This window comes from Nocardioides daphniae (genome assembly GCF_004777465.1).
GTDB classification, from domain to species: domain Bacteria; phylum Actinomycetota; class Actinomycetes; order Propionibacteriales; family Nocardioidaceae; genus Nocardioides; species Nocardioides daphniae.
On the sequence record NZ_CP038462.1, the window covers coordinates 943741 to 1395612 of the forward strand.

Genomic DNA, 451872 nt, shown 5'->3' on the forward strand with positions numbered 1-451872 from the left:
GCCAGGGCACCCTGCGGGCGGAGGTGCGTACGCGGGGCGAGCGCGCCCACTCGGCGCGCAGCTGGCGCGGCGTCAACGCGATCCACGGCGCCGGCGAGGTCCTCGACCGGCTCCGGGCGTACGAGGCCCGTCGTCCCGTGATCGACGGCCTCGAGTACCACGAGGGCCTCAACGCGGTCGCGATCAGTGGCGGCGTCGCCGGCAACGTCATCCCCGACGAGTGCGTGGTGACCGTCAACTTCCGTTTCGCCCCCGACCGCAGCGAGCAGGAGGCGGAGGCGTACGTCCGCGACTTCTTCTCCGGCTTCGAGGTCGAGGTGACCGACCTTGCGCCCGGCGCGCTGCCGGGCCTCGACCGTCCGGCCGCCCGGGCCTTCGTCGCCGCGGTCGGCGGCGAGGTGAACCCGAAGTTCGGATGGACCGACGTCGCGCGTTTCACCACGCTCGGGGTGCCCGCGGTGAACTACGGTCCGGGTGACCCCATGTACGCCCACAAGCAGGACGAGCACGTGCGGATCGAGGAGATCGTCTCGTGCGAGGCCACGCTGAGGGCCTGGCTGACGGATGCAGGAGAGGTGGCCCCCGCATGATGGACAAGTTCCGCGGCCCGATGCGGCTGCGTCGCAGCCAGGTCGACTACGTCACCCATGACCAGCGCCTGCTCGACTCGCGCGGACCGTCGGACTGGGTGCACACCGACCCTTGGCGTGTGATGCGCATCCAGGCTGAGTTCATCGAGGGCTTCGGCTCCCTGTCGGACCTCGGCCCCGCGATCTCGGTCTTCGGATCGGCCCGCACGCCCCAGGACCACGGCGACTTCGCCCGCGGCGAGGAGATCGGCCGCAAGCTCGTCGAGGCCGGCTTCGCGGTCATCACCGGCGGTGGTCCCGGCGCCATGGAGGCGGCCAACAAGGGAGCCAGTGAGGCGGGCGGTGTCTCCGTCGGCCTGGGCATCGAGCTGCCCTTCGAGGCAGGGCTCAACCCGTGGGTCGACAAGGGGATCAACTTCCGCTACTTCTTCGCCCGCAAGACGATGTTCATCAAGTACTCCCAGGGCTACGTCGTGCTGCCCGGGGGCGTCGGCACCCTCGACGAGCTCTTCGAGGCGATCACGCTGGTCCAGACCGGCAAGATCACCTCGTTCCCGATCGTGCTCTTCGGCAGCGAGTACTGGTCCGGGCTCGTGGACTGGATCCGTGACACGGTGCTGGCGCGCGGCATGATCAGCCCCAGCGACCTGGACCACTTCCGCGTCACCGACGACGTCGACGAGGCGGTCGAGATCATGAAGCAGGCCCGCGCCGAGCGGGCCGCCCGCCCGGTCGAGCGCCGCGGGCAGTGGGACTGAGCAGAACCGATGAGCAGGGGGAGCAGTCGATGATGTGGGTCTTCGCCATCCTGGTGGGGCTGGTGCTGGGGGTCGTCGCCACCGTCGCCGCCGGCCGGGTGGGCTTCCTCCCGCCCGTCGAGACGCGCCTGGGCGCCACGCCGCCCGACGCGCCGCTGGAGCCCCGCGACCTGCGCGACGTACGTTTCTCGCTCGCCGTCCGTGGCTACCGGATGGACGAGGTCGACGCCCTGCTCGACCGGCTCGCCGCCGAGTGGGAGCAGCGCGACGCGAGGCGCACCGAGGCACCCTGACGGTGGCCCGGGGCTGACGTGGGGGTGACCTGGGCGTGGCGCGTCCGGCGCTGCGTGGTGCATAGTGCGCCCTGTGTCACCTGAAATCATCGTCTGGGTCCTCAGCTTCCTCGGCGCCGTCGTCGTGGTGCTGACGCGCGTGCGCCTGGGCAAGGAGCTCGACGACGGCACCAAGCCGGTCAGCCGCACCATCCTGACCGTGCACACCAGCGTCGGCCTGGTGGCCGTGGTGGTCTGGACGCTCTTCCTCGTCTTCCCGCCGTCCAGCACGCTGGGCGGCGACCTGGTCGGGGTCGCGGGGCTGGGCCTGTGGTGGGTCACCGTCTTCGCCGGCCTGGGCCTCCTGCTGCGGTGGCTGCCCTCGCGCGGGCGGCACACCAGCTCGCTCTCCGAGGACGAGTGGGCCGAGGGGCCGGGCCTGTCGCTGCTGGCCCACGCCGGGCTGCTGCTCGGCGTGCTGGTCTTCACCTGGGCCTTCGCCACCGGCACGGTCTGAGCCCTCAGCCGGCTCGCCCGTCGGGCCCGTCAGCCGAGCGCGCGGGCCACGAACCTCGCCGCGCCCTCGCGCAGCCGGTCGGCCTCGGCGGTGAAGTAGGCCGCCGCCTCGTGCCCGGGCCAGTCCTCGGGCAGCAGCTCGGCCGGCAGCCCGGGGTCGGAGAAGAGGAACATCCGCCACTCGTGCACGAGGTGGAAGCGGGCGGCGAAGGCCGCCTCGTCCTCGTCGGCGTGCGTGGAGAGGTGGCTCTCGACCTTTGCCGCCACGTGCTCGAGCCAGTCGACGTAGGACTGGCGCAGCGTCTCGAGGTCCCAGGCCGCCAACGGCGCACTCGCCGGCCGGAAGCTGCTCACGGTCGCGACCACGGCGCTGGCGTCGCATCGCTGCAGCACGTCGTCGAGCTCCGCGCTGCTCCACGGGCTGACCCACACGTCGCTGCGCAGCTCGGCGTGGCCGAGCCAGCCGAGCTCGCGGGCGAGCCGTCCGCGGGCAGCGCGCCCGGGCGGGGGAGTGACGGCGATCAGCTGCCAGGTCCCGTCCCAGGCGCGCTCCTGGCTGGGGTAGATCCGGGCCGCCGCCTGCTCGTAACGGGTCTCGGCGCGTGCGGTGGCGGCGTACCCGCGCCCCTTCGGGAGGGTGACCGGTTCCAGCCATCCCTGGCTGACCATCCGGGAGACGGCGGTGCGCACCGCAGGGGCCGCGATCCCGACCGGGGCGAGCAGGCGCACGAGCGCCGCGACGGTCGTACGTCGTCCGTGCTCCGGCAGCAGGTCGCCGTACACGTCGAAGATCGCGGAGCGGGCGTGCATGGCCCGCAGTCTCGCAGCAAACGGGTCGTCGCGCTGGGGTCGGGGAGGGATCACGTGCCCTGTGGTGCGGGTCACTCGACTCATAGGGGATAATGGGCCCACGGCATTTCCCTGCGGCGACCCGGCCGCGCAACAACAGGAAGCAGAGGTGCGCTCATGGCGGCCATGAAGCCGAGGACTGGCGACGGACCGTTGGAGGTCACCAAGGAAGGACGCGGCATCGTGATGCGCGTCCCGCTCGAAGGTGGGGGACGTCTTGTCGTCGAGCTCAACGCCGAAGAGGCAGCAGCCCTCGGTGACGCCCTCAAGGACGTCGTCGGCTGATTGTGGTCACGCACCTGACCCCCGCGCTCCCGGCGCAGGTCTCGCCGCCCGAGTTCGCGCTGAGCGCGACCCGGCCGCACGAGATCAGCGGTGTCGAGGTCCTCGCCCTGCCGGTCCTGCCGGCGGACGGCGAGGACTCCTCGGTCACGCTCGGACCGGGCGCGGACGAGGCCGCCGAGGCGCTGGGGATCGACCTCCTCGGCGTCCTGGAGAGCCTGAAGGCGACCGGGCGCACCGGAGAGGTGACGCGCGTCCCCGTCCTGGACGGTGACCTGACGCTGGTCCTGCTCGTCGGCGTCGGTGGGCAGAGCGCCACCGACTTCCGGCGCGCCGGCGCCGCGTTGGCCCGTGCGGTCAAGGACCGCGCGAGCGTGGCCAGCAGCATCAGCGCCATCGCCGACGACCGTGGCTTCGAGGCCTTCGTGGTCGGCGTGATGCGGGCTCCTTCGGGTTCCACTGGCGCTCGGAGGGCCCCAAGGAGCGCCCCGTGCGCCAGGTGGTGCTGGCCGGTGTCGCCGAGGCCGAGCCCCTGCGGCCGGCACTGGCCGCCGCCCTCGCCATCGGTGGCGCCGGGTGGCGCTACGGATGCTCGCGACGGTCCCGTCCAGCGTGAAGAACCCCGCGTGGCTCGCCGACCAGGCCGTCGAGGTGGCCGGGGCGGCCGGCCTCGAGGTCAAGGTGTGGGACGAGGCCGACCTGGCCGAGGAGGGCTTCGGCGGCCTGCTGGCCGTCGGGCGCGCGAGCGCCACGCCCCCGCGGCTCGTGCAGCTGGAGTACTCGCCCGTCACCGACGCCCACGAGGAGCTCCCGCACCTCGTGTCTGGTCGGCAAGGGCATCACCTTCGACACCGGCGGCCTGAGCATCAAGCCGGCCGAGGGCATGGTCAACATGAAACGCGACATGACCGGTGCCGCCGTCGTGCTCGCCACGATGGCCGCCCTGGCCGACGTCGGCTGCCCGGTGCGCGTGACCGGCCTGCTGGCCGTCGCGGAGAACGCGGTCGGTGGTGACGCGATGCGTCCGGGCGACGTCATCCGGCACTACGGCGGGCGTACGTCCGAGGTCAACAACACCGACGCCGAGGGACGGCTCGTGCTCGCCGACGCCATGGCGTACGCCGTCGCGGAGCTCCACCCCGACGTGCTCGTCGACGTGGCCACGCTGACCGGTGCGATGAAGGTCGCGCTCGGCGTGCAGACCGGTGGCTTCTTCGCCAACGACGAGACCCTGGCCGAGCGGGTCCGCGCCGCCGGTGACGCGGCCGGCGAGCCGGTCTGGCGCATGCCCCTGGTCGCCGACTACGAGGAGAAGATCGCCTCCAAGGTCGCTGACGGCGACAACGCCGCCGGAGGGGCCGGGGCGATCACCGCGGCGCTCTTCCTGCAGCACTTCGCCGGGGACGTGCCGTGGGCCCACCTCGACATCGCGTCGGTGGGCGACTCGGGCTCCGAGCGCCACGAGTGGACCGCCGGACCGACCGGCTTCGGTCCGCGCCTGCTCCTGGAGTGGCTGCGCAGCGAGGCGCCCCTGGCGGGCGTCGGCACCGGTGCGGGAGCGAAGCGATGAAGGGCCTGTCCGTCCGCTGGCCGTTGGCCCAAGCGCCCTCCGGCGCCGAGCAGGAGCTGCGCGACTACGTCGCCGACTCCTCGCACGCCCGTTTCTCCGGCATGTCCGGGCTCCGCTTCAAGACCTGGCGCATGCGCGAGGGGGAGTGGTTCGAGGGGACCTACGTCTTCGTGAGCGACGAGGCACGCGCCGAGTTCGAGGCCGGGTTCCGTCCGGGCGCCGACGACTCGCCGGTGTCGAAGATCGTCGGGGCCGGCCCCGAGTCGATCGAGCCGTTCGAGGTCGTGGCGATCGCCGAGGGCTGGGACGGCTTCAGCTCGTCCGCCCGCGGCTGACCGCCACCGAGGGTGAGGGGGTCGGGGCGCCTCAGGCGTCGCCGGCCCACTCCTTCTTGGCCACCAGCAGGCCGTCGCCCACGGGCAGCAGCACCGGCACGAGGTTGTCGTTCTCGGCGACGAGGCGGCTGAGCTCGCGGATCGCGGAGGTCTCCGGGTCGCGCTGCGACGGGTCGGCCACCCGGTCGTGCCACAGGGCGTTGTCGAACGCCACCACGCCGCCGGGGCGCAGCAGGCGCAGGGCCTCGGCCAGGTAGGCGGAGTACTCACGCTTGTCTCCGTCGCAGAAGACCAGGTCGTAGTGGCCGTCGGTGAGGCGGGGGGGGAGCACGTCGAGGGCCGAGCCGCTGATCGTGCGGGCGCGCTGCGAGGGGATGCCGGCCTCGCTGAAGGTCTCCTTGGCGAGGCGCTGGTGCTCGGCCTCGATGTCGACCGTGGTGAGGACGCCGTCAGGGCGCATCCCGCGGAGCATCCACAGCCCCGAGACGCCGGTGCCCGTGCCGATCTCGACGACCGTGCGCGCCTCCAGGACGGCGGTGAGGAAGCGCAGCGCCGCACCCGTGCCCGAGCTGATCGGGACCACGCCCACCTCGTCCGCGCGGGCCCGGGCGGCGTGCAGGACCTCGTCCTCGGTGATGAACTGCTCGGAGTAGTTCCAGCTCGCGGGCTTCAGCGGAGCGGTGATGATGGCCTCCTCAGTGGGGGCCGCCTGGCGAGGCGGCTGGGCACGCTCGTCGCCGCGGTGGCGACATGCCTGTGGACTCTATCGCGAAAGGGTCCCGCCGGGCGGCAGCCGTGGGGCGTACGACGTGCGGATCCCGCGGGAACACCACGTGCAGGTCGTTCGTTGGGGCCGGTGAGGAGTTCTTCAACGCCTCACAGGTTCTTCTCAGTCCAGCGGCCTAGCCTCGAGTGGCACCACAGGAGATCGAAGTGTTCGGACTTCCGCAGCGACCGCACCGGTCGGGCCGACAGGAGGAGACCATGGAGCCAGGAGTGGCTGACGCCGTCCCCACGTGGGACGAGATCGTCACGCAGCACTCCGACCGGGTCTTCCGCCTCGCCTACCGGCTGACCGGCAACCGCTACGACGCCGAGGACCTCACCCAGGAGGTCTTCGTCCGGGTCTTCCGCAAGCTCGACACCTACACCCCCGGCACCTTCGAGGGGTGGCTGCACCGCGTCACCACCAACCTCTTCCTCGACCAGGCGCGCCGCAGGCAGCGCATCCGCTTCGACGCGCTCTCCGACGAGCGGGCCGGCCGCCTCGCCTCGGGCGAGCTCGACCCCGAGTCCGCGATGACGGCGCAGACCTTCGACGACGACGTCGAGCGGGCCCTGGCCACGCTGCCGCCCGACTTCCGTGCCGCCGTCGTCCTCTGCGACGTCGAGGGACTGACGTACGAGGAGATCGCGGAGATCATGGGCGCCAAGCTCGGCACCGTGCGCTCGCGCATCCACCGGGGCCGCGCCATGCTGCGTACGGCGCTGGCCCACCGCGCGCCCGCCCCCGGGCGGCAGCGCCACTCCGGCCCGGCGACCGGTCCCGTCCGCGTCCTGGGAGGGGCCCAGTGATCGGCGGCCACCTCGGCACCAAGGTCAGCGCCCTGCTCGACGGGTGCCTCTCCCCGGCGGAGGAGGAGCGGGCCTGGGAGCACGTGCACACCTGCCACCCGTGCCGTGACGCCGTCGAGCGTGAGGGCTGGGTCAAGACCCAGCTCTCCCAGATCGGCCCCTGCCCGAGCGCGTCGCGCGGCTTCTCCGTGGCGCTGCGCGAGAGCCTGCTGAGCCCCCACTTCGCGGCCGCCGGGGCGACCTACCCCGACGAGCTGCCCGAGGTGCCGGTCTCGCAGTCCGTGCGCCCCCGCCACCTGGTGGCGCTCGGCAGCAGCGCGATCGGCATGGCGGTGCTCGGTGTGGTGGCTCTCGGCGCGGCTCCGGCCAACGCCCCCTCGCTCGACCGCAGGGCGCCGACGACCAGCATCGTGCCGCCCACGACGACCTCGGTCGTACGCCCTGCGACCACGCCCGCTGCGACGGCCACCGTGCGCCCCTACGTGCTTCGCGACACAATGGCCCCGTGAGCCAGGACCCCACCGCCTCCCACGAGCCCTCCTCCCCGTCGTCGGACCAGCCTGCGGAACCCCCGCGGGCCGAGGAGCCCGTCTCCGAGCTGAGTGCCGAGCACGGCTCCGAGCTGGGTGCCGAGCCCGCCTCCGAGCGAGCCTCAGAGCCAAGTGTTGGGCCCGCCGCTGAGCCCGCCGCTGAGCCCGCCGCTGAGCCCGTCGAGGCGCAGGCGCCCGTCCGGGAGCAGCCGACCGAGGTGACGCGCCCGCTCCCGCCGGTCCCGGCCGGGCAGTACGCCGCGCACCAGGCTCCGCCGTTCTTCCCGCCCGCCACGCCGCCGGCCCCTGCCCCGCCCTCACCCGGGGCGCCGGTGGGCACCCACGCGAAGCGGCCCGCCGTCCCTGCCTGGACGTGGCCCGCCATCGCGGCGACCTCGCTGGTCCTGGGTCTGCTCGGTGGCGTGCTGGGCGCCGGCATCCAGGACCGCATCGACACCTCCAGCCTCGGCCTCGGGTCGTCGGGCACCCGCACCGCGCCGCCACTGGCGAAGGACAACCAGTCGATCGCCGCGGTCGCCGACGAGCTGCTCCCCAGCACCGTGCAGGTGCTCGCCTCCGGCAACGGCGCCGCGGGCACCGGCTCCGGCTTCGTGCTCGACCGGGCCGGCCACGTGGTCACCAACAACCACGTCGTGACCGGGGCCGCCGACGGCGGCACCGTCGAGGTGGTCGCCGCCAACGGCCGCGTCTACGACGCCGAGGTCATCGGGCGCAGCCGCGTCTACGACCTGGCCGTGCTCAAGGTGGCCGGCGCCAAGGAGCTGCGCCCCGCCAGCCTCGGTGCCTCCGACGACCTGCTGGTCGGCGACGGCGTCGTCGCCTTCGGCGCGCCGCTCGGCCTGAGCCAGACCGTCACGGCCGGCATCGTGAGCGCCAAGAACCGTCCGGTCACCACCGGCTCCTCGTCGGACGAGTCGTCCTTCATCAACGCCGTCCAGACCGATGCCGCCATCAACCCCGGCAACTCGGGTGGCCCGCTGGTCGACCTCCAGGGTCGGGTCGTCGGCGTCAACACCGCCATCGCCACCACCGGCGGCGTGCTCGCCGAGGCCGGCAACATCGGCGTCGGCTTCGCCATCCCGATCGAGCAGGTCAAGGTGACCGCCGACCAGATCCTGCGGACCGGCGAGGCGCGCTACCCGGTGATCGGGGCACGGGTCGACACCAGCGACGCGCAGAAGGGCAACGGCGCCGTCATCGACGAGGTGCTGGCCAACTCGCCCGCCCAGAGCGCGGGCCTCGAGGACGACGACCTCGTGCTCGCCGTCGACGGCGTACGCGTGACCGACGGCATCGCGCTGATCGTGCGGATCCGCACCTTCCAGCCCGGCGACGAGGTGGAGTTCACCGTGCGCCGCGACGGCAAGGAGCGCACCCTCCGGATCACCCTGGGCTCAGAGGTGGGCTGACGCCCCCTCGCCCGGAGCAGGGGCTCGGAGGGTCAGACCTCCTGGCCACGCCCGGCGTCGGCCTCCACGAAGGGATGGTCGTCGACGAAGGCCTTGGTCTCGGTGTACATCTTCTCGATGAACGACTCGAGCTGGCTGGCCTCGACGCGCCACTGGCCGCGCCCACCGATCTTGATCGCAGGCAGCTCACCGCGCCGGACGAGTGCGTACACCTGGGCGCTGGAGGTGTTGAGGACTTCCGCCACATCGGCCAACGTGAGGAATCGGGGTGTGCCGCTCATTACTCCATCGTGCCACTGAATCGCGCAACCACAAGGGCTGAATCCGTCCGCTGTGGACAACGCCTGTCGCAAACAGCGAGACCCGCCAAGATGTGGCTCGTGAACATGGGGCTCGGGAAGTCAGAGATCAAGCCAGCCGTGCGCGGCTCGTCGCCGGGATGGCGCGACCCGCGGCTGTGGACGGGCATCGCGCTGATGCTCTGCTCCGTCGTGGTCGGCGCCAAGGTCGTGGGGTCGGCCGACGACAGCGTCGCCATGTGGACGTTGCGTGCCGACATGGCACCCGGAGACGTGGTCACCCCGGCCGACCTGGTCACGACCCGCGTCCGCTTCGAGCAGGCCTCCGAGGCGCAGCGCTACTTCACCGTCGACGACACGCTGCCGGCGCAGCGCCACCTCGTACGCCCGGTCTCCGCCGGCGAGCTGCTCCCGCGTGCCGGCCTGGGGGAGGGCGACCCCGACACGTCCCGCGTCTCGGTGTCGGTGCCGGGCAGCCAGCTGCCGCCCGACGTCGAGGCCGGGAGCCGCGTCGACCTGTGGGTCGCGCCGCAGGGCTCCGGCGACCGCGGGCGGGCGAGCCTGGCCGTGCGAGACGTCGTGGTCCTGGCGGCACCGGAGGCCTCCGCCGAGCTCGTCGGCGCAGGAGGGGAGCGCCAGGTGGTGCTCGCGGTGCCGGACGACGGCACGGTCCTGGCCGAGGTGCTCACCGCCAGCGGGACCGGTCGCCTCATGATCGTCGGTCGGGGCTGACGTGCGCTGCGTGCTGGTCCTGGCCTCGGGAGCCGCGTGGGAGTCCGACGCGCTGGACCGGCTGCGGGAGGCCTCAGGCATCGTCGTGCTGAAGCGGTGCGTCGACGTCGACGACCTGCTCGCCAGCGCAGCCACCCAGCAGGCCGACGTCGCGGTGGTCTCCTCCGACGCCCCGGGCCTGGACGGCTCGACGGTGCAGGCGCTGCGTCGCCACGGTGTCGGCGTCGTCGCGGTCACCGGGACCCACCTGCGCGAGGACGCCGAGGCTCGCCTGGCCCGGGTGGGGGTCCTGGCCGCGGTGCCGGAGACCGACCTGACCTCGTTGCCGGGGGCGCTGCTCGCGCTGGCCGACCACGAGGCGGCCGTGCCGGCCCCGCGTACGCCGCTGGCCGACGCCCCTGGTGCGGGTGACGCCGGGGGCGCGCCGCGACCCGCCGAGCCCGGTCGGGTCACCGTCGTCTGGGGTCCGGTCGGGGCACCCGGGCGCACCACGGTGGCCACGGCGATCGCCAGCGAGCTCGCCCGCCGGTCGCGGGCCACCGTGCTGGTCGACGCCGACCCCCACGCGAGCGTCGCGCAGCACCTGGGCGTGCAGGACCAGGTCTCGGGGCTGCTCTCGGCCGCCCGCACCGCCTCGCCCGTGCAGGCCGAGCGGCTCGCCGCCGCAGCCCGCGGGGTCGACGACCACCTGGCCCTGCTCACCGGGCTCCCGCGGCCCGAGCGCCAGGTCGAGCTGCGCGACGGCGTCCTCGGCGAGATCCTCACCGAGCTGGCGCTCACGTGCGACGTGGTCGTCGACACCGGCGCCGACCTGCTGGCGCCCCACGGTCTGCGTGACGGGGTCGCCGGGCTCACCCTGGAGGCGCTCGAGTCGGCCGACGAGGTGGTCGTCGTGGGGGCGGCCGACCCGGTCGGCCTGGCCCGCCTCGCGCGTGGCCTGGTGCAGCTGCGGGAGGGCTGGAGCGACACCCCGGTCCGGGTCGTCGTCAACCGGATGCGCCCCTCGCTGGGCTGGTCGCGCGCCGACGTCGCCGCCATGGTCGAGGGCTTCGCCTCGGTCTCCTCGCTGCACTTCCTGCCCGACGACCGGCAGGCCGTCGACCGTGCGCTCGTCGCGGCCCGCAGCGTGGCGCACGAGGAGGGGAGTGCGTTGGCCGGCGGCGTACGCGAGCTCGTCGACGCCCTGCACCCCGACACCTACCGCGCGCAGCCGCGCGGGGCCGGGTGGCCGCGGCTCAGGAGGCGAACAGCAGGAACAGTCCGCCAGCGGTGAAGGCCACCATCGCGACGAGCAGCGAGAGCTGACCACGCACCTGGTGCTCCTTGGGCAGCAGCGTCATGGCCCGGTCGTGCGAGGCGACCGCACCCAGCACGTGGCCGGTGACCACCGCGACGACCTTCATCACCGCCAGCGCCGTGGCCTGGTAGGCGATGGAGTGGTTGACCGCCCACCCGCCGGTGCCGAACCAGTCGTCGCCGCGCGACAGTGGGTCGCTCATCTGGATGACCGTGGTCTGGCCGAGCACGACCAGGTAGGAGAAGTAGTGGGCGACCATGTAGCCCACCACGATCGGCGGCGTCATCGAGTGCGCGTAGCGACGCGGCAGGTCGAGGCGGCGCGCGCCCGGCGCCAGGCCGGTCGCCATCGTGCCGAGCGTGAGGATCGCCCCGGCGAGCAGGACGAAGCCGGCCAGCGCGAGGTTGTTGAGCAGCGTCTGGTCGATCTCGTTGGTCTGGAGGAACTTCACCCACGGCGGTGACTCCCGGAAGGAGTCGTAGGCGGTGCTGCCCAGCAGGACCGCCATCACCGCGGGCAGCCCCGGGCTGGGGGGCGTGGAGGCGAGGTTGCGCAGGGGGGAGACCAGCACCAGCCGGCCGTCGGCGCGACGTCCCCACACCGACAGCCTGGCCAGCAGCGAGGAGTAGACCTCGAAGGGGTCCGCGGCGGCCAGGAAGCGGTTGCCGAAGAGGAGCGCGCCGAGCACCATGGCGACGGCGTAGACGGTGATCCACAGCCGCAGCGTGCCGAGCGCGGTCTGGGAGGGGGAGACGAGCTCGAGCCAGACGAAGGCGTAGAGACCCGCGGCGGCGAGCCACAGGCCGAGCCGCTCGGGGAAGGCGTACAGGCCGGTCTCGGGGTCGACCCGCAGCAAGCGGGAGAGCACCGCGTTGACCGCGCGGAAGGGGCTGAACGCCTTCCACACCGGACCGAGGACGAGGCTGGCCGGGACGATTCCGACCCAGAGCAGCACGTAGACCATGCCGAAGGCCGGGTTGGTCTCCAGGTCCTGACCGGCGACCAGGGTCAGCCCGAGGTAGGCGGAGGCGAGGAGGCCGACGACGGCCATGGCCACCCGCGCGGCCGTGGACTCCACGACGGCCTGGAGCTGCGGCAGGGGCCGCGAGCGCTCCATCGACTCGAAGCGCGGGTTGCGCCAGGCGATGGCCAGGACGACGAAGGAGACGACCAGCGCGGCGACGGCGCCGACGACCGCGAACTCCGCCGGGATGGGCAGGTCCTTGGCGCCGCCCAGGCCGTGGGCGGAGTAGGTGCCGTCCACGTCAGCGGACTTCGAGCTGGAGCACGACCACGTCGGGGTCGTGCAGCTCGACCTCGGCGACCCGGGCTGGTCCAGCGTGGCCTCGATCGTGGTGGTGCCCTCCTCGAACGCCCACTCCTGCTCGGGGTTGGAGTGCACGTGCATCTCACCGGCACGGTCGGCGGTGATCTCGACGGTGAAGGGCTCACCGGCCGGGACCTCGACCCGCTCACCGAGCGGGGAGACCTCGTCGTCGGTGATCGTGATGGAGATCTTCTCCGGCGCCGGGGAGTCGGTCGGCTCGTCCTCGGAGCAGCCGGTCAGCGCCAGCGCCGCGGCCAGGGCCAGGGCAGCCACTCGGGGGGTCGATCGGGATCCAGCCACGCGGGCAGACATCTGGGTGTTTCTCCTCCGGTCGGGATCTTTCTGCCAGAATCCCATGTGCAGGCAAGCAGATGGACGGAAGGGCAGACATGACGGAGCGGCTCCGGCCGCGGGACCTGGCCTTCCTGGCCACGGATTCGCCCTCGACCCCCATGCACAACGCGACCCTCGAGGTCTTCGAGAGCGGCACCCTCGACCACGCCCGGGCCCTCGAGCTGGTCCAGGATCGGATCTCCTACGTGCCCCGCTACCGCCAGCGCCTGCAGTACGTGCCCGGGCAGCTCGCCAACCCGCTGTGGGTCGACGACACCGAGTTCGACCTGACCTACCACGTGCGTCGCTCCGCGCTGCCGCGTCCCGGCACCATGGACCAGCTGCGTGAGCTGACCGCCCGCATCGTCTCGCGTCCCCTCGACCGCAGCCGCCCGCTCTGGGAGGTCTACGTGATCGAGGGCCTCGAGGAGGGGCGCGTCGCGATGCTGTCGAAGTCGCACCAGATCCTCGTCGACGGCGTCGAGACCGTCGACCTCGGCCAGGTCGTCATGGACGTCGACCCCGACCAAGGGCCGCTCGGCCTTGACGAGGAGTGGCGCCCACGGCGTACGCCGACGCCTGCGGCCCTGGTGCTGGGTGCGGTCGCCGACAACCTCGAGTCACCCCGCACCCTCCTCCAGACCGTACGCAGCGGAGCCGGCGCCGTCGGTCGGCGCGCGGAGTCGGTGGCGACCCGGGTCGGCCAGGTGGCCGGAGTCTTCTCGTCGCGCCCTGCGGCGGTCTCGCCGGTCAACGGCGAGCTCTCCCAGCAGCGCCGCATCGTTACCGTGGCCACCGACCTGGCTGACTACCGCACGATCCGTCGGGTGCACCAGACGACCGTCAACGACGTCGTCCTGGCCACCGTCACCGGTGCCCTGCGCGGCTGGCTGATGACCCGCGACGAGGCGCTCTACGGGATCAAGAAGCTGAAGGCCGTCGTGCCGATGTCGGTCATCGACGACGAGCTCGAGGCCACCTCGCTCGGCACCCAGGTGATCGGCCACGAGGTCAACCTGCCGATCGGTGAGGTCAGCCCCGTGGTCCGCCTGCTCCAGGTGAGCTACAGCTTCAACGGCCACCGCGAGACCGGCCGTGCGGTCAGCGCCCAGCGGCTGACCGGCATCGCCGGCTTCGCCCCGACGACCTTCCACGCGCTCGGGTCGCGGGTCGCGGCCCGTGAGCTGCGTCGGGGCTTCCACGTCTCGGTGACCAACGTGCCGGGGCCGCAGTTCCCGCTCTACGCTGCGGGCGCGCAGATGCTGGAGACCTACCCGATCCACCCGCTGCTGCCGGGCCACGCCCTGGCGATCGGGGTGACGTCCTACGACGGCCAGGTCTTCTACGGCATCACCGCCGACCGTGACCTCGTGCCCGACGCCGACGTCCTGGGCCAGTGCCTGCTGGAGACGCTGGAGGAGCTCAAGGACACCGCCACGGACGTACGGCCCCGGGCGCCGCGCGGCCGCAAGAAGAAGGCGGTCAAGAAGTCCGAGCCGGCCGGCCGGAAGCCTGCCCAGAAGCCTGCCCAGAGCCGGGAGAAGAAGTGAGCGTCCGGGTCTACCTGCCCACCACCCGTGCCGGCCTGGCCGCCCTCGTCGGCGGCGACGATGACTGGCGCGCGGTCGCCGGCGCCGAGCCGGTGGTGGCCGAGGGTGACTCCGAGGACGAGGAGTACGCGGCGCTGATGACCGCCGCCGACGCCTCCACCGCCCTCTACGAGACCCTCGGGGAGGCGGGACGACGGCGCGTGGTCGTGGTCGCCGAGGTCGCCTCGCCCGACGCCCCGGTCGGGCTCGGCGACGTCGCGTCGGTGCACCTCGACACCGACGACCGCGCCGCGAACGCGGACCCCGACGACGACCTGGCGTGGTTCGTCCCGGAGGAGCTCCAGCACCTGCTCTGAGGTGCGGAGCCGGGCCCGGCCGTCGCTCAGGCCAGGTGCTTGACGCCGACCTCGTGCTCGGTGCGCAGCGCCGCCTTGAGCAGGTCGACGACGACGCCCTCGAGCTTGCCGCCGACCAGCGGGATCGAGACGGTGACCTCGAGGTCGACGGTCTCGACGGTCCGGCCACCGGCCTCGCGCAGCGAGACCGTGCCGCTGATCTGGCCGGGCTTGCCGGGGATGCCGACGGTGTAGTCGCCCGCGGTGAGGTCGCGCCATGCCTCGCGGTGGACGATCGTGATCTGGTCGCCGACGACCTTCGCGGCCACCGCGGGCACGCCGGTGACGGCCTGGACCCGCTCGACCGTGACGTCGGCGGCGTCGCCGTCGGCGGTCACGGTGACGTCGTGGCTGATGACGCGCTGGCGCTCGCAGACCTTCTCGCGGAAGGCGGGGTCGCGCAGCATGGCAGCCACCTCGGCCAGCGGCGCGTCGTAGGTCAGCTCGTGCTGGAGTCGCTTCGTCATGGGGCCATCATGACGCCTCGCCCGGGGCCGGGTGTTGCCGCGTCCAGAGGCGCCACCTAGGGTCGAGGGCGTGTCGATCAGCAGCACGGAGGCAGAGAAGACGACGGTGCTCTCGCACGCGGCCGACAGGGCGCGGCGAGGGCCGCTTCCTGACGGGGCGTTGGTGGAGGCCTACTTCCGCCACGTCGCCCCGGAGGACGTCGTGGCGCGCGAGGACGAGCTCGTCGACGTGGTGGTCAGCCACCACGACCTGGCGCGGGTGCGGCCGGAGGGCCGAGCCAACCTCAGGGTGAGCGAGGTCGGCGACCGCACGGTGGTCGAGGTGGTCACCGACGACATGCCCTTCCTGGTCGACTCGGTCACGATGGAGCTGGTGCGCCAGCACCGCCCGATCCACCTGGTCGTCCACCCGCGCTGGTCGGTGCGACGGGACGCCGTCGGCACGCTGCTGGACATCGCGCCGGTCGACGACGCCGTGCCTGACCGCGAGAAGGCCCGCAACGAGTCGTGGATCAGGGTCGAGGTCGACCGGGTCGCCGACGAGGACGACGCCGCCGTCCTGGCCGAGGGGCTCGACCGGGTGCTGCGCGACGTGCGTGAGGCCGTCGAGGACTGGCCGCGCATGCGGTCCCATGTCCGCTCCCTGGCCGAGGGGCTGGACGACGTCCCGGCCGACGTGCCCCGCGACGAGGTCGCCGCCGCCCGGGCCCTGCTGGAGTGGCTGGCCGACGACCACTTCACCTTCCTGGGCTGCCGCGAGTACCGCCTCGAGACCCGCGAGGGGGAGAAGGGCGAGGAGCTCTTCCTGCGTCCGGTGCCCGGCTCGGGCCTGGGCATCCTGCGCGACGACCCGGACCTCTCCGTCGAGCCGCCGGCGCTCAGCGAGGCCGGCGAGCGTGCCGCCCGCATGCGTACGCCGCTGGTGCTCACCAAGGCCAACTCGCGCGCCACCGTCCACCGCCGTGCCTACCTCGACTACGTCGGGGTGCGGCTCTTCGCCGAGGACGGCTCGGTCGCCGGCGAGCACCGCTTCCTCGGCCTGCTCTCCTCGGGCGCCTACACCGAGTCGATCCTGCGGATCCCGGTGGTGCGCGAGCGGGCCGCCGCCGTGCTCGCGCGGGTGGGCTTCGACGCCCACTCCCACGCGGGCAAGGAGGTCATCGACATCCTCGAGAACTACCCGCGCGACGAGCTCTTCCACACCAGCGTCGACGACCTCGTGCCGGTCGTGCGCAGCCTCCTGTACGCCGGTCAGCGGCGCCGGTTGGCGGCCTTCGGGCGCCGCGACCCCTTCGGTCGCTTCGTCTCGATCCTCGTGCACCTGCCGCGCGACCGCTACAGCACTGTCGTGCGGGAGCGATTCGCCGAGATCCTGCGCACCGAGCTGGGCGGCGAGGAGGTGGAGTTCTCCGCGCGCGTCGACGAGTCGCCGACGGCGCGGGTCCACTTCGTCCTGCACCCGCCCGCCGGGAAGCGGATCGGCCAGTTCGACGCCGCCGTCATCGAGGAGAAGCTCGCCCAGGCGTCGCGCTCGTGGCGCGACGACTTCGTGGTCGAGGCGACCGGGCCTGACGAGGACGCGCGAGAGCTGCGCACCTGGGCGGAGTCGTTCCCCGAGGGCTACAAGGAGCGTTTCAGCGCCACCGAGGCGGTGGCCGACATGGAGCGCCTCCGCGCGATCACGCCGCCCGCGGCGGAGCGGGGTGGGGAGGGTCACCCGGTCAACGGCTTCGACCTCTCCCTGGTCGAGGAGCCGGTCGACGAGAGCAGCCCGGAGCGTCGCGCGCAGCTCAAGGTCTACCGGGTCGGCGAGGCGATCTCGCTCTCCCACGTGCTGCCGCTGATCTCCTCGCTCGGCGTGGAGGTCGTCGACGAGCGACCGCACCGTCTCGAGGGGCTGGGCGCGACGACGTACGTCTACGAGTTCGGCCTGCGCCACCCCGGCCCGTTGCCCTACTCCGACCCCGACCTGGTGGTCGAGGCGCTGCTCGCGACGTGGCGCGGCCACAACGAGGTCGACGGCCTCAACGGCCTGGTGCTCGACGCCGGCCTGAGCTGGCGCCAGGTCGGGTGGCTGCGGGCGTACGCGAAGTACATGCGGCAGGGCAACAGCCCCTTCGGGCAGGCTTCGATCATCGACGCGCTGCGCGCCAACGTCGAGATCACCCGGATGCTGGTGGAGCTCTTCGAGGTCCGTTTCGACCCGGAGCACGACTGGACGGCCGAGGAGCGCGACACCCGGCAGGAGGAGGTCGAGCAGCGCCTCGCCGAGGCGCTCGACGCCGTCGTCAGCCTCGACCACGACCGCATCCTGCGCTCCTACCTGACCCACCTGCGGGCGACGCTGCGCACCAACGCGTTCCGGGTCGACGAGCACGGCGAGCCCCGGCCCCACCTGGCGCTCAAGCTCGACCCCGCGCGGATCCCCGGCCTGCCGGAGCCGCGCCCGGCGTACGAGATTTTCGTGCACTCGCCGCGCGTCGAGGGCGTCCACCTGCGCTTCGGCTCGGTGGCCCGCGGCGGCCTGCGCTGGTCGGACCGGCGCGACGACTTCCGCACCGAGGTCCTCGGCCTGGTCAAGGCACAGATGGTCAAGAACACCGTGATCGTGCCGGTCGGCGCGAAGGGCGGCTTCTACGCCAAGCAGCTGCCCGACATGTCCGACCGTGAGGCGTGGCTGGCGGAGGGCAAGGAGAGCTACCGCACCTTCATCCGGGGCCTGCTCGACGTCACCGACAACCTGGTCGAGGGCGAGGTCGTGCCGCCCGAGGGCGTGGTGCGCCACGACGGTGACGACTACTACCTGGTGGTGGCGGCCGACAAGGGCACCGCGACCTTCTCCGACATCGCCAACGAGCTCGCCGTCGAGCGCGGCTTCTGGCTCGGCGACGCCTTCGCCTCCGGCGGCTCGGTGGGCTACGACCACAAGGCGATGGGCATCACCGCCCGCGGCGCGTGGGTCTCGGTGCAGCGGCACTTCCGCGAGCGCGGCATCGACTGCCAGACCCAGGAGTTCACCTGCGTCGGCATCGGCGACATGTCCGGCGACGTCTTCGGCAACGGACTGCTCTGCTCCGAGACCACCCGGCTGGTGGCGGCCTTCGACCACCGCGACATCTTCGTCGACCCGCACCCCGACGCCGCGACCTCGTACGCCGAGCGTCGCCGCCTCTTCGAGCTCCCGCGCTCCAGCTGGCAGGACTACGACCGGTCGCTGATCTCCGAGGGTGGCGGGGTCTTCAGCCGCTCCGCGAAGTCGGTGCCGGTCACCCCCCAGATGCGCGAGGTGCTCGGCCTGGACGAGGGCGTCACCTCGCTCGCGCCGACCGACCTGATCCGGGCCGTGCTCACCGCTCCGGTCGACCTGCTGTGGAACGGCGGCGTCGGCACCTACGTGAAGGCGTCGACCGAGTCGCACGCCGACGTCGGTGACAAGAGCAACGACGCGTTGCGCGTCGACGGGCGCGACCTGCGCGCAGCCTGCGTGGGTGAGGGCGGCAACCTCGGCTTCACCCAGGCCGGGCGCATCGAGTACGCCCGGGAGACCGGTGGTGCGATCAACACCGACTTCATCGACAACTCGGCCGGCGTGGACACCTCCGACCACGAGGTCAACATCAAGATCCTGCTCGACCGCGTCGTCGCCACGGGCGCCCTGGACGCCGACCACCGCAACACCCTGCTCGCCTCGATGACCGACGAGGTCGGCGCGCTGGTGCTGCGCGACAACTACGAGCAGAACCTGGCGCTCTCCAACGCGGTCGCGACCGCCCCCGAGATGCTGCACGTGCACGAGGACTGGATGCGGGCGCTCACCTCCCAGGGCGTGCTCAACCGGGAGCTCGAGGGGCTGCCGTCGTCGAAGGAGGTGAAGCGGCGCCTGGAGGCCGGCGAGGGGTTGACCGGTCCGGAGCTCGCGGTGCTGCTGTCGTGGACCAAGATCGTCCTGGCCGACGAGCTGCTCGCCTCCGACATCCCCGACGACCCCTACCTGCGCGGCGACCTGATCGGCTACTTCCCCTCCGCGATGCGCCAGGACTACCGCGCCCAGATGATGGAGCACCCGCTGCGGCGCGAGATCGTCACGACCCAGGTGGTCAACGAGCTGGTCAACGGGGCGGGCCTGACCTACTGGATGCGGCTGGCATCGGAGACCGGGCAGTCGGCGGCCGAGCTGACCCGCGCCAACTTCGTCGCCCGCGAGATCTTCGGCTCCGCGGCGCTGCGGGCCGACGTCGACGCGCTCGACAACGTGCTGCCCGCGACGGTGCAGACCCGGATGCGGATCGAGATGCGCACGCTGGTCGAGCGCACCTCACGCTGGCTGGTCAACCACTACGACCCGCCGATCGACAGCGAGGAGGTCGTCGACGCCCTGAGCGTCCCGGTGCAGCGGCTGATGGCGGCGCTGCCGGAGATCCTCGAGGGCCACGAGCGGACCACGTTCGAGGAGCGGCGCGCGACGTTGACGTCGGCCGGCGTCGACCCTGAGCTGGCCACGCGCGTCGCGGTCCTGCCCGCGGCGTACGCGTTGCTCGGCGTCGTGGCCACCGCGCGCCGCGACGGCGTCGACCCCGAGACGGTCGCGCGCGCCCACTACGCGCTGGGGGAGCGGTTGGGGCTGCCGGTGCTGGTGCGGGCCGTCGTGGCGCTGCCGCGCGGCGACCGGTGGCAGGCGATGGCGCGTGCGGCGCTGCGCGACGACCTGTACGCCGTGCACGCGCGCCTGACCAGCGAGGTGCTGGCCGCGAGTGCCGAGGCGGGCGAGGCGTCCGCGGAGGCTCGCGTCGCGACCTGGGAGGAGCAGCGCGGGGAGCGGGTGGAGACGGCTGTCGCCACCCTGAAGGAGATCATCGGCGAGGAGGAGCCCGACCTGGCCCGGATGTCGGTGGGGCTGCGCGTGGTGCGCAGCCTCCTGGACAACGGCTGAGGGGAGGCGGGCTCAGCTCGCCTTCTTGACCTGCTTCTTCGCGGTGGCCTTGGACGCGGTCTTCTTGGCCGTGGACTTGGAGGCGGCCTTCTCGGCGGTCGTCTTCTTCGCCGCCGTCTTCTTGGTCGCGGTCTTGGCCGTCTTGGCCGTCGTCTTCCTGGCCGTCGACTTCTTCGCTGCCTTCTCGGGGGTGCTGGCCTCCTCCGGCACCTCCTCGCCGCGTGCCTGCTTGGCCGCGGCGACCGACTTCTGCAGGGCCGCCAGCAGGTCGACGACCTCGCCGGAGCTCTTCGTGCTGGTCTCGGTGCGCTTGACCTCGCCGCCCTCGATCTTGGCCTTGACCAGGGCCTCGACGGCGTCGGCGTAGTCGTCCTCGAACTCGGTGGCGTCGAAGTCGCCGGCCAGCGTCTCGACGAGCATCTGGGCCATCTTGACCTCGGAGTCCTTGACCTCGCCCAGCTCGACGGAGAAGTCCGGCACCCGGATCTCGTCGGGCCACATCATCGTCTGGAGCACGATCACGTCACCGTTGTCGGTGGGGCGCACCCGCAGCACGGCCACCGACGTGCGCTGGCGCAGCGCGACGGTGACCACGGCCATCCGGTCCGACTCGACCAGCGCCTCGCGGAGCAGGGCGTACGCCTTGGCGCCGCTGGCGTCGGGCTCGAGGTAGTAGGACTTCTCGAAGAGCATCGGGTCGATCTGGTCGCTCGGCACGAACTTCTCCACGGAGATCTCGCGCGAGGAGGTGAGCGGGAGGTCCTTGAAGTCGTCGTCGGTGAGGATGACCATCTCGCCGTCCTCGGTCTCGTAGCCCTTGGCGATCTGGGAGTAGGGGACCTCCTCGCCGTCGATCGAGCAGATCCGCTGGTACTTGATGCGTCCGCCGTCAGCCTCGTGCACCTGCCGGAAGGAGACGTCGTGCGACTCGGTCGCCGAGTAGAGCTTGACCGGCACGTTGACCAGGCCGAACGAGACCGAGCCCTTCCAGATGGCACGCATGACGATCCTCCGTGCACCCGGGTCGCCCGGGTGTTCCCTCGACAGTGACTCGACAGTGAGAAGGCCAGTATCACCCACTGGGCCCATCGGGGAGGATGGGCGACATGCGCCCGATGCTCGCCACCCGCGGAGACCACGTGCCCGTCGGCGACGACTGGATCCACGAGGTGAAGTGGGACGGGATGCGCGTGATCGTCGAGGTGGCCGCCGGCCGCACCCGTCTGACCAGCCGCAACGGCAACGACGTGACCGGCGCCTTCCCCGAGCTGGCCACGCTCGAGGTGCCTGACCTGGTGCTCGACGGCGAGGTGGTCGCCTTCACCGACGGACGCCCCGACTTCGGCGCCCTGGCCACCCGGTTCCAGCGCCGTGGGCGCGGGGCGCTGCGCGGCGCCGAGGCGGTGCCGGCGACCCTGCTCGCCTTCGACGTCCTGCGCCTGGGTGAGCGCGACCTGCGGCGTGAGCCGCTGTCGGTGCGTCGCGAGCTGCTCGAGTCGTTGCACCTGGGCGACGACCAGGTGCAGGTGCCACCGACGTACGACGACGGGCAGATGCTGCTGGAGGCCACCCGGGCGCAGTCGCTGGAGGGGATCGTCTCCAAGCGGCTCGCCTCGCGCTACGAGGAGGGGGTCCGCAGCCGCAGCTGGCTGAAGTTCGCCCACCGCGCGCGCACCTCGTGGGTGGTCGGTGGCTGGCGCTTCGAGACCGGGTCGACGTCGCGGATCGGGGCGGTGCTGGTGGGGGAGCCGACCGAGGCGGGGTTCCTCTACCGCGGGCGTGTGGGGTCGGGGATCACCGGTCGCGTCGGCGTCGCGCTCAAGGAGACGCTGGAGGCGTACGCCGTCGACGCCAACCCGTTCGACGACGAGGTGCCTCGCCCCGACCGGCTCGGCACGCAGTGGGTGCGGCCCGAGGTGGTGGTCGACGTCGAGTCGCTGGGCTTCTCCTCCGGCGGGCGGCTGCGGCAGCCCTCCTTCCGCGGGGTGCGCGTCGACCTGTCCCCGGACGACCTGCGGAGCCAGTCGCGGGAGGCCGACGATGCCTGAGAAGTACGACAAGGCCGAGGTGCAGGTCGAGGTCGACGGGCGCCGCCTCACGATCAGCAGCCTCGACAAGGTGCTCTACCCGCGCACCGGCACCACCAAGGGCGAGGTGCTCCACTACTACGCCGCCATCGCGCCGGTGCTGCTGCCGCACCTGGCCGGGCGCTGCGTCACCCGGATCCGGTGGCCGCACGGGGTCGCCGACGGCAGCTTCTTCGAGAAGAACGTGCCCGGCGGCACGCCGTCGTGGGTGCACACCGCCGAGGTGCCGACGACCGGCTCGCGCACCGGCGCCGGCAGCGGCACGTTGCGCTTCCCGATCGTCGACGACGTCGCGACCCTGACCTGGCTGGCCAACCTGGCCGCCCTCGAGCTGCACGTGCACCAGTGGCGCGTCGACGAGCACGACCAGCCGCTGCCGCCGGACCGGTTGGTCATCGACCTCGACCCGGGTGAGCCGGCCACGCTGCACGAGTGTGCCCAGGTCGCGCTGCTGGTGCGGGAGGCGTTGCGCGAGCGCGGGCTGGAGAGCTGCCCCGTGACGAGTGGCTCCAAGGGCTGCACCTGTACGCCGGCCTCGACGGCGTGACGATCGACGACGAGGTCCCCGACAGCGACGTGGTCACGGCCTTCGCCAAGGAGGTGGCCGAGGAGCTGCAGGCCTCCCACGGCCAGCTGGTCACGGCGACGATGACGAAGTCACGTCGCGGCGGCAAGGTCTTCCTCGACTGGTCGCAGAATGCCGGCTCCAAGACGACGGTGTCGCCCTACTCGCTGCGCGGGCGGGAGCGGCCGACGGTGGCGACCCCGTTGACCTGGGACGAGGTGGCCCAGGTCGCCGACGACCCGTTGGCCTTCGAGCAGTTCACCGCCGAGGAGGTGCTGGCCCGGGTGGCCGAGCACGGCGACCTGCTCCAGCTCGACTGACGCTGCCTGTCTCCGGCGCTCAGCGGCCGCGGAGGCGGCGTACGAGGCCCACGCGCGGCGCGGCGAGGGTGGCGTCGACCAGCGACGCGAAGCGGTCGACGGTCTCGCTGCGGGTGCCGGCGTGACCGCGCTCCGGGCGGCCCTGCTGCCGGGTCTCGGCGACGGCAGCGCGCAGCTCGTCGAGGGTGCGGACCAGGCGGATGGTGCCCTCCTCGGCGAGCCGGGCGGTGAAGTCGACCTGGTGGCCGTCGACGTGCTCACCGAGGGCGGGGTCGCGCGGGGAGACCAGCGGGAGGTGGCGGCGGCGCGCGGCCTCCATGATCAGCCCGGGGCCGCCGTGGGTGATGACCACGTCGGCGTGGGTCAGCAGGTCGCCGAGCTCGCGGATGCCGAGGATGCGGCTGCCGTCGAGGTTGGCGGGCCGGTCGTCGGGCCACGTGGTGAAGCCGTGCTGGACGAACCACCGCTGGCCGTCCTCGGCGGCGAGGGTGGCCGCCCACTCGACCAGGCGGTCGTAGGGGTGGTGGTCGGTGCCGAGCAGCACGGCGACCTGCGGGTGCGCGGCCACGGTCACCACACCTTCCCGACGAGCACCGAGCCCGGGTAGAAGCGCTGCTGCTCGGGCCACTGCACGCAGAAGAGGTCGGTGACCGGGCGGCAGAGCCGGCCGGTCAGGGTGGGGGAGTCCACCCGGTCGATCACCTCGAGGTAGACGGTACGCGCCTGCGGTCCGGCGAGCCGGCGCAGCCAGAAGAACGGGACCGCCGCTCCGGCGCCGCTGGAGACGATGACGTCGGGGCGCTCGCGCCGCAGCAGGCGCAGGGCGAGCAGGGCGTTGCGCACGAGGTTGACCACGTTGCGCGTGGTGGGGGAGTGGGCGTAGGTGACCCGCTCGCCCTCCAGCTTGCTGACCGCGTCCTCGGTGTCGAAGGTGACCCAGTGGCGGTCGTGCTCCGACCACCACTGCTCCAGGCAGGTGAGGTGGGTGAGGTGACCCCCGGACGAGCAGACCAGCAGGACCTTCACGTTTCCCCCGGACGGTGACGTGGGCGCGCGGCCCCTGCGGTCAGTTCTTGGCGACGGGCGGCATCCAGCCGGCGTTGTGGGCCAGGCCGACGGCGCCGATCTGCGAGCTGACCTCGAGCTTGGCCAGGATCGACTTCACCTGCGTACGCACGGTGGCCTCGGAGACGACGGAGGCCTCGGCGATCTGGCGCACCTGGCGGCCGTTCATCAGCTGGCCGAGCACCTCGGCCTCACGGGCGGTGAGGCGGTTGAGGCGGTCGAGCAGGTCGGCGACCTGGGCGCGCTCCTCCTGCCAGTGGCGTACGAGGTCCTCGCGCTCCTCGAGCGTCATGACCGGGCGACCCTCGCCGATGAGGCGGATGGTCGCCAGGATCTCGTTGAGCGGCGCGGTCTTCTCCATCACCTTGCGGGCGCCGAGGCGTACGCAGTGTCCCCACCGCGCGCGGTCGTTGGAGCCGGTCAGCACCACGACGGCGGTGCCGGCGCGGGTGACGGGCTCGATCAGGCGGCTGCCGTCGGCGTTGCCGAGGTCGAGGTCGAGGAGGAGGACGTGCGGCTGGTGCTTCATCACCGCCGGCAGCAGCGTGGTGGCGCTGTGGAGGTCGTCAGGAAGCGGGACCCGACGGACCTCGTGCCCCTTGAGCTCCAGAGCGATCTGAAGTGACTCCGCGAAGAGGGTGTGATCCTCGATCACACACACGCGTGATGCGCCCCTCATGCCCCATTCCTCCTGCATCCTGCTGTCGCCGGTCGGTGTCCGGTGCTCCAGAACCTGCCGTTCATTGGTCTGGAGCAGAGCGTCAGCGCCCTCATGCTAGTGCTGAAGCCCCCAATTGTGGGGGCGAACTTGTCCTCCGATACGCCGGGACGGCGCGTGCTCCTGTGCGAATTCTTTCGGTTGTGTGCTGGAGCGAGGGTCTCCTTCCGGGGAGGATATGACCGTCAGGCGCGACCGGGCCCACTGGTCTCATCGACAAAATGACCAATTCTGGGTAAATGCGTGAAGTGTTGGTAAGAGTTCGCCCGACACCAGCCCGTGCCCGGTTGCGGAGTGCCAATCTGTAGCGGTGGTGCCTCCGTGGCGGCGGTGCCCATGCACAGGACAAGGGGCGCGCAGGAATGGTGCATGACCGGTCTCCCGAGAAGGGGGAGCGACCGCGGGTCGCCGTGCTCGCCGAGGGGCACCTCGTCGGCGAGACGATCGTGCTGGCGCTGGTGGCGCAGGACCTCGAGGTCACTGACTTCCCCTACCCGCGCTCGCGGGTGGAGCTGCTCGAGACGCGACGTGAGGTCAGCGCTGCGGGCGCCCAGGTCGGCATCGTGGTGGCCGAGATCGACGACGTCGCGCAGTGGCGCGGCGTGATGGCCGTGGTCGAGACGATCCCGCTGCGCTGGATCCTCGTCACCGGCTCCTCCAACCCGCCTCGCTGGGGTGGCCTGATCGCGGCCGGCTGCCAGGGCATCGTGTCGATGACCGACGGCCTGGACACCCTCGCGGCGACGGTGCGCACGGTCGCGCGCGGTGGCCAGGGGTTGAGCCCGGAGGTGCGCGAGCGGGCCCTCGAGGCGTGGGAGCGCCTCGGCCCGGAGCGCCGCGACCTGATCAAGCGGATCGCCGCGCTGTCGCCGCGCGAGTGGCAGGTGCTCGGGATGCTCAACGAGGGCCAGTCGATCACCACCATCGCCGACTCCGGCGGGGTGAGTGAGGGCACCGTGCGCAGCCAGGTTCGCGCCATTCGGCAGAAGCTCAACGTGAAGTCGCAATTGGCGGCCGTCGCGGCCTACCAGGAGGCCGTGGAGTTCGACCGCGTCTGAGCACCTCCGGCGATCCGCGAGCGCCACGAAAAGCAAAAGTTCTTGCGGTCTAGACACGGGCTCGAATCGGGCAGAACGAGCGCTGTTGCGGCATCTTGATCCTCATTCGCCCAATTCTGGGTATTTCGTTCCGTCAAGGCCGAGTTGTCCACAGATACGCCGTCCAGCCGACGCGGGCCTCTTTTGATTTCGTTAGCGTCCCGAGGGCCATCAGGACCACTCGGGACAGGACCTCGCCATGTCGACTTCGGCCACCTCGCGCGGCGTCATCGGGGCCCTCGACGCCGCGTTGCGTGACGCCGTACGCCGTGAGGGCGTCGACCCGCAGCGGGAGTCCGACGTCGTACGTCGCCTCGCCCGCCAGGTCGTGCGCGACCACGACGACCGCTCGCTCAGCGGTGCCGGCGCCCCGGTCGAGGACCCGGTCGCGGTGGTCGACGAGCTGGTCGCCGGGGTCGCAGGCTTCGGCCCGCTGCAGGTGCTGCTCGACGACCCCGACGTCGAGGAGATCTGGATCAACGACCCGAGCCGGGTCTTCGTGGCCCGCCACGGACGTCATGAGCTGACCGACGTGCTGCTCGACAAGGGGCAGGTCAACGAGCTGGTCGAGCGGATGCTGAAGTCGAGCGGTCGGCGCCTCGACCTGAGCCGCCCCTTCGTCGACGCGATGCTGCCCGGGGGCCACCGGTTGCACGTCGTGCTGGAGGGGATCAGCCGTGGCTTCTCCGCGGTCAACATCCGCAAGTTCCGCCTCCAGGCCGCGCGGCTCACCGAGCTGGTCGAGCTCGGCAGCCTGACCCCGGAGGCGGCCGCCTTCCTCGGCGCGTCGGTGAGGGCCGGGCTCAACGTTCTGGTGGCTGGCGGGACGCAGGCCGGCAAGACGACCCTCCTGAACTGCCTCGCGGCGGCGATCCCGGGTGGGGAACGGGTGATCAGCGCCGAGGAGGTCTTCGAGCTCAAGTTCCCGCACCCCGACTGGGTGCCGATGCAGACCCGGCAGGCCGGCCTGGAGGGAACCGGCGAGATCAAGCTCCGCGAGCTGGTCAAGGAGGCGCTGCGCATGCGTCCCTCCCGGGTGCTGGTGGGTGAGGTGCGGGCCGAGGAGTGCCTCGACCTGCTCCTGGCGCTCAACTCGGGGCTCCCGGGGATGTGCACCCTGCACGCCAACAGCGCCCGCGAGGCGCTCACGAAGATGTGTACTCTGCCGCTCCTCGCCGGCGAGAACATCTCCGCCCGCTTCGTCGTGCCGACCGTGGCCAGCGCCGTCGACCTGGTGGTGCACCTGTCGCTGGACTCCCACGGGACGCGGCGGGTCTCCGAGATCGTCGCAGTGCCGGGCCGGGTCGAGGACGACATCATCGAGGTCGAGCCGATCTTCGAGCGGCGTGACGAGCAGCTGGTCTGGGTGGGTGGGATCCCGCCGCGGCCCGAGCGCTACCGCCGCATCGGCGTCGACGTGCACGCCCTGCTCAACGGGGCGCCCGACGTGGCGCGAGCCCCCGCCGGGGTCGGCTGATGGGCGCGGTGGTCGGGCTCGGGTTCGGGATGGGCGCCCTGCTGGTCTGGGCGTCTTTCGCGTTGCCGCGCCCTGAACGCACGGAGGGCGCGCCCAGTCGTACGGCAGCTCTCCTGGCCCGCGCGGGGATGGGCAACGTCTCGGTCAGCAGCGTCACCGGGCTCTCGATCGCCCTGGGCGCGGTCGCCTTCCTCGTCGTCCAGGTCGTCTCGGAGACGTTCCCCGTCGCCCTGGTCTTCGGACTCATCGCCTCGTCCGGCCCGATGGCGGCGGTGCAGCGACGGGCGCGCGTCCGGCAGCAGGAGTTCGCCCAGGTCTGGCCGGAGGCCGTCGACAACCTCGCCTCCGCCGTCCGCGCCGGCCTGTCACTGCCCGACGCCCTGATCAGCCTGTCGCGCAGCGGCCCGCCGCCCCTGCGCGACGCCTTCGCCCAGTTCGGGATCGACTACCACGTGAGCGGGCGCTTCGGGGAGTCGCTCGACCGGCTGAAGGAGCGCCTCGCCGACCCGGTCGGTGACCGCATGGTCGAGGGCCTGAGGGTGGCCCGTGAGGTCGGTGGCGGCGACCTCGGTCGACTCCTGCGCAACCTCTCGCACTACCTGCGCGAGGAGGCGCGGACCCGGTCCGAGCTCGAGGCGCGCCAGGCGTGGACCGTCAACGGTGCCCGGCTCGCAATCCGTGTCCAATAAGATTGGTCCTGCTCGGATACAATCGAGACCTATGACGGATCGACAGATGCGGGCGGTCCTCTACGCCCGAAAGTCCAACAAGCAGGACCGCACCGAAGAGCAGTCTGCCTCAGTCGGCGACCAGTTGACGCGCGGTCGCGCCTATGCGACCGAGCGCGGTTGGCAGGTGGTTGGCGAGTTCACCGACGACGGTAGGTCCGGCCTGCTCGATCGGACGAAGCGACCTGGCCTCGACTCGGCGCTCTCCCTCATCGAGGCAGGTGACGCCGACGTCATCGTCACGCTGTGGACCAGCCGCCTAAGTCGTGAGGAACGGCAGCGTGCCGAGATTCTCGACCTGCTCGATTTCCTCAAGGTCGAGTGGCACGCGGTTGCAGACGGTGGCCGGATTGACCGCAGCACGTACGCCGGATACGTCACGTACGGCATCCACACGCTGTTCGACGTTGCCTACTCGAAACGGGTCGGGGAGAACTGGCGGAACGCCCATCAGAAGCGGATCGACGCGGGCTTGCCCAAGTCCAGGTCACCGCGCTTCGGCTACCGCTGGGACGGCGACGAGCGGGCATTCGTGGTCCACGATGCCGAGGCCGACGCCGTGCGGGAGTTGTACCGGCGGTACACGCGAGGCGATGGCTTCACGCAGTTGGTGAAGTGGCTAAACGATGCAGGCTGGCGTGTTGCTGGCACCGAGAACCCGTGGAGCGTCCGGACCCTCAACCGCTTCATGGACAACGGCTTCGCAGCGGGGTTCATCAGTCGTGAGGACGACCTGCGCGATCTGCGCGGCGCACACGATCCGATCATCTCGGAGACGGCGTGGCTCGCCTATCGTGCCGAGCGGGAGCGGCGTGCCGAGTTCGGCAAGAAAGCGTCAGGTGCTGGCGAACGGTGGTGGCTGGCTGGGGTGGTGAAGTGCGGCCGTTGCGGCGGGCCAACCTACGTGGACTCCTTCAAGCGACCGGACGGCAAGTCCTCCGTCATGTGCAGCAACCGCCGCAGCAACCCGGACTCGTGCGCGGGGGTGACGATCCTCCGTGCGTACGTCGAGGACGCTGTAGGACTCTGGCTCGGTGGTCACCTTGACCAACTTGACGCGCTGTCCAAAGGCGAGCGACGGGCAACCGCCGATACCGCCGCAGACGTGTTCGGGGCGGCTGTCGCGGGTCGCGACAAGATCATCGACGGTCTGGCCGACCTCGAAGAGTCGAGGCTTCTACAGGACATTGAGCCCGCCGTGTATCGACGCACCAAGGACCGGCTGACCGCCCGCCTCCGCGACGCTGAGCGAGCGGTGAAGGAAGCAGCTGCATCGCTGGAAGCACCGGAGGCAGACACGACCCTGCTGCGCGGCTGCGCCACCGATGGGAAGTGGAACGCTGACGGACGAGCCGCCTTGCGCGGCGTGCTGGCTCGCGTCGAGGTCGGCAAGGACGCGTTGACGATCCTGCCCGTGATCGGGGAGCCGGTGACGTTGGCTCGGTCGGCGATGCACGGCCGCTGCAAGATCGACGGCTGCGGAAAGCGGGAGCGCACCAAGGGTCTGTGCACGTCCCACTCGATGCGCGCACGCAACCTCGGCATCCTCGATGAACTGGCGCGCCGAGTCGCTGAGTCCGTTGAGGCTCCCGGCCCCACGATCACCGTCGAGCAGGTTGACGCCCTCTTTGCTTCGGCGCACGAGGCTGCGTCTGCGTGACCAAGGTCAGTAGCTACCAAGTCGGTTATAGTTGACCTTGGCCCTAGCGGTACAGCCAGACGAGCCACCTGATCAGACCGGGTGAGTGACGAGGCCGACGTAACGACGTAAGACGTTGAAACTGTCGGCACGTGGTCTGGCTAGGAGGCACAAGGGTGCCTAACGCAAGAGGAGAGACCAAGTACGGTCCTCAGCCCATTCGAGTCGTGCTGTTCGAGCGCGGCGTCCCTGGTTCCGAGTTCGCTGACCAGATCGGGATCAACCGTCTGCACGTGAGCAAGGTTAACCGGGGTCACATCATCCCGTCACAGGCATACATCGACGCCGCGTGCGATGCGCTCGCACTGCCTGCTGATCGGTTGTTCAGCCAGGAAGCGCTCAATGCTTCCTACTACCGCGGGGTCAAGCGATGAGCCCCGCAAAGAAGACGGCGACCACGCTGTACGCGGTCGCCGTCCTGAACGGGTTCGCCGGCCCGTTCTTCGCTGTCCTGCTGATCGCCGCTCTAATGAAGGGCGGTGCTGCATGACCAACGGCAACGGTATCCCCCCGACCGCCAGCGGGGTCCCCGCTGATGTGTTGTGGGTCGTCCAGAAGATTGGGTGGCCGGTCTTCCCGGTGTACGAGATCGAGCGCGGTCGGTGCGCCTGCGGGAAGATCGACTGCAAGTCGCCGGGCAAGCATCCGCGCAGTCAGAACGGTGTGGGCGACGCGACCACGGACATGACCAAGATCGAGACCTGGGCGGCTCGCTTCCCACAGGCCAACTGGGCTGCATCGCCGGTCGGTGGCGTCGTAGTTGACATCGACCCGCGTAACGGCGGGTTCGACTCGATGGGCGAATGGGACGTGTCCCTTCCGCACACGACCACGGTCTTGACCGGCGGTGGCGGCAAGCACCTCTACTTCCTGCTCCCGGAAGGCGTCACCGTGGGCAACCGAAACAACTGGCTGCCGGGTGTGGATGCCAAGACGGTCGGTGGCTACGTGCTCTTGCCAGGCAGCAACCACACCAGCGGTGGCGTCTACCAGTGGCAGACCCAGTGTGAGCCGGTCCCCGCGCCGGACGGCCTGATCGCCGCACTCCGTGAACGCAAGGGGTTGGGCTTGCCCGGAACCGACGTCCTGCTGGACGGCGTGCCGGACGGTCAGCGCGACGACATGATCTTCCGTGCTTGCTGCCGATGGTGGCGGCAGTTCCGCCATCACGAGGACAACGGGCTCTCGGCAGTGACGGCGCGCGCGCTGGAGATGGGCCGTAGATGCGAGCCGCCGTTCAGCGACAAGGAGATCGCCACGAAGGTGAAGTCGGCTGCTCGTTACGCACTGGAAGAGCCACGGTTCCGCCACACCGACGACGGGAACGCACAGTTGTACGCGGAGCAGCACGCGGGGTCGTTGAAGTTCACCAACGACTCCAAGACGTGGTTCGCGTGGGACGGGCGGCGTTGGGTCCGCGACGCCGATTTGACCGCGCTGCATAGGGCCAGGCTGACGGCGAGGTCGCTCGTGGACTATGCGATGGACCTCAACAGCGAGGATGCGGGACGCGGAGCCGCGATCGGCTGGGCCAGGACCAGCCTCAACAGTGGCCGGATCAAGGCGATGCCGGAACTCGCGAAGTCGGATGAGCGAATCCACGCGAAGAACGCGGACTTCGACGCACGACCCGACCTCCTCAACACGCCCACCGGGGTCGTGGACCTGAGGACGGGCAAGTTGCTCCCGCACGACCGCGACCAGTTGCACTCCAAGATGACCACCGTCGGGTACGACCCTGATGCCTCGACGGAGTGGTGGGAGAGTTTCGTCCACTGGGCGATGGTCGGTCGCCCTGACCTGATCGAGTTCTTGCAGCGGTCTGTGGGCTACGCACTCACCGGCGAAACCTCAGAGCAGGCGATCTGGCTCCATCACGGTGGCGGAGCCAACGGCAAGTCCACCTTCGTGGAGGCGATCAGCGGCGTCATCGGTGACTATGCAGCTACCGCCGACCCGGAGTTGCTGACGGGCGGTCACACGACGGGCCTGGCCGACCTCCACGGCAAGCGCTTTGTCGCGCTGAGCGAGGTCAAGGAGGGGGCCAAGGTCGATGAGCAGCGCTTCAAGATGCTCTCCGGTGAGGACAAGATCAAGGCGCGGTTCCTCTACAAGGACTTCTTCGAGTTCAAGTCCACGGCGACGATCTTCTGGGCGATGAACCACCTGCCCAAGATCGGCGACGACACGTATGGCATGTGGCGGCGCATCTTCGCCATGCCGTGGGACGCGACCCTGCCACGCGAGCAGCAGAAGAAGGGCGTGGCGGACTGGGCGATCAAGACCCACGGCGCGGGCATCCTGAAGTGGGCGGTACAGGGTGCGGTGGAGTGGTACGCCAGCGGGTTGGTTGTTCCGGCTGACGTGCAGCGCAAGACAGAGGCGTACAAGAACCGTGAGGACACCATGTCGTCCTTCTACGCCGAGCACTTCGTCAAGGAGGTAGACGCGAAGATGCCCGCCACCGACGTGGTGGCGGCGTACAACTCATGGTGCAGGTCTGAGGGTGTCACGGACAAGGAAAGGCTCGGCTCGACGACCGTCAAGCGCAAGTTCGAGGAACGGCTCGGATTGGAGCGCAAGCGCATCATGATCGACGGCCAGAAGGTCGCAGGTTACGAGGGTTACCGAGCCGTCGGGCTTGACGCTGTGCGGTCGTGGTCGTGATTTCCTCGGTTCGGCCGGTCCAGTCCGAAAAAACTGGTCCGTCGATCAACTCTTCTAGAGTCACTCTTTCGAGAGGAGAGTTGGTCGAAGGACCGAAAAAATCGGACCGTGGTTTCGAAGCCAATACGCGGGCGCTCGCGCGCAAGACGGTTGCTGCCAGCCACATCCACGCCGGGGTCCCTGAAACTGCCGTGAGGCCCGATGACGGCCAGACGTCCCGTGCTGCAAACGAAGCCGAGGACTGGGCCATTTGCCTGGACGCGTGGCCCGAACTTCGCGTCCTTGCCGATGAGGTGAAGGACTCCACCGACTGGGAAGACGTCGTGACCCGGCTGTTGGACCTCGACCTTCCCGTAGAGGTCTACGACCTTGCGGTGGACGTGCTGCATGAACGGGTGGCGCTCCCGCCCGTTGCCGGAGTCGCGGTACCCGTGGCGCGAGGCAGGGCTGAGCAGGGCCACCCTGTTGGACGAGTTGCTAAGACTGGGCTACACCGGCTCCGTCAGCAAGACGGCCAGCGACCTCTGGCGACTGATCCTCGAACGTCGCTGAGACGGGCCAGAAGACGATCTGGCGGGCTCGGAGGATCACCACGGGTCAACTACCAGCCGGTGACTGTTGACCCGCCAGACGACCTCTCAGCACGTGACCCCGCTTTCTGGAGAAAGCGAGTTCGCGCTTACGGCTTGCGCACCCACTCGTCGATCATTTTCTTGGGCATCCCGAGGGACTCCATGGCCCTCACTTGAGCCTCATAGTTGCTGATCTCCTTCAACGTGGAGTCCCGCCTCGCTCGCGCGTCCCGCGCCTTCTTGATGCGATCCACCCGACCGCCGTAGACGATTGCGACGACTGCTGAGGCAACCGCGGGAAGAGACAGGAGGGCGCTAGTCGAGTAGTCGACCGACTCTGGGGTGATGCTGTCCAGAGCGAGCCAGGCGAAGTACACGAAGGCGACCAAACTCAGTACGACCATGGCCCAGGTCGCGAAGTACGTGCCCTTGTCTCGGCCGCTGTTCCTTGCCGCGTAGAACTCGACCTCGTAGAGCAACTGCGCCCGCAACGCCTTGCCCTCGGGCGACTCGGCTGCCGTCTCCTTGGTCGTCTCAATCAGCAACTTCAGTTGCTGCACCTCGCGCGTCTGGCGCGTAGCGGTCAGTCGCGCCGCAAGTGCGCTGATGACCGCGACTGCGACGGTGGCTAGAGGGGCTGCGTAGTCCGAGATGTTCACGGCGGAGGACTGTATCGGCGAGCGACGAGTGCGAGGGGCGGAATCGTGCAATGGACGCCCGAAGCCCGCTGGTGCGGGTCTGTGCATCCCGGTTTACATCGCCACATCGACCTGCCGTAATCGACTCGAACCGAACGCTTGTTCGGGCGACGGAACGATGGAAGGAACCGACATGGCTACCGCAACCGCACGTAAGACCGCCGCCAAGAAGGCAGCGACGAAGGCCCCCGCTACCCCTGCCAAGGAGGCGCCCGTCAAGGGCCAGCACCGCTCGGCGCTGCTGGACGAACTGAAGGCGGCGGGATGGACCGGCCCTACCTCCTACACCGCTACGGCTCTGCGGGAGACCCTCCTGCCGTGGGTGAAGGCAGGGTGCCCCGCTGGCAACGAAGGGATCCCAGCCGGTGCCATGAACCACGCGCACCCCAAGCCGAAGGTCGAGCGCAAGACGCGCGCCAGCAAGGCGCGCGTCGCAGCGTTGGGGGACGTCGCCACGCTCATCCAAGGTGGCGCATCGCTCGCTGACGTCAAGAAGTGGCTGGCTGAGCAGCTGCAGCACGCCTCATGACCGTCCGCGCCAACGCATCGCGGCCCGTGCCCTACCGAGGTGCGGGCCGCCGTGCCGTCATCTACCTCCGCACCTCTGGTCTTGGACAGGTGGACCGTGAAGGACCCCGCGTGCAGGAGGCTGACTGCCGCCGCTACGCCGCCGCCCTCGGCATGACTGTCGTTGCTGTGCTGCACGAGGCAGCCGTCACGGGTGACGCAGACGACCGCCCTGCCTTCGCTGACGCTCTTCTTGCCATCGAGGACGGCGAAGCGGACGCGGTGGTGGTCGCCACCCGCTCCCGACTGGCGCGCAATCTGATGGTGCAGGAGGCGCTACTGCGACGCGCCTGGGACCTTGGCGCGGAGGTGCATGAAGCCGACTACGGGTTGATCCCGGAGGACGACCCCGACGACCCCACCCGGACGTTCGTTCGCCAGATGCTCGGTGCCGTTGCCCAACTGGACAAGGCCATGACCGTGCAGAGGCTCCGCAAGGCCCGCCAGCAGAAGGCGGCGCGCGGCGAGAAGGCCGTAGGTCGCTACAAGTTCGGGCAAGGCGGCAAGGACCACGCAAGGGAGGCGGTTGTCCTCGCCGACCTCCGCGCCCGCCTCGACGCGGGCCAGACCCCCGAGCAGGTCGCGTTCGCACTCAACGCCCTGCCGTACGACCACTGGCGGACCCGCTCGGGCAAGCCCTGGACCCCGGCGAACGTGAAGCGGGTGGCCTCGTTGGCGTAGACGGCTTCTACGCGAGGTCGGGCCTCAGGGAGCGAGAACCTTCGGGCCGTTGCGAGGACCGTCGGCGTAGATCCCCAAAGATCGGCCAGCTAGCCGACTTCATCATCGAAGAACGCGCCATGCTTGACCTTGTGGAAGTTTTTTTGAGAGTTACGTACACCATTGCAGAGGCCATGCCCACAATTGGGTAAGAGGCTTCAAACTCCCAGGTCAAGTGGCATTTGTCAGCAACTACAAACGCGCAAACTGACGCGTACACACCACTGCTAACTTTGTAGACCCCTCCGAAGGGGGGTTACGAGTTGCGCGATCCGCTTGCGTTCGATTGGGAGTCCCCCTAGGGTTCTCGTCAGGTGGGAGCGGTCCCAAGAAGGAGGTGCACATCGTGAGCAGCGACAGCTTCGAGTTCGAGGAAGTCACGCTCCCCGTGGGGGATGACGTGAGGCAGGGGTCCGGTGCGCCCTACATGTCGTACAAGGGGTTTCTGAACCTGCTGACCCGGTTCTCCGAAGAGGGGTTGCCGGGGCGCTTCGATGGCAGCTACTTCGGGAACGCCAGCGGCAGCCTCGTCGCACAGGTGCGAGGCTCCATGCGCTTCCTGGACCTCATCGACGAGGAGAAGCACCCGACGGACCTGCTCAAGACCATCACCGAGGCGAGCGAGGACGAGCGCAAGCAGTACCTCAAGATGATCTTTGAGGAGAAGTACGCCGACGCCCTCGCCCTGAGCAAGAACGCCACTGCTGGTCAGTTGGCCGAAGTCTTCCGCGACCGAGGCCTCTCCGGTGCCACGGTGCAGAAGGCGATCACGTTCTTCCTTGGCATGGCCGATGACGTGGGCGTCGAGTTGAGCCCGCACTTCAAGAAGGGCCGCGTCGCCGCCAGCAACGGTGGGAGCCGAAAGCGACGTGCCGCGAAGACGGCTCCCGCTGCCCCGACTCCCGCCCCTACTCCCCACGTGGTCGAGCCGAAGGTGTCGTCCGTCGAGGCGCAGAAGGCCGCCTACGTGAACATGCTGATGGATCTCGCTACGAAGGACAACGCCGACGCGAACTCCCAGCAGACGTTGCTCGACCGAATTGAGAAGGCGCTGGGGATCGGTGCCCCTGGCGCAGGGGGAGGACCTACAGACTTGCCCTGACGGGAATGCGGGGGTCCACACCCTGCTCCAACCCAGATGGGAAGAAGGAGACGGCGAACGTACGCGCTGGCTCCAACGATCGGCCGGTGGCGTCAGTCTTGCGAGGGCGGGCGTCACCGGCCACCTTCTTCAGTGGCTTGCGCACATAGTAGCCACGTATCGCGTGTGCCGACTAGGTAACAGGTCACATCCGCCATGCTGCGGACCGTACTCGCGACCACCGACACTCTTGCGCCCTCGGCGCGACGGGCGCGAACCGGCCTCTCGCCATCGTTCGCGCCCGTCGCGGGTATCTGTCCCGACTACGAGCTACGACCCGTCAGAGGGCATCTCAGGACACCGAACCACGAAGGTGTGTCCGGCCCCCAGGGCCTCGCCGCACTGGACGCAGATGAGATCCTCGCCAGTGTCCTCCGGACAGTCCTCCGGACAGTCCGCCTTGTGCGGCTCCCGGCTGAGGTCAACCTCGCAGCAACAGCACGTGGTGAAGTCGACGCGGAACTGCGCGCCCTCAAGAGACTTGAGCGCCCCGCCCCTCCGGTGGGCGGTGAACTCAACGGCGCCGAGATGCGCAGGCGGCACGCCCAAGTAGTCGGCTACTGCCGCGCGAATCCTGTCAGTCATGTGAAGCCTCCTGTGCTTCGGAGTCGTTGGACGACTCAAACGAAGCAGCGGGGTCCCTCACGGCTGAATGGCCCGACACGCCATCGCTTACCGCGTGCTGGTCACTGCGTGAGCAAGCATGCAGGACGGAAACCTGTTGCGCAAGGCGAAGCGCTGGTTCCCCGCCCGACCGGCCCATGAGCGAAACCGGTCGGGCGGGGTGATCGTGTGCCGAGTGCGGGGCGGCGGCACTGGCAGCCCCGCACTCGGCGTACCCGGCACGGGCACGTCATCCGGCGTCGAGATCGTCCCGGATGTGCTTGGGGATGCGAGCAGCCTGCTTGGCTGCCGCGGCATCCGTAGGTGCGTCGAACATCGACGGCTGGCGGTGCGCGTAGGGACCCGGCTCACCGAAGGCTCTCATCGAGACGACCTCAGCGTCGGGGGTGTGACTCTCAGCGAAGGCGTCGTAGGCGTCCTGAACGGGGTCGAGAACCTCGCCCCGAACAACCTCCCCTGCCTCGATCGCGGGAGGCGCTGCAGGATGATCAACACGCCTGGGGGCAAGCCCCTCGGGGTCGCCCAGCAGGTTGCGGAACAACTTCTCGACCGGGTCGGTCTCGATGTCCACCACGACCTTCTTGGCGTCCTCCATCCCCGTTGCTTTCATGACCATCTCGGCAGCCTTCAACCTCGCCGCATCCGAGGACTTGGGGTTGTTGAGGATGCCCTCCACGACCTCACGCGCCTGGTCCGCAAGGTTGACGTACCGCTCTTTGGCGCGCTTCTGGACGTTGGGCAGGTGACCCCCGTGCTTGTCGCAGACGATGGACCCTGCGAGCGCCTCACGCTTGCAGCGAGTCCCAGCCTGCGTCGGTGCCGCGCAGCGGACGACGGGCGAACCGGCCCACTCCATCTGTTGCCACCGCTCTTCCGAGTGGCTGATCCGCCGTCCCATCGCTCACTCCTTCCACTGAACCGGACCGAAGTTGTCGTTCAGGTAGTCCACGCACATCAGGCAGACGTGGAACTCGATGGCGGCGGTACCAGCAGGGACCAGGACTGTGCGGCCGGTGGTGCTGACGTGGTGTCCGTCGCAGCGGTCGCAAATGGTCCACACGTCGGCGGTGGGACGGTCGGTGTCGATCCCGTGGACCTTGCGTGCCTCGAACGCTCGTTGAGCGGGAAGCACGCGGACGTGCTCGGCTTCCAGCGGTTCGTCGTGGCCGAACGTGTGACGACCGTTGGCGGCGAACTCGACAATGCGGCCAATCAGTTCGTCCTCGGTCAGGTGGGCGTTGCCGCCGCACAGGAGGTTGACCTCCTGCACGGCAGCAACGACGTTGTCCGCGTGGGTCTGAGTGCTCATGTCAGTACCTCTCTCAGAACGTCGGAGCGGTGTAGCTCGCGTTGGTGGTGACCTGCAGGACCGCAGCCGCGCCGCGGTGACGGACGCCGACGCCGAAGCCTCGGTTGTAGTACGAGTCGATCAGCGGGTAGTCGGGCGTCTTGCCCTTGACGATCCGCAGCCCCTGCAGGCTGGTCTGCACGTGCTCACGGAACGCAATCGGATTGCGTTCCGAGTTCGACCCGCCCGTCGCGAGGCAAGCCACGTAACCAGCAGGGATCAGCGGGTTGCTGACGATCAGGGCGTACCCGTACTGGCCGAGAACCTTGAGACCGTTGAACTGGCCGGAGGGGCGACTTCCCACCAGCGTCTCAGCGGTCAGGTACGGGGGCGCGTCGTCGGAGGCGATGAAGTCGAACTTGGCGCCGCTGCCCGAACGGAATCCAGCGATGACGTCGGCTTCCTCCGGGTTGGCGAGGACCACCAGCGTCTGGCCGTCCCCGTCGCCGTACCCGTGGTGCTTCACGGTGTCGACCAGGACCTCGACGTCCGCCGGGGCGAGGGCTGCCGTCCCGGTCGTGAGGTAGTGACTGTGGGTCGAGGGGAACGTGGACCCGTTGTGCTCGGGCGGCGCCTTGCCGTCCGTTCCGTTCCACAGCGAGTAGACGGTCGTACCGTCCTCGTTGACGCCGTTAACGTTGCTGAACAGCCGGTTCATGATCGCCTTGAACGTGAGCCGGTTGTCCGCCTCGAGCGCGCCGTTGTGAACCGCAGCAACCTGGTTTGCCGACGCGTCGGCGAGGTACTTCCACGTGAAGCGGGTCGCGAGGTCGTACCACTTGAAGGTGTAGCCCATCGGCAGCATTCCTGCCTCTAGACGGGCGCCCTTGGGGACGCCGTACTCGGACGCTTCCTCGAAGTCCGAGGTGCCGCCCGGCGTCTGCAGGACGGTCTCGCCCTTGGCCGTGGTCTGGAAGGTGAACAGGTCAACCAGCGCGCTGCGCTTCTGGTTGGCGAGGTCCAGGGTCGAGATGAACTCGTCCCAGATGCTGTTGATGTCGGTGCCGTCGGCGAGGACCTTCAAGACGTCGCCGGCAGCGTTGTATCCGCGTGCCATGGGGTCTCCTTGGAGATGAGAGTCGTGTCGGGGTCACGCCCTATCCCTCCGGGACACGGGTCGTGCGGTGAGTCTTTGGCGCTGCCTATGGACTCGGGGCGACGGCGGGACCTCTGGTCAACCTGCCGTCCGTCGAAGTCGATAGTAGCCGAGATGGAAAGACCTTCTTTTTAGACACGGTTGGCGGTCTCCGCCCCGTGGGTCGTGCTGCTGATCATGTCCTTCCAGTCCGACGTGATCACGCGCTACTCCTCGGCCACCGGTGTGCTGGTGCTCGCCGTGGGGGCGGCCGCCTGCACGGGGGCGTACGCACTGATGACGCGCATCGGTCGGCTGCCCGTCGAGCGAAGGATCCTGGCGTGACTCCGGCGGTGGCCGGCGCCTTCGTCGGCGCGCTCGGGGGAGTGGGCCTGCTCGTCGTCGCGGCTCGCATCGTCGCCATCCGGCGTACGTCGCTCGACCTCCGTGTGCTGCCGTGGGTGCAGGACCTGCCCCGCCTCGACACCGCCGTCGGTCCCGTACGCCGACTGGTCGCCCCCTCGCCCGACGAGCCCAGCGCCTCACCGCTCGCCGCGGCCTCGGGGTTGGTGGCGCCCGCGTTGCGACGGGCCGCCGACGCGGTCGACAGCGTGCTCGGCGGGAGTGCCTCCGTGCAGCGCCGCCTGCAACGCGCGGGGCTGGAGACCACCGTCCATGAGTTCCGGGTCGAGCAGGTCGTGTGGGGACTGGTCGGCTTCGCCGCCGTCGCAGCGTGGCGGGTCCTCGCGGCGTTGGGCGGCGACACCCGGGTGGTCCCGGCCCTGCTGCTCTGCGCGTGTGCCTTCGCCGGCGGGGTCATCGCCCGCGACCAGCGGCTCAGCAGCCAGGCGGTCGCCCGGGACCGCGCGATCCTGGCCGAGTTCCCGGTGCTGGCCGAGCTGCTGGCGCTGGCCGTCGCGTCGGGGGAGGGGCCCGTCGCGGCGCTCGACCGGGTGGTCGCGAGGAGCACCGGCGAGCTGTCGCAGGACCTCGGCCGGGTGCTGGCCGAGATCCGGACCGGCGAGCCCGTCATCGTCGCCTTCGACCGGCTCTCGCGCACGACAGGCGTCCCGATGGTCGCCCAGTTCTCCCAGGGCCTGGCGATCGCGCTCGAGCGGGGCACCCCGCTCGCCGACGTCCTGCACGCCCAGGCCGGCGACGTACGCGAGGCGGGACGTCGCGCCCTGATCGAGTCCGCCGCGCGGCGCGAGGTCTTCATGCTCGTGCCGGTCGTCTTCCTCGTGCTCCCGGTCGTCATCCTCTTCGCCCTCTACCCGGGCCTCGTCGGCCTGCGGATCACCACGCCCTGACCACCGCTCATCACCACCCACCACATCTCGGAGGAAAGCCATGCCCACCCCGCGTCTCGACCACCTCACCCGCGTCTCCCTCGCCGTGCGCGTGACCACCCACCTGCTCGGTCTGGGGGAGCGTCGCGACGAGCGTGGCGACGTCCCCGGCTGGGTGATGATCACGGTGATGACCGTCGGTCTGGTCGCCGGCCTCCAGCTCTTCATCGGTCCCGAGCTCGAGTCGATGCTGCGCTCGGCCCTCGGCAAGGTCACCAACTGACGTGTCGCGGCTCCGGGAGCATGACGAGCGCGGGTCGGCGGTCGTCGACTTCGTGCTCGTGATGGTGCTCCTGGTGCCGCTCGTGCTCGGCGTGATGCAGCTGGCGCTGGTGCTCCACGTGCGCAACACGGTCGCGCTCGCGGCCTCCGAGGGTGCGCGCCACGCGGCCGCGTGGGAGTCCACGCCCTCGGACGGCCTCGTGCGCACCCGCGACCAGTGGACGGGCGCGGTCGCCGAGCGTTTCGTGAAGGCGACCCGTATCGAGGTCACCGACTTCGCGGGGACGCCCGCCTACCGGGTCGAGGTCGACGTGGCCGTGCCTGCCCTGGGGCTCGGCGGCCCCGCGGTCGCCTTCACCGTCGCCGGCAACGCGGTGATCGAGCCCGACCCGAGCGGGGCCGTGCCGTGAGCCGCCGGGCGCTGGTCGGACGCCGCGACGAGCGGGGCAGCGGACTCATCGAGTTCATCTGGCTGGGGATCCTGCTGATCGTCCCGCTGGTCTGGATCGTGCTGTCGGTCTTCGAGGTGCAGCGCGGTGCGTTCGCGGTGAGTGCGGCTGCTCGGGCCGCGGGACGGGCGTACGTCCTCGCCCCCGACGAAGCCAGCGCGCGTGCGCGTGCCACCGAGGCCGCCCGGCAGACCCTCAAGGACCAGGGCGGTCCCGACATGCCGCTCGACGTGGAGGTCGACTGCAGCCTAGGCGCCGGTCGCTGCCTGGCGGGTACGTCCGTGGTCACCGTGACGATCAGCTCCGGTGTCACGCTGCCGATGGTGCCCGAGATCTTCCGGCGTGGGCAGACCGACTTCGACCTCGAGGCCAGGCACCGAGTCCCGATCGGCCAGTACGTCGAGGGTGCGCCGTGACCAGGCAGCCGGGGGAGTTCTGGCGGAGCGAGCGGGGGTCGGTGACGCCGATGATCATCGGTTTCGCCGCCTTCCTGCTCGTCCTGGTCGCGGTGGTGGTCGACGCCTCAGCCGCCTACCTGCAGCGCCAGGGTCTGACCACGTTGGCCGACGGAGCCGCGTTGCAGGGCGCCGACCTTGGGTCCGTGGGCGCCTACACCGACGGCATCCCCGAGGGGCGGCTGACGCAGAGCGCCGAGCAGGTCCACACCGCCGTCGGCCAGCACCTCGCCGCGGTGGGGGCGTACGACACGTACCCCGGCCTGGCCCACGACGTCGCCGTCGATCCCGGCGCGGGCGTCGTCACGGTGACCCTGCGCGCACCACTCGACCTGCCGCTCGCGGTGCCGGGCGTCGCAAGCGATCCTGTGATCGTCGCGACCGGGCGGGCCGCGGTCACGGTGCAGCGCTGAGCCCAGCCTCGGGCTCAACCCGGCCCCGGCCAGCGCTGTGCACGCCCCCGCGCAGCACAGCACCGGCCGGGCCGAGGCGGGTGCTGGCTACTCAGCCACCACCGCGTACTGCAGGCCAGCCACGGCGTCGGAGTCGTCACCTACGTTGACGACCAGTGCGACGCTCAGAGTGACGGCGCTGATCGCGACCACGCGCCGCACCTGCCTCTTCCCCCAGGTCGTGTCTGACTGCATGCGGAGATCCTGTCCGCCAGCCCCACCGGGTCGACAGAGTCGATGTACTCACTTCAGGGCCGATGGTCCCGAGCCACCGGGCTGGCTGCTGCATCACCGCACCCGTCGATGGGTACAGGGCTGTCCGACCACGCGCGGCCACCCGCCGCCCGATGCCGACGACACGGAGGAGAACCCGATGAGCCACACCCCTGACGAGCCCAACCTGGTCGACGACAGCCCCGCCGAGACCAGCGCCCAGATGGGCGACCAGTCCCACGACCAGGACAGCGAGCCCAGCTCCGCTCCCTCCGGCGCGGCGGCCGCCGAGACCGACGACGACGCCGACCCTGACGCCGGTCCTGCCTCCGCCCCGGCAGGCGCCGCAGACCCGGACGCAGACGAGGAGGTGTGAACGCCGCCGAGGTGGGGACGGAGTAGCCATGACGACGGCACTGCACGAAGAGACGGGTGACTCGACGGCGCGTGACGGCAGGAGGTGACCGCGGCCAGCGAGGTGGTCAACCTCGACGACGCACGCCGCAGGCGCAAGGCCCGCGTCCCCGGTGGACGCTTCGGCATCGTCGCCACGACAGAAGGCCGACCACGAGCGCCTCGACCAGCTCCTCGACGAGTCACCGCACCCCGCGGACGCGACGCCACCGACCGCGCTCGTACGCTCTCCGCCATCGCGCGCCTCGTCTTCCCGCACGCCTACGCCGAGGAGTCCTTGCTGTGGCCGGTGGTCCGCCGCGCGGTGCCCTTCGGTGAGGCCCTCACCGCCGGCGTCGAGGAGGAGCACCAGGAGGTCAACGCCCTGTGGCGCCGCCTCGAGGCCCTGCAGCACTCCGGCGACCTCGACGAGGACCACCAGGCCGTGGTCGCCCGGCTGGTCGAGCTGCTGCGCGCCGACGTGCGCGACGAGGAGGAGCGGATCCTCCCGCGCCTCGAGGAGACCCTCACCCCGACCCAGCTGCGGATGATCGGCCTGGGCTGGGAGCTGGTCCGCCGCACCGCCCCCAGCCGGCCGCACCCCGTCACCTCCCGCCTGGCGCCCGGCCACGTCATCACCGCCGTACCCCTCACCGTCCTCGACCGCAGCCGTGACCTGCTCGACGCCGTCAGCCTGCGCAGCCCCCGGATCGCCCGCCCCTGCCGGGGCGTCAGCGCCCGCCTGGGCGGCGCCGCAGCCCGCCTCGAGCGGATCGGCGCCCAGCCCGAGGATGAGCGCGCGCCACGTCGTACGCCCGGGGTCGCCCGCCTCCGCCTGGTCGGTGGCGCGGACACCGTGCCGGGACCGGTGTGAGCCCGAAGTGAGACCGACGTGAGCCAGACCGGGGACACCCTCACCTTCATCGGCACGGCCACCACGGTCCTGCGGATCGGCTCCTTCACGCTCCTCACCGACCCCAACTTCCTGCACCGCGGCCAGCGTGCCTACCTGGGCAAGGGGTTGTGGTCGCGGCGCGTGACCGAGCCCGCGCTCCAGCCCGCCGACCTGCCCCGGCTCGACGCGGTCGTGCTCTCGCACCTGCACGGGGACCACTTCGACCGGGTCGCCCGCCGCGACCTCGACCGCACCCCGCCGGTGCTCACCACCGGGCCCGCCGCCGACAAGCTGCGGAAGTGGGGCTTCGACGCCCGCGGCCTGCACACCTGGGAGCGCCACGTGCTGAGGGCCGGCGACGAGACCCTCGCCGTCGAGTCGCTGCCCGGCATCCACGCGCGCGGCGTGATGGGGGCGCTGCTGCCCCCGGTCATGGGGTCGCTGCTCGAGCACAGCGTCGGCGGGCGGGTGCGTCAGCGCGTCTACCTCAGCGGCGACACCCTCACCGGCGGCCACCTCAGCGAGATCGCCCGCCGGCACCCGCACATCGACACCGCGGTCGTCCACCTCGGCGGCACCCGGGTGCTGCTGCACACCGTCACCATGGACGCCGCCCAGGGCGTCGACTTCCTGCGCCGGGTGCACCCGGAGCGGACCGTGCCCGTGCACCACGACGACTACCCGGTCTTCCGCTCACCGCTCTCGCACTTCCTGCAGCTCGCCCGCCGCGAAGGCCTCGCCGACGGCATCCAGACCGTCGAGCGCGGGCAGACCGTCTCGATCGAGCCGGTGTGAGAGCAGCCCAGATGGGTACGGGTGCACCCACCAAGCTTCCCGACACGAGGAGATGCAGATGAGCGCCAGTGACGATGGAGTCGTGAAGGTCAGCCGCGACGTCGATGCCCCCGCCTCCGCGGTGTGGGACGTGCTCGCCGACGGCTGGTTCTACCCGATGTGGGTGGTGGGCGCCGCCCGGATGCGCGACGTCGACCCCGACTGGCCCGCCGTCGGGTCGCGGCTGCACCACTCGGTGGGCAACTGGCCGCTGCTGCTCGACGACAAGACCGAGGTGCTCGAGGTCGAGGAGCCCCGTCTGCTGCGGCTCAAGACGCACGGGTGGCCCGCGGGCGCCGCCGAGGTGATCCTCGAGGTCGAGGAGGTCGGGGCCGACCACTGCCGCATCCACATCCGTGAGGACGCGGTCGAGGGCCCGGGGTCCCTGGTGCCCCAGCCGGTGCGTCAGCTGATGATCGGCCCCCGCAACCGCGAGACGATGCGCCGCCTGGCGCTGCTGGTCGAGGGTCGCGCGAGGGGCCGAGGCACCAGCGACTGACGCTGGCTCAGGGCAGCAGCCGCGACCAGGCCGTGCGCAGCAGCTGACGGCGTACGGCCCCCTGGGCGCCCAGGGCGGAGCGCGCGGCGTTCCACCCGCAGGCACCGTGGACGCCGCCGCCGGGGTGCGCCGACGCGCCCGCCAGGTAGAGCCCCGGCACCGGCGTCTCCGGGCGCCCGGTGCCGTTGGCGGGCCGGAAGACCAGCTGCTGGTGCAGGTGGGCGGTGCCGCCGTTGATGGCGCCGTTGACCAAGTTGCTGTTGGCAGTCTGCAGGTCAGCCGGACGCTGCACGTGCTCGGCCAGCACCCGGTCGGAGAAGCCGGGAGCCGCCTCCTCGATCACGCGGCGCATCGCCTCCGCGCTCGCCTCGACCCCGGCCTCGTCCCGGGCCAGGTCGTGGGAGAGGTGGCTGTAGGCCCAGACGCTCTCGGTGCCGGCGGGGGAGCGAGTGGCGTCAGCCGTCGTCATCTGCCCGAGCAGCACGAACGGGTCGCGCGAGACCCGCCCGGTCGCCATCGAGGCGGCGTGGTCGACGAAGCCGTGGCGCCCCACGCCCAGGTGCACGGTGCCGGCGCCGACGGCCTCCGGCGAGCGCCACGGGACAGGCCCGTCGAGCGCCCAGTTGAGCTTGAGGGTGGGGTGGTCCCACTGGAAGCGCGACAGGGCCCGGACGTACGACTCGGGCAGGTGCTCGTGGCCCACCAGCCGGTGGAAGAGGGTCGGCGCGTCGACGTCGGCGAGCACGGCGCGGCGGGCGGCGATCCGCTCACCGTCAGCCAGGCGTACGCCGACCGCACGGCCGTGGCGCACCTCCACGGCCTCGACCCGGACGCCCGTACGCACGCTCCCACCCGCCGCGGTGAAGCGCGCGGCCATCGCGTCCGCCAGAGACTGCGCACCACCGCGCGGGGTGGGGAAGCCGACGTCCTGGGCGAGCATGCTCATCAGCCAGCCGAAGAGGCCGCTGCCGGCGGAGTCCGGGGGCAGGTCTGAGTGCATGGCGTTGCCGGTCAGCAGCGCCCGCGGGCCCTCGCCGGCGAACCGCTCGTCGCCGAGCCGGGTCACCGGCAGCAGGGCAAGGCGTACGAACTCGAGCATGCCCTCGGTGCCGAGCCGGCGCACCAGCCGCGCCCCGGCCTTCACCGGCGGGATCGGGGTGAAGAGCGCATCGAGCAGCGGCTCCTTCACCTGGTCCCACTGGGCGACCATCGTCAGCCAGGCGTCGCCGTCGCCGGCGGCCTGGTCGTCGAGGGCGGCAGCCGTCGCCTCCGCGTTCCGCTCGATCGCGGTGGCGCTGCCGTCGGGGAAGACGTGGGTGACCACGCGTGGTGCCTGCTCCCAGGCCAGCCCGTGGTGCTCCAGGTGGAGGTCACGGATCACCGGCGAGGCAGCGGCCAGCGGGTAGAACGCGCTGAAGAGGTCGTTGCGGAAGCCCGGCGCGGTGACCTCGGCGGTCCGCACCGCCCCGCCGACGGTCTCGTTGGCCTCGACCAGGACCACGCTCCACCCGGCGTCGGCCAGGGCGTTGGCGGCCACCAGGCCGTTGGGTCCGGCCCCGACGACGACCGCGTCGGCGCTGCTGGGCGTGGGGGTCATGGGCTCTCCGGAGGTCGGGGCGGGGACGGGCGGACCACGTCAATCTGCAGGTCAGTCTGGCTCAGTCTCCCGGCCACTCGCCGGTCCAGCGCTCGAAGGCGCGCGCACCACCGCGGTTGATCAGGGCGCGGACGACCGTGAAGATCGCGCCCTGCACGGCCGCGGCGGCGATGATCTTGGGCAGGTGGTGCTCCGACTGCAGCGGCGTCGGCGGGTCCTCGGAGACCGGGTCGACCGCGGCCCAGACGCGTTGGAAGATCTGGGCGGCCACGATGCCGCCGAGCATGGAGGCGACCAGCCCCCACGGTCGGTAGAGGATCTTGGCCGACTTGCTGGTCTGCTTCTCGGCGCGGGCGGTGCTCATGCGTGCCTCCGAAAGGTCGGGGAGTGGGCGGGTCGAGAGGGTGCGTCCGGCCGGTGGCCGGCTCCCTTGCCCGTTCCCCACTCGCCCCCAAGTCATGCCACCCTGCCGGATGAGCTGTCCCGAGATGCGCGACGGCCGGTGGCGTGCGGATGCACACCACCGGCCGTCGTGCCGGGCTCGGGGCCATGGGGGTTGCCCCGAGAGACCGAGCCTGGGTCAGCGCGCGGGCAGGATCCGCCCGGTGCACTCGCCGAAGCCGATCCGGTGGCCGTTGGCCCCCGGAGCGGTGGCGGTCAGGGTGATCTCGTCGCCGTCGAGCAGGAACGTGCGCTCCTCGCCGTTGACGGTGATGGGCTCCGCGCCGCCCCAGGTCAGCTCGATGAAGGCGCCGCGCTGGTCCTTCTCCGGGCCGGAGATGGTGCCCGACGCATAGACGTCACCGGTGCGGGTGGGGGCGCCGTTGACCGTGGTGTGGGCCAGCATCTGCGCGGGCGACCAGTACATCTCCGCGTACGGGGGACGGGTCACGGTCTGGCCGTTCCAGGCGACCTCGAGGTCGACGTCGAGGCCCCACGGCTGCTTCATCTGCAGGTAGGACAGGACCTGGGGGTCCTGGTCGGGGACGCTGACCTTGGCCTCCTGCAGCGCGAGCATCGGGATGACCCACGCCGAGATGGTCGAGGCGAACGACTTGCCGAGGTTGGGGCCGAGCGGGACGTACTCCCAGGCCTGGATGTCGCGGGCCGACCAGTCGTTGAAGAGCACCGCGCCGAAGATGTGCTGCTCTGCCTCGTCGGCGGCGATCTGGGTGCCCATCGCGTTGCCGGTGCCGACGATGAAGCCGAGCTCGGCCTCGATGTCGAGGCGCACCGACGGTCCGAAGACCGGCTCGGGGTCCTGCGGGCCCTTGCGTTGGCCCTGCGGGCGGACGATGTCGGTGCCCGAGACCACGATGGAGGCGGAGCGGCCGTGGTAGCCGACCGGCAGGTGCTTCCAGTTCGGCATCAACGGGTCCGGGTTGTCCGGGCGGAAGAGTCGACCGAGGTTGGAGGCGTGGTGCTCGGAGGCGTAGAAGTCGACGTAGTCGGCGACCTCGACCGGCAGGTGCATGGTCACGTCGGTCAGCGAGTGGATCGCCTCGTGCGGCACGTCGCCGCGCAGGGCCTCGCCGATCGCGGCCCGCACCTCGACCCAGCGGGCACGGCCCTGGGCCATGAACGGGTTGAGGGTGGAGGCCTCGAAGACCGCGTTGTCGCCGTCGGTGCCGAGCAGCAGCCCCAGGTCGATCGCGTGGTTGTCGAGGCGGGTGGCCACGCGCGGGGCGGAGCCGTCGACGCTGTAGACGCCGTAGGGGAGGTTGTCGAGCCCGAAGAGGGAGTCCTCGGGGACGCTGAGCGCGGTCATTCGTCGTTTCCTTCGAAAGGGTTGAGGTCGAGCGTGAGGAGGCCGAGGTCGGCCATCTCGTCGTGTGGCTCGACGATCGAGCAGGTGCCGAAGCTGCGGAAGGCTGCCCGGACCTCGCCGCCGCGGGCGGCAGCCGCACGTACGCGGGTGGTCACCGCCTCAGGGTCGCGCTCGGCGAGCGCCTGGACGACCTCGTCGGTGCCGGCGCCGCGCTGGGCGGCGTCGACGGCGGCGAGCAGGTTGAGGAAGCCGTGCTGCTCGAAGCCGGTGCTCGGGTCGGTGTTGCGCAGCGCGTGGTGCAGGCCGGCGGTGGCCTTGAACGGCACCCCCGCCTCCACCAGCGTCGACACAGCCTCGCCGAGCTCGCGCTCGTCGGGGTAGAGGTCGGCACGGATGCCGCCGGTGCGCAGCTTGGCCAGGTAGGGCGTGCCGGCCAGGGCCTTCACGATCGCCGGGCGACGGTCGTCGCGGGGGAGCTCGACGAAGACCTCGATGCCGTCGCGCCCAGCCAGGGCCTCGGCCAGGGCGGGGACCACCGCGTCGGGCTCGACGCCCTCGGGCACCACGACCTCCAGGGCCGCGACCACGACACCGCCGATCGCGTCGGCCGTGGCCAGCACGGAGCTGACCTCGCCCGGCGAGGGCACCGTCACCGCGACCTCGAAGCGCTCGTCGGCGTCCACCAGGTCGGCCAGCTGCGGCAGGGCCGCGGCCGACACGATGAACGGACCGACCAGGCCCGCGTGCCCGCTCGCCAGGTGCTCGCGGTGGGCCGGCACGGCCGACTCCAGCGCGAGGTTGCCGGGAGGGAAGATCGCCGCGTCGTCGCAGAAGCCGGTGAGCAGGCTGCGTACGTCAGGATCGGTGGACAGGGTCACTTGGTGCCGCCCGACTGGCCGCCGTTCCACGAGTACGTGTAGACGCCGTCGTCGGTCGCGCGACCGGCCTCACCGAGGTCGAGCGGACGGAACGTGTCGACCATGACGGCGAGCTCGTCGAAGAACTCGGCGCCGATCGAATGCTCGTACGCGCCCGGCTGCGGGCCGTGCGGGTGACCGCCCGGGTGCAGGCTGATCGAGCCCTGGCCGATGCCCGAGCCCTTGCGGGCCTCGTAGTCGCCACCCACGTAGAACATGACCTCGTCGGAGTCCACGTTGGAGTGGTAGTAGGGCACCGGGATCGCCAGCGGGTGGTAGTCGACCTTGCGTGGCACGAAGTTGCAGATCACGAAGTTGTGGCCCTCGAAGACCTGGTGCGCCGGCGGCGGCTGGTGGACCCGGCCGGTGATCGGCTCGTAGTCGGAGATGTTGAAGGCGTACGGGTAGAGGCAGCCGTCCCAGCCCACCACGTCGAAGGGGTGGTGCGGCAGCGTGTGCACCGACCCGGCGATGCCCGACGGGCCCGGGCCGCGATGCTTGATGAAGACGTCGACGTTTTCGCCCTTGACGACGCGCGGGGCCGACGGGCCGCGCAGGTCACGCTCGCAGTAGGGCGCGTGCTCGAGGAGCTGGCCGTACTTGGAGAGGAACCGCTTCGGCGGGCCGATGTGGCTGTTGGCCTCGATCACGTAGATCCGGGTCGGGCCCTTCGGGACGACCCGGAAGGTGGTCGCGCGGGGCACGATCACGTAGTCGCCCTGGCCCGCCTCGATGTCGCCGAAGACGGTCTCGACGACCGCCTCGCCGTCCTCGAGGTAGAGGCACTCGTCACCGATCGCGTTGCGGTAGTACGGGCTGGTCTCGGTGGCGAGCACGTAGGACAGGCGGACGTCGGCGTTGCCGAGCAGCAGCCGGCGACCGGTCACCGCGTCGACGCCCTCACCCGGCGCGGCGTCGGGGAAGAGCTGGTGGGTCGAGAGGTGGATCGGTCGCAGCGGGTGGTTCGGGACCAGCGACAGGTCGCCGATCTCCCACTCGCGCACCTCAGCCACGGCCGAGGGGATGTAGGTGTGGTACAGCAGCGAGGAGTCGGAGGAGAACCCCTCCTCACCCATCAGCTCCTCGAAGTAGAGGGTGCCCTCGGGGGAGCGGTGCTGGGTGTGACGCTTCGGCGGAATGGTGCCCGCGGAGCGGTAGAAAGCCATCGAACTCTTCTTTCGTCGATTCTCTGGTGAGGGTCAGCGGATCGACTGCGCCAGGGCCACGGCCTCGGCGAAGTCGGACTCTCCGGCGCTGTCGCCCAGCAGCAGCGCCAGTCGGGTCAGGAAGCCGTCGCGGTCGTCGGCGGCGACGGCGTCCAGACCTTCGGAGAGGGCCAGCCAGATCGCCTCGCGGGCGGCCTCGGCCGGGTCCTGCTCCGGAGCCTGCTCGAACGCTGCCTCCTCAACCACTGCACTCGACACCACTGCACTCGACACCACTGCACTCGACACCACTGCACTCGACACCACTGCACTCGACACCACTGCACTCGACACCACTGCACTCGACACCACTGTGGCATCCGACTGGTCGTCGGTCGAGGGGCGACGGCGCGGCCGGTGGCCAGCGCGTCGACGGTCGTACGCAGCCCTCCCGCAGCGCCGCGGGCGAGCAGCAGGCCGTCGGGACGCACCACGAAGAGCTCGCCGGGCTGGGCGCCCCAGGCGGTGGCGACCTCGGTGGCGGGGTCGTCGAGCACGGCGACCTCGGCCGGGGTCATGCCGACCACGCCGCCGGCGGGCGCCAGCACGCGGCTGACGAACGAGCGCGCAGTCTCGTACGTCCGTGTCCGGTAGGCGACCCTCGGCGTGAAGCCCGCTCGGGCGCAGCAGTCGTGCGCGTGGCTGCCGCTCGGCGGGGCGTCGAGCAGCACCATCGGGTCCTTGCGCAGGTGCGACAGGTCGACCGGGCCGGCGTCCTCGGCCAGCCGGTGGGTGGCCGGGAGAACCACCCGCGGCCGCAGGTGGGCCAGGGTGCCGTGCGCCCAGGTCGCGGCCAGGTCGAGGTCGTACATGATGGCGAGGTCGAGGTCGCCCGACTCCAGCCGCGAGGTCAGCTGGTCCTGGGTCAGCTCGTGCACCTCGAGGCGGGCCTCGGGGTGGCGCTGCGTGAAGGCGGAGACCAGCTGCGGCAGCACGGTCGGCGCCAGCGAGGGGTAGCAGCCCAGGCTGACCAGACCCGAGACGCCGCGCTCGTCACCGCGGGCGTCGGCCTCCAGCTCGGAGCCTGGTGCAGCAGGTAGCGGGCGCGCGGCAGCACCAGCTCGCCGCTGGCGGTGAGGCTGACGCCCTTGGCCTTGCGGCGGTGCAGCAGCTGCGTCTGCAGGTGGCGCTCCAGCTCCGTGACCGAGGCCGACAGTGCGGAGGGGGAGATGTGCAGGCGCTCGGCGGCGCCGCTGATGGTGCCGGCCTCGGCGACGGCGACGAAGGCCGCCAGCTGGTTCATCGTGAATGCCGGGACACCCTCTGCTCTGGCCACGACCTGACCGTAGTCGGGCGGCGCCGGAGCGGCCAAGGTGGGCCGTATGGCCTACCCAGAATCGGGATTGGGTGGTGGGTGTCCACGTTGTCTCGATTTGGGGGATGTGGGGCCGGAGGACTGCTGGCACGGTCCTCCTGCGGCATGTGGTCCTCGGGAGGGGGGCCACCCCGACGCGTCCGAGTGCGTGTGCCGCGGGAAGGGATCCATGTCCTTGACGAAGTTCGTCGCCGTCGCTGCGGCGTCGGTCGTGGTCACGCTGGGCGCTGGCCTCGGTTCCGCCGCCCAGGCCGACAGCAGCGGCTACCTCGCCCTCCAGAAGAGCGACGGCAGCTACTACCGCGCCGGCTCGGTCTCCTTCGACTCCGACTCGACCACGAGCCCGGAGCGCGAGGTCTTCTCCGTGACCGACAACGCGGCCGACGGCTACGGCATCCGGATGGAGTGGAAGACGGCAGCGAAGTCCAACTCCTGCACCAACAGCCACGGCTCGGGGCGCGCGATCCTCTGCTCCTACGACCTGCTGGAGAACCGCGACATCCAGTACCGGATCTGCGCCGTCGACTACGTGAACGGCGCCTACCGGACGATCAAGTGCGGCGGTTGGTGGTCCGACCGGACCTGATCAGGCCCGCTCGTGGCGACGCCCCTCCCCGAACCGGGGAGGGGCGTCGTGCGTCAGCGCCCGGTGGCCTCCGCGACCGCCTCGGGCGACCAGCCCAGCAGCTCGCCCAGGACGTACGCGTTGTGCTCGCCGAGGTCGGGCCCGACGTGGTGCACTGGCACCGAGCGCTCGCCGAGCACCGGCACGACGCCGGGGAAGGCGACCGGACGTACGTCGTCGGCTCCGTCGACCTGCACGGGCAACGTCTGCACCATGTCGCGGGCCAGGAACTGCTCGTCGACCATGATGTCGGCGGCCGTCATGATCGGGCCCGCCGGGACGCCGGCGGCGTCGAGCACGGCGAGCGCCTCGTCCCGCGTACGGGCCGAGGTCCAGGCGCCGATCGCGTCGTCCAGCTCGTCGCGGCGGTCCCAGCGACCCTTGTTGTTGACCAGGCCGGGGTCGTCGGCGAGGTCGTCGCGACCGATGGCGCGCATGAACCGCGGGAAGAGGTTGTCGGCGTTGCCCGAGATGACCACGTCGCCGTCGGCGCAGGGGTAGGCGTTGGACGGCGCGATGCCCTCCATCCGTCCGCCGGTGCGTACGCGGGTCACGCCGTAGGCGGAGACGTCGGGCACGAGCGACTCCATCATGGAGAAGATCGCCTCGTGCAGGGCGACGTCGACGTGCTGCTGGGTGGGGGAGGGGCCGGTGCTGCCGGCGCTGCGGGCCCGCTCGCGCTGGTGCAGCTGCATGACGATGCCGAACGCGGCGTAGAGCCCGGCGATCGAGTCGCCGATCGAGACCCCGACCCGCGACGGCGGGCGGTCGGCCTCGCCGACCAGCTCGCGCAGACCGCCGTACGCCTCCGCGACGGCCGCGAAGCCGGGCCGCTCCGACAGCGGTCCGGTCTGGCCGAAGGCGGAGATCCGGGCGACCACCAGCTCGGGGTTGAGCGCGGCCAGGGTGGCGGCGTCGAGGCCCCACCTGTCCAGGGTGCCGGGGCGGAAGTTCTCGACCAGCACGTCGCAGGTGGCGATCAGCTCCTTCGCCGCGCGCAGGCCGGCCTCCGAGCGCAGGTCCAGCTCGACGGAGAGCTTGTTGCGGTTGAGGGTGCGGTAGAGCATCGACGTCTCGCCGGCGAAGAGCCGCCAGTTGCGCAGCTCGTCACCGGTGCGCGGCCGCTCCACCTTGATCACCTCCGCCCCGAAGTCGGCGAGCATCCGCGTGGCGGTGGGGGCGGCGATGAAGTTGCCGAGCTCGAGCACCCGGATCCCGCTCAGCGGGAGGGCTGTGGGAGGCGGTCCGACGGGCTGGGGGGAGGCGTCGCTCATGGGGGCGGACTCTAGTTGCGCGGGTCGCGTTCGTGCAGGGGAGTGCGTAGGGTCGAGCACTTGTCGCACCCCCCAACGTCTCGGAGACCACTCGTGAACCGACTCGCTGCCCTGCTCGTCGCCCTCGCCACCACGCTGGCGCTGGTGCTCGTCGCGAACCCCGCCCCGGCCCAGGCGGCCACCGCGGCGCAGCGGTACGGCGCCGCGGCCGAGAAGGCCACCAACGTCGCGCGCGCCAAGCACGACCGGGTGAAGCTGAAGGGCAACCCGTGCCTGCGCAAGTACGCGCGCATCCAGGCCACGAAGATGGCTCGCAAGAAGGACATCTGGCACCAGGACCTCAACGTGGTGCTGAAGAAGTGCAACATGTCGTGGGTCGGCGAGAACGTCGCCGTGGGCTACCCGAGTGGCAAGGCCGTGGTCAACCAGGGCTGGATGAAGTCGAAGGGGCACCGTCAGAACATCCTGCGCAAGCAGTTCCGCCTCGGCGTCGTGGTGGCCCGCAAGGGTGACGACGGGCGCTGGTACGCAGCCCAGGTCTTCGGCCGCCGCTGACCGGCTCGGCGGCTGGTTCGACCAGCCGACCGTGCGGGCCGTAGGCTGGCCAGCGTGGCTGGCACCGACTTCGACGTAGAGATCAAGCAACTCCAGGCGACGATGAAGACCATCGGCCAGGTCCTCGACCTGGACGCGATGCGCATCGAGATCGCCGAGCTGGAGGACCAGGTCGGCTCGCCGGACCTCTGGGACAACCAGGAGAACGCGCAGCGCATCACCGGCCGCCTCTCCCAGCTGAACGGTGAGCTCGAGCGCTTCACCAGCCTCGACGACCGCATCGAGGACCTCGGCGTCCTCGTCGAGCTCGCGCAGGAGGAGGGCGACGCCGACTCGTTGGCCGACGCCCAGATCGAGCTCGACCGGATCAAGAAGTCGGTCGAGTCGCTCGAGATCCGCACCCTGCTCAACGGCGAGTACGACGCCCGCGAGGCCCTGGTCAGCATCCGCTCCGGCGCCGGTGGCGTCGACGCCGCCGACTTCGCCCAGACGCTGCAGCGCATGTACGTCCGTTGGGCCGAGCAGCACGGCTACCCGGTCGAGGTCTACGAGACCTCGTACGCGGAGGAGGCCGGCATCAAGTCGACGACCTTCGCGATCAAGGCGCCCTACGCCTACGGCACGCTCTCGGTCGAGGCCGGCACCCACCGCCTGGTGCGGATCAGCCCCTTCGACAACCAGGGGCGTCGCCAGACCTCCTTCGCGGCCGTCGAGGTCGTGCCGGTGCTGGAGCAGACCGACGACATCGACATCCCCGACGAGGAGATCCGCGTCGACGTCTACCGCTCGGGTGGTCCCGGTGGTCAGTCGGTCAACACCACCGACTCCGCGGTGCGCCTCACCCACATCCCGACCGGCACGGTCGTGAGCTGCCAGAACGAGAAGTCGCAGCTGCAGAACAAGGCCTCCGCCATGGTCGTCCTCAAGGCCAAGCTCCTGGCGCTGAAGAAGGCCGAGGAGAAGGCGCACCTCGACGAGATGCGCGGCGACGTGCAGGCGTCGTGGGGCGACCAGATGCGCAACTACGTGCTGAACCCCTACCAGATCGTCAAGGACCTGCGCACGGGCCACGAGGCGGGCAACCCGCAGGCCGTCTTCGACGGTGACCTCGACCCGTTCCTGGAGGCCGGCATCCGCTGGCGCCGCGGCGCCGAGAAGGCCGAGGCCAACTGATCCACCCCGGGCTCGCCGTCCCGGGCTCGCCGTCCCGGGCTCGCCACCCCCGGCGAGCGTCCCCGGGAGGCGCCCATGGCTCGGCTAGTGTCGATCCACGTGATTCGCTTCGAGAAGGTCACCAAGTCCTACCCCGGCCACCCCCAGCCCGCCCTCGACCAGGTCTCGGTCGAGATCGAGAAGGGTGAGTTCGTCTTCCTGGTCGGGTCGTCGGGCTCGGGCAAGTCGACGTTCCTGCGCCTGGTGCTGCGGGAGTACCGACCCACCTCCGGGCGCGTCTACGTCGCCGGCAAGGAGATCAACCGCCTGGCCAACTGGAAGGTCCCCAAGCTGCGCCGCGACATCGGCGCCGTCTTCCAGGACTTCCGCCTACTGCCCAACAAGACGGTCAGCGAGAACGTCGCCTTCGCGATGCAGGTGACCGGCCGCTCGCGCCAGGACATCAACAAGCTGGTCCCCGAGACCCTGGAGCTCGTGGGCCTGGAGGGCAAGGCCGACCGGATGCCTGACGAGCTCTCCGGCGGTGAGCAGCAGCGTGTCGCCGTGGCCCGGGCCTTCGTCAACCGGCCGATGATCCTGATCGCCGACGAGCCCACCGGCAACCTCGACCCGACCACCTCGGTCGGGATCATGAAGCTCCTCGACCGGATCAACCGCACCGGCACCACGGTGGTGATGGCCACCCACGACGCGGGCATCGTCGACCAGATGCGCAAGCGCGTCATCGAGCTGGAGCACGGACGTACGGTCCGCGACCAGGCCCAGGGCGTCTACGGCACCCAGGGCTGACCAGCCACACCACCCGACCGCCCCACCTGACTTGCTCGCCCACCCGTGTGGGCACACGAGAGGCCCCCATCCATGCAGCTGCGTTACGTCTTCTCCGAGCTCGGCCAAGGGCTGCGCCGCAACCTGTCCATGCACCTCGCGGTGGTGCTGACCCTCTTCGTCTCGCTCACCCTGGTGGGCATGGGCGTCCTGCTCAACCAGCAGGCCACCAAGGCGGCCGACCACTGGGGCTCGCAGCTCCAGATCACGGTCTGGCTCTGCAAGACCAACGACTCCAACGCCGCCTGCACCGGCGAGGTGACCGAGGCCCAGCGTGACGCCGTCGTCGAGGTGGTCGAGGACAACCCCGAGGTCGCCGACTACCACCTGGAGTCGAAGGAGGAGGCGTTCGACAAGGTCAAGGAGCTCGTCGGCGAGGACCGCTTCGAGGGTCCGAACCCGGCCGCCACCGCCGAGGACATGCCCGAGTCGGTGTGGATCGAGCTCAAGGACCCCGACGAGTTCGAGGGGATCACCTCCGCGGTCACCGGCCTCGACGGCGTCTCCGGCATCCGTGACATGCGCGAGACCCTGAAGCCGATCTACGGCTCGATCAACGCGCTGCAGTGGGGTGCGCTCGGCATCGCCGGCTTCCTGGTGGTCGCGGCCCTGCTGCTCGTGGGCAACACGATCCGCCTCGCCGCCTTCGCCCGGCGCAAGGAGATCGGCATCATGCGCCTGGTGGGTGCGTCCACGTCGTACATCGCCCTGCCCTTCCTCCTCGAGGCGTTGGTCACCGCCCTGGTCGGCGTCGGGCTCGCCGCCGGTGCCCTGGGCGCCTTCATGTGGTTCGGCATCCACGAGCGCGCCGGCGACACCCTGAAGTTCATGCCGTGGATCGGTGGCAGCGAGTACGGCGTGGCCGTCGCCGCGATCGCGGTGCTCGGCCCGGTGCTCACCGTGCTGCCGACACTCGTGCTCACGCGCAAATACCTGAAAGTCTGATCCCGCTCGGATACGGTCGATCCGTTCTCTTCCCCGAACAGTCGAAGGCCACCTTCGTGCGTCATTTCCAGCTCAGCTCCCGGCGGTCCGCCGTGCCCGCGCAGGCCCCGCACTCGCGGCGCCGTGCCCTGGCGGCCGTCCTCGTCGCCGCCCTCACCGCTGCTGCCCTCTCGGCGCCCGCCAGCGCGGACGACCTGAAGAACAAGCAGAAGAAGAACAAGCAGCAGATCGAGAGCGCGCAGTCCGACCTGCACTCCTCGAGTGCGGCGATGCAGAAGGCCACCGCCCGGCTCACCTCGGCCCGCAACCAGCTCTCCGGCGCACAGATGGCGCTGGCCGCCGCCGAGGCCAAGGTGACCGCGGCCGAGAAGCGCGACGCCGAGATGCAGCGCGAGCTGGAGGAGGCCGTCGCCGAGCTGGCACGGGCCCGCAAGGCGCTCGCCGAGGGTCAGCAGAAGATGACGGTCCAGCAGAAGAACGTGGCCGCCACGATCACCGACTTCTACCAGCAGGGTGACCCCTCGCTGATCGCCTTCGCGAAGCTGATGGGCGCCCAGACGCCCGCCGACCTGGCGCGGCAGACCGAGATGCGCGACGCCATCGTCGACCGTGAGGCGCACTCCTACCAGGAGCTGCTCGCCACCAAGGTCCTGCTCGACGTCAACGAGGCGCAGGTCGAGGAGGCCAAGGACGACGTCCAGGTCAAGCGCGAGGCCGCGGCCGACCACCTCGACGCGATGGAGGTCCTCGAGGACGAGGCGACCCGGGCCCGCAACGCGGTCGCCCGCCTAGTCGCCCAGCGTCGCTCGGCGCAGGCCTCCGCCGCCCGTGCCAAGGCCGCCGACCAGCGGGCCCTGGCCAAGCTGCGCCAGGAGGAGGAGCGGATCGCGCGCATGCTGCGCCGTCGTGCCGCCCGCCAGGGTGGTGCCTCCAAGCCCGGCCAGACCGGGGGAGTGCTGTCGTGGCCCGTCCGCGACGCGCGCCTGTCGTCGCCCTACGGCTACCGCAAGCACCCGATCTACGGCTACTGGGGCATGCACGACGGCCAGGACTGGGCCGCCGCCTGCGGTTCCCCGCTCTACGCGACCGCCAACGGCCGCATCGCCTCCTCCTACTACAGCGAGGTCTACGGCAACCAACCGGCTCGTGCTCGACCACGGCATCCTGTCCGGGGTCGGCGTCGCCAGCATCTACAACCACGCCACGAAGTACGTCGTGCGCACCGGTGAGCGGGTCAAGCGCGGCCAGGTCATCGGCTACGTCGGCTCGACCGGCTGGTCGACCGGCTGCCACCTGCACTTCACGGTGATGGTCAACGGACGCACGGTCGACCCGCGCAAGTGGCTCTGACCCACGCCTGACCACTCCTGACGCACGCCTTGACGCAGCCCCCGGGTAATTCTCTTGCCCCCGGTTGAGAGGATGGTCCAATGGCCAAGGAGCAGGGCACGAAGCTGATCGCGCAGAACCGCAAGGCGCGTCACGACTACCACATCGAGACGACGTGGGAGGCGGGCATCGTGCTGCAGGGGACCGAGGTCAAGTCGCTGCGCCAGGGCCGAGCGTCTCTGGTCGACGGCTTCGCCGAGATCGACAACGGCGAGGCCTGGCTGCACCAGGTGCACATCCCGGAGTACTCCCAGGGCACGTGGACCAACCACGCCGCCCGCCGCAAGCGCAAGCTGCTGCTCAACCGCCACGAGATCGACAAGATCGAGCGCAAGGTGGCCGACAAGGGCTACACGCTCGTCCCGCTCTCGCTCTACTTCAAGGACGGTCGCGCCAAGGTCGAGATCGCGCTGGCCAAGGGCAAGAAGTCCTTCGACAAGCGTCACTCGCTGGCCGAGCGGCAGGCCAACCGGGAGAAGGAGCAAGCGGTCCAGCGTCGCCTCAAGGGCTTCAAGGACTGAGTGGTGGCCGACCTCGAGACGCAGGCGGCTGCGCAGGCCGACGTGCACCCCGACGTGCACCCCGACGCCGCCGCGGTCCGGGCCTGGACCGAGCGACTGGCCCTGCCGGGGCTCTTCGACGTCCACACCCACTTCCTCCCGCCCCGGGTGATCGAGAAGGTCCGCGCCCAGTTCGACCAGGCCGGTCCGCTGATCGGCCGACCGTGGCCGCTGCGCTACCGCGACACCGACGCCGTGCTCGCGCAGGTGCTCCGTGACTTCGGGGTCCGCCGCTTCAGCGCCCTGCCCTACGCCCACAAGGCGGGAATGGCCGAGTTCCTCAACGACTGGGCCGCAGGCTTCGCCGCACGGGAGTCCGAGGCACTGCACTGCGGCACCTTCTTCCCCGAGCCGGGGGCGGCAGCGTACGTCTCGGAGCGGATCGCGAGCGGCCTCGAGCTCTTCAAGGTGCACGTCCAGGTCGGCGCCTTCCACGTCACCGACCCGCTGCTCGACGACGCGTGGGGCGTCGTCGCGGAGGCTGGTACGCCGGTGGTGCTGCACGCCGGCAGCGGTCCGGTGCCCAACGAGTTCACCGGACCCGGCCCGGTCGCCGAGCTGCTGCGCCGCCACCCGCGCCTGACGCTGGTCATCGCGCACATGGGGGCGCCGGAGTACCGCGAGTTCCTGGAGCTGGCCGAGGGCTACGAGCGGGTCCACCTCGACACCACGATGGCCTTCACCGACTTCTTCGACGAGATGGGCGGGGTCTACCCGCGTGACCTGCTGCCGCGCCTGGCCAACCTGCGCGACAAGGTGCTGCTGGGCTCGGACTTCCCCAACATCCCGTATCCCTACGTCCACCAGCTCGAGTCGCTGGAGGCGCTGGGGCTGGGGGAGGAGTGGCTGCGCGCGGTCTGCTGGGACAACGGCGTACGCCTCTTCGCTCGCTGACCTCGGCGCCCAAACGTGGTCTGCTGACAGGCGGCCCGTGGGCTCGTGTGAGAATGCGAGACGTGGTTGCACCGACTTATGACGAGCTCTCCGCGCTTCCTGCCTACTGCGAGCAGGTCGTGCCCCAGGGCTTCGAGGACATCAACGGACATCTGAACATCCGTCACTACGTGGGCATCGCCTCGAGGGTCTCGACGAGTCGCTCGTCGACCTCGGCATCCCCATGCAGTGGCCGAACATCGCTGGTCAGGCCGTCTTCACGGCCGAGCACCACATGACCTACGTGCACGAGCTGCGCACCGGCGACCGCCTCTCGGTGCGCGTGCGCCTGCTGGGTCGCTCCGACCGCGCCGTGCACGCCCTGGTCTACCTGCTCGACGAGACCCACCAGCGCGTCAGCTTCGTCATGGAGGAGATCTTCCTGCACGTCGACCTCGAGTCGCGCAAGACCTCCGACTGGCCGGCCGACGTGGCCGAGAAGATCGACGCGCAGATCAAGAAGGACGCCGACCTTCCGTTCGAGGCCGTGACCTCGGGCGCGATGGCGCTGCGCTGACCACTGCCGCACGCGCCGCGGCCGGGAATAACCGGTCGCGGCTCGTTGGTTGGAGTCAGTAGACTGCGCGAGCAGTGTGTTGAAAACTCAAGAGGGGCTGATCGGTTTCGACTTGGGACGTTAGTTCCAGGGGAAGCGGGTCGAGAAGCCAGCGTCATCTCGTAAACGACCGCTGGAAACCTATAGTTGCCAACGTTAAGCGCAACGACTTCGCTCTCGCTGCCTGAGCAGTGATCGAAGGGTCTGACCGGGCATCCGTCCTCGTCCCGGACCCAGGCCTCATCTAGAGGACTTGCTTGTCACTCTCTGTCAGGAGGGGTGGCAGGGACTTTTTCCTGGCTGAGCCCGTCGGTGATGTGTCTGTGCAAGCACCGGGGCCGAGAAAAGCGCCAGCACCGACTACACCCGTAGAAGACCTGGATCGGCGCTCGAGGACCGGGGTTCGATTCCCCGCAGCTCCACCAGCACCATTCACCACAGCCCTCTTGCTGAGCACGACGACGACCCCGCCCCGGCGGGGTCGTCGTCGTTCCGGGACCACGCCGGTCGCCCGGCGGCACCCGTGCGCCTTGGCAAGCCCCAGAGGAAAGATGGACAATTGGCTCGCCGTTCTAGGGTTCGTGCCGATAGGTACGACGTCCGGCACCGTTTTTCTCTCGGGAGTGACCTTGCTAGTAGCCGTTTCTGTCGTGCTCGCCGTTGCTGCGGCCGCCGGTGCGTTCTTCACCTTCGGGCCTGGTCTGCGTACGCGTGGACGCCGTGTCGACGCCGCCGAGGCGCAGGTGCCCGAGGTGGAGGCCTGGGCGCAGCCCGAGTACCCCGAGGTCCTCGTGGTCAACCGCTCGCCGGTGCCGGTGCACGACGTCCGGGCCTTCGTGGCGCTGGGTCGCCGTCGCGCCAAGTGCGTGGGGTGGATCCGCACCCTCCCGCCGACCGGCGACAAGCCCTCGCGGGTGGCCATCAACGCCGACAGCCGCGAGCGCTGGATCGAGTGGCAGGGCGCTGAGCGCCGCGGTGGCCGCGACGTGGTCGTCGAGGTCACGTTCCGCGACCACACCGGTCAGCACTGGCGCCGCGACCGCACCGGCGCCTTCGCCGCGATCGACGGCTGAGCCGGCGCAGGCCAGGCGCCTACTCGCGTGGGAGAGACTGGGTGAGGAGCCCCGCCTCCACGTGGTCGTGACCACGGTGGCGGGCTGCCTGCTCGGCACCCTCGGCGGGATGGTCACCGCCCGGCGGCAGCGGCGTCTCGCGCACGAGGCGGTCGTCGCCCCCTGACAGTCACCCTGACGGTCCACGGCCTACGGCTCCTGCTGGGGCACGCCGTCCGGTACGTCGGTGGTCGGGCTCGGCTCGTCGGGGCTGGGCGCCTCGGTCGGCGACCCCGACGGCGTCTGCGTGGGCGACGGCGACGGCGAGCTCGACCCGGTCCCACGACTCGGCGACGGCGACGGGCTCGTGCTGCTCGGCCGCGGCGTCGAGGGGGAGGGGCGTGGGGTCGGACGTACGGTCGGGGTGGGCTCCCGGGTCTCCTCCGGCTCGGCCGGAGCGCTCTCACGCGGGCGGTCCACCCCGGGCGTGACGGGGTCGGGTGCGGGCGGCCGCACCAGCAGGTAGGTGACCAGCGCCGCCACGAAGACCAGCCCCAGGACGACGGTGGAGGGGCGCGGGCGCGGGCGTCGGGCGGTCACTGTGTAGTCCCGGTGGGCTCGCCGGTGGCCAGCTGGGCAGAGGTGCGGATGTTCTCCCGCATCAGCGCCCGGGTGATCATCGCGCGCAGGGTCCGTCCGACGACGAACTGCTTGCCGGGCAGCGTACGCGCCACCACACGCACCTTGAACTGGTCGACCTCGATGGACTCCACGCCCATCACCGCCGGCACGTCGAGCAGCAGCGGCCGCAGGGTCTCGTCCTCGTACGCTGCCGCCCCGACGTCGCGCAGGATGTCGTTGACGTGGTTGACGTCGGCGGTGACCGGGACCGGGACGTCGATGACCGCGCGGGCCCAGCCGCGCGACAGGTTGGTGGTCTGGATGATCTGGCCGTTGGGCGTGATCACGACCTCGCCCGCGGGCGTACGCACGGTCGTGGTGCGCAGGCTGACCTCCTCGACGGTGCCGATCACCGGGTCGCCGACGCCAAGGGCCTGCAGCCGGATCAGGTCCCCGTAGCCGTACTGGCGCTCGGCGAAGAGGAAGAAGCCGGCGAGCAGGTCCTGCACGATCCGCTGGGCGCCGAAGCCCAGCGCGACGCCCGCCACGGTGGCCGCGGGCACGATGGCGCTCATCGAGAGACCGAAGCGCTGGGCGACCATCAGCGCGGCGACGACGTAGATCGTCACGACGGCCACCCAGGAGAGCAGCTGGATCAGGGCGTGGTTGCGCTTGGCGTCCTCGGAGCGGACCAGGTTGTCGGTGTCGGGCTCGCGGTGCTCGATCCGGGTGGTCCAGCGGGCGGCGGCCCAGGTGACCAGGCGGGCGACGAGCACGGAGCCGGTCGACCACAGCACGATCTCCAGCCCCTCGCGACGGAGCCAGAGCACGAGGTCGGCGAAGGCCGTGGCTTCCGGGGTCACGCGGCCACCGTACCCAGCGGACCTGACGCAGACACTCCGTCCGAGCCGGCGGCCGCCGGGCCGTGCCCGTCCACAGGACCGGAACTCCGGGCTTGCCCGGGGTCCTAGGGTCGAACCATGAAGCCTCTTTACACCGCCACTGCCGTGTCCACCGGAGAAGGCCGCAACGGCCACGTCGAGACCACCGACGGCCTGATCGTCACCGACGTACGCACGCCCAAGGAGATGGGCGGGGAGGGCGGGGCCACCAACCCCGAGCAGCTCTTCGCCGCCGGCTACGCCGCCTGCTTCCACTCCGCGCTGAAGTCGGTCTCCAAGAAGGAGGGGGCCGACGCGGGCGAGTCCGAGGTCGTAGCCGACGTCTCCATCGGCGACAACGGCCAGGGCGGGTTCATGCTCGCGGTCGGCCTCGAGGTCACCATGCCGAAGGTCGAGCGTGAGGTCGCCGAGAAGCTCGTGGAGAAGGCGCACCAGGTGTGCCCCTACTCCAACGCGACCCGCGGCAACATCGAGGTCACGCTGACGGTCGCCTGACCGGTTCACCGACCCCGGCCGGTTAGCCTCCAGACGTGGACGCAGTCGAGGCGGTGGACGACTTCCAGCGACGCCATGCCGTCGTGGGGTTCCCGCTCGCCGTCGTCTACAAGTACTTCGACGACCAAGGCCCCTACCTGGCCGCGGCGCTGACCTACTACGCCTTCATCGCGATCTTCCCGCTGATGCTGCTCGGCTCGTCGATCCTCGGCCTGGTGCTGCGCGGGGAGCCCGAGTGGCAGGAGGCGATCCTCGACTCGACGCTCGCGCAGTTCCCGATCATCGGCGACCAGATCGGTCGCCCCGAGGGCCTCCAGGGGTCCGTCTCCGGTGTCGCCATCGGCGCCGCCGTCGCCCTCTACGGCTGCCTCGGACTCGGGCAGGCCCTGCAGAACACCCAGCACGTGGCGTGGTCGGTGCCGCGCAACAGCCGCCCCAACCCCGTGTACGCCCGCCTCAAGACCTTGGTCCTGCTCGTCACGGCGGGGCTGTCGCTGCTCACCGTCTCGGTGCTGGCCACGCTGGTGAGCACCACCGACTTCGCCGGCGACGTCGTGCCCGGCGTCGTGCGTACGCTGCTCCCGTTCGTCACCGTCGTGGTGATCGGCGCCTTCCTCACCTTGCTCTTCCGTCTCTCCGCCACCGGGCAGCACTCGTTCGTGCGGGCCGCCCCCGGCGGGTTCGCCCTGGCCTTCATGTGGCAGGGCCTGCAGCTGCTCGGGGCCAGCTACGTCGCCCGCGTCCTGGTCGACACCAGCACGATGGCCCAGACCTTCGGCCTGGTCCTCGGTCTGATCGGGTTCCTGTGGCTGGGCGCGGTGATGGCCGTGCTCGCGATGGAGATCAACGTCGTCCTCTCGCGCCGGCTGTGGCCGCGTGCGCTGCTGACCCCCTTCACCGACAAGGTGCAGCTGACCGCGGCCGACCGGAGGGCCTACGCGTCGTACGCCCGGATGCAGCGTCACAAGGGGTTCGAGAAGGTCGCGGTCACCTGGGAGGAGGGCAGGGCGACCGACGAGGAGACGCCGCAGGAGCAGGCGGCAGACGGGCGGGGGAGCGGCACCTAAGAGGGTTTTCACGTTCGTCTCACGCACCCCTCATGGCGGCTGCCCATGCTCATGTCATCGCCCCGGACGACCAGGTCGCCTCGAGGCAGCACCACGACATGACACCCATCGACGAGAGGACCCCCATGTTCACGCTCCGCAAGACCACCGCCACCCTCGGTGCCACCGCCCTGCTCGCCACCGGCCTCGGCGCTGTCGCCACGGCCCCGGCCCAGGCCGCCGACCGCGAGTTCCGCTGCTCCGGCGCCGAGGTCGAGTTCGACGTCGAGAAGGAGGACGGCCGCTTCGAGGTCGAGGCCGACATCGACGACGCCAAGCCCGGCAGCAAGTGGCGCATCACCCTGCGCCACGACGGCAAGGTCTACTACAACAAGGTCCGCACGGCCGACAGCGACGGCGACGTCGAGGTCGACCGCAACCGCCGCAACACCGCCGGCAAGGACGTCTTCAAGATCACCGTGAAGAAGGTCGGCAGCAAGAAGTCCTGCAGCCGCACCATCACCCGCCGCTGACCCAGCGGACCCGCCCACGCGGGAACGACGACGGCGCCCGCCCCGCGAGGGGACGGGCGCCGTTCGTACGTCCGCAGCCGGTGCCAGCGGCTGGCGTCAGGCCGTGGCTGCCTCACTCGGCTTGGCCCTCTTCGCGGCCTGCTTCTCGTGACGACGCGCGATCCTGCGCTCCCGGCGACGCTCGACCAGCAGGTAGAGCACCGGCACGAGGACCAGCGTCAGCACGGTCGAGGAGATCAGGCCGCCGATCACCACGATGGCGAGCGGCTGCGAGATGAAGGCGCTGCCGCCAGTCAGCCCCAGACCCATCGGGGTGAGGGCCAGGATCGTGGCCAGCGCGGTCATGACGATCGGGCGCAGGCGCTTCCCGCCACCCTCGGTCAACGCCTCGACGATCCCGTCACCCGCGTTGCGCCGCTGTTGACGAGGTCGATCAGCACGATGGCGTTGGTGACCACCACACCGATCAGCATCAGGGCACCGATCAGCGAGGCCACGCCGAGCGGCACGCCGGTCAGCACCAGCAGGAGCAGGGCGCCGGTGGCCGCGAACGGCACCGAGACCAGCAGGATCAGCGGCTGCACGAGCGAGTTGAACGTGCCGACCATGACCATGTAGACGATCGCGATGGCCACGACGAGGGCCAGCCCGAGCTGCGCGAACGCCTCGGCCTGCTCCTCGGCCACGCCTCCCAGGGTCACGTCGGTGCCCTCGGGGAGGTCGAGGTCGTCGAGGACCTTGTTGATGTCGGCGGTGAGGGTGCGCAGGTTGTCCGACGCCGGGTCGGCGGAGATGGTGACCGTGCGGTCGCCGTCCTCGCGGGCGATGGAGGCCGCGACCTTCTCCTCCTTGACCTCGGCGACCTGGCCGAGCGTTCCGCCCGGGCCGACCGGCAGCTGCTCGAGCTGCTTGATCGAGGTGGGCTTCGGGCCGGCCACGAGGACGACGTCCATCTGCTCGCCGTCGATCGAGACCCGCGCCGCCGGGGGCTGGAACAGCGTCTGGGCGAGCAGCCCGCCGAGCATCGGCGAGGTGACGCCACCGGCCTGCGCCTGCTGGCGAGCGACCACGGAGAGGATCGGCTGGGCGGGGGCGGCGTCCGAGGAGAGCTCGCCGATGCCGTCGACCCCGGCCAGCGCCTCCTGCACCTGCTCGGCCGCCTCGAGCAGGTTCTGCTGCTCGGTGGCGGTGACCACGACGTCCAGCGCGGAGGAGAAGCCGCCGCCCTGGCCGGTGCTGACCTGGATCTCGCCGTCGGCGTCCTCGAGCGTCGTGCGCAGCTCGTCGGCGACCTCGGTCGGGTCGGCGTCGTCGGTGAGCGTCACCGAGTAGGAGGTGCCGCCACCGCCGGTGAACGCGGCCATCAGCGGGTCGCCGCCGACCGTGGTGAGAACGGTCTCGATGCCGTCGACCTGGTCGATGAGCTTCTCGACCTCGCGGGCTGCGGTGTCCTGGCGGGCCAGGCTGGCGCCGGCCTCCAGCTCCTGGTTGATCGAGAGCGTGTCCTGACCGGAGTCGCCCAGGAAGTTCGTCTTCAGGAAGGGCGACAGGCCCACGGTGCCGAGCAGCACCACGAAGGCCAGCACGACCACGAGCCACGGCTTGCGCAGCGACCAGCGCAGGACCGGGTCGTAGAGGCGGCGCAGCCAGGTGCGGTCGTCGCTCTCCTCGGCCTGGGCGCGCAGCGCTGCAGCCTCGGCCCCGTCGACCGGCTGCGGCTCCTTGAGGAACCAGTAGGCCAGCACCGGGATGATCGTCAGCGCCACCAGGAGGGAGGCGAGCAGCGCGAGCGAGACGGTGATGGCGAACGGGCGGAAGAGCTCGCCCACCTGGCCACCGACCACGCCGATCGGCAGGAAGACCGCAGCGGTGGCGATCGTGGAGGAGGTGATCGCGCCGGCGACCTCGCGGACCGCGGTCACGATCGCCTTGATCTTGCCCTCGCCGTAGGCGAGGTGCCGCTTGATGTTCTCGATGACGACGATGGAGTCGTCGACCACCCGACCGATCGCGACGGTGAGCGCGCCCAGGGTCAGGATGTTGAGGCTGTAGCCGCCGATCCACAGGCCGATCAGCGTGACCAACAGCGAGAGCGGGATCGAGATCGCGGTGACGATCGTCGAGCGCAGCGAGTGCAGGAAGACCAGGATCACGAAGATCGCGAAGACCAGCCCGAGGCCACCCTCGGTGGTGAGGTCCTCGACCGACTTCTCGATGAACGGGGCCTGGTCGAAGGCGACCGAGAACTCGGTGCCGTCGCCCATCTTCTCCTCGAGCTCGCCGACGAGGTCGGCGACGGCGTGGGAGATGTCGACGGTGTTGCCGTCGGGCGTCTTGGTGATCGCGACCGAGAGGCTGGGGTCGCCGTTGGTGCGGGCGTACGAGGTGGGGGCGGCCTGGCCGACCTCGACCTGCGCGAGCGTGCCGAGCGGGCGGGTGCCCTGGCCGACCTTGACCGGGACCTGCTTCAGCTCGGCGAGCGTGGTGGGCGTGGTGCCGACCTGGACCGAGAGGGCGCGGTCGCCGGCGTCGAGGCTGCCGGCCGGGACCATGCGGGCGGCGTCGAGCGCCTCGCCGACCTGCTGGCCGGTCACGCCCTGGGCGGCCGCCTGCGGCTTGAGGGTGATCTCGACCCGGTTGGTCGGGGCGCCGCTGAGCTGGACGTCGCGGACACCCTCGACGTCGCTGAGCTCGGGGACGGCGATCTGCTCGAGCTCGTCGGCGAGCTCGCCGGGGGCGAGGTCGGAGGTGACGGAGAGCTGCACGACCGGGAACTGCGAGATGTCGCCGGCGAAGACCGTGGGGTCCACCGACTCCGGCAGCGTCTGCAGCCCGACCATGGCGCTCTCGACCTGCTGCACGGCGCGGTCGAGGTCGGTGCCGTAGTCGAGGTTGAGCAGCACGGTGGAGGCGCCGGAGGAGGAGGTCGAGCTGACCGACTCCAACCCGTCGACGCCGGTGAGGGCGTCCTCGATGGGCACGGTGATCTCCTGCTCGACCGCCTCGGGGGAGGCGCCCGCGTAGGGGGCGACCACGCCGACCACCGGGAACTGCAGGTTGGGGATCAGCTCGAGCTTGAGGGAGCCGAGCGCGACGACGCCGAAGATGGCGACGATCACGGTGGAGAGTGCCACGAAGGCACGGTTGCGCAGGGAGAACGAGGCGAATGAGCCCACGGGGAGGTGCTCCTGAGTCGTGACGCGGCAGAAGGGCACGGGCGTCCGTGCTCGTTGAGGGTAGCCACTGGATCCCAAGCCTGCGCCCGAATATGGACGGTGTAGGGGTTACGTCCCGGCGAACCGGGAACAGGGGTGGCGTGCGTCACGTCCCGCTGATCGTCCTCGCCCTCGTCCTGACCCTCTTCCCGTCCGTCGCCGGGGCCGCCGAGAATGAACGCGAGCTGCGCATCAGCAGCACCGCGGCCCGGTCCGGGGAGGTCTCCACGGTGACCTTCCTGGTGACCGCGTCGGCCGCCGAGCCCGTCTCGACGATCGACCTCGACAGGTGGGACGGGACGACCTGGCGCGCGTCACCACCCTCACCACCGACCCGACGGGGCGGGCCACGGCCGAGGTCACCCTGGGGCGCGACCCCGAGCGCAACCGGCTGCGGGCCACCCTGACGGCCGATGGCACCCGCCCTGCCGTGGTGCACGAGCACCTGCCGGTGCTGCAGCGGTGGAAGAGCGTCCTGACGATGCGCGCCCCGAAGACGGTCGTGGACGGGCGTCGCGCCGCCCTCGCCCTGCGGTGGCGGGCCGCCAACGACGAACCGGTCTCCGGCTGGGTGAAGGTGCAGGCCAAGCAGAAGCGCGGCAAGACCTACGCCAAGAGGTGGACGACCGTGGCGCGCGTGCGCACCGACGCCAAGGGCGTCGCGACGGTACGACGGACGCCGCGCTGGGACACCCGCTGGCGCGCCGTCGGCGAGCGGCAGGCGTGGGTCGCGGGAGACACCTCGGGCGTCTCGCGCACCGACAACCGTCCGCCCGGCCAGCCGGTCGTCCTGCCGAAGGGGGCGCCGCGCCCCCGGGTCTCGCTGCCGCGGCCGCCCCGTGCGGTCGGCACGGGGGCCAACGTCGTGGTCCGCAAGATCCCGGACGGCGTGTGGAGGTCGATGGTCGGACGTTCGTGGCACAAGGGGTGCCCCGTCGGGCGTGCCGGGCTGCGTCTCGTCCAGACCAACTTCTGGGGCTTCGACGGCTACCGCTACCGCGGCGAGGTGGTCGTCGCGAAGTCGGTGACCTCCAACTTCTCCGGTGCCTTCAAGGAGATGCACGCCAAGAAGGTGCCGGTCCGCCAGATGCGCCGCGTCGACCGCTTCGGATGGTCGAAGAAGCTCGGCGGTGCCGACGACTACCGCTCGATGGCCGCCGACAACACCTCGGTCTTCAACTGCCGCGGCGTCGTGGGCAACCCGCGCGTGCGCTCGCCGCACTCCTTCGGCCGGTCGCTGGACCTCAACCCCTGGGAGAACCCCTACTACGCCCGCGACGGGATCCACCCCAACAAGTGGTGGGCCGGGCGTTCCCACGCCCGCGTCGCCTGGCGCAGCCGCAACCACAAGGTCGTGCAGCTGCTCGCCCGCCACGGCTTCCGGTGGACCTACGGCACCTCCGACGCGCACCACTTCGACGCCGTCGCCGGCGCGGGCGGCAAGGGCCTGCGTACGCTGCTCGACTCGCCTGTCTGCTCGACGGACGTCTGCCACTGATCCACCCCTAGAGTGACGACGGCACAGGTCCGCCCCACCACAGGAGGAAACCCCGATGGGTCGTTTCGACGGTCGAGTCGCAGTCATCACCGGAGCCGCACGCGGCATCGGGTTCGGCACCGCCCAGCGGTTCGCCGCGGAGGGAGCCAAGGTCGCGCTGATCGACCTGGACGAGTCCGCCGCCGCACAGGCAGCCGCCCGCATCGACGGGGAGGCGATCGGGATCGGGTGCGACGTCTCCGACGCCCCGGCCGTCGACGCCGCCTTCGAGCGGATTGTGGCCGAGCTCGGCGGGGTCCACATCCTCGTCAACAACGCCGGCATCACCCGCGACAACCTGCTCTTCAAGATGACCGAGGACGACTGGGACCTGGTGATGAACGTGCACCTCAAGGGCGCCTTCCTGATGACGAAGGCGGCCCAGAAGCACTTCGTCGAGCAGAAGTACGGCAAGGTCGTGAACCTCTCGTCTGTCTCCGCCTACGGCAACCGCGGCCAGGCCAACTACGCCGCCGCCAAGATGGGCGTCCAGGGCTTCACCCGCACGCTCGCGATCGAGCTCGGCCCCTTCGGCGTCAACGTCAACGCGGTCGCGCCCGGCTTCATCGCCACGGAGATGACCGACGCCACCGCCGCCCGCCTCGGCATGGGGGTGGAGGAGTTCCGCGAGCTCAACGCCCAGAACAACCCCGTACGCCGTGTCGGCGTCCCCGACGACATCGCTGCCGCGGTCGCGTTCCTCTGCAGTGACGAGGCGTCGTACGTCACCGGCCAGACGCTCCTGGTCGACGGCGGCGCCAAGCTGGTCAGCTGAGGCCCTGCCCACCGGGTGGGACGGCCGACGGGCGATAGTCGAGTCGTTCTGTCATATTTGACGGTGTCAGACTTGACGCCGCCCACGAGTGGGCGCGTTCTCCCGACGGGAGGGAGGACGGGGCAGCACACTGGTGCCCACCACGTTTCACGATCGGAGTCACGCACGTGCGTTCACGTTCCCTCGGCCTCACCGCCGCCCTGCTCTCTGCGGCCCTCCTGCTCACCGGGTGCGGCGGCGGAGACGAGAAGAAGGAGCCGAAGGCCGACCCCACCGTCGAGTCGGCCGTTCCCGACACCTGGCCGCTGACCGGCGAGGAGTTGCCGGAGGGCAAGAGCGCCGCGCGCAACCACCCGGTGCTCGTCGCCAAGATCGACAACACCTCCAGCGCCAGCCCCCAGGTGGGCCTGGGCAAGGCCGACCTGGTCTTTGAGGAGATGGTCGAGGGCCGGATGACCCGACTCGCCGCCTTCTTCTACAGCCAGCTCCCCAAGGAGGTCGGTCCGGTCCGTTCGATGCGCGGCACCGACATCGACATCGTCTCGCCGGTCGACGGCATCCTCGTCACCTCCGGCGCGGCCCCGATCACCAAGGACCGCCTGGCCCGTGCCGGTGTCACCTTCATCGAGGAGGGCGCCGAGGGCTTCCGTCGCGACCCCTCGCGCTCGCAGACCTACAGCGTGATGGCCGACCTCAAGGTGCTCGGCAAGAGCAAGAAGGTCGACGAGGTCCGGCCCGACGACTACTTCGTCTTCGGTGCGCCCGAGGACCTGCCCGCCGGCAAGCCCGCCAAGGCCTTCGACGTCGACTTCGGCAACCACACCACCTCGTGGAGCTTCGCCAACGGCAGCTACGTCAACGAGACCAGCCTGGCCGGCCAGGGCGACGAGTTCCCGGCGACCAACGTGCTGGTGATCCGCGTGAAGGCGTCCTACGCCGGCTACGAGGACCTGGCCAACAACCGGGTCTACGACAGCAAGTTCCACGGCAAGGGCAAGGCCCAGCTCTTCCACGGCGGCCAGGTCATCGACGCCACCTGGCGCAAGGACGGCCCCAACGGAGCCCTCACCCTGCAGGCGGGCGGCGCCGAGCTGAAGGTCCCCGTGGGACGCACCTGGGTGGAGCTGCTCCCCGAGGAGGGCAGCGTGGCGCTCAAGCGCTGACGCAGCACCGACGTCGTACGAGGCCCCCGGCACCTGATCGTGCCGGGGGCCTCGTCGCGTCGTGGGGCGGCGCGGTCAGGTGAGCGACGTGCCCAGCTCGCCGACGGCCGCCTCGAGCGAGCGGTGCTCCCGGCTGATCTGGCGCAGCGCGGCGATCATGAGCCCGAGGGAGGTCTCCACGCGGGTGGCCTCCTGCTCCGGGTCGGCGCTGGCGGCGACGGCGGCGCCGGCCGAGTTGATCGCGCCGAACATCACCCGGCTGAAGGTCCTGAGCAGCTCGTCGTCGAGCTGCCACTCGCCGGCGGTCAGCACCCCGTGGACCAGGCGTGACACGGTCGCGAAGGTGGAGCGGGCGTCGGGGCGGACCCCCGCCAGCCCGAGCATGACCGGGCCCTCCTGGATGACGATGCGCCGGTAGGCGCTCTCCCGGGCGATCTGCAGGTAGGCGTGCATGCCCAGCCGGGCCGCCGACCAGGGGTCGGGCTCGGCCTCGATCGCGGCGTCGATCCGACGTACGGCGTCGGCCTCCACCTCGCGGTGGACGGCCGCGAAGAGGTCGGCCTTGCCGTCGAAGTGGTGGTAGAGGGCCCCCTTCGTCACGTGCGCCGCAGCCACGATGCTGTCCAGCGACGTGGCGGCGTAGCCCTGGGTGGTGAAGAGGTCGCGAGCGATGCGGAGGAGGTCCTCCTTCGTCGCCGAGGAAGGAGCACGTCCCAGGTCCGAGGTCTGGCTGTCCATCCGTCGATCCTAGGGTCTGGCGGTCGAGCAGCCGCGGGTGTAACAGGCGTCACGGGCGATCCGTTGGAATCAGCGTGCGCGACTACGTACCCTCGGTATGTCACCGGTCCCGGCCGGTCGTCGCACCCGCGCCGCTCACGGAAGGAGCCGTCCATGCCCTGGACCTCGCCCCGCCGTGACCTCGTGCTCCAGGCCGTCCTGGAGGAGGTCGACCGTCGTCTCGACGGCCGGCTCCCGATGGACGTGAGCGGCGTCGACCAGACCTTCCGCGACGAGCACACGCTCGCTAACGTGCTCCAGGTGCGCTGGCAGGCGGCACTGGCCGCCCAGGTCGAGCACGCCCTCGCCGAGGACCCCGACGACCCGCAGGCTGCCGTCGTACGCGCGTGGCGCCGGACCGTGCGTGCCCTCCCCGGCGTGCGCATGGTCCTCGACGGTGACTGGGAGCGCGCCGACGAGCGCCGCCGGGCCACCCTGGAGCGTCGCCGCGCCCGCCAGCACCAGTGGCTGGCCCAGCAGGCCGGGCACGTCGTGCTCGACCACCCCCTCGACGAGGAGGCGGTGGCCCTCGGTGCCGCCCTCGAGGCCGAGGGGCGCCGCTACTACCGTCCCGGCCGCCGGCCGTCGCCCCCGCCGCTGCTCAAGCGGCTGAAGGCGGTGCTCGCCGCCTGACGGCCACGCCGTCCCCACGATCAGACAGCCCCGATCCGGTGCACCGCGGTCTCCCTGCCGCGTCTCCCTCCCTCCCTCCCGCACCGGAGCCGGGGCTGTCTCCTTGCCGGGCACCCGGGAAAAACGCGTCTGCGCCCTGACGGTCCGGGCGTCGGTCGGTCATGATGGAGCCATGGGCATTCGCACTCCCGGCGCTCGCGACGTCACTGCGGTGGCGCCCGGCATGCTGCTGGTGGCCCAACCGGCGATGGGCGACCCCAACTTCTCCGAGACCGTGGTGCTCATCCTCGACGTCGACGAGGACGGCGCCCTGGGCGTCGTGCTCAACCGGCCCTCGCCCCTCCTGGTCGCCGCCGTCTTCGAGGAGTGGCGCGACCTCGTGGGCGAGCCCGAGGTGCTCTTCCGCGGCGGCCCGGTCGGCACCGACGGGGCGCTGGCGCTCGCGCTGCTGCGTGACCCGGCCGAGGCTCCGGAGGGTTTCCGCACCGTCCTGGGGCGCCTGGGGGTGCTCGACCTGGAGACCCCGGTCGAGGTCGTCGAACCCGCCCTGGCGCGGGTGCGGATCTTCGCCGGCTACGCCGGCTGGGGGCCCGGGCAGCTCGCCGACGAGGTGGCCGAGGGGGCCTGGTACGTCGTCCCGGCTGAGCCCGGCGACGTCTTCGCCGAGGACTGCGACGACCTCGTGCGCGAGGTGCTGAGGCGCCAGCCCGGCGAGCTGGCGTGGCACTCCACACGTCCTGCCGACCCTGACCTGAACTGAGGTGCGCAGGGTGCGGGACAGGTGGGGGAACTGGCCTAGACTGGCCGGACCATGACCCAGTTCGGTTTCCAGCCCTCCGGTTCCACGCTCGAAGATCGCCGTACCGTCCCCGTCGAGGACGGCGACCACGAGCGGTTCTCGCACTACGTCCCGAAGGACAAGCTGACCGAGGCGATGGTCATGGGTACGCCCGTGATCGCGCTCTGCGGCAAGGTCTGGGTGCCCAGCCGGTCGCCGGAGAAGTATCCGGTCTGCCCGGAGTGCAAGGAGATCTGGGACAGCATCGGTCCCGGTGGTGGCTCTGGCGGACCCGGCGGCAACGGCGGGGGCTCCGACGCGTGACGGACCGGCCTGATGCCGCCTCCGTGACCCCTGCACTCTCCCCGGCATGGCCGGAGCGTGCGGCATGGGGCACGGCCACGTCGCTGCGCGCGTGGCAGTCGGAGGCGATGAACAAGTACTTCACCGAGCACCCCCGCGACTTCCTCGCGGTGGCGACGCCAGGTGCCGGCAAGACGACCTTCGCGCTCACCGTGGCGGCCGAGCTCCTCGCCCGCCGCGTCGTCGAGCGACTGGTGATCGTCGCGCCGACCGACCACCTCAAGACCCAGTGGGCCGAGGCCGCCGGTCGGGCCGGCATCCCGGTCGACCCGGCGTACTCCGCCGGGCAGGGCAAGACGTCGAAGGACTTCCTCGGCATCGTCGTCACCTACGCCGGCGTGGCGGTCAACCCGCTGGCCATGCGCATCCGCACGGAGCGCTTCAAGACGCTGGTGATCCTCGACGAGGTGCACCACGCGGGTGACGCCCTGTCGTGGGGTGACGGCATCCGGGAGGCGTTCGACCCGGCGACCCGTCGCCTGGCCCTGACCGGCACGCCCTTCCGCTCCGACATCAACCCGATCCCGTTCGTCAGCTACGAGACCGGCCCCGACGGGGTGCCCCGCTCGCGCGCCGACTACACCTACGGCTACGGCGAGGCGCTCGCCGACCACGTCGTGCGCCCCGTGCTCTTCATGGCCTACTCGGGCGAGATGACCTGGCGCACCAGCGCGGGCGACGAGGTCGCCGCCCGCCTCGGAGAGCCGCTGACCAAGGACATGACCCAGCAGGCGCTGCGCACGGCCCTGGACCCCAAGGGCTCCTGGATGCCGGCGGTGCTGCAGGCCGCCGACAAGCGCCTGAGCGAGGTCCGCCGCCACGTCCCCGACGCCGGTGGCCTCGTCATCGCCACCGACCAGGACAGCGCCCGGGCGTACGCGAAGCTGCTCCGCTCCATCACCGGCGAGTCGCCGGTGGTCGTGCTCTCGGACGAGAAGGCCGCGTCGAAGAAGATCGGCACCTTCTCGAAGTCCGACGACCGCTGGATGGTCGCGGTGCGCATGGTCTCCGAGGGCGTCGACGTGCCGCGCCTGGCCGTCGGCGTGTGGGCGACCACCACCTCGACGCCGCTCTTCTTCGCCCAGGCGGTGGGCCGCTTCGTCCGCGCCCGCAAGCGCGGCGAGACCGCCTCGGTCTTCCTGCCGTCGGTGCCGAACCTGCTCGGCTTCGCCTCCGAGATGGAGGTCCAGCGCGACCACGTCCTCAAGCGCAAGGTCTCCGACGACGGCGACATCTTCGCCGCCGAGAACGACCTCCTCGCCGCCGCCAACGCCAGCGAGTCGGCCTCCTCCGACCTCGACGGCTTCGCCTTCGAGGCGCTCGGCTCCAGCGCCACCTTCGACCGGGTGCTGTACGACGGTGGCGAGTTCGGCCACGCCGGTGAGGTGCACGTGGGCTCGGAGGAGGAGATGGACTTCCTCGGCATCCCCGGCCTGCTCGAGGCCGACCAGGTGCGCGACCTGCTGCACTCGCGCCAGAGCGAGCGTGCGCAGAAGCAGAAGAAGGACATGGCGGCCAAGGCCCGCGAGGCGATCCGGGCCACCCACGACGCCGAGAAGCTCACCCAGCACGAGCAGCTCTCGGTGCTGCGGCGTGAGCTCAACGGCCTCGTCGCCGCCTGGTACCACCGCACGGGGCAGGCCCACGGGATCACCCACTCGACGCTGCGCAAGCAGTGCGGTGGACCACCCGCGGCCGTCGCGACGGCCGAGCAGCTCACCGAGCGGATCGAGAAGATCCGCGAGTGGGCGATGAAGAAGAGCTCCTGACCCGGGCCTCCCCGGAAGTGGTCCCGCCCGGACGGAGCCGGGGGCGATGGTGCAGGCTGTGCCCATGACCTCGACCGACGACGCCGCCGCACCCGCCGAGCTGGACGGCTACGCCCAGCTCCAGTTCGTGGTGGACGGCATCATCGAGGTGCCGATCGGCACCACCCTCGGCATGGACGGCTTCGACCTGGAGCGCGGCTCCGTCACCGTGTGGCTCACCCCCGACAAGGCGCGGCACTGGAACCCGATCGGGGTGATGCACGGCGGAGTGATCTCCACCCTGCTCGACACGGCGGCAGCCTGCTCGGTGCACTCGACCCTGGCGGCGGGGGAGGGCTACACCTCGCTGGACCTCAACGTGAAGTTCCTGCGGGCCGTGACCGAGGAGTCGGGACGCCTCAAGTGCGTGGGCAGCGTGGTGCAGCGCGGGCGGCGTACGGCGTTGGCCCAGGCGCACCTGTACGACGCCTCCGACCGGCTGGTCGCGCACGCGACCTCCACCTGCATGATCTTCGCCTGATCGCGCACCTCCCCACGGGCGCCACCGCTCGCTAGATTGGCGGCCATGGCGGCGGAGACCTCGCAGACCCTGGATCGCGGCATCCGGGTGCTGAGGCTGCTCGCGGAGTCGCCCGAGGGCATCACCGTGACCGACCTGGCCGTCAGGCTCGACGTCAACCGCACGGTCGCCTACCGGTTGGTCGCCACGCTCGAGCAGCACGGGCTGGTCCGTCGCAACGACAACGGCCTGCTCCATCTCGGGATGGGGGTGCTGACCCTGGCCGGGGCCGTCCAGCCGCTGCTGCGCGACCGCGCGGTGCCGATCCTGCGCCAGCTCGCCGAGACGGTCGGCTGCACCGCCCACCTCACCATCGCCGACGGTGACGAGGCGGTCGCCCTGGTCGTCGTCGAACCCTCCTGGACCGAGTACCACGTCGCCTACCGGGTCGGCTCGCGCCACCCGGTGGCGCAGGGAGCCGCGGGCAAGGCGATCTGCATCCTGCGCGAGGGCGACCAGCACACGCCGTACGCCGTCACGACCGGCGAGCTGGCCTCCGGCGCGCACGGCCTCGCAGCCCCCGTACGCGGTGTTGCAGGCCTGGAGGCCTCGGTCGGGATCGTCACCCTGGGGGGCCCGCTGGACGAGTCGGTGGTTGCGCCCCGGGTGCTCCGGGCGGCCGACGAGGTGGCCCTGCGCCTGCGGTGACCTGCGCCTGCGGTGACCTGCGCCTGCGGTGAGTCGCGACGGGAGGTGACCCTCAGTCGCCGGCGGCCACGTGCAGCGCCAGCGGCAGCACCCGGTGCGGCACCTGCTCGGCCAGCGCGATCACGGTCGTCGAGCGGGCGATGCCGTCGTGCTCCAGCACCTGGTCGATGACCCGCTGCAGGTCGGCGTTGGAGCGGGCGACCACCCGGGTCCACATGTCTCCCTCGCCGGTGATGGTGTGCACCTCGATCACCTCGGGGATCGCCGCCAGGTGGGCGCTGACCCGGTCGTGGCCGATGCCCTGACGGATCTGCAGGGTCAGGAAGGCCGTCACCGGGTGCCCCAGTGCAGCCGGGGAGAGGTGCGGGTGCCAGCCGGTGATCACGCCGCGCTCGGCGAGCCGGTCGAGCCGCGCCTGCACGGTGCCGCGGCCACGCCCAGGCGCCGGGAGGCCGCCAGCACTCCGACGTGAGGCTCCTCGGTGAAGAGTCTGAGCAGTCTGCTGTCCAGTTCGTCCATGTCGCGCCTCCGTGGTGGGCAGGTTGTGCACTCGATCCGTGTGCTGTTGCGCACACTGCATCATGGCGCAGAAGGTGTGGCCATGACATCCCAGGCCACGCCCCAGCACCCGATGGAGACCCTGACTGCCGACGAGCTCCGTGCCGAGCTCACCGTCGAGCAGCTGCGCGAGCTCGTGGGCCTGGTGGAGTACGACCCCTCCAACGACCCGTTCCCAGTCCGCGCCCTCGACGCGGTCTGCTTCATCGTCGGCAACGCGACGCAGGCCGCTGCGTACTACCAGCTCGCCTTCGGCATGGAGCTCGAGGCCTACCGTGGCCCCGAGACCGGCTGGCGCGACTCGAAGTCGTACGTGCTGCGCTCGGGCTCGGCGCGCTTCGTGCTCTCCGGGGGAGTGGCACCCGACAGCCCGCTGCACGACCACCACCGCCAGCACGGTGACGGCGTCGTCGACCTGGCCATGGAGGTGCCGGACGTCGACGTCTGCATCAACCACGCCCGGGCGATGGGCGCCACCATCCTGGTCGAGCCGCACGATGAGACCGACGAGCACGGCACCGTGCGCACGGCGGCGATCGCGACGTACGGGGAGACCCGCCACACCCTCGTCGACCGTTCCCGCTACGACGGCCCCTACCTGCCGGGCTACGTCGCCCGCACCTCAACGGTGGTGCGCGGGGAGGGTCACCCGCGCCGGCTCTTCCAGGCCGTCGACCACTGCGTCGGCAACGTCGAGCTGGGCCGCATGGACGAGTGGGTCGACTTCTACAACCGGGTGCTGGGCTTCTCCAACATGGCCGAGTTCATCGGCGACGACATCGCCACCGACTACTCGGCGTTGATGAGCAAAGTGGTCGCCAGCGGCAACCACCGGGTGAAGTTCCCACTCAACGAGCCGGCCTTGGGCAAGAAGCGCTCGCAGATCGACGAGTACCTCGACTTCTACTCCGGTGCGGGCTGCCAGCACATCGCGCTGGCCACCAGCGACATCCTGCGCACCGTCGACGTGCTGCGCGACAACGGCGTGGAGTTCCTCGACACCCCCGACTCCTACTACGACGACCCCGAGCTGCGCGAGCGCATCGGACACGTGCGGGTGCCGGTGGAGGAGCTGAAGAAGCGCAAGATCCTGGTCGACCGCGACGAGGACGGCTCTACCTGCTGCAGATCTTCACCAAGCCGTTGGGTGACCGCCCGACGATCTTCTTCGAGTTCATCGAGCGCCACGGCTCGCTCGGTTTCGGCAAGGGCAACTTCAAGGCCCTCTTCGAGGCCATCGAGCGCGAGCAGGAGCTGCGCGGCAACCTCTGACCCGGGTCGGGGAGAGCGGGGCGGTGTGGGTCGGCGCGGGCTAGGTTGAGCCTGTGCCGACCTACATCGCCTTCCTGCGTGCCATCAACCTCGGGGCGAGGCGCAAGTTTCCCAAGGACGCGATCGCGGCGGCGACCGCGTCGATCGGGGCGTGCGACGTCGAGACGTACATCAACACGGGCAACGTACGCCTCACGTCGCTGATGCGCTCGACGGCCAAGGTCGAGGAGGCGCTCGAGGCCGCCTACCTGGCCGACCGGGGCTTCGAGGTCCCGACGATCGCCCTCACCCCGGACGAGCTGCGGCGAGTCGCCGAGGAGGCCGAGGCCGTGCGCGCCCAGCTGGGTGAGCCGAGGACCCACTACGTGACGTTGCTGAAGGCGGCGCCCTCGGAGGCCGCGCTCGCTGCGGTCCAGGCTCTCGAGGCCCCCGGTGAGCGACTCGTCGTGCGGGGGCGAGGCGCTCACCTGCTGCTCGACGAGGGCATGCAGGGCTCGCGCCTGAGCAACGCCAAGGAGCTCAAGGCCCTCGGTGTCGGCACGGCACGCAACGTCACCGTCGTGCGTACGCTCGCCGAGCGGTGGTGCTGAGCCGCCCGCCGCTGGGGCCGGCCGTGGTCAGTGCGCGAGCAGCGAGACGCCCAGGGCGCCCATGACCACGGCGATGCCGCCGTCGAGGATGCGCCACGAGCTGGGCTTGGCGAAGAGGCCGCGCAGCAGGCGCGAGCCGTAGCCGAGCGCGAAGAACCAGCAGGTGCTGGCGATCAGGGCGCCGGCGAGGAACCACCAGCGGTCCGCGCCGAAGGAGTTGGCCACCGTGCCGAGCAGGACGATCGCGTCCAGGTAGAAGTGCGGGTTGAGCCAGGTGAGGGCCAGTGCGGTGAGCACGGCGGTCTTCACGCTCATCTGGGTGCCGTCGCCGGCCTCGAGTCCTGTCGGGCGCCAGGCGCGCAGGGCGGCGTGGATGCCGAAGGCGATCAGGTAGAGGCCGCCGATGACCTGGGCGACGGGCAGGGCGGCCGGCCAGCGCTCGATCACGACGCCGAGGCCGGCGACGCCGGCGGTGATCGCGACCAGGTCGGAGAGCAGGCAGGTCAGCACGATCGGGAGCACCCGTTCGCCCCGGATCCCCTGACGGAGGACGAAGGCGTTCTGGGCGCCGATGGCGACGATCAGGGCAAGCCCGGTGAAGAGACCGGTGAAGAGCACGTTGAACACGCAAGCAACGCTATGTCGCCACGACTCATCAATCCAGCGAAGGATTGTGAGGAATCATTAGAATCTCTTGTTGTGAAAGACCTCACCCAGATCGACCCCGTCGCCCTGCGCACCCTGGCCACCGCGGTGCGCGTCGGCACCTTCGAGGCGGCTGCCCGCGAGCTCCACGTGACCCCCTCGGCGGTGAGCCAACGGATCAAGGCGTTGGAGACTCGGGTGGGCCGGGTACTGGTCCACCGGACCAAGCCGCTCGAGGCCACCGACGCCGGCCACGTGCTGGTCCGGCTGGCTGCCCAGACGGAGATGCTGGAGCGGGAGGCCTACGCCGAGCTGGTCGACGACCCCGACGACGAGACCGAGGCCGGAGCCCCATGGACCAGCGTCCCGCTGGCGGTGAACTCGGACGCGATGTTCGACTGGTTCGTCGAGGCGCTGGTGAGCGTGCGCGAGCGCCACAGGGTCACCTTCGACATCCTGCGCGAGGACCAGAGCCGCACCACCGAGCGGCTGCGTCGCGGCGAGGTGATGGCGGCGATCACCTCCGACCCGCGCCCGGTCCCGGGCTGCAAGGTCGAGCGGCTCGGGGTGATGCGCTACCTCGCGGTCGGCAACCCGGCGTACGTCGCCGAGCACCTCCCGGAGGGCCCGACGACCGCGGCGCTCGGACGGGCGCCGATGGTGGCCTTCGACCGCGACGACACGCTCCAGCACGACTTCCTGCGCAAGGTCACCCGGCGCCACCTGGCGCCGCCGACGACGCTGATCCCGTCGGTGCACCAGTTCGACCACGCCGTCCATCGTGGCCTGGGGTGGGGGATGCTGATGGACTCCGAGGTCCGCGACCACCTCGACTCCGGACGGCTCGTCGAGATCGTCCCGGGACGCCACGTCGACGTGCCGCTCTACTGGCAGCGCTGGCGCCTGGAGTCACCCGTGATGGTCGACCTCACCGCCGCCGTGACCGAGCAGGCCCGGGCGTGGCTGGGGCGGTGAGGCCGACGTACGGCACGGGTGCGAGCTAGAGCACCTTCGACAGGAAGGACTGCGTACGCTCGTTCCGAGGGTTCGCGAGCACGTCGGCCGGCAGGCCCTCCTCGACGATGACGCCGCCGTCCATGAAGACCAGCTTGTCGCCGACCTCGCGGGCGAAGCCCATCTCGTGGGTGACCACCATCATCGTCATGCCCTCGTTGGCGAGGTCGCGCATGACGGCCAGCACGTCCCCGACCAGCTCCGGGTCGAGCGCCGAGGTGGGCTCGTCGAAGAGCATCATGTCGGGGTCCATCGACAGCGCGCGGGCGATCGCCACGCGCTGCTGTTGACCACCCGACAGGTGCGTAGGGTAGGCGTCCTCGCGGTCGGCGAGCCCGACCTTGGCCAGGTTGGCGCGGGCCACCTCGACGGCCTCGGCTTTGCTGCGCTTCTTCACGCCGCGTTGGGCGATGGTGAGGTTCTTCAGCACCGTCATGTGCGGGAAGAGGTTGAACTGCTGGAAGACCATGCCGATGCGCGAGCGCACCGCGTCGAGGTCGGTCTCCGGGTCGGTGATGTCGATGCCCTCGACCAGGACCTGGCCCGCGTTGGGCTCCTCCAGCCGGTTGACGCACCGCAGCAGCGTTGACTTGCCCGACCCCGAGGGGCCGATGACGCAGACGACCTGGCCGGGGTCGACGTGGAAGTCGATGCCCTTGAGCACCTCGTTCTTGCCGAACGACTTGCGCAGCCCACGGACGTCGATCGCGGGGACGCGACCGGACGGGGCGGGGGTGGTGGGGGAGTCGGTCATCGGGTCACCGGCCTTCTGCTGTCGGCGTTCCATCCACGCCACCAACTGGGTCACCGGGACGGCGATGAGGAGGTAGACGATGGCGATGGCCATCAGGGGCGAGGAGTTCGCATACGTGGTGAGGCCGTTCTGGCCGAAGGCCGTGAGGTCGCGGTCCAGGGCCTGCATCCCGATCACGCTGAGCAGCGCGGTGTCCTTGAGGAGCAGCACGAACTCGTTGGTCATCGGGGGGATGACGACGCGGAACGCCTGCGGGAGAACGATCGTGACCATGGTGCGGGGAGCGCTCATCCCGAGCGAACGAGCGGCCTCGGCCTGCCCCTTGGGCACTGCTTGGATCCCGGCCCGCAACGTCTCGGCCATGTAGGCCGCGGCCACCAGGATGAGGGCCAGGACACCGGCGGTCGCCATGCCCCTGAGCCCGAGGAAGGGCACGTCCGGCCAGCGGAACTGGAAGGCGAGGGGCACGCCGAAGCCCATCAGCAGGATGACGACGAGGGCTGGCAGGCCACGGAAGAACTCGACGTACGCCGTTCCGATCCAGCGGTACGGGGCCACGGGTGACATGCGCATCAGGGCGAGCACCAGGGCAAGGACGAGGCCGCCGGCGAATGCGATGACCGTGTACTTGATGGTGTTCCACGCGCCGATGGTGATGATCTCGGGCCACAGCTTGGCCCAGACCTCTTCGCTGAAGAAGTTGCTCCTGATCGCCTCGACGTCAGCGATCGACGCCAGCCAGACGACGACGGCGACGAGGAGCGCGTACATGGCGCCCCTCGTCAACCGTTCCTTGTTCTTCTTGGTCACCCGTGGTCCCGTCATCGAGGAGAACTGTGGAGGTCAGTCTCTCCTGAGCCTCACTTGGCGGAGAAGTAGGTGTCGTAGATCTTCTGGTAGCGGCCGTCCTCGCGCATCGCCTCGAGGGCATCGTTGACGTCGTCCAGCAGACCGGAGTTCTTGGCCATGGCAAGGCCGTAGGCCTCCTCGGTCTCGTACTCCTCCACGATCGTGAAGCCGCCCTCCTTCTCGTGCTCCAGGTTGACCGGGAGGTCCTGGAGCAGGGCGTCGACCTGGTTCGACTTCAGGGCCGGCCACATCTCACCGTCGGACGGGAAGACGACGATCTCGGCGTCCTTGATCTCGCCGTTGGCGTAGGTCTCGCCCGTGGTGCCCTTCTGGACGCCGACCTTCTTGCCCTCGAGGTCGTCGATGCTCTTGATGTCCGAGCCCTGTGGGACCAGGAGCGACTGCATGGAGTCGTAGTAGGAGTCGGACATGTCCATGACTTCCTGCCGCTCGGGGAGGATGCTCATGGCCGACGCGATCAGGTCGCAGTTGCCGGCGTTGACCTCGAGCCCACTCTTGAGGGCGTCGAAGCTCGAGTCGCGGACGACGAGCTCGAGGTCGAGCTCCTTCGCGACCTCGGTGACGATGTCGATGTCGAAGCCCTTGAAACCGGTCGGGGAGGACTTGTCGAAGTCCTCGAATGGCGGGTAGGGCACGTCGGAGCAGACGGTGAGCTTGCCCGCGGCGATGGGGCGGAACTCGCCGGAGTCCGCTGCGTCGCCGTTGTCGTCGGAGCCGCAGCCAGCCAGCGAGAGTGCCAGCGCCGCGATGGCGAGGGAGGTGAGGGTGCGCTTCATGGCGGGATCCTATGTCGGGGGTCGTGCGCGTGGGGGGAGCCCGTCTCACGAGATCGGCACGTCATCTCACCGAAACACGACCGTCATTCGCCGCGGAAGACCGCGGAGCGTCGCTCGAGGAAGGCGGTCACGCCCTCGACGACGTCCTTGGTGCGGGCGAGCAGCGACTGGCCGCGGTGCTCCGCCTCCATGGCGGCCTCGAGGTGGGGGATCGTCGCGGCGTTGACGGCCTTCTTCGTGGCGGCCAGCGCCAGCGGAGCCCCCGCCTCGAGCTTGCCCAGCAGCGCCTCGACGACGTCGTCGTAGGTGTCCTCGGTGGTGACGTGGCTGACCAGGCCGGCGAGGTAGGCCTCGGCCGCCTCGAGCTTCTCGGCCAGCAGGGCCATCCTCATCGCGCGGGCCCGGCCGATGGAGGCGGCCACCGTGGCGGTCGTCGCGCCGTCGGGCATCAGGCCGAGCCGGGTGAAGGAGAGGCTGAACGAGGCGGACGGGTGGGCCACGACCAGGTCGCAGGCCAGCGCGATCGCGCAACCGAACCCGGCAGCCGGTCCGTTGACCGCGGCCAGCACCGGCTTGTCGAGGGTCGTGATCGCCCGGATCGCCCGGTTGGCCAGCGCCATGGCGGAGCCGTCGGCGACCCGGTCGGGGTCGAGGCCGGAGAGGTCGGCGCCCGAGCAGAAGGCGCGGCCCTCGCCGGTCAGGTGGACCACCCGGACGGTGTCGTCGGTGACCGCCTCCTCCAGGGTGACGGCCAGTCGCTCGACCATCTCCGGGGAGGCGGAGTTGAGGCTGTCGGGGCGGTCCAGGCGCAGGCGGAGGATCCCGCCCTCGCGGGTGACGGCGAGATCAGTCAACGCGTACTCCGGCCTCTTCCATCTCGGCCAGTGCGGCCTTGGTCGTCCCGGGCGCCACCCCGGCACACAGGCGGGTCAGGACCCTGGTCCGGAAGCCGAGCCTTGCCGCGTCCAGCGCGGTCGCACGGACGCAGTGGTCGGTCGCGATGCCGCACACGTCCACCTCGGCGACGTGGTGCGTACGCAGCCACTCGGCGAGCGGGATGCCGCCCTCGGTCTGCCCCTGGAAGCCGGAGTAGGCCGCCGAGTGGTGCCCCTTGAGGAAGATCGCGTCGAAGGTGCGCGGGGTGAGGTTCTCGTGGAACTCCTCGCCCGGCGTACCGACCTCGCAGTGCTTCGGCCAGCTCGTCGCGAAGTCGGGCTCGGCCGCCCAGTGCTCGCCCGGGTCGATGTGGTGGTCGCGCGTGGCGACGACGTACGTGTAGTCGGGTGACCCCGTCTCGTGGTCGCGCCGCGCCGCCAGCAGCGCCCCGATGTCGGCAGCGACCCGCGCGCCGCCGGTGACGGCCAGGGAGCCGCCCTCACAGAAGTCGTTCTGCACGTCCACGATGACCAGTGCCCGAGTCATGGGGTCAGCGTAGACCCGGATAGGTCGCTCGGACGTGCCCCCAGTGGTCACTTAGTGGGTGTTTTCGCGCTCTGGTGCCCACTAAGTGACCACTGGCAGCGGCGACAGGCGGCGCGCCAGCGTCACGCGGCCCGTCGAGGTCAAGCACGACCCCTGGAGCAGATCTCGCCACCGCCGAAGATGCAGGGGATTCCGCCTGCGGCCCAGGCTTGCGTCGATGTCACGAAGCAGGCCATCGGGATCCCGGGTGAGGTCGTACGACGTGTACCCGCGACGGATCCAGCCCGCTGCGTCGAGACGCCGAGCTCGGGCGAGGTCCCGTCGCTGCTGCTCCACCGTGAGGTGGATGTCTCCGTCGTACTCGTGGAGCACCCGGAGCCCCGCCAGTCTGAAATCCCCGCGTGCCACGAAGCGCCCCTCTTGGATGACCTCGTACTGCGACTCCACCGGGGCCTCGACCACGTCGTGGAACAGCCGAAGGATCGATTCCCATGGTGACTCGGACCGCGGGTCGGCATGACCGAGGAGGCGCCGCAAGCGGGTCAGACCACGCAGCCGGGTGGGTAGCTCGGTCAGTTCGCCCGGGTGAAAGTCGGGGTGTCGGACCAGCGAGTCGAGCATCAGGACGAGGTCAATCTCACCGAGGTCTCTGGCCAGTCCGAGAGCCACGCTGGACAGGGGTTCGACGCGAAGTCCGTCGACGTTGGTCGCGTCAGGAAAGAAGGTCGGCCGTATGACGCGCAGGCCAGGTCTGCGGGGACGAGGCAGGGAGGCCGGCAGTGAGACCTGAACGGGCAGGCGAGGCAGCTGGGGTAGCCACAGGCCATGGAGCTGCGCGGCAGTCAGATGGCTGAACCGCGCTTCTGGCGGTAGCACGGCCTGTCAGGCACGGAGGTCGGCCCGCCAGACGTCGTCCGCGTCTGATGGGCGGTGTGCCCCGCGGGTGACTCGAGTCCACGCGGCTCTGTCGCCCTGTCCAGCGTGAGTGATCAACACGTCCATGGGCCAACGCTGGCTTGGACACGATCTGGGTGAGTGGCTCCGAGGCGTTGCCTGTGGATCAGACTCCTGGCTGACGCCAGTGGTCAATTAGTGGCGGTCAGAGGGCCGGCGACGGCCATTAAGTGACCAGTGGCGAGTTCGAGAGCGCCGAAAAGCAGCACCCGGAGCGAGAAGGGACCGCTCAATCCAGGTGCACCGTCGGGATCACCGGCTCGCCACGGCTCAGCATCCGCGCCTGCACCGGCAGCTCGTCGCGGGCAGCCAGGTGGCGCTCCCGCGAGGCCGCCAACGGCTCGCGGCCGACCACGACGCCGTCGCGCACCAGGGGCACCAGCAGCTCGCGGTCGTCGCCGTCGTCGACCGGCGGCGTACCGATGCCGACCACCTCGGCCTCCGCGACGCCGGCAGCGTTGCGGCGACGCAGGGCGTACTTGCGCCCACCCACGGAGCCCTTGTCCTTGCTCTTCTTCGCCACCGGCACCAGCTCGCCGTCGTCGCCCTCGCGCGCGACCAGCTTGTAGACGAAGCCGGACGTGGGGTGGCCCGACCCGGTGACCAGCTGGGTGCCGACGCCGTAGCCGTCGACGGGGGCGGCGGCCAGGCTCGCGATCGCGTACTCGTCGAGGTCGCTGGTCACCACGATCTTCGTCTCGGTGGCGCCGAGGGAGTCGAGCTGCGCGCGCACCTGGTGGGCCAGCAGGCCGAGGTCGCCGGAGTCGATGCGCACCGCGCCGAGCTCGGGCCCCGCCACCTCGACCGCCGTACGCACGGCCTCACCGATGTCGTACGTGTCGACGAGCAGGGTGGTGCCGCGGCCCAGCGACGTGACCTGCGCGGTGAAGGCGTCGCGCTCGGTGTCGTGGAGCAGGGTGAAACTGTGCGCCGAGGTGCCGGCGGTGGGGATGCCGTGGCGGTGGCGCGCGGCCAGGTTGGAGGTCGTCTCGAACCCCGCCACGTACGCAGCCCGCGCCGCAGCAACCGCTGCCTCCTCGTGCGTCCGGCGCGACCCCATCTCGATGCAGGGGCGACCGTCGGCAGCCCACGTCATCCGCGAGGCGGCCGAGGCGATCGCCGAGTCGTGGTTGTAGATCGAGAGCAGCACCGTCTCCAGCAGCACCGCCTCGGCGAAGGTGCCCTCGACGACCACCAGCGGCGAGTAGGGCAGGTAGACCTCGCCCTCGGGGTAGCCCCAGACGTCACCGGTGAACTCGTGGTCGGCCAGCCAGGCCAAGGTCTGCTCGTCGACGACGCCGCCCTCGTCGAGCACCCCCAGCACCTCGTCGTCGAAGCGGAACCGCTCGATGGCGTCGAGCGCCCGTCCGACCCCACCGACGACGCCGTAGCGGCGGCCCTCGGGAAGGCGGCGCGGGAAGAGCTCGAAGACCGCTCGACGCTGTGCGGTCCCGGCCGCCAGCGCGGCCTGGAGCATGGTCAGCTCGTAGTGGTCGGTCAGCAGGGCGGTCGACGGCGCTCGTTCGCTCACGTGCCCCACTGTGCCACGATGAGGCCGTGTCATCTCCCAGCCCCGTCGAGGTCGAACCGGACCTGCACGTCGACGACATCCTCCGCCCTGACCGCGGGTGGGTGACCGTGGTGTGGAACGACCCGGTCAACCTGATGTCCTACGTGACCTACGTCTTCCGGACCCACTTCGGCTACTCCAAGGCCAAGGCGGAGAAGCTGATGATGGAGGTCCACGAGGAGGGCCGCTCGTCGGTCAGCACGGGCAGTCGCGAGGAGATGGAGCGCGACGTCCAGGCCATGCACGGCTACGGCCTGTGGGCCACGATGGAGCGGGCCTGATGGGTGCCTTCACCCGGCACCGGGGCAGCGGGCGGGTCATCGCCAACTTCTCCGGCTTCGAGGCCGACCTGCTGCGCAACCTCGCCGCCCAGCTCGTCGAGCTGCTGCGCGACGAGCAGCCGGCCACGGCCGACGACGTCGACCCGCTGGCGGCGATGTTCGACTTCACCGGACCGGTGGACGAGCCCGACGACCCGGTCCTGCTGCGGCTCTTCCCGACCGCGTACGCCGAGGACCCGGAGGCGGCCGGCGAGTTCCGCCGCTACACCGAGACGACGCTGCGTGAGGGCAAGGAGCGCACCGCCCTCACCATCATCTCCTCCCTCGAGGACGGCGGACTGCCGCCCGAGCTGGAGGACTTCGAGCTGGTCATCGACGTCGAGCTCGACCCGGCTGCCGCGATGGACTGGGCGGGGGCTGAACGACCTACGCCTCGCCTTGGCCTCCCGCCTCGGGGTGGAGGAGGGTGACGAGGAGTTCTGGGAGACCCTCGACGACGAGGACCCCCGCGCGGCTGCCCACGACATCTACGAGTGGCTGGGCTACCTGCAGGAGACCCTCGTCTCGGCCGTGGACGACTGAGCCGGCGACCACCGAGCCGGCCACGGCCCAGCCGTCAGCCCGAGTGGGTCGTCACGCCGTAGTGGGCGCGGCTGCCCAGGGCCCACCGCGACACCGGCACGATCGCCAGCGCGGTCGCGACCATGAGGGCTCCGAGCACCAGCCAGCCGAGCTGACCGACGCCGACGCAGAGCAGCACCACCACCGGCGGGCCGACCACCTCCATCAGGCTCCAGCCGAGGCCGCTGAACCCCTGGTACTGCCCCTGCCTCTCGTGCGGGGCGAGCCCCATCTGCAGCGCCCACTGGCCGCCCGAGCCGACCATCTCGCCGACCACGTGCACCAAGCTGCCGCCGATCAGCACGACGGAGGCGAGCACAGCGCCGAGCGAGCCGGCGACCGCCACCAGGGCGAAGCCTCCGGCCAGGAAGAGGGAGGCGACCAGCATCGACCGCGCACCCTCGCCGACGGTCCCGCTGCCGTGCGAGAGTCGCACCTGGAAGAGCGCGACCATCGCGGTGTTGAGCACCAGCAGCACCGAGATCATCACGTGCGGCGCGGCGGTGTGCTCGGCCAGGTAGAGCACCATGCCGATGTCCATCACCACGAAGTGCACGCAGAAGATGCCGATCAGCAGGGTGAGCACGACGTACGGCACGTCGCGCAGCACGGCCAGGCGCGGCTCGCCGGCGACGACCGGGTGGGGCGGCAGGTGCGGGAGCCGCAGGGTGACCAGGGCGGCGACGGCGCAGAGCAGGGCGTCGACGACGAAGACGCCGATGTAGGCCCACGGCCGGTCGACCAGCAGGGCGAGGCCGCCGACCAGGGAGCCCAGCCCCATCGAGACGTTGGTGACCGCGCGCAGGTACGCCTTGAACTGGACCCCGCGGCCACCGCGGGCGAGCTGGGCGATCACGCCGCCCCGCACGGCGTGCCCGGAGCTCTGGAAGAGGGCGAGCGCGCCCATCAGCAGCGCGAGCTCGAGCGGCGTACGCGCGAGCACCGGGGTGGCGGCGAGCAGCGCGGTGAAGGCGGCGGTCGCCACCATCACCTCGCGCGGTCCGCGGGTGTCGGCCAGGTGGCCGGCAGGCACCTGGACGAGCAGCCCGACCAGGCCGGCGACGGAGAGCGCGAGCGCCACCTCGCCCGGCGCGAACCCGGCGACCCGGGTGAAGTAGAGGGCGCTGGTCGTCATCAGCGCGCCGCTGCCGAAGCGGTGGGCGAAGGTGCTGGCCGCGAGGATCCGCAGGTCCGGGTCGAGCGGGATGCCCCGCCGCGTCATCGGAGGACGGGGCGCCGGCGCCGTGCCGGCACCGGGGGTGGTCGAGGTCATGTCCGCCTTTCGGGTCGTGTGTCCCGGGATCATGAGACTGCACCGCACGACGGCCGCGCAAATGGATTCCGGCCCGGGTGCTGCGCCCGTACGCTGCGCGGCCACGCGTCGAGCCGCAGCCCACGCTCGCCTAGGATTGGGGCCGTGCTGACCATCACCAAGGCCCTGCGTGACGCCGTCATCGCCCACGCCCGTCGGGACCACCCCGACGAGGCCTGCGGCATCATCGCCGGCCCGGAGGGCAGCGACACCCCCACGCGCCTGGTCGAGATGGTCAACGCCGCCAGCAGCCGACGTTCTACGAGTTCGACTCGACCGAGCTGCTCACCCTCTACAAGCAGATGTGGGCGGCCGACGAGGAGCCCGTCGTCATCTACCACTCGCACACCGCGACCGAGGCCTACCCCAGCCGCACCGACATCGGCCTGGCCAGCGAGCCGGGAGCCCACTACGTCCTGGTCAGCACGCGCGACCTGGATGACGGGGGAGAGGCGGAGTTCCGCTCCTTCCGGATCGTCGACGGCGTCGTCACCGAGGAAGAGATCACCTTCACCGACTGACCGGCGCCCTGCCGCCGGCCCCATCCACCGAGCTCACCCGAGTCCCTGAGGAGTCCCACCATGGCCATCGAGGTCAAGATCCCGACCATCATGCGCACCTACACCGACGGCGAGAAGGCCGTCACCGGTGAGGGCGCCACCCTCGCGGCCCTCATCGAGGACCTCGAGGCCAAGCACCCCGGCATCGCCGAGCGCCTGCTCGAGGACGGCAAGCTGCGCCGCTTCGTCAACGTCTACGTCAACGACGAGGACGTGCGCTTCCTCGGTGGCCTCGAGGCGAAGCTGAGCGACGGCGACGAGGTCGTCGTGCTCCCCGCCGTCGCGGGCGGCTGCTGACTCCGTGCGCTTCGACAACCTCCTCGCCTCGGGGGCGGGACCCCGCTGGTCGGGCTCCCGCGCCTCTCGCCGAGCCCCGACGTACGCATCTGGGGGAAGCTCGAGGACCGCAACCCGACCGGCTCCATCAAGGACCGTCCGGCGTTGAAGATGGTCGAGATGGCGGAGGCCGACGGGACGCTTCGTCCCGGCTGCACGATCCTCGAGCCGACCAGCGGCAACACCGGCATCTCGCTGGCGATGGCCGCCAAGCTCAAGGGCTACAAGATCGTCTGCGTGATGCCGGAGAACACCTCCGAGGAGCGGCGACAGCTGCTGCGGATGTGGGGCGCGGAGATCATCTCCTCGCCCGCCGCGGGCGGCTCCAACGAGGCCGTGCGGGTGGCCAAGGAGCTGGCCGCCCAGAACCCCGAGTGGGTCATGCTCTACCAGTACGGCAACCCCGCCAACGCGCTCGCGCACGAGCAGGGGACCGGCCCGGAGATCCTGGCCGACCTGCCCGAGGTCACCCACTTCGTCGCGGGCCTGGGCACCACCGGCACGCTGATGGGCGTCTCGCGCTTCTTCCGCTCCGCCAAGCCCGACGTCAAGATCGTCGCCGCGGAGCCGCGCTACGGCGAGCTGGTCTACGGCCTGCGCAACCTCGACGAGGGCTTCGTGCCCGAGCTGTACGACGCCGACCTCATCGACACGCGCTTCTCCGTCGGGCCGCGTGACGCGGTCAAGCGGGTGCGCGAGCTGCTCGAGCTGGAGGGCATCTTCGCCGGCATCTCGACCGGCGCGATCCTGCACGCGGCGCTGCGCCAGGCCCAGGCGGCCGTGAAGGCCGGCGAGAAGGCAGACATCGTCTTCGTGGTCTGTGACGGCGGGTGGAAGTACCTCTCGACGGGCGCCTACGAGGGCACGCTCGACGAGGCCGAGGACCGCCTCGACGGGCAGCTCTGGGCCTGAGCCCTCAGCTGGCCGGACGCACCCACTTCAGGTGCTGGTCGGCGTTGAGCTCGCTGCCCGGCACGGGCGCGAGCCCGAGCAGGTCGAGCACGAAGTTGGCGGCGTCGCCGTTGCGCACCGGCGGCAGGTCGGCGTCGTACGCCGGCTGCCGGCGCCCCGGGCCGGCGACCGTGCCGGGGTTGATCGCGTAGAGGTCGGCCCCCGTGGCGATCCCAGGACCCTGGGCGACGAAGAGGATCTGCTGGTTGCCCAGCTTCGTCTCGTCGCTGTGGCGTCGTCCGCCGTCGGCGCCGTGGTCGGAGGTGAGCACGACCGCCACCTTGCCGCGCAGCCGTGGGCTGGTGCGGATCGTCCTGAGCACCTCGCCGACCAGGGCGTCGGTGCTGCGGACCGCCCGGCGGTAGGCCCGCGACGAGAAGCCCTTGGCGTGGCCGGTCCGGTCGGGGGCGGCGATGTGCCAGAAGCGCAGCGTCCGGTTCTTCCGGCGCAGGTCGCGGCGTACGTCCCGGGCCAGGCGTGCGTCGTCGGCGCGCACCTGGAAGCGGTCGATCGACCTGCCCCAGGTGCGGTTCCAGAGCCGGAACTTCGTCTTGCCGGCGAAGACCGCCGAGCTGCCACCGGCGCCGTCGACGCGGGTGAAGACCGACGCGACCCGGTGGCCTGCAGCCTTGTGGACGGTGGCGGGTGAGCGGCGGTCGTCGTTCCACCAGACGCCGTGGCCGCCCTGCTCCGCCGTGATCCGCCGCCCCGTGACCATGCTGGTGTGGTTGGGCAGGGTCTTGGTCAGCTCGACCTCGGTGCGGGCGTTGCGGGTCGACGTGCCCTGGGCCATGAGCCGGTGCAGGGCCGGCGTGCGCTTGCGACCCAGCTGGGCGACGACCGCGGGGGAGAGGCCGTCGACCGAGATGAGCAGGACGCTCCTGGCCGTCGGTGCAGCGGCCGGTGCAGAGGCCGGTGCAGGGACCGACGTCGGGGTGGCGGCTCCGCCCGGCGCGACGTCGGTGCCCGCGTGGGCCGTCGTCGGTGCCAGGAGGCCGGCGACGAGGAGCGTCACCGCGACCAGCATCGCGGCGAGCTGGGTGGCGAGCTGGCCGGTCAGCGAGGAGTGGGGGACTGCGATCCGAGGGCGCACCTCTCCACGGTAGGTGGGTGGGTGTGACTTGTCACAGGCTCGTCGCGAGGGCCGCCCGCGACGACTGGGCAGGGCCGCCGGAGCCGCCCGGGGAGACGTGAGATGGATCGCCCCTGCCGCCCCCGGGGCACGGAAGCACATAACCTTGGGCCGGTACGCGCACCCCACGCGCGCACAGTCCGTGAAGGGAAAGCGCTTGAGGCTCACAGTCGTTGGCTGCTCAGGGTCCTACCCGGGCCCCGACTCCCCGGCGAGTTGCTACCTCCTGGAGGCGGAGCACGAGGGCCGCACCTGGCGCGTCCTGCTCGACCTCGGCAGCGGCGCCCTGGGCGCGCTGCACCGCTACGCGGACCCCCTCACCATCGACGCCGTCTTCCTCTCCCACCTCCACGCCGACCACTGCCTCGACCTCTGCGGCTACCACGTGATGCGGAAGTACCACCCGACCGGGCCGCAGCCGCGGATCCCGGTGTGGGGGCCGGGCGGCACCGACGTGCGGATGGCGAAGGCCTACGACCTTCCCCTCGACCCGGGCATGACCGAGGAGTTCGACTTCCGGGTCTGGGGCGAGCCGGTCCACCTCGGCCCGTTCACCGTCGAGGCGGTGCCGGTCGAGCACCCCGTCCCGGCCTTCTCGCTGCGGGTGACCTGCGCGGGCAAGGTGCTGGCCTACACCGGCGACTGCGGCCCGTGCGACGGCGTGCGTGAGGCCGCCCTCGGCGCCGACCTGCTCCTGGCCGAGGCGTCGTTCGAGGAGGGCGCCGACAACCCCGCCGCCCTGCACCTCACCGGCCGGGAGTGCGCCGACCTGGCGACCGTGGCCGGGGCGCCCCGACTGGTCCTCACGCACATCCCGCCGTGGCACGACCCGCAGGTCGTCCTGGAGGAGGCGCGGGCCGCGTACGACGGTGAGCTCGCCCTGGCGCGCAGCGGCGCGGTCTACGACTTCACCACCTTCTGAGCCGCCCAGCACATCGTTCCCGGCGCCCACGGAGCGGGGGACGCCCCGGCTCGCCGACTTGATGCGGCAGTCTGTACGTCATGATCTCAGTCCAAGGACTCAGCAAGAGCTATGGCGGCTTCCGCGCCGTGGACGACGTCTCCTTCGTCGCCCAGCCCGGTCGGGTGACCGGGTTCCTCGGCCCCAACGGCGCCGGCAAGACCACCACGATGCGGATGATGGTCGGGCTCACCACCATCACCAGCGGCACCGCCACCATCGGCGGGATGCGGTACTCCGACATCCCCAACCCCGGTCGCCACGTGGGCGTCCTCCTCGACGCCTCCGCGCAGCACGCCGGGCGTACGGGTCGTGAGGTCCTGACCCTGTCGGCCCGCACCATGGGGCTCCCGGCCACGCGGGTCGACGAGATGCTCGAGCTCGTCAGCCTCACCGGCGCCGAGTCGAAGCGTCGGGTGCGCAACTACTCCCTCGGCATGCGCCAGCGCCTCGGCATCGCCAACGCGCTGCTGGGTGACCCCTCGGTGCTGATTCTCGACGAGCCGGCCAACGGCCTCGACCCGGCCGGCATCCACTGGATGCGCGGACTGCTCAAGACCTTCGCCGACCAGGGCGGCACGGTGCTGCTGTCGTCGCACCTGCTCAACGAGGTCGAGGTCGTCGCCGACGAGATGGTGATGATCGGGCAGGGCCGGATCGTGGCGCAGGGCGACAAGGCGGCGCTGCTCGCCGAGCACGGCGACCAGGCCACCCTGGTGACCGCCGAGGACCGTGACGCACTCGCCGATGCCCTGACCGCGGCCGGGCTGCGCTTCGCCGTCGCCGGACCCGGCTTCCGGGTGGAGGCCCCGCCGCTCGCCGTCGGTCGCGCAGCCGCCGACGCCCGAGTGGTGCTCGTCGACCTGCGCCCCTCCGGCGGGGGCCTCGAGAACCTCTTCCTCACCCTCACCGCCTCCACCCAGCGTGAGAGCAAGCTCGAAGGAGCCACCGCATGAGCATCGCCGCCCCGACCCGTACGTTCGACGTCTCCGGCACCCGGCCGGTCCCGTTCGGCCGCCACGTCGGCGTCGAGCTGCGCAAGATGACCGACACCCGCGTCGGCCTGTGGACCCTCGTCGTCATCGGGATCGCCACCGCCGGCGTCATCCTGATCTCGTTCCTCTCCACGGGCGACGAGGTGGAGAGCCGGACGTTCCTCAACTTCTTCCAGAACACCAACACGCCGCAGATGCTGCTGCTCCCGGTGCTGGGCATCCTGCTGGTCACCCAGGAGTGGGGCCAGCGGACCACGCTCACGACCTTCGCCCTGGAGCCGTCGCGGATCAAGGTGGTCGCCGCCAAGACCGTGGCCGCCCTGCTCTTCGGTCTCGCGGCCGTCGTGCTGGCGGCCGTCATCGCGGCCCTGGCGGCTGCGGTGGGTGGCGCCAGCGACCCGTGGGCCGACACCGAGTGGCTGCGCCTGGCCAACCTCACGCTGCTGCAGGTCCTGGGCGTGCTGCAGGGGGTGGCCTTCGGGCTCCTGGTGCTGAACTCGGCCGGCGCCATCGTGCTCTTCTTCGCCCTGCCGGTCGTCTTCAACCTGGTCTCCACCTTCTGGGGATGGCTCAACGAGCGGGCCGGCTGGATCGACCTGTCCACCGCGCAGAGCCCGCTCTACGGCTTCGACTCGATGACGGGCGAGCGCGTCAGCGCCACCCTGACGGGGGAGCAGTGGGCCCAGCTGGCGGTCGTCTGCCTGATCTGGATCGTGCTGCCCTACGTGGTCGGCCTCGTCCGGGTGCTGCGCAGTGAGATGAAGTGAACGTCGCGCAGGGCCCCGGCGTCGGGGCTGTCAACGCTGTCGGAGCGACGCCCTAGGCTCGTCCCCATGACTGACTCCACCTCCACCACCCACCCCCCGCGCGTCGACGGTCGGGCCGACGACGAGCTGCGTGAGATCCGGTTCACCCGCAACTGGCAGGACCACCCGGCCGGGTCGGTGCTGGTGGAGTTCGGGCGTACGCGGGTGCTCTGCGCGGCGTCCGTCAGCGAGGGCGTGCCGAGGTGGCGCAAGGGGTCGGGCCTGGGCTGGGTCACCGCTGAGTACGCGATGCTCCCGTCGGCCACCAACACCCGCTCCGACCGCGAGTCGGTCAAGGGGCGCATCGGTGGGCGTACACACGAGATCTCGCGGCTGATCGGGCGGTCGCTACGCGCCGTCATCGACTACAAGGCGCTGGGGGAGAACACGATCCAGCTCGACTGCGACGTGCTCCAGGCCGACGGCGGCACGCGCACGGCGGCGATCACCGGGGCGTACGTCGCCCTCCACGACGCCGTCGAGTTCCTGCGCAGCCAGGGCTCGCTGGCCGGCGAGCCGCTGACCGGTTCGGTGGCTGCGGTCAGCGTCGGGATCATCGACGGCGCCCCGCGCCTCGACCTGCCCTACGTCGAGGACGTGCGCGCCGAGACCGACATGAACATCGTGATGACCGGCGACGGTCGCTTCGTCGAGGTGCAGGGCACCGCCGAGGGCGTGCCCTTCGACCGCGCCGAGCTCGACGGCCTCCTCGCCCTGGGTGAGAAGGGCTGCGCCGACCTGACCCGGATGCAGCGCCTGGCCCTGGGCCTGGAGGCCTGAGGTGTCGACCGAGGGGGCACGGATCTTCCTCGCGTCACGCAACGCGAAGAAGATCGCCGAGATGGAGCGGATCCTGGCCGAGCACGTCCCTGACGTGCAGGTGCTGGGCCTCGACGACGTCGACGACTACGACGAGCCCGCCGAGGACGAGGCGACCTTCGAGGGCAACGCCCTGCTGAAGGCGCGCGCCGGCGCCGCGGCGACCGGGCTGCCGTCGATCGCCGACGACTCCGGTCTCTGCGTCGACGCGCTCAACGGCATGCCCGGCGTGCTCTCGGCGCGCTGGGCCGGTCGGATGAAGAGCGACACCGCCAACAACGAGCTGCTGCTCGACCAGCTCCACGACGTGCCCGACGCCCGCCGGGGCGCGCACTTCCGCTGCGCCGTGGCCTGGGTGATGCCCGACGGCACCGAGCGCGTCGTCGAGGGTCGCATGCCGGGCCGGGTCATCCGCGAGATGCGCGGCTCGGGCGGCTTCGGCTACGACGTGCTCTTCGTGCCCGACGAGTACGCGACCTCGGGGCTGACCTCGGCCGAGATCCTGCCCCAGGAGAAGGACCGGATCTCGCACCGCGGCCGCGCCCTGCGCGAGATCGCGCCGCTCGTCGCCGCCGACCTGGCCCAGTAGGGAGCCTCCGGGCTTGACGGCCGGCTGCCGGGGTGCGACTCAGACCCCGGCAGTCGCCGTTGCCTGCGGCTGCGTCGACTCGCGACGCGAGACGAAGCGACCCCAGGCGGCGGCGAAGATGAACATGATGATCGAGTAGACGGCCGCCGGCACCGAGATCTCGGTGTTGTCGAGCACCTCGACGGCGACGAAGATCGCGAGCGTCGAGTTGTGCACGCCGATCTCCATCGACGACGAGATCGCCTGCGGCCCGGGCACCCCGAGCGACTTCGGGACGAAGTAGCCCACGGCCAGGCTGGCCGCGCAGAAGAGCGCGGCGGCGAGGCCGATCTGGGCCAGGTAGTCGCCGATGTTCGCGCGCTCGGCCAGGATCACGCCGAGGATCAGCACCACCAGGATGAGTGCCGAGGCGATGCGCACCGGCTTGTCCATCCGCTCGGCGAAGCCGGGCTTGCGCGCCTTGACCAGCATGCCGATGCCCACCGGGACGAGGATCAGGGCGAAGACGTTGAGGATCTCGCCCAGCGGCATGTGCACGTCGTCCTGGCGGCCGTACCAGCTGATGGCGAAGCCGGTGATCAGCGGCAGGGTCACGATCGCGATCAGGGAGTTGACCGCGGTCAGGGTGATGTTGAGGGCGACGTCGCCGCGGTAGAGGTGGCTGAAGAGCGCTGCGGTGGTGCCGCCGGGTGAGGCCGCCAGCAGCATCAGTCCGATGCCGAGCAGCGCGGGCAGGTCGAGCGCCACGACGAGCCCGAAGCAGAGGGCGGGGAGCAGCACCAGCTGGCAGGCCAGCGCGATCACGGCGGCCCGCGGCTGCTTGCCGACCCGCTTGAAGTCGTTCACGGTGAGGTCGAGCCCGAGCCCGAACATGATGATGCCGAGGGCGATGGGCAGACCGATGGTCGTGAGCGCTGAGTCCATGGCGACGCACCCTAGGGTGACGTGGGTCACTTCGGGAAGGGGCGGCCACCCCTCGGACATGCCGGACGGCGGCGTGTGCGACAGTGTCGGCCCGCGCGGGGACCGACGTCCCGGTGCCGAAGGGGGGACTCGAACCCCCACGCCCTGGAGCACAGGAACCTAAATCCTGCGTGTCTGCCAATTCCACCACTCCGGCCTGAGGAGAAAGTCTAGGTATGCCAGCCACTCAGTCCCGCACAGGGATGTCGATCGAGTTCCGTGGCCTCACCAAGTCGTTCGGGGGAGTGCAGGCTGTCCAGGACCTCAGCTTCGACGTGGCTCCTGGCCGCGTCACCGGCTTCCTCGGCCCCAATGGCTCGGGCAAGACCACGACACTGCGCATGCTGCTCGGCCTCGTCACGCCCGACGCCGGCACCGCGCTCGTCGGGGGACGTGCGTACGCCGACCACCCGCACCCGGGCCGCGTGGTCGGCGCCTCGCTCGAGGCGAGCTTCCACCCCGGCCGCACGGCGCGCGCCCACCTGCGTACGTTGTCGCCCCACGTCGGGGTCGGTGACGCCCGCGTCGACGAGGTGCTCGCCCAGGTCGGGCTGAGCGCCGCGGCCGAGCGCAAGGTCGGTGGCTTCAGCCTCGGCATGCGCCAGCGCCTGGCGCTGGCCACCACGCTGCTGGCCGACCCCGGCGTGCTGGTGCTCGACGAGCCGGCCAACGGCCTCGACCCCGCCGGCATCATCTGGCTGCGCGATCTGCTCCGCTTCCTGGCGAGCGAGGGACGCACCGTCCTGGTCTCCTCCCACGTGCTGGCCGAGGTGCAGGCCACCGTCGACGACGTCGTCGTCATCGCCGAGGGCCGGCTCGTCCACGCCTCCAGCCTGGCGGAGATGGTCCACCTGGCCGACTCGCACGTGCGCCTGGCCGGCCCCGACCTCGCCGCCCTGGCCAGTGCAGCCCAGCAGCACGGCTGGAGCGTCGACCGCCACGGCGACCACCTCCGCGTACGCGGTGCCCGCGCCGCCGAGGTCGGCTCCGCCGCGTTCGCCGCCGGTCAGGTCGTCCACGAGCTCACCGACGTGGGCGCGAACCTCGAGGAGACCTTCCTGGAGCTGGTCGCCCGCGGGGCAGCCGGCACGGCCGGTGCGGAGGTGGCGGCATGAGTGCCTGGAAGGCGTCGCTGACCTCGGAGCTGCGCAAGTCGACCTCGACCTCGCTGTGGTGGATCCTCGCCGGGGGTGCGTTCCTCTACCTCGGCTTCATGGGTGCGCTGATGGGCTTCGCCGCGTCGGTGCCCGTCGAGGAGGGCGGCCTTGGCGGCGACGCGATGGACCCGGTCGCGCTGGTGAAGTCCGTCTACTCGCTCCCGGCGGCCATGGGCTACGTCTTCCCGCTGGTCCTCGGGGCGCTGGCGATCACCGGCGAGATCCGCCACCGCACCCTGACCTCCAGCCTGGTGGCCGACCCCAGCCGCACGCGCCTGCTGGTCAGTAAGGTGGTCGTGCAGGGTGGCTTCGGCGCCCTGATCGGCGCCTGCAGCGTCGTCGGCGTCGCGCTGGGGGCCGTGCTTGCGTTCGCCGCCACCGGCACCGACCCGCTCCTCGGCTCCGCCGAGGTGTGGCAGACGTTCGGGCTGACCGTGCTGGCACTCTGGCTGTGGGGCATGGTCGGTGTCGGCTTCGGCGCGCTGGTCACCAACCAGGTCGCCTCGATCGTGATGATCCTGGCGTTCACCCAGCTCATCGAGCCGATCCTGCGACTCGCCCTGGCTGCGGGCGGTGACGTCACCTCGGCGATCTCGCTCTACCTCCCGGGCGCAGCCGCCGAGGCGCTGGTCGGTGCCAGCATCTACACCGCCATCGGCGCTGCCGACCTGCTGCCGCAGTGGGCCGGCGGACTGGTGCTGCTGGCCTACGCAGCGCTCTTCGCCCTGCTCGGGCGGGTCACGACGCTGCGCCGCGACCTGACCTGACCTGCGTACGCCCGGGGCACGGGCCGTCAGTCGAGCGCGAGGTCCCGACGCAGCTTGGCGACGTGGCCGGTGGCCTTGACGTTGTACTGCGCGACCTCGACCTTGCCCTCGGGGTCGACGACCACGGTCGAGCGGATCACGCCCTCGACGACCTTGCCGTAGCTTCTTCTCGCCGAAGGCGCCGTAGGCGGTCAGCGTCTCCTTCGTCGGGTCGGAGAGCAGGGTGATGGTGAGGCCGTCGCGCTCACGGAACTTGGCGAGCTTCTCGGGCTTGTCGGGGGAGATGCCGACGACCTCGTAGCCGGCGGCCTTGAGGGAGTCGAGCGAGTCGGTGAAGTCGCAGGCCTGCTTCGTGCAGCCCGGTGTCATGGCGGCCGGGTAGAAGTAGACGATGACGCGGCGGCCCGCGAAGTCGGACAGCGAGACCTGCTCGCCGGTGTCCGAGGTGAGGGTGAAGGCGGGGGCGGTGTCGCCGGCGGCGAGGCGGTTGCTCACGGAGGTCTCCTGGGGTCGCAGGGGCGGCGGCCGGTCCGGCCGGGCACGAGGGGAGGCTACCGCTCCGGTGGAGGGCGTGCTCGCCCCTGCTGCCTGCCCTGTCGCCGCCACCGACCGGTTGGTAACCTGCCGGGGTGACCAATGACGTTGCCGCCCTTGAGCGGGAGATCGAGCAGACTCGCGAGCGCCTGGCCGACACCTTGGACCAGCTTCTCTACCGGGCCCACCCGAAGACCATCGTCAGCCGAGAGGTCACCACGCTCAAGTCGCACTTCGTCGACCTGGACACCGGTGCCCCGCGCACCGACAACATCCTCAAGGCCGCCGCGGGCGTGGCGGGGTTCGTCGTGCTCTTCGCGGTGATCCGCAAGATCGCTCGTGACTGACCCTTCCCTCGCCTCCGGGGGCTTCAAGGCCCCGATCAAGATGTTGCACGACCGACTCCTCGTCCAGGCGGACGAGGAGGCAGGTGAGCGTCGTTCGTCCGGCGGGATCGTGATCCCGGCGACGGCTGCGCTCGGCGCCCGGCGCCTCAGCTGGTCGAAGGTCGTCGCCGTCGGCCCGCAGGCGCGCGCCGTCCAGGTGGGCGACCGCGTCCTCTTCGACGCCGAGGACAAGGCCGAGGTCGAGGTGCACGGCGAGGTGTACGTCGTCATGCGCGAGCGTGACGTGCACGCGGTGGCCTCCGAGCGCCTCGAGGGCGGCTCGACCGGCCTCTACCTCTGAGGCGCCCTGGCCGGTCCCTGCCGAGCCGATCCCTGCCGAGCCGGTTCAGGTGGGCAGGTAGACGCGGAACGTCGTCCCGACGTTGACCCGTGAGGCGACCTCGACCTGGCCGCCGTGGCTCTCCACGATGGAGCGCACGATCGACAGGCCCAGGCCGGTGCCCTGGATGTGCTTCTCCTGGGAGACGGAGGAGCGGAAGAACTGCGAGAAGAGCCGGTCCAGGTCTTCCTCGGGGATGCCGTAGCCGGTGTCGGAGACCTCGATGATCGCCCAGGTCCCCTCCTGAGTGAGGCGGACCGCGACCCGACCCAGCGGCGGCGTGAACTTCACGGCGTTGGACATCAGGTTGACCAGGACCCGTTCGAGCTTCTCCGCCTCGCCGGTCACCGTGACCGGGTAGGGCGGGAGGTCCATCTCCAGGCTGACCTCGGCCGAGCGCAGGCGCGGCAGGATGGCCTGCTCGCCGGCCCGCACCACCGCGACCAGGTCGACGGGGTTCTGGGCGATCTCCATCTTCTCGGCCCGGAGCCGGGAGAGGTCGAGGAGGTCGTCGATCAGGGAGAGGAGGCGTCGACCGTTGTCGCCGATGCGCACGGTGGCCTCGCTCTGGTCGGGGGAGAGGCGCCCGAAGTCACCGTCCTCGAGCATCTCGGTGTAGCCGATGATGTTGGTGATCGGCGTGCGCAGCTCGTGGCTGACCGTCGAGACGAAGGCGTCCTTGACCCGGTCGACCTCGCGCATCTCCTCCAGCGCGCTGCGCTCGGCCTCGAGCGCCTCGAAGACGGTGTTGAGCTTCCGCTCCGCGACCTGGTCGGCCTTGGCCAACGCCTCGCGACGGCTCTCGGCGCGGGCGCGGGCGCTGCTGATGTTGAGCGCGACGACCGCCACCGAGCAGGTGATCAGGAAGATCTGCACGTAGACCATCTGCAGGTCGTCCGGGAGGTTGCGGTCGTGCGTGGCGCCGACGTACGGGCCCTTGCCCATGGCGGTGAAGTGGGTGATGACCAGGCGCACCACGATGAGCTGGAGCAGCGTCTCCAGCAGCGACAGGCGCAGGCCGGCCCACATCAGCAGCACCAGGACGACGTACGGGAACTCGGTCGTGAACGAGGTCGCGAAGATCGTCAGCGTCGCGGTCACCAGCAGCGTCCACTGGGCCGCACGCTCCGGCCAGGTGGCCAACGAGGGGGCGTCGCGCCCGCGCATGGCCAGGGGCAGCCAGAGGATCAGGGAGGCCGTCATGTCGACGAAGGAGCCGGCGATGAGGGCGGCGACCTCGTCGACCCCGCTCAGGGCACCCACCAGTCCGATGGGCACCGCGACGATGAGGCCGCCGAGGTTGGCCGCGACGACGACGCGGAGCAGGTCGAACTCCGTCCGCATGCGCAGCTCGCCCTGCGACTCGCGCAGCACCCGCAGGGCGGCCAGCGCGGCAGCCACGCCGGAGAGGCCGAAGGTCAGCGCGAGGGGGAGGGACGCCGAACTGCCACAGGCTCACCGAGGTCGCCACGACGGCGACGGCGGCCAGGGCGAGGCGAGCCGTCCCCTGGACCATCAGCAGGGCCACGGCGACCAGTCCCAACGGGTACAGGCCCATGCCGGCACCCCCCGGGGCCGCGGAAGCGTCCGCGAACGCTCCCAGCAGGGTGCAGGCGAACAGCAGCAGCAGGCCCTTTCCTGCTCGGGACATCCAGGTCCTCCCCACGTGAGATGTCGCTGCGCCATTGTCACAGGGTTGACCTCGCCACGCCCGAGGAATGGACGAGTTGCTCGTCCGTGCCCGTGGGACAGGACGCGCGCGAGAACGTCTTGACCCTGTTACAAGCCGTTAACCGGCACCCGCGTCTAACAAGCAGTTGGTGAAACATCAATGAAACGGACGGTTCGTAGCGTCTGACCCCCACCTGCGGCTCCCCCCCCAGCCGTCCTTGACCGGCGGCACCGCAGGTGGAGAAGGAGGACCCCCGTGATCACCCGTGCCCGAGGCAGGCTCGCGTTCTCGCTGAGTACTGCCGCGCTCCTGGCCGTCCCCCTGTTGGCGGCCCTGCCCGCCGCCAACGCCGCCCCCAGCGGCGACGGCTGGTCCGTCACCGCCGCGCCCGGCGGCTACCAGGTCACCGTCGACCTGGACAAGCCCCTGCCGATGCGCTCCGACGCCCCCACACTGGTCGTGGACGGGACCACCCTCGGTCTCGCCACCGAGTCCGAGGACGGCTCCAGCCTGAGCGTCTTCACCACCGATCCCTCGGTGCTGGAGGCCGACGAGGTCGAGGCGGGCTGGGCCAGCCAGTCCTTCGACGCCACGTCCCCCGACAGCACCGTGGTCGAGGTGCCTGACGCCGCCAGCATCAAGGCGCTCGGCGTCGACCCCGACGAGCACGGTTCCTTCGCGTGGACCGAGTCGATCTACAAGTTCGGCGACGAGGCCATCGACCTGGCCAACATCGCGGCGTCCGCGGCGAGCTCGAGGGCAAGGTCTACCTGCCCAGGACCGGCGGCGCCCGCCCCGTGGTGATGCTGCTGCACGGGCGTCACACGTCCTGCTACGGCACGGGCCCGACGCACAACAACCGCTGGCCCTGCGCCACCGCGCCCGACAACGAGCTGCGGATGTCCATCCCCAGCTACGCGGGCTACGACAACCTGGCCCAAGCCCTGGCCAGCCACGGCTACGCCGTCGTCTCGGTCTCGGCCAACGCCATCAACTCCAACGACAACCAGCTCGCCGCCGACCGCGGTGCGGTCGCCCGCGGCCAGCTGATGCTCGACACCCTCGAGATGCTGCGCAAGGCCAACGCCGGCGAGGCCGTCTCCTTCACCGACACATGGACCGGTGACACGCTCGACCTCGACGCCGCGCTCACCGAGGGGGCACGGTCGTACGAGCTGCGCCGCGAGGGCTTCATCACCGGTGCGCCGGACCTCGACGCCGTGCGTGCCGCCGACTTCGAGGGCCGCTTCGACTTCTCCAACATCGGCATGATGGGCCACTCGCGTGGTGGTGAGGGCGTCACCGCCGCCGCCACCCTCAACCAGAGCCTCGACAAGCCGTGGGAGATCACCTCGATCCTGCCGCTCGCCCCGGTCGACTTCGGTCGCATGACCGTGCCGAACGTGCCGATGAACGTGGTGCTGCCCTACTGCGACGGCGACGTCTCCAACCAGCAGGGCCAGCACATGCTGGACGACTCCCGCTACGCGTTCGGTGACGACGTGCTCCGCTCCGCCACCTGGATGATGGGCACGAACCACAACTTCTACAACACCGCGTGGACGCCGGGCCTGTACCGCTACAGCGTCTCCGACGACTGGAGCAACTCCGCCGCGCGTCGTACCGACCCGACCTGTGGCACCGACCCATCGGTCGCCTCGACCTCGATCCGGATCAGCGCCGCCGACCAGTACGCCCTCGGCAGCGACTACATGACCGCGTGGTTCCGCCTCACCATGGGCGGCGAGAAGACCTTCCTCCCGATGTTCGACGGCACCGGCGTGCTCCCGCAGAGCGCGAAGGGCGCGGACGTCCGCACCGTCGCCACCGCTCCCTCGTCGGCGCGCAGCACGGTCGCCTCGTTCGAGAACGCCAGCACCCGGGTGACCCAGACCGCTCAGGCCAGCACCACCGTCTGCGCGAGCCTCGGCGGACGTACGGCCGGCACCGAGCTGCCCGCCTGCGCCACCACCCTGGCCAGCTCGCAGGTCCCGCACTGGACCCCCGCCACCAACGGCGGCAACGTCCCGGCCACCCCGGTGACCCGGATGACCTGGACCACCCAGGCCGGCGAGGTCCGGGTGGGCGTGGCCAAGGGCCAGCGTGACGCCTCGGCGTTCGACCGCCTCTCCGTCAAGATGGCCGCTGACGAGACCGTCGCCACCGCGACCGACCTGACGCTGAGCGTCATCGACGGCGAGGGGGAGCGGTACGACGCCCTCGTCAGCGAGCTCAACCCCTTCGCTCTGACCCGCCTGCCGGCCTCCTCGTCGTCGGCCGGGATCAACACCCTCAAGAAGGTCGTGCTCCAGCAGGTCAACGTGGAGGTCGCCGACCTGGCTGCCGCCGGTCTCGACGTCTCCGACCTGCGCGAGGTCCGCTTCAAGGCCGTGGACGCCGAGCCGGGCGCCGCCTACCTCTCCGACCTGGCCCTCGAGTCCTCGTCGGTCGGCACCGCCGACTCGAAGCCCATGCCGGTCATCGGCGTGTACGCCCCGAACGTCGAGGAGGGCAACGCTCCCGACTCCTACGAGCTCGCCGTCCACCTCGACGCCCCCGCGCCGAGCGCCGTCGTCGGCGACGTCTCGGTCCTGGGCTCCACGACCGGGCGGGCGGGCATCGCCACCCAGAAGGTCACCTTCGCCCCCGGCGAGACCTGCAAGGTCGTGAGCGTCGCCCTGCAGGGTGACCGTGCGGCCAGCGCCACCGCCACCACCCAGGTGACCTACAGCGTCATCAACACCCGCAACGCGGTGATGGGCGTCGAGGCCATCGGCTTCACCCAGGTCCGTGAGGACGACGGAGTCACCGGCTCCGCCGTCGAGGTCGCACCGTTCGGCAAGGCGGGCGACCCGTGCGCCGAGCTCGAGGCCGTCCGTGCCGGTGGCGTCCTCGACGTCGCCGACGAGGTCGCCCCGGGTGCCGACCTGACCGTGGGTCTGGCCGGCAACCGTGCCGGTGAGGCCGTCACCGTCACCGTCGACGGGTTCGAGCCCACCACCGTCGTCGCCGACGGCACGGGCGTGGCGAGCGCCACCGTCGCGGTCCCGGCCGACGCCGAGCGTGGCGAGGTCGCCGTGAGCGCCGTCGCTGCGGGCACCCGACGCACCGCCGAGGCGGTCGTCAACGTCCGTGACGCCAGCACCACCACGCTGGCGGTCAACCCCACGACCCCGAAGCTGGGGCAGAAGGTGACGCTCACCGCCACCGTCGCCGGTGGTGACACCGCCGGCACCGTCGAGTTCCTCGACGGCAAGAAGTCGCTCGGCACGGCTGCTGTGGCCTCCGGCCAGGCGACCCTGACGGTCAAGGGCTTCAAGGCCGGCGCCCACTCGCTGGTCGCGAAGTTCGGCGGCAGCGCGGTCACCTCGGCGTCGCAGTCCATCCCGGTCGAGTTCGTCCTGGGCAAGGGCGTCACCGCCACCAAGGTCGCCGGCCCGAAGAAGGTCGGCAAGGGCAAGAAGTACGTCATCCGCGTGGCCGTCACCGGCGCCGCAGGTGAGGAGAAGCTCACCGGCAAGGTCAAGGTCGTCGTGAAGGGCGCCAAGAAGGCGACCCGCACGGTCACCGTCAAGGCCAACGGCACCGCGACGCTCACCTTCGTGGCGCCGAACCGCAAGGGCAAGCTCCGCATCGTCGCCACCTACGTCGGTGCCGGCAGCTACAAGGCGAGCACCTCCACGGTGAAGGTGGTGAACGTCCGCTGACCGGGGCTGACACACTCCTGGGCTGACGCACACCAGGGCTGACACAGCAGAAGGGCGGGAGGTCGATGACCTCCCGCCCTTCTCGTCCGTACGCCATCAGGGACTCGAACCCCGAACCCGCTGATTAAGAGTCAGCTGCTCTGCCAATTGAGCTAATGGCGCCCGTGCCCCCGCGTGCGAGGGTGCGTCCAGCGTAGCCAGTGGGACCTCGCCAGCCAAGGGAGTTCGGGCCTGGGGGCAGGAGGCGGGCCGGCCGGGCAACGCAGAAGGCCCCGACCGGAACCGGTCGGGGCCTTCGTCTGTACGCCATCACGGACTCGAACCGCGAACCCGCTGATTAAGAGTCAGCTGCTCTGCCAATTGAGCTAATGGCGCCCGCTGCATCGGGTCTCCCCTCGCAACGAGAAGAACAGTAGCACCGGGGTCAGGGGCCGCCAAAATCGGGGGCCCGCGACTCGGGTGCGGTCCTCAGCGAGCCTCCAGGACCGCCTGCGCAGCGTTGTGCCCGCCCAGTCCGGAGACGGCTCCGCCGCGGCGCGCCCCCGAGCCGCACATCAGCACCGCGTCGTACGGCGTGGCCACGCCCCAGCGCTCCGCGGGCGTCTCGAGCTTGGCCCGGTTGGGCGCCCACGGCCAGTCCAGGTCGCCGTGGAAGATGTGCCCGCCCGGCATCGCGAGCTCGGCCTCCACGTCGTGCGGAAACTTCGCCTCCAGGCAGAGCTTGTCGTCGGCGTCGAGTGCCACGCAGTCGAGGATCGAGCCGGTCAGGTGCTCGTCGATGCTGGCGATCGCGCGCTGCACGGCGGTCACCCGGTTGGCCTCGCCGTCCGGGCCGGTGAAGAGTTCCTCGGGCATGTGCAGCCCGAAGTAGGTGAGCGTGTGCACGCCCATCGGCGCCAGGTCCTCGAGGATCGAGGGGTCGGTGAGGGAGTGGCAGTAGACCTCCCCGGGCGGACGCTGCGGGACCTCGCCGGCGAGCGCCTCCTCGTACGCGAGCTGCAGGTCGCACCAGCCCTCCGACAGGTGCATGGTGCCCGAGAAGGCGACCCTGGGGTCGACGCCCGAGCGCAGCATCGGCAGCCGCTCGAGCAGCAGGTTGAGCTTGAGCTGCGAGCCGGCCGGCTTCGCGGGACGGGTGGCCTCGTCGCCGAGCAGCCCCGCCATCGTCCACGGGGCGACGCCGGAGAGCACGTGGCGGGCGGTCGCGCCCTGCTCGCCCTCGGCGGTGCGCCACCGGACCTCGGCGCCGTGCGCGCCGGTGGAGACCGACGTGACCTCGGCTCCGGTGACCAGGGTCGCGCCGGCGAGGGCGGCGGCCTTCGCGAGTGCGTCGGTGACTGCACCCATGCCGCCGACCGGCACCCGCCACTCGCCGGTGCCGTTGCCCATCAGGTGGTAGAGGAAGCAGCGGTTCTGGGCCAGCGAGGCGTCGTCCATCGACACGAAGGTGCCGATCAGCCCGTCGGTGGCGACGATGCCGCGCACCGTGTCGTCGGCGAACCGTTCGGTGATGGTGCGGCCCAGTGGCTGGGCGACCAGGTCCTGCCAGATCGACGGGGCGACCGCCGCCGCCACGTCGCGCTCGCGGGGGAGGGGCTGGGTGAGGGTCGGAGCGACCACGGCGGTCAGCTCGGCGACGTCGGCGTAGAACTGCTGCCAGGCGGCGTACTCGTCGTCGCTGCCCGTCAGCGTGCGGAAGGACGCCTGGGTCGCGGCCCCCTCCGGGCGCTCGACGAGCAGCCCGCCCGGGGCCCGGTGTGCAGGTGCGGGGTGAAGGAGGACGTACGTCGTGACGAGAGGGTGACGTCCAGCGAGAGGTCGCGCATGATCTCGTCCGGGAGCAGGCTCACCAGGTAGGAGTAGCGCGACAGGCGGGCGGGGAGCCCGGCGAAGGGCCGCGTCGACACGGCGGCGCCACCGAGGCGGTCGAGCCGCTCGAGCACGAGCACGGTCAGCCCGGCGCGGGCCAAGTATGAGGCGCTGACCAGGGCGTTGTGTCCGCCCCCGACGACAATTGCGTCATAGTCATTTCGGGCCATGTGCTTCGTCACTCGGTCAAGGTAGAGCAACCGTGGCGAGTTGAGCGACGAAACGCTGACTTTAGGTGTGACACGCGTCTAGTGTCCGGGGGGTAATGGGAGTGGCACAGGCAGGAGGGGCCCGGATGACCACACACCCTCGCACCTCGTTTGCCCTGCTCGCGATCTTCACGGTCGTGGTCTCGTTCTACCTGGTCGGCGTCCAGCCGGAGCCGTTGGTCGTGACCGAGGCGTTCCCTGCCGGGTTGCTCGCCGGCGCCTGGCTCTTCGTGCCGCGGCGGCTGCACGCGCTCTTCTTCGTCTGCGCCTGGGCGGTCTCCGCAGGCATCTACCTCGTCCTCGACCGGGACCCGCTGGTCGCCCTCGGCTGGGCCGGCGCCGCCGTCGTGGGGTCGGCGATCGTGGCCCACGGGATCACCCGCGGCCCGGAGCGACGGGCCGCGCTGCTGACCGAGGACGACCTGCGTCGCTTCATCGGGCAGACCTTCCTGGGGTCGCTGGTGGCCGCCGGCATCACCGGCGCCCTGGCGAGCGTGCTCGGCAACACCCAGTGGTGGGTCGCCGCACTCGGCGTCGGTGTGGCCCACCTGGGCACCTACGTGGTGCTGCTCCCGCACTTCCTGGGCCGACCGCGCTACCCCGGGGTCGCGCCGCTCGCCGAGCGCGTCGTCCAGTGGATCTGCACGGTCTCCTTCACCGTCATCGCCTTCCTGCCGCTCGACCTGGGGCCGTCGCTGGCCTTCGGCGTGATCCCGTTCCTGGGGTGGGCGGCACTGCGGGCACCGATGCGCGAGACCCTCGTGCAGTTCCTGGTCGTCGCCACCACCAGCCACGCCATGACCATGCAGGGGCTCGGTCCGTTCGCCGTCGACCCTGACGGCACGGTGCTCGAGGCCGAGATGATCACGGTGATGTACGCGGTCTGGGTGCTGGCCTGTGGCCTCACCACCATCCCGTTCTCCCTGGCCGTCGGCGTCCAGCGGCGCGAGTCGTGGCAGTCGCGCCAGGAGCAGGCGCGGGTGCGCCAGCTGGTCCAGAGCGCGACCGGCGTGGCGATCATCGGCACCGACGCCCACGGGCACATCGACCTCTTCAACCCGGGCGCGGAGACGATCTTCGGCTACACCTCCGAGGAGGTCCTCGGTCTGATGCCGAGCGTCTTCCTCACCCACGAGGAGACCGAGCGCGTCGCGACCCTGCTCAGCACCCGGCCGACCTTCGTGGACGTGGCGTACGAGCTGGCGAGCGGTGCGGTCGAGAGCCTCGACGTCGACTTCCTCCGCAAGGACGGCTCGGTCGTCACGCTGCAGTTCTCGATGTCACGGATCTACAGCTCCGATGGCAAGGTGCTGGGCTACGTCAGCACCGGCGAGGACGTCACCAGCCGGGTCAAGCGCCAGCAGGCGCTGGAGGAGGCCCTGGCCCACGAGCGGCTGGCCGTGGAGAACCTCAAGGAGGTCGACCAGGTCAAGGACGCCCTCGTCTCAGGCGTCAGCCACGAGCTGCGCACCCCGATCACCTCGATCCTGGGCTACCTGGAGATGCTCGAGGACGGCGGCTTCGGCCCGCTCTCCGGGGCCCAGGTGCAGGCCCTCGGCCGGGTCAAGGGCAACAGCAACCGCCTGCTCTCGCTGATCGACGACCTGCTGACGCTCTCGCGCATCCAGGACGGCTACCTGGCCGTGGAGACCACCCGGCTCGACCTGCGCGACGTGGTCTCCACCGCCGGCCACGAGATGCTGCCCGCGCTGGAGGCTGCCGGGCTCGACTTCACCGTGGAGGTGCCCGAGGAGCCCGTCGCCGTGGTCGGCGACGCCGAGCGCCTCGGCCGTGTCGTGGTCAACCTGGTCGGCAACGCGGCGAAGTTCACCGACCGCTTCGGCTCGGTGACCGTGCGCCTGGAGGTCGACGGGGACGACGCGGTCGTCGCCGTCACCGACACCGGCATCGGCATCCCCGAGGAGGAGCAGGACCAGCTCTTCGACCGGTTCTTCCGAGCCACCTCCGCCCGCGAGCGCGCCATCCAGGGAAGCGGCCTCGGCCTGGCCATCGCCCGCGCCCTGGTGCAGTCGCACGGAGGTAGCATCGAGGTCGACTCCCAGGTCGACGTCGGGTCGACCTTCCGGATCCGGCTGCCGCTGGAGGGGACGTTGTCGGTCCTCGAGCAGGCAGGCGGGCCGCCGTTGGAGCAGGAGACCGCGGGCGCCGTACGCCGGCGCTGACGGCCGCACGCGAGGGCGTACGACGGGGGCACGCCGCCCGTGCCGGCCCCCGGACGCGAAGGAACCCCCGGTCTTCGACCGGGGGTTCCTTGCTGACTGGGGTGAGTGACGGGGCTCGAACCCGCGACAACCGCGACCACAACGCGGTGCTCTACCAGCTGAGCTACACCCACCATGGCGACTTGCTGGACAAGTCGTGAGGAAGCATAGAGGACTCAGGCGCCCGGTGTGGAATCGGGGGTGCTGGCACCGCCCTGCAGGCCGGTGACGGAGCCCGCGTGCCTGGCCGCGATCTCCTTGGCCGTGCTCGAGTCGGGGCCGGGCGGCGTCACGAAGACGGCCTCGCGGTAGTAGCGCAGCTCCTCGATGCTCTCCTGGATGTCGGCGAGAGCGCGGTGGTTGCCGCGCTTCTCCGGCGCCTGGAAGTAGGCGCGGGGGAACCAGCGCTTGGAGAGCTCCTTGATGGAGGAGACGTCGATGTTGCGGTAGTGCAGGAAGCCCTCGAGCCCGGCCATGTCGCGGGCCAGGAAGGCGCGGTCGGTGCCGATCGTGTTGCCGGCCAGCGGGGGACGGCTGCCCTCGGGGCAGTGCTCGCGGATGTAGGCGAGGACCTGGGCCTCGGCCTCCTCCATGGTGACGCCGCCGTCGAGCTCCTCGAGCAGGCCGGACTTCTGGTGCATGTCGCGGACGAAGTCGATCATCGTCTCGAGTGACTCCGCCGGGGGCTTGATGATGACGTCGACCCCCTCGCCGAGCACGTTGAGCTCGAAGTCGGTCACCAGGGCGGCCACCTCGATCAGGGCATCCTTCTCGAGGTCGAGGCCGGTCATCTCGCAGTCGATCCACACCAGTCGGTCATTCACGGGCCACGACCCTACTAGTGATCGCCGACATCCGAGGGGTCGTGGGCCTCGACCGTCGGCACGGGGCTGCCGCTCGCGCTGTGGGCGCTGACCTAGGGTGTGGACGTGCAGCCTCCACGCGTCTGGCAGGGAGCGTTTCCCTGGATCGGTCTCGTCGCCCGTCTGGCGACCGGCGGCGTGTGGCTCGTGGCCGGGGCGATCAAGCTGCCCGACCCCTACGAGAGCATCAGCGCCGTGCGGGCGTACGAGGTGCTCCCCGAGGCGCTCGTCCCCGCGGTCGGCTACCTGCTGCCGGTGGTGGAGGTCGCGATCGGTCTGCTGCTGATCCTGGGCCTGCTGACACGCACCAGCAGCGTGGCCTCGGCGATCCTCTTCGCCGTCTTCGTCGCCGGCATCGCGTCGGTCTGGGTCCGTGGGATCGAGATCGACTGCGGCTGCTTCGGCGGGGGAGGCGAGAAGGAGGGCGCCTCGGCGGAGTACCCGCTGGAGATCGCCCGCGACCTGGGGCTGATGCTGCTCTCGGTGTGGCTGGTGTGGCGTCCGCGTACGCGGTGGGCGCTGGACAACATGCTCTTCCGCTCGTCCGAGCGGGGACCTGAAAGGAACGACGATGGCGAAGAACCCGCCGAAGAAGAACGCGCCGGGCACCCGGTCCGATGAGCGGGCCGCGACCGCGGCCAAGCGGGAGGCGCGTCGCGAGAAGGCCGCGCGCCAGGCCGCTGCCGCACTGGCCGAGAAGAAGGCGCGCCAGCGCAAGGAGCGCCTGATGGTCGGCGGCATCGTCGCCGCCGTCGTGCTGCTCGTGGCCGGCGTCGTGACCTGGCAGGTCATGCGCAACTCCGGCCCCGTCGCCGTCCCGGACAACGCCACCGACAAGTACGGCGTCTCGATGGGTGAGGCCGACGCCGGCGCCCAGATCGAGATCTTCGCCGACTTCCTGTGCCCCGCCTGCAAGAGCTTCGAGGCCGCGGCGGAGGCGCCGCTGACGCAGCTGGCCGAGGCCGGCGCTGCCCACGTCACCTACAACCCTGTCGTCATCCTCGACCAGTTCGGCGACTACTCCGAGCGCGCCGCCAACGCCTTCGCCGTCGTGCTCGACACCGCCGGCGCCGAGGTGGCCCTGGAGTTCCAGGCCGCCCTCTTCGCCGAGCAGCCCTCGGAGTCGGGCTCCAAGCCCGACGACGACTGGCTCATCGACCTCGCCGTGGAGTCGGGCGCCAAGGAGTCCGAGATCCGCGACGACATCGAGGGCATGAAGTTCGAGCGCTGGGTCAAGGAGGCGACGCAGGAGTCGGAGCGCCGCGGCCTGCGTGGCACGCCGACCATCTTCATCAACGGCAACCAGGTGGAGCCCCAGGACGCTCTCAACCAGATCCAGCAGCTCGCCCAGGCGGCCGGACCGGCCCAGCCCGAGGGTGACGCCGGCGCGGGTGAGGGTGACGCAGGTGAGGGTGACGCGGAGAAGGACGCCAGCTGATGCACGTCGTCAAGGTGCAGCGGTGGGTCATCACCGCGCTGGTCCTCACCACCGCCCTCCACTTCGTCGCGGGCCTGCTGATCCTCGCCGTCACGCTCGACCGGGCCGACGCCTTCTGGGTGCTGACCGTCATCTCGATGATCGTCACCGCCCTGGCGATCGTCGGCGTACGCCTGCTCCACCAGGTCTCGCCGTTGACGGTGTGGCTGCTCGTGGCGGTCGTTCCACTGGCGGTCTCGCTCTACTTCCGCTGACAGACTTCCGCTGACCACGGAACCGGGTCTGGCCACCCGGTCGGCGCCTTTCGAGGGTCGCTGGCCGGGTGGCACACTCGGCGGATGAGCATCCCCGCCCGTACGCCCGGACGGCTCTCCGAGTTCGTCGCGGGCCTGCCCAAGGCCGAGCTGCACGTCCACCACGTCGGGTCTGCGTCGCAGCGGATCGTCCAGGAGTTGGCCGAGCGCCACCCCGGCACGGTGCCCAGCGACCCCGACGAGCTGCGCAAGTTCTACGAGTTCCGCGACTTCGCCCACTTCATCGAGGTCTACCTGGCCGTCGTCGACCTGCTGAAGGAGCCGGAGGACATCCGGTTGCTGACCTACGAGGTCGCACGTGACCTGGCGCGCCAGAAGGTGCGCTACGCCGAGCTGACCTGCACGCCCTACACGTCGGTGCTGCCGCACGAGGCGCGGCGAGGAATGCCGATCGAGGCCTACACCGACGCGATCGAGGAGGCTCGGGTCGCCGCCGAGCGCGACTTCGGCGTCGTCCTGCGGTGGATCTACGACATCCCGGGGGAGTCGGGCGTCCCAGCGGCCGACGAGACGCTCCTCTTCGCGCTCGAGTACCCGCCGTCGGCCCTGGTCGGCTTCGGCCTCGGCGGTCCGGAGATCGGCGTCCCGAGGCCGCAGTTCCAGCGTCACTTCGACGCCGCCCGGGCCGCCGGGCTCCGCTCCGTGCCGCACGCGGGGGAGACCACTGGCCCGGAGACGGTCTGGGACGCGATCCGGCTGCTGGGGGCGGAGCGGATTGGCCACGGCACCACGGCTGCCCAGGACCCGGTGCTGCTGGAGTACCTGGCTGAGCACCGGATCCCGCTCGAGGTCTGCCCGACCTCCAACGTGGCGACCCGAGCCGTCGACTCGCTGGACGCCCACCCGTTGCGCACCTTCCGCGACGCCGGCGTCGTGGTCTCCATCAACTCCGACGACCCGCCGATGTTCGACACCGACCTCAACACCGAGTACGAGGTGGCGGCCGACATGTTGGACCTCGACGAGCGGGGAGTCGCCGACCTCGCTGTCGCGGCGGTGGACGCGTCCTTCGCCACGGAGCACCTGAAGAGTGAGCTGCGTGCCGAGATCGACGCCTGGACCTCGGCCTTCCTCGCCGAGCGGGCAGACTGACGCCCATGGCTGGCTTCTTTGACTCGACCGATTCCGCTGCGCCCCTGATCCCGACGATGCGTGACCGCATGCTCGCCGGGCAGCCCTACGTCGCTGACAGCACGGTGCAGGAGCTGACCGACCGAGGCCAGCGGGCGGCCGTGGCGTACAACGCGGCGAGCCCGACGGACGCCGAGGCCAGGCGCGCCCTCCTGGAGGAGCTCTTCGGCCAGGTGGGGGAGGACGTCGAGGTGCGCAGCCCCGTGCACGTCGACCTCGGCACCCGCATCTCCCTCGGCGACCGCACCTTCGTGAACTTCGGGCTGGTCGCGCTTGACGTCGCCGAGATCCGGATCGGCGCCGACGTCCAGATCGGTCCGAACGTCCAGCTGCTCACCCCGCTGCACCCGCTCGACGCCGAGCAGCGCCGCCAGAAGTGGGAGGGCGGCGCGCCGATCACCATCGGCGACAACGTCTGGCTCGGTGGCGGCGTCATCGTCTGCCCGGGCGTCACGATCGGTGCGGACACCGTGGTCGGCGCGGGCTCGGTGGTCGCCAAGGACCTGCCTGCGGGCGTACTCGCCGTGGGCAACCCGGCGAAGGTGATCCGCCACCTCTGAGCCGACTCGTCTGCTGCGCCTCCGCGGCGCCCTGTTGAGCATCTCTCTACCTCCGCCGGTGGAATCTCAGGTCGCCGTTGGCGAGTGTGGCGAGGTCGTAGGCCGCGTCGTGGGCGCGGTGGTGATGCCGGCTGCACAGCAAGGCAGCGTTGTCGAGGTCGGTGGCGCCGCCGTGGGACCAGGGGACGAGGTGGTGGGCCTCGGACCAGGTGCCGGGGATCGTGCAGCCTTCGGCGCGGCAGGTGCCGTCGCGCAGGGCCAGGGCGCGGCGTTGGGCCTTGGTGAAGAGCCGGGCGGCGCGGCCGACGTCGAGGACTTCGCCGTCGGTGCCGAGGACGGCGGGGATGATCTGGGCGGTGCAGGCCAGGCGTCGGGCCTGGGCGGCGGTGATGGTGTCGAACCCGTCGCCGGGGGTGGTGTTGTCGATGGTGGCCACCCCGAGCTCCTGCTTCAACGTCTCGAAGGGGAGGGTGACCATGACGTGGGTGGCGTCGCCGCCGTGGATTGGGAGGCGCGTGGGGTCGAGGGTCTCGAGGAGCTGGGTGAACGCCTCGGCCATCTTGCGGGGCTGGGTGATCCGCTGACCGAATGCAGTTGGCTTGTCAGCGTCGGCGTCGTCGACGGTGCTGCGCACCGCGCCGTCGGCCAGTCGCGGGTTGCTGAACGCGTGAAGGTAGGTCCCGAGCCGGGCCGCGGTGGCGTCGGGCACGACTGCGGTGATCCGGGTGGTGCCGTCGCCCAGGGCGCGGATCCGTAGGCGCTGCCGCTCGCTGGCCCGTCTCTCGGCATCGGCCAGCCGGCGGGCTTCTTCCTCCTCGAACCGGTCGGGGTCGACGAGCTCGAGGATCCGGCGGCCGAGCTTGGCCAGGTCGCTGGGGTCGTGGTCGGCGGCGAGCTCGACGAGCTTGGTCTCGGCGGCCTCGATCACGTCCAACCCGACCCGGGCCGGGAGCTCCTCGACCGCGGCCGCGATCACCCGGGCCTGGGCGATGCTCACCCGTCCCTCGCGCACGCCCGCCGCCAACGTCGGCCGCTCCCGGTCCAACGCCTCGGCCAGCCGCAGGTCGGCGGCGGCGTCGCCGCGGCGTACGTGCCCGTGGTGGGCCAGCCAGGTCGCGATCGACCGGAATCCCTCACCTTCGGCGGCGTCGCCCGCGGCGGCCATCACCCGTAGCCGCAGCTCGGCAGTGCGCGACTCGACCTCCAGCAGCGACAGCAGCGCACCGGCCTTCTCATCGGCGCTCATGAACGTCGGGTTCACGTCGCACACCGACTTCAGCGACGCACTGATCGCCTCCGCGACCGCGTTCACCGGATGCACGGCACACCTCCTGGGACGACGACGCCATGCACGGCATGGCTCTGGACGGTCGTCGCTCCTGGAGGCCCGGAACCCGAGCTATCACGTCACCCTCGCAACTGGCCCCACCGTCTCCGCCGACTCGATGGCCGCGGTGTCATGAGTGAGAACCTACGGCGACTCTATCGAACACCAGTTCGAGTATGAAGTGCCAAAATGGGGGATTCGGGTCAGGCCGTGCGCGGGGCGTACATGATCACCGCGACGCCGACCAGGCAGATCAGCGCGCCCGTCACGTCGTACCGGTCGGGCTTGAAGCCGTCGACGGCCATGCCCCACAGCAGGGAGCCTGCGACGAAGACCCCGCCGTACGCCGCCAGGATGCGCCCGAAGTGGGCGTCGGGCTGGAGGGTCGCGACGAAGCCGTAGATGCCGAGCGCGATGACGCCGGCGCCGATCCACAGCCAGCCGCGGTGCTCGCGCACGCCCTGCCACACCAGCCAGGCACCGCCGATCTCGGCGAGGGCGGCCAGGGCGAAGAGGGTCATCGAGCGCACGGTGTCCACGCGGAGATTGTCGCTGACGACTGCTTCGGTGGAGGATTCCAGTCACCAGGTGACTGAAATCCTCCACTCAAGGGCGCCCCCGGCAGGATTCGAACCTGCGACCAGCGGATTAGAAGGCCGCTGCTCTATCCAGCTGAGCTACGGAGGCAACGGGACGCAGCCGGTGCGAACGTCGGGAGCTCCCGCGCGTGCGCGCTGACCCGGCCTGGTGACCCGGGGCGGAGTCTAGCGACCTCGCTGCCGCGGCTGGCCCGTCTGGTCGGGAGAGCCTCATCGATTGACGCTGTCACTGACCAAGTTTCGTGACCTCATCGGATCAAGTCGTACGTGGCGGACAAGGGTCGACACCGCTCGGCACGCGGGACAAGATGAGGAGATGCCACTCTCGGGCCGTCCAAGGACCAGGGCGGCGATCCTCGCGGTCGTCGTCGCCTCCACCCTCGCGGCCTGCGGGGTGACCCGCGGCGACGACAGCCGCGACCTGCTGATGATCATCCCCAACAGCCCGGGGGGCGGCTACGACCTCACCGGGCGCGCAGCCGTCGCGGTGATGGACGCCGAGGAGATCACCGGCGGCGACATCACGGTCGACAACGTGGTGGGCGCCGGGGGAGCGGTGGCGATGACCTCGCTCATCGGGCGGGCCGGCGACGAGCACACGCTGATGACCGTCGGCCTGGGCGTGGTGGGCTCGACCTACTCCTTCGGCAGCGAGTTCGGGGTCACCGACGCCACCCCGATCGCCCAGCTGATGAGCGAGCCGGAGGGCATCCTGGTGCCGGCCGACTCGCCCTTCGAGGACCTCGACGACCTGGTCAAGGCGTGGAAGACCGACCCGGGGGAGATCGCGATCGGTGGCGGTTCCTCGCCGGGCGGCCCGGACCACCTCTTCCCGATGCAGCTGGCCGCCACCGTGGGCATCGACGCCAACGACGTCAACTACGTGGTCTACGACGGCGGCGGTCCGCTCACCAGCGCGTTGCTCGGCAAGAAGATCGAGGTCGGCTTCTCCGGCCTGGCCGAGTTCGAGGGCTCGATCCGCAGCGGCGACCTGCGGGTGCTCGGCGTCTCGGGGGAGGAGCGCTACCCGTCGGGCCAGCTCGCCGAGGTCCCGACGCTGACCGAGCAGGGCGTCGACCTCGTCTTCCTCAACTGGCGCGGCGTCCTGGCGCCGCCGGACATCAGCGAGGCCCGCACCGAGGCTTTGATCGCCTACTTCGAGGAGATGCACGCCAGCCCCGGCTGGAAGGAGGAGGTCGAGAAGAACGGCTGGACCGACGACTTCCGCACCGGCGACGACTTCGGCACCTTCCTCACCGAGCAGGACACCCGGGTGGCTGACACCCTCGACGAGCTGGGGCTGCTGTGAGCGCGACCGACCTGCCGGGCCCCGTCCCCGGCCACACCCCCGACACCGGGCCCGTCCGGTCCCACGACAGGGCGCAGTACCTGCTGGCGCTCGTCCTCGCCGTGGTCGGCGTCTACACGGTCCTCGACGCGCGCGGCCTCAACGTCGGCTTCGGCGACCCGATCGGGCCACGGGTCTTCCCGTACGTCATCGGCACGGGCCTGGTGCTGCTCGCCGTGCTGCTCGCGATCGCGACCTCCCGCGGTGACGTGCCGCAGGCCGAGGAGGGGGAGGACGTCGACCTGACCACCCCGCCGGACTGGCTCACCGTCGCCAAGCTGGTCGCCATCTGCGTGCTCAACCTGGTGCTGGTCAACGTGCTGGGCTGGGCGATCACCGGTGCCTTCCTCTTCGCCGGCGCCGCCTGGGCCCTCGGCAGCCGCACCCTCGTACGTGACATCGCGGTCGGCGTCGTGCTCTCGGTGGGCAGCTGGTACTTCTTCTACTCCGGGCTCGGCGTGCAGCTCACGCCCGGCATCCTCGACGGGATCCTGTGATGGAGACCCTCGACCTCCTGCTCGGCGGCTTCGCCGACGCCTTCACCTGGCAGAACCTCGCCTTCGCCGCCATCGGCGTGCTGCTGGGCACCTTCGTCGGCGTCCTGCCCGGCATCGGCCCGGCGATGGCCTTGGCCCTGCTGCTCCCGGTGACCTACGGCCTCGACGTCACCCAGGCGCTGATCATGTTCGCTGGCATCTACTACGGCGGCATGTACGGCGGCTCGACCACCTCGATCCTGCTCAACACCCCCGGCGAGAGCGCCTCGGTGATGACGGCGATCGAGGGCAACAAGATGGCCAAGCGCGGCCGCGCGGCGCAGGCGCTGGCGACCGCCGCGGTGGGCTCCTTCATCGCCGGCACCATCGGCACCCTGCTGGTCGCCTTCTTCATGCCGACCCTGGCCGAGCAGGCCGTGAAGATCGGCGCACCCACCTACTTCGCGATCATGCTGCTGTCGATGGTGCTGGTCAGCAGCGTGCTGGGCGCCTCGAAGCTGCGCGGCTTCATCGGGCTCTTCATCGGCCTCACCATCGGCCTGGTGGGGCTCGACCAGTCGACCGGCCAGGCGCGGCTCACCGGCGGGTCGCTCGAGCTGGCCGACGGCATCGACATCGTCGTGGTCGCCGTGGGCGTCTTCGCCATCGGCGAGGCGCTGTGGACTGCCGCCCACCTGCGGCGGCGACCACTCGACGTACTGCCGGTGGGCCGTCCGTTCCTGGGGCGCGAGGACTGGCAGCGGTCGTGGGCCCCGTGGCTGCGTGGCACGGCGCTGGGCTTCCCGTTCGGCGCGCTGCCCGCGGGCGGCGCGGAGACGCCGACCTTCCTGTCGTACATCACTGAGCGCAAGCTCGCCGGCCGCAAGGGGCGTGGCAACGAGTTCGGCCACGGAGCCATCGAGGGCGTCGCGGGCCCGGAGGCCGCCAACAACGCGAGCGCCGCCGGGATGTTCGTGCCGCTGCTCGCCCTCGGCCTGCCGGTGACGGCCACCGCGTCGATCCTGCTCGCGGCGATGCAGAAGTACGGGATCGTGGCCGGGCCGACCCTGATGACCGACCAGTCCGACCTGATCTGGACACTGCTGGCGAGCCTGCTGATCGGCAACACCCTGCTGCTGGTGATCAACCTGCCGCTCGCCCCGGTCTGGGCCAAGCTGCTCCGGGTGCCGCGGCCGCAGCTGTACGCCGGCATCCTCTTCTTCGCCTCGCTCGGTGCCTACAGCGTCAACCGCGACCCGTTCGACCTGGCTCTGCTGCTGGTCTTCGGGGCGCTGGGATTCGCGATCCGCCGGTTCGGGATCCCCGTGCTGCCGTTGATCCTCGGCGTCATCCTCGGGCCGCTGATGGAGGTGAAGCTGCGCGAGGCGCTCGACGTCTCCGGGGTGACATCAGCGGCCTCTTCAACGAGGGGCTGGCGATCTTCGTGTACGTCCTCGTCGCCCTGGCCGTGGTGGTGCCGATCGCGCTGAGCAGGCTTCGGCCGGCGGGGCCCAGCCTCGTCGACGAGGTGTCCGACAAGCAGGAGGAGAGGCGATGACGGTCGTGGTGGGGTACATCCCCAACGAGTTCGGGGAGGTCGCGCTGGACGCCGGCGTGCAGGAAGCGTTGCGCCGGGGGTCGCGGGTGGTCGTCGTCAACGCGACGCGCGGCGACAGCTACATCGACGAGCGCTTTGTCGGCGAGTCCTCCCTGGGTGCCCTCGAGGAGCGGTTGGCGGGCCTCGGTGTCGAGTGCGAGCTCCGCCAGACCATGGGGCCGGACGTCGCCGACGAGCTGGTCGGGGTCGCTCGCGAGGTCGACGCCGACATGATCGTCCTTGGCCTGCGTCCGCGCTCGCCCGTGGGCAAGCTGCTGATGGGCAGCGTCGCGCAGCGCGTGCTGCTCGACGCGTCCTGCGCGGTGCTCACCGTGAAGCCCCCGCGCCCGACGGGGCACTGACCCTGCCGGCGACCCTGCCATCGACCCTGCCGGCGACCCTGCCATCGACCTTGCGTCCAGCGGGGAGGAACGACCCGGTGCCGAAGTCGGTCCCGAAGCCCGCCGCGAAGGCACCAGCCTCCCAGACGACCCGACCGGAGATGACGGTCGCGTGCACCGCGGCGTCGTTGCGGTTCACCATGCGGTGGATGCCGCCGAGCTCCTCCAGCGGCGCCTCGTGGTAGTCGTCGACCGATCCGTCGAGCCCGGCGGGGGCGATGACGACGACGTCGGCCCGGTCGCCGACGGCGATGCGGCCGGCTCGAGCCGGTAGAAGTCGGCCAGCTCGCCGGTGAGCTTGTGGACCGCCTTCTCCACCGACATGAAGGGGCGACCCGCAGCCTCGGCACGGTGCACCCGGTCGAGCAGGCAGACCGCGAAGTTGTAGAAGGCCATGTTGCGCAGGTGGGCCCCGGCGTCGGAGAAGCCGATCGTCACGCCGGGGGTGTTCGCCAGGCGGTTGGCGACCCCGGCCCGGGAGTTGGCGATGACCGTGGTCCACCGGAAGGCAGTGCCGTGCTCGACGACGAGGTCCAGGAAGCAGTCGACGGGGTGGACGTCCCGCTCGCGTGCCACGTCGCCGACCGTGCGCCCCACCAGTGCTTCCTCCGGGCACTCGGTGATCCGGGCGTCGTCGAAGTCGCGGTGCCACACGCGCGGGCTGAAGCGCTTTTCGAAGTCCGCGCGGAACCAGCGCCGGTAGGCCTCGTCGCGGAGCAGGTCGTTGCGGCCCATCTCCTCCTTGAGGTGCAGCGCCTCGCGCCCTGAGCCGAACTCCTCGAAGACGACCAGGTCGACCCCGTCGGCCCACACCTGGAAGGTGGTCGGCAGGTGCTGCCAGACGAACTTGCCCTTCCCGATCCGGTTCACCGCGTAGGCGATGGGGGCGAAGATCCGGTTGACCCACGGCTCGGCCACCGTGTCGGCTGCCGAGAGCAGGGAGACCGGCAGCGGCTTGCGCAAGATGCCCGTCGAGGTGGCGGCGTAGAAGGCCACGTCGACCTTGGTGTTGAGGTTCGGGACGCCCTGGAGCACCCCGTCGCGCCGCCGCAGGATCTTGCTGATCCGCCGGAACTCCTTCCAGCTGGCGTGGGTCGAGGGGAGGGTGCGGGAGCGGTAGCGGTCGCCGTCGAGCTTGTCCCACGGGTTCGTCATCGTGGAGACCCCGAGGAAGCGAGCGTCGAGCGCAGCCTCCACCCGGCGCTCGATCTCCTTGGCCTCCTGCCGGGTCGGCTTGTGCTGGTCGTCGGTGGAGCGGCCCAGCCCCATGACGGAGGCGCGTACGTCGGAGTGACCCAGGAAGGACGCGACGTGCGGACCCAACGACAGCTCGTCCAGGGCCCGGGCCCACTCGGCAGGCGTACGCCAGGTCTTGCGCTTTCGCATCGCCGCCAGCACCGCCTCGCGGGGGAGTGGCTCGACCCGGCTGAAGAGGTCGGCGACGTCCAAGGGGTCGCTGTAGACCGCGGAGATCGAGCAGTTGCCGACGAGCACGGTGGTCACGCCGTGGCGGACCGACTCCGTGAGGCCCGGGGCCACGACGAGCTCGGCGTCGTAGTGGGTGTGGGCGTCGACGAAGCCCGGCATCACCCAGCGCCCCTCGGCCTCGACCACCCGGGTGGACTCTCCGACCTCCAGGTCGGCTCCCACGGCGCTCACCTGGCCGTCGCGGATCCCGACGTCGGCGCGGCGGCCGGGTGCCCCGGTCCCGTCGAAGTAGGTGCCGCCGCGGATGACGACGTCGAACTGGTCCACGCGGTGCTCCTCGACTGACGGGTGTGAGTGGAATGTAATCCGGGTCACAGCGGCTTGCCGAGGTCTGCGTCTATTCGGTGAACCACCAGAAATGATCGAACGACCGTTCATCTCCGGATGCGCAAAGGCAGCACCGCCCCGGCCCGAGCGGGCCGAGGCGGTGCCGTGTCGTGCGGTGACGTGCGTGAGCCGCGAGGCGTCAGGCCTTCGCGGGCTCCCTGCGGAGCTTCTCGAGGCCCGCCATCAGGTGGTAGAGCACCAGCACGGCGGCAGTGCCGATCGCGATGCCACCCAGCTTGATGTCACCGAAGACCAGGACGTCGTTGCCCATGCCCATCGCCAGGATGAGGGCGACGGCGACCGGGAAGAGGTTGCGCTGCTCGCCGAAGTCGACGCGGGCGTCGATCCACATCCGCACGCCGATCAGGCCGATGATGCCGTAGAGGGCGAGGGTCACGCCGCCGATGACGCCGTTGGGGATCGTGAAGAGCAGCATGCCGAACTTCGGCGACATCGCGAGCAGGACGGCGATGATGCCGGCCACCCAGTAGGCCGCGGTGGAGAAGACGCGGGTGGCGCTCATGACGCCGATGTTCTCGCCGTAGGTCGTGGTGGCCGAGCCACCGCCGAGGCCGGCGACGACCGTCGCGGCGCCGTCGGCGAAGAGGGTCTTGCCGGTCATGTCGTTGATGGAGTCGTCCTTCACCAGGTGCGCGACCGAGCGGACGTGGCCGACGTTCTCGGCGATCAGCACGAAGACGACGGGCAGGAACATCGGCAGGATCGACCAGTCGACGCTGGGCGTTGTGAAGGTCGGCAGGCCCAGCCAGTCGGCCTGCTCGACGCCGCTGAAGTCCAGGACCCCCATCGGCCAGGCCGCGAGGTAGCCGACCACGAAGCCGAGGAGGACGGCGATGCGCCCGACCATGCCGCGGAAGAGGGCGGCGATGACGACGATGGCCAGCACGGTGATGGCGGCCAGCGCGACGTGGGTGTTGTCGGCCGGTTTGCCGCCGGGCATGAAGAGCCCGGCCGGGTCCAGGTGGATGACGTTGTTCCACGACGCGTGCGCCAGGTTGAAGCCGATCAGGGCGACGATCGCACCCCCATCACCACCGGCGGCATCAGCGAGTGGATCCAGCCGGTGCCGACCTGGTTGACCAGCAGGCCGACCAGGGCGAGCAGGGCGCCGGTGACCACGATGCCGAAGAGGGCGGCACTGAAGTCGTCACCGTTCTTCGAGGCCATCACCGGCGCGATGAAGGCGAAGGACGAGCCGAGGTAGCTGGGCACCCGGTTGCGGGTGATGAGCAGGAAGAGGATCGTGCCGATGCCCGAGAAGAGCAGGGTGGTGCTGGGCGGGAAGCCGGTGATCAGCGGCACGAGGAAGGTCGCACCGAACATCGCGATGACGTGCTGGGCGCCGAATCCGATGGTCTGCAGCCAGCCGAGGCGTTCGCCGGGCTTGACGATGGCGTCGGGGGCGACGGACTTGCCGTCACCGTGAAGGGTCCAGGACACCTGTGGTCCTCCTGTTGAGGGGTGAGGAACCCGTCGGGGGCGGGTTCGAGTGGCCTGAGCCTAGGGACGTCTCAGTCGCAGTTGTCGCACAGCCCGGTCGCGGGCAGCACCATGAAGCAGCTCGGGCAGAGCTTCTCGGCCGGGGGAGCGGGCTTCGCGGGGGGCTTCGCGGCCGCCGCCTTGCGCGGCGCGCGCGGGGTCGTCGTACGCGGCGTGCTCGCCCGCGGGGTGGACGTACGCGGTGCGCGTGGCGCCCGCTCGCCGGCCACGGGCGCCGGGGGAGGGCGGGCTCGCCGCCGTCGGCGGGCAGGTCGGCGCCGTGGCGCCGGTAGCACTCGAGGCGCTCGGTGGCCGCGTGCATCTCCGGGCTGGTGACGACATCACCGCGCACGGCGTTGACGGTGTCGGCGTACCACTCGGGCATCCGTCCGTCGGGGCCGATCACCAAGGAGCCGAGCAGCGGCTCGGCGCGGCGGTGGCAGTCCTTCGCGACGCGGAAGAGGATGTCGCCGATCCACAGGCCCGGCGCCTGCCGGTTGCGGATGCGCGTGCGCTCCTGCACCTGGCGCGCCAGCTCGGGCACCGTGATGACGGCGTGGTAGTCGCCGGCCACGTCGGCCAGGACGTGGCGGGCGGCGAGCGCGAAGGTCTCCCTGGCGTTCTCCAGGTCGATGGTGCGGGCCTCGATCCAGGGAGTGTCGTTCACGTCCCGGAATCCTACGCCTGCACGGACGAGGGCTCCCGGCCGTCCACGGCGGGGAGCCCTCGATGTGACCTGTCCGACCTCGCGCCGGACCTGGCACGGGCGGCGGGGGTGGGTCAGAAGGTGAGGTCGGCCGGCTGCGGCGTGAGCAGCGCGTCGACGGCACCGGCGTACAGCACCTGCTTGATGCGGCCCAGGGTGCGACGGTCCTTGCCGGCGAGGTGGACGACCTTCGCCTCGGCAGCGGCGCGCAGCTCGTCGAGCGAGGTGGCCTCGTCGACCAGGCCGGCCGCGGCTGCCTCGGCGCCCCCCCAGCGCCGGCCGGTCGTCATCGAGGCGACCTGGGTCTGCGGGGTGGTCTTGGCGACGATCAACGCGTTCATACCGGCGGTGAAGGGGATGAGGATGTCGACCTCGGGGAAGCAGAAGAAGCCGCGGTCGTCGCGCATCACCCGGTAGTCATGGGCGATCGCCAGCATGGCGCCACCCCGAAGGCGTGGCCGTTGATGGCGGCCACCGTCGGCACCGGAAGCGTGAGGACCTTGGCGAACATCGCGTGGATGCGGTCGACGTAGGTGGGCAGCTCGCCCGGGTGGGCCATGACCCACTCGAGGTCGAGGCCGTTGGAGAAGAACTTGTCGCTGCCGGTGGTCAGCAGGACGGCCGGCTCGGTGCTGCCCGCGATCTCGTCGAGGGCGGTGTCGACCTCGGTGAGGAAGTCGGGGAGAAGCGGTTCTCGTCGCCGCCGAGGTCGAGGGTCCAGACGGGCCCTTCCTTGATGAGTGCAGGCATGTTCTCTCTCCTGGATGCGTACGTCCGTCGCCGGGAGGCGACGGAACGAGGTTACCCGCGGGTAGCCATCTTGTCGCCCCCGCGTCGGCCGTGGTCGCGGCGAGCGCCGTGACCTTGACGACGGCCCCCGCGAACGCGGTCGCCGTCAACGGTGGTTGTGCGCAGCGGTTCGTGGACCCCGGGCACCCCGCTCGAGGACACGACCCCGGCGGCCAGCTACCTGGGCGACCCCCGGAGCGCGTGGTCGGACGAGGCCACCACCTTGGTCGTGCCGGACTACACCCTGACCAGGAACGGCGGCACCGTCGTCGGCGAGACGCGCAACTTCGCGCTCACCTACAGCAAGGGCATGAAGTCGTTCGCCCCTGCCTGGTCAAGCCGGCCGTGCTGAAGAACTCCCGCGTGATTAAGCGGCTCACCGGCCGCGTGAGCGTCTCCGACCTCGCCGCGCTGGTGAGGGCGGGGCAGAGGCGGTCGCCTCCTACCCGGACGGCACCCCCGTCGTCGAGGAGAGGTCCGGCGGCGGAGGACTGGCGTACTTCCTCTTCCGCGACCGTGACGCCTGGCGCAGCTGACGCCGCGCCCCCACCCGCCGCGCCCGTGCGCCGCCCATGAACGGCGATCCTCTTCCGCTACCTGTCAGCGGAAGGGGCTCGCCTCCGTCATCGTACGAGCAGGACCAGGGCCTCGTAGTGACCCGTCTGCGGGAACATGTCGAGCAGCTGGGCGCGCACCGGCCGCAACGACGGCATCGCCGCCAGGTCGCGCGCCAAGGTCTGCGCGTTGCAGCTCGAGTAGAGGACGTACGGCGTCCCCGAGCGCTCCAGCCACCCGGCCAGGTCGGCGCCGATGCCGCGCCTCGGCGGGTTGACCACGACCAGGTCCGGGGCGTCGTCCTGCGCCAGCGCCCACGTGGTCGCGTCGGCAGTCACGAACTCCAGGCCGGACAGGCCCAGCTCCGTGGCGGTGGTGCGGGCGCTCACGATCGCCTCGGCGCTCACCTCGACCCCGGTGGTCCGACGCCCGGGTGCGGCCAGGTGCAGCGCGAAGCCACCCACGCCGCAGTAGAGGTCCCACACCCTCCTCGCGTCACCGGCGTGCTCCGCGACCCAGTCGCGGGCGGCACGGTAGAGCCCGGCCGCCACCTCGGTGTTGGTCTGGAAGAAGCTCTGCGGGCGCAGGTGCAGCCCCACCTCGTTGACCTGCATCGTGAGGGTCTCGCCGTGGAGCACGACCTCGTCGGGCCCCTCGAGGACGGCCTTGTGCTCGGGCTGGAGGTTGACCGAGACCACCTCGGCGGTGCTGCCGGCCTCGTCGAGGCGCGCAGCAGGGTGGCCAGGTGCTTGCGGATCCGCAGCACCGGCTCGGTGGAGCGCAGCACGAAGCGCACCATCAGCCCGCCCGAGGGAGCCTCGGTGACCAGCACGTGCTGAGCTCGCCGCGGCGCGTCGCGAGGTCGTACGGCACCAGGCGCGCGAGCGTCACGAAGCCGGCGAGCACCTCGAGCGCGGCGTGCATCCGAGGCGTGTAGAGCGGGCAGTCGCGCAGGTCGACGCCGTCGCCGTCCGGCGTCAGGATGCCGAGCGTGGGGGAGTCGACGGTGCCGCCGGCCACCATCTTCGCCTTGTTGCGGAAGCCCGCCTCGGGGCCGACGAAGGGCTCCAGCCACTCCGGGCTCCCGAAGGGCTCGAGCAGCGTACGCACGTGCGCACCCTTGTCGGCGACCTGCTCGACGCGCGGCACGGGGATCAGGCTGCAGGAGCGGCAGCGGCCGGCCTCGAAGTGGGCACACTCGATCACGGGCGTGCCCCTGCGGGACGCGGGTCAGCCACGCAGCCGGCCCATCCACTCCTCGACGGCCTCGGGGGTGCGGGGCAGGGCCTCGGAGAGGTTCCGCGAGCCGTCGGCGGTGACGAGGATGTCGTCCTCGATCCGGATGCCGATGCCGCGCAGCTCCTCGGGCACGAGCAGGTCGTCGTGCTGGAAGTAGAGGCCGGGCTCGACGGTGAGGACCATGCCCTCGGCCAGGTCGCCCTTCGCGTACGCCTCGGGCGCGGCCTGCGCGCAGTCGTGGACGTCCATGCCGAGCATGTGGGAGGTGCCGTGCAGCGTCCAGCGGGCGTACACCTTGGAGGTGGGGTCGAGCGCCTCCTCTGCGCTGACCGGCAGCAGGCCCATGTCGGCCAGGCCGCGCGCGAGCACCCGCATCGCCGCGTCGTGCGGGGCGGAGAAGGGCGCGCCGGGGCGGACCGCGTCGATGCCGGCGACCTGTGCGTCCAGCACCAGCTGGTAGAGCTCGCGCTGGACGGGGGAGTACGTCCCGGTCACCGGGATCGTGCGGGTGACGTCGGCGGTGTAGAGGTTCGTGTTCTCCACGCCCATGTCGAGCAGGAGCAGGTCGCCGGGCGTGACCGGGCCGGTGTTCTCGATCCAGTGCAGCGTGGTCGCGTGCGAGCCGCCGCCGACGATCGAGTCGTAGCCGACGTCGTTGCCCATGGCGCGGGCGCGACGGAAGAAGGTGCCCTCGATCCACCGCTCGCCGAACTCCAGCACCCGGTCCCACTCGCGGACGGAGTCCTCGAAGCCGAGCGTGGTGATGTCGCAGGCCTCCTGCAGCTGCGCGACCTCCCAGTCGTCCTTGACCAGGCGCAGCTCCGACAGCACGCGGCTCAGCTCGGCGTCGGCGCCCTCGTCACCGCTGACCGCACGGTCCACCTCGGCCGAGACGCCACGGTGGACGCGGGTCTTGGTCTGGTCGGAGAGGCGCTGGGCCAGCTCGTCGACGTGGCGCACCTCGAGGTCGAGCGACGCCGCCATCTCCTCGAGCGAGGGACGCTTGCCGGCCCACAGTGCGCCGTACTGGCGGTCGCGGAAGAACTCGTCGGTCTCGCGCGACGAGCGGGGACGGGCGTACAGCACCTGGCTGCCGTCGGGCTCGACGACGAGCACGGCGTCGGTGGTCTGGTTGCCGGTCAGCCACGTGTGCGCGGTGTCCGGGCGGAAGCGGTAGTCGGTGTCGTTGGAGCGCACCTTGAAGGTGCCGGCCGGGACCACCAGCCGCTCACCCGGGAAGAGGCCCGCCAGGTGCTCGCGCCGGCGCGCGGCGTGCGGCGCGACGGGGTGCCTGGAGACGTCGGAGGCCAGGTCGGCCCACCCGGTGCGCATGAAGGCGGCGTACGCCTCGGGCACGGCGGGGTCGTGCGACTGGGTGCCGGGAGCCTGCGCGTCGGGCTGCTCGCTCAGCGGGGCCTGGGGTTCCGTCTGCTCGCTCACGCAGGTCACTCTACGCCCGCAGGCGCAGTCGCCGGTGTCCGCAGGAACGCGGCCCCGATAGGGTTCCCCCATGGTCCGACACCACCGCGAGAGCGTGGTCTTCACGCTCGTGGTCACCCTGCTGGCCTTCCTGGGCGCCGCGCTGATGCTCGTGATCATCGCGCTCTCGGGAGCCCCGGCCACGTTGGGCCTGGCTGCAGTGATGGCCTTCCTGCCGGTCGGGCCGCTGGTCGCCTGCTTCCTTTGGCTGGACCGCTACGAGCCTGAGCCGCGGGTCCTGCTCGGCTCCGGCCTGGCCTGGGGCGCCTTCGTCGCCACCGCTGCGGCCATCGTGCTGCAGGGCGTCGGCGGGATCTTCGCCGGCTTCGACGAGGTGCAGGCCATCGCGGTGGTCGCCCCGATCGTCGAGGAGGCGACCAAGGGCGCCTTCCTGGTGCTGCTGCTGTGGTGGCGCCGCGCCGAGCTCGACGGGATGCTCGACGGGATCGTCTACGCCGGCATGGTCGGCGTCGGCTTCGCGTTCGTCGAGAACATCCTCTACCTGGCCGCGGCCTACAACGGCACCGACGGCGTCGGCCCCGGCGGCACCGAGGCCCTGACGGCGACCTTCGTGGTCCGCTGCCTCGTCAGCCCGTTCGCCCACCCGCTCTTCACCGCCTTCACCGGCATCGGTGTCGGGCTGGCCGTCAACAGCCGCAGCAACGGCGGCCGATGGCTCGCGCTCTCCACCGGCTACGCGCTGGCCGTGCTGTCGCACATGCTCTGGAACAGCGCCGCCGTGGGCCTCACCGGCAACTTCATCCTCGTCTACGTGACCCTGATGGCCCCGCTCTTCCTGGGCCTCGTCGGCTTCGCCGTCTGGCTGCGCCGGGCCGAGCGACGGATGCTGCACGCGGCGCTCGACGACGCTGCCCGTCGCGGCCTGCTGCCCGCCACCGACGTCGCCTGGCTGGTCGACCTGTCGGCCCGCCGCGCCGCCCGCCGCTTCGCCCAGCAGCAGGGTGGTGACACGGAGGAGGAAGCGATGGAGGAGTACCAGCAGGCAGCCGTTGAGCTCGGCTTCCTCCACCACAGGTATCTTCGAGGCACACCGCCACCGGACTTCGCGACCCGTGGCCAGACCTTCGTGGCCCGGCTCAACGCCGTACGTCCCTACATCTCCTTCCCCGGACAGGTGGTCCCCACGCGATGACCGACGAGAAGCCCGTCGAGGACGCGACGACGCCCGGACCCACGGACGGGACCCCGGACGAGGGGACGCCCGCCCCGGTCCCCAGCGTCGAGAGCACCCAGATGCTGACCGCGCTCGTGCAGCTGCGCGGCGCCCTGCTGGCGGCCGACCTCCAGCTCGAGACGCCCGGCGTCACCGACCACCGCAAGGCCCGCAGCGAGATGGTCTCCCAGCTCGAGGACTACGTCATCCCGCGCCTGATGACGATCGAGGCTCCCATGCTGGCCGTGGTCGGCGGCTCGACCGGCGCCGGCAAGTCGACGCTGGTCAACTCCCTCGTGGGCCACGCCGTCACCACGCCCGGCGTGCTGCGCCCGACCACGCGCTCCCCAGTCCTGGTGCACCACCCCGACGACGGCCACTGGTTCGGCCAGGACCGCCTCCTGCCCGACCTCGAGCGCGTCTCGGTCTCCACCAACGACCCCGCCGCGCTGCAGCTGGTCGCCTCGGAGTCGATGCCGCAGGGCCTCGCGATCCTCGACGCCCCCGACATCGACTCGGTCGAGGAGCGCAACCGCACCCTGGCCGCGCAGCTGCTCGCCGCCGCCGACCTCTGGCTCTTCGTCACCTCGGCCGCGCGGTACGCCGACCAGGTGCCGTGGGACTTCCTGCGCGAGGCCGCCGAGCGCTCTGCCGCCGTGGGATCGTGCTCGACCGCACCCCCGACGACGCGCTGGAGACGGTGGCCACCCACCTGGCCCGGATGCTCGCGGCCCGCGGCCTCAAGGACTCGCCGCTCTTCACCGTGCCCGAGCGTCCGCTCCCGCCGTCGGGCTGCTGCCCGCCGACGCCGTCTCCGACATCCGCGAGTGGCTGGAGTCGTTGGCTGCCGACGCCGAGGCGCGCGCAGGCGTCGTACGCCAGACCCTCGACGGCGCGATCCGCACGGTCGCACGTCGTACGCACCAGATCGCCGACGCCGAGAGCGAGCAGGCCGACGCCCTCGAGCGGCTGCGGACCGGCGCCGACCGGGCCTACGACGCCTCGCTGGCCCAGGTGCTGGAGGCCACCGCCGACGGCACCCTCCTGCGGGGCGAGGTGCTCGTGCGCTGGCAGGAGTTCGTCGGCACCGGTGAGCTGCTCAAGTCGCTGGAGAACCGCGTCGGCTGGCTGCGTGACCGCGTCGTCAACGCCGTGAAGGGCAAGCCGCAGCAGGCCGAGCGCGTCACCGTCGCCGTCGAGTCGGGCCTGGAGACCCTGCTGCTGGAGCACGCCGAGGCCGCGGCCGAGGCAGCCCAGGCCTCCTGGAACTCACTCGCCTCGGGCCAGGGCCTGCTCGCGGACGCCGGGGAGGACCTCTCGCGGGCCTCGCGCGACTTCCGCCGCAAGGCCGAGCGCGCCGTGCGCGACTGGCAGTCCGGCGTGCTGGAGATGGTCCGCACCGAGGGCGCCGACAAGCGCACCACCGCGCGCTTCCTGGCGTACGGGGTGAACGGTCTCTCCGTGGCCCTCATGGTGGTCGTCTTCGCGCACACCGGCGGCATGCTTGTCGGTGCCGAGGTCGGCGTCGCAGGGGGAGGGGCGCTGCTGGGCCAGAAGCTCCTGGAGGCCGTCTCGGTGACCAGGCGGTGCGGACGCTGGCCGCCCGCGCCCGCCGTGACCTCGAGCGACGCGTCAACGAGCTCTTCGAGGCCGAACGTCGCCGCTACACCGACCTGCTGGACTCGCTGGGCGACGCCAAGGGTGCCTCGGAGAGCCTGCGTCAGGCCGCCCGCCGGATCGACGACCTGCGCTTCTCCCAGTCCTCGAAGTGAGCGCCGGGGCGTCGGCCCGGTCCACGTCCCGGACTGACGTCGGGCTGACGTGGGCGCGGGCCCGGATGCCGGACCCGCTGGCGCCCCCGTGCGTACGCCTGCACACCCGCGTGGTGGCAGTGGCCTGAGGGGAGTGTGGGACTGGAGCGTCCCGATGATGCTACGGGGCCTGTCGACCACTATTCTGGGTACTCGCAAGCCTTTCCCCCCGTTTGCAGAGGAAGCGATGACGTCTCTTCTCGAGGGTGCCAAGAAGTTGGTCACCCGTGGCTCGGACATCGGTGCCCGTCTCGACGGGCTCGAGAAGGCCGTCGACGCCGCACGCGGTCGCGTCGACGAATCGGTCCTGGCCGAGACGTCCGCACTCGTCGACCGGACGGCCGCCCGCCTGCGCATCTCCGCCGACCACACGGTCGTCGCCCTGGCCGGCGCGACCGGCTCCGGCAAGTCGACCACCTTCAACGCCCTCACCGGGCTCGAGCTGAGCGCCGTGGGCGTCCGCCGCCCCACCACTCGTGGGCCACCGCCTGCGTCTGGGGCTCCGACGGCGCCCCCGAGCTGCTCGACTGGCTGGGCATCCCGCCGCGTCACCAGGTCACCCGCGACTCCATGCTCAGCGTCGGCAACCACAAGGACGAGCTCGACGGCGTGATCCTGCTCGACCTGCCCGACCACGACTCCACCGAGGTCAGCCACCACCTCGAGGTCGACCGGCTCGTGCAGCTCGCCGACATGCTGATCTGGGTCCTCGACCCGCAGAAGTACGCCGACGCCGCGATCCACGACCGCTACCTCTCCCAGCTGACCGGTCACCAGGACGTGATGCTGGTCGTGCTCAACCAGATCGACCGGGTCCCGGCGGAGCGCCGCGACGCCATGGTCGAGGACGTACGCCGCCTCCTCGCCGCCGACGGCCTCACCGGCGTCCCGGTGGTCCCCGTCAGCTCGCGCGAGGGCTGGGGTGTGGCCGAGCTCCGCTCCGAGATCGCCAAGAAGGTCGCCAGCAAGAAGGTCGCGAAGGCCCGGCTCGAGGCCGACCTGCGCACCGCCGCGACCACCCTGCAGGGCTACACCGGCACCGCTGCCGTCCCCACCCTCTCCCCGGAGCGCGTGGAGGCCCTCGAGGACGCCTTCGCCGACGCCGCCGGGGTGCCGACCGTGGTCAAGGCGGTCGAGGACTCCACCCGCCTGCGCGCCAACCGCGCCACCGGTTGGCCGGTCACCTCGTGGCTCTCCCGCTTCAAGCCCGACCCGCTCAAGCGCCTCCACCTGGACCTCGGCGCGGAGGGCAAGATGCTCACCGGCGCCGCCCGCACCTCGGTGCCCGAGGCGACCCAGGTGCAGCGCGCCCGGGTCGACAGCGAGGTCCGTGCCCTCGTCGACGACGTGACCACCGGCTTCAAGCAGAACTGGGCCCACTCGGTCCGGGTCGCCTCGGTCTCGCGCCTCGGCGACGTCAACGACCGCCTCGACCGCGAGCTGGCCACCACCGACCTGGGCGTCGACCGGATCCCGATCTGGGCCAGCGCCGTGCGGGTCCTGCAGTGGATGCTGATCCTCTCGGCCGTCGCCGGGGCCGCCTGGATCGCCCTGCTCACCCTCGGCACCGCGGCCGGGCTGACCGAGACCGAGACCCCCGAGGTCGCCGGTTGGCCGATTCCGCTGCTCCTGCTCGGGGGCGGCATCGGGCTGGGCGTCGTGCTGGCGCTGGTCTGCCGCGTGCTGGTCCACTCCACGGCCAAGCGGCGCGCCCGCGTGGCCGAGCAGCGACTCCGCTCGGCGATCCACGAGGTTCCGAGGACCTGGTCGTCGGTCCCGTGCGGACCGAGCTCGAGGCCTACTCGGCCACCCGCGCCGGCATCGCCGCCGCGCTGGGCTGAGGCACCCCGCTCTACCTGTGGGCGCCCGACGGCTCGTCGTCGGGCGTCGACCCCCGTCGCACGCACCCAGGTGCGACCCCGGGGCCCCCTCCACAGGGCCACGGCTCCACGCAGCGTGCGCTGCGTGCTCCTCCTCCAGCATCGGAGGGACGACGCCACCGGGGCGTCGGGACGAGGAGCACGACATGAACGACGACCTGATCACCTTCAGCGGCTGGGTCGGCTCCCGGGTGGAGCTGACGCAGGTGCGCGGTGAGGTGCCCCTGGCCTCCTTCCGGGTGGGCAGCACGCCACGACGCCTGCGCGACGGGCGCTGGGAGAACGGCGAGACGATCTGGTACGCGGTCAAGGCCTGGCGCCACCTCGCGGCCAACGTCGCCGCCTCGGTCAGCAGCGGCGACCCGGTGCTGGTCACCGGCCGCTTCACCGCCGAGACCTGGCAGAAGGAGGACGGCACCACCGTCACCCGCCACGTCGTCGTCGCCCAGTCGGTCGGCCACGACCTGTCCAAGGGCACCAGCACCTTCGTGCGCCCCGCCACGGCCGCGGTCTCCTCGCGTGAGGCGGACGAGCAGGCGCCCGTCGACGAGCACGCCGACGCCGTGGGAGTGGCGGGGGAGCCGGAGCGTACGGCGGCTTGAGACCGGTCGACCCGCGCAGGGCCGGGCGGCCGTCGCCGATGGACGCCCGGCCCCTGCATCCCGGTAGGCTCTGGCCTCATGGCTGAGTACGTATTCACCTTGCGCAACGTGCGCAAGGCCCACGGCGACAAGGTCGTCCTCGACAACGTCACCCTCTCGTTCCTGCACGGCGCCAAGATCGGTGTCGTCGGGCCCAACGGCGCGGGCAAGTCCTCGCTGCTGAAGATCATGGCCGGCCTCGACCAGCCCAACAACGGCGACGCGATCAAGGACCCCGAGGCCACCGTCGGCATGCTCCAGCAGGAGCCGCCGCTGACCGAGGGCAAGACCGTCCTTGAGAACGTCGAGGAGGCGGTCGGCGAGATCAAGGCGAAGCTCGACCGCTACAACGCGATCTCCGAGCAGATGGCCGACCCCGACGCCGACTTCGACACCCTCCTCGCGGAGATGGGCGACCTGCAGACCGACCTCGACCACGCCAACGCGTGGGACCTGGACAGCCGCCTCGACCAGGCGATGGACGCCCTGCGCTGCCCGCCGCCGGACACCCTCGTCGACAACCTCTCCGGTGGTGAGCGCCGCCGCGTCGCGCTCTGCAAGCTGCTCCTCCAGCAGCCCGACCTGCTGCTCCTCGACGAGCCCACCAACCACCTCGACGCCGAGTCGGTCCAGTGGCTCGAGGGCCACCTCAAGACCTACCCGGGCGCCGTCCTGGCGATCACCCACGACCGCTACTTCCTCGACAACGTCGCCGAGTGGATCGCCGAGGTCGACCGCGGCTCCATCCACGGCTACGAGGGCAACTACTCCACCTACCTGGAGACCAAGAAGGACCGCCTCAAGATCGAGGGCCAGAAGGACGCCAAGCGCGCCAAGATGCTCGAGCGCGAGCTCGAGTGGGTGCGCTCCAACGCCAAGGCCCGCCAGACCAAGTCGAAGTCGCGTCTGGCCCGCTACGAGGAGCTCGCCGCCGAGGCCGACAAGGCCCGCAAGATCGACACCGCCGACATCAACATCCCGCCGGGCCCGCGCCTGGGCGACGTGGTGCTCGAGGCCGAGCACCTGACCAAGGGCTTCGAGGGTCGCGTCCTGTGGAACGACATCTCCTTCAGCCTGCCGCGTGCCGGCATCGTCGGCATCGTCGGCCCCAACGGCGTCGGCAAGACCACGCTCTTCCGGATGATCACCGGCAACGAGGAGCCCGACTCGGGCAAGCTCACCGTCGGCCAGACCGTGAAGATCTCCTACGCCGACCAGAGCCGCGGCGGCATCGACCCCAACAAGAACGTCTGGGAGGTTGTCTCCGACGGCTTGGACTTCATCAAGGTCGCCAACTTCGAGATGAACTCGCGCGCCTACGTCGCGTCGTTCGGCTTCAAGGGCCCCGACCAGCAGAAGAAGGCCGGCGTGCTTTCCGGCGGTGAGCGCAACCGCCTCAACCTGGCGCTGACCCTCAAGCAGGGCGGCAACATGCTGCTCCTCGACGAGCCGACCAACGACCTTGACGTCGAGACCCTCTCGTCGCTCGAGGACGCGCTGCTGGAGTTCCCCGGCTGTGCCGTGGTCACCTCCCACGACCGCTGGTTCCTCGATCGGGTCGCCACCCACATCCTCGCCTGGGAGGGCGACGAGGAGGACGGCGGCAAGTGGTTCTGGTTCGAGGGCAACTTCGCCTCGTACGAGGCCAACAAGATCGAGCGCCTCGGCGCCGAGGCCGCCCGGCCGCACCGCGTCACGCACCGTCGCCTCACCCGCGACTGAGACGTCACGACGAAGCCCCGACCACCGTGAGGCGGTCGGGGCTTCGTCCTACGCAGGTGCTGCTCGCCGCGCTCAGCGCTGGCGGCGGAACTCCATCGCCGGGTGCGACCCGACGAGGTGGTCGGAGACGGTGTTGAAGACGCGGCCGACGGCGGCGAAGTCCTCGTCGCTCACCAGGTCGACCAGGTTGTCGCGCACACCTCGTACGTGCACGTGCGCGGCCTGCTCGAGCAGCTCCATGCCCTGCGGGGTGAGCGCCGCCACGACGCCACGACCGTCGTCGGGGGAGGCGCGACGAGCGACGTAGCCGGCCTTCTCCATCCGGTCGATGGTGTGGGTGACGCGGGAGCGGCTGTGCGCCAGGGCGTCGGCCAAGTGGGCCATCCGCATCGCGTGGTCCTCACGCTCGGAGAGCCGGACGAGGATCTCGTACTCGGTGAGCGAGATGTCGTGGGCGCGACGCAGGTCGTCGTCCAGCCGGCCGAGCAGCAGTGCGTGGCCCAGCAGCAGGGCCCGCCACGAGCGCTGCTGCCCCTCGTCGAGCCACCGGGTCTCCCCCTGATCAGTCATGGGGGTGACCTTAGCGGTCCGCCCTGGCCTCATGGTGACAGCGGGGAGGATGAGACGATGACGGGCGTGCGCCACGTCTACGAGTGCCCGGTGCGCTGGGCCGATCTCGACATGCTCAACCACGTCAACAACGTGACCTACGTCGACTACCTCCAGGAGGCCAGGGTCGACATGCTGCGCACCCACGCCCCGGACGCCAGGGCCGACGACCTGGCCGGTGGGCCGACCGAGGGACTCGTCGTGGTCAGCCACGACATCACCTACCTGGCCCCGATCGCGCCGCGCAGCGTGCCGATCAAGATCGAGGTGTGGGTCACAGAGGTGCGTGCCGCGTCGGTGACGATGGCGTACGAGATCTTCGACGAGGTCGACGGGGGCGAGCGCGTCGTCTACGCGCGCGCCCACACCGTGCTCACGCCCTTCGTCTTCGCGGACGAGCGTCCGCGTCGGTTCACGCCAGCGGAGAAGGACGCCCTCAGGGTCTTCCTGGAGCCGCGCGAGGCCGAGCGTCCCGAGCGCACCGAGCCCCGCCACCTGGCCGACGGCCACTACCCGCTGCACGTGCGCTTCAGCGACGTGGACGTCTACGGGCACGTCAACAACGTCAAGTACTTCGAGTACTTCCAGGAGGCGCGCATCCCCGTCGTCGAGCGGATCACCGCGGGGCAGGACAACTCCGGCGTCGGCGTCGTGGTCGCCCGCAAGGAGGTCGACTACCTGAAGCCGATCCACTTCCGTGGCGAGCCCTACGACGTGTGGAGCTGGGTCTCCCGGGTCGGCAGCCGCTCGGTCACCGTGGAGTCGGAGATCTGCGACGGCGACACCGTGCTGAGCCGCGCCAAGGTGGTCATGGTCTTCTTCGACGCGAAGACCCAGCGCAGCGCGGCGCCGCCGGAGCCGTTGATGGCCCGGCTGCGGGAGTTCGCCGCCAGGACGGCCTGAGGCATCGACCCCGGGGGAGGGCCTCGGCCCTCACTCCGGGGTGTTGACCAGGAACTGCGCGGCGTGGGTGACGTACGCCCAGAACTGCTCGTCCTGCTCGGGCGTCAGGTCGGCGGCGTCCAGGCCGGCACGGAAGTGCTTCAGCCAGTGGGAGGCGGCGGCCGGGTTCACCCGGAAGGGCGCGTGGCGCATCCGCAGGCGCGGGTGGCCGCGCTGCTCGCCGTAAGTGCTGGGGCCGCCCCAGTACTGGGCGAGGAAGAGGGCGAAGCGGTCCGCGGCGGGGCCGAGGTCCTCCTCCTCGTACATCGGCCGGAGCACCTCGTCCTCGGCGACTCCCGCGTAGAACGTGTCGACGATCGTCCGGATGGTCTCCATGCCGCCGATCTCGTCGTAGAACGTGCTCATGGCCCCCATTGTGCCGGGTCGAGCCAGCCGGTGCCGCTTCGCCGGAGCTGCGTCGGGCGAGGGCCGCGGCTCACTCCGCCGGCACGGCCTCCGTGCCGACGGGATCGACCGGGTCGTCGACGTAGCGGGTGTGGGGCACGACGATGCCCTCGGCGTCGAAGCGGGACTTGATCCGCTCGCGCAGGGCACGGGCCACCGGCCACTGCTCCATCGGGGCGGTCTTGACCGAGACGCGCACGGTGACGCCGTCGACCGAGATCTGCTCGACGCCCGGGACCTCGGGCTCCTCGATGATCCGGCCGGTGAACTCGTCGTCGCGCCACATCTCGCGGGCCACGTCGAGCAGCACCTCCCGCGTACGCGTGAGGTCGGCCTCGTGGGAGACCTCGACGTCGAGCACGGCGCGCGCCCAGTTCTGGCTCATGTTGCCCACGCGCAGGATCTCGCCGTTGCGGACGTACCAGACCGTGCCGTTGCCGTCGCGCAGTCGCGTCACGCGCAGGGTGACCGCCTCGACGGTGCCCTGGACGTCGTTGATCCTGATCACGTCGCCGACGCCGTACTGGTCCTCGAAGATCATGAAGATGCCGGAGAGGAAGTCCTTCACCAGCGTCTGGGCGCCGAAGCCCAGCGCCAGGCCGAGGATTCCGGCGCTGGCCAGGACCGGCGCGATGTTGAGCCCCAGCTCGCTGAGCGCCATGGTGACGCCCACCGCCAGGAGTACGCCGGTGATCACCGACTTGAGCAGGCTCCCGATGGTCTTGGCCCGCTGGACCCTGCGGGTGGTCGCAGCGAGGTCGCTGGGCGACTGCTCGGCGCTGCGCCCCAGCACCCCGTTGCGGATCAGCCGGGTCGGGACCATCGGGGTCTCGGCCGAGCGCACGATGCGGTCGACCATGCGGTGCAGGAACCAGCGCGCCACCAGCGCCAGGAGGACCAGCAGGGTGATGGTGACCCCGACCTGGGTGGCGGCCGAGAGGCCTTCGTTGCCGGTGGCCTTCAGCATCACCTCGCACACGGCCTGCGCGTCCGTGCAGGGCGATTCGGCGACGCTGTCGGCGGGGCTCTTCGCGGTGCTCAGGACAGACATGGCGCCCAGTATTGCGAACGCTCGGTTGCCCCTCGGAGGCCGAGGGACGATCGGGATGAGGGCTCCGGAAGGGGAGACGATATCCTTGGGCGCGTGACCACCAAGAGCTCCTCCGTGACCACCAGCCCCGTCCGCGCCCTGCGCTCGTCGCTGCGCCTGTCCGTGCCGCTCACCGTCATCGGTTCCGCCCTGCTCGCCGCTCCGGCGATGGCGGACCTTCCCGAGGCGTGGGAGACCCCCGAGTCGGTCGGCTTCATGGACTTCTTCCTCATCGTCCTGGTCGTCCCGCTGGTCGTGGCGCTCGTGATCACGCTCCTCACCGTCCTGCCCGCGCTGGCACGTGGCGAGAAGCTGTCGGGTCACGTCTCCCCGGTCGCCGACGACTGGTTCGGCGGCCCCCGTGGCGGCAAGGCCGAGGTCGAGGCTTCCGGCGCCGCGAAGGACGCCGGTGGAGCCAGTGGCACGTGGTGATCTGACCGCCAGCGAGCGGGCCGAGCTCGACAAGGTCATCCGCGCCGCGGAGCAGGCCAGTCGCGTCGAGTTCTCGGTCTTCCGCGGCGTCAGCGACGGTGACCCGAAGGCGTTCGCCCGGTCGCTGCACGCCGCGCTGTCCGCACCGGACCGCAGCGTGCTGGTGATGGTCGACCCGCTCGCCCGCGTGGTCGAGGTCGTGACCGGCGCCGAGGTGCGCCGCACGCTCACCGACGCCGAGGCCCACCTGGCCGTGATGGCCATGCAGACCGCGTTCGCCGAGGGTGACGAGGTCGGTGGCCTCAAGCGCGGCATCAACCTGCTGGCCGAGCACGCCCGCGCCCCGCAGTCGAACCACACGAGCTAGGCGCCCCGGGAGTCACGGCGTCCCGGCCCACGCCCCGGCTCCACGACGTACGACGACGGCCCCGCCCCCTCCTGCGAGGGGACGGGGCCGTCGGCCGTTCTGGGGTCGTCAGGCCTGGGCGTCGCGGGCCTGCGCAGCGAGCGCGCGGGCGACGTCGGCGCGACCCTCCTGCACGTAGCGCAGGGCCTGCACGGGCGCCTTCGACCCGGCGAGCCAGGCGTCGACCCGGTCGACGGTCTCCTGCGAGGCGAGCGCCTTGGGGAAGCCGTACTCCAGCACGACCGAGGCCTTGTGGAAGCCCAGCACGTCGACGAGCGTCTCCGCCGCGTCGAGGTACTTCTCGAGGTAGGGCGCGACGACCTCGTCCTGACCGTGCCGGAAGATCGACAGGACCATCTCGCGCGACGTCTCGTTGGGCGTCTGCGGGTCGAGGATCGCGGCCCAGCCTGCGGCCTTGGCGTCCGCGGTGGGTTGGGCGACACGGGCGGCCGCGGCGGCCTCCTTGCCCGCGATCGTGCTGTCGCGCTCGAGCTCGGCGTCGATCTCGGCGTCGGTGAAGCGACCACCGGCGGCCAGTGCGCCGACGAGCAGCCAGCGCAGGTCCTGGTCGACCGCGAGCCCCTCGATGGTGACCGAGCCGTCGAGGAGGCCGACGAGCTGGTCGAGGCCCTCCTCGGAGCGCGCGGCGGCGGCGTACTGGCGGGCGAAGGTGAGCTGGTGGTCGCTGCCGGGCTCGGCGTCGAGCAGCAGCTGGTGCAGCCCCTCCTCCCACTCCTTCTTCAGCGCGGCACGGCCGGCCGGGTCGGAGTAGGAGGCCACGGCCAGCGCGGCCGACGCGGGGATGCGGGTGACGCCCCACGAGTCGGTCTCGGAGCCGATGTTGGCCAGCACCAGACGCACGAAGTCGGTGGCCGCCATCTCGGCGTCGCGGGTCATGTCCCAGGCCGCACCCCACACCAGGGCACGGGCCAGCGAGTCCTCGAGGTCCGAGAGGTGGGCGACGGCGGTGGCCTGCGAACGCTCGTCGAGGCGGATCTTCGCGTAGGCGTGGTCCTCGTCGTTGAGCAGCAGCAGGTCGGGCTGGGCCTTGCCGACCAGCTCCGCCAGGGCGGTCTCGGCCCCCTCGACGTCGACCTCGACGTACTCCCGGCGCACCAGCGCGCCGGCGTCGTTGAGGTCGTACAGGCCGATGCCGAGGCGGTGCCGGCGCAGCGTGGGCTGCTCGGGCGCCGCGCTCTGCAGCACGGAGAACGAGGCGTACGTCCCGTCGTCGGCGAGCGTGAACTCCGGACGCAGCGTGTTGACGCCGGCGGTCTGCAGCCACTCCTTCGCCCAGCCCTTGAGCTCACGGCCGGACGCGGTCTCCAGCGCGGCGAGCAGGTCGTCGAACGTGGCGTTGCCGAAGGCGTGGTCCTTGAAGTACTGGCGCAGGCCGGCCAGGAACGGGTCGAGGCCGACCCAGGCGACGAGCTGCTTCAGCACCGACGCGCCCTTGGCGTAGGTGATCATGTCGAAGTTCACCTCGACCGCGTGCAGGTCGACGTTGTCGGCCGCGACGGGGTGGGTCGAGGGCAGCTGGTCGGCGCGGTAGCCGGTCTGCTTGCGGGCGTTGGCGAAGCCGGTCCAGGCGTCGGTGAACTCGGTGGCCTCGGCCTCGCACCAGTAGCAGGCCCACTCGGCGAACGACTCGTTGAGCCAGAGGTCGTCCCACCACTGCATCGTCACGAGGTTGCCGAACCACATGTGGGCCATCTCGTGGGTGATGATCGAGGTGCGGAACTCGTAGAACGAGCGCGGCTGGCGCGAGCGGGGGAGGTACTCGTCGCGGATGGTGACGCAGCCCGCGTTCTCCATCGCGCCCATGTTGTACTCCGGCACGTAGAGCTGGTCGTACTTGCCGAAGGGGTAGGGGAAGTCGAACTTCTCCTCGAAGAACTCGAACGACTTCTTGGTCGTCTCGACCAGGTTGTCGCGGTCGAGGAACTCCACCAGCGACTGGCGGCAGTAGTGGCCCAGCGGGATCGTGCCGTGCTTGCCCTCGTAGGTGTCGAGCACCTCGTGGTACTCGCCGGCCACGACGGCGGTGATGTAGGTCGACATCCGCTCGGTCGGGGCGAAGCGCCACACGGCCTTCCCGCCGCCTGCCGCCTCCGGCACCGGCGTCGCCGAGTTGGAGATGACCTTCCAGTGGTCGGGGGCGGTGACCGTGAAGGTGAAGACGGACTTGAGGTCCGGCTGCTCGAAGGTGGTGAAGACGCGACGCGCGTCCGGCACCTCGAACTGGCTGTAGAGGTAGACGCGGTCGTCGACCGGGTCGACGAAGCGGTGCAGGCCCTCACCGGTGTGCGAGTAGGTGCAGTCGGCCTTCACGACGAGCGTGTTGGTCTCGGCGAGGTCGTCGAGCGTGATGCGGCTGTCGACGTAGACCTCTGCCGGGTCCAACGAGCGACCGTTGAGGGTGATCTCGTGGACGGTCGCGTCCACGAGGTCGGCGAAGGTGCTCGCGCCGGGGGTGGTGGCGGAGAACTCGAGGGTGGTCGTCGAGCCGAAGGTCTTCTCACCGGTGGTGAGGTCCAGCTCGACGGTGTACGACGTGACGTCCAGGAGGGCGGCGCGGGTGGCGGCCTCGTCCCTGGTCAGGTTGGTTCCAGGCATGGGCCCGATCATGTCACTTCGGCCGGTGGGCGCCCAGCACCGTCGTGGGGCCGTTCCCGGATCGTTGCCTCGACCGCGTCGGGCGGCGACGCGTCACCGGGGCTGCCTAGCATCGAGCCCGTGGAACGCACCCGACCCCGCGAGCTCGCACTCCTCTTCCTCCGCCTGGGTGTCGTCGCCTTCGGCGGGCCCGCGGTGCACATCGCGTTGATGCGCGACGAGCTGGTGCGTCGTCGGGGCTGGCTCGACGACCAGCGCTTCCTCGACCTGATGGCCGCCACCAACCTGGTGCCCGGCCCGAACTCCACCGAGCTGGCGATCCACCTGGGCCACGAGCGCGGGGGCTGGCGCGGGTTCTGGGCGGCCGGGCTCGCCTTCATCCTGCCCGCCGCGTTGCTCGTCACCGGCCTGGCCTGGGTCTACGTCGAGTGGGGGAGCACCCCCGTGCTCGACGGGGTGCTGGCGGGGGTCGTGCCGGTGGTGGTGGCGATCGTCGTCTGGTCGGCCGTCGGCCTGGGGCCGACCGCCCTGCACAGTCCGTGGCTGCGCGTGCTGGCCGCCGTGGCGCTGGTGACCTACCTGCTCGGTGCCCCGGAGCTCGCCGTGCTCCTCGCGGGGGGAGTGCTGGGCGTCCTGGTGGGCTGGGGGAGCCGCCGCCGTCGTACGCAGCGTGCCTCGGGCCCGCAGGCCGTCGTGGCCGCCGCCGTGCTCTGGGCCGCCGACCGCACCGGCGGCGCGGTCGACCTGGAACGCCTCGCCACGCTGGGCTGGACGATGCTGCGGATCGGGGCGGTGCTCTACGGCGGCGGCTACGTGCTGCTGGCCTTCCTCGACGGTGAGTACGTCGAGCGCCTCGGCTGGCTCACCCGGACCGAGCTGCTCGACGCGGTGGCGGTGGGTCAGATGACCCCGGTCCGCTCTTCACCTCGGCGACCTTCGTCGGCTTCCTGGTTGCCGGCCTGCCGGGCGCGCTGGTCGCGACCGTGGCGATCTTCGCGCCCTCCTTCCTCTTCGTCGCGCTGCTGACCCGGGTGACGAGCCGGTTGCGCGCCCGCTGGTGGACGGCCGCCTTCCTCGACGGGGTGAACGCCACGGGACTGGCGCTGATGGTCGGCGTGGCCTGGCTGCTGGGCCGCGAGGCGTTCACCGACGTGGTGGGCCTGGGGCTCGCGCTGGTGACGCTGCTGGCGCTGTGGCGCACCCGCCTCAACAGCGCCTGGCTCGTGCTGGGCGGGGCGGTCGTGGGCGGTCTGATTCACTGGGTGGCGTGACGACTGAGACTGACGCCCCGCGCAAGGACACCGCCGACTTCTGGTTCGACCCGCTCTGCCCCTTCGCGTGGATCACCTCGCGGTGGATCCTCGAGGTGGAGAAGGTGCGCGACATCGAGGTGGTGTGGCACGTGATGAGCCTCGCCTACCTCAACCAGGACAAGGACATCCCCGACGAGTACCGCGAGATGCTCGAGCCGGCCTGGGGCCCGGTGCGCGTCTGCATCGCCGCCGAGCAGCGCCACGGCAAGCAGGTGCTGGCCCGGCTCTACACGGCCTTCGGCAACCGGATCCACCTCGCCGAGGACGACAACGCGATCACTCGCGAGCTGATCGCGGCCGCGGTCGCCGAGGCCGGCCTCGAGCCCGACCTCGTCGACGCCATGGACGACGCGTCGCTCGACGAGGCCGTGGCCCGCTCGCACCACGAGGGGATGGACCAGGTCGGCGACGACGTCGGCACCCCCACCATCGCGATCAACGGCGCTGCCTTCTTCGGACCGGTGCTCTCGAAGACCCCGCGGGGCGAGGAGGCCGGCGAGCTCTGGGACGGCTGCGTCGCCGTCGCGAAGTTCCCCTACTTCTACGAGCTGAAGCGCTCGCGCACCGGCGAGCTCGACTTCAGCTGACGCTGCCGCAGAGGCCCTCGGAGGAGTCCCTTCCGGGGGCCTCGTGCCTGTCCAGGGGGTGTTTCGCGGTGGGGTGGTGAGTGCATGCTGAACGGCATGCTTCGACTTCCCCGTCCCTGCACCTTCCGACATCAGGGCGCGGTGGTCACCGCCCTGGTGGTGGCCGCCGCCGGGCTGGGCGCGCCCGCCGAGGCCGCCGCAGCCGGACCCGCCGCCCACCGCTCCGTGCCCGCCCCGCCGGTCTCCCTGCAGGGCGTGGGTGGCGGCGTACGGGAGGCTCGGCCCGCCGTCCCGGCCGGGGGCGCGACGCTGCGCACCGACCGCTTCTCGATGATCGGCGCGACCTGGACCGGGGGCGGCGACCCGCGGGTCCAGTTCAGCCTCCGCGGGGTTGACGGCTGGGGTCGCTGGCAGTCGCTCACCACGCTCGAGGACGGCCCCACGGCAGGTGCGGGGGAGGGCAACGGCGTACGCGGCACCGACCTGGTGTGGGTCGGCGCGGCGTCCCACGTGCGCGTACGCAGCCTCGGTCACCGACCACGTGACCTGCGGCTCGTCCTGCTCGACACCTCGGGACGGCCCGAGGTGGTCCGACCCGCGGCGGAGCCCACGACCGCACCGTCGGAGACGCCGACCGCGACCCCCACAGCGACCCCGACAGCGACCCCGACAGCGACCCCCACCTCCACCCCCACGGCACTGCCCACCGGGGAGGCCAAGCCGAGGCGGACGGCGCCGCCCCCGCGCATGCGTCCGCGCAAGAAGTGGGGTGCGAAGGAGAAGTGGCGCACCAGCCCGCCGGTGATGCGGCGGACGCTGAAGCAGGTCCACGTCCACCACACCGCTAGCAGCAACCGCTACTCGCGCGCCGACGTGCCGGGCATCCTGCGCGGCTTCTACCGCTACCACACCAAGTCGCTGGGCTGGTCCGACATCGGCTACAACGTGCTGGTCGACCGGTTCGGGCGCGCGTGGGTGGGGCGCCACGGCGGCGACATGGTGCGCGGCGCCCACACCCTCGGCTTCAACCACAACTCCATCGGGGTCGCCGTCATCGGTGACTACCGCCGCAAGAAGCCCACGAAGGCCGTGATCCGCACGGTTGCCCGCGTGGCCGCCTGGCAGCTCGACAAGAACGGTCGCCACGCCCTCGGCAAGGTCAAGGTCGTCTCCAAGGGCTCCGACCGCTTCCGCCGCGGCAAGGCAGTGACGTTGCCGGTGATCGACGGCCACCTGCACACCAACCAGACCGCGTGCCCCGGCGCCCAGCTGGTCAAGGTGCTGCCCGGGATCCGCAAGCGGGCGGAGTACCGGATCCGCAAGTACTGAGCAGGTCAAGTACTGGGTCAGGTGCTCGTGGCCGCCGTGGTGGTGGAGACCATCACGGCGGTGGAGATCGCTGCCTGCGAGGCAGCGACGGCGTCGCGCACCGCCTTCGCCGCCCAGTCGCCCTCGGTGATCGCCTTGGCCCGCCTCTTCACCTCGCGCGGGCTGAGCTCACCGCGCTGTGAGGTCAGGTCGCCCGGCGCGAGCACCTTGTAGGCCTGGTCGACGGCGGCGAGGAGGGCCACCAGGGCGGCGGTGCGGGGCGTCGGCATGAGGCCGATGACCAGGCAGTCGCGCAGGGACGCACGCACCTGCTGCTCGTGCTGGACGTCCACCGCCGGCCAGGTCGTGCTCGGGAAGAGCCCGAGGATCTTCGTCTCCCGCCGCTCGAGGATGCCCCGGGCGACGAGCCTGTCCTGCAGCTCCTTCCGCACGCCCCTGCCGAGCCGGTCCACGAGGCCCTGGGCCGTGCGCGGCTTCTCGGCGACGACCTCCCAGGCCCGGGCCAGCAGCGGGTCGGGTGCTGCGCCCCCGGCCGGCGGGTGGACGGCGTGGACCTTGGCCGTGTGCCACATCCCGCGCTTCTCCTCGACCTCGACCGCGCCGTCGAGGGCGAGCTCGGCCAGGAGCGCGCCGCCGAAGAGCGGTTGGGCGTAGGAGGCGGCGGCGAGGCGCCCCTTCTCGTCGTCCATCAGCAGGAGGAGCAGGTCCTCCGCGATCAGCGTCCTCGACTCGGCGTGCGGCTGGCTCATGCCGACGAACCTAGCCGGGAGGCACGGCCGCGCACGAGCGTCACTAGGATTCCCCCATGAGCAAAGTCCTCTCCGCTGTCGCCTGGCCGTACGCGAACGGCCCGCGCCACATCGGCCACGTGGCCGGTTTCGGTGTGCCCTCCGACGTCTTCAGTCGGTACATGCGCATGGGGGCGGGCCACGACGTGCTCATGGTCTCCGGCTCCGACGAGCACGGCACGCCGATCCTGATCGCGGCCGACGAGGCGGGGATGACCCCGCAGGAGCTGGCGGACAAGAACCACCGCCTCATCGTCGAGGACCTCGTCGGCCTGGGGCTCTCGTACGACCTCTACACGCGCACGACGACCGGCAACCACCACGCGGTGGTGCAGGAGATGTTCCGCGGGGTGCACGCCAACGGCTACTTCGTCGAGGAGACCACCTTCGGGGCGATCTCCCCGTCGACCGGTCGTACGCTGCCCGACCGCTACATCGAGGGCACCTGCCCGATCTGCAAGACCCCCGGTGCCCGTGGTGACCAGTGCGACGCCTGCGGCAACCAGCTCGACCCCCACGACCTGATCGACCCGGTCAGCCGCATCAACGGCGAGACCCCGCAGTTCATCGAGACCCAGCACTTCTTCCTCGACCTCCCGGCCCTGGCCGAGGCGCTGGGGGAGTGGCTCGACGAGCGCGACGCGTCGGGCACCTGGCGCCCCAACGTCATCAAGTTCTCGATGAACATCCTCAAGGAGATCCGTCCCCGGGCGATGACGCGCGACATCGACTGGGGCATCGCGGTGCCGCTCGACGGCTGGCGCGACAACCCGACCAAGAAGCTGTACGTCTGGTTCGATGCCGTGATCGGCTACCTGTCGGCCTCGATCGAGTGGGCGCGCCGCTCGGGCAACCCCGAGGCGTGGCGCGAGTGGTGGAACGACCCGCAGGCCCTGTCGTACTACTTCATGGGCAAGGACAACATCACCTTCCACAGCCAGATCTGGCCGGCCGAGATGCTCGCCTACAACGGCAAGGGTGCCAAGGGTGGCGAGGCCCACGAGCTCGGTGAGCTCAACCTGCCGACCGAGGTCGTCTCCTCGGAGTTCCTCACCATGGAGGGGCGCAAGTTCTCCTCCTCCAAGAAGGTCGTCATCTACGTCGCCGACCTGCTGAGCCGCTACCAGGCCGACGCCTTCCGCTACTTCGTCGCCGCCGCCGGCCCGGAGAACCAGGACTCCGACTTCTCGTGGGCGGAGTTCGTGCAGCGCACCAACTCCGAGCTGGTCGCCGGCTGGGGCAACCTGGTCAGCCGCACGGCGACGCTGATCGCCAAGAACTTCGGTCAGGTACCGGCGCCCGCCGGGCTGACCGCCGAGGACGAGGCCGTCCTGGCCACGACGCTGGCCGCCTTCGACACCGTGGGCGACCTGATCAGCCGCAACCGGATGCGCAACGCGATCAACGAGGCGATGCGCGCCGTGGCCGACGTCAACAAGTACGTCACCGACGCCGAGCCGTGGAAGATCAAGGAGGACCCCGAGCGCCTCGGGACCGTCCTGTGGGTGATGGCCCAGGCCGTCCAGGACCTCAACACCCTGCTCAGCCCCTTCCTGCCGTTCACGGCCAACCAGATCGACACGATCCTGGGAGGCGCCGGCGACCTGCAGCCGCTGCCGCGCATCGAGGAGGTCACCGACCTCGACCTCGAGGGCCGCGCCTACCCGGTGATCACCGGCGACTACGCGGGCGTGCGCGCCTGGGGCCGCCACGACGTCGTGGTCGGCACCCCGATCGAGAAGCCGACCCCGGTCTTCACCAAGCTCGACCCGACGCTGGTCGATGAGGAGCTCGCCCGACTGGGCATCTGAGCCGTCACGCTCCGACGAGCCTCCGGGCCCCGTCGCCCGGCCTGTGAATTCAGGCGGTGCGGCGGGGCCTGTTGCCGCTAATGTCTCGCCCATGACCGAGCCTGCGCACGACGAGACGTCCCGCACCATGTACCTGCCGCGCTTCTACGTGCGCCAGAAGATCACCCTCATGGTCAACCGCTTCGAGATCTACGCGGCCGACCCGGCCACGGGCGAGCAGGGCCAGCTGATGGCCTTCGCCGAGCAGAAGCGCTTCGCCTTCAAGGAGCAGGTCACCTTCTTCTCCGACGCCTCGAAGACCCGGGCGGTCTTCGGGTTCAGGGCGCGCCAGGTCATCGACCTCAACGCCGGCTACGACATCACCGACGAGGTCGGCGCACCGCTGGGCTACTTCAAGAAGGACTTCGCCCAGAGCCTGCTGCAGACCACGTTCCACGTGGAGGGCGCGGGCTTCGCGGGCAGCGGCAAGGAGCGCTCGCTGCTCTTCGCGCTGCTGCGCCGCTTCGCCGACCTGCCGGTGCCGATCCACTTCGACTACGTCGACTCGGCCGGCGCGCCCCTGCTCTCGATCACGCGCAAGTTCGCCGTGCGCGACCAGTACGACGTCCAGGTCGCCGACCCGCGGGTCGACTTCCGGGTGGCGGCAGCGATCGCTGTCGGCATGGACGTCCTGATGGACCGCTGAGCCACGCCGATGCTGCCTCCCGAGCCTGACGGCACACCTGTCTCCCAGGACGACCTCGACGTCACCGACCCGCGCTTCGACCTGGTCGCCGCGCGGGCCGAGGACCGGGAGGCGGCGCTGCTGGCGCCGCGGGAGGACGTACGGCACGTGGAGGACCTGGACGTCCGCGGCGTGCCCGTGCGCTGGTACCGGCCCGTCGAGGCCCCCGCCGGGCTGGTGGTCCACCTGCACGGTGGGGGATTCGTCTTCAACGACGTCGAGGTCCACGACCCGCACGTACGACGCCTCGCCAACCGCTCCGGCCTGGCGGTGCTCAGCGTGGAGTACCGACGTCCGCCCGAGGACCGCTTCCCTGCCGCCGTCGACGACGTCTCCACCGTCGTGGAGTGGCTCGACGACGGCGGGCTCGCCACCTTGAGGCTGCCCGCCGACGTGCCCGTCTTCGGCCACGGCGACAGTGCCGGCGCCAACCTGGCGCTGGTCGCCGCCCTGCGGCACCCGGGCCGCTTCGCCGGCCTGGTGCTGATCTATCCGTTCCTCGACCCGACGCTTGCCGGCGCGTCGTACGAAGAGGCGACGGAGGGCTTCGACGCGGCCGAGGCCCGGTGGTACTGGGAGCAGTACGCCGGCTCGCCCGACGACCTCACCCACCCCGACCTCGCCCCGCTGCTCAGCGACGGGCTCGCCGGGCTGCCTGCGACGCTGGTGGCCACCGCGGAGAACGACCCGTGCCGCGACGACGGCGAGACCTTGGTCACGCGCCTGGCCGACCTCGGCGTCGAGGTCGTCGGCACCCGCTACCTCGGCGTCGTGCACGGCTTCTGGCGCCGTCCTGAGGAGTACGACGCCGCCGAGTGCTGATGGGGCAGGTGGCCGGTTTTCTGACCCGGCGCACCTGAGGGAGAATGGCGCCCATGCGCGTTCACATCGGTTCCGACCACGCCGGCCTCGAACTCAAGGACCACCTGCTCAACTGGCTCGTCGACGAGGGCTACGAGGCCGTCGACCACGGCCCCTTCGTCTACGACGCGCTCGACGACTACCCCGTCTTCTGCCTGCGTGCCGCCGAGGGCGTCGCCGCCGATCGCGCCGAGGGCCTCGACAGCCTCGGCATCGTCATCGGTGGCTCCGGCAACGGTGAGCAGATGGCCGCCAACAAGGTCATCGGCATCCGCGCCGCCCTGGTCTGGAACGACGACACCGCCGCGCTGGCGCGCGACCACAACGACGCCAACGTCATCTCGGTCGGCGGTCGCCAGCACACGATCGAGGAGATGACCCGCTTCATCGGCATCTTCCTCGAGGCTCCGTTCTCCGGCGACGAGCGCCACGTGCGCCGCATCGGCCAGATGAGCGAGTACGAGCAGACCCGCGAGCTCCCGCCGCTGCCCGAGTCCGCCCTGCGCGGCCCGGAAGCCTGACCGGCAGGATCTGGGCGACGGATGCCTGAGGGGCACACCCTCCGCCGTCTCGCGGGCCACCTGGACGAGGCCTTCGCCGGACGCCCGGTGCGGGCCTCGAGCCCGCAGGGCCGCTTCGAGGTGGAGGCGCGGCAGATCGACGGCGCGGTGCTGGTCGGCGCCGACTCGATCGGCAAGCAGCTCTTCGTCGAGTTCAGCGGCGAGCGCTTCGTCCACGTCCACCTGGGCCTGATCGGGGGCTGGGAGGTCACCACGGGCGTCGAGGAGGTCCCGCCGCCGGTCGGTGCCGTACGCCTGCGCCTGGCGACGGCGACGGCGTACGCGGACCTGCGCGGTGCCACCCGGTGCGACCTGGTCGGACCGGAAACCGTGGAGCGGGTGCGGGCCCAGCTCGGGCCTGACCCGCTGCGCCCCGAGGACGACGTGGAGCGGGCCTGGGCGAAGGTGCGGGTCAGCAGCCGCACCATCGGCGACCTGCTGATGGACCAGACCGTGCTCGCCGGCGTCGGCAACGTCTACCGGGCGGAGGTGCTCTTCCGGCACCGCATCGACCCCCTGCGCCAGGGGCGACAGGTCACCCGGGCCCAGTTCGTCGCCCTGTGGGACGACCTCGTGGTCCTGATGAACGAGGGGGTGGCCACCGGTCGGATCGACACGGTGCGGCCCGAGCACACCCCCGAGGCGATGGGACGGCCGCCGCGCAAGGACGACCACGGGGGAGAGGTGTACGTCTACCGACGCACCGCGATGCCGTGCCTGGTGTGCGGCACGCCGGTGAGCAGCAGCACGCTGGGTGGTCGCAACCTCTTCTGGTGCAGCAAATGCCAACGCGCCCCGCGTCGGCGCGACTAGGGTTGGACCCCGGACGGGAATCGAGGGTGGTGCATGACTGAGCAGGCGTCGATGCTGTCTGCCCCTTTCCGCACGCTCCGCCGACGGGTTCAGCGCAGCATGCGCACCGGCTGGTCGATGGAGCTGCTGGCGCTGATCGTCACCGCGGTGGGGATGGCGGTCCTGATCGTCACGTTCCCGTCGTGGGCGCCGCTGATGATGCTGGTGCTTCCGCTGGCCGTGGGCAGCCTCGTCCTCGGACCCAAGGAGCTGCCCTGGTTCGTGGTCTTCGTGCTCCTGGTGCTGGCGCTGACCACCACGCAGCGGGCCGACATGAACGCCCGCTCGGCGGTCACCGTCGCGGTCGTCTTCGCGCTGGGCTTCATCATCCTGCTCGCGTCGTTCCGACGCTCACGCCTCGGCGTCGCCGGGGTCCGCGGCGAGTCGATGCTGGTCGACCTGCGCGACCGCATCCTCAAGCAGGGCACGATCCCCGACCTGCCCGACGACTGGCAGGTCGAGTGGGAGCTCCGCTCGGCCGGCGGCACCCTCTTCGCGGGTGACTTCGTGGTGGCCTCCCGGGCCTCCTGCGGCCGGCTCGACCTGGTCGTGGTCGACGTCTCCGGCAAGGGCGAGCAGGCCGGCACCCGGGCGCTCCTGCTCTCGGGCGCCTTCGGTGGCCTGATGGGGGCGCTCTCGCCGGAGGAGTTCCTGCCCGCCGCCAACGACTACCTGCTGCGCCAGGAGTGGGTGGAGGGGTTCGCCTCCGCGGTGCACCTCTCCCTCGACCTGACCACCGGCCGGTACGAGGTGCGCTCGGCCGGGCACCCGCCCGCCGCGCTGCACGACGCCGGCGCCGGTCGCTGGGCCGTCCTCGACACCGAGGGACCGTTGCTGGGCCTGATCCCCGGCGCGGAGTTCCCGGTGAGCACCGGCACGATGCGCCGCGGCGACGCGATGCTGCTCTACACCGACGGCCTGGTGGAGACGAAGGGCCGCGACATCTCGATGGGCATCGACCGCATGCTCGGCCAGGCCGAACGGGTCCTGCGTGGCGACTTCTCCAACGGCGCCGCACGCCTGGTCGACGCCGTCGGCGGCCCCGACGACGACCGCGGGTTGCTGCTGCTGCACCGCAAGCTCGCCTGACGACCCGACTTGCGCCATCGCCGCGCCGGTGTGGCACCATGTCTCCCGCGCGGCCTGCTCGACCGACGTACGTCGGGAGCGCGGCACACGTGCACGCGGATGTAGCTCAATGGTAGAGCCTCAGTCTTCCAAACTGATTACGCGGGTTCGATTCCCGTCATCCGCTCCAAGGAGCCTCGGGGGAGTCCTTCTCAGTCCGTCACGGGCTCTTTGACGGGGCGTAGCGTAGTGGCTAGCGCGCCTGCTTTGGGAGCAGGAGACCGCAGGTTCGAGTCCTGTCGCCCCGACCACCGTCCTCCACCACGCGGGTGCCCTCCCGGTGCGCAGACGGGGGATTTCGACCCCGGGGAGGGGTGCAAGTACGCTGGTCTGTGGACGAATCTGCCCGAGCCCCGCGCGACGTGGGTTGCTCGTTCGGAGCCCCTGCCCATCCCGGGCAGGCCAATGCCCAACGGGCACCCCAGACCTTGCACCACCATGGATAGGAGAACACCTGTGAAGAGCGCCGTCGAGAACTTGAACCCGACCCGGGTCAAGCTGACTGTCGAGGTGCCCTTCGAGGAGCTCAAGCCGAGCCTCGACGCGGCGTACAAGAAGATCGCCCAGCAGATCAACGTCCCCGGCTTCCGCCGTGGCAAGGTCCCGGCCGCGGTCATCGACCGCCAGGTCGGACGCGGTGCCGTGCTGAACGAGGCGATCAACGAGATCGTCCCCGCCAAGTACATGGAGGCCCTGACCGAGAACGACCTGGAGCCCCTGGCCCAGCCCGAGATCGAGGTCACCAAGCTGGAGGACAACGACGTCGTCGAGTTCACCGCCGAGGTCGACGTGAAGCCGCAGTTCGAGCTTCCGGCCTACGACGGCCTCGAGGCGCAGGTCGATGACATCACCGTCACCGACGCCGATGTCGAGGAGCAGGTCCAGGCGCTGCGTGAGCGCTTCGGCACCCTGGTCGACGTGGAGCGCGCGGCCGCCGACGGCGACTTCGTGACCATCGACCTGCGCGCCGACCAGGACGGCGAGACCGTCGAGGGTGGCGAGGTCTCCGGCATGTCCTACAAGGTCGGCCGTGGCGGCATGCTCGACGGCCTCGACGAGGCCCTCGTCGGCATGTCGGCCGGCGACGAGAAGACCTTCTCCTCCGAGCTGGTCGGTGGCGACCTGGTCGGCGAGGCCGTCGAGGTCACCGTCAAGGTCACCGGCGTGCAGGAGCAGCAGCTGCCCGAGTTCGACGACGAGTTCGCCCAGCTCGCCTCCGAGTTCGACACCGCCGAGGAGCTCAACGCCGACGTGCGCGAGCGCCTGGGTCGCGGCAAGCGCCTCGAGCAGGCCGCCGCCGCGCGCGACGCCGTCCTCGAGGTCCTCCTGGAGAAGGTCTCGATCCCGCTCCCCGAGACCGTGGTCACCGACGAGCTCAACTCCCGTCGCGCCAACATCGAGCAGCAGCTGATGTTCTCCGGCACCACGATGGAGAAGTACCTCGAGGACGAGAACCAGACCGTCGAGGAGTTCGAGGCCGACCTCGACCGCCGCGTGCGTGACGCGATCACCGCGCAGTTCATCCTCGACAAGGTCGCCAAGGCCGAGGAGCTCGGCGTCGACCAGAACGACCTCAGCCAGCACATGGTGATGCGCGCCCAGCAGTCCGGCCAGGACCCGCAGGAGTTCGCGAACCACATGTTCGAGCACAACCACATCCCCGAGCTCGTGCAGGAGATCCTGCGCGGCAAGGCCCTGGCGCAGATCGTCGAGTCGGCGACCGTCAAGGACGCCTCGGGCAACGTGGTGGACCTGAAGAACCTCCGCCCGGACGGCACCATCGGTGAGCCGGCCGCCGAGGAGGAGGCCGGCGAGGAGGCCTGAGCCTCCCGCTGACCCGCTGAGCTCCGGACCCCCGTCGCCCTTCCGGGCGGCGGGGGTCCTGCGCGTCGTGGCCCGTGTGCGCTGTGGGCGAACAGGGCGCCACAACGCGTGGATTGGTCGGTGCCACGGGCTAGTGTCATCGACGTGAACCTGAACTCCAGCGCTTCCCCGACGTCGCCCCAGATGAACGGCGGCGGCTCCTACGGGCTCGACGACCACATCTACCAGCGCCTGCTCAAGGAGCGGATCGTCTTCCTCGGCTCCGAGGTGCGAGACGCCAACGCGAACGCGATCTGCGCGGCGCTCCTCCTGCTCTCCGCGGAGGACCCCGAGGCGGACATCTTCCTCCACATCAACAGCCCGGGCGGCTCGGTGGACGCCGGCATGGCGATCTACGACACGATGAACTACATCCCCAACGACGTGGTCACCGTGGGCATGGGTCTGGCCGCGTCGATGGGCCAGTTCCTCCTCTGCGCCGGCACCAAGGGCAAGCGCTACGCCCTGCCGCACGCGCGGATCATGATGCACCAGCCCTCCTCGGGCATGGGCGGCTCCGCCTCCGACATCAAGATCCAGGCGCAGCAGTCCCTGCACATCAAGAAGGTGCTCCTCGACCTGATCGCCGAGCACACCGGCCAGTCGGTCGAGCAGGTCATCGCCGACGCCGACCGCGACCGTTGGTTCACCGCTGAGCAGGCCAAGGAGTACGGCCTGGTCGACAAGGTGATCGCCAGTGCCCGCGACGCCGCCGACGAGGGTCGCCCCGCCCACACGAAGAAGGACGACTGACCCATGAACTACTACATCCCGCAGTGGGAGGAGCGGACCTCCTACGGGTTCCGCCGCATCGACCCCTACGCGAAGCTCTTCGAGGAGCGCATCATCTTCCTCGGGTCGCCGATCTCCGACGACGTGGCCAACGCCGTCATGGCCCAGCTGCTCTGCCTGGAGACGATGAACCCCGACCAGGACATCTCGATCTACATCAACTCGCCCGGTGGCTCCTTCACGGCGCTCACCGCGATCTACGACACGATGCAGTTCATCAAGCCCGACGTGCAGACCGTCTGCCTGGGCCAGGCGGCCTCGGCGGCGGCGATCCTGCTCGGCGCCGGCACCCCCGGCAAGCGTCTCGCGCTGCCGAACAGCCGGATCCTGATCCACCAGCCCTACACCGAGGGCACCTTCGGCCAGACCTCGGACATCGAGATCCAGGCCAACGAGATCCTGCGCATGCGCGAGCTGCTGGAGAAGATGATCTCCGAGCACTCCGGCAAGGACATCGAGCAGGTGAGCCGCGACATCGAGCGCGACAAGATCCTCACCGCCGATCAGGCCCTCGAGTACGGCCTGATTGACTCGATCCTGCAGAACCGCAACTCGGCGCTCGCCCTCGGCTGAGCAGCCCCACCACGGGTCGGCACCCGCCGACTCCTCGAGGCACTCCGTGTCCCGCCCCCATCCGGGGCGGGGCCGGGGTACCGTCGACAACAGCTCCAAGCACGACCGCCGGGAGACCCTTCCCGGCCCAGACCAGAGGAATGATCGCTCGTGGCTCGAATCGGTGACGGCGGTGACCTGTTGAAGTGCAACTTCTGCGGGAAGAGCCAGAAGCAGGTCAAGAAGCTCATCGCCGGGCCCAACGTCTACATCTGCGACGAGTGCATCGAGCTCTGCAACGAGATCATCGAGGAGGAGCTCGCCGAGGGCAGCGAGGTCGGCATGGCCGATCTCCCCAAGCCCCGGGAGATCTTCGAGTTCCTCAACTCGTACGTGATCGGCCAGGAGCACGCCAAGAAGTCGCTCGCCGTCGCGGTCTACAACCACTACAAGCGGGTGCAGGCGCAGGCGGCGATCGCCACCACGAAGCAGAAGGACGAGGCCGTCGAGGTCGCCAAGTCCAACATCCTGGTGATCGGTCCGACCGGCTGCGGCAAGACCTACCTGGCCCAGACGCTGGCCCGCATGCTCAACGTGCCCTTCGCGATCGCCGACGCCACCGCGCTCACCGAGGCCGGCTACGTGGGCGAGGACGTCGAGAACATCCTGCTCAAGCTGATCCAGGCCGCTGACTACGACGTCAAGAAGGCCGAGACGGGCATCATCTACATCGACGAGATCGACAAGGTCGCCCGCAAGGCGGAGAACCCGTCGATCACCCGCGACGTCTCCGGTGAGGGTGTGCAGCAGGCGCTGCTCAAGATGCTGGAGGGCACGACCGCGTCGGTGCCCCCGCAGGGTGGTCGCAAGCACCCCCACCAGGAGTTCATCCAGATCGACACCACCAACATCCTCTTCATCGTGGGTGGCGCCTTCGCCGGGCTCGAGCACATCGTCGAGCAGCGCGTCGGCAAGAAGTCCCTCGGCTTCACGGCCGAGGTGCGTGGCGAGGCCGAGCGCGAGGCCGAGGACCTGATGGCGCAGGTGCGCCCCGAGGACCTCACCAAGTTCGGCCTGATCCCTGAGTTCATCGGCCGCCTGCCGCTGATCGCCAGCGTCAGCAAGCTCGACAACGACGCGCTGGTCCAGATCCTCACCGAGCCGCGCAACGCCCTCGTCAAGCAGTACCAGCGCCTCTTCGAGCTCGACGGCGTCGAGCTCGACTTCGACGACGAGGCCATCGCCTCCATCGCCGAGAAGGCGCTGGAGCGGGGGACCGGTGCCCGAGGCCTGCGCGCGATCATCGAGGAGGTGCTCCTCCACGTCATGTACGAGGTGCCCTCGCGCGGTGACATCGCCAAGGTCATCGTCACCCGCGCCGCCGTCATGGAGGGTGCCGCCCCCACCCTGGTCCCGCGGGAGCCGGAGAAGAAGAAGTCCGCCTGACGCGTTCGGCGACCTGTCGCCCCCACCCCTTGGCCGCACGCCAGGAGGTGGGGGCGAAGTCATGTGCAGGACTTTTGCCAATCCGGCCCTTTCCCAGCACAACCGGGAGAGAATGGTGTAGTCATCGCACATCTCGGGACCAGAAGGGCACCACCCCGCAATGAGCTCGGAGCACAAGCGTCCTCTGTACGCCTTCGCCGTCGTGGCGTTGCTGTGCGCCCTCTTCGTCGGAAACGGCCTGCGCAGCGACGCCTTCGTCGGCATGCTGCGCGCCATCGAGTCCCCGCGCATGGTCGTCCCGGACCGGACCGAGGTCGCCGAGCCGCCGGCACCGGTCGTCGCTCCCGACGAGGTCTCCGGCCTGAGCTCGGTGACCAGCGAGGCCGAGGCTGCTCCGTCCGCCAAGAAGACTGCGGGCGCGACCCCGCGTCGTACGGTGGCCAGCCCGGCCCAGCGCAAGGCGAAGCCGGCACCGAAGGCCGCCCCCGCTCCCGCGCCGTCGCCCGAGCAGGGCGACGACCACGGCCAGGGCCACGAGTACGGCAAGGGCCACGAGCACGGCAAGGGTCACGGGCACGGCAAGGGTCACGACGACGCCAGGGGCCACGGCCGCAGCGGTGGCCACGAGAAGGGTCGCGGCGAGGGCCGTGAGCACGACCGGAGCCACGGCAAGGGCCGCTCCCACGACCGTGGCGACGACCACGGGAAGAGCGAGCGCGGACACCGCGGCAAGTCCGACCACCGCAAGTCCGACCACCGCAAGTCCGACCACCGCAAGTCCGAGGGCCGCGACAAGGGTCGTTCGCACGACCGTCGCGACGACCGGGGCCACGGCAGGTCCGGCCACAGCAGGTCCCACAAGGGCGGTCACGGCAAGTCCCACGGAGGCGGTCACGGCAAGGGCGGCCGCGGCCACCGCTGACCCGCACCGCTGCCCCGGCTCCGCTGATTAAGCCCCGGCCACACGCACCTACGACGAAGGGCTCCTCACCGCCAGGTGAGGAGCCCTTCGTCGTGTCACGCGGCAGGGGAGGCGGTCACTCCGCGGCAGGAGCGACCTCGGCCTCGACGGTGAGCTCGGTGGCCTCCTCGTCGACGGTGAAGACCAGGTCGCCGGTGATCTTGCCGGCCTGGCGCAGGTCGGTCTCGGCGGCACGGGCCCCCTCGACCAGCTTCGCGGGACCGGAGACCTCCACCCGGGTCAGCTCGTGGCGCATCGAGACCTTCGCCTTCGACTTGGCGCCACGGATGCCACCCAGCGCCGCGGAGACACCGGCCAGGGCGCCCGGGTCGCTCGCCGCGGCGCTGCCCAGGTCGTTGGGCTCGGGCCAGGCGTGGGTGTGGATCGACCCCTCGCGCCACCACGACCAGACCTCTTCGGTCACGTAGGGCAGGAAGGGCGCGAGCAGGCGCAGCTGGACGTGCAGGGCGACCGCCAGGGCAGCGCGCGCCGACTCCGTGGCCAGGCCGCCGTCCTCGGCGTACGCGCGCTCCTTCACCAGCTCGACGTAGTCGTCGCAGAACTCCCAGAAGAAGCGCTCGGCGACCTCGAGGGCCGTGGTGTAGTCGTACGCCTCGAAGGCCTCGGTTGCGGTGCGGATCGTCTCGGCGAGGCGACCCATGAGGGCGGTGTCGACGGGCTCGTAGACGGCGACGGGGCTCGGGTTCGTGGCACCGACGTAGCTGAGCACGAACTTCGAGACGTTGAGGACCTTCATCGCCAGGCGACGGCCGACCTTCATCTGGCTCTCGTCGAAGGGCGAGTCCAGGCCGGGCGGGCCATCGCGGCGCGCCAGCGGACGGCGTCGGCACCGAACTTGTCGAGGATCTCGGTGGGGACGACGTTGCCCTTCGACTTCGACATCTTCTTGCGGTCGGGGTCGACCACGAAGCCCGACAGCATGGCGTGCGACCACGGCACGACACCGTTCTCGTGGTGGGCACGGACCACGCGGGAGAAGAGCCAGGTGCGGATGATGTCGTGGGCCTGCGTGCACAGGTCCATCGGGAAGACCCGCTCGAAGAGGTCCTGGTCGATCTCCCACTTGCCCGCGATGTGCGGGGTGAGCGACGAGGTCGCCCAGGTGTCCATCACGTCGGGGTCACCGATGAAGCCGCCGGCCTTGCCGCGCTGCTCCTCCGAGTAGCCCTCGGGGGCGTCGGTGGAGGGGTCGACGGGCAGCTGCGCCTCGGTGGGCAGCAGCGGGTGGTCGTAGTCGGGCTCACCCTCGGCGTCCAGTGCGTACCAGACCGGGAAGGGGATGCCGAAGAAGCGCTGACGGCTCACCAGCCAGTCGCCGTTGAGGCCACCGACCCAGTTGTCGTAGCGGTGCTTCATGTGCTCGGGCACCCAGGTGATCTTCTCGCCCTCGCCGACCAGCTCGTCGCGCAGGTCGGCGTCGCGGCCGCCGTTGCGGACGTACCACTGGCGCGTGGAGACGATCTCGAGCGGCTTGTCGCCCTTCTCGTAGAAGTTGGCCATGCGCTCGGTCGGCTTGGGCTCGCCGTCGAGGTCGCCGGTCTCGCGGAGCTTGGCGACCATCGCCTCGCGCGCGGAGAAGACGGTCTTGCCGGCCAGGTCCTCGTACGCGGCAGCAGCCTGCTCGCTGGAGAGCCACTCGGGCGTCTCGCGGGTGAGGCGGCCGTCGCGACCGACGACGGTGCGCACCGGCAGCTGCAGCTCTCGCCACCACTGGACGTCGGTGAGGTCACCGAAGGTGCAGCACATCGCGATGCCGGCGCCCTTGTCGGGCTCGGCGGCGGGGTGGGCCAGGACCGGGATCTCGACCCCGAAGACGGGCGAGGTGACGGTGGTGCCGAAGAGCGCCTGGTAGCGCTCGTCGTCAGGGTGGGCGATCAGGGCGACGACCGACGGGATCAGCTCGGGACGGGTGGTCTCGATGTGGATCGGGCCGGCGGCGCCGTGGAAGGCCACGCGGTGGTAGGCGCCGGGGTAGGGGCGGGCCTCCAGCTCGGCCTGGGCGACCGCGGTCTGGAAGGTGACGTCCCACAGGGTCGGGGCCTTCTGCAGGTATGCCTCGCCGCGGGCGAAGTTGCGCAGGAACGCGCGCTGGCTGACGGTCTGGGCGTCGTGACCGATCGTCGTGTATGGTGTTCCAGTCGACCGAGAGGCCGAGGCGGCGCCACAGCGACTCGAAGACCTGCTCGTCCTCCTCCACCAGCTGCTCGCAGAGCTCGATGAAGTTGGGGCGGCTGATCGCCACCTGCTTCTTCGGGTCGGGCTTCGCCGGCGGCGTGAAGTCGGCCGTACGGCAGGCTCGGGTCGCAGCGGACGCCGAAGTAGTTCTGCACCCGACGCTCGGTCGGCAGGCCGTTGTCGTCCCAGCCCATCGGGTAGAAGACCGACTTGCCGGTCATCCGCTGGTAGCGCGCAATGACGTCGGTGTGGGTGTAGGAGAAGACGTGGCCGACGTGCAGCGAGCCGGAGACGGTGGGCGGGGGAGTGTCGATCGAGTAGACGTTCTCCCGCGGCTGGGTGCGGTCGAAGGCGTAGGTGTCGTCAGCCTTCCACTGCGCGGCCCACTTCTCCTCAAGACCCTCCAGAGCCGGCTTGTCCGGTACGACGACGTCGCGCGGTGCGGGCGGCGTCGTGGACAGGTCGGGATGCTGGTTGTCAGTCATGGGGGAAGTCTAGGAGGCGCTGACCTCCTGCAGGAAACCAGTTCCGGGAGCCTTGCGCCGGCCCGTCGCGGTGAGGAACGACTGGTAGGCGCGGTCGTCCGCGGTCCCGACCTCGGAGGGCGACCAACCGGAGTTCACCTTGTAGTCCGCGAGGATGTCGCGGAGGAACGGCACGACGCTCGTGTCGTCGACCACCTGGCGGGCCACGCCGCACAGGTCGAGGTGGCCCTCGGAGGGGCTCACCAGGTCGATGACGCCACCCCACGAGCAGGTCAGGTCGCCGGCGCCGTGCTCGGCGAAGGCGTCGGCGAGCACGCCGGTCAGGAGGAAGACGCAGTCCTCGCGCACCGCCGCCTCCTTGGAGCGCAGGGCGTTGCCGACGCGCTTGCCGAGGTCGCCGCGCTCGATGACGTCGAGCAGGCCGGCGAGCGTACGCACCTCGGGCGTCGCGGCCTTGAAGAGGATGAGCGAGGAGGAGCGGGCACGGCGGTGCGCCCAGCGCGTCATCGCGTCCTCCCAGAAGAGCTCCTGCGTCCCCGGCGGGAGGCCGGCGTCGGCCACCGCCTCGAGCAGGGCGTCCTCGTTGGTGAGCAGGAACATCGCCGGCTCACCCGCCTGCGGGTGGGCCGGGTCATGCGGCCGCTCCTCGAGCTGGGCGTGGTCGGCGATCTCGCCGCCGCGCTCCATGAGCAGCTCGATCAGGCCCAGGTAGACGGGGCGCGGCACCAGGTTGTCGGTGAGGTCGGGCAGGACGAACTCGTCGATCCACCACTGGGTGGCGGTGGCGATGGCGTCCTCGAGGCGGCTCTGGCCCTTGCCGGAGGCGGAGGAGGAGCCGGACGAGGAGGACGAGCCGCCGCCGAGCAGGCGGCCGAGGCGGCCGAGGCGGGAGGGGCGCTGCTGGGCGGGGACCGCGACGGTCTCGCCGCGGTCGGCCATCCGGTCGGTCAGCGCGCGGGTGATGATCTCGGCCAGGTCGCCCTGGTCCAGGGCGAGCAGCAGCGGGACCCCGATGTCGAGGGAGAACGGGTCCTCGTGGGTGACGACGTGGGAGTTGCCGACGACGCGGATCTGCTCAGGTGGGGGCGAACCGGCCTCCATGGCGACGGTGCGCACGAAGTGCCACAGCCCGGGCTGCTCCAGCGGGCCCACGGTGGCGGCGCCCTGCAACATCGAGCTGGCGTCGATCGTGTAGACCTGCTGCCACAACGAGGTCAGCCACTCCTGGCCGGGGGCCGGGGTGTTCTGGGCAGGAACGGGTGCTCCTGTCGGCAGGCCGGGGCCTCCCACAGCGATGTCCGTCACGTGTCCTCCCTGGCGGCGGGGTCTCTCGGGGCCGTCCCGAGAAATCGATCGTAACGGCGGCCTCCGGCGAATGTGCCGGATCACGAGAACTCCCGCGGGAGTCCGGGGGCGGCGCTTCAGCCGCGTCCGCGACCACCTGTGAAGGGCTTCGCAGAGCCCTCCTCGATGCCGGCGCGGATCTTCTTCTCGACCATGGCGGCGATGCGGTTGGCGACCTTGGGGACGGGCCGGTCGCTGAACCAGTCGGCCTCGAACCAGCCTCGCTCGTCCCAGTAGGCCGCGTCGACCGGCTCCTCGTCGCGCCCGCCCTCGACCAGGAGCCGGGCCACCCGGAAGCCGATCAGGTCGGCCACCGTCTGCCTCGGCTCGACCGGGTCGAGCGCCTCGGCGTGCAGGGTCGCGGCGAGCTGGTCCAGCGCGGTGTCGACCTTGGCCCGGTAGGGCGCCTTCTTGAGGCCGGGGTCGTTGACGCCGAGTGCACCGGGGTGGCGAAGACGACGAGGTCGGCGGTGTCCATCAGGGTGCGTGCGGGGGAGGTGCGCTCGAAGGAGGGGCAGCTCTGCTCGCCGGCGGTCATGCAGGAGAGGCACGCGGGGCAGCTGGGGCCGACGTCCAAGTCGTCGGTGGTGACGACGTCGACGGCCACCTCGAGGGCCGGGTCGACGGCCCGTACGCGGTCGAGCAGCTGCTCGACGAGAGCGCCCGTCGTCCCGCTCGTGCCGTGGCCGGTCCCATGATCACGCCGATGCGCACGCCAGCGCCCCTTTCGTCGAAGGTTTATATCCTATCGACGCGGGCCGCTGGCGAGAGTGGAACGGGTCAGCGGCGTACGCGCAGGGTCACCGACGCGGTCGCCCTCAGGTGCTTGCTGCCCGCGGCGGGCGTGAAGGTCACGGTGACCTTGTGGCGACCTGGGCGCAGCGTGCGCGGCAGTGCCGCGCGGAACGAGAGACCCTTGGTGACCTTCCGGGTGGTGACCACGCGCTTCCCGACGGTGACCTTCACGGTGCCCCGCGGCTGGCTCGTCGAGGCGCCCTTCGCGAGCGTGACGACCACCTTGGCCGGGGTCTTGCCGACCAGCTGCACCTTCTTGGTCAGCCCGGCCTTCAACGCCGGCTTGACCGCGGGCGCCGGGGCGGGGTCGGACGGGGGAGCGTTCCGTCCCTCCACGGGCACCTGGACCACCGGCGTGCTCGTCGGCGTGCAGTTGATGACGACCGTGAAGACCAGGTAGGTGAACTCGACCCGGAGCGCGCCCGGGGTCAGGGCGACGGTCGAGGAGGGCGTCGTCACCCGGCCGGTCAACGCGGGGAGGTCGGTGGGCGTGCCGGGGTTGATCGTGACCTGGCGCTCGCCCGACAGGGTCGCGGCTGCGCCGTCGACGTCCGCGGCCATCGAGCTGCGCATCGTGACCGTGATTGGCGACGTGATGCCGGGGATCGCGGGGCGCCCGGTGGTCATCGCGAGGTTCACCGCCGCGCCGTCGGCCTGCGCGGTGACCTCGGCGCTGACCGGCATCTCGAAGGCCGTGGGCGCGGTGACCACGGCGCTCTTCTCGGGCAGGCACGTGTAGTCGAGCGCGGCGGTGGTCGCCGCGGTGGCGGCGGTCGGGCTGAGCAGGGCGCCCAGGAGGGCACCGGCGGCAAGGAGGCCAGCCGGGCGGAGGGTGCGACGGGGGTGCGGGGCAGGGCTCACGGTGCGGGCTCCTCTAGGGGCTCGGGCAGGGACGGGCGTACGCGCGCCGAGGCGCGGCTGCTGACCAGTGGAGTGTGGTGGATCACAGCGCTCCCGTCAGGCACTTCGCCTGCCCGTCCCACGGATTGGGTAGGCCGGGCGAGCTGAGGGGACCAGCTGTGCGGCACCCCTGCGCCGACGGTGAGGCTCTGCGAGGGGCGAGCGCCTAGAATCGGCGAGCGATGAGCCACACTCCTGACGCCCCTGAGGGCCCCCGTTTCGCGCAGACCTTCGACGAGGTCAGCGACGCGCTCCTGTCCCGATGGCCCGAGACCCGGCTCGAGCCCTCGCTCGACCGGATCCAGGCCTTCACCGAGCTGCTCGGGGACCCCCAGCGCGCCTACCAGGTGGTGCACCTCACCGGCACCAACGGCAAGACCTCCACCTCGCGGATGATCGACACGCTGCTGCGTGCCCTGGACCTGCGCACAGGACGGTTCACCTCCCCGCACGTCGAGAAGATGAGCGAGCGGATCTGCCTCGACGGTGAGCCGCTCAGCGACGAGGCCTTCGTCGACGCCTTCAACGACGTCGCGCCCTACACGCACCTGGTCGACTCCAGCCAGGAGCACCCGCTCTCCTTCTTCGAGACCGTCGTCGGCATGGCGTACGCAGCCTTCGCCGACGCCCCGGTCGACGTCGCGGTGGTCGAGGTCGGCATGGGCGGCTCGTGGGACGCCACCAACGTCGTCGACGCCCAGGTCGCCGTGGTCCTGCCGATCGCCCTCGACCACGCCCAGTACCTGGGGGAGTCGCCCGTCGACATCGCCCGGGAGAAGGCCGGCATCATCAAGGAGGGCAGCTACGCCGTGCTGGCGCAGCAGACCCCCGAGGTCGCCGCCGTCCTCCTCGAGCGCGCTGCCGCGGTCGGCGCCACCATCGTCCGCGAGGGCATGGAGTTTCGGCGTCATCTCCCGCGTCCCGGCCGTCGGTGGCCAGATGGTCTCGATCCAGGGTCTGCGCGCCCGCTTCGACGACCTCTTCCTCCCGCTGCACGGCGCCCACCAGGCGCAGAACGCCGCGGTCGCCCTCGCCTCGGTGGAGGCGCTGCTCGGCGAGGCCCCACTGGACGAGGAGCTGGTGCGGGCCGCCTTCGCCGAGTTCACCTCGCCCGGTCGCCTCGAGGTCGTGCGCCACTCGCCCACGATCGTGCTCGACGCCGCCCACAACCCGCACGGCGCGGAGGCCACGGCGGCCGCGCTGGAGGACTCCTTCGCCTTCGACCCGGTGGTCGGCGTCATCGGCGTGATGGGCGACAAGGACTACGAGGGCGTGCTCGCGGCCTTCGAGCCGCACATGGACCACCTCGTGGTGACCCAGAACTCGACCCCGCGTGCGATGAGCGCCGAGGCGCTGGGCCAGGTGGCGCGCGGCGTCTTCGGTGAGGACCGGGTCACCGTCGTGCCCGACCTGGCCGACGCCATCGACCGGGCCGCCGCGCTGGCCGAGGCCGGCCAGGCGTTCGGTGACGGCATCGGTGCCGGCGCCGTCCTGGTGACCGGCTCCGTGGTCACCGTGGGGGAGGCCCGCGCGATGATCCGCCCGGTGGGCCGCGACCGCAACGCTGGAGGCAGCTGATGAACGACCCCGTCCAGCCCGGGATCGACCCCGACGACACCCTCGCCGAGTCTCCCGAGGAGACCCCGGAGGAGATCGTCGCCCGCAACCTGGCGAAGTCGCCGACCCGCGGCATGTGCGCGGCGATCCTCGCGCTGCAGTCGATCGCCCTGGGGCTCACCACCCGGTGCTGATCATGGTGGCCGACGTCTCGCGCGGCGTCGCGCTGCTGATCGGTGTCGGTCTGGCGGTCCTCTGCCTGCTCACCGCCGGGATGCTGCGCCGTCCGTGGGCCTACCACGTCGGCACCGCCATCCAGGTCGCCTCGCTCGCGCTCGGCTTCGTGATCCCGCTGATGTTCGTGCTCGGGATCATCTTCGCCCTGCTGTGGGGCGGAGCGATCGCGCTGGGTCGCAAGATCGAGCGTGAGAAGGCCGCCGCCTGGAACGCCTGGCTCCTGGAGCAGCAGAGCGAGCAGCAGGGCGAGCAGCAGGGCGCCTGAGGCTTCCCGGCGCCTCGGTTCAGCCCAGCGCGGCGACCAGCACCTCCAGCGCTCGGTCGAGCTCGTCGTCGTCCGGGCCGCCGAAGCCGACCACCAGCCCGCTGAGCCCTGCGCTGCGGCAGTAGGTGGAGAGCAGGTTGACCCGGAAGCCCGCCTCCTCCGCCGCGCGCTGCGCCCGGGCCGCCCGCTCCTCCTCGAGCAACCACGTCGAGTACATGCCGGCGACCGGGCCGGCGAGCTCGGCGTAGGGCGAGAGGGCGGCGACGACCCGCGGTGCGCGCTCGGCGTACGCACGTCTCGCCGCGCGTACGACGGCGTCGACGTGGCCGTCGCGCAGCATCACCGCGAAGGCCGACTGCACCGCCCACGGCGGGGTGTCGTGGGTCAGCGCACGGAAGGCGTCGACGGTGGGGCGCAGGTGGTCGGGGAGGACCGCCCAGCCCAGCCGCAGCGACGGCATCACCGACTTCGAGGCGGTCCCGAGCAACGCCACCTGCCCACGCGCCATGGCCGCCAGCGCCGGCACGGGCGCCACGTCGTAACGGAACTCCGAGTCGTAGTCGTCCTCGATCACGAGGACCCCGGCGCGCTCGGCCTCGGCCAGCAGGCGGACCCGCTCGTCGGCGCCCATCACGTGGCCCAACGGGTGCTGGTGGGCCGGGGTCACGTAGGCCGCAGCGAGGCCGGCGAGGTCTCCCACCGGTCCGGAGGCCGGGAGGTCGACGACCTGCCGCCCGCTGGCCAGGACCACCGCGACCGCGGCCCGGTAGCCCGGGTCCTCGACGCCGACGGGCCGCTGGGGCAGTCCGGTCAGCGCGTGGCGCAGGCCCTGCGTGGTGCCGCTGGTGACCAGCACGTCGTCGGGGTCGACGTCGAGGCCACGGGTGCGGGCGATCCGCTCGGCCAGCGCCGTCCTCAGCTCCGGCAGGCCCCGCGGGTCGTCGTAGCCGCGCGGTGGGGTGGCGTCGGTGACGCTGCGCCAGGCCCGGCGCCAGGCGGCCGTCGTGGTGCGCGGCACGGGGCTGGGGCGCCACGGGGTGCCGGCGTCCATCGGCACCAGCGGGCGCGCCGGGGTCGCGCGGGGGCGTGGGGCGACCTGCCGCAGGGCGACCTCCGGCCCGGCGGCCACCCAGGTGCCCGAGCCGGTGCGGCCCTCCACCCAGCCCTCGGCGCGCAGCTGGTCCCATGCGGTGTCGACGGTGGCCCGGGAGACGCCCAGGTCGGTGGCCAGCGCGCGGGTGCTGGGCAGGCGGTCGCCCACCGTGAGCGTGCCGTCGAGGGCGAGACGTCGTACGCCGTCGGCGAGCTGCACGCTGAGCGGCGTACGGGAGTCGCGGTCGAGCCGCACCGGCAGGGGAGTGGTCATCGCGGGGCCTCACGCAGGTCAGACCGAAGTGGCCCGACGAGAAGTGTCTGGATTGGCCCGTTCTCTCGGGCCACTGAGCGTGGACGATGGTCTCATGAGCACGAGCGCCCCCGCCCCCCAGGCCGCGTCCCGACTGTCCGACCTCCCGCTGGAGCCCACGGACCGCACCACCGTTACCAGGGGCCGCAACCGGGTGGTCGCCGACCGCACGAAGCTGCTGGCGCTGCTGGCCGACGGGCTGGTGTGCCACGTCGGCGTCGACGTCGGCGACCACCCGGTCGTGCTGCCCTGCGCCTACGCGGTCGACGTCGACGGCCCCGACGCGGGCGGCACCCTCTACCTCCACGGCTCGGTGGCGGCGGGCTGGATCCGCCGCCTGCTGGCCGACCCTGCCCACGCGACCATCTGCGTCACCGTCACCGAGCTCGACGGGCTGGTCACCGCCCGCTCGCCCTTCCACCACTCGATGAACTACCGCTCGGCCGTGGTCGTGGGTCGCGCCCGGGAGGTGACCGACACCGAGGAGCGTCGCCACGCGCTCGACCTGGTCGTCGACCACATGGTCCCGGGCCGCTCGGCCACGCTGCGGCCCAGCACCCGCAAGGAACTGGCCGCGACCGCCGTCCTGGCGGTCCCGCTCGCCGAGGCGTCGATGAAGGAGCGCGCCGAGGGGCCGGTCGACGACGAGGCCGACGTGGCGTCCGGAGTGTGGGGCGGCCACATCCCGCTGCGCCGGGTCGCCGTCGACCCGGTGCCCGCGCCCGACGCGGTGGGGGAGGTGCCCGAGGACGTCCGCGCCCGGGCCGCGGAGTTGGCCGGTCGTGCCCTCCGGGCGGCGGCTCGTTAGGCTGCCCCCATGACCCAGCGCACCTTCGTCCTGCTCAAGCCCGACGCCGTCAAGCGCGGACTGGTCGGCCAGATCCTGGCCCGCTTCGAGTCGAAGGGTCTGCAGATCGTCGCGCTCGAGCAGCGCACCATCGACGCGGCGCAGGCCGACGCGCACTACGCCGAGCACGTCGAGCGCGACTTCTACCCGCCGCTGCGCGACTTCGTCACCTCCGGCCCGCTCGTCGCGGTGGTCCTCGAGGGCGACGAGGCGATCGAGGTCGTCCGTGCCCTCAACGGCGCCACCGACGGCCGCAAGGCTGCGCCCGGCACGATCCGCGGCGACTACTCGCTCTCCAACCGCGAGAACCTGGTGCACGGCTCGGACAGCCCCGAGTCGGCCGAGCGCGAGATCGCCCTCTGGTTCCCGGCTCTCTGAGCCAGCCCCACCTGTACGACCCACCTGTCAGACGGAGAGCCACCATGGGCACCGCACTCGCCGCCCACCTCGCCGACTGGATCGACGGGCTGGGCCTGACCGACCACCTGGCCGACGCCGGGCTGCCGAGCTTCACGCGCGACGAGGCCGGCACCCCGACGTGGACCGAGGCCGACGGCACAGCGCTCTCCGACGAGCGGCTGGTCCAGCTCGACGCCTCGCTGCGTGACCACGGCGACGACCCGGCCCACGGCGTCCCGGTGGCGCTGCTGCTGCTCGCCCGCAAGGCACGGCTGCGCGCCGAGCTGCTCACCACCCCCGCCTGGACCTACGAGCACCTCGCCCAGGTGCGTGACGCCTCCGTCAACGCCACCCGCTTCTGGGTGCACAAGCAGGCCCAGGCCCACCAGCTGTTCACCGTGACCCGGGGTGAGCACCTGCTCGTCCCGGCCTTCCAGCTGACGGCGAGCGGGGACGTACGCCCGGAGCTGCTGCCCGTGCTCGAGCCGCTGCTCTCCTCGGGCACCGACCCGTGGGACGCCTGGATCTGGTTGACCCACCCGGCCGGACTGCTCGGCGGCGGGGTGCCGGAGCAGCAGGCGGCCGACCCCGAGGAGGCGGCGCTGGTGGCCCATGCGGCCCGCAAGCTCGCCGAGCGTGCCGCGGCCTCCCCGAAGGCGGCCCGCCGAGCCGCTCCCGCGCCTGCCGTGACGCCCCCGGCCCCCGGTGGTGGGCTGCGGCTGCGGCGGCCACCACTGAGCCCGGCCGCGCACCGGTCGTGGGGCGCGCGTGTCCTGCCGGGATCGGCGCCCTCGTCTCCCTAGGCTGATCCGTGTCGCCTCGGGGTCGCCCGAGGGGACGCTTCTTCCCCCGGATCGACCAGCGAAGGCACGCACATGGCGAACAGTGTCATCGGCCGTGACATGGCCGTCGACCTCGGAACGGCCAACACGCTGGTCTACGTCCGCGGCAAGGGCGTCGTCCTCGACGAGCCCAGCGTCGTCGCGATGAACACCACCACCGGCGAGGTCCTGGCCGTGGGCCACGAGGCCAAGCGGATGATCGGCCGCACGCCCGAGTCGATCACCGCCATCCGCCCGCTCAAGGACGGCGTGATCGCCGACTTCGACGCGACCGAGCAGATGCTGCGCTACTTCATCCAGCAGGTGCACCGTCGCCGCTACTTCGCCAAGCCCCGCATGGTCATCTGCGTGCCCAGCGGCATCACCGCCGTCGAGCAGCGCGCGGTGAAGGAGGCGGCCTACTCCGCCGGTGCCCGTCGCGTCTACGTCGTCGAGGAGCCGATGGCTGCCGCGATCGGCGCGGGCCTGCCGGTGCACGAGGCGACCGGCAACATGGTCGTCGATGTCGGCGGCGGCACCACCGAGGTCGCCGTCATCTCGCTCGGCGGCATCGTCACCAGCCTCAGCGTCCGCACCGCCGGCGACGACCTCGACCAGGCGATCATGGCGTGGATGAAGAAGGAGTACTCCCTGATGCTGGGGGAGCGCACCGCCGAGGAGGTCAAGATGACCCTCGGCTCTGCCTTCCCGCTGCCGCAGGAGCCCGAGGCCGAGATCCGCGGCCGCGACATGGTCTCCGGCCTGCCGCGCACGGTCACCGTCTCCACCGTCGAGGTGCGCCACGCCCTCGAGGAGCAGATCCACGACATCGTCGACGCCGTCCGGATGACCCTCGACCAGACCCCGCCCGAACTGGCCGGCGACATCATGGACCGCGGCATCGTGCTCACCGGGGGCGGCGCCCTGCTCCGCGGCCTCGACGAGCGCCTGCGCCACGAGACCGGCATGCCCGTCCACCTCGCCGAGCACCCCTGGAGGCCGTCGTCTTCGGCGCCGGCCGCTGCGTCGAGGAGTTCGAGGCGCTCCAGCAGGTGCTCGTCTCCGACCCGCGACGGTTCTGAGGGAGCAGCGAATCTGATGGGACTGCGACTTCCGGAGAAGCGCTGGCGCGGGCTCGACGACCGCCAGCCGCCCCGCTCGACCCTGATCGCCCTGGTCCTGGCCTCGATCACCCTGATGGTGCTCGACCAGCAGACCGGCGACTCCTCGCCCGTGGAGCCGGTGCGGGCCGTGGTCAGCGAGGTCTTCGCGCCCGTCGAGGCCGTGACCTCGGTCGCCGTACGCCCGTTCACCACCGTGCCGACCTGGTTCCGGTCGAAGGACTCGCTGCGCAAGGAGGTCGAGCGTCTCGAGGCCGAGAACTCCGCCCTCCGTGAGGAGGTCGCCACCAGCGACCTCGACGTGCAGACCCTGGTCGAGTTCGAGGGGCTGACCGCAGCCGCTGCCGACCTCGGCCGTGCGCTCGTACCGGCCCGGGTCATCGGCTACGAGCCGGCGCAGTCGTTCAGCCGCACGGTGACGATCAACGCGGGCACCGCCGCCGGCGTACGCCCCGACATGACCGTCGTCAACGACGAGGGCCTGGTCGGCCGCGTGCTCCGCGCGACCCGGCGCACCGCCACCGTCCTGCTCATCCTCGACCCCGAGTCGGTGGTCGGTGGGCGCATCGGCCAGAGCAAGGAGATCGGCTTCCTCAAGGGCCGTGGCGTGCTCGGCCGTGAGGGCCGCCTCGACCTCGAGCTCCTCGACCAGAGCCTGGTGCCGGCGCAGGGCGACACCGTCCTGAGCTGGGGCAGCGACGGCGTCGGGCCCTACGTCCCCGGCGTCCCGGTCGGCACCGTCACCGACGTCTTCGAGAGCGTGCGCGAGCAGAGCCGCCGCGCCGTCATCGAGCCCTTCGTCGACTTCACCGCCCTCGACGTGGTCGGCGTGGTCGTGCCGCCCGACACCTCGAGCGACCGCGCGCTGGTCCGCGTCGACGGGAGCATCGGATGAGCCTCGTACGCGGCCTCGTCGGCCTGCTCCTCGTCGTGGTGGCCCTCGGGCTCCAGACCTCCCTCTTCCCGCACCTGGCATGGAACGGCGTCGTGCCCAACCTGGTGCTGCTCGTCGTGGTCGCCGCGGCCCTCTCCCGCAGCCCGCAGTTCGCGCTGGTGCTGGGCTTCACCGGCGGCGTGCTGATGGACCTGGTCGGCCCGGCCGACCACTTCGCCGGCCGGTGGGCGCTCGCCTTGGTCGTCGTGGCCTGGGTGGCGGCGCGCGTGCGCCAGGACACCCGCCCCGGCACGCTCGCCGTGCTGGGCACGGTCGCCGCCTCCTCCTTCATCGGCACCTCGGTCTTCGCGCTGACCGGCCTGGTCCTGCGTGACCCGGTGGTCGGCGTGGGCGAGATGCTCGGCGTGATCGGTCGCCGTCCTGTGGGACCTGCTGCTGACCCCGATCGTGCTGCCGCTGGCCATGAAGGTCCTGCGTCGTGGCGCGCCCGCCGGCGCGGAGCGGGTCGGGGTCTGATGGCGGTCACCGGGGCTGAGCGGAGCCGGCTGCGCCTGCTGGTGCTGCGCGCCCTCGTGCTCACGCTCTTCCTCACCCTCTTCGCCCGCCTCTACTACCTCCAGGTCGTCGGCGGCGACGACTACCGCGCCAAGGCGGCCGACCAGTCGGTGCGCGACATCGTCGTGCAGCCGCAACGCGGACTGGTCGTCGACGACATGGGCCGTCCCCTGGTCGCCAACCGGCTGAGCTGGGTCGTCTCGATCGACCGCTCCGTGCTGCGCAAGCTGGAGGAGGACGAGCGCGACAAGCTCGTGGCCCGGGTCGCCACTGCGGTCGACCAGCGACCGGCCAAGGTCGAGCGGCGACTCCTCGACTGCGGCTCGAGCGGCGCCGAGTCGGGTGTCTGCTGGAACGGCTCGCCCTTCCAGGCCGTCCCGGTGGCCACCGACGTCGACCAGGCGGTCGCGCTGCGCATCCTCGAGCAGCCCGAGGACTACCCGGGCGTCGTCGTCGAGCAGCAGAACGTGCGCTCCTACCCCTCGCCCTTCGGCGTCAACCTGGCCCACGTGCTCGGCTACCTCAGCCCGATCACCGAGGAGGAGTTCGACTCGGCCTCCGAGGCGGACGACCGCTCGCTCAACGGTGCCTCGGTCGTCGGCCGTGCCGGCGTGGAGCGGCAGTACGACGAGTGGTTGCGCGGCATGCCCGGCTACCGGCGCGTCTCGGTCGACTCGATGGGCCGCGTCCTGGGCGACGACAGCGAGATCGCCAGCACGCCGGGCGACACGCTGGTCACCTCCATCGACGCCAAGGTGCAGGCGACGGTCGAGAAGGAGCTGGCCCGCTCGATCGCCACCCAGCGCGCCACCGTCGACAAGGTCACGGGCCGCAAGTTCGCGGCCGACTCCGGCGCCGCGGTGGTGCTGGAGGCGAAGACCGGACGGGTGGTCGCGATGGCCAGCCAGCCGACGTACGACCCCGAGGTCTGGGTCGACGGCATCACCGACAAGGAGCTGGCGCGCCTCTACTCCGAGAAGGCCGGCACCCCGCTGCTCTCGCGGGTCACCCAGGGCCAGTTCGCGCCGGGCTCGACCTGGAAGCCCTTCATGACCGCGGCGGCGCTGCGCAACGGCTACAGCGCCGACACCCGCCTCCCGTGCGGGGCCAGCTACCAAGTGGGCAACCGCCCCTTCAAGAACTTCGAGTCGGGCACCTACGGCACCATCGGCTTCGCCAAGGCGCTCGAGGTCTCCTGCAACACCTTCTTCTACGCGATCGGGCACAACTACTGGAAGAAGTTCGGCTCCGACGTCGACGACGTAGACGCGCGTGACCCGCTGGTGGAGGGCGCCCAGGAGTGGGGCTTCGGCTCCGAGACGGGCATCGACCTGCCGGGCGAGGCGTCGGGCCGGATCGCCGACCGGGCGTGGAAGCGTGCCTACTACGACTCGCAGAAGAGCTACTACTGCGGCATCGCCAAAAAGCCGCAGACGGCCGACACCTCGGCGTTCCTGTACAAGTTCGCGCGTGAGTTCTGCGTCGAGGGCTACGCCTACCGCGCCGGCGACGCCGTCAACTTCTCCATCGGGCAGGGCGACACCATGGTGACGCCGCTCCAGCTCGCCGTCGGCTACGCCGCCCTCTCCAACGGCGGCACGCTGTGGCAGCCCCGGGTGGGCAAGGCGATCGTGACGCCCGAGGGCGAGGTCATCCAGCAGATCAAGCCGAAGAAGGCCGGCAAGGTGAAGTCGACCAAGGCCCAGCTCGCCTTCATCGACGACGCGCTCAAGGGCGTCGCCAGCGTCGGCACGATGAGCTGGAAGCTCGGCGGCTTCCCGCTCGACCAGGTCCCGATCCGCGCCAAGACCGGCTCCGCCGAGGTCTACGGCAAGCAGTCGACCGGGTGGGTGGCCAGCTACACCAAGGACTACGTCGTCATCATGATGATCAGCCAGGGCGGCACCGGCTCGGGCTCCACCGGTGACTCGGTGCGCAAGATCTGGGAGACCCTGTACGGCGTCGAGGGCGACCGCGTCGTCCCGCGCCGCGCCGCGATCCCCGGCACCACGGCCCCCACCGAGCTCCCGACCTTCGCGGAGGACGGCTCGATCCTGCCGCCCGTCGGCCCGATGACCGACAACCCCAAGAAGAAGGCGGGCAAGAAGGCCGGCGCGAAGGCCGGCCAGGGTGCCGGCACTGCGGGAGGGGCGCAGTGATGAACCAGGTCCCTCGCCGCACCGGCTTGCGTGGCCCCGGCTTCGACTGGCTGCTGATGGCCGCCGTGCTCGGTCTGCTGGTCATCGGCACCCTGGTGATCTGGTCGACCACCTCCTCGCGTGAGGCACTCACCGGCGGCGACTCCACGGCGTACCTGCGCAAGCAGCTGGTCAACCTCGCCATCGGCGGGGTGCTCATGGTGCTCGTCATGGCCACCGACCACCGGTGGGTCCGCATCCTCGCCCCGGTCGTCTACCTGGGCGCGATCGTCGGCCTCGTCCTGGTGCTCCTCATCGGCTCGGAGGCCAACGGCTCGCAGTCGTGGCTGCGGGTGGCCGGCATGTCGATCCAGCCGTCGGAGTTCGCCAAGCTGGCGGTCGTCATCGGGATGGCGCTGCTGGTCGCCGAGCGCACCGAGGGCAACTGGCGGCGTCAGGTCGGCACCCCCGAGGTGTTCGGCATGCTGCTCATCGCCGGCATCCCCGCGGCCCTGATCCTGCTGCAGCCCGACCTCGGCACGATGCTCGTGCTCAGCGCGACCGTCTTCGGCGTGCTGGCGGTCTCGGGCGCCCCGCGCCGGTGGCTCGGCGGGCTGGTCCTCGGCGGCGTCGCGGCGGCCACCGCCGCGGTGACTCTGGGGGTGCTGAAGCCCTACCAGGTCGACCGCTTCATGGCCTTCACCGATCCGGGCCTCGACCCGTTGGGTGCGGGCTACAACACCGAGCAGGCCCGCATCGCGGTCGGCAACGGTGGTCTGTGGGGCCAGGGCCTCTTCGAGGGCTCGCAGACCCAGGCCGGCTTCGTGCCGGAGCAGCACACCGACTTCATCTTCACCGCCGTCGGCGAGGAGCTGGGCCTGCTGGGTGCCGGGGCGGTCATCGCCCTGACCTGTCTGGTGATCTGGCGGGCGCTGTCGATCTCGTTCGCCACCGACGACATGTTCGGTCGGGTCGCGGCGGCGGGGATCGCCTGCTGGTTCGGCTTCCAGGCCTTCCAGAACATCGGCATGTGCCTGGGCATCATGCCCGTGACCGGCGTGCCGCTGCCGTTCGTCTCCTACGGCGGTTCGTCGATCTTCGCGGGCATGCTCGCGGTCGGCCTGCTGCAGAACATCCACCTGCGCTCCAGCGCCGGGATGCCGGGCGCGACGCTGTCGACCCGGTCGTACGCCCTGCGCTGAGCCCCGCGCCGAGCTCACTGCCGGGCCCGGGCGTCGGGGTCAGGGCACCATCGACACGAAGACGAAGGCAGCCAGCAGGGTCAGGTGCACGACGCCGTGCAGCGGCTTCGCCCGGCCCTGCCCCACGGTCAGCACCGAGACCATCATCGTGAGCGCCAGCAGCACCATCTGCATCGGCAGCAGCCCCAGTTCGAGGCCGCCGTCGAGCCAGACCATGGCCACGGCGATGGTCGGGATGGTGAGTCCGATGGAGGCCATCGCCGAGCCGTAGCCCAGGTTGAGGCTGTTCTGCACGCGGTCGCGTGACGCGTTGCGCACCGCGGAGATCGTCTCGGGGGCGAGGACCACCAGGGCGATCACGACACCGACCACCGTGTAGGGCAGCCCCAGCGAGGAGACGCCGCTCTCGATCGTGGGGGAGAGCAGCTTGGCCAGGCCGATCACGCTGACCAGGGCGACCAGCAGCAGGCCGACGCTGGTCCACGTCTCGGTGGAGGTGGGCGGGTCGGCGTGGTCGTCGCCGTCGAGGTCGAGCAGGCCGGTCACCCGGCCGAACTCGTCGCTGCTCACCGGCACGAAGAAGTCGCGGTGGCGCACCGTCTGGGTGAAGACGAAGACGACGTAGAGGACCAGCGAGACCACGGCGGCGAAGGCCAGCTGGGAGGTCGAGAACTCACGCACGTGGCCCGACTCGGTGAAGCTCGGCAGCACCAGCGTCATCCCGGCCAGGGTGATCACGGTGGCCAGGGCTGCCCCCGTGCCCGAGGCGTTGAAGCTGACCAGGTGGTGCTTGGTGGCCCCGACGAGCAGTGAGATGCCGACGATGCCGTTGAGGGTGATCATCAGGGCCGCGAAGACGGTGTCCCGGGCGTAGGTGCTCGCCCCGTCGCCGCCGGAGACCATGAGCATGACGATCAGCCCGACCTCGATCACCGTCACCGCGACGGCCAGGATCAGGGAGCCGAACGGCTCACCGACCTTGTGCGCGACGACCTCGGCGTGGTGCACCGAGGCCATCACCGCGCCGACGAGGGTGAGGGCGATGGCGACCAGGACGGCCCAGTGCTCGTGGTTGGCCCAGGTGGCCACCAGCAGGAGCAGAGCCAGTGGCGGGACCGCCACCGTCCAGCGGAACTTTCCGCGGACGGTGGAGGTTGTCATGGGGAGAAACTTACGGGGGGTCACTCGGGGGTCGAGGAGTCGGCTGGCCACTGGGCCGCCGGCAGGGTGAACGCGAAGGTCGCGCCTCCGCGCTCGTTGGTGCAGGCGGAGATCTGTCCGCCGTGCCGCTCGACGATCCGGCGGCAGGCCGCCAGCCCCATGCCGTAGCCCTCCTTGTCCTGGGCCGCCCCCGAGGCACGGTGGTAGTCGTCGAAGATGCGGTCCTCCTCGCCCACGGGCAGGCCGATGCCCTCGTCGCTGACCTCCACGCGGACCCAGCCCCGTTGGTCGGGCACCGACCGCACGGTGATCGTCGGCGTCGCGCCCGGGCGTACGAACTTGGAGGCGTTGCCGATCAGGTTGGCCAGGAGCTGTCGCACCAGTCCCAGGTCGGCGCGGACGTGGTGCGGGGTGTCGACGGTGAAGACGTGGGGGCCGGTCTCGCTCGCGTGCGCGACCACGGCGCGCACGGGCGTGGCCAGGGGGAAGGCCTCCAGGAAGAGGGCCCCCTCGCGGACGACCGTGTAGTCGAGCCAGTCCGAGATCACCTCACGCATCCGGCGGTTGCTCGCGCGGGCCCTGACCAGCAACGCGCCGGCCTCCTCGGGGTCACGGCTGCTGAGCGCCTCCTCGGCCATCTCGAGCCAGCCCTCCAGGCTGGTCAGCGGCGAGCGCAGGTCGTGCGCCACCAGGCCGGCGAAGCCGCTCAGCTCCTGCAGGCGGGCGTGGTGCTCGGTGATGTCGGTGAGGAAGAGCATCCAGCCGTCCTCGGGGTCGGCGCTGACCCGGGTGACGGTCTGGCGCAGGAGCCGTGACCCGTCGTCGACGCCGAGGTTGATGTAGGCGGCCTCGATCAGCTCCTGGTCGCTGAGGCTGGAGCCATCCAGCCGGGTGAGGCCGAACCACGACGTCCAGCTCTCCGGGGGGCTGGCCGGGAACGAGCGTCCCAGGAGGGTGACCGCGGCGCCGTTGTACATGCGTATGTCGAGGTGCCGGTCGACCAGGATGACGCCGTCGTGCATCGACTCGAAGACGTTCTGCAGGATCTCCAGCCGTCGTCTGGCTCGGCCGCGCTCGCGCTCGAGGTCCTCGACCAGCTGCTCGCGCCGCTGGCTGAGCTGGGCGACCAGGAGGGCGACCAGGATGAAGGTGGAGACCACCAGGTCCATCACGGTGCCCAGCGGCACCGGGCTGTCGGCGTTCTCGATCGTGTTCAGCGACGGTGAGAAGAGGATGCTCACCAGCCCGATCAGGAGTCCGAAGGTGTTCGTCACCCAGGGCCCGTGGGTGAGCGCCACGTAGACGACGGGGAGCACCGCCAGCCAGGCCATGTTGACGCGCCGGTGGAGTACACCCACCACAACAGCCCGACCGAGAGGAGCCAGACGGCCAGGATGCGCAGCCACGGCTCACGCAGGGTGGCCGGGGACCAGGTCCCGAACGTGATGAGCGTCGTGGCGCCGCCGACGCTGGTGACGACGAAGACGTGGGCCATCCACTGCAGCGCCACGCTGGTCGAGACGTGGCCCAGGTGGAGGCCCGGCGCGGCGCCGATCACCAGCCCGACCGCTCCGCTGACCAGGGCCCCGACGGCCAGCAGGCCCAGGTCGCGGGCCGAGGTGGGGGCCCAGTTGCGGACCCACGCGTTGCGCCAGGCCGTCACCCCCGTCAGGTGGGGGTGGGCGGGGGAGCGCAGGACGTGGCGGCCCCAGCGGTAGAGGAAGGCCATCAGGAAGGCCTGGAGCGGGACGGCCACGACGCTGCGGGCGGTGTCCGAGGCCGACGCGTCCATGGACAGTGCGGTCGCGGCGGCCATGACCGCGAGCGTTGCGACGGTCAGGGCGAAGCGTCGGGTGGGCCGTGGGAGCAGGCCGGGGGCGTTCCAGTCGAGGGTGATCCAGGTGAAGGCGACGGTCGAGAAGAGCCAGACGTGGGGCATCTGGCCGACCTCGCCGGTCGCCTCGGCGCCGTAGACGGACAGGCACAGCACAGCGGCAGCGATCCCCCACAGGACCCAGTACCACTTGTCCGGTCGCTCGACCGTCGTTGCCGCCGCCACGGTGTCCCTCTCCCCGGGCAGACGCCCGACCCCCCACGAAACTGCCCACACTCTAGGGGCATCGGCTCTCGGCTGCGGTCCAACTGGAGTTTCGGCGTACCCTTGTTGACCGTCCTGATCCCGACCGGTGAGGTCCCGCATGTCTCCCGCCTCCGACCCCGCTGCTGACGCAGTGTCGGTCTTCCACCTTCTCGAGCCGCGCCTGCCGTCGGTCTCGAAGCCGATCCAGTACGTGGGTGGCGAGCTCAACTCCGTCACCAAGGACTGGAGCTGCGGTGACGCCGGTGAGGCCGGCGCGACCGTGCGGTGGGCGCTCATGTACCCGGACGCGTACGAGGTGGGCCTGCCCAACCAGGGCGTGCAGATCCTGTACGAGGTGCTCAACGAGCGCGACTGGATCGTCGCCGAGCGCACCTACGCGGTGTGGCCCGACATGGAGGCCGTGATGCGCGAGGACGGCATCGGCCAGTTCACCGTCGACAGCCACCGCCTGGTGCGCGCCTTCGACCTCTTCGGCCTGAGCTTCTCCACCGAGCTCGGCTACACCAACATGCTCAACGCCCTCGACCTGGCGGGCATCGCCCTGCACGCCGTCGACCGTGGCGACGACGAGCCGATCGTGATCGCCGGTGGCCACGCGGCCTTCAACCCCGAGCCGATCGCCGACTTCATCGACGCGGCCGTCCTGGGTGACGGCGAGGAGGTCGTGCTCCAGATCTCCGAGGTCGTCCGCGAGTGGAAGGTCGAGGGTCGCCCCGGCGGCCGCGACGAGGTGCTGCGTCGCCTCGCCGTCAGCGGCGGCGTCTACGTGCCGAAGTTCTACGACGTCACCTACGCCGCCGACGGCTCCATCGAGGCGATCGTGCCGAACCGCCCCGGGATCCCCTTCCGGGTGAAGAAGCACACCCTGATGGACCTGGACGCCTGGCCCTACCCGGCCAACCCCCTGGTGCCGCTGGCCGAGACCGTCCACGAGCGCTTCAGCGTCGAGATCTTCCGTGGCTGCACCCGCGGCTGCCGCTTCTGCCAGGCCGGCATGATCACCCGTCCGGTGCGCGAGCGCTCGCTCACCACGATCGGCGCGATGGTCGAGAACGGCATCCGCAAGTCGGGCTTCGAGGAGGTCGGCCTGCTGTCGCTGTCGTCGGCCGACCACACCGAGATCGGTGACCTCGCCACCGACCTGGCCGACCGCTACGAGGGCAGCAACGTCTCGCTGTCGCTGCCCTCGACCCGCGTCGACGCCTTCAACATCACGCTGGCCAACGAGTTCTCCCGCAACGGTCGTCGCTCCGGCCTCACCTTCGCGCCCGAGGGCGGCAGCGACCGGATGCGCAAGGTCATCAACAAGATGGTCGACGAGGAGGACCTGATCCGCACGGTCGCCACGGCGTACAGCCACGGCTGGCGCCAGGTGAAGCTCTACTTCATGGTGGGCCTGCCCACCGAGACCGACGAGGACGTCCTCCAGGTCGCCGACCTCGCCAAGCGGGTCATCCAGAAGGGCCGCGAGGCGTCGGGCCGCAACGACGTGCGGTGCACCGTCTCCATCGGTGGCTTCGTGCCGAAGCCGCACACCCCCTTCCAGTGGGCGGCCCAGCTCGACCACGAGACCACCGACGAGCGCCTGCGCAAGCTGCGCGACGTCGTCCGCGAGGACAAGAAGTACGGTCGCGCGATCGGTTTCCGCTACCACGACGGCAAGCCCGGCATCGTCGAGGGACTGCTCTCCCGCGGTGACCGTCGCGTCGGTCGCGTGATCGAGGAGGTGTGGCGCGACGGTGGTCGGTTCGACGGCTGGAGCGAGCACTTCTCGTACGACCGTTGGATGACGTCCGCCGAGAAGGCCTTCGCCGGCACCGGCGTCGATGTCGACTGGTTCACCACCCGTGAGCGTTCCTACGACGAGGTCCTGCCTTGGGACCACCTCGACTCAGGTCTCGACAAGGACTGGCTGTGGGGTGACTGGGAGGACGCGCTCGCCGCGGCCGAGGGCCAGGACATCGAGGTCGAGGACTGCCGCTGGACCCCCTGCTACGACTGCGGCGTGTGCCCGGAGATGAACACCGAGATCCAGATCGGCCCGACCGGCCAGCGGCTCCTGCCGCTGAGCGTGGTCTGAGGGCGACGATGGCACGCAAGGACGAGGAGCCCAAGGGCCGCCCGACGCCTCCGCAGAAGGGGGAGCGTCCCGGCATCGAGGAGGCGTTCCGTTCCTCCGGCGAGGGGCCGAGCGCCGCCGCGGGCTTCGCCACCGCAGGCGTCTTCGTGCTGATCGCGCTGGCGATCGGGGGAGTGGTCTGGGGTGCGGCGCAGCTCGACATCCCGATGTTCCCGGTGGTGCTGGTCGTGATCGCCGCGCTCTTCGGCGCCTTCACTCTGCTGCAGCGCAGCGTCAAGGACTGACGTACGACCCGGGCTCAGGCCGCGCGGGCAGCCCTCGCGGCCCGAGCGGCGATCTGGTCCTCGAGGCGCATCGGGCGACCGACGTACATGCCCAGGGCCACGAGCGGCACCAGCAGGCCGAGCATCAGCACCAGCGGCCAGGTCCAGCCGTCGGTCGCGCCGTGCACCAGCCCGACCACGAACGGGCCGGGCGCCGCGATCAGGTAGCCGACCGACTGCGCGAAGCCTGACAGTGCAGCGGTGCCCTCGGGCGTCCGCGCGCGCAGGCTGATCAGCACCAGGATCAGCGGGAAGGTCATCGCTCCGACGCCGCTCAGGGCTGCCCACAGTGGCGCCACCCGCTCCGGGAGCACCAGCAGCCCGACGAAGGCGACCGGGTAGCAGGCCATCACCGCGAGCATCAGCGGGCGCTGGTCGTGGACCCGGCCGACCAGTGTCGGCAGCACCAGGCTGAGCGGGATGCCGACCGCGGCGATGACGCCGACGAAGAGGCCCGCCTCGGTCGCGGAGTAGCCGTTGTCGCGCCACAGCTGCGCGAACCAGCCGAACATCGTGTACGCGAGTGCGGACTGCACGCCGAAGAAGCCGGCGAGGGCCCAGCCCAGCGGCGTACGCGCGACCTGGCCGAACGTGATCGTGGCCGCGCGCTCCTCGGGTCGCCGGTCGTGAACCATCAGGCTGATCCACGGCAGGGCGGCGAGTGCAGCCAGCACGGCCCACAGCCCCAGCCCCCAGCGCCAGCTGCCGAGGGCGTCGGAGACCGGCACGGTGGCGGTGAAGGCGAGGGTGAGCCCGACCGCCATCGCGGTCGTGTAGAGCGCGGTCGCGGTGCCGATCCGCCGCGGGAAGTGCAGCTTGACCAGCGAGGGCGTCAGCACGTTGGCGCAGGCCATGCCCGAGACCGCGAGCAGGGTGAAGAGCAGGAAGAGCACCTGGTCACCGGTGAGTGCGCGCAGGGTGAGCCCGGCGACGACGGAGACCAGGGAGAGGAAGAGCACCCGGTGCAGTCCCACCGTGCGCGCCAGCCAGGGCGCCGCGGCGCCGACGAGCGCGAAGGCGAGCACCGGCAACGAGGTCAGCAGGCCGGCCGTGGGGGCGAGAGGTCGAGGCCCGCACGCACCTCCGCGAGGACCGGTCCGACGCTCACCGCCGCGGGTCTCAGGTTGAGGGCCAGGAGGACCAGACCGAGGAGGACGAGTGTGCGGTTGCGGGGGGACACCTGATTCATTCTCGTCCCGCCCACCCCCGCCCGACGAAATCGGAGATGGCGGCCCGGCCGGGCTACCGTGTGGCCGTGCCACGTACGCAGCCCGAGCAGCAGGCCCCGCCCGTCCAGCGACTTCGCGTCCGCTACGCCAAGCGGGGACGTCTGCGCTTCACCAGCCACCGCGACTTCTCGCGTGCCTTCGAGCGGGCGATCTTCCGCGCACGCCTGCCCATGGCGTACTCCTCGGGATTCAACCCGCACCCGCGCATCTCGTACGCCGGGGCCGCGCCGACCGGATCGGCGTCCGAGGCGGAGTACCTGGAGATCGGCCTGGCGCAGGTGCTCGACCCGGCCGAGGTGCACCGCATGCTCGACGAGTCGCTGCCCGACGGCCTCGACGTGCTCGAGGTCGTGGAGTCGCCCGGCGGCTCGCTGGCCGATCTCCTGCAGGCCAGCCGCTGGCGCATCACGCTGCCCGGCGCCGGTGACCTCAACGGTCTCGTGGAGGCCTTCCTGGCCGCGGAGACGGTGACCGTGGAGCGGATGACGAAGAAGGGCCTGCGCGAGTTCGACGCCCGCGCCGCCGTGCTCTCCCTCGAGGCGCAGACCTCGGGCGACGTCACGGTGCTCGACGTCGTCATCGAGCACGTGGTCCCGGCCGTGCGCCCCGACGACGTGCTGACCGCGCTGGCCTCGGTGGGGGAGTTCCCGACCGGGATCGTGCCGCTGCTGACCCGGGTCGCCCAGGGCCCCCTGGAGCGTGCGACCGGCACGGTGCGCGACCCGCTGACGCCTGCGTCATAGGGACGTTTGCGCGGCCGTGTGCGAGAATGACGGCGGTCGCACCGTGCGGCACCCGTCACAGGGTGTGACCCGACGACGTTCTCGCCGTGCTGGTCCGTCCAGCTCGGCACGTGGGATGAAGGTCGTCACCAGACCGCGACGCGGCCCGGGGAGTCGGTGACAGAGGCCCCCCGCGTACCTCCTGGGAGACCGGGTGGGCGAGGGCCCCGCGACCGCGGCAGGTGACCGACACGCTTCCCGCGACGCAGCAGCGGAGGGGTCGCCGCCACCTACAGGCTTTGCGTCAGGCTCCTGGACACTCGGGGCCCGGCGTCCTACACCCCGGTGCCAGGCACCGGTCGAGGAGCTCACGTGCTCGACGACACCACTCCCGCTGACGAGAACGTCACTACCCCCGCCTCGGCGGAGGAGCCGCAGGCCCCGGCGGCGAAGAAGGCCCCCGCGAAGCGGGCAGCCGCGAAGAAGGCTCCGGCCAAGAAGGCCGCCGCCAAGCGCACCACCAAGAAGGCGGCGGCTCCCGCCGCCGAGACGACCGAGGCGCCCGAGGCTGCCGCAGCCGAGCCCACTGCCGAGCCCGCTGCCGAGGCTCCTGCTGCCGGCGAGACCGCCGAGGCCGCGCCCGCCAAGAAGGCCGTCGCGAAGCGCACCCGCAAGGCCCCGGCCAAGAAGGTCGCCGCACCTGCCGAGGTCGCTGCCCCCGCCGAGAGCGCGCTCCCCGTCGACGACCAGCCCGCCGCCGCTGCGCCCGAGGCTGACGCGGCCGCCGAAGCGCCTGCCGAGAAGCCGGCCAAGAAGGCTGCCGCCAAGCGCACCGCCGCGAAGAAGACCGCCAAGAAGGCTCCGGCCAAGAAGGCCGCTGCTGCCCAGGTCGCCCCTGACGCTGCTGCGCCCGCTGCTGAGGCGGACGCCGCGCCCGCCGCCGACGCCGCCGAGGGGGCCAGCGACACCCTGCCCCTCTTCCAGGCTCCCGAGCCGGCGAAGAAGGCGGCCGCCAAGCGCACCCGCAAGCGCGCCGTCAAGGCCGTCGAGGTCGCGCCGGAGGTGACCGAGGAGGTCGCCGAGGAGGAGACCGACGAGGCTGCTGCCCGCGAGGTCGGCGCCGAGGCCGCTGGGGCCGAGACGGCCGAGGCGGCCGACGAGGCTGCCGAGGCTGCTGACTCCGCCGAGGCCGGTGACGAGTCCGACGACAACGGCGACGAGGACGGCGAGGGCACCCCGAGCCGCCGTCGCCGTCGCCGCGGTGGCCGTCGTCGCCGCAAGTCGGGCGACTCCTCCGCCGAGAACGGTGACGACAACGGCGACGAGTCCGACGCCGAGGGTGACAGCAGCTCCGACGAGAGCGGCGACAAGTCCGCCGACGACAAGTCCGACTCCGACGACTCCGATGACGAGGGCGGCTCCTCGAGCTCGCGCCGCCGTCGCCGTCGCCGCCGCTCGGGCGACTCCGACTCCGGCTCCAGCGACGACCCGGAGAACACCGTCACCCGGGTCCGTTCCTCGCGCACCGGCGAGGACCAGATCACCGCGCTGGCCGGCTCCACCCGCCTCGAGGCGAAGAAGCAGCGGCGCCGCGAGGGCCGCGAGGCCGGTCGCCGTCGCGCCCCGATCGTGAGCGAGGCCGAGTTCCTGGCCCGGCGCGAGGCCGTCGATCGCGTCATGGTGATCCGCCAGAAGAAGGACCTCACCCAGATCGCCGTCCTCGAGGACAAGGTCCTCGTCGAGCACTACGTCGCCCGCGAGGCGCAGACGTCGCTGATCGGCAACGTCTACCTGGGCCGCGTGCAGAACGTGCTTCCCTCGATGGAGGCCGCCTTCATCGACATCGGCAAGGGCCGCAACGCGGTGCTCTACGCCGGTGAGGTCAACTGGTCGGCCCTCGGCCACAAGGACGGCCAGGCGCGCAAGATCGAGTCCGTGCTCAGCCCGGGACAGCCCGTCCTGGTGCAGGTCACCAAGGACCCGATCGGCCACAAGGGCGCCCGCCTCACCAGCCAGGTCTCCCTGGCCGGTCGCTTCCTGGTCTACGTGCCGGACGGCACCACCTCGGGCATCTCCCGCAAGCTCCCCGACACCGAGCGCAACCGTCTCAAGACGCTGCTCAAGGAGATCGTCCCGGACAGCGCCGGCGTCATCGTGCGTACGGCTGCCGAGGGTGCCAGCGAGGAGGAGCTGACCCGCGACGTCGAGCGGCTCAAGGCCCGCTGGGAGGACATCGAGTCCAAGGCCCGCGGCAACGCGCCGCAGCTGCTCTACGGAGAGCCCGACCTGACGCTGAAGGTCGTCCGCGACCTCTTCACCGAGGACTTCTCCAAGCTCGTCATCGAGGGTGACGACGCCTGGGAGACCGTCTCCTCCTACGTCGAGCACGTCGCTCCCGACCTCGCCGACCGCGTCGAGAAGTACGCCCCGGCAGACGCCGCCTCGGCGATCCAGGGCGACGTCTTCGCGACGTACCGCATCGACGAGCAGATCGCGAAGGGCCTCGACCGCAAGGTCTGGCTCCCCTCGGGTGGCTCGCTGGTCATCGACCGCACCGAGGCGATGACCGTCGTCGACGTCAACACCGGCAAGTTCACCGGCTCCGGGGGCAACCTCGAGGAGACGGTGACCAAGAACAACCTCGAGGCCGCCGAGGAGATCGTCCGCCAGCTCCGGCTGCGCGACATCGGCGGCATCATCGTCGTCGACTTCATCGACATGGTCCTCGAGTCCAACCGTGACCTGGTGGTGCGCCGCCTCGTCGAGTGCCTGGGCCGTGACCGGACCCGGCACCAGGTCGCCGAGGTCACGTCGCTCGGCCTCGTCCAGATGACGCGCAAGCGCATCGGCACGGGCCTGCTGGAGTCGTTCTCGACCGACTGCGAGCACTGCAACGGCCGCGGCGTCGTGACGCACGCGCACCCGATCGAGTCGAAGTCCGGCGGCAGCTCCTCCGACGACGAGGGCCGCCGTGGCCGCGGTCGCCGGGGCCGGGGCCGCGACAACGACAAGCATTCCGAGAAGCAGGGCGACCAGTCCTCCGACAAGCAGCAGTCCGACAAGCAGCAGTCCGACAAGCAGTCGGAGAAGCAGTCCGACCAGCGTCCGGAGAAGCAGGACGGCCAGGAGAAGCAGTCCGGACGCAGCCGAGGCCGCGACCGTGACCGTGACCGCCAGCCGGCCGCGGCCGGGGCGCCCTCACCGAAGGACGTCGCCGCCATGGCGCGCCACGAGGAGGCCACTGCCGCCGACGAGGCTGCCCAGTCCACGGAACAGGCTCCTGCCGAGGTGAAGGCACCCGAGGTGGGGCTGTCCCAGAGCTCCGAGGCTCCCGAGAAGCCGGTCGAGCGTGCTCCTGAGAAGGTGGCCGAACCGGAGACGGTCGAGGCGGCCGATCCGACCGCCGACGCCGCCCCCAAGGTCGTCACGCGTACGCGGCGCGGTGCGTCGCGTCGTACGGCCATCACCACCGCGACCTCGACGGCGATCGTCGTCACCGCCGACCCCACTCCCGCCGCCGTCGAGACCGCCCCTGAGCCGGTCTCGGAGGAGGCACGGCCCAAGGTCGTCACCCGCACCCGTGGACGCGCTGCGGCGCGCCCTGCGGGCCCGCCCAGCGACGACGCCAGCACCGGCGCCGGCGCGGACGGAGCGGCGGAGGACGCCGGCGCGGAGTCGTCGGTGGAGCACGTCCCCGTGAAGAAGAAGGGGACGCGCAAGCGTTGACGGAGGCTGGGTGGGCCCTCCCGGGTCCGCGCGGCAGCGCTCGTTTTGCACTGCCGCACCAGCCCCCGTAGTATTGACCCTCGGTGTTCGAAGCACCTCCCTGCGTGTTGCGCAGGCTGTTGATCCAACGGCCGCGAGACGTGGGCGCCCTGAGTTTTGGAAGTTGTTGACGGGACCTTCTGGTCCGACGAGGAGAGTGAGTCGCGGTGTACGCGATCGTGCGCAGTGGCAGCAAGCAGCAGAAGGTTGTTGTTGGCGATGTCATCGAGATCGACAAGGTCGAGACCGCCGTCGGCGAGTCCGTCTCCCTTCCCGTCGTGATGGTGGTGGACGGCGAGTCCGTCACCGCCACCGGTCTGGACAAGGCCTCCGTGGCCGCTGAGGTCCTCGGCGGCACCAAGGGTCCGAAGATCGTGATCCAGAAGTACAAGAACAAGACCGGCTACAAGAAGCGCCAGGGTCACCGTCAGAAGTACACCCAGGTCAAGGTCACCGCAATCAACGTCTGACGCGTCTGCGCCAGTAACACCCCGAAGGACTGAGTAATGGCACACAAGAAGGGTGCGGCCTCCACCAAGAACGGTCGCGACTCCAACGCACAGCGCCTCGGCGTGAAGCGCTACGGCGGTCAGCTCGTCAACGCCGGCGAGATCATCGTCCGCCAGCGTGGCACCCACTTCCACCCGGGTGCCGGCGTCGGCCGCGGTGGCGACGACACGCTGTTCGCGCTGGTCGCGGGCGCCGTGGAGTTCGGCACCAAGCGTGGTCGCAAGGTCGTCAACATCGTCTCCGGCGAGTGATCTGACGCTTCACCACACCAAGACATCAGGCGAAGGGCGCTCCTAGAATCAGGGCGCCCTTCGGCGTTCGCACCACCCCTGCAGCACTTCGCAGCACCTTTCCCCAGGAGAACCCCATGGCCGTCCCCACTTTCGTCGATCGGGTGACGTTGCACGTCGCCGCTGGTCGCGGCGGCCACGGTGTCGCCTCCGTCCATCGGGAGAAGTTCAAGCCCCTCGGCGGCCCCGACGGCGGCAACGGAGGTCCGGGTGGATCGGTGATCCTCCGCGTCGACCCCGACGTCACCACGCTGATCGACTACCACCACAGCCCGAAGCGCAGCGCGCAGAACGGCGCCGGCGGTGCCGGTGCCCACCGCAACGGCGCGCACGGCGCCGACCTGGTGCTGCCGGTGCCCGACGGCACCGTCGTCACCGACATGCAGGGCAACGTGCTGGCCGACCTCGTGGGCCCCGGCACCGAGATGGTCGTGGCCCAGGGTGGCCGCGGTGGTCTCGGCAACGCTGCGCTGGCCTCGGCCAAGCGCAAGGCTCCCGGCTTCGCGCTGCTCGGTGAGCCGGGCGAGGAGCTGCAGATCGGCCTCGAGCTCAAGGTCGTCGCCGACATCGGCCTGGTGGGCTACCCCAGCGCCGGCAAGTCGTCGCTGATCGCCGCGATCTCGCGGGCCCGCCCCAAGATCGCCAACTACCCCTTCACCACCCTGGTGCCCAACCTCGGCGTGGTCCGCGCCGGCGACACCGTCTTCACGGTCGCCGACGTGCCCGGCCTGATCGAGGGCGCGGCCGACGGGCGCGGCCTGGGCCACGACTTCCTGCGCCACATCGAGCGCTGCGCGGCGATCGTGCACGTGGTCGACACCGCGTCGATCGAGCCGGGTCGCAACCCGGTCGACGACCTCGCCGCCATGGAGCACGAGTTGGCCCGTTACGGCGGCCTCGAGGACCGTCCGCGCCTGGTCGCCCTCAACAAGGTCGACGTGCCCGACGGTGCCGAGATCGCCGAGATGGTGATCGACGACCTGCGCAAGGAGGGCCACCTGGTCTTCCCGATCTCCGCGGCCAGCGGCCAGGGCACCAAGGAGCTCATCTTCGCGATGGCCGAGATCGTCCAGCGTTCGCGCGCGGAGAAGCCGGTCGTCGAGGCGCAGCGCATCGTGCTGCGGCCCCCGGCCATCGCCGGTGGCGGCGACTTCGAGGTCGTGCGCGAGGGCGACACGTGGCGCGTGCGCGGCGAGAAGCCCGAGCGCTGGGTCCGCCAGACCGACTTCTCCAACGAGGAGGCCGTGGGCTACCTGGCCGACCGCCTCAACCGTCTCGGCATCGAGGAGACGCTCGTCAAGAAAGGGGCCGAGGAGGGCGACGCCGTCGTCATCGGTCCCGTCGACAACTCCGTCGTCTTCGACTTCAAGCCGTCCATCGAGGCCGGGGCCGAGATGCTTGGCCGTCGCGGCGAGGACCAGCGCCTGCGCGAGGACCGTCCCGCGGCCCAGCGTCGTCGCGACATCCAGGAAGCCCTGCCCGACCGCGGAGAGAACGAGACGCGTGCCGACGTGGCGCGCCGTCTCGACCGCGAGATGCGCCCCGGTGTCGGCCCGATGTCCTACGAGATCGGCTCGAAGGACGACCCCGACTGGGCCGAGGACGACCCCGACGCATGAGTGGGGCGAGCAGCGCGCAGGCCGGCGGCCTGCGTGAGGACGTACGCAGCGCCAAGCGCGTCGTGGTCAAGATCGGTTCCTCGTCGCTGACCACCAACGGCGGAGGGCTCGAGCCCGACCGCATCGCCGAGCTGGTCGACGTGCTCGCAGCCGTCCGCGCCCGCGGCGCCGAGGTCGTGCTGGTCTCCTCCGGCGCCATCGCTGCCGGCCTGACCCCGCTGGGCCTGGCCACCCGCCCGAGCGCACTGGCGCTGCAGCAGGCGGCCGCCTCGGTCGGCCAGGGACTGCTGGTGCACCACTACCAGCAGCAGTTCGCGCGCCACTCGATCACCACCGGCCAGGTGCTGCTCACCGTCGACGACGTGATCCGCCGCGCCTCCTACCGCAACGCCCACCAGACCATCTCGGCGCTCCTCGACCTGGGTGTGGTGCCGGTTGTCAACGAGAACGACACCGTCGCCACCTCCGAGATCCGCTTCGGGGCGACAACGACCGGCTCGCCGCGCTGGTCGCGCACCTGGTGCACGCCGACCTGCTGGTGCTGCTCTCCGACGTCGACGCCCTCTACGACGGACCGCCCAGCCGCCCCGGCGTACGACGCCTGCGCGACGTCCGCTCCGACGCCGACCTCGACGGCGTCGAGATCGGCTCCGTCGGCTCCGCGGTGGGCACGGGCGGCATGGTCACCAAGGTCGAGGCCGCCCGGATCGCCACCGGCGCCGGGATCCCCGTCGTGCTGACCTCGGCCGCCAACGCGGGTGCCGCGCTGGCCGGCGAGGAGGTCGGCACGCTCTTCCACGCGACCGGTCGCCGCCGGCCGATCCGCCATCTCTGGCTGGCCCACGCCACCGAGGGCAAGGGCAGCCTGGTGCTGGACGCCGGAGCGGTGCGTGCCGTCGTCGAGCGCGGCGCCTCCCTGCTGGCCGCGGGCGTCACCCATGTCGAGGGCAGCTTCGTCGCCGGTGACCCGATCGACCTGGCCGGTCCTGACGGGGTCGTCGTGGCCCGTGGGCTGGTCAACTTCGACGCCGCGGAGATCCCGGGCCTGCTGGGGCGCTCGACGGGTGACCTCAAGGAGGAGTTCGGCGACGCCTACGACCGGGCGCTGGTGCACCGTGACGACCTCGTCCTGCTCTGAGGTGGCCCACCCCGCCTGCCGTAGGCTGGTCCGGTCATGACGAGCGCCGTGCCGAGCACCACCTACCTGGACCACGCCGCGACCACCCCCATGCTGCCGGTCGCCGTGGAGGCGATGACGCGCCACCTCACCGAGGTCGGCAACGCCAACTCGCTGCACGCCGCCGGGCGGCGCGCACGCCGGGTCGTGGAGGAGAGCCGTGAGGCGATCGCGGCCGCCATCGGCTGCCGCCCGGGCGAGGTCGTCTTCACCTCCGGCGGCACCGAGGCCGATAACATGGCGCTCAAGGGCGTCCTGTGGGCCCGCAAGGCGCAGGACCCGCGCCGCACCCGCATCCTGACCACCGCGGTCGAGCACCACGCCGTGCTCGACCCGCTGGAGTGGTTGGCCAAGCGTGGCGAGGCCGAGGTCGAACTGCTGCCCGTTGACCGGGCCGGGCGTCTCGACCTCGAGGCGCTGCGTACGTCGATCGAGCGCGACCCCACCTCGGTCGCCCTGATCTCGGTGATGTGGGCCAACAACGAGGTCGGCACGCTGCAGCCGATCGACGAGGTCGTGGCGATCGCCACCGAGCACCAGATCCCCGTGCACACCGACGCCGTCCAGGCCGTCGGCGCCGTGCCCGTCGACTTCGCCGCGAGCGGCGTCGACGCCCTGACCTTCACCGGCCACAAGCTGGGCGGACCCTACGGCATCGGGGCACTGGTCGTACGCCGCGAGCTGCGCGTCGACCCGCTGCTGCACGGTGGCGGTCAGGAGCGCGGCATCCGCTCCGGCACCCTCGACCCGCCGGCGGTCGCCGGGCTCGCCGCCGCGGTGACTGCTGCGGTGGCTGCCCGCGAGGCGCACGCCGCCAAGGTCTCCGCGCTACGCGACGACCTGGTGCGACGCGTGGTCGAGGTCGTCCCCGACGCCCACCTGCACGGTGACCCGGAGCTCCGGCTGCCCGGCAACGCGCACGTGGGCTTCCCCGACTGCGAGGGCGACTCGCTGCTGATGCTGCTCGACGCCCAGGGCATCGCCTGCTCGACGGGGTCGGCCTGCTCGGCCGGCGTGCCGCAGCCCTCCCACGTGCTGCTGGCGATGGGCTGCGACCCGGTGCAGGCGCGCCACTCGCTGCGCTTCTCCTTCGGCCACACCAGCACGGCTGCCGACGTCGACGCGGTCGTCGCGGCGATCGGTCCGGCCGTGGAGCGCGCCCGCCTGGCGATGCGCAGGCCGTCGTGAGAGTTCTCGCCGCGATGTCCGGGGGAGTGGACTCCGCCGTCGCTGCCGCGCGCGCCGTCGAGGCCGGCCACGACGTGACCGGCGTCCACCTGGCGCTGTCGCGCAACCCCGCGTCCTACCGCAGCGGCGCCCGCGGTTGCTGCACGATCGAGGACTCCAACGACGCGCGGCGGGCGGCCGATGTGATCGGCATCCCGTTCTACGTGTGGGACATGTCGGACGAGTTCCACGAGGGCGTCGTCGAGGACTTCATGGACGAGTACGCCGCCGGCCGCACCCCGAACCCGTGCCTGCGCTGCAACGAAAAGATCAAGTTCGCCGCGGTGCTCGACCGGGCGCTGGCGCTGGGCTTCGACGCCGTCGCGACCGGCCACTACGCGCAGCTGCGCACCGGGGCCGACGGCCTGATCGAGATGCACCGGGCGGTCGACCACGGCAAGGACCAGTCCTACGTGCTGGGTGTGCTCACCCAGGAGCAGCTGGCCCACTCGCTCTTCCCGCTGGGGACACCTCCAAGCCGGTGGTCCGCGAGGAGGCTGCGCGTCGGGGCCTGCTGGTCGCCGACAAGCCGGACTCCCACGACATCTGCTTCGTCGCCGACGGCGACACCGCCGGCTGGCTCAAGGAGAAGCTCGGCGACCGGGCCCCCAACGACGGTGGGGACATCGTCGACGACGCCACCGGCGAGGTGCTGGGGCAGCACGCGGGGACGTACGGCTTCACGATCGGTCAGCGCAAGGGACTGCGGATCGGTCGTCCGGCGCCCGACGGCAAGCCGCGCTTCGTGCTGGACATCGAGCCCGTGTCGGGGACCGTACGCGTGGGCTCGCGCGACCGGCTGGCGGTGGACGCGATCGACGCCGACCGCGCCCGCTGGTGCGGCACCGTGCCGGAGCGCGTCGCGGGGACCGTGCAGCTGCGCGCCCACGGCGACGAGCACCGTGCGGTGGTGACCACCGACGGCGAGAAGGTGCGCGTCGAGCTGCTCGACCACGCGACCGGCATTGCGCCCGGCCAGGCGGTCGTGATCTACGACGGCAGCCGCGTCGTCGGCTCGGCGACGATCACACAGGCGCACCGGGTGACGGTGTGAGTCTGCTGCTGCCGGGCGACGAGGGCTTCGGGGCTTCCGAGACGACGTCGACCGAGGTCGTACGCACGGGGCCGCTCGCGACGGGCATCGGCTCGATGCCCGGGGGAGAGGTGCTCCAGGAGGCCGACAACGCGCGTGCCTACACGGAGGCGGTGCGCGTCGTCCTGGGTGAGCTGGAGGACGGTGCCCACCTGCCCGAGCTGCCCGGACGCGGCGCGGTCGCCGACATGGTCGGGCGCGGCCTCGCGCTGGTCGCCGGCCTCGGTGCCGACCTGCAGCCTGCCGGGTGGCGCCTGACCGGTGGACCCGGCGGGCTCGACCAGCGGCGTGCGCGGTCGCTGCTCGCTCAGGACCTCGACACCGTCGAGGAGCTGACCCAGGGCTACGAGGGCACCTTCAAGGTGCAGGTCGCCGGCCCGTGGACGTTGGCCGCGACGGTCGAGAAGCCGCGCGGCGACAAGGTGCTCTCTGACTTCGGCGCCCGACGTGACCTGGCTCAGGGGCTGGCGGAGGGCCTGCGCGACCACGTCGCTGACGTACGCCGTCGCGTGCCGTCTGCGGCTCGCCTCGTCGTGCAGGTCGACGAGCCGGCGCTGTCGGCCGTCATGCAGGCCCACGTGCCGACCGCGAGCGGCTTCGGGCGGCACCGCCGCGTCGATCCGCCCGAGGCGTCGGCGTTGCTGGCCGAGGTGCTGGGGGCGGTGACGGACGCCGGCGCCGAGCCGTGGGTGCACTCGTGTGCCGCGGACGTCCCGTGGGACCTGGTCAGCGACGCCGGAGCCGTCGGCCTGCTGGTCGACCTGGACCGGGTCGACGCCGTCGCGATCGACCACCTCGCTGCTCACTTGGAGCGCGGGGGAGTGCTGGGCCTGGGCGTGCTCCCGAGCACGGACCCGACCGGCGCGATCGGCGACAAGGCCGTGACCGAGCGCGTGCTGCGCTGGCTCGACATGGTCGGCTTCGACCCCGAGGAGGTCGCGCCGCGGATCGTGGTCACGCCGAGCTGTGGGTTGGCTGGCGCGAGTACGACGTGGGCTCGCCGCGCGTTGTCGTTGGCGGCGGCGACGGCGCGGCACCTGTCCTGACGGAGACGCGTCGACGCGCTGCCGTGCGCCTGTATGGGCGTGCGACCCGCCAGTCAGGCGTACGTCGGGATGAGGCGGGAGTCTGCCAGTGCTGCCGTCCGGTGCGCGGCGGCCTCAAGATAGGCGGGGTTCTCGAGCATGGCCCGGAAGGCTGCCGGGCTGGGATACCGCACCGTCATCATCCCGTCCCACTGCTCGCCCGCGGGGCCGATGAACGTCGGTCCACAGGTGCTGAAGTGCTCCATCGACCCGCCGATCTCGGCGAGCGCGGCCTGCGCCGCCGCGCCGTACCTTTTGTAGGCCTCGGCGCCGGAGATCGGTGCGTCGGGGGCGAGGTCGGGGTGGTCCGAGTAGTCGGCGACGTCGCGGAACCGCACCAGGTTGAGCATGACCACCGGTCGATCGGCGTCCAGCTGCTCCAGCGCCGCGAACTGGGCGGCGGTGGGCTCGACACTGCGATGCGCCGTGGGAGGAAGTTCTGTCTCCATGCGCACACGCTAGTGCTGGGTCGTCCTTCCGATGGAGAAGCAGCAGGGGCAACGAACTATCGTGGTGCGCGATGATCACCCGCCGTGCTGCCGCCCAACGCCTCGACATCCCCGTCGAGATGGCCACCCGCAACGGTCTGCCGTCGAAGCTCACCGAGGCGCAGCTGCGTCAGATTGAGGACAACCCGCCGCCGTGGCTTGTCCAGTCGCGCGCCAACCGCACCGGCAAGAAGCCGGTGTGGGTCGACCTCGAGTGCAGCGTGTGCGGTTTCGCCGAGAAGGCCCGGCCAAAGAAGTGGTGGCCGGCGTTCACCCACCTAGCCTGCGAGCACCACCGTGCCTCGGGCCTGCCGCCGGTACCGGCGGGGGAGCAGCGCGCGGAGTATCCGGGCATCGGGAGCCGGTTCGTCGGGTTCGTGGACTTCCCGCTGGATCTGTAGGGGATTACCGCCGCTCGGCCTCACGGGGCGAGGTGCTTGGACGGGGTGCGTGACTCCACCCACAAAGACGCATCACATTCGCCGCTCAGTCTGAGCTGTAATCGTCAGGGTGTAAACCTCCGGCTTCGAGCAACAATCCGGCCAAATGGTTAGCCAGTTCTGCGGAACCCTTGGGCACGAATTGCGCAGGTGTTGAAGCCGCCTATTAATCTCCTCCGGTTGGCAGTACCCACGTGCCAACCTGTCCAAGTAGGCCAGTTCGTCGACAGCACGCTTCTCAAGGGTCTTTCCCAGCGGGACGACCGCGACCAGCGACCACGGGACGCCAGTGCGGACCGATCTGATCAGGTTTCCCTTCAATTCACGCCAGGCATCGACATGCTCGCGGCCGGTCGGGTGAGGCTTTGTCAGATCGTCCAGATCGTCCAGATCGTCCAGGTCGCCTCAGCATTGCCGTGAGCATCGGCCGCGAGCAGCTCTTCCCAGCAGATTCACAGAGTATCCATCAGGCCGCCACTGGTGCGCGAGGCCTCGGTGGCCCCAAGCACTTACGACAACGTCAACTGGTAAGGCAATGGTCATTACGTAGGAGAACTAGTCTCCGAGCAAGCCGACCCTCCCGGTCATCCAGTTCTTCCCCCAGCGAGGGAAGAGGGCGTTCACGGCACGCTTCGTCGTGGCCCTGTCGGGAGCAGAAACGCGCGGCAACTTAAGCCGCTCCCATTCAAGCTCGGCCTCCAGCGTGTCTAATTCGGCGTCGGCTATGCGGTTCTCCTCACGGTGTGACACCAACGACGCGATGCTGAATCCGAGGAGTGCCTCAAGTTCCTCAACGACCCATCCAAATCTGCCAGTGAGTTCCCAAGTGACCATTGCGCAGATGAGCGCGAACCTGCGCGACTCCGGGCAGTCCGCCCTGGGCGCCTGATTCGCCTCAGCCAGCACCGCTGCCAGCATCTCATAGAGTTTCTTGGCCTCATCGTAAGAGAAGCGCGGTTTCTCGCTACCGTCCATCTCCAAGTGCACTTCAACCAGACTTGGCGGGATTGTTCCCTCCAGGATTCCAGCCGAAAGAATAGCTTTCCCGGCAGGCCGCGGAGCGCCGCCCACCGCTGGAGCGAACCACTTTCGGTCAAGAGACGAGCCAAGTTCGGCGATGCCCAAGTAGTGCTTTCCGTAGAAGCGAGTCCATTCGTCTTGAATACCGCCAGTCGCTAGCGCCTGGCTCCAACATGAACCTAGGAGTTCTTCCCATTCATGGCCGCGCTGGACCACACCTGTTTCGAGAGAGAACTCGGCCCACGCCCTGAGTAGGGTATTCGTTCTTCCAGGGGAAAGTGCAGCATCCTCAGGTTTGCCGATCTCGGACGGATCTAGGGCATAGGCCCCTACTCGCTCTCGAGGGTTGCGCGGAAGTGCGAACAGGTGACTCGAGATTGTTGTTGCGTTCGCGTTCCAATCGTTTGAAAGGGCCTTGAACGCCTCTTCGATCATTTCGTCAAGATGCCGTGGGCGCAAGTTCAGAACTCCAGCAATTCGCAAACGAAGCGGCAACAAGGTGCCAACGATTCGCTCCTTTTCCTTCAGCGCGTTGATGATGTCTCGAACTCGATCACGCTGACCTGCCTCGGCTGCGCTGACGATAAGTTCCGGAAGGACGGACCCTGGATTCTTCCGATAGGTCTCGTAAATGATGTCCGCAATTCGAGCAGTGTCCGAGATAGTTCGCACGGTTCCTTCGGCGGCGAAGTACTCCATGAAGGTGCGGTGGGTAAAAACGAAGACCCGCTCCCCGTGACGGGATCCATCCACCCCGAGCAACCACGCGCGATCTGCGCAGAACTCAAGGAATGCGCTTGCCCGCTGGCGTGAATGTCCTTGAAGAACCCCGGCGCTGTCCCGCAGGTATCCAGCGATTACGTCTCGCAGTTGGCGCTCTTCGATGCCCGCTTGAACGCTTTCGCTCCGGAAGAAGAACATTGCGATCTCTTCCATAATGTCTTGGCCGTGATTGATGTGATCCGCGGGCTGATCGATATCGCGCATCGAGTCCCAGCGACGAAATAGAAGGTCGGCGCAATCAGAGTAGACAGAGCGGCGGTTTCGTGGGATATGGCCACGATTCTTATAGAGGGCGCAAAGAAGCGAGAGCATCAGTGGGTTCTCTGCGAGCTCCGGGGATGTCGCGACCTCCTTCATAAATGGCTCGACGCGCTCAAACCCCCCTTCCTCGCTGGAGAACCATTTCTCGGCATATTCTCGCGTCTGGGCCAGCGTGAAGGGGCGAAGCCTGAACCGACCGAAGGTGCGATCAAGCGGCGCGTCCTCGTACCCCACTTCTCGGCAAGTTACCAGAATGGCGCTGAGTGGATACTGCCTCGAGAAACTCTGAATCTGTTCTACTACTTTGATTCTCTTGGACTTTTCGAGCGCTTCGTCGAGCCCGTCGAAGATTACGTATGCCCTGCCCAGTAGCAGCAGTGTTTCAACATCACTGCGGTCGACCAAGGTATCCTGATAGAGCCGCTGCACGGCGGTGACCAATTCATCTAGGATTAGGTTTTCGGCATTGAGTTCACGGACACGAATCAAGAGCGGGCGTGCGATTCGCTTTCGTCGGCGATCATAGTCATGATGCGTTGGGTCAATGTGCTTTTCCCGTTGCCAGGGTGCCCGTGACCACTGCGCGTACTCGCCGCCCAAGACCAATCGCCTCGCGTGTTGAGACATTCTCGCCGTCAAGGGTTTGCAGATCTCGCTGAATGTAGAGATCCCCGAGTGTCTTATCGGGGTGAGATTCCAGGGAGTGATGAAGATCCATATTTCCGAAGCGCCCGGCAGCTTGGCTTCGTATCTCACGGGCTCGTTCGGCGACCCGAGAGAGAAGCGCGATATTGGCGACTGTGGCGACTTCTAAATAGCGACGTAGCCATCTGGGATGGCTTGCCAAGCCCCCGGGAATCGGGATAGTGGCTTTTCGCTCGAGAAGTTGGTTGCGCTCCTCTGAGGACAGCGCTCCTGATGATTCTTCAGGTAGGAGCTCATCAATTCGCTCAACAAGGGCGGTCCACAGCGGTTCGATTTGGTACTCAAAGATTGATTCGTTGTCAATCGCCGCGGAGAAGACGTTTTCAAAGGACTTCTTAAGGTCCGCAAATTGTTCGGCTTGAGCCTCTGATGGATAGAGTGCACGTATATAGCAAGCAGCTTCGACCAGCATGAGAATATTTGGGTGATTCAGGACCTGTGTGATCTTTCGAAATTGCGCCTCGGTGAGGATTACTTCATCAAGAAAGTCCACGGCGAAGGTAGAGTCCGGCGGCGGCAGTGCGACTTGAGGAGAGTCGTCTGTTAAGACGTGCCAAGTTCGCGAAATCGCACGCGCCACTAGATCGCCCAATGCTGCTGTGAGCATCCCGAGCGTGAAGGGGTCCACGAATACTCCATTCAGAAGGCCGCACTGCTTCCAGTCGCGGCGAGCCTCATAGCCTGGGCTTGCGCTGTCCCACCTTCAGGCTCACAGCAGTTGACAGTGTAGGAGTCGGGGGTCCAAACCGCCGGCTCCGACCACGCTTCTTGCGATTTGGTTGGTCAGGTTGCGGAAGCCGAGCGGCGCAGATGCGCCGGGTCGAGAGTCCCCTTACCCGCGTTCCGGCCAGCGCCACTCGACCACCACGGCCGCCCCGACATCAGCGGTGCGCCATGCGTCGCACAGATCGTCCAGGCGTACGAACACCTGCTCGAGCTCGCGGTCGGAGATCTCGGTCGGTGGTGGGTCCTGGAGAACGTAGTGGCTGCTCGGCAGATGGCCGCGACGGCGCAACCAGCGCGGGTAGACCTGGGCGACGAGTTCTTCGGACCGCCCCATCTCGGTTCCGGTGGACCTGTTTCGCCGTTCGACCTGACGCGCCCATCCTTTGGTGCGTAGTTCCTCGGTGGGCACAAAGGTTCCAGCGTTGCCGCCTGCAGCGAGCTGGCCGAAGATTCCGTCTCGCAAGCCGAACTCTTCTTCGACGACAAGATGCACGAGGTCGTGGGGGATCAGGTCGGAGTAACCGGGCGCCGGGTCCATGCGGAGGTCGCCGTGCTGGTCGCGCAGTATCGCGACGGCGTACCGGTGGGGTCCGGTGCGCTCAAATCTCACCTGCATCCCGTCAGGCTAGGCACCGGTGCTCAGCGTCGCGACTGGTTATCACTGCGCGCAGTGCAGAGTCGGCGCGCCACCACACCCGTACGCAAACCAACGAACCCGCAGACGTGTCGAGTTGGGGCCGAGATACTGCCGGCATGCGCAAGAGGGGCTGGGGTGCGATCGCGGGCTGTCTGCTGCTCGCTCTCCTCGGCCTCGCGGCGTTCGGTTGCCAGTCAAGTGACAGCACCGTCGGGAGTCGGAGCCACTGGTAGGCCGAGGACGGTTCCTGGATCGAGCGCGCGTTCGGTGACTCACCCCAGCAGCCGGCGCCGACGAAGACGCCGGCCGCTGCTCCACCCTCGGCCTCCAAGCCGCCCGAGCTCGACGACACCCTGCTCCAGGCTTACCTGAGGGCCCTGCCTGCCGCCGACAGGACGCTTTTCGACCACTACCGCGACGCCTCGCTGGGTCAGGGCACGTGGATCGTGGCTGCTCCCATGACGGTCGAGGAGGCTCGTCTGCGGCTTCTCGGTCCAGATCCGCAGCCTGCGCGACGAAGTGACTTCACCAGCGGTCTCTCGTCGGCGTACGCCTTACTCCAGGTGGGGACCGGAGTGGTCGCGTGGGAGTGGTCCGGGTTCGCCGATCCTCCGCGACGGCTGCTCGTCGAGCTGTCCCGCAACGGGGCCACGAGCGCTGTGGTCACGGACAATGTGGAGGGCATGACGCGTTTCGGCTACGCCCGCGACGGCCAAGTCGTCTTCGACGCCAGTGAGTACGCCTTCGTTGACAGCATCGAAGAGATCCCGGTCGAGGTCCGCGACCTTGCCCGCCTTGCCTGGGAAGATCTCGACGGCCCAAGCCGCGAGACCGCCGACTGGGCGACCGTGGGGTTGGCCATGGCTGCGAAGGTCACGGGCGTACGCGTCGACTCGCAAGTGCAAGACGTCAAGGGCAAGAAGAACTGGTACGCCGTCCCCCTGCCGTGGGGCGCAGAGGAGGACCACTGACAGGGGTCCCGGGAGCGGGCCTATCCTCACCCCGTGCCCGACCACGCCCTTGAGCTCTCCTTCGACGCGGAGTCCACCGCCGCTGTGGTGGCGCAGTGGGAGGCACTGAAGTCGGCGGGGCTGCCGTCACAGGCGGACCACCGGTCGATGACCAACGCGCCGCACCTGACCCTCGTCGCCGCGAGGGGCGTGCCCGAAGCAGCCCAGGCGGCTGGCCGGGACACCGTCGGGCCGCTCCTGCCCACGCCCATCGTCTCCCGGGGACTGGTCCTCTTCGGTCAGGGCGCCCGGGTGACCGTGGCCCACCTGGTGGAGCCGAGCGCGGCCCTCGCCAGGGCTGCCGCCGAGATCCGGGCACTGGTGCCTGCGCTGCGCCACCCGGTCTGGACGCCGCACGTCACGCTGGCCCGGCGCGTCCCGCGGGGGCTGTTGCCCGACGTACTCGAGGTGTTGCAGTCCACCGACGCACCCGACGAGCTGATCTGTGACCGCCTGCGCTGGTGGGACCCGGACCTAGGCACGATCGAGGACGTTGCCGTGGCCGGCTTCGACGCCTGACGCGACTCACGCTCTGGTGCCGGGCCTGGCGAGCGCCAACGGATAGCGTTCAGGCGGTGTCCAGCTCTCGCCGATCCAGCTCCCGCCGGCGCGGCACGTCCCGCCGCGGCAGCACGAAGCAGGCGCAGCGACCGCTCCCGACCGCCGGACCGGGGGAGCGGATCTGGGTCCTCGACGTCCCCTACGGCACGCAGGTCGACGGCGCCACCTGGCACCCGGCGGTCAGGACCCACCTGTACGTCGGGCGTACGTTGCCCGCGCACCTCGCGGCGTACGCCCCGGGCCCCTACACGCTGGGACGGTTCGTCGAGAACTCGCTCAACCCCGACGACCCGACGCCCAACCCGGAGCCGACCGAGGCGCTCGAGCCACGGCAGATCCAGTTCGAGGCGGCCGACGCGATCGCGGAGCGAGCCGCAGCCGGTGGCCGACAGTTCCTGTTGGCCGACGAGCCCGGCGTCGGCAAGACAATCTCCGCGGTCCTGGGCGCGACCGCGGTCGGTGACCTCCGGGGCGCGCAGCGCGTGCTGGTCGTGGCGGACCGCCCGGCTGCGATCACGATCGGCCACTGGTGCCGCACGATCACCGCACTCGGCGACGGCGGCCTCGACTGGGTCGTCATCACCTGGGACCGGCTGGAGAAGGTCAAGGACCACACGTGGGCCGTGATCATCGCCGACGAGGCCCACGCGCTGCGCCGCACGACCACCAAGCGGTGGAAGCTGTGGGCGCGGATCTCCGGCCACGGCAAGGCGCACGACAAGGCGCCGTTCGTCATCGCCACCACCGCCACGCCGGGCCACACGCCGCTCGAGCTGCCGTACCTCGCACCGTCGTACGCGCAGGTCCTCGACGAGCCGATGAAGGAGTGGACGTCGGCGACGCAGCCCGGGGCCGCGTTCGCGACCGCGCTCGAACGTCACGGCGTCGCGGTTGAGCACGGCCGCTACGGCGCGACCTGGACGACCGATCCGGCCCGACGTGCAGCCGACCTCAAGCTCGTACGCGGCTGGCTCACCGACACCGGTCCGCCCGCGATGCTGCACCGCGCCGCGCCGTGGGGGCCGGTGCCGATCTCCGGCATGCCGGTCACGCTGACGCCGACCGAACGGGCAGCGTACGAGGCGGAGTGGGGTGAGTTCTGCCGCGAGATGGACATCGCCCGCCGCGGCCGCAACGTCGCCAAGGGCCGCGCTGCGCTGCTGCGCTTCCGGCAGAAGGCCGGGCTGATCCGGGTCGACTCGACGGTCGACTGGATCGTCCAGCAGGTGCAGGCCGAGCGGCAGGTCGCCTGCTCGGTCGAGTTCGTCGGCACCGCTGCCGACCCCATCGCCGACCGGCTGCGCGACGCCGGCCTCGAGGTCGCCACCATCTACGGGCGCGATCGATTCGACGCGGAGGCCGAGCGGCTCAAGTTCCAGACCGGGCAGGCGAAGGTCTGCGTCTTCACCACCGTCGCCTCGATCAGCCTGCACGCCGGTGAGACGCTGGCCGACGGCCGCCAGGCCAGCACCGAGCCACGCGTCGGCGTCTTCCACCAGGCCCGCTTCTCCGGGATCGCCGGACGCCAGGTGACCGGGCGGACGCACCGCGACCACCAGGTCTCCCCGTGGCACATCGCGTTCGCCGAGGGCACCGTCGAGGAGCAGGTCGGCAAGGTGATGGTCGAGCGGATCGCGGCCGCCTCCGACACCGTGGGCAGCGACACCAGCGGACTCACCGACCTCGCTGAGCTGCTCGGCGCCGACTGGTTGCCACCGGCGGCGCTGGTCGAGGGCGACGCCTGAGCGTGCGAGCCGACGTCAGGCGCGGGTCGCCACCACCGCGTAGAGCGTGACCGAGAAGACGAACGACCCCTGCGCCGCACTCTGCTCGAGATCCTGACGCCACGACGCGCCCTCGCCCGCAGCCTCGGCCCGGCGGGTGGCCTCCTCCAGCACCATCGAGACCGGCGGCTGGCCCAGGTCACGCGGACGCAGCATCAGCACCTCCGTCGTGACGCGCGCATCGACGAACCCGTGGCGCAGCACGAGGTCGAGCAGCTGGGCGCCGGCGGCCGGTGACGGCCCGCCACCCCAGCTCTCGCGCCAGACCGCAGCCATGTGCGGGTCGCCGGGCCAGGTCGCGAGCGTGCGCCAGTCGGTGTCGATCAGCCCGACGCGACCGCCGGGGCGCAACGCCCGCGCCATCTCGCGGACCGCGACCACCGGGTCGGTGAGGTGCTGCAGCACGCGCTCGGAGCGTACGAGGTCGAGCGCGGCGTCGGCGACCGGGAGCCGGTCGGCGCTCCCGCTGACGAACCGCGCCGGGTTGCGTGCTGCCTCCCCACGGCGGCGGGCCTCGGCCAGCATCGTCCCGCTCGGATCCACGCCCGTCGCTGAACCGGTCGGAGCGACCGACACGGCCAGGCCGCGGACGTCCTCGCCGGTGCCGCAGCCGACGTCCATCACGTGCATGCCGGGTAGCGGGTCGAGCTGCTCCAGCAGCCAGGCGTGCAGCCGCTGGATCGGCGGCAGCTGCGCCTGGACGTCCAGGGCAGCCAGCGCGGCGGCGCGCGCCTCGTCGGAGGAGGAGTCGACGTCGGAGAACGACGGCGCGTCCCCAGCCGGCTCGTCCTGTCCCTGTCCACTGTCGTCATGCACCCCTCCAGTGACCGCCCGCGGGTGGGGCCGCGTCAAGAGGCGGTGGGGTGTCGGCTGGCCGTCGGGGAGTAGAACGAGGCGATGGAGACCTTCGAGATCCGCTCGATCGGGCACGTCCACAACGACCGGACGGACGTGCAGGAGAGCGACCACTGGGGTGCCGTACGCAGCACCATCGTCGTCGACGCACGGTTCGGGCACGCCTGCCTGCAGGGGCTGGAGCAGTTTTCGCACGTGGAGGTGCTGTACGTCTTCGACCGGCTCCCCGAGCCCGACCACGTCAGGGAGCCCGCGCCCTACCGGGGTCGCGCCGACCTGCCCCCGATGGGGATCTTCGCCGGCTGCGGGCCGCGGCGCCCCAACCGCATCGGAGTGACGCGCTGTGCGATCGAGTCGGTGGCGGGCCGTGAGCTGGTCGTCGTGACCCAGGAGGGCAGGCATCGGGCAGCTGCCCCACGGCGCCCCTCAGGTCAGCCGCTGGACCCGCAGCCGCAGCGCGTTGACGATGACGCTGACCGACGACAGGGCCATGGCAGCCGCCGCGATCACCGGCGACAGCAGCCACCCGAAGACGGGGTAGAGCACGCCCGCCGCGATGGGGATGCCCGCGACGTTGTAGCCGAACGCGAGGACGAGCCCCCGACGGATGTTGCCCATGACCGCGTGCGAGAGCCGGTGAGCCGAGGCGATCCCGGTGAGGTCGCCGCGCAGGAGGGTGACACCCGCCGACTCGATGGCCACGTCGGTGCCGGTGCCCATGGCCAGGCCCACGTCAGCGGCAGCGAGGGCCGGGGCGTCGTTGACGCCGTCGCCCGCGAAGGCCACCACGCGTCCCTCGGCCCGGAGCCGGTTGACCACGTCAGCCTTGTGGGCCGGGAGGACCTCTGCCTCGACCCGGTCGATCCCGAGTCGGGCGGCCACGGCGCCGGCGGTGACCGCGTTGTCGCCGGTGAGCATGATGACCTCGATGCCCTCCTCGCGCAGCGCAGCCAGGGCTGCCGGGGTGCTCTCCTTGACCTGGTCGGCGATCCCGACGACCCCGGCGAGGGTGCCGTCCACGGCGACGAGGACCGCCGTCGCCCCGGTGCGCCGCAGCTCATCGGCCTCGGCGTCCAGGTCGGTGGCGTCGATGCCCCGGTCGTTGAGGAAACCTGCCGTGCCGATCGCCACGGAGTGCCCCTCGACGGTGCCGACGACACCCTTGCCGGCAGGGGCGTCGAAGTCGCTCACCTCGGGCAGGCGGGCGTCGTACGCGGCGAACCTGCCCTCCTTGGCTCCCTCCACGATGGCGCGGGCCAAGGGGTGCTCCGAGGCGTTCTCCACGGCTGCGGCGAGGCGCAGGAGGTTGGCAGGGGAGAGGCCGGTCCCTTCGGCGGTCTCGACGGCGACGACCGCGGGTCGGCCCTCCGTGAGGGTCCCCGTCTTGTCGACCACGACCGTGTCGACCTTCTCCATCCGCTCGAGTGCCTCGGCGTTCTTGATGAGCACGCCCAGCTGGGCGCCACGTCCGACGCCGACCATGATCGACATGGGCGTGGCCAGGCCCAGCGCACAGGGGCAGGCGATGATCAGCACGCTGACGGCGACCAGGAGCGCGTGGGCCAACCTGGGCTCAGGGCCCACCACGGCCCAGACGATGGAGGCGAGCACGGCGACGCCGATCACGCTCGGCACGAACACCGCGGACACCTTGTCGACCGTCCGCTGGATGGGTGCGCGCGAGCGCTGTGCCTCGGCCACCATGCTGACGATGCGAGCCAGCATGGTGTCGTGCCCGACGGCGCCGGCGCGCACGAGCAGCGCACCGGTCTGGTTGAGCGTGCCGCCGATGGCCTCGTCCCCGACGTGCTTGCTCACCGGCATCGACTCGCCGGTCACCAAGGACTCGTCGACGGCAGACCTGCCGTCCTCGACGCGCCCGTCCACCGGGATCTTCTCGCCGGGGCGTACGCGGAGCAGGTCACCGATGACGACCTGGTCCAGCGTCACGTCCTCGTCGGTGCCGTCCTCGCGGACGCGGCGTGCGGTCTTGGGCGAGAGGTCGAGGAGCGCCTTGATGGCGCCGGAGGTCGCCTCCCGCGCCCTCAGCTCGAGGACCTGTCCGAGCAGGACGAGCGTGGTGATGACGGCGGCGGCCTCGAAGTAGACCTCGACCACCCCGTCCTCACGGAACGCCTCGGGGAAGATGCCCGGCGCGACCGTCGCCACGACGGAGAACAACCAGGCGACGCCGGTCCCCATGGCGATCAGCGTGAACATGTTGAGCTGCCGCGTCCGCACCGAGGTCCACCCTCGGGTCAGGAACGGCCAGCCGGCCCACAGCACGACCGGGGTGGCGAGCAGCAGCTGCAACCAGGCGGACGTCGACGCGGCGACGTTGTCGTGCAGCCACGGGACGAAATCGCGGCCCATGCCCAGGACGACGACGGGGCGACAGGGCGACGCCGATCCAGAAACGACGGGTCATGTCGCGCAGCTCGGCGGAGGGGCCGGCGTCGGCGGTGGCGAGGACCGGTTCGAGCGCCATGCCGCAGATCGGACAGGTGCCCGGGCCGTCCTGGCGGATCTGGGGGTGCATGGGGCACGTGTACTCGACCACCTCGGAGGTCGGGGGCGGCGCCGGGGACGCTGCCTGGGACTCCGGGCCTTGTGCGTGGATGAACTGCTGCGGCGCGGCGAGGAACTTGTCGCGGCAGCCGGACGAGCAGAAGTGGAACCTGTCGCCGTGGTGGTCCACGTGCTCGGCGGTGGTCGGGTCGACCTGCATGCCGCACACGGGGTCAGTGACCAGGTCCGTCGTGGAGTCGGCGTGGTGGTGGTGGCCGTGGTTCGTCATGGTTCCAACATACCCCCGGGGGGTATGTAGTCAAGAGGGTCCAAGGTCCTTTTCAGAGGCGTGCAGCGTCGACCGTTGCGCGCCCGCGCGGCGCCCCGCCTCGACGCGTCGAGCAGGGCGGTGAGGCTCAGGTGCAACGCTTTCGGTGATGGCCACGGACGGCGTCCTGCCCTAGTCTGCGACGGTGATGACCGACTTCGGACGTGACCTCCGCGTCGGTACGTGGAACGTCGAGTACGGCCGTGGCGTCGAGAAGAACCGCCGCCGACTCGACCTGCTGACGGACCGTGCGGCGCACCTCTGGGTCCTCACGGAGACCCATGACCACCTCGACCTGTCAGCCACACACCGGCCGATCCACTCGGAGCATCGCGATGAGATCCCGGGCGGTCGCTGGGTGACGCTCTGGACCGCGCTCCCCGTCATCGAGCGCCTGCCCACCGCCGATCCGGGTAGGAGTGTCGCCGCCCGGCTGGACGGTGGCACCGCAGGTGAGGTCGTCGCGTACGGGACGGTCCTGCCCTGGAACGGCGACGTCGGACCCCACCCGAACCGCCCGGCCAAGGGGTGGGAGGAGTTCGCCCGTGTCGTGCCGGGGCAGGGGAGGGAGTGGGCGGCCCTGCGTCGACAATTTCCGGACGCCACGGTGGTCGTGGCTGGCGACCTCAACCAGGACCTCGGCGGCCGGCACTACTACGGCACTCACGCATGTCGCCGGTTGCTCACCGAGGCGCTGGACGGTGCAGAACTGACGTGCCTGACCACGACTGACCGGTTCGCCCCGGACGCGCTGGAGCATCCCCGATCGACCACGTCGCCGCGTCAAGGTCGAGCATGAGGCACGCGACGTACGTCGAAGGCTGGAACAACGTCGTCGACGGTGCTCGGTTGAGCGACCACGGGGGAGTGGTGGTGACCTTCCGGGGCCTGGAGGTGTGACCGCCCGTCAGCGTCCCTCAGGTTTCGCTCAACTCTGGCGCGCGGCGAGCGCCAGGCCCGCGGACCACCCGGGCAGTCGCCCGTTCGCCGGCGGAGTGAGCGTCTCCATGACGTGGCCGGACCGCGCCAGCACCCAGGCGACCATCGAGTTGGAGTTCCACATCTCGCCCGCCCCGAGCTCGTCCCTGCCCCAGATCAGCGGCGGGACCTCGCGCAGGACGCGGAGCACCGCAGCGACCTGACTCGGGTCGTCGGTGGTGCGGACGGGGCTCTCCACCGCCTCGGCGAGGTCAGGGATTGTGCCGTCCGGCCAGCACCTCACCTCGTAGCGGAACGCCCGGAACCGGCCGAGCCACCTGGCCCCGACCGGGCCCTCGCAGACGACGCCCCGTTCACCGGCAGGCACGTTCCACACCGGCCCCATCTCGACCGCGTACGTGGTCGCGTCAGCGTGCACCACCAGGGCGCAGTGGTAGAGGTCGAGCGCAGGCCGGTGCTCACGGCGCGACACCCACCACTCGTACGCCCGTCCGTTGCGGCGTACGAAGCGGCCGCCGGCGCCCAGCGGCAGCCAGTACAGGTCGACCCAGGCGGGGGATCCGGACATCTCGTCACCTCGCGCCCAGTCAGTCAAGACCTCGTGGGCCCTCCGTGGAAGGGGGCCGCTCAGGTGGGGAGGCCCTGGGCCGCCATCCACTCGGGGTCCGGAGCCACCGGCTGCACCAGCTCGATGACGAGCCCCTCTGGCCCGGCCAGCTGCACGCGGCGCTGCCCCCACGGCTCAGTGACCAGTTCCTTGAGCACCGTGGCTCCGCCCTCCGCGAGCCGGGCGTGCTCCGCATCGACGTCCGAGACCTCCAGGGCGAGCATCGCTCCTTGGAGTCCGGCCGACTGCTCGACCCAGGTGTCGTGGTCGTGCTTCACGAAGTCGACGGCCAGCGCCGTGTGGTCAGGGTGCTGGGTGCTGGCGTACCACCCCAGGTCGGCCACGACCCGGAAGCCGAGGTGCTGGTCGAACCAGGCGCCGGCTGCCGACGGGTCCTTCACCGCGAATGCTGCTCCTACTCGTCCCACCTGCATGCCCACTCCTCTTCGTCGCACGAAGTCGGTGAGTCTGGCACGGCGGAGGTGGGCCGGCCACCCGTTATCCGTCGAGTCAGGGACGGCCCGGTTCCGCGGTCGGCGGGAGCAAAGCGACCTACAGTGCGCTCGTGCCCTTGTGGAAAAGCCTCGCCCAGTTCTACGCAACGTTCCTGATTGGCGGCGTTGCGTTGGTGCTGCTCCTCCACTGGGCGGGAATCGAGGAAGAGCCCGGCCACTTCGGTTGGCTCTTTCCTGTCCTTGCTGCAGCAGGAACGTATGGCCGGGTGAGCGATCACCGAGAAGCAGTCACAGTCGGGTCGAGTGGGGGAGCGCGTCGCGCGCCATGGCTCAGGGCGACGCAGCACGTGTTCGGTTGGGTGGCTGCCTTCGGTGCCATCGGCGTCGCCTGGTAGTGGGGGGGGTCGGCTTCGACGAGGCAGAGACCTACGGAATGGCCACGCGGGCGACAAACCTCAGGATGGTGGCGCACTTCTGGATCGCCGTGAGTGGTCTCGGGGGTCTCGCGGCCACGCTGGCTGTGGGCGCCCTCGCTGCTCGCCGACCGGGCAGAGCTGACGCTCCTGACCACGACTGACCACGGAGAGTCTTGGTGACCTGCCGGGGCCGTCGGACCCGTCGGGTGTCAGCCACGGAAGTGTTCGCGCACCTGAGCAGCCTGTTCGGTCGTGAGTTGCCAGCGCGCGTAGGGGACAGACTGCCAGCCCTGGGCACGCAGCCACTGACGAATGGTTCTGTCGCTGACTCCCAGGTCGCGCGCCAGCTGCTGAGGAGTGATCGGCTCAGTCATGGACCGAACCTAGTGGGCCGAAGGAGGGCCCGTCGGCTGTCTCGCGGCGAAAGACAAGAAGCCCCGGGCAACCGCCCGGGGCCCCTCGCACCAGCTCAGGTCAGACCGCAGCCGTCTCCGGCGCAGCCTCCTCCTCGCCACCGCGGCGCTTGCGCACCTGGCCGAGCTCCTCGGGCTGCACGCGCATGAACGACACCATCACGATCGAGGCCACGATCATCAGGCCGGCGGCGGCCATGAAGGCGGCGGTTGCGCCCTCGGTGAACGAGGTCTGGAAGAGGACCGTGTCGAGCATCGACTGCCCGGCCCCCGGCACCACCGCGTCCGGGTCGATGCCGCGGGCCTCGAGCAGGCTGCGTACCTCCGGCGTCACCGCCTCGGAGCGGTCGTTGATGAAGTGCAACGACACGGTGCTGAGCAGTCCGAGGCCGAAGGCGCCACCGATCTGGGTGACCGTGTTGAGCACCGACGAGCCGACGCCCTGGTCCTCGTCCTTGATGTTGTGGATCGCGGTGAGCGTCATCGGCACGAAGACCAGACCCATGCCCAGGCCCATCAGTGCCAGGAACGGGAAGAGGTCGGCGAGGTAGGTGAACGAGTCGCCGCCGACGCCCTCGCCGGCCAGCGTACGAGCGACCGCGTGGGCGGGGGAGTCGTCGACCGTGTAGAACGAGAAGCCGAAGAGGCCGCCCGCGGCGAACAGGGTGCCGGCGCCGGTGATCCACCGGATCGAGAAGCGCGTCACCAGCTGCGAGGCGACGATCGTGCCGACCATGACCGACATCGAGAACGGCAGGAACGCCAGCCCGGCCTTGAAGGGCTCGTAGCCGACGATCCGCTGCACGAACTGGCCGTTGAAGTAGAACATCGACATCATCGCCATCGAGGCGAAGAGCATCGCGGCGAACGAGGTGCCACGGGTGCGGTCCTTGATGATGCGCAGCGGCAGCAGCGGGTGCTCCACGCGCTTCTCGATGACCATGAAGACCACGATGAGGGCGATGCCGAGCAGGCTGAAGATGATCGTCTCCGGGTGCGTCCAGCCGCCGTCCGCGTCGCCGGCCTTGGTGAGCCCGTAGACCAGCGCGAACATGCCGAGCGTGCCGGTCAGCGCGCCCGGGATGTCGAGCGGGTTGCGGTTGCGGGCCGACTCGGCCAGCCAGCGCGGCGCCAGCAGCGCGGCGACGAAGCCGATCGGGGCGTTGATCAGCAGGGTGAGGCGCCAGCCGGTGACCTCCAGGCCGAAGATCGAGTCGATGCCGGTCAGCCAGCCACCCACCAGCAGTCCCATCGCGGCGCCGATGCCGGACATGGCGGCGTAGACGCCCATCGCCTTGTTGCGCGGCGGGCCGGCAGGGAAGTTGGTGGCGATCAGGGCCAGCGCGGCGGGCGAGGCGAGCGCGGCGCCCACGCCCTGCAGACCGCGGGCGAAGAGCAGCATCCAGCCCTCGGTCGCGAAGCCGCCGAGCAGCGACGCGGTGCCGAAGATGACCAGGCCGATGGTGAACGTGCGACGTCGCCCGAGCATGTCGCCGAGGCGACCACCGAGGATGAGCAGACCACCGAAGGTGAGGGCGTACGCCGTCACCATCCAGGTCAACGCGGACTGGCTGAGGTCCAGGTCGCGCGCGACGTGCGGCAGAGCGATGTTGGTGATGGTCGCGTCGAGCACGAGCATCAGCTGGACGACGGAGATCAGGACCAGCGCCTTGCGCAGGCTGACGCCGGCTGCGGAGGCGCCGGAGTCGGGGAGGGAGGTGCTCATCGATGTCCTCGGTCAAAGGTGGAGACGGCCGAGTGCGGCCTTCTGCATGCTAGGTGCTCGCTCCCCGCCGTGAGGCAGATGGTCGGACATCCTGTACAGGAAAGAGATGTACGCCTCCCTCCCGCGGGAGGTCTCTCGAATACTGTCGGCGCAGCCGGGCAGGATGGACCCCATGAGTGGTGACGAGGTGAAGGCGGCGACGCCCGAGGCGCGCGAGCGCCACCAGGTCCTGTCCGAGGAGGTCGAGGAGGCGCGCTTCCGCTACTACGTGCAGGACCGGCCGACCCTCTCCGACGCTGACTTCGACGCCCGCATGCGCGAGCTCGAGGCGCTCGAGGAGGAGTTCCCCGAGCTCCGCACGCCCGACTCCCCGACGCAGAAGGTCGGGGGAGCGGTCTCCACGGAGTTCACCTCCGTCGACCACCTCCAGCGCATGGAGTCGCTCGACAACGCCTTCACCGAGGAGGAGCTGACGAGCTGGTACGACCGCATCGTGCGCGACGGCATCACCTCGCCCGCCCTGCTCTGCGAGCTCAAGGTCGACGGCCTCGCGATCAACATCCTGTACGAGGACGGCCGCCTGGTCCGGGCCCTCACCCGCGGCGACGGGCGTACGGGCGAGGACGTCACGCCCAACGTCCGCACCATCGACTCCATCCCGCACCGGCTCACCGGCACCGACGAGTTCCCGGTGCCGCGTCGCGTGGAGGTACGCGGCGAGGTCTTCCTGCCGGTCGAGGCCTTCGAGCGGCTCAACGCCTCGATGCTCGACGCCGGCAAGCCTGCCTTCGCCAACCCGCGCAACGCCGCCGCCGGCTCGCTGCGCCAGAAGGACCCGCGCGTCACCGCGACCCGAGCCCTCGGCATGGTCTGCCACGGCATCGGTGCCCGTGAGGGGTTCGAGCCGAAGACCCAGTCCCAGGCGTACGAGGCCCTGGCGGCGTGGGGCCTGCCGACCTCCGACCGCGTGCGCGTGCTCCCTGACCTGAAGTCGGTCCGCGAGTTCATCGTCGACTACGGCGAGCGGCGCCACGAGGTCGAGCACGAGATCGACGGCGTCGTGGTCAAGGTCGACGACGTCGCCTCCCCAGCGTCGCCTCGGCTCCACCAGCCGCGCCCGCGCTGGGCGATCGCGTGGAAGTACCCGCCGGAGGAGGTGCACGCCAAGCTGCTCGGCATCGAGGTCAACACCGGCCGCACCGGACGCGTCACCCCGTTCGGCCGGATGGAGCCCACCAAGGTGGCCGGCTCCACCGTCGAGATGGCCACCCTGCACAACTTCTACGAGGTCAAGCGCAAGGACGTCCGCCCCGGCGACACCGTCATCCTGCGCAAGGCCGGCGACGTCATCCCCGAGATCCTCGGCGCCGTCCCCGAGCTGCGTCCCGAGGGCCTGCCCGAGTGGGTGCCCCCGACGCACTGCCCGGCCTGCGGCACCGAGCTGGTCGAGCAGAAGGCCGGCGACAAGGACCGGCGCTGCCCCAACCACCGCTCCTGCCCCGCGCAGCTGATGGAGCGCGTCTTCCACGTCGGCTCCCGCGGCGCCTTCGACATCGAGGGACTCGGCTACGAAGCGGCCCGCGCCCTGCTCGACGCCGGGGTCCTCACCGACGAGGGCGACGTCTTCGCGCTCACCGAGGACGACCTCCTGCGCACCGGGCTCTTCACCCGCGCCGCGAAGAAGGGGGAGGAGGGGCGTCAGCTCACCGCCAACGGCCGCAAGCTCCTCGACAACCTGAAGGTCCGCACCCACGCCCCGCTGTGGCGGGTGCTGGTCGCTCTCTCGATCCGGCACGTCGGCCCGACCGCGGCCCGGGCGCTGGCCACCGAGTTCGGCACGATGGAGGCGATCCGGGCGGCGGACGAGGAGACCCTGGCCGGGACCGAGGGCGTCGGCGGGATCATCGCCGCCTCCGTCCGCGAGTGGTTCGACGGCCCCGAGGCCGAGTGGCACAACGGCATCGTCGACAAGTGGGCCGCGGCCGGCGTCACCATGGCCGACGAGCGCGACGAGTCAGTCCCGCGCACCCTCGAAGGCCTGACCGTCGTCGCCACCGGGTCGCTGGTCAACTTCACCCGCGACTCCGTCAAGGAGGCGATCATCGCCCGCGGTGGCAAGGCCGCCGGCTCGGTGTCGAAGAAGACCGACTACGTCGTGGTGGGGGAGAACGCCGGCTCCAAGGCCGACAAGGCCGAGCAGCTCGGCCTGCGCATTCTTGACGAGGACCAGTTCGTGACCCTTCTCGAGGAGGGACCTGCCGGGCTCGGCGACTGAGCGCTGGGCACCCTCAGAAGCCCAGCGCCTCCAGCACCAACCCCGCGACCGCCTGCTGGCCCTCCGCGAACGGGTGGAACTGCAGCGCCCGCGAGAAGTCCGTCTCCGGTCCGTTGACCCACGGCTCGTCGGAGCAGATCTCGTGGCCCTCGCTGGCCTTCCACAGATCGACCAGCTCCACGTCGGTCGCCTTCGCGGCCTGGCGCAGCGCCCGGTCGAGGCGCTCGGCGACCTGACGGGCGTACGCGTTGTCCCCACGCGCCAGCAGCAGCGACTCGCAGCCCTTCTCGGGCGTCAGCTGCGGGTAGTTGACGAGCACGATTCGCGCCTGCGGGCTGCGCTCGCGCACCTCCTCGACGACCGCGCGCACCCTGCTGCGTACGCCCCAGCGCCGACAGCAACGTGTCGCGTCCGCCGCGACGCAGCGCAGCCCGGCACGGCGAGCCCTGCGGGTCGCGCACGGCGAGCTGGGGGCAGCGGCCGGTCAGCGTGCCGAAGACGTCGAAGTCGTTGCCACCGATCCCGATCGTGACCAGGTCGGTCTCCGGGGTCAGCGCGTCGAACTGCGGCGCGACCCGCTGCTGCAGCACCGTCGTCTGCGGCCTCGTCATGTGCGTGGTGTCCGCGCCCGAGCAGCTCACGTCGACGAGCTCCGGGCCCGGCTGGTTGCCGGCGGCGTCGCGCAGTGCGGCCGCGACCAGCGACGGATAGTTGCTGGTCGAGCGGTAGCAGCCCTCGGCCTCCACCGCGTCGGGCACGAACGGAGCGGCCGTGAAGGAGTCGCCGAGCGCCACGTAGCGCGAGGGGACGTCGGCGCTGCTGACGCCGTCCACCTCGTCGACGGCGTCGTCCACGGCCGAGCAAGCACCCAGCAGCGTCAGTGCCACCAACGCCGCACCCGTGGAGAGGGCGCGACGGCGGCGCGCGGGCGCCGGGCGCGGTGCTCGGGTGCGGGTCATCGTCTCCCTCTCGTCGGAGGGACGAGCGTACGTCCGGGTCCCACACCGTGGACGCATCGACCGGGTCAATAGGATGGGGCGTGACCTCGTCCGTACGCCGATCAGCGGACGCAGGATCCCTCGTTTCGTAGGTTAGGAAAACCATTGCCCGAGATCACCCGCGACGAGGTCGCGCACCTGGCCAACCTGGCCAGGATCGACCTCTCCGACGCCGAACTCGACCACCTCGCTCCGCAGCTGAACGTGATCCTCGAGTCGGTCGCCTCGCTGAGCGACGTGGTGAGTGCCGACGTGCCGCCCACCTCGCACCCGCTGCCGCTGACGAACGTCTTCCGTGAGGACGTCGTACGCCCCGGCCTCACCGCCGAGCAGGCGCTGGCCGCCGCCCCGGCGAGCGAGCAGCAGCGATTCATGGTTCCGCGCATCCTGGGAGACGAGCAGTGACCGACTGGACCCGCAAGACCGCCGACGAGCTGGCCCAGGCCCTCGCCGCCGGTGAGGTGACGAGCGTCGAGCTGACGCAGGCACACCTCGACCGCATCGCCGCCGTCGACGGCAACGCCGACGCCGGCATCCACGCCTTCCTCCACGTCGACGCCGAGGGCGCGCTCGCCCAGGCGAAGGCCTCCGACGAGCGCCGTGCCGCCGGCACCCCCGCCTCGTACCTCGACGGCGTGCCGATCGCGGTCAAGGACGTGCTCGCCACCGAGGGCGTCCCGACGACCGTGGCCTCCAAGATCCTCGAGGGCTGGATCCCGCCCTACGACGCGACCGTGGTGAAGAAGCTGAAGGAGGCGGGCCTCCCGATCCTCGGCAAGACCAACATGGACGAGTTCGCGATGGGCTCCTCCACCGAGCACTCCGCCTACGGCCCGACCCGCAACCCCTGGGACCAGACCCGCATCCCGGGCGGCTCCGGTGGTGGCTCGGCGGCCGCGGTGGCCGCCTTCGAGGCGCCGCTCGCGCTCGGCACCGACACCGGCGGCTCGATCCGCCAGCCCGCGGCCGTGACCGGCTCGGTCGGCGTGAAGCCGACCTACGGCGGCGTCTCGCGCTACGGCCTCGTCGCGATGGCCAACTCGCTCGACCAGGTCGGCCCGGTCACCCGCACCGTGCTCGACTCGGCGCTGCTCCACGAGCTGATCGGCGGCCACGACCCGCTCGACTCGACCTCGATCGACGCGCCCGTGCCCGCTTTCGCGGACGCCGCCCGCCAGGGTGCCGCCGGTGACCTGAGCGGCCTCAAGGTCGGCGTCATCCGCGAGCTCCAGGGCGAGGGCTACCAGCCCGGCGTCCAGGCCCGCTTCGACGAGTCGCTCGACCTGCTGCGCGCCGCCGGCGCCGAGGTCGTCGAGGTGTCGTGCCCCAACTTCGTGCACGCGCTGGCGACCTACTACCTGGTGATGCCGTGCGAGGCGTCCTCCAACCTCGCCAAGTTCGACGCCATGCGCTACGGCCTGCGGGTCACCCCCGACGGCGACCCGAGCGCCGAGGACGTCATGCGCGCCTCGCGTGACGCGGGCTTCGGAGACGAGGTCAAGCGCCGCATCATCATCGGCACGTACGCCCTCTCGAGCGGCTACTACGACGCCTACTACGGCCAGGCGCAGAAGGTCCGCACGCTGATCACCCAGGACTTCGAGGCCGCCTTCGCGCAGGTCGACGTCCTGGTCAGCCCCACCTCGCCGACCACCGCCTTCAAGCTGGGCGAGAAGCTCGACGACCCGATCGCGATGTACCTCAACGACCTCGCGACCATCCCGGCCAACCTGGCCGGCGTGCCCGGCATCAGCCTGCCCAACGGCCTGGCCGACGAGGACGACCTGCCGTCGGGCTTCCAGATCCTGGCGCCGGCGACCGAGGACGTCCGGCTCTACCGCGTCGGCGCCGCCCTCGAGGCCGCGCTGGAGAAGAACTGGGGCGGTCCGTTGCTCGACCGCGCCCCCGAGCTGGAAGGGGTCAGCGCATGAGCGCCGCGACCGCCAAGCTGAAGACCTTCGACGAGGCACTCGCCGCGTTCGACCCGGCGCTGGGCCTCGAGGTCCACGTCGAGCTCAGCACGAACACCAAGATGTTCTGCGGCTGCCCGACCGAGTTCGGCGCCGAGCCCAACACGCAGGTCTGCCCGACCTGCCTGGGCCTGCCCGGCGCCATGCCGGTCGTCAACGGCAAGGCCGTCGAGGCCGCCATCCGCATCGGCCTGGCGCTCAACTGCGAGATCGCCGAGTGGTGCCGCTTCGCCCGGAAGAACTACTTCTACCCGGACATGCCGAAGAACTTCCAGACCTCGCAGTACGACGAGCCGATCGCCTTCGAGGGCTACATGGACGTCACCATCGAGGGTGACGACGGCGAGCCCGAGATCTTCCGCGTGGAGATCGAGCGCGCCCACATGGAGGAGGACACCGGCAAGTCGCTGCACGTCGGTGGCGCCACCGGCCGCATCCACGGGGCCGACTACTCGCTCGTCGACTACAACCGTGCCGGCATCCCGCTCATCGAGATCGTCACCAAGCCGATCACCGGCGCCGGGGCCAAGGCACCTGCCGTCGCCCGGGCGTACGTCGCCCAGCTGCGCGACCTGATCGTCGCCCTCGGCGTCTCCGACGCCCGCATGGACCAGGGCTCGATCCGCGCCGACGTCAACCTCTCGCTCGCCCCCAAGGGCGCCGAGAAGCTCGGCACCCGCACCGAGACGAAGAACGTCAACTCGCTGCGCTCGGTCGAGCGGGCGGTGCGCTACGAGATCCAGCGCCACGCGGCGATCCTCACCGACGGCGGCTCGATCCTCCAGGAGACCCGCCACTGGCACGAGGACACCGGCGTCACCACGTCGGGTCGCGAGAAGTCCGACGCCGAGGACTACCGCTACTTCCCCGAGCCCGACCTGGTGCCCGTCGCCCCGTCGCGCGAGTGGGTCGAGGAGCTGCGCGGCACCCTGCCGGAGAACCCGACCGTCAAGCGGGCCCGCCTGCAGGCCGACTGGGGCTTCACCGACCTGGAGATGCGCGACACCATCGGTGCCGGCGCCTTCGGCCTCGTCGAGCAGACGGTCGCCGAGGGGTGCGCCCCGCAGGCCGCCCGCAAGTGGTGGCTCGGCGAGATGGCCCGTCGCTCCAACGAGAGCGGCGTCGAGATCAGCGAGCTGGGCATCACTCCCGCGCAGGTGGCGAAGATCCAGGCGCTCGTCGACGCGAAGACGATCAACGACAAGCTGGCTCGCCAGGTCATCGAGGGCGTCCTCGCGGGCGAGGGCTCGCCCGAGGAGGTCGTCGAGAAGCGCGGCCTGGCCGTGGTCTCCGACGACGGCGCCCTCTCGGCTGCCGTCGACAAGGCGATCGAGGCCAACCCCGACGTGGCCGACAAGATCCGTGACGGCAAGGTCGCTGCGGCCGGTGCCCTCATCGGTGCGGTGATGAAGGAGATGCGCGGGCAGGCCGACGCCGGCCGCGTGCGCGAGCTGATCATCGAGAAGCTGTCCTGACCCACGGCGTACGCACGCCCTGACCCCTGCGGTCCGCAACTGCCGAGCTGATGCCCCGACACCCCGGTGCCGGCCGCATCAACTCGGCAGTTCTCGTTGGGGGGGACGACAAGTCGGCGGCGGACCCGATCGGGGGTACAGTGCTGCCTTCGTGGCGACCGCCGCGACACCTGCACGCCCGTCACGGGGAAAGCCGGTCCAAGTCCGGCGCTGACCCGCAACCGTGGGCACGGAGAGATCCGTGCGAGCCGGAACGCCTGTGACGACGCGTCCGAACAACACACGCTGTCGTGGAAAGCAGCGGGTTCGACTCCATGACGGAGTGTTCCCGCTGGTGCAGCGGGAAGGACTGACATGCTTCGCAGCACGCGCACCCGCGCCGCGTTCGTCGCGGCCACCGCCCTCGTCGTCACCGGCCTGGGGCAGGTGCCGGCCCAGGCGGCCACCGACTCCTCCCCGGCGCAGCTCGCCGGGACGTGGATGACGGGCAACCTCAACGGTGACGGACTGCTCACCGGGGCGTACGCCGACGACAAGGGTGAGACCCAGACGTTCACCGACTACGGCAGCAGCGTCGACCTCGCGCTCTCCCTGGACGCCGTGGGGGGCGACGCCGCGACCGTCACCCGCATCACCGACGCGATCGCAGCGCAGGTCGGCGACTACACCGCGCCCTGGGGCGACGTGTACGCCGGCTCCTCGGCCAAGGCGATGACCCTTGCGGTCAGCCAGGGACGCGACCCGCGCACCTTCGGAGGCCGCGACCTGCAGGCCCAGGTCGAGGGCAGGGTCATCACCACGGGTGCCTCCACGGGGCGCATCGAGGACCTCTCCGCCTGGGGCGACTACGCCAACAGCATCGGCCAGGCGTTCGCCGCCCGTGCGCTGACCGCCGCCGGATCGAGCCTGGCCGACGAGGCGACCGACTACCTGCTGCTCCAGCAGTGCGACGCGGGCTTCTTCCGCCTCGACTTCACCAAGGACAAGGCCGCGGCCGACCAGACCTGCGACGGCGCCTCCGGCGCGGTCGACGCCGACGGCCCGGACGTGACCGCGCTGGTCGCCCTGCAGCTGGCGGCCATCGAGTCGCCCGACGCCGACGTGACCGCTGCGCTCGCCGACGCGAAGACCTGGCTGGCCGCCCAGCAGGCGGCCGACGGTGGCTTCGGCAGCACTGACAACGGAGCCAACGCCAACAGCACCGGCCTGGGCGGTTGGGCGCTCGCCGAGCTCGGTGACACCGCTCGGGCGACGAAGGCCGCGACCTGGCTGCGCGCCCGTCAGGTCGTCGGGGCCTGCGACGGCAAGCTGGCCCCCGAGACCGGCGCCATCGCCTACAGCGACGAGGCGCTCGCCGCCGGCCGCAAGGACGGCATCGCCGACCCGCTCGACCGCGTGCAGTGGATCATTGCCGGCGCCCAGGGCCTGGCAGGTCTCGCCTCGGCGCCCGCCACCAGCGCCAAGGACAAGGTCACCGCGCCCCGGTTCGCCAAGGCGGGCTCGAAGGTCACCTTCACCGTCACCGGCCTCGCCGCCGGTGAGCGCGGTTGCCTCAGCGGTGCCGTCGGCACCCGCACCCTCGTCGGCACCGGCTCGGCCCTCAAGGCTGTCGCCACCCTCAAGGCGGGCACCCGCAGCGTGACGCTGCGTACGGCGACCGCCACCGGCACCAGCAGCGTCACCGGCACGGTCACCGTGCTCGGCAAGAAGAAGCTCAAGGTGAGCCTCGCCAAGAAGCAGGTCAAGCGCAACGCCAAGGTCAAGGTCACCGTCAAGGGCCTGGCCCGCGGCGAGAGGGTGACCGTCAAGGTCCGCGGCAAGAAGGTCGCCACCGGCACCGCCAACGCCAAGGGCGTCCTGGTCCGCACCGTCAAGGTCGGCAAGGCCCGGGGCGTTGCGAGGGTGGCCGTCCAGGGGCAGTACGCCACGCGTACGGGCACCGCGAAGATCCGGGTGCGATGAGCCCGACCTCCCCCCGGAGGCGTCTCGCCGGGTCCGTCGCCGCACTCCTCGTGGGTGCGGCGGCGGGCGTCGGCCTGCTGGCCCCCGCACCCGCCCACGCGGCGGCGTGCAGCGGCGCCTCGGGCGTCACCGTGGTCGTCGACTTCGCCGAGCTCGGGGAGGGGGTGACCGCCGGGTGCGCACCCGACGGCGGGCGCGCCCGGGGGCTGTTCACCGCCGCGGGCTACACGCTGACCACTGCCACCAAGGCGCCCAGCTTCGTCTGCCGGGTCAACGGCCTGCCCGCCTCCGACCCGTGCGTCGACGCCGCACCGCCGGACGCGTACTGGAGCCTGTGGTGGGCCGACGGCAAGGGCGGCTCGTGGGTCTACGCCTCGCTGGGCGTCGACGCCCTCAAGATCCCCGACGGCGCCTACCTCGCCTTCTCATGGCACCAGGGCAGCGGCAAGGCCCAGCCGCCCTCCACCGTGCCGGTCTCGCGCACCGAGCCAACGAAGAAGCCGGCCCCCAGCCGGAAGCCCGCGCCGAAGCCGGCCCCGACGAAGAAGGGCGGCGGCAGCACGTCCGGCCCCGCCCCGACCGCAGCGCCGACGAACGTCCCGGGAGCCCCGGACGCCACTGCCTCCGGCACGCCGACCGCCTCGGCCTCCGCGTCACCCACCAACAGCGCCTCGCCGAGCGCCGACGAGCCGACCCCGGGGAGACCTTCTCGGTCGACCCCGACCTCCCAGCCGACCAGATCACGGCCGGCCCCGAGGACACCGTGACCGTCGCCGACGACGACGTCACGGGTCTGCCCGGCTGGGTCGCGCCCGTGGTCGTGCTGGTCCTCCTGGGCGCCGGCGTCGCCGTCGTCCTCGTCCGTCGACGGCAGGTCTGAGCGCGGTCATGACCGTCGTCGCCGACGCCACAGCACACGCCCGGGGCCATGCCCCCGCCCGCCGGGTGCGGTTCCCCCGTGAGCTGCACCCGGTGGCGTGGTGGATGTGGGCGGCCGGCGTCGCGGCGGCGGCCTCCAGCACCACCAACCCGTTGCTGCTGGCGCTGCTCATCGCGGTGACCTGGCTGGTCGTGGTGAGCTGCCGTGGTGACGGCACGTGGGCCCGCTCGTTCAAGCTCTACCTGTGGCTCGCGGTGCTCACGGTCGTGATCCGGATCTTCTTCCGCGTGCTGCTCGGCGGCACCGACCAGGGCCACGTCATGCTCCACCTGCCGACGATCCCGCTGCCGCACTGGGCGGCGGGCATCCAGCTGCTCGGGCCGGTGACGCGGGAGCAGGTGCTCGCCGGGCTGTACGACGGACTCCAGCTCGCCGCCATCCTGGTCGCCTTCGGTGCCGCCAACGCGCTCGCCAACCCCAAGCGGCTGCTCAAGACCCTGCCGCCCGCGCTCTACGAGATCGGCAGCGCCCTCGTCGTCGCCGTCTCGGTGCTGCCGCAGCTCGTCGACAGCGCGCGCCGCGTCAAGCACGCGCAGGAGCTGCGCGGCGGCGTGGAGGGCCGGATCCGAGGGATGCGCCGCCTGCTCGTGCCGGTGCTCGAGGACGCCTTCGACCGCTCGCTCGGGCTGGCCGCCGGCATGGACGCCCGCGGCTACGGCCGCTCCGGCGACCTCGACCGGCGTACGCGCGTGGTCACCGGCACCCTGATGGTCGCCGCCCTCATCGGCACCTGCGTCGGTGTCTACGGCTTCCTCGACCGGACCACCCCCCGCTGGCTCGGACTCCCGATGCTGGCCGTGGGAGCGGCCTGCGCCGTGGCCGGCATGACGAGCGCGGGGCGTCGGGTCCGACGCACCCGCTACCGCCCCGACCGCTGGCAGGGCCCGGAGATCGCGATCGCCGCCAGCGGCGTCGTGGCCGCGACCGGCGTGTGGTGGGTCGCGACCTCGACCATGACCGTCGCCCACCCGGGCGTGACCGGGGTGCCCACGCTGACCCTGACGGCGCTGCTGGCACCGTTGGTCGCACTGGTGCCGCTGCTCGCGGCGCCACCGCCCCTGACGGTGACCACCCGCCAGCCCGCCAGCACCCACACCCCACCGCCAGCCCCACCAGAGAGGAAGGACCGTCGTGATCGCACTGCGTGGCATCGAGTTCGGCTACGACGACCAACCCGTCCTGGCCGGGGTCGACCTCGAGATCGAGGAGGGCGAGCTCGTCCTCCTCGCCGGCCCCACCGGGTCGGGCAAGTCGACGCTGCTCGGTGTCGTCACCGGGCTGGTGCCCACCTACTCCGGCGGCACGCTGCGCGGTGACGTCACTTGGGACGGCGAGAGCATCCTCCACCTGCCGGCCCGGGAGCGTGCCGGACGGATCGGCTTCGTCGGCCAGAACCCGGCCGCCTGGTTCGTCACCGACACGGTGGAGGAGGAGCTGGCCTACGCCATGGAGCAGCTCGGCCTGCCGGCCGCCACCATGCGCCGCCGTGTCGAGGAGACCCTTGACCTGCTCGGCATCGCCGACCTGCGCCACCGCGACCTGCGCACCCTGTCGGGCGGGCAGCAGCAGCGCGTCGCGATCGGCGCCGTGCTGACGATGCATCCGCGGCTGCTGGTGCTCGACGAGCCGACCTCGGCCCTCGACCCGACCGCTGCCGAGGACGTGCTCGCCACGCTCACCCGCCTGGTCCACGACCTCGGCGTCTCGGTGCTGCTGGCCGAGCACCGCATCGAGCGCGTCGTCCCCTTCGCCGACCGGATGGTCCTGGTGCGCGGCGACGGCACCGTCGAGGTCGACGTGCCGCAGGTGGTGCTCGAGCGCTCACCGATCGCGCCGCCGCTGGTCGACCTGGGCCGCTCGGTCGGCTGGAGCCCGCTGCCCCTCACCGTCCGCGAGGCGCGCCGGCGGGCTGCTGCGCTGCGTACGCCCCTCGCGGAGGCCCTCGAGGTGCCTGCGACCGCGCCCACCGACCAGCCCGCGCCCACGGCACGCCGTGCTCGAGGCCCGCGGGCTCTCCGTCGCGCACCGCACGACACCGGTGCTCGACGGCGTCGACCTGGCCCTGCACGCCGGCCACGTGACGGCGCTGATGGGACGCAACGGCGCCGGCAAGTCGACCCTGCTGTGGACGCTGCAGGGACGGTTGGCCCGCGTCGGCGGGACGCTGCTCAACGCCGGGCGTGACCCGCACGCCGTGGCCCGCGACGAGCGTCGGACACTGACCGGGATGGTGCCGCAGAGCGCCGCCGACCTGCTCTACCTGGAGAGCGTCTCCGAGGAGTGCGTGGCCGCCGACGCAGCCGCCGACGCCGAGCCCGGGACCTGTCGTGCGCTGCTCGACCGGCTCGTGCCCGGCCTGGACGACGAGAGCCACCCGCGCGACCTCTCCGAGGGGCAGAAGCTGGCGCTGGCGGTCGCCGTCGTGCTGACCACCCGCCCCGCCGTGCTGCTGCTCGACGAGCCGACCCGCGGCCTGGACTACCCGGGCAAGGCGGCGCTGTCGACGATCCTGCGTGAGCTGGCCGGCGAGGGCCACGCCGTGCTGGTGGCCACCCACGACGTCGAGTTCGTGGCGCTCACCTGCGACCGCGTCGTGGTGCTCGCCGAGGGTGAGGTCGTCTCCTCGGGCCCGACCCGCGAGGTGGTGGCTGAGTCGCCCTCCTTCGCGCCGCAGGTGACCAAGGTGCTGGGCCCGCCGTGGCTGAAGGTGGCCGAGGTCGAGAAGGCGTTGCAGGGGAGCCTGGCGTGAGCACGACCTCGACCCGGGCGGGGGAGGCGCTGCACGTGCCCGACCCGCGGATGCGGATCGGGCCGCGCTCGGCGCTGGTGCTCGTGCTGGTCTCGGTGGTCGGCCTGATGATGCTGGGCTGGCCGCTGATCCTCGACGCCCCGGCCGACGGGGCCCGGGTCGACCCACCTTTCCTCTTCGTGGCGCTGCTGCCGCTGCTGCTGGTGATGGTGCTGGCCGAGATGACCGAGGGCGGCATGGACGCCCGCACGCTGGCGCTCCTGGGGCTGCTCTCGGCGATCAACGGCGTGCTGCGCGGGCTCGGTGCCGGCGTCGCCGGGGTGGAGCTGATCTTCTTCCTGATGGTGCTGGCGGGGCGGGTCTTCGGGCCGGCCTTCGGCTTCGTCCTCGGCTGCACGTCGCTCTTCGTCTCGGCCCTCTTCACCGCCGGCATCGGGCCCTGGCCCCTTCCAGATGCTGGTGGCCGGCTGGGTCGGGATGGGCGCCGGCCTGCTGCCGCGCCGTCCGCGCGGTCGCGCCGAGGTGGCGATGCTGGTCGTCTACGGGGTGCTGGCGGCCTACGCCTACGGCCTGCTGATGAACCTGTGGGGCTGGCCGCTGGCGCTGGGCATCGAGGTGCCCGGCTACGAGGCGACCGAGCTCTCCTTCGTCTCCGGGGCGCCGCTGCTGGAGAACCTCAAGCGCTTCGGCCTCTACACGCTGGTCACCTCGACGGGCGGCTGGGACACCGGCCGAGCCGTGACCAACGGGCTGATGATCGCGCTGGTCGGGCCCGCCGTGCTCAGCACGCTGCGCCGGGCCGCCCGCCGCGCCGTCGTGCAGCGGGTCCCGGCCTCCTGACCGCGGGCCGGGTCACCGGCGTACGCGCAGGATCCGGTCGTCGTCGGGCGCCGGGTCGCCGCGCCCGTCGTGGTTGGAGGTGGTGACCCAGAGGCCGTCCTCGGCCGCGACGACGGTGCGCATCCGGCCGTACTCGCCGACGAAGTGGGCCGTGCTGTCGACCTCGTCGCCGTCGACCGTGACCTGCCACAGCCGCTGGCCGCGGAGTGCGCCGAGCCAGAACGAGCCGTCGGCCCAGGCCAGCCCGGAGGGGGAGGCCTCGTCGGTGCTCCAGACCGCCACCGGGTCGGTGAGCCCGCGGCCCTCCCCGCCCCGGGCCATCCCCTCGACCTGCGGCCAGCCGTAGTTGGCCCCGGCCTCGATCCGGTTGAGCTCGTCGAAGGAGTCGGCGCCGAACTCGCTGGCGTACAGCTGTCCCTGGTCGTCCCACGCCAGCCCCTGCACGTTGCGGTGGCCGATCGAGTAGACCGGGGAGCGGCCGAAGGGGTTGTCCGGGGCGGGGCGCCCCTCGGCGGTGATCCGCAGGATCTTGCCGGCCAGCGACGTCTCGTCCTGCGCCAGCTCGGGCTCGCCGGCGTCGCCGGTGGAGACGTAGAGGTAGCCGTCGGGGCCGAAGGCGATCCGTCCGCCGTCGTGGTAGTCGGCCCGCGGGATCCCGGTGAGCACCGGCTTCCACGGGCCGAGCCGGTCCCCGTCGAAGGTGGCGGTGAGGACCCGGTTGTCCTCGCCGGTGGTGACGTAGACGAAGACCCGCTCCACGCCGGCCTCGGCCAGCGAGGCGATGCCCAGCAGGCCGCCCTCGACGCTGGGCCCCTGGCCGGGATCGGTGCGGACGACGCCGAGGTCGGTGGTCGACCACGACCGGTCCTTGCCCTGGCCCTCGTCCGGGGTCAGGTGCAGCACCTTCCACGAGTCGCGCTCGGTGACCAGCGCGGAGCCGTCGGCGAGGAAGGTGACGCCCCACGGCACCCGCAGGCCCTCGGCGACCGCACCGCGTACGCGTGGCTCGCCGGCGCTGGTCGACCCGTCGGGGGAGGCAGTGGGCGAGGGAGTGGGGGAGGCCGACTCCTGGACGGTCGGCGTCTGCACGCCGTCGGGGCCGTCACCCTCCGTGTCGCCGCACGCGGCGAGGAGGGGCGCCACCAAGCCGACCGCGACCACCGCGGAGAGTCGGCGTCGGGAGCTGCGCATGGGGGACCTCCGGGCTCGATGGCGACGATCGACGTGAAGTCAGCGTAGCCACGGCGCCTGAGAGGCCTCTGAAATGCAAATCGCCCCGGCCCTCCCGCTCACGTCATTGTGGACGGGGGACCGGGGCGGCCCTTGCAGGGAGCCCTGCGGAAGACACTAGGAATGCCGCGCGTCACACGCGTCACGCTCGTGTGACATCTGTGTGAACGATCGAGGGCCGTCCCGGGCACCCGAAAAACCCCTGTCGCACCGTCGGCGCCCGGGCGTACGGTGGGGAACCGGACGCGTTCGTGCGGACTGGGGGAGACATGACGGATCCGAGTGCCGGGCCAGCCATCCAGGCCATCGACCTGGTGAAGCACTACGGCGACACGGTCGCCGTCGACGGGGTGAGCTTCAGCGTGCCCCGCGGCACGGTGATGGGCCTGCTCGGCCCCAACGGTGCCGGCAAGACCACGACGGTGCGGATGATGACCACGCTGACGCGCCCCACCAGCGGCACCGCCCGGGTGGCCGGTCACGACGTGGTCCGTGAGCCCGACGCGGTGCGCCGGTCGATGGGCCTGACCGGCCAGACCGCGACGGTCGACGAGCTGCTCACCGGCACCGAGAACATCGAGCTCGTCGGGCGGCTCTACGGCCTGGACCGGGCGACCGTGCGTCGCATCGGCGCCGACCTGCTCGAACGTTTTTCGCTCACCGACGCCGCCAAGCGGGTCGTGAAGACCTACTCGGGTGGCATGCGTCGACGCCTCGACCTGGCGGTGAGCCTCGTGGCGACGCCGCCCGTGCTCTTCCTGGACGAGCCCACCACCGGCCTCGACCCACGCTCGCGCGTCGAGCTGTGGGACGTGCTCCGCGGGCTGGTCGACGACGGGACGACGCTGCTGCTGACCACGCAGTACCTCGAGGAGGCCGACCAGCTGGCCGACGAGATCGTGGTGATCGACCACGGCGGGATCATCGCGCAGGGCACCCCGCTCCAGCTCAAGGACGACTCGGGGCGGGCGGCGCTGGTGGTCACCGTCTCGCGCGCCGAGGACCTCGAGCGGGCCGAGGGGCTGCTGCGCACGGTCGGCAGCGAGGTGCACGTCGAGGCGGCCTCCCGCCGGCTGACGTCGCCCGCCCAGGGGCTGGGGGACGTCACCGCGGTCGCGGCTGCCTTCGAGCACAGCGGCATCGAGCTGGACGACCTGGGCCTGCAGCGCCCGAGCCTCGACGACGTCTTCCTGCACCTCACCGGGCGCCGGGCCGAGGACGACCGCAACGACGGTGCGCCCGACGACGGACCGGCCGACCGCCAGAGCCACCTGGAGGCGAAGCGATGACCGCCCTCGAACGCCCCGCCATCCGGCACACCTCGCTGGCCCGGCAGTCGTGGGCGATCACCCGACGCAACCTGATCCACATCCGCCGGATGCCGGAGATGCTGCTCGACGTCACGCTGCAGCCGGTGATGTTCGTGCTGCTCTTCGCGTACGTCTTCGGGGGCGCGATCTCGGTCCAGGGGGCCGCCGACGGCTACCGTGAGTGGCTGCTCGGCGGGATCATGGCGCAGACCATGGCCTTCGCCTCCTTCATCGTCGCGGTCGGGCTCACCGCCGACATCGACAAGGGGATCGTCGACCGGATGCGGTCGCTGCCGATCCACCTCGGGGCCGTCCTGGTGGGGCGCAGCCTGTCCAGCCTGGTGCACTCGTCGCTCGGCATCGTGGTCATGAGCTTCACCGGGCTGGTCGTCGGCTGGCGGATCCGCGGCTCGCTGCTCGACGCGGTGACGGCCTACGGACTGCTGGTGCTCTGGGCCTTCGCGATGATCTGGATCGGCATCCTGGTGGGGTCGACGATGCGGTCGGTGGAAGCCGTCAACGGCGTGATGTTCACCGTGATGTTCCCGCTGACCTTCCTCTCCAACGCCTTCGCCCCGACCGAGCGGATGCCCGAGGTCCTGCGGGTGGTCGCCGAGTGGAACCCGATCTCCGCGCTGGTCCAGGGCGTGCGCGAGCTGTGGGGCAACACCACGCCGGTCGCCTCCGACGCCGCCCTGCCGCTGCAGCACCCGGTGCTGGCGACGGTGCTCTGGTGCATCGGCATCACGGTGCTCGTCGCCCCGATGGCGTTGCGCGCGTTCAAGCGTCGTACGCAGGACTGACGGCGTGCGGGACGCGTCCGCCAGACCGGGGGACATCTCGGGAACAAAGCGACTGGTTGATGGTTGAACCAACCATGAAGAAGCTGGGATTCCTCAACTTCGGACACTGGTCCGACTCGCCCCACTCGCAGGTGCGCAGTGCTGCCGACACCTGCTCCAGTCGATCGACCTGGCGGTCGCGACCGAGGAGCTGGGTGGCGACGGCGCCTACTTCCGGGTGCACCACTTCGCCCGCCAGCTCGCCTCGCCCTTCCCGCTGCTCGCGGCGGTCGGGGCGAAGACCGAGCGGATCGAGATCGGCACGGGCGTCATCGACATGCGCTACGAGAACCCGATGTACATGGCCGAGGACGCAGGCGCCGCCGATCTGATCTCGGGCGGCAGGCTCCAGCTCGGCATCAGCCGGGGATCACCGGAGCAGGTCGTCGACGGCTGGCGCTACTTCGGCTACGCCCCTGCCGAGGGCGAGGACCACGCCGGGATGGCGCGCCGCCACACCGAGGTGCTCCTCGAGGTGCTCAAGGGGGAGGGGTTCGCCCAGCCCAACCCGCGACCGATGTTTCCCAACCCGCCGGGCCTGCTGCGGGTCGAGCCGCACTCGCCGGGCCTGCGCCAGCGGATCTGGTGGGGCGCCGCCTCGGAGGCGACCGTCCGGTGGACCGCCCGCATGGGGATGAACCTGATGAGCTCCACCCTGGTCGCCGACGAGACCGGTGAGCCCTTCCACGTGCAGCAGCGCCGCCAGATCGAGGCGTTCCGCGAGGAGTGGGCGGCCGCCGGCCACGACTGGGAGCCGCGGGTCTCGGTGAGCCGGTCGATCATGCCGATCACCACCGACCTCGACCGGGCGTACTTCGGCGGCGACGCGGAGAGCCGTGACCAGGTCGGCCAGATCGAGCCGCAGCTGCGTGCGGTCTTCGGGCGCTCGTACGCCGCGGAGCCCGACGTGCTCGTCGACCAGCTCGCCGGCGACGAGGCGCTGCAGCTCGCCGACACGGTGCTGCTGACGGTCCCCAACCAGCTGGGCGTCGACTACAACGCCCACCTGCTGGAGTCGCTGATCACCCAGGTGGCGCCCGGCCTCGGCTGGCGCTGAGCCGCCCTCGCGCGTCCGCGCCCGGTGCCCACCTCCCTGCGGGGATGGGCACCGGCCTGACGGCCCGCGCGCGCGGACTACCATCGCTCCCATGAGCGACGCCCCCGACATCAAGCCCCGGTCCCGCGACGTCACGGACGGCATCGAGAAGGCCGCCGCCCGCGGCATGCTCCGCGCGGTCGGCATGGGTGACGACGACTTCGCCAAGCCGCAGATCGGCGTGGCGTCGTCGTGGAACGAGATCACCCCCTGCAACCTCTCCCTCGACCGGTTGGCCAAGGCCGTCAAGAACGGCGTGCACGCCGCTGGCGGCTACCCGCTCGAGTTCGGCACCATCTCCGTCTCCGACGGCATCTCGATGGGCCACGACGGCATGCACTACTCGCTGGTGTCGCGCGAGGTCATCGCCGACTCGGTCGAGGTCGTCATGTCGGCCGAGCGCCTGGACGGCTCCGTCCTGCTGGCCGGCTGCGACAAGTCGCTGCCCGGCATGCTCATGGCCGCTGCCCGCCTCGACCTCTCCAGCGTCTTCCTCTACGCCGGCTCGACGATGCCGGGCAACGTCGACGGCAAGGACGTCACGATCATCGACGCCTTCGAGGCCGTCGGCGCCTGTCTGGCCGGCAAAATCACCGAGGACGAGGTCAAGAAGGTCGAGAAGGCCATCTGCCCCGGCGAGGGCGCCTGCGGCGGCATGTACACCGCCAACACCATGGCCTCCATCGGTGAGGCACTCGGCATGAGCCTGCCCGGCTCCGCCGCCCCGCCGGCCGTCGACCGTCGTCGTGACGGCTTCGCGCACCGCTCGGGCCAGGCGGTCGTCAACCTGCTCAAGCACGGCATCACCGCGCGCCAGATCATGACCCGCGAGGCCTTCGAGAACGCCATCGCCATCACCATGGCGCTCGGCGGCTCCACCAACGCCGTGCTGCACCTGCTGGCGATCGCGCGTGAGGCCGACGTCGACCTCGAGCTCGCCGACTTCAACCGCATCGGCGACCGTACGCCGCACCTCGCGGACATGAAGCCCTTCGGCAAGTACGTGATGACCGACGTCGACAAGATCGGCGGCATCCCGGTCGTGATGAAGGCGCTGCTCGACGCGGGCCTGATGAACGGCGACGTGCTCACCGTGACCGGCAAGACGCTCGCCGAGAACATCGAGGACCTCAACCCGAAGGCCGTCGACGGCAAGGTGATCCTCCCGGTCTCCTCGCCGATCCACAAGGACGGTGGCCTGACCATCCTCGAGGGCTCGCTGGCCCCCGAGGGCGCGGTCATCAAGTCGGCCGGCTTCGACGCCGAGGTCGTGACCGCGACCGCCCGCGTCTTCGACCGCGAGCGCGCCGCGCTCGACGCGCTGGCCGAGGGCAAGATCGTCAAGGGCGACGCCGTGATCATCCGCTACGAGGGCCCCAAGGGCGGCCCCGGCATGCGCGAGATGCTCGCGATCACCGGCGCGATCAAGGGCGCCGGCCTCGGCAAGGACATCCTGCTGATCACCGACGGCCGCTTCTCCGGCGGCACCACCGGTCCGTGCATCGGCCACGTCGCCCCCGAGGCGTCGCACGGCGGTCCGATCGCCTTCGTCCAGGACGGCGACCAGATCACCCTGGACATCCCGAACCGCTCGCTCGAGCTGCACGTCGACGCCGAGGAGCTGGCCCGTCGCCAGGAGGGCTGGGAGCCGCAGCCGCCGAAGTTCACCCACGGCGTGCTGGGCAAGTACTCCAAGCTGGTCCAGTCCGCCAGCCAGGGTGCCGTCCTCTTCTGACCTGCACCGATGGACTAGGTCCAAAAAAGTACGACGTATTAGGCCCGTTCCGGGGACACCCGGAGCGGGCCTCGTGCATGCTGCGCGGTGGGGACTCGTCAGACCACAGAAGGTTCACGCATGCCGCAGCGCCGTACGTCCATGTCGATCCGCGCCCTGACAGCACCGGCCGTGCTGCTGGCGATGGTCGCCTCCGCCTTTGCCGTCCTCCCGGCGGCCACCGTCGAGGCGGCCGTGCCGGTGGCCGACAGCCCGGCCGCGATCGAGCCGCAGCCCGAGTACGGGCCCGGGCGCCTCAAGAACGCGACCCCGATGACGCAGGGCTGCGTCGTGAAGAAGTCGCGGGTGGTCAAGCACCTCAAGAAGGGCGCGAAGTGCGCCCCCGGCAGCACCAAGGTCGAGTTCAAGGTCAAGGTCCCCACCCAGCTCTGCCTCATGCCCGGCGGCGTGCTCAAGTCCTTCGGTTCGTTCCGTACGTGTGACGCCCGCGGCGGCTTCAGCCAGCGCGGCCTGGCCAACAACAAGACCCTCTTCTGCGCCGTCCCCGGCAAGCAGGTGCGGTGGGCGCCCAAGCCCAAGAAGTGCGTACGCCCCGAGAAGTCGTGGACGCTGCGCAACCACCACCCCGTCTCGCTCACCCTCGGCGGCGGCATCGTCGACGAGAACGCCGGCAAGGACGCGGTCGTCGGCACGCTCCACACCGTCGACATCGACCCCGGTGACGTGCAGCGCTACAGCCTGGTCGCCGGCGCCGGCTCCACCCACAACTCGCTCTTCCGGATCGCCGACGGACGGCTGCTCGCCGCGCCGACCTCGACCACGAGGCGGGGGAGACCCTCAAGGTCCGCGTGATGGTCCGCGACTACCGTCGCGGCAAGCTGGTCCGCCCCTTCACCGTCACCGTGGCCGACGTCAACGAGGCGCCCCGCGACCTCGCCCTCGACCGCACCGAGGTCGCCGAGAACGCGCCGTCGGCACCCAGGTCGGCACGCTCAGCGCCTCCGACCCCGACGACGGCGACACGCTCACCTACGCCCTCGACGGCTCCGCCCTCGACAACGACGACTTCGAGGTCGACGGCGCCCGCCTCCTCACCGCGGCCTCGTTCGACCACGAGGCGACCCCGCAGCGGTCGGTCCGCCTCACGGTGACCGACCGCGGCGGCCTGACCCGGACCACCGACGTGACGATCGCCGTCACCGACGTCAACGAGGCCCCGACGGCGCTGGCGCTGAGCCGCAACATCGTCGTCGAGAACGCCCCCGCCGACACGGTGGTCGGCACCATCGAGGTCACCGACCCCGACGCAGGCGCCCCGTACCGCTTCCAGGTCCTGCCCGGCGCCGACGGTGACGACTTCGCGGTCCGCGGCGACCAGCTCGTCAGCAGCCGCCCCTGGACCACGAAGAGCAGGAGACCCGCACCGTCCGGGTCGAGGTCACCGACGCCGAGGGCGTCACCTTCTCCGCCCCGCTCCGGGTCCGCGTCACCGACGTCAACGAGGCGCCCACCGCGCTGGTGATCGCCGGCGATGAGGTCGCCGAGAACGCACCCGCCGGCACGGTCGTCTCCACGCTGACCGGCTCCGACCCGACGACGGTGACACGCTGTCGTACGCCTTGGCCACCGGCGCTGGCGACGGGGACAACTCCCTCTTCCAGGTCGTCGGCGACGAGCTGCGCGTCAAGCAGCCGCTGGACCACGAGGCCGCCGCCACCCGCAGCGTCCGGCTCAAGGTCACCGACGCCGCCGGCCTCACCTTCGAGCGCACCCTCACCGTCGACGTCACGGACGTGAACGAGGCTCCGACCGGCCTGCGGATCAGCAGGGCCGACGTCGACGAGAACGTCGCCCTGCGCACCGTGGTCGGCCGGCTCGCCGCCGACGACGAGGACGCGGACGACACGCAGACCTTCTCGCTGGTGACCGGCACCGGCGACGCCGACAACGCCTACTTCGCCGTCGACGGCACGCAGCTGGTCACCGCCCGCGCGCTCGACCACGAGGCGGCCGACACCCGCAGCGTCCGCGTGCGGGTCACCGACGCCGCCGGCGCGACCCACGAGCGCGCCCTCGTCATCACCGTCAACGACCTCAACGAGGGCCCGCGCGACCTGGCCCTCGACGTCGACGAGGTGGAGGAGAACTCCGCTGTCGGCACCGTCGTCGGTTCCTTCTCCGCGAGCGACGAGGACGACGCCGACTCGCTCACGTACGCCCTCGTGCCCGGCGCGGGCGACGGCGGCAACGCCCTCTTCGACGTCGACGGCGACGAGCTCGTCGTGGCGGGTGCCCTCGACCACGAGGCCGCCGGCTCCCACAGCATCCGTGTGAAGGTCTCCGACGGAGCGGGGGAGCAGGTCACCCGGACGTTCACGATCACCGTCCTCGACGTCAACGAGGCGCCCTTGGCGCCGACGCTGGGCGACGACCGCGTCCGCGAGGACGCCCCCGCCGGCACCGTCGTCGGCCGCTTGGCGAGCACCGACCCCGACGGTGACAGCCTCACCTACGCGCTGGCCACCGGCCCGGGACGACGACAACGACGACTTCGAGGTCGTTGGCGACGAGCTGCGTACGAAGCGGGCCCTCGACTTCGAGGCCCGACGCGACCTGAGCGTGCGGGTCCGGGTCAGCGACGGATCGCTCTTCGCCAGCAGCGCCTTCGACGTGACCGTGGTCGACGTCGACGAGGCGCCCACCGCCCCGGCACTCGACAACTCCGACGTCGACGAGAACGTCACCGGTCTCGTCGGTGAGCTGTCCGCCACCGACCAGGAGGGCCAGCCGCTGACCTTCTCCCTGGCCACGGGCGCGGGCGACACCCACAACCACCAGTTCGACGTGGTCGGCACCGAGCTGCGTACGAAGGTCGGGCTCGACTTCGAGGCCGGCGCCACCCGCTCCGTGCGCGTCCTGGTCACCGACGGCACCAACCCGGTCCCCAAGGTCGTCGAGGTCACCGTCAACGACGTCAACGAGGCGCCCTTCGACCTGGTCCTGGACGGAGCCGAGGTCGCCGAGAACGTCACCGGCGTGGTCGGCACCCTCTCGGCTGACGACGTGGACGCGGGTGACGCGCTCACGTTCGCGCTGGTCACCGGCACGGGGGACACCCACAACGCCCAGTTCGAGGTCGTCGGCGACGAGCTGCGTACGAAGGCTGGCCTGGACTTCGAGGCCGGCGCGACGCGCTCGGTGCGTCTCCAGGTCTCCGACCGCGCTGGCCTCACCGCGACGAAGGTCGTCGAGGTCACCGTCACCGACGTCAACGAGAGCCCTGGCCAGCCCGCCCTGGACAACGACGACGTCGGCGAGAACGCCGCGGACGCCTTGGTCGGCACCCTGTCGGCCTCCGACCCCGACGCGCGTACGACGCTGACCTTCAGCCTGGTCGCCGGCGCAGGGGACGCCGACAACGCCCTCTTCACGGTGGTCGGCGACGAGCTGCGCACCCGCAGCGGGCTCGACTTCGAGGTCGCCGCCACGCGCAGCGTGCGGGTGCTGGTCAGCGACGGGGCACTCACCGCCTCGCGCCAGCTCACGATCACCGTCAACGACCGCAACGACGCCCCGACCGGCATCGCGCTCACCCCGAGCACGGTGGCGGAGAACGCCGCCGACACCGTCGTGGGCGCCCTGGGCGCCGACGACCAGGACGGTGACACCCTCACCTGGTCCCTGGTCAGCGGCACCGGTGACGCCGACAACGCGGCCTTCGCCGTCGACGGCGACGAGCTGAAGACCCGCGCGGGTCTCGACTTCGAGGCCGGGGACGAGCGCAGCGTGCGCGTCCAGGCGTACGACGGCACCGCCCGTGTCGAGCGTGCCCTCACCGTCACCGTCGACGACGTCAACGAGACCCCCTCCGCGGTCACCCTGGACTCGCTGACGGTGGCCGAGGACACCGCCTCCGCACGGGTCGGCGGTCTCTCCGCGAGCGACCCCGACGGGGACGCGCTCACCTACGCCCTGGTGGCCGGCAGCGGCGACACCGACAACGCCCTCTTCACGATCGACGACGGGGTGCTGCGGACCAAGGCCTCCGGCGTCGACTTCGAGGCGAAGCCGACCCGCACCGTGCGGATCGCAGCCTCCGACGGCTCCCTGAGCGGCGCGGGCACCGCGTTCACGATCTCCGTCGTCGACCGCAACGACGCCCCGTCGTCGATCACCCTCGACCCGACCAGGATCCGTCTCGACGCCTCGGTCGGCGACGTGGTGGGCACGCTGGCTGCTGCCGACGTCGACGCGACGAAGAACCACACCTTCACCGACGTCTCCGTCGACGGCACCCACTCCGGGCACGGCCTCTTCACCATCGACGGTGACGAGGTCAAGGTCGCCCGGTCCCTGGCCGGACTCTCCGTGGGCTCGGTCGACCTCCGGGTGCGCGTCGACGACCCGTGGGCGGCTGACCGTACGCAGGACGCCTCGCTGACCCGCGTGGTCCGCATCGACCTGCTCAGCGCCCGTGCGATCACCCTCGACACCTCGAGCGTCGACGAGAACGCAGCCGGCGGCACCACCGTCGGCGCCCTGACCTACGTCGACCCGCTGGCTGTCGGGCCCTACACGTTCGCCCTGACGCCGGGCTCCCGCGACAACGGCGACTTCGAGGTCGTCGGCCATGAGCTGCGGACCCGCGTCACCTTCGACCACGAGGTCACGCCTCGTCGCACGGTCGAGGTGCAGGTCTTCGCCGGTGGTGCGGCGCTCTTCACCGCGACCCTCGACGTGGATGTCGACGACGTCAACGAGGCGCCGACCAGCCTGACGCTCTCGTCGGCGACGGTCGCCGAGAACGCATCCGGCGCGACGGTCGGCACCCTCTCGGGCACCGACCCCGACGCGGGCGCGTTCCTGTCGTACGCCCTCGTGCCGGGCGCGGGGGACACGCACAACGCCCAGTTCACGATCGTCGGCGGCACGCTGCGCACCGTCGGTGCGCTCGACTTCGAGGCGGAGGAGACCCGGCAGGTGCGGGTCGCCGTCAGCGACGGCAGCCTCTCCCTGGAGCGTACGTTCGTCGTCGAGCTGGTCGACCGCAACGACGCCCCGACCGCTGTCGCGCTGAGCGACACCACCGTCCTGGACTCCGCCCTCGCGGGTGACGTCGTCGGCACGCTGACGGCCACCGACGCCGACGTCACGAAGCCGCACGTCTTCACCGAGGTCGCCGGCGGCGACCACGGCGGCCTCTTGACCGTCGCCGACGGTCACGTCGAGGTCGCGGGATCCCTGCTCGGCGTCTCCGGGGACAAGACGATCAAGGTCCGTGTCACCGACACGTGGGGCGGGGTGACGCACACGTACGAACAGCTGCTCACGGTCACCGTCGCGCCGGACATCCGCGGTGCCCTCGCGCTCAGCAACGACTCGTTGCCGGAGAACTCGGCGTCCGGGACCACGGTGGGCGACCTGTCGTTCTCCGGGGTCGGGACCGGGCCGTACACGTACACGCTCGGTGCCTCCGCACCGTTCACGCTCACCGGCGCCACGCTGCGCTCGGGACGTTCGTTCGACCACGAAGCCCAGGCGCAGTACGTCGTGCCCGTCACCGTGCGTGACGCCGCCGGCCGCAGGTGGACCCGCGAGGTGACGGTCGACGTCGCCGACGTCGACGAGGCGCCTGTGCGTTCGACGACGGTGATGGACCTCGAGGAGAACGACCCGTCCGCCGGGTTCAGTGCCCGGTTCGACGACCCGGAGGCGCGCCCGTGACCTACCGGTTCGCGACGTGCGCGGGCTTCCCGGACGAGAACCACCGCTTCACCCTGACCACGACCGGCGCCAGCGCCGACGTGCGCAGGCGTACGCCGATGGACTTCGAGGACCCGTCGAACAACCGGGTGCGCGTCTGCCTGGAGGCCAGCGACGGGTCCCTCACGACCACGTACGTCGTGGACGAGCAGGCCCTGGACAGGAATGAGCCGACGACCGACATCACGCTCTCCCGTGCCGTGGCCGACCCCGCGGTGGCCGTCGGCACCGTCGTCGGCACGTTGACCGCCGTCGACCCCGACAGCCGCAAGCCCGTGATCACCGACGTCTCCACGACGGAGTCCGGAGCCGGCTACTTCGAGGTCGTCGGCAACGAGCTCCGCGTCGCGCGCGACCTCAGTGGTGCTTCCGCGACCGAGCTGCAGGTCCGCCTCCGGGCAGCCGACAGCTGGTCGCACCAAGGACCCGCCGTCGCGCAGTCCTTCGAGAAGACCCTGACGATCAGCCTGCTCCAGCCTCTCGAGCTCACTGCTCCGGACGGATCGGTCAACGAGAACCAGGCCGCGGGCACCGTGGTCAGCACCCTCTCCGTGAGCGGTGGCGAGGGCCCCTACACGTACGCCCTGGACGGCACGGCCGCGGACAACGCGCTCTTCGAGGTCGTCGGCAACGAGCTCCGCACCAAGCGTGCCTTCAACTTCGAGGTCGACGGGGCGGCGCTCTCGGCGCGCGTCAAGGTGACCGACCAGCACGGCGACTCCGCATCAGCCGCGGTGGCCGTCACCGTGGGTGACGTCAACGAGTCGTCCCTCGGGTGGTCCTTCAGGGGGGCGGCCGTGATGCAGGACTCTGCCATCGGCACGGTCGTCGGCACCCTGACCGTGCCCGACCCGGACGCGCGCAAGCCGAACCTGACCGTGACCGGCGTCAACGCCCTGTACTTCGGGTTCGACGGCGACAACCTCGTCGTCACCGGTGACCTCAACGGGCTCGCCCCCGGGCCTGTGACGGTCCCCGTGACCATCGGCGACACCTGGGGCACGCCCCCGGTCACCCAGAGCGTGTCCACCTCGTTCTCCGTCACCGTGGTCGCCCCTCTGAGCCTGACGGCTCCGGACGGGACGATCCCCGAAGGGCAGGCGGCCGGCACCGTCGTCACCACCCTGAGCGCGTCCGGCGGGACGACGCCCTACACCTACGCGCTCGACGGCACCAGCGCCGACGGCAGTGACAACGACCGGTTCCAGGTGGTCGGCAACGAGGTGCGCACCAAGGGTCCGCTGGACTTCGACGCCGAGCCGACGCTGACCGTCAAGGTCAAGGTCACCGACGCCTACGGGCGTACGACGCGGCGCACCCTCACCGTGACGGTCACCGACGTCAACGTGGCCCCCACGGACATAGTGCTGTCGTCGACCTCGGTGCCGGAGAACGCCCCCGTCGGGACCGTCGTGGGCACGCTCAGCGCCGTCGACGCCGACACCGGCGACACCCACGTCTTCTCCCGGATCAGCACCGGTCAGCTCTCCGTCTCCGGCAACCGCCTGGTCACGACGGCGTCGTTCAACCACGAGACCACCCCGTCGGTCACCGTGACGCTCAAGGTCGACGACCAACGCGGAGGCGTCTTCCAGCGCGCCGTCACCGTCACGGTCACCGACGAGCCGGAAGCGCCGACGGCGATCAACCTCAGCGCCAGTGACGTCGACGAGGGGCTGCCGGCCGGCACGGTCGTCGGCGACGTCACCGTCGATGACCAGGACCGCGGCGAGACCCACACCTTCACGGTCTTCGGCGGCGTCCCGTTCACCGTCTCGGGCGGCAAGCTCCGGACCACCCAGGTGCTGGACTTCGACGTCACCCGGTCATTCGCGGTCCAGGTCCTGGTCACCGACAAGGACGGGCTCACGTTCACCCGGCTGGTCACGGTCACCGTCAACGACGTGGTCTACGCGCCGCTTGCGAACGGGGAGACGGTCACGGGCTTCATCGGCAACACCAGCAGGGCGGTGACCGGCTCGGTGCTGTCCAACGACACCGACCCGGAGGACAAGTTCGGCCCCCAGGACTCCCTCAGCGTCACCGCCGGCACCCTGACCACCACGCGTGGCGGCACGGTGGTGATGGCGACCGACGGCACGTTCACCTTCCACCCGAAGGCAGGGGACAGGTCAGTCACCGACACGCTCGTCTACACCGTCCGCAGCAGCGTCTCGGGCAAGACCGCGACGGCCACCCTGCGTCTCGAGATCAGTGAGCGCCTCGTCTGGTACGTCGACGACAGCGCTGCTCCCGGTGGCACGGGCACCTCCACCTCGTACTTCCGCGACATCTCCTCGGTGCCGCAGCTCGCGGCCGGCGCGGCCCCGGACGAGGTCTACCTCGCCGACGGCACCTACGGCACCGTGACCATCGGTCGCGGTCGTACGCTGCGCGGCGCCCAGGCGGGCCTGCCCGGCCTGATCAGCGCGGACCCCTCGGCGCTGGCGCAGGTCTCCGTGACGGGCTCCACCCCGGCCGTGGTCGTCGACGGTGGCGGCACGGTCGACGGCGTGCGGATGCGTGCCGTCAGCGGCGCCGCGCTGACCGTCCGTGGTTCCGGTGCGGTCACCGTCACCAGTGCCAGCCAGGTCGAGGGCCAGGGCGTGGGTGTGCACGTCGACGTCGCCGGGGGCCCTGGCGCAGTCGTGATCGACACGGACGTCGCCGGCGCGGTCACGGTCAACGGCAACGCCGCCGCCACCACCTTCAAGGAGCCGGTCACCGGTGCCGTGTCCGTCACCAACAGCCGCGCCGCCGTCATCTTCGAGAAGTCGGTCACGGGCAACGTCACCGCGTCGGGCAACAGCGCTGCCCTCACCTTCAGCGGCCCCGTGAGCGGCGCATCCGTCGCGTTGAGCGGCAACTCGTCGGTGACCACGTTCGGTGGGGTCGTCACCCTCAACCGGTCCGGCGCGCGACGGCGTTCGGGGCGCATTCAAAACGCAGGCACCGTCACTATGGGCGCCACCGGCAACACCGTCACCGGTCCCGTCAGCCTCGAGAACACCACGGTCGGAGCCGCCGGGTTCACGCTGCGGTCGCTCAACGTGCCGAGCTCGCTCGTCGGCTACGGACTGCGGCTGAGGTCGGTCCAGGGCCAGTCTGTCATCGTGCAGGGCACCGGCACCACGGACAGCGGAGGCACGATCACCGCCGCGACCCCCGTGCTCACCGACGGCCGAGTCTCCCTCGAGCTCAACCGGGTCAAGCTCGTCAGCCTGGGTCAGCGAGGCGTCGACGCCAACGCCCTCGCCGGCCCGCTCGCGCTCCTCAACTCGTCGGTGACGGGTGCCCAGGCTGACGCCGTGGCGGTGACGTACGCCGTCCAGGGTGGTGCCCTCCGCCTCGACGGCACCACCGTCACCGGGGCGGGTGACTCCGGAGTTGTGGTCACCGCAGCCTCGGGCGACGTCCCGGTCACCGTGCACAACAGCACCGTCTCCGGCTCCGGCGCGACGGGCGCCGCACGCGACGGCGTACGCGTGGAGTCGCTCGGCTCCTCGCAGGTCACCACCACCGTCACGGGCTCGACGCTGCGGGACAACAAGGGCGACCAGGTCCAGGTGGTCGCGCGTGGCACCGGTACGTCGCGCGCGACGATCACCGGCAACACGCTCGCCAGGTCCGGAGCCACCGGAGCCGGCCAGGGCATCGCCGTCAACGCCGGCGGCGCGCCGTGGACGGGACGGATGGTCTTCGACGTCTCGAACAACCAGGTCCAGGCCGTCGACGGCGCCGGCATCGTGGTCAGCACCAGCGTCGGCGAGCGCCCGACCCCCAGCGGGCTCCTCGAGGGCCGCGTGGCCAACAACGTCTTCGGTGCTGCAGGGTGCGCCGGGACGCCCGCGGTCGTCGTCGACGCCGAGGGCGGGGCGACCCTGACCACGGCGGTGACCGGCAACAGCGGCGTCGCATGCGGGGCTCCGCTGCGGGTCTCAGGAGCGCGGGGAGGCAGCGTCCTCAACCTGACGACCGCCAACAACACCTGGACCGGAACCTCCCCGGCCAGCCTCACGACGGGTGTCACGGGTGTCGCCAACTCCGGGCGCAGCTGCCTCGACCTGCGCACGACCGCCGGAGGCATCACCCTCAGGGCGCTGGGCGGACAGCTGACGCTCCCGGGTTACGCCGGTGCGTGGACGGCAGCAGCCGTGACGCCCTACCTGACCGCCAACAACCCGGGGAGCTCGGTCACCGTCCCCACCTTCCTCGCCACCCAGGCCGGCACGGCAGCGTGCCCCGCGCCCGTCCTCTGACAGGAGAGCTCCATGGCTGAACCATTCCTCAGCGAGGTGCGACTCACCTCGTTCAACTTCCCCCCGAAGGGCTGGGCCCTCTGCAACGGCCAGCTCCTGCCGATCAACCAGAACCAGGCGCTCTTCTCGCTGCTCGGCACCACGTACGGCGGCGACGGTCGGGTCAACTTCGCCCTGCCCAACCTCAGGGGCCGGGTCATCGTGCACGAGGGCAACGGCCACACGCTGGGGGAGGCTGCAGGCGCGACTGCCGTGACGCTGAACATCCAGAACCTGCCGCAGCACTCCCACGGGGTGACCGCGCACACCGGCGGGGCCGCCGCGGACCCCGGGAGCGCGGCGAGGCTCGCGGCCGTCCCCGACGCGTACGCCCTCCCCGCGGTGGCGGCGGGCTCCCTGACCGCGCTGCACCCGGCGAGCGTCACCAACGCCGGAGGCAGCCAGGCGCACGACAACATGCAGCCCTACACCGTCATGAACTACATCATCGCCCTCCAGGGCATCTTCCCGAGTCAGAACTGGTGAGCAGGAGTCACTCATGGCACAGCCCTACGTCGGTGAGATTCGGCTCGGTGGATGGAACTTCGCCCCCAACGGGTGGGCGTTCTGCCACGGACAGCTCCTGTCCATCGCGGAGAACGACGTCCTCTTCCAGCTGATCGGCACCACCTACGGTGGCGACGGCGAGAACACCTTCGCCGTGCCTGACCTGCGTGGCCGGGTCCCCGTCCACATGGGGACCGGTCCGGACGGGACGACCCACCAGATCGGTGGGATGGCCGGCGTCGAGGAGGTCACCCTCAGCGTCCAGCAGATCCCGTCGCACTTCCATCCGCTGGTCGTCTCTGACGGCCCCGGCACCCATGACCTTCCGCGCGGTGGCGTGCTCGCCACGCCTCCGGGCGTGCGCGCGTACGCAGCAGGGGAGACCCCGAACACGGCGCTCTCGCCCGCGACGCTCGGCCCGGCCGGCGGCAGCCAGCCGCACACCAACTTCATGCCTTATCTGTGCATCAACTACGTCATCAGCCTCTACGGCATCTTCCCCAGTCAGTGACCCGGCCGGACCGCAGCCCACCTGACCGCCCACTCGCACCAGAACCACCAGGAGCCACCCATGGCCGATCCCTTCGTCGGTGAGATCCGTTCGTTCCCGTTCAACTTCGCGCCCACGGGCTGGGCCCGCTGCGACGGGCAGCTGCTCCCGATCTCGCAGAACACCGCTCTCTTCTCCCTCCTCGGCACCTCCTTCGGGGGCGACGGCAGGTCGACCTTCGCGCTGCCCGACCTCCAGGGAGCCGCAGCGATGGGAGCTGGTCACGGCCCCGGCCTCAGCCTCCACGACCTCGGGGAGACCGGCGGAGAGGAGAGCGTGACCCTGCTGGAGTCGGAGATGCCCGTCCACTCCCACACGGTGCAGGTGTCGAACGCCGAGGCGACCTCCCGTACGCCCGTGGCCGGCGCCGCCCTGGCGACCCCGCCCGAGGGCGACCTCTACGCCACCAGCGGCGGCACCGAGCAGATGGCGCCCGAGTCCCTCGCCCCCAGTGGTGGCTCACTGCCGCACAACAACATGCAGCCCTACCTGGTCATGCAGTACTGCATCGCCCTCCAGGGCGTCTTCCCGCAGCGTCCGTGATGACGGCCTGCTTCCTTCCGTCCGCCCAGGAGAACCAGCCATGACCCCCAGCTCCAGCGCCGAGGACACCCAGCGCCCCGTCGGCGTCTCGCGCCGCGGCGTGCTCGCCGGTACGGCCGCGACCGGCGCCGCCCTGACCATCGAGGCCGCGCCCGCGCACGCGGCTCGTCCGCTGCGCGTCGCCGTCCTCCTCACCGCCGGGGTGGGGGACGGGCGCGCCGGCCAGCGGCTCCTGGCCGGCCTGCGCATCGGCTTCGCCCGGGCCGGGCAACCGGTGACGCTGCGCAGCCGCACGGTCCACTCGCCCAGCGCCGCCCACGCCGAGGCGGTCAAGGTCCTCGACGGCGGTGCCGACGTGCTCGTCGCAGCCATCTCGGGGCTCGCCCTGCCGCGGGTGGCGCAGCTCTGTGCGGAGCGCAAGGTCGCCCTGGTGGTCGCCAACTCCGGGGCCCACGTCAACGACCTGTCGCTCACGGGCGTCGTGGTCAACTCGCTGCAGATCTGGCAGTCGGCCTTCGCCATGGGTCGCTTCGCCGCGCGTCGCCTGGGTGGCTCGGTCTTCACGATCACCGCAGCGCCGGACGCCGGCTACGACTCGGTCTACGCCCTGCAGCGCGGCTTCACCGGCGCCGGCGGTCGGGTCGTCGGCCGCGCCGTCACGCACCAGGCGACCAAGGGCCTCGTCGAGGCCGCCCGGCAGGCGCGCCGCAGCGGCGCCGCCGTCGTCAGCGTGCACGCGACCAAGCAGCGGGCCGTCGAGATCGTCAAGGCCTGCCGCGCTGCCGGTTTCCAGGGCAGCATCGTGGTCGACCCGCTGAGCCTCGAGCTCGGCGCGGCCGGCCGGGCCGAGCTCGCGCGCGCCGGTGCCTGGACGACGTCCGCGTGGGCGTACGACCAGGGCAACTCGCACGCGCGCGACCTCGCCCGTCGCTGGAAGCGTCAGGTCGGGGGTCGCCCCGACGCCTGGGCGCTGCTGGGGCACGACACCGCGCTGCTCGTCGCCGAGGGCGCGCGACGCGTCCGACGGCGCGGGGGAGGGCTGCGTACGCTGCCCGCCAAGCTGAGGCACGCGAAGGTCGCCGGCGCCCGGGGGCTGCAGGTCGTCAACGGCGCCACGGGTGTGGTGAGCACGCCGCTGGTGGTCCGCCGCGCGCGACCCAAGGACCTGAGCGGGGCACGCGTCATGGCGCGACCCGCGCGGGTCCCGGGCGATGCCCCGGCGATGGTCGTGCAGGGGCGTGGGGACAAGTCCGGCTACGTCGACGAGTACACGACGACCTGACTGCGTACGTCCTACGTGGGCACATCGGTGATCTCACGGATGTGCCGTGGACCCGCCCTGCGTCAGTCTGGATGACAGACAGCAGGGCGTTCCGGGACGGGCGAGATGGGGGTCAGTCCGTGCCGGTGCTCCCGGGAGCGGGGTCGTGCGTGGCGGCGCGTGACCCCTCCCGGTCAGTGTCCCGGGGGCCATCGGCCTCCGGGACACTTGCACGTCCAGTGGCTGTGCCCTTGTCTCGCGGACCCTCGGGGGCCACGACCTTCTCCTGCTTGCGGTGCCGGCGCGCCTCGTTGAGGGCGAGCAGGACGGCGACCAGCACCGGCACGCCGTACTTGACCACAGGCTCGACCCAGCCGGGCAGGGAGACGTCCGGCAGGTTCCAGTCGGGCCACGGGATCGAGGGCAGGTCGATGTCCGGCCAGGGGATGGAGGGCAGGTTCCAGTCGGGCCAGGGGATCGACGGGAGGTCCCAGTTCGGGACGAACCGGGAGAGCCAGGGGAGCACCCAGCGGGTGAGCACCAGGACGGCCAGCAGGGCGGCCATCATGCTGCCGCCCTTGGTGAGCCCGGCTCGGAGCGCGTGCAGGTGGGGGTGCCGGCGGATCCACTCCTGGCGCGCGGCCGCCTTGGAGCCCGGCTCCGGCGTGAGGTCGACGGCGCCGAGGCCGAGCGCGGCGTTGGCCGGCTCGGCGTGCCAGGTGACGCGACGGGTGGGGCCGACCAGGGGCGCGAGCCGGAGGGCGACGGCACCCAGGGCGTCGCGCTCCTCCTCGGACAGCGCGGCCAGCCGTGCGCGCTCGGCGTCCCACTCGGGGGCGTCGTCGGGGAAGGTGCCGGCGGTGAGCTGGGCCTTGTCGTCGGCCGTCAGGGCGACCGCCAGGGTCTCCGCGCCCCGGCGCCACAGGATCCGCTTGCGCAGGCCGGCCTCGGTGACCTCGACGACGTGCGTGACCCCGCCGTCGGTGAGGAACCACCGCTCCACGGTCGCCCCGTCCTCGTGCTCGCCTTCCACGCGGACACTGTAGGAGAACCGCGCGTGGGGAGCACCACACGCCCCGGGGGCCTCCGAGGAGTGGGATCGCCGGCTCACGATGTGGGACGCATGGCACACTGGGTTGACGTCGGGTGCCCGTGGCGGCGACCGTAGGTCCATGCGCATGGACCTTCTCGTACGCACGCGACGCGTGAGCTGAAGACAACGTCTCCAGACACACGCGTCACCCCTCGTCGCCGACTCCGGCCGAGGGGTTTTTTGTTGGGCACACGACGATGGTCGCCGACCGGCGATCGACCGAGCAGGGCAGTGAGGAAGAACAAGAGATGAGCGAGCAGGGCGGCGCCATCACCGGTGCACAGAGCCTGGTGCGATCACTGGAGCACGCGGGTGTCGAGCACATCTTCGGCATTCCCGGCGGCGCGATCCTCCCGGCGTACGACCCTTGATGGACTCGAAGAAGATCCGTCACATCCTGGTCCGCCACGAGCAGGGCGCCGGCCACGCCGCGCAGGGCTACGCCACGGCCACCGGCCGCGTCGGTGTCTGCATGGCGACCTCCGGGCCGGGCGCGACCAACCTGGTCACGCCGATCGCCGACGCCTACATGGACTCGGTCCCGATGGTGGCCGTCACGGGGCAGGTCGGCTCGTCGCTGATCGGCACCGACGCCTTCCAGGAGGCCGACATCCGCGGCATCACGATGCCGGTCACCAAGCACAACTTCCTGGTGACCGACCCCGAGGACATCCCGCGCACGGTCGCCGAGGCCTTCCACATCGCCTCGACCGGTCGCCCCGGTCCGGTGCTCGTCGACGTCACCAAGTCGGCGCTGCAGCAGATGACCGGCTTCACCTGGCCGACCGAGATCAACCTGCCCGGCTACCGCCCGGTGACGCGCCCGCACAGCAAGCAGATCCGTGAGGCCGCGCGCCTCATGCTCGCCTCCAAGCGCCCGGTGCTGTACGTCGGTGGTGGCGTGATCCGCGCCCGCGCCTCGAAGGAGCTGCGAGCGCTGGCCGAGTACACCGGCATCCCCGTGGTCACCACGCTGATGGCCCGCGGCGCCTTCCCCGACTCGCACCCGCAGCACCTGGGCATGCCCGGCATGCACGGCACCGTCGCCGCGGTCGCCGGCCTCCAGCGCTCCGACCTGATCATCAGCCTCGGTGCCCGCTTCGACGACCGCGTCACCGGCAACCTGGACTCCTTCGCGCCCAACGCGCTGGTCATCCACGCCGACATCGACCCGGCCGAGATCGGCAAGAACCGCCACGCCGACGTGCCGATCGTGGGCGACGCCCGCGAGGTGCTGGTCGACCTGCTGGCGCTGCTCAAGGCCGAGGCCGAGCAGGGTCGCGAGGGCGACTACGAGCAGTGGATCGACTTCTGCGCGACCACCAAGAAGAACTACCCGCTCGGCTACGACAAGCCGACCGACGGCAGCCTCGCCCCAGTACGTCCTCGAGCGCCTGGGCAAGATCTCGGGCCCGGAGTCGATCTATGCCGCGGGTGTCGGTCAGCACCAGATGTGGGCCACCCACTTCATCGGCTACGAGCACCCGAACACCTGGCTCAACTCCGGCGGCCTGGGCACCATGGGCTACTCGGTGCCGGCCGCGATGGGTGCCAAGGTCGGCGCCCCCGACACCACGGTGTGGGCGATCGACGGCGACGGCTGCTTCCAGATGACCAACCAGGAGCTGGCCACCTGCGCGATCAACGACATCCCGATCAAGGTCGCGGTGATCAACAACGAGTCGCTCGGCATGGTGCGCCAGTGGCAGACGCTCTTCTACAACGAGCGCTACTCCAACACCGACCTGCACTCCAAGCGCATCCCCGACTTCGTCAAGCTCGCCGAGGCGCTGGGCTGCGTGGGTCTGTCGTGCGAGTCGGAGGCCGACGTCGACGCCACCATCGAGAAGGCCATGGAGATCAACGACCAGCCCGTCGTGATCGACTTCCGCGTCCACCGTGACGCGATGGTGTGGCCGATGGTCGCCGCCGGGACCAGCAACGACGACATCCAGTACGCCCGGGACCTGGCTCCCCAGTTCGACGAGGACGACCTCTGATGAGCAAGCACACCCTGTCCGTCCTGGTGGAGAACAAGCCGGGCGTCCTGACCCGCGTGGCGGCCCTCTTCAGCCGCCGTGGCTTCAACATCGACAGCCTCGCCGTGGGCCCGACCGAGCACCCCGAGATCTCCCGGATGACCATCGTGGTCAACGTCGAGGACCTCCCGCTCGAGCAGGTCACCAAGCAGCTCAACAAGCTCGTCGAGGTGCTGAAGATCGTCGAGCTCGACGGTGACGCCTCGGTGCGCCGCGAGCTGCTGCTGGTCAAGGTCAAGGCCGACGCGGAGACCCGCGGCAACGTCCTCGACGCGATCCAGCTCTTCAAGGCGAAGGTCGTCGACGTGGCGCCCGACGCCGTGACCATCGAGGTCACCGGCAACTCCGACAAGCTGCGTGACTTCCTCGCGGTGCTCGAGCCCTTCGGCATCCGTGAGCTCGTCCAGTCCGGCATGGTCGCGATCGGGCGCGGCTCGCGCTCGATCACCGAGCGCACCGCCAAGCCGGTCCCGGTCCCCGTGCCCGACGCGTACGTCTGATCCACCCGTCCGCGGTCGGGAGCACCCCGCGTGGACACCCCGACCCGCCTGTTGCGAAGATTTCCAACAGCACCGCACCCCTCAAGAAGGAGAGCCCACCGTGGCTGAGATGTTCTACGACGACGACGCTGACCTGACCCTGATCCAGGGCAAGAAGGTCGCCGTGATCGGTTACGGCAGCCAGGGCCACGCCCACGCGCTGAACCTGCGCGACTCCGGCGTCGACGTCCGCATCGGTCTTCCCGAGGGCTCCAAGTCCCGTGCGAAGGCTGAGGACGAGGGCTTCACCGTCCTCACGCCCGCCGAGGCCGCTGCCGAGGCCGACGTCATCGTGATCCTCGCTCCCGACCAGCACCAGCGCAAGCTGTACGCACGGAGTCGATCGCCCCGAACCTCAACGAGGGCGACACCCTGGTCTTCGGCCACGGCTTCAACATCCGCTTCGGCTACATCACCGCGCCCGAGGGCGTCGACGTGATCATGGTCGCCCCCAAGGCTCCCGGCCACACCGTGCGTCGCGAGTACGTCGCCGGCCGCGGCATCCCGGACATCATCGCGGTCGAGCAGGACGCCTCGGGCAAGGCCTGGGACCTCGCGAAGTCCTACGCCAAGGGCATCGGCGGCACCCGCGCCGGCGTCATCAAGACCACCTTCACCGAGGAGACCGAGACCGACCTGTTCGGCGAGCAGGCCGTCCTCTGCGGTGGTGCCTCGCAGCTCGTCCAGTACGGCTTCGAGACCCTGACCGAGGCCGGCTACCAGCCGGAGATCGCCTACTTCGAGGTGCTGCACGAGCTCAAGCTCATCGTCGACCTCATGTGGGAGGGCGGCATCGCCAAGCAGCGCTGGTCGGTCTCCGACACCGCTGAGTACGGCGACTATGTCTCCGGCCCGCGCGTCATCGACCCGTCGGTGAAGGAGAACATGAAGGCTGTCCTCGCGGACATCCAGAACGGCAACTTCGCCAAGCGCTTCATCGACGACCAGGACAACGGCGCCAAGGAGTTCCTCGAGCTGCGTGCCAAGGGTGCTGCCCACCCGATCGAGGAGACCGGCCAGAAGTTGCGCAAGCACTTCTCGTGGAAGCAGCAGGACGCTGACTACACCGAGGGCTCCGCTGCACGCTGAGGAGTGAGCCCGGAGGTACGCCGAGCGCCAGCGAGGTGTGCCGGAGGGTGAGCCCCGCAGGCGTGCAGCAAATGAAGCACCGCTGCACGCTGAGGAGTGAGCCCGGAGGTACGCCGAGCGCCAGCGAGGTGTGCCGGAGGGTGACCATTCGTACGACGCCCGTCGAACCGTGAGGTTCGGCGGGCGTCGTCGTCTTTCCGGATACCGATTCGAGGGGATGGTCAGGGCGCTGAGACTTCCGTAGAATCGAACACATGTTCGAATCCGTGACGTCTCCTGGTGACCTCGTCGCGCTGGCGCGTGCCAACGCGGCGCTGGTGCGGCGCGCGGAGGCGGACACGCTGCTCATCGCCTACGAATGGGCGATCGCGCATCCGGCCGCTGAGGACGGGCGCGACGCTGCGGCGTTCCACTGCCAGCTGGGGATCGAGCCGATCTCGGGCGACGGGACCCCGGAGGTCAACGAGTACGCCGTCGCCGAGCTCGGCGGTGCGCTGGGGTTGTCGACCGATGCGGCGAAGAAGCTCATCGGCCACACCCTGGAGCTGGCGCACCGGCTGCCCAAGCTCTGGGCGCGGGTGACGGCCGGGGAGGTGCCGGTCTGGCGAGCCCGGCTGGTGCCCGAGGCCACGATCCATGCCTACCCGGCGTTGCCCGCTGAGGGCGTCGCGTGGATCGACGGACAGGTCGCGCCGTTCATCGAGAAGATGGGTCGCGCGGCGATCGACCGGCTCATCGGACGGGCGATGAAGCTCTACGGGCTCGCGACCGACGAGGACGACGACAACGCACAGTCCGACACCCGGCACGTCACGATCGTCGGCGAGCGCGACCCGTTCGCGACGACGATGCAGGTCCACGCCGAGCTCGACATTGCCGATGCGTTGGACCTCGAGCAGGCCGTCGCTGCCGGTGCCGCCGGGTTGAAGGCAGCCGGCTGCGAGGAGTCGCTGGACGTACGCCGCTCCCTCGCGCTCGGCGAGTTGGCCCGGCACCAGACCGCCCTCGACCTCGCTGGCGCAGGTGCAGACGAGGAGACGGTCGGCCGCACCACTGCCCGCCGCGTCGACCTGCACCTGCACTTCACCGCCTCGGTCGAGCCCGACGAGTCGATCTCCTTCGGCGTCACCGGCCAGCTGGAGAACCGCCAGCGACTGATCCTGCTCGAGCAGGTCCGACGCTGGGTCGCCACCAGCCACACCGACGTGCGGATCCTGCCGGTCGTCGACCTCAACGCCTCGCTCGCGACCGACTGCTACGAACCCACCGACCGGCTCCGCCGCCAGGTCCAGCTGCGTGACGAGACCTGTGTCTTCCCGCACTGCACCCGACCGAGTCGACGCTGCGACGTCGACCACGTCGTCCCGTTCGACCACGCCGCCGCGCGCGAGGGCCGACTCCAACCAGGGCCTACTGAGACAAGCAACTTGGCGACGCTTTGCCGGAGCCACCACCGGCTCAAGACCCACACCGCGTGGCACCTGGAATCGCCAGGCAGCGGGGTCTTCGAGTGGACCTCACCCCACGGGCAACGGTTCCGACGCGACCGCCACGGCACGACCGACCTGACACCTGCCTGACCCGGGTCCGGAGCGACCACGCCCGACGGCCTCGACGCAGTGCGCCGAGGCCGCCAGTGGGGGCTCAGGAGTGGAGCCAGTGCGTCGTCACTTGATCTCGCTGCGCATCAGGTAGCGCAGCCCGATGACCAGCGGCGCCACCATCCAGATCAGGGTCGTCACGCCGAGCTGGGCCCAGCCCTCGGCGGTCGGCGTCTGCGCGAAGAGTGACGTCACGTTGTAGAAGAGGTCCACCCACGGCCATGCGTCGTGGAACGACTCCTGGTAGAACGCCAGCGCCCCGAAGACGTTGGGAAGGATCAGGCTGTAGACGAAGTAGCCGACGATCGCGGCGGGGGAGTTGCGCAGCACCACGCCGAGGGTGAAGCCCATGAGCATCCCCATCACGTTGCCGAGCAGCACCAGCGCCAGGTCCGTCGCGGTCAGCCCCCACACGGCGTCGACGCCGTGGATCCCGGCCCCGACCAGGTTGCCGACCGCGCCGACAGCCATGGCGACGACGATGCCGACCACGCCCACGGCGACCGTGACCAGTGCCTTGGCCGCGATCACCCGACCGCGGTGCGGCACCAGGGTGAAGGTGGTGAGGCCGGTGCGCTGGCTCCACTCCGACGTCACCGACAGGATCGCCAGGATCGGCAGGATGATGGCGATCGGCATGCCGATCGCGGCGGAGAAGTTCTCGTAGTTGATCGCGCTCTCCCCGCCGAAGAGGATCACCCCTCCGGAGGCGAGCACCGACAGGATCGCGATGCTCGCCAGCAGCCAGAAGCCCGACCGGGTGTTGAACATCTTCACCAGCTCGACGCGCAGCAGCCCGGCGAAGCTCAGCGGGGCGACGGCGCCCCGGGCGCGGCCCGGCACGGCACCGGTGTCGGTGGGGGACGGGACGTACGTGGTGGTGCTCATGCTGCGACTCCTTCGCGCTGCGAGGCGGCGGTGAGCTCGAGGAACATCTCCTCCAGGCCGGCGCCGTCGGCCGACCTGAGCTCGGTGAGGGCGACCCCCGCCGACAGTGCGACCCGGCCGACCATGTCGGGGGAGGCGTCGGTGTGGAGCGCGTGGTCAGGCGTACGTGTGACGTGCAGGCCCGCGGCCTTCATCGCGGTGGCGAGCGCCTCGACGTCCGAGCCGCGTACGACCGTGCCCGCCGCGGCGAGCAGCTCCGCCTTCGTGCCCTGCGCGACGACGCGGCCGTTGCCGATCAGCACCAGGTCGTCGGCGATCACCTCGATCTCGTGGAGCAGGTGCGAGGAGAGCAGCACCGTCCCGCCGTCGTCGGCGAAGGTGCGCAGCAGGTCGCGCATCCACCGGATGCCGGCCGGGTCGAGGCCGTTGGCGGGCTCGTCCAGGATCAGCACCTGCGGGTCGCCCAGCAGGGCGGCCGCGATGCCGAGCCGCTGGCGCATGCCGAGCGAGTAGTGGCGCACCCGTCGTGTCGCCTCCTCCTCGTTCAGGCCGACCTTGGCCAGCATCACGTCGACCCGCCCCAGCGGCAGGCCCATGGTCAGCGCGGCGACCTTGAGGATGTCGCGGCCCGTGCGCCCGGCGTGCTGTGCCGAGGCGTCCAGCAGCACGCCCACCTCCCGTCCGGGGTTCGGCAGGTCGGTGAAGCGGCGGCCGTTGACGAGTGCCTCGCCGGGTCGGCGGGGTCAGCCCCACCATGACGCGCATGGACGTGGACTTGCCGGCGCCGTTGGGCCCCAGGAAGCCGGTCACGCGGCCGGGCTGTGCCGTGAACGAGACGTCGTCGACGGCCAGGAAGCCGCCGTACCTCTTGGTGAGAGCGTTGACTGTGATCATGGGCCACAGCCTCGCGCCGGTGTGCCCCCGCGCACATCGGGGAGACCAACGGGCTCGACCCCCGAGCGACCCTGAGAGGTGCTCAGGGTCGTCCCCTGCCCCGTTCGGGGGAGTGGGGAACAGGCGAGGGAACAAACCGCCGCCGCCGCGGCGTTGGCCAGCACATGCGCATCGAGATCTGGAGTGACGTCGTCTGCCCGTGGTGCTACATCGGCAAGCGCCGGTTGGAGTCCGCCCTGGCCACCTTCGACCACGCCGACGACGTGGAGGTCGTCTGGCGCTCCTACCAGCTCGACCCGAGCGCCCCGAAGGACGAGGTCGTCACCACCGTCGAGGCGCTGGGAGCCAAGTTCCCCGGTGGTCCCGCGCAGGTCACCGAGATGCACGCGCGCACCCGGGGCATCGCCGCCGAGGAGGGCCTCGAGTTCGGTGACCACTCCTTCCACGCCAACACCGTCGACGCGCACCGCGTCCTCCACCTCGCCCTCGAGACCGGCGGTCCCGAGCTCCAGGGCCAGCTGAAGGAAGCACTCCTGCACGCGCACTTCGTCGACAACCGCCACGTCGGTGACGCCCGCGTCCTCACCGAGGTCGCCACCTCCGTCGGGCTGCCCGCCGACCGCGTCGCCGCCGTCCTGGCCAGCGAGGAGTACGCAGCCTCCGTCGCCGACGACGTTGCGCAGGCCCGGGCGTACGGCGCGACGGGGGTGCCGTTCTTCGTGGTCGACGCCAAGTACGGCATCTCCGGCGCCCAGCCCGTCGAGGTCTTCAGCCAGGTGCTCGAGCAGGCCTGGGCCGACTCCCACCCGGCCATCGCCGTGGTCGGCGGCGACGCCGAGGCCTGCGGCCCGGACGGCTGCGCGATCTGACGCACGCTGGGCCCGGACCTTGGGCCCACGAGCTGGCCCGGACGGTGGGGTCAGACGACGGCGAAGAGCCCGACGACCAGCGCCAGCGCCACGCCGACGAGTCCACCCAGGGCCCCCTGCACGGTCGGGTGCCAGTACCGGACCCCGGTCGTGCCGCGCAGGAGCAGCACCGTCAGGCCGCCGACCACCAGGCTCAGCACGAACGAGCCGCCGGCCCAGGGGAGCAGCTCAGCCAGCTGGTTCGAAAACCACTGCCCGCCGGCGCCCTCGTAGAGCTCGCCCGTCGACTCGTCGGCGGCGACCGAGCCACCGGTGAGCGCCAGCATCATGGCGAAGAGGGCCCAGATCACAGCCAGCACGACCACCCCGACCAGCATGACCACCACGGGGGCCAGCACCGAGAAGCAGGCCAGGGCGGCCAGGGCCGCGCCCGGCGACCGCACCCGGCGCTCCGGCCGCTGCCAGACCTGCGGCGGTGCCGACGCGTGCCCCACCGGCGGCGCCGGCCGACCAGCCGGCGGCCGCGGGTAGGCGGGTCCGAGCGGACCGCCTCCGGGTGCGGTGGGAGGCGGGTTGCCGTGGCGTGGGTCGTTCACGTGGACTCCTGAGATCGAGGGCGGCGGGAGCCGGTGGCTGGCGCCCACGCTAACGACCGACCGGTCCCGCGACCTGAGTCGAACCACTCAGGTCGCAGCGCGTGCGCCATCATGTGTGCGTGACCACGACCACATCCAGCGTTGTCCCGGCCACCCGCCCTCGTGCCGCCCTCCGCGAGTGGGGCGTCGACCTGGCCCGGGGCGTCGCGGTCATCTCCATGTTCGTGGCACACACCGCGCCCACGGCCGGGCCCGGCGACGTGCTGATCCTGTCGGAGTTCCTGACCTTCCCGCTCTTCGCGCTGCTCGTCGGCGCCGGCGCCGAGCTGGCCGCCCGTCGCAGCGGCGTGCTGGAGCACGGTGTCGCCTCGCTGGTCCGCGCCGCCGCGCTGCTCCTGGCGGGGTGGCTGCTGGCCAAGGCGGGTGCCTGGGTCGTCATCGTGCTGGCGCCGTTGGGCGTGCTCACGCTGCTCTGCTGGGCCGTCTCCCGGCTCCCCGCCCTGGCAGTCGGGGCCGTGGCCCTCGTGGCGGCGGCGGTGGCGCCGTGGACCATCGAGGCGAGCCGCGCCACGGTGATGGAGATGGTCGTCGCCCAGGAGACCGCCCAGCTCTGGTGGTTCGAGCTGCTGGTCAGCACCAGCTATCCCCAGGCCGTGCTCCTGCTGGCCGGCTGCGTCGGCATCCTCGCCACCCGCCTGCTCGTCCCGCGCTCCGGGCGCCCCGTCCCCGCCGCCACCGCCGGCACGGTCCTGGCCGCCTCGCTGCTCGTCTTCGGCCTGCTCACCGCGCTGCGGCTCACCGGGCGCACCGACATCGCCCCCTACGAGACGACCTGGCCCGAGCAGCTCTTCGTCGTCTCCCTCGCGCTCGGCACGTACGCCGCGTGCTTCCTGCTCGCGCGGCTCGACGTCGTACGCCGTGTGCTCACGCCCCTGGCCTGGGTCGGCGCCATGACCCTCACCGTCTACGCGCTGCACATCGGGTGGCTGGCGTGGTGGGCCCGGGGGCTGTACCCCGGAACTCCCGACGACGCCTGGGTCAACGTGTTCGGCATGAGCGCCGGTGCCCTCGTGGTGGCCACGCTCTGGCACCTGCTGCGCGCTCCCGGGCCCTGGCGCCGCGGCCCGCTCGAGGGAGCGGTGGGCCTCGCCGTGCTGGTCGCCACCCTCGGCCTCCGGGAGCGGGAGGACGCCTCGCGCGCGGCGGGGGAGCAGCAGGTCTCACCAACCCGGCCCGCGCTGATCGGCGACGGCGGGGAGAGGTAGCATCAGGCCCAAGCACAGCGTTGTGCGCACCGCGTCGACGACAGTCCGCGGGCCTGCCACCCATCACATCTCTGACTAGCTGAGGACCAGCTGTGACCAAGCCTGTCGTACTCATTGCCGAAGAGCTCAGCCCCGCCACCATCGAGGCGCTGGGCCCGGACTTCGAGATCCGCCACTGCAACGGTGCCGACCGCACCGAGCTGCTCGCCGCGATCGTCGACGTGGACGCCATCCTGGTGCGCTCCGCGACCAAGGTGAACGAGGAAGCCCTCGCCGCCGCCAGGAAGCTGAAGGTCGTCGCCCGTGCGGGTGTCGGTCTCGACAACGTGGACGTCAAGGCGGCCACCCAGGCCGGCGTCATGGTGGTCAACGCGCCCACCTCCAACATCACCTCCGCCGCAGAGCTCGCCGTCGCGCTGATGCTCTCCGCGGCCCGCCACATCAGCCCGGCCCACGCGGCGCTGACCAACGGTGAGTGGAAGCGCTCCAAGTACACCGGCGTCGAGCTGCTCGAGAAGACCGTCGGCATCGTCGGCCTCGGCCGCATCGGTGTCCTGGTGGCCCAGCGCCTCCAGGCCTTCGGCATGAAGGTCATCGCGTACGACCCCTACGTGCAGGCCGGTCGCGCCGCCCAGATCGGCGCCCGCCTCGTCGACCTCGACACCCTGATGGCCGAGGCCGACTTCATCTCCGTCCACCTGCCCAAGACGCCCGAGACCGTCGGCCTCATCGGTGCCGAGCAGCTGGCCAAGGCCAAGAAGGAGCTCGTCCTCGTCAACGCCGCCCGCGGCGGCATCGTCGACGAGGCCGCCCTCTACGACGCCCTCAAGAACAACCAGATCTACGCCGCCGGTCTCGACGTCTTCGACAAGGAGCCCTGCACCGACAGCCCGCTCTTCACCCTGGAGAACGTCGTCGCCACGCCGCACCTGGGCGCGTCGACCGACGAGGCGCAGGAGAAGGCCGGCGTCGCCGTGGCCAAGTCGGTCCGCCTCGCCCTCTCGGGTGAGCTCGTGCCCGACGCCGTCAACGTCCAGGGTGGCGTCATCGCCGAGGACGTGCGTCCCGGCATCCCGCTCACCGAGAAGCTCGGCCGCGTCTTCACCGCGCTGGCCGGCGAGGTCGCGCAGCAGATCGACGTCGAGGTCCGCGGCGAGATCACCGAGTACGACGTCAAGGTGCTCGAGCTGGCTGCCCTCAAGGGTGTCTTCGCCGACATCGTCGAGGACCAGGTCTCCTACGTGAACCCCGCTGCTGGCCGCCGAGCGCGGCACCGCGGTGCGCCTGGTCACCGAGTCGGAGAGCCCCGACCACCGCAACCTGATCACCATCCGCGGCACCCTGGCCGACGGCCAGCAGATCTCCGTCGGCGGCACCCTCGTGGGCATCGCCCAGAAGGAGCGCCTGGTCGAGGTCAACGGCTTCGACGTCGACATCGAGCCCACCGAGCACCTCGCCTTCTTCACCTACGAGGACCGTCCGGGCATGGTCGGCACCGTCGGCCGCATCCTCGGCGAGTCGAACGTCAACATCGCCGGCATGCAGGTCGCCCGCGACGCCAAGGGCGGCCACGCCCTGGTCGCCCTCTCGGTCGACTCCGCCATCCCGGCCGAGTCGCTCGCCGAGATCAAGGGTGCCATGACCGCCACGCGCGTGCGTGCGGTCAACCTGTCCTGAGCTGGCACGCTGCGGCCCGGTCCCACCTCGGTGGGGCCGGGCCGCCGCCATTTCGTGGCGGGGGGGAGCGGGCGCAGGATGGGGCCCATGACCTCCAGCACCACCGGCCCGTCGCGACCCGCCGTCCAGCTCCTCGACGTCGGTCCGGTGACGCAGCTGCGGGCCGGTCGCCTGGGGCGTCGTCTGCCGCAGCTGCTGGTCGGCCTGGTGCTCTACGGCGTCTCGTTGGGCTTCATGGTCCAGGGCGCCCTCGGCGTCGCGCCGTGGGACGTCATGCACCTGGCGATCACCCGCTTCGTCCCGCTGACGCTGGGGCAGGTCGTCGTCGTCGCCAGCTTCGTCGTCCTGCTGGCCTGGATCCCGCTGCGGGAGAAGCCCGGCGTGGGCACCGTCGCCAACGCCTTCCTGGTGGGCCTGTCGGCCGACGCCACCCTGGCGCTGGTGCCGGAGCCCGACGCCCTGGCCTGGCGCCTCCTGCTCGTCGGAGCGGGCGTGGTCCTCAACGGGGTCGCCACGGCCCTCTACATCGGCGCGCAGCTGGGGCGCGGACCCCGCGACGGCCTGATGACCGGGCTGGCGCGGCGTACGGGAGCCTCCCTGCGCCTCGTGCGAACGCTGCTGGAGGTCGCCGTGGTCGTCGTCGGCCTGCTGCTCGGCGGTCGTTTCGGCGCCGAGCTCGGGGTCGGGACCGTGCTCTACGCGCTGGCCATCGGCCCCCTCGCGCAAGCCTTCCTGCCGTACGCCGTCGTCGACCTGCCGGCGGCAGCGCCGGTCGAGCCGTCGGTCGACGGCTGAAGGGTCAGCGTCAGCGACGCGTGGCGATGAGCACCGACGCGTCGTGGGAGATCATCACCTCGACCGCGGTGAACCGTTCGTCGGTGAGCCACTCCTCGCGGAGCGTGTCGACGCGCCCGAGGTAGATCGGCGGCCACGACTCGCAGGGGGTGAAGTCGTCGAGGACGACAATGCCGCCCGGCTCGACCAGGTCGGCGATGGCGTCGACGCGCACGCTCTGGGGCTCGCCCGAGTCGAGGAAGAGCAGCGAGAAGGGGCCCTTGCTCGACAGCGTGGACCAGTCGGCCTCGAAGACCTCGACCGAGTCGTCGTCCTCGAAGATCTCCGCCGCGGCCTGGGCCAGGCGCGGGTTGAGCTCCGCGGTGAGGATCCGCGCGTCGGTCTGCACGCCGGAGCGCAGCCAGGCGGTGCCGACGCCGGCGCCGGTGCCGAACTCGGCGAGGACGCCGCTGCGGGTCGCCGCCAGGGTGGCCAGCAGGCGACCCGTCTCGTTGCGGCAGAACGACACGTAGCCCGCCCGGCGGGAGACGTCGAACGCGCGACGGACGATGTCCGGAAGTTCGGGGGGAGCACTCACTCCCGAAGTCTCCCACCCGCCCGTGGGTGTGACGTACGTCGTCCACGCGCTGAAACCCTCGACATCGCCCCGCCCGCGTCGTATGGTCCTCCCATCATGTGGAGCGTGCTCGTACTCATCGACCGCCGCGGCGAGGCCTGACAGAGGGCCACCTCGCCGCGGTGTGCGGCGTTGTACGTGGCCCTCGACTCGCAGCCTCCCCGCTCCGCACTGATCTGCTGGCCTGAGCAGCGCAACCCGTCGCTCGCGGTCCGATGATCGGAACGTCCCCCGCCCCACCGGCCGGGACGTCTGCCTCGCGATCCGTGAGGGCTCCGAACCGGGCCCCGTCGTGGCGACCCTCACCAGGGTGCCGTCGGCGTCTCCGCGGTGCGGGGCGTGGAGGCTTCCACACCCTGCTGCACCCGCTTCTGCACCCGCTTCTGCACCCCTTGTCCGACCCCGGTCCCCGGGGACGCACCCCTCAGGAGAGAGCATGTACGAGTTGAACCCGGCCGACTGGGGCCCGAGCCGTCACGACCCCTCGGCCCCGCACAGCCACCACGCGCTGCAGCTGGCAGTTGACCTGCGAGATGCCGCCGACCAGCGACCCGACGACAACTAACCTGCGGAGCCATGACCACCACCTCACCCGAGTCCCCGATCAAGCTCGCTGTCATCCCCGGCGACGGGATCGGACCCGAGGTCACCGACGAGGCGCTCAAGGTCCTCGACGCGGTGGCCCCCCACGCCTTCGCCGTCACCCGCTACACGCTGGGTGCCGAGCACTACCTCGCCACCGGTGAGGTTCTCCCCGACTCGGTCCTGGACGAGGTACGTGGTCAGGACGCCATCCTGCTCGGCGCGATCGGCGGCAAGCCGAACGACCCGAACATCCCGCCCGGCCTGCTCGAGCGCAGCCTCCTGCTGCGTCTGCGCTTCGAGCTCGACCACCACGTCAACCTGCGACCCTCGAAGCTCTACCCGGGCGTCGGGTCGCCGCTCGCCAACCCCGGCGAGATCGACTTCGTGGTCGTGCGTGAAGGCACCGAGGGCCCCTACACGGGCAACGGTGGCGCCATCCGCGTCGGCACCCCGCACGAGATGGCGACCGAGGTCAGCGTCAACACGGCGTACGGCATCGAGCGCGTCGTGCGCGACGCCTTCGCCCGCGCCCAGAAGCGCCGCAAGAAGCTGACGCTGGTCCACAAGACCAACGTCCTGGTCCACGCCGGCTCCATGTGGTGGCGCATCGTCAACGAGGTCGCGACCGAGTTCCCCGAGGTCACGGTCGACTACCTGCACATCGACGCAGCGACGATCTTCATGACCACCGACCCGGGTCGCTTCGACGTGATCGTCACCGACAACCTCTTCGGCGACATCATCACCGACCTGGCCGCCGCCGTCACCGGTGGCATCGGCCTGGCCGCCTCGGGCAACCTGAACCCGTCGCGGTCGACCCCGTCGATGTTCGAGCCCGTGCACGGGTCGGCGCCCGACATCGCCGGCCAGCAGAAGGCCGACCCCACCGCGGCCATCCTCTCGGCGGCGATGCTCCTCGACTTCTTCGACATGAGCGAGGCCGCCGAGCGCATCGAGAAGGCCGTCGAGGCCGACATCGCCGAGCGTGACGCCGACCGGCCCCGTCCGACCGCCGCGATCGGCGACGCCATCGCAGCCCGAGTGTAGGTTCAGCCCATGGAGATCAGCACCACCCTGACCGACTCCCCGGTCGACGACGCTCGGCTCGCGGAGATCCTGTCCGACCCCGGTTCGGCGTGCACTTCACCGACCACATGTTCACCGTCGAGTGGACCCCCGAGAAGGGGTGGCACGACGCCCGGATCACCCCCTACGGCCCGCTGACCCTCGACCCCGCCACCGCGGTCCTGCACTACGCGCAGGAGACCTTCGAGGGGATGAAGGCCTACCGCCACGGCGACGGGTCGATCCACCTCTTCCGCCCCGAGGCCAACGCCGAGCGGATGATCACGTCCAGCCAGCGCCTGGCGCTGCCCGAGCTGCCCGTCGACGACTTCATCCAGGCCGTCGAGGCCCTGGTGAAGGTCGACGAGCGCTGGGTCCCCGCCGGTGAGGGCGAGAAGTCGCTCTACCTGCGTCCGTTCATGTTCGCCAGCGAGAAGTTCCTCGGCGTCCGCCCCAGCCAGCACGTCACCTTCATGGTGATCGCCAGCCCGGCGGGCTCCTACTTCAAGGGCGGCCTGAAGCCGGTCAGCCTCTGGCTCACCGAGGAGTACACCCGCGCCGGACGCGGTGGCATGGGAGCGGCCAAGACCGGCGGCAACTACGCCTCGTCGCTGATCGCGCAGCAGGAGGCCACCAGCCACGGCTGCGACCAGGTCGTCTTCCTCGACGCCCAGGAGGGTGTCTACGTCGAGGAGCTCGGCGGCATGAACATGTACTTCGTGTACGCCGACGGCTCCATCGTCACCCCGGCCACCGGCACGATCCTCGAGGGCATCACCCGCTCCTCGATCATCGCGCTGGCCCGCCAGATGGGCCACGAGGTCACCGAGCGCCGCTTCGCCATCGACGAGTGGCGCAAGGGGGTGGAGTCCGGCGAGATCGTCGAGATCTTCGCCTGCGGCACCGCCGCCGTGGTCTCCCCGGTCGGTGAGCTGCGCTCCGCCGCCGGCACCACCCCGGCCCCGGCCTCGACCGAACTGACCATGAAGATCCGCTCCGCGCTGGTCGACGTGCAGTTCGGCCGCGCCGACGACACCTTCGGGTGGTTGCACCAGGTCGTGTGACACGAGGGCTAACCTCATGTCGTGAGCGTCCACCCACGACCCCATCGCCCCCGCCCGGGCTGAGCGTCGGCGGCTACCAGCTGCTCGCGCGCCTGGGTGAAGGTGGCATGGGGGTCGTGCACCTGGCGCGCAGCCCCTCGGGGGAGCGGGTCGCCCTCAAGGTGATCCGCCCCAACGTCATCGGTGACGACGAGTCGCGCGCCCGGCTGGCCCGCGAGGTCAACTCGCTGCTGCGCGTGCGCAGCAGGCGGGTCGCCGAGATCATCGACGCCGACCCGTGGGGCGACGTGCCGTTCGTGGCGACCCGCTACGTCCCCGGCTACTCGCTGCACGACCAGGTGCGTCAGGTCGGCACCCTGGAGGGTGACGAGCTGGTCTGGTTCGCCCGCTGCCTGGCCCAGGCGATCGGCGCGGTCCACGACGTCGGCGTCGTGCACCGCGACATCAAGCCCTCCAACATCCTGATGGAGGGACGTACGCCCGTCCTCATCGACTTCGGGCTCGCGCGCCTCGCCGACGACGCCAAGCTCACCGCGCAGGGCTGGCTGCTCGGAACCCCCGGCTACCTGGCGCCCGAGATCCTGCACGGCGAGGACGCCAGCGTCGCCTCCGACATCCACTCGTGGGCCGCCACCGTCGCCTTCGCCGGCACCGGCCGCGCGCCCTTCGGCAGCGGGCCGTCGGTGGCGGTGATGGACCGCGTACGCCGCGGCGAGCACGACCTCACCGGCCTGCCCGAGGAGGTCGCCGAGGTGGTGCTGGCCGGCCTCGACCCCGAGCCGCGCAACCGGCCCACGGTCGCGGCGATCATGACCTGGCTCGACCTGGCGGAGCCCGACGCGTTCGCCGACGAGGAGGTCCTCGACCCGGAGGACGACACCTCCACCCGCTACGTGCCGCTGGAGCCCTTCCCGGTCACGCGGCCCTACACGCAGTACCAGCCCCAGCCGATGTCTGGGCCGGTGCTCCACGCCGTGCCCGATCCGGAGCCGGCGACCATCGCGGTGCCCGTCACGCCTGCCGCAGCCCCATTGCTCGAGGACCCGTGGCAGGCGTCCCGCTGGCCGGGGGAGCAGTGGCCGCAGGAGCAGCGGCCGGTCGACGAGGTGGAGTTCACCGACGACCCGTGGTCGGTGCCCGAGGAGCTCGAGCCGGCGACGAAGCCCAAGGTCGGGTTCGGCCTGCGGCTGCGCCGCGCCACGCTGCTGCTCTGCCTGGGGCTCGCGGTCTCACTGGGCTTCGCCGCCTCGCCGTGGGTCGCGCGGCCGCGGTCACGCTCGTCGTCTGGTTCGTGCGTACGCTCTCGCGCACCGCGAGCGCTGCCGCCGAGCGCCGCACCCTGCGCGGCGCCAAGTGGTACGACGGCATGCAGACCGTCGCCGCCACCCCCGTGCACGTCTTCTCGTCGCTGCCCGGCACCCTGGCCCTGCTCGTGTGGGCCGCAGGCCTCGGTGTCGTGGGCGGGCTGGTCTGCTTCACGGTCGGCGCCCAGCCCCAGACCACCCTCGCCGCGGTCGGGGCCGGCGTCGCGCTCGGCACCTGGATCGGGCCGGGCGCCACCCGCGTACGCCGTGGCGTCGCCCCGCTGGTCCGGCCTTTCGCCGCGCACCCCGTGGTCTGGTTCCTCGCCCTCGTCGCCTCGGTCGTGGGCCTCTTCGCCGGCGCCACGGCGCTCGACGGCGGGGCGGCCAGCCATCCCACCTCGTGGAGCCAGCTGCCGTGACCGAGCTCCACGACCTGACCGCGCTGGAGCAGGGGAGTGCCGTACGCCGCGGCGAGGTCTCCCCGGTCGAGCTGGCGCAGCACTACCTCGAGCGCGTCGACGAGGTCGGCGCCTTCGTGACCCGCGTGCCCGAGCTGGCCCTCGAGCGTGCGGCGGCGTTGCCGCGCCACGGCGCCTCGCCACTGCACGGCGTACCGACGGCGATCAAGGACCTGAACCCGACCGCCGGCGTGCGCACCACCTTCGGCTCGGCGGCCTACGACGACTTCGTGCCCAACTTCTCCGACAACGTGACGCTCTCGATCGAGGCAGCCGGCATGGTCTGGCTCGGCAAGACCAACACCCCCGAGTTCGGCTCGCCCTGCTACACCGAGCCCGACGTCGGCCCGCCCGCGGTGACCCCGTGGGACCGCAGCCGCACCGCCGGCGGCTCGTCGGGTGGGGCTGCCGCCGCGGTGGCCGCCGGGCTGGTGCCGGTCGCGCAGGGCTCCGACGGGGGTGGCTCGATCCGGATCCCCGCCTCCTGCTGCGGCCTGGTCGGCCTGAAGCCGTCGCGCGGACGGGTGAGCGCGGCGCCGACGTACGGCGACCCGGTGGGCCTGGCCACCGCCGGGACGCTCGCGCGCACCGTGGCCGACGCCGCGGCGATGCTCGACGTGCTCGCCGGCCACCGGGTCGGCGACCCGACGTGGGCGCCCGACCCGGCGCAGAGCTTCCTCGAGGCGACCCGCCGCGAGCCCGGGCGGCTGCGGGTCGCCCGCTTCGCCACCCCGATCCTCACCGACGTCGACGTCGACCCCGAGTGCCTCCGGGCCTGGGAGGACGCCTCGACCCTGCTGGAGTCACTGGGCCACGAGGTCGTCGACGTCCCGGTGCCGCTCGCCCGCGAGGCGGTGCCGATCTTCGAGGTCTGCTGGGCGGTGCTGACCGCACTGTCGACCGCGCCTCCGGGCCGCGAGCACCAGCTTCGCCCGCTGACCACCTGGCTGACCGAGCGCGGTCGCGCGGTCTCCGGCCCCGACTTCGGACTGGCGATCGGGGAGATGCGGCGACTGGCCGCACAGGCGCTCGAGGCGCTGGCGCCGTACGACGTCGTGCTCACCCCGACCCTGGCCGCTCCGCCGGTGCCGGTCGGGGCGCTGCGCAACGACGCCGACCCCGAGGCTGACTTCGAGGCCCAGAAGCGCTTCACCCCCTGGACCTCCGCCTGGAACGTGACCGGCATGCCGGCGATGTCGCTGCCGACCCACTGGACGCCCGAGGGGCTCCCTGTCGGTGTGATGGTCGCTGGGCGTCCGGCCGAGGACGAGGTGCTGCTGTCGGTGGCCGCGCAGGTCGAGGCAGCCAGCGACTGGCGAGGACGTACGCCGCCGGGCTGGTGACGTCAGTCGTCCCAGGTCAGTCGTCGCCCAGCCCGCGCGCGTGCAGCGCGTCGCCGGTGTCGCGGGCGTGGGCCACCGTGCGTACGACGAAGGGCGTGAGCCAGGTGCGCGGGTTGCGCTCCAGGCCGCGGGCCCGGGCGGCGTCGCGGGTCTCCCCGGCGATGGTCAGCAGCATCGGGATCGTGCGGAGCACCAGGCTGAAGGCGAGCGCCACCTTCTCCGGGTTGACGCCGACGCGCCGCAACGGGCCGAGCGCGCGCACGATCGTGTCGAGCAGCTCGTCGACCGGCGTGGTCGCGGTGAGCACGGTCGCCAGCAGCACCAGCGCGAGCAGGTCACCGACCTGCTCGACCGCGACCTGCCAGGTGCCGAAGAGCAGGTGGTAGGCCAGCAGGATCGCGGCCATCACGAAGAACGGCCGCAGGGAGCGCAGCGTCGCGGCGAAGCCGGTGCCCGACCAGGCGACGAGCCCGAGCGCGACCGCAAGCGCGGCTGCCCCCGAGACGGGGCCGCGGAGCACGACGACCACCGTGCTCAGTGCCATCAGGGCGAGCATCTTGGCGCCCGCCGGCATCCTGTGCAGCCAGGTGGTGCCGGGGCGGTAGGTGCCGAGGAGGGTGACCACGCTCAGACGCTCGCCCGGTAGTGCGCGACGGCCTCGGCAGCGGGGCCGTCGAAGACGACCCGGCCGTCGCTGACCACCAGGGCGCGCTCGCACCGGACCGCGAGGTCGAGGTCGTGGGTGCACACGACGACCTGCTGCGGCAACGACATGAGCAGGTCGCCGATCATCCGGCTGTTGGCCAGGTCGAGCAGCGTCGTCGGCTCGTCGGCCACGAGCACGTCGGGCTCGCAGGCCAGCACGCCGGCGATCGCCAGCAGCTGGCGCTGTCCTCCGGAGAGGGCGTGCACGCTGCGGTCGGCGAGCTCCTCCAGGCCGTACGTCGCCAGCACGGCCCGCGCCGCCGCGTCACGGTCGCTGCGGGAGCGGTGGAAGCGACGCAGCGACAGGCTGACGTCCTCCAGCACGGTCGGCATGACGAGTTGCGCCGACGGGTCGGTGAAGACGAACCCCACCTTGCGCCGGACCTCCCGGCCCTTCTCGGCGACGTCCAGGTCGTCCACCAGCACACGCCCGGAGCTGGGGGAGACGAGCCCGTTGAGGAGCCGGGCCAGGGTCGACTTGCCCGACCCGTTGGGGCCGATCAGGGCGATGCGCTGCTCGGTGAGCTCGAGCGTCGTCTCGCCGAGGATCTCCACGTCGCCGTCGGCCGTGACGGCGTTGACGACGACGTGGTCGAGGAGGAGGCGGCTCACGCGTCGATGGTCTCGCGCTCAGTCGCGCTCCGGCGCCGCGGGGTGGGCAGCAGGTCGGGGAAGGCGGCGTGCACGGAGGTGGCGACCACGGCCGTGAGGACCGCCTTGACCACGTCGCCGGGGATGAAGGTCGCGTTGTAGACGGTGGCCGCGGTCCAGGTCATGTCGGCGCGCCAGACCATGCCGGCGATACCGAGCGTGTGGATCACCGCGAAGGTGCTGACCAGGCAAGCGCCGAGGATGAGGGCGAAGCCGAGCGCGGTGCTGCGGCGGCGGACGTGCTGCACCAGGAAGCCGGTCAGGGCGGCGGCCACCAGGAAGCCGACCAGGTAGCCGACCGACGGGGTGAGGAAGATGCTCGGGCCGGAGCGGCCCATCGTGAAGACCGGCAGGCCCGCGATGCCGACCAGCATGTAGAGCCCGATCGCCAGGAAGCCGCGCCACGGACCCAGCAGCGCGCCGGTCAGCAGGACGCCGAAGGTCTGGAGGGTGATCGGCACCGATCCGCCGGTCTTGATCGCCGGAAGAAGGGCACAGACGGCCACCAGGGCGGCGAAGGTCGTGATCAGAGCCAGGTCCTTCGCCTCCAGGCGGGGCAGGCGAGAGCGGGTGGAGCTGGTGGCGGGGGAGGTGGCCACGGGAGGCGCCTTTCGACGGCGGGAGAGATGGGCGAGCAACACCTGAACAGTGGTCAGGTGAACGGCGTTCAGGTTATGGTTGGCCCCGCGTCGCGTCAACCGGTTCGCCACTGAATCGTCGATGTGACTCGCGCCACGCACCCAGCCCCGGCCCAGCATGGAGGTCCCGTTGCGTCACCACCGCTCCGACGTCGTCGAGCACGCCATCGCCGTGCTCGACTCCTACGGCCTGGCCGACCTGACGATGCGCCGCCTCGCCGCCGAGCTCGACGTGCGGCCCAGTGCGCTCTACCACCACTTCGCCAACAAGCAGACGCTGCTCGCTGCCGTGGCCGACGAACTGCTGACGCGCGGCCTGCGACCGCTGGACGCGGGGGAGTGGGACGCCCGCCTCACCCAGGCCGCGAGCCAGCTGCGCGACGCCCTGCTCGCCTGGCGTGACGGCGCCGAGCTGGTGGCCACCGTGCACGCCTTCGGCCTCGGTGGGCAGGCAGCGTACGACCACGTCGCGCAGGCGCTCGAGGGCAGCGGCCTCGACGAGCAGTGGCGAGCCACCGCAGCCCGCACGGTGCTGCACCTGGTCTTCGGCCACGCGACCGCCGAGCAGACCCAGGTGCAGGCCAGCAGCGCCGGCGCCATTGACGCCGAGCCGGGTGGGGTCGACGACTTCGCCGACGGGCTCTCGCTGGTGGTGGCCGGGATCCGTGCCGAGGTGCAGTCGCGCCACACGCCCTGACGAGCGGCTGAAAGGTCAGTACGACGCGTCGACGACCGCGCCGTGCTGCTCGGCCAGGCGAACGGCTCCAGCCAGGCCGACGGCGGTGCGGTCGAGCCGCGCCGCCCGCAGGTCGACCCCCTCGAGGGTCGCGCCGCGCAGGTCTGCCTCGCGCAGGTCGGTCTCCCGCAGGGTGGCGTGGCTGAGGTCGCAGCCGCTGAGGTCAGCCTTGGCCAGGGTGGCCATCGACAGGTCGGCGTCGCGCAGATCCAGCCCCGCGAGCCGTACGCCGGCGAGGTTCGCGCCGCGCAGCACCACCCCGCGCCAGCTCCCGCCGAGGATCTTGACGGGCCGCATCGTGCACTCGTCGAAGGTCGAGCCCGCCACCTTGCACCCGTCGAATGTGGCGTCGAAGAGGTTGCAGCGGCGGAGCTCGCAGGCGACGAAGGCGCTCGCCACGTGGCTGGACGCGTTGAAGCGGCAGCCGTCGAAGACGCAGTTCTCGAACGTGGTGCCGCGCGTGGTGACCTCGCTGAGGTCGACCCGGCTGAAGGTGCAGTCGACGAACCGCAGGCCCGACAGGTCGTCGCCGTACCAGTCCTCGTCGCGGTAGGTCAGACCCTTGGTCTCCGAACCCCTTGCGCTCTCCTCGCTCACGCGGTCACCGTACCGAGCGGCCAGCGACGTACGAGGTGGCATCGACCGGCCTCGTACCAGGCCAGGTCGAGCCACTCCGCGCGTGCCTTCACCGGCACCGTGTCGCCGAGCAGGGCCTGCGTCGATGTCTCGGTGACGTCGCCGTGCGCCAGGTCGAGGGTGAGGTGCGGCGCCGGCGGGAACTCGCCGCCGTAGGGCGGGAAGTCGGGGAAGGCCTCCATCAGCAGCTGCGTCAACCGGTTGAAGCCGTCGGCGGGCTCGGGGACCAGGTGGATGATCCCGGTGGGGAAGGTGGCGAGGCGTTCCAGTGCGTAGTCGAACGGCTCCACCTGGCGGCGATCGCCGCGACCGTCGTCTCGGTCTCCGCGTCCAACGCGTCGACGAAGGGGCCCAGCGCGGTGACGTGTGCGTGGGTGAAGGCCGGGTCGGTCGAGACGTAGTCGGTGTCGTAGAAGGCGGTGCGCTCGCGGACCCACTCCTCCAGCGGCGGCACCGGGACCTGCAGGACGCTGTGCCCGGGGTGACGGGCGGGCGTGGCGTGGGCGTCGGGCTGGTTCACGGGCTCTCCTGGTCGGGGGGAGGTGATCGTTGCACGCGCCCCCGACGATTTCGCCGCCGCACCACGTCACCCTCAGCATGGACGCTCGACCTCCGACCGGGCGGAGGTCCTTCTCGTGGAGGTACTCATGCGCGTCGTCGTCGTCGCACTGCTCGCCGGGCTGCTGCTCGTGGGTCCGCCCGCGCAGGCCGCGCCACCGGCTGCCGTCAAGGTGAGCGTGAGCGCGTCCACGACCAAGGCCACCACCGGTTCCGCGCTGCGCTTCTCGGGCAAGGTCGGGGGCCGGTCGGCAGGCGCCGTCGTCGCCGTCGAGCGGCGTACGCAGCGGGGATGGGTCGTGGTGCGGACCGGGAAGGTCACCGCGGGCAAGAAGTACGTCGTACGCACGACCGTGCGCCAGGGCGCCACGCGCTACCGGGTCAAGGTCCGCCGCACCGCCCGGATCAAGGCCTCGGTCTCGCGCGTGGTGACCGTCCGAGGGGTCCGGGCCTCGGCTCCTGCCCCCGCCCCTTCGCCCAGTCCGTCGCCCAGTCCGTCGCCGGTCAGCCCCGAGGTGGCGTTGATCCTCCAGGAGACCAACGCCTTCCGGGCGCAGCACCAGCTCAAGCCACTGACCCTCTCGGCGCCGATCTCCGAGGTCGCGCAGCGGTGGAGCCAGACGATGGCGAGCACGGGCACGTTCGCCCACAACCCGTCGTACGCGTCGCAGATCCCGAAGGGGTGGACGCGCGCCGCGGAGAACATCGCCGCTGGCTACGCGGTCGACGCCGTGGTCGACGGGTGGATCAACAGCCCCGGCCACCGCGCCAACCTGCTCGGCGATTTCACCCACATCGGGATCGGCTACGTCTCGGCGCCGGGCACGCCGTACACGCGCTACTTCACGCAGAACTTCGCGAAGTACTGACCAGCGTCGGAGCGGCGACCTCGAGGAGCCGCTCCACCTCGGCCAGCAGCCGAGCTCGCAGGGGAGCGGACCGCTCGGTGTAGTCGCGCTGCGCGGCGACGTACTCCGCCTTGCCCTCGGGTGTCTCGATCCGCACCGGCGTGAACTCCTCGTCGTCGAGCCACAGCCCGGTGAGGTCGTAGGGCGCCGCGCGCATGTCGAGGATCCGGATGTCGCGCGCGAGCTCGAAGCAGTCGGCCACCAGGTCGGAGCTGATCATCGGGCTGAGCCGGAAGGCGTGCTTATAGAGGTCCATCGAGGCGTGCAGGCAGCCCGGCTGCTCGAACTCCGGCCGGTCGTCCTGCCCTGGGTCCAGCGTGTTGAGCGGCTTCGCCGGGGGAGTGAAGAAGCGGTAGGCGTCGAAGTGTGAGCAGGCGATCCGGTGCGACTCGACGACCTCGTCGGTGGCCGCGCCGCCCAGCCGCAGCGGCCACGCCGCGTGACGGGTCTTGTCCTGCTCGAGCCGGTAGACCATCGCCCACTCGTGCAGCCCGAAGCAGCCGAAGTGCGGGGCGCGGTCGAGCGTGGCGCGCAGCAGTCGCCGCAGCGCGGTGAGCAGGACCTGCTGGCTCTCGACGTACGACGCGGGCACGTGCGCGACGCCGTCGACGACCTCGTAGCCCTTGAGGGATGCGTACGCCTCGGCCTGCGCCATGCCGGTGCCGAAGCCGGGGTGCCACTTCCGCAGGGCGCCCGGCTTCTGGGAGTAGTAGACGAAGAGGAAGTCGTGCACCGGGTGCTTGGTGCGGTGCGTACGCCGTGCCAGGTGCGCGTCGAGGAAGGGCGCGAGGCGGGCGTCGTGCGCTGTGGCACGCGCCTGCCAGTCGTCGGGTTCCAGCACTCGCACGGGGCCACAGTAGTCGTCGGCGGGGGTGGCGGACGAAGTTGAACGGGTGTGAGATACCCGATTCTGGGCCTGGTGTTCGAACACGCATTCGAATACTGTGGGTGTCAGGTTCCTCCCAGGACACCGGGTCTCTCTCGAGGGGCAGCCGGAGACGGTGGGGCCAGTTGCGAGGGTGACGTGATCGTCCGGCAGGTCCGGGCCTCCAGGAGCAGCGAATGAGTGGGTGCCACGTGTGGTGGTGCTCGTCGTCGTTGTCGAGGAGGTGGGGCCGTGCATCCGGTGAACGCGGTGGCGGAGGCGATCAGTGCGTCGCTGAAGTCGGTGTGCGACGTGAACCCGACGTTCATGAGCGCCGACGAGAAGGCCTATGCACTGCTGTCGCTGCTGGAGGTCGAATCGCGCACCGCCGAGCTGCGGTTGCGAGTGATGGCCGCCGCGGGCGACGTGGCCGAGCGCGAGGGCTTCCGGTCGATCGCGACCTGGCTGGCCCACCACGGGCACGTACGTCGTGGCGACGCTGCCGCCGACCTTCGACTGGCCGAGGCGTTGGACCGGGAGCGGCCGACGTTGGCGGCGGGAGTGCGTGAGGGTCGGGTGACCATCGCGCAGGCCCGGGTGATCGCAGCCGCGGTCGAGGAGCTCCCCGACCGGGTCGGGCGCGACGTCATCGAGGCCGCCGAGGCCAAACTCGTCGAGCTCGCCGCCGACCACGACCCCAGCGACCTGGCCAAGCTCGGCCGCCGGATCCTCGAGGTCGTCGACCCCGACCGGTTCGAGGACGAAGAAGCCCGCCGCCTGGCCGACGCCGAGAAGCACGCCAGCGAACGGCAACGCCTGCGGATGCGAGCCCTGGCGACGGCACCACCCGGATCACCGCAGTCGTGCCCGACGCCACCGCCGCCCGGCTGGGGACCTACCTGCACGCCTTCACCAACCCACGCCTGGCCGACGGCGCGGTGCGGACCAATGCGGCCCCCAGGAGGACGAGAAGCCTGCGTTCGGGACGCGGATCACCCATCCCCGCCGCATGCTGAGGCCTTCACCCAGCTCCTGGAGACCCTCGACCCCACGCGCCTGCCCATCCACGGTGGCGACGCCACGCACGTCATGGTCACCATCCCGTTCGAGGCGTTGAAGCGCGACCTCGGTGTGGCCACGATCGACAACGCCACCCCCGGTGACGGGTTCGACACCATCACCGCCGCCCAAGCCCGACGGCTGGCCTGCACCGCCCGGATCATCCCCGCCGTCCTCGGCACCCACGGCGAACGCCGGGCCCTCGCCCTGCGCGACGGCACCTGCCGCGCCGAAGGCTGCACCATCCCCGGCACCTGGTCCGAAGCCCACCACCTCGTCCCCTGGTCCCACGACGGCACCACCAACCTCGACAACGCCGCGCTCCTCTGCAGCCGACACCACCACCGCGCCCACGACACCGCGTACGACATGACGCGGCTCGCCTCCGGAGAGGTGCGCTTCCACCGGAGGCGGTGACGGTGGTGCGAGCCGGATAGGGTTCGAGGGTGCGCATCGCGAGATTCACCACCGGCGAAGACCCATGTACGGCATCCTCACGGGAGAGCTCGACCAGTTCGGGCAACCCGACGAGGACGCCACGATCGTCGCCCTGGCGGGCGACCCCCTGTACGTCGGGGTCAAGGTCCTCGACCAGGAGTACAAGCTCGCCGACGTGCGGCTGCTCGCTCCGGTGCTGCCGCGCAGCAAGGTGGTCGGGATCGGCAAGAACTACGCCGCCCACGCCGCCGAGATGGGCAGTGAGCCGCCTGCTGAGCCGCTGATCTTCCTCAAGCCGAACACCTCCGTGATCGGCCCGGACGACCGCATCTTCTACCCGCCGCAGTCCGAGAACGTCCACTTCGAGGGCGAGCTCGCCGTCGTGATCGGCCGCATGTGCCGCGACGTCCCCGTCGAGCAGGCCACCGACGTGATCCACGGCTACACGATCGCCAACGACGTCACCGCGCGTGACCTCCAGGCCTCCGACGTCCAGTTCACCCGGGCGAAGTCCTTCGACTCCTTCTGCCCGCTCGGGCCGTGGATCGAGACCGACCTCGACCCGCAGACCTTCATCGACGGCGTCGCCATCCAGACGTACCTCAACGGCGACCTCATGCAGGACGGCACCACCGCCGACATGATCTTCGACGTGCCGAACCTGATCAGCTACGTCTCCTCGGTGATGACGCTGCTGCCCGGTGACGTCATCCTCACCGGCACCCCGTCGGGTGTCGGCCCCATGCAGGTCGGCGACGAGGTGGAGGTCTCGATCGCCGGTCTCGGAACCCTCACGAACAAGGTGGCCCAGCGCTGATGAACACCCCGATCACCACCCCGGTCCGCGTCCGCATGGCGCCGAGCCCGACCGGCTCGCCCCACGTCGGCCTGGCCCGCACGGCTCTCTTCAACTGGGCCTTCGCGCGCCACCACGGCGGCACGTTCGTCTTCCGCATCGAGGACACCGACAAGGAGCGCAACACCGAGGAGTCCTACAACTCCCTGATCGAGGTCATGCAGTGGCTCGGCCTCGACTGGGACGAGGGCGTCGTCACCGGTGGCCCCTACGGCCCCTACCGCCAGTCCGAGCGCACCGAGATCTACGCCGACGTGCTCGCCCAGCTGCGCGACTCCTCGTACACCTACGACTGCTTCTGCACCAACGACGAGGTCACCGAGCGTCGCAAGGCCTCCGGCTCCAAGGTGATGGGCTACGACGGCTTCTGCCGCGAGCTCACCCCTGAGCAGCGCGCCGCCTTCGAGGGTGAGGGCCGCAGCAGCGTCGTGCGTTTCCGGATGCCCGACGGCGAGGTGAAGTTCAACGACCTGGTCCGCGGCGAGATCGCCTTCCAGACCGAGTTCGTCCCCGACTTCGCCCTGGCCCGCGCCAACGGCGACCCGCTCTACACGCTGACGGCGCCCGTCGACGACGCCACGATGGAGATCACCCACGTGCTGCGCGGGGAGGACCTGCTCTCCTCCACGCCTCGCCAGATCGCCCTCTTCGAGGCGCTCAAGGCCATCGGCGTGGCCAAGTTCACCCCCGAGTTCGGCCACCTGCCCTACGTCATGGGTGAGGGCAACAAGAAGCTCTCGAAGCGCGACCCCGAGGCGCACCTGCTGGCCTACCGCGACCAGGGCTTCCTCCCCGAGGGCCTGCTCAACTACCTGGCGCTGCTCGGCTGGTCGATCGCGGCTGACCGCGACGTCTTCACCCTCGCCGAGCTCGTCGAGGCCTTCGACATCGCCGACGTGCAGGCCAACCCGGCCCGCTTCGACCTCAAGAAGGCCGAGGCGATCAACGCCGACCACATGCGCATGCTCACCCTCGACGACCTCACCCACCGGGTGATCCCGTTCCTCAAGGCCGAGGGCGTCGTCTCCGACCCGGTCAACGACGCCGACGCGAAGATGCTCGAGCTGGCGATGCCGCTGGTCGCCGAGCGCATGAACAAGCTCACCGAGGCACCCGGCCTGCTGGCCTTCCTCTTCGTCGACGAGTCGGAGTTCCAGATCGTCGACGCGATCGACGAGGCCGGCCGCGAGGTCGTGCAGGTCTCGTACGACGCCCTCGACGCCCTGCACACCTGGTCGACGGCCGACATCGAGACGGCGCTGCGCGTGGCGCTCATCGACGGTATGGGCCTCAAGCCCCGCAAGGCCTTCGGGCCCGTACGCATCGCGGTCAGCGGCCGCAAGGTCTCGCCGCCGCTCTTCGAGTCCATCGAGCTGCTGGGGCGCGACCGTACGCTCGCCCGCCTGCGCCTCGCCCTCGACGCGGGCTGACGCGTGGCCGGGGGAGTGATGCACGACGTGCCCCAGCCGCCGGTGCCCGCATCCCCGGCGCCGCCGGCGCCTGCGGACGTGGTCCTGGAGTACCACCAGCTCCACCGCGCCCGCGGTGGTCGTGCGTGGCGCTCGGTGGTCGGTGCCGTGCTGCTGGCGGGGCTGGGCTTCGGCCTGGTCCCGGTGCTGTGGATGTTCGTCTTCCTGGGCATCGGGACCGTGGTGGGCCGCGAGCCCGACCAGTTCCTCGACGAGGTCGTCAACCTCACCGACGTGACCCCGTGGGCACTCGCCTTCCTCGTCTTCACGCTCGTGTCGTTGATCCCGGTGACCTGGGCGGTGACGCGCCTGATGCACGGGCTGCGCCTGGGCTGGGTCACCTCGGTCTTCGGCCGCATGCGGTGGAGGTACTTCGTGGTCTGCCTCGGCCTCTCCGTCGTCGCGCTCCTGGCGACCCTCGTGGTGGGCATGGTGACGCCCCAGGACGCCCTGGCCACCCCCGACTCCACGGGCCTCAACGAGTTCACGCGTACGTCGTTGGCCTTCCTGGCGATCGTCGTGCTGGTCGTGCCCTTCCAGGCAGCGGGGGAGGAGTACTTCTTCCGCGGCTACCTGACGCAGGCGTGCGGCGGCCTCTTCAACTCGCTGTGGGTCTCCCGGGTCGTCGCGGTGGTCGTCCCGGCCGTCCTCTTCGCCCTGGCGCACGGTGCGCAGGACCCGCCGATCTTCGTCGACCGCCTGGCCTTCGGGCTGGTGGCCGGCGTCCTGGTGATCGCCACCGGTGGCCTCGAGGCGGCCATCGCGATGCACGTGCTCAACAACGTGCTGGCGTTCAGCCTGGCCCTCTTCTTCGGAGACATGTCCGGTGCGCTGGACCCTCGCGCGGGCTCCTGGTGGACCCTGCCGAGCACCCTCACGCAGTCGCTCGTCTACCTCGCGCTGGCGTGGTGGACAGCCCGTCGGATGGGCCTCGCGAACTCGGTGTGGGGGGCCGTTTTGGCCCAGCCTCAGAGGCGCGTGTATGGTTCTTCAACGAAGGCGCCCGCCGCCTGAAACACCTTGGGATATGGTGTAATTGGCAACACAGCTGATTCTGGTTCAGTCGTTCTAGGTTCGAGTCCTAGTATCCCAGCGAAGTTCTGAGCGCACGCTCGTGAACTTTGACGGAGGTCGGGTTTCGACTACGATCTCCAGCGCTTGCCCCGGTCGTCTAGCGGCCTAGGACGTCGCCCTCTCACGGCGGTAGCGTGGGTTCAAATCCCATCCGGGGTACAAACGCCCGAAGGGCCCGGTCACCAGACCGGGCCCTTCGGCGTTTCCACGTCAGGCGGCGCCCTCGTCAGGCGTGACGAGCGTCATGGGTGCCCCCGTTCGGAGCTGCCCTAGGTGGCTGGTAAAGTTCTCGTCGTTGCCCGGCCTCGGCCGGAACAACACGTGCAAGCCCCGGTCGTCTAGCGGCCTAGGACGTCGCCCTCTCACGGCGGTAGCGTGGGTTCAAATCCCATCCGGGGTACAGCATCCGAAGGGCCCGGTCACCAGACCGGGCCCTTCGTCGTTTACTCCTCCACCGCGGTGTCCGATTTCCGCCAGCCCGCCTCCACGACGAGGCACACTGGGGACATGGAGAGGGTCATGGCAGCACCTGCGGAGGGCACGTTCGACGCTGCTCTGGACCCAGTGCGCTGCTACGCCGCGGTGGCCAGCCGCGACCGCCGGTTCGACGGCGTCTTCCTCACTGCCGTGCGCACCACCGGCATCTACTGCCGTCCGTCGTGCCCCGCGCGTACGCCCGCGGCGGAGAACGTGACCTTCCACCGCACTGCTGCCTCCGCCCAGGCCGCTGGCTACCGGGCCTGCCGTCGCTGTGCGCCCGACGCGACGCCGGGGGAGCCCGGGTGGGACGTGGTGGCCGACGTCGCCGGACGCGCCATGCGGCTGATCGCCGACGGGGTCGTCGACCGCGACGGAGTGGAGGGGCTGGCCGCCCGTCTGGGCTACACCAGCCGCCACCTCAACCGACTCCTGGTCGAGCACCTCGGCGCTCCCGCCCTGGCGTTGGCCCGGGCCCGGCGAGCGCAGCACGCCCGCACGCTCCTCACCGAGACCGACCTGGACGCGGCCGACGTCGCCTTCGCGGCCGGCTTCGGCAGCGTCCGCCAGTTCAACGACACCGTCCGTGAGGTCTACGCGGCCACGCCGCGGGAGCTCCGCGGGCGAGCGGGCGCGACCTCGGGGCCGGCCGGCCGGATCCGTGTCACGGTCCCGGTGCGCACGCCCTTCGCCGGGCCCGAGCTGCTCGCCTTCCTGGCCACCCGCGCCGTCGCCGGCGTCGAGGTGGTGAGCGGGACGACGTACGCCCGCACCCTCGACCTGCCGCACGCGCCGGGCACCGTCGAGATCGACCTCCCGCGGCTCGAGGCGGGCACCCGCGGCCTGCTCACGGCCTGGTTCACCCTGGGGGACCTGCGCGACCTGGGGGCGGCGACCGAGCGCGTACGACGTCTGCTCGACGCCGACTGCGACCCGGTCGCCGTCGACGCGCACCTGGGCGCCGACCCGCTCCTCGCCCCGTCGGTCGCGGCGGTGCCCGGGCTGCGGGTGCCGGGCCACGTCGACGGGTGCGAGGTCGCGGTCCGCGCGGTGCTGGGCCAGCAGGTCACCGTCGCGGCCGCACGCACGCAGGCGAGCCGCCTGGTGGCGACGTACGGACGCCCGGTCGAGACGACGGTGGCCGGACTCGGCCGACTCTTCCCCTCCGCCGACGTGGTGGCTGGGCTCGACCACGGTGCGCTCGCGATGCCCGGTGCGCGGGCGCGTGCGCTGACGACGCTCGCCTCGTTGGTGGCGGGCGGCGAGCTCCACCTCGACCGCGGGGAGGAGCGGGCGGCGGTCCGTGAGCGCCTCCTCGCGGTCCCGGGCGTCGGCCCCTGGACGGCCGACTACGTCGCGATGCGCGCCCTCGGCGACCCGGACCGCTTCCTGCCGAAGGACACCGGCACCCGCGACGCCCTGCGCCGCCTCGGTGTCGACCCTGCGCGGGCGGGGGAGATCTCGCAGCGGTGGGCACCGTGGCGCTCGTACGCCCAGCTCCGTCTCTGGCAGAGCCTGACCTCACCCGCGACCGCCTCGACCGAGAGAGAAGAGTGACAGAGATGTGGACCGTGATCGAGAGCCCGGTGGGTGACCTCAGGATCGTCTCCGACGGCGAGGCGGTGACGGCTGCCTACTTCGCCCCCTTCGAGCTGGCCAAGGTCAGCGCGCCGCTGGGGGAGCGCGACGACGACCACCCCGTGCTCGTCGAGGCGGCGCGCCAGCTGCGTGCGTACTTCGCCGGCGAACTGCGCGAGTTCGACCTCCCGCTGGCCCCGGTCGGCACCGCCTACCAGCAACGGGTCTGGGAGGCGCTGCGTGAGATCCCCTACGGGGAGACGACCACCTACGGCGAGATCGCGGCCAGGCTCGGCCAGCCGACCGGGGCCGCGCGAGCGGTCGGGCTGGCCAACGGGCGCAACCCGATCGCCCTCATCGTGCCGTGCCACCGGGTCATCGGTGCCAACGGACGCCTGGTGGGGTACGCCGGTGGTCTCGAGCGCAAGCAGGTGCTGCTCGACCTCGAGCGGCCGGGCGACTCCGCCCTCTTCTGAGCGGCTGCTCGGTCAGTCGGCCGCCGCGCGGCGCAGGCTCTCCGACAGCCGCTCGGCGGCGGCCAGGACGGCCGGGGCGTGCATGCGGCCGGGCTGGCGCGAGAGGCGCTCGAGCGGGCCCGAGACCGAGACGGCGGCGATGATCTTGCCGCCGGGGGAGCGGACCGGGGCGGAGACCGAGGCCACGCCCTGCTCGCGCTCGCCGACGCTCTGCGCCCAGCCACGGCGGCGGATGCCCGACAGCGCGGTGGCGGAGAAGGCGGCGTTCTGCAGGCCGCGGTGCATGCGCTCGGGGTCCTCCCAGGCCAGCAGCACCTGCGCGGCCGAGCCGGCGCGCATGGTCAGCTGCGAGCCCACCGGGATGGTGTCGCGCAGTCCGCTGGGACGCTCGGCGGCGGCCACGCAGACGCGGTGCTCACCCTGGCGACGCCACAGCTGCGCGGACTCGCCGGTGATGTCGCGCAGGCGCGCGAGCACCGGGCCGGCGGCCGCGAGCAGCCGGTCCTCGCCGGCAGCGGCCGAGAGCTCGGCCAGCCGCGGACCCAGCACGAAGCGGCCCTGCATGTCGCGGGCCACGAGGCGGTGGTGCTCGAGGGCCACCGCGAGGCGGTGGGCCGTGGGTCGTGCCAGCCCCGTGCCGGCGACCAGTCCCGCAAGGGTGGCCGGGCCTGCCTCGAGGGCGGCCAGCACCAGGGCCGCTTTGTCCAGCACTCCGACTCCGCTAGAGTTGTCCATATGGCAATACTGCCGTCTCATTCCGTGGGATGCAAGAGCTAGACTTACAAATCGGCCCGGACCGGGCCGATTGTGACGAGAGGAGCAGGTCGTGGGCAAAACCCTGACCGAGAAGGTGTGGGACGAGCACGTCCGTAGTGCAGACGGTGAACCCGACCTCCTGTACATCGATCTCCACCTCATCCACGAGGTGACCAGCCCGCAGGCCTTCGACGGCCTCCGGCTCGCCGGCCGCCAGGTGCGCCGCCCCGACCTCACCCTCGCCACCGAGGACCACAACGTCCCCACACTCAACTGGGACAAGCCGATCAAGGACCCGGTCTCGCGCGCCCAGATCCAGGCGCTGCGCACCAACTGCGAGGAGTTCGGCATCCGCCTGCACCCGCTGGGTGACATCGAGCAGGGCATCGTCCACGTCGTCGGCCCGCAGCTGGGCCTGACCCAGCCCGGCATGACCATCGTCTGCGGCGACTCGCACACCGCCACCCACGGCGCGTTCGGCGCGATCGCCCACGGCATCGGCACCTCCGAGGTCGAGCACGTGCTGGCCACCCAGACCCTGTCGTCGATCAAGCCGAAGACCTGCGCGGTCACGGTCAACGGCGAGCTGGCCGAGGGTGTCACCGCCAAGGACCTGATCCTCTACCTGATCACCCAGGTGGGCACGGGCGCCGGCATGGGCTACATCGTCGAGTACCGCGGCGAGGCCATCCGCAAGCTCTCGATGGAGGGCCGCATGACGGTCTGCAACATGTCCATCGAGTGGGGCGCCAAGGCCGGCATGGTCGCGCCCGACGAGAAGACCTTCGCCTACCTCGAGGGCAAGCCCGAGGCGCCCAAGGGCGCCGAGTGGGACGCCGCCGTCGAGCACTGGAAGACGTACTACACCGACGAGGACGCGGTCTTCGACAAGGAGATCGTCATCGACGCCTCCGAGGTCACCCCGTGGGTCACCTGGGGCACCAACCCCGGCCAGGGTGCGCCGCTGGGCGGCAACGTCCCGGTGCCGGCCGAGTTCGACGACGTCATCGAGCGCACCGCCGCCGAGAACGCGCTGGACTACATGGGCCTGGAGGGCGGCACCGCGCTCAAGGAGGTCGCCGTCGACCACGTCTTCATCGGCTCCTGCACCAACGGCCGCCTCGACGACCTGCGCCTCGCGGCCCAGGTGCTGAAGGGCCACAAGGTCTCCGACAGCGTCAAGATGATCGTCGTGCCGGGCTCCGCCCGCGTGCGGCTCGAGGCCGAGGCCGAGGGCCTCGACCAGGTCTTCCTCGAGGCGGGAGCCGAGTGGCGCGGCGCCGGCTGCTCGATGTGCCTGGGCATGAACGACGACAAGCTGGAGGGCCCGCACCGCACCGCCTCGACGTCGAACCGCAACTTCGAGGGGCGCCAGGGCACCGGCGTACGCACGCACCTGGTGTCGGTCCCGGTGGCTGCGGCCACCGCGGTCCGCGGCACCCTGTCGTCCCCCGCCGACCTCGCGTCGGTCACGGCCTGAAGGAGCTGACATGGACAAGTTCTCCACGCACACCGGTGTGGCCGCTCCGCTGCGCCGCAGCGACGTCGACACCGACATGATCATCCCGGGTGACTTCCTCAAGCGGATCACCCGTACCGGCTTCGAGGACGGCCTCTTCTTCGGCCTCTTCAAGGACCCGGGCTTCGTGCTCGCCCAGGAGCCGTACACCGCCTCGACCATCCTGGTCGCCGGCCCCAACTTCGGCACCGGCTCGTCGCGTGAGCACGCCGTCTGGGCGCTCCAGGACTTCGGCTTCAAGGTGATCATCTCGCCCCGGTTCGGCGACATCTTCCGCTCCAACTCCGGCAAGTCCGGCCTGCTCACCGTGCAGGTCGAGGAGGAGAAGGTCAAGGAGCTGTGGGACCTGCTCGACGCCCACGTCGGCCTCCAGGTCACCGTCGACCTGGAGTCGCGCGAGGTCCGCGCCGGTGACTGGTCGGCGCCGTTCCAGATCGACGACTACACCCGTTGGCGCTTCCTGGAGGGTCTCGACGACATCGGGATCACACTGAGCCACGACGAGGCGATCAAGGCCCACGAGGCCGCCCGCCCGTCCTGGAAGCCTGCGGTGCTCTGAGGCTTCACGCCGAGACTGACGCCTACCGGCCCTTCCCCGCACGGGGGAGGGCCGGTCTGCGTCGAACGCGGACCCCTCAGGCGCGCCCGGTGGCGCGCGCGGGTGTGCGGCCCCACGCCGAGCAGCATCGCCCCGCCCAGGTCGGCGGGTGAGTCGACGTCCTGACGCAGCGCCGGGCGGGCGTCGACCTCCACGGCCCCGGCCGCCAGGTGAGCCTCGCGCGACTCGTGGCCGAAGCGGGGCGAGAAGGCGTCGTACGCAGCGGCGTACAGCGTGGTGCCCCGCCCCGCGGCGTCCGCCACGACGGCCACCTCGTTGCCACGCGCGTGCGTCAACGCCTCGTCGAGCGCCTCGGGCGTGAGCGCCGGCAGGTCGGCGCACAGCGCGGCAGGACGGGTTCCGGGCCACCGGCGTACGGCCTCGGCCGCGGCGAGCCGCAGGGTCTGGTTGAGGTCGTCGGAGACGCCGTCCGGCACGACGGCGCACCCCATCCGCGCGAGCGTGGCCGCGAGTCGGTGGTCGTCGGTGACCACCAGTACCGCCCGCACCGTCTCCGCGGCCAGCGCAGCAGTGACGGTGTCGAGCACGAAGGCCTCGGCCAGTGCGCGGCGTTGCTCGTCACCGAGGGCCGCCAGCCGCGACTTGGCGACGGCAAGACGCTTCACCGGGACGAGGACGACAAAATCTTCACCAGACATCGAGGTCGATCCTGCCAGCCCGTGGGGGAGTGGACCGAGTAGCCTCTGGTTCGTGGCGGAGAAGGGTTGGGCAGCAGGAGCGCGCCGTCGACGCGCCGCCCAGCGGCCGGGGTGGGGGTTCACCCTCGGGACCCTGCTGCTCCTCCCGCCGGTGCGGGCCCTGAGCCGCCGCGAGTGGAGCGGCGTGGAGAAGATCCCCGAGACCGGTGGCTGCATCGTCGTGCTCAACCACGTCTCGCACCTCGACCCGATCATGACCGGAGACCTGCTCTGGTCGCGCGGTCGGCTGCCGCGCTACCTCGCCAAGAAGGCGCTCTTCACCACGCCCGTGGTCGGCGCCTTCCTGCGCAACGCCCGTCAGATCCCGGTGGAGCGGCTCTCCACCCACGCCGCCGACGCCTACTCCGCGGCCGTCGCGGCGGTGGAGGCCGGCGAGCTGCTCGCGGTCTACCCCGAGGGCACGCTGACCCGGGACCCGGACCTGTGGCCGATGCGAGGCAAGTCGGGCGCGGCCCGGATCGCCCTGGCCACCCGCGCGCCCGTGATCCCGGTCGGGCACTGGGGCGCCCACACGACCCTGCCGCCCTACTCGGCGGTGCCGCGGCTGTGGCCGCGCGGCCGGATCGCGATGAAGGTCGGCGACCCCGTCGACCTGGCGGACCTGTACGACCGCGAGCCCACCCGCGAGGTCGTCGACGAGGCGACCGACCGCATCATGGCCGCGGTCGTGGCGATCGTGGAGGAACTACGGCAGGCTGAGGCGCCGCCCGAGCGCTACGACCCCCACAGGTCGGGCGTCAAGGAGATCGGCAACCCCACGAAGCAGAAGCGCACGCGCAGGAAGAAGGACAGAGCCTGATGACCAAGGTGGCAGTGATCGGTGCCGGATCGTGGGGGACCGCGTTCGCCGTCGTGCTGGCCGACGCCGGCAACGACGTGACCCTGGGCACGCCGGACCGAGCTCGCCGAGGCGATCAACTCGACCCACGAGAACCCCGATACCTGCCGGGGATGACGCTGCCGGACAACATCTGCGCCACCAGCGACGTCGCAGCCGCCATGGCCGGGGCCGAGGCCGTCGTCTTCGCCACCCCGTCGCAGACCTTCCGCGAGAACCTCTCGCACTGGGCGCCCCACATCCCCGAGAAGGCCGTCATGGTCAGCCTCATGAAGGGCGTCGAGCTGGGCACCCTCAAGCGGATGAGCGAGGTGATCGCCGAGGTCACCGGTGCCGGCCCCGAGCGGATCGCCGTGATCTCCGGCCCCAACCTGGCCAAGGAGATCGCCCGCCGTGAGCCGGCCGCCTCCGTCGTGGCATGCGCCGACGAGACGGTCGCCAAGTGGCTCCAGGACATGTGCCACGGGCCTGCCTTCCGGCCCTACACCTCCACCGACGTCGTCGGCTGCGAGCTGGGTGGCGCCTACAAGAACGTCGTCGGCCTGGCCGTCGGCATGGCCGTGGGCCTGGGCTTCGGCGACAACACCACCGCCTCGGTGATCACCCGTGGCCTGGCCGAGACCGCCCGCCTCGCGTCGGCGCTCGGCGCCAACCCGCTGACCCTCATGGGTCTCGCCGGTCTCGGCGACCTCGTCGCCACCTGCTCGTCGCCGCTGTCGCGCAACCGCACCTTCGGCGAGAAGCTCGGGCAGGGCATGACGACCGAGGAGATCTACGCCTCCACGCGCCAGGTGGCCGAGGGCGCGAAGTCCTGCTCGTCGCTGCGGGCCCTGGCCGAGGCCAACGGCGTCGACGCCCCGATCGCCACCGCCGTCGACCTCGTGGTCGCCGGCAAGATCACGGCCCGGGAGATGATGCAGGCCTTCATCGCGCGCGACACCAAGGCCGAGACCGACTGACGCCGGGGCCGTCAGAGGACCAGGTCGTCCAGCGCCTTCACCAGGTCGGCCCACAGGTCCTCGACGTCCTCGATGCCCACGGACATCCGGACCAGGCCGTCGGGGATGGTCGCCGGCTCGGACTTCCAGCGGCGACGGCGCTCGAAGGACGACTCCACGCCGCCCAGCGAGGTGGCGTGCACCCAGAGCTTCGTCTTGCGGGTCAGCAGGTCGGCGGCCATCGCACCCTCGGTCAGGACCACCGAGATGATGCCGCCGAAGCCGGGGTAGCGGACCTCGCTGATCGCGGGGTGCTGGATGAGGCGCTGGGCGAGTTCGGTGGCGTTGGCCTGCGACCGCTCGACCCGGAGCCCGAGCGTACGCAACCCGCGCAGCGTCAGCCACGCCTCGAAGGGCCCGGCACGGCACCGATCAGGTCGCGGCGGCCCTTGAGCACGGAGTACAGCTCGTCGTCCCGGGTGACCAGGGCGCCCATCAGCACGTCGCTGTGGCCGGCGAGGTACTTGGTGGCGGAGTGGACGACGATGTCGACCTCGTCCTCGAGCGGGCGCTGCAGCAGCGGGGTGGCGAAGGTGTTGTCGACCACGACGTAGGCGCCGGCCTCGTGGGCGGCGGCGCGGATGGTGGCGATGTCGGCGACCTCGAGGGCCGGGTTGGTCGGCGACTCGAGCCACACCAGGACGGCGCCCTCGCACGCCGCGACCACGGCGTCGGTGTCGGTGATGTCGACCAGCTCGCAGACCAGGCGGCCGCGCGACTCCAGGTCGGCGAGCTGCATGACGGTGCCGTTGTACGCGTGGCGCGGCGCCACGACCTTGCCGCCGAGGCCGACCAGGTCGAGCACGCAGGCGACCGCCGCGAGGCCGGAGGAGAAGGTCAGGCAGCGCCCGCCCTCGAGCCCGCCGATCGCGTCCTCCAGGGCGGTCCAGGTCGGGTTGCCGTAGCGGCCGTACTCGACGTCGCCACCGGCGACGTAGGTCGCGGCCATCGTGATCGGCGTGTTGAGCGGGGCGTCCGGCTGCTTGTCGGGGCGACCGAGCGTCACCGCGAGGGTGTGCGGGCGCAGCGACGTGGCCGGGGTGGCGGGGGACTGGTCCGAGGGGATGTCAGGTGCCATGCCCCAGAGCGTAGGCGGATAGGGTCTGGGGCGATGAATGCACCTGAGCGCACAAGCCCCGCGTCGCCGTCGTCTTCGGCGGCCGCTCCTCCGAGCACGCCATCTCGTGCGTGACGGCCGGTGCGGTCATGGACGCGATCGACCGCGAGAAGTACGACGTCGTCCCGATCGGCATCGCCCGTGACGGTCGCTGGGTGCTGGAGTCCGACGACACCGCCCGGCTGCGCCTGGCCGGCGACCGCCTCCCGGCCGTCGACGGCGAGCGTCCGGCCGTCGCACTGCTGCGCGAGGAGGCCCACACCGACCTGGTCGTCACCGAGGCCCACCAGCCGCCGGTCACGCTCGGCGAGGTCGACGTCGTCTTCCCGGTGCTGCACGGCCCCTGGGGCGAGGACGGCACCATCCAGGGCATGCTCGAGATGGCGGGCGTGCGCTACGTCGGCGCCGGCGTCCTGGCCTCCGCGGTCAGCATGGACAAGGCGTACATGAAGGTCGTCCTCGAGGCGGCCGGCATCCCGGTGATGCCGGGCGTCGTCATCACCGCCCGTCGGTGGAAGCGCGAGCCCGACGCCTGCCGTGCGGAGATCGAGGCGCTGGGCTTCCCGCTCTTCGTGAAGCCCGCCCGCGGCGGCTCCAGCATCGGCATCTCCAAGGTGCACGACGCCAGCGAGATCGACGCCGCCATCGCGCTCGCCCAGGCCGAGGACCCCAAGGTGCTGGTCGAGGTCGGCGCCGTCGGCGCCCGCGAGATCGAGTGCGGCGTCCTGGAGGGCCCCGACGGCGAGATCCTGACCTCCCAGCCGGCCGAGATCCGGATCGGTGGCGACCACGAGTGGTACGACTTCGAGGCCAAGTACCTGCCTGCCGAGCACACCGAGCTCGACATCCCCGCGGTGCTGCCCGACGAGGTGGCCGCGCAGATGCGGATCCTGGCCGCGCGGGTCTTCGAGGCGGTCTCGGGCGAGGGCCTGGCCCGCGTCGACTTCTTCGTGATGCCCGACCACTCCCTGGTGGTCAACGAGCTCAACACCATGCCGGGCTTCACGCCGACCTCGATGTACCCCCAGATGTGGGCCGCTGCCGGAGTCACCTACTCCGAGCTGGTCGACCGCCTCATCCAGCTCGCGCTGGAGCGCGACACCGGTCTGCGCTGAGCACCCACCCGGGCCCGCCGGTCGAGCCCGGCGCCGCTCAGGTGCAGGGCATGACCTCGTCGAGGTGCTCCTTGATGGGGACCGCCAGGGTGCGCAGGTGGGTGTCGGGCCCCTTGAAGCGGTGCTCGGCCGGGAGGTCCAGGCGCACCCGCGGTGCGTGGCTGAGCACCGTCATCTCGATGTCGCTGTCGGGGTCCTTCATCTGGGCGCCGGGGATGAACCAGCCGACACCGTCGATCTCGCTGCAGCGGGCGAAGGGGTCGTACTCCTCGGGCTGCGGCGCACCGCAGGTGAGGACGACGGGGTCATCGCCCCACGCCGCCCCGACGCCTCCGGAGACCTCGACCCGCTCCTGCTCGAAGAGCTCGTCGGGGAGGTCGGCGACGAGCGCCTCGCAGGCCGCCCGCTCGGCGTCGTCCATCGGCTCGGAGGCGATCTCGACGGTGGAGGAGCACCCACCCAGGAGCAGGGCCAGTGCAGGGGCCAGGGCAGGGAGGAGGAGCGCCGCCGTGCGGCGCGGTCGGGCGGTCACGTCTCAGATGTGGACGACCGGGCAGGTCAGGGTCCTGGTGATGCCGTCGAGGTTCTGCACGCGCGAGACGACCAGGCGGCCGAGCTCGTCGACGTTGCGCGCCTCGGCGCGCACGATGACGTCGTACGGGCCCGTGACGTCCTCCGCGCTCGTGACCCCTCGATCTCCGCGATCGCGGCGGCCACCTCAGCGGCCTTGCCGACGTCGGTCTGGATCAGGATGTAGGCCTGCACCATGAGGGGCTCCCTTGCTCGCGGAACGTGCGACTCACCCGCAGGGCGACCACCGCTGGAGGGTGGCGACGCCAGGTGACGTCGTGGCCAACCTACATCGCGCTCCATACGGCGTCCACGCGCACCGGACGGCTCGCCGGTGCACCGGCCACCACCCCCACTCTGGTGAGATGGGGCCCATGGCACTGTCTGACGAGACCCCCCTGGCCGAGGTCGGCGAGTTCGAGCTCATCGAGGCGTTCATCGGCCTCTACCCGCAGGGCGACGACGTCGTCGTCGGCCCCGGCGACGACGCGGCCGTGGTGCGGATCCGCAACGGCCACGTCGTGGTCTCCACCGACGTCATGGTCGAGGGGCGGCACTTCCGCCGCGACTGGGCCTCGGGCGGTGACGTGGGCCGGCGCGCGGCCGCCCAGAACCTCTCCGACATCAACGCCATGGGCGGCGTGGCGCACTCGATGACCGTCGGCCTCACCCTGCCCACCGACCTCCCGGTGGGCTGGGCGCTCGACTTCGCCCGCGGCTTCGCCGACGAGTGCGCCAAGGTGGGTGCCCAGGTGATCGGCGGCGACACCACGCGTGGCGACCAGGTCGTGATCGCGGTGACCGCCATCGGCGCCGTCACCCGCGCCCCGGTGCTGCGCTCCGGCGCCCGTCCCGGCGACGTGGTCGCGCTCTGCGGGCGCCAGGGCTGGGCGGCCGGGGGACTGGCGGTGCTGACCCGCGGCTTCCGCTCGCCGCGCGTGCTCGTGGAGGCCTACCGCAGCCCCGAGCCACCGTACGCAGCCGGGGGCGACGCCGCGGAGGCCGGCGCGACCTCGATGATCGACGTCTCCGACGGCCTGGTCGCCGACGCCGGCCACCTCGCCGTCGAGTCGGGGGTGGCCATCGACCTGCGGACCGAGTCGTTCGAGGTCGCCGAGCCGCTGCACGCGGTGGGCTCCGCGCTCGGCGCCGACCCGATGCAGTTCATCCTCGGTGGTGGGGACGACCACCCGCTGCTGGCCACCTTCCCGTCCGCCTCCGCGGTGCCGATGGGGTGGCAGGTGATCGGCGAGGTCCTCGAGGGGAGCGGTGTCACCGTCGACGGCGCGGCGTACGAGGGTCCGGGCGGCTGGGTACACTTCTGACGCGCTCCCAGTCTGACCGGGAGCGTCCGTCCAGCGTGGAGCGGGCCCCCGGGGCCTCGATTTCACCCGGTGCTGGAAGTCGGCTACTCTGGTGCGGTTGCTTGCGCGGCCAGATCATTGCGTCCAGCGCGAGCACCACGTCGAGAAACCAACGAACTGATCGGAGTGCACGGTGGCTGCCGTCTGCGACATCTGCGCCAAGAAGCCGGGCTTCGGCAACAACCGTCCTTGGTCGCGCAAGATCACGAAGCGTCGCTTCAACCCGAACATCCAGCGCGTCCGCGCCACGGTGAACGGTGCGCCCAAGCGCGTCAACGTCTGCACGGGTTGCCTGAAGGCCGGCAAGGTCTCGCGCTGATCCCACGCGTCGCTGGCCCGACCAGCGTCATGAAGACCTCGGAGAGCCGACGCTCCCGAGGTCTTCTGCATTTCGGGGACTGCGCCCGTCGAAGCCCCTCAGCCCCACTAAGGTGTGCATCCACGCGACAGTCGGGCGCTGCCGCGCCACCTCACGTGACCACCCCGCCCAGACCCAGGAGCCGACGCATGGAGCAGGTACCGAGCGGGATCAGTCTCGCCACGGTGCTGCGCTTCGTCGACGTCGCGACGGACGCGCTGAGCGCCGCCCGCGAGGAGATCGACGCGCTCAACGTCTACCCGGTGCCCGACGGCGACACCGGCACCAACATGTTCCTCACCTTCTCGGCCGCCCGCGACGCCGTGCGCGAGGCCGCCCAGGACGGGCACGACGTGGTCGCCGGCCTGGCTGCCTTCCGGCGCGCCGCCCTGCTCAGCGCGCGCGGCAACTCCGGCGTCATCCTGAGCCAGATGCTCGGGGCGCTCGCCGTCCGGATGGAGCGCGCGGCGCCCGACGAGGACCCGGCGTACGTCGTCGCCGAGGCGATGCGGAGGGCCACCGAGGCCAGCTACGAGGCGGTCGCCGTGCCGGTGGAGGGAACCATCCTCACCGTCGCGCGGGCGGCCAGCGACGCCGCCGTCGCGCTGGTCGGTGGCGCCGAGCGCGCGGTCACCCCCAGCGACGTCTTCGCGGCGGCAGCGACAGCTGCCCGGGAAGCCCTGGCACTCACTCCCACGCAGCTCAAGGTCCTGGCCGACGCGGGCGTCGTGGACGCCGGCGGCCGCGGGCTCTGCGTCGTCCTCGACGCCGCCGAGCGGGTGCTCACCGGCCGTCACCAGGTCTCCGAGCCCGGCCACCACAAGACCCCGCGGATCCCGGTCCGGGTGCCCGACGACGAACTGACCGAGGGCGGTCCGGCGTACGAGGTGATGTTCCTGCTCGACGCCGACGAGACGGCCGTGGGCGTCCTGCGCAGCGAGCTCGCCGCCCTCGGCGACTCGCTCGTCGTGGTCGGTGGTGACGACCTGTGGAACGTCCACGTGCACGTCGACGACGTGGGCGCGGCGATCGAGGCCGGCATCCGGGCCGGTCGCCCGCACCGGATCCGGGTCACCCACTTCGCCGAGCAGGTCGCCGAGCACCGTCACCGTGACGCGTCGCGCAGCGGCAGGCGGATCGTCGCCGTCACCTTCGGCGACGGACTGCGTGACCTCTTCGCCGGCGCCGGTGCACTGGTCGTCGAGGCAGGGGTGGGTCGACGTCCGTCGACCGGCGAGATCCTGGCGGCCATCGAGGAGAGCCAGGCGGCCGAGGTGGTCGTCATGCCCAACGACCCCGACTCGCTGCGGGTGGCCGAGATCGCCGCCCGGACCGCCGAGGACGGGGGCCACGTGCGGGTGGCCGTCATCCCCACGCACGCGCAGGTCCAGGGGCTGGCGGCCATCGCCGTGCACGAGCCCGGCCGTTCCTTCGACCAGGACGTGCTGGAGATGACCGCCACCGCCCGCCACGCCCGCCACGGAGCGGTCACGGTGGCCGCCAAGCAGGCCTTCACGACCGCCGGGCCCTGCGAGCCGGGCGACGTGCTCGGCGTCATCGACGGTGACTTCGCGCTCATCGGCTCCGACCTGCTCGAGGTGGCCACCGGCGTCGTCGGCCGTCTGCTCGGTGCCGGTGGTGAGCTGGTCACGCTGGTCGCCGGCCAGGCCGAGGAGGCAGCCGAGCTGGCCGAGCGCTGCGCCGCCTGGGTCGAGGAGACCCACCCGCTGGTCGACGTCGTCGTCTACGAGGGCGGTCAGGAGCGGTACCCGCTCTTGATGTCCGTCGAGTAGTCCCGTGGTCGCCATCACCCCGGACTCGCCGATCGCTGCCGTCTTCGGCCGGTCGGTGAAGAAGCGCCAGACCGTCGAGGAGGGCCTGGGCCTGACCACGGTCGGCGACCTGCTGTGGCACTTCCCGCGCCGCTACGTGCGTACGACCGAGCTCAGCGACGTCGACACCCTCGTCGAGGGTGAGCTGATGACGGTCGTGGGGGAGGTGACCTCCAGCAAGGTCAGCACCTTCACCAACCGTCGCACCATGAAGCCCGGGAGCCGGGTCGAGGTCCGGGTCGCCACCCAGGGGCCTGCGTTCGTGATGACCTGGTTCCTGCCGCACCAGACGATGGCCGAGCGCGAGCGGGCCCGGATGGCGGTCGGCACCCGCGGGATGTTCACGGGCAAGGCCCAGGTCTTCAACGGGCAGTGGCAGCTCGCCCAGCCGCACGCGGTGATCTTCGGCGGGGGAGACGGCACCGGCGACGGCAGTGACGAGCACCTCGCCGCCAGCCTCAAGGGGCTGATGCCGATCTACCCGCTCACCGCCAAGCTCTACTCCTGGGACCTGCAGAAGACCATCCAGTTCGCCCTCGACGTCGTCACCGGGGTCGAGGACGTCTTCCCCGAGCACCTGCTCGACCGCTTCGACCTGCCCGACGTGATGACCGCGCTGCGCTGGATCCACGGGCCCGACGACTACGACGAGGTGAGGGCGGCGCAGAAGCGCTTCCGTTTCACCGAGGCGCTGGTGCTGCAGCTGGTCCTGGCCCGTCGTCGCGCCGCGCTGCGCGCCCAGGGAGCCCAAGGGCGTACGGGAGGGCAGCGCGAGCTGCTGGCCGCCTTCGACGCGCGCCTGCCCTTCGAGCTGACCGCGGGCCAGCGCGAGGTCGGCGAGGTGATCGAGGCCGAGCTCGCCCAGCCGCACCCGATGAACCGGCTGCTCCAGGGCGAGGTGGGCTCCGGCAAGACGCTGGTCGCCCTGCGCGCCATGCTGCGGGTCGTCGACTCCGGGGGGCAGGCCGTGCTGCTGGCGCCCACCGAAGTGCTCGCCCAGCAGCACCACCGCTCGATCACCGCCATGCTCGGCGACCTGGCCGGCGGCGGGATGCTCGGCGGGGCCGACGACGCCACCCGGGTCACGCTGCTCACAGGCTCGATGGGCAAGGCCCAGCGGCAGTCCGCGATGCTCGAGATCGCCACCGGCGACGCCGGCATCGTGGTCGGCACCCACGCCCTGCTGGAGGGCAACGTCTCCTTCTTCGACCTGGGCCTGGTCGTCGTCGACGAGCAGCACCGCTTCGGGGTCGAGCAGCGCGCCGCGCTGACCGACAAGGCCGCGACGCCTCCGCACGTGCTGGTCATGACGGCCACGCCGATCCCGCGCACCGTGGCGATGACGGTCTTCGGCGACCTCGAGACGTCGGTGCTGCGTGAGCTGCCCGCCGGCCGTGCGCCCATCGCCTCCCACGTGGCACCACTGACCGAGCAGCCGCACTGGGAGCAGCGGGTGTGGGAGCGCGTCGCCGAGGAGGTCGCCAAGGGCCACCAGGTGTACGTGGTCTGCCCCCGCATCGCGGGCGACGAGCTGGAGGCCGGCGAGAGCGACGCCCCGCGCGAGGACGACGAGGCGCCCAGACGTCCGCTCCGGGCAGTGGAGGAGGTCACCGCGATGCTCACCGGGGGACCGCTGTCGCACGTGCGCGTCGAGGCGCTGCACGGACGGCTCGCGCCCGAGGTCAAGGAGCAGGTGATGCGACGCTTCGCCGCGGGGGAGGTCGACGTCCTGGTCTCCACCACGGTGATCGAGGTGGGCGTCGACGTCGCCAACGCGACGATGATGGTGATCCTCGACGCCGACCGGTTCGGTGTCTCGCAGCTGCACCAGCTGCGCGGCCGCGTCGGCCGTGGCGGGCTGCCGGGGCTCTGCCTGCTGGTCAGCCACGCCGAGTCGGGCAGCGACGCCCGTGACCGCCTCGAGGCCGTGGCCGCGACCACCGACGGCTTCGAGCTGAGCCGCGTCGACCTCGAGCAGCGTCGGGAGGGCGACGTGCTCGGCAAGAACCAGAGCGGATTCCGTTCGAGCCTGGTGAACCTGCGGGTGCTCCGGGACGAGAAGACCATCGTGGCGGCTCGGGAGGCTGCGGAAGCACTGCTGGACGAGGACCCGGACCTCGCCGGCGCGCCTGCCCTGGGGCGTCTGGTGGCCGAGATCGAGGACAGCGCCCGTTCCGACTACATGGAGAAGGCATGACGCGGATCATCGGGGGGCAGGCCGGCGGACGACGTCTGGCGACGCCTCGTGGCCAGGCCACCCGCCCCACGAGCGACCGCGTCCGCGAGGCGCTCTTCTCGGCCGTGGAGTCCTGGTGCGGCTCCCTGCACGGCCTGCGCTTCCTCGACCTGTACGCGGGCTCCGGCGCGGTGGGCCTGGAGGCCTGGTCGCGCGGCGCCGGCGTGGTCACGTTCGTCGAGCAGGACCGGCGTACGGCAGCCCTCGTGCAGTCCAACGCACGTGACCTGGGCTTCGCCAAGGCCGACATCCGCAGCGCCTCGGTCTCCGCGGTGCTCGCCACCTCGCCGGCCGCCCCCTACGACGTGGTCTTCTCCGACCCGCCCTACCCGCTGGAGCCCGAGCGGGTCGACGCCGATTTGGCCGCGCTGGTGCGGCACGGCTGGCTGGTGCCCGGTGCCCTGGTGGTCGTCGAGCGCGGCGTACGCAGCCCTTCCCCGACGTGGCCCGACGGGCTCGTGGGGCGCCGGGAGAAGAAGTACGGCGAGACGGTGCTTTGGTACGGTCACGCGGACGAGGACGACGACCTCGACGACCCCGACGAAGTCCTCGCGGACGACCCCCAGGAGTGAGCGTGCGCCGTGCAGTCTGTCCCGGTTCCTTCGACCCGGTGCACAACGGCCACCTCGACATCGTGCGACGGGCCTCCGGCCTCTTCGACGAGGTCGTGGTGGCGGTGGGCGTCAACGCCTCCAAGAGCCGCCTCTTCGACGCCGAGGAGCGCATGGAGATGCTCCGCGAGGTCGTGGCGCCCTTCGGCAACGTGCGGGTCGCCTGCTTCACCGGCCTGCTGACCGACTTCTGCCGCGACAACGACGTGCGCGCCATCGTGAAGGGGCTGCGTGCAGCCGGCGACTTCGAGTACGAGCTGCCGATGGCCCAGATGAACGCGCACCTGACCGACGTGGAGACCGTCTTCGTGGCCACGGACCCGACCTACGCGTTCGTCTCCTCGAGCCTGGTCAAGGAGGTCGCCGGGCTCGGCGGCGACGTGGCGGCCTTCCTGCCGCCCGTCGTGCTGGAGCGGCTGACGGCACGGTTGGCCGAGCGGGCCCGTCAGCCGTGACCGCGCAGGTCGCGTGACGGGTCACGTGAGCAGCGTCACGCCTGACGCCGAGGCGCGACCCAGTTTTGCCCCGCCGGACGCCGGGCGGTTAGAGTTCCCTAGTTCTGTTGCGCCGATCATGAAAGTGGGCCAGTGACCAGTCTGGACCGAGAGCGCCGCTCGTGCTCGATACACGCGAGCTCGGCCGCCGCCCGGGAGTCCAGCGTGAGCTGTCCCTCTCCGTGCCGGCGCCGGCAGAACTTGGCATCGAAGTACTCCGTGTCCCCGAGGGGGAGCAGATCCAGCTGGAGCTGCGCCTCGAGGCGGTCATGGAGGGCGTGTTGGTGACAGGCACGGCTCAGGCCGAGCTCGTCGGCGAGTGCGTGCGGTGCCTGCAGCCCATCGAGGACGAGCTCTTCGTGGACCTGCAGGAGCTGTACGTGTACGAAGACATCCGGCACGACAGGTCCGACGAGGACCTGGACGACGAGGTCAGCAAGCTCGAGGACGACCTGCTCGACCTCGAGCCCCTGTTGCGGGACGCGGTGGTGCTTGCGCTGCCGTTCCAGCCGCTGTGCCAGGACGACTGTCCCGGGCTGTGCATCGAGTGCGGTGCACGACTCGCGGACGACCCCGACCACGGTCACGAGGCTGCGATCGACCCGCGCTGGGCAGGGCTGCAGGCCCTGAAGCAGGACGAGGACTGAGCCGGTCGAACCCGACCGGACGAAGAGCAAGTGGCCGTACCGGCCCAGGCATGAGGAGATAACAGTGGCTGTTCCGAAGCGGAAGATGTCGCGCAGCAACACGCGCCACCGTCGCTCGCAGTGGAAGGCTGTCGCCCCGTCGCTGGTGACCTGCGCCAACCCGGCGTGCGGTGCCAAGCACCTCCCGCACCGTGCGTGCGGCGAGTGCGGCCAGTACGGCGCGCGCGCTGAGCGTCGCCAGGTCCTCTGACCGGGTCCCACCTCTGACCACGCAGCTGCGCCAAGCGCTCGGGGATCCTGTACTGACCCCCGAGCTGCTTGAGCGTGCGCTGACCCACCGCTCGTACGCGTACGAGAACGGTGGTCTTCCCACCAATGAGCGCCTGGAGTTCCTCGGGGACTCCGTGCTCGGCGTGGTGGTGACGGAGACTCTCTACACGAACCACCCGGACCTGTCCGAGGGTCGTCTCGCGAAGCTGCGGGCCGCGGTCGTCAATGCTCGCGCGTTGGCCGACGTGGCCCGCTCCATCGGTCTCGGCGAGCACATCAAGCTCGGCCGCGGCGAGGAGACGACCGGTGGGCGTGACAAGGCGTCGATCCTGTCCGACACCGTCGAGGCAGTGATCGGCGCCATCCACCTGTCCGGTGGGTTCGAGGTCTCCCGCGAGGTCGTGCACCGGCTCTTCGACCCGCTCATGGAGGCTGCGGCCGCCATGGGCGCCGGTCTGGACTGGAAGACCTCGCTCCAGGAGCTCGCCGCCAGCCACGGGCTCGGCGTCCCTGAGTACGTGATCCAGGACGAGGGTCCGGACCACATGAAGACCTTCACCGCCCAGGTGCGCGTCGGCGACGGCCTCTACGGCCACGGCACCGGACGGTCGAAGAAGGAGGCGGAGCAGGCAGCCGCCCAGACCGCCTACAGCGAGATCTCCGAGGCCCGCGACGCCGCGGCCCGGGGTGACGACTCCCCGTCTGAGACGAGGCCGCCGTGCCCGAGCTGCCCGAGGTCGAGGTCGTACGCCGCGGACTCGAGACCCACGTCGTCGGTGCCCGCATCCTCGGCGCCGAGGTGCTCCACGCCCGCCCCGTACGCCGCGACCCGCTCGGGCCCGAGGGGTTCGCGCAGGCCGTCGCCGGACGTACGGTCACCGCCGTGCGACGACGCGGCAAGTACTTCTGGCTCGCCCTCGACGACACCGACGCCATCCTCGGCCACCTCGGCATGAGCGGGCAGATGCTGGTGAAGACCCCCGGCGCCCCGCTCGAGCGCCACCTGCGGGTGCGCTTCCCGCTCGACTCCGGCGCCGACCTGCGTTTCGTCGACCAACGGATGTTCGGCGGTCTCTCGTACGCCCCGGGCGGCGCCGTTCTCCCGTCGGAGATCGCCCACATCGGCCGTGACCCGCTGGACGCCGAGTTCGACGCCGAGGCGGTGGCCCGGCGGATGCGGCAGCGCTCCAGCGCGGTCAAGCGCCAGCTGCTCGACCAGACGCTGGTCTCCGGGGTCGGCAACATCTACGCCGACGAGGCGCTCTGGCGCGCCCGGCTGCACGGCGAGCGTCCCGGCGACCGGCTCACCCGGGCTCAGGCGCTCGACGTGATCGAGCAGGCCCGCGCGGTGATGCTGCAGGCGCTCGACCAGGGCGGCACCAGCTTCGACGCCCTCTACGTCAACGTGAACGGCGAGTCGGGCTACTTCGACCGCAGCCTGCACGCGTACGGCCGCGAGGACGAGCCGTGCGACCGGTGCGGTGCGGCGATCCGCCGGGTGGCCTTCATGAACCGCTCGTCCTACTTCTGCCCGACCTGCCAGCCGGTGCCGCGCCGGCGCCGGACCTGAGCGGGCACCGAGGCCCCCAAGTCGGGGAATTGACCCGTCCCGGTCGGGGTGGGACTCTTGAATACGGCCCTCTGTGGCCTGCCCATTCACCACGTGCACGACACGCGAAAGGTTCCCGATGGCCAAGGCTCTCCTCGGACATCTCCACACCGACACCCGTGGTTCTTCCCGGATGGTTTCGGAGAACGCTCGACTGCGTCAGCGCATCGCTGACCTCGAGGCCCTCGTGGTCCGGCTCCAGGACGAGAACACCCGTCTGGCCGACCTCGAGACGACCGCTGCCCTGGAGCGCGAGTCGCTCCAGGAGATGCAGCCCGCCTGACCTCTCTCCGTCCCGCCCTCCGGGCGCTGCGACGTGTCCGGGCGAGCTCGCCCGACGAGCAGCTGCGCCGGTCGGGCGAAACTGACGGCACCCACCGGTAGTCTGAGCGCGCCGCAGCGGGCGACGTGCCCGTGCGGAGTGCGCGACACGGTCGGAGGAGGTCCGGGGTGTACCTGAAGAGCCTGACCCTCAAGGGGTTCAAGTCCTTCGCGTCCTCGACCACGCTCCAGCTCGAGCCCGGCATCACCTGCATCGTCGGGCCCAACGGCTCCGGCAAGTCCAACGTCGTCGACGCGCTCGCCTGGGTGATGGGGGAGCAGGGCGCCAAGTCGCTGCGCGGCGGCAAGATGGAGGACGTCATCTTCGCCGGCACCACCGGCCGCCCACCGCTGGGCCGTGCCGAGGTCCAGCTGACCATCGACAACTCCGACGGTGCGCTGCCGATCGACTACACCGAGGTGACGATCAGCCGGACGATGTTCCGCAACGGCGGCTCGGAGTACGCGATCAACGGCACCTCCTGCCGGCTGCTCGACGTCCAGGACCTGCTCAGCGACTCCGGCATCGGACGCGAGATGCACGTGATCGTCGGGCAGGGCCAGCTCGACTCGATCCTGCACGCGACGCCGGAGGACCGGCGCGGCTTCATCGAGGAGGCCGCGGGCGTCCTGAAGCACCGCAAGCGCAAGGAGAAGGCGCTGCGCAAGCTCGCCTCCACCGAGGGCAACCTGACCCGGCTGGCCGACCTGCTCACCGAGATCCGCCGCCAGCTCAAGCCGCTGGGCCGTCAGGCCGAGGTGGCGCGCAAGGCCCAGGCCGTGCAGGCCGACGTCCGCGACGCCCGCGCCCGCATCGCCGCCGACGACCTGGTCACCGCCCGCACGGTGCTGGAGCAGGACCTGGCCGACGAGTCGCTGCTGGTGCAGCGCCGCGCCGAGGTCGAGGCCGAGCTGGCCCGGGCCCGCGAGGTGGAGGCCGGGCTGGAGGCCTCGTTGCGGGAGGACCTGCCAGCCCTGGCGGCCGCCCAGGAGGCGTGGTTCGCCCTCTCCGGCCTGCGCGAGCGTCTGCGCGGCACCCAGTCGCTGGCCGCCGAGCGCGTGCGCAACGCGCAGGGCTCCTCCGACGAGGTCGTCGACTCCGGGCGCGACCCCGACCGGCTCGAGGCCGACGCGGAGCGGGCCCGCGAGCAGGAGGCCGCGATCGCCACCGAGGTCGAGGGCCTGCGTACGACGCTCGAGGAGGCCGTGGCGCACCGGCGCGAGGCCGAGGACGCCGCGTCGGAGGAGGACCGCAGGATCGCCGCCCTCCAACGCGCCGCCGCCGACCGCCGCGAGGGGCTGGCCCGACTGACCGGACAGGTCAACGCGCTCAAGAGCCGTGCCGCCGCCGCAGACGAGGAGCTCGGGCGTCTCGCCCAGGCGCGGCAGGAGGCCCTGGGCCGTGCCGAGCGTGCGGCCGCCCAGTTCACCGCGCTGGAGACCGAGGTCGCGGGGCTCGACGCCGGCGAGGAAGGACTGGACGCCGAGCACGAGGCCGCGGCCGAGGCCCTGGAGGCCGCCGAGGCACAGGTGCAGCGTCTGCGCGATGCGACCGCGAGGCCGACCGGGAGCGGACCGCGCTGCGTGCCCGGATCGACGCCCTGGCGCTGGGCCTGAACCGCAAGGACGGCGCAGGCGCCCTGCTGGCCGCCTCCGAGCAGCTCGACGGCCTGCTCGGCTCGGTGGCCGCCCTGGTCAGCGTGCACTCCGGCTACGAGGCCGCGGTCGCCAGCGCGCTGGGCCAGGCGGCCGACGCGGTCGCGGTGCGCGACCCCTCCGCCGCGCTGGTTGCGATCGACCACCTCAAGGGCGAGGATCTCGGGCGCGCGCAGCTGGTGGTCGGAGACCCCGACGACCTGCCGCGCGACTGGCCCGCCCTGCCCGGCGGCGCCGTGTGGGCGGTCGACGTGGTCGTCGCCCCTGCCGAGCTGTCCGCCGCCCTCACCCGCGCCCTGGCCAAGGTGGCCGTCGTCGAGGACCTCGAGGCGGCCCGTGCGCTCGTGGAGCGACTTCCCGACGTCGTCGCGGTCACCCGTGACGGCGACCTGCTGGGTCGCCACCACGCCTGGGGTGGATCGTCGTCCCAGCCGAGCCTGCTCGAGGTCCAGGCTGCCCACGACGAGGCGGAGCAGCAGCTGGCCGAGGTGACCGCCCGCACTGAGCGGCTCGCCTTCGAGATCTCCGGGGCGGAGGCGCGCCGCCTCGAGGCCCAGAAGCGTGTCGACGTGGCCCTGGCCCAGCTGCACGAGTCCGACGCCACCCTGGCAGCGGTGGCGGAGGAGCTGGGTCAGTACGGCTCGGCCGTCCGCAGCGCCCGCGGCGAGGCCGAGCGGCTCGAGAAGGCGCTGGCTGCTGCCACCGAGGCCCGTGAGAAGGACCTGGCCGGCTTGGTGGAGCTCGAGGCCCGCCTGGCCCAGGCCACCGACGCCCCCGAGGAGGATCCGGACACCTCGGCCCGCGAGGAGCTGGCGGAGGCCGCCCGGGCCGCCCGGCAGGGGGAGATGGACGCGCGACTCGCGCTGCGTACGGCTGAGGAGCGGGCCCGTGCCATCCACGGCCGCGCCGACTCGCTGGCCCGGCAGGCGCGAGCGGAGCGGGAGAGCCGCGCCAAGGCGCAGGCCCGACGCCAGCGCCTGGTGCGCGAGGGCCGTGCGGCCGAGGCCGTCGGCGCCGCGACCGCGGTGGTGCTGCACGCCCTGGAGTCGTCGGTCAACGAGGCCGCCGAGGAGCGCGCCTCGGTGGAGCGATCGCGCCACGAGCGCGAGGAGCAGCTGCTCACCGTGCGTGCGCGTCTGCGTGACCTCACCCGCGACCACGACGAGCTGGTCAACTCGGTGCACCGCGACGAGCTGGCCCGGGCCCAGCAGCGGATGCGCATCGAGCAGCTCGAGGAGAAGGCCGTCGACGAGCTCGGGCTCGACCCGCAGGTGCTCGTCGACGAGTACGGTCCGCACCTGGCCGTGCCGTTCTTCGGCGAGCTCCCCGAGGGCGACGAGCCGCCGGAGCCGGTCCCGTTCGTCCGTGAGGAGCAGCTCAAGCGGCTCAAGGCCGCCGAGCGTGCCCTGGCCCAGCTGGGCCGGGTCAACCCGCTCGCGCTGGAGGAGTTCTCGGCGATGGAGGAGCGCCACAAGTTCCTCACCGAGCAGCTCGACGACCTCAAGCGCACGCGCAAGGACCTCATGGACATCGTCAAGGAGGTCGACGTCCGGGTGGAGCAGGTCTTCACCGAGGCCTACGCCGACGTCGAGAAGGCGTTCGACGCGACCTTCGCGCGGCTCTTCCCCGGCGGTGAGGGGAGGCTGGTGCTCACCGACCCGTCGAACATGCTCACCACCGGCGTCGAGGTCGAGGCGCGCCCGCCCGGCAAGAAGGTGAAGCGGCTCTCGCTGCTCTCCGGTGGCGAGCGCTCACTGGTCGCCGTCGCCTTCCTGGTGGCGCTCTTCAAGGCCCGGCCCTCGCCGTTCTACATCCTCGACGAGGTGGAGGCGGCGCTCGACGACACCAACCTCGGTCGTCTCCTGCAGATCTACGAGGAGCTGCGCGAGAACTCCCAGCTGCTCGTCATCACCCACCAGAAGCGGACCATGGAGGTCGGCGACGCGCTCTACGGCGTGACGATGCGGGGCGACGGCGTCTCGGCCGTGATCAGCCAGCGGCTGAAGGAGTCCGAGCCGGTCTGAGGTCGGTCAGTGGCCGGTCCGAGGCCGATGCCGGGGCGTGCCCACGCCTGTGTCACCCTTGGGACGGACGTCGGGCCGCGGGGGCCCTGACGTCGCTCGACAGGGAGTTGGAACACGTGCTGGCCGTCCTTCTGATGACGATGCTGAGCCTGGTCGTGGGCGGACTCGTGCTCGCCTACGTGGCCTATCCGCACCGGGGCCAGGACGTCCCGTTCGTCCCCCAGCTGGGCGAGGCCATGCGGCGCGGCGTCGACCGTCTGCCGCTGCTGTCCGAGGACGAGGAACCCCTGCTCCGCAGGCGCTGACCCTCTGGGAGGATGCTCCTCATGGATGCTCTTCCTGGTTGGACCTACGTGCTGATCGCCCTGGCGATCCTGGCGCTCATCACCGTGGCGGTCGCCGTCACCGTCTCGCTCCGCTCCCGCGGTGGCAAGGCCGTTCCTCCGTCGGCCCCGACCGACGCCGGCGCGCCGCCGCCCCGGGCCGACGAGGCCGAGGTCACCGCCCCCACGGAGGTGACCGGCCAGGAGGCTGCCGCCCCGCCGGTGCCGGAGGAGGCCCTCCCGACGCTGGAGCAGCCCGAGGGCACCGCGTCCCGCCTGGTCCGCCTGCGCCAGCGGCTCTCGCGCTCCCAGGGCGCGCTGGGCAAGGGGCTGCTGGCCCTGCTCTCGCGCGACAAGCTCGACGAGGACACCTGGGAGTCGATCGAGGACACCCTGCTCACCGCCGACATCGGTGTCGCCCCGACCACGCAGCTGGTCGACAACCTGCGCACCCGGCTCCGGGTCGAGGGCGGTGAGGCCACCGAGGCCCGCCGCGTCCTCTCCGAGGAGCTGCTCGCCCTGGTCAACCCCGACCTCGACCGCCGCCTCCGGGTCACCGGCGAGGACGGCAAGCCCGGCGTCGTCCTGGTCGTCGGCGTCAACGGCGTCGGCAAGACCACGACCGTCGGCAAGATCGGCCGCATCCTGGTGGCCGAGGACCGCTCGGTCGTCATGGGCGCCGCCGACACCTTCCGCGCCGCCGCCGCCGAGCAGCTCGGCACCTGGGGCGAGCGCGTCGGCGTCGACGTGGTCCGCGGCCCGGAGGGCACCGACCCGGCCAGCGTCGCCTTCGAGGCCGTCAAGGAGGGCATCGACCGCGGCGTCGACACCGTCCTGGTCGACACGGCCGGCCGACTGCAGAACAAGGCCGGCCTCATGGACGAGCTCGGCAAGGTCAAGCGCGTCATCGAGAAGCTCACCCCGGTCACCGAGGTGCTGCTGGTCCTCGACGCCACCACCGGACAGAACGGGATGATCCAGGCCCGCGTCTTCGCCGAGGCCGTCGACGTCACCGGCATCGTGCTCACCAAGCTCGACGGCTCGGCCAAGGGCGGCATCGTGGTCGCCGTCCAGCGCGAGCTGGGCGTGCCGGTCAAGCTCGTGGGCCTGGGCGAGGGTCCCGACGACCTCGCCCCCTTCGAGCCGCAGGCCTTCGTCGACGCCCTGCTGGGCTGAGGGAGCCCCGGTGGCGAGTGGCCAGAGGCGCTCGGCGCGCCGCATGCTCACCCGGGCGCGGGCCAGGGCCCGCTCCCTGCGGGGTGCCGCTGCGCCCGCGCGCGGTGCCGGGGCACGGGGCGACGGACGGGTCGCGCTGCTGCTCGACAGCCCGCTCTTCGACGCGGAGTGGTACGCCCTGCGCACCGGCGCGCAGGGTGACCGCGAGGCGTTGGTCCGCCACTACCTGGCCACCCCACGCGAGAAGCGGGTCTCGCCGCAGCCCCTCTTCGACCCTGCCTGGTTCGCCCGTTGCAGCAAGCTCGACCTGACCGGCAAGGACCCCTTCCTGGTCTACTTGCGGCGCAAGCCGTTCGGGACCCCGACCCACCCGGCCTTCTCGACCGTCCACTACCGGCGCACCGTGGAGGGGGCGAAGGAGCACCCGCACGGGCCGCTCGGCCACTACCTCGAGGTCGGGGCGCCCGACGGCATCCCCGGCAACCGCTGGCTCCCGGTCGACGCCGAGGGCCACGGGGTCGACCTGCGGGCGTGGTTGCTGGAGCGCCACCGTGCCCTGGCCGCCCAGGCCGAGGCGGAGGCGTTGCCGGTGGTGCCGCGCCGGGCGCTGAAGGCCGTGCCGGAGCTGGACGCCGCCCTGGCCGCCGACGTCGCCGACGTCGTGGTCGACGTCGTGCTGACGCCCGCGGGAGCGCCGAGCACGTGCGTACGAGCGTGGAGGGGTTGGTCGCCCAGACCCACCGCGCCTGGCGCCTCCTCGTGCTCGACGACGAGACCGACGCCGACGTGCTGGCCGCCGTCGAGGCCGTCGCCCCCGCCGAGCGGACGACCCGCGTCGACGTCACCGGGCTGCAGGGCAGTGCGGTGCTGTCCGCGCCCTCGAGCAGGGAGCGGGGGCGTACGTCGCCTTCCTCACCGCCGCCGATGAGTGGGCGCCCGACCGCCTGGCCCGGCTGGTCGTGACCGCCGAGCGTGAGTCGGCCGGAGCGGTCGCCGACGTGATGCGCGTGGTCCGTGCCGACGGCACCGGCTACCTCTCGCGTGCCGGCATCGGGGAGGGCGTCCCCACCCAGCGGGCCGGGATCGCCGCCGAGCGCCTGCTGCTGCGCCGCGCCACGCTGGACGAGGTCGGCCTCGATCCCACCCTGCCGTCGGCCTGGGAGTTCGCGCTGCTGGCCCGGGTCGCCCCCCTCACCGGCGTGCCGCTCGTCGCGTCGGTGGGCGTGGTCCGCCACCTCGCCGCCTCGAGCGCCGCCCGCGGCCTGCCGGGCCCCCGGCGCCCGGTCTCCAACCCGCGCGAGGTCGCCGCCTGGGCCGACGTCGTGCTCAACGACCTGCTCGTCGACTGGGAGGCCGAGCGCGAGGTCATCCGCGAGGCCGACGTCGTCTCTGTGGTGATCCCCACCTACGCCGACTGGGAGATGACCAGCACGGCCGTCGACCGGGTGGTCGAGCACGCCGCCGAGACCCACCACCGGCTCCAGGTCGTCGTCGTGGACAACGGCAACGACCCCGACGCCGCGGTGATGCTGGACCTGCTGACCCTCAAGCACGACTGCGTCGAGGTCGACCACCGGGTCGCCAACCTCGGCTACGCCCTGGGCAACAACGTGGCCGTGCCGCGCCTGCGCGGCGAGACGGTCGTCTTCCTCAACAATGACACCGAGGTGCAGTCGCGGTGGCTCGCGCCGCTGGTCGACGCGCTCGCCGATGACACGGTGCTCGGGTCGCAGCCGCTGCTGCTCTACCCAGACGGGTCGATCCAGTGCGCCGGCCTCGCCTTCCCGAGCACCGGGGGACTGGCGCACGGCTTCCTCACCGGATTCCCGGTCGAGGACGCGGCAGGGATCGAGGAGCTGCCCTTCCACGCCGTGACCGGCGCCTGCCTGGTGATGCGCACCCGCGACGTCGTCGCCCTGCGCGGCTTCGACCCCGTCTTCACCAACGGCATGGAGGACGTCGACCTCTGCCTGCGCGCCGCCGAGGTGCGCCCGGGCCGCTTCACCGTGCGCCCCGACTCCGTGGTCGTGCACCACGAGTCGCGGACGCCGGGCCGGCACCGCCACTACGCGGTCAACCGCCGGGTCTTCCTGGAGCGCTGGCGTGGTCGGATGCCCCAGGACGACGCCGAGCTGTGGCGACCCGCGGGTTCGCGGTCCACGGCCACGCGCTCTCCTTCCACCAGCTCAAGGACCGCCACCTGGGGTCGCCGAGCCGGTGCTGGTGCGTGAGCGGCCGACCGTGACCGAGGCGCCGCCGCGCCTGCGCTGGGCGATCAAGAACCCGGCTCCGTTCACCCCCGCCGGTGACAAGTGGGGCGACACCCACTTCGCCAGCTCGCTGGCCGAGGCGCTGCGCTCGGTCGGCCAGGAGGTCGTCGTCGACCGCCGCGACGCCTTCGACCGTCCGACCGGGCGCCACGACGACGTCAACCTGGTCCTGCGCGGGCTCGAGGCCTTCTGGCCCACCCCGGAGAACGTCACCATCGGCTGGGTCATCTCCCACCCCGAGCAGCTCACGGGCGCGGAGGCCGCGACGTACGACCGCGTGCTCGCGGCGTCGGTGCACTGGGCCGAGCAGCAGACCCGCCGCTGGGGCCTGCGCGTCGACCCTTGCTCCAGGCCACCGACCACCGGCTCTTCCACCCCGACCGGGCCATCCCCGACACGGGCCACCCCGTGCTCTTCGTGGGCAGTGCCCGCGGCGTCTACCGCCCGATGGTCCGCGACGCGGTCGAGCAGGGTCTTCCGCTCTCCCTCTACGGCACCGAGTGGGAGCGGCTCGTGCCGAAGCGGGTGCTCAAGGGCAACTACCTCGCCAACGCCGAGCTCGGTGCCGCCTACCGCTCTGCCGGCGTGGTGCTCAACGACCACTGGGACGACATGCGCAGCGACGGCTTCCTGTCGAACCGCCTCTTCGACGCGGTCGCCAGCGGCGCCCGGGTGCTCACCGACGACGTCGCCGGCCTCGGCGACCTCTTCGGACGCTCGGTGCAGGTCGTGCGGACGCCCGAGGACCTCGTACGCCTGAGCTCGCTCGCCGACCCCGACGCGGTCTTCGGCGACGACGAGGAGCGACGGGCGACCGCCGAGCGGATCCGCCGTGAGCACTCGTTCGAGGCGCGCGCCCGCCGCCTGGTGGAGCTGGCCGTCGAGCTGCGGGCCGCGCGCGGCTTCGACCGCTGAGGGTCAGCGCAGGCAGGCGCCGAGCAGGTCCGGGCGCAGCGCCCGCTCCTGCAGGGCTGTGAGCCGCTCCAGCAGGCGGGTGTCGTGCTCGACCCAGCCGCGGCCCGCCCACTCGTCGAGCTCGGCGGGGAGGGCAGCGACGGTCGTACGTCGCGTGCAACCTGCCTCCTGCCACAGCCGGTAGTCGCGCATGCCGTGGTGCCTGGGCTCGGCCGCAGGGTGGGCGAGGCCTCGTAGCCCCGCCCGGCGTTGACCACCTTGCGCTCGAACTGCGACCACGAGCGCCAGGGCAGGTGGAGGACCTCCATGGCCACCGCCTCGTCGGGTTGGCCGTTGCTGACCAGCGAGGTGAAGTGGTTGCCCTGCTGGACGACCACGTCGCTCTCGCCACGGTGGACCGCGTTGGGGGTGGGGTGGGCGTGCAGCTCGCGCTCGACCAGCAGGTCGTCGGGGCGGTGGTCGCGCCACACCAGCCGGTCGAAACCGGCGCCCGACTCGGCGGTGGGGCCGATCATGTTGACCACGTCGACGGTGAAGGCGTTGAGGTGCAGCGGCGTGGCCTCCAACGCTGCACGCACGGTGAGCCCTGGGTCACGCGCGAGCATGAACTCGTCGGCGTCGAGGTTGAGCACCCAGTCGGCCCGGTGCACGGTGCGGGCGCGGCGCGCCATCGCGGTGACCACGTCGCCCTGCTGCTTGCGGTGCACCGGGTCGTGGTGCAGCTCGATGCGTCCTGTGGCCTCGTACGCCGCGAGCACCTCGGTGGTGCCGTCGACGGAGGCGTTGTCGGTGACCACGAGGAGGTCGACGCCCTGGTCGAGGTGGTGCTCCACCATCGCCGCGACCACGTCCACCTCGTCGCGCACCATGAGCGTCCCGATGATCCTCACCGGGCGAGCGTAACGAGTGCTGCCCGGGTCGTGGCCGCAGGGGCGTGAGGGCGCTGGAGCTCGTTCACATGCGCGAAACAGAATCTGCACAGACGTTTCTTGCATGCAACATGCGGAGCGCTGGAGCGAAATCTCGCGGGACGAGTCTTCTTCCATCAGTTCCCGAACCACCACCCGAGATCCTCTGGAGGTCCAATGGACACCGGCTATCACGCCTGGATGCTGGTCTCAGCGTCCTTCGTCCTGATGATGACCACGCCCGCGCTGGCGTTGTTCTACGGCGGCATGAGCCGCAGCAAGTCCGTGCTGAACATGATGATGATGTCGTTCAGCTCGCTCGGCATCGTCGGCATCATCTACGTCCTGTGGGGCTGGTCGATGTCCTACGGTGACCAGGACGTCGCCATGCTCTTCAACAACCCCTTCGAGACCTTCGGCCTCAAGGGCGTCAGCGGTGTCGACTACATCTTCGTCGGCTTCCAGCTCACCTTCGCGGTCATCACCGCTGCGCTGATCAGCGGCGCGGTGGCCGACCGCCTCAAGTTCTCCGCCTGGGTGCTCTTCCTGCCCCTGTGGGTCACCTTCTCCTACTTCCCCCTGGCCCACATGGTCTGGGGCGGCGGCTTCCTCTCGGGTGAGGACGGCGCCCTCGCCGACCTCATCGGCGGTGCGGCCCCGGTCGACTACGCCGGTGGAACGGTCGTCCACATCAACGCCGGTGTCGCGGGTCTCGTCCTGGCCCTGATGCTCGGCAAGCGCCTCGGCTTCGGCAAGGAGCCGATCAAGCCCCACAACCTGCCGCTCACCATGATCGGTGCCGGTCTGCTGTGGCTCGGCTGGTACGGCTTCAACGTCGGCTCGATCGTCTTCGCCGCTGACGGCACCGACGAGTCCAACGCGATCTTCCTCTCCGAGACCAGCCTGGTCTGGCTGAACACCACCGTCGCTGCTGCTGCCGCCGTCGTCGGCTGGATGGTCATCGAGAAGATCCGCCACGGCAAGGCCACCTCGCTCGGCGCCGCCTCCGGTGTCGTCGCCGGTCTGGTCGCCATCACCCCGGCCTGTGGCGCCCTGTCGCCGATCGGTGCGATCATCCTCGGCCTGGTCTCCGGTGCGCTCTGCGCCCTGGCCGTCGGCCTGAAGTACAAGCTCGGCTTCGACGACGCGCTCGACGTCGTGGGCGTCCACCTCGTCGGTGGTCTGGTCGGCACGGTCGGCATCGGCTTCCTCGCCACCACCGGTGGTGTCTTCTACGGTGACGGTGCCAAGCTGCTCCTCACCCAGGTCGTCATCGCCCTCTTCGCCATGGTCTGGTCCGCGGTCTTCACCTTCCTGGTGGCGCTGCTGGTCAAGCTGGTCATCGGCCTCCGGGTCGACGAGGAGGCCGAGATCGAGGGCGTGGACTTCTCCGAGCACGGTGAGACCGGCTACGACTTCGGCACCGCCGTCGGCCGTGGTCGCAGCGTCCTCGGCACCACCACCTCCGACAAGGTCAAGGAAGGAGCGAGCGCATGAAGCTCGTCACCGCAGTCATCAAGCCCCACAAGTGGGAGGACGTCCGAGAGGCCCTCGAGACCTTCGGAGTCGCCGGGATGACGGTCTCCGAGGTCAGCGGCTACGGCCGCCAGAAGGGTCACACCGAGGTCTACCGCGGCGCTGAGTACGACATCGCCCTGGTGCCCAAGATCCGCATCGAGATCGTGGTCGAGGACTCCGACGCCGCCGACATCGTCGACATCGTCGTGAAGACCGCCCAGACGGGGCGGATCGGAGACGGCAAGGTCTGGGTCATGCCGGTCGACTCCGTGGTCCGGGTCCGCACCGGGGACAAGGACGAGGCCGCTCTCTGAGCCTCGTGACCCCGGCCCGTCCTCGCGACGGGCACCGCACCACCCCGCACTGAAGCCACACCTGAGCAGGCCCACCCCGACACACCTCGTCCGGGGTGGGCCTGACTCGTGTCCGCCCCACACCCCAGGAGGCCAGCATGAGCGCCGAGCAACGCGCGGTCCGCACCGAGATCGCCGACGACGTCTGCCGGGCGGCGTACGCCCAGGCGAGCGGCCCCGACACCGGTGTCGCCCTGGTCGCCGTCGGCGGCTACGGTCGCGGCGAGCTGGCGCCCTACTCCGACCTCGACGTGGTCCTGGTGCACGACGACGACGTCCAACTCGGCAGCGTCGCCTCCGACGTCTGGTATCCGCTGTGGGACTCAGGGTTCAAGATCGACCACGCCGTCCGCACCTTCTCCCAGATGATCAGCGCGGCCGACGCCGACGCCCGGGTCGCGCTGGGCCTGCTGGACATCCGGCACCTGGCCGGTGACGCCAACCTGACCCTGCGCCTGCGCACCACCGTGCTGGCGGGGTGGCGTCGTACGGCCCGTGAGCGCCTCGGCGCGGTGCGGTCCCTGGTCGACAAGCGCCACCAGGCCGTCGGCGAGCTGGCCCACGCCTCCGTGCCCGACCTGAAGGAGTCCGCGGGCGGCCTGCGCGACGCCACCGTCCTGCGGGCCCTGGTGGCGTCGTGGCTGGTCGACGTGCCGCACGCCGACCTCGAGCGTGGTCGACGCGGGCTGCTCGACGTGCGCGACCACCTCCACGAGATCACCGGCCGCGCCGGCGACAGGGTTCCGCCGGAGGCCTGGACGCCGCTCGCGGAGGCGCTCGGCCTCGAGGACGCCGAGGCCGCCCAGCGCCACGTCCGCATGCTCGGGCGGCGGGTGGCGCACCTGAGCCGGCTCACCTGGCACCGGGCCGAGGCGGTGAGCAGCGTCCGGCCGCGCCGCGGCGGACGCCGGCCCCAGCTCACCCCGCTGGCGCCGGGCGTCTCCGAGTCGGCGGGGGAGGTCGTCCTCGACGGCAGGGTCGCGCCGGCCGACGACCCGCTCCTGCTGCTGCGCGCCGCCGCCGAGGCCGCCGAGCGCGGTCTGCTCCTCTCGCCGGTCAGCGCCGCCCGACTCGTCGCCGAGTGCCCGCCGCTGCCCACGCCGTGGCCGTTGGGGGCGCGCGAGCTGCTGGTCCGCCTCCTCGCCTCCGGGCGCGGCCTGCTGGGCGTCTGGGAGACCCTGGAGGAGACCGGCGCCATCGACCAGGTGCTGCCGGAGTGGGAGCAGATCCGACTGCTGCCGCACGCCTCGGCGATCCACCGCTTCACCGTCGACCGGCACGTGGTGGAGACCTGCATCGAGGCCTCTCGGCTGATCCGTCGGGTCGCCCGGCCTGACCTGCTGATGGTGGCGGCGCTGCTGCACGACATCGGCAAGGGGCAGACGATCGACCACAGCGTCGCCGGGGAGCAGGTCGTCGGGCCGGTCGCCGCCCGGATGGGCTTCGACGCCGAGGACTGCGCGACCCTGGCCACGCTCGTACGCTGGCACCTCCTGCTCTCGGAGACGGCGACCACGCGTGACCCCGACGACCCGGTGACGCAGGAGGAGGTCGCGGCGAAGGTCGGCTCCCGGCTCACCTTGTCGCTGCTCGCCGCGCTGACCGAGGCCGACGCCCTGGCCGCGTCGGTGAAGGCGTGGTCGACCTGGCGCGCGCAGCTCGTCCAGAGCCTCGCTGCCCGGGTCGACCGGCTGCTGGAGGCACGCACCGTGCCGCAGCCCGAGGTGGGCACTCCCGAGGTCGCGGTGCCCGACGAGCTCGCGGCAGGGCGTACGACGGTGCACTTCGAGGTCGTCCCCGGCGCGTCGGGCGCCACCGTCACGGTCGTCGCGCCCGACCGGGTGGGGCTGCTCGCCGACGTCTCCGCGGTGCTGGCGCTGCAGAAGGCCGGCGTACGACGGGCCCGGGTCTGGTCGCAGGGCGAGTGGGGCGTCTCGGTCTGGGACGTCGCCCACGACTCGCTCGACCCGGCGCTGCTGCGCCGACGCTTCGACCTGGTCGCGAGTGGCGAGGGCGGGGTGGAGCGCCTCCGGATGCCCGCGGACGACACGCTCGAGCCGTCGGTGCAGGTCCGCCCGGAGGCCTCCCGGCGGGCCACCGTCCTGGAGGTCCGGGCCGGTGACCGGCCGGGGCTGCTGCACACCGTGCTCTCCGCGGTGGCCGCCCGCGGGATGACGGTCCGCTCGGCGCACGTCGACACGCTCGGTCCGCAGGCCGTCGACGTCTTCTACCTGTGCGAGCTGGGGGCCGACGCCCTGGGCGACGAGCGCGCGGCGGAGGCGGCGCACGCCGTACGTCGGGCCCTGGCCGGTGGGACGGACCGCGAGATGGAGCGCGCGTGGTGAGCTGCGTGCGCCCGCGATGAGGGCAGGGCAGGGGACTGCCGGATAGTCTTGCCTCCCGTACGTCTGCGCCACCACTACGCCCACGAGGGAAGAGCTCTTGTTCGCCACACTCTCCGACCGCCTTGCCGACACCTTCAAGAACCTGAGGGGCAAGGGACGTCTCTCCGAGGCCGACATCGACGCCACCGCGCGCGAGATCCGCATCGCGCTCCTCGAGGCCGACGTCGCGCTGCCCGTGGTCAAGGAGTTCGTCGGCGCCGTCAAGGAGCGGGCCCGCGGCGAGGAGGTCAGCCAGGCGCTCAACCCGGCGCAGCAGATCGTCAAGATCGTCAACGAGGAGCTCGTCAACATCCTCGGTGGCGAGACCCGCCGGCTGCGCTACGCCAAGACCGGCCCGACCGTCATCATGCTCGCCGGCCTCCAGGGTGCCGGAAAGACGACGCTCGCCGCCAAGCTCGCGCTCTGGCTCAAGGAGCAGGGCAAGACCCCGATCTTGGTCGCGGCCGACCTGCAGCGCCCCAACGCGGTCAACCAGCTCCAGGTCAACGGTGGCCGCGTCGGTGTCCGGTCTTCGCCCGAGCCCGGCAACGGCGTCGGCGACCCGGTGTCGGTGGCCCGCGCCTCCATCGAGGAGGCCAAGCGCAAGCTCCACGACGTGGTCATCATCGACACCCGGTCGCCTGGGTGTCGACACCGAGCTGATGAAGCAGGCCGCGGACATCCGCGACGCCGTCCAGCCCGACGAGGTGCTCTTCGTCGTCGACGCGATGATCGGCCAGGACGCGGTCACCCGCCCAGGCCTTCCTCGACGGGGTGGGCTACGACGCGGTCGTCCTCACCAAGCTCGACGGTGACGCCCGCGGTGGTGCGGCCCTGTCGATCGCCTCGATCACCGGCAAAGCCGGTCATGTTCGCCTCCAACCAAGGCGAGAAGATGACCGACTTCGACCTGTTCCACCCCGACCGGATGGCCTCGCGCATCCTCGACATGGGCGACATGCTCACCCTGATCGAGCAGGCGGAGAAGGCGTTCGACGCGAGCAGACCTCGAAGGCGGCCGAGAAGCTCCTCGGTGGCAAGGGTGACTTCACCCTCGAGGACTTCATGACCAGATGAAGCAGCTGCGCAAAGGGCTCCATGACCAAGATCATGGGCATGCTGCCCGGGATGGGTCAGTACCCGACCAGCTCGAGAACTTCGACGAGCGCGAGATCGACCGCATCCAGGCGATCATCTCGTCGATGACGCCGGCCGAGCGCCAGAACCCGAAGATCATCGACGGCTCGCGCCGTGCCCGCATCGCCAAGGGTTCCGGCACCAAGGTCAACGACGTCAACCAGCTCGTGGACCGTTTCTTCGAGGCCCGCAAGATGATGCAGCAGATGGCGAAGGGCGGCGGCATCCCCGGGATGCCCGGCATGCCCGGCCTTCCCGGCGCCAAGAAGGGCCGTCAGCAGCCGAAGAAGGGCAAGAGCAAGCGGGTCTCCGGCAACCCGGCCAAGGCGGCGCAGCAGAAGAAGGAGCTCTCGGAGAAGGCCAAGGCCGCTCCGGCCAACCCCTTCGGCAACGGCGAGCCGGTCGACTACGAGGCCGCGGCCGCCAACCTGCAGCTGCCGAAGGACTTCTCCAAGTTCCTCAAGTGAGCGCCCCCGCGTGACACGACTGCGGCCCCGGACCTGTCAGGTCCGGGGCCGCAGTGCTGTCAGCGCAGTCGGATCTTCACCACCTGACCACCGTCGGCGCAGATGGAGCAGGTCGTCACGTAGGCCGACCGGCCCCTCAACGCCACGCCGTACGGGGTGGGCAGCCCCTCGGCCACGACCGTGGTGCTGCCGTCACGCTCGACGCGTCGCAGCGAGCCCTCCGGCATCCCGGCGGCCGGGTCGGCGTTGAGCAGGCCCACGTCGACCAGCTGCACGACGTACAGCTTGCCCTTGTGCCAGGTCAGGTCGGTGACGTTGGTCAGGCCGGTCGCGTACGCCGTCGGCGTGCCGCCGCCGGCCGGGACGCGCCAGACCGTGGACTCGCCGGGCGGGAACGGGAAGCCGGTCAGCTCGCTGACGTACCAGGCGCCGTCAGGGCCCTGGACGGCCGAGGTGGGCACGGACTCCATCGGGATGTCCTGGTCCTGGGGCAGGAAGGGCGGAGGGGGCACCAGGCGCGTCGGGAAGGTGGCGACCGTCGACACCCGGTTCCACCCGTTGACCAGGAGGGCGTCGTTGCCACCGGAGTCGGTCACCGCCAGGCCACCCCGGACCAGCGCCAGGCCGGTGGGGTTGGAGTCCTCGCCGCCGCCGTCGGGGTCGTTCGCGGCCTCGTACGCGGCCAGGTCGGCCACGACCCGCGGACGGGTCCCGCCCCACCCGTGACGCCCCCACCGCTTGTGCTTGAGGGTGCCGGTGAGGAGCGTGCCGAGCTTCTTCGCGTCGCGTCCCAGGGACGCGCGGACCTCGGTGTTGCCGCCCAGGCCGACGGTGGCGAACCACCGCTTGCCGACGACGACCACGTCGCCCGGGCCGACCGCCTCGTTGCCGGGCGCGGTCGCGAGCGACGGGAGGCCCGTGACGACGCGCCGCTGGCTGCTGCGCCGGTGGTGGAGCGTGACCTTCGTGATGGCCCCGGAGAGGCCCAGGCAGGACTCGGCCTCGGGGTCCTCGGGGTTCGGGATGCAGGCTCCGTCACCGCCCACACCTGCCTCGGCGACGTACAGGGAGTCCCCGCCCCACGACAGGAGCCGCGGGTTGTCCAGGCCGCTGGCGACCTTGGTCCACGGAGCCGGCCCGGGGGAGGGGGCGTGGGCCGCGGCCGGGACCGCGGTGCTGCTGACGGCGAGCGCGAGGCTCGCGGCGGCGCCGAGCGCCGCGGTGAGAGTGGTTCGTCGGTGCATGGCTGACTGCTCCTCGGTGTCCACGGTGTGCCCACGTTGAGCACACCTTTTCCACCGTGGCACCGCGGGGGCGGGAGCGTACATCCGCGGATCTGGGGATACCGTCGGGTAGGTGAGCACCGTTCTCGTCGTCGATGCAGCCAACGTGGTCGGGAGTCGTCCGGACGGCTGGTGGAGGGACCGCGCGGGTGCCGCTAGGCGGCTCCACGAGCAGCTGCTGACGGGCGACACGCCCCACGACGAGATCGTCCTGGTCCTCGAGGGCGGCGCCAAGGGCGGCGTGAGGGCGGGGCGCGACCAGCACGTACGCACGGTGCACGCGCCGAAGGACGGCGACTCCGAGATCGAGCGTCAGACCCGGGCGGCGATCGAGGCGGGCCACCGGGTCACCGTGATCACGGCCGACAACTTCCTCAGGGCGCGGGTCCAGGGGATGGGTGCGATGGCGATGAGCCCGAGCTGGTTGCTCGACCACCTGTGAGCCGGCGCCTCCCGGCCGACCTGCCGGGGCTCAGGTGAGCTCGCCGGACTCGCGGAGACGGTGGGTGCGCACCGACGAGAACGTCCAGAGCTTGTGCAGCACGAACGACAGCGGCGTCACCGCCGCGATGACGATCAGCTGCCCCCAGTAGAGCCGCGTCCGCAGCCCGGTGGAGTCGTCGAGCACGTCGGTCGACAGCGCCAGCGGCGAGTGGCTGTGCAGCAGCAGCGTCAGCAGCGCCAGCCCGACCACCTGACCGAGGAGCCCGACCGCGAAGAACGGACGGAACTCCTTCCACCAGGAGGCCTTGCCGGTCGAGCTGAAGGCCCAGACCCGGTTGAGCTGGAAGTTCCACAGGACGGCCACGACGAAGGCCACGGTCGAGAAGACGTGGTACCAGCGCACGTTGAACCGGGTCATCGGCAGGTCGAGGAAGACCAGGTCGGCGTCGGGGCCGAGCTTCTTCACCACGACCAGCACCACCAGGTTGACCAGGACGCCCGAGGCCCCCACCAGGGCGAAGCGGCCGAAGAGCGCCACGTTGCGGCGGTTGCGGCGGTTGCGCTGGCTGCGCTGGGCCGTCGACGAGTTCACGCAGGAGACAGTACCGGCGGCAGTTAGGGTCGACGCCATGAACGCGATGCGGTTCTCCGGCCCAGTTCTCCCCGACGGCGAGGTGCAGGACCTCTACGTCGTCGACGGACGGATCACCTTCGAGCGCCAGGCGGGTGCGGAGACCGTCGCCAGCGGGTGGATCGTGCCGGGCCTGGTCGACGCCCACTGCCACCTCGGGATGGACGACGGTGGGGCCGTGGGCCACGACGAGACCGTGGAGCAGGCCGTCATCGACCGCGACGCCGGGGCGCTGCTGATCCGCGACTGCGGCTCCGCGGCCGACACCAGCTGGGTCCACGAGCGTGAGGAGCTGCCCCGGCTCATCCGCGCCGGTCGCCACATCGCGCGGTCGCGGCGCTACATCCGCAACTACGCCGAGGAGGTCGAGCCCGACGACCTGGTGGCGGCCACCCGTGAGCAGGCGCGGCGCAGCGACGGCTGGGTGAAGCTGGTGGGGGACTGGATCTCCCGCGAGGAGGGCGACCTGGCCCCGTCGTTTCCGGCCGGCGCCTTCGCGGCCGCCATCGAGGCCGCCCACGACGAAGGTGCCAAGGTGACCGCCCACTGCTTCGGGCCCGACGTCCTGCCCGGACTCCTCGACGCCGGCATCAACTGCATCGAGCACGGCACCGGCCTCAGCGAGGACCTCATCGCGCAGATGCTGGCGCAGGGGACAGCCCTCGTCCCCACCGTGATGCAGCTGCAGAAGTTCCCGGTGCACGCCGCGCAGGGGCGCGAGCGGTTCCCCACGTACGCGGACCGCATGGAGGACCTCTTCCGGCGTCACCGCGACACGCTGATGGCCGCCCACGAGGCAGGCGTGCCGATGTACGCCGGCTCGGACTCCGGTGGGGTCGCGCGCCACGGCAACCTTCCGGGCGAGGTGATCGCCCTGCACGACCTGGGGTTCAGCCGGTACGACGCCCTGGCCGCCGCGTCGTGGCGGGCCCGCGAGTGGCTCGGCCACCAGGGGCTCGTAGAGGGGGCCGAGGCCGACTTCGTCGTCTACGACTCCGACCCGCTCGCGGACCTGGAGGTGCTGCGGCGCCCCGCCTGCATCGTGCTGCGCGGCCGCGTCGTCGCCTGAGCCTCGCGCCCGGTGGCGCGGGTCGCGTCAGGCGAGCGGGCGGGTCCACTCCGCGACCACGATGCCGTGGGCGGCGAAGATGAACCGGTCGTACGCGGCGTCCCAGACGTCGTCGACGTCAACCTGGCGCCACACGTTGCGGCTGGGGGAGCGGCGCAGCGCCTTGAGCGAGTCGAACGCGATCGCGCCGCTGCGCAGGTCGGCGTCGAGCGTCGGGTTGTAGCCCACCGGGTGGGTGACCCACAGGGTGCCGCCCGGGCGTACGAGCGACTTGAGCAGGTCGACGGCGCGCGCCGGCTTGGCGGGGTCGAGCACGTCCTCGTCCAGGCCCACGTGCTCGAGCGTCGAGATCGCCACGACGAGGTCGAAGCTGCCTTCGGGCAGGTCGATGTCGACGACGTCGAGGTTGAGGACGCCGGGCGCGACCTCGTACTTGTCCACCACGGTGTGGTCGACGTCGTCGAGGTAGTGGTGGGTGACGTTGCCGACCTCGAGGATCTTCTCGCCGGCGTGCGCCTCGAAGAGCTCCTTGGCCAGCGCGACCTCGGCGTTGCGCTCACCCAGCCACGTGTAGTGGTAGTTGTGCCGGAAGTACGGCACCCGGCGTCCCTCGTAGGTGAAGGAACCCTTCGAGGCCTCGCTGAGCCCGAGGCGGCCCAGCACGTACCCGACGATCCAGCGGACGCAGGTGAGGAGCACGGTCAGGGCGCCGCGGTCGCGCATCGCGGGGACGACGCGACGCTTGAAGACGTCGAGGGCCTCGAGGGGATTCATGCGCGCCAACATAGTCGCGCGCGGCCTCCCTGGGCCGGATTGGTGCGACCCGCTCAGCATCTGGCACACTTGTGGCTTGTGTCCTGTCCGGACGGTCCCTCTCACCCGGCCTGACAGACCCATCGAGTGACCTGACCCGGTCCCCACCTGGTTGAGGGTCGCTCATCAACCACGACTTACGAGGAGACACCACAAAAGTGGCCGTCAAGATTCGCCTTAAGCGCCTGGGCAAGATCCGGGTGCCGCAGTACCGCATCGTCGTCGTCGACTCCCGCAAGAAGCGCGACGGTCGAGTGATCGAGGAGATCGGCAAGTACCACCCGAAGGAGGAGCCCTCCTTCATCGACGTGACCTCCGAGCGCGCCCAGTACTGGCTCGGCGTCGGCGCCCAGCCGACCGAGGCCGTCGAGGCGATCCTCAAGATCACCGGCGACTGGCAGAAGTTCAAGGGCCTGCCGGGCACCGAGGGCACCCTCAAGGTGGCCGAGCCCAAGCGCGACAAGCTCGAGATCTTCAACGAGGCCCTCAAGGAGGCCGCCAACGAGCCCAAGGGCGCCGCGGTGACCAAGAAGGCTGAGAAGAAGGCCGACAAGAAGGAGGAGGCCCCCGTCGAGGAGGCCCCCGCCGCCGAGGCTGAGGCCGCCGACGCTCCCGCCGAGGACGCCTGATCATGTTGGCCGACGCGCTCGAGCACCTCGTCCGTGGAGTGGTTGACCACCCCGACGACGTCGTGGTCAAGGACAAGCAGCTCCGTCGTGGCTCGATCCTCGAGGTCCGGGTCCACCCCGACGACCTCGGCAAGGTGATCGGTCGCAACGGTCGCACGGCGACTTCGTTCCGCACCGTCGTCTCGGCCCTCGCAGGCCGTGGCGGCGCCCGGATCGACTTCGTCGACGTCGACCGCCGACGCTGACGGGCGCGACCAGCACGCAGCACGCTGAATGCACAGCGGGCGTCATCCCTCCGAGGATGGCGCCCGCTGCGCATTTCAGCCGCTGCTCTCCGGGCCGCACGCCCTGGCGGCGTTTCACTCGGCGTGCGAACGGGCATGTCGTGTCCAGCGCGTCCCGAGTGCGTCCGTACGGGCGCGCCCGTCGAGGAGAGGTGGTCATGAGTGAGCCTGACCCACAGTGCCGACCCCCGTACGTCCTCGGTCCGGTACCGCGATCTCGCCAGGCTGGTGTGGCGTCACGGCCGCTCCGACCTGCTCGCCGACGCCGGCCTGGGGCAGTTCACCTTCGGTGACGAGGACGGTCCGCCCGGTGACCGCGACAAGGCCGAGCAGCTGGCCCACGACCTCGAGGCGCTGGGCCCCACCTTCGTGAAGCTCGGGCAGCTGCTCTCGACCCGCTACGACCTGCTGCCGCCGGCGTACACCACCGCGCTGGCGCGGCTCCAGGACGAGGTCGAGCCCTTCGCCTTCGACCAGGTGCAGGAGATCGTCGAGTCCGAGCTCGGGGCCGAGATCCGCCACCTCTACGCCGACTTCGACCCCGAGCCCATCGCCGCCGCCTCCCTGGGCCAGGTCCACCGGGCCACCCTCCGCAACGGGCGCGAGGTCGCGGTCAAGGTGCAGCGCCCCGGTGTGCGCGACGTGGTGCGCGCCGACATGGAGGTGCTGGGGCGCCTGGCTGCCACCGCCGACAAGCGCACCGAGGCAGGTCGTCGCTACGGGCTGGAGAAGCTGCTCGGACAGTTCGGGCGGTCGCTCGCCGGTGAGCTCGACTACCGGCGGGAGGCCCGCAACCTGCTGCGGTTCCGCGACCTGGCCAGCGACCACGACCTGCTTCTGGTGCCCGAGCCGGTGAGCAGCCACACCAGCGGTCGGGTGCTCACGATGGAGCTGGTCGAGGGACGCAAGGTGACCGACGTCGGCAGGCTCGGCCTGCTCGACGTCGACACGCGCCCGATCGTCGAGCAGCTCTTCTCCTACTACCTGACGATGATGCTGGACGAGGGCGTCATCCACGCCGACCCGCACCCGGGCAACCTGCTGCTCACCGATGACGGCCGCCTGGCGCTGGTCGACTTCGGGATGGTGGCGACCGTCTCGCCCCGCCTGCAGGACCACGTGCTGAAGCTGATGCTGGCGATCAGCGACGGCGACGGCGAGGAGACCGCGCGGGCGCTCGCCAGCATGGGCCACCCGTTGCCCGACTACGACGCGGCCGCCTTCCGCGACGACGTCACCCACCTGGTCTCCGAGGCGATCAACGCGGGCAGCGACCTGCAGGTCGGCACCGTGCTGGTCGAGCTCAGCCGGCTGTCGGGCTCGCACGGGCTGCGCCCGCCGGCGGAGATGTCGATGATCGGCAAGGCGTTGCTCAACCTCGACGAGGCGACGCTGCACCTCGACCCTGACTTCAGCCCCACCCGGGCGCTGCGCGACAACGTCGGCCAGATGATGACGCGCGGGCTGCGGCTGCGCACCGGTGGACTGATGGCGGCGGCGGTGGAGGCCAAGGAGTTAGGCGATGCTGCCCAAGCGCGCCAACCGGATCCTCGACAACCTGGCGGAGGGCGAGTTCCACGTCCAGGTGCACGCCATCGACGAGGAGCGGCTGCACACCGTGCTCCAGCGGATGGCCAACCGCCTCACCTTCGGCATGGTCATCGCCGCGACGATCCTCGGGGCCGCCCTGCTCGCCCGCGTCCCCGGTGGCACCCAGGTCCTCGGGGTGCCGGTGGTCGCGCTGGTCTTCTTCGTGCTCGCCGTGCTGGCCGGGGTCGCCCTCACGGCCTGGATCGTCACCACCGACCGCAAGGTCGCGCGTACGGAGCGGGAGCGACGCGGACGGCGAGGCGTGGTCTGAGCCCGTCGGGACCTATTCTTGGGCCCGTGAACAGCATCGATGTCGTCGTCGGCCGGATCGGCAAGCCGCACGGAATCCGCGGCGAGGTGACCGTCGAGGTGCGCACCGACGAGCCCGACCGACGCTTCGCCCCGGGGCCGTGCTCTCCGTCAGGGCGCCGAAGGGCTCGGCGGCGCCGTGGCCCTCGCTGACGGTCCGCTCGGCGCGCTGGCACCAGAGCGTCCTGCTCCTCGGCTTCGAGGAGTGGACCGACCGCAACACCGCCGAGACGGCGCGCGGCATCCTGCTCGAGGTCACCCTGACCGAGAGCGACGTCCCCGAGGACCCCGACGAGTTCTACGAGCACCAGGTCGTCGGGCTCGTCGTGCGCAACCTCGAGGGCGTCGAGATCGGCACCGTGACCGGGCTGGTCCAGGGCGCCGCGCAGGACCTGCTCCAGGTCAAGGCCGCCGACGGTCGCCCCACGCTGGTGCCCTTCGTGCAGGCGCTCGTGCCCGAGGTCGACGTGGCCGGCGGTTTCGTCGTGGTCGCCGACCGCCCGGGTCTGGTCAGCCCCTTCCCCGACGACGGGCCCGAGGGCTCCGCCGAGCAGGGCTGAGGCCCGTGCGCATCGACATCGTCTCGATCTTCCCCGACTACCTCGCGCCGCTCGAGCTCAGCCTGCCGGGCAAGGCCCGCGACAAGGGACTGCTCGACATCGCCGTCCACGACCTGCGGCGGTGGACGTACGACCGTCACCGCACCGTCGACGACACCCCGTACGGCGGGGGAGCGGGCATGGTGATGAAGCCCGAGCCGTGGGGCGAGGCGCTCGACGAGCTGACCGCCGACTCCACGCCGACCATCATCTTCACCACCCCCAGTGGCGAGCCCTTCACCCAGAAGGTCGCCCGGGAGCTGTCGGCCGAGGAGCACCTCGTCTTCGCGTGCGGCCGCTACGAGGGGATCGACCAGCGGGTCATCGACCACGCCACGCAGTGGGGCCGCGTCCGCGAGATCTCCCTGGGCGACTACGTGCTCAACGGCGGCGAGGTCGCCGCGCTCGCGGTGACCGAGGCCGTCGTACGCCTGCTCCCCGGCTTCATGGGCAACCCCGACTCGCTGGTGGAGGAGTCGCACGAGGACGGGCTGCTGGAGTATCCCGTCTACACCAAGCCGGCCGAGTGGCGCGGCCACGCGGTGCCGCCGGTGCTGATGAGCGGCAACCACGGCGCCGTCGCGGCCTGGCGCCACGAGCAGCGGGTCGAGCGGACCGCCCGTCGCCGCCCCGACCTGGTGCACGCCAGCCACCTCGACGCCGACCTGGAGGTGCGGGTCGCGACGCCGTCGGACGCCGGGGAGATCCTGACCCTGCAGCGGGCGTGCTGGTTGAGCGAGCAGCTCGACAACCCCGGCGTCGAGATCCCGGCGCTGGTCGAGGACCTCGCCGCGGTGCACGCCTGGCTGGAGACCTGGACCGTGCTGGTCGCCCACCGTGGTGGGCGCCTCGTCGCTGCCGGCCGCGGTCGGCTCGACGGCGAGACCTGGCACGTCGGTCGGCTGATGGTCGCCCCCGACCTGCAGGGACGCGGCCTCGGGCGCCAGGTGCTCGAGCTCGTCGAGGCCGCGGCGCCGCCGCAGGCACGGACGTACCAGCTCTTCACCGGGGCCGGGTCGCGCGACAACCAGCGGATGTACCGCAAGGCCGGGTACCGCCCCCGCGGTGAGGCCGAGGCGGGGGTGCTCACGATGACCAAGCGGCGACGGTTTTCTGACTGACGCCACGCTGTGGCAAACTTCTCGACTGGTCCGTGCTTGACCACGACCGCCCGGAGGAACGCACCGGGGGTCGGCGTCCGTTCCCGCCACAGGGGGAGGGGGCGCAGCGGTCAGACCGTGCGGACCGACCGGAAAACAACTAATTCCGCGACGGACCTGTGGCGGTCGTGAGGAGCATCATGAGCAACGTGATTGCCGAGCTCGGCAACTCGATCAAGCGCGACGACGTCCCGGACTTCCGCGCCGGTGACACCGTCAAGGTCCACGTCAAGGTCATCGAGGGCAACCGCTCGCGTGTCCAGGTCTTCCAGGGCGTCGTGATCCGCGTCCACGGTTCCGGCATCGGCCGCACCTTCACCGTCCGCAAGATCTCCTTCGGCACCGGTGTCGAGCGTACGTTCCCGCTGAACTCCCCGATCTTCGAGAAGATCGAGGTCGTGACCCGCGGTGACGTCCGTCGCGCCAAGCTGTACTACCTGCGCAACCTGCGCGGCAAGAAGGCGAAGATCAAGGAGCGCCGCGAGTTCTGATCCTCCACCCAGTGGATAGCATCAGCGCGTGACCTCCGAAGACCGCGACTCCCAGCCCATCGACGACGGGACGGAGTCGCGGTCTTCTGCGTCTCCGGAGCAGTCGTCGGGCCGGGGCGGGAAGAACCGCAAGCAGCTGCCCCTCTGGCAGGAGACCATCCTGCTGGGAGCCGTGGCACTCATCCTGGCGATCGTGGTGAAGACCTTCTTCGTCCAGGCCTTCTACATCCCGTCGGAGTCGATGGAGCCGGGCCTGATCCGCAACGACCGGATCCTCGTCCAGAAGGTCTCCTACTGGGGCGGCGAGCCCGAGCGTGGCGACGTCGTCGTCTTCAAGGACCCCGGCGGCTGGCTCGGCGGCATCGGGGACGGCGCCTCGCGCAGCCTGGTGGTCCGGGCGATGACCAAGATCGGCCTGTACCCCGCCGGGGGACACCTGGTGAAGCGTGTCGTCGGCGTCGAGGGTGACGTGATCACCTGCTGCGACGACGACGGCAACATCCTGGTCAACGGGGTGCCGCTCGAGGAGTCCGACTACGTCAACGACGACCCCGCCACGGCCTGCAACGGCCCGCGCCCGGGCAACTGCGACTGGAAGGCCGGCCCCGTCCCCGAGGGCAAGCTCTTCGTGATGGGCGACAACCGTGGCCGGTCGGCCGACTCCTCCGAGCACATGTGCCGCGACGACGAGACCGACTGCGCGCCGGGCAACGAGTTCGTCGACGCCGACCTCGTGGTCGGGCGCGTCTTCGCCCTGATCTGGCCCTTCGACCGGATCCGCCTCGACCACCGTCCCGACTCGTTCGAGGCCGTCAAGGACGCCGAGTAGCCCGATGGCCTCCCGCTCCACCTCCCCGACGCTCCGGCTGGAGCGCAGCCTGCTGCGCGGTGGCGCGGTCCACCTGGCCTGCGCCGACGAGGTCGGGCGCGGCGCGCTCTGCGGCCCGGTCTCGATCGGGATGGTCGTGATCACCCTCGAGACCCGCTCCGCGCCGCAGGGCGTGCGCGACAGCAAGCTGCTCACCCCGGCGGTGCGCGAGGCGCTCGTCCCCAAGGTGCAGCGGTGGGCGACGTCGTACGCCGTGGGCCACGCCAGCGCCGACGAGATCGACGAGCATGGGATCATCGCCGGGCTGCGGCTCGCCGGCCACCGGGCCCTGTCCGGACTGTCGGTGCGCCCCGACCTGGTGCTCCTCGACGGCAACCACGACTACCTCAGCGTGCCCGAGCAGCTCGCCCTCTTCGGTGGCCACCCCGACCTGCGCGACGACGTGCCGCCGGTGGTGACGGCCATCAAGGGCGACATGCGGTGCGCCGGCGTGGCGGCGGCCTCCATCCTGGCCAAGACCGAGCGGGACGCGATCATGACCGGCCTGGCCGCGCAGCACCCCGAGTACGCCTGGGCCGAGAACAAGGGCTACTCGGCGCCGGAGCACATTGCCGCGCTGCGCGAGCACGGGCCGACGCCGCTGCACCGTCGCTCGTGGAGCCTCCCGGGCCTGGACGGGCCCGCGGACGCGCCGGTCGAGCCGAGCCTCGCGGACGCCGCCGTCGCACTAGGCTCACCGTGACCACGTCAGCGAAGGAGCGTCGATGAGCGCCGAGGATCTCGAGAAGTACGAGACCGAGATGGAGCTGACGCTCTACCGGAGTACCGCGACGTGGTCTCGATCTTCACCTACGTGGTGGAGACCGACCGCCGCTTCTACCTGTGCAACTCCGTCGACCTCAAGGCCCGCACCGAGAACGGCGAGGTCTTCTTCGAGGTCACGATGAGCGACGCCTGGGTCTGGGACATGTACCGGCCCGCGCGGTTCGCGAAGAACGTGAAGGTGCTGACGTTCAAGGACGTCAACATCGAGGAGCTCAGCCACCAGGAGATCGACCCTCCCAAGAGCTGACGGCCCTGCGAGCACCGCCACGCCTCCACAGGGTGGCTCCCGGGCCGTGCTCCACAGCCGTACGCCGACCGCGCCCCGCCACCCCTCCCTCCCGGTGCACCGTGGGAGCCCCCGGACGACCGGGCGGCGGAGGAGGAGCGATGGGACACAACAGAGCGCTGGGCGACTACGGCGAGCGGGTCGCCGGACGGCACCTGACCGAGCTGGGCATGGAGGTGCTCGACCGCAACTGGCGGTGCGAGCTGGGGGATCGACCTGGTCCTGCGTGAGGGCAGCACGCTCGTCGTCTGCGAGGTCAAGACCCGCAGCTCCGACGACTACGGAACCCCGCACGAGGCGGTCGACGAGGTGAAGGCCGCTCGCCTGCGCCGCCTCGCCGCGCGCTGGATCGAGCAGTCCGGCGTGCGGCCCCGCGAGGTGCGCTTCGACCTGGTCGCCGTGCTGCGGCCCCGCCGCGGCCTGACCGACGTCGAGCACGTGCGAGGTGCCTACTGATGCTCGCCTCCGCATGGACCGTGGTCCTCCAGGGCTCGCTCGGCCACCTGGTCGAGGTGCAGGTGGACATCTCGCCGGGGGTCGTCGGCGCCACCATCGTGGGTCGCCCCGACGCGTCGCTGCTCGAGGCCCGTGACCGGGTGCGGATGGCGATCACCCACTCCGCCGCGCCGTGGCCCTCGACCCGGCGGGTGACGATCCTGCTCACCCCGGCCGACCTGCCCAAGCGCGGCACCCACTTCGACCTCGCCATCGCGCTGGGGATCAAGGCGGCCGACGGCACGCTCCCGGCCGGGTGCCTGGCCGACACCCTCGTCATCGGCGAGCTGACCCTGGCCGGCGGGCTCCGTCCGGTGCCGGGCGTGCTGCCGATGGTGATGGCCGGCGCCGCCCAGGGCATGCGCCGCGCCTTCGTCCCGGAGCCACAGGCCCGCGAGGCGGCCATGGTGCCCGGCGTCGAGGTGTACGGCGTCCGCTCGCTGGCCCAGGTCATCGCCCAGCTGTGCGGGGAGGAGGTGCCGGTGGCCGAGGCGGTCCCGGACTCCGCCGGCACCAGCCTGCTCAGGTGGCGCGGCGAGGACCGCGTCGACGACGTCGACCTGGCCGACCTGGTGGGGATGGCCGACGAGCGCTACGCGCTGGAGGTCGCCGCGGCCGGCGGCCACCACCTGATGCTGTCGGGGCCGAAGGGCTCCGGCAAGACCAGCCTGGCCGAGCGCGTCCCGACGATCCTGCCCGACCTCAGCCGCGAGGAGGCGCTCGAGCTGACCGCGGTGCTGTCACTGGCCGGACAGTCGGCGGTGACGGGGCTGGTCGTGCGTCCGCCCTTCCGCAACCCGCACCACGACATCTCCAAGTCCAGCCTGCTCGGCGGCGGCACCGGCCGGGTGCGCCCCGGCGAGCTGTCCCGGGCCCACTGCGGCGTCCTCTTCCTGGACGAGTTCCCGCTCTTCCGGGCCGACGTCATCGAGGCGCTGCGCCAACCGATGGAGAGCGGCGAGATCCGGGTCTCCCGTGGCGAGGAGTCGGCCGTCTACCCGGCCCGCGGCATGGTCGTCCTGGCGTCCAACCCGTGCCCCTGCGGTGACTTCCACCCGACGGCCAAGAAGAACTACTGCACCTGCGGGGAGGTGGCCCGGCGTGAGTACCGCCGTCGGATGACCGGGCCGATCGCCGACCGCATCGACGTGGTGCGCCACGTGCTGGGGCCGGGCCGTGGCGACGCCCTGCCGGCCGAGCGGGGCGGCGCGGAGCAGGGCCGGGAGTCGAGCGCGGCCGTGCGGGCCCGGGTCACGGCCGCACGCGAGCGTCAGGCCGCGCGGTACGCCGGCGAGGGGTGGCGCCTCAACGGGCAGGTGCCCGGGCACGTCCTGCGGGCGCGCTGGCCGCTCCCGGCGAAGGTCGAGGCGAAGCTGGACGAGGAGGTCTTCAGTGGACGGCTGAGCCGACGGGGCGCCACCCGCGTGCACCGCCTGGCGTGGACCGTCGCCGACCTGGCGGGGGCCGAGGCGCCCGGGATGGCGGCCTTCGAGACCGCCCTCCGGCTGCGCACCGGTGAGCCGCTCACCCTCACGCCGCTCGGACGGGTCGGGTGAGGCGCGTGGCCGTCGGCGAGCAGGAGCGGCTCGCCCGGGTCACGCTCAACCGGCTGGCCGAGCCCGGCGACCTGCGGATGACCCGCCTGGTGGCCGACCTCGGCGCCATCGTGGTCCGCGACCACCTGCTCGCCGAACGGGGTCTCTCCACGCTGCACGACGACGTCGCCGCCCGGCTCGACACCATCGACCCGGCCCGCGAGCTGGAGGCCGCCGACAAGGTCGGGATCCGCTTCGTGGTGCCCGGCGACGAGGAGTGGCCGTCGGGCCTGGACGCCCTGTCGGAGGCCGGCACGGTGAACGACCGGGGTGGGGTGCCGATCGGGCTGTGGGTCCGCGGACCGCTCAGGCTCCCCGACCACCGCGAGGCCGTCGCGGTGGTCGGCGCGCGCACGGCGACGACGTACGGGGCCAGGGTGGCGGCGGACCTCGGCGCCGACCTGGCTGCCTCCGGTCGGGCGGTGGTCTCGGGGGCTGCGCTGGGGATCGACCAGTCGGCCCATCGCGGGGCGCTCGCGGTGGAGGGGCGGACGGTGGCGGTGCTCGCCTGCGGCGTCGACCGCGTCTACCCGGCGGCGAACCGGTCGCTGCTCGAGTACGTCCGTGAGGTCGGGGCGGTGGTCTCCGAGGCACCGTTGGGCGGGGCGCCCATGCGGATCCGCTTCCTGTCACGCAACCGGCTGATCGCTGCCCTGGCGGGCGGCACCGTCGTGGTCGAGGCGGCGCTGCGGTCGGGGGCGCTGAGCTCGGCGGCCTGGGCCGAGCGGCTCGGGCGTGTGGTGATGGGGGTGCCGGGCCCGGTGACCAGCGCCCAGTCCCAGGGCGTGCACGAGCGGCTGCGCACCGGGGGAGCGCACCTGGTCACCTGCGCCGAGGACGTGGTGGAGCTGCTCGCCGAGGCGGGGGACCTGCTCGACGACCGTCGTGAGGCGGTCACCGAGCGCGACCGCCTCACGTTGCGGCAACGCCAAGTCTTGGACGCGGTCGGGGTCTCCACCGCGCGACGCGCCGACCGCATCGCGGCGGTGGCCGGGGTCGGGCTGCGTGAGGTCCAGTCGGCGCTGGGGACGTTGGAGGCGAAGGGGTGGGTGCGCCAGGACGGCGACGCGTGGGTGCTCGGCCGGACCACGGTTCCCTGAGGAGAGGGGGCGGGCGACCTAGCATGGCGTCATGACCGCCACCCCAAGCTCTGAGGAGCTCCTTCCCGAGTCGATGGCTCGGGTGCTGGGGGAGTACGAGCGGCACCTCGTCAACGAGCGCAACCTCTCCGAGCACTCGGTCCGCGCCTACCTCGGTGACGTGGCCGGGATGCTCGAGCACGCGCGCCGCCTCGGCCTCGACTCGGTGGAGGAGATCGACCTGCGGACCCTGCGCAGCTGGCTCGCCCAGCTCCAGACCCGCGGTCGCTCCCGCGCGACGGTGGCGCGGCGGGCCAGCGCCGTACGGGTCTTCACCACCTGGCTCGCGCGGACCGGCCGGGCGCCGACCGACGCGGGGGCGCTGCTGCTCTCGCCCAAGCAGGCTAAGACCCTGCCAGCGGTGCTGCGCGTCGAGGAGGCGACGGAGCTCATCGCCGCCGCGACCGAGCAGGCCGCCGACGGGAGTCCGGTGGGGTTGCGCGACGTCGCCGTCCTCGAGCTGCTGTACGCCACCGGCGTACGCGTGGGGGAGTTGGTCGGGCTCGACGTCGACGACGTCGACCGGGACCGACGCGTCGTACGCGTGCTCGGCAAGGGGCGCAAGGAGCGCAGCGTCCCCTTCGGGCTGCCCGCCGCGCGCGCCGTGGAGCAGTGGTTGCGCGAGGGGCGGCCGTTGCTGGCCACCGAAGCCTCGGGACCTGCGCTCCTGCTCGGCGCCCGGGGCGGTCGCGTCGACCCCCGGGTGGTCCGCGAGATGGTGCACCGTCGTCTCGCCGAGGTGCCCGGAGCCCCTGACATGGGGCCGCACGGCCTGCGGCACACGGCGGCCACCCACCTGCTCGAGGGCGGCGCCGACCTGCGCACGGTCCAGGAGCTGCTGGGCCACTCGTCGCTCTCGACGACGCAGCTCTACACCCACGTCAGCACGGACCGCCTGCGCCAGGCCTACCGCCAGGCCCACCCGCGCGCCTGAACCGGCGTCGGCACCAGCCCCAGCAGGCTCAGCGGCATCAGCGTCACCGGGTCGGGGGCCCACAGCGGCAGGAGGCGGACCGGACCGCCGCCGACCAGGGTGAGGGGATCGAGGTACTCCTCGCCACGGCGCCACCCCCAGTGCAGGCAGGTCGCCGGGGCACAGTGCGACCCCGTCGGGTGCAGCCACCCGATCGGGTCGCCCGCCGCGACCTCGTCCCCCTCGTCGACGCCGCCCAGCACCGGCTCGTAGGTCGTACGCGTCCCGCCGTGGGAGACGACGACGACTCCGCGTCCGGCGACCCGCCCGACGAACGACACCGTCCCTTCCATGGCGGCCAGGACCTGCTGCGCCGGGGTGCCGGCCAGGTCGACGCCGCGGTGGCCGCGACCCCAGCGCTCGTCGGGAGGTGTGAACCCCTGGACCACCCGGGGGTGGCCGGCCAGCGGCCAGGTGCCGGAGGCGGCGGGTGACGGAGGCAGGTCGGCCACCGCCGCGCCAGGGACGCTGGAGAGGGCGACCAGCAGGCAGGCAGCCAAGGAGGTGCGAGACTTCATGGCGCCACCCTCGCTGCTGCGCCGCGGACGTGCAGGTGTCCTGCGGGTTGCTGTGGACGACGTACGACGGTGCCCTCGGTGTGCACGCCGGGCGGCGCATGCTGATTCGCCGCCCGCCCCGCGGTTGCCGTAGGGTGTCCGGAGCAGTCCTCACGGGCTGACTTCGCACGCCCACGTGCTGCGACGAGGTCGAGTCAGGCCTCGAGCCATCGTGGGCGCGGCCCTCAGTTCCCCCTCGGGGGATCGGGTCGCGCGTGGGCGTCAGGGCACCCGGCACAGCCGGGGGCGACGAACTGAAAACCCTGCGCAGGCCGCACCGAGAGATCGGGGCGGATCGACCTGCGTCCGACACAAAGGAATCACCATGGCAGTCGTGACCATGCGCCAGCTGCTCGAGAGCGGCGTCCACTTCGGGCACCAGACCCGTCGCTGGAACCCGAAGATGAAGCGTTTCATCCTCACCGAGCGCAACGGCATCTACATCATCGACCTGCAGCAGTCGCTGGGCTACATCGACCGCTCGTACGCCTTCATCAAGGAGACCGTCGCCAAGGGCGGCACCGTGATGTTCGTCGGCACGAAGAAGCAGGCCCAGGAGGCCATCGCCGAGCAGGCCACCCGCGTGGGCATGCCCTACGTCAACCAGCGCTGGCTCGGCGGCATGCTGACCAACTTCCAGACGGTGCACCAGCGGATCAACCGTCTCAAGGAGCTCGACGAGATCAACTTCGACGAGTCCTCCAGCAGCCGCACCAAGAAGGAGCTGCTGCAGATGCGCCGCGAGCGCGACAAGCTCAACAAGTCGCTCGGCGGCATCCGCGAGATGACCCGCACCCCGTCGGCGATCTGGATCGTCGACACCAACAAGGAGCACCTCGCCGTCGAGGAGGCCCGCAAGCTCCGGATCCCGATCATCGGCATCCTGGACTCCAACTGCGACCCCGACCAGGTCGACTTCCCGATCCCCGGCAACGACGACGCCATCCGCGCCGTCGGCCTGCTGACCCGCGTGGTCGCCGACGCCGTCGCCGAGGGCCTCGTCGCCCGCTCCGGTGCCAAGTCCGGTGGCACCGCTGAGCCGCTCGCCGAGTGGGAGCGCGAGATCCTGGCCGGCGACGCCGCCGAGGCCCCCGCCGCCGACGCTGCTGTCGAGGCGCCCGCCGAGGCTGCGACCGAGGCTCCCGCCGAGGCTGCTGCCGACGAGGCTCCCGCCGCCGAGACCAACTGACCTCTCGTCAGTCTCAGCGAACCCGACAACTTTCGAGGAAGAGGATTCATGTCCAACTTCACCGCTGCCGACGTCAAGAAGCTCCGTGAGCTCACCAGCGCCGGCATGATGGACTGCAAGAAGGCGCTGACGGAGACCGACGGCGACTTCGACAAGGCCGTCGACCTGCTACGCGTCAAGGGCACCGCCAAGGCTGCCGCCCGTGCCGCCGAGCGCGAGGCGTCCTCCGGCCTGGTCGTCACCTCCGGTGGCGCCCTGGTCGAGCTGAAGTCGGAGACCGACTTCGTCGCCAAGAACGCCGACTTCATCGCCACCGCGGAGAAGATCGCCGCGGCGGCCGACGCCAACAAGACGACCGACGCCGACGCCCTCAAGGCGGTCGAGCTCGACGGCAAGACCGTCGGCGAGATCGTCGAGGGCCTGGCCGTCACCATCGGCGAGAAGATCGAGCTGGGCCAGGTCGCCTACTTCGACGGCAACACGGTCACCTACATGCACAAGCGTGCCGCTGACCTCCCCGCCGCCGTCGGCGTCCTCGTCGAGTACGAGGGTGACGAGGCCGCTGCCAAGGCCGCTGCCATGCAGGTCGCCGCGATGAAGGCACAGTTCCTCACCCGCGAGGAGGTCGACGCCGACGTCGTCGCCCGCGAGAAGGACGTCCTGACCGCCAAGACGCTGGAGGAGGGCAAGCCCGAGGCTGCCGTCGCCAAGATCGTCGAGGGTCGCCTGGGCGCGTTCTTCAAGGAGATCGTCCTGCTCGAGCAGGAGTCGATCGTCGAGTCGAAGAAGAGCGTCAAGCAGGTCCTCGACGCTGCCGGCACCACCGTGAAGCGCTTCGTCCGCTTCGAGGTCGGCGCCTGAGAACCTGACAGGGTTCTGATCGAGCAACAACACACGAGGAGGCCGGTTCGGTGGATCACACGATGACCATCGGACCGGCCTTCTCGCACCTGCACCACCCCCGCCACGCACAGCTGACGTTCGAAAGGATCTGACGTGCTCGCTTACAACCGCGTCCTGCTCAAGCTCTCCGGTGAGGTCTTCGGCGGCGGCAGCGTCGGAGTCGATCCTGACGTCGTGCAGAGGACGGCCCGTCAGATCGCGGAGGTCGTGCGCGCCGGCGTGGGCGTCAGCATCGTGGTCGGCGGCGGCAACTTCTTCCGCGGCGCGGAGATGCAGCAGCGCGGCATGGACCGCGCACGCGCCGACTACATGGGCATGCTCGGCACGGTCATGAACTGCCTGGCCCTCCAGGACTTCCTGGAGAAGGAGGGCATCGAGACCCGCGTCCAGACGGCCATCACCATGGGCCAGGTCGCCGAGCCCTACATTCCCCGCAAGGCGATCCGCCACCTCGAGAAGGGCCGCGTGGTCATCTTCGGCGCCGGCGCCGGCATGCCCTTCTTCTCCACCGACACCGTGGCCGCCCAGCGCGCGCTCGAGACCCGCTCGCAGGTCGTCCTGATGGGCAAGCAGGGCGTCGACGGCGTCTACACCGCCGACCCGCGCCTCGACCCCACGGCCACCAAGCTCGACACGCTCAGCTTCCAGGACGCCCTCACCCAGGGCCTCAAGGTGGCCGACGCGACCGCCTTCGCGCTCTGCATGGAGAACGACATGCCCCTGATCGTCTTCGGCATGGAGGACGAGGGCGCCATCCTGCGCATCGTGCAGGGTGAGAAGATCGGGACGTTGGTCAGCTCCGAGGGCTGACCACAGCTCGTACGCCTGTCGCCCCGCGGCGACGCACCACCCCAGCACGACACTGGCACCACCCAGAGCACTCACGAACGAGAGAAGGCAGCCGTGATCAACGACATCCTCCGCGAAGCCGGGCAGAAGATGGACAAGTCGGTCGAGTCGACCCGCGAGGAGTTCACCACCATTCGCGCCGGTCGCATCTCCCCGACGGTCTTCAACAAGATCGTCGTCGAGTACTACGGCACCCCGACGCCGCTCCAGCAGCTGGCCACCTTCACGTCGCAGGACGCTCGCACGATCCTGATCCAGCCCTTCGACCAGGGCGCCGTCGACAACGTCGAACGCGCCGTGCGTGACTCCGACCTGGGCGTCAACCCCTCCAGCGACGGCCGCGTGGCGCTGCGTCTTCCCGGAGCTCACCGAGGAGCGCCGCAAGGAGTACATCAAGCTGGCCCGCAGCAAGTCCGAGGACGGCCGGGTCTCCGTGCGCAACGTGCGTCGTCAGGCCAAGCAGGCCCTGGAGAAGCTCGAGAAGGACGGCGAGGTCGGCAAGGACGACGTCACCGGTGCCGAGAAGAAGCTCGACGCGCTCACCAAGGACCACACCGACGCCATCGACGAGATGCTGAAGAAGAAGGAAGCAGAGCTGCTCGAGGTCTGAGCAGCACGACAGAGATGACGACTCCCTCACCGACGGCCGAAGCGCCGAAGAAGGACCACGGGCGCGCGGGACGCAATCTCCCGGCGGCGATCGCCTCCGCGGTGGTCTTGCTGGCGCTGATCGCGGCGACCCTGTACTTCTGGAAGACCGCGTTCATCGCGGTGGTCGCCGTGGCCATGGTCATCGGCATCTGGGAGCTCGGTCGTGGCCTGCGGGCCAAGGAGATCGACGTCCCCGAGCAGCCGCTGATGCTCGGCGCCGTCGTGATGGTCGTCGTCGCCTACTTCTCCGGTCCCGCCGCCCTGGTGACCGCCACCGCGGTGACTGCCCTCGTGACGATGCTGTGGCTCCTGCGCCGCGGCGTGGACGGCTTCGTGAAGAACGCCACGGCCTCGGTCTTCGTCCTGGTCTACCTGCCCTTCCTGGCCTCCTTCGTGGGCCTCATGCTCCGTGAGGGTGGGTCGACCGGCTTCGAGCGGTTCGACGACGGCGTACGCGGCATCGTCGTCTTCGTGCTGGTCACCGTCGCCTCCGACACCGGCGGCTACGTGGCCGGAGTCCTCTTCGGCAAGCACCCGATGGCCCCGGTCATCTCGCCCAAGAAGTCGTGGGAGGGCTTCGCCGGCTCGGCCCTGGCCTGCGTCGCAGCCGGCTGGTTCCTGGTCACCACGCTGCTGGACGCGGACGCCTGGGTGGGCGTCCTGCTGGGCCTCATCGTCGTCGTGATGGCGACCCTGGGCGACCTCGTCGAGTCGGTCATCAAGCGCGACCTCGGCGTCAAGGACATGTCGCGTGTGATCCCGGGCCACGGCGGCATCATGGACCGGTTGGACTCGCTGCTGGCGACCATCGCCCCGGTCTGGCTGCTGCTCCACTACCTGGCCTTCTGAGACGGCTCCTCCGACCCGCGGCGCGCCGGGGCCGGCCCGTGATCCGGCCCGGTCGCCAGCCTAGGATTCCCCGCATGAGGGAGACCGACGAGCAGACCCCCGCCCGGGCGACGGACTGGTGGCACCGCGACCACCCCACCTTCACGGCGCTCTCCGGCTTCTTCGCCGGCATGCTCTTCGTCACTGCGGTGCCCGGCGGTTTCGCCGGCCTGCTGCGCCTGCTGCTCCCGTACGAGGACGCGGAGCGCTGGTTCCCGCTCGTCGCGCTCACGCTCCTGGTGCCGCTGGGGCTCCTGGTCGCACCGCGGACGCGTCGTTTCGGCACCTACATGGTGATCGGGATGGTGCTGACCATGCTCGTGGTGCTCGGCGTCGCGTCGCTGGTGCTGTGGTTCATGGTCGAGCTCGACGCCTGACGGTTCGCTCCTCCGGCCCAACGGTGGGAGGATGGAGCAGATGTCCGAGAAGCCTGCCCTCCTGCCCCTGGTCTTCGACGAGCCGCGTGGTCGCAAGAAGCCACCGCGGCACTTGGCCGACCTCGACGAGGCCGGACGCAAGGAGCTGCTCGTGGAGGCCGGACTCCCCGGCTTCCGGGCCAAGCAGCTCTCGAACCACTACTTCGCCCGGCTGGTCAACGACCCCGCCGAGATGACCGACCTCCCGGCGGGTCAGCGCGACGCCCTGGTCCAGGCCCTGCTGCCCAAGCTGATGGACCCGATCCGCGTCCAGACCGCCGACAAGGGCACCACCGTCAAGACGCTGTGGAAGCTCTTCGACGGGGCGCTGGTCGAGTCGGTGCTGATGCGCTACAAGACCCGCGCCACGGTCTGCGTCTCCAGCCAGGCCGGCTGCGGCATGGCCTGCCCCTTCTGCGCCACCGGCCAGGGGGGTCTGCAGCGCAACATGTCGACCGCCGAGATCGTCGAGCAGGTCGTCTCCGCCAACCGGACCATCGACAGCGGCGAGATCCCCGGCGGCCCCGGGCGCATCTCCAACGTGGTCTTCATGGGCATGGGTGAGCCGCTGGCCAACTACAAGGCCGTCGTCGGAGCCGTGCGCCGACTCACCGACCCCTCGCCCGCGGGTCTGGGCATGAGCGCCCGCGGCGTCACCGTCTCGACGGTGGGCCTGGTCCCGCGCATCAACCAGCTGGCGGAGGAGGGCATCCCGTGCACCCTCGCGCTGTCGCTGCACGCCCCCGACGACGAGCTGCGCAACGAGCTGGTGCCGATCAACACCCGCTTCTCGGTCGCCGAGACCGTCGAGGCGGCGTGGAACTACGCGCGCCTCACCAAGCGACGTGTCTCGATCGAGTACGCGATGATGCGCGACATCAACGACCAGGCCTGGCGCGCCGACCTGCTCGCCGACGTCCTCAACTCCTACGGTGACTGGGCCTGGGTGCACGTCAACCTGATCCCGCTCAACGAGGTCCCCGGCTCCAAGTACACCCGCTCGCGTGACGAGGACATGGCGGAGTTCGTCCGGCGCCTCGAGGCCAAGGGCATCTCGACCACGATCCGCGACACCCGCGGCGACGAGATCGACGCGGCCTGCGGCCAGCTCGCCGCTGCCGAGTGACGCCCGCCTGACGCGTCAGGCGTCGGGGCTGCGTACGAGCGCAGCAGCCTCCTCGACCGTGTCGACGAGGTGCACGTGCGACTCCATCGCCCGTCCGCGCGCCAGCGTGGTGAGCAGCTGCCACGCGGGGACCGTCTCGGTCCAGTGCTCCCGACCCACCAGCACCATGGGCGCGATCGACGACTCGTCGGCGTAGTAGTTCTCGCAGGCGTCCTGGAAGACCTCCTGCAGGGTGCCGGCCGCGCCCGGCAGGAAGACGATCCCGCTGTCGCAGACCTCGAGCAGGATCGCCTCGCGGGTGGCGTTGCGGAAGTACTTCGCGATCCGGGTGGCGAACGGGTTGGGCGGCTCGTGGCCGTAGTGCCAGGTCGGGATGCCGAGGGTGTCGGTGCCGTGCGGGTGCTCGTGCAGGACGTCGAAGGCGGCCCCCACCCAGGCGCCCACGTCGGGGGTGAACGACGGTGCTCGCCCCAGGACCTCGAGCGCCTCGACGAGTGCCTCCCGTGGCGCGGCGGCCAGGTAGGCGCCGAGGTTGGCGGCCTCCATCGCGCCCGGCCCGCCGCCGGTGGTGACCACGTGCGTACGCCCCAGGGCACGGCCGAGCTCCGCGGCGTACGCGTACTCGGGGCGTCCGCGCTGCAGGGAGTGCCCCCCATCACGCCGACCAGGTGGCGTCCGTCGACCCAGGCGTCCCAGCGCCTCGTCGATGGCGTGGTCGTGCAGCGAGGCAGCCAGGTCGGGGTCGACGCCGGAGCCTGCCCAGGCGTACGCCCGCGCGTCGCGAGCGAGGTCTGGTAGTCGTCGGTGTCGTAAGAGCTCCTGCGGCGTGTAGAGCCGGCTGCGGTAGACCTCCACCGGCACGTCGGGGAGCCGGGGGAAGACGATGGCGCCGCGACGGCGTACGTCGTCGTCCCCACCGTCGGCGAACGTGCAGCCCAGGAAGAGCGCACCGGTGACGTCCGTGGCGGCCAACGCCGCGGCGCGCCGGTCAGGTCGACGCCGCGGACCCGCCAGCCGTTCAGGGAGCCGGTGCCGCAGGCCAGGCGGTGGTCGAGGTCGGAGGCTGTCGACCTCGACGGTGCGTCCACGGGTGCGTCTCACGAGGGAAACCTAGCCCACGGACCTGACGTGCCGCCTCGACCGGCGCGGCTCACCAGGCGTGCGCGAGGACCTCGGCGAAGAGCTCCTCGCCGTCGACCTCCAGCCCGCGCGAGGTGAACCACCGGGCCATGTTCACGCAGTCGCGCCGCAGGATCTCTCCCGCCTGCGGGTTGCCCGCCAGGTCGACCACCTGGGGCAGGTCGATGACGACGATCCGCTCACCGGCGACGAGCACGTTGTAGGGCGACAGGTCGCCGTGGGCCAGGCCGGCACCAGCGAGGGTGTGCAGCACGTCGCGGACCTGCTCGTACCAGTTCTCCAGCAACCCCCGGCCGGGCCGTTGCCCGGCCAGCCTCGGGGCAGTGCCGCCGTCGTGCGAGATCCACTCCATGAGGATCTCGGTGCCGTCGCACTGCACGGGGTAGGGGACCGGCAGGCCCAGCTCCCAGCAGCGCCGCAGCGCACCCCACTCGGAGACCGCCCACTCGGCGGCCGCGACGGTGCGCCCCCACGACGACTTGCGGTCGAGCGCGCGTTGGTCGCGCGACCGCTTCACCGAGCGGCCCTCGGTGTAGGAGGCGGCGCGGTGGAAGGCCCGGTGCTCGGGTGCCCGGTAGCGCTTGGCGGCCATCACCACCGCGTCGTCGGGGTGCAGCAGGTCGCGGCGCTCGAGGAGGAAGACGTCGGCCTCCTTGCCGCCCTTGAGGACACCGAGCTCGGTGTCGACCGCACCCGAAGCGGTCACCAGCCAGGCGGGGAGCGGCTCGGGGCCGCGCATCAGGGGCTCGACGCTCGGCCAGGTCGACCAGCGTTGGCCGGGCTCGAGCTCGTCGGCGAGCGGGACGAAGTCGAAGGTGAAGTCGGTGGCGGCGTCAGGGGAGGAGGGGTGGGGCGGGTGGGACATGGGTGCTCCGGTGGGTCGGACGAACGAGGCAGGGCGCGGTGGAACGAGTGGGCACCGACATGGCTCCTCCTCACGTGCGTACGACCCGGGCAGGTCCCGGCCGCTCCAGCCTGCGGCAGCCCGGAGCCCGCCGCAACCGAGTTTTCTGCGTGACCCCGCGTCCGGCGCCCGGAGCGGCCTCGGCCGGGGTACCTTCGGGCCATGAAGGGTCTCCGGGGCCGCGCGCCCCGACGTACGCGTGCCCGCCTGCTCGCCGGCGCGGTCACGACCGTGCTGCTCGTCGGGCTCGTCGGGCCCAGCGCGGGGGACAGCACGTCGGCCCAGGGCACCAGCGGCATCGGTGACGCCTACTTCCCGCTCGACGGCAACGGCGGCTACGACGTGCGCCACTACGACGTGCGGGTCCGCTACGACTTCGCGCGCCGCCACCTGGGCGGCACGGCGACGCTGACGCTCGTGCCGTCGGTGGACCTGAAGCGCCTCAACCTGGACCTGCTCCTCAAGGCCTCGGCGGTGAAGGTCAACGGGACGCCGGCCACCTTCCGCAAGGACGGGGGCCACGAGCTGGTGGTGACGCCGCGCACCGTGCTCAAGGCGGGCCGCACGGCCAAGGTCACCGTGCGCTACGCAGGATTCCCCGGTCGGCAGCGCTACCTGGGGGAGGGCAACTGGCTCGCCAGCCGGCACGAGGTGGTGACCATCAACCAGCCGCACATGGCGCCGTGGTGGTTCCCGGCCAACGACCACCCCAGCGACAAGGCCACCTTCCGGGTGGCTGTGACGGTGCCGCAGGGCAAGCGCGTCATCTCCAACGGGCGACTGCTCGGCCGGGTGCGGAAGGGGCGCACGCAGACCTGGCAGTGGGGTGCGCGCGACCCGATGGCGACCTACCTGGCCTTCTTCGCCGCCGGCGACTTCGCGGTGGAGCGCGGCACCACCGACGGGTTGCCCTGGTTCAACGCGGTCTCGACCCGCCTCGACGCGCGGTCCCAGCGCCAGTCGCTCACGCAGCTGCGGCGCAGCGCAGCCCTGGTCCGCCAGATGGAGCGCGACCTCGGCCCCTACCCGTTCGAGACGACCGGGGGAGTGGTCACCTCACTGATGGCCGGCTTCGCGCTCGAGAACCAGACCCGCCCCGTCTACTGGCCGCTGGAGACCGGCAGCACGTGGCTGCTGGTCCACGAGCTCGCCCACCAGTGGTTCGGCGACGCGGTCGCCGTCGCGCGCTGGCGCGACATCTGGCTCAACGAGGGCGCGGCGACCTTCATGGAGCAGCGCCACGCCGAGCGGACGGGTGGACGACCGGTGGGTGAGTGGCTGCAGGAGCAGTACGCCGCCTTCGCCGCCCAGGACTCGTTCTGGGACCTCGCCATAGCCCGCCCGGGAGCCGACAACCTCTTCCACGACGCGGTCTACCTGCGAGGTGGCATGACCCTGCAGGCGCTGCGTCAGCGGATCGGGGAGCAGGACTTCTGGACGCTGCTGCGAAGGTGGATCGCCACCCACGACGACGGCAACGCCAGCACCGCGCAGTTCGAGAAGCTCGCGGCCGAGGTCAGCGGCGAGCAGCTGTCGGGCTTCTTCGATGCGTGGCTGCGTACGCCTGCCAAGCCGGCCGCGACCCGCGACAACGGCCTGGTCCTCGGCGCGCCGTCCGGCGGCTGATTCCTGCCGCTCGTCCCTCGGAGCCGGCCGCTGCCGGGGCCGGGGGTGTTGCCCACGTCACGTCCACGGCACGATTGGGTCATGAGCTACCGCGAGGCGTACCAGCAGTCGATCAGCAGCCCGGAGGAGTTCTGGGGCGAGCAGGCGGCACTGGTGGACTGGTTCCGCAAGCCGCAGCAGGTCCTGGACTCCACCAACCCGCCCTTCCACCGGTGGTTCCCCGACGCCACGCTCAACACGTGCTACAACGCGCTCGACCGCCACGTCGTGCGCGGCGCCGCCGAGCGCACCGCACTCATCTACGACTCCGCGGTCACCGGGACGAAGCGCCGTTACTCGTACGCCGAGCTGCTCACCGAGGTCGCTGCCTTCGCGGGCGCGCTGCAGCAGCTCGGGGTGGAGAAGGGCGACCGGGTCGTCGTCTACATGCCGATGATCCCCGAGGCCGTGATCGCGATGCTGGCCTGCGCCCGGATCGGGGCCGTCCACTCGGTCGTCTTCGGCGGCTTCGCGCCGCAGGAGCTGGCGATCCGCATCGACGACGCCACCCCCAAGGTCGTGGTGAGCGCCAGCTGCGGCATCGAGCCATCGCGCACCATTGCCTACAAGCCGCTGCTCGACCAGGCGCTCGAGCTGGCCGAGCACGCCCCCGAGGCCGTCGTGGTGAAGCAGCGCCCCGAGGTCACCGCCGAGCTGGTCGACGGGCGCGACCTGGACTGGGACGTGGCGATGAGCGCCGGCCGGGTCCAGCCCGCCGGATGCGTCGAGGTCGCCGCCACCGACCCGCTCTACGTGCTCTACACCTCCGGCACCACCGGCAAGCCCAAGGGCATCGTCCGCGACAACGGCGGCCACGCGGTCGCGATGGCGTGGTCGTTCCCGAACGTCTACGGCTGCGACGCCGGTGACGTCTGGTGGGCCGCCTCCGACGTCGGTTGGGTGGTCGGCCACTCCTACATCGTCTACGGACCGTTGATCAGCGGCGCCACGACGGTGCTGTACGAGGGCAAGCCGGTCGGCACCCCCGACGCCGGCGCCTTCTGGCGGGTCATCGAGGAGTACGGCGTCAAGGCGCTCTTCACCGCCCCGACGGCGATCCGGGCGATCAAGAAGGAGGACCCCGAAGGCCGGTTGGTGGGGGAGTACGACCTCTCCAGCCTCCAGACCCTCTTCCTGGCCGGTGAGCGCCTCGACCCCGACACCTGGGAGTGGGCGGGCGAGAAGCTCGGCGTGCCCGTGGTCGACAACTGGTGGCAGACCGAGACGGGCTGGCCCATCGCCTCCAACCTGCGCGGCCTCGAGCCGATGGAGATCAAGCCCGGTTCGCCCTCGGTGCCGGTGCCGGGCTTCGACGTGCAGGTGCTCGACGGCTCGGGCAACCAGGTGCCGCCCGGCTCGGAGGGTGCGATCTGCCTCAAGCTGCCGATGCCGCCCGGCACGCTCGCCACCCTGTGGGGCGACGACCAGCGCTACGTCGACTCCTACCTCTCCGCCTTCGACGGCTACTACCTCTCCGGTGACGGCGGGTACGTCGACCCCGACGGCTACGTGTACGTGATGGGCCGCACCGACGACGTCATCAACGTCGCCGGCCACCGCCTCTCGACCGCCTCGATGGAGGAGGTCATCTCGCGTCACCCGGCGGTCGCCGAGTGCGCCGTCATCGGTGTCGCCGACCCGATGAAGGGTCAGCTGCCGCGCGGCTTCGTGGTGTTGAAGGCGGGGGTGGAGGCCGACCCCGACGAGATCCGTGACGAGCTGGTGGCCCGGGTGCGGGCCGAGATCGGCGCCGTCGCGGCCTTCAAGGAGGTCGTGGTCGTGGGCGGCCTGCCCAAGACGCGCAGCGGCAAGATCCTGCGCAAGACCATGCGCGAGATCGCCGACGGCAAGGACGCTGCCGTGCCCAGCACCATCGAGGACGCGGGTGTGCTGGACACGCTGCGGCCGGTGCTGCGTCGCGAGTGATCGGCTGATCCGGGAGTGTTGAGGCCATCTGGTGGCCCCAACACTCCCCGCTCACCTTGCGCGTGGCGTTCTCCACAGGGGGCGGAGCAGTCAGGCCGAAGGTGCGCCACGCTGCATCGCATGGTGTGGCAGGACGTGGCTCGAGCACAGGACGGTGTCGTCGCTCGTGGTCAGGTGCTGGCTGACGGGCTCCAGCCGCACGACGTCAAGCGGCTCGTCCGACGACGCGACCTGGTCCCGGTGCACCGAGGGGTCTACGTCACCCACACCGGCGACCTGACGTGGCGGCAGCAGGCGTGGGCGGGTGCGCTTGCGCTCTGGCCGGCGGCCCTGTGGGGTCCTTCCGCCCTCGCAGCCATGGATGCGCGCGAACCCGTCAACGACACGCCTCTCCACCTTGCCGTCGACCACGAGCGTCGTGTTGCCCAGCTGACGGGGGTGGTCCTCCACCGGGTCGTGGGTCTCGAGCCGCGGGTGCGCTGGAGTGCGTCCCCTCCGCGCATGCACGTGGAGGAGGCTGCTCTGGACGTCGCCGTGACCGCCGGGGACGAGTTCGCCGCAGTCGCGGCGCTGGCCGACGTCGTACAGCGGCGACTCACCACACCCGCGCGGCTGTCAGCAACCCTTGACCGCCGCGTACGCCTGGCGCACCGTGGTTGGCTGACGGATGTGCTGGCTGACCTCGAGGAGGGAAGCGACTCGGTGCTCGAGCATCGGTACCTCGTCCGGGTGGAGCGGCGTCACGGACTCCCACACGGTCGCCGCCAGGCACGTCTGCCCGGCGCTGCCGCGGTCCACGACGTGCTCTACGAAGGTGCGCGCGTGATCGTGGAGCTCGACGGCCGGGCGCACCACTCGCTCGCGCGTGACCGGTTCGCCGACCTCGACCGGGACGCCGTCGCGCTGCTCGCGGGACACGTGACCGTGCGGCTGGGGTGGGGGCAGGTGGTCGGCCAGCCGTGCCGTACGGCGGCCCGCCTCGCGGCCCTGCTCGCCCAACGAGGGTGGGAGGGGTCTCTCCGTCCCTGCCCAGACTGCTGATCCGGGAGGGTTGAGGCCACCAGGTGACCTCAACCCTCCCGGACGTCAGTCGAGCTGCGCGAGCGCCTGCTCCAAGTCTGCGACCAGGTCGCGGGCGTCCTCGAGGCCGACGGAGAAGCGGACGGTGCCGTCGGTGATGCCGGCGGCAGCGCGGCCCTCGGGGCCGATCCGGCGGTGCGTGGTGGTGGCCGGGTGGGTGACCAGCGACTTCGCGTCGCCGAGGTTGTTGGAGATGTCGAAGATCTCCAGGGCGTCCATGAACCGGAACGCCTCCTCCTGGCCACCCTCGAGCTTGATCGCCACGACCGTGCCACCGCCGGTGAGCTGCTTGGCCGCCAGCTCCCGCTGGGGGAAGGAGTCGAGCATCGGATAGATGGTGGTGCCGACCTTGGGGTGCGACTCGAGGAAGCGGGCCACCGCCTCCGCGTTCTCGGCCATGCGGCGCACCCGCAGGTCGAGGGTCTCCAGCCCCTTGAGCAGCACCCAGGCGTTGAAGGCGGAGAGCGTCGGTCCCAGGTTGCGCAGCAAGGTCACGATCTCGGCCACGTAGTCGGCCCGGCCGAGCACGGCGCCGCCCAGGACGCGGCCCTGGCCGTCGATGTGCTTGGTCGCCGAGTAGACGACCACGTCGGCGCCCTGCTGCAGCGGCTTGGAGAAGACCGGGGTGGCGAAGACGTTGTCGACGATGACGGTCGCGCCCGCGGCGTGCGCGAGCTCGGAGACCGCCTCGATGTCGACCATCGCGAGGAGCGGGTTGGAGGGGCTCTCGAAGAGCACCGCCTTCGTCGGCACCGAGAGCGCCTCGGCCCAGGCATCGAGGTCGGTCGGGTCGACCAGCACCGTCTCGACGCCCCACCTCGGGAAGAACTCGTTGACCACGTAGATGATCGCGCCGAACATCGCGCGGGAGGCGACGACCCGGTCGCCGTTCTGCAGCAGCGCGGCGAGCGAGCAGAAGATCGCGGACATGCCCGACGACGTGGCGGCGCAGGCCTCGGCGCCCTCGAGGGCGGCCATGCGCTCCTCGAACATCCGCACCGTCGGGTTGGTGTAGCGGGAGTAGACGTCGTGCTCGAGCTCGCCGGCGAAGGTGTCGGCCGCGTCCTGCGCGGTGGTGAAGACGTAGCCGCTGGTGAGGAAGAGAGCCTCGGAGGTCTCGTCGAACCCGCTGCGAGCCAGGCCGGCACGCACTGCCTGGGTCGCCGGGTGCCAGGAGGAGTCGGGGGTCGTGCTCATGCACCGAGGTTGCCACACCCGGCGGACCTGTCGTGGCGGCGGTCCCAGCCGTGAGAGGCGCCCACGTCGGGCACGGCTGCGTACGCGTCGGAGGAAGGTGGCGCACGCCTGACAGACTGGCGCGCGTGAAGCGACGCGACGTGGTCATCCTCGGCAGTACCGGATCCATCGGCACCCAGGCCCTCGACATCGTCCGGGCCAACCCGGACCGGTTCCGGGTCGTCGGCCTGACGGCGGGCGGCAGCAACCCCGAGCTCTTCGACCAGCAGGTGGCGGAGTTCTCGCCGGCCCGCTCCGGGCTGGGGGAGGAGGCCTCCGTCGAGGCCGCCGGCATGGAGGCCGACGTCGTGCTCAACGGCATCACCGGTGCCGTGGGCCTGCGCCCCACCCTGGCTGCGCTGGAGGCCGGCAGCGTGCTCGCGCTGGCCAACAAGGAGTCGCTGATCATGGGCGGCGAGGTCGTCACCCGCGCGGCGCGGCCGGGCCAGATCGTCCCGGTCGACTCCGAGCACTCGGCGCTCGCCCAGTGCCTGCGTTCGGGCAGCGTCGCCGAGGTGCGCAAGCTGGTCCTGACGGCCTCCGGCGGCCCGTTCCGCGGGCGTACGCGGTCGGAGCTCGCGCAGGTGAGCCCCGCCGAGGCGCTCGACCACCCGACGTGGGCGATGGGGCCGGTGATCACGATCAACTCGGCCACCCTGGTCAACAAGGGGCTCGAGGTGATCGAGGCCCACCTGCTCTTCGACGTCCCGTTCGACCGCATCGAGGTCGTGGTGCACCCGACCAGCGTCGTGCACTCGATGGTCGAGTTCGTCGACGGCTCGACGCTCGCCCAGGCCAGCCCGCCCACCATGCACATCCCGATCGCGCTGGGCATGGCCTGGCCCGACCGGGTCCCGAGGCCGCTCCGGCCGTCGACTGGACGACCGCCCAGACCTGGCAGTTCTTCCCGCTCGACGACGAGGCGTTCCCCGCGGTGAGCCTCGCCCGTCAGGCCGGGGCGACCGGTCGCACGGCTCCGGCGGTCTACAACGCCGCCAACGAGGTCTGCGTGCAGGCGTTCCGTGACGGTCGCCTCGGATTCGTCGAGATCGTCGACGTGGTGGCTGCCACGGTGACCGCTCACGACGTAGGCTCGAGCACGCAGCCGCTCGACCTGGACGACGTGCTGGCTGCCGACGCCTGGGCCCGCGCCGAGGCCGAGCGCCGCATCGCCGCCCTTGAGTCGTCCACCTCACCGGGGAACTGACCGCTCATGACCGTTCTGCTCTACACGCTCGGGGTCGTGGTCTTCGCCGTCGCCCTGGTGGTCTCCATCGGCCTGCACGAGGTCGGCCACATGGCCTTCGCGAAGAAGTTCGGCGGCAAGGTCACGCAGTACTTCGTCGGCTTCGGCCCGACGGTGTGGAGCAAGCAGGTCGGTGAGACCGAGTACGGCCTCAAGGCGATCCCGCTGGGCGGCTTCGTGAAGATCGTCGGCATGCTGCCGCCCGGCGCCGACGACAGCGCCGAGCCCGTCGGGGTGGACGAGCACGGCAACCCGGTGCACCGGGTCCGCAAGTCCAACACCGGCATGTTCACCCAGCTGGTCTCCGACGCCCGCGCCGCGGAGTGGGAGACCATCTCCGCCGAGGACGAGCCCCGCCTCTTCTACCGGATGGCCTGGTGGAAGAAGGTGACCGTGATGGCGGCCGGCCCCGCGGTCAACCTGCTCATCGCCTTCGCGATTTTCGCGCCCCTCTTCGCGACCTACGGCAACATGGCCGACGTCCGTGTCTCGCCCGTCGTCGCCGACGTCTCCGCCTGCGTGGTCCCGGCGACCGAGGACCAGCGGGTCTGCACCGACGAGGACCCGGTCGCCCCCGCCAGGGCTGCCGGCATCGAGGTCGGCGACGAGATCCTCTCCTTCAACGGCGTCGCCGCCTCCGACTGGGACGTCCTGCAGAAGGCGATCCAGGACAACTCCGACGGCCGCGCCGAGATCCTGGTCCGTCGCGGTGACGAGGAGCTGACCCTCGTCACCAACACCACCGTCACCGCGCGCCCGACCGGGGACGACGACGCCCCGCTGCGCCAGGTGGGCTTCCTGGGCGTCACGCCGACGGCCGCGCCGCAGACCGGCGGGGTGCTCTACACCCTCGACCAGATGGGTGACATGACCGTGCGCACCCTGGAATCGCTGGCCAACCTCCCGCAGAAGGTGGGGCGTGGCCATGGCGATTATCGGGGTGGAGGAGCGTGACCCGCTCGGCCCGGTCTCGATCGTCGGTGGCGGTCGACTGGCCGGTGAGACCGTCTCTCACGACGTGATCCCCGGCGCCGACAAGGCGGCCTACCTGTTGATGCTGATCGCCGGCTTCAACTTCTTCATCGGCATGTTCAACTTCGTGCCGCTGCTTCCGCTCGACGGCGGCCACATCGCCGGTGCGCTCTACGAGGCCGTACGCCGCGGGCTCGCCAAGGTCTTCCGTCGCCCGGACCCCGGCTACTTCGACGTGGCGAAGCTGCTCCCGGTGGCGTACGTCGTCGGTGTGGCGATGCTGGTCATGGGTGTCGTGCTGATCGTCGGCGACCTGGTGGTCCCGGTCCGTCTGGCGGGCTGATCCGGCCCGGTCGGGCCCGTGACCCCACGAGCAGTAATCTTGCGAGCATGACTTCCATCGGTCTGGGCATGCCCGCCCTCCCGCCCCCGGTCCTCGCGCCGCGCCGTCCGACCCGCCAGATCAAGGTCGGTGCCGTGGGGGTGGGCAGTGACCACCCGATCTCGGTGCAGTCGATGACCACCACGTTGACCTCCGACGTCAACTCGACGCTCCAGCAGATCGCCGAGCTCACCGCGGCCGGGTGCGACATCGTGCGCGTGGCCTGCCCCAGCGCCGACGACGCGGAGGCACTGCCGGCGATCGCCCGGAAGTCGCAGATCCCGGTCATCGCCGACATCCACTTCCAGCCGAAGTACGTCTTCGCCGCGATCGAGGCGGGCTGCGCCGCGGTCCGCGTCAACCCCGGCAACATCAAGAAGTTCGACGACCAGGTCAAGGAGATCGCCAAGGCGGCCGCCGACCACGGCACGTCGATCCGCATCGGCGTCAACGCCGGCTCGCTCGACAAGCGCCTGCTGGAGAAGTATGGCAAGCCCACCCCCGAGGCCCTGGTGGAGTCCGCGGTCTGGGAGGCCAGCCTCTTCGAGGAGCACGGCTTCCGCGACTTCAAGATCTCGGTCAAGCACAACGACCCCGTCGTCATGGTGCGGGCCTACGAGCTGCTCGCCGAGGCCGGCGACTGGCCGCTTCACCTCGGCGTCACCGAGGCCGGCCCCGCCTTCCAGGGCACCATCAAGTCGGCCACCGCCTTCGGTGCGCTGCTGAGCCGCGGCATCGGCGACACGATCCGCGTCTCCCTCTCCGCCCCGCCGGTGGAGGAGGTCAAGGTCGGCATCCAGATCCTCCAGTCACTCAACCTGCGTGAGCGCAAGCTGGAGATCGTCTCGTGCCCATCCTGCGGCCGGGCCCAGGTCGACGTCTACACCCTCGCCGAGCAGGTCACTGCCGGGCTCGAGGGCATGGAGGTGCCGCTGCGCGTCGCCGTCATGGGCTGCGTCGTCAACGGTCCGGGCGAGGCCCGTGAGGCCGACCTCGGCGTCGCCTCGGGCAACGGCAAGGGTCAGATCTTCGTCAAGGGCGAGGTCATCAAGACCGTGCCCGAGTCGCAGATCGTGGAGACCTTGATCGAGGAGGCCATGCGCATCGCCGAGGGGATGGAGCCCGTGGAGGGCGCCACCGCGGAGGTCCAGGTCTCCTGAGCCCGCGCCGGCGGGGAGGTGGGCAGTGAGCTCGGGCGGCGGCGTACGCGTCCTGGGGCGCGACGACCTGCCTGCGTTCCTGGCGCTCTGCGCCGACGACCCAGTGGTCAACGTCTTCGCCGACCACCGCGGCCGGACCACGGGCCTCGACCCGCGCTGGCTCGGGGGAGAGGTCTGGGGCCGCTTCGTGGACGGCTCGCTGGCGGCGGCCTGCCACGTCGCGGCCAACTTCGTGCCGGTGGGGTGCACGGAGGAGGACGTCCGCGTCTTTGCCCGCTACGCCCTGAGGCGCGGGCGTCGGGCCAGCACGCTGGTCGGTCCGTCCCCGCTGATCGCCGCCTTCTGGGACGAGCTCGACGGCGCCTGGGGACGGGCGCGCGAGGAGCGGTGGTCCCAGCCGCACATGGAGTACGTCGGCCCGGCGCGCGTCGCGCCGGACCCCGGCGTGCGGCACAGCGGGCTCGACGACGTGGACGCGCTCTACCCGGCCTGCGTGGCGATGTACACCGAGGAGGTCGGCGTCTCGCCCGAGGTCGGCGGGGGAGCCGAGCTCTACCGGGCGCGCGTCGTGCAGCTGGTCGCCCGCGGCTGGTCCTTCGCCCGCTACGACGAGGAGGGGCGCGTGGAGTTCAAGGCCGAGGTCGCCTGCGCCTCGCCCTACGCCGCCCAGGTGCAGGGGGTGTGGGTCCGTCCCGACCTCCGCGGCCGGGGGCTGGCCACGGCCGGCATGGCGGCGGTCGCGGAGGCGGTGCGCACCGGGATCGCGCCGGTCGTCTCGCTCTACGTCAACGACTGGAACGCAGGCGCCCGGGCCGTCTACGAGAAGGTCGGGTTCGTGGAGACCGGCGCTTCGCCACCGTCATGTGGTGAGGGTGCGGGGTCGCGCTTCGCGACGCGGCGTGGCCCGCCAGTAGCCTGCTCCCATGATCATGCGGATGTCCCAGCTCTTCGTACGCACGCTCCGTGACGACCCGGCTGACGCCGAGGTCCCGAGCCACCGGCTGCTGGTGCGCGCCGGCTATGTGCGGCGTGCTGCCCCGGGCGTCTACTCCTGGTTGCCGCTCGGCCTGAAGGTGCTGCGCAAGGTCGAGAACGTCGTGCGCGAGGAGATGGACGCGATCGGTGCCCAGGAGCTGCTCTTCCCGGCGCTGCTGCCCAAGGAGCCCTACGAGGCGACCAACCGCTGGACCGAGTACGGCGACAACCTGTTCCGCCTGCAGGACCGCAAGGGTGCCGACTACCTGCTCGGCCCCACCCACGAGGAGATGTTCACCCTGGTGTGAAGGACCTCTACTCCTCCTACAAGGACCTGCCGCTGTCGATCTACCAGATCCAGACCAAGTACCGCGACGAGGCGCGTCCCCGCGCCGGCATCCTGCGCGGTCGTGAGTTCGTCATGAAGGACTCCTACTCCTTCGACATCGACCAGGCCGGCCTGCAGGCGAGCTACGACGCCCACCGCGCTGCGTACGTGCGGATCTTCGACCGCCTCGGCTTCGACTACGTGATCGTCAAGGCGACCTCCGGTGCGATGGGCGGCTCGGCGTCTGAGGAGTTCCTCGCCACCGCCGAGGTCGGCGAGGACACCTACGTACGCTGCACGCACTGCGACTACGCGGCCAACGTCGAGGCGGTCGCCACCCGCACCCCGGCCGAGGTCGACGCCAGTGACGCCCCGGCCGCGCACGCCGAGCAGACCCCCGGCACCCCGACCATCGAGACGCTGGTCGACCACCTCAACGAGGCGTTCCCGCGCGAGGACCGGGCCTGGACCGCGGGCGACACGTTGAAGAACGTGCTCGTCATGCTCAAGCACCCCGACGGCACCCGCGAGCCGCTGGCCATCGGCGTGCCCGGCGACCGCGAGGTCGACGCCAAGCGCCTCGAGGGGCAGCTGGAGCCGATCGAGGTCGAGCCGATGGACGAGGCCGAGCTGAAGAAGCACCCCGCCCTGGTCAAGGGCTACATCGGCCCCGCCGTCCTGGGCGAGGAGTCCGATTCGGGCATCCGTTACCTGGTCGACCCGCGTGTGGTCGCGGGCACGCGGTGGGTCACCGGTGCCAACGTGGACGGTCAGCACGTGATCGACCTCGTCGCCGGCCGCGACTTCACCCCTGACGGCACCATCGAGGCCGCCGAGGTCCGCGACGGCGACGAGTGCCCGAGCTGCGACGAGGGCACGCTAGCCTCCGCCCGCGGCATCGAGATGGGTCACGTCTTCCAGCTCGGCACCAAGTACGCCGAGGCTCTCGGCCTGCAGGTGCTCGACGAGAACGGCAAGCTCCGCACCGTCACCATGGGTTCCTACGGCGTGGGCGTCTCCCGTGCGGTGGGTGCGATCGCCGAGAACACCCTCGACGAGATCGGCCTGTGCTGGCCGCGCGAGATCGCCCCGGCCCAGGTCCACGTGGTCGCTGCGGGCAAGGACGCCGCCCTCTTCGCCGAGGCCGAGCGCATCGCCGGCGAGCTGGACGCCGCGGGAGTGGAGGTCATCTACGACGACCGCGCCGGCAAGATCAGCCCCGGAGTGAAGTTCAAGGACGCCGAGCTCATCGGCGTGCCCACGATCCTCACCGTCGGGCGCGGTCTGGCCGACGGTGTCGTCGAGGTCAAGGACCGTGCGACGGGGGAGAAGTCCGAGGTCGCCGTCGCCGACGTCGTGAGCCACCTGGTCGGTCTCGTCCGAGGCTGAACCAGGCGGGAGACCCGCCTGTTCCGAACGGTGCTGCGGGCAAGCCCGTCCCTTCGTGGGACGGGCTGTCCTGCATTTCTGGGCCAGGGGGTTGACGGGGCCCTTCTTTGCTTGTTTACGCACTGCAAGAACATGCAGTCCGTATCCGTTCCCTCGAGCATCGTTCATGCTGCACACTCATGTCAGTGGCAGGAATCCTCGACCCAGGTTCTGACCACAGGGTTGTTGCTGACCAACCCCGTTGCGGCCCGGCGGCCCACCTGCTGGGGGAGATCTCGGGACTTCCCCAGTAGGCAGAGGCCCCGGGCCGCCTTCTATTTCCGGGCGGTCGGGTCTCCGCTCAGGCGGTCAGCTCCGGCGCGCCGGGGAACGGCGACGGGTCGGTTCCCCACGCGGTGAGCGCGGTCGCGGACTCGGCCAGCGCCTCGATCGCCCAGGCGCGCAGGTCGGTGGTGCTGGAGGCGACGAGCGTGGCGTACGCCTGCGCGCACAGGTCCTCGGCACGGCTGCCGTGCTCGCGCACGACGACGGAGTCACCCAGCTCCTCGGGCAACGCGTACGCCGCCTCGGCTGCCACCGGCGTCTCGCCGAGGCCGCGCAGGGTCACCGTGAGGTACTCGCGCCGCTCCCGGTGACGGCGGTGGCGTGCCTTCAGCAGCAGGTGCAGCGTCGGGTCGGTGGCCGCGGAGACCGCGCCGCCGAAGGCGCCGAGGAGGTGGACGGCTGCGTGCTCGGCGGCCAACGCCTCCTGCAGGGCCGTGACCTGGGTCGTCGGACTGCTCATGCGTCGCTCCCTGGTGAGGGCCGGGAGGTGCATGCCCAGGCCGGCGGCCATCGAGGCGAAGAGCCGCGCGAGGGCGCCGGACTCCGCGACCCCGGCCTCGGCGCCCAACGTCGTGACGTGGGCCCGCTCCCGGGTCACGAGGTCCTTGAACGCCACCTCGGCCGACGCGTCGGGGGTGGCGGAGGAGGACGCGGGGGGCGGGGAGGGTGACGAAGACGGTGTGAGGGAGACAGGCTCGGACGGCGCCGGGCTCCGCGTGGCGTCCTCGCCCTCGAGCACCTCCAGGTGGGCCTCGTGGCACGCGGCGATCGCGCCCAGCCGGGCGGCCAGCGACGGGTGCGCCGCCGCGACGCCCGCCACCAACGAGGCGAGCTCGCGGGCCTGCGCGGTGACGGTCTCGACCCGTCGCAGGTCGGGGTCGACGCGCGCGGGCTCCTCCTCGGAGGTGCCGCTCGAGGAGAGGTCGCAGGCACTCGCGACGACCGCCAGCGTGGCCGCACCACCTGCGGCGAGCACGCCGCGCCGGGTCGGCCGTGTGAGGGAGCGCATGGCGCGAGCCTAGGGCCACGGCCCGCAGGTGACCCCCGAGGGTCAGCAGCGCTAAGGTGGCGGCGACAACAGAACAGGAGGTCCACCCAGTGAGCAACGCGAAGACAGACGCCACCAGGGAGCGGGTCGAGGCAGCACTTCTCGGACCCCTCGGTGAGCTGGGACTGGACGTGGAAGCCGTCGAGCTCTCCGCGGCCGGCAAGCGCCGGGTCCTCCGGGTCGCCGTCGACAAGGACGGTGGCGTGACGCTCGACGACGTCGCCGAGGCGACGCGCGCCGTGGACGGAGTGCTCGAGGACTCCGACGTCATGGGCGAGATGCCCTACCTCCTCGAGGTGACCTCACGCGGGGTCGACCGACCCCTCACCCTGCCGCGCCACTGGCGGCGCAACGCCGGTCGACTGGTCAAGGTCGTCCTGGTCGAGGGCGGCGAGGTGACCGGCCGGATCGGGGCGAGCGACGACACGACCGTCACGCTCGACGTCGACGGCCACGACCACGAGGTGGTCTACACCGACGTCGCGAAGGCGCTGGTGCAGGTCGAGTTCAACCGCAAGACCAAGGACGAGGACGAAGACTGATGGACATCGACCTGAGCATCCTGCGGATGCTGGAGCGCGAGAAGGAGATCTCCTTCGACGTGCTCGTCGAGGCGATCGAGCAGGCCCTGCTCACGGCGTACCACAAGACGCCCGGCGCGCAGCCGCGTGCGCGCGTCGAGGTCAACCGCAAGAGCGGCCACGTGGCCGTGATGGCGCCCGAGCTCGACGACGACGGCAACCAGATCGGTGAGTTCGACGACACCCCCGACGGCTTCGGCCGCATCGCCGCCACGACGGCCAAGCAGGTCATGCTGCAGCGCCTGCGCGACGCCGAGGACGAGCTGCGCTTCGGCGAGTTCTCCGGCAAGGAGGGCGACATCGTCTCCGGCGTGATCCAGCAGGGCCGCAACGCCGACGACGTGATGGTCGACCTGGGCAAGCTCGAGGGGCTCCTGCCCGTCAGCGAGCGCGTCCCGGGGGAGGACTACACCCACGGCACGCGCATCAAGTGCCTGGTCGTCTCGGTGCGCAAGGGCATGCGGGGTCCGCAGATCACCCTGTCACGCACCCACCCGTCGCTGGTGAAGAAGCTCTTCGCCCTCGAGGTCCCCGAGATCGCCGACGGCACCGTCGAGATCGCCGCCATCGCCCGCGAGGCCGGTCACCGCACCAAGATCGCGGTCCACTCCAAGGTCTCCGGCGTCAACGCCAAGGGCGCCTGCATCGGCCCGATGGGGTCGCGCGTGCGCAACGTGATGGCCGAGTTGCACGGCGAGAAGATCGACATCGTCGACTACTCCGACGACCCGGCCGAGCTGGTCGCGCACGCGCTCTCACCGGCGCGGGTCTCGTCGGTGGAGATCATCGACGCGGCCGCCAAGGCGTGCCGCGTGGTCGTGCCCGACTTCCAGCTCTCGCTGGCGATCGGCAAGGAGGGGCAGAACGCCCGCCTGGCCGCCCGCCTGACGGGCTGGCGCATCGACATCCGCTCCGACGAGGAGTCCACCCCGTAGGCGGGCGAGACTCGACCTGCGCGTCCTCGACCGGGGCGTCCGTCCCTCAGGGGGTGGGCGCGCCGTCCGCGTCCTCGGGGTGAGCGACGCCCCACGCGCGGCACCACCACTCCTCGTCGACCTCGAGCTCGACCAGCCCCCACGCCGCGAGCGGGTGCGGGCGGACCGCCATCCGCGCCAGGCGGGGCAGCCCCACCTCGAGCGGTCCGGTGTGCGTGACCAGGACGACGGCCTCGCCACGGTGCAGGTCGGCGGCCTCCTGGAGCACCTCCCGCAGCCGGTGCACGACGTCCTCGCCCCGCTCACCGTCCCCGACGGGCGAGAGCTCGGTGCGCACCACGACGGGGCCACCGGTCGTCGCCGCGACCGCGGCGGCGGCCTCACGGGCGTACGCCGCGGGGCTCGACCACACGCTCGCCACGCGTCGTGGGTGCAACCGCTCGAGGAGCTCCGCGGGGGCCTGCGCCCGTACGCCGGGGCTCGGCGCCGGCGCGCCGACGAGCAGGAGCGTGGCAGGGCACTGGAGCGAGGACATCCTCGATTGTGCCGTCAGGAGCCGGGGCCGGGGCAACCCAGTTCGGTTTCGCTGGCCTGACGCGGTAATGTGGCTCCGGTGGTTCGTGCAGCGATCAACCCGGGTGCAGGTCCCGTCAGGACGTGCGTCGGGTGTCGCCAGCGGACCGCCAAGAGTGAGTTGTTGCGTGTGGTGGTCGGTCCAGGCCCCGACGGTCGACCGGCCGTCGTCCCGGATCCTGCCGCCACCGCGGCTGGCCGTGGGGCGCACCTGCATCCCACAGTCGAGTGCTACGAGCTCGCCGTGCGTCGTCGGGCGTTCTCCCGGGCCCTCAGGGTCAAGGAAGGGCTCCACAACGTCCCGGTGGGGGAGTACCTCGCCACTCGTGCAACCGATCAGTGATGAACCGACCAGAAACTGGAGCAGCAGCTCATGAGCACTCGATGAGTACTTTCCGATGAGCCAGCACCACCACTAACGGTCCGGGACCACCCCACTTTCCAGGGGCTCGGGCCAGAAGGAGCAACGTTCTAACGTGGCCAAGACCCGAGTCCACGAACTCGCCAAGGAGTTCGGAGTCGAGAGCAAGTTCGTTCTCGAGAAGCTGAAGGAGATGGGGGAGTTCGTCAAGTCGGCATCGTCGACCGTCGAGCCGCCCGTCGAGATGCGCTTCAAGAAGCAGTTCGGCGCCGAGCTGCGCGCCGCTGGCGCCGCCTCGCCCGCCCCGGCGGACGAGAAGCCCGCCGCCAAGCCGGCACCTCGCCCGGCCGCCCGAAGGCTGCCGAGCCCGCGCCGACCGAGCCGGTCGCCGCCCCGAAGGCTGCTGAGCCTGCCGCCCCGAGCACCCCGAGTGCTCCGAGCGCCCCGCGTCCGGGCCCCAAGCCGGCCCCGAAGCCGGCGGCCAAGCCCGCCGCCGAGACCCCGGCTCCGGCCCCCGCGGCACCGGCCGCCCCGGCTGCTCCCGCGGCCTCGGCCAAGCCCGCCGCCCCGGCTCCCAAGCCGGCCGCCGGCGCTCCGCGTCCCGGTGCCCCCAAGGCTCCTGCCCCGCGTCCCGTCGGCAAGCCGGGCGCCCCGCGCCCCGGCAACAACCCCTTCGCCCCCAGCCAGGGCATGGGCCGTCGTCCGTCGGCCCCCGCCCCCGGTGGCAGCGAGGAGAACCGTCCCCCGCGTCCCCCGTCCTCGCGTGACGGTGGCGCTCCGGCTCCCCGTCCGGGTGGCGGTGGCGGCATGCCGCGCCCCAACCCGGCGATGATGCCGAAGTCCCCGGCCGCCTTCGGCCGTGGCCCGGCCGGTGCCCCCGCCCGCGGTGGCGCTCCGGGCCGTGGCGGTGCTCCGGGTCGTCCCGGTCCCGGCGGTCGTCCCGGCGGTCCCGGTGCCGGTGCCGGTGCTGGTCGTCCCGGCGGCGGTCCCGGTGGCTTCGCCGGCCGTCCCGGCGGCGGTGGCAACCGTCCCGGCCAGCGTGGCCAGACCCAGGGTGCCTTCGGTCGCCCGGTGGTCCGTCGCGTCGTGGTCGCAAGTCGAAGCGGGCGCGTCGTCAGGAGTTCGAGGCCATGCAGGCCCCGACCATCGGCGGCGTGCGCGTCCGCAAGGGTGACGGCGAGACCATCCGCCTGGCCCGCGGTGCCTCGCTGACCGACTTCGCGGAGAAGATCAACGTCGACGCGGCTGCCCTGGTGCAGATGCTCTTCTCGCTCGGCGAGATGGTGACCGCCACCCAGTCCGTGGGTGACGAGACCCTCGAGCTGCTCGGCGAGGAGCTGAACTACAACGTCCAGGTCGTCTCGCCCGAGGACGAGGACCGCGAGCTGCTCGAGTCGTTCGACCTTGAGTTCGGCGCCGACGAGGGCGACGAGTCCGACCTCGTCGTCCGTCCCCCGGTCGTCACGGTCATGGGTCACGTCGACCACGGAAAGACCAAGCTCCTCGACGCCCTTCGCAACGCGAACGTGGGCGCCAAGGAGGCCGGTGGCATCACGCAGCACATCGGTGCCTACCAGGTCGCCACCGAGGTCGACGGCGCCGACCGTCGCATCACCTTCATCGACACCCCCGGTCACGAGGCGTTCACCGCCATGCGTGCCCGTGGTGCGCAGGCCACCGACATCGCGATCCTCGTGGTCGCGGCCGACGACGGTGTCATGCCCCAGACGGTCGAGGCGCTCAACCACGCCAAGGCCGCCGGCGTCCCGATCGTGGTCGCGGTCAACAAGATCGACAAGCCGGACGCAGACCCGACCAAGGTCCGTGGCCAGCTGACCGAGTACGGCCTCATCCCCGAGGAGTACGGCGGCGACGCGATGTTCGTCGACGTCTCGGCCAAGTCCGAGCTCAACCTCGACAAGCTGCTCGAGGCCGTCGTCCTCACCGCCGACGCCTCGCTCGACCTGCGTGCCAACCCCACGCAGGACGCTCAGGGCCTGGTCGTCGAGGCCCCCTCGACCGCGGTCGCGGTCCGGTCGCCACGATCCTCGTCCAGCGCGGAACGCTCCGCGTCGGCGACTCGATCGTCGCGGGCCCGGCCCACGGTCGTGTCCGGGCGATGCTCGACGAGTTCGGCAACGAGCTCACCGAGGCCGACCCGTCGCGTCCCGCGATGGTCCTGGGTCTGAGCGCCGTCCCCGGTGCCGGCCAGAACTTCATCGTGGTCGAGGACGACCGCATGGCCCGCCAGATCGCCGAGAAGCGCGAGGCGCGCGAGCGTGCGGCCATGCAGGCCAAGCGTCGCGTCCGTCGCACCCTCGAGGACTTCATGGCCTCCATGGAGAAGGGCGAGAGCCAGGAGCTCAACCTCATCCTCAAGGGCGACGTGTCCGGTTCGGTCGAGGCCCTCGAGGACTCGCTGGCCCAGATCGACGTCGGCGACGAGGTCACCCTGCGGGTCATCGACCGCGGCGTCGGTGCGATCACCGAGACCAACGTCGACCTGGCTGCTGCCTCCGACGCGATCATCATCGGCTTCAACGTCCGTCCTCAGGGCAAGGCTGCCCAGATGGCCGACAAGGAAGGCGTGGAGATCCGGTACTACTCGGTCATCTACCAGGCGATCGAGGAGATCGAGGCGGCCCTCAAGGGCATGCTCAAGCCGGAGTACGAAGAGGTCACCCTGGGCCAGGCGGAGATCCGCGAGATCTTCCGCTCGTCCAAGGCCGGAAACATCGCCGGTTGCATGGTCACCTCGGGCACGGTCCGCCGCAACGCCAAGGTCCGCGTGCTCCGCGACAACAACATCGTCGCGGACAACCTCGACCTGGCCTCGCTGCGCCGCGAGAAGGACGACGCTTCGGAGGTCCGCGAGGGCTTCGAGTGTGGTCTGGTGCTGAAGAACTTCCAGGACATCAAGATCGGCGATGTCGTGGAGTCCTTCGAGATGCGCGAGATCCCGCGCGCCTGACACACCCTGTGGAGTCGGCGCCCGCCTCATGGCTGGCGCCGACTCCCATTTCCACCGAGAGTAGGAACCATGAGCAGCCCCCGAGTGCGCAAGATCGCCGACCGGATCCACGTGGTCGTCGCCGAGATGCTGGAGCGTCGGATCAAGGACCCGCGCCTGGGCTTCGTCACCGTGACCGACGTACGGGTCACCGGGGACTCCCAGCACGCCAGCATCTTCTACACCGTGCTCGGTGAGGAGGAGTCGCTCGCGGAGACCGCCGCCGCGCTCGAGTCGGCCAAGGGCCTGATCCGTTCCGAGGTCGGCAAGCAGCTCCAGATGCGGACCGTCCCCACCCTCGAGTTCTTCCACGACGCCCTGCCCGAGACCGCGCGCCACCTCGACGAGGTGCTGGCCAAGGCCAAGCAGCAGGACGAGGCCGTGGCCGCCCAGCGCGTGGGCGCTGCGTACGCCTCGGACGAGGACCCGTACAAGAAGCCGCGCCACGTCGACGAGGACGAGGCGGACGACGAGGAGTGAGCTCCTCCACCCCGGTCTCCGGGCTCGTCGTCGTCGACAAGCCCGGAGGCATCACCTCCCACGGCGTCGTCTCCCGGGTGCGCCGACTGGCCGGCACCCGCAAGGTCGGGCACGCCGGCACCCTCGACCCGATGGCCACCGGCGTCCTCGTCCTGGGGACCAACCGGGCCACCCGCCTGCTGGGGCACCTGATGCTCACCCGCAAGGCCTACGACGCGACCATCGTGCTGGGCGTCTCCACGACCACCGACGACGCCGAGGGGGAGGTCACCGCGACCACCTCAGCCGCCCACGTCACCGAGGAGCAGGTCCGCGAGGCACTGCTGGCCTTCGTGGGCGACATCGAGCAGGTCCCCACGGCGGTCTCGGCGATCAAGGTCGACGGCAAGCGGGCGTACGCCCGGGTGCGCGACGGCGAGGAGGTCGTGCTCAAGGCGCGCCCCGTCACCATCGACGCGATCGACGTGCACCGCGTGCAGACGCTCGGCGACACGGTGGAGGTCGACGTCTCGGTGCGCTGCTCGTCCGGCACCTACATCCGCGCCATCGCCCGTGACCTGGGTGCCGTCCTGGCCGTCGGCGGGCACCTCAGCGCCCTGCGCCGCACCGCCGTCGGAGGCTTCGACCTCTCGCTCGCCCGGACGCTGGAGCAGCTCGAGGAGTCCTTCGAGGTGGTGCCGATCGAGGACGCGGCCCGCGCCACCTTCCCGGTCGTCGAGCTGGACGCCGAGCAGGCGGCCGACGTCAGGTACGGCCGTCGCCTCGCGCTGGAGCTGGCCGAGATCACGGCGGTCTTCGCGCCCGACGGCGAGTTCCTGGCCCTCTACGAGCCCGCTGGGGACGTCGCCAAGCCGCTCGCCGTCTTCGTCCAGTGACCGCGTACGACGCCGGGCGCCCAGGCGCTGCCACTCCGGTCGCCCAGGCGTCGGCCACGTCCGAAGCAGGGGGCAGGGTGCGCGAGCCCGACGGGAAGTGGCACAGTTCTCGCGTGCACGTCTGGCGTCAGTTCAACGAGGTTCCCAGCGACCTGGGGCCCACCGTGGTGAGCATCGGCAACTTCGACGGTGTCCATCGCGGGCACCAGCACGTCCTGCGGCAGGCGCGGTCGGCCGCCGACGACCTGGGGCTGGAGAAGGTCGTCGTGGTGACCTTCGACCCGCACCCGATCGCCGTGCTCCGCCCCGAGCACGCCCCGCCCACCCTGACCTCGATCGACACCCGGGTGGCCCTCCTGGCCGAGCAGGGCGTCGACGCCGTCCTGGTGGTGCCCTTCGACCGCGAGATCGCGGCGTGGAGCCCCGAGGAGTTCGTCGAGCGCGTCCTGGTCTCCGCGCTGGGTGCCAAGGCCGTCGTGGTCGGCGCCAACTTCCGCTTCGGCAGCCGTGCGGCCGGCGACGTCGCCTACCTGCGCGAGTCGGGCGCCGAGCGTGGGTTCTCCGTCGACGGCGTGCCCCTCGACGGTGGCCCCCAGGTGTGGTCCTCCACCTACGTCCGCCAGTGCCTGGCCACCGGTGACGTCGCCGGTGCCGCCGAGGCCCTCGGCCGTCCCTTCACGGTGCGCGGCGAGGTCGTACGCGGCGACCAGCGCGGTCGCGAGCTGGGCTACCCGACCGCCAACGTGCCCATGCCGCACGGCGAGGCCGCCCCGGCCGACGGCGTCTACGCCGGCTGGCTGACCCGACGCGACACCGGTGAGCGTTTCCCGGCCGCCATCTCGGTGGGCACCAACCCGACCTTCTCCGGCGAGCGCGAGCGGCGCGTGGAGTCGTACGTGCTCGACCGCGACGACCTGGAGCTGTACGGCGTCGAGGTCGAGGTCGCCTTCGTCGACCGGCTGCGCGGCATGGTGCGCTTCGACAGCGTCGAGGCCCTGGTCGAGCGGATGCACGACGACGTGGAGCGGGCCCGCCAGCTCCTGGCCTGAGGCGCCCCCCGGTCCCACGACACGAGGGCCCCACGACCAGATGAGCTGGTCGCGGGGCCCTCGTCGTGCGTGTGGGTCAGGCGTCGAGGTCCTTGGCCAGCAGGTCGGCGATCTGGGCCACGGCGGCCTCGTCGCTGCCGGCGACCTCCACGCTGTCGCCGAACTTCGCGCCGAGCGTCATCAGCATCAGCGACGACGAGGCGTCGACGCCGTTGACGGTGACGTCCGAGCCGAGGGCCTCGGCGGCCTCGGCGACGATGGCGGCAGGGCGGGCGTGGAGGCCGACGGAGGATCCGATGGTCACGGTCTGGGTGGGCATGCGAGCTCCTTGCAGGTTGGGTGGGGCAGGGCGGGTGGGGCAGGGCTGGTGAGGCTGGGGGTCAGACGGTGGCGGCGGCCGGCGAGCGGCGCCAGCCCTTGGCGAGGACGACCAGGGCGGCCGAGAGCAGCGTCCCGGCCACCAGGGCCACCAGGAAGCCGACGACGTTGTCGACCGCGAAGAGCACGAAGATGCCTCCGTGCGGAGCGCGCAGCTGCACGTCCAGCCCCATCGCCAGGGCTCCCGTAAGGGCGCTGCCGGCCATGATCGAGGGGATGACGCGCAGCGGGTCGGCGGCGGCGAAGGGGATCGCGCCCTCGGTGATGAACGAGGCGCCCATCAGCCAGGCCGCCTTGCCGTTCTCACGCTCGGCCGGGTTGAAGAGGGCCGGCCGCACCAGCGTGGCCAGGGCCAGCGCCAGCGGCGGGACCATGCCGCCGAGCATCACCGCGGCCATGACCTTGAGCTCGGGAGCTGCAGTGGCGGTGGCGGCAGCGCCCAGTCCGGCGGTGGCGAAGGCGTACGCGGTCTTGTTGAGCGGGCCGCCCATGTCGAAGGCCATCATCAGGCCGAGCAGCGCGCCCAGCAGGACGGCCGATCCGCCCGACATGCTGTTGAGGCCGTCGGTGAGCGAGGTCATCAGCAGCGACAGCGGTCGGCCCAGCAGCACGATCATCACGAAGCCGGAGATCAGGGTGGCGAGCAGCGGGATGACCAGCACGGGCATCAAGCCCGGGCCCAGGCAGGGACCTTCCACGAGGAGACCCAGTGGGCGGCCATGCCGGCCAGGACGCCGCCGACGATGCCGCCGAGGAAGCCCGAGTTGGTGAGGCCGGCGACGGCGCCCATCACGAAGCCGGGGGCGATGCCGGGGCGGTCCGCGATGGCGTACGCGATGTAGCCCGCCAGCGCCGGCACCAGGAAGCCGAAGGCCGTCGACCCGAGCATGAACATCAACGCGCCCAGGTAGGCCATCAGCCCGGAGTCGAACGGCACGCGCTCGAGCTCCAGGGCCGCGGGGTCTGGGAGGTTGAAGAGGGTGTTGCCGGTGACGATGTCGGCCGCCGGGCCGGTGATCTGGTAGCCACCGAAGAGGAATCCCAGGGCGATGAGCAGGCCGCCCGCCGCCACGAACGGGATCATGTAGGAGACGCCGGTCATCAGGATCCGGCGGGTGCGGGCACCCCACGACTCGGAGCCGGTCGCGCCCTCCTCGGCAGCGGCACTGCCCTCGACGCGAGGGGCGGAGTCGGGGCGGGCCGCGTAGGCGAGCGCCTCGGCGATCATCGTGTCGGCCTCCTCGATCGGGCGCTTCACGCCCGAGACGACGACCGGCTTGCCGGCGAAGCGTCCGCGGTCGCGCACGCCCACGTCGGCGGCGAAGATCACCGCGCCGGCCGCGGCGATCTGCTCGGCGCGCAGGGGAGTGGCGCCGGCCGAGCCCTGGGTCTCCACGGCGATCTCGACACCGGCGCGGGCGGCGGCGGCCTCGAGTGCCTCGGCCGCCATGTAGGTGTGGGCGATGCCGGTGGGGCAGGAGGTGACGGCGACGAGGGACGGGCGTACGCCGCTGTCGTCCGGCGCTGCTGCCGGGGTCGCCGGGGTTGCCGCTGTCGCGGGTGCGGCGGCGTCCGCGGGCGCGGCGTCGAGGCCGAGGGCCTCGCGGATGATCCCGTCGGCCTCGGCGGGGCTGGCGGCACCACGCAGGGCCGCGGTGAACTCGGGCCGGACCAGTGCCCGGGCGAGCTGGGTGAGCAGCTCGAGGTGGGTGGCGTCGCCACCGGCGGGAGCGGCGATCAGGAAGGCGAGGTCGGCCGGGCCGTCCTTGGCGCCGAAGTCGACCCGGGGTGCGAGGCGGGCGAAGGCGAGCGTGGGCTCGTCGACGCCGGTGGTGCGGCAGTGGGGGATCGCGATCCCGCCGGGCAGCCCGGTCGAGGAGGTGGCCTCGCGGGCCATGGCGTCCTCCACCAGCTGGTCGACGTCGGCCGCGCGGCCCTGGTCGGCGACGACACCGGCGAGCGCCCGGATGACGTCGTGCTTGTCGTCACCCCAGTCGACGTCGAGTCGTACGAGGTCAGCTGTGATCAGCTCTGACATGTCATCCTCCGAGTACGGTGACGGCGACCAGGTCGGGGTTGACCTGGTCAGGGGTGGGAACTGTGGTGCCGGGCAGGCCAGCGGCGGCGCTGCCGTAGGCGACGGCCATGGCCAGGCGGCCCGGGGCGTCGAGACCTTGCAGGTCGGCCAGCAGGTAGCCGAAGAGCGAGGAGTCGCCCGCGCCGACCGTGCTGACGACCGTGGTCGGCGGGGAGTGGCGTGCCAGGAGCCCTCGGCGGTGGCGAGCACGGCGCCGTGCGCACCGAGGGACGCCAGCACGGCGCCGGCGCCGCGGCGTACGAGCTCCTGGGCGGCCGTCGCCACGGCGACCGGGTCGGCCTCGAGGGCCACCGGGTCGACGCCGGTCAGGGAGGCGAGCTCCTCGCCGTTCGGCTTCATCAGGTCGGGCGCGGCGACCGGCAGGGCGTCGGCGAGCGCGGCCAGCGCTGCGCCGCTGGTGTCGACGGCGACCTTGGTGTGGGTGGGGCGCAGGCGCTGGGCGACGTCGGCGTAGAAGGTGGGCTCGGCACCGGGCGGCAGCGAGCCGGCCAGCACCGTCCAGGCGCTGCGCGGCGCCAGGTCGACCACGGCCCGGGCCATCGCCTCGGTGTGCTCGGAGGTGACCCGGGCGCCGGGGGTGTTGACCTTGGTCGTGGTGCCGTCGGGCTCGGTGATCGTGATGTTGGTGCGGATCGGGCCAGCCGGCGGGACGGGGCAGCACTCGACGCCGCCGCGGCGCAGGCCGACGACGAAGGGGTCCTGCTCGAGGGCCGGCAGCACGGCGATGGTGGAGAGGTCGGCCGCCAGGCACGCCGGGAGATGTTGACGCCCTTGCCGCCGTGCTGGTCGCCGGCGCTCGTGGCCTCCTGGACGCCACCCCGGCGCAACGGGCCACCCAGCGCGATCGTCCGGTCGATGCTCGGGTGGGGGGTGAGGGTCACGATCATGCGACCACCACCTCCACCCCGGCGCGCTCGAGGGCTGCGCGCTCGCGCGGGTCGATCCCGTCGTCGGTGACGAGGGCGGACAGCTGCTCGACGGAGGCGAAGCGTTGGGCCATCTCCAGTCCGATCTTGCTCGAGTCGGCCAGGACGACCACGCGACGGGCCGAGGCGACGATGGCCCGCTTGGTGGCCGCCTCGTCCCGGTCCGGGGTGGTGAGTCCGTGGTCGACGGTGAGGCCGTTGGTGGCGACGAAGGCTACGTCGGCCCGCAGGTCGGCCAGGGCGGCGACGGTGTCGGCACCGACGGCGGCGTGGGTGGTGGCGCGCACACGCCCGGGGAGCAGGTGCAGGTCGATGTGGGGCGACCCGGCGAGGCGGGCCGCGACGGGCACCGCGTGGGTGACGACGTGCAGGCGGTGGTCGCGCGGCAGCGCGGTGGCCAGCCGGGTGGTGGTGGTGCCGGCGTCGAGCACGACCACCGAGTCGGGCGGCGGCAGGAGGGCGAGGGCGGCCTGGGCGATGGCGTCCTTCGCGGCGGTGTTGGCCCGGTCGCGCTCGCCGACCACCGACTCCATGATCCGCAGGGAGCTGGCCGGGACGGCGCCGCCGTGCACCCGCTTGACCAGGCCCATCCGCTCGAGGGTGGAGAGGTCGCGCCGCACGGTCTCGGTGGTGACGGCGTACTCCTGCGCGAGGTCGGCGACCGACAGCCGTCCCGTGCGGCTGATCAGCTGTGCCATCGACTGCTGCCGTTCCTCGGCGTACACCGGACCTCCTGGGAGTGGACGACCCCGGACGGGATCTGCGTATCTGTTGTTTTAGTCCCGAACGTGTTGAGAGTCAAGAGATTCGTGGCATACGGTGTGAGCATGACCACTGATGCCCGCCCCGGCTCCGACCCGGGCGCCCACCCGCAGGCCGAGCTCTCCGGTACGCCGGTCGTCGCCGGGGTCACGGCCGGACCCGCCGTGCACGTGATCACCGACGTCTCGCCCGAGGCCGTCGCTCGCTTCGGGGACGGCGGCTTCGCGACCGACGAGGAGGCGCTCGCCGCCTACGACGACGCGGTCGCCTTCGTCGCCGAGACCTTCACCGAGAAGGCGGGGATCGCCCACGGGGCCGCGGCCGAGGTGCTGACGGCGAGTGCCGGACTGGTCCGTGACAAGGGGCTCCGCTCCGCGGTGGTCAAGGCGCTGGGCTCCGGCGGCGGGCCCGTCGCCGCGGTCCACGCGGCGGTCGACCAGTTCGTCACGCTCTTCACCAACATGGGTGGGCTGATGGCCGAGCGCGCCACCGACCTGCGCGACATCGAGCGTCGCCTGGTGGCCCGCCTGGTGGGGGAGCCGGCGCCCGGCGTGCCCACGCCCCTGGTGCCCTCGGTGCTCGTCGCCTCCGACCTCGCCCCGAGCGACACCTCGGGCCTCGACCCCGACCAGGTCGTCGCGCTGGTCACCGAGCGCGGTGGCCCGACCAGCCACACCGCGATCATCGCCCGCCAGCTCGGCATCCCCTGCGTGGTCGGCGTCGCCTCGGCGACCTCCGTCGTGGAGGGGGAGTACCTCCTCGTCGACGGGAGCGCCGGCACCATCGTCCGTGGCGCCGACCCGGCCGAGGCTCGCGCCCTTGTCGAGGCCAGCCGGGCCGAGCGGGCGGCGCTCGAGGCCTGGACAGGTCCTGCGGCGACCGCCGACGGCGTACCCCTGCAGCTGCTCGCCAACGTGGCCGACGGCGCGTCGTCGCTGCGCGCCAGTGACGAGCCGGTCGACGGCGTGGGCCTCTTCCGCACCGAGCTCTGCTTCCTCGACCGGGCCGAGGAGCCGGCGGTGGAGGAGCAGGCCGACATCTACGCCGCGGTGCTCAACCCCTTCCGGGACCGCGGGCACGTCGTTGTCCGCACGCTCGACGCGGGCTCGGACAAGCCGATCGCCTTCGCCACCCACGAGGGGGAGGAGAACCCGGCGCTGGGGGTGCGCGGCCTGCGGCTCTCCTTCGGAAACCCGGGCCTGATGGAGCGACAGCTCGACGCGATCGCGCTGGCCGCCGAGCGCACCGGCGCCGATGCCTGGGTGATGGCGCCGATGGTGGCCACGGTCGCCGAGGCCCAGGATTTCGCCGGCCTGGTCAGGAGCCGTGGCCTCAAGGCCGGTGTGATGGTGGAGGTGCCCAGCGCCGCGCTGCTCGCCCACCAGATGCTCGAGGTGGTCGACTTCCTCTCCATCGGCACCAACGACCTCACCCAGTACACGCTCGCCGCCGACCGGATGGCGACCGACCTGGCCCACCTCACCGACCCCTGGCAGCCGGCCGTGCTCCAGCTGATCGCGATCACCGCCCATGCTGGGGTCGAGGCAGGCAAGCCCGTCGGCGTCTGCGGCGAGGCGGCGGCCGACCCGTTGCTGGCCACCGCCCTGGTCGGCATGGGCGTCACCTCGTTGTCGATGGCCGCGCGCGCCGTCCGCGGCGTCGGCTCCCAGCTCGCGCGTGTCACCATGGACGCGTGCGAGGCGGCGGCCGAGGCGGCGCTGTCGGCGCGTGACCCGCGGGCCGGGCGTGAGGCCGTACGCCGCGTGCTCGCCGGCTGAGCGCAGCTGCGGCCAGCACGTTTTGGGTCGCTCCGTGCTCGTGGGGTAACTTTGCCCGGTTGCCGTGAAACGGCCGCGGAACCACAGTGCCCCGGTGAACAGGCCCGGGCGCGCCGCGCAACGAACCGAAGGGAGCCCCGCTATGTCGATCGGAACCGACGCGGAGACCAAGAAGAAGATCATCGCCGAGTACGCCACGACCGAGGGTGACACCGGTTCGCCCGAGGTGCAGATCGCTCTCCTGAGCCACCGCATCTCGCACCTGACCGAGCACCTCAAGCAGCACAAGCACGACCACCACAGCCGTCGTGGCCTGCTGCTGCTCGTCGGCCAGCGCCGTCGTCTGCTCAACTACCTGCAGAAGACCGAGATCGAGCGTTACCGCTCCATCGTCGAGCGCCTCGGCCTGCGTCGTTGATCGTTGCGAAGGGCTCACCCCGCGCCGGGGTGGGCCCTTTCGCACATTTCTCGGTAGGATCCATACGGTGAGCAGCGGCACACGGCCGCGCCCATCGCACAACTGAATCAACAAACCACCAGGAGCGACCCGCGAATCGGCTCGGTCCTCGGTAGTGGCCCTCAGGCGACACGCGTCTGCTGCGGGCCTCGATCGAAGACCGGCCCACGTCCCCGTCGGGGACAGGTCATCCGCGGGAGGCTCCGCGTACAGAAAGGGCCCACCCACACAGTGGAACCCATCATCTCTGCTGTCGAGACCACCCTCGACAACGGCAAGTTCGGCAAGCGCACCGTCAAGTTCGAGACCGGCCTCCTGGCCCGTCAGGCTGCCGGTGCCGTCACGGCCTACCTGGACGACGAGACCATGCTTCTCTCGGCCACCACGGTCGGCAAGCAGCCGAAGGACCACTTCGACTTCTTCCCCCTCACGATCGACGTCGAGGAGCGCATGTACGCCGTGGGTCAGATCCCCGGCTCGTTCTTCCGTTCCGAGGGTCGCCCGGGCGAGGACGCCATCCTCACCTGCCGCCTGATCGACCGCCCGCTGCGCCCGACCTTCAAGAAGGGTCTGCGCAACGAGGTCCAGGTCGTCATCACCGTCATGGCGCTCGACCCCAACCAGCCCTACGACGTGCTGGCGATCAACGCTGCGTCCATGTCGACCCAGCTCTCCGGCCTGCCCTTCTCCGGCCCGGTCGGCGCCACCCGCGTGGCCCTGATCGACGGCCAGTGGGTCGCCTTCCCGACGCACGCCCAGCTCGAGGACGCCGTCTTCGACATGGTCGTCGCCGGTCGTGTCACCGAGACCGGTGACGTCGCGATCATGATGGTCGAGGCCGAGGCCACCGAGCGCACCGTCGAGCTCGTCGAGGGCGGCGCGACCGCGCCGACCGAGGAGGTCGTGGCCGGTGGCCTCGAGGCCGCCAAGCCCTTCATCAAGCAGCTCGTCGACGCTCAGGTCGAGCTCGCCAACGTCGCCGCCAAGCCGGTGCAGGAGTTCCCGATCTTCCTCGACTACGAGGACGACGTGTACGCCGCCGTCGAGGCCGCCGTCTCCGACGCCACCGCCCAGGCGCTCACCATCGCCGGCAAGCAGGAGCGCGAGGAGCGCCTCGACGAGATCAAGGCCGAGCTCCTCGAGAAGGTCGCCGGTGACTTCGAGGGTCGCGAGAAGGAGATCGGCGCTGCCTTCCGCTCGCTGAACAAGGCTCTCGTGCGCCAGCGCGTCCTGCGCGACAAGGTCCGCATCGACGGCCGCGGCCTGGCGGACATCCGCCCGCTGCACTCCGAGGTCGGCGTCGTCCCGCGCGTGCACGGCTCCGCCCTCTTCGAGCGCGGCGAGACCCAGATCCTGGGTGTCACCACGCTCGACATGCTCAAGATGGAGCAGCAGCTCGACACGCTCTCCCCGGAGAAGCACCGTCGCTACATGCACAAGTACGTCTTCGCGCCGTTCTCCACCGGTGAGACCGGCCGCGTCGGCTCCCCGAAGCGCCGCGAGGTCGGCCACGGCGCCCTGGCGCGCCGCGCCCTCCTGCCGGTGCTGCCGAGCCGCGAGGAGTTCCCCTACGCGATCCGCCAGATCTCCGAGTGCATGGGCTCCAACGGCTCCACGTCGATGGGCTCGGTCTGCGCCTCGACCCTGGCCCTGCTCTCCGCCGGTGTGCCGCTGAAGGCTCCCGTCGCGGGCATCGCCATGGGCCTGATCTCCGACGAGGTCGACGGCAAGACGGAGTACGTCGCGCTGACCGACATCCTCGGTGCCGAGGACGCCTACGGCGACATGGACTTCAAGGTCGCCGGTACGCAGGAGTTCATCACCGCGCTCCAGCTCGACACCAAGCTCGACGGCATCCCGGCCGAGGTCCTCGGCCAGGCGCTCAACCAGGCCAAGGACGCGCGCACCGCGATCCTCGAGGTCATGGCCGAGGCCATCGACGGCCCCGACGAGATGTCCGAGCACGCGCCGCGCATCATCACCGTCAAGGTGCCCGTCGACAAGATCGGCGAGGTCATCGGCCCCAAGGGCAAGATCATCAACCAGCTCCAGGACGACACCGGCGCCTCGATCTCCATCGAGGACGACGGCACCGTCTACATCGGCGCCACCAGCGGTTCGGCTGCCGAGGCTGCGAAGGCCGCGATCAACGCGATCGCGAACCCGACCATGCCGGAGGTGGGCGAGCGTTACCTCGGCACCGTCGTCAAGACCACCAACTTCGGTGCGTTCGTCTCCCTGCTCCCGGGCAAGGACGGCCTGCTGCACATCACGAAGCTGAAGGCGCTGACCGGCGGCAAGCGGATCGAGAACGTCGAGGACGTCGTCTCGGTCGGCCAGAAGATCCAGGTTGCGATCGCCGAGATCGACGACCGCGGCAAGCTCTCCCTGGTGCCCGTCGTCGAGGGTGACGACGCCGCCGAGGGCGAGTCGACCGACGGGGCCGACTCGGAGTGACCTCAGCGAACCACCGACCGACCGGCCAGCAGGTTTCTGCTGGCCGGTCGGCCGTTTCCAGTGACTCCTCGTCCGAGCCGGGGCGCACCGAGACCCTCCAGACGGTGCGCGACGCCGAGGGGCGCGTGACGTCGCAGGTGCGGCGCACGCTCCTGCCCGGCGGCCTGCGCGTCGTCACCGAGCAGATGGCCGGCGTGCGGTCGGCCAGCGTCGGCGTCTGGATCGCCGTCGGCTCGCGCGACGAGGAGGGGGCGCTGCACGGTGCCTCGCACTTCCTCGAGCACCTGCTCTTCAAGGGCACCCGTGAGCGCTCCGCCATGGACATCTCAGTGGCCCTGGACGAGGTCGGCGGCGAGTTCAACGCCTTCACGGCCAAGGAGTACACCTGCTTCCACGCCCGGGTGCTGGACACCGACATGGAGTTGGCCGTCGACGTCATCGGCGACATGGTGACCAACTCGTTGATCACCGACGAGGACGTCGAGGCGGAGCGCGAGGTCATCCTCGACGAGATCGCCATGCACGACGACGACCCCGACGACGTGGTGCACAACCTCTTCGCCCTCCAGGCCTGGGGCGACTCGCCGCTCGGGCGCCCGATCGCGGGCTCCGTGGAGTCGATCGAGGCGATGACCCGCGAGCAGGTCGTCGACTTCTACGAGGCGCACTACCGTCCGGCCACCATGGTGGTCACCGTGGCCGGCAACGTCGACCACGACGCGGTGGTCTCCGCCACGGCCGCAGCGTTCGACCGCAACGGGTTCCTCGAGTGCACCGGTACGCCCGTGGTCCCGACGATCACCGACGTCGCCGACCCGGTGGTGCCGGGCAGCCGTGCGGTGACCCGCGCGCTCGAGCAGGTCAACCTGGTGCTGGGGGTGCGGGGACTCACCCGCAACGACCCCCGCCGCTTCGTGCTGGGCGTGCTCAACACCGTCCTGGGTGGCGGCACCTCCTCGCGACTCTTCCAGGAGGTGAGGGAGAAGCGCGGGTTGGCCTACTCGGTCTACTCGTTCGCCTCTCACCACGACGTGGCCGGCCTGGTCGGCGTCGGGGTCGCCTGCCTGCCGGCGAAGGTCGACGACACCCTGGCCGTCGTGCGCGCCGAGCTCGCGCGCCTGGCCCGCGACGGCATCTCGCCGGAGGAGTTGGCCCGTGGCAAGGGACAGCTGCGCGGGGGACTGGTGCTCGGCATGGAGGACAGCGCTGCGCGGATGTCCCGCCTCGGCAAGGCAGAGCTCGTCTACGACGGCCTGATGAGCATCGACGAGGTGATCGAGGCGATCGACGCCGTCACCGTCGAGCAGGTCAACGCCCTCGCCGCCGAGCTCTTCACCCAGCCCGAGGTCCTGGCGACCGTCGGGCCCTGAGCAGGCTGCGTACGGGAGCCCCGGTGCGGTCGACCCGTGCCGGGGCTCTCGTACGTCCGGGGGAGGGTGGGCGTCAGAGGGCGAGCAGGGCCAGGCCCGCGCAGGCGCAGGCCCACAGGACGCTCACGAACGTCCCGATCAGGAAGCGCTCGGCGATGCCGGCGCGCTCCTCGTGGCGCAGCTCGGGATAACGCCCCAACCCCTTGAGGGCCAGCGTCAGGGCCAGGCCCTCGGGCCACCCGCTGAGCAGTGCGGCGAAGATCGCCAGCCGTTCCAGGGCGCCGATCCAGGCGCCCCCGCGCAGCACCTCGGCGGCCCGGCGGGTCGACCCCGCGGCCGGGGCGCCGGGGCCGTCGACCAGGCGGAACGTGGCGGCGGTGACCGGTCCGCCGCCGAAGACGGCGAGCAGCCCGAGGACCGCCACCACGCTGAGCTCCTCGAGGCCCTGGCCGAAGGCAGGGTCCGTGCCGTTCAGGACGACGGCGAGGGCTGCGGCGACGACGACCAGGCCGCCGGCCACGACCCGGCTGCCGTGCAGCCGCCACCCGCAGGCGGCCAGGACCAGGGCTGCCGCGAGCAGAGTGGTCGTGGTGAGGGCAGCGGCGGTCGTGCTCACGGGGCCTCCAGGGCGCGCTCGGTCAGGATGGTGGCCAGCTCGGCGGCCCGTTCGGCCTCGATCAGCCCGGCGGCGGCAGCACGTTGGCTCACCGCCGACTGGCTGATGCCCAGGGCGGCGCCGACGCGCTCGTACGTTCCTCCGTCGGCGAGGAGGTCGACGACCTCCCAACCCTTGGCCGAGCGGCGCTCGAGCACGCCTGCCCACAGCCACAGCGCCGACTCCAGGTGGCGGCACCAGCCGCTGTCGCCCTCGACGCGCAGATGGTGCGGGGCGGTACGGGCGGCACCGACGGCGGTGCGGGCGGCGACGTACGCCTCCCCGCGCCCTGCGCGGGTGGAGTCGGGGAGCGGGGACTCGACGTCGCCGATCCCGATGCCGACGTGCCAGCGTCCGTCGCGGACCAACCGGGCGACGGCGGCGGTGACGGCGGCGGGGGAGTCGAGGATGCCCTGCATCTCGTCACCCGCGGTCCGCTCCCAGCTCCGCAGGACGCGCAGGTCCTCGAGCAGCGCGAGCGCGGCCGGGACCGCGTCGCTGCTGCGTCGGCTGCCGCGCTGGTCGACGGTCAGCACCACGGCGCGTGGGGTGGAGGAGGACCTCATGTCCGCCATTATTAGTTCAAATCCTTATGTAAGCAACACATAAGGAAATAACCTTCAGCGACGAGCGATCAGGCCGATGACTGCAGGCGCCTTGTTCTCGACGATCGAGACTCGGAAGCCGCCGTCGACCAAGGACTTCGACGCCTTCTTCACGATGTTGGGCACGAGCTCGGGGCGGTTGGCCTCGTAGAAGAGGTAGACGGCGCCACCGGGCACGACGCGCTCGTGCAGCAGGGCCACCTCGTCGGGGTCGCGCGCACCCAGAAGAGGTTGACGTTGAAGGCGAAGACCTTGGTCAGGCGCTTCACCGGCACGCGGAGGGTGGCGAGGTCGATCTGGCGGACGGTCAGGCGACCCGCCTCCACGTGCTGCGCGTTGCGGCGCTTCGTGCGGTCGACGCCCGACTCGGAGCGGTCGATCGCGAAGAGCTTGCCGGTCTGGAGCCGCGAGCAGATGAGCTCGGCGCCGGCACCGGGGCCACAGCCGATCTCCAGCACCTGGTCGTTGGGCTGCACGTCCATCACGTCCACCGCCCACTTGATCCGGGGCGGAATCGTCTGCAGAGCCATGGGGTACAGACTGCCACTACCGCCGATCGGAGTCGGGCACCGCCACCCGGTGGAAACGCCGAGGACGCTAAGTTGTGCCTCGTGAACACCGCCACCAGCACCGCCAGCACCGAGCTCCGAGTCGCCGTCCTGGGGGCGCGCGGCAAGGTGGGCAGCGAGATCTGCCGCGCCGTGACCGCGGCCGACGGGATGGCCCTGGTGGCCGAGGTCGACGCCGGGGACAGCCTCGAGATGCTCGTGGAGTCCGGCGCGCAGACCGTCGTCGACTTCACCCACCCCGACGTGGTGATGGACAACCTGCAGTTCTGCATCGACCACGGCATCCACGCCGTCGTCGGGACCACCGGCTTCGACGACGACCGCCTCGACCAGCTGCGCACCTGGCTGGCGGCCTCGCCGGCCACCGGCGTGCTCATCGCCCCCAACTTCTCCATCGGCGCGATCCTGATGATGCGGTTCGCCGCCCAGGCCGCCCCCTTCTTCGACTCCGTCGAGATCGTCGAGCTGCACCACCCGACCAAGGCCGACGCCCCGTCCGGCACGGCGCGCCGCACTGCCGAGCTGGTCGCCGAGGCCCGCCGCGCCCCGGCTCCGCGCCGATGCCCGACGCCACCAGCACGGCCCTCGACGGGGCGCGCGGTGCCGACGTCGACGGCGTCCCGGTCCACTCCGTGCGGGTCCGCGGCCTGGTCGCCCACCAAGAGGTCATCCTCGGTGAGCTGGGGGAGACCCTCACGATCCGCCACGACTCCCTCGACCGCGCCGGCTTCGGCCCGGGCGTCCTGGCCGGACTGCGCGGCATCGAGACCCACCCCGGCCTCACCATCGGCCTCGAGCACTTCCTCGACCTGCCGGGCTGAGTCCCTGCCGCTCGGCTCAGGCCAGGCGTACGAGGGCGGCGGTGACCGCCGCCCCGAAGACCACCACCAGGAACGGCGCCCGGAGCACCAGCGCCACCACGGCGAAGCCTAGGCCGGCCACCCTGGCGTCCACGGCCAGAGCGGTGCCGGACGTGAAGACCTGGACCGCGATCAGCGCGGCGAGCAGGGCAACCGGGATCAGGTCGGCCACGCGGCGTACGAGCGGGTGGTCGAGCACGGCCGACGGCAGGGACATGCCTGCCAGCTTGAGCAGGTAGCAGGCCAGTCCGCCGACCACCAGGGCAGCCCAGGTCATCGCTCTCCACCCGTCTCGTCGGCGGGTCGCAGCAGGCCCGCCAGCAGGGCGACGCCTCCCGCAGCCAGCACGGGGACGCCTGCGGCGGTGAAGGGCGCCAGTGCCAGTGCGACGCCGGCGGCGAGCAGCCCGACGGCCCGGTTGCCGCCTGAGGTGAGGCGCGGCCACAGCAGGGCCAGGAAGGCCGCGCCCACGGCTGCGTCGAGGCCGTAGGTGCGCGGGTCGCCGATCGCGTTGCCGGCCACCGCGCCGACGAGCGTGGCCAGGTTCCACAGCAGGAAGACCGACCCGCCCGTGTGCCAGAAGCCCACCCGCGCCTCGTCGGTCGTCCTCCGGTCACCGACATCGCCGACGACTCGTCGATCACGAGGTGGGAGCCCAGCCAGTGCTGCGCCCCCCGCAGCTTGAGCAGAGGGGCGAGCTTCAGGCCGTAGAGGGTGTTGCGGGTGCCGAGCAGGGCCGCGGTCATGGCCCCCGACCAGGGGCTGGCGCCGGCGGCGATGACCCCGACGAAGGCGAACTGCGAGGCGCCGGTGAACATCACCAGCGAGAGCACGCAGGTCTGCAGGACCGACAGCCCGGCCGAGACGGAGATCGCGCCGAACGAGACGCCGTACACGCCGGTCGCGATCCCGACGCCCCACGAGTCGCGCACGAGGGCGCTGCGCCGGGGCGGGCTGCCGGGAGGGGAGTCAGGCGTCTGCACCCCGCCGAGCCTACTGGTCGCCCCGGGTGCCCTCGGCGCCGCAGGTCAGTGGCGACGGCGTACGCGCAGGGTGGCTGCGCGCTCGTGGTGGCTCTCGTGCGCGGTGAGCCAGGCGAGCCCGGCCCCGACCAGGAGGCCGCCTGTGAGGCCGGCCGAGACCAGGACCGGCACCTGCGGGGAGGCGCCCATCCAGAGGCCGATCGAGACGCAGACGGCGAGCACGATGCCCGCGATGACGAAACGGTGGAACCTCGGCAAGGGTCCGAACATGACCGCTCCTCCAGTGGTGCTGGCACGTCGACGGTGACGTGCGTCACTACATCCTGCCCGATCGGTCCCGGAAATCAAGCACGGCCACGAGCCGTGCGCCGGTCAGCCGATCGAGGTGTGCAGCCTGACCTGCCGTACGCCCTCGGTGGCGTCCTCGTCGAGGGCGAGCTCGCGGTGCGCGCCGTCGGCGGCCCACCCGGCGTCGGTCAGGAAGGTCCGCAGCGCGTCGTCGCGACTTCCCACCCAGGTCACCGCGGTGGTGAAGCGGTCGGCGACCAGGGTGTCGACCGCTGCCTGCAGCAGCCGGGACCCGTGGCCGGCACCTCGCTGGGCCGGGTCGACGGTCAGGTCGGTCATCTCGCCGACGACCACCTGGTCGCAGTCGGGGTCGGTGGCCGGGCCGGTCAGGACGAAGCCCACCAGCCGGTCGCGCTCCAGGGCCACCAGCACCCGGCGCCGCGCGTCGCCGGGGGAGACCAGGGAGGCGCGCCAGGACGGCTCCAGCGCCCGCGGGTCGTCGGGCAGGCGGTCGGCCGGCAGCACCTCGGACCAGTCGTGGCGCCAGGCTCGGACCTGGACGGCAGCGATGGCCGGGGCGTCCTCGGCCCAGGCCACGCGCACGGAGACGTCGGCGGTGGGAGCGCTCATGCCGCCCATCCTGCCGGGTCGCGGGTCAGTGACCGGTCAGCGGTAGGTGTCGGAGAGGGTCTCGCCGATCTTGTGGGTCGGCTTCGGCAGGCGCATGAACTTCATCTGCATCGCGCGCATCACGGCGTAGTAGGTGGTGCCCTTGTAGGACTCACCGGGGAAGCGCTGGGCGAGCTCGCGTCGCAGGCGCAGCCGCAGCCACACCATGTCCATGACGATGAAGACCATCGAGCCGAGCAGCACGATCTCGCTGACGCCCATCAGGTACTGGTTGCCGGTCCACCCCAGGATGAGGCTGACCACCATGATCGGGATGAGCAGCTCGATGAGCGAGAAGCGCACGTCGACGAAGTCGCGGATGAAGCGGCGCATCGGGCCACGGTCGCGCGTCGGGAGGTAGCGCTCGTCGCCGGTCTTGAGGGCCTCACGCATGCGCTGGCTCGACTCGGCGCGGGCAGCGCGCTGGGCGGCTGCCATCTCCTTGCGCGTACGCGTCGTTCGCGCCCGGGCCCTGGCCGCCGCCTCGGCCTCCTTGCGGCTCGGGGTGGGTCGTCCCTTGCCGTCTGCCTTGGGGGCAACGGTGGTCTCCGGGGCGGAGGGGGGCGGGCTGTTGCGACGGAACAACGCGGACGACCTTCGTGACGACCCGTGACGGGGACCCGGAGCCGGGCGAGGCGATTCTACCGGTGCCGGTGAGGCTCGCGGCCCTTGGTGATTGGTCCTAGGGTTGAGGGACCGCCCGGCCGCACGTCACCCGCACGAGGAGGGGACCACCCCCATGAGTCTCATGAACCGCATCAGCCTGATCTTCCGGTCCAAGGCCAACAAGGCCCTCGACCGGGCCGAGGACCCGCGGGAGACCTTGGACTACAGCTACCAGCGCCAGCTCGAGCTGCTCAACAAGGTGCGCCGAGGCGTCGCCGACGTCGCGACCAGCCGCAAGCGGGTCGAGCTGCAGCTCAACCAGCTCGAGCAGCAGGCGACGAAGCTCTCCGGCCAGGCCCAGAAGGCGATCGACGTCGGGCGTGAGGACCTCGCCCGCGAGGCGTTGACCCGCAAGTCGGGCCTCGCGACCCAGGTCAACGACCTCCGCGCGCAGCACGCCCAGCTCCAGGCCGAGGAGGAGAAGCTCGTCCTGGCCCAGCAGCGGCTGCAGGCCAAGGTCGAGGCGTTCCGCACCCGCAAGGAGACGATCAAGGCGACCTACTCGGCGGCGGAGGCCCAGACGCGCATCAACGAGGCGATGTCGGGCATCGGCGAGGAGATGGGCGACGTCGGCATGGCCATCCAGCGGGCCGAGGACAGGACCGCCCAGATGCAGGCGCGGGCCGGTGCGATCGACGAGCTGCTGGCCTCCGGCCCTCGAGGACGTGACCGCGGTGGGCGGCGGTGACGACATCAGCCGTGAGCTCGACGCTCTCAGCTCGGTCTCCGACGTCGAGGCGGAGCTGGCCGCGCTCAAGGCCGGCAAGGGTGGCGCCCAGGCGATCGAGGCGCCCGCCGAGGGCGAGATCCTCGCCGAGGAGCAGGGCCGGGAGCGCACGGAGGGGAACGCCTGATGATCATCCGCATCCTGGGGGAGGGCAGTACGACGTCCCCGAGTCGGCGCTGGACGAGCTCAACGAGCTCGACGGCGTGGTCGACAGCGCGGTGCGGGCGGGCAACGAGGACGCCTTCGCCGACGCGCTCCGGGCGCTGCTCGACGGCGTACGACGGGTCGGCACCCCCCACGAGGTGGAGAGTCTCGACTCCTCCGACCTGATCCTCCCGATGGCGGACGCCTCGTTGGCCGAGGTGCAGGACCTGCTCGCCGACGACGGGCTGATCCCGGGCTGACATGGCCACCTCCCGCTTCATCAAGGACACCGGGCTGACCGTCCGGATGACGTTGGTGCTCTTCCTGCTCGGTGGCCTCTTCGTCGCCCTGGTGGCGGTCCTGATGGGTCTCTTCCCCACTACGCGTTCCTCATCGCCGCGGTCGGGATCGGCATCGCCTTCTACCAGTGGTGGACCTCCGACAAGGTCGCGATGCGGGCCATGCGGGCCCGTGAGGTGACCCCTGCCGAGGCCCCCGAGCTGCACGCGATGATCGACCGGTTGTGCGCCGTCGCCGACATGCCGAAGCCGCGGGTCGGGATCGCGACATGGCCATCCCGAACGCCTTCGCCACCGGCCGATCCCCGAACCGCTCCGTCGTCTGCGTGACCACCGGCATCCTCGGCATGCTCACCGCCGAGGAGCTCGAGGGCGTGCTGGCCCACGAGCTCGCCCACGTCGCCCACCGCGACGTGCTGGTGATGACGCTCGCCGCGTCGGCCGGCATCCTGGCCGGCCTGCTGACCCGTGGCGCCCAGCTCGGCGGGATGGTGCGCGGGCGCAACAACAACAACGGGGCCGCCGCCGCATTCATGCTGACCCTGGTCGTGAGCCTCGTCGTCTACGCGGTCAGCTTCCTGCTCATCCGGCTCCTGTCGCGCTACCGCGAGCTCTCGGCCGACCGGGCCGGGGCCTACCTGACCATGCGTCCGGCCGCTCTCGGGTCGGCGCTGCAGAAGATCAGCGGTGGCATGGCCGCGATCCCCGAGCGTGACCTGCGCGGCACCCAGGCGATGAACGCCTTCTTCATCACCCCGGCCGTCAAGGGTCTGGGACTGCGCACGCTGACCGCCACGCACCCGCCGCTGGAGCAGCGACTGGCCCAGCTGGCGCGGATCCAGACCGAGCTCGGACGGGCCGGCTGAACGGTGGGCTTCCTCGACGCCATCCTCGGGCGCTCCCGCCCGGCCCGACCGCGCCTCGACGCTCTTCTCGATCCCCAACGCCGCCGTCACCCTGGAGACCTCGCTCGGGCTGACTCCCACCGGCACGGGCGCGGTCTGCTACCGGGCGGCCGACGGGGTCGCGTTCGCCCGGCTGACCCAGGAGATCGACGCGCTCATCGAGAGTGGTGTGGACGCTCCCGACGCCTCCACCAGCACCGACGGCTACGGGTTCACCTGGCTGACCGTGCGCGGCGGCGCCGATGACCTCTCCACGCTCTGCACCAACCTCCACGTGGTCAACAGCACGCTGGAGGAGCAGGGGTTCGGCCACGGGCTGCTCTGCACTCTCGTCCCCTTCGAGGCGCCCGACGGGCGCCGGGTGGGCCTGGTCTACCTCTACAAGCAGGGCACCTTCTATCCGTTCGCCCCCGTCAAGGGCACCCGCAGGCGCGACAACATGCTCGAGCTCCAGGTGCGCGACCAGCTGGCCAGACAGCTCGAGATCGAAGAAGACCTGCAGCTGGCTCGCGCTGTGGGATGCTCCGGGACTGTGAGCGAGCACACGTCGCAGGACCCGGCCGAGACCGACGTCGCACAGATCCTCGAGAGCCACGGGATCGTTCCCGGGAGGCCCCGAGCGAGGTGACGGCCCAGTGCCGCCTGGCCCGGGTGGCGACCGGTGCCACGGCGGTCGCCGTGCACGTGACCGGTCGCGACACGCCCCTGGCCGTCGACGGTGACCCCCGGGGCGCACCGGAGGCGGGCGCCGTCGACCTCGTCGCCGCCGACGGGGTCGCCCTCGGGCGCCTGGTCGCGCACGCCGACGGCCCGGTCGACCAGGACCTGCTCGAGGTCGCCGCCGGGGGCGTCGTCGCCCACTGGGAGCTGGAGGCGGCGCGCAACCGCCTCTTCGACCTCGAGGACGTCGTCGCGCGCGGTGACGACCAGCTGGCGCAGGCGTCCGGGCAGATCGTCCACGACCTCAACAACCCGTTGGCCGCGATCGCCATGTGCCTGGAGATCGCCCGCGAGCAGGTGGAGGACGGTGACCTGCTGGCGTCGCTGCTCGACCGCGCCGCGGGCAGCGCGGAGCGGATGAAGCGGATGACGGTCGCGCTCAACGACTACGGGCAACGCCCCGTCGCCGGGGTGACCGACCTCGCCGACGAGGTCCCGGCCCTGCTGCGGGAGTTCGAGCCGCTGCTCGACGAGGTGGTCGAGGTGGTCGGCCCGCTGCCGACCGTCGCGCTCTCGCCGGGCGACGTACGCACCGTGCTCACCGCGCTGTGGGAGAACGCGACCAAGTTCCGCGACGAGGACTCCGACCTCGAGGTCACGGTGACCGCCGAGCCGGTGAGGGAGTCGTGGCGGGTGGCGGTGACCGACAACGGTCGCGGCATCGACGAGGCCGACCTGGAGCGCGTCTTCGCGCCCACCGTGCGGCTGGACAAGCGGGTGCCGGGCATGGGTCTGGGCCTGGCCGCCGTACGCCGGATCGTCGCCGCCGCAGGCGGGCGGGTCGGTGCCGAGCGGGCGCCTGGGGGTGGCACGACGGTGTGGTTCGAGGTGCCCGGCGCGGTTCCGCCGGGGCACTCCTCGACCCCGGCGTGATCCGGCCCCGACTAGGATCGGGGCATGACGACGATCGACCTGCCGCTGCTGCCGCTGGGTAAGGGACGCGACCTCGACTCCGAGCGTGGCGTGGAGTGCCCCGGCGACCTGCCCGCCGCCTCCGACCCCGGCCTGGTGGCGCGTGCCTTGGCGGCGAAGGAGGCGCTCGGCGAGCGACTCTTCGTCCTCGGCCACACTACCAGCGCGACGAGGTCATCCAGTTCGCCGACGTCACCGGCGACTCGTTCAAGCTCGCCCGGGAGGCCGCGGCGCGCCCCGACGCCGAGTTCATCGTCTTCTGCGGCGTCCACTTCATGGCCGAGTCGGCCGACATCCTGACCGCGGACAGCCAGAAGGTCGTCCTGCCGGACATGGCGGCCGGCTGCTCGATGGCCGACATGGCTCGTCTCGCGCAGGTCGAGGACGCGTGGGACGCCCTGGCCGCCGCCGGGATCGCCGACGCGGTCGTCCCGATCACCTACATGAACTCCTCCGCCGACATCAAGGCCTTCTGCGGCCGCAACGGCGGCGCCGTCTGCACCTCCTCCAACGCCGAGGTCGCCCTGGAGTGGGCCTTCGCGCAGAAGCCCGACGTCGAGGGGCGCCAAGGTCTTCTTCTTCCCCGACCAGCACCTGGGTCGCAACACCGCGGTCCTGCAGATGGGCTACTCGCTCGAGGACTGCGTCGTGTGGAACCCGCACCTGCCCAACGGCGGCCTGACCGTCCAGCAGCTGCGCGACGCCAAGATGATCCTCTGGCGCGGCCACTGCTCGGTGCACGGCCGCTTCACCGCCGACGTCATCGACGAGCTGCGCGCGACCCACGCCGACCTCAACGTGATCGTCCACCCGGAGTGCACCTACGAGGTCGTCACCAAGGCCGACCTCGTCGGGTCGACCGAGTTCATCATCAAGACCATCGAGGCCGCCGAGCCGGGCACCACCTGGGCGATCGGCACTGAGCTCAACCTGGTCAAGCGCCTGGCGGACGCCCACCCCGACAAGAACATCGTCTTCCTCGACCGCAACGTCTGCTACTGCTCGACGATGAACCGGATCGACCTTCCGCACCTCGTGTGGGCGCTGGAGAACCTGGTCGCCGGCAACGTCGTCAACCAGATCTCCGTGGACCCCGCGACCGAGGCCGAGGCCAAGGTCGCGCTCCAGCGGATGCTCGACCTGCCGGGCCGCACCGCCAAGGACTGACGCGCCGGCCGCTGCTCACAGCAGCGCGCCGTGGTGCAGGTAGGGCGACGGTGGCTTCATGCCGGCCAGGCACAGGTAGCCCCGCGTACGCAGCGAGAGTCCTGCCGCCATGCCCACGTCGAGCGCCCACTGGTTCGCAGCGGTGACGTGGGGCTGACGCACGTCGGCCCCTCCTGCGCCGAGCAGGGCGTCGGTGAGCAGCTCCGAGGCCGTACGCCGGTCGCTGGCGGCCAGCAGCTCGACCGTCGAGTCGGGCGCGAGGTAGGCGTACCCGCGGCGGTGCGGCCGGTCGACCACCCGGAGCTGGTGCGTCGTGGTGAGCAGCACGTGGTCGTCACCGCGTCCTGCCCGCGCAGACCCCGGTCCAGCGAGTCCATCCACTCGTGGTCGCCGCTGCGACCGTCACGGACGTGACCCGGCAGGTCCAGCCGGCCCGGGTCGACGGTGCCCTCCAGGACCATCGTGGGGTGGAGCTCCAGCCCCGCGGCGCGGTAGCGACGCGCGGCCCTGGGGTCCGAGGAGGCGCCGACCATCCGGCGCAGCGCCCCGCGACCGTGCTGCGCCGCGGCCCGGAGCAGCGCCCGGCCGACGCCGACGCCCTGCCAGGTCGGGTGCACGGCGTACGTCGCCAACGCCCACAGCCCCTCGCGGCGCAGTGACGTCGCGAAGCCGACCATCTCGCCGTCGGCGTCCGCGACCCAGCACCCTGCCGCGTCGTGGGCGACGAGGTGGGTGGTGCGCACCTGCCACGCGGCTGCCCGCTCGGGCGGGCGGGTGACGTCGGCACGTCCGTCGAGAACGGCGAAGGCCAGGGCCGAGAGGCGTTCGGCCTGCGGCACGTCGCCGGGGCGCATAGGGCGGATGAGCACGTCAGCCCCAGCGCGGGTCTCGATGGTCTCCACGACGTCCCACGCTAGGGGTTGCACGGTTGCGCCGCCGGCGCACGGCAGGATGTGCGCCATGCGCGTGCTCATCGCCCCCGACAAGTTCGCCGGCACCCTGACCGCGGTCGAGGCCGCGGAGGCGGTCGCCACCGGGTGGCGCCGCCACGCCCCCGACGTCGAGGTCGACCTCGTGCCGATGGCTGACGGCGGGCCGGGCTTCGTCGACGTGCTGCACACCTCGCTCGGCGGCGAGGTCGTCGAGGCGACCGTCTCCGGACCGCACGGCCGCTCCACGCCCGGCCGGGTGCTGGTGGTCGCCGACGTCGCCTACGTCGAGTCGGCGCAGGCGTGCGGCCTCCACCTCTCGGGCCGGCGGGAGCCGGGCCGCGCCACCACGTCCGGCGTGGGCGAGCTGCTCCGGGTGGCCCTGGGGGCTGGCGTACGCCGGATCGTGCTCGGCGCCGGCGGCTCTGGGACGACCGACGGGGGAGCGGGCCTGCTGGCCGCCCTCGGCGCCACCGCCGACGTGCCGCTCGACGCCGGGCCCGACGGACTGGCAGGCGTCACCCACGTCGACCTCGCGCCCGCCCGGGAGGCGCTCGGCGCGGTGGAGCTGGTCCTGGCCAGCGACGTCGACAACCCGCTGACCGGTCTCTTCGGGGCGGCGAAGGTCTACGGCCCGCAGAAGGGGTTCGCCGAGGAGGAGCTGCCTCGCGTCGACGCCGTCCTGGAGGCGTTCGCGGCGGCGTGCGACCGTCGTACGTCGTTGGAGAAGGGCGCCGGTGCCGCCGGAGGGCTGGGTTTCACAGCCCTGCTGCTCGGGGCGGTGCGGCGGCCCGGGCTCGACGTCGTCGCCGAGGCCGTCCGCCTGGCCGAGCGCATGGCGTCGGCCGACCTCGTCGTCACCGGGGAGGGTGCCTTCGACTTCTCCAGCCGCTCGGGCAAGGTGCCCTACGGCGTCGCCCAGGTGGCCGCGGAGGCGCTGCGGCCGTGCGTGACCCTGGCCGGCCAGGTGCTGGTCGGGGCCCGGGAGACGCGGGCCCTCGGCATGGACGCCGCGTACTCGATGGTGGAGCTGGTGGGGGAGGAGCGCTCCTTCGCCGACCCCGCCGGGGCGCTCGCCGACCTGGCCGAGCGGGTGGCCCGCAGCTGGACGGTCGGGGAATAACCCCGGGTGTGAGACGATTGACGTCGGTAACAACCACGAGCCACCCATGGGAGTTCAGATGACCGACCAGGTCGAGACCACCGAAGAGCGCCGCACCGACCAGATCAACCTGAGCGCGGTCGCTGCTTCCAAGGTGAAGAGCCTCCTCGAGCAGGAAGGTCGCGACGACCTCGCGCTCCGCATCTCCGTCCAGCCCGGCGGCTGCTCGGGACTGCGTTACCAGCTGTTCTTCGACGAGCGCACCCTCGACGGTGACGTCGTCACCGACTTCGACGGCGTGAGCGTCGTCGTCGACCGGATGAGCGTCCCCTACCTCAACGGTGCGCAGATCGACTTCGTCGACTCCATCGAGAAGCAGGGCTTCACCATCGACAACCCCAACGCGACCGGCTCCTGCGCCTGCGGCGACTCGTTCCACTGAGTCACGACGGCCTCTGAAGGCCAGCACTGAAGAAGCCCCCACCTGAGCTGGTGGGGGCTTCTTCGTCGTCCGCGCCCGGCGGACAGGTCGGCGTCAGTCCAGGTGGAGGTGCAGAGCGTTCGCGATCCGGGCAGCTGCCGCGCTCACCTGGATCTCGTTCTTCACCACTTCTCGGGGGTAGTCCTCGAAGTGGATGCTCGGCGCCGGCCTGGAGACCGCCTCGACCACGCGCTCCAAGCGGAGGGAGGACACGACCTCGCGGCAGTCGGCGACCAGCTCAGTGGTGGTCGACAACTCGTCGTGGGTCAGGTGTGAGCTCGGAGTGCTGGTGGTCATGACAAGGACCGTAGGCGTTACCGATTGGTACCGTAAGCAGTACTCACAGGTAGTGTTCCGAAGCATGTCGTTGCTCATCGCCGGCTCCATCGCCACCGACCACCTGATGTCCTTCGGAGGCCGCTTCTCCGACTCCCTCGTGGTCGACCAGCTGGACAAGCTGTCCGTCTCGTTCCTCGTCGACGACCTCGAGGTCCGTCGCGGCGGGTGCGCGGCCAACATCTGCTTCGGCCTCGGGAGCCTGGGCCTCAACCCTGTGCTCGTCGGCGCGGTCGGTGAGGACTTCGCCGACTACCGCGCCTGGCTCGAGCGCCACAACGTCGACTGCGGCTCCATCCACGTCTCCGAGACCCGCCATACGGCCCGCTTCGTCTGCACCAGCGACACCTCGATGGCCCAGATCGCCTCGTTCTACCCCGGCGCGATGAGCGAGTCCCGCGAGATCGAGCTCAAGCCGATCGTCGACCGGGTGGGCGACCCCGACTACGTGCTCATCGGCCCGGACGACCCCGAGGGCATGCTCCGCCACACCGACGAGTGCCGCCAGCGCGGCTACCGCTTCGTGGCCGACCCGTCGCAGCAGCTGGCCTTCGGCGACGGCGACCTCATCCGTCAGCTCATCGACGGCGCCGACATCCTCTTCTCCAACGAGTACGAGGCCTCGCTCATCACCCAGAAGACCGGATGGTCCGACCAGGACGTGCTCGACCGCGTCGGCACCTGGGTCATCACCCTGGGTGCCGCCGGCGTCAAGGTCGTCGCCAACGGCGCCGAGACCATCGTGGTGCCCGCCCTCTCCGAGGTCACCGCCGTCGAGCCGACCGGCGTCGGTGACGCCTTCCGCGCCGGCTTCCTGGCCGCTCTGGCCTGGGGCCTGGACCACCGTCACGCGGCCGAGCTCGGCTGCCTGCTCGCCGCCCACGTGGTGGAGCAGGTCGGCACGCAGGAGTACTCGCTGACCCGCGAGAAGTTCCTGGCGCGCTGCGAGGCTGCGTACGGCGCGGAGTCGGTGGCGGTCATCGAGCCGCACCTGCACACCCTGCACTGACCCCAGCGGCACCGAACCAGCGCACCGACCGGCGCGCCGACGAGACGCGCCTGGTCGGTCAGGAGAGACGTCGTACGAGGTGGCGCGGCACCCCGTCGTCGGTCGTCTCCTCACCGACGTACTCCTGGCCGCGCATGCGGCACCAGGCGGGCACGTCCGTGCGCGCCGCCACGTCGCGGGTGACGACGGCGACCACGCCGCCCACCGGCACGCCGGGGAAGGCCTTGGCCAGCTCGATCACGGGCAGCGGGCAGAGCATGTCGCGGCAGTCGAGCTCGAGGGAGACGTTCACAGCCCGATCCTCCCGCGCAGCGAGCTGAGCACGCCCGGCAGTGCGGCCAGGAAGGCGTCGACGTCGCCCTCGGTGGTCCCGTGCTGCAGGGCCAGGCGAACGTTGCCGTGCGTCAGGGCGCCCATGGCCGCGAGCACGTGCGACGGCGTCAGCGTCGAGGAGGTGCACGCCGAGCCGCTGGCCACGCCGAAGCCGAGCCGGTCGAGCTCGGTCACCAGCGCCTCCCCGTCGAGGTAGAGCGCCGAGAAGGTCACCAGGTGGGGGAGGCGACGCTCGGCCTCGCCCACCACCTCCACGTCCGGCAGCTGCGCCACCTCGCGTCGGATCCGGTCGACCAGGGCGTGCTGGCGTCGAGCCACCGCGTCGGCGTCGGCGGCGACGGCCTGCAGCGCGGCGGCCGCCGCCAGCACCGCCGGCACGTTCTCGAACCCGACCGCCCGCTCGTCGGCCCGGTCGTCGGCGGGGAAGGGGGCGCGCCAGCGCGCACCCTTGCGCACGAGCAGGATCCCCACGCCCGCCGGGCCGCCCCACTTGTGGGCCGACGCCGCGGCGGCGCTCCAGCCGGAGGGGAGCGGGACACGACCGGTGCTGGCGCAGGCGTCCACGAAGAGCGGCACGTCGCCGGCGACCTCGTTGATCGTCGCGACGTCGTGGAGGGTGCCGACCTCGTGGTTGGCGCTCTGCACGGCCACCACCGCGACCGGTTCCGCGGCGTCGGCGAGCGTCCGGGCCACCGCCGACGGCAGCACCTCACCTGTGGGCGTCACGGGGACCTCGGCCACCGGCGCCCCGGTCCAGCGGGCGGCGTGCAGCACCGAGGAGTGCTCCACCGCCGAGACCACGACCGTGCGGCCCACCCGCGAGCGCCCGGCGTGCAACCCCAGGAGGCCGCGGTGGACGGCGTCGGTGCCCGACGACGTGAAAGTGACCTCGTCAGGCCGTGCGCCCACCTGCTCCGCCACGGCCTCGCGGGCGTTCTCCAGCAGCAGCCGGGCGCGCCGTCCCTCGTGGTGCAGGCGGCGCGGGTCGGCCCAGCCGGCGTCGAGCGCGGCCAGGAGGACCTCTCGGGCGCGCGGGTGCAGCGGCTCGGAGGAGGCGGCGTCGAGTGGGCGGCGCTGGTCGTCGGGGGGCGTCGTCACGTCCCAGAACCTAGCCCGTACGCCCGTGGCACCACCTCTGCGAGTCGCCGTTGCGGGCCGTGGCAGGCACGCGGGTCGACCCTGTCTCCACTACCGGGAGTCATTCGGATAGTGTTCCGTCTATACGTGACTGCCCAAGAGAGAGAGGCCTTTTCGTGGGTCTGCAACTCCCCTCGCGCGCAGCGGCACACCTGAAGAAGGGTGTGCGAGGCGCTGTGCTGGGTCTCAGCCTGCTCGCCCTCGGTGCGTGCTCTGCTGAGGACAAAGATCAGCTCGGAAGACTCGCCATGCCGGCACCGGCATCGGACCGGGCGCCCGCCATCTTCGACCTGTGGAAGTGGTCGTGGGTGGCCGCCATGGTCGTCGGCGTGCTCACCTGGGGCCTCATGTTCTACGCCGCGTGGCGATTCCGCCGCAGCAGCAAGAACCTGGTGCCGGTCCAGACGCGCTACAACCTGCCGCTCGAGATCTTCTACACCATCGCGCCCATCCTCATGGTGATCGTGTTCTTCTTCCACACGGTGAACACGCAGAACACCGTGCTGAGATGAAGGACGACCCGGACCTCGTGGTCGACGTCGTGGGCCAGCAGTGGTCCTGGACGTTCAACTACTCCGAGCAGGGCGAGGGCGGCACCACGCCGTACGTCGTCGGCACCACTGCTGACCGCCCGAAGCTCGTGCTCCCGGTCGACCGCACCGTCGAGTTCCGACTTCACTCGCCCGACGTCATCCACTCCTTCATGATCGACGCGTTCCTCATGAAGATGGATGTCATCCCCGGTCGCGTGAACGAGTTCCAGGCGACGCCCACCAAGGTCGGCGAGTTCCGCGGCAAGTGCTTCGAGCTGTGCGGCGTCTACCACTCGCGAATGCTCTTCGACGTCGAGGTCGTCTCGGGCGCCGAGTACGACGCCTACCTGGCGGAGCTCCAGGAGAACCCGGACAACGTTGCCAAGGCGCCTGTCCTCGGTGGCTCGGCCGTCAACACGCAGCCCGGCCTCGACGACGGCGACGCAGAAGGAGACCACCAGTGACCGCCACGGTGACTGCCGACCCGGGCGCCAAGCCCCTCGGCGAGCAGGTCGTTCGCCTGCTCACCACCACTGACCACAAGCTCATCGGCAAGATGTACCTGGTCACCTCGTTCGTCTGGTTCATCCTGGGCGGACTGATGGCCATGCTGATCCGTGCGGAGCTCGCGTTCCCCGGTCAGCAGGTCGTCAACGACGAGCTGTACAACCAGCTGTTCACGATGCACGGCACGATCATGCTGCTGCTCTTCGCGACCCCGCTGTTCTTCGGCTTCGCCAACGTGATCATGCCGGTGCAGATCGGTGCGCCCGACGTGGCGTTCCCGCGCCTCAACATGTTCAGCTACTGGCTGTACCTGTTCGGCGGCCTGATCGCCGCCTCCGGCTTCCTCACCCCCTCGGTGCGGCCGACTTCGGTTGGTTCGCCTACACGCCGCTCTCCAACGAGATCCGGTCGCCCGGAGTCGGTGGAGACCTGTGGATCATGGGTCTGTGGATGGCCGGTCTCGGCACGATCCTCGGTGCCGTCAACTTCATCACCACGATCATCTGCCTGCGTGCCCCCGGCATGACGATGTTCCGGATGTCGATCTTCACGTGGAACGCGCTCATCACCTCGATCCTGGTGCTGCTCGCCTTCCCGATCCTCGCCGGCGCGCTGCTCTCGCTGGAGGCCGACCGTCTCCTGGGCGCCCACATCTTCGACCCGTCGCACGGCGGACCGATCCTGTGGCAGCACCTGTTCTGGTTCTTCGGACACCCTGAGGTGTACATCATCGCGCTGCCGTTCTTCGGCATCGTGTCGGAGATCCTGCCGGTCTTCTCGCGCAAGCCGATCTTCGGCTACGTCGGCCTGGTCGGCGCCACCCTCGCGATCGCGATCCTGTCGATCGCCGTGTGGGCCCACCACATGTTCGTCACCGGTGCGGTCAACCTGCCGTTCTTCTCCGGCATGACGTTCCTGATCGCGGTGCCGACCGGCGTGAAGTTCTTCAACTGGATCGGCACCATGTGGGGCGGGTCCGTCTCCATGGACACCCCGATGCTGTGGACGATGGGCTTCCTGACCACCTTCCTCTTCGGTGGTCTGACCGGTGTCATCCTGGCGAGCCCGCCTCTCGACTTCCACGTGTCCGACTCGTACTTCGTGGTGGCCCACTTCCACTACGTGGTCTTCGGCACCGTCGTGTTCGCGATGTTCGCGGGCTTCTACTTCTGGTGGGCCAAGTTCACCGGCAAGATGCTCGACGAGCGCCTCGGCAAGATCCACTTCTGGCTGCTGTTCATCGGTTTCCACACCACGTTCCTGGTCCAGCACTGGCTGGGGGTCGAGGGCATGCCGCGTCGCTACGCGGACTACCTGCCTGACGACGGCTTCACCCTGCTGAACCAGATCTCCACCGTGGGTGCCTTCCTGACTGCCCTGTCGACGCTGCCGTTCCTCTGGAACGTCTACAAGACGAGCAAGACGGAGCCGGTCAACTCCGACGACCCGTGGGGCTGGGGCCGCTCGCTCGAGTGGGCCACCTCGTCCCCGCCGCCGCGCCAGAACTTCCACGCCCTGCCGCGCATCCGCTCCGAGTCCCCGGCCTTCGACCTCCACCACCCGGAGCTCGCAGCCCATGACGACGAGCCCGTCCAGACGACCGAGACCACCAAGAAGGGAGGCGTTCGATGAAGATCGAAGCCTGGCTCTTCGCAGTGTGCGGGATCTTCTTCCTGCTCGTCACCCCTGCCTACTGGGTGATCACGCACGACTGGACCGGCACCTCGGCCCTCACCATGTCGACCTTCCTGGCCCTCATGGTGGCTGGCTACCTGGGCTTCCACGCGAACCGCATGGACGCCCGCCTCGAGGACCGCAAGGACGCCGAGATCGCGGAGGGTGCCGGCGAATACGGCTTCTTCCCGCCCTACTCGTGGTGGCCCCTGTGGTGCTCCCTGCCCCTCGGTCTGGGCGTCTACGCCCTGGCGCTGGGTGCCTGGTGGCTCTTCATCATGGCCTTCGCCCTGGGCATGGTGGCGACCGCCGGTTGGATCTACGAGTACTACCGCGGAGAGCACGCCCACTGAGGACGTGACGACGCCAGGACGGGCGGGAAGAACTTCGGTTCTTCCCGCCCGTCCTGCAGTTCAGTGGCGGCTCGGCGTCGGTCGCAGCGACATGGAGGCCGCTCAGTCGGCGGCGAGCAGACGTCGTACGCGGGGTGCCACCTCTTCGCCGTAGAGGCGTACGCACTCCATCAGGTGCGCGTGGGGCAGCGGACCGTTGCTGTACTTGAGGTCGAAGCGCTGAAGACCGAGCGCACGGACCGTGTCGGCGATCTTGCGGGCCACGGTGTCGGGGGAGCCCACGAAGAGGGCGCCGTGGCGCACCTCCTGGTCGAACTGGATCCGGGTGGCCGGCGGCCAGCCGCGCTCAGCCCCGATGCGGTCGCGGTTGGCCTTGAAGTGCGGGAAGAGCAGCTCCTGGGCGTCGGAGTCCGTGGCAGCCACGAAGCCGGGCGAGTGCACGCCCACCGGCAGGGTGCCGGTGCCGAATTGCGCCGTGGCGCGGCGGTAGAGGTCGGTGAAGGGCGCGAAGCGGGTGGGCTCGCCGCCGATGATCGCCAGCATCAGCGGGAAGCCGAGACGAGCAGCGCGGACGACCGACTCCGGGGAGCCGCCGACACCCACCCACGCCGGCAGGGAGCCGGCCGCGGTGCCCGGGTAGACCCGGGTGGGAGCCAGCGGCGCACGGGTGGTGCCGTTGAAGCTGACCGGCTCCTCGGTGCGCAGCGCCGCGAAGAGCTCCAGCTTCTCCTCGAAGAGGACCTCGTAGTCAGCCAGGTCCAGCCCGAAGAGCGGGAACGACTCGGTGAACGAGCCTCGGCCCAGCGTCACCTCCGCCCGCCCGTTCGACAGTGCGTCCAGCGTGGCGAAGCGCTGGTAGACCCGGATGGGGTCGTCGCTGCTCAGCACCGTGACGGCCGTGCCGAGCTTGATCCGTTCGGTGCGTGACGCCGCGGCCGCGAGCACCATGTCGGGCGCCGAGATCGCGAAGTCGTCGCGGTGGTGCTCACCGACGTTGAACACGTCGATCCCGACCTGATCGGCGAGCACCGCCTGCTCGAGGACGTCACGGATGACCTGGTGCTGGGGGAGGGGCGTGCCGGTCTCGTCGACCGTCACGTCGCCGAAGGTGTCGAGGCCGAGCTCGAGCTGCGCGTCGTACGTCATGTCCTGATCCTCTCAGGCGCCGCCGGCGGCGTCGGCCATGCGGAGGTAGGGCTGGGCCTCCTCGGTCCGTCCAGCGCGCTCCAGGCTGCGCCCGAGGAGGAGCAGCAGGTAGGCGTTGCCGGGCTCGTCGACCAGGGCCTCGCGGGCCGCCTCGGCGGCCTTGGCGAGACGGGCTGAGTGGTAGTACGCCCGGGCCAGCAGCTCGCGGACCTGGCCCAGGTCGCGGGCGTCGACCTCGGGGTCGACGAGGAGCCCCTCGAGCGCCGTCGCGGCGCCGAGGTAGTCACGGGCGCTGAAGAGCTCCTCGGCCCAGCGCCACGTGTCGTAGGGGGAGCGGGCAAGGAGGCGGAAGCCGGTCATGGGTACTCCTGGGTGGGGGACTGCCACCTCAACCGACCCCGGGGCCCTGGTTGTTCCCGACGTCCCGCACCGGGGAACGCCGAAGGCCCGGCCCCCACAGGGAACCGGGCCTTCAGTCAGTCACTCAGTGACGTGGATCAGTGCAGCTCCTTGGAGCCAGCACCCTCCACCTCGTGGTGCTCACCGTGGTGGTGGGCCGCCTCGAAGTCCTCGACCGTGGGCTTCTGGACGTTCGAGCCGTACCACCACTTGCGCAGCTTGAGCTGCAGGCGGCTGGCGCGACCGTGGGGAGCCGGCACGCCGTTGGCGTCCACCGAGCTCTCCAGCTCACGGATCTCGTCACGGTCACGGGCAGTGAGGGTGTACTGCTTCTCGGGCGAGTACGGCAGGTGCAGCTCGGAGAAGCCACCCTCGGCCGAACGGCTGACCACGCCGGTCTCGTAGCCGTGCAGCAGACGCTCGTTGTCGTGACGCTGGAGCGAAATGCACCAGCGGCGGGTGATGATGAACGCGATCACCGGGCCGACGAAGACCGCCACGCGCATGAAGTACGTGATGGCGTTGATGCTCATGTCGAAACGGATGGCGATCAGGTCGTTACCACCCGCGGCCCACATGAGGCCGTAGAAGGTCATGAAGGAGACCATCAGGGCGGTGCGGGTCGGGGCGTTGCGCGGGCGCTGGAGCAGGTGGTGCTCACGCTTGTCGCCGGTGATCCAGGCCTCGATGAACGGCAGCATCATGACGAGCAGCCAGAACACGATGGGCAGGACCAGGATCGGCAGCAGGATGTTCCACGAGAGGGTGACGCCCAGGAAGTGCGACTCCCAGCCGGGAATGATGCGCAGCGCGCCGTCGGGCCAGCCCATGTACCAGTCAGGCTGCGAGCCCGCGGTCACCTTGGACGGGTCGTACGGTCCGTACTTCCACACCGGGTTGATGGTCATCAGACCACCCATCAGCGCGGTGGCGCCGAAGACGATGAAGAAGAAGCCGCCGGCCTTGGCCGCGTACACGGGGAGCATCGGGTAGCCCACGACGTTGCCCTGCGTACGACCGGGGCCAGGCCACTGCGTGTGCTTGTGGAAGACCACCAGCATCATGTGCGCCGCGATCAGCGCGAGAAGCAGGCCCGGGATGAGCAGCACGTGCACGATGTAGAGGCGCGGGATGATCGACTCACCGGGGAACTCGCCACCGAACAGGAAGAACGACATGTAGGTGCCCACGACCGGGGCGGCCTTCATGAAGCCGTCGGCGGCGCGGACGCCGGTGCCGGAGAGCAGGTCGTCGGGGAGCGAGTAGCCGGTGAAGCCCTCGAGCGTGCCGAGGAGCAGCAGCAGCGAGCCGATGACCCAGTTGACCTCACGCGGCTTGCGGAACGCACCCGTGAAGTAGACGCGCATCAGGTGGATCATCATGGAGGCGATGAAGAGCATCGCCGCCCAGTGGTGCATCTGACGGAGCAGCAGGCCGCCGCGGACGTCGAACGAGATGTTCAGCGACGAGACCATCGCCTCGGACATGTAGATGCCGCGGAGCTGGTCGTACGAGCCCTGGTACTGGACCTCGGACATGCTCGGGACGAACCACAGGGTGAGGAGCACACCCGAGATCAGCAGGACCACGAAGCTCCACAGGGCGATCTCGCCCAGCATGAAGGACCAGTGGTCGGGGAACACCTTGCGGATGTTCTTCTTCAGCGCGCCGCCGAGGCCCAGGCGGTCGTCCGCCCACGTGGCAGCGCCAGCGAGCTTGGAGGGCCTGGCCGGCGTCGCGGCCGTGGTGGCGTTGGTCTTCGCCACCTTGGTGGTGTCGACGCTCACTTCGAGTCACGCTCCCAGTAGCTCGGACCGACGGGTTCGGTGAAGTCGCTCTGCGCCACCAGGTAACCCTCGTCGTCCACCGCGATGGGCAGCTGGGGGAGGGCACGGGCAGCCGGACCGAAGACGACGCGACCGGAGTCGGCGAGGTCGAAGGTCGACTGGTGGCAGGGGCAGAGCAGGTGGTGGGTGGTTCGCTCGTTGAGCGAGATGGGGCAACCGACGTGGGTGCAGATCTTGGAGTAGGCGACGATGCCGTCGACGGTCCAGTTCTCGCGGCCCTTGCCGTGCTTGATGTCGTCGGGCTCCATCCGGAGCAGGATCAGCGACGCCTTCGACTTGCCGACCTGGACGTCGACACCGTGGAGGACGTGGTTGCCGTTCTCGTCGGTGGCCAGGAGGATCTCCGGCTGGCAGTTCATCAGGTCGCCGACCTCCAGGTCGGAGGCCAGGATCGGGGTGCCGATGACGTCGCGGACGATGCGCTCACCCTTCTTCCACAGGGTGTGCTCCAGGCCCTTGCCGCGCTCGGGGTCGACCACGTCCTTCGGCAGCGGACCGAGGTCACGCAGCAGCAGGATCGGCATCAGCGCGAAGGCGCCGACGGCGCCCAGGGCGGTGTTGCGGAGCAGGGGGCGACGGGCGATGCCCGACTCCTCGATGCCCACCTCGAGGGCCGCCACGGCAGTGGCGCGGTCCTCGTCGGAGGAGGCGATCGGGTGGCGCATCTCGACGAGCTCGACGTCTGCCATGAGCTTGCGGGCCCAGTGGATGATGCCGATGCCGATGAAGAGGAGCGACAGACCCATGGTCGTGCCGAGGGCGACGTTGGAGGCGCCCATGTTGCCGATCGTGTCCCAGTCGTCGCCGATGTCGAACACGAAGTACGACACGATGAAGAGGACGGCCATCACGATGGAGGCGATGAAGAAGCCGGCGACCTGGCGCTCGGCCCGCTTCTCGGCCCGCTCGTCGACGTCGGTGGGACGCCACGTGTGGGCCGGGAGACCCGGGTCCGCGATGGGTTCCGCCGCGGGGAGGGTCTCGTGGTGATTGGTCTCGATGCTCACGCTGCCACCTTGTCCTTCTTGGAGCGCGTCGTGTGCGCCGCGATCCACACTGCGAATGCGACCATGCCGCCGATGCCGATGACCCAGGCGAAGAGGCCCTCGGAGACGGGGCCGAGGCCGCCGAGCGTGAACCCGCCGAACTCCGGCTGCTCCTCGATCGAGCGGAGGTACGCGATCACGTCACGCTTCTGCTCGGGGGAGAGGTTGCCGTTGGAGAAGACGTCCATCGACTGGGGGCCGGTGAGCATGGCCTGGTAGATGTGCTTGGAGGGCACGCCCTTCAGCGAGGGCGCGTAGCCGCCCTGCGGCATGGCGCCACCCTGGCCGTTGAAGTTGTGGCAGGCCGTGCAGTTGGTCAGGAAGATCTGGCCACCGCGCACGATCGCGGCCTCGCGCTCCTCCTCGGACAGCCCGTCGATGCTGTAGTCGCTCTCCGACGGGATGGCCGGGCCGGGGCCCAGGCTCGCGACGAAGGCAGCCATGGCCGCGATCTCGTCGTCGTTGTAGGCGACCTTCTTGCGCGGGGCCTGCTGGCCCGGCTGCGCCATGGGCATGCGACCGGTGCCGACCTGGAAGTCGACCGCAGCGGCACCGACGCCCACGAGCGACGGGCCGTAGACCTGGCCGTCACGCTGGGTGGCGATGCCCTCGCCGTTGACGCCGTGGCACGACGAGCAGCCCACGAGGAAGAGCTCGCGCCCCTGCTCGATCAGCTCCGCGTCGGTCTTGGAGTCCTGCGCGGTGGCAGGGGAGAACGCCGCGTACAGCCCGCCGGTCATCAGGAGACCGATCAGGAGCACGGAAAGTCCCGCGAGCGGACCCCGGCGATGCCGGGAGAGCCGACCAGCGGTTCGGTTCAGGAAACGCAATTGTCTAAATCCTCTTCAGATCCGGATCGGGACTCACTGGATGAGGTAGATCGCCGCGAAGAGCGCGATCCACACCACGTCGACGAAGTGCCAGTAGTAGGACACGACGATCGCGCTGACCGCCTGCTCGTGGGTGAAGCGCTTGGCCATGTAGGTGCGCCCCAGGACGAACAGGAAGGCGATCAGGCCGCCGATCACGTGGATGCCGTGGAAGCCGGTGGCCAGGTAGAAGGCCGAGCCGTACGCGGAGTCCTGGATCGTCACGCCGTGGTGCACGAGCTCGACGTACTCCAAGGCCTGGCCGGCGACGAAGACGGCACCCATGACGTAGGTCAGGATGAACCACTCGCGCAGGCCCCAGGCCTTGACGTTGAAGAGCGAGCCCGCGCGACCGACCTGGCCGCGCTCCGCCGCGAAGACACCCATCTGGCAGGTCACGGACGACAGCACGAGGATGGTCGTGTTGGTCGCCGCGAACGGCACGTTGAGGAGTGCGGTCTCCTGGGCCCAGAGCTCGGGGCTCACCGCGCGAATCGTGAAGTACGCCGCGAACAGTGCCGCGAAGAACATCAACTCGCTGGAGAGCCAGACGATCGTGCCCACGCTGACCATGCTGGGTCGGTCGTGATGCCCGTGAAGTCGGGATGCCGGAATAGCCGTCGTTGCTGTCGCCACGGGTTCATTATGGACGTACCCGGGGCCGAGGGCACCCCCACCCCCGGAGTTTGGGCGTTCCGCGCGTCGCGCAGGGCTGGAGAGGCCTGCGCGAAACCGGTCTCGGGGTCCGTGGACGGCGCTCCGGTGCTGAGTCGTGGACGCCTCGGGCGGACGGCTCGCGGCGTCGGCGGTAGAGTCGCGAGCGTGACTGACACGACTGCCTCGAAGCCCTCCTCGCTGAAGGTCCTCGTCTACTCGGACGACATCGACACCCGTCAGCAGGTCATCCTCGCGCTGGGTCGCCGTCCCCACCCCGACCTGCCCGAGGTCGAGTACGTGGAGGTGGCCACCGAGCCGGTCGTCATCCAGCACATGGACGCCGGGGGCATCGACCTGGCGGTGCTCGACGGCGAGGCCGTCCCCGCCGGGGGCATGGGCATCGCGAAGCAGCTCAAGGACGAGGTGCACCAGTGCCCCCCGATCCTGGTGCTGACCGGCCGGCCCCAGGACGCCTGGCTCGCCACCTGGTCGCGCGCCGACGCGGCGGTCTCCCACCCGCTCGACCCGATCCAGCTCGCCGAGTCCGTCATCGCCCTCCTCGCGGCTCGCGTCCCCGCGACCGCCTGAGAGATGGCGACCACCTGGCCCGAGGTCCTCACCACGCTCGTCGGGCGCTCCGACCTGTCCGTGGAGCAGGCCGCCTGGGCGATGAACGAGATCCTCGAGGGCAACGCCACCCCGGCGCAGATCGCCGGCTTCGCGGTGGCGCTGCGGGCGAAGGGCGAGAGCGTCGACGAGGTGCAGGGGCTCTCCGACGCCATGCTGGCTGCCGGCAACGCGATCAGCGTGGCCGGACGCCTCCTCGACATCGTCGGCACCGGCGGTGACCGCTCGATGTCGGTCAACATCTCGACCATGTCGGCGATCGTGGCCGCCGCGGCCGGCGCCACCGTGGTGAAGCACGGCAGCCGCTCGGCCTCCTCCGAGTGCGGCTCGGCCGACGTCCTGGAGGCGCTCGGGATCCGCCTCGACCTTCCCGTGGAGCGCGTGGCGGCCGTGGCCGACGAGGTCGGCATCACCTTCTGCTTCGCCGCCGCCTTCCACCCCGCGATGCGGCACGCCGCCGTGCCGCGGCGCGAGCTGGGCATCGGCACGACCTTCAACTTCCTGGGGCCGCTCTCCAACCCGGCCCGTCCGGCGGCCCAGGCGATCGGCTGCGCCGACGCCCGGATGGCGCCGATCATGGCGGAGGTCTTCGCCCGTCGTGGCCTCGACGCCTGGGTCTTCCGCGGCGACGACGGCCTCGACGAGCTGACCATCACCACGACCTCGTCGTTGTGGGCCGCCAAGGACGGGGTCGTCACCCACCACGTCGTGGACCCACGGGACCACGGCATCGACTACAGCCCGGCTGAGTCGCTGCGCGGTGGCAGCCCGGCGTTCAACGCCGACGTCGTACGCCGTCTGCTCGCGGGGGAGAAGGGCGGCGTGCGCGACGCGGTCGTCCTCAACGCCGGTGCGGCGCTGGCCGTGCACACCCCCGCCGAGGCACCGCTCGACGAGCGGCTCGGTGCCGGGATCGCCCGAGCCCGGGGCGTGCTCGACGACGGCAGCGCGCAGGCGCTGCTCGAGCGCTGGGTCGCCGCCACCGCCTGAGGCGGTTCAGGCAGCCAGCTCCAGCACCCAGGCCTCGCCAGCCCGTCGGAACCCCAGCCGCTCGTAGTAGGGCTGGACCATCGCCGGGTTGGTGACCACACGGCGTACGCCCGTCTCGCGCAGCAGGGAGCTGCGGCGCCAGACGAACTCGCCGGGGGAGAAGTCGCGGTAGCGGGGCGTCACGTAGTCGAGGACGACCCTCGCCTCGTCGCCCTCGCGACGCAGCACCACGACCCCGACGGTCTCGTCGGCCCGCTGCACGAGGAAGCAGTCCGCCCCGGCGAGCCGGTCGTCGGTGAAGTCCGGCTGGAAGCGGGCGATGTCGGTGCGGTGCACCGACAACACGTGCGCCAGGTAGGCGTCGTCGGCACCGACCTCGAGGACGGTGAACGACGCCTCGTCGTGGCGGGCCCGGCTCAGCTGCACGATGAACCAGAGGTTGATCGCCGACAGGGCCAGGTTCATCGCCACCATCGGCCAGACGCCGAGGCGGGCGTTGAAGACCACGAGCAGGACGCAGGCGGCCAGGTTCAGCCAGCGCAGGCGCAGCACCCGCGACTGCAGCAGCGAGTAGACGAGCAGCACGCTGCCGCCCCACCCCAGGACATCGACCCAGTGCCGTTCGATCCACTCCACCCGACGGAGTGTAGTGCGCCACGTCGGGGCCCTGTTCGCGCTCCGGAGGCGCTCCTCGGGGCGTGGGCTGGACTACGCTTCTTCGGTGCACGACCAGCGTGAACGGCTGCTCCTCGACGACGCCGACGACGTCGTGGGGAGCTCGGTCGTCCCTGTGAGGGCGGAGCCGGACCCGGAGGCCGACGCCCAGCCGGACCCGGAGGTGGCGCGCCGCGTACGACTGAGGCTCCGGACCCACCTCCTCGGGGTCCTCGGGGTGACCCTGGTCTGCGCCGTCCTGGTCGACGCGATGTTCGCGGTCTCCCTGCGGCTGCAGGGCTTCCTCCCGCTGCGCCTGGGCCCGGGCCTGCTCGGTCTGGCGACGGTGTGGCTCGTGGTCCTGGCGACCTTCGGCGTCCTGGGACGCCTGCGCCCGACCGTCGTCGTCGTGCTGACCGTGGCGACGGGCTTCGCGGTGCTCAACGGCGTACGGATGCAGATCCTCAACGTGCCGCTCACCTTCGGCGACGTGGTCTTCCTCAAGGACCCGGCCTTCCTGGTGGAGATGGTCGGCGTGCGGATGCTGGTGGTGGCCGTCGTGGGGCTGGCGGCCGTGGCCGGGGTCCTCACCCTGCTGTTGCGCCGGTTCGGGCCCGAGGTGCACCGCGTGGGGCGCGACCACGACCGCTGGCGCTGGTGGCTCACCTTCCGGGTCGGTGCCGTGGCAGCGCTGCTCGTGGTGGGGCTGCTGGCCTCGGGCTTCAACACACCCGGCAACCCGTTGCGGCGGGCCTTCAACGAGACCGGTGCGACCTGGAAGAGCTGGTCGCAGACGGACAACTACCGGGTCAACGGCTTCGTCGCCGGCCTGCTCTACAACTTGCCGGTCGACCCGATGGCCGAGCCCGAGGGCTACGACCGGGCCGCCATGGAGGAGCTCGCCCAGCGGTGGCAGGCGGAGGCCGACGTGGTCAACGCCGGCACCGACCCCGACGTCCTGGCCGGGACCAACGTCGTCGTCGTGCTGAGCGAGACGCTCGGGGACCCCTTCGAGATCGACCACCTCACCTTCGAGCGGGACCCGATCCCGCACGTGCGGGAGCTGATGACCACCGACGGCGGGCACATGCTGGCCTCCTTCTACGGCAGCGGCACCTCGAGCATGGAGTTCCAGGTGCTGACCGGGCAGTCGCTGGGCCTCTTCCGCGGCCAGATCCACGCGCCGTACCAGCAGTTCGTGCCGCGGACGAAGACGTTCCCCAGTGCCGTCGGGTGGTTGCGCAGCTCCGGCCACCGGGCCGTGGCCGTGCACCCGTTCCGCGCCCAGATGTACCGGCGTCCGGAGGTCTACGAGACCTTCGGCTTCCAGGAGTTCGTCGACGTCGACCACCTCCAGGAGCGGCACTCGGTCGCAGGCCGTGGATTCGTCTCGGACCAGTCGGCCTACGACGAGGTGCTCCACCAGCTGCAGGAGAGCACGGACCCCGCCTTCGTGCACCTCGTCACCATGCAGAACCACCTCCCCTTCGACCAGCGCTACAACGAGACGGTCGGCGTCGAGGGCACCTCCGTCGACCGGGCGGAGCGGATCGGGCAGTGGGCCCGCGGCATCGAGCACTCCGACCGGGCCCTCGCCCGCTTCCTGCGGCAGGTGGAGGCGAGCGGAGAGCGCACCGTGGTCGTGCAGTTCGGGGACCACTACCCGGGGATCTTCGACATGGGGCTGCTCGAGGAGGAGGGGCTCAACCTCTTCCGCACGCCCTTCTTCGTCTGGGACTCCGAGGGCGGGCGCAGCGTCGGCGACCTGGGGACGGTCTCGCCGACCGCAGCCCTGGAGGTGGCGATGCGCAAGCTCGGCGCGCCGCTTCCGCCGTGGCTGGTGCTGCTCGGGCGTGTGCAGGAGGAGGTCGGCGTCGTACGCCGTGACTCCGTCGTGACCCCCGAGGGCGAGGTGGTCGGGCTCGACGAGCTGACCTCCGAGCAGGAGGCGCTCCTCGCCGACTACAGGATGGTGCAGTACGACTTCGCCGTCGGCGAGCGGTACGCGCTGGCCGACCTCTGGTACGACCCGCAGGACTGACCCGGCGCCGACACGGCCCGGCGAGCCGGGGGCCGACGAATCAGGACGACGCCGTGCGCCGATCTAGGCTGTCGTCGTGGTTCAGCAGCCCGACACCGACCAGCAGCCGTCCCTCAGCGCCGAGGACGAGACCGACGACCCCGAGGGCGCCTCCGACCACACCATGACGGAGACCCCCGCCCCCGACCCGGAGCCCGTGGCGGTCCCCGTCAGCAAGGGCCAGGTCCTGCGTGCTGTCGCCGGTCGGATCCTGTTCGCCCTGGGGGCCTCGCTGGCCCTGGCCGCGGTCGTGCACGGGATGCTCGAGGCCTCCCTGCGGATGGAGTCGGACGAGCCGACGTTGCTGGGCCCGGCGCTGCTGAGCTTCGGCGTCCTGTGGGTCGTCGTGCTCGGCGTCGTGGGGCTCGTCGGCAGCCTGCGGGCGGCCACCGTCGTGGTGCTGACCCTGGGCCTGGTGCTGGCCGCCGTCAACGTCGTACGCATGGACATCCTGCTCATCCCGCTCTCGTTCCGCGACGTGGTCTTCCTCAAGGACCCGGCCTTCCTGGCGGAGATGGTGCCCATGGCCGACCTGGTCAAGGGGTCCGTCGCCGTGGTCGTCGTCGCCGGCCTGCTGACCCTGCTGGTCTCCCGCGCGGGCCGGCGTCGCCCGCGGTGGCGGCGCGGACGCCCCGGCTGGCTGGGATGGCTCGCCTTCCGCGGCGTCGCCGTCGCCCTCGCCGTCACCCTGGTCCTGCTCGCCGCGGGCTTCAACCAGCCCGGCAACGTGGTGCGCGGGGCGTACGACCGCAGCGGCGCCGACTGGCGGCCATGGTCGCAGTCGCGCAACTACCTCCTCAACGGCTTCGTCGGCGGGGTGCTCTCCAACCTGCCCACCGACCCGATGGCCACCCCTCCCGGCTACAGCCGCGCGACGATGGAGAAGGTCGCCGAGCGGTGGGCCGAGGTCGCCGAGCAGCGCAACAAGGGCACCGACCCCGACGTGCTGGCGAGGACGAACGTGGTCGTCGTGCTGAGCGAGTCGATGGGTGACCCGGCGGCGCTGCAGCACGCCACCTTCGCGGAGGACCCCTCGCCCGAGATCCACGCGCTGATGCGTGCGGGTGGCGCGCAGATGATCTCCAACTTCTACGGCACCGGCACCTCGTCGATGGAGTTCGCCGTGCTGACGGGGCAGAACACCACGCTCTTCAAGCCGCAGATCTCCTCGCCCTACCAGCAGTTCGTCACCGACTACCCGCACTACCCGAACGCCGTCGGCTGGTTGAAGCAGATGGGGCACCGGGCGGTGGCGATCCACCCGTACTCGCCGCACATGTACCAGCGCACCGACGTCTACAAGAACTTCGGGTTCGACGAGTTCATCGACCGCGACTCGATGACCGAGCGGGCACGGCTGGGCAAGGGCGGCTTCATCTCCGACCGCTCCGCCTACCGCGAGGTGCTGCGGGAGCTGCGCGAGAGCGACGACCCGATGGTCGTGCAGCTGGTCTCGATGCAGAACCACCTGCCCTACCAGGGGCGTTACGACGACCCGATCGGGGTGAGCAGCGACAAGCCGATCCGGGCCCAGGTCGTGGGCCAGTGGGCCCGTGGCGTGAAGGGCACCGACGAGGCGGTCGCCGAGTTCCTCCGGGAGCTGACGACCAAGGGCGAGCGGACGATCGTCATCCAGTACGGCGACCACTTCCCGGGGATCTTCTCCGACGCCCAGGTGAGGGCCGAGGGCCTCGACATGTACCGCACGCCGTTCTTCGTGTGGGACAGCGCCCACCCCGACGGCGTCGCCGGCAAGGACGCGGGCCTGGTCGGCAACCCCGGCGGTGGCGCCGTCGCCCCCAACGCGGCTATGCAGCTGGCGCTCCAGCAGGTCGGGGCCTCCATGCCGCCGTACTTCACCCTCCTCGCGGAGGTGCAGGAGAAGGTCGGCGTGGTCCGCGGCAGGACCGTGCTCACCCCCCAGGGCGAGCAGGTGCCGATCAAGGAGCTGGACGAGGAGCAGCGAGCCCTCGTGCGCGACATGAAGCTCGTGCAGTACGACTTCTCGATCGGTGAGCGCTACGTGCTGGACGAGATGTGGTACCCGGCCGGCAAGTGACCGGCTGGCCCGGGGCCGCACGGCACTGAGCCCCTGACGACGGAGGCCCCGTCCCGCACGGCGCGGGACGGGGCCTCCGTCGTGTGACCGGGTGCTGGTCAGGTGATGGTCAGCACGACCACCTTGGACCGGGAGGCCGAGACCTGGCCGGTGCCCTTGTAGCGCAGCTGGATCTTGTGCTTGCCCTTCTTGAGGCTCTTCGGCAGCACGAAGGTGACCTTGCCCTTCTTGCTCACCACGAGCTTGAGGGTCTTGATCGCCTTGCCGTTGCGGTGCACCCCGACGACGCCGGTCGGTGCGTCGAGCCCGGTGACCTTGACGACGCCGGTGAGGGTGACCTTGGTGCCACGCTTCACCTTTGACCGCGACAGGCCCAACGACGTGCTCGAGGCCGCCTTCGGGACGCTGACCGCCGAGGAGGTGCTGGTGCCGTCACGCATGCCCGGCAGGGAGCCCGTGACCCGCAGCGAGATCTTCTTCGTGGCGTCGGCCAGCGACACGTTGAAGCTCCGGCCGGTGGCGCCGCGACGGGGGAGCCGTTGCGCAGCCACTGGTAGGTCACCTTCGTGCCGGCCGGCCAGCTGCCGGCGGTGGAGCCGAGCTTCTGCCCGACCGCGGCCTTGCCGGTCACCGTCGGCGGGGCGGAGGCGATGACGGTGCCACCGGCACCGATCCGCACCTCGTTGCTCGTCTCGACGGCGGTCGTGTACGAGGCGAGCGCACCGGTCACGCGGACCGAGATGGCCTTCTCGTGGTCGGCAGCCGTGGCGACGTACCGGGTCGAGGTGGCGCCCTTGATCGGGGCGCCGTCGCGGAGCCACTGGTGGGTCTCGGTCACGCCCGGGCGGTTCCAGGAGAGCGGCGCGACGGAGAGCGTGCTGCCGACCTGGGGCTGCTCGGTGTCCATGCCGATCACCGGCTTGCGTCCGGCGACGAGCGAGGCGTCGACCGTGAACGTGTCCTGGGTGGGGGCCGCCATGGCGGTGCCGTCGTTGGCGCGAGCCGTCACGGACCAGGAGTAGCGACCGTCCGCCAGCGAGACGAACGGCGTGTAGCCGGTCGCCGGAGTGGCGACGGAGGCCACGGCCTTGCCGGCCGAGTCGCGGACGTCGAGGAGGTAGGTCGCGGCACCTGCCACCGGCTCCCACGCGAAGGAGGGTCCGTTGGGCAGCTGCACGCTCTCCGACGCCGGAGCCGTGAGCCGCACCGGCTCGGCGACGACCCTGAACTGGACCGGAGCGCTCCAGGCGCCCGGGTTGCCGGCGGAGTCGAGGCGGCGCACCCGGTAGTAGTAGGGCGAGTCGCTGACCGGGATCGGCTTCGTCCACGTGTACGCGGTGGTCCACGCCTTGGTGAGGAAGAGGCGGTTGGCGCTCGAGAAGAGCGCGTCGTTGCGCGACACCTCCAGCTCGTACTGGCCGGCGTACGCCTGGGCGGACCAGCGGAAGGGCGTGGTGCCGGCGACCTGGGCGCCTGCCGTGGGGGTGAGCGTCTCGACGGCCGGGCTGGTCTTCGTGAACTGGCGCGTCTGGGACGAGCTCAGCTCGTTGTCGTTGACGTCGATCGCGGAGACCTTCCAGTACACTGGACCCTCGGGTAGAGCTCCGAGGTGGAGGTGTAGCTCGCCTGGTCGACGACCTCGTTCTCCAGCATCTGGGTGAAGAGTGGGTCCTTGGCGATCCGGATGCGGTAGCGCAGGGCGCTCTGGTTGCTCAGGTCGCTGGGGTTGAGCGGACCCGTCGCGTCGGCCAGGTCAGGACGGTAGGTCGCGGTCCAGGACGGGGCACCGTCACGCGTGACGAGGTGCGACTGGTTGGTGTCGTGGTAGTCGCGCCAGCGGAAGTTGACCTCGGTCGAGGTGACGACCTCGTCCGTGGGCTCCGTCTCCACGCGGGGGGAGACCTTCTTGAAGGCGTGCTTGGCCATGCCGGTCGCGGCCGAGACCGGGTCCGGCGCGCAGACGTTGACCGCCTTGCAGGGACGGATGTGCCAGTAGTAGGGCACGCCCGAGGTGTTGTCCGGCAGCGTCAGCAGGTCGTAGGCGTACATCGTGCCCATCGAAGCCGGGATCGAGTTCTTCTCGGTGAGGTTCGTGAAGTTCTGGTCGTAGGAGACGTAGACGGCGTAGAACGACACGTCCTCCTGCGGCTCCCAGCGCAGCACCGGGGTGGTCGGGACCTCGGGGCAGGTCGAGACGTTGCTGACCAGGTCCATGGGCAGGTCGCAGCCGCCCCCCGAGGCCAGCTTGGCGCCGTCCAGGGCGATCGTCTGGCCGGTGACCTCCTCGAAGTCGGCGATCTTCGTGACGTACGTGGCCGACGAGGCGATGTGGCGTCCCTCGGCGTCCCAGGCGTTGACGCGCCAGCGGTAGCGGCCGGGTGCCATGATGCGCGTCCCGGTGTCGGTCAGCGTCGGGTAGAAGAGCGGCTCCCCGAACATCTCGCCGGCCGCCGGGACGAGCCACGAGGTGAGGTCGGCGAGACCGAAGTCGACCGAGTAGCGGGCGGCCAAGGGGTGCGGCGTCCAGGACATCTGCGGGGCGCGCATGGTGGCGGCGTCCGTGACCCGCGCGGACAGTGCCGTGAGCGGGGGAAGGCCGGAGGCGTCCGCAGGCATGGCGGCCAGGTTGAAGGAGCGCCCGTAGATGAGCGTGGAGGTCCCGTCGGCGGTGATGCCGGTGAGGTCCCACGAGAACGGTCCCTCGCTGGGGATGAGCTCGTCCGACGGGGTCCAGCTGTTGGCGCGGGTGGTGCCGGAGGCGACGGTCCGGCCCGTGGCGTTGCGGACGTTGACCCGGAACTCAGCCGTGGCCGCGCGCGCCCTCCAGGAGAAGGTAGGCGTGGTGACGGTGGCACCCTGGGCGGGCTTCACGTCGCTGAACCACGAGGTCTGCCAGACGAACTTCTGGATCGGGGAGTAGATCCCCTGGATGCCGGCGGACGTGTAGGGGCGGTCCATCGGGCGTACGCGCCAGAAGTACCGGGTGCCCTGCTTGACCTGGCACTTGTGGTCGAGCTTGGGGGTGGGGAAGGAGACGTTGGTGGGCGTGAAGGTGGTGCCCGCGATCAGGCAGGTGCTGGTCGCGGTGGGCACGAAGCCGACGTTGGTGGAGAGCTGGAGCTCGTAGTGGCTGGCGTGCTGCACCGGCGTCCACTGCAGGAAGGGCTGCAGGTCGTCCAGCGTGGCGATCGGCAGGTCCTCCGGGTCGTGGTTCTTCACGTAGTCCCGGTAGAAGGGGTGGTCGCGGTGCGCGGGGTCGCTGGTGTCGAAGTCGGCCGGGTAGGCCGGGAAGCCGGGCTGCACCGGGGTGATCGGCCACGGGCGGTCGGGCCAGTGCCGCTTGAAGTTGTGCGGGGAGACCGACCAGGCCGACGGCGAGCCGGCGGCGTCCACGGCCCGCACGCGCCAGTAGTACTGGTCGTTGTCGTAGCCCTTGGGCGGCGAGTAGCTCGTCCCGTTGATGCCCTTGATGTCGGTGATCAGGTCGCCGGTCTCGAAGCCGTCGTTGGTGGCGACCTGGAGGGCGTAGCTCTTGGCGCCTCGCACCGGGGCCCAGTCGAGACGACGTCCTCCCGACTCCTCGTCGGCGCGTCGGGTGGGGAGACCAGCTCGGGGGCGGGGGCGGGCGGTGATGGAGAAGCCCGACGGGGTCGACGGCACGCTGACCTGGCCGCTGGCGTCGGTGGCCGTCACGCGCCAGAACCACGCGCCCGGAGAGCGGCGAGCTCGGCGTGATCGACGTGGTGCTGGTGGTCAGTCGCGCCGAGCCGATGAAGTCGGGCGCGTCGTCGATCTCGACCGTGTAGGACTTGGCGCCCGGGACCTCCGACCACTGGAGCAGCGGCGGCTCGTCCGGCTGGGCGAGGGTGGCGCCCTCGACGGGGGCGACCGGGTGGGGACCATCGGGTCGGGCCGTCGAAGGTCGAGGTCGTCCACTCGGACACCTCGTTGCCGGTGTTGATCGAGCGGACCCGCCAGTGGTTGAGGCCGGCCTTGAGCGCGGTGTGCGGGACGGCCGAGACGTTGGTGGTGACCTGGTTGAACTCGGGGCTGCCGAACGACGGGTCGTTGTCGACCTGCACCGTGTACTTGGTGGCGCCGACCTCGCGGTCCCACGACAGGACGGTCGTGGTGGTGTTCGGCGACGTCGCCTCGAGGCCGAAGGGCGCTGCGGGCGGGGCCGCCGAGGCCCCCGGCACGATGGTCGCCGTGGCCGCCAGGACAGCCAGCGCGACTCCCGCGCTGGCAGAGGCGGTACGTACTCCGGTCGGTGGCATGCGAGTCTCCCTGGTCGGTCCACTGATCAGATCGAGGCTAGGCACGCGGGAGACCCCCCGCGGGTGAATCAGGGGCATATGACCCGTTGTGACTAGTCGGGCCGCCGAACGGTCATCCGCGGTTCGCTAGCGTGTCCCCATGATCACCGCCATCGTCTTCGTCAAGGCCGACGTCGCCCGCATCCCGGAGGTCGCGCAGTCGCGGCGCTGGAGGGCGTGAGCGAGGTCTACTCCGTCACCGGCCAGATCGACCTCATCGCGCTCGTCCGCGTACGCAGCCACGACGAGGTCGCCGAGGTCGTCGCCGACCGCCTCAACAAGGTGCCGGGCGTGACCGAGACCGAGACCCACATCGCGTTCCGGGCGTACTCCCAGCACGACCTGGAGTCCGCCTTCTCGCTGGGTCTCGACTGACCCTCCCGCGGTTCCCGCGTGCGGGCTCAGTCCTGGCTGGCCGCGTCGCCGTTCCAGCCGGCCGGCGCACGCAGGTGCACCAGGGGCGCGTCCTCGACGACGACCTCCCAGCCCAGGGCCTCGCGCAGGGCGTACGCGATCTTGCCGTCGGCGTCGACGCACTCCTCGTGACCTCCAGCTCGTGCAAGGTGTCGACCCACCCCGTCTCGAGCCGGACGAAGTCGTAGTTCCGCTCGATCTCGGTGTCGGTGAACATGTCGCCGTAGCCGTGCATGACGGGGTCCAGGTGGGGGTGGCGCCACACCGTGTGCCCGCCGTCCTTCCACTCGTTGAGCAGCCCGGTGCCCGCCGGGAGCGCGTCGACCGACGCCTCGGCGCGGTTGTCGGGGTTGATCGGGTCGGACGAGGTCTGCGGGACCACCAGCGCGAGCACGCCCAGGGCCAGCACGAAGCCCCCGAGGATGACCGGGAGCTCAGCCCGGTGCGCGGCGCGTCGAGGCACGACCGCGTCCAGGCGTGCGGCGAGCAGCGGGACCAGCATGGTGACCGCGACCGGACGGTGCGGATCGAGTACGCCAGCCACGCGCCCGCGAGCAGGAGCAGCATGAACTCGAGCCACGGCACGGGACCGGAGCGCAGCGCCAGGCCGAGGACGGCGACGAGCATCAGGGCGGCCACGGCTGCGTGCGGCTGCGTGAACTGGGTGGGGCCCCACTCCGCGAAGTACTGGGAGATCGAGCCGACCCGGGCCGACGACGTGAAGATGCCCAGGCCCATGGGGGTCAGGCCTGCGGCGACCACGGAGCCGAGCGGCACCAGCAGCATGCGCCCGACGGTGCGACGCGGCGTACGTCGCTCGAGGGCGATGCCGAGCACGGCGACGAGGCTGACCAGGACGCCGATGGACCACATCCCGTGGACCATGGCCCACAGCCAGGTCACCGGGATGATCCACCACGGCACCCGGGCGCTGCTCCCTGCAGCCATCCAGGCGGCCGTGACCAGGGCGATGAAGAGGTAGCTGGCCACCTGCGGGCGTCCCGACAGGTTGGGTGAGCAGGCGACGACGGCGACGGGCACGACGAAGGCGGCCACGACCAGTGAGCTCTGGCGGCGGGCCACCAGGAAGAGCACCAGGGCGAAGGTGAGCACCATCGCGCCGGAGAGCCAGACGACGCCGGGCAGACCGAACCACTCCTCGAACTGGGCGAGGCCGAGCTGGCCCAGCCACTGCGTCGGGACCCAGTCCGCGCTCGCGAAGCGGGTGACGCTGCCGGGGTCCCGCGGCGACCAGCCCTCCAGGAACTCACGGCCCAGCCGGAGGTGGAAGTAGGTGTCGGAGTTGTCGATGGTCTTCGCCATCTTCTGGACGATGACGGCGAAGGCACCGAGCACGAGGACCAGCGGCATCGCGACCAGGGACAGCGGCGCGGGCGCAGGCGCCGCCGTCGCGCTCGGCGCGGTCGGCGGCGTCCGGCAGGTCGGCGTCGGGGCGGTCGGCGACGGCGTCAACGGGGGAAGGCACGCTGGAAAGACTCCCACGGACCGCCGTCGCGGAAGGCGGGAATCACGAACCTCGACGCACCGCACTTGGCCCGAACCACGGATCCCGGCCCGGCGGCTGCCGTACCCTCCCCGGGTGAGCGCCACGTCCCCCAGGCCGACCGGTCTCGACGCCGCGCCGCGAGGAGTCGGCGCCCGCATCGGGTGGGCGCTCGTCGTGACCGCCGCCGCAGCCGTCATCTGCGACCTCACGCTGGCCCTCTCGCTGCGCCTGGGTGGGCAGGCGCCCCTCAAGCCGGGGCCGGCACTGGTCGGGATGGGGGTGACGTGGATCCTCCTCCTCGCACTGGTCGGACTGACCGGTCGGGTACGCCGGGCACTCGTCGTCGGCTTCCTCCTGGTTGCCTTCCTGGCCGTGGTCAACGCCGCGAGGATGGACGTCCTGCAGTCCCCGCTGGTGCCCTCCGACGTCGCCTACCTGCGTACGCCCGGCTTCCTGGTCGAGATGGTCGGTGCCAGGGCCGTGGTTCTCGGGGTCGTGGGTCTGCTGCTGCTCCTGGCGCTGCTGCTCTGGTTGGCCCGGGTGGCGGGCCGGGACCGGCCGCCGCCCCCGCGCCGCGGTGAGCGGGGCGCGGCGACCTGGATCGCGTTCCGAGGGGCCACGGCCCTCGCCGGCGTCGCCCTCGTCTGGTCGGCGGCCGGGTTCAACACGCCCGGCAACGCGTTGCGGTCTGTCTACGACGCAGCCGGTGCGCAGTGGTTGTCGTGGTCGCCCACCACCAACTACCAGGGCAACGGCTTCATCGGGGGCGCGCTCTTCAGCCTGCCCGCCGAGCCGATGGAGCGGCCGCCCGGCTACTCGGCCCAGCGGATGGCCGAGGTGGCGGAGAAGTGGGCCGCCGTCGCCGAGGAGCGCAACCGAGGCCGTGACGCGACGGCACTCGCCCGGACCAACGTGGTCGTGGTGCTGAGCGAGTCGATGGGGGACCCCGCCGCGCTGGAGGGCCTCCAGCTCGCCGAGGACCCGTTGCCGACGGTCCACGGGCTGATGCAGGAGGGCGGCGGCCAGATGCTGGCCCCGCACTACGGCACCGGCACCTCGTTGATGGAGTTCAGCGTGCTGACCGGGCAGAGCGCGGGACTCTTCGGGCCCCACATCGTCTCGCCCTACCAGCAGTTCGTCGCCGACCAGGAGGACTACCCGTCGTTGGTCGGGTGGCTCGGCTCGCTCGGGCACCGCACGGTCGCCGTGCACCCGTTCCGCCCGGAGCTGTACGCCCGCACCGAGGTCTACGAGCGGCTCGGCTTCGACGCGTTCGTCGACAAGGAGCACATGCACCGCACCGAGGCCCTCGTCCCCGGTGGCTTCGTCTCGGATGCGTCGGCCTACGACGAGGTCGTGCGACAGCTCGAGGAGAGCGCCACCCCCGGCCTGGTGCACCTCGTCTCGATGCAGAACCACGTCCCCTTCTCCGGCCTGTACGACGACCCCGTCGAGGTCGACCGGGCCTCGTGCTGCGCCGCGGAGGTGGGGCAGTGGGCCCGTGGCCTGGCTCGCACGGACGCGGCCGTGGCCGACTTCCTGGCCGACCTGGAGGAGCTGGACGAACCCACGGTGGTCCTGCACTTCGGTGACCACTTCCCGGGGATCTTCGACACCGCGGGGGTGAAGGCCGAGGGGCTGAACCTGCACCGGACCCCGTGGTTCGTGTGGTCGAACGTGGAGGGCGGCGTCGTCGACGACCCGGGCCTGCTCTCCCCGGCCGCCGCGCTGCCGGCCGTGCTGGAGCGCCTCGGCGCGCCGCTGCCGCCCTACCTGCACCTGCTGGAGGCGGTGCAGGACGAGGTCGGGACGATCCGTGGTGACACGGTGGTCACGCCGCAGGGCCGCGAGGTGCCGCTCGACTCGCTCGACCGGGAGCAGCGTGAGCTGGTCGAGGAGGCCCGCCTGGTGCAGTACGACTTCTCCGTCGGCGAGCGTTACGCACTGGCGCAACTCTGGTACTCCGGCCGCGACTGAGCTGGATCACGAACGGAGACCACGAACGGGGATCACGATGGGGGATTACCGTGCCGGGCGGTGGGCCGTCCGGGGCAGCCGGCGTTCGTCGGTGGGCACCACGGCGAGGCGAGCCTCGTCGAGGGCGTCGATCAACGTGAGGTGGCCCTGGGCCCCTCCGACCGGGCACGTCCACTCACCCTGGGCCTGCACCAGCCGGACGCCCGGCTGCTCGAGCCAGCGCAGGACGAGCTCGGACTCCTCCGCGGAGGCGGCAGGCAGGGCGCTGCGGGTGTCGACCACGGTCTCCGCCCCCGCGAGCAGGTCGGCCAACCAGGCGTGCGCGTCGGCTCGCGGCGGGATGACGCCGGCGGCACTCAACCGGCCGTGGCGCACGACGTGCACCGCCCAGCGTCCGTCGTCCTCGCGTCGGGTGGCGACCAGCTCGGGGCAGTCGACCAGCGCACGCAGGCGTTGGGATCGCGCGGCGGAGCGGACGAAGACCCCCAACCTGTCGCGGTGGGTCGCTGCCTCCTCGAACCGCTCGTCCTGCGCGCAGACGCGCATGCGGTCGTCCAGCGCCCGCACCACCTCGCCGGGGTCGCCGACGAGGGTCCCGGCGAGCGCAGCGACCACGGCCTCGTACGCCGTGGGGTCGGCCGAGCCGTCGCAGGGGGAGAGGCAGCGGCCCATCTCGGCCAGCACGCAGGGGGTCTCCGCAGGGGTGCCGGCCAACCGCTGCGTGCACTGACGGATCGGGTAGGCCTCGTGCAGCGCGGCCAGGGCACGCTCGGCCGTGCGCCGGGACGAGAAGGGACCCAGGTGAGCGACCGATCGGTCCTTCACCGAGCGCACCAGGGAGAGCCGTGGCCAGGCCTCGGAGGTCAGGGTGAGGAAGTGGGTCTTGTCGGGGAACTTCGAGCGCCGGTTGTAGTGGGGGCGGTGGCTCGCGATGAGGCGGAGCTCGCGCACCTGGGCCTCCAGGGGAGTGCTGCACTCGATCGCCTGCACCCGCTCGGCGAGCGTCACCATCTCGCTCATCCGGCTCCGGGTCTCCGAGGCGGTGAAGTAGGTCCGCACCCGCTGGCGGACGTGGCGCGAGGTGCCGACGTACAGCACCTCGTCGCCGGCGCCGCGGAAGAGGTAGACGCCGGGCCCGGTGGGCAGGGCGTCGGCGAGGTGACGCTTGCGGCGCTGGGCGTCGGTGACCCGGCCGTTCAGCGTCTGCACGTCCTCCAGCGTGTGCAGACCCTGCCCACCGAGGCGGGCGAAGAGCCCGTGCATCACGTCGACGGTGGCGCGCGCGTCAGAGAGGGCGCGGTGGTCGGGCGTGACGGAGGCGTGGAAGAGGGTGGCGAGGCTGGAGAGCTTGCAGTTGGGGGCCTCGTCACGGGTGACCACCCTGCGGGCCAGCTTCACCGTGTCGAGGACCTCGAACGCCGGCCACGGCCGCTGCTGCTGCTCGGCGAAGTGCTTCAGGAAGCCGACGTCGAAGGGAGCGTTGTGCGCCACCAGCACCGTCCCGGCGGCGAACTCCAGGAAGGACGGGAGCGCTGACTCGATGGAGGGGGCGCTGGCGACCATCGCGTCGGTGATGCCGGTCAGCACGGCGATGAAGGGCGGGATCGACGAGTGCGGGTTGACCAGGGTCTGGAACTCCCCGAGCACCTCGCCGCCGCGCACCTTCACCGCACCGATCTCGGTGATCATCGACCCGCCGGCCGGGGAGCCACCCGTCGTCTCGAGGTCGACCACGGTGAAGGTGACCTCGCTGAGGGGACGCCCCAGGTCGTCGAGGCCCTGCTGCTCCTGCCAGCGCAGCTGCCCCGTCGTCCGGCGGGAGAGCTCGTCCCGGGACGGGGCAGCCGTGGCCACCGGAGGAAGCAGTGCGTCGGTCGTCGAACTCATGTCGTCAACCTAGGACGAGGCGCCGACGGTTTCGGGCAGGCCGCCTACGAGCCTTGCAGAACGCCTCCGCGACGGCTTCCTGACTGCCACACTGTGCTGGTCTAGATGGACCCAGGAGGACTGTGCAGTGGTGTGGGTGGTTGTTCCGGCGCTCGACGAGGCCGAGAACCTGAAGGTGCTCGTCCCCAGGATCCGGGCGGCCCTGGCCGAGGTGGCCGTGGACGGCCAGGTCCTGGTCGTGGACGACGGCTCGACCGACGGGACCAGCGACGTGGTCCGCGCCATGGCCGACCTCTACGGCGACGTGCACCTGGAGACCTTGCGGCGCAACCTCGGCAAGGCCGCGGCGCTCCAGCGCGGCTTCTCCCGCGCGCTCGAGGGCGGCGCCGACGTCATCGTGATGATGGACGCCGACGGCCAGGACGACCCCGCCGAGCTCGGGCGCCTGCTCGAGCCGATCCGCCTGGGACACTCCGACCTCGTCACGGGCGCCCGCACGGTGCGACGTGACCGCTTCGTCAAGCGCCACACCTCCAAGCTCTACAACGCGACCACGCGGTGGATCGCCGCGACCCCGGGCCGTGACTTCAACTCCGGCTACAAGGCGATGCGCGCTGAGGTGGCCCAGGACGTCGTGCCGATGATGTACGGCGAGATGCACCGCTACCTGACCGTGCTCGCGCACCACTCCGGCTACCGGGTCAGCGAGCAGACCGTCGAGCACCACCCCCGGATGAGCGGTGACAGCAAGTACGGCCTGGCCCGCTTCTGGCGCGGCATGTCCGACCTGGTGACGGTGCGCTTCCTGCTCTCCTACGAGCACCGTCCCTCCCACCTCTTCGGCGGTCTGGGCGTGGTGCTCTTCCTCCTCGGCAGCGTGGTCCTGGGCTACCTGACCGTCATCAAGCTGCTCGGCGAGCCGATCGGCGGCCGACCGCTGCTCATCGCGGGTGTCCTGGCCGTCCTGATGGGGCTGCAGTTCGTCATCTTCGGCCTCCTCGCCGAGCTCGTGGTCAACGCCCGCAACCGCTCGGCAGGACAGGTCCGAAGCAGCACCCATGTCGGCTGAGGTCTCCGCGCCGCCCCGCCGGACGTCGTCGGTCGCGGACCCGGCGCCCTCCCGGCCTGCCCGTCTCCCGGAGCCGCCGACGCTCCTGCTCGGCGCTGCGGTCGTCGCCCTCGTCGGCTGCCTCACGATCCTCTTCTGGGGCGCCCTGACGATCGGCGTCACCTACGACGAGCCCTACCACGTGATGCGCCTGCAGCACTGGTTCGACCACGGGTGGTACCTGCTCAACGACGATCTGGCCGACGGCCGGGCGGGGAGTGGGTCGACGACTCCTTCGTCTACGGCCCGGTCGCCACGCTGCTGCTCCACCTGGCCAACGTGGTCCTGGGCAACGAGTCGTGGGGCACGGTGGGCACCGGGGCCGACTCCTACGCCGTGCGTCACCTCGGCGTCGCGACGATGGCCTGCGTCGGCGTGCTCGCCACCGCCACGCTCGGTCGGGTGCTGCTGCGCAGCTGGCGCTGGGGCGTGGTCTGCGCGGCGGCGCTGGTCGTCGTCCCGCTGTGGACCGGCATGGCCATGGTCAACGTCAAGGACACCCCGGTCGCCGTGGGCTACACCCTGGTCACGCTGGCGCTGGTGCTCCTGGTGGGCGAGGGCCCGGCCCGGTGGCGTCTTCCGGTGGCCGGCCTCCTGGCGTGGTCCGGTGGCGTCCTGGCCGTCGGCGTACGTCCGGGGATCTGGCCCGGCATCGCGGCGGCGTACGGACTGGTCGCGCTGCTCCTGCTGCTGCGTCGACCGGGAGGACCAGGCCCGGCCATGGCCCGCCTGGCCGTGGCGACCGCCGCGGGCGTGGCGACCCTGGTTGCGCTGGCGCTGGTCTACCCCTCCGTCTTCGCCGACCCTGCCTGGGTGCTCCGCTCGGTCTTCTCGTCGGCCAACTACCGCGGGGAGTCGACGCCTCGCCACACCGCGCCCGTGCAGGTCTTCAGCGTGGTCCCGACCCTCCTGCTCCTGCTCAGCCTGACCGCGTGGGTGCGGGCGGCCCGCCGCGCCCGCCCACGGTCGTGGCGCCTCGACGTCACCAGCACCCGGTGGCTGCTGCTCGGCGCGCAGGCCCTGCTCATTGCCTCGCTGGCGATCGCCAAGGGGTCACAGCTGCACGGACTGCGGCAGATGCTCTTCGCGATGCCCGCCGTCGCCGTGCTCGCGGTGTGGGCGTTGAGCCGGTGGATCGCCGCCGCGCAGGCGCGCCGTGAAGAGCCCGACGCCCCGGTCGCCGCCCGCTGGGGTGCGAGGGTGCTCGTGGCCGCCGTCGCCCTGGCCCTGCTGACGCCCACCGCGGTCCAGGCCCGGCTCTTCCCCTACAGCTACGGCTACGCGAGCGCCTTCGTCGACCTGAGCGGTGCCGTCACCTCCAACGACTACTGGCGCGGAAGCTACCGCGAGCTCGCACCCTCCCTGACCGACGACGAGTTCCTGGTCTGCTCGGGGGAGATGATCGCGGCCGAGCGGACCTACGCGCGCCTGACCCGCGACGGAGGGCGTTCGCCGGTCGAGCGGAGCCGCGACTGCCGCACCGACTACCTCAGCCCCTTCGGGCCCTTCCGTTCCTTCGACGTGCCGCTCGACGAGCCGGTGGGGACGACCTTCCTGATGGCCTCCTCCGGCAGCACCGAGGCCGGCCGGCTCTGCACCGACCTCGACGAGGTCACCCGCCACCGGCACCTGAGGGTGCACCGGATGAGCGTGCTGCGACGCTGCCAGCTGGTGCTCCTGGACCTGCCCGGGGAGCGGACGGAGCTCACGCCCGAGGGAGTTGGCTCGGAGTTCCTGATGGGCGGCTGGACCGGCAACCCCGCCCACCCCGGCGTCGTCCTGCTGGACCGTCGCGGCGACCTGGGCTTCGCCCTCCCCGAACTGTCGGACGAGCGTCCGCTGACGGTGTCGTTGACCCTCGACAACGACGTCCCGGTCGAGGTCGCGGTCGACAACGAGGCGGTGCTCGAGGTGGAGCCGGGCACAGGCGTACGACGGGTCGCGGTCCCGGCCGGTTGGGGCGGCGTCGTGGAGGGCGGACTCGTGATCACGCTGCGGGCCGCCGCGGCCGGGGAGGTCAGGCTGCGCGAGGTGCAGGTCGACGAGACGAGTGGAGGACGACGGTGAAGCGTGCGTACGTCGGGGCGGTGCGCGCCCTGCGTCGACTGCTCGCGGTGAGCGGGCTCCTGGCCTGCTCGACCGCGCTGCGGCGCGGTCCAGGATGGCCCTGTGGGTGCGCTCGTGGTTCGCGATCTACGACCTCGACGAGATGCTGGCCGTCGGGCTGCCCTGGTGGACCTTCGCCGCGGTCGACGAGGTGGAGCGCCACCTGGCTGCCACCCCACGGGCCCGGGTCCTGGAGTGGGGCTCCGGCGCCTCGACGGTGTGGCTCGCCGCACGGGCGGCCGAGGTCGTCGCGATCGAGCACGATCCCGCGTGGGCGGACGCGATGCGCCCCCACCTCCCGGACAACGCCACGGTCCGGACGGTCGCGTCCGTGCCGTCCGCGCACCCCGCCGTCGGGTCGCGGAAGCCGGGCTTCGAGCGCCAGGACTTCACGGCGTACGTCGCCGCCGCCGACGACGTGCCCGGTGAGTTCGACCTCGTCGTCGTGGACGGCCGCGCGCGGGAGGCCTGCCTGGCGGCTGCGTTGCCGCGGCTGGCGCCCGGTGGCATGGTCGTCTTCGACAACGTCGACCGGCGCCGCTACCGCGACGCGATCGCGCAGCACGCGGCAGTGGAGGTCCTGTGGACGCGAGGGCGGACCCCGTCGCTGCCGTACCCCACCCGCACGGCGCTGCTGCGCCTGCAGGAGGGCCCGGCGGGGTGACCCGCCGCGTCCTGACGTACGTCGCGCGCGGCCTCTTCCTCGCCGCCGTCCTCGCCGGCGCCTGGTGGAGCCTGCGCGACGAGGGGGACGAGCTGGTCGACGCCCTCGCCACGGCCACCGCCGGGGGACTGGTCCTCAGCCTCGCGCTCGTCGTCGGCGGGCTGGTCGGGACCGGGCTCCTGTGGCGACGAATCTTCGGCCTGCACGGTGCGCGGGTGCCGGGTCGTGCGGCCGCGGCGATCTTCTTCACCGGACAGCTGGGCAAGTACGTACCCGGCTCGGTGTGGAGCATCGGGGTCCAGGCCCGGTTGGCCCACGCCCACGACGTGACGCCGCGGACCACCGTGGCCACGTCGCTGGTCTTCCTGTGGGTGCACGTGGCCACCGGGTGCCTCGCGGCCGGGCTGGCGCTGCCCCTCGTGCCGGCGGCCGACGACCTCCCCGGCGGACGCTGGCTGTCGGCCGGGGCCTGCCTCCTGGTGGGCGCGCTCGCCATGGTGCCGGCGATCGTGCACCGTGCGGCGCGGCTGCTCGCCGGGCACGACGACGTCGTCTGGGGCCTGCGCGAGTCCGGCCTGGCGGCCGCGGTGATGGCCCCCGTCTGGGGCGCCTACGCAGCGGGCCTCTGGTTCGTGCTGCCCCAGGGCACGACGCCGTCCGGAGCCCTGTACGCAGCCCTGGTGGCTGCCTTCGCCCTTGGCTACGTCGCCGGGGTCGCGGTGCCGGTCGCCCCGGCCGGCCTGGGCGCCCGCGAGGCCGTGTTCGTCCTGGTCCTCGCGCCCACTCTTGGTGTGGTCACCGCAGCCGCCGTCGCCCTGCTCGCCCGAGTCGTGCACACGGTCGCGGACTTCGTGGTGGCGGCGGGGGCACTCCTCCTGGACCGGGCGCGACACGCCGCCTGACGCGGCCCCGGGGAGAAATGTCGGAGGTCGCTGTTTGAGTGCCCGACATGACGACACGAATCGACTGTGACTCCTGCGAGGTGCGTGGCCTGCACTGCCACGACTGCGTGGTGACGGTGCTGCTCGGACCACCGGCCGAGCTCTCGTTCGAGGACGACGAGCGCGCCGCCCTCGACGCCCTGGCCTGCGGGGGACTGGTGCCTCCGCTGCGCATGGTGCAGCCACTGGCCGGCCCGACCATGGAGTCCGCCTGAGCAGGTGTGTCCTGCGTCACGGAATGTGGACTTCCTTTTGGCCGGTCGGCCGACTCGGGCTAGCCTGACCGGGCAAGTTCTCGCGGGCCGCGTCAGCAGTCGTGCCGGTGAGCACGGTCTCCGGGGTCGACCTCGGTGGCGCAACGAACCAGAGGAGACGGACCGATCGTGACTCACGGCCGGAATCGACGTGCCAAGGCTCTCGCCCCCTGAGTGTCCTCGCAGTGACCGGAGTCGTCTCCGCGGTCCCCGCCCAGGCGGAGCCCGACGTGGAGGACGTGCGTGAGAAGGTCGACCGCCTCTACCACCAGGCTGAGCAGGCGCAGGAGCGCTACAACGACTCCGCGCTCCGCCTGAAGGGCCTGAACGCCGAGCTCTCGTCCCTCAAGGCCGACGAGAAGCGTCAGGGCCGCCGCCTCGACGAGGTGCGCGACCAGGTCCAGGAGCTGATCGTCCGCCAGTACAAGGGCGAGGGTGTCAACACCGTCGGCCAGGTCGTCGTCTCCGACGACCCCTCCAGCTTCCTCGGCCAGCTGACCACTATGCAGGCGTTCAGCGACCTGCAGGCCGACCTCCTCGACGACTTCTCCGACGAGGCCAAGGCGCTCGACCTGCGTCAGAGCACGGCGCGCGAGCGCCGGGCCGACATCAAGGACACCACCGCCGACCTGAAGGCCGAGAAGGCCGCGGTCGAGGCCAAGCTGGCCCAGGCGAAGGAGCTCCTCTCCCGCCTCGAGGCCGAGGAGCGCGAGGAGCTTTCCGCCTCGCGCGACTCCGGTCGCCTCCCCACCAACGTCCCCGCCTCCGGCCGTGCCGCCGCCGCGGTCAAGGCAGCCCTGGCCCAGGTCGGCGACGCCTACGTCTACGGCGCCGTCGGCCCCGACGCCTACGACTGCTCGGGCCTCACGATGATGGCCTGGGGTGCTGCCGGCGTCGGCCTCCCGCACTCGTCCTCGGCGCAGTTCAGCTCCGGTGCCCGCGTGGCCCAGAACGACCTGAAGCCCGGCGACCTGGTCTTCTACTACAGCCCGATCAGCCACGTCGGCATGTACATCGGCAACGGCCAGATCGTGCACGCGGCCAACCCGAGCTCGGGCGTCCGCATCGCCGGCGTCTTCTCGATGCCGTACGTCGGCGCCGTCCGCCCGGGCTGACCCGCCCCAGCGCTGCAGCGCTGACCCGTCCCGGCTCCCCGGTCGCGGCGCCGGTGGGCCTGCTCTGGCAGGATCGTCCGCGTGCGGAGTGACCCTGTGACCCAACGGACAGCGACGCCCGCGACCAGTCGCGCCGCCCGGATGGCGACGCTCCAGGTGGTCCTTGCAGGTGCGGTCTTCGTGGCGCTCGCATGGTGGCTGGTGCCATGGCGCCCCGTGCCCGGAGGGCTCGGCCAGCTCGTGCTCCCCGACGAGGTGTTCACCTCGGACGAGCTCGCCCGTGCCGAGTCGTACTCGCAGGCGGCCCGGGCGTGGAGCTGGACGTCGCTGGCCCTCTCCCTGGCCCTCGCCGCCGTGCTGGGGTTCACCGGCCTGGGTGCCCGCCTGGTCGACCGGCTCCGGGGGCCCTGGTGGCTGCGCAGCGCCGTGGCCGCGGCAGGCTTCGTGCTCGCCACCACCCTCCTCTCGCTCGGCTTCCGGATCGGCCTGTGGCAGCTGCGGCGTTCCTACGGGCTCAGCACCCAGGAGGTCGGCGGCTTCCTGCGCGACGTCGGTGTCGGCCTCGCGATGGACCTGCTAATCTCCTGCCTCGCCGTCGTGGTCACGGTGGGGCTGGCCCGCCGTCTCGTACGCGCGTGGCCCGCGGTGCTGGGTGCGCTGGCGGCGGTCACCGTGGTGGTCGTCTCGTTCGTCTACCCGGTGGTCGTGGAGCCGATCTCGAACGACTTCGAGCCGCTGCCGCCCGGCGAGCTGCGGGACCGGATCACCGAGGTCGCAGCGGCTGAGGGCGTACGCATCGAGGACGTCGTCGTGGCCGACGCGTCCCGGCGTACGACGACGTTGAACGCCTGGGTCTCCGGCTTCGGCGCCACCCGCCGCGTCGTCCTCTACGACAACCTGGTCGAGGAGACGTCGAGCGACGAGCTGATGGTCATCGTGGCGCACGAGCTCGCCCACGCACGCGAGCAGGACGTCGTCGTCGGGACGACCCTGGGCGCGGTGGGGGCGTTCGTCGCGGTCGGGCTGGTGGCCCTGGTCGTCACCCGTGCACGCGGGGCCGGCGCCCTCGCCCACCCGCGGACGGTGCCGTTGCTGCTGGCCGTCGTCGCGGTGGCCTCCCAGCTGGCGGCGCCGGTGCAGAACGGCATCAGTCGGCAGGTCGAGATGCGGGCCGACCTGGAGGCGTTGTGCGTGGGGGAGGACCCCGGGGCCTTCGTCGCCGTCCAGACGGAGCTGGCGAGGCGTTCACTCAGCGACCCCACACCACCGGCGTGGTCACAGTGGTGGTGGGGGAGCCACCCGCGGGTGCTGGAGCGGGTGACGCTGGCCCGGGAGTGGGAGCAGCGGGGCGGAAGGCAGTGGTGCGACTGAGCGGGTGTGACTGAGCGGGTGCGGGCGGGGTCGCGAGGACCCCGCCTCAGCACTCGGCGTTCTTCGTGACCCAGGTGGTGATGGTGCCGCAGGAGTCACCCAGCAGCTCGTTCATGAAGCCGCCGAAGAGGAAGACGGTCGCCACGATCAGTGCGGCGATGCCGGCGACCAGCAGTCCGTACTCGACGGCGGACGCGCCGCGCTCGGAGTGGCGGGCGGCGAGCAGGTGCCGGACGTACGTGAGGAACTGCATCTCGATGCTCCTGGGGTCTGGTGACGAAGGTGGAGAAAAGCACTGACGCGGTCCCGGAGAGGATCCCCGAGACCGCGCCAGCAAAGGCAAGAGCCTCAGATCACATCGAGCTCTCGATGGAGTCCTTGGTGCCCGTGAAGATGTCGGAGACGAGGCCACCGAAGAGGAAGACGGCGGCGACGATCAGGGCCGCGATGCCGGCAACGAGGAGGCCGTACTCAACGGCGGAGGCGCCGCGCTCGTCGCGCTTGGCCTTGGCGGAGTCGAGCATGATGGTGAGGAACTGAAGCATGGTGAGAACCTTTCCGGAGAATGCTTGCTTGGTGGTCCGGCAGGCATTCGCCTGATCCGTTGGCACCATCCTGTGCGACTTGTCCGAGGGTCGCGATCAGAGGAAAAGGCAGGCTCTTCTAGTCACTTGTGACTATGTCGGGCATGGTACGTCTGGGCGTCTCAGTAGCCCCCCGGACCCATGGAGGACAGCAGCCCGCTCCGCATCGCCGTGACGAGTGCCTGGGCGCGGTTGGTGGCGCCCAGCTTCTGGTAGATGCGGGTGATGTGCGACTTCGCCGTCGACTCGCTCATGAAGAGCGTGCTGGCGATCTGCATGGCCCCCAGGCCGTCGGCCAGGAGCACCAGCACCTCGTGCTCGCGGTCGGAGAGCCGGTTGGTCTCCCCGCTCATCCGACGGATCATCGCGCCGGAGAGGCTCGCGCAGAGGAAGGTGCGCGGCGAGACCGCTGCGTGCTTGGCCGCCTTGACCACCTCGGTCGAGGGGGCGTCCTTCCCGACGAAGGCGGAGGCGCCGGCCTCCATGGCGGCGAAGATCTGCTCGTCGCCGGAGTGCATCGTGAGCACCACGACCCCGGTGTCGGGGGAGTCGCGCCTGATCGCCCGCACGATGTCGAGCCCCGTGCCGTCGGGCAGCTGCAGGTCGGTGACCACGACCGCCGGGGCGTGGGTCGCGAACGCCTCCATCGCCTCGGTCACCGAGCCCGCCTGCCCCACCACCTCCGTCGCCGGGTCGAGCAGGAAGGCGGTGGCCAGGCCGTGCCGGATGAGCTCGTGGTCGTCCACCAGCAGGACGCGCGTGGTGTCGGTGTGGGGCTGTTCGGTCTGGCTCATGTTCTCTCCTGTCACGCGCCCCGAGACGGGGGACGGATCGATGCGGTGGACGGACGGTGGGTCCCCTGCGCGGGGACGGAACGGGTGGTCGAGGGGTCGCCCGGCCCGGGGAGGTGGCCGACGCGCACGCTGACCGTGGTGCCTCGCGAAGGGCTCGAGCGGACCTCGAGGACGCCTCCGATCAAGGCGGCGCGCTCCCGCATGATCGAGAGGCCGTGGGAGTCGCGGCGACCGGCCTGCAGCCCGAGGCCGTCGTCGGAGACGACGATCTCAGCGTACGGCGCCTCGACGCGGCAGGTGACGTCGATGAGCGTGGCCCTCGAGTGCTTGACGGCGTTGTTCATCGCCTCCTGGGCGATGCGCAGCAGCTCGGCCTCGACCTCGTGGCGCAGCCGGGCGGTGCGCTCGTCGACGGTCACCTTGATGGGTGTGCCGGAGACGTCGCTGAGGTGGCGTGCCAGGGTGGCGATCGCGGCGCCCAGGCTCTCGCTCGATCCTGCCTGGGTACGCAGCGTCATCACCGACTTGCGCACCTCCGCGACGACCCGCGAGATCATGTCGCGCAGCTGGACCAGGGCCTGTTCCTGCTGCGGGGTCGCCGTCGAGACCAAGGCGTCCACGACGTAGCCCATCGAGGCGATGTCCTGGGCCACTCCGTCGTGCATCTCCCGGGCGAAGCGCCGGCGCTCCTCCGACATGGCGGCGTCGCGGAAGGAGGCGAAGAGCTGGGCGGTGTCGAGCTGCAGGGCCGCGGGCCCCAGGTCGGTGGCCAGCCGGTCGAGCTCCTCGACGAGCTGGTCGGGCACGACGGGCAGCCCCGGGGCCAGGCGCCCGCTGACCACGGCGACCGGGGTCCCCGAGGTGACCACCGGGAAGGCGAACTCGTGGTCCACGACCCGTGCGCGGGAGTCGCGCCAGACGTCCTCGGCGAGGTCGCTCTCACCCGGCCCGACCGAGGGGTCGACGACGCGGCTGACCAGCGGCAGCAGGACGCCGTCGCGGTGGACGTGCAGGACCACGGAGGCGAGGGGCAGTTCGGCGGCGATCCGGTCGAGCAGGGCGCCACCCATGGTCGTCGGGTCGAGCCCACCGTCCAGCTGGCCGGAGAGGTCGTTGAGCTCGCTGATCAGGGCGCGGGCCTCCTGGTAGGCGGCGCTGCCGTCGTCGGGCACGGGGGAGAAGACGAAGAAGCTCGCCACCAGCCCCAGGCCCAGGCCGGTGACCAGCCAGGTGAAGAGGTCGGCCACCTCGGTCGGGTCGGGCACGGAGTCACGCAGCGCCACGAGCGAGCCCAGCAGGATGATCTGCACGGCCAACGTCTCGACGACCCCGCGGATGCCACGCAGCAGGCCGTGCACGAAGGGCGGCACCGCCAGGCTGGCCAGCAGGGTCGGTGCGATGTCGAGGTACAGCCCCGCGACCGCGGCGACGAGCGCCGACTCGACGATCGAGTAGAGGAACGGCGGAGCGGGGCTCCGCATCGCCCACGAGGTGGTGACCCAGATGGTGGCCAGCGCCAGCAGCCCGGACACGGCTTCGCCGTCGCGGCTCCAGACGACGGCGGCCGCGACGGCGAGCAGGACGAAGGCACGGGAGCCTTCGATGAGCCCCGTGTGCTGCAGGTCAGGCCTGCGCGACATCAGCCGAACGACGACATGATCGACAGCGCGGCGGGCCGAGGACGATGATGAAGAGGGTCGGAAGGATGCAGAAGATCAGCGGGACGGTCATCTTCACCGGCACCTGCTGGGCCTTCTCCTCCGCCTTCTGGCGACGCTTGGTGCGCATCTCCGAGGACTGCACGCGCAGCACCTGGGCGATCGGGATGCCGAAGGCGTCGGCCTGGACCATGGCGCTCACGAAGGAGCGCAGGTCGTCCAGGTTGGTGCGGTCGGCCAGCGCGCGCAGGGCGGAGGCGCGACCGTTGCCGATCTGCATCTCCTGCAGCACCCGGGAGAACTCCGCGGCCAGCGGGCCGCTGGTGTTGCGCGCCACCTGCTGGACGGCCGCGTCGAAGGCGAGGCCCGACTCGACCGAGATGGTGAGCAGGTCGATCGCGTCGGGGAGCTCCTTGGCGAGCTCGGCCTGACGGTCGTACGCCTTCTGGTACAGGTACATGTTCGGGCCCATGTAGCCGACCAGCGCGCCGGCGGCGACGAACATCAGCCGCGTCAGCAGGGCGAAGTCCAGCATGAAGGAGAAGAGCAGGAAGCCGACCAGGCCGCCGACGGCACCGATGACCTTCATCGACACGACCCGGTCGACGGACCACCCGGGCGGGTTTCCGGCTAGCTCGAGCTTGCGGTAGATCCGCTCGGAGTTGTCGGCCCCCGACAGCCGGCGGCCGATGGCCAGGGCGCGCTCCTGGAAGGGCTCCAGGACGCGCTCGCTGAACGGGCGCTGGAGCTCGGCGGTGAGCTCCGGGGTGGCCGTGTGGCCCATCGCCTCGAGCGCGGCGATGGAGCGCCCCACGCCACCGGTCTGCTTGACCTCGGCCTTGGGAAAGGCCATGAAGACCAGCGTCACCGAGGCGACGATGAAGAGGAATCCCAGAAGGAGCACCATGGTCAGACCTCCACCTTGATCAGTCGGCTCATCCAGAAGGCACCGACGCCGAGCATCACGGCGGCTCCGCCGAGCATGGCCCAGCCGATCGGGCTCTCGAACATGGGGTTGATGTAGCCCGGCTGCGTCAGGAACAGGTACAGGCCGAAGAGCGGCGGAAGGCCACCGAGGACGTACGCGGAGATCTTGCCCTCCGCGGCGAGCGCGTCGACCTGCCGACGCATGTACTCGCGCTCACGGATCGTGCCGGCGACGGTGTCCAGCAGCTCGGCGAGGTTTCCACCGACCTGGCGCTGGATCTTGATCGCCATGACGATCCAGGCGAAGTCCTTGCTCTCGAAGCGCTCGGTGATGCCCTCCATGGCGTCCTCGAGCGGCACGCCCAGGCGGGTCTCGACCAGCACGCGCTTGAACTCACCGGCGATGGGCTCGCTGCCCTCGCGGACGATGGTGTCGATCGACTGGGCGAGCGAGAGCCCGGCCGAGAGCGAGCCCGACATCAGCTGCAGGGTGTCCGGCAGCAGGGCGTTGAACTTCTTCACCCGGCGGCTCTTCTGGAAGCCCAGGTAGAGCCACGGGCCGAAGACGCCGAGGGCCACGAACATCAGGCCCACGAAGATGCTGCCGCCACCCATCAGGAGGCCGGCGAGGCCGGCCGCGATCACGATGCCGATGTGCAGCAGGAGCCACTCGGAGGTGTTCAGGCCGCTGCCGGCCGCGTCGAGGCGGCTCGCGATCCGGGCCTCCAGCGAGGTGTTGCGCTTGAGCACCGACTCCGCTGCGCCCTTGAACTGGGCGAGCTGGTCGGGCTGCGGTGCCCGGTGGTTGCCCTGACCCTCGGGGGCGCCGCCACCGGCTGCGTACAGCGTGACGCGCTCCTCGAGCGTGAGCTCGGCCTGCTTCGGCTTCAGGAAGAGGCCGAGCACCAGGAGCAGCGCGGCGAGGGCGACGAGGCCCATCGCGGCGTACTTGCCCCACTCGGGGAGGTAGAGGTTGTCCGGGACGCTCGGCACCGTCTCGGCCGCCGAGGCGCCCGAGGCGGTGAGGAGCACGGCTCCAGTGGCGAGGGCGGAGACCGCCCCCACGATGAGGAGGCGTCGCATCAGAACCCTCCTGCCGTGAAGATCCGCGGGTCGACGGTGACGTTGTTGTAGGCCATCTTCTCGAGGAACTTGGGCCGCAGGCCGGTCGACTTGAGGCCACCCAGCGTCTTGCCGTCGGCGTCGAAGCCGGCCGAGTGGTCGTAGACGAAGACGTCCTGGAGGGTGATGATGTCGCCCTCCATGCGCTCCACCTCGGTGACGTGGGTGATGTGGCGTGAGCCGTCCTTGAAGCGGGCCTGGTGCACGATCAGGTCGACCGCGGAGGCGACCTGCTCACGGATGGCCTTGATCGGGAGGTCCATGCCCGCCATCAGCACCATGGTCTCCATGCGCGACAGGGTGTCTCGCGGACCGTTGGAGTGCAGCGAGCAGATGGACCCGTCGTGACCGGTGTTCATGGCCTGGAGCATGTCGAGCGCGCTGGCGTCACGGACCTCACCGACGATGATGCGGTCAGGGCGCATGCGCAGGGAGTTCTTCACCAGGTCGCGGATCGTGACCGCACCCTTGCCCTCGATGTTGGAGGGGCGCGACTCCAGGCGTACGACGTGCTCCTGCTTGAGCTGGAGCTCGGCGGCGTCCTCGATGGTGACGATGCGCTCGTCGGCCGGGATGAAGGACGAGAGCACGTTCAGCGTGGTCGTCTTTCCGGCACCGGTCGACCCGGAGACGATGATGTTGAGGCGACCCCGGACGCAGGCGTCCAGGAAGGCCTTGGTCTTCTCGGTGAAGGAGCCGAAGCGCACCAGGTCGTCGGCGGTCAGCGGGTCGGCCGCGAACTTGCGGATGGTGAGGCACGAGCCGTCGATCGCCAGCGGCGGGACGACCGCGTTGACACGTGAGCCGTCGGGGAGGCGGGCGTCGACCATCGGGCTGGACTCGTCGACGCGTCGACCGACGCGGCTGACGATCTTGTCGATGGTGCGACGCAGGTGTGCCTCGTCCTGGAAGATCGCGTCGGCCTGGACCAGACGGCCCTTCTTCTCCAGCCAGATGTTGTGCGAGCCGTTGACCATGACCTCGGAGACGTCGGGGTCGCGCAGGTAGGGCTCGATCGGCCCGTAGCCGAGGATGTCGTCGGTGATCTCGCTGGTGACCTGCTGGCGGTCGCTGGCGCTGATCGGACGGTCCTGCTTGGCGAGCACGTCGGCCAGTGCCGCGCGCACCTTCTGGTCGAGCTCGCTCTGCTCCAGGTTGGAGTCGTAGAGCTGGGGACCCAGCTGGCGCAGCAGCTCGGCGTGCACGGAGGCCTTGAGCTCCTCGATGCGGTCGGCGCCCTTCGCCGGCAGCGCGCGCTTGCCGCCTGACTCGGTGCTGGCGGGCCCGCGCCGGTCCTGCAGCGGCGAGCTCGAGGCCTTGGCCGGTGCTGCCTTGGCGGCGGGCGCCTTCGGCGCGGCCGGTGCAGCGACCGGGGGGAGCGGCGGGAGCGTCATGTCGCCCATGGGCGGGGCGCCCGCAGCAGGTGCGGGAGCGGCCGGGGCGGCAGGGGCAGCGGGGGCGGCCGGAGCCGCGGCCGCAGCGGCTGCCGCCTCGGCCTGACGGCGGGCGGCGAGACGCTCGGAGAGGTTGCTCATCGATTCATCTCCTGCTGATGCGGAAGCGCTTCGGGCTGTCCTCGCGCTTGTCGGAGGAGGCCTGGGCGGGGGCGGACGAGGAGTGCGTCCTCGGCGACGGGGGAGTGGCTGCGGAGTCGGTCGCGATGCCCATCAGGCGGTCGGCCAGTGAGCGGACGGCCTTGGACGACGGGTGCGACGGCGCCGAGAGCATGAGCGGACGTCCCGCGTTGGTGGCCTTGGCGATGTCCAACGAAGTGGCCACCTGCACGGCGACGTCCATGCCGAGGATGCCCTCGACCTTGTCCGCGCTGATGCCGACCTGCTCGTCGGCGCGGTTGAGCAGCAGGTGGCGGTGGCCCTCGGCCACGCCCAGGACGTCGAGGGTCTCGAGTGCGACCTTGACGTTCTTCAGGGTCGGCACGTCGAGCGTGGCGACGACGATGCACTCGTCGGTCTCGTCCAGCGCGGTCAGCGTCTGCTCGTCGAAGGCCGGTGCGGTGTCCAGGACGATGTAGTCGAACTGCTCGCGCAGCGTCTGGAGCAGTCGCGCGACCAGCACGCCGCTGACCCGCTCCCGGGCGTCGGGGGCGCTGGGGGCCGCCAGGATCATCAGGCCGCTCTCGTGCGGGGTCATGAGCTGGGAGATGAACTGCTCGTCCATGTAGCTCTCGCCGCCGATGGCGTGCTCGATCGAGTGCGTCGGGAAGAGCTGCAGCGTGATGGCGATGTCGCCGAACGCCAGGTCGAGGTCGACGACGCAGACCTTGTTCTCGCCGCCACGCATCAGCGCGATGCCCAGGTTGACCGACATGGTCGTCTTGCCGACCCCACCCTTGGGGGAGAAGATCGTGACGACCCGGCCACCCTCGTGGTTGCGACCGGAGGCCTGGTTGCCGCGCAGGGCCACCGCCAGGGCGTGGGCACGCTGGATGGCACCGCCGACCTGGGCCAGGTCCTGGGCGGCGACGACCTCGCGGACGCCGGCGTGCATCGCCTGGGTGAGCACGGTGGTGTCGACCTCGTGGCGCAGGAGCACCACCGTGGTGGTCGGCATCGTCGTGCGCATGCGCTCGGCGAGCGCCACCGCGTCGGGGACGCCGACGCTCGGGCCGATGAGGACCGCGTACTCGTCAGGGTGGGCGTTGAGCCAGCCGAAGAGGCGCTCCGCCGAGTCCACGACCTGGCTCCCCTGGGGGAGCACGGTCAGGACCTGGGCTGCGGTCTGCGGGTCCGCTCCGAGAAGAATGGGCATGGTGTCGTCCTCAGTCGAAGAGGTTCTTGGCGGTGACGCCGTTGCTCTTCTGGACCTTGCTGTCCTCGGACAGCAGGCCGAAGGAGAGCTCGCCGTTGGCGGCTGCGTACTTGAGCCGCTCGGCCTGGTCCTGGTCAACGGCCAGGGTCAGCAGGGTGCGGGGCAGCTGCTCGGTGGTCTCCGTGCCGTCCGCCTCCGTGGAGGTCTGGGCGATCAGGGTGGTCGAGCCGGCCGCGAGGACCGTCACCTTGGGCAGCAGCAGGCGGGTGAACGGGATGGCCTCCGCGTCGGGGTCCTCCAGCAGGGCGGCGGCGGTCACCCAGATGGCGACCTCCGAGCCGGCCTGGACGAAGCCGGCGACGCGGGCGGTGTCGCTGAGCTCGACCGAGACCGCGACCTGGCCCTTGGGGATCGGGAGGCGCGAGGCCTCGGCGACGCCACCGAACTTCTCCGGGACGATCTGCTCGCCCGGTAGATGTTGGTGTTGGCGGCCAGGCCCTTGAGGGAGTCGACGGTGGCCACGGCGGTGGGCAGGAGCACGTTGCGCGGGATGCGCGTGCGCTGCAGCTTGCCGGCCTCGGCGGCCTGGGAGATGTCCTCGCCCGTCAGGATCGGCTGGACGGCGGTCAGGACCTCGACCGTCTCGTACTGGCCGGCAGCGCGCTTGTCAGCGCCCTGCACGTAGACGAACACGAAGGCCGCGCCGATCGCGGCCACGACGACGGCCACGACGAGAAGGAGCTTGCGTCGATCCATGAGTTCTTTGACCCTCTCGGTCCAAGGCAGGCCGATCCACCGTGGATCGAGCGCCGGTTCTACATCAGCCGCCACCTTGCCGAATGCGTGGGACAGGTGGGGCGGAAACGTCGATTCGAACGCTAGTTGTCTGGACCGGGGCGTGTGGGCGTTTTCGAAGGATCACTCTCCCCGAAATGAGGGAGGGGCCGTCGGGGGGTGTTGACCCCCGACGGCCCCTGTGGACCAAGCCCCTCGGATCAGGGCAGGTAGAGCGCCTCCACGTCCTCGCGGAACTCACGCATGACGACGTTGCGACGCAGCTTGAGGCTCGGCGTCAGCTGGCCGCCCTCCTCGGTCCACGAGGCGGGCAGGATCGTGTACTTGCGGATCGACTCGGCCCGCGAGACCGCCTTGTTGGCCTCCTCGACCGGCGGCGTCGATCTCCGCGCGCAGGTCGGCGTCGAACATCAGCTCGGCCATCGAGCCGGTCTTGCCCTTGGTGGCCGCCCAGCCGGGGACGGTCTCCTCGTCGAGGGTGATCAGGGCACCGATGAAGGGCTGGCCGTCGCCGACGACCATGCACTGGTCGATCAGCAGGTGGCCGCGCAGACGGTCCTCGAGCACGGCGGGGGCGACGTTCTTGCCGCCCGCGGTCACCAGGATCTCCTTCTTGCGGCCGGTGATCCGGACGAAGCCCTCCTCGTCGATCTCGCCGACGTCACCGGTGTGGAACCAGCCGTCGCGGTCGACGGCGTCGCCGGTCGCCTTCTCGTTCTTCCAGTAGCCGGCGAAGACCTGGCCACCCTTGAAGAGCAGCTCGCCGTCGTCGGCGACGCGCACGCTGGTGCCCGCGAAGGGGCGGCCGACGGTGCCGATCTTGTTGGCGGTCGGCTGGTTGACCGCGAGTGCCGCGGTGGTCTCGGTGAGGCCGTAGCCCTCGAGGACGACCAGGCCGATGCCGCGGTAGAAGTGGCCGAGGCGCTCGCCGAGCGGCGCGCCACCGGAGACGGCGTACTCGCAGCGACCACCCAGGGCGGTGCGGAGCTTGCCGTAGACCAGCTTGCCGAAGAGCGCGTGCTGCAGCTTGAGGCCGAGCGGGACGCGACCCTTCTCGACGGCGCGAGACCAGGCGATCGCCACGTCGGCGGCACGGTTGAAGATCTTGCCCTTGCCCTCGGCGGCGGCCTTCTGGGAGGCCGAGTTGAAGACCTTCTCGAAGACGCGCGGCACGGCCAGGATGAAGGTCGGCTTGAATACGCCGAGGTCGTCGACCAGGTTCTTGATGTCGGCGCTGTGGCCCACCGTGCTGCGCGCCTTGATCGCACCGATCTGGATGATCCGGGCGAAGACGTGGGCCAGCGGCAGGAAGAGCAGCGTCGAGGCGCCCTCGGCGAAGAGCTCGTTGATCTCGACCTCGACGGCCACGCCGAGCTCGAACATGAAGTTGCCGTGGGTGATCATGCAGCCCTTCGGCACACCGGTGGTGCCGGAGGTGTAGATCAGGGTCGCGAGGTCGAGCGGGGTGGCGGTCGTACGCCGTGCCTCCAGCTCGTCGTCGCCGACGCCCGTGCCGGCGGCGGAGAGCGCCTCGACGGCGCCCGCGTCGATCGACCAGACCTCACGCAGGTCGGCCAGGGTGTCGCGCACCTCGGCGACCCGGGCCACGTGGTCGGGGGACTCGGCCACCACGGCAACGGCGCCGGAGTCGGCGAGGATGTGCTGGACCTGCTCGGTGGAGGAGGTCTCGTAGACGGGGACGGTGACCGCGCCGGCGAACCAGATGGCGTAGTCGAAGAGCGTCCACTCGTAGCGGGTCTTGGAGATCAGGGCGACGCGGTCACCCACCTCGACGCCGGCGGCGACGAGGCCCTTGGAGACGGCCTGGACCTCGGCGAGGAACTGTGCAGCGGTGACGTCGACCCATCCCTGCCCGGTGTTGCGACGGAACGCGATCGACTCAGGAGCTTCCTGGGCGTTCCTCACGACGTCGTCGGTCAGGTTCCCGGTCTTCGGGATCTCGATGGTCAAGGGTGAGGAGTACTCACGCATCGTCAGGGCCTCCAGTCAGCTGTTGTTACCCGCAGGTTACCTCCGGGGGATGGGCAGGTGTGATCCGGTAGTCTCCACGAACACACCAGTCGGGAGCGGGCGACCTCGCCCGCCTGCGAGCGAGCGGAGAACAAGATGGCCGAGCAGACCACGTCGTCGATCGTCATCCAGGCCCCTGCCGCGGCGATCATGGACGTGATCGCCGACTTCGAGTCCTACCCCGCCTGGGCGACCGGAGTACGGGAGGCGCGCGTCGTCGACGCCGGCGAGGGCGGTCGTGCCCGCTCGGTCTTCTTCGCCCTCGACGTCTCGCCGATCAAGGACGAGTACACCCTCGTCTACGACTGGGACGGTGACCGCGCCGTGACCTGGACGCTGGCCGAGGGACGCATGCTCAAGGCCCTCGACGGGGCCTACGTGCTCGCCGAGCGCAACGACGGGACCACCGAGGTCACCTACCGCCTGGCGCTCGACGTCGCCATCCCGCTGATCGGGATGCTCAAGCGCAAGGGCGAGAAGATCCTGATCGACACCGCGCTCAAGGGCCTCAAGAAGCGCGTCGAGTCGCTCTGACCTTCCGCCCCGCCCCTGCTGCCCCTCCGGAGTGACGCCAGTGAGACTGCTCCTCTTCACCGGCAAGGGCGGCGTGGGCAAGTCGACGGTGGCCGCGGGCACCGCTGCGCTGGCCGCCGAGCGTGGCCTGCGCGCCCTGGTGGTCTCCACCGACACCGCCCACTCCCTCGGCGACGCCTTCGCGGCGGGGGTGGGCTCCGGCCCGACCGAGGTGGCGCCGCTGCTCTTCGTGCAGCAGGTCGACGCCCAGCGGCAGTTCGAGCGCTCGTGGACGGAGATCCAGGGCTACCTGCGCAACGTCCTGGACGCCGCCGGGCTCGACCCGCTGGCGGCGGAGGAGCTGACCGTCCTGCCCGGTGCCGAGGAGGTGCTGGCGCTGCTCGAGCTGCGTACGCAGGCACTCAGCGGCGAGTGGGACGTGATCGTCGTCGACTGCGCACCGACCGCGGAGACGCTGCGGCTGCTCGCGCTGCCGGAGGCGCTGAACTGGTACATGCGCCGCCTCTTCCCGGTGGAGCGCCGCGTGGTCAAGGCGCTGCGCCCGGTGCTCTCCAGGGCGGCCGGCGTGCCGATGCCCCAGGAGGCGGTCTTCGACGCGATCGAGCGGTTGTACGCCGAGCTCGCCGAGGTGCAGCAGCTGCTCAGCGGTGAGCAGTCCAGCGTCCGGGTCGTGCTGACCCCGGAGCGGATGGTCCTGGCCGAGGCACGGCGGGCGTGGACGACGCTCTCCCTCTACGGCTACCCCGTCGACGGCGTGGTGGTGAACCGCGTCTTCCCGCAGGAGGGCGCCGACGAGTGGCGCAGCGGCTGGGTCGAGGCCCAGGCCGAGGTGCTGGCCGACGTGCAGGACTCCTTCGCCGCGCTGGACGTGTGGACCTCGCCCTACCGCAGCAGGGAGCCGTTGGGCGTCGAGCAGCTCCGCGAGGTCGCGGCCGCGCTCTACGGCGACCGTGACCCGTTCGCCCCGGCGACGGGGCGTCGGCCCTTCCGGATCGAGCCGACCGAGGGGGGAGCCGTGCTGCACCTGGCCCTGCCGGAGGCCGAGCGGGCCGACGTCGATCTCGCCAGGAGTGCGGACGTCCTGGTCATCACCCACGGCCCGTATCGTCGCCTGCTCACGCTGCCCGCCTCGCTGACCCGGATGCAGGTCGCCGGGGCCGGGGTGTCGCAGGGGGAGCTGCGGGTGAGGTTCACCGAGGAGGGGACATGAGCACGGAGGACGAGGGCGCACGCCCCGGGCACGACCACGAGGTCGGCTCGCTGGGCGAGGAGGCCCTGCGGCTCCTGGGCGCGGTCTCCGGCTGGGTCTCCCACCACGGCGCCGACGCGCAGCACGGCGCCGAGGAGGTCGTGCGTCAAGCCTGCGAAGGTGTGCAGCAGGTGGCCCGGGGCTTCGAGGAGCACCTCGCCACCGGTGCCCCCGAGTGCACGTGGTGCCCGATCTGCCGCACGGTGCACGTCGTACGCAGCCTCAGCCCCGAGGTCACCACGCACCTGGGCGCTGCTGCGTCGTCGTTGCTCAAGGCCGCTGCGGCGCTGATGGCCACGGCCGTGCCCGACTCGGCGCGGGGCGGCTCCGGCCACCGGCCAGCGGGCGGTGCCTCCGAAGGGTCGGGCGACGAGCGGGTGCAGCACATCCCCCTCGACGACGAGCCGACCCCGTGAGCGAACCGGTGGACGGTCCCGTCTGGGTCGGGATCGACGTCGGCGGTACGAAGGTCCTGGCCGGGCTGGTCGATGCCACCGGCCGGGTGCTGCGCACCGCGCGGCTCGAGTCGGGCGGGCCGAGGGCCACCGAGGCCGCCCTGGAGCAGACACTCACCGATGCGCTCGACCTGGTCTGTGAGGGCGTGACGCCGCACGGCGTCGGACTGGCGGCCGCCGGGCTCGTCGACGGCGCGGGGGAGCGGGTCGCCTTCGCGCCGCACCTGCCGTGGCGCGACGCCGACGTCCGGGCCCGGCTGTCGTCGCGGTGGGGCCTGCCGGTCGCCCTGGAGAACGACGCCACCTGCGCGCTGTGGGCGGAGGTCGAGCACGGCGTCCTGGCCGGGGTCTCCGACGCGGTGCTGGTGACGCTGGGCACCGGGATCGGTGGCGGACTCCTCATCGGAGGCCGTGTGGTCCGGGGTGCCGGCGGCATGGCCGGCGAGTTCGGCCACATGCAGCTCGTGCCCGACGGTCGCCCGTGCCCGTGCGGGCTGAGCGGCTGCTGGGAGAGGTACGCCTCGGGCACCGCCCTCGAGGTGGCCGCCGAGGGACGTCTGGCCACCGGGCCGGCGATCACGGCCGCGGCCCGGGCGGGCGACGAGCTGGCGGTGGCCGCGCTGGCCGACGTCGGCCGTTGGCTGGGCGTCGGGGTGGCCAACCTGGTCTCCGCGCTGGACCCCGCCGTCGTGGTCGTCGGAGGGGGCGTCTCGTCCGCCGGTGACCTGGTCCTCGCCCCGGCGGCGGCCGCACTGCGTACGCACCTGCTCGCTGCCCGGCACCGGCGTGTGCCCGACCTCGTGGTCGCCCATCACGCGGAGCACGCCGGCGTGGTGGGCGCGGCAGCGCTCGCGCGGCGCCTCACCCAAGGGTCGCCGGCCGGCTGAGGGGCCGGGTCAGACCCGTGAACCGTCGTCCCACGGGTCCGGCGGCTCCTTGGGCATCGTCAGCACGAGGTAGCCGAAGCCGGCGACCAGGCCGACGACCAGGAACCCGATGAACGCTCGCGGCAGGTAGACGCCGGTCATCGCGGCCAGCACGAAGACCACCGGAGCGGCGAAGACGCCGATCCAGGCAGCGCGTCGGCGCCACGGCATCGGGGGAGCCGGCGGAGGGGTGGGCGGGACGAAGCGCTCCTCCTCGGCCGGGGTGTCGAGCCACGCCGGCAGCGACGGGGCCTCGTCGTGGACCGGCCCGAGGAAGGGGCCGGGTCGCGGGACGTCGTCGCGCTGCTCGACCGGCTCGGGGGTGGTGCCGTCCGCCTCGTCCGACTCCTCCGCCGGCACGTCCTGCTCCGGCACGTCCTGCTCCGCCAGGTCCTGCTCCGGCGCGTCCTGCTTCGGCGCGGTGTCATCGGTGCCACTCGCCTTGAGGGGCGGCAGGTCGACCTCCCTGTTGGCCGTCTCCGCGTAGTTGTCGACGATGAGGCGCCAGGCCTCGTCCTCGTCAGGAGTGGTCATGCCTCAGCGCCGCCGACCTCGGTCCGGGAGGCGGCGACGACCCGGGCCACGAAGGCGGCCGACTCTGCGTTGATCGTCTCGGCGTCGTTGTCCAGGGTGGCGACGTGGAAGCTGTCGGGCAGCACGAGCTCGGTGACGTCGGGCGAGGAGACGCCGGCGCGGATGATCCGGGCCGACGACGGGTCGACGACGTGGTCGACGGCCGAGCGGATGAGCAGCACCGGGGCGGTGACCTGCGGCAGGGCGTCACGCAGCGGTCGCCAGTTCTGCATCATCGAGTGGGCGGCCTTGAGCGGCGTGCGGTCGTAGCCGTGCTCGCGCACGCCCGGCTTCTTGATGTCGTTGGCGATGCCCGGGAGCGCGCCGAGCACGTGCTTGACCACGGGCAGCGCCAGGACGTCCTTGCGGGTGGTGGCGACGGCGGGGTTGACCAGGATGATCCCGGCGACCCGGTCGCCGAGGTCCGCGGCGAGACGCAGCACGAGACCGCCACCCATCGACAGCCCGGCGACGACGACCACCTCGTTCTCGGCGGCGAGCTTGTCGAAGGACTCCCGGACGGTGCCGTACCAGTCCTCCCAGCGGCGCGTGTTGAGGTCGCGCCACGAGGTGCCGTGGCCCGGCAACAGCGGCACCTCGACCGCGTACCCCAGGTCGGCCAGCGACTGCGCCCACGGCTTCACCGAGGCGGGCGATCCGGTGAACCCGTGGCTCACCAGCACCCCGACGCGACGGCCCCCGGTCAGCTCGGGGCGGGCGGGGAGGCTCAGCGGGGCGACGAGGTCGGCTTCGGTCATGTCGACGATTGTGCCGCAGTAGCGGATACGAGGACAGGGATTGGCATGTCTCACCCGGCACTCCGGGAGGGTCGTGCGCCCCTGCCCGAGCTCGCCAGGGGCTAGGCTCACGTCGTGCTGTACTGGTTCCTCAAGTGGATCGCCCTCGGGCCCTTCCTCCGGATCATCTTCCGCCCCCACACCCAGGGGCTCGAGAACGTCCCCTCGGAGGGGCCGGCGATCATGGCGTGCAACCACCTGTCGTACGCCGACTGGCTCTTCATGCCGCTCACCCTGCCGCGTCGCGTCACCTTCGTCGCGAAGGCGGAGTACTTCACGACCCCGGGCGTGAAGGGCTTCTTCCAGAAGATGTTCTTCTCCGGCGTCGGGCAGGTCCCGATCGACCGGGCCAGCGGCAGCGCCGCTGCCGGGGCGATGGCGTCGGCCGCGAAGATCCTCCAGGCCGGCGACCTCTTCGGCATCTTCCCCGAGGGCACCCGTTCGCACGACGGCAAGCTCTACCGCGGCAAGACCGGCGTCGCCCGGCTGGCCCTCACCACCGGAGTCCCGGTGATCCCGGTGGCCGTCGTGGGCACCGACGTGGTCGCCCCGCCCGGCAAGACCTTCGGCTCCTTCACCCGCCCGCACGTGCGCTTCGGTGAGCCGCTCGACTTCTCCCGCTACGCCGGCATGGAGAACGACCGCTACGTGCTGCGCTCGGTCACCGACGAGATCATGTACGAGATCATGCGGCTCTCCGGCCAGGAGTACGTGGACATGTACGCCACGAAGGCCAAGGAGGAGTCGAAGAAGGCTGCTGCCGCGGCGAAGGCTGCCGAGGCCGCCCGCGAGCGGGCCGAGGTCGACGGCGAGCTGCTGGGCCGCGGGGACGAGAGGGCGTCCTGAGCCCGGCCGTGCCGACGCTCGAGGCTGCTGCCCGGCTGGCGGTCGAGGACCGACTGCACCGCGCGCTGGCGGTCTTCCGGCTCGTCGTCACGCTCAACACCCTGGTCCTCACTGCCTGGCGGTGGGACAACTTCGAGCGCCAGGGCTGGACGCTGGTGGCGATCGCGGTCCTGCTGGCCTGGACGGTCACCGTCCACCTGCTCTACCGCCGCGCGGAGGGGCGTACGACGTGGGTCCACGTCGTCGACCTGGTGCTGGCGGTGCTCGCACTGGCGGTCACCCCACTCCTCAAGGGGGCGGACTTCAACGCCACCCTGCCCGGCTTCTGGGTGATGTGCGCCGTGCTCGCCTGGGCGGTGCGGTGGAACTGGCGCGGCGGAGTGCTGGCTGCCGCCGTCGTCTCCACGGTCGACCTGTCGATCCGGCCGGAGATCACCCAGACCAACTACGGCAACGTCTTCCTGCTGATGCTCGGCGGTGCCCTGATCGGCTACATGTGCCAGAGCCTGCAGGTGATGGCCAGCGAGCGCGCCGTCGCGGAGCGTCGGGCAGCCGTGGCGGGGGAGCGCGCGCGGCTCGCCCGTGCCGTCCACGACGGGGTGCTGCAGGTGCTCGCCCTGGTGCAGCGCAAGGGCGGCACCGAGGCGGACGCCGACTGGGCCCAGCTCGCCGGGCTCGCCGGGGAGCAGGAGGCCGCGCTGCGCGCCCTGATCCACGCCCAGGACGCCTGGACCATCGCGTCGGTGCCCGGACCGGTCGGTGCCCCGCGGGTTGGTCTCGAGGCCGACGCTCCGGACGACGCGCCGCGCGACCTGGCCGGCGCGCTGGAGCAGGCGGTGGGGCCGACGGTCACCGTCGCCACCCCTGGTCGCGCCGTGGTGCTCCCCGGCGCCGTGGTGGAGGCGTTGATGGGTGCCGTCGGGGCCTGCCTCGACAACGTACGCCTGCACGTCGGGCTCACGGCACCGGCGTGGGTGCTCGTCGAGGACCACAGCGACACGGTCGTGGTCTCCGTGCGCGACGAGGGGCCGGGGCATCCCCGAGGGTCGGCTGGCCGAGGCGCGCGAGCAGGGTCGCCTCGGGGTGCAGTCCTCGATCTGCGGCCGCATGGAGGAGATCGGTGGCCGCGCGGAGGTCCACACCGGCGACTGGGGTACCGAGTGGGAGCTGACGCTCCCGGTGCCGGACCGGGGCGCTGCCACGTGAAGGAGGACGCACACGCATGACGATCCACCCCGAGCACCCGTTCACCGGGCACACGCCCACCGACGAGGTACGCCGTCTGCGGGCCCGACTGGGTGGCGTGGTGACCCTGTGGACGGCGGGCGACGGCGCCGAGCGCGCTGGGCTCACGGTCTCGAGCGTGATGGTCGCCCGCGGTGACGAGGGGCGCGTCCTGAGCCTGGTCGACCCGCTCTCCGACTTCGCCGAGCTCTTCGAGCGCACCGACCGAGCGGTGGTCCATCTGCTGCGGTGGCACCACCGTGACCTGGCGGACGCCTTCGCCGGCCTCTCGCCAGCCCCCGGCGGCCCCTTCCGGATGGCCGAGTTCGAGGAGACCGACCACGGACCCCGGCTGCTCTCGGCGGGCACCTGGGCGCGGGTGGAGCGGGAGGCCCAGACGGAGGTCGGCTGGTCCAGGCTCTACACCGCCCGCGTGGTCGACCTGCACGTCGACGTCGAGAACGACCCGCTGGTCCACCGACGTGGCCGATACCGGCGCGCGGCCGACGCGGACAGCGGCGACGACCAGTAGCCTCGGGCGCGTGACGGAGACCGTGGGCAGGGACCAGGCGACCGGGGTGGCGACCAAGGTGATGGTGGTCGACGACCACCCGATGTGGCGCAACGCCGTCGAGCGGGACCTGGCCGAGGCAGGCTTCGAGGTGGTCGCGGTCGCTGCCAGCGGCGACGAGGCGATCACCCGCTTCGCCGCGGCCCGTCCGCACGTCGTCGTGCTCGACCTCCAGATCCCCGCACCCAACGGCGTGGAGGTCACCCGGACGGTGCTGGCCCAGGACCCGTCGGCGCGGGTGCTGATCCTCTCGGCCAGTGGCGAGCAGGCCGACGTGCTCGAGGCACTCAAGGCCGGGGCGACAGGCTACCTGGTCAAGTCGGCCTCCAGCGCCGACCTGATCGCCGCGGTCGGCCGGGTGGCCGCTGGTGGGACCGTCTTCACGCCCGGCCTGGCCGGTCTGGTGCTGGGCGAGTTCCGCCGGCTCTCCGACCCGAAGGAGGAGCAGTCCGAGGCGTCCCAGCTCACCGAGCGCGAGACCGAGGTCCTCCGCATGGTGGCCAAGGGCTGGGGCTCCAAGCAGATCGCCGAGCGCCTGGTCATCTCCCACCGGACCGTCCAGAACCACGTGCAGAACACCCTGCGCAAGCTCCAGATGCACAATCGTGTGGAGCTGACCCGGTGGGCCATCGAGCAGGGCCTGGACGACGACGAGGAGTGAGCGGTGGCCCACGACGAGGCGACGCAGCGGTTGCTCGGCGAGGCCGACGACCTCTACGCGCTCGCCGTCACCGACTTCACCCGTTCCCGTGACGCCCGCGCGGCGGAGCTCAAGACGGAGGACAAGGAGCTCGCCGCGCGCGTCAAGGCGCTGCGCAAGCCGACGGTGGCTGCCTGGGCGGTCAACGTCTTCGTCCGTCGCGAGGCCGAGCAGGTCGAGCAGCTGCTCGACCTGGGGGCGGCGCTGCGCGACGCGCAGAGCGCGTTGGACGGCGACGAGCTCCGGGCGTTGAGCCGCCAGCGCCGTCAGGTGACGGCCGCGATGGCGTCGCGGGCGCGCGCCGTCGCCGCCGACGAGGGCCAGCGCCTCACCCAGTCGGTGGTCGACCAGGTCGAGACCACCTTCACAGCGGCCCTGCTCGACGAGGGCGCTGCCGCTGCCGTCCGCTCGGGCCTGCTGGTGCAGGCGATCGCCGTCACCGGCGTGGAGGCGGTCGACCTCACCGGGTCGGTGGCCCTGCCCGACGCGCTCGGCTTCACCGCCCCGCCGCGGGAGGCGCCGCCCCAGGAGGAGGCGCCCCGCCCCGTCCTGCGCCTGGTCCCGGACCCGGAGCGTCGTACGAAGGAGCGTCGCGCCGCGAAGGAGGAGGTCGCCGCCGCCGAGCGCGCGGTCACCCGCGCAGCCCGCGCCCAGCGTGCGGCCCTACGCCGCGTCGACGACCTCGAGGCCAGGCTGCTGCGCCTGCGCTCGGAGGCCGACGAGCTGCGCCGCAAGGTGGCGCACCTGGAGGCGGAGGCCGAGGAGGTCGACGAGGAGCTGGTCGAGGCGGAGGAGGCGCGCGAGGAGGCCGACGGAGAGCTCGCAGCTGCCGAGGGGGAGCGCGACGACGCGGCCGAGGTGCTGGCGCGTCTGGAGCGCGACTGAGCGCCGCGGAGGGCTTTAGCAGCCCCTGTCAGGTCAGGCCCACCCCTCCGACCGCTCCACCGCATCCTGCCACCGGGCGTACTTCGCGTCGGCCTCGTCGCGCTCGGCGGCCGGCTCGAAGCGCGCGTCGAGCTGCCAGGTGGCCTTGAGGTCGTCGGTGGAGGCCCAGACGCCCGTGCCCAGCCCGGCCAGGAAGGCGGCCCCCAGGGCGGTGGTCTCGACGATCCTCGGCCGCTCGACCGGCAGCCCGACCTGGTCGGCCTGCACCTGGCAGAGCAGGCTGTTGGCCGCCGCGCCGCCGTCGACCTTGATCGAGGCGAGGTCGGGCATGGTCTCCAGCACGTCGCGCACCTCGTACGCGATCGCCTCGAGCGTCGCCCGCACCACGTGGGCCCGGGTCGTGCCCCGCGTGATGCCGATGACCAGGCCGCGGGCGTGCGGGTCCCAGTGCGGTGCGCCGAGCCCGGTGAGCGCCGGCACGAAGACCACGCCGTCGGTGTCGTCGACGGTGCGTGCCACCGCCTCGGCCTCCGCGGCGGAACCGATGATCTGCAGCCCGTCACGCAGCCACTGCACCGCCGCGCCGGTCACGAAGATCGAGCCCTCGAGGGCGTACGTCGTCTCGCCCTCCGGCGAGCGCCACGCCGCCGTGGTCAGCAGGCCGGCCTCGGAGCGCACCGGCGTGGTGCCGGTGTTGGTGAGGATGAAGGAACCGGTGCCGTAGGTGCACTTGGTCTCGCCCTCGTCGAAGCAGGTCTGGCCGAAGAGCGCGGACTGCTGGTCGCCGGCGATGCCCGCGATCGGGAGGGTGAGTCCGCAGAACGACGCCGGGTCGGTGTCGTCGATGACGCCCCAGCTCGGGACGATCTCGGGCAGCGCCTCGCGCGGGACGTCGAAGAGCGCGCAGAGCTCGTCGGACCAGTCGCCGGTGTGCAAGTCGAAGAGCAGGGTGCGCGAGGCGTTGGAGACGTCGGTGACGTGCCAGGTGCCGCGGGTCATGCGGGCGATGAGGTAGGAGTCGACGGTGCCGACGGCGTACCGGCCCGACTCGACCAGGGCCCAGGTGTGCGGCTCGTTCTCGCGCAGCCAGACCAGCTTGGTGCCGGAGAAGTAGGGGTCGAGGCGCAGCCCGGTCAGCTCGGCGACCCGCTCCTCGTGGCCCTCCTCGCGCAACCGAACGCAGATGTCGGCGCTGCGGCGGTCCTGCCACACGATGGCGCGTCGCGGCGAGCCGAGGGTCTCGCGGTCCCACAGCACCACCGTCTCGCGCTGGTTGGTGATGCCCAGCGCGGTCAGCTCGCCGGCGTCGACCTGGGTGAGCACCTCGCGGGTGGCGGCGATCGTCGCCTGCCAGATCTCCTCCGGGGCGTGCTCCACCCAGCCGGGTCGGGGGAAGTGCTGCGTGAACTCCTGGTAGCCCTTGGCCACGATGCTGCCGTCGGTGGCGACCACCACGGCCGTCACGCCGGTCGTGCCTGCGTCGATCGCGAGAACGCTCATGGGCGAGACCTTAGTGGGAGTCGTGCCGGGGGAGCGGCAGGCTCAGGGGGTCGGCTGGCCGATCTTCTCGAGCATCTCGGTGAACCACGGCTGCGTGGCGTCGAAGGCCTTGTGGCCGGCGATTCGCTCGAACTCGATGGCGCGCAGCTCGTCGCCGCGCTCCTCGTCGTGGCCGATCACGCCGGGCACCCCGCCAGGGCGCTCTCGACGGCCAGCTCGCACATCTCGCGGACCAGGGCCCGGTCGGTCTCGTTGGCCGCGGCGGAGCGGGAGAAGTAGCCGGACTTCTGCACCATCGTCTTCTTCGCGCCGAGCCGCTCGGCGAACTGCTCGGCGAAGTAGCGGCCCGGGTTGATCTTGTCGAGCATGACGTGGCCGAAGGGGTCGCGCTTGACGGGTGTGCCGGACTCCTCGAGCTCCCGGACGATGTCGGCGACGCCGGCCCCCTCGGAGAGGAAGATGTTGACGCAGCCGATCTCGTCCATCACCGCCCGCAGCCGGGTGGCCTCGGCGTCGATGTCGATCGGGACCTCCGGCACGTAGAGACCGTGGATGCCCCACCGCTCCGCGCTGAGGCCGATGCTCGGCAGCCACTCCTGCTCGTCGTGCCACCGCAGGTACGCCCGCGCGGCCGCGGCGGTGAGCCATCCCGAGGCCCGTCCCATCACCTCGTGCACGATGAGCATCCGCGGGCTGGAGCCGTGCTCGGCGAGCACGTTGCGGGCGAAGATCGCAGCCTGCTCGGCGGCGGTCTGCGCCCCGAGGGTCTGCTTGATCGGCACGACGTCGTTGTCGATGGTCTTCGGCAGGCCGACGACGGTGAGGTTGATCTGCTGCCGCGCCAGGTGGGCGGCGAGGTCGGCCGCGGCGGTGTTGGTGTCGTCGCCACCGATGGTGTGCAGCACCTCGACGCCGTCGGCCACCAGCTGGCGGGCGGCCACGTCGAGGGCGGTCTCGTCGGGCCGATCAGGCCGCGGCGCCGGCAGTTCTCGTCGTTGGTGAGCTTCACCCGGCTGTTGCCGATCGGGCTCCCGCCGAAGCGCTGGAGCACCGCCGCGCCGCGGCGGGCCTCGTCGTCGACCACGATGCTGTCGCCGCGCAGCAGGCCCTCGTAGCCGTGCCGGTAGGCGACGATCTCGGTGTCGGGGGAGCGGCGGGTCCAGGTCTCGATGAGCGCCCCCACGGCCGAGGAGAGGCAGGGGGCGTATCCGCCGGCGGTCAGCAGGGCAACGCGTGCGGGGGCCATGCGGCGATGATAGGGGGCGTACGCGTGTCTCACCCAGCGGCGAGAACGTGGCCGTGGCGGGGGCGCGCGGCGGGCGGACGTACCCTTGGGGGGTGACCATCCCGAGCCTCGAAGAACTGAACGCCCTCGGCCGGGTCCAGCAGCCCACCTACCCTGACGCTGCTGCGCTCGACAGTGCGGTCGCCCGCCTGCGCAACTCGCCCCCGCTCGTCTTTGCCGGCGAGTGCGACGACCTGACGGAGAAGCTGGCCGCGGTCACCCGCGGCGAGGCGTTCCTGCTCCAGGGCGGCGACTGCGCGGAGACGTTCGACGGCGTCACCGCCGAGAACGTCCGCAACAAGCTGCGCGTGCTGCTCCAGATGGCCGTGGTCCTGACCTATGCGGCGTCGGTGCCCGTGGTGAAGGTCGGCCGTCTGGCCGGTCAGTACGCCAAGCCGCGCTCCTCCGACAACGAGACCCGCGACGGCGTGACGCTGCCCGCCTTCCGCGGCGACGCCGTCAACGGCTTCGACTTCACGCCCGAGGCGCGCATCCCCGACCCGCAGCGCCTGGTCGACATGTACAACGCCTCGGCCTCGACGCTGAACCTCGTGCGTGCCTTCACGACCGGTGGTTACGCCGACCTGCGCCAGGTGCACGCCTGGAACACCGACTTCGTCCGCGACTCGGTCGCCGGCCTGCGCTACGAGAAGGTCGCCAGCGAGATCGACCGCGCCCTCACCTTCATGCAGGCGATCGGCGCCGACCCCGACGAGTTCCACCGGGTCGACTTCTACTCGAGCCACGAGGCGCTGCTGCTGGAGTACGAGCACTCCCTCACGCGCATCGACTCGCGCACCGAGAAGCCGTACGACGTGTCGGCCCACATGGTGTGGATCGGCGAGCGCACCCGTCAGCTCGACGGTGCCCACGTCGAGCTGCTGAGCAGGATCAGCAACCCGATCGGCGTGAAGCTCGGCCCGACGACCACCGCGGACGACGCGCTGGCCCTGGCCGCCAAGCTCAACCCGGAGAACATCCCGGGCCGGCTCACCTTCATCACCCGCTTCGGTGCCAAGAAGATCCGCGACGGCCTGCCGACGCTGGTCGACAAGGTCAAGGCCGCGGGCGTGCAGGTGGCGTGGGTCTGCGACCCGATGCACGGCAACACCTTCGAGGCGTCCTCGGGCTACAAGACTCGTCGCTTCGACGACGTCATCGACGAGGTCCAGGGCTTCTTCGACGTGCACCGCTCGCTCGGCACCTGGCCCGGCGGCCTCCACGTCGAGCTCACCGGTGACGACGTCACCGAGTGCGTCGGCGGTGGCGAGCTGATCGACGAGGCCGGCCTGGCCAACCGTTACGAGACGGTCTGCGACCCGCGCCTGAGTCGCGTGCAGTCGCTGGAGATGTCGTTCCTCGTCGCGAGATGCTGCGGCAAGGCCTGAGGCGTCGACGACTGACCGATCCTCTGCGGACGGGCGGCAAGGACCTGGTGTCCGTGCCGCCCGTCCGAGCGTCCGTGCGTAGGCTCGCGGGGTGAGCGACCTCGTGGACCTGCGTTCGGACACCCTGACCCAGCCGACCCCGGCGATGCGCCGTGCCATGGCTGACGCCCCGGTGGGCGACGACGTCTACGGCGAGGACCCCACCGTCGCGGAGCTCCAGGAGCGGGTGGCCGACCTCTTCGGGCACGAGGCCGCGCTCTTCACCCCGACCGGGTCGATGGCCAACGTCCTCGCGGTGCGCAGCGTGGTCGCGCCCGGTCAGGAGGTGCTCTGCGAGAGCTCCGCCCACATCGCCCGCGCCGAGCTGGGCGCCCACGCCGTCTACAACCAGGTGACGATGCGCACCTGGACGCACCCGCGCGGTGGTGTCGACCTTGACGCCGTCCAGCACCTGTACGCCCCCGACATGGGCCCCTTCTTCGTGCCGACCGCCGCGGTCGCGGTGGAGAACACCCACAACTTCGCCGGCGGCACCGTCACCCCGGTCGAGGACCTGCAGGCCCTGCGCGCCTGGGCCGACGAGGTCGGCTGCGCGGTCCACCTGGACGGTGCCCGCATCTGGAACGCCCACGTGGCCACCGGCACCCCGCTGCGTGACTACGGCGCCGTCGCCGACGTGATGGCGGTCTGCCTCTCCAAGGGGCTGGGCGCCCCGATCGGCTCGCTGCTCGTCGGCTCGGCCGACGCGGTCGCCGAGCGCGGTGTGGCGCAAGCGGATGGGCGGCGGCATGCGGCAGGTCGGCGTGCTCGCTGCCGCCGGGCTGCACGCCCTCGACCACCACGTGGAGCGGCTGGCGACCGACCACGCCCACGCCCGGCTGCTCGCCGAGGCCTGCGGCGTCGACCCGGCGGGGGGACACCAACATCGTCGTGCTCGAGCACGCCGACGCCGCCGGCTTCGTGGCAGCGGCGGCACGCGAGGGCGTACGCGTCTCGGCGGTCGGGCCGCGCACCGTGCGCCTGGTCACCCACCTCGACGTCGACGAGGCCGACGTGAAGCGGGCGGCCGAGGTGCTGGCGCGTCTGGCGGAGCTGCCCGGGCGGGGCTAGCCTCGACCTGTGGCACGTATGCGCGGTCAGCTGCGGATCGCTCGTCCGCGCGAGGTGGTCTTCGACGCCGCGGTGGACGAGCCGTCGTGGAATCCCGCCATCTCGTCGGTGGAGTGGCTGACCCCGCCACCGGTGGGTGCGGGATCGAGGTATCGCGCCGTCTTCGGTAAGCGCTGGGTGACCGACGTCGAGCTCGTCGAGCTCGAACGGCCCCATCTGCTGCGCAGTCGGAGCACGAGCTCCTGGTTGTGGAGCGACGGACCGCTCACGTTCCGGGAGGAGGGACCGGGCGTCACCGTCATGAGCTGGGACTGGGAGTACCGCCTGCTCGGGCGAGCCCGCGTGCTCGCGCCGCTCTTCCGCCTCGTCGGAGGGCGCTGGGAGCGGGCCAACTGGAAACGGATGCGCGACCACGTCGAGCGCCAGGAGCCCTGACCCTTGTTGTCGGTGGCGACAGGTCAGCTGCGGCGCACCAGGGCCGAGGCGTCGAGCCGGTCCATCACCTTCGGCAGCTGCCGCACCACCTGGGCCAGGTCGCGCAGCTCCGAGCCGAGCAGCGCCTGCGGGCCGTCGCACAGCGCCGTCTCGGGCGTGGGGTGCACGTCGACGATGACCCCGTCGGCGCCGACCGCGATCGAGGCCCGGGTCAGCGGGACGACCAGGTCCTTGCGCCCGGCCGCGTGCGAGGGGTCCACGATGATCGGCAGGTGGCTGAGCGCCTGCACCACCGGGATCGCCGAGATGTCGAGGGTGTTGCGGGTGGCCGGCTCGAAGGTGCGGATGCCGCGCTCGCAGAGCACGATGTCGAGGTTGCCGCGCTGGGCGATGTACTCCGCCGCCATCAGCCACTCCTCGATGGTGGCCGTCATTCCACGCTTGAGCAGGACCGGCTTGCCGGCGCGCCCGACCTCCTGGAGCAGGCCGAAGTTGGCCATGTTGCGGGTGCCGACCTGGAGCATGTCCGCGTCGTCGGCGACGGTCTCGACGTCGCGGGCGTCGACGACCTCGGTCACGATGGGCAGGCCGGTGCTGGCGCGCACCGAGGCCAGGATCTGCAGGCCCTCGATCCCCAGCCCCTGGAAGGCGTAGGGGGAGGTGCGCGGCTTGTACGCCCCTCCGCGCAGCAGGGTTGCGCCCGCCGACGCGGCCATCCGCGCGGCGTCGACCGTCTGCTCGGGCGACTCGACGGCGCACGGCCCGGCGATGAACGTGAAGGTGTCGGGACCGATCGGCACCTGGTGGCCCGCAGGGCCGACCCAGACGGTCGAACGCTGGGGGTGGTGCTGGCGGCTCACGAGCTTGTAGGGGTCGGAGATCCGGTGGACCGCGGCGACCCCACGCAGGGTGCGCAGGTTGAGAGTGGTGGAACGACTCGATGTCTCCGACCAGGCCGATGATCGCGCGCTCCACCCCCTTCGAGACGAAGGCCCTGCCGCCGACGGACTCGACCCGCTCGACGACGTGGGCGATGTCCTGGTCGGTGGCGTCGGGGGACATCACGACGACCATGTGACCACCTCCTGACCTGCTGCCCCGGCCCGGGGCGTACGAGGCGCACGCTAGCGGACCGCGGCGACCCTCCCGGGCCACCGTGCGGGCGGCAAGACGCCGCCGCGCGTCCCCGCCTCAGACCGTGACGTGGCTCAGACCGTGAGGTGGGTGACCTCGCCCTCGATCGGTCGGCGCTGCCCGACCAGCTCGACGACCAGCATCGCGGCGAGCACCAGGGCGCCGCCGACGAGCAGCCGGGAGGTGAGCGACTCACCGCCCAGGGCGACCGCGAAGGCAGCCGCGAAGACCGGCTCCATGCTCATGATGATGGCGCAGCGCGTGGGTGGCAGGTGGGCCTGGGCCCAGGTCTGGACGAAGAGCGCGGCGGCGCCGGCGACCAGCGCCATGTAGAGCATCGAGGTCCAGTCCTGCGTGGTCGAGGGCAGCACGATGCCGTCGGGCACGGTGGCCACGAAGCAGACCACGGTGATCACCATCAGCTGGACGATCGACATCCCCATGGCCTGCTCCGGGCGCGACCAGGCGCCGAGCCCGACGATGTGCAGGGCGTAGAGGGCGGCCGCCACCAGGGTGAGGGACTCGCCGTAGCCGAGCGCGAACTCACCCCGCATCGTCAGCACCCACAGGCCGGCTGTCGCCATCGCCACCGCGAGCCAGGTGACCGCAGTGATCCGGTGTGCGCAGCAGCAGGGCCGCGAAGATGGGCGTGAGCACGACGTACATGCCGGTCACGAAGCCGCTGACGCTCGCGGCGGTGTGCGCCAGTCCGGCGGTCTGCAGGATCTGGGCGACCCCGTAGAGGAGGCCCAGGACGAGGGCGTGCCGCCGCGACTCGCGCGACAGCCTGCCGAGCGCGCGCGGCGCGACCAGCACCATGGCCAGGCTCGCGATCGCGAAGCGCACGGCCAGGAAGTCGAGGGTGGGGACCCGGTCGAGCAGGTCCTTGATCAGGTAGAAGGTCGACCCCCACGAGGCCGTCATCGCGACCAGGGCCAGGGTCGCGACGAGGGTTCCGCGACGGCTCATGCGTGCGCAGCCTCGCGCAGCGCCTTGAGCAGCGGGATGTCGGCGTTGCCCTCGTCGCGCGAGCCGGGCGTCTCAAGGATGAAGGGCACGCCCTCCATGGCCGGGTGGGCGAAGAGCTCGCTGAACGCGCCCGTGCCGATGTGGCCCTCGCCGATGCGCTGGTGGCGGTCCTTGAAGGCGCCGCGGACGTCCATCGAGTCGTTGGCGTGCACCAGGCGCAGGCGTCCGGCGCCGCCGATCTCGACGATCCGGTCGACGGTGGCGGTCGCCCCGCCCTCCTCGTCGAGCGGTGCCCCGGCGGCGAAGACGTGGCAGGTGTCGAGGCAGATGCCGGCCCGCGGGTGGTCGTCCACGGCAGCGAGGTAGGGGGCGAGGTCCTCGACCCCGGCACACAGGCTGCGGCCCTGGCGGCCGTCGGCTCCAGCAGCAGCCACGGGGCGTCCTCGTCCCCGAGCGCCTCGAGGATCGGCAGCAGGCCGTCGCGCACCTGGCGCATGGCCGCTGCGTACCGCTCCTCGCTGTCGGTGGGGTCGACGAAGGAGCCGGTGTGGACGACGACGCCCTCGGCGCCGATCTCGGCGGCCCGGCGCAGGTTGTGGGCGAGGATCGCGACCGACTTCTCGTACGTCGCGGGCGTGGGGGAGCCGAGGTTCACCAGGTAGGGCGCGTGCACGAAGACGCGCATGCCGCGCTCGGCGGTGGCGTCGCGGAAGGCCGCGTCGACCCGCGGGTCGCCGGCCGAGTGGGCCCAGCCGCGCGGGTTGCCGAGGAAGACCTGGATCGTCTCCGCGCCCAGCTCGTCGGCGCTGGCCAGGGCGCCGGCGACCAGGCCCTTGCCGACCTGGACGTGGGTGCCGACGGGGTTGCGGAGGGCGGACTCGTCACGGGTGAGGGGGGAGGACTGCTGCACCGGACAACTCTAGGGCGGGGTCACGGTCAGGGCTCAGGGTGGGCCGCCCCAGCCCGGGCGAGGACCGGATCAGATCAGGAAGAGCGTGACCGTGGAGCCCTTGGGCACCATCTCGCCGGCGCCCGGGTCGCTGCTCAGCACGAAGCCCAGGCCGATGTACTGGCCGGACCGCTCGATCTTGACGGTGAAGCCGAGCGCCTCGAGCCGCTCCTTGGCGGCCTGCTGCCCCTGGGCGATGACGCGGGGCATCTGCACCAGCTCGGGGCCCTTGGAGACGACCAGCTTCACGGCGTCGCCCTTGTAGAGAGTTCCGGTGGTGGGGCTCTGGCTGATCACCACGCCCTCGGCCACGTCGTTGTCGAAGACCTCCTCGGTCTCCACCTCGAGCCCGGCCCCGCGCAGCGCCTTGGTGGCGGCGGCCGCCTTCTTGCCGGTCCAGTCGGTCAGCTCCACCGGCTCGCGGCCCTTGCTGACCACCACGTTGACCGCGTGTGCCGGGCGCAGCGTGGTGCCGGCCTTCGGGTTGCTGGAGATGACCTGCCCTCGGGCACGCTGTCGTGGTACTTGTCGACCTGACGGCCGAACTCGAGCTTCGTCTCCTCCAGCGCGCGCTGGGCGTCGTCGACCGACAGTCCGGCCAGCTTGGGCACGTCGTAGCGCTCGGGCCCCTGGGAGAGGGAGAGCGTGACGGTCTCACCGGGGAGCACCCGGTCGCCGGGGCCGGGGTCCGTGGCGACGACGTCGTCGACCGGCACGTCCTCGCTGTAGGACGGGTCGCCCACCTCGACCTCGAGGCCCGCCTGCTCGAGGGCCGCCGTGGCCTCGGCCCGGTTCATGCCGAGCACCGACGGCGTGGTGGTGTAGCGGGCAAAGCCGAACCACCAGGAGCCCACACCGACGCCCACCACGAGGAGCAGCGCGAGCAGGAGCAGGATCGGTCCGCGACGCGAGCGTCGGCGGGTGCGCGGCTCACGGGGCAGGTCGGGCCGGGGGGCCGGCAGGCGCGTGATGCCCGGAGCAGAGGCGACGGCGGTCTCGTCCGGAGGGAGCTGGATCTGCTGGGTGCGGTCGCTGACCGGGAGCTCGTCGTGGGTCGGACGCGCGGCCGCGGCGCCCACCGGCGCGGCAGCGACGGCCGTGCGCTCCACCGGTGACTCCAGGTCGGCGAAGCCGTCGGCGTCGGCCTCCAGCTCGACCGGCAGCGGCGCGACGACCGGCAGGGGGCGCAGGTCCGCCTCGAGCTCGGGGTCGTCGAGGACGCCGTCACGCAGGGTCTGGGCGACGCGCCGCACCTGGTGCAGGAGCACGCCCGCGTCGGCCGGGCGCTGGTCGCGGTCACGGGCGGTGGCTCGCGCGACCAGGGCGTCGACGTACGCCGGCAGCCCGGGCACCCGGGCCGACGGGGCGGGGACGTCCTCGTGCACGTGCTTGTAGGCGACCTGGATCTGGGAGTCGCCCTCGTGCGGCTTGGTGCCGGTGAGGAGCTCGTAGAGCAGCACGCCGACGGCGTACACGTCGGCCCGGGCGTCGGCCTGGCCCTGCACGACGAGCTCGGGGGCGAGGTAGGAGACGGTGCCGATGACCACACCGGTGGCGGTGTGGCTGCTCGTGGCGCTGACGGCCTTCGCGAGCCCGAAGTCGGCGACCTTGATCGTGGGGGAGTCGCCACCCTCGCCGATCAGCACGTTCTCCGGCTTGACGTCGCGGTGCACGATCCCGGCCCGGTGGGCTGCGGCCAGGGCGCCGAGCACCGGCTCGACCAGGCCGAGTGCGCGCAGCGGCGGCATCGGGGCCTCGTCACGGATCACGTCGCGCAGCGTCCGCCCGGGCACGTACTCCATGGCCAGGAAGACGGTGCCCGCGTCCTCGCCCTGGTCGTAGACCGCGACGACGTGGGGGTGGGAGAGCTGGGCGGCGGCACGCGCCTCGCGGACGAACCGCTGGGCGAAGTCGTTGCCGTCGCCGAGGCCGGAGTGCATCACCTTCACCGCGACGGTGCGCTCCAGGCGGAGGTCCACCGCCTCGTACACGCCGGCCATGCCGCCGCGGGCGATGCGACGCACGATCCGGTAGCGCCCGTCGAGGACCCGCCCGAGCAGGGGATCGTGGGGATCCACGGCGGCACGCTGACGCGTGGACTCGTCTGACTCCACGATCGTGACCTCCGGGGACGGGGAACTCGGGCTGGCACGGTCGGCGACGCCTGGGCAGGGCCGGCCGTGGGGCAATCGTAGTGATCGGCCCCTGAATCGCGGCGCCCGCTGTCCAGTTCCGGCGTGGCGCGCCGGAGTGGCACGATGGCCCCATGAACGACGGACCCCTCGCCTCGGCAGACCTCGACGCCCTCGTCCCCGCATGGATCGACTGGGCAGGTGCGGCCGCCCAGCTGGGCGTCTCGGTGGGGCGGGTGCGCACGATGATCCGTGAGCACGAGCTCGCCGCTGCGGTGCCGCGTCCCGGCGCCGGGCAGCAGGTCCCGGCCGACTTCCTCCAGGACGGCGAGGTCGTGAAGGGACTCCCCGGCCTGCTGACCGTGCTGCACGACGGCGGCTACGACGACCGCGAGTGCATCGCCTGGCTCTTCACGGACCTCGACCTGCCCGGCCGCCCGATCGACGCGCTGCGTGAGAACCGCGGCTCTGAGGTCAAGCGCCGGGCCCAGTCGATGGCCTTCTGACCGTGCTGCGCCGCTCCCCGTGGGCCCTGCTGGCGGGGCTCGCCCTAGTCCTGGCGCTGTGGTGGTTCCAGCCCGGCGGCGAGCCGGACTCCTCGTCGCGGCCCACCCCGGGAGCCTCGGCGCCCTCATCGGGGCTGCCCACCGGCCCCTCGACCTTCGGCCCTGTCCAGCCCGGGGCGGGAGAGGACGAGGACGGCCTGCCGACCGTGCGGGCCGCCGAGCTGCCGCGGGAGGCCCGGCGGGTCCTCGACCTCATCGACGCCGGCGGTCCCTTCGCCCATCCCGACAAGGACGGATCGCGCTTCGGCAACTTCGAGGGGCGGCTGCCGGCCCGGCCCCGCGGCTACTACCGGGAGTACACCGTGCCGACGCCGGGGATCGACCACCGCGGCGCCCGCCGGATCGTGACCGGCCAGGCCGGTCAGCGTTACTGGACCGCCGACCACTACGAGAGCTTCGCGAGGATCCTGCGATGAGTGGCCTGGCGCCCCTGCTCGCCCGGCGCCACCCCGCAGGCGTCTACCGCTGGGAGGCGGCGTACGACGTCGACCAGGTCGCCAGTGTCGTGCACGCCGCGCACTGGTCGTTCCACCACGTCGACGGCGTGGCGGCAGCCACGAAGCGCGAGCTCCTGGCCGCGCTGGGGGTCGCGCTGGAGTTCCCGGCGACCTACGGGCAGAACCTCGACGCGCTCGCCGACCTGCTCGACGACCTCGCCGGGCCCACGCTCCTGCTCTGGGACGAATGGGGCCTGCTGGCCCGCGAGGACGAGCGCACGTTCGCCACCCTGCTGCAGATCTTCTCCGAGCGTGCCGACGACGCCGTGCGCCCACCCTTCGCCGTGCTGCTGCGCGGCGCGGGCCCCGAGGTCGTCGGGCTCGGGCTGCTGGACTGAGCAGCCGGCAGCCGCCTCAGAGCACGCGCTGGGTGGCGAGCGCTGCCAGCGTACGCAGCGTGGCCGTCGCGCCCGGGTCGAAGCCGGCCGCGTCGAGCCGGGCCACGGCGCGGTCCGACAGGTCGGTGATCATCTGCTCGACCGCCGCGTGGGCCCCCGAGCCCTCGATCAGCGTGCGCAGCTCCTCCACCCGGGCCTCGTCCAGCGGCGAGCCGAGCGCCGCGTCGAGGGTGGCCGCCCCGGCCTCGTCGGCCCCGTCCAGGGCCAGGGCCACGAGCACGGTGCGCTTGCCCTCGACCAGGTCGTCGCCGGCAGGCTTGCCGGTGGTGGCCGGGTCGCCGAAGACGCCGAGGAGGTCGTCGCGCAGCTGGAACGCCTCACCCAGCGGCAGGCCGAACTCGGTGAGCTGGTCGAGCTGCTGCTCGCTCGCCCCGGCCAACGCGGCCCCGATGTGCAGCGGACGCTCGATCGAGTACTTGGCCGACTTGTAGCGCAGCACCGTCATCGCGGTCTCGACGTCGGCGTGGGCACGTGCCTGCACCGACACGTCGAGGAACTGTCCCGCGATCACCTCGGTACGGCAGAGCGCGAAGACCTCCAGGGCCGGAGCCACGCGCTCGAAGGGGAGGCCGCAGCGACGCAGCAGCTCACCGGACCAGGCCAGCAGCAGGTCGCCCAGCAGGATCGCCGCCGCGGCGCCGTACTGCTCGGCGTTGCCCCGCCAGCCGGCCGCCACGTGCTCGGCCTCCAGCGCCTTGTGGGTCGCGGGGCGACCGCGACGGGTGTCGGAGGCGTCCATCAGGTCGTCGTGGACCAGGGCGCTGGCCTGGAGCAGCTCCATCGCGGCGCAGGCACGCAGCAGGGCGCGCTCGTCCTCGACCTCGGGACGGACCGCGCGGTAGCCCCACCAGCAGAAGGCGGCCCGGAAGCGCTTGCCGCCGTCGAGGGCGGTCCGGGCCTCCGTGAGCAGACGGGTGGCGTCGGGGCCGAGCGGCGCCAGGCGCGCCTCCTGCTCGTCGAGGAACTCGTCCAACGTGGTCTGGAGGGCGGTGCGGAACGCCGCGGCGTCCCACTCGGCAGGCTGGGTCGGCGCGGGCACGGCCCCGAGCCTAGCCACCCGGGCGAGGGTCGTCCCACCTGCGTCAGGTCTGGCTACGCTGGCCGGCATGCAGAGGACTGTCACCGTCACCGGCATCGGCGCCGCCTCCGCGGTCCCCGACCGGGCCGTCGTCCGGGTCGCCGTGAGCCACCGTGCCGCCGGCGTCGCCGAGGCGGTCGCCGGGCTGGACCCGGCCGGGCGCGCGGTCAGCGAGGTCGTCCGCGCCCACACCGAGCCCGGGCAGGTCGCGACCACCGGCGTGCAGGTCTGGCCGCACCACGACCAGCAGGGGCGCCCCGACGGCTTCGAGGCCAGCCACCAGACGCGCATCGTCTGCGACGACCTCGCCTCGGCCTCGGCCCTCCTATCCGCGCTCGCCGAGCGTGTCGGCGACGCCCTTCGGGTCGACGCGGTCGCACTGGAGGTCGGTGACCCCTCCGAGGCGGTGGCCAGGGCGCGCGAGCTGGCGTTCGCCGATGCCCGGGCGCGGGCCGAGCACCTCGCCGGGCTCGGAGGCGCGGCGTTGGGTGACCTGGTGGCCATCCAGGAGGGACAGGCGGGCCCCGGTCAGGAGGGCGCGCAGTACGCTCGGGCCGCGGCCCAGGTCAGCCTCGAGCCCGGCGAGCAGGAGGTCCGGGTGCAGGTCAGCGGCACCTGGCAGCTGGTCTGAGGGTCTGGGACCGGTCGGCTTCCGCGCCGTCAGGCCGGGCCGATCGCCTGCGCCACCAGCGAGCCGGAGAGGCCGGTGAAGGGCAGGCCCGCTCCCGGGGTCGCATGGGCGCCCGCGGCGTAGAGGCCGGCGACGGGCGTGGTGGGGCCGAGCCGACGGCGTACGGTCGCCCGGCCGCGCCACTGCATGCCCAGCGGGGAGCCGCCCCACGCCTCGGCGAGGTCGGCGGGGGAGCGCTCCAGGCGGGTGACCACCCGGCCGCGCAGGTCGACGCCGCGACGGGCGAGCAGCTCGACGACGTCGCCGGTGGCGGGGCCACGGTGCTGGACGGTGAGCACGGCGTGGCCATCGGGGGCCGAGCCGCCGTGGCGCAGGACCAGGGTGGGCTCGCCGGAGCGGCCGTGCAGCACGGTCTCCCCGGCTGCGGCCACCCACGCGGGCAGCTCGCCCGCGACGCCCAGGTGGGTCAGCGTCGGCAGGGAGGTCGACGTCGTACGCCGCACGAGGGGCCGCAGCGCCGGGAAGTGGTGGGGGTCGACGGCGCAGACGACCGCGTCGGCCTCGACGTCGCCGGCGTCGGTGCGCACGGCCCGCACCCGCCCGTCGGAGACGACCAGGTCGTGCACGGGGGTGGAGGTGCGGACGTCCACCTTGCGGGTGGCCAGGCGCTTCGTCAGCACCGCGGCGAGGCCGCCCAGGCCGCCCTCGACGGTCCACGCGCCGAACTTCTGCTCGACGTAGGAGACGGTGCCGAGCCACGCCGGCACCCGGGCGAGGTCGTGGCCCTCGGCGGTGAAGGGGTGGCCGGCGACGAGGGCGAGCCGGTCGTCACCGAAGGCCCGCCGGAAGGTCCGGGCGAGCGTCGTACGGGCCTTGAGCAGGGCCGCGGCGTCGCGGTGCGCGAGCGCGGGGTCCCACGGGCGCTCGAGGTAGTCCTTGCGCACCCGCTCCCAGACCTCGCCGAGTTCGTCGACGTAGGCGACCCACTGGCTGCCGAGCCCCGCGCCGAGGGCCTCGAAGGCGTGCTTCTGCGCGGCGCGGGAGCCGCCGGTGAGGGAGAGCGAGGTGCCGTCGGTGAAGCGGTGCTCGCGGATCACCTCGACGGGGACCAGCTCGACCTCGCGCTCCAGGGGGCGCCCGGACTTGCGGAAGAGGTCACGGACGACGGCGGGCAGCAACGTCGTGGAGGGGCCGGTGTCGAAGGTGAACTCCTCGTGCGTGAGCTGTCCGAGCGCGCCGCCGAGCGTCGGGGCACGGTCGAGCAGGGTCACCGAGTGGCCGAGCTTGGCCAGGCGCGCCGCGCCCGCCATGCCACCGAAGCCTCCGCCGACGACCACCACGTGCATGCGCCGAGGGTAGCGGCGGCCTACTCGGCGGCGATGACCCTGGCCAGCGACTCGGGGTCGCGGCCCACCACGGTGGTCCCGTCGGCCGCGGTCAGGATCGGGCGCTGGATGGTGCGCGGCGAGGCGGCCATCGCCTCGAGCCACTCCTGACGGTGGGCGGCGTCCTTGGGCAGGTCGATCCCGGCCTCGCGGGCCTCCTTGGGGCGCGCCAGGTCCCACGGCTCGAGGCCGAGGCGGGTCACGACCTCGCCCAGCTCGGCGGCGGTGGGGAGGTCGTCGAGGTAGCGCCGGACGGTGTAGTCGACGCCTGCCTCGTCAAGGGTGCTGAGCGCGGTGCGGCACTTGCTGCAGGCCGGGTTGAGCCAGATCTCCATGGCGTCACTGTGCCTCACTCCACGTCGAGCGGCACCGCCCCGGTCATCGTGCGCAGCTCCTCGTACGTCGTGGAGTAGACCGCGGAGGGATGGCCGGCAGCGGCCCAGACCACGTCGTGGCGCTGCAGCCAGGTGTCGATCCAGGTCGGAACCGGAGCGGGGTGGGCGAAGGGGGAGACGCCGCCGATCACCTGCCCGGTGTGGGTGCGGACGAAGTCGGGGGTGGCGCGCTCGAGGCGGTCGACGCCCAGGTCGCGTGCCACCTTCGCCACGTCGACCCGGTGGGCTCCCGAGGTGAGCAGCAGCACGGGGGACCCGTCGGCCGTGAAGAGCAGGCTGTTGGCGATGGCACCGACCTCGCAGCCCAGCGCCTCGGCCGCGAGCGCTGCGGTGTGCACCGATGCAGGCAGCACCACCACGTCGCCGGTACCGTTGCGGAGGGCATGTTCGGCGCGGAACGCCGCGATCGACTCGTGCTCACTCGTCATGCCGGGACCCTAACGCGCGTCACGGCCGGCGTCACGGACGCCGCGACGAGGCGTGTCCGCGCTCGTGCCCCACCCTGGAGGACCCCCATGACCGAACGACCGGCCTCGGTCGATCACGCGCTGCGCGTGGTGCTCGCCCTGTCCGTCGTGTCATGACTGATCACGCTCCTGACGTGGGTCTTCCGCAGCGACCTGGTCGTCGCCTGGGCCGAGGGCAACGCCGGTGCGCGCGAGCTCATGCGTGAGGGTGGCATCGAGGCCGTCGAGACCACCTTGTCGGTGCCCGGCTTCGTGCCGGTGGTGGTGACCTCGTTCGTGGTCCTGCTGATGCTGCTGGGCGTGATGGCGGTCTTCTTCCGTGAGGGCTTCACCTGGGCGCGGGTCTGCCTGGGCGTGATCGCCGTCTTCGGGATCTTCCTGGCGGTGCTCAGCATCGCCAGCGGCATCCCGACGCTCTTCACGGTGCTCTCGGGCGTGATGATCGTGCTCTGCGTCCTGCTCCTCGTCTTCCTGCTGCACCCGAGCACCACGCGCTACTTCCGCGAGGTCTGAGCCGCCCGGCTCCCGTCCACGACGCGCACGGAGGCCGACCACCCGCACCGGGTGGTCGGCCTCCGTCGTGCTGCCCTGAGCCTGCAGAACTTCGTTGTTGACCAGTTGTCGGTGGCCGGGTGTACCGTTCTCCTTGTTCGAACACGTGTTCGAATTGGTCTCGGTGGTGGTGACCTCGACCCCCACCACCGCCGGGGCCAGCCAGGGGTCGTTGACTGCGGAGGAGGACGTCATGAGGCGGTACGACGACCCGGTGGAGGTCCGTCGGGGACAGGTGGCCGGGCAGGGGAGCGAGCAGTCGCTCGAGGCGCCCGAGCAGTTCCTGTGGCACGGACGTGTGTGGAAGGTGCGCAGCGTGGTGGCCCGGTGGGTGGAGACCGGCCCCTGGTGGCAGTCGTCCCGGGCCCGCTCGGTGATCGGGGCGGAGGTCGGCGAGGCCGACCACCTCCCGCACCAGCGCGACTGGGACGAGCTCGAGGGCGACCTGCTCGCCGAGCGCGAGTTCTGGCGCGTGGAGGCCGGCAGGCCCGTGGCGCGCGAGCCCCAGGAGGGGCCGACCAGTGGGGTCTTCGACCTCTCCTACGACGCGATCGACGGGCGCTGGCAGCTCGTGGGTTGCCTGGACTGACCCGAGATTCGGAGGACGACGATGAACGACTCACGACCTGCTCCCGCCCCGGTGCGACCCGGCGGTGACCTGCACCTGCTGCCGGCCGCCACCCACTCCTACCTGACCCGCGCCACCACCTCGCTGCGCGAGGCGGTGACGGCTCCCGACGTGCCGACGCGCTACGCGTGCGCCCACGTCGCCGCCCTGCGGGCCGCGGCCGCGCTCCTGGCGGCCCGGGCCCTTCCCACCCCGAGCCGGCGACGGCAGAAGAACGCCTGGGTGCTCCTGGCCGAGGTGGCCCCGGAGCTCACCGAGTGGGCGACCTTCTTCGCGGCCGGTGCGAGCAAGCGTGCCGCCGCCGAGGCGGGGTCGCTGCGGGCGGCGACGGAGCGCGAGGCCGACGACCTGGTGCGTGACGCCGACCGCTTCCTCGCGGTGGTGGAGTCGGCGCTCGGCCTGATGCCCCACGCGCCCGAGGCTGTCCGACTGACGGTGGCCGAGCCCGGATGGTCGGAGCGGACCGGTGCCGCGTGACCCCTTCGTCCACCTCCACGTCGCGTCAGGGCACTCCCTGCAGTACGGCGCCTCGCACCCCTCGGCCCTGGTCGAACGGGCCGCCGAGTGGGGGATGGACCTGCTGGCCCTCACTGACCGGGACGGCACCTACGGGGCGGTGAAGTTCGCCAAGGCCGCTGCGCGCGCAGGCATCCGACCGGTGCTGGGGGTGGACGTCGCCGTCCGGCCGTCCGCGCCGGTGCGTCCCTCCCGCGGGCGTACGCCGGTGCGTGGCGGCGCCTACCGCGAGGACCGTTGGCCCAGGGTGACGGTGCTGGCGCGCGACCGCCTCGGCTGGGCAGCCCTGTGTCGACTCGTCTCCGACGTCCACCTCGGTGGCGAGCGGGGCGTGCCCGTGGCCGACACCGAGACGCTGCTGCCGCACGTGGCCGGAGGGCACCTGGTGGTGCTGCTCGGCCCCGGCTCGGAGGTCGGGTCGGCGGTGACCACCCGTCGCGACGACCTGGCCCGGGAGCACCTCTCGCGCTGGTCCCGGGCGGTGGGTCGGGAGAACCTCCGTGTCGAGCTGGTCTCGCACCTGCTCGGGGCCACCGAGCAGGGCTGGGGCCCGGGCAGCACGCCCCACGCCGCTCGGATGGCGGGGCTGGCGGCCGAGGCCGGCGTGGAGACGGTGCTGAGCAACGCGGTGCGCCACGCGCGCCGCAGCGACGCGCCCACGGTCGACGTGCTCGACGCGGCGCGCCGCCTGGTGCCGCTCGACCAGCGCCACCTCGACCGCGGCAACGCCGAGGGGCACCTCAAGTCCGGTCCCCAGATGGCCGAGGTCGCCGACGAGGTCTCCCGCGCCGCCGGCTGGGGGCAGGACGGTGCCGCGCGCCTGCTGGCCCGGACCCGGTCGCTGGGGGAGGAGTGCG

432 protein-coding genes, 10 tRNA genes, 1 other RNA gene and 52 pseudogenes (2 of these 495 cut by a window edge) are annotated in these 451872 nt (G+C 71.3%); 319 read left to right on the top strand and 176 right to left on the bottom strand.

The window, feature by feature from the left end; genetic code table 11:
- The 4 genes from dapE to E2C04_RS04630 all read left to right on the top strand — a co-directional run.
- A protein-coding gene (gene dapE, locus E2C04_RS04615) for a succinyl-diaminopimelate desuccinylase (RefSeq protein WP_135831726.1) crosses the window boundary here: on the top strand, positions 1 to 590 show its 3' portion. The gene continues 493 nt to the left of window position 1, outside the view; 590 of the gene's 1083 nt are visible here — the last part of the coding sequence; its start codon lies off the left edge, out of view; it ends in the stop codon at positions 588 to 590.
- On the top strand, positions 587 to 1348 hold the full coding sequence (locus E2C04_RS04620) for an LOG family protein (RefSeq protein ID WP_135831727.1): 762 nt from the start codon (positions 587 to 589) through the stop codon (positions 1346 to 1348). The genes dapE and E2C04_RS04620 overlap by 4 nt, the downstream gene beginning before the upstream one ends.
- A 29-nt stretch (positions 1349 to 1377) precedes the next feature.
- Positions 1378 to 1641 (top strand): DivIVA domain-containing protein, encoded by a 264-nt coding sequence (locus tag E2C04_RS04625; protein WP_135831728.1) that lies wholly within the window; start codon positions 1378 to 1380, stop codon positions 1639 to 1641.
- 73 nt (positions 1642 to 1714) lie between these two features.
- Entirely contained in the window at positions 1715 to 2137 is a 423-nt protein-coding gene (locus E2C04_RS04630) for a hypothetical protein (protein WP_135831729.1), read from the top strand.
- A gap of 29 nt (positions 2138 to 2166) precedes the next feature.
- On the opposite strand, the gene E2C04_RS04635 is transcribed toward E2C04_RS04630, so the two are convergent.
- Positions 2167 to 2946, bottom strand: a complete 780-nt coding sequence (locus E2C04_RS04635; protein WP_135831730.1) for a PaaX family transcriptional regulator — start codon at positions 2944 to 2946, stop codon at positions 2167 to 2169.
- Between the two features lie 156 nt (positions 2947 to 3102).
- On the opposite strand from E2C04_RS04635, the gene E2C04_RS04640 reads away from it, so the two are divergent.
- From E2C04_RS04640 to E2C04_RS04650, 6 genes and pseudogenes are all read left to right on the top strand, one after another.
- Positions 3103 to 3270: a DUF3117 domain-containing protein gene (locus tag E2C04_RS04640; RefSeq protein WP_121138412.1), complete on the top strand. Its 168-nt coding sequence runs from the start codon at positions 3103 to 3105 to the stop codon at positions 3268 to 3270.
- Positions 3271 to 3272: 2 nt separating this feature from the next.
- Positions 3273 to 3608: pseudogene (locus E2C04_RS19265) on the top strand (leucyl aminopeptidase); the annotation flags it as partial.
- A 149-nt stretch (positions 3609 to 3757) separates the two neighbouring features.
- Positions 3758 to 3883, top strand: a complete 126-nt coding sequence (locus tag E2C04_RS20710; RefSeq protein ID WP_275106596.1) for a hypothetical protein — start codon at positions 3758 to 3760, stop codon at positions 3881 to 3883.
- Positions 3856 to 3999: pseudogene (locus E2C04_RS20715) on the top strand (hypothetical protein); the annotation flags it as partial. The gene E2C04_RS20710 and the pseudogene E2C04_RS20715, both read left to right, overlap by 28 nt.
- Before the next feature lie 127 nt (positions 4000 to 4126).
- The gene (locus E2C04_RS19270) at positions 4127 to 4837 is read left to right on the top strand and encodes a leucyl aminopeptidase family protein (protein ID WP_275106574.1); all 711 of its coding nucleotides are present in this window, start codon (positions 4127 to 4129) and stop codon (positions 4835 to 4837) included.
- Entirely contained in the window at positions 4834 to 5172 is a 339-nt protein-coding gene (locus E2C04_RS04650) for a hypothetical protein (protein ID WP_135831731.1), read from the top strand. Before E2C04_RS19270 ends, E2C04_RS04650 begins: the two co-directional genes overlap by 4 nt.
- 31 nt (positions 5173 to 5203) lie before the next feature.
- Here the strand turns inward: E2C04_RS04650 and E2C04_RS04655 are convergent, their stop codons facing one another.
- Positions 5204 to 5755 (bottom strand): O-methyltransferase, encoded by a 552-nt coding sequence (locus E2C04_RS04655; RefSeq protein WP_477529299.1) that lies wholly within the window; start codon positions 5753 to 5755, stop codon positions 5204 to 5206.
- Positions 5756 to 6156: 401 nt separating this feature from the next.
- Between E2C04_RS04655 and sigE the strand changes: the two genes are divergently transcribed.
- From sigE to E2C04_RS04670, 3 genes are read left to right on the top strand one after another with little or no spacing between them, the layout of a single operon-like run.
- Positions 6157 to 6747 carry an RNA polymerase sigma factor SigE gene (gene sigE, locus E2C04_RS04660; protein WP_135831733.1) on the top strand — a complete coding sequence of 197 codons (591 nt, stop codon included), beginning with the start codon at positions 6157 to 6159 and terminating at the stop codon, positions 6745 to 6747.
- On the top strand, positions 6744 to 7256 hold the full coding sequence (locus E2C04_RS04665) for a zf-HC2 domain-containing protein (protein WP_135831734.1): 513 nt from the start codon (positions 6744 to 6746) through the stop codon (positions 7254 to 7256). Before sigE ends, E2C04_RS04665 begins: the two co-directional genes overlap by 4 nt.
- Entirely contained in the window at positions 7253 to 8707 is a 1455-nt protein-coding gene (locus E2C04_RS04670; protein ID WP_135831735.1) for a S1C family serine protease, read from the top strand. The genes E2C04_RS04665 and E2C04_RS04670 overlap by 4 nt, the downstream gene beginning before the upstream one ends.
- A 32-nt stretch (positions 8708 to 8739) precedes the next feature.
- Here E2C04_RS04670 and E2C04_RS04675 read toward each other — a convergent pair whose 3' ends face one another.
- Positions 8740 to 8988 (bottom strand): helix-turn-helix domain-containing protein, encoded by a 249-nt coding sequence (locus tag E2C04_RS04675; protein WP_135831736.1) that lies wholly within the window; start codon positions 8986 to 8988, stop codon positions 8740 to 8742.
- A gap of 90 nt (positions 8989 to 9078) precedes the next feature.
- Here E2C04_RS04675 and E2C04_RS04680 point away from each other — a divergent pair, with 90 nt between their 5' ends.
- Both E2C04_RS04680 and E2C04_RS04685 read left to right on the top strand, forming a co-directional pair.
- Positions 9079 to 9738 carry a hypothetical protein gene (locus tag E2C04_RS04680; RefSeq protein ID WP_135831737.1) on the top strand — a complete coding sequence of 220 codons (660 nt, stop codon included), beginning with the start codon at positions 9079 to 9081 and terminating at the stop codon, positions 9736 to 9738.
- A 10-nt stretch (positions 9739 to 9748) separates the two neighbouring features.
- On the top strand, positions 9749 to 11011 hold the full coding sequence (locus E2C04_RS04685) for a CpaE/TadZ family protein (protein WP_135831738.1): 1263 nt from the start codon (positions 9749 to 9751) through the stop codon (positions 11009 to 11011).
- On the opposite strand, the gene E2C04_RS04690 is transcribed toward E2C04_RS04685, so the two are convergent.
- Positions 10974 to 12635 (bottom strand): hypothetical protein, encoded by a 1662-nt coding sequence (locus E2C04_RS04690; RefSeq protein ID WP_238694421.1) that lies wholly within the window; start codon positions 12633 to 12635, stop codon positions 10974 to 10976. The genes E2C04_RS04685 and E2C04_RS04690 overlap by 38 nt on opposite strands.
- A 116-nt stretch (positions 12636 to 12751) precedes the next feature.
- On the opposite strand from E2C04_RS04690, the gene E2C04_RS04695 reads away from it, so the two are divergent.
- Positions 12752 to 14245: a WS/DGAT/MGAT family O-acyltransferase gene (locus E2C04_RS04695; RefSeq protein ID WP_135831739.1), complete on the top strand. Its 1494-nt coding sequence runs from the start codon at positions 12752 to 12754 to the stop codon at positions 14243 to 14245.
- Positions 14242 to 14601 (top strand): DUF6912 family protein, encoded by a 360-nt coding sequence (locus E2C04_RS04700; protein WP_135831740.1) that lies wholly within the window; start codon positions 14242 to 14244, stop codon positions 14599 to 14601. Before E2C04_RS04695 ends, E2C04_RS04700 begins: the two co-directional genes overlap by 4 nt.
- 26 nt (positions 14602 to 14627) lie before the next feature.
- On the opposite strand, the gene E2C04_RS04705 is transcribed toward E2C04_RS04700, so the two are convergent.
- Positions 14628 to 15107: a DUF2505 domain-containing protein gene (locus tag E2C04_RS04705; RefSeq protein WP_135831741.1), complete on the bottom strand. Its 480-nt coding sequence runs from the start codon at positions 15105 to 15107 to the stop codon at positions 14628 to 14630.
- Between the two features lie 70 nt (positions 15108 to 15177).
- Between E2C04_RS04705 and E2C04_RS04710 the strand changes: the two genes are divergently transcribed.
- On the top strand, positions 15178 to 20037 hold the full coding sequence (locus E2C04_RS04710) for an NAD-glutamate dehydrogenase (protein WP_135831742.1): 4860 nt from the start codon (positions 15178 to 15180) through the stop codon (positions 20035 to 20037).
- Between the two features lie 12 nt (positions 20038 to 20049).
- On the opposite strand, the gene ku is transcribed toward E2C04_RS04710, so the two are convergent.
- Positions 20050 to 21039, bottom strand: coding sequence for a non-homologous end joining protein Ku (gene ku / locus E2C04_RS04715; protein ID WP_135831743.1), 990 nt, complete (start codon positions 21037 to 21039; stop codon positions 20050 to 20052).
- A gap of 104 nt (positions 21040 to 21143) precedes the next feature.
- Between ku and ligD (E2C04_RS04720) the strand changes: the two genes are divergently transcribed.
- Positions 21144 to 22085 carry a non-homologous end-joining DNA ligase gene (gene ligD / locus E2C04_RS04720; protein WP_135831744.1) on the top strand — a complete coding sequence of 314 codons (942 nt, stop codon included), beginning with the start codon at positions 21144 to 21146 and terminating at the stop codon, positions 22083 to 22085.
- Positions 22078 to 23009 (top strand): annotated as a pseudogene (gene ligD / locus E2C04_RS21240) (non-homologous end-joining DNA ligase). Before ligD (E2C04_RS04720) ends, ligD (E2C04_RS21240) begins: the two are co-directional and overlap by 8 nt.
- 19 nt (positions 23010 to 23028) lie before the next feature.
- Here the strand turns inward: ligD (E2C04_RS21240) and E2C04_RS04730 are convergent.
- From E2C04_RS04730 to E2C04_RS04740, 3 genes are read right to left on the bottom strand one after another with little or no spacing between them, the layout of a single operon-like run.
- Positions 23029 to 23577: a glycosyltransferase gene (locus tag E2C04_RS04730; protein ID WP_158630596.1), complete on the bottom strand. Its 549-nt coding sequence runs from the start codon at positions 23575 to 23577 to the stop codon at positions 23029 to 23031.
- Positions 23578 to 23579: 2 nt separating this feature from the next.
- The gene (locus tag E2C04_RS04735) at positions 23580 to 24035 is read right to left on the bottom strand and encodes a glycosyltransferase family protein (RefSeq protein ID WP_135831745.1); all 456 of its coding nucleotides are present in this window, start codon (positions 24033 to 24035) and stop codon (positions 23580 to 23582) included.
- A gap of 40 nt (positions 24036 to 24075) precedes the next feature.
- Positions 24076 to 24729 carry a LuxR C-terminal-related transcriptional regulator gene (locus E2C04_RS04740; protein WP_238694424.1) on the bottom strand — a complete coding sequence of 218 codons (654 nt, stop codon included), beginning with the start codon at positions 24727 to 24729 and terminating at the stop codon, positions 24076 to 24078.
- Positions 24730 to 25154: 425 nt separating this feature from the next.
- On the opposite strand from E2C04_RS04740, the gene E2C04_RS04745 reads away from it, so the two are divergent.
- From E2C04_RS04745 to E2C04_RS04765, 6 genes are all read left to right on the top strand, one after another.
- Complete coding sequence (locus tag E2C04_RS04745) at positions 25155 to 25850, top strand: response regulator transcription factor (RefSeq protein ID WP_135831747.1); 696 nt, start codon at positions 25155 to 25157, stop codon at positions 25848 to 25850.
- Positions 25851 to 26088: 238 nt separating this feature from the next.
- Positions 26089 to 27366, top strand: a complete 1278-nt coding sequence (locus E2C04_RS04750; RefSeq protein ID WP_135831748.1) for a TadA family conjugal transfer-associated ATPase — start codon at positions 26089 to 26091, stop codon at positions 27364 to 27366.
- Positions 27366 to 28055, top strand: a complete 690-nt coding sequence (locus tag E2C04_RS04755) for a type II secretion system F family protein (protein ID WP_135831749.1) — start codon at positions 27366 to 27368, stop codon at positions 28053 to 28055. The genes E2C04_RS04750 and E2C04_RS04755 overlap by 1 nt, the downstream gene beginning before the upstream one ends.
- A 46-nt stretch (positions 28056 to 28101) precedes the next feature.
- Complete coding sequence (locus tag E2C04_RS04760) at positions 28102 to 29754, top strand: recombinase family protein (RefSeq protein ID WP_158630597.1); 1653 nt, start codon at positions 28102 to 28104, stop codon at positions 29752 to 29754.
- Positions 29755 to 29960: 206 nt separating this feature from the next.
- On the top strand, positions 29961 to 30167 hold the full coding sequence (locus tag E2C04_RS17640) for a helix-turn-helix domain-containing protein (RefSeq protein ID WP_158630598.1): 207 nt from the start codon (positions 29961 to 29963) through the stop codon (positions 30165 to 30167).
- Between the two features lie 112 nt (positions 30168 to 30279).
- A complete protein-coding gene (locus E2C04_RS04765; protein WP_158630599.1) occupies positions 30280 to 32460 on the top strand; it encodes a phage/plasmid primase, P4 family in 2181 nt (726 codons plus the stop codon).
- A gap of 679 nt (positions 32461 to 33139) precedes the next feature.
- Here E2C04_RS04765 and E2C04_RS04770 read toward each other — a convergent pair.
- Positions 33140 to 33691, bottom strand: a complete 552-nt coding sequence (locus E2C04_RS04770; protein ID WP_135831752.1) for a hypothetical protein — start codon at positions 33689 to 33691, stop codon at positions 33140 to 33142.
- 172 nt (positions 33692 to 33863) lie between these two features.
- Here E2C04_RS04770 and E2C04_RS04775 point away from each other — a divergent pair, with 172 nt between their 5' ends.
- The 3 genes from E2C04_RS04775 (at position 33864) to E2C04_RS04785 (ending at position 36119) form a co-directional block, all read left to right on the top strand.
- Complete coding sequence (locus tag E2C04_RS04775) at positions 33864 to 34259, top strand: hypothetical protein (protein WP_135831753.1); 396 nt, start codon at positions 33864 to 33866, stop codon at positions 34257 to 34259.
- The gene (locus tag E2C04_RS04780) at positions 34256 to 34978 is read left to right on the top strand and encodes a recombinase family protein (RefSeq protein ID WP_135831754.1); all 723 of its coding nucleotides are present in this window, start codon (positions 34256 to 34258) and stop codon (positions 34976 to 34978) included. Before E2C04_RS04775 ends, E2C04_RS04780 begins: the two co-directional genes overlap by 4 nt.
- Positions 34979 to 35303: 325 nt before the next feature.
- Positions 35304 to 36119 carry a DUF5343 domain-containing protein gene (locus tag E2C04_RS04785; protein WP_145965130.1) on the top strand — a complete coding sequence of 272 codons (816 nt, stop codon included), beginning with the start codon at positions 35304 to 35306 and terminating at the stop codon, positions 36117 to 36119.
- Between the two features lie 309 nt (positions 36120 to 36428).
- Here the strand turns inward: E2C04_RS04785 and E2C04_RS04790 are convergent, their stop codons facing one another.
- The 4 genes from E2C04_RS04790 to E2C04_RS04805 form a co-directional block, all read right to left on the bottom strand.
- A complete protein-coding gene (locus E2C04_RS04790; protein WP_135831756.1) occupies positions 36429 to 36743 on the bottom strand; it encodes a hypothetical protein in 315 nt (104 codons plus the stop codon).
- 268 nt (positions 36744 to 37011) lie between these two features.
- On the bottom strand, positions 37012 to 37680 hold the full coding sequence (locus E2C04_RS04795; protein ID WP_135831757.1) for a hypothetical protein: 669 nt from the start codon (positions 37678 to 37680) through the stop codon (positions 37012 to 37014).
- A gap of 3 nt (positions 37681 to 37683) precedes the next feature.
- Positions 37684 to 38052 carry a hypothetical protein gene (locus tag E2C04_RS04800; protein WP_135831758.1) on the bottom strand — a complete coding sequence of 123 codons (369 nt, stop codon included), beginning with the start codon at positions 38050 to 38052 and terminating at the stop codon, positions 37684 to 37686.
- A 52-nt stretch (positions 38053 to 38104) separates the two neighbouring features.
- Entirely contained in the window at positions 38105 to 39187 is a 1083-nt protein-coding gene (locus E2C04_RS04805; protein ID WP_158630600.1) for a hypothetical protein, read from the bottom strand.
- A gap of 180 nt (positions 39188 to 39367) precedes the next feature.
- On the opposite strand from E2C04_RS04805, the gene E2C04_RS04810 reads away from it, so the two are divergent.
- The 6 genes from E2C04_RS04810 to E2C04_RS04835 are packed head-to-tail and all read left to right on the top strand — an operon-like array spanning position 39368 to position 42093.
- Positions 39368 to 39550: a hypothetical protein gene (locus tag E2C04_RS04810; protein ID WP_188421247.1), complete on the top strand. Its 183-nt coding sequence runs from the start codon at positions 39368 to 39370 to the stop codon at positions 39548 to 39550.
- Positions 39547 to 40515 (top strand): type II secretion system F family protein, encoded by a 969-nt coding sequence (locus tag E2C04_RS04815; protein ID WP_135831760.1) that lies wholly within the window; start codon positions 39547 to 39549, stop codon positions 40513 to 40515. The genes E2C04_RS04810 and E2C04_RS04815 overlap by 4 nt, the downstream gene beginning before the upstream one ends.
- A gap of 40 nt (positions 40516 to 40555) precedes the next feature.
- A complete protein-coding gene (locus tag E2C04_RS04820) occupies positions 40556 to 40777 on the top strand; it encodes a hypothetical protein (protein ID WP_135831761.1) in 222 nt (73 codons plus the stop codon).
- Between the two features lies 1 nt (position 40778).
- Positions 40779 to 41186 (top strand): TadE/TadG family type IV pilus assembly protein, encoded by a 408-nt coding sequence (locus tag E2C04_RS04825; RefSeq protein WP_229721458.1) that lies wholly within the window; start codon positions 40779 to 40781, stop codon positions 41184 to 41186.
- Entirely contained in the window at positions 41183 to 41641 is a 459-nt protein-coding gene (locus E2C04_RS04830; RefSeq protein ID WP_135831762.1) for a hypothetical protein, read from the top strand. The genes E2C04_RS04825 and E2C04_RS04830 overlap by 4 nt, the downstream gene beginning before the upstream one ends.
- Positions 41638 to 42093, top strand: coding sequence for a pilus assembly protein TadG-related protein (locus E2C04_RS04835; protein WP_229721459.1), 456 nt, complete (start codon positions 41638 to 41640; stop codon positions 42091 to 42093). Before E2C04_RS04830 ends, E2C04_RS04835 begins: the two co-directional genes overlap by 4 nt.
- Positions 42094 to 42180: 87 nt before the next feature.
- Here E2C04_RS04835 and E2C04_RS17645 read toward each other — a convergent pair whose 3' ends face one another.
- Entirely contained in the window at positions 42181 to 42327 is a 147-nt protein-coding gene (locus tag E2C04_RS17645; protein ID WP_158630601.1) for a hypothetical protein, read from the bottom strand.
- A gap of 178 nt (positions 42328 to 42505) precedes the next feature.
- On the opposite strand from E2C04_RS17645, the gene E2C04_RS04840 reads away from it, so the two are divergent.
- The 4 genes from E2C04_RS04840 to E2C04_RS04855 all read left to right on the top strand — a co-directional run bounded on the left by E2C04_RS04840 (position 42506) and on the right by E2C04_RS04855 (position 44966).
- Entirely contained in the window at positions 42506 to 42721 is a 216-nt protein-coding gene (locus E2C04_RS04840) for a hypothetical protein (protein WP_135831763.1), read from the top strand.
- 84 nt (positions 42722 to 42805) lie between these two features.
- Positions 42806 to 43612: a hemerythrin domain-containing protein gene (locus E2C04_RS04845; protein WP_135831764.1), complete on the top strand. Its 807-nt coding sequence runs from the start codon at positions 42806 to 42808 to the stop codon at positions 43610 to 43612.
- Between the two features lie 18 nt (positions 43613 to 43630).
- The gene (locus tag E2C04_RS04850; protein WP_135831765.1) at positions 43631 to 44428 is read left to right on the top strand and encodes an MBL fold metallo-hydrolase; all 798 of its coding nucleotides are present in this window, start codon (positions 43631 to 43633) and stop codon (positions 44426 to 44428) included.
- Positions 44429 to 44486: 58 nt separating this feature from the next.
- Positions 44487 to 44966, top strand: coding sequence for an SRPBCC family protein (locus E2C04_RS04855; RefSeq protein WP_135831766.1), 480 nt, complete (start codon positions 44487 to 44489; stop codon positions 44964 to 44966).
- A gap of 7 nt (positions 44967 to 44973) precedes the next feature.
- On the opposite strand, the gene E2C04_RS04860 is transcribed toward E2C04_RS04855, so the two are convergent.
- The 7 genes from E2C04_RS04860 to E2C04_RS18505 all read right to left on the bottom strand — a co-directional run bounded on the left by E2C04_RS04860 (position 44974) and on the right by E2C04_RS18505 (position 51729).
- Complete coding sequence (locus tag E2C04_RS04860) at positions 44974 to 46563, bottom strand: phytoene desaturase family protein (protein WP_135831767.1); 1590 nt, start codon at positions 46561 to 46563, stop codon at positions 44974 to 44976.
- Positions 46564 to 46624: 61 nt separating this feature from the next.
- Positions 46625 to 46927, bottom strand: coding sequence for a DUF4235 domain-containing protein (locus E2C04_RS04865; protein WP_135831768.1), 303 nt, complete (start codon positions 46925 to 46927; stop codon positions 46625 to 46627).
- A gap of 216 nt (positions 46928 to 47143) precedes the next feature.
- The gene (gene fahA, locus E2C04_RS04870) at positions 47144 to 48331 is read right to left on the bottom strand and encodes a fumarylacetoacetase (RefSeq protein WP_135831769.1); all 1188 of its coding nucleotides are present in this window, start codon (positions 48329 to 48331) and stop codon (positions 47144 to 47146) included.
- Positions 48328 to 49209 carry a hypothetical protein gene (locus E2C04_RS04875; RefSeq protein WP_202977909.1) on the bottom strand — a complete coding sequence of 294 codons (882 nt, stop codon included), beginning with the start codon at positions 49207 to 49209 and terminating at the stop codon, positions 48328 to 48330. The genes fahA and E2C04_RS04875 overlap by 4 nt, the downstream gene beginning before the upstream one ends.
- Positions 49206 to 50414 carry a homogentisate 1,2-dioxygenase gene (locus tag E2C04_RS04880; protein WP_135831770.1) on the bottom strand — a complete coding sequence of 403 codons (1209 nt, stop codon included), beginning with the start codon at positions 50412 to 50414 and terminating at the stop codon, positions 49206 to 49208. Before E2C04_RS04880 ends, E2C04_RS04875 begins: the two co-directional genes overlap by 4 nt.
- A 116-nt stretch (positions 50415 to 50530) precedes the next feature.
- Positions 50531 to 51388 carry a LysR substrate-binding domain-containing protein gene (locus E2C04_RS18500; protein ID WP_202978011.1) on the bottom strand — a complete coding sequence of 286 codons (858 nt, stop codon included), beginning with the start codon at positions 51386 to 51388 and terminating at the stop codon, positions 50531 to 50533.
- Complete coding sequence (locus E2C04_RS18505; RefSeq protein WP_202977910.1) at positions 51319 to 51729, bottom strand: LysR family transcriptional regulator; 411 nt, start codon at positions 51727 to 51729, stop codon at positions 51319 to 51321. Before E2C04_RS18505 ends, E2C04_RS18500 begins: the two co-directional genes overlap by 70 nt.
- Before the next feature lie 208 nt (positions 51730 to 51937).
- Here E2C04_RS18505 and E2C04_RS04895 point away from each other — a divergent pair, with 208 nt between their 5' ends.
- Entirely contained in the window at positions 51938 to 52354 is a 417-nt protein-coding gene (locus E2C04_RS04895) for a hypothetical protein (RefSeq protein ID WP_135831772.1), read from the top strand.
- A 53-nt stretch (positions 52355 to 52407) separates the two neighbouring features.
- On the opposite strand, the gene E2C04_RS04900 is transcribed toward E2C04_RS04895, so the two are convergent.
- Positions 52408 to 53667 (bottom strand): CaiB/BaiF CoA transferase family protein, encoded by a 1260-nt coding sequence (locus E2C04_RS04900; RefSeq protein WP_135831773.1) that lies wholly within the window; start codon positions 53665 to 53667, stop codon positions 52408 to 52410.
- 93 nt (positions 53668 to 53760) lie between these two features.
- Between E2C04_RS04900 and E2C04_RS04905 the strand changes: the two genes are divergently transcribed.
- The 11 genes from E2C04_RS04905 (at position 53761) to E2C04_RS04950 (ending at position 61679) form a co-directional block, all read left to right on the top strand.
- Complete coding sequence (locus tag E2C04_RS04905; protein ID WP_158630602.1) at positions 53761 to 54222, top strand: CAP domain-containing protein; 462 nt, start codon at positions 53761 to 53763, stop codon at positions 54220 to 54222.
- 54 nt (positions 54223 to 54276) lie between these two features.
- A complete protein-coding gene (gene prfB, locus E2C04_RS04910) occupies positions 54277 to 55395 on the top strand; it encodes a peptide chain release factor 2 (protein WP_135831775.1) in 1119 nt (372 codons plus the stop codon).
- A gap of 99 nt (positions 55396 to 55494) precedes the next feature.
- The gene (ftsE, locus tag E2C04_RS04915) at positions 55495 to 56184 is read left to right on the top strand and encodes a cell division ATP-binding protein FtsE (RefSeq protein ID WP_135833664.1); all 690 of its coding nucleotides are present in this window, start codon (positions 55495 to 55497) and stop codon (positions 56182 to 56184) included.
- A gap of 72 nt (positions 56185 to 56256) precedes the next feature.
- Positions 56257 to 57168: a permease-like cell division protein FtsX gene (gene ftsX / locus E2C04_RS04920; protein WP_135831776.1), complete on the top strand. Its 912-nt coding sequence runs from the start codon at positions 56257 to 56259 to the stop codon at positions 57166 to 57168.
- A 92-nt stretch (positions 57169 to 57260) separates the two neighbouring features.
- A complete protein-coding gene (locus E2C04_RS17650) occupies positions 57261 to 58397 on the top strand; it encodes a M23 family metallopeptidase (RefSeq protein ID WP_158630603.1) in 1137 nt (378 codons plus the stop codon).
- Positions 58315 to 58518, top strand: a complete 204-nt coding sequence (locus tag E2C04_RS17655) for a M23 family metallopeptidase (protein WP_158630604.1) — start codon at positions 58315 to 58317, stop codon at positions 58516 to 58518. Before E2C04_RS17650 ends, E2C04_RS17655 begins: the two co-directional genes overlap by 83 nt.
- A gap of 80 nt (positions 58519 to 58598) precedes the next feature.
- Positions 58599 to 59078, top strand: a complete 480-nt coding sequence (gene smpB / locus E2C04_RS04930) for an SsrA-binding protein SmpB (RefSeq protein ID WP_135831777.1) — start codon at positions 58599 to 58601, stop codon at positions 59076 to 59078.
- A 3-nt stretch (positions 59079 to 59081) separates the two neighbouring features.
- Entirely contained in the window at positions 59082 to 60011 is a 930-nt protein-coding gene (locus E2C04_RS04935) for an amidohydrolase family protein (protein ID WP_229721461.1), read from the top strand.
- 106 nt (positions 60012 to 60117) lie between these two features.
- The gene (locus tag E2C04_RS04940) at positions 60118 to 60567 is read left to right on the top strand and encodes a thioesterase family protein (protein WP_338088831.1); all 450 of its coding nucleotides are present in this window, start codon (positions 60118 to 60120) and stop codon (positions 60565 to 60567) included.
- A gap of 93 nt (positions 60568 to 60660) precedes the next feature.
- Positions 60661 to 61031, top strand: a transfer-messenger RNA (tmRNA) gene (gene ssrA / locus E2C04_RS04945).
- 225 nt (positions 61032 to 61256) lie between these two features.
- Positions 61257 to 61679 (top strand): hypothetical protein, encoded by a 423-nt coding sequence (locus E2C04_RS04950; RefSeq protein ID WP_135831779.1) that lies wholly within the window; start codon positions 61257 to 61259, stop codon positions 61677 to 61679.
- Positions 61680 to 61868: 189 nt separating this feature from the next.
- On the opposite strand, the gene E2C04_RS17660 is transcribed toward E2C04_RS04950, so the two are convergent.
- Together E2C04_RS17660 and E2C04_RS04960 are read right to left on the bottom strand one after the other, a co-directional pair.
- A complete protein-coding gene (locus tag E2C04_RS17660; protein ID WP_158630605.1) occupies positions 61869 to 62258 on the bottom strand; it encodes an Rv3103c transmembrane domain-containing protein in 390 nt (129 codons plus the stop codon).
- Positions 62255 to 63142: a mechanosensitive ion channel family protein gene (locus E2C04_RS04960; RefSeq protein WP_135831781.1), complete on the bottom strand. Its 888-nt coding sequence runs from the start codon at positions 63140 to 63142 to the stop codon at positions 62255 to 62257. Before E2C04_RS04960 ends, E2C04_RS17660 begins: the two co-directional genes overlap by 4 nt.
- A gap of 117 nt (positions 63143 to 63259) precedes the next feature.
- Between E2C04_RS04960 and E2C04_RS04965 the strand changes: the two genes are divergently transcribed.
- The 3 genes from E2C04_RS04965 to E2C04_RS17665 all read left to right on the top strand — a co-directional run bounded on the left by E2C04_RS04965 (position 63260) and on the right by E2C04_RS17665 (position 65255).
- A complete protein-coding gene (locus E2C04_RS04965; RefSeq protein WP_135831782.1) occupies positions 63260 to 63676 on the top strand; it encodes an organic hydroperoxide resistance protein in 417 nt (138 codons plus the stop codon).
- A 35-nt stretch (positions 63677 to 63711) separates the two neighbouring features.
- The gene (locus tag E2C04_RS04970) at positions 63712 to 64743 is read left to right on the top strand and encodes a YihY/virulence factor BrkB family protein (RefSeq protein ID WP_135831783.1); all 1032 of its coding nucleotides are present in this window, start codon (positions 63712 to 63714) and stop codon (positions 64741 to 64743) included.
- Between the two features lie 98 nt (positions 64744 to 64841).
- Positions 64842 to 65255, top strand: coding sequence for a hypothetical protein (locus E2C04_RS17665; RefSeq protein ID WP_158630606.1), 414 nt, complete (start codon positions 64842 to 64844; stop codon positions 65253 to 65255).
- Between the two features lie 96 nt (positions 65256 to 65351).
- Here the strand turns inward: E2C04_RS17665 and E2C04_RS04980 are convergent.
- Positions 65352 to 68470: pseudogene (locus E2C04_RS04980) on the bottom strand (efflux RND transporter permease subunit).
- A gap of 289 nt (positions 68471 to 68759) precedes the next feature.
- Here E2C04_RS04980 and E2C04_RS04985 point away from each other — a divergent pair.
- From E2C04_RS04985 to E2C04_RS04995, 3 genes are all read left to right on the top strand, one after another.
- Positions 68760 to 69968, top strand: a complete 1209-nt coding sequence (locus tag E2C04_RS04985; protein WP_135831784.1) for a M15 family metallopeptidase — start codon at positions 68760 to 68762, stop codon at positions 69966 to 69968.
- 55 nt (positions 69969 to 70023) lie between these two features.
- A complete protein-coding gene (locus E2C04_RS04990; protein ID WP_135831785.1) occupies positions 70024 to 70782 on the top strand; it encodes an SDR family NAD(P)-dependent oxidoreductase in 759 nt (252 codons plus the stop codon).
- 167 nt (positions 70783 to 70949) lie between these two features.
- Complete coding sequence (locus E2C04_RS04995; protein ID WP_158630607.1) at positions 70950 to 71945, top strand: DUF3048 domain-containing protein; 996 nt, start codon at positions 70950 to 70952, stop codon at positions 71943 to 71945.
- Positions 71946 to 72020: 75 nt separating this feature from the next.
- Here E2C04_RS04995 and E2C04_RS05000 read toward each other — a convergent pair whose 3' ends face one another.
- On the bottom strand, positions 72021 to 72683 hold the full coding sequence (locus E2C04_RS05000) for a TetR/AcrR family transcriptional regulator (RefSeq protein WP_135831787.1): 663 nt from the start codon (positions 72681 to 72683) through the stop codon (positions 72021 to 72023).
- Positions 72684 to 72836: 153 nt separating this feature from the next.
- Here E2C04_RS05000 and E2C04_RS05005 point away from each other — a divergent pair, with 153 nt between their 5' ends.
- The 6 genes from E2C04_RS05005 to E2C04_RS05030 all read left to right on the top strand — a co-directional run bounded on the left by E2C04_RS05005 (position 72837) and on the right by E2C04_RS05030 (position 77472).
- Entirely contained in the window at positions 72837 to 73355 is a 519-nt protein-coding gene (locus E2C04_RS05005; protein WP_135831788.1) for a hypothetical protein, read from the top strand.
- Positions 73356 to 73527: 172 nt separating this feature from the next.
- Positions 73528 to 74115 (top strand): YqgE/AlgH family protein, encoded by a 588-nt coding sequence (locus E2C04_RS05010; RefSeq protein ID WP_135831789.1) that lies wholly within the window; start codon positions 73528 to 73530, stop codon positions 74113 to 74115.
- Positions 74116 to 74166: 51 nt separating this feature from the next.
- Complete coding sequence (locus tag E2C04_RS05015; protein WP_135831790.1) at positions 74167 to 74457, top strand: DUF3039 domain-containing protein; 291 nt, start codon at positions 74167 to 74169, stop codon at positions 74455 to 74457.
- A gap of 107 nt (positions 74458 to 74564) precedes the next feature.
- A complete protein-coding gene (locus E2C04_RS05020; protein ID WP_229721517.1) occupies positions 74565 to 76265 on the top strand; it encodes a DEAD/DEAH box helicase in 1701 nt (566 codons plus the stop codon).
- Positions 76266 to 76329: 64 nt separating this feature from the next.
- Positions 76330 to 76785, top strand: coding sequence for a PaaI family thioesterase (locus E2C04_RS05025; RefSeq protein ID WP_202977913.1), 456 nt, complete (start codon positions 76330 to 76332; stop codon positions 76783 to 76785).
- Positions 76786 to 76830: 45 nt separating this feature from the next.
- The gene (locus tag E2C04_RS05030; RefSeq protein ID WP_135831793.1) at positions 76831 to 77472 is read left to right on the top strand and encodes an IclR family transcriptional regulator; all 642 of its coding nucleotides are present in this window, start codon (positions 76831 to 76833) and stop codon (positions 77470 to 77472) included.
- A 52-nt stretch (positions 77473 to 77524) separates the two neighbouring features.
- On the opposite strand, the gene E2C04_RS05035 is transcribed toward E2C04_RS05030, so the two are convergent.
- Complete coding sequence (locus E2C04_RS05035; RefSeq protein WP_238694425.1) at positions 77525 to 77893, bottom strand: Lrp/AsnC family transcriptional regulator; 369 nt, start codon at positions 77891 to 77893, stop codon at positions 77525 to 77527.
- Positions 77894 to 78073: 180 nt separating this feature from the next.
- On the opposite strand from E2C04_RS05035, the gene hppD reads away from it, so the two are divergent.
- Both hppD and E2C04_RS05045 read left to right on the top strand, forming a co-directional pair.
- Positions 78074 to 79351 (top strand): 4-hydroxyphenylpyruvate dioxygenase, encoded by a 1278-nt coding sequence (hppD, locus tag E2C04_RS05040; protein ID WP_238694426.1) that lies wholly within the window; start codon positions 78074 to 78076, stop codon positions 79349 to 79351.
- 4 nt (positions 79352 to 79355) lie between these two features.
- Positions 79356 to 79892 (top strand): DUF1697 domain-containing protein, encoded by a 537-nt coding sequence (locus tag E2C04_RS05045; protein ID WP_135831794.1) that lies wholly within the window; start codon positions 79356 to 79358, stop codon positions 79890 to 79892.
- Positions 79893 to 79919: 27 nt separating this feature from the next.
- Here the strand turns inward: E2C04_RS05045 and E2C04_RS05050 are convergent, their stop codons facing one another.
- Positions 79920 to 80519 (bottom strand): LysE/ArgO family amino acid transporter, encoded by a 600-nt coding sequence (locus E2C04_RS05050; RefSeq protein ID WP_135831795.1) that lies wholly within the window; start codon positions 80517 to 80519, stop codon positions 79920 to 79922.
- Between the two features lie 72 nt (positions 80520 to 80591).
- Here E2C04_RS05050 and E2C04_RS05055 point away from each other — a divergent pair, with 72 nt between their 5' ends.
- Positions 80592 to 81512 (top strand): LysR family transcriptional regulator ArgP, encoded by a 921-nt coding sequence (locus E2C04_RS05055; RefSeq protein ID WP_229721463.1) that lies wholly within the window; start codon positions 80592 to 80594, stop codon positions 81510 to 81512.
- Positions 81513 to 81537: 25 nt separating this feature from the next.
- On the opposite strand, the gene E2C04_RS18515 is transcribed toward E2C04_RS05055, so the two are convergent.
- The 7 genes and pseudogenes from E2C04_RS18515 to E2C04_RS05085 form a co-directional block, all read right to left on the bottom strand.
- Positions 81538 to 82305 carry an amino acid ABC transporter ATP-binding protein gene (locus E2C04_RS18515; protein WP_170213530.1) on the bottom strand — a complete coding sequence of 256 codons (768 nt, stop codon included), beginning with the start codon at positions 82303 to 82305 and terminating at the stop codon, positions 81538 to 81540.
- Between the two features lie 30 nt (positions 82306 to 82335).
- Positions 82336 to 83130, bottom strand: a pseudogene (locus tag E2C04_RS18520) (amino acid ABC transporter permease); the annotation flags it as partial.
- Between the two features lie 35 nt (positions 83131 to 83165).
- Complete coding sequence (locus E2C04_RS05065; protein WP_135831798.1) at positions 83166 to 83951, bottom strand: transporter substrate-binding domain-containing protein; 786 nt, start codon at positions 83949 to 83951, stop codon at positions 83166 to 83168.
- 83 nt (positions 83952 to 84034) lie between these two features.
- Complete coding sequence (locus E2C04_RS05070) at positions 84035 to 84805, bottom strand: enoyl-CoA hydratase (RefSeq protein ID WP_135831799.1); 771 nt, start codon at positions 84803 to 84805, stop codon at positions 84035 to 84037.
- Positions 84798 to 85373, bottom strand: coding sequence for an isochorismatase family protein (locus E2C04_RS05075; RefSeq protein ID WP_135831800.1), 576 nt, complete (start codon positions 85371 to 85373; stop codon positions 84798 to 84800). The genes E2C04_RS05070 and E2C04_RS05075 overlap by 8 nt, the downstream gene beginning before the upstream one ends.
- Before the next feature lie 81 nt (positions 85374 to 85454).
- On the bottom strand, positions 85455 to 85994 hold the full coding sequence (locus E2C04_RS05080; protein WP_158630609.1) for a hypothetical protein: 540 nt from the start codon (positions 85992 to 85994) through the stop codon (positions 85455 to 85457).
- Between the two features lie 562 nt (positions 85995 to 86556).
- Positions 86557 to 87804 (bottom strand): nicotinate phosphoribosyltransferase, encoded by a 1248-nt coding sequence (locus E2C04_RS05085; protein ID WP_371870083.1) that lies wholly within the window; start codon positions 87802 to 87804, stop codon positions 86557 to 86559.
- A 116-nt stretch (positions 87805 to 87920) separates the two neighbouring features.
- On the opposite strand from E2C04_RS05085, the gene clpS reads away from it, so the two are divergent.
- Entirely contained in the window at positions 87921 to 88178 is a 258-nt protein-coding gene (clpS, locus tag E2C04_RS05090) for an ATP-dependent Clp protease adapter ClpS (RefSeq protein ID WP_229721518.1), read from the top strand.
- Positions 88178 to 88760, top strand: a pseudogene (locus tag E2C04_RS05095) (DUF2017 domain-containing protein). The gene clpS and the pseudogene E2C04_RS05095 overlap by 1 nt, the downstream one beginning before the upstream one ends.
- Before the next feature lie 34 nt (positions 88761 to 88794).
- Here the strand turns inward: E2C04_RS05095 and E2C04_RS05100 are convergent.
- Complete coding sequence (locus E2C04_RS05100) at positions 88795 to 90072, bottom strand: MFS transporter (protein ID WP_158630610.1); 1278 nt, start codon at positions 90070 to 90072, stop codon at positions 88795 to 88797.
- 144 nt (positions 90073 to 90216) lie between these two features.
- Here E2C04_RS05100 and E2C04_RS05105 point away from each other — a divergent pair.
- The 3 genes and pseudogenes from E2C04_RS05105 (at position 90217) to E2C04_RS05115 (ending at position 91919) form a co-directional block, all read left to right on the top strand.
- A pseudogene (locus E2C04_RS05105) lies at positions 90217 to 90632 on the top strand (M67 family metallopeptidase).
- A gap of 60 nt (positions 90633 to 90692) precedes the next feature.
- Positions 90693 to 90968, top strand: a complete 276-nt coding sequence (locus E2C04_RS05110; protein WP_135831805.1) for a MoaD/ThiS family protein — start codon at positions 90693 to 90695, stop codon at positions 90966 to 90968.
- A gap of 4 nt (positions 90969 to 90972) precedes the next feature.
- Positions 90973 to 91919 (top strand): annotated as a pseudogene (locus tag E2C04_RS05115) (PLP-dependent cysteine synthase family protein).
- A gap of 4 nt (positions 91920 to 91923) precedes the next feature.
- Here the strand turns inward: E2C04_RS05115 and E2C04_RS05120 are convergent.
- Positions 91924 to 93051, bottom strand: coding sequence for an alkaline phosphatase family protein (locus E2C04_RS05120; protein ID WP_158630611.1), 1128 nt, complete (start codon positions 93049 to 93051; stop codon positions 91924 to 91926).
- 196 nt (positions 93052 to 93247) lie between these two features.
- On the opposite strand from E2C04_RS05120, the gene E2C04_RS05125 reads away from it, so the two are divergent.
- From E2C04_RS05125 to rdgB, 5 genes are all read left to right on the top strand, one after another.
- Positions 93248 to 94012 carry an MBL fold metallo-hydrolase gene (locus tag E2C04_RS05125; RefSeq protein ID WP_135831808.1) on the top strand — a complete coding sequence of 255 codons (765 nt, stop codon included), beginning with the start codon at positions 93248 to 93250 and terminating at the stop codon, positions 94010 to 94012.
- 80 nt (positions 94013 to 94092) lie between these two features.
- A complete protein-coding gene (locus E2C04_RS05130) occupies positions 94093 to 95007 on the top strand; it encodes an ABC transporter ATP-binding protein (protein ID WP_135831809.1) in 915 nt (304 codons plus the stop codon).
- Positions 95004 to 95813, top strand: a complete 810-nt coding sequence (locus E2C04_RS05135) for an ABC transporter permease subunit (RefSeq protein WP_135831810.1) — start codon at positions 95004 to 95006, stop codon at positions 95811 to 95813. Before E2C04_RS05130 ends, E2C04_RS05135 begins: the two co-directional genes overlap by 4 nt.
- A 66-nt stretch (positions 95814 to 95879) precedes the next feature.
- Positions 95880 to 96632, top strand: a complete 753-nt coding sequence (gene rph, locus E2C04_RS05140) for a ribonuclease PH (RefSeq protein ID WP_135831811.1) — start codon at positions 95880 to 95882, stop codon at positions 96630 to 96632.
- Position 96633: 1 nt separating this feature from the next.
- On the top strand, positions 96634 to 97260 hold the full coding sequence (gene rdgB, locus E2C04_RS05145) for an RdgB/HAM1 family non-canonical purine NTP pyrophosphatase (RefSeq protein ID WP_268234024.1): 627 nt from the start codon (positions 96634 to 96636) through the stop codon (positions 97258 to 97260).
- A gap of 39 nt (positions 97261 to 97299) precedes the next feature.
- Here the strand turns inward: rdgB and E2C04_RS05150 are convergent, their stop codons facing one another.
- Together E2C04_RS05150 and E2C04_RS05155 are read right to left on the bottom strand one after the other, a co-directional pair.
- Positions 97300 to 98184, bottom strand: coding sequence for a bile acid:sodium symporter family protein (locus tag E2C04_RS05150; protein ID WP_135831812.1), 885 nt, complete (start codon positions 98182 to 98184; stop codon positions 97300 to 97302).
- Positions 98185 to 98298: 114 nt separating this feature from the next.
- Positions 98299 to 98380, bottom strand: a tRNA-Leu gene (locus tag E2C04_RS05155).
- Between the two features lie 46 nt (positions 98381 to 98426).
- Here E2C04_RS05155 and E2C04_RS05160 point away from each other — a divergent pair.
- Complete coding sequence (locus E2C04_RS05160) at positions 98427 to 99338, top strand: ATP-binding cassette domain-containing protein (protein WP_238694427.1); 912 nt, start codon at positions 98427 to 98429, stop codon at positions 99336 to 99338.
- Entirely contained in the window at positions 99335 to 100147 is an 813-nt protein-coding gene (locus tag E2C04_RS05165) for an ABC transporter permease (protein WP_135831814.1), read from the top strand. Before E2C04_RS05160 ends, E2C04_RS05165 begins: the two co-directional genes overlap by 4 nt.
- 26 nt (positions 100148 to 100173) lie before the next feature.
- Here the strand turns inward: E2C04_RS05165 and bcp are convergent.
- Positions 100174 to 100642, bottom strand: a pseudogene (bcp, locus tag E2C04_RS05170) (thioredoxin-dependent thiol peroxidase).
- A 134-nt stretch (positions 100643 to 100776) separates the two neighbouring features.
- On the opposite strand from bcp, the gene E2C04_RS05175 reads away from it, so the two are divergent.
- Both E2C04_RS05175 and E2C04_RS05180 read left to right on the top strand, forming a co-directional pair.
- Positions 100777 to 101028: a DUF3618 domain-containing protein gene (locus tag E2C04_RS05175; protein ID WP_135831815.1), complete on the top strand. Its 252-nt coding sequence runs from the start codon at positions 100777 to 100779 to the stop codon at positions 101026 to 101028.
- Positions 101029 to 101068: 40 nt separating this feature from the next.
- Complete coding sequence (locus E2C04_RS05180) at positions 101069 to 101368, top strand: GroES family chaperonin (RefSeq protein ID WP_135833668.1); 300 nt, start codon at positions 101069 to 101071, stop codon at positions 101366 to 101368.
- Between the two features lie 45 nt (positions 101369 to 101413).
- Here the strand turns inward: E2C04_RS05180 and E2C04_RS05185 are convergent, their stop codons facing one another.
- On the bottom strand, positions 101414 to 102808 hold the full coding sequence (locus E2C04_RS05185; protein ID WP_135831816.1) for a sensor histidine kinase: 1395 nt from the start codon (positions 102806 to 102808) through the stop codon (positions 101414 to 101416).
- Between the two features lie 526 nt (positions 102809 to 103334).
- Here E2C04_RS05185 and E2C04_RS19285 point away from each other — a divergent pair.
- Positions 103335 to 103883 (top strand): hypothetical protein, encoded by a 549-nt coding sequence (locus E2C04_RS19285; protein WP_135831817.1) that lies wholly within the window; start codon positions 103335 to 103337, stop codon positions 103881 to 103883.
- 1952 nt (positions 103884 to 105835) lie between these two features.
- The gene (locus E2C04_RS19290) at positions 105836 to 106786 is read left to right on the top strand and encodes an Ig-like domain-containing protein (protein ID WP_238694490.1); all 951 of its coding nucleotides are present in this window, start codon (positions 105836 to 105838) and stop codon (positions 106784 to 106786) included.
- An 89-nt stretch (positions 106787 to 106875) separates the two neighbouring features.
- Here E2C04_RS19290 and E2C04_RS05200 read toward each other — a convergent pair.
- The 4 genes from E2C04_RS05200 to E2C04_RS21245 form a co-directional block, all read right to left on the bottom strand.
- A tRNA-Lys gene (locus tag E2C04_RS05200) sits at positions 106876 to 106948 on the bottom strand.
- Positions 106949 to 107088: 140 nt separating this feature from the next.
- A tRNA-Lys gene (locus E2C04_RS05205) sits at positions 107089 to 107161 on the bottom strand.
- 93 nt (positions 107162 to 107254) lie between these two features.
- Positions 107255 to 108406: a phytoene desaturase family protein gene (locus E2C04_RS05210; protein WP_338088806.1), complete on the bottom strand. Its 1152-nt coding sequence runs from the start codon at positions 108404 to 108406 to the stop codon at positions 107255 to 107257.
- Between the two features lie 65 nt (positions 108407 to 108471).
- On the bottom strand, positions 108472 to 108837 hold the full coding sequence (locus E2C04_RS21245; RefSeq protein WP_338088807.1) for an NAD(P)-binding protein: 366 nt from the start codon (positions 108835 to 108837) through the stop codon (positions 108472 to 108474).
- Positions 108838 to 108950: 113 nt separating this feature from the next.
- Here E2C04_RS21245 and E2C04_RS05215 point away from each other — a divergent pair, with 113 nt between their 5' ends.
- Entirely contained in the window at positions 108951 to 111047 is a 2097-nt protein-coding gene (locus E2C04_RS05215; protein ID WP_158630612.1) for an ATP-binding protein, read from the top strand.
- Between the two features lie 97 nt (positions 111048 to 111144).
- Here E2C04_RS05215 and E2C04_RS05220 read toward each other — a convergent pair.
- Together E2C04_RS05220 and orn are read right to left on the bottom strand one after the other, a co-directional pair.
- Positions 111145 to 111220: transfer RNA gene (locus E2C04_RS05220), tRNA-His, on the bottom strand.
- A 42-nt stretch (positions 111221 to 111262) separates the two neighbouring features.
- Complete coding sequence (gene orn, locus E2C04_RS05225; protein WP_135831820.1) at positions 111263 to 111910, bottom strand: oligoribonuclease; 648 nt, start codon at positions 111908 to 111910, stop codon at positions 111263 to 111265.
- Positions 111911 to 112015: 105 nt separating this feature from the next.
- Between orn and E2C04_RS05230 the strand changes: the two genes are divergently transcribed.
- The 5 genes from E2C04_RS05230 (at position 112016) to E2C04_RS05250 (ending at position 115392) form a co-directional block, all read left to right on the top strand.
- On the top strand, positions 112016 to 112570 hold the full coding sequence (locus E2C04_RS05230) for a MauE/DoxX family redox-associated membrane protein (RefSeq protein WP_135831821.1): 555 nt from the start codon (positions 112016 to 112018) through the stop codon (positions 112568 to 112570).
- Positions 112521 to 113387, top strand: coding sequence for a DsbA family protein (locus tag E2C04_RS05235; protein ID WP_135831822.1), 867 nt, complete (start codon positions 112521 to 112523; stop codon positions 113385 to 113387). Before E2C04_RS05230 ends, E2C04_RS05235 begins: the two co-directional genes overlap by 50 nt.
- Positions 113387 to 113641, top strand: a complete 255-nt coding sequence (locus E2C04_RS05240; RefSeq protein ID WP_135831823.1) for a hypothetical protein — start codon at positions 113387 to 113389, stop codon at positions 113639 to 113641. The genes E2C04_RS05235 and E2C04_RS05240 overlap by 1 nt, the downstream gene beginning before the upstream one ends.
- Before the next feature lie 84 nt (positions 113642 to 113725).
- Positions 113726 to 114793 (top strand): adenosine deaminase, encoded by a 1068-nt coding sequence (locus E2C04_RS05245; RefSeq protein ID WP_135831824.1) that lies wholly within the window; start codon positions 113726 to 113728, stop codon positions 114791 to 114793.
- A 5-nt stretch (positions 114794 to 114798) separates the two neighbouring features.
- Positions 114799 to 115392 (top strand): sugar O-acetyltransferase, encoded by a 594-nt coding sequence (locus tag E2C04_RS05250; protein ID WP_188421279.1) that lies wholly within the window; start codon positions 114799 to 114801, stop codon positions 115390 to 115392.
- Between the two features lie 46 nt (positions 115393 to 115438).
- Here the strand turns inward: E2C04_RS05250 and E2C04_RS05255 are convergent, their stop codons facing one another.
- The 3 genes from E2C04_RS05255 to E2C04_RS05265 all read right to left on the bottom strand — a co-directional run bounded on the left by E2C04_RS05255 (position 115439) and on the right by E2C04_RS05265 (position 117406).
- The gene (locus tag E2C04_RS05255; protein WP_229721464.1) at positions 115439 to 116713 is read right to left on the bottom strand and encodes an HNH endonuclease signature motif containing protein; all 1275 of its coding nucleotides are present in this window, start codon (positions 116711 to 116713) and stop codon (positions 115439 to 115441) included.
- 209 nt (positions 116714 to 116922) lie between these two features.
- Positions 116923 to 117258 (bottom strand): YnfA family protein, encoded by a 336-nt coding sequence (locus E2C04_RS05260; protein ID WP_135831825.1) that lies wholly within the window; start codon positions 117256 to 117258, stop codon positions 116923 to 116925.
- 74 nt (positions 117259 to 117332) lie between these two features.
- A tRNA-Arg gene (locus E2C04_RS05265) sits at positions 117333 to 117406 on the bottom strand.
- A gap of 228 nt (positions 117407 to 117634) precedes the next feature.
- Here E2C04_RS05265 and E2C04_RS05270 point away from each other — a divergent pair.
- The 4 genes from E2C04_RS05270 (at position 117635) to E2C04_RS05285 (ending at position 121101) form a co-directional block, all read left to right on the top strand.
- Positions 117635 to 118627 carry a Bug family tripartite tricarboxylate transporter substrate binding protein gene (locus tag E2C04_RS05270; protein WP_135831826.1) on the top strand — a complete coding sequence of 331 codons (993 nt, stop codon included), beginning with the start codon at positions 117635 to 117637 and terminating at the stop codon, positions 118625 to 118627.
- Positions 118624 to 119163, top strand: a complete 540-nt coding sequence (locus tag E2C04_RS05275) for a tripartite tricarboxylate transporter TctB family protein (protein WP_229721465.1) — start codon at positions 118624 to 118626, stop codon at positions 119161 to 119163. Before E2C04_RS05270 ends, E2C04_RS05275 begins: the two co-directional genes overlap by 4 nt.
- Positions 119163 to 120632, top strand: coding sequence for a tripartite tricarboxylate transporter permease (locus E2C04_RS05280; protein WP_238694428.1), 1470 nt, complete (start codon positions 119163 to 119165; stop codon positions 120630 to 120632). The genes E2C04_RS05275 and E2C04_RS05280 overlap by 1 nt, the downstream gene beginning before the upstream one ends.
- A 64-nt stretch (positions 120633 to 120696) precedes the next feature.
- On the top strand, positions 120697 to 121101 hold the full coding sequence (locus tag E2C04_RS05285) for a universal stress protein (protein ID WP_135831827.1): 405 nt from the start codon (positions 120697 to 120699) through the stop codon (positions 121099 to 121101).
- Between the two features lie 174 nt (positions 121102 to 121275).
- Here E2C04_RS05285 and E2C04_RS05290 read toward each other — a convergent pair whose 3' ends face one another.
- The 6 genes and pseudogenes from E2C04_RS05290 to E2C04_RS19305 all read right to left on the bottom strand — a co-directional run bounded on the left by E2C04_RS05290 (position 121276) and on the right by E2C04_RS19305 (position 125911).
- A complete protein-coding gene (locus tag E2C04_RS05290) occupies positions 121276 to 122895 on the bottom strand; it encodes an N-acyl-D-amino-acid deacylase family protein (protein ID WP_202977914.1) in 1620 nt (539 codons plus the stop codon).
- 199 nt (positions 122896 to 123094) lie between these two features.
- Positions 123095 to 124036 carry a uracil-xanthine permease family protein gene (locus tag E2C04_RS19295; RefSeq protein WP_338088832.1) on the bottom strand — a complete coding sequence of 314 codons (942 nt, stop codon included), beginning with the start codon at positions 124034 to 124036 and terminating at the stop codon, positions 123095 to 123097.
- Positions 123982 to 124416, bottom strand: coding sequence for a solute carrier family 23 protein (locus tag E2C04_RS19300; RefSeq protein WP_238694429.1), 435 nt, complete (start codon positions 124414 to 124416; stop codon positions 123982 to 123984). Before E2C04_RS19300 ends, E2C04_RS19295 begins: the two co-directional genes overlap by 55 nt.
- On the bottom strand, positions 124394 to 125122 hold the full coding sequence (locus E2C04_RS05300; RefSeq protein WP_135831828.1) for a hypothetical protein: 729 nt from the start codon (positions 125120 to 125122) through the stop codon (positions 124394 to 124396). The genes E2C04_RS19300 and E2C04_RS05300 overlap by 23 nt, the downstream gene beginning before the upstream one ends.
- Before the next feature lie 113 nt (positions 125123 to 125235).
- A pseudogene (locus tag E2C04_RS05305) lies at positions 125236 to 125804 on the bottom strand (enoyl-CoA hydratase-related protein).
- Positions 125771 to 125911, bottom strand: coding sequence for a hypothetical protein (locus E2C04_RS19305; protein WP_238694430.1), 141 nt, complete (start codon positions 125909 to 125911; stop codon positions 125771 to 125773). The pseudogene E2C04_RS05305 and the gene E2C04_RS19305 overlap by 34 nt, the downstream one beginning before the upstream one ends.
- 151 nt (positions 125912 to 126062) lie before the next feature.
- Between E2C04_RS19305 and E2C04_RS05310 the strand changes: the two genes are divergently transcribed.
- Positions 126063 to 126302 (top strand): hypothetical protein, encoded by a 240-nt coding sequence (locus E2C04_RS05310; RefSeq protein WP_135831829.1) that lies wholly within the window; start codon positions 126063 to 126065, stop codon positions 126300 to 126302.
- 271 nt (positions 126303 to 126573) lie between these two features.
- Here the strand turns inward: E2C04_RS05310 and E2C04_RS19310 are convergent, their stop codons facing one another.
- The 3 genes from E2C04_RS19310 to E2C04_RS05325 all read right to left on the bottom strand — a co-directional run bounded on the left by E2C04_RS19310 (position 126574) and on the right by E2C04_RS05325 (position 129184).
- Positions 126574 to 127203 (bottom strand): methyltransferase domain-containing protein, encoded by a 630-nt coding sequence (locus tag E2C04_RS19310; protein WP_238694431.1) that lies wholly within the window; start codon positions 127201 to 127203, stop codon positions 126574 to 126576.
- A gap of 100 nt (positions 127204 to 127303) precedes the next feature.
- Positions 127304 to 127711, bottom strand: coding sequence for a hypothetical protein (locus E2C04_RS19315; RefSeq protein WP_135831830.1), 408 nt, complete (start codon positions 127709 to 127711; stop codon positions 127304 to 127306).
- A gap of 24 nt (positions 127712 to 127735) precedes the next feature.
- Positions 127736 to 129184, bottom strand: coding sequence for an aminopeptidase P family protein (locus tag E2C04_RS05325; protein ID WP_135831831.1), 1449 nt, complete (start codon positions 129182 to 129184; stop codon positions 127736 to 127738).
- Positions 129185 to 129254: 70 nt separating this feature from the next.
- Between E2C04_RS05325 and E2C04_RS05330 the strand changes: the two genes are divergently transcribed.
- From E2C04_RS05330 to ettA, 7 genes are all read left to right on the top strand, one after another.
- Entirely contained in the window at positions 129255 to 130376 is a 1122-nt protein-coding gene (locus E2C04_RS05330; RefSeq protein WP_135831832.1) for a PrsW family intramembrane metalloprotease, read from the top strand.
- Entirely contained in the window at positions 130373 to 131491 is a 1119-nt protein-coding gene (locus E2C04_RS19320; protein WP_238694432.1) for a dynamin family protein, read from the top strand. The genes E2C04_RS05330 and E2C04_RS19320 overlap by 4 nt, the downstream gene beginning before the upstream one ends.
- Positions 131412 to 132206: a hypothetical protein gene (locus E2C04_RS19325; RefSeq protein WP_238694433.1), complete on the top strand. Its 795-nt coding sequence runs from the start codon at positions 131412 to 131414 to the stop codon at positions 132204 to 132206. The genes E2C04_RS19320 and E2C04_RS19325 overlap by 80 nt, the downstream gene beginning before the upstream one ends.
- A 189-nt stretch (positions 132207 to 132395) precedes the next feature.
- On the top strand, positions 132396 to 132821 hold the full coding sequence (locus tag E2C04_RS19330) for a hypothetical protein (protein WP_238694434.1): 426 nt from the start codon (positions 132396 to 132398) through the stop codon (positions 132819 to 132821).
- Positions 132779 to 134305: a P-loop NTPase family protein gene (locus E2C04_RS05340; RefSeq protein WP_238694435.1), complete on the top strand. Its 1527-nt coding sequence runs from the start codon at positions 132779 to 132781 to the stop codon at positions 134303 to 134305. The genes E2C04_RS19330 and E2C04_RS05340 overlap by 43 nt, the downstream gene beginning before the upstream one ends.
- On the top strand, positions 134235 to 134690 hold the full coding sequence (locus E2C04_RS05345) for a single-stranded DNA-binding protein (RefSeq protein ID WP_135831833.1): 456 nt from the start codon (positions 134235 to 134237) through the stop codon (positions 134688 to 134690). Before E2C04_RS05340 ends, E2C04_RS05345 begins: the two co-directional genes overlap by 71 nt.
- Positions 134691 to 134768: 78 nt before the next feature.
- A complete protein-coding gene (ettA, locus tag E2C04_RS05350) occupies positions 134769 to 136451 on the top strand; it encodes an energy-dependent translational throttle protein EttA (RefSeq protein WP_135831834.1) in 1683 nt (560 codons plus the stop codon).
- A 72-nt stretch (positions 136452 to 136523) separates the two neighbouring features.
- On the opposite strand, the gene E2C04_RS05355 is transcribed toward ettA, so the two are convergent.
- Positions 136524 to 137021: a MarR family winged helix-turn-helix transcriptional regulator gene (locus tag E2C04_RS05355; protein ID WP_135831835.1), complete on the bottom strand. Its 498-nt coding sequence runs from the start codon at positions 137019 to 137021 to the stop codon at positions 136524 to 136526.
- Between the two features lie 57 nt (positions 137022 to 137078).
- Between E2C04_RS05355 and E2C04_RS05360 the strand changes: the two genes are divergently transcribed.
- Positions 137079 to 137963, top strand: coding sequence for an acyl-CoA thioesterase (locus tag E2C04_RS05360; protein ID WP_229721468.1), 885 nt, complete (start codon positions 137079 to 137081; stop codon positions 137961 to 137963).
- A 30-nt stretch (positions 137964 to 137993) separates the two neighbouring features.
- On the opposite strand, the gene E2C04_RS05365 is transcribed toward E2C04_RS05360, so the two are convergent.
- Entirely contained in the window at positions 137994 to 138368 is a 375-nt protein-coding gene (locus tag E2C04_RS05365; RefSeq protein WP_135831836.1) for a globin, read from the bottom strand.
- A 70-nt stretch (positions 138369 to 138438) separates the two neighbouring features.
- Complete coding sequence (locus tag E2C04_RS05370; RefSeq protein ID WP_229721469.1) at positions 138439 to 139458, bottom strand: mechanosensitive ion channel family protein; 1020 nt, start codon at positions 139456 to 139458, stop codon at positions 138439 to 138441.
- Between the two features lie 93 nt (positions 139459 to 139551).
- On the opposite strand from E2C04_RS05370, the gene E2C04_RS05375 reads away from it, so the two are divergent.
- On the top strand, positions 139552 to 139929 hold the full coding sequence (locus E2C04_RS05375) for a hypothetical protein (RefSeq protein WP_135831837.1): 378 nt from the start codon (positions 139552 to 139554) through the stop codon (positions 139927 to 139929).
- A complete protein-coding gene (locus tag E2C04_RS05380; protein WP_135831838.1) occupies positions 139916 to 140296 on the top strand; it encodes a DUF5130 family protein in 381 nt (126 codons plus the stop codon). The genes E2C04_RS05375 and E2C04_RS05380 overlap by 14 nt, the downstream gene beginning before the upstream one ends.
- A gap of 108 nt (positions 140297 to 140404) precedes the next feature.
- On the opposite strand, the gene pepN is transcribed toward E2C04_RS05380, so the two are convergent.
- Entirely contained in the window at positions 140405 to 142951 is a 2547-nt protein-coding gene (pepN, locus tag E2C04_RS05385) for an aminopeptidase N (protein WP_135831839.1), read from the bottom strand.
- Positions 142952 to 143146: 195 nt separating this feature from the next.
- Between pepN and chrA the strand changes: the two are divergent.
- The 3 genes and pseudogenes from chrA to E2C04_RS17670 all read left to right on the top strand — a co-directional run bounded on the left by chrA (position 143147) and on the right by E2C04_RS17670 (position 146180).
- Positions 143147 to 144222 (top strand): annotated as a pseudogene (gene chrA / locus E2C04_RS05390) (chromate efflux transporter).
- Positions 144219 to 144851, top strand: coding sequence for a mycothiol-dependent nitroreductase Rv2466c family protein (locus E2C04_RS05395; RefSeq protein WP_135831840.1), 633 nt, complete (start codon positions 144219 to 144221; stop codon positions 144849 to 144851). The pseudogene chrA and the gene E2C04_RS05395 overlap by 4 nt, the downstream one beginning before the upstream one ends.
- 96 nt (positions 144852 to 144947) lie before the next feature.
- Positions 144948 to 146180: an N-acetylmuramoyl-L-alanine amidase gene (locus E2C04_RS17670; protein WP_158630613.1), complete on the top strand. Its 1233-nt coding sequence runs from the start codon at positions 144948 to 144950 to the stop codon at positions 146178 to 146180.
- 17 nt (positions 146181 to 146197) lie between these two features.
- Here E2C04_RS17670 and E2C04_RS05410 read toward each other — a convergent pair whose 3' ends face one another.
- Positions 146198 to 146929 carry a GOLPH3/VPS74 family protein gene (locus tag E2C04_RS05410; RefSeq protein ID WP_135831843.1) on the bottom strand — a complete coding sequence of 244 codons (732 nt, stop codon included), beginning with the start codon at positions 146927 to 146929 and terminating at the stop codon, positions 146198 to 146200.
- 56 nt (positions 146930 to 146985) lie between these two features.
- Between E2C04_RS05410 and metG the strand changes: the two genes are divergently transcribed.
- The 13 genes from metG to E2C04_RS05475 all read left to right on the top strand — a co-directional run bounded on the left by metG (position 146986) and on the right by E2C04_RS05475 (position 158479).
- Complete coding sequence (gene metG / locus E2C04_RS05415) at positions 146986 to 148779, top strand: methionine--tRNA ligase (RefSeq protein WP_135831844.1); 1794 nt, start codon at positions 146986 to 146988, stop codon at positions 148777 to 148779.
- Positions 148780 to 148870: 91 nt separating this feature from the next.
- Complete coding sequence (locus E2C04_RS05420; protein WP_229721471.1) at positions 148871 to 149464, top strand: LURP-one-related family protein; 594 nt, start codon at positions 148871 to 148873, stop codon at positions 149462 to 149464.
- Positions 149465 to 149473: 9 nt separating this feature from the next.
- The gene (locus E2C04_RS05425) at positions 149474 to 150325 is read left to right on the top strand and encodes an alpha/beta hydrolase (RefSeq protein ID WP_238694436.1); all 852 of its coding nucleotides are present in this window, start codon (positions 149474 to 149476) and stop codon (positions 150323 to 150325) included.
- Positions 150326 to 150378: 53 nt separating this feature from the next.
- Positions 150379 to 150885: a ribose-5-phosphate isomerase gene (locus tag E2C04_RS05430; protein WP_135831845.1), complete on the top strand. Its 507-nt coding sequence runs from the start codon at positions 150379 to 150381 to the stop codon at positions 150883 to 150885.
- A 21-nt stretch (positions 150886 to 150906) separates the two neighbouring features.
- Entirely contained in the window at positions 150907 to 151737 is an 831-nt protein-coding gene (locus tag E2C04_RS05435; protein WP_135831846.1) for an Fpg/Nei family DNA glycosylase, read from the top strand.
- A 51-nt stretch (positions 151738 to 151788) separates the two neighbouring features.
- Positions 151789 to 152865, top strand: coding sequence for a PP2C family protein-serine/threonine phosphatase (locus tag E2C04_RS05440; RefSeq protein ID WP_238694437.1), 1077 nt, complete (start codon positions 151789 to 151791; stop codon positions 152863 to 152865).
- 95 nt (positions 152866 to 152960) lie between these two features.
- Positions 152961 to 153034 (top strand) — tRNA-Gly (locus tag E2C04_RS05445).
- 45 nt (positions 153035 to 153079) lie between these two features.
- A tRNA-Pro gene (locus E2C04_RS05450) sits at positions 153080 to 153155 on the top strand.
- A gap of 205 nt (positions 153156 to 153360) precedes the next feature.
- Complete coding sequence (tig, locus tag E2C04_RS05455; protein WP_158630614.1) at positions 153361 to 154728, top strand: trigger factor; 1368 nt, start codon at positions 153361 to 153363, stop codon at positions 154726 to 154728.
- Positions 154729 to 154911: 183 nt separating this feature from the next.
- Positions 154912 to 155520, top strand: a complete 609-nt coding sequence (locus E2C04_RS05460; RefSeq protein ID WP_188421599.1) for an ATP-dependent Clp protease proteolytic subunit — start codon at positions 154912 to 154914, stop codon at positions 155518 to 155520.
- Between the two features lie 3 nt (positions 155521 to 155523).
- Entirely contained in the window at positions 155524 to 156132 is a 609-nt protein-coding gene (locus tag E2C04_RS05465; protein ID WP_135831850.1) for an ATP-dependent Clp protease proteolytic subunit, read from the top strand.
- A 150-nt stretch (positions 156133 to 156282) separates the two neighbouring features.
- Positions 156283 to 157557 carry an ATP-dependent Clp protease ATP-binding subunit ClpX gene (gene clpX, locus E2C04_RS05470; RefSeq protein WP_135831851.1) on the top strand — a complete coding sequence of 425 codons (1275 nt, stop codon included), beginning with the start codon at positions 156283 to 156285 and terminating at the stop codon, positions 157555 to 157557.
- A 160-nt stretch (positions 157558 to 157717) separates the two neighbouring features.
- Positions 157718 to 158479, top strand: a complete 762-nt coding sequence (locus E2C04_RS05475; RefSeq protein WP_135831852.1) for a hypothetical protein — start codon at positions 157718 to 157720, stop codon at positions 158477 to 158479.
- A 115-nt stretch (positions 158480 to 158594) separates the two neighbouring features.
- Here E2C04_RS05475 and valS read toward each other — a convergent pair.
- The 4 genes and pseudogenes from valS to E2C04_RS05495 all read right to left on the bottom strand — a co-directional run bounded on the left by valS (position 158595) and on the right by E2C04_RS05495 (position 164199).
- A pseudogene (valS, locus tag E2C04_RS05480) lies at positions 158595 to 161199 on the bottom strand (valine--tRNA ligase).
- Positions 161200 to 161208: 9 nt separating this feature from the next.
- Positions 161209 to 162504 carry a M48 family metalloprotease gene (locus E2C04_RS17675; protein WP_158630615.1) on the bottom strand — a complete coding sequence of 432 codons (1296 nt, stop codon included), beginning with the start codon at positions 162502 to 162504 and terminating at the stop codon, positions 161209 to 161211.
- A gap of 340 nt (positions 162505 to 162844) precedes the next feature.
- Positions 162845 to 163285: an NAD(P)H-dependent oxidoreductase gene (locus E2C04_RS21825; protein WP_135833676.1), complete on the bottom strand. Its 441-nt coding sequence runs from the start codon at positions 163283 to 163285 to the stop codon at positions 162845 to 162847.
- Positions 163286 to 163323: 38 nt separating this feature from the next.
- Positions 163324 to 164199 carry a hypothetical protein gene (locus E2C04_RS05495; RefSeq protein ID WP_135831853.1) on the bottom strand — a complete coding sequence of 292 codons (876 nt, stop codon included), beginning with the start codon at positions 164197 to 164199 and terminating at the stop codon, positions 163324 to 163326.
- 221 nt (positions 164200 to 164420) lie between these two features.
- Between E2C04_RS05495 and E2C04_RS21250 the strand changes: the two are divergent.
- From E2C04_RS21250 to E2C04_RS05505, 4 genes and pseudogenes are all read left to right on the top strand, one after another.
- Positions 164421 to 165080: pseudogene (locus E2C04_RS21250) on the top strand (bifunctional folylpolyglutamate synthase/dihydrofolate synthase); the annotation flags it as partial.
- A gap of 97 nt (positions 165081 to 165177) precedes the next feature.
- Positions 165178 to 165816 (top strand): glutamate ligase domain-containing protein, encoded by a 639-nt coding sequence (locus E2C04_RS21255; RefSeq protein WP_338088808.1) that lies wholly within the window; start codon positions 165178 to 165180, stop codon positions 165814 to 165816.
- Positions 165816 to 165989 (top strand): hypothetical protein, encoded by a 174-nt coding sequence (locus E2C04_RS17680; protein WP_158630616.1) that lies wholly within the window; start codon positions 165816 to 165818, stop codon positions 165987 to 165989. Before E2C04_RS21255 ends, E2C04_RS17680 begins: the two co-directional genes overlap by 1 nt.
- 2 nt (positions 165990 to 165991) lie before the next feature.
- The gene (locus E2C04_RS05505; RefSeq protein ID WP_135833677.1) at positions 165992 to 166297 is read left to right on the top strand and encodes a DUF4233 domain-containing protein; all 306 of its coding nucleotides are present in this window, start codon (positions 165992 to 165994) and stop codon (positions 166295 to 166297) included.
- Positions 166298 to 166316: 19 nt separating this feature from the next.
- Here E2C04_RS05505 and pdxR read toward each other — a convergent pair whose 3' ends face one another.
- The gene (gene pdxR / locus E2C04_RS05510; RefSeq protein WP_135831854.1) at positions 166317 to 167663 is read right to left on the bottom strand and encodes a MocR-like pyridoxine biosynthesis transcription factor PdxR; all 1347 of its coding nucleotides are present in this window, start codon (positions 167661 to 167663) and stop codon (positions 166317 to 166319) included.
- Between the two features lie 94 nt (positions 167664 to 167757).
- Between pdxR and E2C04_RS05515 the strand changes: the two genes are divergently transcribed.
- The 6 genes from E2C04_RS05515 to rodA all read left to right on the top strand — a co-directional run bounded on the left by E2C04_RS05515 (position 167758) and on the right by rodA (position 175680).
- Entirely contained in the window at positions 167758 to 168510 is a 753-nt protein-coding gene (locus tag E2C04_RS05515) for a pyridoxamine 5'-phosphate oxidase family protein (protein WP_135831855.1), read from the top strand.
- 9 nt (positions 168511 to 168519) lie between these two features.
- Positions 168520 to 168927 (top strand): nucleoside-diphosphate kinase, encoded by a 408-nt coding sequence (gene ndk, locus E2C04_RS05520; protein ID WP_135831856.1) that lies wholly within the window; start codon positions 168520 to 168522, stop codon positions 168925 to 168927.
- A 44-nt stretch (positions 168928 to 168971) separates the two neighbouring features.
- Positions 168972 to 169751, top strand: coding sequence for a hypothetical protein (locus tag E2C04_RS05525; protein WP_135831857.1), 780 nt, complete (start codon positions 168972 to 168974; stop codon positions 169749 to 169751).
- 72 nt (positions 169752 to 169823) lie between these two features.
- A complete protein-coding gene (gene mreB, locus E2C04_RS22255) occupies positions 169824 to 171785 on the top strand; it encodes a rod shape-determining protein MreB (protein WP_477529300.1) in 1962 nt (653 codons plus the stop codon).
- Complete coding sequence (gene mrdA, locus E2C04_RS05540; RefSeq protein WP_135831859.1) at positions 171782 to 174499, top strand: penicillin-binding protein 2; 2718 nt, start codon at positions 171782 to 171784, stop codon at positions 174497 to 174499. Before mreB ends, mrdA begins: the two co-directional genes overlap by 4 nt.
- Entirely contained in the window at positions 174499 to 175680 is a 1182-nt protein-coding gene (rodA, locus tag E2C04_RS05545; protein ID WP_135831860.1) for a rod shape-determining protein RodA, read from the top strand. The genes mrdA and rodA overlap by 1 nt, the downstream gene beginning before the upstream one ends.
- 39 nt (positions 175681 to 175719) lie before the next feature.
- On the opposite strand, the gene E2C04_RS05550 is transcribed toward rodA, so the two are convergent.
- Genes E2C04_RS05550 through E2C04_RS05560 form a run of 3 tightly spaced genes read right to left on the bottom strand, consistent with a single transcriptional unit; the run spans position 175720 to position 178900 of the window.
- A complete protein-coding gene (locus E2C04_RS05550) occupies positions 175720 to 176841 on the bottom strand; it encodes a calcium:cation antiporter (RefSeq protein WP_135831861.1) in 1122 nt (373 codons plus the stop codon).
- A gap of 20 nt (positions 176842 to 176861) precedes the next feature.
- Entirely contained in the window at positions 176862 to 178199 is a 1338-nt protein-coding gene (locus E2C04_RS05555; RefSeq protein WP_145965132.1) for an ATP-binding protein, read from the bottom strand.
- A complete protein-coding gene (locus tag E2C04_RS05560) occupies positions 178112 to 178900 on the bottom strand; it encodes a hypothetical protein (RefSeq protein WP_135831863.1) in 789 nt (262 codons plus the stop codon). The genes E2C04_RS05555 and E2C04_RS05560 overlap by 88 nt, the downstream gene beginning before the upstream one ends.
- A 139-nt stretch (positions 178901 to 179039) precedes the next feature.
- On the opposite strand from E2C04_RS05560, the gene E2C04_RS05565 reads away from it, so the two are divergent.
- Together E2C04_RS05565 and E2C04_RS05570 are read left to right on the top strand one after the other, a co-directional pair.
- Complete coding sequence (locus tag E2C04_RS05565) at positions 179040 to 181022, top strand: TIGR03960 family B12-binding radical SAM protein (RefSeq protein ID WP_135831864.1); 1983 nt, start codon at positions 179040 to 179042, stop codon at positions 181020 to 181022.
- A gap of 8 nt (positions 181023 to 181030) precedes the next feature.
- Positions 181031 to 181306 (top strand): hypothetical protein, encoded by a 276-nt coding sequence (locus E2C04_RS05570; RefSeq protein WP_135831865.1) that lies wholly within the window; start codon positions 181031 to 181033, stop codon positions 181304 to 181306.
- Between the two features lie 14 nt (positions 181307 to 181320).
- Here the strand turns inward: E2C04_RS05570 and E2C04_RS05575 are convergent, their stop codons facing one another.
- Positions 181321 to 182370: an MFS transporter gene (locus E2C04_RS05575; protein ID WP_238694438.1), complete on the bottom strand. Its 1050-nt coding sequence runs from the start codon at positions 182368 to 182370 to the stop codon at positions 181321 to 181323.
- An 11-nt stretch (positions 182371 to 182381) separates the two neighbouring features.
- Positions 182382 to 182525, bottom strand: coding sequence for a hypothetical protein (locus E2C04_RS19340; protein WP_238694439.1), 144 nt, complete (start codon positions 182523 to 182525; stop codon positions 182382 to 182384).
- A 45-nt stretch (positions 182526 to 182570) separates the two neighbouring features.
- Here E2C04_RS19340 and E2C04_RS05580 point away from each other — a divergent pair, with 45 nt between their 5' ends.
- From E2C04_RS05580 to E2C04_RS05620, 9 genes and pseudogenes are all read left to right on the top strand, one after another.
- On the top strand, positions 182571 to 183317 hold the full coding sequence (locus E2C04_RS05580) for a TIGR03936 family radical SAM-associated protein (protein WP_135831866.1): 747 nt from the start codon (positions 182571 to 182573) through the stop codon (positions 183315 to 183317).
- A gap of 351 nt (positions 183318 to 183668) precedes the next feature.
- Positions 183669 to 187022: an Rne/Rng family ribonuclease gene (locus E2C04_RS05585; RefSeq protein WP_202977916.1), complete on the top strand. Its 3354-nt coding sequence runs from the start codon at positions 183669 to 183671 to the stop codon at positions 187020 to 187022.
- Between the two features lie 206 nt (positions 187023 to 187228).
- Positions 187229 to 187531 (top strand): 50S ribosomal protein L21, encoded by a 303-nt coding sequence (gene rplU, locus E2C04_RS05590; protein WP_135831868.1) that lies wholly within the window; start codon positions 187229 to 187231, stop codon positions 187529 to 187531.
- 36 nt (positions 187532 to 187567) lie between these two features.
- Positions 187568 to 187822 carry a 50S ribosomal protein L27 gene (gene rpmA, locus E2C04_RS05595; protein WP_135831869.1) on the top strand — a complete coding sequence of 85 codons (255 nt, stop codon included), beginning with the start codon at positions 187568 to 187570 and terminating at the stop codon, positions 187820 to 187822.
- Positions 187823 to 187938: 116 nt separating this feature from the next.
- Positions 187939 to 189480 (top strand): GTPase ObgE, encoded by a 1542-nt coding sequence (gene obgE / locus E2C04_RS05600; RefSeq protein ID WP_135831870.1) that lies wholly within the window; start codon positions 187939 to 187941, stop codon positions 189478 to 189480.
- Positions 189477 to 190618: pseudogene (gene proB, locus E2C04_RS05605) on the top strand (glutamate 5-kinase). The gene obgE and the pseudogene proB overlap by 4 nt, the downstream one beginning before the upstream one ends.
- Before the next feature lie 36 nt (positions 190619 to 190654).
- Positions 190655 to 191845 carry a cysteine desulfurase family protein gene (locus E2C04_RS05610; RefSeq protein ID WP_135831871.1) on the top strand — a complete coding sequence of 397 codons (1191 nt, stop codon included), beginning with the start codon at positions 190655 to 190657 and terminating at the stop codon, positions 191843 to 191845.
- Between the two features lie 14 nt (positions 191846 to 191859).
- Positions 191860 to 192938, top strand: a pseudogene (gene mnmA, locus E2C04_RS05615) (tRNA 2-thiouridine(34) synthase MnmA).
- The gene (locus E2C04_RS05620; RefSeq protein WP_229721476.1) at positions 192935 to 194023 is read left to right on the top strand and encodes a uroporphyrinogen decarboxylase/cobalamine-independent methonine synthase family protein; all 1089 of its coding nucleotides are present in this window, start codon (positions 192935 to 192937) and stop codon (positions 194021 to 194023) included. Before mnmA ends, E2C04_RS05620 begins: the two are co-directional and overlap by 4 nt.
- A gap of 53 nt (positions 194024 to 194076) precedes the next feature.
- Here the strand turns inward: E2C04_RS05620 and E2C04_RS05625 are convergent, their stop codons facing one another.
- Positions 194077 to 194511, bottom strand: a complete 435-nt coding sequence (locus E2C04_RS05625; protein WP_135831872.1) for a DUF1330 domain-containing protein — start codon at positions 194509 to 194511, stop codon at positions 194077 to 194079.
- 71 nt (positions 194512 to 194582) lie between these two features.
- Between E2C04_RS05625 and E2C04_RS05630 the strand changes: the two genes are divergently transcribed.
- Positions 194583 to 194951, top strand: a complete 369-nt coding sequence (locus E2C04_RS05630) for a hypothetical protein (protein WP_135831873.1) — start codon at positions 194583 to 194585, stop codon at positions 194949 to 194951.
- 594 nt (positions 194952 to 195545) lie between these two features.
- Here E2C04_RS05630 and E2C04_RS05635 read toward each other — a convergent pair.
- The 3 genes from E2C04_RS05635 to E2C04_RS05645 all read right to left on the bottom strand — a co-directional run bounded on the left by E2C04_RS05635 (position 195546) and on the right by E2C04_RS05645 (position 199101).
- Positions 195546 to 197654: an NACHT domain-containing protein gene (locus tag E2C04_RS05635; RefSeq protein WP_135831874.1), complete on the bottom strand. Its 2109-nt coding sequence runs from the start codon at positions 197652 to 197654 to the stop codon at positions 195546 to 195548.
- Positions 197596 to 198387 carry a hypothetical protein gene (locus E2C04_RS05640; protein WP_135831875.1) on the bottom strand — a complete coding sequence of 264 codons (792 nt, stop codon included), beginning with the start codon at positions 198385 to 198387 and terminating at the stop codon, positions 197596 to 197598. The genes E2C04_RS05635 and E2C04_RS05640 overlap by 59 nt, the downstream gene beginning before the upstream one ends.
- A gap of 204 nt (positions 198388 to 198591) precedes the next feature.
- Positions 198592 to 199101 carry a hypothetical protein gene (locus tag E2C04_RS05645; RefSeq protein ID WP_135831876.1) on the bottom strand — a complete coding sequence of 170 codons (510 nt, stop codon included), beginning with the start codon at positions 199099 to 199101 and terminating at the stop codon, positions 198592 to 198594.
- A gap of 479 nt (positions 199102 to 199580) precedes the next feature.
- Between E2C04_RS05645 and E2C04_RS05650 the strand changes: the two genes are divergently transcribed.
- Genes E2C04_RS05650 through E2C04_RS05660 form a run of 3 tightly spaced genes read left to right on the top strand, consistent with a single transcriptional unit; the run spans position 199581 to position 202438 of the window.
- Positions 199581 to 200093 (top strand): hypothetical protein, encoded by a 513-nt coding sequence (locus E2C04_RS05650; RefSeq protein ID WP_135831877.1) that lies wholly within the window; start codon positions 199581 to 199583, stop codon positions 200091 to 200093.
- Between the two features lie 33 nt (positions 200094 to 200126).
- Entirely contained in the window at positions 200127 to 200651 is a 525-nt protein-coding gene (locus E2C04_RS05655; RefSeq protein ID WP_135831878.1) for a 2'-5' RNA ligase family protein, read from the top strand.
- 56 nt (positions 200652 to 200707) lie between these two features.
- Complete coding sequence (locus E2C04_RS05660; RefSeq protein ID WP_135831879.1) at positions 200708 to 202438, top strand: DEAD/DEAH box helicase; 1731 nt, start codon at positions 200708 to 200710, stop codon at positions 202436 to 202438.
- Between the two features lie 15 nt (positions 202439 to 202453).
- On the opposite strand, the gene E2C04_RS05665 is transcribed toward E2C04_RS05660, so the two are convergent.
- A complete protein-coding gene (locus E2C04_RS05665; RefSeq protein WP_135831880.1) occupies positions 202454 to 203293 on the bottom strand; it encodes a methyltransferase domain-containing protein in 840 nt (279 codons plus the stop codon).
- A gap of 81 nt (positions 203294 to 203374) precedes the next feature.
- Between E2C04_RS05665 and E2C04_RS05670 the strand changes: the two are divergent.
- Positions 203375 to 203701: pseudogene (locus E2C04_RS05670) on the top strand (TrmO family methyltransferase domain-containing protein); the annotation flags it as partial.
- 57 nt (positions 203702 to 203758) lie between these two features.
- On the opposite strand, the gene E2C04_RS05675 reads toward E2C04_RS05670, so the two are convergent.
- Entirely contained in the window at positions 203759 to 205705 is a 1947-nt protein-coding gene (locus E2C04_RS05675; RefSeq protein ID WP_275106562.1) for a copper-translocating P-type ATPase, read from the bottom strand.
- Positions 205706 to 205838: 133 nt separating this feature from the next.
- Positions 205839 to 206129 (bottom strand): annotated as a pseudogene (locus E2C04_RS22260) (YHS domain-containing protein); the annotation flags it as partial.
- A gap of 187 nt (positions 206130 to 206316) precedes the next feature.
- Between E2C04_RS22260 and E2C04_RS05680 the strand changes: the two are divergent.
- Positions 206317 to 206967 carry an endonuclease/exonuclease/phosphatase family protein gene (locus E2C04_RS05680; protein ID WP_135831881.1) on the top strand — a complete coding sequence of 217 codons (651 nt, stop codon included), beginning with the start codon at positions 206317 to 206319 and terminating at the stop codon, positions 206965 to 206967.
- Positions 206968 to 207096: 129 nt separating this feature from the next.
- Here E2C04_RS05680 and E2C04_RS05685 read toward each other — a convergent pair whose 3' ends face one another.
- From E2C04_RS05685 to E2C04_RS05700, 4 genes are all read right to left on the bottom strand, one after another.
- The gene (locus tag E2C04_RS05685; protein WP_135831882.1) at positions 207097 to 207675 is read right to left on the bottom strand and encodes a hypothetical protein; all 579 of its coding nucleotides are present in this window, start codon (positions 207673 to 207675) and stop codon (positions 207097 to 207099) included.
- Between the two features lie 59 nt (positions 207676 to 207734).
- Positions 207735 to 208148, bottom strand: coding sequence for a VOC family protein (locus E2C04_RS05690; RefSeq protein WP_135831883.1), 414 nt, complete (start codon positions 208146 to 208148; stop codon positions 207735 to 207737).
- Between the two features lie 646 nt (positions 208149 to 208794).
- Entirely contained in the window at positions 208795 to 208959 is a 165-nt protein-coding gene (locus E2C04_RS05695) for a YfeC-like transcriptional regulator (RefSeq protein WP_135831884.1), read from the bottom strand.
- A 100-nt stretch (positions 208960 to 209059) separates the two neighbouring features.
- Positions 209060 to 210724 carry an MFS transporter gene (locus tag E2C04_RS05700; RefSeq protein ID WP_135831885.1) on the bottom strand — a complete coding sequence of 555 codons (1665 nt, stop codon included), beginning with the start codon at positions 210722 to 210724 and terminating at the stop codon, positions 209060 to 209062.
- Positions 210725 to 210896: 172 nt separating this feature from the next.
- Here E2C04_RS05700 and ligA point away from each other — a divergent pair, with 172 nt between their 5' ends.
- A complete protein-coding gene (gene ligA, locus E2C04_RS05705) occupies positions 210897 to 212999 on the top strand; it encodes an NAD-dependent DNA ligase LigA (protein WP_238694440.1) in 2103 nt (700 codons plus the stop codon).
- A 13-nt stretch (positions 213000 to 213012) separates the two neighbouring features.
- Here the strand turns inward: ligA and E2C04_RS20725 are convergent, their stop codons facing one another.
- Positions 213013 to 213429 carry a GDSL-type esterase/lipase family protein gene (locus E2C04_RS20725; RefSeq protein ID WP_170213531.1) on the bottom strand — a complete coding sequence of 139 codons (417 nt, stop codon included), beginning with the start codon at positions 213427 to 213429 and terminating at the stop codon, positions 213013 to 213015.
- Positions 213430 to 213493: 64 nt separating this feature from the next.
- A pseudogene (locus E2C04_RS21830) lies at positions 213494 to 214015 on the bottom strand (GDSL-type esterase/lipase family protein); the annotation flags it as partial.
- Between the two features lie 87 nt (positions 214016 to 214102).
- Between E2C04_RS21830 and gatC the strand changes: the two are divergent.
- The 8 genes and pseudogenes from gatC to E2C04_RS19360 all read left to right on the top strand — a co-directional run bounded on the left by gatC (position 214103) and on the right by E2C04_RS19360 (position 223933).
- Positions 214103 to 214402 carry an Asp-tRNA(Asn)/Glu-tRNA(Gln) amidotransferase subunit GatC gene (gene gatC, locus E2C04_RS05715; RefSeq protein WP_135831888.1) on the top strand — a complete coding sequence of 100 codons (300 nt, stop codon included), beginning with the start codon at positions 214103 to 214105 and terminating at the stop codon, positions 214400 to 214402.
- Complete coding sequence (gene gatA, locus E2C04_RS05720) at positions 214399 to 215928, top strand: Asp-tRNA(Asn)/Glu-tRNA(Gln) amidotransferase subunit GatA (protein ID WP_135831889.1); 1530 nt, start codon at positions 214399 to 214401, stop codon at positions 215926 to 215928. The genes gatC and gatA overlap by 4 nt, the downstream gene beginning before the upstream one ends.
- Positions 215925 to 217442 carry an Asp-tRNA(Asn)/Glu-tRNA(Gln) amidotransferase subunit GatB gene (gene gatB, locus E2C04_RS05725; RefSeq protein WP_135831890.1) on the top strand — a complete coding sequence of 506 codons (1518 nt, stop codon included), beginning with the start codon at positions 215925 to 215927 and terminating at the stop codon, positions 217440 to 217442. The genes gatA and gatB overlap by 4 nt, the downstream gene beginning before the upstream one ends.
- 354 nt (positions 217443 to 217796) lie before the next feature.
- On the top strand, positions 217797 to 219404 hold the full coding sequence (locus E2C04_RS05730) for a prenyltransferase/squalene oxidase repeat-containing protein (protein WP_135831891.1): 1608 nt from the start codon (positions 217797 to 217799) through the stop codon (positions 219402 to 219404).
- Entirely contained in the window at positions 219401 to 220171 is a 771-nt protein-coding gene (locus E2C04_RS05735; RefSeq protein WP_135831892.1) for a hypothetical protein, read from the top strand. The genes E2C04_RS05730 and E2C04_RS05735 overlap by 4 nt, the downstream gene beginning before the upstream one ends.
- A gap of 121 nt (positions 220172 to 220292) precedes the next feature.
- A pseudogene (locus E2C04_RS21835) lies at positions 220293 to 220994 on the top strand (CbiQ family ECF transporter T component); the annotation flags it as partial.
- Positions 220995 to 221475: 481 nt separating this feature from the next.
- Positions 221476 to 223093: pseudogene (locus E2C04_RS21840) on the top strand (ABC transporter ATP-binding protein).
- Between the two features lie 453 nt (positions 223094 to 223546).
- On the top strand, positions 223547 to 223933 hold the full coding sequence (locus E2C04_RS19360) for a hypothetical protein (RefSeq protein ID WP_238694442.1): 387 nt from the start codon (positions 223547 to 223549) through the stop codon (positions 223931 to 223933).
- A gap of 12 nt (positions 223934 to 223945) precedes the next feature.
- On the opposite strand, the gene E2C04_RS05760 is transcribed toward E2C04_RS19360, so the two are convergent.
- Complete coding sequence (locus E2C04_RS05760) at positions 223946 to 225124, bottom strand: PQQ-dependent sugar dehydrogenase (RefSeq protein ID WP_135831895.1); 1179 nt, start codon at positions 225122 to 225124, stop codon at positions 223946 to 223948.
- 308 nt (positions 225125 to 225432) lie between these two features.
- Here E2C04_RS05760 and E2C04_RS05765 point away from each other — a divergent pair, with 308 nt between their 5' ends.
- The 14 genes from E2C04_RS05765 (at position 225433) to E2C04_RS05825 (ending at position 243089) form a co-directional block, all read left to right on the top strand.
- Positions 225433 to 226452: an ATP-binding cassette domain-containing protein gene (locus tag E2C04_RS05765; RefSeq protein WP_135831896.1), complete on the top strand. Its 1020-nt coding sequence runs from the start codon at positions 225433 to 225435 to the stop codon at positions 226450 to 226452.
- On the top strand, positions 226449 to 227276 hold the full coding sequence (locus E2C04_RS05770) for an ABC transporter permease (protein WP_135831897.1): 828 nt from the start codon (positions 226449 to 226451) through the stop codon (positions 227274 to 227276). The genes E2C04_RS05765 and E2C04_RS05770 overlap by 4 nt, the downstream gene beginning before the upstream one ends.
- Positions 227277 to 227493: 217 nt before the next feature.
- The gene (locus E2C04_RS05775; protein WP_238694443.1) at positions 227494 to 228372 is read left to right on the top strand and encodes an LLM class flavin-dependent oxidoreductase; all 879 of its coding nucleotides are present in this window, start codon (positions 227494 to 227496) and stop codon (positions 228370 to 228372) included.
- 91 nt (positions 228373 to 228463) lie between these two features.
- Complete coding sequence (gene ilvD, locus E2C04_RS05780) at positions 228464 to 230146, top strand: dihydroxy-acid dehydratase (RefSeq protein ID WP_135831898.1); 1683 nt, start codon at positions 228464 to 228466, stop codon at positions 230144 to 230146.
- Between the two features lie 120 nt (positions 230147 to 230266).
- Positions 230267 to 230998, top strand: a complete 732-nt coding sequence (locus E2C04_RS05785) for a hypothetical protein (RefSeq protein WP_135831899.1) — start codon at positions 230267 to 230269, stop codon at positions 230996 to 230998.
- Positions 230998 to 231297 carry a hypothetical protein gene (locus tag E2C04_RS05790; RefSeq protein WP_135831900.1) on the top strand — a complete coding sequence of 100 codons (300 nt, stop codon included), beginning with the start codon at positions 230998 to 231000 and terminating at the stop codon, positions 231295 to 231297. The genes E2C04_RS05785 and E2C04_RS05790 overlap by 1 nt, the downstream gene beginning before the upstream one ends.
- Complete coding sequence (locus E2C04_RS05795; RefSeq protein WP_135831901.1) at positions 231294 to 231668, top strand: cadherin repeat domain-containing protein; 375 nt, start codon at positions 231294 to 231296, stop codon at positions 231666 to 231668. Before E2C04_RS05790 ends, E2C04_RS05795 begins: the two co-directional genes overlap by 4 nt.
- A 97-nt stretch (positions 231669 to 231765) precedes the next feature.
- Positions 231766 to 232905 (top strand): cadherin repeat domain-containing protein, encoded by a 1140-nt coding sequence (locus tag E2C04_RS19365; protein ID WP_135831902.1) that lies wholly within the window; start codon positions 231766 to 231768, stop codon positions 232903 to 232905.
- Positions 232906 to 233932: 1027 nt separating this feature from the next.
- Positions 233933 to 235870 carry a cadherin repeat domain-containing protein gene (locus tag E2C04_RS19370; protein WP_238694494.1) on the top strand — a complete coding sequence of 646 codons (1938 nt, stop codon included), beginning with the start codon at positions 233933 to 233935 and terminating at the stop codon, positions 235868 to 235870.
- Positions 235867 to 240168 (top strand): beta strand repeat-containing protein, encoded by a 4302-nt coding sequence (locus E2C04_RS05805; RefSeq protein ID WP_135831903.1) that lies wholly within the window; start codon positions 235867 to 235869, stop codon positions 240166 to 240168. Before E2C04_RS19370 ends, E2C04_RS05805 begins: the two co-directional genes overlap by 4 nt.
- Before the next feature lie 12 nt (positions 240169 to 240180).
- On the top strand, positions 240181 to 240693 hold the full coding sequence (locus E2C04_RS05810) for a phage tail protein (protein ID WP_135831904.1): 513 nt from the start codon (positions 240181 to 240183) through the stop codon (positions 240691 to 240693).
- Between the two features lie 13 nt (positions 240694 to 240706).
- Positions 240707 to 241225, top strand: a complete 519-nt coding sequence (locus E2C04_RS05815) for a phage tail protein (RefSeq protein ID WP_135831905.1) — start codon at positions 240707 to 240709, stop codon at positions 241223 to 241225.
- Positions 241226 to 241285: 60 nt separating this feature from the next.
- Entirely contained in the window at positions 241286 to 241807 is a 522-nt protein-coding gene (locus E2C04_RS05820) for a phage tail protein (RefSeq protein WP_135831906.1), read from the top strand.
- A gap of 40 nt (positions 241808 to 241847) precedes the next feature.
- Entirely contained in the window at positions 241848 to 243089 is a 1242-nt protein-coding gene (locus E2C04_RS05825; protein ID WP_135831907.1) for an ABC transporter substrate-binding protein, read from the top strand.
- A gap of 112 nt (positions 243090 to 243201) precedes the next feature.
- On the opposite strand, the gene E2C04_RS05830 is transcribed toward E2C04_RS05825, so the two are convergent.
- A complete protein-coding gene (locus E2C04_RS05830) occupies positions 243202 to 244101 on the bottom strand; it encodes a hypothetical protein (protein ID WP_135831908.1) in 900 nt (299 codons plus the stop codon).
- A 308-nt stretch (positions 244102 to 244409) separates the two neighbouring features.
- On the opposite strand from E2C04_RS05830, the pseudogene E2C04_RS05835 reads away from it, so the two are divergent.
- The 4 genes and pseudogenes from E2C04_RS05835 (at position 244410) to E2C04_RS05850 (ending at position 249408) form a co-directional block, all read left to right on the top strand.
- A pseudogene (locus tag E2C04_RS05835) lies at positions 244410 to 246161 on the top strand (acetolactate synthase large subunit).
- Positions 246161 to 246700 carry an acetolactate synthase small subunit gene (gene ilvN, locus E2C04_RS05840; RefSeq protein WP_135831909.1) on the top strand — a complete coding sequence of 180 codons (540 nt, stop codon included), beginning with the start codon at positions 246161 to 246163 and terminating at the stop codon, positions 246698 to 246700. The pseudogene E2C04_RS05835 and the gene ilvN overlap by 1 nt, the downstream one beginning before the upstream one ends.
- A 100-nt stretch (positions 246701 to 246800) precedes the next feature.
- A pseudogene (gene ilvC / locus E2C04_RS05845) lies at positions 246801 to 247828 on the top strand (ketol-acid reductoisomerase).
- Positions 247829 to 248082: 254 nt separating this feature from the next.
- Positions 248083 to 249408, top strand: a complete 1326-nt coding sequence (locus E2C04_RS05850) for an HNH endonuclease signature motif containing protein (RefSeq protein ID WP_135831910.1) — start codon at positions 248083 to 248085, stop codon at positions 249406 to 249408.
- Between the two features lie 87 nt (positions 249409 to 249495).
- Here the strand turns inward: E2C04_RS05850 and E2C04_RS05855 are convergent, their stop codons facing one another.
- From E2C04_RS05855 to E2C04_RS21845, 3 genes and pseudogenes are all read right to left on the bottom strand, one after another.
- Positions 249496 to 250317, bottom strand: coding sequence for an ABC transporter permease subunit (locus tag E2C04_RS05855; protein ID WP_135831911.1), 822 nt, complete (start codon positions 250315 to 250317; stop codon positions 249496 to 249498).
- The gene (locus E2C04_RS05860) at positions 250314 to 250817 is read right to left on the bottom strand and encodes an AAA family ATPase (protein WP_420873097.1); all 504 of its coding nucleotides are present in this window, start codon (positions 250815 to 250817) and stop codon (positions 250314 to 250316) included. The genes E2C04_RS05855 and E2C04_RS05860 overlap by 4 nt, the downstream gene beginning before the upstream one ends.
- Positions 250803 to 251211: pseudogene (locus E2C04_RS21845) on the bottom strand (ATP-binding cassette domain-containing protein); the annotation flags it as partial. The gene E2C04_RS05860 and the pseudogene E2C04_RS21845, both read right to left, overlap by 15 nt.
- Positions 251212 to 251375: 164 nt before the next feature.
- Here E2C04_RS21845 and E2C04_RS05865 point away from each other — a divergent pair.
- Complete coding sequence (locus E2C04_RS05865; protein WP_135831912.1) at positions 251376 to 252080, top strand: DsbA family oxidoreductase; 705 nt, start codon at positions 251376 to 251378, stop codon at positions 252078 to 252080.
- Positions 252081 to 252130: 50 nt separating this feature from the next.
- Here the strand turns inward: E2C04_RS05865 and E2C04_RS05870 are convergent, their stop codons facing one another.
- Positions 252131 to 252676: a hypothetical protein gene (locus E2C04_RS05870; RefSeq protein WP_135831913.1), complete on the bottom strand. Its 546-nt coding sequence runs from the start codon at positions 252674 to 252676 to the stop codon at positions 252131 to 252133.
- 119 nt (positions 252677 to 252795) lie between these two features.
- Between E2C04_RS05870 and E2C04_RS05875 the strand changes: the two genes are divergently transcribed.
- From E2C04_RS05875 to yczE, 4 genes and pseudogenes are all read left to right on the top strand, one after another.
- The gene (locus E2C04_RS05875) at positions 252796 to 253941 is read left to right on the top strand and encodes a DUF418 domain-containing protein (RefSeq protein ID WP_135831914.1); all 1146 of its coding nucleotides are present in this window, start codon (positions 252796 to 252798) and stop codon (positions 253939 to 253941) included.
- 92 nt (positions 253942 to 254033) lie between these two features.
- Positions 254034 to 255137: pseudogene (gene serA, locus E2C04_RS05880) on the top strand (phosphoglycerate dehydrogenase); the annotation flags it as partial.
- An 82-nt stretch (positions 255138 to 255219) separates the two neighbouring features.
- The gene (locus E2C04_RS19375) at positions 255220 to 255618 is read left to right on the top strand and encodes an ACT domain-containing protein (RefSeq protein WP_238694444.1); all 399 of its coding nucleotides are present in this window, start codon (positions 255220 to 255222) and stop codon (positions 255616 to 255618) included.
- A gap of 87 nt (positions 255619 to 255705) precedes the next feature.
- A complete protein-coding gene (gene yczE, locus E2C04_RS05885) occupies positions 255706 to 256413 on the top strand; it encodes a membrane protein YczE (RefSeq protein ID WP_135831915.1) in 708 nt (235 codons plus the stop codon).
- Between the two features lie 10 nt (positions 256414 to 256423).
- Here the strand turns inward: yczE and E2C04_RS05890 are convergent, their stop codons facing one another.
- Positions 256424 to 256990, bottom strand: coding sequence for an O-methyltransferase (locus E2C04_RS05890; protein WP_135831916.1), 567 nt, complete (start codon positions 256988 to 256990; stop codon positions 256424 to 256426).
- 475 nt (positions 256991 to 257465) lie between these two features.
- Here E2C04_RS05890 and E2C04_RS20730 point away from each other — a divergent pair, with 475 nt between their 5' ends.
- The 6 genes and pseudogenes from E2C04_RS20730 to E2C04_RS05915 all read left to right on the top strand — a co-directional run bounded on the left by E2C04_RS20730 (position 257466) and on the right by E2C04_RS05915 (position 262848).
- Entirely contained in the window at positions 257466 to 257594 is a 129-nt protein-coding gene (locus tag E2C04_RS20730; protein WP_268234025.1) for a hypothetical protein, read from the top strand.
- A gap of 11 nt (positions 257595 to 257605) precedes the next feature.
- Entirely contained in the window at positions 257606 to 258661 is a 1056-nt protein-coding gene (locus tag E2C04_RS05895) for a 3-isopropylmalate dehydrogenase (RefSeq protein ID WP_135831917.1), read from the top strand.
- An 89-nt stretch (positions 258662 to 258750) separates the two neighbouring features.
- Positions 258751 to 259743, top strand: coding sequence for a branched-chain amino acid aminotransferase (locus E2C04_RS05900; protein ID WP_135831918.1), 993 nt, complete (start codon positions 258751 to 258753; stop codon positions 259741 to 259743).
- Between the two features lie 107 nt (positions 259744 to 259850).
- Positions 259851 to 260498: pseudogene (locus E2C04_RS21850) on the top strand (serine/threonine-protein kinase); the annotation flags it as partial.
- A gap of 497 nt (positions 260499 to 260995) precedes the next feature.
- Positions 260996 to 261466, top strand: coding sequence for a hypothetical protein (locus E2C04_RS05910; protein ID WP_135831919.1), 471 nt, complete (start codon positions 260996 to 260998; stop codon positions 261464 to 261466).
- Entirely contained in the window at positions 261463 to 262848 is a 1386-nt protein-coding gene (locus E2C04_RS05915) for an amidase (protein ID WP_135831920.1), read from the top strand. The genes E2C04_RS05910 and E2C04_RS05915 overlap by 4 nt, the downstream gene beginning before the upstream one ends.
- Before the next feature lie 16 nt (positions 262849 to 262864).
- On the opposite strand, the gene E2C04_RS05920 is transcribed toward E2C04_RS05915, so the two are convergent.
- The 3 genes from E2C04_RS05920 to E2C04_RS05930 are packed head-to-tail and all read right to left on the bottom strand — an operon-like array spanning position 262865 to position 264803.
- Entirely contained in the window at positions 262865 to 263473 is a 609-nt protein-coding gene (locus E2C04_RS05920; protein ID WP_135831921.1) for an energy-coupling factor transporter transmembrane component T family protein, read from the bottom strand.
- 2 nt (positions 263474 to 263475) lie between these two features.
- Entirely contained in the window at positions 263476 to 264165 is a 690-nt protein-coding gene (locus E2C04_RS05925; RefSeq protein WP_135831922.1) for an energy-coupling factor ABC transporter ATP-binding protein, read from the bottom strand.
- The gene (locus E2C04_RS05930; RefSeq protein ID WP_202977917.1) at positions 264162 to 264803 is read right to left on the bottom strand and encodes a biotin transporter BioY; all 642 of its coding nucleotides are present in this window, start codon (positions 264801 to 264803) and stop codon (positions 264162 to 264164) included. The genes E2C04_RS05925 and E2C04_RS05930 overlap by 4 nt, the downstream gene beginning before the upstream one ends.
- A 157-nt stretch (positions 264804 to 264960) precedes the next feature.
- On the opposite strand from E2C04_RS05930, the gene E2C04_RS05935 reads away from it, so the two are divergent.
- Complete coding sequence (locus E2C04_RS05935) at positions 264961 to 265539, top strand: TetR/AcrR family transcriptional regulator C-terminal domain-containing protein (RefSeq protein ID WP_229721480.1); 579 nt, start codon at positions 264961 to 264963, stop codon at positions 265537 to 265539.
- Positions 265540 to 265554: 15 nt separating this feature from the next.
- On the opposite strand, the gene E2C04_RS05940 is transcribed toward E2C04_RS05935, so the two are convergent.
- The 3 genes from E2C04_RS05940 to E2C04_RS18540 are packed head-to-tail and all read right to left on the bottom strand — an operon-like array spanning position 265555 to position 266734.
- Positions 265555 to 266175, bottom strand: coding sequence for a pentapeptide repeat-containing protein (locus E2C04_RS05940; RefSeq protein ID WP_229721481.1), 621 nt, complete (start codon positions 266173 to 266175; stop codon positions 265555 to 265557).
- On the bottom strand, positions 266172 to 266504 hold the full coding sequence (locus E2C04_RS18535; RefSeq protein WP_202977918.1) for a 2'-5' RNA ligase family protein: 333 nt from the start codon (positions 266502 to 266504) through the stop codon (positions 266172 to 266174). The genes E2C04_RS05940 and E2C04_RS18535 overlap by 4 nt, the downstream gene beginning before the upstream one ends.
- On the bottom strand, positions 266408 to 266734 hold the full coding sequence (locus E2C04_RS18540) for a hypothetical protein (RefSeq protein WP_202977919.1): 327 nt from the start codon (positions 266732 to 266734) through the stop codon (positions 266408 to 266410). The genes E2C04_RS18535 and E2C04_RS18540 overlap by 97 nt, the downstream gene beginning before the upstream one ends.
- Before the next feature lie 115 nt (positions 266735 to 266849).
- Between E2C04_RS18540 and E2C04_RS05950 the strand changes: the two genes are divergently transcribed.
- Complete coding sequence (locus E2C04_RS05950) at positions 266850 to 267641, top strand: CAP domain-containing protein (protein ID WP_202977920.1); 792 nt, start codon at positions 266850 to 266852, stop codon at positions 267639 to 267641.
- Here the strand turns inward: E2C04_RS05950 and E2C04_RS05955 are convergent.
- Entirely contained in the window at positions 267616 to 268527 is a 912-nt protein-coding gene (locus E2C04_RS05955; RefSeq protein ID WP_135831926.1) for a 3-methyladenine DNA glycosylase, read from the bottom strand. The genes E2C04_RS05950 and E2C04_RS05955 overlap by 26 nt on opposite strands.
- Before the next feature lie 270 nt (positions 268528 to 268797).
- Between E2C04_RS05955 and E2C04_RS20735 the strand changes: the two genes are divergently transcribed.
- The 9 genes and pseudogenes from E2C04_RS20735 to E2C04_RS06000 all read left to right on the top strand — a co-directional run bounded on the left by E2C04_RS20735 (position 268798) and on the right by E2C04_RS06000 (position 275972).
- Entirely contained in the window at positions 268798 to 270021 is a 1224-nt protein-coding gene (locus E2C04_RS20735; protein ID WP_135831927.1) for an HNH endonuclease signature motif containing protein, read from the top strand.
- A 29-nt stretch (positions 270022 to 270050) separates the two neighbouring features.
- Positions 270051 to 270859, top strand: a pseudogene (locus E2C04_RS05965) (fumarylacetoacetate hydrolase family protein).
- Positions 270859 to 272328, top strand: a complete 1470-nt coding sequence (gltX, locus tag E2C04_RS05970) for a glutamate--tRNA ligase (protein ID WP_135831929.1) — start codon at positions 270859 to 270861, stop codon at positions 272326 to 272328. The pseudogene E2C04_RS05965 and the gene gltX overlap by 1 nt, the downstream one beginning before the upstream one ends.
- An 18-nt stretch (positions 272329 to 272346) precedes the next feature.
- On the top strand, positions 272347 to 273381 hold the full coding sequence (locus E2C04_RS05975) for a CPBP family intramembrane glutamic endopeptidase (protein ID WP_135831930.1): 1035 nt from the start codon (positions 272347 to 272349) through the stop codon (positions 273379 to 273381).
- 7 nt (positions 273382 to 273388) lie between these two features.
- A tRNA-Gln gene (locus tag E2C04_RS05980) sits at positions 273389 to 273460 on the top strand.
- A 67-nt stretch (positions 273461 to 273527) separates the two neighbouring features.
- A tRNA-Glu gene (locus tag E2C04_RS05985) sits at positions 273528 to 273600 on the top strand.
- A 168-nt stretch (positions 273601 to 273768) separates the two neighbouring features.
- Positions 273769 to 273841, top strand: a tRNA-Glu gene (locus E2C04_RS05990).
- A 119-nt stretch (positions 273842 to 273960) separates the two neighbouring features.
- Entirely contained in the window at positions 273961 to 275475 is a 1515-nt protein-coding gene (locus E2C04_RS05995; protein ID WP_135831931.1) for an AlkA N-terminal domain-containing protein, read from the top strand.
- A gap of 5 nt (positions 275476 to 275480) precedes the next feature.
- Positions 275481 to 275972, top strand: a complete 492-nt coding sequence (locus E2C04_RS06000) for a methylated-DNA--[protein]-cysteine S-methyltransferase (RefSeq protein WP_135831932.1) — start codon at positions 275481 to 275483, stop codon at positions 275970 to 275972.
- A 12-nt stretch (positions 275973 to 275984) separates the two neighbouring features.
- Here the strand turns inward: E2C04_RS06000 and E2C04_RS06005 are convergent, their stop codons facing one another.
- On the bottom strand, positions 275985 to 276707 hold the full coding sequence (locus tag E2C04_RS06005) for an IclR family transcriptional regulator (protein WP_110238898.1): 723 nt from the start codon (positions 276705 to 276707) through the stop codon (positions 275985 to 275987).
- A gap of 91 nt (positions 276708 to 276798) precedes the next feature.
- Between E2C04_RS06005 and leuC the strand changes: the two genes are divergently transcribed.
- Together leuC and leuD are read left to right on the top strand one after the other, a co-directional pair.
- On the top strand, positions 276799 to 278208 hold the full coding sequence (gene leuC, locus E2C04_RS06010) for a 3-isopropylmalate dehydratase large subunit (RefSeq protein WP_135831933.1): 1410 nt from the start codon (positions 276799 to 276801) through the stop codon (positions 278206 to 278208).
- Positions 278209 to 278218: 10 nt separating this feature from the next.
- Positions 278219 to 278806 (top strand): 3-isopropylmalate dehydratase small subunit, encoded by a 588-nt coding sequence (leuD, locus tag E2C04_RS06015; protein ID WP_135831934.1) that lies wholly within the window; start codon positions 278219 to 278221, stop codon positions 278804 to 278806.
- Here the strand turns inward: leuD and cofC are convergent.
- Positions 278689 to 279504, bottom strand: a complete 816-nt coding sequence (gene cofC, locus E2C04_RS06020) for a 2-phospho-L-lactate guanylyltransferase (protein ID WP_135831935.1) — start codon at positions 279502 to 279504, stop codon at positions 278689 to 278691. The genes leuD and cofC overlap by 118 nt on opposite strands.
- 52 nt (positions 279505 to 279556) lie before the next feature.
- On the opposite strand from cofC, the gene E2C04_RS06025 reads away from it, so the two are divergent.
- On the top strand, positions 279557 to 280363 hold the full coding sequence (locus E2C04_RS06025; RefSeq protein ID WP_170213487.1) for a lysophospholipid acyltransferase family protein: 807 nt from the start codon (positions 279557 to 279559) through the stop codon (positions 280361 to 280363).
- On the top strand, positions 280363 to 281361 hold the full coding sequence (locus E2C04_RS06030) for an NAD(P)H-dependent glycerol-3-phosphate dehydrogenase (protein ID WP_238694447.1): 999 nt from the start codon (positions 280363 to 280365) through the stop codon (positions 281359 to 281361). Before E2C04_RS06025 ends, E2C04_RS06030 begins: the two co-directional genes overlap by 1 nt.
- A gap of 11 nt (positions 281362 to 281372) precedes the next feature.
- Here E2C04_RS06030 and E2C04_RS06035 read toward each other — a convergent pair.
- Positions 281373 to 282478: pseudogene (locus E2C04_RS06035) on the bottom strand (trans-sulfuration enzyme family protein).
- 62 nt (positions 282479 to 282540) lie between these two features.
- On the opposite strand from E2C04_RS06035, the pseudogene E2C04_RS06040 reads away from it, so the two are divergent.
- Positions 282541 to 283632, top strand: a pseudogene (locus E2C04_RS06040) (D-alanine--D-alanine ligase family protein); the annotation flags it as partial.
- A 37-nt stretch (positions 283633 to 283669) separates the two neighbouring features.
- Here the strand turns inward: E2C04_RS06040 and E2C04_RS06045 are convergent.
- Both E2C04_RS06045 and E2C04_RS22265 read right to left on the bottom strand, forming a co-directional pair.
- Positions 283670 to 284164, bottom strand: a complete 495-nt coding sequence (locus E2C04_RS06045; protein WP_135831936.1) for a DUF3515 domain-containing protein — start codon at positions 284162 to 284164, stop codon at positions 283670 to 283672.
- 3 nt (positions 284165 to 284167) lie between these two features.
- A complete protein-coding gene (locus tag E2C04_RS22265; RefSeq protein WP_268234026.1) occupies positions 284168 to 284278 on the bottom strand; it encodes a hypothetical protein in 111 nt (36 codons plus the stop codon).
- Positions 284279 to 284576: 298 nt separating this feature from the next.
- Between E2C04_RS22265 and E2C04_RS06055 the strand changes: the two genes are divergently transcribed.
- From E2C04_RS06055 to E2C04_RS06135, 18 genes and pseudogenes are all read left to right on the top strand, one after another.
- Positions 284577 to 285527 carry a thiamine-phosphate kinase gene (locus E2C04_RS06055; protein WP_135831937.1) on the top strand — a complete coding sequence of 317 codons (951 nt, stop codon included), beginning with the start codon at positions 284577 to 284579 and terminating at the stop codon, positions 285525 to 285527.
- 172 nt (positions 285528 to 285699) lie between these two features.
- The gene (rpmB, locus tag E2C04_RS06060) at positions 285700 to 285885 is read left to right on the top strand and encodes a 50S ribosomal protein L28 (RefSeq protein ID WP_135831938.1); all 186 of its coding nucleotides are present in this window, start codon (positions 285700 to 285702) and stop codon (positions 285883 to 285885) included.
- Between the two features lie 188 nt (positions 285886 to 286073).
- Positions 286074 to 287717 (top strand): DAK2 domain-containing protein, encoded by a 1644-nt coding sequence (locus E2C04_RS06065; protein WP_135831939.1) that lies wholly within the window; start codon positions 286074 to 286076, stop codon positions 287715 to 287717.
- Positions 287718 to 287721: 4 nt separating this feature from the next.
- On the top strand, positions 287722 to 289953 hold the full coding sequence (locus tag E2C04_RS06070) for an ATP-dependent DNA helicase RecG (protein ID WP_135831940.1): 2232 nt from the start codon (positions 287722 to 287724) through the stop codon (positions 289951 to 289953).
- Positions 289950 to 290564 (top strand): 16S rRNA (guanine(966)-N(2))-methyltransferase RsmD, encoded by a 615-nt coding sequence (gene rsmD / locus E2C04_RS06075; protein WP_135831941.1) that lies wholly within the window; start codon positions 289950 to 289952, stop codon positions 290562 to 290564. The genes E2C04_RS06070 and rsmD overlap by 4 nt, the downstream gene beginning before the upstream one ends.
- 2 nt (positions 290565 to 290566) lie before the next feature.
- Positions 290567 to 291058: a pantetheine-phosphate adenylyltransferase gene (gene coaD / locus E2C04_RS06080; RefSeq protein WP_135831942.1), complete on the top strand. Its 492-nt coding sequence runs from the start codon at positions 290567 to 290569 to the stop codon at positions 291056 to 291058.
- A 161-nt stretch (positions 291059 to 291219) separates the two neighbouring features.
- Entirely contained in the window at positions 291220 to 291744 is a 525-nt protein-coding gene (locus tag E2C04_RS06085; protein ID WP_135831943.1) for a YceD family protein, read from the top strand.
- 64 nt (positions 291745 to 291808) lie between these two features.
- The gene (rpmF, locus tag E2C04_RS06090; RefSeq protein WP_135831944.1) at positions 291809 to 291994 is read left to right on the top strand and encodes a 50S ribosomal protein L32; all 186 of its coding nucleotides are present in this window, start codon (positions 291809 to 291811) and stop codon (positions 291992 to 291994) included.
- Positions 291936 to 292610, top strand: a pseudogene (gene rnc, locus E2C04_RS06095) (ribonuclease III); the annotation flags it as partial. The gene rpmF and the pseudogene rnc, both read left to right, overlap by 59 nt.
- Positions 292611 to 292732: 122 nt before the next feature.
- Entirely contained in the window at positions 292733 to 293584 is an 852-nt protein-coding gene (gene mutM / locus E2C04_RS06100) for a bifunctional DNA-formamidopyrimidine glycosylase/DNA-(apurinic or apyrimidinic site) lyase (RefSeq protein ID WP_188421364.1), read from the top strand.
- A gap of 118 nt (positions 293585 to 293702) precedes the next feature.
- Complete coding sequence (locus tag E2C04_RS06105; protein ID WP_135831946.1) at positions 293703 to 293906, top strand: hypothetical protein; 204 nt, start codon at positions 293703 to 293705, stop codon at positions 293904 to 293906.
- 167 nt (positions 293907 to 294073) lie between these two features.
- Positions 294074 to 295561, top strand: a complete 1488-nt coding sequence (locus E2C04_RS21280; RefSeq protein ID WP_338088812.1) for a chromosome segregation SMC family protein — start codon at positions 294074 to 294076, stop codon at positions 295559 to 295561.
- Between the two features lie 65 nt (positions 295562 to 295626).
- Positions 295627 to 297624, top strand: a complete 1998-nt coding sequence (locus E2C04_RS21285; protein ID WP_338088813.1) for an AAA family ATPase — start codon at positions 295627 to 295629, stop codon at positions 297622 to 297624.
- Between the two features lie 116 nt (positions 297625 to 297740).
- Positions 297741 to 297929, top strand: coding sequence for a hypothetical protein (locus E2C04_RS06115; protein WP_135831947.1), 189 nt, complete (start codon positions 297741 to 297743; stop codon positions 297927 to 297929).
- A gap of 21 nt (positions 297930 to 297950) precedes the next feature.
- Positions 297951 to 299123 carry a signal recognition particle-docking protein FtsY gene (gene ftsY, locus E2C04_RS06120; RefSeq protein WP_135831948.1) on the top strand — a complete coding sequence of 391 codons (1173 nt, stop codon included), beginning with the start codon at positions 297951 to 297953 and terminating at the stop codon, positions 299121 to 299123.
- Positions 299124 to 299133: 10 nt separating this feature from the next.
- Entirely contained in the window at positions 299134 to 300051 is a 918-nt protein-coding gene (locus tag E2C04_RS06125) for a hypothetical protein (RefSeq protein WP_135831949.1), read from the top strand.
- A gap of 31 nt (positions 300052 to 300082) precedes the next feature.
- Positions 300083 to 301354: a glycosyltransferase family 2 protein gene (locus tag E2C04_RS06130; RefSeq protein WP_135831950.1), complete on the top strand. Its 1272-nt coding sequence runs from the start codon at positions 300083 to 300085 to the stop codon at positions 301352 to 301354.
- Positions 301355 to 301735: 381 nt separating this feature from the next.
- Entirely contained in the window at positions 301736 to 302308 is a 573-nt protein-coding gene (locus tag E2C04_RS06135) for a glycosyltransferase family protein (protein ID WP_135831951.1), read from the top strand.
- 3 nt (positions 302309 to 302311) lie between these two features.
- On the opposite strand, the gene E2C04_RS18545 is transcribed toward E2C04_RS06135, so the two are convergent.
- Together E2C04_RS18545 and E2C04_RS21855 are read right to left on the bottom strand one after the other, a co-directional pair.
- Positions 302312 to 302500, bottom strand: coding sequence for a hypothetical protein (locus tag E2C04_RS18545; RefSeq protein WP_202978012.1), 189 nt, complete (start codon positions 302498 to 302500; stop codon positions 302312 to 302314).
- Between the two features lie 443 nt (positions 302501 to 302943).
- Positions 302944 to 303354, bottom strand: a pseudogene (locus tag E2C04_RS21855) (glycosyltransferase family 2 protein); the annotation flags it as partial.
- Between the two features lie 63 nt (positions 303355 to 303417).
- Between E2C04_RS21855 and E2C04_RS06145 the strand changes: the two are divergent.
- The 4 genes and pseudogenes from E2C04_RS06145 (at position 303418) to ffh (ending at position 309075) form a co-directional block, all read left to right on the top strand.
- Positions 303418 to 304713: an ammonium transporter gene (locus E2C04_RS06145; RefSeq protein WP_135831952.1), complete on the top strand. Its 1296-nt coding sequence runs from the start codon at positions 303418 to 303420 to the stop codon at positions 304711 to 304713.
- Positions 304710 to 305048: a P-II family nitrogen regulator gene (locus E2C04_RS06150; RefSeq protein ID WP_135831953.1), complete on the top strand. Its 339-nt coding sequence runs from the start codon at positions 304710 to 304712 to the stop codon at positions 305046 to 305048. Before E2C04_RS06145 ends, E2C04_RS06150 begins: the two co-directional genes overlap by 4 nt.
- Before the next feature lie 95 nt (positions 305049 to 305143).
- Positions 305144 to 307432, top strand: a complete 2289-nt coding sequence (locus E2C04_RS06155) for a [protein-PII] uridylyltransferase (RefSeq protein WP_268234027.1) — start codon at positions 305144 to 305146, stop codon at positions 307430 to 307432.
- 97 nt (positions 307433 to 307529) lie between these two features.
- Positions 307530 to 309075, top strand: a pseudogene (gene ffh / locus E2C04_RS06160) (signal recognition particle protein).
- A gap of 59 nt (positions 309076 to 309134) precedes the next feature.
- On the opposite strand, the gene E2C04_RS06165 reads toward ffh, so the two are convergent.
- Complete coding sequence (locus E2C04_RS06165) at positions 309135 to 310319, bottom strand: ScyD/ScyE family protein (RefSeq protein ID WP_135831955.1); 1185 nt, start codon at positions 310317 to 310319, stop codon at positions 309135 to 309137.
- Positions 310320 to 310431: 112 nt separating this feature from the next.
- On the opposite strand from E2C04_RS06165, the gene E2C04_RS06170 reads away from it, so the two are divergent.
- Positions 310432 to 310800, top strand: a complete 369-nt coding sequence (locus tag E2C04_RS06170; protein ID WP_135831956.1) for an NYN domain-containing protein — start codon at positions 310432 to 310434, stop codon at positions 310798 to 310800.
- Between the two features lie 30 nt (positions 310801 to 310830).
- Here the strand turns inward: E2C04_RS06170 and E2C04_RS06175 are convergent, their stop codons facing one another.
- Positions 310831 to 311394, bottom strand: coding sequence for a GtrA family protein (locus E2C04_RS06175; RefSeq protein ID WP_229721484.1), 564 nt, complete (start codon positions 311392 to 311394; stop codon positions 310831 to 310833).
- Positions 311395 to 311431: 37 nt separating this feature from the next.
- Here E2C04_RS06175 and E2C04_RS06180 point away from each other — a divergent pair, with 37 nt between their 5' ends.
- A complete protein-coding gene (locus E2C04_RS06180; protein ID WP_135831958.1) occupies positions 311432 to 312502 on the top strand; it encodes an amidohydrolase family protein in 1071 nt (356 codons plus the stop codon).
- Between the two features lie 27 nt (positions 312503 to 312529).
- On the opposite strand, the gene E2C04_RS06185 is transcribed toward E2C04_RS06180, so the two are convergent.
- A complete protein-coding gene (locus tag E2C04_RS06185; RefSeq protein WP_158630619.1) occupies positions 312530 to 313276 on the bottom strand; it encodes a class I SAM-dependent methyltransferase in 747 nt (248 codons plus the stop codon).
- A 197-nt stretch (positions 313277 to 313473) separates the two neighbouring features.
- On the opposite strand from E2C04_RS06185, the gene rpsP reads away from it, so the two are divergent.
- The 14 genes and pseudogenes from rpsP to E2C04_RS06250 all read left to right on the top strand — a co-directional run bounded on the left by rpsP (position 313474) and on the right by E2C04_RS06250 (position 324480).
- Positions 313474 to 313944 (top strand): 30S ribosomal protein S16, encoded by a 471-nt coding sequence (rpsP, locus tag E2C04_RS06190; RefSeq protein WP_135831960.1) that lies wholly within the window; start codon positions 313474 to 313476, stop codon positions 313942 to 313944.
- A gap of 2 nt (positions 313945 to 313946) precedes the next feature.
- Positions 313947 to 314189 carry an RNA-binding protein gene (locus E2C04_RS06195; RefSeq protein ID WP_135831961.1) on the top strand — a complete coding sequence of 81 codons (243 nt, stop codon included), beginning with the start codon at positions 313947 to 313949 and terminating at the stop codon, positions 314187 to 314189.
- A gap of 201 nt (positions 314190 to 314390) precedes the next feature.
- Positions 314391 to 316280: an ABC1 kinase family protein gene (locus tag E2C04_RS20745; protein ID WP_275106563.1), complete on the top strand. Its 1890-nt coding sequence runs from the start codon at positions 314391 to 314393 to the stop codon at positions 316278 to 316280.
- Complete coding sequence (rimM, locus tag E2C04_RS20750; RefSeq protein WP_275106564.1) at positions 316229 to 316687, top strand: ribosome maturation factor RimM; 459 nt, start codon at positions 316229 to 316231, stop codon at positions 316685 to 316687. Before E2C04_RS20745 ends, rimM begins: the two co-directional genes overlap by 52 nt.
- Before the next feature lie 5 nt (positions 316688 to 316692).
- Positions 316693 to 317847: a tRNA (guanosine(37)-N1)-methyltransferase TrmD gene (trmD, locus tag E2C04_RS06210; protein WP_135831962.1), complete on the top strand. Its 1155-nt coding sequence runs from the start codon at positions 316693 to 316695 to the stop codon at positions 317845 to 317847.
- Positions 317848 to 318026: 179 nt separating this feature from the next.
- The gene (gene rplS / locus E2C04_RS06215; RefSeq protein ID WP_135831963.1) at positions 318027 to 318377 is read left to right on the top strand and encodes a 50S ribosomal protein L19; all 351 of its coding nucleotides are present in this window, start codon (positions 318027 to 318029) and stop codon (positions 318375 to 318377) included.
- Positions 318378 to 318405: 28 nt separating this feature from the next.
- The gene (lepB, locus tag E2C04_RS06220) at positions 318406 to 319206 is read left to right on the top strand and encodes a signal peptidase I (RefSeq protein ID WP_135831964.1); all 801 of its coding nucleotides are present in this window, start codon (positions 318406 to 318408) and stop codon (positions 319204 to 319206) included.
- Between the two features lie 4 nt (positions 319207 to 319210).
- Positions 319211 to 319948: a ribonuclease HII gene (locus E2C04_RS06225; protein WP_135831965.1), complete on the top strand. Its 738-nt coding sequence runs from the start codon at positions 319211 to 319213 to the stop codon at positions 319946 to 319948.
- Between the two features lie 22 nt (positions 319949 to 319970).
- A pseudogene (locus E2C04_RS06230) lies at positions 319971 to 320278 on the top strand (DUF2469 domain-containing protein).
- A gap of 140 nt (positions 320279 to 320418) precedes the next feature.
- Positions 320419 to 320547 carry a hypothetical protein gene (locus E2C04_RS21290; RefSeq protein WP_338088814.1) on the top strand — a complete coding sequence of 43 codons (129 nt, stop codon included), beginning with the start codon at positions 320419 to 320421 and terminating at the stop codon, positions 320545 to 320547.
- Positions 320540 to 320773: a YraN family protein gene (locus E2C04_RS06235; protein ID WP_338088833.1), complete on the top strand. Its 234-nt coding sequence runs from the start codon at positions 320540 to 320542 to the stop codon at positions 320771 to 320773. The genes E2C04_RS21290 and E2C04_RS06235 overlap by 8 nt, the downstream gene beginning before the upstream one ends.
- Entirely contained in the window at positions 320773 to 322368 is a 1596-nt protein-coding gene (locus E2C04_RS06240) for a YifB family Mg chelatase-like AAA ATPase (RefSeq protein WP_229721487.1), read from the top strand. Before E2C04_RS06235 ends, E2C04_RS06240 begins: the two co-directional genes overlap by 1 nt.
- A gap of 5 nt (positions 322369 to 322373) precedes the next feature.
- Positions 322374 to 323507, top strand: coding sequence for a DNA-processing protein DprA (gene dprA, locus E2C04_RS06245; RefSeq protein WP_202977922.1), 1134 nt, complete (start codon positions 322374 to 322376; stop codon positions 323505 to 323507).
- A 31-nt stretch (positions 323508 to 323538) separates the two neighbouring features.
- Positions 323539 to 324480, top strand: coding sequence for a tyrosine recombinase XerC (locus E2C04_RS06250; RefSeq protein WP_135831967.1), 942 nt, complete (start codon positions 323539 to 323541; stop codon positions 324478 to 324480).
- On the opposite strand, the gene E2C04_RS06255 is transcribed toward E2C04_RS06250, so the two are convergent.
- The gene (locus E2C04_RS06255; protein WP_135831968.1) at positions 324453 to 325037 is read right to left on the bottom strand and encodes a M23 family metallopeptidase; all 585 of its coding nucleotides are present in this window, start codon (positions 325035 to 325037) and stop codon (positions 324453 to 324455) included. The genes E2C04_RS06250 and E2C04_RS06255 overlap by 28 nt on opposite strands.
- A gap of 364 nt (positions 325038 to 325401) precedes the next feature.
- On the opposite strand from E2C04_RS06255, the gene rpsB reads away from it, so the two are divergent.
- The 7 genes and pseudogenes from rpsB (at position 325402) to rlmN (ending at position 331098) form a co-directional block, all read left to right on the top strand.
- Positions 325402 to 326265: a 30S ribosomal protein S2 gene (gene rpsB, locus E2C04_RS06260; RefSeq protein WP_135831969.1), complete on the top strand. Its 864-nt coding sequence runs from the start codon at positions 325402 to 325404 to the stop codon at positions 326263 to 326265.
- A 48-nt stretch (positions 326266 to 326313) separates the two neighbouring features.
- Complete coding sequence (tsf, locus tag E2C04_RS06265) at positions 326314 to 327126, top strand: translation elongation factor Ts (protein WP_135831970.1); 813 nt, start codon at positions 326314 to 326316, stop codon at positions 327124 to 327126.
- Positions 327127 to 327261: 135 nt separating this feature from the next.
- Positions 327262 to 327978, top strand: coding sequence for a UMP kinase (pyrH, locus tag E2C04_RS06270; RefSeq protein WP_135831971.1), 717 nt, complete (start codon positions 327262 to 327264; stop codon positions 327976 to 327978).
- Positions 327979 to 328074: 96 nt separating this feature from the next.
- Positions 328075 to 328627 (top strand): annotated as a pseudogene (gene frr, locus E2C04_RS06275) (ribosome recycling factor).
- A gap of 14 nt (positions 328628 to 328641) precedes the next feature.
- On the top strand, positions 328642 to 329517 hold the full coding sequence (locus tag E2C04_RS06280; protein ID WP_135831972.1) for a phosphatidate cytidylyltransferase: 876 nt from the start codon (positions 328642 to 328644) through the stop codon (positions 329515 to 329517).
- 74 nt (positions 329518 to 329591) lie between these two features.
- Positions 329592 to 329933 carry a hypothetical protein gene (locus E2C04_RS06285; RefSeq protein ID WP_135831973.1) on the top strand — a complete coding sequence of 114 codons (342 nt, stop codon included), beginning with the start codon at positions 329592 to 329594 and terminating at the stop codon, positions 329931 to 329933.
- A gap of 31 nt (positions 329934 to 329964) precedes the next feature.
- On the top strand, positions 329965 to 331098 hold the full coding sequence (rlmN, locus tag E2C04_RS06290) for a dual-specificity RNA methyltransferase RlmN (RefSeq protein ID WP_170213488.1): 1134 nt from the start codon (positions 329965 to 329967) through the stop codon (positions 331096 to 331098).
- A 15-nt stretch (positions 331099 to 331113) separates the two neighbouring features.
- Here rlmN and E2C04_RS06295 read toward each other — a convergent pair whose 3' ends face one another.
- Together E2C04_RS06295 and E2C04_RS06300 are read right to left on the bottom strand one after the other, a co-directional pair.
- Positions 331114 to 332199: an LOG family protein gene (locus tag E2C04_RS06295; RefSeq protein ID WP_238694448.1), complete on the bottom strand. Its 1086-nt coding sequence runs from the start codon at positions 332197 to 332199 to the stop codon at positions 331114 to 331116.
- Between the two features lie 49 nt (positions 332200 to 332248).
- Positions 332249 to 333103 (bottom strand): serine protein kinase RIO, encoded by an 855-nt coding sequence (locus E2C04_RS06300; protein ID WP_135831975.1) that lies wholly within the window; start codon positions 333101 to 333103, stop codon positions 332249 to 332251.
- A 201-nt stretch (positions 333104 to 333304) separates the two neighbouring features.
- On the opposite strand from E2C04_RS06300, the gene E2C04_RS06305 reads away from it, so the two are divergent.
- From E2C04_RS06305 to E2C04_RS06315, 3 genes are all read left to right on the top strand, one after another.
- On the top strand, positions 333305 to 334768 hold the full coding sequence (locus E2C04_RS06305) for a M1 family metallopeptidase (RefSeq protein WP_135831976.1): 1464 nt from the start codon (positions 333305 to 333307) through the stop codon (positions 334766 to 334768).
- An 81-nt stretch (positions 334769 to 334849) separates the two neighbouring features.
- On the top strand, positions 334850 to 336733 hold the full coding sequence (locus E2C04_RS06310) for a propionyl-CoA synthetase (RefSeq protein ID WP_135831977.1): 1884 nt from the start codon (positions 334850 to 334852) through the stop codon (positions 336731 to 336733).
- A gap of 120 nt (positions 336734 to 336853) precedes the next feature.
- A complete protein-coding gene (locus tag E2C04_RS06315; protein WP_135831978.1) occupies positions 336854 to 337774 on the top strand; it encodes a type IV toxin-antitoxin system AbiEi family antitoxin domain-containing protein in 921 nt (306 codons plus the stop codon).
- 45 nt (positions 337775 to 337819) lie between these two features.
- Here E2C04_RS06315 and metZ read toward each other — a convergent pair whose 3' ends face one another.
- Positions 337820 to 339010: an O-succinylhomoserine sulfhydrylase gene (gene metZ / locus E2C04_RS06320; RefSeq protein WP_135831979.1), complete on the bottom strand. Its 1191-nt coding sequence runs from the start codon at positions 339008 to 339010 to the stop codon at positions 337820 to 337822.
- Between the two features lie 125 nt (positions 339011 to 339135).
- Between metZ and dxr the strand changes: the two are divergent.
- The 6 genes and pseudogenes from dxr (at position 339136) to E2C04_RS06345 (ending at position 345501) form a co-directional block, all read left to right on the top strand.
- Positions 339136 to 340256 (top strand): annotated as a pseudogene (gene dxr / locus E2C04_RS06325) (1-deoxy-D-xylulose-5-phosphate reductoisomerase).
- Between the two features lie 6 nt (positions 340257 to 340262).
- Complete coding sequence (locus E2C04_RS06330; protein WP_238694449.1) at positions 340263 to 341249, top strand: site-2 protease family protein; 987 nt, start codon at positions 340263 to 340265, stop codon at positions 341247 to 341249.
- Complete coding sequence (locus E2C04_RS19415) at positions 341221 to 341610, top strand: site-2 protease family protein (RefSeq protein ID WP_238694450.1); 390 nt, start codon at positions 341221 to 341223, stop codon at positions 341608 to 341610. The genes E2C04_RS06330 and E2C04_RS19415 overlap by 29 nt, the downstream gene beginning before the upstream one ends.
- Positions 341611 to 341657: 47 nt before the next feature.
- Positions 341658 to 342809 carry a flavodoxin-dependent (E)-4-hydroxy-3-methylbut-2-enyl-diphosphate synthase gene (gene ispG / locus E2C04_RS06335; RefSeq protein ID WP_135831980.1) on the top strand — a complete coding sequence of 384 codons (1152 nt, stop codon included), beginning with the start codon at positions 341658 to 341660 and terminating at the stop codon, positions 342807 to 342809.
- Positions 342810 to 342834: 25 nt separating this feature from the next.
- The gene (locus E2C04_RS06340; RefSeq protein WP_135831981.1) at positions 342835 to 343776 is read left to right on the top strand and encodes a GNAT family N-acetyltransferase; all 942 of its coding nucleotides are present in this window, start codon (positions 342835 to 342837) and stop codon (positions 343774 to 343776) included.
- Positions 343733 to 345501: pseudogene (locus E2C04_RS06345) on the top strand (proline--tRNA ligase). The gene E2C04_RS06340 and the pseudogene E2C04_RS06345 overlap by 44 nt, the downstream one beginning before the upstream one ends.
- A 340-nt stretch (positions 345502 to 345841) precedes the next feature.
- Here the strand turns inward: E2C04_RS06345 and E2C04_RS06350 are convergent.
- On the bottom strand, positions 345842 to 346834 hold the full coding sequence (locus tag E2C04_RS06350; RefSeq protein ID WP_135831982.1) for a DUF4439 domain-containing protein: 993 nt from the start codon (positions 346832 to 346834) through the stop codon (positions 345842 to 345844).
- A gap of 89 nt (positions 346835 to 346923) precedes the next feature.
- On the opposite strand from E2C04_RS06350, the gene rimP reads away from it, so the two are divergent.
- Positions 346924 to 347415 carry a ribosome maturation factor RimP gene (rimP, locus tag E2C04_RS06355; RefSeq protein WP_135831983.1) on the top strand — a complete coding sequence of 164 codons (492 nt, stop codon included), beginning with the start codon at positions 346924 to 346926 and terminating at the stop codon, positions 347413 to 347415.
- Positions 347415 to 348389: a transcription termination factor NusA gene (nusA, locus tag E2C04_RS06360; RefSeq protein ID WP_135831984.1), complete on the top strand. Its 975-nt coding sequence runs from the start codon at positions 347415 to 347417 to the stop codon at positions 348387 to 348389. Before rimP ends, nusA begins: the two co-directional genes overlap by 1 nt.
- 46 nt (positions 348390 to 348435) lie before the next feature.
- On the opposite strand, the gene E2C04_RS06365 is transcribed toward nusA, so the two are convergent.
- Complete coding sequence (locus E2C04_RS06365; RefSeq protein WP_135831985.1) at positions 348436 to 348924, bottom strand: histidine phosphatase family protein; 489 nt, start codon at positions 348922 to 348924, stop codon at positions 348436 to 348438.
- A 78-nt stretch (positions 348925 to 349002) separates the two neighbouring features.
- Between E2C04_RS06365 and E2C04_RS06370 the strand changes: the two genes are divergently transcribed.
- The 8 genes and pseudogenes from E2C04_RS06370 (at position 349003) to E2C04_RS06390 (ending at position 354737) form a co-directional block, all read left to right on the top strand.
- Entirely contained in the window at positions 349003 to 349305 is a 303-nt protein-coding gene (locus E2C04_RS06370; protein WP_268234028.1) for a YlxR family protein, read from the top strand.
- A 133-nt stretch (positions 349306 to 349438) separates the two neighbouring features.
- Complete coding sequence (locus E2C04_RS19420; RefSeq protein ID WP_170213489.1) at positions 349439 to 350155, top strand: translation initiation factor IF-2 N-terminal domain-containing protein; 717 nt, start codon at positions 349439 to 349441, stop codon at positions 350153 to 350155.
- Positions 350156 to 350582: 427 nt separating this feature from the next.
- Positions 350583 to 351512 (top strand): translation initiation factor IF-2, encoded by a 930-nt coding sequence (locus tag E2C04_RS19430; protein WP_420873098.1) that lies wholly within the window; start codon positions 350583 to 350585, stop codon positions 351510 to 351512.
- Positions 351398 to 351901, top strand: a pseudogene (locus E2C04_RS21860) (translation initiation factor IF-2); the annotation flags it as partial. The gene E2C04_RS19430 and the pseudogene E2C04_RS21860, both read left to right, overlap by 115 nt.
- Before the next feature lie 168 nt (positions 351902 to 352069).
- The gene (locus E2C04_RS21865; protein WP_420873099.1) at positions 352070 to 352294 is read left to right on the top strand and encodes an EF-Tu/IF-2/RF-3 family GTPase; all 225 of its coding nucleotides are present in this window, start codon (positions 352070 to 352072) and stop codon (positions 352292 to 352294) included.
- A 69-nt stretch (positions 352295 to 352363) separates the two neighbouring features.
- On the top strand, positions 352364 to 352813 hold the full coding sequence (rbfA, locus tag E2C04_RS06380; protein WP_135831986.1) for a 30S ribosome-binding factor RbfA: 450 nt from the start codon (positions 352364 to 352366) through the stop codon (positions 352811 to 352813).
- Positions 352810 to 353688: a tRNA pseudouridine(55) synthase TruB gene (gene truB, locus E2C04_RS06385; RefSeq protein WP_135831987.1), complete on the top strand. Its 879-nt coding sequence runs from the start codon at positions 352810 to 352812 to the stop codon at positions 353686 to 353688. Before rbfA ends, truB begins: the two co-directional genes overlap by 4 nt.
- Before the next feature lie 113 nt (positions 353689 to 353801).
- On the top strand, positions 353802 to 354737 hold the full coding sequence (locus E2C04_RS06390) for a bifunctional riboflavin kinase/FAD synthetase (RefSeq protein WP_135831988.1): 936 nt from the start codon (positions 353802 to 353804) through the stop codon (positions 354735 to 354737).
- Between the two features lie 76 nt (positions 354738 to 354813).
- On the opposite strand, the gene E2C04_RS06395 is transcribed toward E2C04_RS06390, so the two are convergent.
- The 4 genes and pseudogenes from E2C04_RS06395 to E2C04_RS06410 all read right to left on the bottom strand — a co-directional run bounded on the left by E2C04_RS06395 (position 354814) and on the right by E2C04_RS06410 (position 358864).
- Positions 354814 to 355056, bottom strand: coding sequence for an HPr family phosphocarrier protein (locus E2C04_RS06395; RefSeq protein WP_135831989.1), 243 nt, complete (start codon positions 355054 to 355056; stop codon positions 354814 to 354816).
- Between the two features lie 61 nt (positions 355057 to 355117).
- Positions 355118 to 357153, bottom strand: a pseudogene (locus E2C04_RS06400) (PTS fructose transporter subunit IIABC).
- A 264-nt stretch (positions 357154 to 357417) separates the two neighbouring features.
- Positions 357418 to 357933 (bottom strand): annotated as a pseudogene (locus tag E2C04_RS19440) (PfkB family carbohydrate kinase); the annotation flags it as partial.
- Positions 357934 to 358096: 163 nt separating this feature from the next.
- Positions 358097 to 358864, bottom strand: coding sequence for a DeoR/GlpR family DNA-binding transcription regulator (locus tag E2C04_RS06410; RefSeq protein WP_135831990.1), 768 nt, complete (start codon positions 358862 to 358864; stop codon positions 358097 to 358099).
- Between the two features lie 102 nt (positions 358865 to 358966).
- Here E2C04_RS06410 and ptsP point away from each other — a divergent pair, with 102 nt between their 5' ends.
- From ptsP to E2C04_RS06430, 4 genes are all read left to right on the top strand, one after another.
- Positions 358967 to 360679: a phosphoenolpyruvate--protein phosphotransferase gene (gene ptsP, locus E2C04_RS06415; RefSeq protein ID WP_135831991.1), complete on the top strand. Its 1713-nt coding sequence runs from the start codon at positions 358967 to 358969 to the stop codon at positions 360677 to 360679.
- A 142-nt stretch (positions 360680 to 360821) separates the two neighbouring features.
- Positions 360822 to 361097, top strand: coding sequence for a 30S ribosomal protein S15 (gene rpsO, locus E2C04_RS06420; protein WP_116572135.1), 276 nt, complete (start codon positions 360822 to 360824; stop codon positions 361095 to 361097).
- A 270-nt stretch (positions 361098 to 361367) separates the two neighbouring features.
- Positions 361368 to 363593, top strand: coding sequence for a polyribonucleotide nucleotidyltransferase (locus tag E2C04_RS06425; RefSeq protein WP_135831992.1), 2226 nt, complete (start codon positions 361368 to 361370; stop codon positions 363591 to 363593).
- A gap of 104 nt (positions 363594 to 363697) precedes the next feature.
- Complete coding sequence (locus E2C04_RS06430; RefSeq protein WP_229721490.1) at positions 363698 to 364963, top strand: M16 family metallopeptidase; 1266 nt, start codon at positions 363698 to 363700, stop codon at positions 364961 to 364963.
- Between the two features lie 73 nt (positions 364964 to 365036).
- On the opposite strand, the gene E2C04_RS06435 is transcribed toward E2C04_RS06430, so the two are convergent.
- The 3 genes from E2C04_RS06435 to E2C04_RS06445 all read right to left on the bottom strand — a co-directional run bounded on the left by E2C04_RS06435 (position 365037) and on the right by E2C04_RS06445 (position 366753).
- Positions 365037 to 365579 carry a hypothetical protein gene (locus E2C04_RS06435; RefSeq protein WP_135831994.1) on the bottom strand — a complete coding sequence of 181 codons (543 nt, stop codon included), beginning with the start codon at positions 365577 to 365579 and terminating at the stop codon, positions 365037 to 365039.
- The gene (locus E2C04_RS06440) at positions 365576 to 366184 is read right to left on the bottom strand and encodes a transposase (RefSeq protein ID WP_135833685.1); all 609 of its coding nucleotides are present in this window, start codon (positions 366182 to 366184) and stop codon (positions 365576 to 365578) included. The genes E2C04_RS06435 and E2C04_RS06440 overlap by 4 nt, the downstream gene beginning before the upstream one ends.
- A 149-nt stretch (positions 366185 to 366333) precedes the next feature.
- Positions 366334 to 366753, bottom strand: coding sequence for a class I SAM-dependent methyltransferase (locus tag E2C04_RS06445; RefSeq protein WP_238694453.1), 420 nt, complete (start codon positions 366751 to 366753; stop codon positions 366334 to 366336).
- A gap of 81 nt (positions 366754 to 366834) precedes the next feature.
- Here E2C04_RS06445 and dapB point away from each other — a divergent pair.
- Positions 366835 to 367613: pseudogene (gene dapB, locus E2C04_RS06450) on the top strand (4-hydroxy-tetrahydrodipicolinate reductase).
- Positions 367614 to 367629: 16 nt separating this feature from the next.
- On the opposite strand, the gene E2C04_RS06455 reads toward dapB, so the two are convergent.
- The 6 genes and pseudogenes from E2C04_RS06455 to E2C04_RS06475 all read right to left on the bottom strand — a co-directional run bounded on the left by E2C04_RS06455 (position 367630) and on the right by E2C04_RS06475 (position 370177).
- Positions 367630 to 367929, bottom strand: coding sequence for an AzlD domain-containing protein (locus E2C04_RS06455; protein WP_135831995.1), 300 nt, complete (start codon positions 367927 to 367929; stop codon positions 367630 to 367632).
- Complete coding sequence (locus tag E2C04_RS19445; protein WP_238694454.1) at positions 367926 to 368240, bottom strand: hypothetical protein; 315 nt, start codon at positions 368238 to 368240, stop codon at positions 367926 to 367928. The genes E2C04_RS06455 and E2C04_RS19445 overlap by 4 nt, the downstream gene beginning before the upstream one ends.
- A gap of 50 nt (positions 368241 to 368290) precedes the next feature.
- Positions 368291 to 368635 (bottom strand): annotated as a pseudogene (locus E2C04_RS19450) (AzlC family ABC transporter permease); the annotation flags it as partial.
- A gap of 45 nt (positions 368636 to 368680) precedes the next feature.
- Positions 368681 to 368905, bottom strand: a complete 225-nt coding sequence (locus E2C04_RS06465) for a hypothetical protein (protein ID WP_135831996.1) — start codon at positions 368903 to 368905, stop codon at positions 368681 to 368683.
- Between the two features lie 102 nt (positions 368906 to 369007).
- Positions 369008 to 369553, bottom strand: a complete 546-nt coding sequence (locus E2C04_RS06470; protein WP_135831997.1) for a GNAT family N-acetyltransferase — start codon at positions 369551 to 369553, stop codon at positions 369008 to 369010.
- Between the two features lie 36 nt (positions 369554 to 369589).
- The gene (locus E2C04_RS06475; protein ID WP_135831998.1) at positions 369590 to 370177 is read right to left on the bottom strand and encodes a DUF3043 domain-containing protein; all 588 of its coding nucleotides are present in this window, start codon (positions 370175 to 370177) and stop codon (positions 369590 to 369592) included.
- Positions 370178 to 370331: 154 nt separating this feature from the next.
- Between E2C04_RS06475 and E2C04_RS06480 the strand changes: the two are divergent.
- The 7 genes and pseudogenes from E2C04_RS06480 to nadA (E2C04_RS20760) all read left to right on the top strand — a co-directional run.
- Positions 370332 to 371112 (top strand): annotated as a pseudogene (locus E2C04_RS06480) (PspA/IM30 family protein).
- Positions 371113 to 371188: 76 nt separating this feature from the next.
- A complete protein-coding gene (pspAA, locus tag E2C04_RS06485) occupies positions 371189 to 371389 on the top strand; it encodes a PspA-associated protein PspAA (protein ID WP_238694455.1) in 201 nt (66 codons plus the stop codon).
- A 308-nt stretch (positions 371390 to 371697) separates the two neighbouring features.
- Positions 371698 to 372294, top strand: a complete 597-nt coding sequence (locus E2C04_RS06490) for a M48 family metalloprotease (RefSeq protein ID WP_238694456.1) — start codon at positions 371698 to 371700, stop codon at positions 372292 to 372294.
- A 109-nt stretch (positions 372295 to 372403) separates the two neighbouring features.
- A complete protein-coding gene (gene pspAB / locus E2C04_RS19455) occupies positions 372404 to 372961 on the top strand; it encodes a PspA-associated protein PspAB (RefSeq protein ID WP_420873100.1) in 558 nt (185 codons plus the stop codon).
- Entirely contained in the window at positions 372958 to 373926 is a 969-nt protein-coding gene (locus tag E2C04_RS06500) for a sensor histidine kinase (protein WP_135831999.1), read from the top strand. The genes pspAB and E2C04_RS06500 overlap by 4 nt, the downstream gene beginning before the upstream one ends.
- A gap of 95 nt (positions 373927 to 374021) precedes the next feature.
- Positions 374022 to 374450 (top strand): annotated as a pseudogene (nadA, locus tag E2C04_RS20755) (quinolinate synthase NadA); the annotation flags it as partial.
- A gap of 88 nt (positions 374451 to 374538) precedes the next feature.
- Positions 374539 to 375132: pseudogene (gene nadA, locus E2C04_RS20760) on the top strand (quinolinate synthase NadA); the annotation flags it as partial.
- A gap of 15 nt (positions 375133 to 375147) precedes the next feature.
- On the opposite strand, the gene E2C04_RS19460 reads toward nadA (E2C04_RS20760), so the two are convergent.
- Positions 375148 to 375459 carry a hypothetical protein gene (locus tag E2C04_RS19460; protein WP_238694458.1) on the bottom strand — a complete coding sequence of 104 codons (312 nt, stop codon included), beginning with the start codon at positions 375457 to 375459 and terminating at the stop codon, positions 375148 to 375150.
- Between the two features lie 56 nt (positions 375460 to 375515).
- On the opposite strand from E2C04_RS19460, the gene E2C04_RS19465 reads away from it, so the two are divergent.
- The gene (locus tag E2C04_RS19465) at positions 375516 to 375791 is read left to right on the top strand and encodes a hypothetical protein (RefSeq protein WP_238694459.1); all 276 of its coding nucleotides are present in this window, start codon (positions 375516 to 375518) and stop codon (positions 375789 to 375791) included.
- On the opposite strand, the pseudogene E2C04_RS21870 reads toward E2C04_RS19465, so the two are convergent.
- Positions 375672 to 376106, bottom strand: a pseudogene (locus E2C04_RS21870) (N-acetyltransferase family protein); the annotation flags it as partial. The gene E2C04_RS19465 and the pseudogene E2C04_RS21870 sit on opposite strands and share 120 nt — an antisense overlap.
- Between E2C04_RS21870 and E2C04_RS06515 the strand changes: the two are divergent.
- Together E2C04_RS06515 and erpA are read left to right on the top strand one after the other, a co-directional pair.
- On the top strand, positions 376093 to 377184 hold the full coding sequence (locus tag E2C04_RS06515) for a glycerate kinase family protein (protein WP_135832001.1): 1092 nt from the start codon (positions 376093 to 376095) through the stop codon (positions 377182 to 377184). The pseudogene E2C04_RS21870 and the gene E2C04_RS06515 overlap by 14 nt on opposite strands.
- Before the next feature lie 58 nt (positions 377185 to 377242).
- Complete coding sequence (gene erpA / locus E2C04_RS06520; protein ID WP_135833686.1) at positions 377243 to 377605, top strand: iron-sulfur cluster insertion protein ErpA; 363 nt, start codon at positions 377243 to 377245, stop codon at positions 377603 to 377605.
- A gap of 93 nt (positions 377606 to 377698) precedes the next feature.
- Here erpA and E2C04_RS06525 read toward each other — a convergent pair whose 3' ends face one another.
- Positions 377699 to 377941, bottom strand: a complete 243-nt coding sequence (locus tag E2C04_RS06525; RefSeq protein WP_135832002.1) for a hypothetical protein — start codon at positions 377939 to 377941, stop codon at positions 377699 to 377701.
- Positions 377942 to 378005: 64 nt separating this feature from the next.
- Between E2C04_RS06525 and E2C04_RS06530 the strand changes: the two genes are divergently transcribed.
- Positions 378006 to 378989: a carbohydrate kinase family protein gene (locus E2C04_RS06530; protein WP_135832003.1), complete on the top strand. Its 984-nt coding sequence runs from the start codon at positions 378006 to 378008 to the stop codon at positions 378987 to 378989.
- 58 nt (positions 378990 to 379047) lie between these two features.
- Here the strand turns inward: E2C04_RS06530 and E2C04_RS18565 are convergent, their stop codons facing one another.
- Together E2C04_RS18565 and E2C04_RS06535 are read right to left on the bottom strand one after the other, a co-directional pair.
- A complete protein-coding gene (locus E2C04_RS18565; protein ID WP_229721491.1) occupies positions 379048 to 379281 on the bottom strand; it encodes a sulfurtransferase TusA family protein in 234 nt (77 codons plus the stop codon).
- On the bottom strand, positions 379278 to 380420 hold the full coding sequence (locus E2C04_RS06535) for a cysteine desulfurase family protein (protein ID WP_202977923.1): 1143 nt from the start codon (positions 380418 to 380420) through the stop codon (positions 379278 to 379280). The genes E2C04_RS18565 and E2C04_RS06535 overlap by 4 nt, the downstream gene beginning before the upstream one ends.
- A 155-nt stretch (positions 380421 to 380575) precedes the next feature.
- On the opposite strand from E2C04_RS06535, the gene E2C04_RS19470 reads away from it, so the two are divergent.
- The 4 genes and pseudogenes from E2C04_RS19470 (at position 380576) to E2C04_RS06550 (ending at position 383526) form a co-directional block, all read left to right on the top strand.
- The gene (locus E2C04_RS19470; protein WP_238694460.1) at positions 380576 to 380971 is read left to right on the top strand and encodes a cytochrome c oxidase subunit II; all 396 of its coding nucleotides are present in this window, start codon (positions 380576 to 380578) and stop codon (positions 380969 to 380971) included.
- Positions 380968 to 381456 (top strand): cytochrome c oxidase subunit II, encoded by a 489-nt coding sequence (locus E2C04_RS06540; protein ID WP_238694461.1) that lies wholly within the window; start codon positions 380968 to 380970, stop codon positions 381454 to 381456. The genes E2C04_RS19470 and E2C04_RS06540 overlap by 4 nt, the downstream gene beginning before the upstream one ends.
- An 8-nt stretch (positions 381457 to 381464) precedes the next feature.
- Positions 381465 to 383131 (top strand): annotated as a pseudogene (gene ctaD, locus E2C04_RS06545) (aa3-type cytochrome oxidase subunit I).
- On the top strand, positions 383128 to 383526 hold the full coding sequence (locus tag E2C04_RS06550; protein ID WP_135832004.1) for a cytochrome c oxidase subunit 4: 399 nt from the start codon (positions 383128 to 383130) through the stop codon (positions 383524 to 383526). The pseudogene ctaD and the gene E2C04_RS06550 overlap by 4 nt, the downstream one beginning before the upstream one ends.
- Positions 383527 to 383628: 102 nt before the next feature.
- Here the strand turns inward: E2C04_RS06550 and E2C04_RS06555 are convergent, their stop codons facing one another.
- The 6 genes from E2C04_RS06555 to ctaE form a co-directional block, all read right to left on the bottom strand.
- Positions 383629 to 384672, bottom strand: coding sequence for an LLM class flavin-dependent oxidoreductase (locus E2C04_RS06555; protein WP_135832005.1), 1044 nt, complete (start codon positions 384670 to 384672; stop codon positions 383629 to 383631).
- 12 nt (positions 384673 to 384684) lie between these two features.
- Positions 384685 to 385032 carry a hypothetical protein gene (locus E2C04_RS06560; protein ID WP_135832006.1) on the bottom strand — a complete coding sequence of 116 codons (348 nt, stop codon included), beginning with the start codon at positions 385030 to 385032 and terminating at the stop codon, positions 384685 to 384687.
- Positions 385033 to 385169: 137 nt separating this feature from the next.
- Positions 385170 to 386858 (bottom strand): cytochrome bc1 complex cytochrome b subunit, encoded by a 1689-nt coding sequence (gene qcrB / locus E2C04_RS06565; protein WP_135832007.1) that lies wholly within the window; start codon positions 386856 to 386858, stop codon positions 385170 to 385172.
- Positions 386855 to 387925, bottom strand: a complete 1071-nt coding sequence (qcrA, locus tag E2C04_RS06570) for a cytochrome bc1 complex Rieske iron-sulfur subunit (protein ID WP_229721492.1) — start codon at positions 387923 to 387925, stop codon at positions 386855 to 386857. The genes qcrB and qcrA overlap by 4 nt, the downstream gene beginning before the upstream one ends.
- Entirely contained in the window at positions 387922 to 388794 is an 873-nt protein-coding gene (gene qcrC, locus E2C04_RS06575) for a cytochrome bc1 complex diheme cytochrome c subunit (RefSeq protein WP_135832008.1), read from the bottom strand. The genes qcrA and qcrC overlap by 4 nt, the downstream gene beginning before the upstream one ends.
- A 33-nt stretch (positions 388795 to 388827) precedes the next feature.
- Positions 388828 to 389469, bottom strand: coding sequence for an aa3-type cytochrome oxidase subunit III (ctaE, locus tag E2C04_RS06580; RefSeq protein ID WP_135832009.1), 642 nt, complete (start codon positions 389467 to 389469; stop codon positions 388828 to 388830).
- Positions 389470 to 389655: 186 nt separating this feature from the next.
- Here ctaE and E2C04_RS06585 point away from each other — a divergent pair, with 186 nt between their 5' ends.
- Both E2C04_RS06585 and trpD read left to right on the top strand, forming a co-directional pair.
- Complete coding sequence (locus tag E2C04_RS06585; RefSeq protein WP_135832010.1) at positions 389656 to 390078, top strand: Rv3143 family two-component system response regulator; 423 nt, start codon at positions 389656 to 389658, stop codon at positions 390076 to 390078.
- A gap of 3 nt (positions 390079 to 390081) precedes the next feature.
- On the top strand, positions 390082 to 391107 hold the full coding sequence (trpD, locus tag E2C04_RS06590; protein ID WP_135832011.1) for an anthranilate phosphoribosyltransferase: 1026 nt from the start codon (positions 390082 to 390084) through the stop codon (positions 391105 to 391107).
- Positions 391108 to 391113: 6 nt separating this feature from the next.
- On the opposite strand, the gene E2C04_RS06595 is transcribed toward trpD, so the two are convergent.
- Entirely contained in the window at positions 391114 to 391743 is a 630-nt protein-coding gene (locus tag E2C04_RS06595; protein ID WP_188421423.1) for a hypothetical protein, read from the bottom strand.
- 85 nt (positions 391744 to 391828) lie between these two features.
- Between E2C04_RS06595 and E2C04_RS06600 the strand changes: the two genes are divergently transcribed.
- Together E2C04_RS06600 and E2C04_RS06605 are read left to right on the top strand one after the other, a co-directional pair.
- Positions 391829 to 393802, top strand: coding sequence for an LTA synthase family protein (locus E2C04_RS06600; protein ID WP_135832012.1), 1974 nt, complete (start codon positions 391829 to 391831; stop codon positions 393800 to 393802).
- A gap of 76 nt (positions 393803 to 393878) precedes the next feature.
- A complete protein-coding gene (locus E2C04_RS06605; protein WP_135832013.1) occupies positions 393879 to 395900 on the top strand; it encodes an LTA synthase family protein in 2022 nt (673 codons plus the stop codon).
- A 98-nt stretch (positions 395901 to 395998) separates the two neighbouring features.
- Here E2C04_RS06605 and E2C04_RS06610 read toward each other — a convergent pair whose 3' ends face one another.
- From E2C04_RS06610 to E2C04_RS06625, 4 genes are read right to left on the bottom strand one after another with little or no spacing between them, the layout of a single operon-like run.
- Positions 395999 to 396256 carry an Ig-like domain-containing protein gene (locus E2C04_RS06610; RefSeq protein WP_158630621.1) on the bottom strand — a complete coding sequence of 86 codons (258 nt, stop codon included), beginning with the start codon at positions 396254 to 396256 and terminating at the stop codon, positions 395999 to 396001.
- Positions 396253 to 397485, bottom strand: coding sequence for a hypothetical protein (locus E2C04_RS06615; protein WP_135832015.1), 1233 nt, complete (start codon positions 397483 to 397485; stop codon positions 396253 to 396255). The genes E2C04_RS06610 and E2C04_RS06615 overlap by 4 nt, the downstream gene beginning before the upstream one ends.
- On the bottom strand, positions 397440 to 399593 hold the full coding sequence (locus E2C04_RS06620) for a fibronectin type III domain-containing protein (RefSeq protein ID WP_135832016.1): 2154 nt from the start codon (positions 399591 to 399593) through the stop codon (positions 397440 to 397442). The genes E2C04_RS06615 and E2C04_RS06620 overlap by 46 nt, the downstream gene beginning before the upstream one ends.
- Complete coding sequence (locus tag E2C04_RS06625) at positions 399590 to 400177, bottom strand: hypothetical protein (RefSeq protein ID WP_135832017.1); 588 nt, start codon at positions 400175 to 400177, stop codon at positions 399590 to 399592. The genes E2C04_RS06620 and E2C04_RS06625 overlap by 4 nt, the downstream gene beginning before the upstream one ends.
- Before the next feature lie 139 nt (positions 400178 to 400316).
- Here E2C04_RS06625 and E2C04_RS06630 point away from each other — a divergent pair.
- Positions 400317 to 400591: pseudogene (locus E2C04_RS06630) on the top strand (Lrp/AsnC family transcriptional regulator).
- 26 nt (positions 400592 to 400617) lie between these two features.
- Here E2C04_RS06630 and E2C04_RS17690 read toward each other — a convergent pair.
- On the bottom strand, positions 400618 to 400791 hold the full coding sequence (locus E2C04_RS17690; RefSeq protein WP_158630622.1) for a hypothetical protein: 174 nt from the start codon (positions 400789 to 400791) through the stop codon (positions 400618 to 400620).
- A 404-nt stretch (positions 400792 to 401195) separates the two neighbouring features.
- Between E2C04_RS17690 and E2C04_RS06635 the strand changes: the two genes are divergently transcribed.
- Together E2C04_RS06635 and E2C04_RS06640 are read left to right on the top strand one after the other, a co-directional pair.
- Positions 401196 to 401612: a hypothetical protein gene (locus E2C04_RS06635; protein ID WP_135832018.1), complete on the top strand. Its 417-nt coding sequence runs from the start codon at positions 401196 to 401198 to the stop codon at positions 401610 to 401612.
- A gap of 618 nt (positions 401613 to 402230) precedes the next feature.
- On the top strand, positions 402231 to 404114 hold the full coding sequence (locus E2C04_RS06640) for an LTA synthase family protein (RefSeq protein WP_135832019.1): 1884 nt from the start codon (positions 402231 to 402233) through the stop codon (positions 404112 to 404114).
- A gap of 45 nt (positions 404115 to 404159) precedes the next feature.
- Here E2C04_RS06640 and E2C04_RS06645 read toward each other — a convergent pair whose 3' ends face one another.
- On the bottom strand, positions 404160 to 406001 hold the full coding sequence (locus E2C04_RS06645) for a DEDD exonuclease domain-containing protein (RefSeq protein ID WP_135832020.1): 1842 nt from the start codon (positions 405999 to 406001) through the stop codon (positions 404160 to 404162).
- Positions 406002 to 406128: 127 nt separating this feature from the next.
- On the opposite strand from E2C04_RS06645, the gene E2C04_RS06650 reads away from it, so the two are divergent.
- The 7 genes from E2C04_RS06650 (at position 406129) to E2C04_RS06680 (ending at position 413560) form a co-directional block, all read left to right on the top strand.
- A complete protein-coding gene (locus E2C04_RS06650) occupies positions 406129 to 407070 on the top strand; it encodes a glycosyltransferase family 2 protein (protein ID WP_158630623.1) in 942 nt (313 codons plus the stop codon).
- 213 nt (positions 407071 to 407283) lie between these two features.
- The gene (locus E2C04_RS06655; RefSeq protein ID WP_135832022.1) at positions 407284 to 409176 is read left to right on the top strand and encodes a hypothetical protein; all 1893 of its coding nucleotides are present in this window, start codon (positions 407284 to 407286) and stop codon (positions 409174 to 409176) included.
- 106 nt (positions 409177 to 409282) lie between these two features.
- The gene (locus E2C04_RS06660; RefSeq protein WP_158630624.1) at positions 409283 to 409879 is read left to right on the top strand and encodes a class I SAM-dependent methyltransferase; all 597 of its coding nucleotides are present in this window, start codon (positions 409283 to 409285) and stop codon (positions 409877 to 409879) included.
- The gene (locus E2C04_RS06665) at positions 409876 to 410781 is read left to right on the top strand and encodes a lysylphosphatidylglycerol synthase transmembrane domain-containing protein (RefSeq protein WP_158630625.1); all 906 of its coding nucleotides are present in this window, start codon (positions 409876 to 409878) and stop codon (positions 410779 to 410781) included. Before E2C04_RS06660 ends, E2C04_RS06665 begins: the two co-directional genes overlap by 4 nt.
- 47 nt (positions 410782 to 410828) lie before the next feature.
- Complete coding sequence (locus E2C04_RS06670; protein WP_135832025.1) at positions 410829 to 411035, top strand: hypothetical protein; 207 nt, start codon at positions 410829 to 410831, stop codon at positions 411033 to 411035.
- Positions 411036 to 411259: 224 nt separating this feature from the next.
- Complete coding sequence (locus E2C04_RS06675) at positions 411260 to 412189, top strand: C40 family peptidase (protein ID WP_229721495.1); 930 nt, start codon at positions 411260 to 411262, stop codon at positions 412187 to 412189.
- A gap of 96 nt (positions 412190 to 412285) precedes the next feature.
- Positions 412286 to 413560: a M48 family metalloprotease gene (locus E2C04_RS06680; RefSeq protein ID WP_229721496.1), complete on the top strand. Its 1275-nt coding sequence runs from the start codon at positions 412286 to 412288 to the stop codon at positions 413558 to 413560.
- 46 nt (positions 413561 to 413606) lie between these two features.
- Here the strand turns inward: E2C04_RS06680 and E2C04_RS06685 are convergent, their stop codons facing one another.
- From E2C04_RS06685 to E2C04_RS06735, 12 genes and pseudogenes are all read right to left on the bottom strand, one after another.
- Complete coding sequence (locus E2C04_RS06685; RefSeq protein WP_135832026.1) at positions 413607 to 413813, bottom strand: Flp family type IVb pilin; 207 nt, start codon at positions 413811 to 413813, stop codon at positions 413607 to 413609.
- A gap of 100 nt (positions 413814 to 413913) precedes the next feature.
- Entirely contained in the window at positions 413914 to 414105 is a 192-nt protein-coding gene (locus E2C04_RS06690; protein ID WP_135832027.1) for a Flp family type IVb pilin, read from the bottom strand.
- A gap of 161 nt (positions 414106 to 414266) precedes the next feature.
- Positions 414267 to 414938: a response regulator transcription factor gene (locus tag E2C04_RS06695; protein ID WP_135832028.1), complete on the bottom strand. Its 672-nt coding sequence runs from the start codon at positions 414936 to 414938 to the stop codon at positions 414267 to 414269.
- A gap of 11 nt (positions 414939 to 414949) precedes the next feature.
- A complete protein-coding gene (locus tag E2C04_RS06700; protein ID WP_135832029.1) occupies positions 414950 to 416578 on the bottom strand; it encodes a sensor histidine kinase in 1629 nt (542 codons plus the stop codon).
- A complete protein-coding gene (locus tag E2C04_RS06705; RefSeq protein ID WP_135832030.1) occupies positions 416562 to 417503 on the bottom strand; it encodes a type II secretion system F family protein in 942 nt (313 codons plus the stop codon). The genes E2C04_RS06700 and E2C04_RS06705 overlap by 17 nt, the downstream gene beginning before the upstream one ends.
- 2 nt (positions 417504 to 417505) lie before the next feature.
- The gene (locus tag E2C04_RS06710; RefSeq protein ID WP_135832031.1) at positions 417506 to 418606 is read right to left on the bottom strand and encodes a type II secretion system F family protein; all 1101 of its coding nucleotides are present in this window, start codon (positions 418604 to 418606) and stop codon (positions 417506 to 417508) included.
- Entirely contained in the window at positions 418606 to 420180 is a 1575-nt protein-coding gene (locus E2C04_RS06715) for a TadA family conjugal transfer-associated ATPase (protein WP_170213490.1), read from the bottom strand. The genes E2C04_RS06710 and E2C04_RS06715 overlap by 1 nt, the downstream gene beginning before the upstream one ends.
- A gap of 4 nt (positions 420181 to 420184) precedes the next feature.
- The gene (locus E2C04_RS06725) at positions 420185 to 421414 is read right to left on the bottom strand and encodes a CpaE/TadZ family protein (RefSeq protein WP_135832034.1); all 1230 of its coding nucleotides are present in this window, start codon (positions 421412 to 421414) and stop codon (positions 420185 to 420187) included.
- Positions 421415 to 421424: 10 nt separating this feature from the next.
- Positions 421425 to 421826, bottom strand: coding sequence for an RcpC/CpaB family pilus assembly protein (locus E2C04_RS06730; protein ID WP_238694496.1), 402 nt, complete (start codon positions 421824 to 421826; stop codon positions 421425 to 421427).
- The gene (locus E2C04_RS19475) at positions 421730 to 422170 is read right to left on the bottom strand and encodes a hypothetical protein (protein ID WP_238694462.1); all 441 of its coding nucleotides are present in this window, start codon (positions 422168 to 422170) and stop codon (positions 421730 to 421732) included. The genes E2C04_RS06730 and E2C04_RS19475 overlap by 97 nt, the downstream gene beginning before the upstream one ends.
- A gap of 239 nt (positions 422171 to 422409) precedes the next feature.
- Positions 422410 to 422541 carry a hypothetical protein gene (locus tag E2C04_RS22270; protein WP_477529301.1) on the bottom strand — a complete coding sequence of 44 codons (132 nt, stop codon included), beginning with the start codon at positions 422539 to 422541 and terminating at the stop codon, positions 422410 to 422412.
- Between the two features lie 193 nt (positions 422542 to 422734).
- Positions 422735 to 424201 (bottom strand): annotated as a pseudogene (locus E2C04_RS06735) (AMP-dependent synthetase/ligase); the annotation flags it as partial.
- A gap of 135 nt (positions 424202 to 424336) precedes the next feature.
- Here E2C04_RS06735 and E2C04_RS06740 point away from each other — a divergent pair.
- The 4 genes from E2C04_RS06740 to E2C04_RS06755 are packed head-to-tail and all read left to right on the top strand — an operon-like array spanning position 424337 to position 427365.
- A complete protein-coding gene (locus tag E2C04_RS06740) occupies positions 424337 to 424774 on the top strand; it encodes an SRPBCC family protein (RefSeq protein WP_135832036.1) in 438 nt (145 codons plus the stop codon).
- A 40-nt stretch (positions 424775 to 424814) separates the two neighbouring features.
- The gene (locus E2C04_RS06745; protein ID WP_135832037.1) at positions 424815 to 425984 is read left to right on the top strand and encodes an ArsA family ATPase; all 1170 of its coding nucleotides are present in this window, start codon (positions 424815 to 424817) and stop codon (positions 425982 to 425984) included.
- Entirely contained in the window at positions 425981 to 426439 is a 459-nt protein-coding gene (locus E2C04_RS06750) for a hypothetical protein (protein ID WP_135832038.1), read from the top strand. Before E2C04_RS06745 ends, E2C04_RS06750 begins: the two co-directional genes overlap by 4 nt.
- Positions 426436 to 427365: an ROK family protein gene (locus tag E2C04_RS06755; RefSeq protein ID WP_135832039.1), complete on the top strand. Its 930-nt coding sequence runs from the start codon at positions 426436 to 426438 to the stop codon at positions 427363 to 427365. Before E2C04_RS06750 ends, E2C04_RS06755 begins: the two co-directional genes overlap by 4 nt.
- Before the next feature lie 9 nt (positions 427366 to 427374).
- Here the strand turns inward: E2C04_RS06755 and E2C04_RS06760 are convergent, their stop codons facing one another.
- Together E2C04_RS06760 and E2C04_RS06765 are read right to left on the bottom strand one after the other, a co-directional pair.
- Positions 427375 to 427938: a hypothetical protein gene (locus tag E2C04_RS06760; protein ID WP_135832040.1), complete on the bottom strand. Its 564-nt coding sequence runs from the start codon at positions 427936 to 427938 to the stop codon at positions 427375 to 427377.
- Positions 427935 to 428735 (bottom strand): alpha/beta hydrolase, encoded by an 801-nt coding sequence (locus E2C04_RS06765; protein ID WP_135832041.1) that lies wholly within the window; start codon positions 428733 to 428735, stop codon positions 427935 to 427937. The genes E2C04_RS06760 and E2C04_RS06765 overlap by 4 nt, the downstream gene beginning before the upstream one ends.
- 114 nt (positions 428736 to 428849) lie before the next feature.
- Here E2C04_RS06765 and E2C04_RS06770 point away from each other — a divergent pair, with 114 nt between their 5' ends.
- The 5 genes from E2C04_RS06770 to E2C04_RS06790 are packed head-to-tail and all read left to right on the top strand — an operon-like array spanning position 428850 to position 433000.
- Complete coding sequence (locus E2C04_RS06770) at positions 428850 to 429620, top strand: lysophospholipid acyltransferase family protein (protein WP_135832042.1); 771 nt, start codon at positions 428850 to 428852, stop codon at positions 429618 to 429620.
- Between the two features lie 8 nt (positions 429621 to 429628).
- Positions 429629 to 430846, top strand: coding sequence for an ATP-binding protein (locus tag E2C04_RS06775; RefSeq protein ID WP_238694464.1), 1218 nt, complete (start codon positions 429629 to 429631; stop codon positions 430844 to 430846).
- Positions 430843 to 431376, top strand: coding sequence for a flavin reductase family protein (locus E2C04_RS06780; protein WP_135832043.1), 534 nt, complete (start codon positions 430843 to 430845; stop codon positions 431374 to 431376). Before E2C04_RS06775 ends, E2C04_RS06780 begins: the two co-directional genes overlap by 4 nt.
- A 10-nt stretch (positions 431377 to 431386) precedes the next feature.
- Positions 431387 to 432076, top strand: a complete 690-nt coding sequence (locus E2C04_RS06785; protein WP_443093910.1) for a response regulator — start codon at positions 431387 to 431389, stop codon at positions 432074 to 432076.
- Between the two features lie 3 nt (positions 432077 to 432079).
- Positions 432080 to 433000, top strand: coding sequence for a hypothetical protein (locus E2C04_RS06790; RefSeq protein ID WP_170213491.1), 921 nt, complete (start codon positions 432080 to 432082; stop codon positions 432998 to 433000).
- 33 nt (positions 433001 to 433033) lie between these two features.
- Here E2C04_RS06790 and glpK read toward each other — a convergent pair whose 3' ends face one another.
- Positions 433034 to 434500: a glycerol kinase GlpK gene (gene glpK, locus E2C04_RS06795; protein WP_135832044.1), complete on the bottom strand. Its 1467-nt coding sequence runs from the start codon at positions 434498 to 434500 to the stop codon at positions 433034 to 433036.
- Between the two features lie 42 nt (positions 434501 to 434542).
- Positions 434543 to 435746: pseudogene (locus tag E2C04_RS06800) on the bottom strand (pyrophosphate--fructose-6-phosphate 1-phosphotransferase).
- Positions 435747 to 435838: 92 nt separating this feature from the next.
- Between E2C04_RS06800 and E2C04_RS06805 the strand changes: the two are divergent.
- From E2C04_RS06805 to E2C04_RS06815, 4 genes and pseudogenes are all read left to right on the top strand, one after another.
- Positions 435839 to 437173, top strand: a complete 1335-nt coding sequence (locus E2C04_RS06805) for a class II 3-deoxy-7-phosphoheptulonate synthase (RefSeq protein ID WP_135832045.1) — start codon at positions 435839 to 435841, stop codon at positions 437171 to 437173.
- Positions 437174 to 437330: 157 nt separating this feature from the next.
- Positions 437331 to 437873, top strand: a pseudogene (locus E2C04_RS06810) (threonine aldolase family protein); the annotation flags it as partial.
- Between the two features lie 88 nt (positions 437874 to 437961).
- Positions 437962 to 438009: pseudogene (locus E2C04_RS20765) on the top strand (hypothetical protein); the annotation flags it as partial.
- Positions 438010 to 438292: 283 nt separating this feature from the next.
- Complete coding sequence (locus E2C04_RS06815; RefSeq protein WP_135832046.1) at positions 438293 to 438718, top strand: SRPBCC family protein; 426 nt, start codon at positions 438293 to 438295, stop codon at positions 438716 to 438718.
- Between the two features lie 23 nt (positions 438719 to 438741).
- On the opposite strand, the gene aroF is transcribed toward E2C04_RS06815, so the two are convergent.
- From aroF to pknB, 7 genes and pseudogenes are all read right to left on the bottom strand, one after another.
- Positions 438742 to 439635, bottom strand: a complete 894-nt coding sequence (aroF, locus tag E2C04_RS06820) for a 3-deoxy-7-phosphoheptulonate synthase (RefSeq protein WP_338088834.1) — start codon at positions 439633 to 439635, stop codon at positions 438742 to 438744.
- Positions 439636 to 439708: 73 nt separating this feature from the next.
- Positions 439709 to 439792: pseudogene (locus tag E2C04_RS19480) on the bottom strand (hypothetical protein); the annotation flags it as partial.
- A 134-nt stretch (positions 439793 to 439926) separates the two neighbouring features.
- Entirely contained in the window at positions 439927 to 440436 is a 510-nt protein-coding gene (locus E2C04_RS19485; RefSeq protein WP_238694465.1) for a DMT family transporter, read from the bottom strand.
- Positions 440396 to 440821, bottom strand: a complete 426-nt coding sequence (locus E2C04_RS19490) for a DMT family transporter (protein ID WP_238694466.1) — start codon at positions 440819 to 440821, stop codon at positions 440396 to 440398. The genes E2C04_RS19485 and E2C04_RS19490 overlap by 41 nt, the downstream gene beginning before the upstream one ends.
- A pseudogene (locus E2C04_RS21875) lies at positions 440818 to 441731 on the bottom strand (deoxyribonuclease IV). The gene E2C04_RS19490 and the pseudogene E2C04_RS21875 overlap by 4 nt, the downstream one beginning before the upstream one ends.
- 69 nt (positions 441732 to 441800) lie before the next feature.
- On the bottom strand, positions 441801 to 442211 hold the full coding sequence (locus E2C04_RS19505) for a PASTA domain-containing protein (protein WP_238694468.1): 411 nt from the start codon (positions 442209 to 442211) through the stop codon (positions 441801 to 441803).
- Entirely contained in the window at positions 442175 to 443848 is a 1674-nt protein-coding gene (gene pknB, locus E2C04_RS06835) for a Stk1 family PASTA domain-containing Ser/Thr kinase (RefSeq protein WP_238694469.1), read from the bottom strand. The genes E2C04_RS19505 and pknB overlap by 37 nt, the downstream gene beginning before the upstream one ends.
- A gap of 188 nt (positions 443849 to 444036) precedes the next feature.
- On the opposite strand from pknB, the gene E2C04_RS06840 reads away from it, so the two are divergent.
- Genes E2C04_RS06840 through E2C04_RS06850 form a run of 3 tightly spaced genes read left to right on the top strand, consistent with a single transcriptional unit; the run spans position 444037 to position 445303 of the window.
- Positions 444037 to 444408, top strand: a complete 372-nt coding sequence (locus tag E2C04_RS06840) for an Rv2175c family DNA-binding protein (RefSeq protein ID WP_135832047.1) — start codon at positions 444037 to 444039, stop codon at positions 444406 to 444408.
- A 2-nt stretch (positions 444409 to 444410) separates the two neighbouring features.
- Positions 444411 to 444884: a guanyl-specific ribonuclease gene (locus E2C04_RS06845; RefSeq protein WP_229721498.1), complete on the top strand. Its 474-nt coding sequence runs from the start codon at positions 444411 to 444413 to the stop codon at positions 444882 to 444884.
- On the top strand, positions 444881 to 445303 hold the full coding sequence (locus tag E2C04_RS06850; protein WP_135832048.1) for a barstar family protein: 423 nt from the start codon (positions 444881 to 444883) through the stop codon (positions 445301 to 445303). The genes E2C04_RS06845 and E2C04_RS06850 overlap by 4 nt, the downstream gene beginning before the upstream one ends.
- Positions 445304 to 445319: 16 nt before the next feature.
- Here E2C04_RS06850 and E2C04_RS06855 read toward each other — a convergent pair whose 3' ends face one another.
- On the bottom strand, positions 445320 to 446402 hold the full coding sequence (locus E2C04_RS06855; RefSeq protein ID WP_229721499.1) for a polyprenyl synthetase family protein: 1083 nt from the start codon (positions 446400 to 446402) through the stop codon (positions 445320 to 445322).
- Positions 446403 to 446469: 67 nt separating this feature from the next.
- Here E2C04_RS06855 and E2C04_RS06860 point away from each other — a divergent pair, with 67 nt between their 5' ends.
- A complete protein-coding gene (locus E2C04_RS06860) occupies positions 446470 to 447072 on the top strand; it encodes an SIMPL domain-containing protein (RefSeq protein ID WP_135832050.1) in 603 nt (200 codons plus the stop codon).
- 29 nt (positions 447073 to 447101) lie between these two features.
- On the opposite strand, the gene E2C04_RS06865 is transcribed toward E2C04_RS06860, so the two are convergent.
- From E2C04_RS06865 to E2C04_RS06875, 3 genes are read right to left on the bottom strand one after another with little or no spacing between them, the layout of a single operon-like run.
- The gene (locus E2C04_RS06865; protein WP_135832051.1) at positions 447102 to 448418 is read right to left on the bottom strand and encodes a phytoene desaturase family protein; all 1317 of its coding nucleotides are present in this window, start codon (positions 448416 to 448418) and stop codon (positions 447102 to 447104) included.
- 20 nt (positions 448419 to 448438) lie between these two features.
- The gene (locus tag E2C04_RS06870) at positions 448439 to 448792 is read right to left on the bottom strand and encodes an ArsC/Spx/MgsR family protein (protein WP_135832052.1); all 354 of its coding nucleotides are present in this window, start codon (positions 448790 to 448792) and stop codon (positions 448439 to 448441) included.
- Positions 448793 to 448806: 14 nt separating this feature from the next.
- Positions 448807 to 449280 carry a YbaK/EbsC family protein gene (locus E2C04_RS06875; protein ID WP_135832053.1) on the bottom strand — a complete coding sequence of 158 codons (474 nt, stop codon included), beginning with the start codon at positions 449278 to 449280 and terminating at the stop codon, positions 448807 to 448809.
- A gap of 237 nt (positions 449281 to 449517) precedes the next feature.
- Here E2C04_RS06875 and E2C04_RS06880 point away from each other — a divergent pair, with 237 nt between their 5' ends.
- The 4 genes from E2C04_RS06880 to E2C04_RS06895 form a co-directional block, all read left to right on the top strand.
- A complete protein-coding gene (locus tag E2C04_RS06880; RefSeq protein ID WP_135832054.1) occupies positions 449518 to 449832 on the top strand; it encodes a hypothetical protein in 315 nt (104 codons plus the stop codon).
- 232 nt (positions 449833 to 450064) lie between these two features.
- Positions 450065 to 450460 (top strand): DUF6504 family protein, encoded by a 396-nt coding sequence (locus tag E2C04_RS06885; RefSeq protein ID WP_135832055.1) that lies wholly within the window; start codon positions 450065 to 450067, stop codon positions 450458 to 450460.
- A 21-nt stretch (positions 450461 to 450481) separates the two neighbouring features.
- Complete coding sequence (locus tag E2C04_RS06890) at positions 450482 to 450976, top strand: SAV_6107 family HEPN domain-containing protein (RefSeq protein ID WP_135832056.1); 495 nt, start codon at positions 450482 to 450484, stop codon at positions 450974 to 450976.
- Positions 450966 to 451872: the 5' end (the start) of a DNA polymerase III subunit alpha gene (locus E2C04_RS06895; protein WP_202977924.1), read on the top strand. It continues 2183 nt past the right edge of the window; 907 of the gene's 3090 nt are visible here — the first part of the coding sequence; its start codon is at positions 450966 to 450968; its stop codon lies beyond the right edge, outside the window. The genes E2C04_RS06890 and E2C04_RS06895 overlap by 11 nt, the downstream gene beginning before the upstream one ends.

Coding starts and splice junctions, on each gene's coding strand:
- E2C04_RS04620 (WP_135831727.1), top strand. CDS start 587: ATGATGGACAAGTTCCGCGGCCCGATGCGGCTGCGTCGCAGCCAGGTC.
- E2C04_RS04625 (WP_135831728.1), top strand. CDS start 1,378: ATGATGTGGGTCTTCGCCATCCTGGTGGGGCTGGTGCTGGGGGTCGTC.
- E2C04_RS04635 (WP_135831730.1), bottom strand. CDS start 2,946: ATGCACGCCCGCTCCGCGATCTTCGACGTGTACGGCGACCTGCTGCCG.
- E2C04_RS04640 (WP_121138412.1), top strand. CDS start 3,103: ATGGCGGCCATGAAGCCGAGGACTGGCGACGGACCGTTGGAGGTCACC.
- E2C04_RS04650 (WP_135831731.1), top strand. CDS start 4,834: ATGAAGGGCCTGTCCGTCCGCTGGCCGTTGGCCCAAGCGCCCTCCGGC.
- sigE (WP_135831733.1), top strand. CDS start 6,157: ATGGAGCCAGGAGTGGCTGACGCCGTCCCCACGTGGGACGAGATCGTC.
- E2C04_RS04675 (WP_135831736.1), bottom strand. CDS start 8,988: ATGAGCGGCACACCCCGATTCCTCACGTTGGCCGATGTGGCGGAAGTC.
- E2C04_RS04680 (WP_135831737.1), top strand. CDS start 9,079: ATGTGGCTCGTGAACATGGGGCTCGGGAAGTCAGAGATCAAGCCAGCC.
- E2C04_RS04695 (WP_135831739.1), top strand. CDS start 12,752: ATGACGGAGCGGCTCCGGCCGCGGGACCTGGCCTTCCTGGCCACGGAT.
- E2C04_RS04705 (WP_135831741.1), bottom strand. CDS start 15,107: ATGACGAAGCGACTCCAGCACGAGCTGACCTACGACGCGCCGCTGGCC.
- ku (WP_135831743.1), bottom strand. CDS start 21,039: ATGCGTGCCATCTGGAAGGGCTCGGTCTCGTTCGGCCTGGTCAACGTG.
- ligD (WP_135831744.1), top strand. CDS start 21,144: ATGCGCCCGATGCTCGCCACCCGCGGAGACCACGTGCCCGTCGGCGAC.
- E2C04_RS04745 (WP_135831747.1), top strand. CDS start 25,155: ATGGTGCATGACCGGTCTCCCGAGAAGGGGGAGCGACCGCGGGTCGCC.
- E2C04_RS04750 (WP_135831748.1), top strand. CDS start 26,089: ATGTCGACTTCGGCCACCTCGCGCGGCGTCATCGGGGCCCTCGACGCC.
- E2C04_RS04755 (WP_135831749.1), top strand. CDS start 27,366: ATGGGCGCGGTGGTCGGGCTCGGGTTCGGGATGGGCGCCCTGCTGGTC.
- E2C04_RS04760 (WP_158630597.1), top strand. CDS start 28,102: ATGCGGGCGGTCCTCTACGCCCGAAAGTCCAACAAGCAGGACCGCACC.
- E2C04_RS04765 (WP_158630599.1), top strand. CDS start 30,280: ATGACCAACGGCAACGGTATCCCCCCGACCGCCAGCGGGGTCCCCGCT.
- E2C04_RS04775 (WP_135831753.1), top strand. CDS start 33,864: ATGGCTACCGCAACCGCACGTAAGACCGCCGCCAAGAAGGCAGCGACG.
- E2C04_RS04780 (WP_135831754.1), top strand. CDS start 34,256: ATGACCGTCCGCGCCAACGCATCGCGGCCCGTGCCCTACCGAGGTGCG.
- E2C04_RS04790 (WP_135831756.1), bottom strand. CDS start 36,743: ATGACTGACAGGATTCGCGCGGCAGTAGCCGACTACTTGGGCGTGCCG.
- E2C04_RS04795 (WP_135831757.1), bottom strand. CDS start 37,680: ATGGGACGGCGGATCAGCCACTCGGAAGAGCGGTGGCAACAGATGGAG.
- E2C04_RS04805 (WP_158630600.1), bottom strand. CDS start 39,187: ATGGCACGCGGATACAACGCTGCCGGCGACGTCTTGAAGGTCCTCGCC.
- E2C04_RS04820 (WP_135831761.1), top strand. CDS start 40,556: ATGCCCACCCCGCGTCTCGACCACCTCACCCGCGTCTCCCTCGCCGTG.
- E2C04_RS17645 (WP_158630601.1), bottom strand. CDS start 42,327: ATGCAGTCAGACACGACCTGGGGGAAGAGGCAGGTGCGGCGCGTGGTC.
- E2C04_RS04840 (WP_135831763.1), top strand. CDS start 42,506: ATGAGCCACACCCCTGACGAGCCCAACCTGGTCGACGACAGCCCCGCC.
- E2C04_RS04855 (WP_135831766.1), top strand. CDS start 44,487: ATGAGCGCCAGTGACGATGGAGTCGTGAAGGTCAGCCGCGACGTCGAT.
- E2C04_RS04860 (WP_135831767.1), bottom strand. CDS start 46,563: ATGACCCCCACGCCCAGCAGCGCCGACGCGGTCGTCGTCGGGGCCGGA.
- E2C04_RS04865 (WP_135831768.1), bottom strand. CDS start 46,927: ATGAGCACCGCCCGCGCCGAGAAGCAGACCAGCAAGTCGGCCAAGATC.
- fahA (WP_135831769.1), bottom strand. CDS start 48,331: ATGACCGCGCTCAGCGTCCCCGAGGACTCCCTCTTCGGGCTCGACAAC.
- E2C04_RS04880 (WP_135831770.1), bottom strand. CDS start 50,414: ATGGCTTTCTACCGCTCCGCGGGCACCATTCCGCCGAAGCGTCACACC.
- E2C04_RS04895 (WP_135831772.1), top strand. CDS start 51,938: ATGTCCTTGACGAAGTTCGTCGCCGTCGCTGCGGCGTCGGTCGTGGTC.
- E2C04_RS04900 (WP_135831773.1), bottom strand. CDS start 53,667: ATGAGCGACGCCTCCCCCCAGCCCGTCGGACCGCCTCCCACAGCCCTC.
- ftsX (WP_135831776.1), top strand. CDS start 56,257: ATGCAGCTGCGTTACGTCTTCTCCGAGCTCGGCCAAGGGCTGCGCCGC.
- smpB (WP_135831777.1), top strand. CDS start 58,599: ATGGCCAAGGAGCAGGGCACGAAGCTGATCGCGCAGAACCGCAAGGCG.
- E2C04_RS04965 (WP_135831782.1), top strand. CDS start 63,260: ATGAAGCCTCTTTACACCGCCACTGCCGTGTCCACCGGAGAAGGCCGC.
- E2C04_RS17665 (WP_158630606.1), top strand. CDS start 64,842: ATGACACCCATCGACGAGAGGACCCCCATGTTCACGCTCCGCAAGACC.
- E2C04_RS04990 (WP_135831785.1), top strand. CDS start 70,024: ATGGGTCGTTTCGACGGTCGAGTCGCAGTCATCACCGGAGCCGCACGC.
- E2C04_RS05000 (WP_135831787.1), bottom strand. CDS start 72,683: ATGGACAGCCAGACCTCGGACCTGGGACGTGCTCCTTCCTCGGCGACG.
- E2C04_RS05005 (WP_135831788.1), top strand. CDS start 72,837: ATGCCCTGGACCTCGCCCCGCCGTGACCTCGTGCTCCAGGCCGTCCTG.
- E2C04_RS05010 (WP_135831789.1), top strand. CDS start 73,528: ATGGGCATTCGCACTCCCGGCGCTCGCGACGTCACTGCGGTGGCGCCC.
- E2C04_RS05015 (WP_135831790.1), top strand. CDS start 74,167: ATGACCCAGTTCGGTTTCCAGCCCTCCGGTTCCACGCTCGAAGATCGC.
- E2C04_RS05020 (WP_229721517.1), top strand. CDS start 74,565: ATGAACAAGTACTTCACCGAGCACCCCCGCGACTTCCTCGCGGTGGCG.
- E2C04_RS05025 (WP_202977913.1), top strand. CDS start 76,330: ATGACCTCGACCGACGACGCCGCCGCACCCGCCGAGCTGGACGGCTAC.
- E2C04_RS05030 (WP_135831793.1), top strand. CDS start 76,831: ATGGCGGCGGAGACCTCGCAGACCCTGGATCGCGGCATCCGGGTGCTG.
- hppD (WP_238694426.1), top strand. CDS start 78,074: ATGACATCCCAGGCCACGCCCCAGCACCCGATGGAGACCCTGACTGCC.
- E2C04_RS18515 (WP_170213530.1), bottom strand. CDS start 82,305: ATGACCGACTCCCCCACCACCCCCGCCCCGTCCGGTCGCGTCCCCGCG.
- E2C04_RS05065 (WP_135831798.1), bottom strand. CDS start 83,951: ATGAAGCGCACCCTCACCTCCCTCGCCATCGCGGCGCTGGCACTCTCG.
- E2C04_RS05075 (WP_135831800.1), bottom strand. CDS start 85,373: ATGACTCGGGCACTGGTCATCGTGGACGTGCAGAACGACTTCTGTGAG.
- E2C04_RS05080 (WP_158630609.1), bottom strand. CDS start 85,994: ATGCTCGACTCGCTGGTCCGACACCCCGACTTTCACCCGGGCGAACTG.
- E2C04_RS05085 (WP_371870083.1), bottom strand. CDS start 87,804: ATGCTCCAGGCCGCGCTGGCGGCCGGGACCGCACAGCGTCGAGCGGTC.
- E2C04_RS05100 (WP_158630610.1), bottom strand. CDS start 90,072: ATGACCTCGACCACCCCCGGTGCCGGCACGGCGCCGGCGCCCCGTCCT.
- E2C04_RS05110 (WP_135831805.1), top strand. CDS start 90,693: ATGGCCATCGAGGTCAAGATCCCGACCATCATGCGCACCTACACCGAC.
- E2C04_RS05130 (WP_135831809.1), top strand. CDS start 94,093: ATGATCTCAGTCCAAGGACTCAGCAAGAGCTATGGCGGCTTCCGCGCC.
- E2C04_RS05135 (WP_135831810.1), top strand. CDS start 95,004: ATGAGCATCGCCGCCCCGACCCGTACGTTCGACGTCTCCGGCACCCGG.
- rph (WP_135831811.1), top strand. CDS start 95,880: ATGACTGACTCCACCTCCACCACCCACCCCCCGCGCGTCGACGGTCGG.
- E2C04_RS05150 (WP_135831812.1), bottom strand. CDS start 98,184: ATGGACTCAGCGCTCACGACCATCGGTCTGCCCATCGCCCTCGGCATC.
- E2C04_RS05160 (WP_238694427.1), top strand. CDS start 98,427: ATGTCGATCGAGTTCCGTGGCCTCACCAAGTCGTTCGGGGGAGTGCAG.
- E2C04_RS05165 (WP_135831814.1), top strand. CDS start 99,335: ATGAGTGCCTGGAAGGCGTCGCTGACCTCGGAGCTGCGCAAGTCGACC.
- E2C04_RS05180 (WP_135833668.1), top strand. CDS start 101,069: ATGTTGCACGACCGACTCCTCGTCCAGGCGGACGAGGAGGCAGGTGAG.
- E2C04_RS19290 (WP_238694490.1), top strand. CDS start 105,836: ATGGGCGTCGAGGCCATCGGCTTCACCCAGGTCCGTGAGGACGACGGA.
- E2C04_RS05215 (WP_158630612.1), top strand. CDS start 108,951: ATGACCACACACCCTCGCACCTCGTTTGCCCTGCTCGCGATCTTCACG.
- E2C04_RS05235 (WP_135831822.1), top strand. CDS start 112,521: ATGGCGAAGAACCCGCCGAAGAAGAACGCGCCGGGCACCCGGTCCGAT.
- E2C04_RS05240 (WP_135831823.1), top strand. CDS start 113,387: ATGCACGTCGTCAAGGTGCAGCGGTGGGTCATCACCGCGCTGGTCCTC.
- E2C04_RS05245 (WP_135831824.1), top strand. CDS start 113,726: ATGAGCATCCCCGCCCGTACGCCCGGACGGCTCTCCGAGTTCGTCGCG.
- E2C04_RS05250 (WP_188421279.1), top strand. CDS start 114,799: ATGGCTGGCTTCTTTGACTCGACCGATTCCGCTGCGCCCCTGATCCCG.
- E2C04_RS05270 (WP_135831826.1), top strand. CDS start 117,635: ATGCCACTCTCGGGCCGTCCAAGGACCAGGGCGGCGATCCTCGCGGTC.
- E2C04_RS05280 (WP_238694428.1), top strand. CDS start 119,163: ATGGAGACCCTCGACCTCCTGCTCGGCGGCTTCGCCGACGCCTTCACC.
- E2C04_RS05285 (WP_135831827.1), top strand. CDS start 120,697: ATGACGGTCGTGGTGGGGTACATCCCCAACGAGTTCGGGGAGGTCGCG.
- E2C04_RS19305 (WP_238694430.1), bottom strand. CDS start 125,911: ATGCCTGCACTCATCAAGGAAGGGCCCGTCTGGACCCTCGACCTCGGC.
- E2C04_RS05330 (WP_135831832.1), top strand. CDS start 129,255: ATGGTCCGACACCACCGCGAGAGCGTGGTCTTCACGCTCGTGGTCACC.
- E2C04_RS19320 (WP_238694432.1), top strand. CDS start 130,373: ATGACCGACGAGAAGCCCGTCGAGGACGCGACGACGCCCGGACCCACG.
- E2C04_RS19330 (WP_238694434.1), top strand. CDS start 132,396: ATGACGTCTCTTCTCGAGGGTGCCAAGAAGTTGGTCACCCGTGGCTCG.
- E2C04_RS05340 (WP_238694435.1), top strand. CDS start 132,779: ATGCTCAGCGTCGGCAACCACAAGGACGAGCTCGACGGCGTGATCCTG.
- E2C04_RS05345 (WP_135831833.1), top strand. CDS start 134,235: ATGAACGACGACCTGATCACCTTCAGCGGCTGGGTCGGCTCCCGGGTG.
- ettA (WP_135831834.1), top strand. CDS start 134,769: ATGGCTGAGTACGTATTCACCTTGCGCAACGTGCGCAAGGCCCACGGC.
- E2C04_RS05355 (WP_135831835.1), bottom strand. CDS start 137,021: ATGACTGATCAGGGGGAGACCCGGTGGCTCGACGAGGGGCAGCAGCGC.
- E2C04_RS05360 (WP_229721468.1), top strand. CDS start 137,079: ATGACGGGCGTGCGCCACGTCTACGAGTGCCCGGTGCGCTGGGCCGAT.
- E2C04_RS05365 (WP_135831836.1), bottom strand. CDS start 138,368: ATGAGCACGTTCTACGACGAGATCGGCGGCATGGAGACCATCCGGACG.
- E2C04_RS05370 (WP_229721469.1), bottom strand. CDS start 139,458: ATGTCTGTCCTGAGCACCGCGAAGAGCCCCGCCGACAGCGTCGCCGAA.
- pepN (WP_135831839.1), bottom strand. CDS start 142,951: ATGCCTGGAACCAACCTGACCAGGGACGAGGCCGCCACCCGCGCCGCC.
- E2C04_RS17670 (WP_158630613.1), top strand. CDS start 144,948: ATGCTTCGACTTCCCCGTCCCTGCACCTTCCGACATCAGGGCGCGGTG.
- E2C04_RS05410 (WP_135831843.1), bottom strand. CDS start 146,929: ATGAGCCAGCCGCACGCCGAGTCGAGGACGCTGATCGCGGAGGACCTG.
- metG (WP_135831844.1), top strand. CDS start 146,986: ATGAGCAAAGTCCTCTCCGCTGTCGCCTGGCCGTACGCGAACGGCCCG.
- E2C04_RS05420 (WP_229721471.1), top strand. CDS start 148,871: ATGACCGAGCCTGCGCACGACGAGACGTCCCGCACCATGTACCTGCCG.
- E2C04_RS05425 (WP_238694436.1), top strand. CDS start 149,474: ATGCTGCCTCCCGAGCCTGACGGCACACCTGTCTCCCAGGACGACCTC.
- E2C04_RS05430 (WP_135831845.1), top strand. CDS start 150,379: ATGCGCGTTCACATCGGTTCCGACCACGCCGGCCTCGAACTCAAGGAC.
- E2C04_RS05435 (WP_135831846.1), top strand. CDS start 150,907: ATGCCTGAGGGGCACACCCTCCGCCGTCTCGCGGGCCACCTGGACGAG.
- E2C04_RS05440 (WP_238694437.1), top strand. CDS start 151,789: ATGCTGTCTGCCCCTTTCCGCACGCTCCGCCGACGGGTTCAGCGCAGC.
- E2C04_RS05460 (WP_188421599.1), top strand. CDS start 154,912: ATGAACGGCGGCGGCTCCTACGGGCTCGACGACCACATCTACCAGCGC.
- E2C04_RS05465 (WP_135831850.1), top strand. CDS start 155,524: ATGAACTACTACATCCCGCAGTGGGAGGAGCGGACCTCCTACGGGTTC.
- E2C04_RS05475 (WP_135831852.1), top strand. CDS start 157,718: ATGAGCTCGGAGCACAAGCGTCCTCTGTACGCCTTCGCCGTCGTGGCG.
- E2C04_RS21255 (WP_338088808.1), top strand. CDS start 165,178: ATGGTCTCGATCCAGGGTCTGCGCGCCCGCTTCGACGACCTCTTCCTC.
- E2C04_RS17680 (WP_158630616.1), top strand. CDS start 165,816: ATGAACGACCCCGTCCAGCCCGGGATCGACCCCGACGACACCCTCGCC.
- E2C04_RS05505 (WP_135833677.1), top strand. CDS start 165,992: ATGGTGGCCGACGTCTCGCGCGGCGTCGCGCTGCTGATCGGTGTCGGT.
- pdxR (WP_135831854.1), bottom strand. CDS start 167,663: ATGACCACTCCCCTGCCGGTGCGGCTCGACCGCGACTCCCGTACGCCG.
- E2C04_RS05515 (WP_135831855.1), top strand. CDS start 167,758: ATGAGCACGAGCGCCCCCGCCCCCCAGGCCGCGTCCCGACTGTCCGAC.
- ndk (WP_135831856.1), top strand. CDS start 168,520: ATGACCCAGCGCACCTTCGTCCTGCTCAAGCCCGACGCCGTCAAGCGC.
- E2C04_RS05525 (WP_135831857.1), top strand. CDS start 168,972: ATGGGCACCGCACTCGCCGCCCACCTCGCCGACTGGATCGACGGGCTG.
- mreB (WP_477529300.1), top strand. CDS start 169,824: ATGGCGAACAGTGTCATCGGCCGTGACATGGCCGTCGACCTCGGAACG.
- mrdA (WP_135831859.1), top strand. CDS start 171,782: ATGAGCCTCGTACGCGGCCTCGTCGGCCTGCTCCTCGTCGTGGTGGCC.
- rodA (WP_135831860.1), top strand. CDS start 174,499: ATGAACCAGGTCCCTCGCCGCACCGGCTTGCGTGGCCCCGGCTTCGAC.
- E2C04_RS05550 (WP_135831861.1), bottom strand. CDS start 176,841: ATGACAACCTCCACCGTCCGCGGAAAGTTCCGCTGGACGGTGGCGGTC.
- E2C04_RS05565 (WP_135831864.1), top strand. CDS start 179,040: ATGTCTCCCGCCTCCGACCCCGCTGCTGACGCAGTGTCGGTCTTCCAC.
- E2C04_RS05570 (WP_135831865.1), top strand. CDS start 181,031: ATGGCACGCAAGGACGAGGAGCCCAAGGGCCGCCCGACGCCTCCGCAG.
- E2C04_RS05580 (WP_135831866.1), top strand. CDS start 182,571: ATGGCGGCCCGGCCGGGCTACCGTGTGGCCGTGCCACGTACGCAGCCC.
- rpmA (WP_135831869.1), top strand. CDS start 187,568: ATGGCACACAAGAAGGGTGCGGCCTCCACCAAGAACGGTCGCGACTCC.
- obgE (WP_135831870.1), top strand. CDS start 187,939: ATGGCCGTCCCCACTTTCGTCGATCGGGTGACGTTGCACGTCGCCGCT.
- E2C04_RS05610 (WP_135831871.1), top strand. CDS start 190,655: ATGACGAGCGCCGTGCCGAGCACCACCTACCTGGACCACGCCGCGACC.
- E2C04_RS05625 (WP_135831872.1), bottom strand. CDS start 194,511: ATGGAGACAGAACTTCCTCCCACGGCGCATCGCAGTGTCGAGCCCACC.
- E2C04_RS05630 (WP_135831873.1), top strand. CDS start 194,583: ATGATCACCCGCCGTGCTGCCGCCCAACGCCTCGACATCCCCGTCGAG.
- E2C04_RS05645 (WP_135831876.1), bottom strand. CDS start 199,101: ATGCAGGTGAGATTTGAGCGCACCGGACCCCACCGGTACGCCGTCGCG.
- E2C04_RS05650 (WP_135831877.1), top strand. CDS start 199,581: ATGACGGTCGAGGAGGCTCGTCTGCGGCTTCTCGGTCCAGATCCGCAG.
- E2C04_RS05675 (WP_275106562.1), bottom strand. CDS start 205,705: ATGGGCCGCGATTTCGTCCCGTGGCTGCACGACAACGTCGCCGCGTCG.
- E2C04_RS05680 (WP_135831881.1), top strand. CDS start 206,317: ATGACCGACTTCGGACGTGACCTCCGCGTCGGTACGTGGAACGTCGAG.
- E2C04_RS05685 (WP_135831882.1), bottom strand. CDS start 207,675: ATGTCCGGATCCCCCGCCTGGGTCGACCTGTACTGGCTGCCGCTGGGC.
- E2C04_RS05690 (WP_135831883.1), bottom strand. CDS start 208,148: ATGCAGGTGGGACGAGTAGGAGCAGCATTCGCGGTGAAGGACCCGTCG.
- E2C04_RS05695 (WP_135831884.1), bottom strand. CDS start 208,959: ATGACTGAGCCGATCACTCCTCAGCAGCTGGCGCGCGACCTGGGAGTC.
- E2C04_RS05700 (WP_135831885.1), bottom strand. CDS start 210,724: ATGAGCACCTCCCTCCCCGACTCCGGCGCCTCCGCAGCCGGCGTCAGC.
- ligA (WP_238694440.1), top strand. CDS start 210,897: ATGAGTGGTGACGAGGTGAAGGCGGCGACGCCCGAGGCGCGCGAGCGC.
- gatB (WP_135831890.1), top strand. CDS start 215,925: ATGAGCGCCGCGACCGCCAAGCTGAAGACCTTCGACGAGGCACTCGCC.
- E2C04_RS05730 (WP_135831891.1), top strand. CDS start 217,797: ATGCTTCGCAGCACGCGCACCCGCGCCGCGTTCGTCGCGGCCACCGCC.
- E2C04_RS05735 (WP_135831892.1), top strand. CDS start 219,401: ATGAGCCCGACCTCCCCCCGGAGGCGTCTCGCCGGGTCCGTCGCCGCA.
- E2C04_RS19360 (WP_238694442.1), top strand. CDS start 223,547: ATGCTGGTGGCCGGCTGGGTCGGGATGGGCGCCGGCCTGCTGCCGCGC.
- E2C04_RS05760 (WP_135831895.1), bottom strand. CDS start 225,124: ATGCGCAGCTCCCGACGCCGACTCTCCGCGGTGGTCGCGGTCGGCTTG.
- E2C04_RS05765 (WP_135831896.1), top strand. CDS start 225,433: ATGACGGATCCGAGTGCCGGGCCAGCCATCCAGGCCATCGACCTGGTG.
- E2C04_RS05770 (WP_135831897.1), top strand. CDS start 226,449: ATGACCGCCCTCGAACGCCCCGCCATCCGGCACACCTCGCTGGCCCGG.
- ilvD (WP_135831898.1), top strand. CDS start 228,464: ATGAGCGACGCCCCCGACATCAAGCCCCGGTCCCGCGACGTCACGGAC.
- E2C04_RS05785 (WP_135831899.1), top strand. CDS start 230,267: ATGCCGCAGCGCCGTACGTCCATGTCGATCCGCGCCCTGACAGCACCG.
- E2C04_RS05790 (WP_135831900.1), top strand. CDS start 230,998: ATGGTCCGCGACTACCGTCGCGGCAAGCTGGTCCGCCCCTTCACCGTC.
- E2C04_RS05810 (WP_135831904.1), top strand. CDS start 240,181: ATGGCTGAACCATTCCTCAGCGAGGTGCGACTCACCTCGTTCAACTTC.
- E2C04_RS05815 (WP_135831905.1), top strand. CDS start 240,707: ATGGCACAGCCCTACGTCGGTGAGATTCGGCTCGGTGGATGGAACTTC.
- E2C04_RS05820 (WP_135831906.1), top strand. CDS start 241,286: ATGGCCGATCCCTTCGTCGGTGAGATCCGTTCGTTCCCGTTCAACTTC.
- E2C04_RS05825 (WP_135831907.1), top strand. CDS start 241,848: ATGACCCCCAGCTCCAGCGCCGAGGACACCCAGCGCCCCGTCGGCGTC.
- ilvN (WP_135831909.1), top strand. CDS start 246,161: ATGAGCAAGCACACCCTGTCCGTCCTGGTGGAGAACAAGCCGGGCGTC.
- E2C04_RS05850 (WP_135831910.1), top strand. CDS start 248,083: ATGTTCGAATCCGTGACGTCTCCTGGTGACCTCGTCGCGCTGGCGCGT.
- E2C04_RS05855 (WP_135831911.1), bottom strand. CDS start 250,317: ATGAGCACCACCACGTACGTCCCGTCCCCCACCGACACCGGTGCCGTG.
- E2C04_RS05860 (WP_420873097.1), bottom strand. CDS start 250,817: ATGCGCCAGCGGCTCGGCATCGCGGCCGCCCTGCTGGGCGACCCGCAG.
- E2C04_RS05865 (WP_135831912.1), top strand. CDS start 251,376: ATGCGCATCGAGATCTGGAGTGACGTCGTCTGCCCGTGGTGCTACATC.
- yczE (WP_135831915.1), top strand. CDS start 255,706: ATGACCTCCAGCACCACCGGCCCGTCGCGACCCGCCGTCCAGCTCCTC.
- E2C04_RS20730 (WP_268234025.1), top strand. CDS start 257,466: ATGTACGAGTTGAACCCGGCCGACTGGGGCCCGAGCCGTCACGACCCC.
- E2C04_RS05895 (WP_135831917.1), top strand. CDS start 257,606: ATGACCACCACCTCACCCGAGTCCCCGATCAAGCTCGCTGTCATCCCC.
- E2C04_RS05935 (WP_229721480.1), top strand. CDS start 264,961: ATGGAGGTCCCGTTGCGTCACCACCGCTCCGACGTCGTCGAGCACGCC.
- gltX (WP_135831929.1), top strand. CDS start 270,859: ATGAACACCCCGATCACCACCCCGGTCCGCGTCCGCATGGCGCCGAGC.
- E2C04_RS05975 (WP_135831930.1), top strand. CDS start 272,347: ATGCACGACGTGCCCCAGCCGCCGGTGCCCGCATCCCCGGCGCCGCCG.
- E2C04_RS05995 (WP_135831931.1), top strand. CDS start 273,961: ATGGCAGCACCTGCGGAGGGCACGTTCGACGCTGCTCTGGACCCAGTG.
- E2C04_RS06000 (WP_135831932.1), top strand. CDS start 275,481: ATGTGGACCGTGATCGAGAGCCCGGTGGGTGACCTCAGGATCGTCTCC.
- E2C04_RS06005 (WP_110238898.1), bottom strand. CDS start 276,707: ATGGACAACTCTAGCGGAGTCGGAGTGCTGGACAAAGCGGCCCTGGTG.
- leuD (WP_135831934.1), top strand. CDS start 278,219: ATGGACAAGTTCTCCACGCACACCGGTGTGGCCGCTCCGCTGCGCCGC.
- cofC (WP_135831935.1), bottom strand. CDS start 279,504: ATGTCTGGTGAAGATTTTGTCGTCCTCGTCCCGGTGAAGCGTCTTGCC.
- E2C04_RS06030 (WP_238694447.1), top strand. CDS start 280,363: ATGACCAAGGTGGCAGTGATCGGTGCCGGATCGTGGGGGACCGCGTTC.
- E2C04_RS06055 (WP_135831937.1), top strand. CDS start 284,577: ATGGCACTGTCTGACGAGACCCCCCTGGCCGAGGTCGGCGAGTTCGAG.
- E2C04_RS06065 (WP_135831939.1), top strand. CDS start 286,074: ATGGAGCAGGTACCGAGCGGGATCAGTCTCGCCACGGTGCTGCGCTTC.
- rsmD (WP_135831941.1), top strand. CDS start 289,950: ATGACGCGGATCATCGGGGGGCAGGCCGGCGGACGACGTCTGGCGACG.
- E2C04_RS06105 (WP_135831946.1), top strand. CDS start 293,703: ATGGCCAAGGCTCTCCTCGGACATCTCCACACCGACACCCGTGGTTCT.
- ftsY (WP_135831948.1), top strand. CDS start 297,951: ATGGATGCTCTTCCTGGTTGGACCTACGTGCTGATCGCCCTGGCGATC.
- E2C04_RS18545 (WP_202978012.1), bottom strand. CDS start 302,500: ATGCGCGACTACCGGCTGTGGCAGGAGGCAGGTTGCACGCGACGTACG.
- E2C04_RS06145 (WP_135831952.1), top strand. CDS start 303,418: ATGCTGGTCTCAGCGTCCTTCGTCCTGATGATGACCACGCCCGCGCTG.
- E2C04_RS06150 (WP_135831953.1), top strand. CDS start 304,710: ATGAAGCTCGTCACCGCAGTCATCAAGCCCCACAAGTGGGAGGACGTC.
- E2C04_RS06165 (WP_135831955.1), bottom strand. CDS start 310,319: ATGCACCGACGAACCACTCTCACCGCGGCGCTCGGCGCCGCCGCGAGC.
- E2C04_RS06180 (WP_135831958.1), top strand. CDS start 311,432: ATGAACGCGATGCGGTTCTCCGGCCCAGTTCTCCCCGACGGCGAGGTG.
- E2C04_RS06185 (WP_158630619.1), bottom strand. CDS start 313,276: ATGAATCCCCTCGAGGCCCTCGACGTCTTCAAGCGTCGCGTCGTCCCC.
- E2C04_RS06195 (WP_135831961.1), top strand. CDS start 313,947: ATGTTGGCCGACGCGCTCGAGCACCTCGTCCGTGGAGTGGTTGACCAC.
- rplS (WP_135831963.1), top strand. CDS start 318,027: ATGAGCAACGTGATTGCCGAGCTCGGCAACTCGATCAAGCGCGACGAC.
- E2C04_RS06225 (WP_135831965.1), top strand. CDS start 319,211: ATGGCCTCCCGCTCCACCTCCCCGACGCTCCGGCTGGAGCGCAGCCTG.
- E2C04_RS21290 (WP_338088814.1), top strand. CDS start 320,419: ATGGGACACAACAGAGCGCTGGGCGACTACGGCGAGCGGGTCGCCGGA.
- E2C04_RS06240 (WP_229721487.1), top strand. CDS start 320,773: ATGCTCGCCTCCGCATGGACCGTGGTCCTCCAGGGCTCGCTCGGCCAC.
- E2C04_RS06250 (WP_135831967.1), top strand. CDS start 323,539: ATGACCGCCACCCCAAGCTCTGAGGAGCTCCTTCCCGAGTCGATGGCT.
- E2C04_RS06255 (WP_135831968.1), bottom strand. CDS start 325,037: ATGAAGTCTCGCACCTCCTTGGCTGCCTGCCTGCTGGTCGCCCTCTCC.
- rpsB (WP_135831969.1), top strand. CDS start 325,402: ATGGCAGTCGTGACCATGCGCCAGCTGCTCGAGAGCGGCGTCCACTTC.
- tsf (WP_135831970.1), top strand. CDS start 326,314: ATGTCCAACTTCACCGCTGCCGACGTCAAGAAGCTCCGTGAGCTCACC.
- E2C04_RS06280 (WP_135831972.1), top strand. CDS start 328,642: ATGACGACTCCCTCACCGACGGCCGAAGCGCCGAAGAAGGACCACGGG.
- E2C04_RS06285 (WP_135831973.1), top strand. CDS start 329,592: ATGAGGGAGACCGACGAGCAGACCCCCGCCCGGGCGACGGACTGGTGG.
- rlmN (WP_170213488.1), top strand. CDS start 329,965: ATGGAGCAGATGTCCGAGAAGCCTGCCCTCCTGCCCCTGGTCTTCGAC.
- E2C04_RS06300 (WP_135831975.1), bottom strand. CDS start 333,103: ATGTCCCACCCGCCCCACCCCTCCTCCCCTGACGCCGCCACCGACTTC.
- E2C04_RS06305 (WP_135831976.1), top strand. CDS start 333,305: ATGAAGGGTCTCCGGGGCCGCGCGCCCCGACGTACGCGTGCCCGCCTG.
- E2C04_RS06310 (WP_135831977.1), top strand. CDS start 334,850: ATGAGCTACCGCGAGGCGTACCAGCAGTCGATCAGCAGCCCGGAGGAG.
- E2C04_RS06315 (WP_135831978.1), top strand. CDS start 336,854: ATGGTGTGGCAGGACGTGGCTCGAGCACAGGACGGTGTCGTCGCTCGT.
- metZ (WP_135831979.1), bottom strand. CDS start 339,010: ATGAGCACGACCCCCGACTCCTCCTGGCACCCGGCGACCCAGGCAGTG.
- E2C04_RS06330 (WP_238694449.1), top strand. CDS start 340,263: ATGACCGTTCTGCTCTACACGCTCGGGGTCGTGGTCTTCGCCGTCGCC.
- E2C04_RS19415 (WP_238694450.1), top strand. CDS start 341,221: ATGGCGATTATCGGGGTGGAGGAGCGTGACCCGCTCGGCCCGGTCTCG.
- ispG (WP_135831980.1), top strand. CDS start 341,658: ATGACTTCCATCGGTCTGGGCATGCCCGCCCTCCCGCCCCCGGTCCTC.
- E2C04_RS06350 (WP_135831982.1), bottom strand. CDS start 346,834: ATGCGCTCCCTCACACGGCCGACCCGGCGCGGCGTGCTCGCCGCAGGT.
- nusA (WP_135831984.1), top strand. CDS start 347,415: ATGGACATCGACCTGAGCATCCTGCGGATGCTGGAGCGCGAGAAGGAG.
- E2C04_RS06365 (WP_135831985.1), bottom strand. CDS start 348,924: ATGTCCTCGCTCCAGTGCCCTGCCACGCTCCTGCTCGTCGGCGCGCCG.
- E2C04_RS19430 (WP_420873098.1), top strand. CDS start 350,583: ATGCTCTTCTCGCTCGGCGAGATGGTGACCGCCACCCAGTCCGTGGGT.
- E2C04_RS21865 (WP_420873099.1), top strand. CDS start 352,070: ATGGTCACCTCGGGCACGGTCCGCCGCAACGCCAAGGTCCGCGTGCTC.
- rbfA (WP_135831986.1), top strand. CDS start 352,364: ATGAGCAGCCCCCGAGTGCGCAAGATCGCCGACCGGATCCACGTGGTC.
- E2C04_RS06395 (WP_135831989.1), bottom strand. CDS start 355,056: ATGCCCACCCAGACCGTGACCATCGGATCCTCCGTCGGCCTCCACGCC.
- ptsP (WP_135831991.1), top strand. CDS start 358,967: ATGACCACTGATGCCCGCCCCGGCTCCGACCCGGGCGCCCACCCGCAG.
- rpsO (WP_116572135.1), top strand. CDS start 360,822: ATGTCGATCGGAACCGACGCGGAGACCAAGAAGAAGATCATCGCCGAG.
- E2C04_RS06440 (WP_135833685.1), bottom strand. CDS start 366,184: ATGAGGTCCTCCTCCACCCCACGCGCCGTGGTGCTGACCGTCGACCAG.
- E2C04_RS06445 (WP_238694453.1), bottom strand. CDS start 366,753: ATGGCTCTGCAGACGATTCCGCCCCGGATCAAGTGGGCGGTGGACGTG.
- E2C04_RS06455 (WP_135831995.1), bottom strand. CDS start 367,929: ATGACCTGGGCTGCCCTGGTGGTCGGCGGACTGGCCTGCTACCTGCTC.
- E2C04_RS06465 (WP_135831996.1), bottom strand. CDS start 368,905: ATGTTCGGACCCTTGCCGAGGTTCCACCGTTTCGTCATCGCGGGCATC.
- E2C04_RS06470 (WP_135831997.1), bottom strand. CDS start 369,553: ATGAGCGCTCCCACCGCCGACGTCTCCGTGCGCGTGGCCTGGGCCGAG.
- E2C04_RS06490 (WP_238694456.1), top strand. CDS start 371,698: ATGGCCATCCCGAACGCCTTCGCCACCGGCCGATCCCCGAACCGCTCC.
- E2C04_RS06515 (WP_135832001.1), top strand. CDS start 376,093: ATGCGCGTGCTCATCGCCCCCGACAAGTTCGCCGGCACCCTGACCGCG.
- erpA (WP_135833686.1), top strand. CDS start 377,243: ATGACCGACCAGGTCGAGACCACCGAAGAGCGCCGCACCGACCAGATC.
- E2C04_RS06525 (WP_135832002.1), bottom strand. CDS start 377,941: ATGACCACCAGCACTCCGAGCTCACACCTGACCCACGACGAGTTGTCG.
- E2C04_RS06530 (WP_135832003.1), top strand. CDS start 378,006: ATGTCGTTGCTCATCGCCGGCTCCATCGCCACCGACCACCTGATGTCC.
- E2C04_RS06540 (WP_238694461.1), top strand. CDS start 380,968: ATGAAGGACGACCCGGACCTCGTGGTCGACGTCGTGGGCCAGCAGTGG.
- E2C04_RS06550 (WP_135832004.1), top strand. CDS start 383,128: ATGAAGATCGAAGCCTGGCTCTTCGCAGTGTGCGGGATCTTCTTCCTG.
- E2C04_RS06555 (WP_135832005.1), bottom strand. CDS start 384,672: ATGACGTACGACGCGCAGCTCGAGCTCGGCCTCGACACCTTCGGCGAC.
- E2C04_RS06560 (WP_135832006.1), bottom strand. CDS start 385,032: ATGACCGGCTTCCGCCTCCTTGCCCGCTCCCCCTACGACACGTGGCGC.
- trpD (WP_135832011.1), top strand. CDS start 390,082: ATGGCGACCACCTGGCCCGAGGTCCTCACCACGCTCGTCGGGCGCTCC.
- E2C04_RS06625 (WP_135832017.1), bottom strand. CDS start 400,177: ATGCCACCGACCGGAGTACGTACCGCCTCTGCCAGCGCGGGAGTCGCG.
- E2C04_RS06635 (WP_135832018.1), top strand. CDS start 401,196: ATGAACTCGAGCCACGGCACGGGACCGGAGCGCAGCGCCAGGCCGAGG.
- E2C04_RS06645 (WP_135832020.1), bottom strand. CDS start 406,001: ATGAGTTCGACGACCGACGCACTGCTTCCTCCGGTGGCCACGGCTGCC.
- E2C04_RS06670 (WP_135832025.1), top strand. CDS start 410,829: ATGACGACACGAATCGACTGTGACTCCTGCGAGGTGCGTGGCCTGCAC.
- E2C04_RS06685 (WP_135832026.1), bottom strand. CDS start 413,813: ATGCAGTTCCTCACGTACGTCCGGCACCTGCTCGCCGCCCGCCACTCC.
- E2C04_RS06690 (WP_135832027.1), bottom strand. CDS start 414,105: ATGCTTCAGTTCCTCACCATCATGCTCGACTCCGCCAAGGCCAAGCGC.
- E2C04_RS06695 (WP_135832028.1), bottom strand. CDS start 414,938: ATGAGCCAGACCGAACAGCCCCACACCGACACCACGCGCGTCCTGCTG.
- E2C04_RS06700 (WP_135832029.1), bottom strand. CDS start 416,578: ATGTCGCGCAGGCCTGACCTGCAGCACACGGGGCTCATCGAAGGCTCC.
- E2C04_RS06705 (WP_135832030.1), bottom strand. CDS start 417,503: ATGGTGCTCCTTCTGGGATTCCTCTTCATCGTCGCCTCGGTGACGCTG.
- E2C04_RS06710 (WP_135832031.1), bottom strand. CDS start 418,606: ATGCGACGCCTCCTCATCGTGGGGGCGGTCTCCGCCCTCGCCACTGGA.
- E2C04_RS06715 (WP_170213490.1), bottom strand. CDS start 420,180: ATGAGCAACCTCTCCGAGCGTCTCGCCGCCCGCCGTCAGGCCGAGGCG.
- E2C04_RS06725 (WP_135832034.1), bottom strand. CDS start 421,414: ATGCCCATTCTTCTCGGAGCGGACCCGCAGACCGCAGCCCAGGTCCTG.
- E2C04_RS19475 (WP_238694462.1), bottom strand. CDS start 422,170: ATGGATCGACGCAAGCTCCTTCTCGTCGTGGCCGTCGTCGTGGCCGCG.
- E2C04_RS06740 (WP_135832036.1), top strand. CDS start 424,337: ATGGCCGAGCAGACCACGTCGTCGATCGTCATCCAGGCCCCTGCCGCG.
- E2C04_RS06750 (WP_135832038.1), top strand. CDS start 425,981: ATGAGCACGGAGGACGAGGGCGCACGCCCCGGGCACGACCACGAGGTC.
- E2C04_RS06760 (WP_135832040.1), bottom strand. CDS start 427,938: ATGACCACTCCTGACGAGGACGAGGCCTGGCGCCTCATCGTCGACAAC.
- E2C04_RS06765 (WP_135832041.1), bottom strand. CDS start 428,735: ATGACCGAAGCCGACCTCGTCGCCCCGCTGAGCCTCCCCGCCCGCCCC.
- E2C04_RS06780 (WP_135832043.1), top strand. CDS start 430,843: ATGACGATCCACCCCGAGCACCCGTTCACCGGGCACACGCCCACCGAC.
- glpK (WP_135832044.1), bottom strand. CDS start 434,500: ATGAGCGTTCTCGCGATCGACGCAGGCACGACCGGCGTGACGGCCGTG.
- E2C04_RS19485 (WP_238694465.1), bottom strand. CDS start 440,436: ATGGCGACAGCCGGCCTGTGGGTGCTGACGATGCGGGGTGAGTTCGCG.
- E2C04_RS19490 (WP_238694466.1), bottom strand. CDS start 440,821: ATGAGCCGTCGCGGAACCCTCGTCGCGACCCTGGCCCTGGTCGCGATG.
- E2C04_RS06840 (WP_135832047.1), top strand. CDS start 444,037: ATGAACGACGGACCCCTCGCCTCGGCAGACCTCGACGCCCTCGTCCCC.
- E2C04_RS06850 (WP_135832048.1), top strand. CDS start 444,881: ATGAGTGGCCTGGCGCCCCTGCTCGCCCGGCGCCACCCCGCAGGCGTC.
- E2C04_RS06860 (WP_135832050.1), top strand. CDS start 446,470: ATGCAGAGGACTGTCACCGTCACCGGCATCGGCGCCGCCTCCGCGGTC.
- E2C04_RS06865 (WP_135832051.1), bottom strand. CDS start 448,418: ATGCACGTGGTGGTCGTCGGCGGAGGCTTCGGTGGCATGGCGGGCGCG.
- E2C04_RS06870 (WP_135832052.1), bottom strand. CDS start 448,792: ATGGAGATCTGGCTCAACCCGGCCTGCAGCAAGTGCCGCACCGCGCTC.
- E2C04_RS06875 (WP_135832053.1), bottom strand. CDS start 449,280: ATGACGAGTGAGCACGAGTCGATCGCGGCGTTCCGCGCCGAACATGCC.
- E2C04_RS06880 (WP_135832054.1), top strand. CDS start 449,518: ATGCGTGAGGGTGGCATCGAGGCCGTCGAGACCACCTTGTCGGTGCCC.
- E2C04_RS06885 (WP_135832055.1), top strand. CDS start 450,065: ATGAGGCGGTACGACGACCCGGTGGAGGTCCGTCGGGGACAGGTGGCC.
- E2C04_RS06890 (WP_135832056.1), top strand. CDS start 450,482: ATGAACGACTCACGACCTGCTCCCGCCCCGGTGCGACCCGGCGGTGAC.